Annotated in this window: 426 protein-coding genes, 7 tRNA genes, 7 pseudogenes and 3 riboswitches (1 of these 443 only partly in view); of the genes and pseudogenes, 199 read left to right on the forward strand and 241 right to left on the reverse strand. The window is 66.1% G+C overall.

The genetic code is table 11. From position 1 onward, the window contains the following. The 4 genes from AAHH99_RS00005 to AAHH99_RS00020 form a co-directional block, all read right to left on the reverse strand. Window positions 1–3028 (reverse strand): non-ribosomal peptide synthetase (locus AAHH99_RS00005; protein WP_418766861.1); only part of this gene is annotated, 3028 nt, incomplete at its 3' end. A 1205-nt stretch (window positions 3029–4233) separates the two neighbouring features. Continuing rightward, complete coding sequence (locus AAHH99_RS00010) at window positions 4234–5502, reverse strand: glycosyltransferase (RefSeq protein ID WP_418766862.1); 1269 nt, start codon at window positions 5500–5502, stop codon at window positions 4234–4236. 150 nt (window positions 5503–5652) lie between these two features. Continuing rightward, window positions 5653–6918: a glycosyltransferase gene (locus AAHH99_RS00015; RefSeq protein ID WP_418766863.1), complete on the reverse strand. Its 1266-nt coding sequence runs from the start codon at window positions 6916–6918 to the stop codon at window positions 5653–5655. A gap of 30 nt (window positions 6919–6948) precedes the next feature. Next, window positions 6949–7641, reverse strand: coding sequence for a CmcI family methyltransferase (locus AAHH99_RS00020; protein WP_418766864.1), 693 nt, complete (start codon window positions 7639–7641; stop codon window positions 6949–6951). Between the two features lie 406 nt (window positions 7642–8047). Here AAHH99_RS00020 and AAHH99_RS00025 point away from each other — a divergent pair, with 406 nt between their 5' ends. Next, complete coding sequence (locus AAHH99_RS00025; protein ID WP_418766865.1) at window positions 8048–9112, forward strand: NAD-dependent epimerase/dehydratase family protein; 1065 nt, start codon at window positions 8048–8050, stop codon at window positions 9110–9112. A 55-nt stretch (window positions 9113–9167) separates the two neighbouring features. Here the strand turns inward: AAHH99_RS00025 and AAHH99_RS00030 are convergent, their stop codons facing one another. The 3 genes from AAHH99_RS00030 to AAHH99_RS00040 form a co-directional block, all read right to left on the reverse strand. Beyond that, window positions 9168–10445 (reverse strand): acyltransferase family protein, encoded by a 1278-nt coding sequence (locus tag AAHH99_RS00030; protein WP_418766866.1) that lies wholly within the window; start codon window positions 10443–10445, stop codon window positions 9168–9170. A 241-nt stretch (window positions 10446–10686) separates the two neighbouring features. Beyond that, entirely contained in the window at window positions 10687–11502 is an 816-nt protein-coding gene (locus tag AAHH99_RS00035) for a TylF/MycF family methyltransferase (RefSeq protein WP_418766867.1), read from the reverse strand. Window positions 11503–11713: 211 nt separating this feature from the next. Beyond that, the gene (locus tag AAHH99_RS00040) at window positions 11714–12982 is read right to left on the reverse strand and encodes a glycosyltransferase (protein WP_418766868.1); all 1269 of its coding nucleotides are present in this window, start codon (window positions 12980–12982) and stop codon (window positions 11714–11716) included. Between the two features lie 295 nt (window positions 12983–13277). Here AAHH99_RS00040 and AAHH99_RS00045 point away from each other — a divergent pair, with 295 nt between their 5' ends. The 8 genes from AAHH99_RS00045 to AAHH99_RS00080 all read left to right on the forward strand — a co-directional run bounded on the left by AAHH99_RS00045 (window position 13278) and on the right by AAHH99_RS00080 (window position 21456). Beyond that, the gene (locus tag AAHH99_RS00045; RefSeq protein ID WP_418766869.1) at window positions 13278–14069 is read left to right on the forward strand and encodes a GAP family protein; all 792 of its coding nucleotides are present in this window, start codon (window positions 13278–13280) and stop codon (window positions 14067–14069) included. Between the two features lie 447 nt (window positions 14070–14516). Further along, entirely contained in the window at window positions 14517–15920 is a 1404-nt protein-coding gene (locus AAHH99_RS00050) for a hypothetical protein (RefSeq protein WP_418766870.1), read from the forward strand. A gap of 222 nt (window positions 15921–16142) precedes the next feature. Beyond that, a complete protein-coding gene (locus AAHH99_RS00055; RefSeq protein WP_418766871.1) occupies window positions 16143–16706 on the forward strand; it encodes a hypothetical protein in 564 nt (187 codons plus the stop codon). Window positions 16707–17083: 377 nt separating this feature from the next. Next, on the forward strand, window positions 17084–17842 hold the full coding sequence (locus AAHH99_RS00060; protein ID WP_418766872.1) for a hypothetical protein: 759 nt from the start codon (window positions 17084–17086) through the stop codon (window positions 17840–17842). Beyond that, a complete protein-coding gene (gene rfbF, locus AAHH99_RS00065) occupies window positions 17839–18612 on the forward strand; it encodes a glucose-1-phosphate cytidylyltransferase (RefSeq protein ID WP_418766873.1) in 774 nt (257 codons plus the stop codon). Before AAHH99_RS00060 ends, rfbF begins: the two co-directional genes overlap by 4 nt. Then, window positions 18600–19688 carry a CDP-glucose 4,6-dehydratase gene (rfbG, locus tag AAHH99_RS00070; RefSeq protein ID WP_418767545.1) on the forward strand — a complete coding sequence of 363 codons (1089 nt, stop codon included), beginning with the start codon at window positions 18600–18602 and terminating at the stop codon, window positions 19686–19688. Before rfbF ends, rfbG begins: the two co-directional genes overlap by 13 nt. Continuing rightward, window positions 19685–20236 (forward strand): dTDP-4-dehydrorhamnose 3,5-epimerase family protein, encoded by a 552-nt coding sequence (locus AAHH99_RS00075; RefSeq protein ID WP_418766874.1) that lies wholly within the window; start codon window positions 19685–19687, stop codon window positions 20234–20236. Before rfbG ends, AAHH99_RS00075 begins: the two co-directional genes overlap by 4 nt. Continuing rightward, window positions 20233–21456 (forward strand): methyltransferase domain-containing protein, encoded by a 1224-nt coding sequence (locus AAHH99_RS00080; protein WP_418766875.1) that lies wholly within the window; start codon window positions 20233–20235, stop codon window positions 21454–21456. The genes AAHH99_RS00075 and AAHH99_RS00080 overlap by 4 nt, the downstream gene beginning before the upstream one ends. A gap of 33 nt (window positions 21457–21489) precedes the next feature. Here the strand turns inward: AAHH99_RS00080 and AAHH99_RS00085 are convergent, their stop codons facing one another. The 4 genes from AAHH99_RS00085 to AAHH99_RS00100 all read right to left on the reverse strand — a co-directional run bounded on the left by AAHH99_RS00085 (window position 21490) and on the right by AAHH99_RS00100 (window position 25209). Beyond that, on the reverse strand, window positions 21490–22263 hold the full coding sequence (locus AAHH99_RS00085) for a methyltransferase domain-containing protein (protein ID WP_418766876.1): 774 nt from the start codon (window positions 22261–22263) through the stop codon (window positions 21490–21492). Between the two features lie 297 nt (window positions 22264–22560). Further along, window positions 22561–23331, reverse strand: a complete 771-nt coding sequence (locus AAHH99_RS00090) for a cephalosporin hydroxylase family protein (protein ID WP_418766877.1) — start codon at window positions 23329–23331, stop codon at window positions 22561–22563. Then, on the reverse strand, window positions 23318–24379 hold the full coding sequence (locus tag AAHH99_RS00095) for a class I SAM-dependent methyltransferase (RefSeq protein ID WP_418766878.1): 1062 nt from the start codon (window positions 24377–24379) through the stop codon (window positions 23318–23320). The genes AAHH99_RS00090 and AAHH99_RS00095 overlap by 14 nt, the downstream gene beginning before the upstream one ends. After that, window positions 24376–25209 carry an NAD-dependent epimerase/dehydratase family protein gene (locus tag AAHH99_RS00100; protein WP_418766879.1) on the reverse strand — a complete coding sequence of 278 codons (834 nt, stop codon included), beginning with the start codon at window positions 25207–25209 and terminating at the stop codon, window positions 24376–24378. Before AAHH99_RS00100 ends, AAHH99_RS00095 begins: the two co-directional genes overlap by 4 nt. Before the next feature lie 421 nt (window positions 25210–25630). Here AAHH99_RS00100 and AAHH99_RS00105 point away from each other — a divergent pair, with 421 nt between their 5' ends. Both AAHH99_RS00105 and htpG read left to right on the forward strand, forming a co-directional pair. Further along, window positions 25631–26479: a GAP family protein gene (locus tag AAHH99_RS00105; RefSeq protein ID WP_418766880.1), complete on the forward strand. Its 849-nt coding sequence runs from the start codon at window positions 25631–25633 to the stop codon at window positions 26477–26479. A 128-nt stretch (window positions 26480–26607) separates the two neighbouring features. After that, on the forward strand, window positions 26608–28530 hold the full coding sequence (gene htpG / locus AAHH99_RS00110) for a molecular chaperone HtpG (RefSeq protein WP_418767546.1): 1923 nt from the start codon (window positions 26608–26610) through the stop codon (window positions 28528–28530). A 71-nt stretch (window positions 28531–28601) separates the two neighbouring features. Here htpG and AAHH99_RS00115 read toward each other — a convergent pair whose 3' ends face one another. From AAHH99_RS00115 to AAHH99_RS00150, 8 genes are all read right to left on the reverse strand, one after another. Then, a complete protein-coding gene (locus AAHH99_RS00115; RefSeq protein WP_418766881.1) occupies window positions 28602–29414 on the reverse strand; it encodes a phthiotriol/phenolphthiotriol dimycocerosates methyltransferase in 813 nt (270 codons plus the stop codon). 294 nt (window positions 29415–29708) lie between these two features. Then, entirely contained in the window at window positions 29709–50855 is a 21147-nt protein-coding gene (locus AAHH99_RS00120) for a non-ribosomal peptide synthase/polyketide synthase (RefSeq protein WP_418766882.1), read from the reverse strand. Then, window positions 50852–70384 carry an amino acid adenylation domain-containing protein gene (locus AAHH99_RS00125; protein WP_418766883.1) on the reverse strand — a complete coding sequence of 6511 codons (19533 nt, stop codon included), beginning with the start codon at window positions 70382–70384 and terminating at the stop codon, window positions 50852–50854. The genes AAHH99_RS00120 and AAHH99_RS00125 overlap by 4 nt, the downstream gene beginning before the upstream one ends. 47 nt (window positions 70385–70431) lie before the next feature. After that, window positions 70432–70656 (reverse strand): MbtH family protein, encoded by a 225-nt coding sequence (locus tag AAHH99_RS00130; protein ID WP_418767547.1) that lies wholly within the window; start codon window positions 70654–70656, stop codon window positions 70432–70434. A gap of 799 nt (window positions 70657–71455) precedes the next feature. Next, on the reverse strand, window positions 71456–71680 hold the full coding sequence (locus AAHH99_RS00135) for an MbtH family protein (RefSeq protein ID WP_418766884.1): 225 nt from the start codon (window positions 71678–71680) through the stop codon (window positions 71456–71458). A 136-nt stretch (window positions 71681–71816) separates the two neighbouring features. Beyond that, window positions 71817–74717 carry an RND family transporter gene (locus AAHH99_RS00140; protein WP_418766885.1) on the reverse strand — a complete coding sequence of 967 codons (2901 nt, stop codon included), beginning with the start codon at window positions 74715–74717 and terminating at the stop codon, window positions 71817–71819. Between the two features lie 96 nt (window positions 74718–74813). Continuing rightward, on the reverse strand, window positions 74814–77693 hold the full coding sequence (locus AAHH99_RS00145; protein WP_418766886.1) for an RND family transporter: 2880 nt from the start codon (window positions 77691–77693) through the stop codon (window positions 74814–74816). Further along, window positions 77690–78118, reverse strand: a complete 429-nt coding sequence (locus tag AAHH99_RS00150) for an MmpS family protein (RefSeq protein WP_418767548.1) — start codon at window positions 78116–78118, stop codon at window positions 77690–77692. Before AAHH99_RS00150 ends, AAHH99_RS00145 begins: the two co-directional genes overlap by 4 nt. Window positions 78119–78966: 848 nt before the next feature. Between AAHH99_RS00150 and AAHH99_RS00155 the strand changes: the two genes are divergently transcribed. The 6 genes from AAHH99_RS00155 (at window position 78967) to AAHH99_RS00180 (ending at window position 84555) form a co-directional block, all read left to right on the forward strand. Then, the gene (locus tag AAHH99_RS00155; protein WP_418766887.1) at window positions 78967–80271 is read left to right on the forward strand and encodes a sensor histidine kinase; all 1305 of its coding nucleotides are present in this window, start codon (window positions 78967–78969) and stop codon (window positions 80269–80271) included. Next, window positions 80259–80903 (forward strand): response regulator transcription factor, encoded by a 645-nt coding sequence (locus tag AAHH99_RS00160; RefSeq protein WP_418766888.1) that lies wholly within the window; start codon window positions 80259–80261, stop codon window positions 80901–80903. Before AAHH99_RS00155 ends, AAHH99_RS00160 begins: the two co-directional genes overlap by 13 nt. 20 nt (window positions 80904–80923) lie before the next feature. Beyond that, complete coding sequence (locus AAHH99_RS00165; protein ID WP_418766889.1) at window positions 80924–81409, forward strand: DUF6197 family protein; 486 nt, start codon at window positions 80924–80926, stop codon at window positions 81407–81409. Continuing rightward, window positions 81406–82314: a hypothetical protein gene (locus AAHH99_RS00170; RefSeq protein WP_418766890.1), complete on the forward strand. Its 909-nt coding sequence runs from the start codon at window positions 81406–81408 to the stop codon at window positions 82312–82314. The genes AAHH99_RS00165 and AAHH99_RS00170 overlap by 4 nt, the downstream gene beginning before the upstream one ends. A 191-nt stretch (window positions 82315–82505) precedes the next feature. After that, window positions 82506–83207 carry a two-component system response regulator PrrA gene (prrA, locus tag AAHH99_RS00175; protein ID WP_418766891.1) on the forward strand — a complete coding sequence of 234 codons (702 nt, stop codon included), beginning with the start codon at window positions 82506–82508 and terminating at the stop codon, window positions 83205–83207. Window positions 83208–83211: 4 nt separating this feature from the next. After that, on the forward strand, window positions 83212–84555 hold the full coding sequence (locus tag AAHH99_RS00180; protein WP_418766892.1) for a HAMP domain-containing sensor histidine kinase: 1344 nt from the start codon (window positions 83212–83214) through the stop codon (window positions 84553–84555). Between the two features lie 75 nt (window positions 84556–84630). Here the strand turns inward: AAHH99_RS00180 and AAHH99_RS00185 are convergent, their stop codons facing one another. Next, window positions 84631–85014 carry an FKBP-type peptidyl-prolyl cis-trans isomerase gene (locus AAHH99_RS00185; protein WP_418766893.1) on the reverse strand — a complete coding sequence of 128 codons (384 nt, stop codon included), beginning with the start codon at window positions 85012–85014 and terminating at the stop codon, window positions 84631–84633. A gap of 22 nt (window positions 85015–85036) precedes the next feature. On the opposite strand from AAHH99_RS00185, the gene AAHH99_RS00190 reads away from it, so the two are divergent. Together AAHH99_RS00190 and AAHH99_RS00195 are read left to right on the forward strand one after the other, a co-directional pair. After that, window positions 85037–85285 (forward strand): DUF2630 family protein, encoded by a 249-nt coding sequence (locus AAHH99_RS00190; RefSeq protein WP_094288496.1) that lies wholly within the window; start codon window positions 85037–85039, stop codon window positions 85283–85285. After that, window positions 85282–86850 carry a phytoene desaturase family protein gene (locus tag AAHH99_RS00195; RefSeq protein WP_418767549.1) on the forward strand — a complete coding sequence of 523 codons (1569 nt, stop codon included), beginning with the start codon at window positions 85282–85284 and terminating at the stop codon, window positions 86848–86850. Before AAHH99_RS00190 ends, AAHH99_RS00195 begins: the two co-directional genes overlap by 4 nt. Here AAHH99_RS00195 and AAHH99_RS00200 read toward each other — a convergent pair. From AAHH99_RS00200 to pdxH, 5 genes are all read right to left on the reverse strand, one after another. After that, window positions 86847–87263, reverse strand: coding sequence for a MarR family winged helix-turn-helix transcriptional regulator (locus AAHH99_RS00200; protein WP_418766894.1), 417 nt, complete (start codon window positions 87261–87263; stop codon window positions 86847–86849). The genes AAHH99_RS00195 and AAHH99_RS00200 overlap by 4 nt on opposite strands. After that, entirely contained in the window at window positions 87253–88689 is a 1437-nt protein-coding gene (locus AAHH99_RS00205) for an MFS transporter (RefSeq protein ID WP_418766895.1), read from the reverse strand. Before AAHH99_RS00205 ends, AAHH99_RS00200 begins: the two co-directional genes overlap by 11 nt. 139 nt (window positions 88690–88828) lie before the next feature. Next, window positions 88829–90136: a citrate synthase gene (locus AAHH99_RS00210; RefSeq protein ID WP_082962032.1), complete on the reverse strand. Its 1308-nt coding sequence runs from the start codon at window positions 90134–90136 to the stop codon at window positions 88829–88831. 97 nt (window positions 90137–90233) lie between these two features. Then, complete coding sequence (locus AAHH99_RS00215) at window positions 90234–90893, reverse strand: TetR family transcriptional regulator (protein WP_418766896.1); 660 nt, start codon at window positions 90891–90893, stop codon at window positions 90234–90236. 103 nt (window positions 90894–90996) lie between these two features. Beyond that, complete coding sequence (pdxH, locus tag AAHH99_RS00220; protein ID WP_418766897.1) at window positions 90997–91626, reverse strand: pyridoxamine 5'-phosphate oxidase; 630 nt, start codon at window positions 91624–91626, stop codon at window positions 90997–90999. A 126-nt stretch (window positions 91627–91752) separates the two neighbouring features. Between pdxH and AAHH99_RS00225 the strand changes: the two genes are divergently transcribed. The 3 genes from AAHH99_RS00225 (at window position 91753) to AAHH99_RS00235 (ending at window position 94055) form a co-directional block, all read left to right on the forward strand. After that, window positions 91753–92871, forward strand: coding sequence for a citrate synthase 2 (locus AAHH99_RS00225; protein WP_418766898.1), 1119 nt, complete (start codon window positions 91753–91755; stop codon window positions 92869–92871). Beyond that, window positions 92868–93485 (forward strand): maleylpyruvate isomerase family mycothiol-dependent enzyme, encoded by a 618-nt coding sequence (locus tag AAHH99_RS00230; RefSeq protein WP_418766899.1) that lies wholly within the window; start codon window positions 92868–92870, stop codon window positions 93483–93485. The genes AAHH99_RS00225 and AAHH99_RS00230 overlap by 4 nt, the downstream gene beginning before the upstream one ends. Window positions 93486–93599: 114 nt before the next feature. Next, window positions 93600–94055, forward strand: a complete 456-nt coding sequence (locus AAHH99_RS00235) for a VOC family protein (protein ID WP_066850501.1) — start codon at window positions 93600–93602, stop codon at window positions 94053–94055. Between the two features lie 5 nt (window positions 94056–94060). Here AAHH99_RS00235 and AAHH99_RS00240 read toward each other — a convergent pair whose 3' ends face one another. The 3 genes from AAHH99_RS00240 to AAHH99_RS00250 all read right to left on the reverse strand — a co-directional run bounded on the left by AAHH99_RS00240 (window position 94061) and on the right by AAHH99_RS00250 (window position 97346). Beyond that, window positions 94061–95740: an FAD-dependent oxidoreductase gene (locus AAHH99_RS00240; RefSeq protein ID WP_418766900.1), complete on the reverse strand. Its 1680-nt coding sequence runs from the start codon at window positions 95738–95740 to the stop codon at window positions 94061–94063. A 9-nt stretch (window positions 95741–95749) separates the two neighbouring features. Continuing rightward, entirely contained in the window at window positions 95750–96766 is a 1017-nt protein-coding gene (locus tag AAHH99_RS00245) for an AurF N-oxygenase family protein (RefSeq protein WP_418766901.1), read from the reverse strand. Window positions 96767–96926: 160 nt separating this feature from the next. Further along, a complete protein-coding gene (locus AAHH99_RS00250; RefSeq protein WP_418766902.1) occupies window positions 96927–97346 on the reverse strand; it encodes a CAP domain-containing protein in 420 nt (139 codons plus the stop codon). Between the two features lie 219 nt (window positions 97347–97565). Here AAHH99_RS00250 and serC point away from each other — a divergent pair, with 219 nt between their 5' ends. Then, complete coding sequence (gene serC, locus AAHH99_RS00255; protein ID WP_418766903.1) at window positions 97566–98678, forward strand: phosphoserine transaminase; 1113 nt, start codon at window positions 97566–97568, stop codon at window positions 98676–98678. 112 nt (window positions 98679–98790) lie between these two features. Further along, window positions 98791–99612 carry a septation protein SepH gene (sepH, locus tag AAHH99_RS00260; protein WP_418766904.1) on the forward strand — a complete coding sequence of 274 codons (822 nt, stop codon included), beginning with the start codon at window positions 98791–98793 and terminating at the stop codon, window positions 99610–99612. Between the two features lie 14 nt (window positions 99613–99626). Here the strand turns inward: sepH and AAHH99_RS00265 are convergent, their stop codons facing one another. Together AAHH99_RS00265 and AAHH99_RS00270 are read right to left on the reverse strand one after the other, a co-directional pair. Further along, on the reverse strand, window positions 99627–99899 hold the full coding sequence (locus tag AAHH99_RS00265; protein WP_418766905.1) for a DUF2537 domain-containing protein: 273 nt from the start codon (window positions 99897–99899) through the stop codon (window positions 99627–99629). Between the two features lie 5 nt (window positions 99900–99904). Beyond that, complete coding sequence (locus AAHH99_RS00270; RefSeq protein ID WP_418766906.1) at window positions 99905–100750, reverse strand: TrmH family RNA methyltransferase; 846 nt, start codon at window positions 100748–100750, stop codon at window positions 99905–99907. Between the two features lie 51 nt (window positions 100751–100801). Between AAHH99_RS00270 and AAHH99_RS00275 the strand changes: the two genes are divergently transcribed. Both AAHH99_RS00275 and AAHH99_RS00280 read left to right on the forward strand, forming a co-directional pair. Further along, window positions 100802–101041, forward strand: a complete 240-nt coding sequence (locus AAHH99_RS00275) for a DUF2530 domain-containing protein (protein ID WP_418766907.1) — start codon at window positions 100802–100804, stop codon at window positions 101039–101041. 27 nt (window positions 101042–101068) lie between these two features. After that, window positions 101069–101521 (forward strand): SRPBCC family protein, encoded by a 453-nt coding sequence (locus AAHH99_RS00280; RefSeq protein WP_418766908.1) that lies wholly within the window; start codon window positions 101069–101071, stop codon window positions 101519–101521. A gap of 3 nt (window positions 101522–101524) precedes the next feature. Here the strand turns inward: AAHH99_RS00280 and AAHH99_RS00285 are convergent, their stop codons facing one another. Next, window positions 101525–102286: a DUF3027 domain-containing protein gene (locus AAHH99_RS00285; protein WP_418766909.1), complete on the reverse strand. Its 762-nt coding sequence runs from the start codon at window positions 102284–102286 to the stop codon at window positions 101525–101527. A gap of 211 nt (window positions 102287–102497) precedes the next feature. Here AAHH99_RS00285 and AAHH99_RS00290 point away from each other — a divergent pair, with 211 nt between their 5' ends. After that, window positions 102498–104084 (forward strand): MFS transporter, encoded by a 1587-nt coding sequence (locus AAHH99_RS00290; protein WP_418767550.1) that lies wholly within the window; start codon window positions 102498–102500, stop codon window positions 104082–104084. After that, window positions 104081–104563, forward strand: a complete 483-nt coding sequence (locus AAHH99_RS00295) for a DUF2771 domain-containing protein (protein WP_064418796.1) — start codon at window positions 104081–104083, stop codon at window positions 104561–104563. Before AAHH99_RS00290 ends, AAHH99_RS00295 begins: the two co-directional genes overlap by 4 nt. 53 nt (window positions 104564–104616) lie before the next feature. Here the strand turns inward: AAHH99_RS00295 and AAHH99_RS00300 are convergent, their stop codons facing one another. Both AAHH99_RS00300 and AAHH99_RS00305 read right to left on the reverse strand, forming a co-directional pair. Continuing rightward, window positions 104617–105633: a glutathione S-transferase family protein gene (locus AAHH99_RS00300; protein WP_418766910.1), complete on the reverse strand. Its 1017-nt coding sequence runs from the start codon at window positions 105631–105633 to the stop codon at window positions 104617–104619. Window positions 105634–105724: 91 nt separating this feature from the next. Further along, the gene (locus AAHH99_RS00305; protein ID WP_064398168.1) at window positions 105725–106135 is read right to left on the reverse strand and encodes a cold-shock protein; all 411 of its coding nucleotides are present in this window, start codon (window positions 106133–106135) and stop codon (window positions 105725–105727) included. A 150-nt stretch (window positions 106136–106285) separates the two neighbouring features. On the opposite strand from AAHH99_RS00305, the gene AAHH99_RS00310 reads away from it, so the two are divergent. The 4 genes from AAHH99_RS00310 (at window position 106286) to AAHH99_RS00325 (ending at window position 109809) form a co-directional block, all read left to right on the forward strand. Next, a complete protein-coding gene (locus AAHH99_RS00310; protein ID WP_418766911.1) occupies window positions 106286–106690 on the forward strand; it encodes a YccF domain-containing protein in 405 nt (134 codons plus the stop codon). Then, on the forward strand, window positions 106687–107736 hold the full coding sequence (gene moaA, locus AAHH99_RS00315; protein WP_418766912.1) for a GTP 3',8-cyclase MoaA: 1050 nt from the start codon (window positions 106687–106689) through the stop codon (window positions 107734–107736). Before AAHH99_RS00310 ends, moaA begins: the two co-directional genes overlap by 4 nt. Before the next feature lie 13 nt (window positions 107737–107749). Then, on the forward strand, window positions 107750–108019 hold the full coding sequence (locus tag AAHH99_RS00320; protein WP_418766913.1) for a MoaD/ThiS family protein: 270 nt from the start codon (window positions 107750–107752) through the stop codon (window positions 108017–108019). Window positions 108020–108237: 218 nt separating this feature from the next. Then, window positions 108238–108453: riboswitch (cyclic di-AMP (ydaO/yuaA leader) on the forward strand. Window positions 108454–108462: 9 nt separating this feature from the next. Further along, window positions 108463–109809 (forward strand): transglycosylase family protein, encoded by a 1347-nt coding sequence (locus tag AAHH99_RS00325; RefSeq protein ID WP_418766914.1) that lies wholly within the window; start codon window positions 108463–108465, stop codon window positions 109807–109809. 86 nt (window positions 109810–109895) lie between these two features. Here AAHH99_RS00325 and AAHH99_RS00330 read toward each other — a convergent pair whose 3' ends face one another. Genes AAHH99_RS00330 through AAHH99_RS00345 form a run of 4 tightly spaced genes read right to left on the reverse strand, consistent with a single transcriptional unit; the run spans window position 109896 to window position 111471 of the window. Further along, window positions 109896–110324, reverse strand: a complete 429-nt coding sequence (locus AAHH99_RS00330; protein WP_418766915.1) for a molybdenum cofactor biosynthesis protein MoaE — start codon at window positions 110322–110324, stop codon at window positions 109896–109898. Beyond that, window positions 110321–110797 (reverse strand): MogA/MoaB family molybdenum cofactor biosynthesis protein, encoded by a 477-nt coding sequence (locus AAHH99_RS00335; RefSeq protein ID WP_418766916.1) that lies wholly within the window; start codon window positions 110795–110797, stop codon window positions 110321–110323. Before AAHH99_RS00335 ends, AAHH99_RS00330 begins: the two co-directional genes overlap by 4 nt. Further along, entirely contained in the window at window positions 110797–111279 is a 483-nt protein-coding gene (gene moaC / locus AAHH99_RS00340; RefSeq protein WP_418766917.1) for a cyclic pyranopterin monophosphate synthase MoaC, read from the reverse strand. Before moaC ends, AAHH99_RS00335 begins: the two co-directional genes overlap by 1 nt. Further along, window positions 111280–111471, reverse strand: a complete 192-nt coding sequence (locus tag AAHH99_RS00345) for a hypothetical protein (protein WP_174523753.1) — start codon at window positions 111469–111471, stop codon at window positions 111280–111282. Between the two features lie 65 nt (window positions 111472–111536). Here AAHH99_RS00345 and AAHH99_RS00350 point away from each other — a divergent pair, with 65 nt between their 5' ends. Further along, window positions 111537–113795, forward strand: coding sequence for a helicase-associated domain-containing protein (locus AAHH99_RS00350; protein WP_418766919.1), 2259 nt, complete (start codon window positions 111537–111539; stop codon window positions 113793–113795). Between the two features lie 99 nt (window positions 113796–113894). Continuing rightward, window positions 113895–115544, forward strand: a complete 1650-nt coding sequence (locus AAHH99_RS00355; RefSeq protein WP_418766920.1) for a DNA repair helicase XPB — start codon at window positions 113895–113897, stop codon at window positions 115542–115544. An 18-nt stretch (window positions 115545–115562) separates the two neighbouring features. Here the strand turns inward: AAHH99_RS00355 and AAHH99_RS00360 are convergent, their stop codons facing one another. Beyond that, a complete protein-coding gene (locus AAHH99_RS00360; RefSeq protein WP_418766921.1) occupies window positions 115563–115907 on the reverse strand; it encodes a LuxR family transcriptional regulator in 345 nt (114 codons plus the stop codon). Window positions 115908–116049: 142 nt separating this feature from the next. On the opposite strand from AAHH99_RS00360, the gene AAHH99_RS00365 reads away from it, so the two are divergent. Further along, a complete protein-coding gene (locus AAHH99_RS00365) occupies window positions 116050–116646 on the forward strand; it encodes a hypothetical protein (protein WP_418766922.1) in 597 nt (198 codons plus the stop codon). Here AAHH99_RS00365 and AAHH99_RS00370 read toward each other — a convergent pair whose 3' ends face one another. Together AAHH99_RS00370 and AAHH99_RS00375 are read right to left on the reverse strand one after the other, a co-directional pair. Beyond that, window positions 116647–117324 carry an SDR family oxidoreductase gene (locus AAHH99_RS00370; RefSeq protein ID WP_418766923.1) on the reverse strand — a complete coding sequence of 226 codons (678 nt, stop codon included), beginning with the start codon at window positions 117322–117324 and terminating at the stop codon, window positions 116647–116649. A 91-nt stretch (window positions 117325–117415) separates the two neighbouring features. After that, the gene (locus AAHH99_RS00375) at window positions 117416–118408 is read right to left on the reverse strand and encodes an LLM class F420-dependent oxidoreductase (protein ID WP_418766924.1); all 993 of its coding nucleotides are present in this window, start codon (window positions 118406–118408) and stop codon (window positions 117416–117418) included. 313 nt (window positions 118409–118721) lie between these two features. Between AAHH99_RS00375 and AAHH99_RS00380 the strand changes: the two genes are divergently transcribed. Next, entirely contained in the window at window positions 118722–118928 is a 207-nt protein-coding gene (locus AAHH99_RS00380; protein ID WP_418766925.1) for a hypothetical protein, read from the forward strand. 47 nt (window positions 118929–118975) lie between these two features. Further along, the gene (locus AAHH99_RS00385; protein WP_418766926.1) at window positions 118976–119401 is read left to right on the forward strand and encodes a pyridoxamine 5'-phosphate oxidase family protein; all 426 of its coding nucleotides are present in this window, start codon (window positions 118976–118978) and stop codon (window positions 119399–119401) included. A gap of 5 nt (window positions 119402–119406) precedes the next feature. Here AAHH99_RS00385 and AAHH99_RS00390 read toward each other — a convergent pair whose 3' ends face one another. The 3 genes from AAHH99_RS00390 to AAHH99_RS00400 all read right to left on the reverse strand — a co-directional run bounded on the left by AAHH99_RS00390 (window position 119407) and on the right by AAHH99_RS00400 (window position 124354). Continuing rightward, the gene (locus AAHH99_RS00390) at window positions 119407–120888 is read right to left on the reverse strand and encodes a class I adenylate-forming enzyme family protein (protein WP_418766927.1); all 1482 of its coding nucleotides are present in this window, start codon (window positions 120886–120888) and stop codon (window positions 119407–119409) included. Window positions 120889–120988: 100 nt separating this feature from the next. Continuing rightward, a complete protein-coding gene (locus tag AAHH99_RS00395) occupies window positions 120989–123133 on the reverse strand; it encodes a 3-hydroxyacyl-CoA dehydrogenase NAD-binding domain-containing protein (protein ID WP_418766928.1) in 2145 nt (714 codons plus the stop codon). A 9-nt stretch (window positions 123134–123142) separates the two neighbouring features. Then, window positions 123143–124354, reverse strand: a complete 1212-nt coding sequence (locus tag AAHH99_RS00400) for an acetyl-CoA C-acetyltransferase (protein WP_418766929.1) — start codon at window positions 124352–124354, stop codon at window positions 123143–123145. Window positions 124355–124549: 195 nt separating this feature from the next. On the opposite strand from AAHH99_RS00400, the gene AAHH99_RS00405 reads away from it, so the two are divergent. Then, a complete protein-coding gene (locus AAHH99_RS00405) occupies window positions 124550–125746 on the forward strand; it encodes a pyridoxal phosphate-dependent aminotransferase (protein WP_418766930.1) in 1197 nt (398 codons plus the stop codon). Here AAHH99_RS00405 and AAHH99_RS00410 read toward each other — a convergent pair. The 4 genes from AAHH99_RS00410 to AAHH99_RS00425 are packed head-to-tail and all read right to left on the reverse strand — an operon-like array spanning window position 125739 to window position 128250. Continuing rightward, the gene (locus AAHH99_RS00410) at window positions 125739–126179 is read right to left on the reverse strand and encodes an SRPBCC family protein (RefSeq protein ID WP_064397507.1); all 441 of its coding nucleotides are present in this window, start codon (window positions 126177–126179) and stop codon (window positions 125739–125741) included. The genes AAHH99_RS00405 and AAHH99_RS00410 overlap by 8 nt on opposite strands. Window positions 126180–126237: 58 nt before the next feature. Then, window positions 126238–127317 carry a CaiB/BaiF CoA transferase family protein gene (locus tag AAHH99_RS00415; protein WP_418766931.1) on the reverse strand — a complete coding sequence of 360 codons (1080 nt, stop codon included), beginning with the start codon at window positions 127315–127317 and terminating at the stop codon, window positions 126238–126240. Between the two features lie 10 nt (window positions 127318–127327). Further along, on the reverse strand, window positions 127328–127771 hold the full coding sequence (locus AAHH99_RS00420; protein ID WP_418766932.1) for an SRPBCC family protein: 444 nt from the start codon (window positions 127769–127771) through the stop codon (window positions 127328–127330). 38 nt (window positions 127772–127809) lie between these two features. Continuing rightward, window positions 127810–128250 (reverse strand): SRPBCC family protein, encoded by a 441-nt coding sequence (locus AAHH99_RS00425; protein ID WP_418766933.1) that lies wholly within the window; start codon window positions 128248–128250, stop codon window positions 127810–127812. A gap of 32 nt (window positions 128251–128282) precedes the next feature. On the opposite strand from AAHH99_RS00425, the gene AAHH99_RS00430 reads away from it, so the two are divergent. The 3 genes and pseudogenes from AAHH99_RS00430 (at window position 128283) to AAHH99_RS00440 (ending at window position 129356) form a co-directional block, all read left to right on the forward strand. After that, window positions 128283–128726: a nuclear transport factor 2 family protein gene (locus AAHH99_RS00430; RefSeq protein WP_418766934.1), complete on the forward strand. Its 444-nt coding sequence runs from the start codon at window positions 128283–128285 to the stop codon at window positions 128724–128726. Between the two features lie 66 nt (window positions 128727–128792). Next, window positions 128793–129138 (forward strand): annotated as a pseudogene (locus AAHH99_RS00435) (UBP-type zinc finger domain-containing protein). Between the two features lie 29 nt (window positions 129139–129167). After that, on the forward strand, window positions 129168–129356 hold the full coding sequence (locus AAHH99_RS00440) for a hypothetical protein (protein ID WP_418766935.1): 189 nt from the start codon (window positions 129168–129170) through the stop codon (window positions 129354–129356). Window position 129357: 1 nt separating this feature from the next. Here AAHH99_RS00440 and AAHH99_RS00445 read toward each other — a convergent pair whose 3' ends face one another. The 3 genes from AAHH99_RS00445 to AAHH99_RS00455 are packed head-to-tail and all read right to left on the reverse strand — an operon-like array spanning window position 129358 to window position 132592. Next, on the reverse strand, window positions 129358–130344 hold the full coding sequence (locus AAHH99_RS00445) for an NAD-dependent epimerase/dehydratase family protein (protein ID WP_418766936.1): 987 nt from the start codon (window positions 130342–130344) through the stop codon (window positions 129358–129360). Between the two features lie 39 nt (window positions 130345–130383). Further along, a complete protein-coding gene (locus AAHH99_RS00450; RefSeq protein ID WP_418766937.1) occupies window positions 130384–131946 on the reverse strand; it encodes a phytoene desaturase family protein in 1563 nt (520 codons plus the stop codon). A gap of 49 nt (window positions 131947–131995) precedes the next feature. Then, window positions 131996–132592, reverse strand: a complete 597-nt coding sequence (locus AAHH99_RS00455) for a TetR/AcrR family transcriptional regulator (RefSeq protein ID WP_418766938.1) — start codon at window positions 132590–132592, stop codon at window positions 131996–131998. Window positions 132593–132663: 71 nt separating this feature from the next. Here AAHH99_RS00455 and AAHH99_RS00460 point away from each other — a divergent pair, with 71 nt between their 5' ends. Genes AAHH99_RS00460 through AAHH99_RS00470 form a run of 3 tightly spaced genes read left to right on the forward strand, consistent with a single transcriptional unit; the run spans window position 132664 to window position 134427 of the window. Then, window positions 132664–133158: a DUF2834 domain-containing protein gene (locus AAHH99_RS00460; RefSeq protein ID WP_064397526.1), complete on the forward strand. Its 495-nt coding sequence runs from the start codon at window positions 132664–132666 to the stop codon at window positions 133156–133158. A 25-nt stretch (window positions 133159–133183) separates the two neighbouring features. Then, complete coding sequence (locus AAHH99_RS00465; protein ID WP_418766939.1) at window positions 133184–133642, forward strand: ester cyclase; 459 nt, start codon at window positions 133184–133186, stop codon at window positions 133640–133642. Continuing rightward, a complete protein-coding gene (locus AAHH99_RS00470) occupies window positions 133639–134427 on the forward strand; it encodes an MBL fold metallo-hydrolase (protein WP_418766940.1) in 789 nt (262 codons plus the stop codon). The genes AAHH99_RS00465 and AAHH99_RS00470 overlap by 4 nt, the downstream gene beginning before the upstream one ends. Here AAHH99_RS00470 and AAHH99_RS00475 read toward each other — a convergent pair whose 3' ends face one another. Continuing rightward, window positions 134428–135267 carry an SDR family NAD(P)-dependent oxidoreductase gene (locus AAHH99_RS00475; RefSeq protein ID WP_418766941.1) on the reverse strand — a complete coding sequence of 280 codons (840 nt, stop codon included), beginning with the start codon at window positions 135265–135267 and terminating at the stop codon, window positions 134428–134430. A 251-nt stretch (window positions 135268–135518) separates the two neighbouring features. Between AAHH99_RS00475 and AAHH99_RS00480 the strand changes: the two genes are divergently transcribed. Further along, entirely contained in the window at window positions 135519–136268 is a 750-nt protein-coding gene (locus AAHH99_RS00480; protein ID WP_418766942.1) for a cysteine hydrolase, read from the forward strand. Next, window positions 136268–136933: pseudogene (locus AAHH99_RS00485) on the forward strand (AmiS/UreI family transporter). Before AAHH99_RS00480 ends, AAHH99_RS00485 begins: the two are co-directional and overlap by 1 nt. A gap of 300 nt (window positions 136934–137233) precedes the next feature. On the opposite strand, the gene AAHH99_RS00490 reads toward AAHH99_RS00485, so the two are convergent. From AAHH99_RS00490 to AAHH99_RS00500, 3 genes are all read right to left on the reverse strand, one after another. Next, a tRNA-Phe gene (locus AAHH99_RS00490) sits at window positions 137234–137310 on the reverse strand. 43 nt (window positions 137311–137353) lie between these two features. Beyond that, window positions 137354–137430: transfer RNA gene (locus AAHH99_RS00495), tRNA-Asp, on the reverse strand. A 33-nt stretch (window positions 137431–137463) separates the two neighbouring features. Continuing rightward, window positions 137464–137536, reverse strand: a tRNA-Glu gene (locus AAHH99_RS00500). Between the two features lie 161 nt (window positions 137537–137697). Between AAHH99_RS00500 and AAHH99_RS00505 the strand changes: the two genes are divergently transcribed. The 3 genes from AAHH99_RS00505 (at window position 137698) to AAHH99_RS00515 (ending at window position 139741) form a co-directional block, all read left to right on the forward strand. After that, window positions 137698–139185 (forward strand): RNA-guided endonuclease InsQ/TnpB family protein, encoded by a 1488-nt coding sequence (locus AAHH99_RS00505; RefSeq protein WP_418766943.1) that lies wholly within the window; start codon window positions 137698–137700, stop codon window positions 139183–139185. 71 nt (window positions 139186–139256) lie between these two features. Next, a tRNA-Lys gene (locus tag AAHH99_RS00510) sits at window positions 139257–139332 on the forward strand. Window positions 139333–139390: 58 nt separating this feature from the next. Next, on the forward strand, window positions 139391–139741 hold the full coding sequence (locus tag AAHH99_RS00515) for a hypothetical protein (protein ID WP_418766944.1): 351 nt from the start codon (window positions 139391–139393) through the stop codon (window positions 139739–139741). A 58-nt stretch (window positions 139742–139799) separates the two neighbouring features. On the opposite strand, the gene AAHH99_RS00520 is transcribed toward AAHH99_RS00515, so the two are convergent. Next, window positions 139800–140834 carry an oxygenase MpaB family protein gene (locus AAHH99_RS00520; RefSeq protein ID WP_418766945.1) on the reverse strand — a complete coding sequence of 345 codons (1035 nt, stop codon included), beginning with the start codon at window positions 140832–140834 and terminating at the stop codon, window positions 139800–139802. 70 nt (window positions 140835–140904) lie between these two features. Here AAHH99_RS00520 and AAHH99_RS00525 point away from each other — a divergent pair, with 70 nt between their 5' ends. Then, complete coding sequence (locus AAHH99_RS00525) at window positions 140905–141489, forward strand: TetR/AcrR family transcriptional regulator (protein ID WP_418766946.1); 585 nt, start codon at window positions 140905–140907, stop codon at window positions 141487–141489. 6 nt (window positions 141490–141495) lie between these two features. Here the strand turns inward: AAHH99_RS00525 and AAHH99_RS00530 are convergent, their stop codons facing one another. The 3 genes from AAHH99_RS00530 to AAHH99_RS00540 form a co-directional block, all read right to left on the reverse strand. Further along, window positions 141496–141912, reverse strand: a complete 417-nt coding sequence (locus AAHH99_RS00530; RefSeq protein ID WP_418767551.1) for a hypothetical protein — start codon at window positions 141910–141912, stop codon at window positions 141496–141498. A gap of 158 nt (window positions 141913–142070) precedes the next feature. Further along, entirely contained in the window at window positions 142071–142493 is a 423-nt protein-coding gene (locus AAHH99_RS00535) for a hypothetical protein (protein ID WP_418766947.1), read from the reverse strand. A 120-nt stretch (window positions 142494–142613) separates the two neighbouring features. After that, window positions 142614–143072, reverse strand: a complete 459-nt coding sequence (locus AAHH99_RS00540; protein WP_418766948.1) for a PASTA domain-containing protein — start codon at window positions 143070–143072, stop codon at window positions 142614–142616. 205 nt (window positions 143073–143277) lie between these two features. Between AAHH99_RS00540 and AAHH99_RS00545 the strand changes: the two genes are divergently transcribed. From AAHH99_RS00545 to phoU, 4 genes are all read left to right on the forward strand, one after another. Then, window positions 143278–144276: an acyl-ACP desaturase gene (locus AAHH99_RS00545; protein WP_064348081.1), complete on the forward strand. Its 999-nt coding sequence runs from the start codon at window positions 143278–143280 to the stop codon at window positions 144274–144276. Further along, window positions 144273–145433: a tRNA dihydrouridine synthase DusB gene (gene dusB / locus AAHH99_RS00550; RefSeq protein WP_418766949.1), complete on the forward strand. Its 1161-nt coding sequence runs from the start codon at window positions 144273–144275 to the stop codon at window positions 145431–145433. Before AAHH99_RS00545 ends, dusB begins: the two co-directional genes overlap by 4 nt. Before the next feature lie 185 nt (window positions 145434–145618). Continuing rightward, complete coding sequence (locus AAHH99_RS00555) at window positions 145619–147751, forward strand: LCP family protein (RefSeq protein ID WP_418766950.1); 2133 nt, start codon at window positions 145619–145621, stop codon at window positions 147749–147751. Between the two features lie 93 nt (window positions 147752–147844). After that, window positions 147845–148513, forward strand: a complete 669-nt coding sequence (phoU, locus tag AAHH99_RS00560; RefSeq protein ID WP_066844254.1) for a phosphate signaling complex protein PhoU — start codon at window positions 147845–147847, stop codon at window positions 148511–148513. A 19-nt stretch (window positions 148514–148532) separates the two neighbouring features. Here the strand turns inward: phoU and pstB are convergent, their stop codons facing one another. From pstB to AAHH99_RS00590, 6 genes are all read right to left on the reverse strand, one after another. Further along, on the reverse strand, window positions 148533–149309 hold the full coding sequence (pstB, locus tag AAHH99_RS00565) for a phosphate ABC transporter ATP-binding protein PstB (RefSeq protein WP_418766951.1): 777 nt from the start codon (window positions 149307–149309) through the stop codon (window positions 148533–148535). Window positions 149310–149318: 9 nt separating this feature from the next. Beyond that, window positions 149319–150233, reverse strand: coding sequence for a phosphate ABC transporter permease PstA (gene pstA, locus AAHH99_RS00570; protein ID WP_418766952.1), 915 nt, complete (start codon window positions 150231–150233; stop codon window positions 149319–149321). Next, complete coding sequence (pstC, locus tag AAHH99_RS00575) at window positions 150230–151273, reverse strand: phosphate ABC transporter permease subunit PstC (RefSeq protein WP_418766953.1); 1044 nt, start codon at window positions 151271–151273, stop codon at window positions 150230–150232. Before pstC ends, pstA begins: the two co-directional genes overlap by 4 nt. 48 nt (window positions 151274–151321) lie before the next feature. After that, entirely contained in the window at window positions 151322–152455 is a 1134-nt protein-coding gene (pstS, locus tag AAHH99_RS00580; RefSeq protein ID WP_418766954.1) for a phosphate ABC transporter substrate-binding protein PstS, read from the reverse strand. Between the two features lie 124 nt (window positions 152456–152579). After that, window positions 152580–153473: a mycothiol synthase gene (gene mshD / locus AAHH99_RS00585; protein WP_418766955.1), complete on the reverse strand. Its 894-nt coding sequence runs from the start codon at window positions 153471–153473 to the stop codon at window positions 152580–152582. Then, window positions 153470–154249: a winged helix-turn-helix transcriptional regulator gene (locus tag AAHH99_RS00590; RefSeq protein WP_418766956.1), complete on the reverse strand. Its 780-nt coding sequence runs from the start codon at window positions 154247–154249 to the stop codon at window positions 153470–153472. The genes mshD and AAHH99_RS00590 overlap by 4 nt, the downstream gene beginning before the upstream one ends. A 178-nt stretch (window positions 154250–154427) precedes the next feature. Here AAHH99_RS00590 and lmeA point away from each other — a divergent pair, with 178 nt between their 5' ends. The 8 genes from lmeA (at window position 154428) to AAHH99_RS00630 (ending at window position 158688) form a co-directional block, all read left to right on the forward strand. After that, on the forward strand, window positions 154428–155225 hold the full coding sequence (gene lmeA / locus AAHH99_RS00595; RefSeq protein WP_418766957.1) for a mannan chain length control protein LmeA: 798 nt from the start codon (window positions 154428–154430) through the stop codon (window positions 155223–155225). Then, on the forward strand, window positions 155222–155644 hold the full coding sequence (locus AAHH99_RS00600; protein ID WP_418766958.1) for a thioredoxin family protein: 423 nt from the start codon (window positions 155222–155224) through the stop codon (window positions 155642–155644). The genes lmeA and AAHH99_RS00600 overlap by 4 nt, the downstream gene beginning before the upstream one ends. Before the next feature lie 29 nt (window positions 155645–155673). Beyond that, the gene (locus tag AAHH99_RS00605) at window positions 155674–155766 is read left to right on the forward strand and encodes an Ms5788A family Cys-rich leader peptide (RefSeq protein ID WP_353612127.1); all 93 of its coding nucleotides are present in this window, start codon (window positions 155674–155676) and stop codon (window positions 155764–155766) included. Window positions 155767–155874: 108 nt separating this feature from the next. Continuing rightward, window positions 155875–156351: a DUF4395 domain-containing protein gene (locus tag AAHH99_RS00610; RefSeq protein WP_418766959.1), complete on the forward strand. Its 477-nt coding sequence runs from the start codon at window positions 155875–155877 to the stop codon at window positions 156349–156351. A gap of 35 nt (window positions 156352–156386) precedes the next feature. After that, a complete protein-coding gene (locus tag AAHH99_RS00615; protein WP_418766960.1) occupies window positions 156387–157220 on the forward strand; it encodes a sulfurtransferase in 834 nt (277 codons plus the stop codon). Between the two features lies 1 nt (window position 157221). After that, window positions 157222–157524 (forward strand): DUF1416 domain-containing protein, encoded by a 303-nt coding sequence (locus tag AAHH99_RS00620; RefSeq protein ID WP_059098314.1) that lies wholly within the window; start codon window positions 157222–157224, stop codon window positions 157522–157524. 226 nt (window positions 157525–157750) lie between these two features. After that, entirely contained in the window at window positions 157751–158380 is a 630-nt protein-coding gene (locus AAHH99_RS00625; protein ID WP_418766961.1) for an FABP family protein, read from the forward strand. After that, window positions 158380–158688, forward strand: coding sequence for a hypothetical protein (locus AAHH99_RS00630; RefSeq protein WP_418766962.1), 309 nt, complete (start codon window positions 158380–158382; stop codon window positions 158686–158688). The genes AAHH99_RS00625 and AAHH99_RS00630 overlap by 1 nt, the downstream gene beginning before the upstream one ends. Here AAHH99_RS00630 and AAHH99_RS00635 read toward each other — a convergent pair. Both AAHH99_RS00635 and AAHH99_RS00640 read right to left on the reverse strand, forming a co-directional pair. Further along, window positions 158685–159530, reverse strand: coding sequence for an ABC transporter substrate-binding protein (locus tag AAHH99_RS00635; RefSeq protein WP_418766963.1), 846 nt, complete (start codon window positions 159528–159530; stop codon window positions 158685–158687). The genes AAHH99_RS00630 and AAHH99_RS00635 overlap by 4 nt on opposite strands. Window positions 159531–159861: 331 nt before the next feature. After that, on the reverse strand, window positions 159862–160749 hold the full coding sequence (locus AAHH99_RS00640) for an aminodeoxychorismate lyase (protein WP_418766964.1): 888 nt from the start codon (window positions 160747–160749) through the stop codon (window positions 159862–159864). A 51-nt stretch (window positions 160750–160800) separates the two neighbouring features. Between AAHH99_RS00640 and AAHH99_RS00645 the strand changes: the two genes are divergently transcribed. Together AAHH99_RS00645 and AAHH99_RS00650 are read left to right on the forward strand one after the other, a co-directional pair. Then, window positions 160801–161880, forward strand: coding sequence for a YgfZ/GcvT domain-containing protein (locus AAHH99_RS00645; protein WP_418766965.1), 1080 nt, complete (start codon window positions 160801–160803; stop codon window positions 161878–161880). Between the two features lie 122 nt (window positions 161881–162002). Further along, a complete protein-coding gene (locus tag AAHH99_RS00650; protein WP_064395225.1) occupies window positions 162003–162182 on the forward strand; it encodes a DUF3073 domain-containing protein in 180 nt (59 codons plus the stop codon). A 3-nt stretch (window positions 162183–162185) separates the two neighbouring features. Here AAHH99_RS00650 and purM read toward each other — a convergent pair whose 3' ends face one another. Beyond that, the gene (gene purM, locus AAHH99_RS00655; protein ID WP_064424988.1) at window positions 162186–163259 is read right to left on the reverse strand and encodes a phosphoribosylformylglycinamidine cyclo-ligase; all 1074 of its coding nucleotides are present in this window, start codon (window positions 163257–163259) and stop codon (window positions 162186–162188) included. Between the two features lie 108 nt (window positions 163260–163367). Here purM and AAHH99_RS00660 point away from each other — a divergent pair, with 108 nt between their 5' ends. Continuing rightward, complete coding sequence (locus AAHH99_RS00660; protein ID WP_418766966.1) at window positions 163368–163811, forward strand: cupin; 444 nt, start codon at window positions 163368–163370, stop codon at window positions 163809–163811. A 25-nt stretch (window positions 163812–163836) separates the two neighbouring features. Then, the gene (locus AAHH99_RS00665) at window positions 163837–164793 is read left to right on the forward strand and encodes an NAD(P)H-binding protein (RefSeq protein WP_418766967.1); all 957 of its coding nucleotides are present in this window, start codon (window positions 163837–163839) and stop codon (window positions 164791–164793) included. Here the strand turns inward: AAHH99_RS00665 and purF are convergent, their stop codons facing one another. Together purF and AAHH99_RS00675 are read right to left on the reverse strand one after the other, a co-directional pair. Then, entirely contained in the window at window positions 164794–166323 is a 1530-nt protein-coding gene (gene purF, locus AAHH99_RS00670) for an amidophosphoribosyltransferase (protein WP_064348064.1), read from the reverse strand. It lies immediately after the preceding gene. 192 nt (window positions 166324–166515) lie between these two features. Next, window positions 166516–166902 carry a sterol carrier family protein gene (locus tag AAHH99_RS00675; protein ID WP_418766968.1) on the reverse strand — a complete coding sequence of 129 codons (387 nt, stop codon included), beginning with the start codon at window positions 166900–166902 and terminating at the stop codon, window positions 166516–166518. A gap of 16 nt (window positions 166903–166918) precedes the next feature. Between AAHH99_RS00675 and AAHH99_RS00680 the strand changes: the two genes are divergently transcribed. Beyond that, window positions 166919–168127 (forward strand): MCE family protein, encoded by a 1209-nt coding sequence (locus AAHH99_RS00680; RefSeq protein ID WP_418766969.1) that lies wholly within the window; start codon window positions 166919–166921, stop codon window positions 168125–168127. Between the two features lie 5 nt (window positions 168128–168132). Here the strand turns inward: AAHH99_RS00680 and AAHH99_RS00685 are convergent, their stop codons facing one another. The 4 genes from AAHH99_RS00685 to purL are packed head-to-tail and all read right to left on the reverse strand — an operon-like array spanning window position 168133 to window position 173559. Then, window positions 168133–168924, reverse strand: coding sequence for an SDR family NAD(P)-dependent oxidoreductase (locus AAHH99_RS00685; RefSeq protein ID WP_418766970.1), 792 nt, complete (start codon window positions 168922–168924; stop codon window positions 168133–168135). Beyond that, window positions 168921–169544 (reverse strand): CPBP family intramembrane glutamic endopeptidase, encoded by a 624-nt coding sequence (locus AAHH99_RS00690; RefSeq protein WP_418766971.1) that lies wholly within the window; start codon window positions 169542–169544, stop codon window positions 168921–168923. Before AAHH99_RS00690 ends, AAHH99_RS00685 begins: the two co-directional genes overlap by 4 nt. After that, entirely contained in the window at window positions 169544–171298 is a 1755-nt protein-coding gene (locus tag AAHH99_RS00695; protein WP_418767552.1) for an alpha/beta hydrolase, read from the reverse strand. The genes AAHH99_RS00690 and AAHH99_RS00695 overlap by 1 nt, the downstream gene beginning before the upstream one ends. Next, window positions 171265–173559 carry a phosphoribosylformylglycinamidine synthase subunit PurL gene (purL, locus tag AAHH99_RS00700; protein ID WP_418767553.1) on the reverse strand — a complete coding sequence of 765 codons (2295 nt, stop codon included), beginning with the start codon at window positions 173557–173559 and terminating at the stop codon, window positions 171265–171267. Before purL ends, AAHH99_RS00695 begins: the two co-directional genes overlap by 34 nt. A 159-nt stretch (window positions 173560–173718) precedes the next feature. Here purL and AAHH99_RS00705 point away from each other — a divergent pair, with 159 nt between their 5' ends. After that, the gene (locus AAHH99_RS00705) at window positions 173719–173922 is read left to right on the forward strand and encodes a hypothetical protein (RefSeq protein WP_418767554.1); all 204 of its coding nucleotides are present in this window, start codon (window positions 173719–173721) and stop codon (window positions 173920–173922) included. Between the two features lie 6 nt (window positions 173923–173928). Here the strand turns inward: AAHH99_RS00705 and AAHH99_RS00710 are convergent, their stop codons facing one another. Further along, window positions 173929–174279, reverse strand: coding sequence for a VOC family protein (locus AAHH99_RS00710; protein ID WP_418766972.1), 351 nt, complete (start codon window positions 174277–174279; stop codon window positions 173929–173931). 80 nt (window positions 174280–174359) lie between these two features. Between AAHH99_RS00710 and AAHH99_RS00715 the strand changes: the two genes are divergently transcribed. Next, the gene (locus AAHH99_RS00715; RefSeq protein WP_418766973.1) at window positions 174360–174749 is read left to right on the forward strand and encodes a nuclear transport factor 2 family protein; all 390 of its coding nucleotides are present in this window, start codon (window positions 174360–174362) and stop codon (window positions 174747–174749) included. A gap of 7 nt (window positions 174750–174756) precedes the next feature. Here the strand turns inward: AAHH99_RS00715 and AAHH99_RS00720 are convergent, their stop codons facing one another. Then, window positions 174757–176028, reverse strand: a complete 1272-nt coding sequence (locus AAHH99_RS00720) for a M18 family aminopeptidase (protein WP_418766974.1) — start codon at window positions 176026–176028, stop codon at window positions 174757–174759. 49 nt (window positions 176029–176077) lie between these two features. Between AAHH99_RS00720 and AAHH99_RS00725 the strand changes: the two genes are divergently transcribed. Both AAHH99_RS00725 and AAHH99_RS00730 read left to right on the forward strand, forming a co-directional pair. Then, window positions 176078–177112: a Dyp-type peroxidase gene (locus AAHH99_RS00725; RefSeq protein ID WP_418766975.1), complete on the forward strand. Its 1035-nt coding sequence runs from the start codon at window positions 176078–176080 to the stop codon at window positions 177110–177112. Then, on the forward strand, window positions 177112–177909 hold the full coding sequence (locus AAHH99_RS00730; protein ID WP_418766976.1) for a family 1 encapsulin nanocompartment shell protein: 798 nt from the start codon (window positions 177112–177114) through the stop codon (window positions 177907–177909). Before AAHH99_RS00725 ends, AAHH99_RS00730 begins: the two co-directional genes overlap by 1 nt. A gap of 14 nt (window positions 177910–177923) precedes the next feature. Here the strand turns inward: AAHH99_RS00730 and purQ are convergent, their stop codons facing one another. From purQ to AAHH99_RS00745, 3 genes are read right to left on the reverse strand one after another with little or no spacing between them, the layout of a single operon-like run. Continuing rightward, entirely contained in the window at window positions 177924–178598 is a 675-nt protein-coding gene (gene purQ / locus AAHH99_RS00735) for a phosphoribosylformylglycinamidine synthase subunit PurQ (protein WP_418766977.1), read from the reverse strand. Then, window positions 178595–178834, reverse strand: a complete 240-nt coding sequence (purS, locus tag AAHH99_RS00740; RefSeq protein ID WP_064348053.1) for a phosphoribosylformylglycinamidine synthase subunit PurS — start codon at window positions 178832–178834, stop codon at window positions 178595–178597. The genes purQ and purS overlap by 4 nt, the downstream gene beginning before the upstream one ends. A gap of 35 nt (window positions 178835–178869) precedes the next feature. Further along, window positions 178870–179547 (reverse strand): ATPase, encoded by a 678-nt coding sequence (locus AAHH99_RS00745; RefSeq protein WP_418766978.1) that lies wholly within the window; start codon window positions 179545–179547, stop codon window positions 178870–178872. Window positions 179548–179593: 46 nt separating this feature from the next. Here AAHH99_RS00745 and AAHH99_RS00750 point away from each other — a divergent pair, with 46 nt between their 5' ends. Further along, window positions 179594–180247 (forward strand): MBL fold metallo-hydrolase, encoded by a 654-nt coding sequence (locus tag AAHH99_RS00750; protein ID WP_418766979.1) that lies wholly within the window; start codon window positions 179594–179596, stop codon window positions 180245–180247. A gap of 1 nt (window position 180248) precedes the next feature. On the opposite strand, the gene AAHH99_RS00755 is transcribed toward AAHH99_RS00750, so the two are convergent. The 4 genes from AAHH99_RS00755 to AAHH99_RS00770 form a co-directional block, all read right to left on the reverse strand. Continuing rightward, window positions 180249–181886, reverse strand: a complete 1638-nt coding sequence (locus AAHH99_RS00755) for an FAD-binding dehydrogenase (RefSeq protein ID WP_418766980.1) — start codon at window positions 181884–181886, stop codon at window positions 180249–180251. Between the two features lie 24 nt (window positions 181887–181910). Next, the gene (locus AAHH99_RS00760; RefSeq protein ID WP_418766981.1) at window positions 181911–182615 is read right to left on the reverse strand and encodes a DUF2334 domain-containing protein; all 705 of its coding nucleotides are present in this window, start codon (window positions 182613–182615) and stop codon (window positions 181911–181913) included. A gap of 69 nt (window positions 182616–182684) precedes the next feature. Further along, the gene (locus tag AAHH99_RS00765; protein WP_418766982.1) at window positions 182685–183182 is read right to left on the reverse strand and encodes a glutathione peroxidase; all 498 of its coding nucleotides are present in this window, start codon (window positions 183180–183182) and stop codon (window positions 182685–182687) included. Window positions 183183–183191: 9 nt separating this feature from the next. Further along, window positions 183192–183749, reverse strand: a complete 558-nt coding sequence (locus AAHH99_RS00770) for a TetR/AcrR family transcriptional regulator (protein WP_418766983.1) — start codon at window positions 183747–183749, stop codon at window positions 183192–183194. 82 nt (window positions 183750–183831) lie between these two features. Between AAHH99_RS00770 and AAHH99_RS00775 the strand changes: the two genes are divergently transcribed. Beyond that, on the forward strand, window positions 183832–184281 hold the full coding sequence (locus AAHH99_RS00775) for a DoxX family protein (protein WP_418766984.1): 450 nt from the start codon (window positions 183832–183834) through the stop codon (window positions 184279–184281). Here the strand turns inward: AAHH99_RS00775 and AAHH99_RS00780 are convergent. Beyond that, the gene (locus AAHH99_RS00780; protein WP_418766985.1) at window positions 184240–186345 is read right to left on the reverse strand and encodes a S9 family peptidase; all 2106 of its coding nucleotides are present in this window, start codon (window positions 186343–186345) and stop codon (window positions 184240–184242) included. The genes AAHH99_RS00775 and AAHH99_RS00780 overlap by 42 nt on opposite strands. Before the next feature lie 29 nt (window positions 186346–186374). Continuing rightward, entirely contained in the window at window positions 186375–187274 is a 900-nt protein-coding gene (locus AAHH99_RS00785; RefSeq protein WP_418766986.1) for a phosphoribosylaminoimidazolesuccinocarboxamide synthase, read from the reverse strand. 31 nt (window positions 187275–187305) lie between these two features. Here AAHH99_RS00785 and AAHH99_RS00790 point away from each other — a divergent pair, with 31 nt between their 5' ends. Both AAHH99_RS00790 and AAHH99_RS00795 read left to right on the forward strand, forming a co-directional pair. After that, window positions 187306–187923, forward strand: coding sequence for a hypothetical protein (locus AAHH99_RS00790; RefSeq protein WP_418766987.1), 618 nt, complete (start codon window positions 187306–187308; stop codon window positions 187921–187923). A gap of 109 nt (window positions 187924–188032) precedes the next feature. Beyond that, window positions 188033–188914, forward strand: coding sequence for a DUF559 domain-containing protein (locus AAHH99_RS00795; protein ID WP_418766988.1), 882 nt, complete (start codon window positions 188033–188035; stop codon window positions 188912–188914). Here AAHH99_RS00795 and AAHH99_RS00800 read toward each other — a convergent pair. From AAHH99_RS00800 to purB, 4 genes are read right to left on the reverse strand one after another with little or no spacing between them, the layout of a single operon-like run. Continuing rightward, entirely contained in the window at window positions 188894–189469 is a 576-nt protein-coding gene (locus AAHH99_RS00800; RefSeq protein WP_418766989.1) for a DUF1707 SHOCT-like domain-containing protein, read from the reverse strand. The two genes, AAHH99_RS00795 and AAHH99_RS00800, sit on opposite strands and share 21 nt — an antisense overlap. Further along, window positions 189456–190418 (reverse strand): tellurite resistance/C4-dicarboxylate transporter family protein, encoded by a 963-nt coding sequence (locus AAHH99_RS00805; protein ID WP_418766990.1) that lies wholly within the window; start codon window positions 190416–190418, stop codon window positions 189456–189458. Before AAHH99_RS00805 ends, AAHH99_RS00800 begins: the two co-directional genes overlap by 14 nt. A 10-nt stretch (window positions 190419–190428) precedes the next feature. Next, window positions 190429–191658, reverse strand: a complete 1230-nt coding sequence (locus AAHH99_RS00810; protein ID WP_418766991.1) for a cytochrome P450 — start codon at window positions 191656–191658, stop codon at window positions 190429–190431. After that, window positions 191655–193073, reverse strand: a complete 1419-nt coding sequence (gene purB / locus AAHH99_RS00815; RefSeq protein ID WP_418766992.1) for an adenylosuccinate lyase — start codon at window positions 193071–193073, stop codon at window positions 191655–191657. The genes AAHH99_RS00810 and purB overlap by 4 nt, the downstream gene beginning before the upstream one ends. Before the next feature lie 40 nt (window positions 193074–193113). Here purB and AAHH99_RS00820 point away from each other — a divergent pair, with 40 nt between their 5' ends. Beyond that, entirely contained in the window at window positions 193114–193977 is an 864-nt protein-coding gene (locus AAHH99_RS00820; protein ID WP_418766993.1) for a DUF429 domain-containing protein, read from the forward strand. Here the strand turns inward: AAHH99_RS00820 and AAHH99_RS00825 are convergent. After that, window positions 193974–195392, reverse strand: coding sequence for an APC family permease (locus tag AAHH99_RS00825; RefSeq protein WP_418766994.1), 1419 nt, complete (start codon window positions 195390–195392; stop codon window positions 193974–193976). The two genes, AAHH99_RS00820 and AAHH99_RS00825, sit on opposite strands and share 4 nt — an antisense overlap. 108 nt (window positions 195393–195500) lie before the next feature. Further along, a complete protein-coding gene (locus AAHH99_RS00830; protein ID WP_418766995.1) occupies window positions 195501–196130 on the reverse strand; it encodes a TetR/AcrR family transcriptional regulator in 630 nt (209 codons plus the stop codon). A 127-nt stretch (window positions 196131–196257) separates the two neighbouring features. Here AAHH99_RS00830 and AAHH99_RS00835 point away from each other — a divergent pair, with 127 nt between their 5' ends. Then, window positions 196258–197082: an alpha/beta hydrolase gene (locus AAHH99_RS00835; protein WP_418767555.1), complete on the forward strand. Its 825-nt coding sequence runs from the start codon at window positions 196258–196260 to the stop codon at window positions 197080–197082. Here the strand turns inward: AAHH99_RS00835 and purD are convergent. Further along, a complete protein-coding gene (purD, locus tag AAHH99_RS00840) occupies window positions 197079–198347 on the reverse strand; it encodes a phosphoribosylamine--glycine ligase (protein WP_418766996.1) in 1269 nt (422 codons plus the stop codon). The genes AAHH99_RS00835 and purD overlap by 4 nt on opposite strands. 91 nt (window positions 198348–198438) lie before the next feature. Here purD and AAHH99_RS00845 point away from each other — a divergent pair, with 91 nt between their 5' ends. The 3 genes from AAHH99_RS00845 to AAHH99_RS00855 are packed head-to-tail and all read left to right on the forward strand — an operon-like array spanning window position 198439 to window position 200916. Then, the gene (locus AAHH99_RS00845; RefSeq protein WP_418766997.1) at window positions 198439–199728 is read left to right on the forward strand and encodes a cytochrome P450; all 1290 of its coding nucleotides are present in this window, start codon (window positions 198439–198441) and stop codon (window positions 199726–199728) included. Window positions 199729–199755: 27 nt separating this feature from the next. Continuing rightward, window positions 199756–200364, forward strand: a complete 609-nt coding sequence (locus AAHH99_RS00850) for a TetR/AcrR family transcriptional regulator (RefSeq protein ID WP_418766998.1) — start codon at window positions 199756–199758, stop codon at window positions 200362–200364. Window positions 200365–200415: 51 nt separating this feature from the next. Then, window positions 200416–200916, forward strand: coding sequence for an EspA/EspE family type VII secretion system effector (locus AAHH99_RS00855; RefSeq protein WP_418766999.1), 501 nt, complete (start codon window positions 200416–200418; stop codon window positions 200914–200916). Window positions 200917–200946: 30 nt separating this feature from the next. Here the strand turns inward: AAHH99_RS00855 and AAHH99_RS00860 are convergent, their stop codons facing one another. The 5 genes from AAHH99_RS00860 to AAHH99_RS00880 form a co-directional block, all read right to left on the reverse strand. Then, entirely contained in the window at window positions 200947–202173 is a 1227-nt protein-coding gene (locus tag AAHH99_RS00860) for a hypothetical protein (protein ID WP_418767000.1), read from the reverse strand. Continuing rightward, window positions 202163–202618, reverse strand: a complete 456-nt coding sequence (locus AAHH99_RS00865; protein ID WP_418767001.1) for a carboxymuconolactone decarboxylase family protein — start codon at window positions 202616–202618, stop codon at window positions 202163–202165. The genes AAHH99_RS00860 and AAHH99_RS00865 overlap by 11 nt, the downstream gene beginning before the upstream one ends. Before the next feature lie 2 nt (window positions 202619–202620). Beyond that, entirely contained in the window at window positions 202621–203472 is an 852-nt protein-coding gene (locus AAHH99_RS00870; RefSeq protein ID WP_418767002.1) for an NAD(P)-dependent oxidoreductase, read from the reverse strand. Further along, window positions 203469–204233, reverse strand: coding sequence for an SDR family oxidoreductase (locus AAHH99_RS00875; RefSeq protein ID WP_418767003.1), 765 nt, complete (start codon window positions 204231–204233; stop codon window positions 203469–203471). The genes AAHH99_RS00870 and AAHH99_RS00875 overlap by 4 nt, the downstream gene beginning before the upstream one ends. An 85-nt stretch (window positions 204234–204318) precedes the next feature. Next, a complete protein-coding gene (locus AAHH99_RS00880; protein ID WP_418767004.1) occupies window positions 204319–205785 on the reverse strand; it encodes an aldehyde dehydrogenase in 1467 nt (488 codons plus the stop codon). A 139-nt stretch (window positions 205786–205924) separates the two neighbouring features. On the opposite strand from AAHH99_RS00880, the gene AAHH99_RS00885 reads away from it, so the two are divergent. The 10 genes from AAHH99_RS00885 (at window position 205925) to AAHH99_RS00930 (ending at window position 213690) form a co-directional block, all read left to right on the forward strand. Then, the gene (locus AAHH99_RS00885) at window positions 205925–206533 is read left to right on the forward strand and encodes a TetR/AcrR family transcriptional regulator (RefSeq protein WP_418767005.1); all 609 of its coding nucleotides are present in this window, start codon (window positions 205925–205927) and stop codon (window positions 206531–206533) included. After that, window positions 206530–207738, forward strand: a complete 1209-nt coding sequence (locus AAHH99_RS00890; protein ID WP_418767006.1) for a cytochrome P450 — start codon at window positions 206530–206532, stop codon at window positions 207736–207738. The genes AAHH99_RS00885 and AAHH99_RS00890 overlap by 4 nt, the downstream gene beginning before the upstream one ends. Continuing rightward, the gene (locus AAHH99_RS00895) at window positions 207738–208565 is read left to right on the forward strand and encodes an SDR family oxidoreductase (RefSeq protein WP_418767007.1); all 828 of its coding nucleotides are present in this window, start codon (window positions 207738–207740) and stop codon (window positions 208563–208565) included. The genes AAHH99_RS00890 and AAHH99_RS00895 overlap by 1 nt, the downstream gene beginning before the upstream one ends. After that, window positions 208562–209914 (forward strand): cytochrome P450, encoded by a 1353-nt coding sequence (locus tag AAHH99_RS00900; RefSeq protein ID WP_418767008.1) that lies wholly within the window; start codon window positions 208562–208564, stop codon window positions 209912–209914. The genes AAHH99_RS00895 and AAHH99_RS00900 overlap by 4 nt, the downstream gene beginning before the upstream one ends. A gap of 9 nt (window positions 209915–209923) precedes the next feature. Next, a complete protein-coding gene (locus AAHH99_RS00905; RefSeq protein ID WP_418767009.1) occupies window positions 209924–210142 on the forward strand; it encodes a ferredoxin in 219 nt (72 codons plus the stop codon). Between the two features lie 3 nt (window positions 210143–210145). Next, entirely contained in the window at window positions 210146–210691 is a 546-nt protein-coding gene (locus AAHH99_RS00910) for a nuclear transport factor 2 family protein (RefSeq protein WP_418767010.1), read from the forward strand. A 91-nt stretch (window positions 210692–210782) separates the two neighbouring features. Continuing rightward, complete coding sequence (locus tag AAHH99_RS00915; RefSeq protein ID WP_418767011.1) at window positions 210783–211910, forward strand: NDMA-dependent alcohol dehydrogenase; 1128 nt, start codon at window positions 210783–210785, stop codon at window positions 211908–211910. 5 nt (window positions 211911–211915) lie between these two features. Then, entirely contained in the window at window positions 211916–212362 is a 447-nt protein-coding gene (locus AAHH99_RS00920; protein ID WP_418767012.1) for a nuclear transport factor 2 family protein, read from the forward strand. Next, the gene (locus AAHH99_RS00925; RefSeq protein WP_418767013.1) at window positions 212352–213239 is read left to right on the forward strand and encodes an SDR family NAD(P)-dependent oxidoreductase; all 888 of its coding nucleotides are present in this window, start codon (window positions 212352–212354) and stop codon (window positions 213237–213239) included. The genes AAHH99_RS00920 and AAHH99_RS00925 overlap by 11 nt, the downstream gene beginning before the upstream one ends. 46 nt (window positions 213240–213285) lie before the next feature. Beyond that, window positions 213286–213690, forward strand: coding sequence for an HIT family protein (locus AAHH99_RS00930; protein ID WP_418767014.1), 405 nt, complete (start codon window positions 213286–213288; stop codon window positions 213688–213690). Here AAHH99_RS00930 and AAHH99_RS00935 read toward each other — a convergent pair. Continuing rightward, window positions 213678–215096, reverse strand: a complete 1419-nt coding sequence (locus AAHH99_RS00935; RefSeq protein WP_418767015.1) for an ATP-binding protein — start codon at window positions 215094–215096, stop codon at window positions 213678–213680. The genes AAHH99_RS00930 and AAHH99_RS00935 overlap by 13 nt on opposite strands. Window positions 215097–215128: 32 nt before the next feature. Beyond that, window positions 215129–215842 (reverse strand): response regulator transcription factor, encoded by a 714-nt coding sequence (locus tag AAHH99_RS00940; RefSeq protein WP_418767556.1) that lies wholly within the window; start codon window positions 215840–215842, stop codon window positions 215129–215131. 101 nt (window positions 215843–215943) lie between these two features. Between AAHH99_RS00940 and AAHH99_RS00945 the strand changes: the two genes are divergently transcribed. Next, on the forward strand, window positions 215944–216765 hold the full coding sequence (locus tag AAHH99_RS00945; protein ID WP_418767016.1) for a hypothetical protein: 822 nt from the start codon (window positions 215944–215946) through the stop codon (window positions 216763–216765). Between the two features lie 2 nt (window positions 216766–216767). On the opposite strand, the gene AAHH99_RS00950 is transcribed toward AAHH99_RS00945, so the two are convergent. Further along, entirely contained in the window at window positions 216768–217094 is a 327-nt protein-coding gene (locus tag AAHH99_RS00950) for a hypothetical protein (protein ID WP_418767017.1), read from the reverse strand. 50 nt (window positions 217095–217144) lie between these two features. On the opposite strand from AAHH99_RS00950, the gene AAHH99_RS00955 reads away from it, so the two are divergent. Then, window positions 217145–217216 (forward strand) — tRNA-Thr (locus AAHH99_RS00955). Between the two features lie 144 nt (window positions 217217–217360). Further along, entirely contained in the window at window positions 217361–219316 is a 1956-nt protein-coding gene (locus AAHH99_RS00960) for a serine/threonine-protein kinase (protein WP_418767018.1), read from the forward strand. 43 nt (window positions 219317–219359) lie between these two features. Here the strand turns inward: AAHH99_RS00960 and AAHH99_RS00965 are convergent, their stop codons facing one another. Further along, window positions 219360–220160 carry a SigB/SigF/SigG family RNA polymerase sigma factor gene (locus AAHH99_RS00965; RefSeq protein WP_418767019.1) on the reverse strand — a complete coding sequence of 267 codons (801 nt, stop codon included), beginning with the start codon at window positions 220158–220160 and terminating at the stop codon, window positions 219360–219362. 142 nt (window positions 220161–220302) lie between these two features. On the opposite strand from AAHH99_RS00965, the gene AAHH99_RS00970 reads away from it, so the two are divergent. Both AAHH99_RS00970 and AAHH99_RS00975 read left to right on the forward strand, forming a co-directional pair. Beyond that, window positions 220303–221103 carry an alpha/beta fold hydrolase gene (locus AAHH99_RS00970; RefSeq protein ID WP_418767557.1) on the forward strand — a complete coding sequence of 267 codons (801 nt, stop codon included), beginning with the start codon at window positions 220303–220305 and terminating at the stop codon, window positions 221101–221103. Beyond that, window positions 221100–222179, forward strand: a complete 1080-nt coding sequence (locus AAHH99_RS00975) for a SpoIIE family protein phosphatase (protein WP_418767020.1) — start codon at window positions 221100–221102, stop codon at window positions 222177–222179. The genes AAHH99_RS00970 and AAHH99_RS00975 overlap by 4 nt, the downstream gene beginning before the upstream one ends. Before the next feature lie 80 nt (window positions 222180–222259). On the opposite strand, the gene AAHH99_RS00980 is transcribed toward AAHH99_RS00975, so the two are convergent. Continuing rightward, entirely contained in the window at window positions 222260–222415 is a 156-nt protein-coding gene (locus tag AAHH99_RS00980) for a hypothetical protein (protein WP_418767021.1), read from the reverse strand. Between the two features lie 91 nt (window positions 222416–222506). Here AAHH99_RS00980 and AAHH99_RS00985 point away from each other — a divergent pair, with 91 nt between their 5' ends. Together AAHH99_RS00985 and AAHH99_RS00990 are read left to right on the forward strand one after the other, a co-directional pair. After that, on the forward strand, window positions 222507–223007 hold the full coding sequence (locus AAHH99_RS00985; RefSeq protein WP_418767022.1) for a MarR family winged helix-turn-helix transcriptional regulator: 501 nt from the start codon (window positions 222507–222509) through the stop codon (window positions 223005–223007). Window positions 223008–223024: 17 nt separating this feature from the next. Further along, window positions 223025–223441 (forward strand): DUF5313 domain-containing protein, encoded by a 417-nt coding sequence (locus AAHH99_RS00990; RefSeq protein WP_064348016.1) that lies wholly within the window; start codon window positions 223025–223027, stop codon window positions 223439–223441. Between the two features lie 42 nt (window positions 223442–223483). On the opposite strand, the gene metE is transcribed toward AAHH99_RS00990, so the two are convergent. The 9 genes and pseudogenes from metE to AAHH99_RS01035 all read right to left on the reverse strand — a co-directional run bounded on the left by metE (window position 223484) and on the right by AAHH99_RS01035 (window position 233344). Next, window positions 223484–225751, reverse strand: coding sequence for a 5-methyltetrahydropteroyltriglutamate--homocysteine S-methyltransferase (gene metE, locus AAHH99_RS00995; protein WP_418767558.1), 2268 nt, complete (start codon window positions 225749–225751; stop codon window positions 223484–223486). Between the two features lie 123 nt (window positions 225752–225874). After that, window positions 225875–226066, reverse strand: a riboswitch (cobalamin riboswitch). 128 nt (window positions 226067–226194) lie between these two features. Continuing rightward, on the reverse strand, window positions 226195–227406 hold the full coding sequence (locus tag AAHH99_RS01000; RefSeq protein WP_418767023.1) for a Dyp-type peroxidase: 1212 nt from the start codon (window positions 227404–227406) through the stop codon (window positions 226195–226197). Next, entirely contained in the window at window positions 227399–227920 is a 522-nt protein-coding gene (locus AAHH99_RS01005; RefSeq protein ID WP_418767024.1) for a copper chaperone PCu(A)C, read from the reverse strand. Before AAHH99_RS01005 ends, AAHH99_RS01000 begins: the two co-directional genes overlap by 8 nt. After that, window positions 227913–229328: a PepSY-associated TM helix domain-containing protein gene (locus AAHH99_RS01010; protein WP_418767025.1), complete on the reverse strand. Its 1416-nt coding sequence runs from the start codon at window positions 229326–229328 to the stop codon at window positions 227913–227915. Before AAHH99_RS01010 ends, AAHH99_RS01005 begins: the two co-directional genes overlap by 8 nt. A gap of 120 nt (window positions 229329–229448) precedes the next feature. Continuing rightward, entirely contained in the window at window positions 229449–229997 is a 549-nt protein-coding gene (locus tag AAHH99_RS01015; protein WP_418767026.1) for a hypothetical protein, read from the reverse strand. Window positions 229998–230027: 30 nt separating this feature from the next. Further along, window positions 230028–230903: an NAD(P)-dependent oxidoreductase gene (locus AAHH99_RS01020; protein ID WP_418767027.1), complete on the reverse strand. Its 876-nt coding sequence runs from the start codon at window positions 230901–230903 to the stop codon at window positions 230028–230030. A gap of 8 nt (window positions 230904–230911) precedes the next feature. Beyond that, window positions 230912–231292, reverse strand: a complete 381-nt coding sequence (locus AAHH99_RS01025) for a carboxymuconolactone decarboxylase family protein (RefSeq protein WP_066844520.1) — start codon at window positions 231290–231292, stop codon at window positions 230912–230914. Between the two features lie 198 nt (window positions 231293–231490). Further along, window positions 231491–232231: pseudogene (locus AAHH99_RS01030) on the reverse strand (cutinase family protein); the annotation flags it as partial. Between the two features lie 78 nt (window positions 232232–232309). Beyond that, complete coding sequence (locus tag AAHH99_RS01035; protein WP_418767028.1) at window positions 232310–233344, reverse strand: NADP-dependent oxidoreductase; 1035 nt, start codon at window positions 233342–233344, stop codon at window positions 232310–232312. A 69-nt stretch (window positions 233345–233413) separates the two neighbouring features. On the opposite strand from AAHH99_RS01035, the gene AAHH99_RS01040 reads away from it, so the two are divergent. Together AAHH99_RS01040 and AAHH99_RS01045 are read left to right on the forward strand one after the other, a co-directional pair. Beyond that, window positions 233414–234388 carry a TIGR03885 family FMN-dependent LLM class oxidoreductase gene (locus AAHH99_RS01040; RefSeq protein ID WP_418767029.1) on the forward strand — a complete coding sequence of 325 codons (975 nt, stop codon included), beginning with the start codon at window positions 233414–233416 and terminating at the stop codon, window positions 234386–234388. Then, a complete protein-coding gene (locus tag AAHH99_RS01045) occupies window positions 234385–236061 on the forward strand; it encodes an alpha-amylase family protein (protein WP_418767030.1) in 1677 nt (558 codons plus the stop codon). The genes AAHH99_RS01040 and AAHH99_RS01045 overlap by 4 nt, the downstream gene beginning before the upstream one ends. Here AAHH99_RS01045 and AAHH99_RS01050 read toward each other — a convergent pair. The 4 genes from AAHH99_RS01050 to AAHH99_RS01065 form a co-directional block, all read right to left on the reverse strand. After that, entirely contained in the window at window positions 236029–237327 is a 1299-nt protein-coding gene (locus AAHH99_RS01050) for a spinster family MFS transporter (protein WP_418767031.1), read from the reverse strand. The two genes, AAHH99_RS01045 and AAHH99_RS01050, sit on opposite strands and share 33 nt — an antisense overlap. Before the next feature lie 207 nt (window positions 237328–237534). Beyond that, window positions 237535–238197, reverse strand: coding sequence for a M15 family metallopeptidase (locus tag AAHH99_RS01055; protein WP_418767032.1), 663 nt, complete (start codon window positions 238195–238197; stop codon window positions 237535–237537). A 45-nt stretch (window positions 238198–238242) separates the two neighbouring features. Beyond that, complete coding sequence (locus AAHH99_RS01060) at window positions 238243–239706, reverse strand: WS/DGAT/MGAT family O-acyltransferase (protein WP_418767033.1); 1464 nt, start codon at window positions 239704–239706, stop codon at window positions 238243–238245. A 4-nt stretch (window positions 239707–239710) separates the two neighbouring features. Further along, window positions 239711–240532 (reverse strand): alpha/beta fold hydrolase, encoded by an 822-nt coding sequence (locus AAHH99_RS01065; RefSeq protein WP_418767034.1) that lies wholly within the window; start codon window positions 240530–240532, stop codon window positions 239711–239713. Window positions 240533–240716: 184 nt separating this feature from the next. On the opposite strand from AAHH99_RS01065, the gene AAHH99_RS01070 reads away from it, so the two are divergent. The 6 genes from AAHH99_RS01070 to AAHH99_RS01095 all read left to right on the forward strand — a co-directional run bounded on the left by AAHH99_RS01070 (window position 240717) and on the right by AAHH99_RS01095 (window position 247369). Beyond that, window positions 240717–241838, forward strand: a complete 1122-nt coding sequence (locus AAHH99_RS01070; protein ID WP_418767035.1) for an XdhC family protein — start codon at window positions 240717–240719, stop codon at window positions 241836–241838. A gap of 74 nt (window positions 241839–241912) precedes the next feature. Continuing rightward, window positions 241913–244249, forward strand: a complete 2337-nt coding sequence (locus tag AAHH99_RS01075; protein WP_418767036.1) for a xanthine dehydrogenase family protein molybdopterin-binding subunit — start codon at window positions 241913–241915, stop codon at window positions 244247–244249. A gap of 14 nt (window positions 244250–244263) precedes the next feature. Continuing rightward, a complete protein-coding gene (locus AAHH99_RS01080; protein ID WP_418767037.1) occupies window positions 244264–244971 on the forward strand; it encodes an SRPBCC family protein in 708 nt (235 codons plus the stop codon). Further along, window positions 244968–245843: an FAD binding domain-containing protein gene (locus AAHH99_RS01085; protein WP_418767038.1), complete on the forward strand. Its 876-nt coding sequence runs from the start codon at window positions 244968–244970 to the stop codon at window positions 245841–245843. Before AAHH99_RS01080 ends, AAHH99_RS01085 begins: the two co-directional genes overlap by 4 nt. Further along, window positions 245836–246306: a (2Fe-2S)-binding protein gene (locus AAHH99_RS01090; RefSeq protein WP_418767039.1), complete on the forward strand. Its 471-nt coding sequence runs from the start codon at window positions 245836–245838 to the stop codon at window positions 246304–246306. The genes AAHH99_RS01085 and AAHH99_RS01090 overlap by 8 nt, the downstream gene beginning before the upstream one ends. 76 nt (window positions 246307–246382) lie before the next feature. Continuing rightward, window positions 246383–247369, forward strand: coding sequence for an NAD-dependent epimerase/dehydratase family protein (locus AAHH99_RS01095; RefSeq protein WP_418767040.1), 987 nt, complete (start codon window positions 246383–246385; stop codon window positions 247367–247369). A gap of 30 nt (window positions 247370–247399) precedes the next feature. Here the strand turns inward: AAHH99_RS01095 and ctaD are convergent, their stop codons facing one another. The 7 genes from ctaD to AAHH99_RS01130 all read right to left on the reverse strand — a co-directional run bounded on the left by ctaD (window position 247400) and on the right by AAHH99_RS01130 (window position 255159). Continuing rightward, window positions 247400–249088 carry a cytochrome c oxidase subunit I gene (ctaD, locus tag AAHH99_RS01100; protein WP_418767559.1) on the reverse strand — a complete coding sequence of 563 codons (1689 nt, stop codon included), beginning with the start codon at window positions 249086–249088 and terminating at the stop codon, window positions 247400–247402. 175 nt (window positions 249089–249263) lie between these two features. Then, entirely contained in the window at window positions 249264–249749 is a 486-nt protein-coding gene (locus AAHH99_RS01105) for a GreA/GreB family elongation factor (RefSeq protein ID WP_067393835.1), read from the reverse strand. 20 nt (window positions 249750–249769) lie between these two features. Then, window positions 249770–250258, reverse strand: coding sequence for a GreA/GreB family elongation factor (locus AAHH99_RS01110; RefSeq protein WP_418767560.1), 489 nt, complete (start codon window positions 250256–250258; stop codon window positions 249770–249772). 121 nt (window positions 250259–250379) lie between these two features. Further along, complete coding sequence (locus tag AAHH99_RS01115) at window positions 250380–251645, reverse strand: NAD(P)/FAD-dependent oxidoreductase (protein WP_064412710.1); 1266 nt, start codon at window positions 251643–251645, stop codon at window positions 250380–250382. A gap of 151 nt (window positions 251646–251796) precedes the next feature. Continuing rightward, window positions 251797–253323 (reverse strand): PucR family transcriptional regulator, encoded by a 1527-nt coding sequence (locus AAHH99_RS01120; RefSeq protein ID WP_418767041.1) that lies wholly within the window; start codon window positions 253321–253323, stop codon window positions 251797–251799. A 23-nt stretch (window positions 253324–253346) separates the two neighbouring features. Continuing rightward, window positions 253347–254183, reverse strand: a complete 837-nt coding sequence (locus AAHH99_RS01125; RefSeq protein WP_064412712.1) for an SDR family oxidoreductase — start codon at window positions 254181–254183, stop codon at window positions 253347–253349. A 43-nt stretch (window positions 254184–254226) separates the two neighbouring features. Further along, entirely contained in the window at window positions 254227–255159 is a 933-nt protein-coding gene (locus AAHH99_RS01130; RefSeq protein WP_418767042.1) for an enoyl-CoA hydratase, read from the reverse strand. Between the two features lie 175 nt (window positions 255160–255334). Here AAHH99_RS01130 and AAHH99_RS01135 point away from each other — a divergent pair, with 175 nt between their 5' ends. From AAHH99_RS01135 to AAHH99_RS01150, 4 genes are all read left to right on the forward strand, one after another. Continuing rightward, window positions 255335–255688, forward strand: a complete 354-nt coding sequence (locus tag AAHH99_RS01135) for a hypothetical protein (protein WP_418767043.1) — start codon at window positions 255335–255337, stop codon at window positions 255686–255688. Between the two features lie 97 nt (window positions 255689–255785). Further along, complete coding sequence (locus tag AAHH99_RS01140) at window positions 255786–256142, forward strand: hypothetical protein (RefSeq protein ID WP_418767044.1); 357 nt, start codon at window positions 255786–255788, stop codon at window positions 256140–256142. Between the two features lie 50 nt (window positions 256143–256192). Continuing rightward, window positions 256193–256357 carry a hypothetical protein gene (locus tag AAHH99_RS01145; RefSeq protein WP_090279904.1) on the forward strand — a complete coding sequence of 55 codons (165 nt, stop codon included), beginning with the start codon at window positions 256193–256195 and terminating at the stop codon, window positions 256355–256357. Continuing rightward, entirely contained in the window at window positions 256358–257839 is a 1482-nt protein-coding gene (locus AAHH99_RS01150; protein WP_418767045.1) for an alpha,alpha-trehalose-phosphate synthase (UDP-forming), read from the forward strand. Here the strand turns inward: AAHH99_RS01150 and AAHH99_RS01155 are convergent. The 12 genes from AAHH99_RS01155 to AAHH99_RS01210 form a co-directional block, all read right to left on the reverse strand. Next, entirely contained in the window at window positions 257826–258314 is a 489-nt protein-coding gene (locus tag AAHH99_RS01155; protein ID WP_064399170.1) for a hypothetical protein, read from the reverse strand. The genes AAHH99_RS01150 and AAHH99_RS01155 overlap by 14 nt on opposite strands. Further along, window positions 258314–259006 carry a mammalian cell entry protein gene (locus AAHH99_RS01160; protein ID WP_082695077.1) on the reverse strand — a complete coding sequence of 231 codons (693 nt, stop codon included), beginning with the start codon at window positions 259004–259006 and terminating at the stop codon, window positions 258314–258316. Before AAHH99_RS01160 ends, AAHH99_RS01155 begins: the two co-directional genes overlap by 1 nt. Beyond that, window positions 259006–260751: an MCE family protein gene (locus tag AAHH99_RS01165; protein WP_064399171.1), complete on the reverse strand. Its 1746-nt coding sequence runs from the start codon at window positions 260749–260751 to the stop codon at window positions 259006–259008. The genes AAHH99_RS01160 and AAHH99_RS01165 overlap by 1 nt, the downstream gene beginning before the upstream one ends. Continuing rightward, window positions 260751–261947, reverse strand: coding sequence for an MCE family protein (locus AAHH99_RS01170; protein WP_067084280.1), 1197 nt, complete (start codon window positions 261945–261947; stop codon window positions 260751–260753). Before AAHH99_RS01170 ends, AAHH99_RS01165 begins: the two co-directional genes overlap by 1 nt. Next, the gene (locus AAHH99_RS01175; RefSeq protein ID WP_418767046.1) at window positions 261944–263359 is read right to left on the reverse strand and encodes a virulence factor Mce family protein; all 1416 of its coding nucleotides are present in this window, start codon (window positions 263357–263359) and stop codon (window positions 261944–261946) included. Before AAHH99_RS01175 ends, AAHH99_RS01170 begins: the two co-directional genes overlap by 4 nt. Before the next feature lie 8 nt (window positions 263360–263367). Continuing rightward, on the reverse strand, window positions 263368–264414 hold the full coding sequence (locus tag AAHH99_RS01180; protein WP_067084284.1) for an MCE family protein: 1047 nt from the start codon (window positions 264412–264414) through the stop codon (window positions 263368–263370). Further along, complete coding sequence (locus tag AAHH99_RS01185) at window positions 264407–265441, reverse strand: MCE family protein (protein ID WP_067084286.1); 1035 nt, start codon at window positions 265439–265441, stop codon at window positions 264407–264409. Before AAHH99_RS01185 ends, AAHH99_RS01180 begins: the two co-directional genes overlap by 8 nt. Beyond that, window positions 265441–266631 (reverse strand): MCE family protein, encoded by a 1191-nt coding sequence (locus AAHH99_RS01190; protein WP_067084288.1) that lies wholly within the window; start codon window positions 266629–266631, stop codon window positions 265441–265443. The genes AAHH99_RS01185 and AAHH99_RS01190 overlap by 1 nt, the downstream gene beginning before the upstream one ends. 15 nt (window positions 266632–266646) lie before the next feature. Further along, window positions 266647–267489, reverse strand: a complete 843-nt coding sequence (locus AAHH99_RS01195; protein ID WP_064399177.1) for an MlaE family ABC transporter permease — start codon at window positions 267487–267489, stop codon at window positions 266647–266649. Beyond that, window positions 267489–268250, reverse strand: a complete 762-nt coding sequence (locus AAHH99_RS01200) for an MlaE family ABC transporter permease (RefSeq protein ID WP_064399178.1) — start codon at window positions 268248–268250, stop codon at window positions 267489–267491. The genes AAHH99_RS01195 and AAHH99_RS01200 overlap by 1 nt, the downstream gene beginning before the upstream one ends. Before the next feature lie 263 nt (window positions 268251–268513). Beyond that, a complete protein-coding gene (locus tag AAHH99_RS01205) occupies window positions 268514–269428 on the reverse strand; it encodes a 3-oxoacyl-ACP reductase (protein ID WP_418767047.1) in 915 nt (304 codons plus the stop codon). 45 nt (window positions 269429–269473) lie between these two features. Continuing rightward, window positions 269474–269665, reverse strand: coding sequence for a ferredoxin (locus tag AAHH99_RS01210; protein ID WP_064347982.1), 192 nt, complete (start codon window positions 269663–269665; stop codon window positions 269474–269476). Between the two features lie 145 nt (window positions 269666–269810). On the opposite strand from AAHH99_RS01210, the gene AAHH99_RS01215 reads away from it, so the two are divergent. The 3 genes from AAHH99_RS01215 to fadD17 are packed head-to-tail and all read left to right on the forward strand — an operon-like array spanning window position 269811 to window position 273605. After that, on the forward strand, window positions 269811–270992 hold the full coding sequence (locus AAHH99_RS01215; protein ID WP_064412726.1) for an acyl-CoA dehydrogenase family protein: 1182 nt from the start codon (window positions 269811–269813) through the stop codon (window positions 270990–270992). Window positions 270993–271000: 8 nt separating this feature from the next. After that, the gene (locus tag AAHH99_RS01220; RefSeq protein WP_418767048.1) at window positions 271001–272098 is read left to right on the forward strand and encodes an acyl-CoA dehydrogenase family protein; all 1098 of its coding nucleotides are present in this window, start codon (window positions 271001–271003) and stop codon (window positions 272096–272098) included. Between the two features lies 1 nt (window position 272099). Next, window positions 272100–273605, forward strand: a complete 1506-nt coding sequence (gene fadD17, locus AAHH99_RS01225) for a long-chain-fatty-acid--CoA ligase FadD17 (RefSeq protein WP_418767049.1) — start codon at window positions 272100–272102, stop codon at window positions 273603–273605. An 80-nt stretch (window positions 273606–273685) separates the two neighbouring features. Here the strand turns inward: fadD17 and AAHH99_RS01230 are convergent, their stop codons facing one another. After that, window positions 273686–274807: an NAD(P)H-dependent flavin oxidoreductase gene (locus AAHH99_RS01230; protein WP_418767050.1), complete on the reverse strand. Its 1122-nt coding sequence runs from the start codon at window positions 274805–274807 to the stop codon at window positions 273686–273688. A 5-nt stretch (window positions 274808–274812) separates the two neighbouring features. Further along, window positions 274813–276465 carry an acyl-CoA synthetase gene (locus AAHH99_RS01235; RefSeq protein WP_418767051.1) on the reverse strand — a complete coding sequence of 551 codons (1653 nt, stop codon included), beginning with the start codon at window positions 276463–276465 and terminating at the stop codon, window positions 274813–274815. Between the two features lie 69 nt (window positions 276466–276534). Between AAHH99_RS01235 and AAHH99_RS01240 the strand changes: the two genes are divergently transcribed. Beyond that, the gene (locus tag AAHH99_RS01240; protein ID WP_067393867.1) at window positions 276535–277335 is read left to right on the forward strand and encodes a crotonase/enoyl-CoA hydratase family protein; all 801 of its coding nucleotides are present in this window, start codon (window positions 276535–276537) and stop codon (window positions 277333–277335) included. Between the two features lie 87 nt (window positions 277336–277422). On the opposite strand, the gene AAHH99_RS01245 is transcribed toward AAHH99_RS01240, so the two are convergent. The 3 genes from AAHH99_RS01245 to AAHH99_RS01255 form a co-directional block, all read right to left on the reverse strand. Beyond that, window positions 277423–278628: a cytochrome P450 gene (locus AAHH99_RS01245; RefSeq protein ID WP_418767052.1), complete on the reverse strand. Its 1206-nt coding sequence runs from the start codon at window positions 278626–278628 to the stop codon at window positions 277423–277425. Then, window positions 278625–279344 carry an acetoacetate decarboxylase family protein gene (locus AAHH99_RS01250; protein WP_067393872.1) on the reverse strand — a complete coding sequence of 240 codons (720 nt, stop codon included), beginning with the start codon at window positions 279342–279344 and terminating at the stop codon, window positions 278625–278627. The genes AAHH99_RS01245 and AAHH99_RS01250 overlap by 4 nt, the downstream gene beginning before the upstream one ends. A 79-nt stretch (window positions 279345–279423) precedes the next feature. After that, complete coding sequence (locus AAHH99_RS01255) at window positions 279424–280455, reverse strand: LLM class F420-dependent oxidoreductase (protein WP_064412733.1); 1032 nt, start codon at window positions 280453–280455, stop codon at window positions 279424–279426. 58 nt (window positions 280456–280513) lie between these two features. On the opposite strand from AAHH99_RS01255, the gene AAHH99_RS01260 reads away from it, so the two are divergent. Genes AAHH99_RS01260 through AAHH99_RS01280 form a run of 5 tightly spaced genes read left to right on the forward strand, consistent with a single transcriptional unit; the run spans window position 280514 to window position 285089 of the window. After that, window positions 280514–281518, forward strand: a complete 1005-nt coding sequence (locus AAHH99_RS01260) for a Zn-ribbon domain-containing OB-fold protein (RefSeq protein ID WP_067393875.1) — start codon at window positions 280514–280516, stop codon at window positions 281516–281518. 10 nt (window positions 281519–281528) lie between these two features. Beyond that, complete coding sequence (locus tag AAHH99_RS01265) at window positions 281529–282614, forward strand: thiolase domain-containing protein (protein ID WP_067393878.1); 1086 nt, start codon at window positions 281529–281531, stop codon at window positions 282612–282614. Further along, a complete protein-coding gene (locus AAHH99_RS01270; protein WP_064412736.1) occupies window positions 282614–283792 on the forward strand; it encodes a thiolase domain-containing protein in 1179 nt (392 codons plus the stop codon). The genes AAHH99_RS01265 and AAHH99_RS01270 overlap by 1 nt, the downstream gene beginning before the upstream one ends. Beyond that, window positions 283789–284676, forward strand: a complete 888-nt coding sequence (locus AAHH99_RS01275) for a TIGR03619 family F420-dependent LLM class oxidoreductase (RefSeq protein WP_407937585.1) — start codon at window positions 283789–283791, stop codon at window positions 284674–284676. The genes AAHH99_RS01270 and AAHH99_RS01275 overlap by 4 nt, the downstream gene beginning before the upstream one ends. Then, window positions 284673–285089, forward strand: a complete 417-nt coding sequence (locus AAHH99_RS01280; protein ID WP_064412737.1) for a nuclear transport factor 2 family protein — start codon at window positions 284673–284675, stop codon at window positions 285087–285089. Before AAHH99_RS01275 ends, AAHH99_RS01280 begins: the two co-directional genes overlap by 4 nt. Here AAHH99_RS01280 and AAHH99_RS01285 read toward each other — a convergent pair. Continuing rightward, window positions 285086–286072: an MOSC domain-containing protein gene (locus tag AAHH99_RS01285; RefSeq protein WP_418767053.1), complete on the reverse strand. Its 987-nt coding sequence runs from the start codon at window positions 286070–286072 to the stop codon at window positions 285086–285088. The genes AAHH99_RS01280 and AAHH99_RS01285 overlap by 4 nt on opposite strands. Before the next feature lie 78 nt (window positions 286073–286150). On the opposite strand from AAHH99_RS01285, the gene AAHH99_RS01290 reads away from it, so the two are divergent. Then, window positions 286151–286843, forward strand: a complete 693-nt coding sequence (locus AAHH99_RS01290; protein ID WP_418767054.1) for a hypothetical protein — start codon at window positions 286151–286153, stop codon at window positions 286841–286843. Here the strand turns inward: AAHH99_RS01290 and AAHH99_RS01295 are convergent, their stop codons facing one another. Continuing rightward, a complete protein-coding gene (locus AAHH99_RS01295; RefSeq protein WP_067393879.1) occupies window positions 286844–287374 on the reverse strand; it encodes a gamma carbonic anhydrase family protein in 531 nt (176 codons plus the stop codon). Window positions 287375–287505: 131 nt separating this feature from the next. On the opposite strand from AAHH99_RS01295, the gene AAHH99_RS01300 reads away from it, so the two are divergent. The 3 genes from AAHH99_RS01300 (at window position 287506) to AAHH99_RS01310 (ending at window position 289830) form a co-directional block, all read left to right on the forward strand. Continuing rightward, window positions 287506–288669: a Rieske 2Fe-2S domain-containing protein gene (locus tag AAHH99_RS01300; RefSeq protein WP_418767055.1), complete on the forward strand. Its 1164-nt coding sequence runs from the start codon at window positions 287506–287508 to the stop codon at window positions 288667–288669. 71 nt (window positions 288670–288740) lie between these two features. Beyond that, window positions 288741–289154 carry a hypothetical protein gene (locus AAHH99_RS01305; protein WP_418767561.1) on the forward strand — a complete coding sequence of 138 codons (414 nt, stop codon included), beginning with the start codon at window positions 288741–288743 and terminating at the stop codon, window positions 289152–289154. Window positions 289155–289227: 73 nt separating this feature from the next. Continuing rightward, on the forward strand, window positions 289228–289830 hold the full coding sequence (locus AAHH99_RS01310) for a sensor domain-containing protein (RefSeq protein WP_418767056.1): 603 nt from the start codon (window positions 289228–289230) through the stop codon (window positions 289828–289830). Between the two features lie 16 nt (window positions 289831–289846). On the opposite strand, the gene AAHH99_RS01315 is transcribed toward AAHH99_RS01310, so the two are convergent. From AAHH99_RS01315 to AAHH99_RS01325, 3 genes are read right to left on the reverse strand one after another with little or no spacing between them, the layout of a single operon-like run. Continuing rightward, the gene (locus tag AAHH99_RS01315) at window positions 289847–290992 is read right to left on the reverse strand and encodes a sulfotransferase family protein (RefSeq protein WP_418767057.1); all 1146 of its coding nucleotides are present in this window, start codon (window positions 290990–290992) and stop codon (window positions 289847–289849) included. Beyond that, a complete protein-coding gene (locus AAHH99_RS01320; RefSeq protein WP_418767058.1) occupies window positions 290989–291771 on the reverse strand; it encodes an SDR family oxidoreductase in 783 nt (260 codons plus the stop codon). The genes AAHH99_RS01315 and AAHH99_RS01320 overlap by 4 nt, the downstream gene beginning before the upstream one ends. A 2-nt stretch (window positions 291772–291773) precedes the next feature. Next, on the reverse strand, window positions 291774–292901 hold the full coding sequence (locus AAHH99_RS01325) for a hypothetical protein (protein ID WP_418767059.1): 1128 nt from the start codon (window positions 292899–292901) through the stop codon (window positions 291774–291776). A gap of 84 nt (window positions 292902–292985) precedes the next feature. Here AAHH99_RS01325 and AAHH99_RS01330 point away from each other — a divergent pair, with 84 nt between their 5' ends. Both AAHH99_RS01330 and AAHH99_RS01335 read left to right on the forward strand, forming a co-directional pair. Continuing rightward, window positions 292986–293909: an IclR family transcriptional regulator gene (locus AAHH99_RS01330; protein WP_418767060.1), complete on the forward strand. Its 924-nt coding sequence runs from the start codon at window positions 292986–292988 to the stop codon at window positions 293907–293909. Between the two features lie 169 nt (window positions 293910–294078). Then, the gene (locus AAHH99_RS01335; protein ID WP_418767061.1) at window positions 294079–294501 is read left to right on the forward strand and encodes a hypothetical protein; all 423 of its coding nucleotides are present in this window, start codon (window positions 294079–294081) and stop codon (window positions 294499–294501) included. Window positions 294502–294699: 198 nt separating this feature from the next. Here AAHH99_RS01335 and AAHH99_RS01340 read toward each other — a convergent pair whose 3' ends face one another. Continuing rightward, window positions 294700–295110, reverse strand: coding sequence for a hemophore-related protein (locus AAHH99_RS01340; RefSeq protein ID WP_418767062.1), 411 nt, complete (start codon window positions 295108–295110; stop codon window positions 294700–294702). Between the two features lie 214 nt (window positions 295111–295324). After that, window positions 295325–297403, reverse strand: a complete 2079-nt coding sequence (locus AAHH99_RS01345) for a RecQ family ATP-dependent DNA helicase (protein ID WP_418767063.1) — start codon at window positions 297401–297403, stop codon at window positions 295325–295327. Window positions 297404–297578: 175 nt separating this feature from the next. Here AAHH99_RS01345 and AAHH99_RS01350 point away from each other — a divergent pair. Beyond that, window positions 297579–297866, forward strand: a pseudogene (locus AAHH99_RS01350) (acetamidase/formamidase family protein); the annotation flags it as partial. Window positions 297867–298004: 138 nt separating this feature from the next. Then, window positions 298005–298652, forward strand: a complete 648-nt coding sequence (locus tag AAHH99_RS01355; RefSeq protein WP_418767064.1) for a DedA family protein — start codon at window positions 298005–298007, stop codon at window positions 298650–298652. A 6-nt stretch (window positions 298653–298658) separates the two neighbouring features. Here the strand turns inward: AAHH99_RS01355 and dmpG are convergent, their stop codons facing one another. From dmpG to AAHH99_RS01370, 3 genes are read right to left on the reverse strand one after another with little or no spacing between them, the layout of a single operon-like run. After that, window positions 298659–299717: a 4-hydroxy-2-oxovalerate aldolase gene (gene dmpG, locus AAHH99_RS01360; RefSeq protein WP_418767065.1), complete on the reverse strand. Its 1059-nt coding sequence runs from the start codon at window positions 299715–299717 to the stop codon at window positions 298659–298661. Beyond that, on the reverse strand, window positions 299714–300631 hold the full coding sequence (locus AAHH99_RS01365; protein WP_418767066.1) for an acetaldehyde dehydrogenase (acetylating): 918 nt from the start codon (window positions 300629–300631) through the stop codon (window positions 299714–299716). The genes dmpG and AAHH99_RS01365 overlap by 4 nt, the downstream gene beginning before the upstream one ends. A 14-nt stretch (window positions 300632–300645) precedes the next feature. Next, complete coding sequence (locus tag AAHH99_RS01370; RefSeq protein ID WP_418767067.1) at window positions 300646–301431, reverse strand: 2-keto-4-pentenoate hydratase; 786 nt, start codon at window positions 301429–301431, stop codon at window positions 300646–300648. A 73-nt stretch (window positions 301432–301504) separates the two neighbouring features. On the opposite strand from AAHH99_RS01370, the gene kstD reads away from it, so the two are divergent. From kstD to AAHH99_RS01385, 3 genes are all read left to right on the forward strand, one after another. Then, on the forward strand, window positions 301505–303187 hold the full coding sequence (kstD, locus tag AAHH99_RS01375; RefSeq protein WP_418767068.1) for a 3-oxosteroid 1-dehydrogenase: 1683 nt from the start codon (window positions 301505–301507) through the stop codon (window positions 303185–303187). Between the two features lie 3 nt (window positions 303188–303190). Continuing rightward, window positions 303191–304051, forward strand: coding sequence for a MaoC/PaaZ C-terminal domain-containing protein (locus AAHH99_RS01380; protein WP_418767069.1), 861 nt, complete (start codon window positions 303191–303193; stop codon window positions 304049–304051). Between the two features lie 301 nt (window positions 304052–304352). Then, a complete protein-coding gene (locus tag AAHH99_RS01385) occupies window positions 304353–305258 on the forward strand; it encodes an MPT63 family protein (RefSeq protein WP_418767070.1) in 906 nt (301 codons plus the stop codon). A gap of 34 nt (window positions 305259–305292) precedes the next feature. Here the strand turns inward: AAHH99_RS01385 and AAHH99_RS01390 are convergent, their stop codons facing one another. Genes AAHH99_RS01390 through AAHH99_RS01420 form a run of 7 tightly spaced genes read right to left on the reverse strand, consistent with a single transcriptional unit; the run spans window position 305293 to window position 312102 of the window. Then, window positions 305293–306000, reverse strand: a complete 708-nt coding sequence (locus AAHH99_RS01390; RefSeq protein ID WP_418767071.1) for a hypothetical protein — start codon at window positions 305998–306000, stop codon at window positions 305293–305295. A gap of 43 nt (window positions 306001–306043) precedes the next feature. Beyond that, window positions 306044–307210 carry a lipid-transfer protein gene (locus AAHH99_RS01395; RefSeq protein ID WP_418767072.1) on the reverse strand — a complete coding sequence of 389 codons (1167 nt, stop codon included), beginning with the start codon at window positions 307208–307210 and terminating at the stop codon, window positions 306044–306046. Beyond that, entirely contained in the window at window positions 307210–307614 is a 405-nt protein-coding gene (locus AAHH99_RS01400) for a MaoC family dehydratase (RefSeq protein ID WP_418767073.1), read from the reverse strand. The genes AAHH99_RS01395 and AAHH99_RS01400 overlap by 1 nt, the downstream gene beginning before the upstream one ends. Beyond that, the gene (locus AAHH99_RS01405) at window positions 307611–308609 is read right to left on the reverse strand and encodes a bifunctional MaoC family dehydratase N-terminal/OB-fold nucleic acid binding domain-containing protein (RefSeq protein WP_418767074.1); all 999 of its coding nucleotides are present in this window, start codon (window positions 308607–308609) and stop codon (window positions 307611–307613) included. The genes AAHH99_RS01400 and AAHH99_RS01405 overlap by 4 nt, the downstream gene beginning before the upstream one ends. Further along, the gene (fadE29, locus tag AAHH99_RS01410) at window positions 308606–309769 is read right to left on the reverse strand and encodes an acyl-CoA dehydrogenase FadE29 (RefSeq protein WP_064419329.1); all 1164 of its coding nucleotides are present in this window, start codon (window positions 309767–309769) and stop codon (window positions 308606–308608) included. Before fadE29 ends, AAHH99_RS01405 begins: the two co-directional genes overlap by 4 nt. A 2-nt stretch (window positions 309770–309771) precedes the next feature. After that, complete coding sequence (locus tag AAHH99_RS01415; protein WP_418767075.1) at window positions 309772–310797, reverse strand: acyl-CoA dehydrogenase family protein; 1026 nt, start codon at window positions 310795–310797, stop codon at window positions 309772–309774. 51 nt (window positions 310798–310848) lie between these two features. Further along, the gene (locus AAHH99_RS01420) at window positions 310849–312102 is read right to left on the reverse strand and encodes a cytochrome P450 (protein ID WP_418767076.1); all 1254 of its coding nucleotides are present in this window, start codon (window positions 312100–312102) and stop codon (window positions 310849–310851) included. 129 nt (window positions 312103–312231) lie between these two features. Between AAHH99_RS01420 and AAHH99_RS01425 the strand changes: the two genes are divergently transcribed. Further along, complete coding sequence (locus AAHH99_RS01425; protein ID WP_418767077.1) at window positions 312232–313395, forward strand: steroid 3-ketoacyl-CoA thiolase; 1164 nt, start codon at window positions 312232–312234, stop codon at window positions 313393–313395. Window positions 313396–313454: 59 nt separating this feature from the next. Here AAHH99_RS01425 and AAHH99_RS01430 read toward each other — a convergent pair whose 3' ends face one another. Further along, the gene (locus tag AAHH99_RS01430; RefSeq protein ID WP_418767078.1) at window positions 313455–313835 is read right to left on the reverse strand and encodes a hypothetical protein; all 381 of its coding nucleotides are present in this window, start codon (window positions 313833–313835) and stop codon (window positions 313455–313457) included. 23 nt (window positions 313836–313858) lie between these two features. On the opposite strand from AAHH99_RS01430, the gene AAHH99_RS01435 reads away from it, so the two are divergent. Further along, window positions 313859–314314, forward strand: a complete 456-nt coding sequence (locus AAHH99_RS01435) for a nitroreductase family deazaflavin-dependent oxidoreductase (protein ID WP_418767562.1) — start codon at window positions 313859–313861, stop codon at window positions 314312–314314. Window positions 314315–314330: 16 nt separating this feature from the next. On the opposite strand, the gene AAHH99_RS01440 is transcribed toward AAHH99_RS01435, so the two are convergent. Together AAHH99_RS01440 and AAHH99_RS01445 are read right to left on the reverse strand one after the other, a co-directional pair. Beyond that, window positions 314331–315248 (reverse strand): SDR family oxidoreductase, encoded by a 918-nt coding sequence (locus tag AAHH99_RS01440; protein ID WP_418767079.1) that lies wholly within the window; start codon window positions 315246–315248, stop codon window positions 314331–314333. Between the two features lie 30 nt (window positions 315249–315278). Continuing rightward, window positions 315279–316034, reverse strand: coding sequence for an SDR family oxidoreductase (locus AAHH99_RS01445; RefSeq protein WP_418767563.1), 756 nt, complete (start codon window positions 316032–316034; stop codon window positions 315279–315281). Between the two features lie 82 nt (window positions 316035–316116). Here AAHH99_RS01445 and echA20 point away from each other — a divergent pair, with 82 nt between their 5' ends. From echA20 to AAHH99_RS01485, 8 genes are read left to right on the forward strand one after another with little or no spacing between them, the layout of a single operon-like run. Then, the gene (gene echA20 / locus AAHH99_RS01450; protein ID WP_418767080.1) at window positions 316117–316872 is read left to right on the forward strand and encodes a (7aS)-7a-methyl-1,5-dioxo-2,3,5,6,7,7a-hexahydro-1H-indene-carboxyl-CoA hydrolase; all 756 of its coding nucleotides are present in this window, start codon (window positions 316117–316119) and stop codon (window positions 316870–316872) included. Then, window positions 316869–317744 (forward strand): cholesterol ring-cleaving hydrolase subunit IpdA, encoded by an 876-nt coding sequence (gene ipdA, locus AAHH99_RS01455; protein ID WP_418767081.1) that lies wholly within the window; start codon window positions 316869–316871, stop codon window positions 317742–317744. The genes echA20 and ipdA overlap by 4 nt, the downstream gene beginning before the upstream one ends. Further along, on the forward strand, window positions 317741–318487 hold the full coding sequence (ipdB, locus tag AAHH99_RS01460) for a cholesterol ring-cleaving hydrolase subunit IpdB (protein WP_418767082.1): 747 nt from the start codon (window positions 317741–317743) through the stop codon (window positions 318485–318487). The genes ipdA and ipdB overlap by 4 nt, the downstream gene beginning before the upstream one ends. A 20-nt stretch (window positions 318488–318507) precedes the next feature. Beyond that, a complete protein-coding gene (ipdC, locus tag AAHH99_RS01465) occupies window positions 318508–319560 on the forward strand; it encodes a (3aS,4S,5R,7aS)-5-hydroxy-7a-methyl-1-oxo-octahydro-1H-indene-4-carboxyl-CoA dehydrogenase (protein ID WP_418767564.1) in 1053 nt (350 codons plus the stop codon). A gap of 43 nt (window positions 319561–319603) precedes the next feature. Next, window positions 319604–320257: a SatD family protein gene (locus AAHH99_RS01470; RefSeq protein ID WP_418767083.1), complete on the forward strand. Its 654-nt coding sequence runs from the start codon at window positions 319604–319606 to the stop codon at window positions 320255–320257. After that, the gene (locus tag AAHH99_RS01475; RefSeq protein ID WP_418767084.1) at window positions 320254–320979 is read left to right on the forward strand and encodes a hypothetical protein; all 726 of its coding nucleotides are present in this window, start codon (window positions 320254–320256) and stop codon (window positions 320977–320979) included. The genes AAHH99_RS01470 and AAHH99_RS01475 overlap by 4 nt, the downstream gene beginning before the upstream one ends. Window positions 320980–321036: 57 nt before the next feature. Continuing rightward, window positions 321037–322152, forward strand: coding sequence for an NDMA-dependent alcohol dehydrogenase (locus AAHH99_RS01480; RefSeq protein ID WP_418767085.1), 1116 nt, complete (start codon window positions 321037–321039; stop codon window positions 322150–322152). 18 nt (window positions 322153–322170) lie between these two features. After that, window positions 322171–323058 carry a hypothetical protein gene (locus tag AAHH99_RS01485; protein ID WP_418767086.1) on the forward strand — a complete coding sequence of 296 codons (888 nt, stop codon included), beginning with the start codon at window positions 322171–322173 and terminating at the stop codon, window positions 323056–323058. Here the strand turns inward: AAHH99_RS01485 and fadA6 are convergent. Together fadA6 and kstR2 are read right to left on the reverse strand one after the other, a co-directional pair. Then, window positions 323055–324212, reverse strand: coding sequence for a steroid 3-ketoacyl-CoA thiolase FadA6 (gene fadA6, locus AAHH99_RS01490; RefSeq protein ID WP_418767087.1), 1158 nt, complete (start codon window positions 324210–324212; stop codon window positions 323055–323057). The two genes, AAHH99_RS01485 and fadA6, sit on opposite strands and share 4 nt — an antisense overlap. Window positions 324213–324219: 7 nt before the next feature. Then, window positions 324220–324822: a TetR family transcriptional regulator KstR2 gene (gene kstR2 / locus AAHH99_RS01495; protein ID WP_418767565.1), complete on the reverse strand. Its 603-nt coding sequence runs from the start codon at window positions 324820–324822 to the stop codon at window positions 324220–324222. A 167-nt stretch (window positions 324823–324989) separates the two neighbouring features. Between kstR2 and AAHH99_RS01500 the strand changes: the two genes are divergently transcribed. From AAHH99_RS01500 to AAHH99_RS01510, 3 genes are read left to right on the forward strand one after another with little or no spacing between them, the layout of a single operon-like run. Further along, a complete protein-coding gene (locus AAHH99_RS01500) occupies window positions 324990–325301 on the forward strand; it encodes a DUF2563 family protein (protein WP_418767088.1) in 312 nt (103 codons plus the stop codon). Window positions 325302–325307: 6 nt separating this feature from the next. Beyond that, complete coding sequence (locus AAHH99_RS01505; RefSeq protein ID WP_418767089.1) at window positions 325308–326792, forward strand: hypothetical protein; 1485 nt, start codon at window positions 325308–325310, stop codon at window positions 326790–326792. Then, window positions 326792–327388 carry a hypothetical protein gene (locus tag AAHH99_RS01510; RefSeq protein WP_418767090.1) on the forward strand — a complete coding sequence of 199 codons (597 nt, stop codon included), beginning with the start codon at window positions 326792–326794 and terminating at the stop codon, window positions 327386–327388. The genes AAHH99_RS01505 and AAHH99_RS01510 overlap by 1 nt, the downstream gene beginning before the upstream one ends. Here AAHH99_RS01510 and ipdF read toward each other — a convergent pair. After that, entirely contained in the window at window positions 327385–328173 is a 789-nt protein-coding gene (gene ipdF, locus AAHH99_RS01515; protein ID WP_068199121.1) for a (5R,7aS)-5-hydroxy-7a-methyl-1-oxo-2,3,5,6,7,7a-hexahydro-1H-indene-carboxyl-CoA reductase, read from the reverse strand. The genes AAHH99_RS01510 and ipdF overlap by 4 nt on opposite strands. Beyond that, the gene (gene ipdE1, locus AAHH99_RS01520) at window positions 328170–329321 is read right to left on the reverse strand and encodes an acyl-CoA dehydrogenase IpdE1 (protein WP_418767091.1); all 1152 of its coding nucleotides are present in this window, start codon (window positions 329319–329321) and stop codon (window positions 328170–328172) included. Before ipdE1 ends, ipdF begins: the two co-directional genes overlap by 4 nt. Before the next feature lie 47 nt (window positions 329322–329368). Between ipdE1 and fadD3 the strand changes: the two genes are divergently transcribed. Genes fadD3 through AAHH99_RS01540 form a run of 4 tightly spaced genes read left to right on the forward strand, consistent with a single transcriptional unit; the run spans window position 329369 to window position 333936 of the window. Beyond that, complete coding sequence (fadD3, locus tag AAHH99_RS01525; protein ID WP_418767092.1) at window positions 329369–330913, forward strand: 3-((3aS,4S,7aS)-7a-methyl-1,5-dioxo-octahydro-1H-inden-4-yl)propanoate--CoA ligase FadD3; 1545 nt, start codon at window positions 329369–329371, stop codon at window positions 330911–330913. After that, window positions 330913–332037, forward strand: coding sequence for an acyl-CoA dehydrogenase family protein (locus AAHH99_RS01530; protein WP_418767093.1), 1125 nt, complete (start codon window positions 330913–330915; stop codon window positions 332035–332037). The genes fadD3 and AAHH99_RS01530 overlap by 1 nt, the downstream gene beginning before the upstream one ends. Window positions 332038–332041: 4 nt before the next feature. Next, on the forward strand, window positions 332042–332995 hold the full coding sequence (locus AAHH99_RS01535; RefSeq protein WP_418767094.1) for an acyl-CoA dehydrogenase family protein: 954 nt from the start codon (window positions 332042–332044) through the stop codon (window positions 332993–332995). Next, the gene (locus tag AAHH99_RS01540) at window positions 332995–333936 is read left to right on the forward strand and encodes an acyl-CoA dehydrogenase family protein (RefSeq protein WP_418767095.1); all 942 of its coding nucleotides are present in this window, start codon (window positions 332995–332997) and stop codon (window positions 333934–333936) included. The genes AAHH99_RS01535 and AAHH99_RS01540 overlap by 1 nt, the downstream gene beginning before the upstream one ends. A gap of 3 nt (window positions 333937–333939) precedes the next feature. Here the strand turns inward: AAHH99_RS01540 and AAHH99_RS01545 are convergent, their stop codons facing one another. Beyond that, a complete protein-coding gene (locus tag AAHH99_RS01545; protein WP_418767096.1) occupies window positions 333940–334305 on the reverse strand; it encodes an STAS/SEC14 domain-containing protein in 366 nt (121 codons plus the stop codon). Next, window positions 334302–334604: a hypothetical protein gene (locus AAHH99_RS01550; protein WP_418767097.1), complete on the reverse strand. Its 303-nt coding sequence runs from the start codon at window positions 334602–334604 to the stop codon at window positions 334302–334304. Before AAHH99_RS01550 ends, AAHH99_RS01545 begins: the two co-directional genes overlap by 4 nt. 56 nt (window positions 334605–334660) lie before the next feature. On the opposite strand from AAHH99_RS01550, the gene AAHH99_RS01555 reads away from it, so the two are divergent. Then, on the forward strand, window positions 334661–335092 hold the full coding sequence (locus AAHH99_RS01555; protein ID WP_418767098.1) for a MerR family transcriptional regulator: 432 nt from the start codon (window positions 334661–334663) through the stop codon (window positions 335090–335092). Further along, on the forward strand, window positions 335092–336264 hold the full coding sequence (locus AAHH99_RS01560; RefSeq protein WP_418767566.1) for a pyridoxal phosphate-dependent aminotransferase: 1173 nt from the start codon (window positions 335092–335094) through the stop codon (window positions 336262–336264). Before AAHH99_RS01555 ends, AAHH99_RS01560 begins: the two co-directional genes overlap by 1 nt. A 26-nt stretch (window positions 336265–336290) precedes the next feature. Here AAHH99_RS01560 and AAHH99_RS01565 read toward each other — a convergent pair whose 3' ends face one another. The 4 genes from AAHH99_RS01565 to AAHH99_RS01580 are packed head-to-tail and all read right to left on the reverse strand — an operon-like array spanning window position 336291 to window position 341810. Then, on the reverse strand, window positions 336291–337751 hold the full coding sequence (locus AAHH99_RS01565) for a DUF222 domain-containing protein (RefSeq protein WP_418767099.1): 1461 nt from the start codon (window positions 337749–337751) through the stop codon (window positions 336291–336293). 59 nt (window positions 337752–337810) lie between these two features. Then, the gene (locus tag AAHH99_RS01570; protein ID WP_418767100.1) at window positions 337811–339706 is read right to left on the reverse strand and encodes an acetoacetate--CoA ligase; all 1896 of its coding nucleotides are present in this window, start codon (window positions 339704–339706) and stop codon (window positions 337811–337813) included. Further along, window positions 339703–340449, reverse strand: coding sequence for a 3-hydroxybutyrate dehydrogenase (locus tag AAHH99_RS01575; RefSeq protein ID WP_418767101.1), 747 nt, complete (start codon window positions 340447–340449; stop codon window positions 339703–339705). The genes AAHH99_RS01570 and AAHH99_RS01575 overlap by 4 nt, the downstream gene beginning before the upstream one ends. Next, window positions 340446–341810, reverse strand: a complete 1365-nt coding sequence (locus tag AAHH99_RS01580; protein WP_418767102.1) for an MFS transporter — start codon at window positions 341808–341810, stop codon at window positions 340446–340448. The genes AAHH99_RS01575 and AAHH99_RS01580 overlap by 4 nt, the downstream gene beginning before the upstream one ends. A gap of 109 nt (window positions 341811–341919) precedes the next feature. Here AAHH99_RS01580 and AAHH99_RS01585 point away from each other — a divergent pair, with 109 nt between their 5' ends. Together AAHH99_RS01585 and AAHH99_RS01590 are read left to right on the forward strand one after the other, a co-directional pair. After that, on the forward strand, window positions 341920–342837 hold the full coding sequence (locus tag AAHH99_RS01585; protein ID WP_418767103.1) for a LysR family transcriptional regulator: 918 nt from the start codon (window positions 341920–341922) through the stop codon (window positions 342835–342837). A gap of 10 nt (window positions 342838–342847) precedes the next feature. Next, entirely contained in the window at window positions 342848–343615 is a 768-nt protein-coding gene (locus AAHH99_RS01590; protein ID WP_418767104.1) for an alpha/beta fold hydrolase, read from the forward strand. Window positions 343616–343620: 5 nt separating this feature from the next. Here AAHH99_RS01590 and hsaB read toward each other — a convergent pair whose 3' ends face one another. From hsaB to hsaA, 4 genes are read right to left on the reverse strand one after another with little or no spacing between them, the layout of a single operon-like run. Further along, window positions 343621–344187 carry a 3-hydroxy-9,10-secoandrosta-1,3,5(10)-triene-9,17-dione monooxygenase reductase subunit gene (hsaB, locus tag AAHH99_RS01595; protein ID WP_418767105.1) on the reverse strand — a complete coding sequence of 189 codons (567 nt, stop codon included), beginning with the start codon at window positions 344185–344187 and terminating at the stop codon, window positions 343621–343623. Window positions 344188–344206: 19 nt separating this feature from the next. Next, window positions 344207–345106 (reverse strand): iron-dependent extradiol dioxygenase HsaC, encoded by a 900-nt coding sequence (gene hsaC, locus AAHH99_RS01600; protein ID WP_418767106.1) that lies wholly within the window; start codon window positions 345104–345106, stop codon window positions 344207–344209. Next, the gene (gene hsaD / locus AAHH99_RS01605; protein ID WP_418767107.1) at window positions 345103–346017 is read right to left on the reverse strand and encodes a 4,5:9,10-diseco-3-hydroxy-5,9,17-trioxoandrosta-1(10),2-diene-4-oate hydrolase; all 915 of its coding nucleotides are present in this window, start codon (window positions 346015–346017) and stop codon (window positions 345103–345105) included. Before hsaD ends, hsaC begins: the two co-directional genes overlap by 4 nt. Before the next feature lie 11 nt (window positions 346018–346028). Continuing rightward, on the reverse strand, window positions 346029–347213 hold the full coding sequence (gene hsaA / locus AAHH99_RS01610; RefSeq protein ID WP_064419296.1) for a 3-hydroxy-9,10-secoandrosta-1,3,5(10)-triene-9,17-dione monooxygenase oxygenase subunit: 1185 nt from the start codon (window positions 347211–347213) through the stop codon (window positions 346029–346031). Window positions 347214–347415: 202 nt separating this feature from the next. Here hsaA and AAHH99_RS01615 point away from each other — a divergent pair, with 202 nt between their 5' ends. Both AAHH99_RS01615 and AAHH99_RS01620 read left to right on the forward strand, forming a co-directional pair. Next, window positions 347416–348474 carry a 2Fe-2S iron-sulfur cluster-binding protein gene (locus AAHH99_RS01615; protein ID WP_418767108.1) on the forward strand — a complete coding sequence of 353 codons (1059 nt, stop codon included), beginning with the start codon at window positions 347416–347418 and terminating at the stop codon, window positions 348472–348474. 103 nt (window positions 348475–348577) lie between these two features. Then, window positions 348578–349066: a hypothetical protein gene (locus tag AAHH99_RS01620; protein ID WP_064419399.1), complete on the forward strand. Its 489-nt coding sequence runs from the start codon at window positions 348578–348580 to the stop codon at window positions 349064–349066. On the opposite strand, the gene AAHH99_RS01625 is transcribed toward AAHH99_RS01620, so the two are convergent. Further along, window positions 349063–351207, reverse strand: a complete 2145-nt coding sequence (locus AAHH99_RS01625) for an acyl-CoA dehydrogenase (protein WP_418767109.1) — start codon at window positions 351205–351207, stop codon at window positions 349063–349065. The genes AAHH99_RS01620 and AAHH99_RS01625 overlap by 4 nt on opposite strands. Before the next feature lie 273 nt (window positions 351208–351480). Here AAHH99_RS01625 and kstR point away from each other — a divergent pair, with 273 nt between their 5' ends. From kstR to AAHH99_RS01640, 3 genes are read left to right on the forward strand one after another with little or no spacing between them, the layout of a single operon-like run. Then, window positions 351481–352086 carry a cholesterol catabolism transcriptional regulator KstR gene (gene kstR / locus AAHH99_RS01630; RefSeq protein WP_165593330.1) on the forward strand — a complete coding sequence of 202 codons (606 nt, stop codon included), beginning with the start codon at window positions 351481–351483 and terminating at the stop codon, window positions 352084–352086. A gap of 2 nt (window positions 352087–352088) precedes the next feature. Then, entirely contained in the window at window positions 352089–352841 is a 753-nt protein-coding gene (otsB, locus tag AAHH99_RS01635) for a trehalose-phosphatase (RefSeq protein WP_418767110.1), read from the forward strand. Window positions 352842–352843: 2 nt separating this feature from the next. Further along, window positions 352844–353782 (forward strand): phosphotransferase, encoded by a 939-nt coding sequence (locus AAHH99_RS01640; protein WP_418767111.1) that lies wholly within the window; start codon window positions 352844–352846, stop codon window positions 353780–353782. Here the strand turns inward: AAHH99_RS01640 and AAHH99_RS01645 are convergent. The 5 genes and pseudogenes from AAHH99_RS01645 to AAHH99_RS01665 all read right to left on the reverse strand — a co-directional run. Continuing rightward, the gene (locus AAHH99_RS01645; RefSeq protein ID WP_418767112.1) at window positions 353779–354879 is read right to left on the reverse strand and encodes a substrate-binding domain-containing protein; all 1101 of its coding nucleotides are present in this window, start codon (window positions 354877–354879) and stop codon (window positions 353779–353781) included. The genes AAHH99_RS01640 and AAHH99_RS01645 overlap by 4 nt on opposite strands. A gap of 32 nt (window positions 354880–354911) precedes the next feature. After that, a complete protein-coding gene (locus AAHH99_RS01650; protein WP_418767113.1) occupies window positions 354912–355778 on the reverse strand; it encodes a metal ABC transporter permease in 867 nt (288 codons plus the stop codon). Next, the gene (locus AAHH99_RS01655) at window positions 355778–356581 is read right to left on the reverse strand and encodes a metal ABC transporter ATP-binding protein (RefSeq protein ID WP_418767114.1); all 804 of its coding nucleotides are present in this window, start codon (window positions 356579–356581) and stop codon (window positions 355778–355780) included. Before AAHH99_RS01655 ends, AAHH99_RS01650 begins: the two co-directional genes overlap by 1 nt. Further along, window positions 356568–357614 (reverse strand): metal ABC transporter solute-binding protein, Zn/Mn family, encoded by a 1047-nt coding sequence (locus AAHH99_RS01660; protein ID WP_418767567.1) that lies wholly within the window; start codon window positions 357612–357614, stop codon window positions 356568–356570. The genes AAHH99_RS01655 and AAHH99_RS01660 overlap by 14 nt, the downstream gene beginning before the upstream one ends. Before the next feature lie 169 nt (window positions 357615–357783). Then, window positions 357784–358542, reverse strand: a pseudogene (locus tag AAHH99_RS01665) (class I SAM-dependent methyltransferase); the annotation flags it as partial. Window positions 358543–358756: 214 nt separating this feature from the next. Here AAHH99_RS01665 and AAHH99_RS01670 point away from each other — a divergent pair. The 6 genes from AAHH99_RS01670 (at window position 358757) to AAHH99_RS01695 (ending at window position 363720) form a co-directional block, all read left to right on the forward strand. Continuing rightward, window positions 358757–358951, forward strand: a complete 195-nt coding sequence (locus tag AAHH99_RS01670; protein ID WP_418767115.1) for a hypothetical protein — start codon at window positions 358757–358759, stop codon at window positions 358949–358951. 3 nt (window positions 358952–358954) lie between these two features. Further along, on the forward strand, window positions 358955–359962 hold the full coding sequence (locus AAHH99_RS01675) for a hypothetical protein (protein WP_418767116.1): 1008 nt from the start codon (window positions 358955–358957) through the stop codon (window positions 359960–359962). A 363-nt stretch (window positions 359963–360325) separates the two neighbouring features. Then, on the forward strand, window positions 360326–361000 hold the full coding sequence (gene bluB / locus AAHH99_RS01680) for a 5,6-dimethylbenzimidazole synthase (protein ID WP_418767117.1): 675 nt from the start codon (window positions 360326–360328) through the stop codon (window positions 360998–361000). A 111-nt stretch (window positions 361001–361111) separates the two neighbouring features. Beyond that, entirely contained in the window at window positions 361112–361867 is a 756-nt protein-coding gene (locus AAHH99_RS01685) for a LamB/YcsF family protein (protein ID WP_418767118.1), read from the forward strand. Window positions 361868–362035: 168 nt separating this feature from the next. Beyond that, on the forward strand, window positions 362036–362983 hold the full coding sequence (locus AAHH99_RS01690) for a permease (protein ID WP_418767568.1): 948 nt from the start codon (window positions 362036–362038) through the stop codon (window positions 362981–362983). Beyond that, complete coding sequence (locus AAHH99_RS01695) at window positions 362980–363720, forward strand: TIGR03943 family putative permease subunit (RefSeq protein ID WP_418767119.1); 741 nt, start codon at window positions 362980–362982, stop codon at window positions 363718–363720. The genes AAHH99_RS01690 and AAHH99_RS01695 overlap by 4 nt, the downstream gene beginning before the upstream one ends. 6 nt (window positions 363721–363726) lie before the next feature. Here AAHH99_RS01695 and AAHH99_RS01700 read toward each other — a convergent pair whose 3' ends face one another. From AAHH99_RS01700 to rpmB, 7 genes are all read right to left on the reverse strand, one after another. Then, a complete protein-coding gene (locus tag AAHH99_RS01700) occupies window positions 363727–364383 on the reverse strand; it encodes a (2Fe-2S)-binding protein (protein WP_418767120.1) in 657 nt (218 codons plus the stop codon). Beyond that, on the reverse strand, window positions 364380–365162 hold the full coding sequence (locus AAHH99_RS01705) for an ABC transporter ATP-binding protein (RefSeq protein WP_418767121.1): 783 nt from the start codon (window positions 365160–365162) through the stop codon (window positions 364380–364382). The genes AAHH99_RS01700 and AAHH99_RS01705 overlap by 4 nt, the downstream gene beginning before the upstream one ends. After that, the gene (locus AAHH99_RS01710; protein WP_418767122.1) at window positions 365159–366229 is read right to left on the reverse strand and encodes a FecCD family ABC transporter permease; all 1071 of its coding nucleotides are present in this window, start codon (window positions 366227–366229) and stop codon (window positions 365159–365161) included. Before AAHH99_RS01710 ends, AAHH99_RS01705 begins: the two co-directional genes overlap by 4 nt. Beyond that, on the reverse strand, window positions 366226–367224 hold the full coding sequence (locus AAHH99_RS01715; RefSeq protein ID WP_418767123.1) for an ABC transporter substrate-binding protein: 999 nt from the start codon (window positions 367222–367224) through the stop codon (window positions 366226–366228). Before AAHH99_RS01715 ends, AAHH99_RS01710 begins: the two co-directional genes overlap by 4 nt. Window positions 367225–367313: 89 nt before the next feature. Then, window positions 367314–367393: riboswitch (cobalamin riboswitch) on the reverse strand. After that, window positions 367378–367731, reverse strand: coding sequence for a WhiB family transcriptional regulator (locus AAHH99_RS01720; protein ID WP_418767124.1), 354 nt, complete (start codon window positions 367729–367731; stop codon window positions 367378–367380). (Overlaps the previous riboswitch by 16 nt.) A gap of 2 nt (window positions 367732–367733) precedes the next feature. Continuing rightward, window positions 367734–367898: a 50S ribosomal protein L33 gene (rpmG, locus tag AAHH99_RS01725; RefSeq protein ID WP_064399266.1), complete on the reverse strand. Its 165-nt coding sequence runs from the start codon at window positions 367896–367898 to the stop codon at window positions 367734–367736. Continuing rightward, entirely contained in the window at window positions 367898–368134 is a 237-nt protein-coding gene (gene rpmB, locus AAHH99_RS01730; protein ID WP_418767125.1) for a 50S ribosomal protein L28, read from the reverse strand. The genes rpmG and rpmB overlap by 1 nt, the downstream gene beginning before the upstream one ends. A 63-nt stretch (window positions 368135–368197) precedes the next feature. Between rpmB and mrf the strand changes: the two genes are divergently transcribed. The 3 genes from mrf to AAHH99_RS01745 are packed head-to-tail and all read left to right on the forward strand — an operon-like array spanning window position 368198 to window position 371589. Further along, entirely contained in the window at window positions 368198–369379 is a 1182-nt protein-coding gene (gene mrf, locus AAHH99_RS01735; protein WP_418767126.1) for a ribosome hibernation factor-recruiting GTPase MRF, read from the forward strand. A 60-nt stretch (window positions 369380–369439) separates the two neighbouring features. After that, entirely contained in the window at window positions 369440–370360 is a 921-nt protein-coding gene (locus AAHH99_RS01740) for an MBL fold metallo-hydrolase (protein WP_418767127.1), read from the forward strand. Further along, window positions 370351–371589 (forward strand): SLC13 family permease, encoded by a 1239-nt coding sequence (locus AAHH99_RS01745; RefSeq protein ID WP_418767128.1) that lies wholly within the window; start codon window positions 370351–370353, stop codon window positions 371587–371589. Before AAHH99_RS01740 ends, AAHH99_RS01745 begins: the two co-directional genes overlap by 10 nt. On the opposite strand, the gene rlmB is transcribed toward AAHH99_RS01745, so the two are convergent. The 4 genes from rlmB to carD form a co-directional block, all read right to left on the reverse strand. Beyond that, on the reverse strand, window positions 371586–372530 hold the full coding sequence (rlmB, locus tag AAHH99_RS01750) for a 23S rRNA (guanosine(2251)-2'-O)-methyltransferase RlmB (RefSeq protein ID WP_418767129.1): 945 nt from the start codon (window positions 372528–372530) through the stop codon (window positions 371586–371588). The genes AAHH99_RS01745 and rlmB overlap by 4 nt on opposite strands. Beyond that, window positions 372531–373931 (reverse strand): cysteine--tRNA ligase, encoded by a 1401-nt coding sequence (gene cysS / locus AAHH99_RS01755; protein ID WP_418767130.1) that lies wholly within the window; start codon window positions 373929–373931, stop codon window positions 372531–372533. A 78-nt stretch (window positions 373932–374009) separates the two neighbouring features. Beyond that, window positions 374010–374489: a 2-C-methyl-D-erythritol 2,4-cyclodiphosphate synthase gene (gene ispF, locus AAHH99_RS01760; protein ID WP_068199173.1), complete on the reverse strand. Its 480-nt coding sequence runs from the start codon at window positions 374487–374489 to the stop codon at window positions 374010–374012. A gap of 5 nt (window positions 374490–374494) precedes the next feature. Next, window positions 374495–374983 (reverse strand): RNA polymerase-binding transcription factor CarD, encoded by a 489-nt coding sequence (carD, locus tag AAHH99_RS01765; protein ID WP_003888533.1) that lies wholly within the window; start codon window positions 374981–374983, stop codon window positions 374495–374497. A gap of 341 nt (window positions 374984–375324) precedes the next feature. On the opposite strand from carD, the gene AAHH99_RS01770 reads away from it, so the two are divergent. The 3 genes from AAHH99_RS01770 (at window position 375325) to disA (ending at window position 378495) form a co-directional block, all read left to right on the forward strand. Continuing rightward, window positions 375325–375879 carry a hypothetical protein gene (locus tag AAHH99_RS01770; protein ID WP_418767131.1) on the forward strand — a complete coding sequence of 185 codons (555 nt, stop codon included), beginning with the start codon at window positions 375325–375327 and terminating at the stop codon, window positions 375877–375879. Window positions 375880–375954: 75 nt separating this feature from the next. After that, window positions 375955–377346, forward strand: a complete 1392-nt coding sequence (radA, locus tag AAHH99_RS01775; protein ID WP_418767132.1) for a DNA repair protein RadA — start codon at window positions 375955–375957, stop codon at window positions 377344–377346. Between the two features lie 30 nt (window positions 377347–377376). Further along, window positions 377377–378495 (forward strand): DNA integrity scanning diadenylate cyclase DisA, encoded by a 1119-nt coding sequence (gene disA, locus AAHH99_RS01780; protein WP_066841215.1) that lies wholly within the window; start codon window positions 377377–377379, stop codon window positions 378493–378495. Window positions 378496–378512: 17 nt separating this feature from the next. Here disA and AAHH99_RS01785 read toward each other — a convergent pair whose 3' ends face one another. Both AAHH99_RS01785 and AAHH99_RS01790 read right to left on the reverse strand, forming a co-directional pair. Beyond that, a complete protein-coding gene (locus tag AAHH99_RS01785) occupies window positions 378513–379274 on the reverse strand; it encodes a hypothetical protein (protein WP_418767133.1) in 762 nt (253 codons plus the stop codon). A 58-nt stretch (window positions 379275–379332) separates the two neighbouring features. Beyond that, a complete protein-coding gene (locus tag AAHH99_RS01790) occupies window positions 379333–379953 on the reverse strand; it encodes a carbonic anhydrase (RefSeq protein ID WP_418767134.1) in 621 nt (206 codons plus the stop codon). Here AAHH99_RS01790 and AAHH99_RS01795 point away from each other — a divergent pair. Further along, a complete protein-coding gene (locus tag AAHH99_RS01795; RefSeq protein ID WP_418767135.1) occupies window positions 379952–380821 on the forward strand; it encodes an A/G-specific adenine glycosylase in 870 nt (289 codons plus the stop codon). The two genes, AAHH99_RS01790 and AAHH99_RS01795, sit on opposite strands and share 2 nt — an antisense overlap. A 17-nt stretch (window positions 380822–380838) precedes the next feature. Here AAHH99_RS01795 and AAHH99_RS01800 read toward each other — a convergent pair whose 3' ends face one another. Next, window positions 380839–381834, reverse strand: coding sequence for a GlxA family transcriptional regulator (locus AAHH99_RS01800; RefSeq protein WP_418767136.1), 996 nt, complete (start codon window positions 381832–381834; stop codon window positions 380839–380841). Window positions 381835–381905: 71 nt separating this feature from the next. On the opposite strand from AAHH99_RS01800, the gene AAHH99_RS01805 reads away from it, so the two are divergent. After that, window positions 381906–382160 carry a hypothetical protein gene (locus tag AAHH99_RS01805; RefSeq protein WP_418767137.1) on the forward strand — a complete coding sequence of 85 codons (255 nt, stop codon included), beginning with the start codon at window positions 381906–381908 and terminating at the stop codon, window positions 382158–382160. On the opposite strand, the gene AAHH99_RS01810 is transcribed toward AAHH99_RS01805, so the two are convergent. After that, window positions 382134–382919, reverse strand: a complete 786-nt coding sequence (locus AAHH99_RS01810; protein ID WP_418767138.1) for an alpha/beta fold hydrolase — start codon at window positions 382917–382919, stop codon at window positions 382134–382136. The two genes, AAHH99_RS01805 and AAHH99_RS01810, sit on opposite strands and share 27 nt — an antisense overlap. A gap of 54 nt (window positions 382920–382973) precedes the next feature. Here AAHH99_RS01810 and mhuD point away from each other — a divergent pair, with 54 nt between their 5' ends. Together mhuD and AAHH99_RS01820 are read left to right on the forward strand one after the other, a co-directional pair. After that, the gene (gene mhuD, locus AAHH99_RS01815; RefSeq protein ID WP_418767139.1) at window positions 382974–383297 is read left to right on the forward strand and encodes a mycobilin-forming heme oxygenase MhuD; all 324 of its coding nucleotides are present in this window, start codon (window positions 382974–382976) and stop codon (window positions 383295–383297) included. Then, window positions 383278–384651: a serine hydrolase gene (locus AAHH99_RS01820; RefSeq protein WP_418767140.1), complete on the forward strand. Its 1374-nt coding sequence runs from the start codon at window positions 383278–383280 to the stop codon at window positions 384649–384651. Before mhuD ends, AAHH99_RS01820 begins: the two co-directional genes overlap by 20 nt. On the opposite strand, the gene AAHH99_RS01825 is transcribed toward AAHH99_RS01820, so the two are convergent. The 17 genes and pseudogenes from AAHH99_RS01825 to ftsH form a co-directional block, all read right to left on the reverse strand. After that, window positions 384652–385203: a histidine phosphatase family protein gene (locus AAHH99_RS01825; protein WP_418767141.1), complete on the reverse strand. Its 552-nt coding sequence runs from the start codon at window positions 385201–385203 to the stop codon at window positions 384652–384654. It abuts the gene before it with no gap. After that, window positions 385200–385997, reverse strand: a complete 798-nt coding sequence (locus AAHH99_RS01830) for a CbtA family protein (protein ID WP_418767142.1) — start codon at window positions 385995–385997, stop codon at window positions 385200–385202. Before AAHH99_RS01830 ends, AAHH99_RS01825 begins: the two co-directional genes overlap by 4 nt. 19 nt (window positions 385998–386016) lie before the next feature. Next, on the reverse strand, window positions 386017–386235 hold the full coding sequence (locus AAHH99_RS01835) for a CbtB domain-containing protein (protein WP_418767143.1): 219 nt from the start codon (window positions 386233–386235) through the stop codon (window positions 386017–386019). A 220-nt stretch (window positions 386236–386455) separates the two neighbouring features. Next, window positions 386456–388999, reverse strand: coding sequence for an ATP-dependent protease ATP-binding subunit ClpC (gene clpC1 / locus AAHH99_RS01840; RefSeq protein WP_418767144.1), 2544 nt, complete (start codon window positions 388997–388999; stop codon window positions 386456–386458). 275 nt (window positions 389000–389274) lie between these two features. After that, window positions 389275–389616 carry a histone-like nucleoid-structuring protein Lsr2 gene (gene lsr2, locus AAHH99_RS01845; RefSeq protein ID WP_064347878.1) on the reverse strand — a complete coding sequence of 114 codons (342 nt, stop codon included), beginning with the start codon at window positions 389614–389616 and terminating at the stop codon, window positions 389275–389277. Between the two features lie 107 nt (window positions 389617–389723). After that, complete coding sequence (gene lysS / locus AAHH99_RS01850) at window positions 389724–391262, reverse strand: lysine--tRNA ligase (protein WP_418767145.1); 1539 nt, start codon at window positions 391260–391262, stop codon at window positions 389724–389726. Between the two features lie 126 nt (window positions 391263–391388). After that, complete coding sequence (locus AAHH99_RS01855; protein WP_418767146.1) at window positions 391389–392204, reverse strand: type III pantothenate kinase; 816 nt, start codon at window positions 392202–392204, stop codon at window positions 391389–391391. Between the two features lie 4 nt (window positions 392205–392208). Further along, window positions 392209–392616: an aspartate 1-decarboxylase gene (panD, locus tag AAHH99_RS01860; protein ID WP_418767147.1), complete on the reverse strand. Its 408-nt coding sequence runs from the start codon at window positions 392614–392616 to the stop codon at window positions 392209–392211. Beyond that, window positions 392616–393548, reverse strand: a complete 933-nt coding sequence (gene panC / locus AAHH99_RS01865; protein ID WP_418767148.1) for a pantoate--beta-alanine ligase — start codon at window positions 393546–393548, stop codon at window positions 392616–392618. Before panC ends, panD begins: the two co-directional genes overlap by 1 nt. Beyond that, window positions 393545–394504: a Rossmann-like and DUF2520 domain-containing protein gene (locus AAHH99_RS01870; protein ID WP_418767569.1), complete on the reverse strand. Its 960-nt coding sequence runs from the start codon at window positions 394502–394504 to the stop codon at window positions 393545–393547. The genes panC and AAHH99_RS01870 overlap by 4 nt, the downstream gene beginning before the upstream one ends. Window positions 394505–394593: 89 nt before the next feature. Continuing rightward, on the reverse strand, window positions 394594–395868 hold the full coding sequence (locus tag AAHH99_RS01875) for a DUF6779 domain-containing protein (protein ID WP_418767149.1): 1275 nt from the start codon (window positions 395866–395868) through the stop codon (window positions 394594–394596). A gap of 77 nt (window positions 395869–395945) precedes the next feature. Then, on the reverse strand, window positions 395946–396422 hold the full coding sequence (locus tag AAHH99_RS01880; protein ID WP_418767150.1) for a DUF3180 domain-containing protein: 477 nt from the start codon (window positions 396420–396422) through the stop codon (window positions 395946–395948). After that, the gene (gene folK / locus AAHH99_RS01885; protein WP_418767151.1) at window positions 396422–396934 is read right to left on the reverse strand and encodes a 2-amino-4-hydroxy-6-hydroxymethyldihydropteridine diphosphokinase; all 513 of its coding nucleotides are present in this window, start codon (window positions 396932–396934) and stop codon (window positions 396422–396424) included. The genes AAHH99_RS01880 and folK overlap by 1 nt, the downstream gene beginning before the upstream one ends. After that, window positions 396931–397290 carry a dihydroneopterin aldolase gene (folB, locus tag AAHH99_RS01890; RefSeq protein ID WP_418767570.1) on the reverse strand — a complete coding sequence of 120 codons (360 nt, stop codon included), beginning with the start codon at window positions 397288–397290 and terminating at the stop codon, window positions 396931–396933. The genes folK and folB overlap by 4 nt, the downstream gene beginning before the upstream one ends. Beyond that, window positions 397282–398098, reverse strand: a pseudogene (gene folP, locus AAHH99_RS01895) (dihydropteroate synthase); the annotation flags it as partial. The pseudogene folP and the gene folB, both read right to left, overlap by 9 nt. 20 nt (window positions 398099–398118) lie before the next feature. Then, window positions 398119–398727, reverse strand: a complete 609-nt coding sequence (gene folE, locus AAHH99_RS01900) for a GTP cyclohydrolase I FolE (RefSeq protein WP_418767152.1) — start codon at window positions 398725–398727, stop codon at window positions 398119–398121. 28 nt (window positions 398728–398755) lie between these two features. Beyond that, window positions 398756–401062, reverse strand: a complete 2307-nt coding sequence (ftsH, locus tag AAHH99_RS01905) for an ATP-dependent zinc metalloprotease FtsH (protein ID WP_418767153.1) — start codon at window positions 401060–401062, stop codon at window positions 398756–398758. A 266-nt stretch (window positions 401063–401328) separates the two neighbouring features. On the opposite strand from ftsH, the gene AAHH99_RS01910 reads away from it, so the two are divergent. Genes AAHH99_RS01910 through AAHH99_RS01920 form a run of 3 tightly spaced genes read left to right on the forward strand, consistent with a single transcriptional unit; the run spans window position 401329 to window position 404077 of the window. Continuing rightward, window positions 401329–402291 carry an alpha/beta fold hydrolase gene (locus AAHH99_RS01910; protein WP_418767154.1) on the forward strand — a complete coding sequence of 321 codons (963 nt, stop codon included), beginning with the start codon at window positions 401329–401331 and terminating at the stop codon, window positions 402289–402291. Then, the gene (locus AAHH99_RS01915; protein ID WP_418767155.1) at window positions 402292–403311 is read left to right on the forward strand and encodes a zinc-binding dehydrogenase; all 1020 of its coding nucleotides are present in this window, start codon (window positions 402292–402294) and stop codon (window positions 403309–403311) included. 16 nt (window positions 403312–403327) lie between these two features. Continuing rightward, window positions 403328–404077 (forward strand): SIMPL domain-containing protein, encoded by a 750-nt coding sequence (locus AAHH99_RS01920; protein ID WP_418767156.1) that lies wholly within the window; start codon window positions 403328–403330, stop codon window positions 404075–404077. A 23-nt stretch (window positions 404078–404100) separates the two neighbouring features. Here AAHH99_RS01920 and AAHH99_RS01925 read toward each other — a convergent pair whose 3' ends face one another. The 5 genes from AAHH99_RS01925 to dacB are packed head-to-tail and all read right to left on the reverse strand — an operon-like array spanning window position 404101 to window position 410319. Next, a complete protein-coding gene (locus tag AAHH99_RS01925) occupies window positions 404101–406320 on the reverse strand; it encodes a molybdopterin-dependent oxidoreductase (protein WP_418767157.1) in 2220 nt (739 codons plus the stop codon). 19 nt (window positions 406321–406339) lie between these two features. Then, a complete protein-coding gene (gene hpt / locus AAHH99_RS01930; RefSeq protein ID WP_064425383.1) occupies window positions 406340–406930 on the reverse strand; it encodes a hypoxanthine phosphoribosyltransferase in 591 nt (196 codons plus the stop codon). Then, the gene (gene tilS / locus AAHH99_RS01935; protein WP_418767158.1) at window positions 406917–407903 is read right to left on the reverse strand and encodes a tRNA lysidine(34) synthetase TilS; all 987 of its coding nucleotides are present in this window, start codon (window positions 407901–407903) and stop codon (window positions 406917–406919) included. Before tilS ends, hpt begins: the two co-directional genes overlap by 14 nt. Continuing rightward, the gene (locus AAHH99_RS01940) at window positions 407882–408943 is read right to left on the reverse strand and encodes a zinc-dependent metalloprotease (RefSeq protein ID WP_418767159.1); all 1062 of its coding nucleotides are present in this window, start codon (window positions 408941–408943) and stop codon (window positions 407882–407884) included. Before AAHH99_RS01940 ends, tilS begins: the two co-directional genes overlap by 22 nt. After that, a complete protein-coding gene (gene dacB, locus AAHH99_RS01945; protein ID WP_418767160.1) occupies window positions 408940–410319 on the reverse strand; it encodes a D-alanyl-D-alanine carboxypeptidase/D-alanyl-D-alanine-endopeptidase in 1380 nt (459 codons plus the stop codon). Before dacB ends, AAHH99_RS01940 begins: the two co-directional genes overlap by 4 nt. A gap of 115 nt (window positions 410320–410434) precedes the next feature. Here dacB and AAHH99_RS01950 point away from each other — a divergent pair, with 115 nt between their 5' ends. After that, entirely contained in the window at window positions 410435–410920 is a 486-nt protein-coding gene (locus AAHH99_RS01950; protein ID WP_064399302.1) for an inorganic diphosphatase, read from the forward strand. A gap of 83 nt (window positions 410921–411003) precedes the next feature. Further along, window positions 411004–411525, forward strand: a complete 522-nt coding sequence (locus AAHH99_RS01955) for a 2-oxo-4-hydroxy-4-carboxy-5-ureidoimidazoline decarboxylase (protein ID WP_418767161.1) — start codon at window positions 411004–411006, stop codon at window positions 411523–411525. A gap of 30 nt (window positions 411526–411555) precedes the next feature. Here AAHH99_RS01955 and AAHH99_RS01960 read toward each other — a convergent pair whose 3' ends face one another. Both AAHH99_RS01960 and AAHH99_RS01965 read right to left on the reverse strand, forming a co-directional pair. Continuing rightward, window positions 411556–411945 (reverse strand): hypothetical protein, encoded by a 390-nt coding sequence (locus AAHH99_RS01960; RefSeq protein ID WP_418767162.1) that lies wholly within the window; start codon window positions 411943–411945, stop codon window positions 411556–411558. A gap of 44 nt (window positions 411946–411989) precedes the next feature. Further along, window positions 411990–412994, reverse strand: a complete 1005-nt coding sequence (locus AAHH99_RS01965) for a TerC family protein (RefSeq protein ID WP_418767163.1) — start codon at window positions 412992–412994, stop codon at window positions 411990–411992. A 288-nt stretch (window positions 412995–413282) separates the two neighbouring features. On the opposite strand from AAHH99_RS01965, the gene AAHH99_RS01970 reads away from it, so the two are divergent. From AAHH99_RS01970 to AAHH99_RS02000, 7 genes are read left to right on the forward strand one after another with little or no spacing between them, the layout of a single operon-like run. Next, window positions 413283–417188, forward strand: a complete 3906-nt coding sequence (locus AAHH99_RS01970) for a Pls/PosA family non-ribosomal peptide synthetase (RefSeq protein ID WP_418767164.1) — start codon at window positions 413283–413285, stop codon at window positions 417186–417188. Continuing rightward, window positions 417185–418516: a M1 family metallopeptidase gene (locus AAHH99_RS01975; protein WP_418767165.1), complete on the forward strand. Its 1332-nt coding sequence runs from the start codon at window positions 417185–417187 to the stop codon at window positions 418514–418516. Before AAHH99_RS01970 ends, AAHH99_RS01975 begins: the two co-directional genes overlap by 4 nt. Continuing rightward, the gene (locus tag AAHH99_RS01980) at window positions 418513–419790 is read left to right on the forward strand and encodes a lipopolysaccharide biosynthesis protein (RefSeq protein ID WP_418767166.1); all 1278 of its coding nucleotides are present in this window, start codon (window positions 418513–418515) and stop codon (window positions 419788–419790) included. The genes AAHH99_RS01975 and AAHH99_RS01980 overlap by 4 nt, the downstream gene beginning before the upstream one ends. A 60-nt stretch (window positions 419791–419850) precedes the next feature. Further along, window positions 419851–420828: a UDP-glucose 4-epimerase GalE gene (gene galE / locus AAHH99_RS01985; RefSeq protein ID WP_418767167.1), complete on the forward strand. Its 978-nt coding sequence runs from the start codon at window positions 419851–419853 to the stop codon at window positions 420826–420828. Further along, window positions 420812–422602, forward strand: coding sequence for a hypothetical protein (locus AAHH99_RS01990; protein ID WP_418767168.1), 1791 nt, complete (start codon window positions 420812–420814; stop codon window positions 422600–422602). Before galE ends, AAHH99_RS01990 begins: the two co-directional genes overlap by 17 nt. A gap of 24 nt (window positions 422603–422626) precedes the next feature. After that, window positions 422627–422998, forward strand: a complete 372-nt coding sequence (locus AAHH99_RS01995; RefSeq protein WP_418767169.1) for a carboxymuconolactone decarboxylase family protein — start codon at window positions 422627–422629, stop codon at window positions 422996–422998. After that, window positions 422995–423897, forward strand: coding sequence for an alpha/beta fold hydrolase (locus AAHH99_RS02000; protein ID WP_418767170.1), 903 nt, complete (start codon window positions 422995–422997; stop codon window positions 423895–423897). Before AAHH99_RS01995 ends, AAHH99_RS02000 begins: the two co-directional genes overlap by 4 nt. Here the strand turns inward: AAHH99_RS02000 and AAHH99_RS02005 are convergent. Further along, window positions 423868–423943, reverse strand: a tRNA-Thr gene (locus tag AAHH99_RS02005). The genes AAHH99_RS02000 and AAHH99_RS02005 overlap by 30 nt on opposite strands. An 84-nt stretch (window positions 423944–424027) precedes the next feature. After that, window positions 424028–425236, reverse strand: coding sequence for a DNA polymerase III subunit delta' (locus tag AAHH99_RS02010; RefSeq protein ID WP_418767171.1), 1209 nt, complete (start codon window positions 425234–425236; stop codon window positions 424028–424030). Window positions 425237–425324: 88 nt separating this feature from the next. On the opposite strand from AAHH99_RS02010, the gene AAHH99_RS02015 reads away from it, so the two are divergent. Further along, window positions 425325–426974, forward strand: a complete 1650-nt coding sequence (locus AAHH99_RS02015; RefSeq protein WP_418767571.1) for an adenylate/guanylate cyclase domain-containing protein — start codon at window positions 425325–425327, stop codon at window positions 426972–426974. 27 nt (window positions 426975–427001) lie between these two features. On the opposite strand, the gene topA is transcribed toward AAHH99_RS02015, so the two are convergent. The 3 genes from topA to AAHH99_RS02030 form a co-directional block, all read right to left on the reverse strand. Next, on the reverse strand, window positions 427002–429809 hold the full coding sequence (topA, locus tag AAHH99_RS02020; RefSeq protein ID WP_418767172.1) for a type I DNA topoisomerase: 2808 nt from the start codon (window positions 429807–429809) through the stop codon (window positions 427002–427004). 135 nt (window positions 429810–429944) lie between these two features. Then, window positions 429945–430535, reverse strand: coding sequence for a hypothetical protein (locus tag AAHH99_RS02025; protein ID WP_418767173.1), 591 nt, complete (start codon window positions 430533–430535; stop codon window positions 429945–429947). Window positions 430536–430665: 130 nt separating this feature from the next. After that, window positions 430666–430869, reverse strand: a complete 204-nt coding sequence (locus AAHH99_RS02030; protein ID WP_006243848.1) for a cold-shock protein — start codon at window positions 430867–430869, stop codon at window positions 430666–430668. Window positions 430870–431146: 277 nt separating this feature from the next. Between AAHH99_RS02030 and AAHH99_RS02035 the strand changes: the two genes are divergently transcribed. Continuing rightward, a complete protein-coding gene (locus AAHH99_RS02035) occupies window positions 431147–433474 on the forward strand; it encodes a DEAD/DEAH box helicase (protein WP_418767174.1) in 2328 nt (775 codons plus the stop codon). 63 nt (window positions 433475–433537) lie between these two features. Continuing rightward, on the forward strand, window positions 433538–434563 hold the full coding sequence (locus tag AAHH99_RS02040; protein WP_418767175.1) for a PAS domain-containing protein: 1026 nt from the start codon (window positions 433538–433540) through the stop codon (window positions 434561–434563). On the opposite strand, the pseudogene AAHH99_RS02045 reads toward AAHH99_RS02040, so the two are convergent. From AAHH99_RS02045 to ssd, 7 genes and pseudogenes are all read right to left on the reverse strand, one after another. Beyond that, window positions 434560–434892, reverse strand: a pseudogene (locus tag AAHH99_RS02045) (Rv3654c family TadE-like protein); the annotation flags it as partial. The gene AAHH99_RS02040 and the pseudogene AAHH99_RS02045 overlap by 4 nt on opposite strands. A 10-nt stretch (window positions 434893–434902) precedes the next feature. Continuing rightward, entirely contained in the window at window positions 434903–435181 is a 279-nt protein-coding gene (locus AAHH99_RS02050) for a TadE family type IV pilus minor pilin (protein WP_418767176.1), read from the reverse strand. 41 nt (window positions 435182–435222) lie between these two features. Continuing rightward, on the reverse strand, window positions 435223–435423 hold the full coding sequence (locus tag AAHH99_RS02055; RefSeq protein WP_066847236.1) for a DUF4244 domain-containing protein: 201 nt from the start codon (window positions 435421–435423) through the stop codon (window positions 435223–435225). 26 nt (window positions 435424–435449) lie between these two features. Continuing rightward, window positions 435450–436019 (reverse strand): type II secretion system F family protein, encoded by a 570-nt coding sequence (locus tag AAHH99_RS02060; RefSeq protein ID WP_418767177.1) that lies wholly within the window; start codon window positions 436017–436019, stop codon window positions 435450–435452. Further along, window positions 436016–436792: a type II secretion system F family protein gene (locus AAHH99_RS02065; RefSeq protein ID WP_418767178.1), complete on the reverse strand. Its 777-nt coding sequence runs from the start codon at window positions 436790–436792 to the stop codon at window positions 436016–436018. Before AAHH99_RS02065 ends, AAHH99_RS02060 begins: the two co-directional genes overlap by 4 nt. Then, complete coding sequence (locus AAHH99_RS02070; protein WP_418767179.1) at window positions 436789–437955, reverse strand: TadA family conjugal transfer-associated ATPase; 1167 nt, start codon at window positions 437953–437955, stop codon at window positions 436789–436791. The genes AAHH99_RS02065 and AAHH99_RS02070 overlap by 4 nt, the downstream gene beginning before the upstream one ends. Then, window positions 437952–439013 carry a septum site-determining protein Ssd gene (gene ssd, locus AAHH99_RS02075; RefSeq protein ID WP_418767180.1) on the reverse strand — a complete coding sequence of 354 codons (1062 nt, stop codon included), beginning with the start codon at window positions 439011–439013 and terminating at the stop codon, window positions 437952–437954. Before ssd ends, AAHH99_RS02070 begins: the two co-directional genes overlap by 4 nt. A gap of 417 nt (window positions 439014–439430) precedes the next feature. Between ssd and AAHH99_RS02080 the strand changes: the two genes are divergently transcribed. Further along, complete coding sequence (locus AAHH99_RS02080) at window positions 439431–440288, forward strand: HAD-IB family hydrolase (RefSeq protein WP_094293226.1); 858 nt, start codon at window positions 439431–439433, stop codon at window positions 440286–440288. A gap of 449 nt (window positions 440289–440737) precedes the next feature. Here AAHH99_RS02080 and AAHH99_RS02085 read toward each other — a convergent pair whose 3' ends face one another. Then, on the reverse strand, window positions 440738–441496 hold the full coding sequence (locus AAHH99_RS02085; protein ID WP_418767181.1) for an oxidoreductase: 759 nt from the start codon (window positions 441494–441496) through the stop codon (window positions 440738–440740). Between the two features lie 124 nt (window positions 441497–441620). Between AAHH99_RS02085 and acs the strand changes: the two genes are divergently transcribed. Next, window positions 441621–443582 (forward strand): acetate--CoA ligase, encoded by a 1962-nt coding sequence (gene acs / locus AAHH99_RS02090; RefSeq protein ID WP_418767182.1) that lies wholly within the window; start codon window positions 441621–441623, stop codon window positions 443580–443582. Between the two features lie 21 nt (window positions 443583–443603). On the opposite strand, the gene AAHH99_RS02095 is transcribed toward acs, so the two are convergent. Further along, the gene (locus AAHH99_RS02095) at window positions 443604–444242 is read right to left on the reverse strand and encodes a peptidase (RefSeq protein WP_066847230.1); all 639 of its coding nucleotides are present in this window, start codon (window positions 444240–444242) and stop codon (window positions 443604–443606) included. 262 nt (window positions 444243–444504) lie between these two features. Between AAHH99_RS02095 and AAHH99_RS02100 the strand changes: the two genes are divergently transcribed. Further along, window positions 444505–445014, forward strand: a complete 510-nt coding sequence (locus AAHH99_RS02100; RefSeq protein WP_064347828.1) for a phage holin family protein — start codon at window positions 444505–444507, stop codon at window positions 445012–445014. Continuing rightward, window positions 445015–445956: an alpha/beta fold hydrolase gene (locus AAHH99_RS02105; RefSeq protein WP_418767183.1), complete on the forward strand. Its 942-nt coding sequence runs from the start codon at window positions 445015–445017 to the stop codon at window positions 445954–445956. Here AAHH99_RS02105 and marP read toward each other — a convergent pair. The 4 genes from marP to nth are packed head-to-tail and all read right to left on the reverse strand — an operon-like array spanning window position 445953 to window position 449271. Next, on the reverse strand, window positions 445953–447140 hold the full coding sequence (gene marP, locus AAHH99_RS02110; protein ID WP_418767184.1) for an acid resistance serine protease MarP: 1188 nt from the start codon (window positions 447138–447140) through the stop codon (window positions 445953–445955). The two genes, AAHH99_RS02105 and marP, sit on opposite strands and share 4 nt — an antisense overlap. Further along, window positions 447137–447913, reverse strand: a complete 777-nt coding sequence (locus AAHH99_RS02115; RefSeq protein WP_418767185.1) for an NUDIX hydrolase — start codon at window positions 447911–447913, stop codon at window positions 447137–447139. Before AAHH99_RS02115 ends, marP begins: the two co-directional genes overlap by 4 nt. Then, the gene (locus AAHH99_RS02120; protein WP_418767186.1) at window positions 447910–448569 is read right to left on the reverse strand and encodes a TlpA family protein disulfide reductase; all 660 of its coding nucleotides are present in this window, start codon (window positions 448567–448569) and stop codon (window positions 447910–447912) included. The genes AAHH99_RS02115 and AAHH99_RS02120 overlap by 4 nt, the downstream gene beginning before the upstream one ends. 21 nt (window positions 448570–448590) lie before the next feature. After that, window positions 448591–449271, reverse strand: coding sequence for an endonuclease III (nth, locus tag AAHH99_RS02125; protein ID WP_418767572.1), 681 nt, complete (start codon window positions 449269–449271; stop codon window positions 448591–448593). Between the two features lie 259 nt (window positions 449272–449530). On the opposite strand from nth, the gene AAHH99_RS02130 reads away from it, so the two are divergent. Both AAHH99_RS02130 and crp read left to right on the forward strand, forming a co-directional pair. After that, window positions 449531–449824, forward strand: coding sequence for a hypothetical protein (locus AAHH99_RS02130; RefSeq protein WP_418767187.1), 294 nt, complete (start codon window positions 449531–449533; stop codon window positions 449822–449824). Window positions 449825–449912: 88 nt separating this feature from the next. Then, on the forward strand, window positions 449913–450587 hold the full coding sequence (crp, locus tag AAHH99_RS02135) for a cAMP-activated global transcriptional regulator CRP (protein WP_064347819.1): 675 nt from the start codon (window positions 449913–449915) through the stop codon (window positions 450585–450587). A gap of 52 nt (window positions 450588–450639) precedes the next feature. Here the strand turns inward: crp and AAHH99_RS02140 are convergent, their stop codons facing one another. Genes AAHH99_RS02140 through AAHH99_RS02150 form a run of 3 tightly spaced genes read right to left on the reverse strand, consistent with a single transcriptional unit; the run spans window position 450640 to window position 452026 of the window. Further along, window positions 450640–451416 (reverse strand): MBL fold metallo-hydrolase, encoded by a 777-nt coding sequence (locus tag AAHH99_RS02140; protein ID WP_418767188.1) that lies wholly within the window; start codon window positions 451414–451416, stop codon window positions 450640–450642. Continuing rightward, entirely contained in the window at window positions 451413–451868 is a 456-nt protein-coding gene (locus AAHH99_RS02145) for a RidA family protein (RefSeq protein WP_418767189.1), read from the reverse strand. The genes AAHH99_RS02140 and AAHH99_RS02145 overlap by 4 nt, the downstream gene beginning before the upstream one ends. Continuing rightward, window positions 451865–452026 carry a DUF4177 domain-containing protein gene (locus AAHH99_RS02150; protein ID WP_094288127.1) on the reverse strand — a complete coding sequence of 54 codons (162 nt, stop codon included), beginning with the start codon at window positions 452024–452026 and terminating at the stop codon, window positions 451865–451867. Before AAHH99_RS02150 ends, AAHH99_RS02145 begins: the two co-directional genes overlap by 4 nt. 76 nt (window positions 452027–452102) lie before the next feature. Here AAHH99_RS02150 and AAHH99_RS02155 point away from each other — a divergent pair, with 76 nt between their 5' ends. Next, a complete protein-coding gene (locus tag AAHH99_RS02155; RefSeq protein ID WP_418767190.1) occupies window positions 452103–453122 on the forward strand; it encodes an ArsA family ATPase in 1020 nt (339 codons plus the stop codon). 31 nt (window positions 453123–453153) lie between these two features. Continuing rightward, window positions 453154–454281: an ArsA family ATPase gene (locus tag AAHH99_RS02160; RefSeq protein WP_418767191.1), complete on the forward strand. Its 1128-nt coding sequence runs from the start codon at window positions 453154–453156 to the stop codon at window positions 454279–454281. Between the two features lie 21 nt (window positions 454282–454302). Here the strand turns inward: AAHH99_RS02160 and AAHH99_RS02165 are convergent, their stop codons facing one another. Next, on the reverse strand, window positions 454303–454659 hold the full coding sequence (locus AAHH99_RS02165) for a WhiB family transcriptional regulator (RefSeq protein ID WP_064399335.1): 357 nt from the start codon (window positions 454657–454659) through the stop codon (window positions 454303–454305). 295 nt (window positions 454660–454954) lie between these two features. On the opposite strand from AAHH99_RS02165, the gene ponA2 reads away from it, so the two are divergent. From ponA2 to AAHH99_RS02190, 5 genes are all read left to right on the forward strand, one after another. Next, a complete protein-coding gene (gene ponA2, locus AAHH99_RS02170) occupies window positions 454955–457408 on the forward strand; it encodes a transglycosylase/D,D-transpeptidase PonA2 (protein ID WP_418767192.1) in 2454 nt (817 codons plus the stop codon). Between the two features lie 72 nt (window positions 457409–457480). After that, a complete protein-coding gene (locus AAHH99_RS02175) occupies window positions 457481–458443 on the forward strand; it encodes a metallophosphoesterase (RefSeq protein ID WP_418767193.1) in 963 nt (320 codons plus the stop codon). Continuing rightward, window positions 458440–459546 (forward strand): PLP-dependent cysteine synthase family protein, encoded by a 1107-nt coding sequence (locus AAHH99_RS02180; RefSeq protein ID WP_418767194.1) that lies wholly within the window; start codon window positions 458440–458442, stop codon window positions 459544–459546. Before AAHH99_RS02175 ends, AAHH99_RS02180 begins: the two co-directional genes overlap by 4 nt. A 273-nt stretch (window positions 459547–459819) precedes the next feature. Beyond that, window positions 459820–459893: transfer RNA gene (locus AAHH99_RS02185), tRNA-Pro, on the forward strand. A gap of 93 nt (window positions 459894–459986) precedes the next feature. Continuing rightward, a complete protein-coding gene (locus tag AAHH99_RS02190) occupies window positions 459987–461006 on the forward strand; it encodes an iron-containing redox enzyme family protein (protein WP_418767195.1) in 1020 nt (339 codons plus the stop codon). On the opposite strand, the gene AAHH99_RS02195 is transcribed toward AAHH99_RS02190, so the two are convergent. Both AAHH99_RS02195 and AAHH99_RS02200 read right to left on the reverse strand, forming a co-directional pair. Then, window positions 460986–461240 carry a CDGSH iron-sulfur domain-containing protein gene (locus tag AAHH99_RS02195; RefSeq protein WP_418767196.1) on the reverse strand — a complete coding sequence of 85 codons (255 nt, stop codon included), beginning with the start codon at window positions 461238–461240 and terminating at the stop codon, window positions 460986–460988. The genes AAHH99_RS02190 and AAHH99_RS02195 overlap by 21 nt on opposite strands. Next, window positions 461237–461373 carry the final stretch of a HemK2/MTQ2 family protein methyltransferase gene (locus tag AAHH99_RS02200; RefSeq protein ID WP_418767197.1) on the reverse strand. It continues 559 nt past the right edge of the window, so the window shows 137 of its 696 coding nt (coding positions 560–696); the start codon falls outside the window, past its right edge — the gene reads right to left on this strand; its stop codon occupies window positions 461237–461239. The genes AAHH99_RS02195 and AAHH99_RS02200 overlap by 4 nt, the downstream gene beginning before the upstream one ends.

The following is a 461373-nucleotide window of genomic DNA, read 5'->3' on the forward strand; positions in this document are numbered from 1 at the left end:
CCTCGAACACCGCCCGCACACCCAGACCCGCATCCAGCCCCGTGTTGATCGCAGCCACCAACCGCATCGCCGACAGCGAATCCCCACCCAACTCGAAGAACGAATCATCAACCCCGACCCGCTCCACACCAAGCACCTGGGCAAAGACCCCAGCCAAAATCTCCTCAACCACCCCCGACGGCGCCCGATAACTATCGATATCGCGATACTCCGGAGCCGGCAACGCACGAACATCAAGCTTGCCGTTGACCGTCAACGGCAACGCATCAAGCACCACCACCGCCGCCGGCACCATATAACCGGGCAACCGATGCCCCAACACCGCACGCACCACACCCGGATCCGCGGTTCCGGTGATATAACCCACCAACCGCTTATCACCCGGACGGTCCTCCCGCGCGATGACTACCGCCTGCTCCACTCCGTCGCAGCCGGCAAGCGCACTCTGCACCTCGCCGAGCTCGATGCGATACCCACGAATCTTGACCTGCTCATCAGCACGCCCCAGGTACTGCAACTGCCCATCAGCACCCCACCGCACCAGATCCCCGGTGCGATACATCCGCGAACCCACACCACCAAACGGACACGCCACAAACCGCGAACCAGTCAACCCCGACCGGCTCCAGTATCCGGAAGCCAGCCCTGCGCCTGCCACATACAACTCGCCGACCACTCCCGCCGGCACCGGCCGCAACCACGCATCAAGGACGAACAACGCCGCACCGTCCACCGGCGAACCGATCGGAGCGCCCGACCCCGCCACCAACGGCGCACTGATTGCGGCGTAGATGGTTGCTTCGGTTGGACCGTAGGCGTTGAGCATCACCCGCCCCCGCGCCCACCGATCCACCAACTCCGGCGGACACGCCTCCCCCGCCACCACCAACGCCGACGACCCCAAGCGCTCCGGCGACAACATCCCTGCCGCGGACGGCGTCTGACACAGGACGTCGACCTTCTCCGCGACCAATAGACGATGGAACTCTTCCGGCGATGCTGCCGTCTCTTCGGGCACCACCAAGAGCCGTCCGCCGTGCAACAGAGCGCCCCAGATCTCCCACACCGAAACGTCGAAGACCAGTGAATGCCACTGGGACCAGACGCGGCCGGGGCCCGCGGGCAGACTGTCGTGCAACGGCCCTAGCAGTTGGACCACATTGCGATGTGTGACCACCACCGCCTTCGGTACGCCGGTGGTTCCTGAGGTGTAAGTCAGATAGGCGACATCGTCGGGAGCGGGCGACGGCAGAGCCGCACTCGAGAAGTCCCCAACTCGTGCATCATCGACGTCGATGACCGCCACACCGCGTCCGTCCAACCTCGACCGCAGGACAGAGGTGGTCAGCGCGGCGACCGGCGCTGCATCCTTGAGCATGAATTCGATTCGCGCATCCGGGTGCGCGGGATCTATCGGCAGATACGCCGCCCCCGACTTGAGCACTGCCAGGATCGACACGATCGCCTCGGCTGACCGGGAAAACAGCAGCGCTACATAGCGCCCCGGGCCCGCACCTTGGCTTACCAGTGACCGCGCCAACCGATTGGCTGCCTCGTCGAGCTCCTGATAGGTCCACGAACGATCGCCGCACGTCAACGCCACGTGGTGGGGAGCGCGTGCCACCTGCTCGGTGAACAACTCCACGATGGATGAGCCGGGCGTGGCCGGGCGACTCAGCACCGGCCGGTTACCCCATTCCTCCAGCTGAGCGTGCTCACCCGTGCCCAACAGGTCAATCGACGACAACAGCCGATGCGGCTCAGCGGCCATCGCCGCCAGAACATCTTCGAATCGTTTCGCTAAGTCAGATACCCGGTACTCCGCGAACAAGTGCCCAGCGCCTTGCGTGCTTAGAAAGAGCTGCTCGCCGTCCCGAAGGAAAATCAACCCGAACTGATCCACAAGACCCGCATGAGTAACAGTTGCTGAGCCCGGCACACCGGCGAAATGCCCCAAATGTGTCGCGGGAATGATATTCACTACCACTCGATTTCCCGCATTGCCCTGCCTTAGGGCACCCGACTCCCTCCTCAGATCCTGCACTGGAAAACGTTGATGTTGCAACGCCTCTCGCATACGCGTGTCAACGTGGGTACAGAAATCAGCAGTCGTTGAGAGCGCCGTAGCACGTAAAGCGAGCGGCAGAATTCCAGATACCATTCCCGGCACAGTTTTTGCTTCGGGTCGCACACGCCGGCTCACCGGAAAATCGATGGCTATATCCGCGCTGTTCGGATTGAAGCCGTGCACGAGCAGAGCGCAGGCTGCGGTCATCACCGAGGACCGACGCACGCCTAGCGTCTTCGACAGGACGTCTATGTTGTCGACGACCGAGGGATGAAGCAGGACCGGCGCGGCGACCTCGGCCAATTCGCCAGTGCCCTCCGATTGCGCCGGCCGGTAGCTCGAATCGCTTTCGTTGGGCAGGGTCGCCGCCCAATAGGAGCGGTCTTGAAGGTACTCATCGGATCCTTCGTATTCCGATTCGCATTCAATCAAATCCTGCAACGAACTGAAGAATGCGGGAGATACGGGAGAGCCTGAAGCGATCGAAGTATAAACATCAGCGATACGATGGCAGACGAGAGCAAGACCGAGACCGTCTATCACTATGTGGTGACAGCAGACGAATAGATGAAACTCATCAACCTTCGTCTGCACCAGAGCGAATTTGAATAACGGACCGTTGAGCGGCATCAGAGTACTTTGAATCGATGACACCACTTGATCGAGGGCTTGAGCCGGATTCTCCGAGCCGACCAGATCGTGAAAAGATAGCTCGATCTCCGAATAGTCGATGATCTTCTGGAAGACCTGATCTCCGGCCTCGACGAAGGTGGCACGGAGTGGTTCAGCCTCGGTCACCGCTTGGTGAATTGACCGCTTGAGCAATTCGGGGTCTATTGCACCCTCGATATGAACGAGAATGCCGATCTGCCACTTCGCTCCGAAGTGACCGATTTCTTCCGCTAACCAGATGTCTAACTGGCCCCGCGTCAGCGGAAGCAACTGGTCTTCAGTTTGCATAGCTTCCCCACCGTTTACTGTTCAGAACCCCGAGCTGCCCAGTCCGCTGCGAAGTATGTCCTTCTGCTTACCGATGTATGTCCTCGGCCTATCGATCCAGCCCTGCCCGATGTTTCACAAGGTTGCACAGACAGCGTCCCCGTAAACCACCGGCCAGCCACCTGGAACGTCGACGACAGCGATGATCGGCGTTGCTCGTCGTCTTTGACGCAGACGCGGAACCTACCGTTGTCGTCGTCGAACGGATCGATGCTCACGGTTCTCCAGACAATCTAATTGAAATCAGTGGAACCTTCCAAACCATACGCGAGGCCGAGGGGAGTGACTTGACGTTCCGGCAAATTCCATGCTGTGGCCGCGGTCACAGCATCATAGGCGAGCTTATCAGACAGAAAAGGAGTGCGCTTGCCGGGTACTTACGAGCATCTGTGGGCATAAGCTGCGGCGATGCTTTCACCGGCCTCGCCGCGTGGAGCGGTAGAGCCGGGCGTTGCGCCGCCCTCGGAAGCAGCCTCGATCGCTCGTAGAATTTGCGGAGCGAACACCCATTCGGGTTGGCCACGCTTCCGCACGCGTCCTGGTCGTATCCGCTTCGCACCTACGAATCAATATCAACGGCTTCATGATCAAGTTCGCTGGACGGAGCGTTTCCGCTGCCACGAGGAGGGATTGACCCCTGACCGCCCACGAGAAATCCAGTTAGCGGGTCCGCCAAGGATGGGGCTTCGACCGGGCGACGCTGCCACGGGAGAAATTAGTTCTTCGGCGTGGGATGGCCTGCAGGCTTTGGCTCGGCTACGCCCTGCGCCCTGCGCCCGACAGACATTTACTCAGCGAGTGTCCAGTTCCGATGGTTGCGAAGACCAGATTTCTCTGCTATGTAAGACGTCCTGCGTATTGCCAACGAGCGCGATATACGAATTAAATGACAAATAACGGTACCGGTCGGCGAGGATCACATCGTTCTCTCAGAGTTTCCGAATTGCGCTCAGAAACGTAACCTGGCCTCCCCGTCATTCAGCACGTTGTGGTCCGTTGTTTTCGTCGACGTAGGAGACAGGTATTCGGCCGCGACTAGCCGGCCAGCTGTCCAATAATCCGCTCATCGGAAAAGTTCATTCGTAGGCGACAGAATCACGCTTCTGTGAGTCACCGCCGGAGGGGCGAACATCAGACGAAGAGCAGCGAACCTCATCGATCGCGGTTCACGGAACCCGGTTTCGAAGGGCGAGGTTCTCCACCAGATCGGCGGCAGCCGCGACGCTTTCCGCCGGCTTGGTCATCTGCCGACTAATCTCGCGAGCACGATTGGCGTATTCCGGCGCCAGGATGCAGCGCAGGTCGTCCACCAGCGTCTCCAAGGTGGTGGCCGAGAATCGCCTCGCGGTACCCACCTTCAAGTGACTGATCCTCGCTCCCCACAGCGACTGATCCGGCCAAGTCCAGAGAACCAGCGTCGGAACGCCGGCCCTTAGGCCCGCTGCCGTCGTTCCCGCGGCCCCATGGTGAACGACCGCCCGGCATGTCGGGAAGATCGACGAGAAATTCACCGTGTTCACGACTTTGATGTGATCGGCGTCGGGAACGGCGTCGAAGTGACTCCATCCAGCGCCAACGAGAGCTCGCACTCCCAGCCGGGTACACGCGTCAGCGATCATCGCAAGCGTATCGGCGGGAGACTGCACCGGTATGCTGCCGAAGCCGAAGTAGATAGGCGGTGTTCCCGCGGCGATCCACGCCGCGACCTCCTCGTCAGCGTCTGTTGGCAATTCCATGGTCAGCGTGCCGACGAAGGGCCGCTGACCGTCCCACTTCGCCCATTCGGCGGCCAGTCCCGGGAAACACGCCTCGTCATAAGCCTGGATTTCGAGGGAGCCATTTTGGGCCATCCGGCGAGACGCGGGCTTCACCGCCTTCGGCAGGCCGAGTTCCCGCCGCTGCACGTCCTCGAATTTCTTCGTCCAACGCCAGCCCAGCCACTCGTATACGGTCGTCGCACAACGGGTGAGGGGCGCCGGCAGCAACGTGAGAAGCTGACCGTTGGCCCGCGCCGGGTAGTAGTGCACCGTGGCCAGCGGGATTCCGTAGTACTCAGCAACGTTCGCTGCCGGCTCTTCAAAGACCAATCCGGTGATCAGGACGTCCGCGTCATCCGCCAGCGCGGTCAGCGTCGTATCGATGTCCTGCCAGATTTCAGCAACCGGCTCCCATACTTCGCGCCACGATTTACGCAGCTCATGCACCTTCCAGGCGCTACGGAAGAAACGTGTCCAGAAGTTATGGTGCACGTCGAGCCAGGCTCCCGTTCCGCGACCGAATGCAACCGCCGGCAGCCCAGCTTCCTCGACGAAGGAAACCAGGTCAGGTGGGACAGCCATGCGCACCTCGTGTCCTCGGCGCAACAACTCGCGACCAACCGCGGCGCTGGGCTCGATATCGCCACGGCTTCCGTAACTTGCCAATACAAACTTCATTAAAAATTCTGGCCTTTCATTATCCGCGCGCGTCAGGCGAGGACGTGGTCACCAGTATCCGTGCTCAAACAGTGCCGCTCTCTCCGTTCGGTCCACGATCGCATCACGAACAAACTGGGGACACCGTGCCTGGCAGTGACGTGCTAGCGATCAGCGCACATACTCGCGGCGGGCGAACTGTTCCATACGATCGGCAGCCGCCGCGACGCTTTCGGTCGCCGGAGTCATCTGAGTCGCGATCGTGCGTGCCCGCGCGGCGTACTCCGGCGCAAGGATCGTGCGAAGGTCTTTCATCAGCGATTCCTCGGTAACGGCCGAGAACCGGCGGGCGGTACCGAGTTTCAATTTCTTGACCTGACCCCCCCAGAGCGACTGACTCAGGTCTGAGGAGAGGATCAAGGTCGGTGCTCCGGCGCGCAAGCCAACGGATGTGGTGGCCGCACCACCGTGGTGGACGACCGCGCGACAAGCGGGAAAGATCGCTGCGAGATTCACTGCATCGACGACTTTCACGTGCTCATGAACCGCGACGTCGCCGAATTCGGTATAACCGGCACAGATCAACGCACGCTCCCCCAGTTGCGCACAAACCCTGCTGATCATCGCCAATGTGTCGGCAGGAGAATCGACTGCCATGCTGCCGAACCCGAAGTAGATCGGAGGAGGTCCATCGGCAATCCAGGACAGCACCTCTTCGTCGGCGTCGGTCGGTAGTTCCATCGTCAAGGCGCCCACGAACGGGCGCTGGCTCGCCCACTTCGCCCACTCGCTCGCGAGCCCAGGAAAGAAGACATCGTCGTAGCCTTGGATTTCGAGTGATCCGCGTTCGGTTATCCGCTGTGGCGTAGGGGCCTTGGCCTTCGGCAGGCCCAATTCCGCGCGCTGCGCGTCTTCGGCCTTCTTGATCACCCGCCAATACAGCCACTCGTGCACTGCCATCGCCGTTCGGGTCAACGGAGCCGGAAGGGGCAGAGCCTGGCCGTTGATCCGCACGGGTACGTAATGCAGGGTGACCAACGGGATGTCGTAGTATTCGGCGACGTTCGCAGCGGGTTCCTCGAAAACGAGGCCGGTGAACAACAGGTCGGCACCCTGCGTCACCGACGTCAGGGTTCTGCTCATGTCGCCCCAGCTTCGAGTCCGAGGTGCCCACGATTCCCGCCACAACCTCACGAGTTCGCGGATCCTCCATGGATTGCGAAAGAAGCATGTCCAGAAGTCACGGTATGCATCCAGCATTTTCTGCAAGTTCGGACCGTACGGGACCGTGGGCAGCCCCGCCGCCTCGGTGAAGCCGACCAGATCCGGGGGAACGGCCATGAGCACTTCGTGGCCCCGGCGCATCAACTCCCGGGCGATGACGGCGGAAGGCTCGATGTCGCCGCGGGTTCCATAACTTGCGAGCACGAATTTCATACCGGACATTGCCTTTCACTCCGGCCGTTCCTAATTTCGGATCAGGAACCCGTTGGTAGCGAAGGTCCAACCGAACTTCTTCTCCCGATCACTGTCGTGTCTGTAATCGTTTTCGTACTCGCGTTCGTAGGCTTCGATGGCCTCGAATGGTCCCGCACCCCAACCGGGCGCCACAGGGTGGCCGTTAACATTACTGTCTTCCACCACCAGATAGTCGCCCGGCACGAGCAGCGGACGCAGAAGTTTCATCTCGGCCAACACGTGGCCACATTCGTGGTCACTGTCGAGGATCGCGAACACCGGACCGGGATATTCGTCGCGCAGCTCGCGAATACGCTCGGCCACAATGGGTTCCGTCGACGAGGACTCCATGAAAGTTACGTCGGGATCTCGCCGAGCATCCTCGGTCAGGTACTTGTGGGTGACGTCCACCGAAAGGACTCGAAATGGGTGGCCGGCTTGACGTAGGAGGTGGGCGAAGAACACTGCGGACCCACCCTGATATGTGCCGAACTCTACTACCAGCGAAGGCTTCAACTCCCAGAGAATTTCCTGGTAGTTCCACATATCGGAAGGGGATTTCCAGCAGGTCATTCCCATCCAGGTGAGGCGGGTCTGGCCGAGGGTGCCGTAGTACCACTTGTGGTATTCATCGGCGATGTTGTCGCCAGGCCGGTAGATCGTGCTGGCGATCCCACTGGCGAGCTTTGAGAATACGCCCACTTTCCTTGTCCCCTCCCCTTATGGCACCCGGCGACGTGTGCCGTGCAGCAAACGTACTCCACGATTCGAACACTTACCTTGTTGGCGTCCCCCGCGCGACCGGCACCACGCGTCGCGGCGTGAGGTGTGCATGCGAGCACCGGACCGGCTTCTCCACTGGGACTGCGAAAGAGTTTACGCGACTTCTTTCATCGCTTCTTTGTTCGTCATCGCCGGCAGTACCCACGGCGATCGCACGCTCGCTTGTGGCCGAGGTGTGACGGCGTGAGGAGCCGCGAACAAATCTCCACGTTCGGTCCTTGCTGACGACGCCGATACGCTGGGTATAGTCCCGGCGTAACCCGAAGCTTGGACCATTGCGTGCCGGTAACTGGCTCGCTTCGCAGACGAACCGGAGGCTTGGCTGTTGTCTTCATCAGTACTCGTCACCGGCGGGGTAGGCTTTATCGGATCCGCGCTTACCCGGCGTCTGGTCGAAGCCGGATACGACGTCGCGGTGATGGACGTGCTACATCCCCAGGTACACAGCGGTCGTCACGCAATCGAACTTGCGCCTTCCGTGCGGTTGTTCACCGGTGACGTCACTCATGCCGCCGATTGGGACGCTGTGCTGCGTCTGTTTCAACCTTCCCAGATCGTGCATTTGGCGGCCGAGACCGGAACGGCGCAGTCGCTATCGGAGGCGACGCGGCACGGCTCAGTGAATGTGGTGGGGACGGCCCAAATGCTGGACGCCTTGAGTCGCTCGGAACTGACGCCGGACCATTTCATCCTCGCGTCGTCGCGGGCGGTCTACGGCGAGGGCGCATGGCGATCCGGCACGGAGGTTTTCTATCCGCCACCTCGCAGCCATGCTCAACTGCTGGCTGGCGCATGGGACCCCGTCGGGCCCACCGGTGAGCGGTCGCTGCCGCTCCCGAGCTGCGCGGACGACACAGTGCCTCGGCCAACCAATATCTATGCCGCGACGAAGCTGGCTCAGGAACATATGATGACGGCCTGGGCCGCGTCGCACGACGCGAACATCAGTGTCCTGCGTCTTCAAAACCTTTATGGGCCCGGGCAATCGCTGACCAACCCATATACCGGGATAGTGACCCTCTTCGCCCAGTTGGCGCGTGAGCACCGCGCGATGGAAGTTTACGAAGACGGTCAGATCGTGCGCGATTTCGTATTCATCGACGATGTAGTGGACGCGATGTTCGCGGCGATGGGAAAGCCCCCGCCCGGATCGCGATTTCTAGATATCGGATCGGGAAACGCGACCACCATCCATGAATTGGCCCGCAAGCTCGCCGAAATCTGTGACGCACCTGAGCCGATTGTCGTGCCGAAATTCCGTGATGGTGACGTCCGCCATGCGAGCTGCACAATCGAGCCGGCCAAGGTGGAGCTCGGCTGGTCCCCCAAGTGGGCGCTTGAGGAGGGGTTACATGCATTGCTGGGGTGGATCGGCGGGCGTCCTCAGTAGCGCATCGAATGCAGCGCCCGCGATTGCACGCTCGTCTCGCGTGAATTATGGCTTGCTAGGCGCGGATACCCCGCCCGCCGCCCATCCTGAGAACCGCGCTGATGCGGTCACCCAATCTGCCGCGCGCGTCTGACCGGGGAGCCCGGCGGCCGTTGAGGATTGCGCCTATGAATGTGAAGCGCACGAAGGCTTGATAGCTCAATAGCAACAGCGGCACAGAGGCGGCTACCGTGATCGTGTATTTCACGCTCCAGTGCCAGTCGAGCGGATGCAGGCACTGCACGAAGAAGACGATCGCGGACATATGCATGAGATACAGCCAATACGATGAGTCCGCAACGTAACGACGTACGGGACTGGGATGCGCGAGGAATCGCAACGACAGTCCGATGAGTGCAAAGCTCGCGCACCAGGCGGCCGTAAGGTACGCCCCCGCGTAGACACGCAGCTCCCACCCGTGTAGGTAGGGCGACCAGACCGGGGTCGGGCCGGCTATCGAATAACAAGCGGCGGCCAGTGCGATCGCCGCGATCGAGTAATGCATCCATCGCTCGCGCAATTGCAGAACCAGGTCCCGCTGGCGGTGCAATAACCAGCCGATGGCGAAGATCAGTCCATAGGCGAGCAGCGCCGGAACACTTGGAACGATGGACACGGGCGCGGGAAGGCCTGTCCAGCATGGCCATTCAGGCCAGTTGAACACGTACCACGCGGCGACCGGCAAACCCAGTGCGGGCGCCGCTAGACCGGTGCGCATGAGAAAGCGCAGAGTCCGATCGATGTGGCACAAGGGCTTTCCACCATGGAAGGCCGCGCGAGCCGCGGCGCGCACGATCAGAGCTCCGACATAGAACATGAGCAGGTAGTACAGGAACCAGAGATGACCCAGGCTCATACCGCCCCTAGCTGCGCCTGCCGCAGCGTGAGTTTCCTTCTCGCGCTGAGCCGTTGCAAGCGCCGTTAGGTCCGCGACGCTCATCCCGCCGGCGAGGGAGCCAAGCGCGTAGGCCAGCAGGGTGAACACCGGGATCAACAAGGCGCCGATGCACAACGGAAGCGTGATTCGCTTGGCGCGGTCTCTAATGAACGCCAGCGTGCCTCGCCGTTCCGTCAGAAGACGGCCAAAATAGCCGGCGATCAGGAAGAACACCGGCATACGAAAGATGTGCACGAAGTACCAGATCGCGGCGGCTATGGCGCTCGGTGCCTGGTCGAAGTTCCAGTCCGGAAGATTCTCGAGCCAGGGCAGCGTCGCATGTAACCCTATGCCGCACAGTAGCGCGAATCCGCGGACTGCATCGAGTGCATGAAGGCGATCTGAACCTTGCTCCACGGCCCCTCCCCGACCTCGCACCGCGAACCTAACATGATGTCCGGTCGGTCCGCGACGCGAGCGCGCCACGTCTGCAGTAGTTATCCGTGAGCATTGTGTCGTAGTACTGACCACTGGGCCGTCCTCAAATGCACAGCCCCAGAGCCACTTACGACTGTGCGCCTGAGGACCTACGTCGGCGCAGTTACGCCCACCGAATTTGCCTGTGCGGCAGCGGGCGGCTCACCGGATGGCGCACACCTCACTTGCGCCAGAACACGCCGCTACCGTCGATATCTACGATTTCGGCGGAGATCCCATGCGCATCGCGGTAATCGGTGACAGCCTGGCGACAGGCCTTGATCAGATAGTCATCGATGATGCAGAAGCCCCCCGGAGCGAGCCGCGGGTACAACGCCTCGAGCGCTTGAATCGTGGATTCGTAGAGGTCACCGTCGATCCTGAGTACGGCAATTTGGTCGATAGGGGCGTCGTGCAGCGTGTCTTTGAACCAACCGGGTAGGAAGCGCACCTGGTCGTCGAGGAGCCCATAACGCTCGAAGTTCTCTCTGACCTGCGCCTCCGAGACGGCCAATATGGGGGCAGAAAGGTCGAACCGCATCATGAGCCCTTTATCGGCGCTGTACGTCGCGGGATCCGGGCGAGGCACCCCCGCGAACGAGTCGGCCAACCACACACACCGTGACGTGTCCCCATGGGCTGCCAGAACGGCACGCATCAGGATGCACGCACCTCCACGCCACACGCCACATTCGATCAGGTCGCCGGGAACCTCCTCGGCGAGAACGGTTTCGACGCACTCCTGCAGGCTGGTAAGTCTCTGCATGCCGATCATCGTTTCAGCGCTCGCTGGCCAATCCAGGCCCAACTCACGTTTCCGTTGCCCGAGTGGGCTAGCGCCCAGGAGCATTGGTTGCAGAGTGTTGATCACCTTGAGATAGGCCCGTCGCCGCAAAGACCAGTCAGCGGGCATGCGCTCGTGCATGCCGAATCGGGTGAGATTGCGACGTAGCAAATCCAGGTACAGGGCGGGCACATCTGGGCCGGTCGCCGTCAAGGTAGCCCTTTCTAAGAGAGGTGAGTGACCCCGAATCTTAACCAACAGCGTCGATTGGTTGTTGACTTTTCACGGTCGAGGCCCCGACGTCACCGAACTTCGGCGCGGGGCGGCCTAGCGATAAGCAGCCTGAGAATTTGCTGTGCGCGTATTCGATGTAATCGGCACGTCCGGTGGCCGCACTGCGGCAGTTGATAGCAGCTGCGGCCGATCAACCGCTGCACTTGCTGCGTGCAAAGTTCTCTACCAGATCAGCAGTCGTCGCAATACCGTCGGCCGGCTGGGTGGTCTCGGCGGCGACGTGGCGGGCTTTCGCGACGACCTGCGGGGAGAGTATTCGACGCAGGTCAGCGACTAATGTTTCCTGGGTGGTCGTCGAGAGACGCCGGGTGGTACCCACCTTCAGGCGTTTGACCTGAGCTCCCCAGAACGGCTGGTCGGGCAGCGTCGACAGAATCAGCTGGGGCACGCCCGCACGCAAGCCCAGAGCGGTGGTTCCCGCCCCACCATGATGAACGACGGCGCGGCAGGCGGGAAAGATTGCGGCGTAGTTGACCGCGCCGACGACCTTGAGATGCTCGAATTGGGGAACCTCGCTGAAATCAGTCCAGCCAGCGCCCACCAGCGCGCGCTCCCCCAACTGCGCGCACGCCTCGCCGATCATCGTGATCGTCTCGGTGGGGGATTCGACCATGAAGCTGCCGAAGCCGAAGAATATCGGAGGCTTTCCGGACGCGATCCACGACAACGCGTCCTCGTCGTCTGCTGTCGGTAGTTCCATGGCCAGGGCGCCAACAAACGGCCGTTGGCCATTCCATTTCGCCCATTCGGCTTCAAGACCGGGAAACAGAAGTGGGTCATAAGCCTGGATTTCAAGCGAACCGCGTTGGGTGATCCGTCGTGCGGCGGGGGACGTGGCGTTCGGCAAGCCCAATTCACGACGCTGCTCATTCTCGGCCTTCTTTGCTACGAGCCACGACAGCCACCAGAACACGGACATCGCGGAACGGGTCACCGGCGGAGGCAGAAAGGGCAGCAGCCGGCCATGCGCGCGGATCGGAAAATAATGCAGCGTGGCCAGCGGGAGGTCGAGGTATTCGGCGACGTTGGCAGCGGCCTCTTCGAAAGCCAGTCCAGTCAGCAACAGGTCGGCCCCGTCCGCCAGAGACTTCAGCGTCGCGATCATCTGCACCCGGCACTGCGTCACGGGCTCCCAGAGCTCGTGCCACAACTTGATCAACGCCGGTACCTTCCAGAAGTTGCGGAAGAGAAAGGTCCAGAACGCGCGGTTCACATCCAGCCACGGACCCATCTCGGGCCCGTAAGCGACCGCCGGCAGCCCAGCATCCCTCGTAAAGGCGAGCAGTTCGGGCGGGACGGCCATCTGTACGTCATGTCCGCGGCGCAGCAGTTCACGTCCGACAGCGACGCAAGGCTCGACATCGCCGCGAGTTCCGTAGCTCGCCAGCACAAATTTCATTTCTGCGATCCTAGCCTTCAAACATGTTGTGTGCGTACGCCACCTGGTCACCGTCCATCGTGCCGACCTCCGAGACCTCGAGCCCGCTTGCCTCTCGTCATCGTCGGCGCGCGTCTGAGCAGACCGGCGCCGGGCAGCGGTAGGCCGCTGGATTTCGGCCACAACAGAGCGGTTATCGCACCATTGCCCGTTGCACAGCAAATTCGACATTTCGATAGGTTCGGGCGTGCCTTAGCCGAGCACAGGAGATTCCCGCCGACCGGCGCCTGACAGCTAACAGAGTAATGTTTCGGCCATGTGGAGCTCAGTGCTGGCGCTGGCCCTGCTTGGGGCACTGGATCCGTGGCGCCTCGCTGCCATCCTCCTCATAATCTCCCGGCCAAGACCCTTGCCGAATTTGTTCTTCTATTGGGTCGGCTCGCTGATGATCACTCTTCCATACCTGTTGATCCCGCTTTTGGTGCTTCACCATGCACCGGTTTTCGATTCGTTCACCAGCGCCATGTCGACGAGCCCGACCGTCCGCCATATTCAGGTCGCCGTGGGAGGTTTGTTCCTCGCCATTGCTTTGGTGATGGCGCTACGGTTCAGGGCACGTCGGCGGGTTCGTCAGTCGACAAGCGCCACCGCATCGGGCTCGGGGCCGGATACGGTTACTCCGCCGGCACTCTCCGGCCTTCTTCGCCGTGCGCAGGCAGCGGCAGAGGAAGGTGGGTCTCCCTTTCGTCGACTCCTTGGACGCGTCCATCACGCTTGGCAAAGCGGTTCTTCGTGGGTCGGATGGGCCCTCGGGTTCGGGTACCTGTTGTCGATCGAGTGGGCCGTACTCATCGTCGCCATCCTTGTGGCTTCCGGCACCGCGATCGGCGTGCAGATCACCGCAGCCATCGTCTTCGTGGTCGTTCTACTTGCCAGTGTCGAGATCATCCTCATCTGCTATCTCGCCATGCCCGCAAAGACCCACGCAGCACTGCGGCGCCTCCACGACTGGGCTCTCGTTCATCGTCAACACCTCCTTATCGCCTTCGTAGCGGTGATCGGGGTCTCGCTGATGGTCAACGGTGCGGGTGCGTCCGACCTGTTCTGACACTTCCAGTGCCGGACACAGATCAATTGGCGCTCCTCGCGCAACGAACGTATGGCTTAGACTCGACGCCATGGCTCGGCCATGGGCGTGTCGTCGTCAGTCTCAATCCATGCCAACCCATTTCGACCGCAGGCCATCGCGGTCTGCTCAACCAGGGCAGCCATCCGCGCGGAGCCCGGGCCACACTCGTCCATTCGATCTGCGTCACTGCTAACGTCGACGAAACGCAATGTGACCACGACATCCAGGAATCGATCGCTCGCCGCAGTCGCGGACATGTTGCCCTGACCAAATGTTCTGTGTTCGGCCTTGGATGGAGCCATGGATAGTAGATACTCGCGTTCATGCTGACACGAACAGATGAGGATGATGCGGCTGTAAGTGAAGCCTATGGTCTCCCGACTGCGTCTCGTGTGCGCACCGATCCGCGTACTCGAAAGTTGAGCTGTGTCAGCTAAGAGACGGCGTACTGGCGCAATCTCCCGGCGTCGTGTATCCAATGACGATATCGCGCCGGACAATTCGCTTACATTCCTGGACCAAGGCTGGTTCGCGGGGCGCCTGGCCACTGGGCAGGAGGAAGTCGTCCAGTGCGTTTGGGTTTACGAGCATCCCATCGACTTCGATGGGCTGAGGCGATTTCACGCCAATCTCGGTCGTGGATTGCTGGGGCGGCGCATCGAGCGGTCGCCCCTCCCATTCGCCCGGGACCGCTGGGTTCAGGACCAGACACCACCGGATATCGATATCGCCGAGCACGCCCGTCCGCGCGCGGAGCTCAGCGAATGGATCGATGAACGCTCACAGGTACCTACGAATTCTGAAACGGGTCCCGGTTGGCATCTCGGCCTGCTTCCACTCACGGATGGCTCGACGGCAGTCAGCCTGGTGGTCTCGCACTACTTGATCGACGGCCTCGGACTTGCCGTCACGATAGCCGATGCAATTCTCGGCAACACCAGAGATCTTGGCTACCCGCCGCCGCATTCGCGCACTCGAAGCCGTGCCGTTATGCAGGATCTGCGGCAAAGAGCGAAGGACGCCCCGAAGGTGGGCCGGGCGCTCGCCGCAGCAATGAAGATGGCACGTCTCCGTCGCGACAACCTCGCCGAATCACCAGATCCTCTACCTGTCGCCGTCCCTGAAGGTTCCGAAGAAGAAGTCGTTGTTGTCCCGGGTATCACCGTCTACGTCGAGTTGCGTGATTGGGATGCTCGCGCCGAACTCCTCGGCGGAACAAGCAGGACCTTGGTAGCCGGATTCGCTGCCAGGTTCGCCGATGGATTGGGACGGCGACGCGCGAGTGACGGTGCGGTGACTTTACAACTCCCGATAAGTCAACGCACCGTGGACGACACACGAGCGATCGCGGTTTCGTTCGCACGCCTGAGCACCGATCCAGCGCTGGCGACGAAAGACTTGAATGATCTCCGCGGCGCAATCAGGCAGGCGTTGGAATCACTGAAAGAAACGCCGGACGAGGCGTTGCAGTTCTTCTGGCTGACGCCGTTCCTGCCTAAGCGGGCGTTGAAACGGCTGTCCGAAGCAGCTTTCGCAGATCCCGATCTGCCCGTATTCTGCTCAGACCTAGGCGATTTCGGTCCGGTTATGTGCCGCCTCGACGGCACCGACGCCACGCCGGTGACCGCCCGGGTGACGAGGCAGCAGGCGACGCGAGGATGGCTAGAGCGAACGGGCGGACATATGACGCTCCAATCCTGGCGGCTCAACGACAAGATCGGCATGAGCGTAACCGCCTATCAGCCAGGCACGCCGAACACAAAAGCGGCTTTACGCGAGCTGGCGATCAAAACGCTCGACGACTTCGGCCTCACGGGTGATGTGCTGTAGCGACACGGAAGTGGCGCAACGGCCTCGTGCCGGGTTACGCGCTGAGCCGTTGCACCGAGAGCTTGGCCAGGTGTCAGACTGGCAATCGTGAAGATCGCTCTGAAGTTTTCCCCCGTAGCTCGGAGGTCTCGCTCCCGGAGCCGGCGCAGGATGATGAGAGCGTTGGGTTCAGAGCTTTCCTCGGCAACAGAATGGTCGGCTCGGGAATCTGAGCGTCCGAGCTTGCAGGCTGCGGCAGAGAGCTACGCCCCGGAGGCCGACAAGCACGCGCGACACTTGGCGATATGCCAGTTCGAAATCGACTTGACCAGACCGATCCGAGTGCTGGAGATCGGCAGTTTCTATGGGTCGTCGCTCCGAAGTTGGCAGGAAGGCATTCCTAGCGGCTCAACGATCGTCACGATCGACATCAGTTCCAAGCTCGCGAAGATCGCTGATGCGAGAGGTGTCCACGTACGCATCGGTGGTGAACCCCGTACAGTCATTCGCGAAGCGGCTTCGGAGTTCGGACCATTCGACGTCATACTCGATGCTGGAAGTCTCACGACAGCGCACATGATCGATTTTTTTGGCTTCCTATTCGAAAGCGCGTTGAGGGAAGATGGAATTTATATGATCGCTGATTCCCGGTTCCATCCGTGGACTTTCTACAACGGACTTTCGCTTGCAAATCTCGGAAGTGCCTTCATGGACGCGTTGTATGGCCATTACCAGATTGCATCCGACGAATCTCGGTTCCAGAGCAGCCCTGTTGTCGTCGTGCGTCGCGCAGTCGAAGGCGCGTGAGATGCCCCTGCCCATCATGTCCTACCAGGCAGAACCCACATCCACCCGTGGAACCGCCTGCCCGGAGCGCCTGGTAAACATGGGCTATAGTTGGCCGCATGGCAGACGGTCCGGCCCGACAAATGTGTCCGAATGAGCCGAAACCCTAGAGATTGGCCGCCTTGCCGCAAACGCCAGGTCGCCCACCGCCGCATAGAACGAGCAACGGTAGATACGCAATTTTCGGAGGCGACGCTTACGCCGGCCGCCCAACCGTTTGGTGAGATTTATCTATGATTCACAGATTCTGCGTCACGCATACGCAGCCTCTACTACCCGAGGAGTGGTATGACGATTGCCTATCACTCGGAGATTTTCAGCCCCATTCACAATTCCATGTGAAACATCTCGATTCTTTCTGGCACGAAGCTCGACCGCTGGCATATGGTGCAGCAGGAACGCACGTCTTGCCGATCGCTATCGAGAAGCTGCCGAACCATATCCAGCTGATCGAGATCTCATCCTTCCGAAAAAGAGTTCTTCCTTACCCTGAAGGAATCGAGTCCCGGATCTATCCGACCATGAGGGAGGTTCGGCGCCACGGGGTTGCGGAGGAGGTCGAATTGTCGATATTCACACCGCCTAATGACCTCGGCTTTCTCGTGCCGCAACCGCTGTATCTGAAGAACTCGATGCTTGGGCACTACACGATATGCCATCGCCGCAAAGACATTCTCGACTACACCGCCCTTGCCGTTGAGACCGGCGTGCTGGATAAGGATTCCGCGGCCGACTTTCTGTCGTCGAAGCATTTCATCCCCGGAGGGGTCGAACTAGGGATTTATCCGAAAACCTTCTTGGTCGATGCGTTGTCAAAGATCGAGCGCGTTAGTAAAAGCTTCCTCATCCGATACAGCGATCGTCTGAGAAAGTATGACGCTTATCAGATAAGAGCGGTCGGCTTCCTGTCTGAGCGGCTGGGATCTTTCCTTTTGATGCGCCACCTCATCGAAGCGCATGGGAAGGATATCCCGGAGCCTATTTTCGGCCACATGACCGCAATCGTGGAAGACGACGCAACCTACACGGTGGGCTTGGTAGAACAACCGAAGAAGCGGCTGGCCCGTTACAAACTCAAGGATGATCGAGCAGGATGAAGGCCGTATTGCTGGCGGGCGGGCTCGGCACTCGCCTCAGCGAAGAGACCATGACACGCCCCAAACCGATGGTCGAAATCGGCGGGCGCCCCATCTTGTGGCACATAATGAAGCTTTACTCTCATCATGGAATTCGCGAATTCGTCGTATGTTGCGGCTATAAGGGCTACCTCATCAAAGAGTACTTCGCGAACTATTTCTTGCACATGTCGGATGTGACATTCGATATGTCTGCGAACAAGATGGAGGTGCACCGGCAACACGCAGAACCGTGGCGTGTCACGTTGGTGGACACCGGAGACGACACGTTGACAGGCGGGCGCCTCAAGCGTGTGGCAGCCTACATCCAGGATGAAGAGGCGTTCTGTTTCACTTACGGTGATGGACTCAGCGACGTGGACATCAGTGCAAGCATCGAATACCACCGCCGACACAAGCGTCACGCCACAGTCACTGCGGTACTTCCGCCGGGCCGATACGGCGCCCTCGAGTGTGCGGATGGTCGCGTCACGCGCTTCGTCGAGAAGCCTCGTGGCGACGGCGGTCTCATCAACGGCGGGTTCTTCGTGTTGTCACCCGCGGTCCTCGATTACATTCAGGACGACCAGACCTCATGGGAAGGTTCACCCTTGGCTCGTCTGGCCGCCGACGGCGAGGTGATGGCATTCGAGCACTCGGGTTTCTGGCAACCCATGGATACGCTTCGAGACAAGAACACGCTCGAAGATTTGTGGCGTAGCGGTGAAGCACCGTGGAAATGCTGGCGTTGAACTCCTTCGGCAACGCTTATCGCGGGCGAAGAGCTCTGGTTACCGGTCACACCGGCTTCAAGGGCAGTTGGTTGTGCCTGTGGCTTCGCGCGCTCGGCGCCGACGTCACGGGACTCGCTCTTGATCCCACTTCCAAGCCCAGCCACTGGGATCTGTTGCGGCTTCCGATGAACGATCATCGCGTCGACGTTCACGATGAGGCCGCAGTTCGAAGGGTCTTCGCTGAGGAAAGTCCCGAGATCGTTTTCCACATGGCCGCTCAGTCTTTGGTGCGCCGGTCTTACTGCGAGCCCGTAAACACGTGGGCCACAAATGTGATGGGGACCGTCAACGTTCTCGAGGCTGCGCGTCATACACCGGGGTTGCAAGCGGTGGTCGTCGTCACGACCGACAAGTGCTATGAGAATCGAGAATGGGCCTGGGGCTACCGCGAACGAGACCGACTGGGCGGTCACGACCCTTATAGCGCGTCCAAGGCCGCATGTGAGTTGGTTGCCAGTAGCTACCGGACCGCTTTTCTGCAAGAGCCATCGTCCCCGCTGGTTGCAACAGCCCGCGGAGGCAATGTAATCGGCGGCGGGGATTGGTCGGAGGACCGGCTGATTCCTGATCTGGTTCGAGCCGTCGTCGCTCGTAACCCGCTCGTCGTCCGTTCGCCGCAGGCAACACGGCCCTGGCAACATGTGCTGGACTGCCTCAGCGGGTATCTGCTGTTGGGCCAGCGCCTCTTGGATGGCGACGCAACAGTTGCCGACGCCTGGAACTTCGGTCCTGGCGGGGAAGGGAACCTGTCGGTCGAGGAGATGCTCCGGGCCTTCAGGCGCACGTGGCCAGATATCGAGTGGCAGGCCTCATCAGGCCCGCACCCTCATGAGGCGAACCTGCTCCAACTCGACATCGCAAAGGCGAAGGCACATCTGGGATGGCACCCCGTGTGGGGCCTTGCGGATGCAATCCATCACACGGCCGACTGGTACCGACATTGGATCGAAGCCGGTGAGGTGTCGAGCGCCGGCCAACTCGACACGTATGTGAGCGATGCAATCGCATCGGGCGCCGGTTGGGCGACGGCATGAAAATCCTCGACACGCCAGTGGATGGTCTGAAGATCGTGGAGTCCTCGCCCCACCGCGATGCTCGAGGGTCCTTTGTCCGACTGTTCTGCGCTGAGGAGCTTGCTCCTGTTCTCGGGGACCGGCAGGTCGTGCAGATCAACCACTCCAAGACCAGCCACGCCGGTGCGATTCGCGGTATGCACTACCAAATGCCACCGCACGCCGAGATGAAAATGGTTCGGTGCTTGCGGGGCAGGGTTTGGGACGTGGTTGTCGACCTCCGCAGGGACTCCGCCACGTTCTTGCATTGGCAGGCCTACGAACTCGCACAAGATGACGCCCGAATGATCGTGATACCGGAAGGCTTCGCGCACGGCTTCCAGGCACTGGACGCGGAAAGCGAATTGATCTATCTACACACGACCTATTACCGTCCGGGCTCCGAGGGCGGCCTTCGCTACGACGACGCGAAATTGGCCATCCCTTGGCCATTGCACCCGTTGGACGTATCGCCTCGAGATCTCTCGCATCCCCTAGTGAGTGACGATTTCACCGGAGTTGACTTATGAGATGTCGCCACTGCGGCCAATCCTTGAGGCACAGTTTCGTGGACCTCGGATTTGCGCCTCCTTCGAATGCCTACTTGACGGCAGAAGACTTGGATAAGCCTGAGGTCTATTACCCGCTACGCGTGAAAGTGTGCGACCGGTGCTGGCTGGTACAGACTGAGGATTATGCCCGCGCCGATGAACTGTTTCGTGCCGACTATGCCTACTTCTCAAGCACTTCCAGCAGTTGGCTCGCGCACGCCGCGGAATACGTGCGCATGATCACCGAACGCTTGGGACTCGGGCCCGAAAGTAATGTTATCGAACTTGCCTCTAATGACGGTTACCTCCTGAAGGACTTCGTTACAGCCGGAATTCCGTGTCTTGGGGTCGAGCCGACGGAGAGCACGGCTGACGCTGCAGAACAGCTGGGAATTCCGGTTCTGCGCGAATTCTTCAGCGAATCTCTCGGACGCCGACTCGCCGGCGAAGGGCGATCCGCAGACCTGATCGTGGGGAACAATGTCTATGCTCACGTCCCCGACATCAACGACTTCACCCGCGGAATATCCGCTGTGCTGAAGCCCGCAGGCACCGTGACATTGGAATTTCCTCACCTCATGCCGTTGATCGACCGGACGCAGTTCGACACGATTTACCATGAGCATTTCTCGTACCTTTCGCTCACAACTGTGTCCCGTATCTTCGCCGCTGCAAATTTGCGAATCTGGGACGTTGATGAGCTGCAGACTCATGGCGGCAGTCTGCGCGTGTATGGCTGTCATGAAGCGGCACCGATCGCTACGACGGACCGTGTTGGTTCGATCCTCGCTCGTGAACGGCAGTTCGGTTTGACGGAGTTAGAGACGTATACCGGATTCCAAGACCGGGCTGACCGTGTCAAAAATGATCTTCTCGCCTTCCTGGTTGAGCAGAGGCGCGCCGATAGGCGTGTGGCGGCCTACGGCGCGGCGGCGAAAGGCAACACCTTATTGAACTACGCGGGTGTGAAGCCGGACTTGCTGCCTTACGTATGCGATGCCGCACCCGCTAAGCAGGGAAAGTTTATGCCGGGAAGCCATATACCGATCTATTCGCCCGAGGCGCTTCGGAACAATCCCCCCGACTACGTGGTTATTCTGCCGTGGAACATCGCCGCTGAGGTACGAGACCACTTCGATGATCTCGTCGCTGCAGGCGTTCGATTTTTGACCACAGTTCCGGAGTTGAGCTTCGTATGAAAGCCAGGAAGACGGACGGCGTCCACATCGCAATCAGGTCAGCGGCTTTACGGCGACCACGACGTCCTGAAAACTCAGGTGGTCAATTCGCCCGCACCACAAGCCGTAGCGGACCGGATCCACGACCTCGAGTCCGCTTTTCTCATACAGGTTTCTGACGAAGGGTTCTTCGTAGGCAACCGCCACTTCCGGCCGGATGCGGGTATTCGTGCGGTACCCATGCCTCGCATGCCTGAATAATTTCTGCTTTTTCGCGTTAATCAGACCCAGCGACTCGTCGGTGAGAAGAAAGAACGTGATCAGGCATCGTCCACCCGGCTTCAGTACACGAGCGATCTCACGCAGATAGTTCTCAACACCGGAGGGGAACATGTGGGTGAAAACCGAGGCAAGGAAAACCACGTCGAATGACGCGTCCGGAAACGGGAAGCGAAACTCCGCCGATGTGTCTTTTCCTTTGCGGTTGTATAGTCCGTTATAGATGTCTGCAACTTTGAACTCGAAGTTTGGGTGCGATCGCGAGATGTTCTTGGTGCACCACGCGACGGCTCTCCGTGAGACGTCGAAACCGGCGTAGCGACCCTCGCCGTTGAGATAGCCGGTCAATGGCAAAGCCATGCGCCCCGAGCCGCAACCCACGTCGAGCACTGCGTGATCCGGCTGCAAATCACACAACTCAATCAGATGTTCTAATACCTCAGCGCCGTCTTCTTTGAACTTTTTTGCGCTTGGGGCGCCGACGAACATCTGGAGCCATCTGGGCGGCAACAGAGTCCTGGGCGTCGCTTCGTCGTTCGTCGCCGGCACGCGATTCACGCTTGGAATGACGCTGTGGGTCTCTCGCTTCAAAATGTGGGCTCCCTATCGATTGGACTGTCTAACTATTTTATTGGCATGGCCGTTGCAGCGCTCCGCCCGGTTGAAACGGTCAATTTCTCGGACGCACCAGGTGTCTCACACCCAAAACGCACTCCCCCGCGACGAGGCCGGTTCATCAATCTGCACTATGCTTGCGAGAACCTTCGGCCGCGGCTCACGTTGCCCTGGAACGACTTCCGCACTTCTCGTTGCGCGATCGCCGTCAGAGCGAATGGTGATGGTCGCTCAGGACGAGCGTCTCAGATACCCGTGGGGCGCAACCGTGATCAGCAATTTGTGCTCGATGCTCTTGTCGACGTCGAATTCCGCATGCGTGTTGAGGAATTGGCGCACGGCAGTTTTCGGATTGTCGCCGGGAGCCCAGGGACGGTCGGTGAACATCTCGGACGGCATATCGTCGACGACCGTGTCGAAGACGACGCAATAGCTGCCCACCGAAGTCAACGACGCGTAGGCCTCCAATTCGGCCAGCACATGGTCGTGGGTGTGATTGCTGTCCAGACAAACCATGACCTGCCGATAGCCGCTGGCTATCTGACGGACCTGCGCCACTACCTCGGGCGCGATGCTTGAGCCCTCGATCATTTGGATGCGCGATGCCATGGGGTGCGCCTCGATGGCCTTGCGGTTGTGCGCGCGGATGTCGACGTCGATGCCGAGGACCTTGCGATCGGACTTAACAGGATCGAGCGGTGCACCGGATTCGATCGCATCGGCCACGTCCAACAGCGCGAGCATGGACGCGCTGAAAATGAGCGATCCACCATGGGCGATGCCGGTCTCGATGATCAGGTCGGGCCGGACGCGCCAGATCAGTTCCTGCATGGCGACGATGTCTTGGGGATACTGAATGACGGGACGCGACATCCAGGTGAAATTGTACGAATATTGAGATTCGAGCGAGGTCTGCATGAATCTCGCAGCGTGCGTCTGTAGGGATTCATCACGCGACATTGCATCGATCCGGTCGACAATCTCGTCGTCAAACCCGCCCACGGTCGACTCCAATCAGGTTGAATCGATTCTTCGTCATCGTGCGAATCTCCTCCAAGTAATTGGAATTCATCACATAGATGTCTGCGCCCGGGGACAGCGATTCCATCCCCTCCGCCGGCGACATCACCCGCAGGCCGGTGGCTGGCACGTACTTGTTCCATTTGGCCGGGTTGATGTCGACGAGAACATCTATCGGATTGCCGAATCGCTCCTGCAGTAGCGAGTAGATGACACCTTTCGACGCCGCGCCCCATACGGCCCGCAATCCTGCACCGTCGGGCGGCGCACCCGTCGCCGCCGATAAGAAGTCATCCGGGAAGTCGACCAGGTCTGCCGGGCCGGCGACGGGTGGTCGCAAGGTGGCGAGGTCGGCAACGACGTAGAGATATTGGCCACCGAAGAGGTGCCCGCCCTCCGCGACTGTGCCGAACAGTCGGGAGAAATCCTCGAGCCTGAAGTAGTTGACGTGTTCGTAGAAGATGTCGAACCAGGCTCTGGCGCGCAGAATCCAATCAAGACATGGCACCTCGATGTAAATCAGGCCACCGTCATTCGCGTCGCGCAAGTCCTCGAGGAACCCGAAAGGGTTCTGCACGTGTTCGAGTACGTGACGAAGCACAATTCCCTTGGCAGACACGGACACACCCGTACCGAAGAAGTGACGCTTGACCGCTGGGTTTTCTCCTTCGTACGTTGGGTCGAAGCCCGTAATGGAGCAACCGCGGGACTGCAGTAACTCCAGGAAATGCGCTTTGCCGCAACCGACTTCGACCAACCCGTCAGTGCCTATTGTGCGCTCGATGATCTCAGCGACTTGTTCCAAGTGACTCTTGAACAACGGGCTATGCGCCTGCTCGTTTTGATAATGCGCGTCGTACGACATCAACTCGGGTCGGAAGGCGGCGTTGTGAACCAAGCCGCTGACGTCGTCCTGAACCAGGCGAATATCGCCTCGGGGGCAGCTTCGCGCCTCGCGGGCAGAGTCGTACATCCGGTTCTGGAAGATGGGAAAATCTGACTGCTCGTACAGCAGTGTCCCTCCACTCAATTCAAGTCCTCCTGCACGCCAACCACCCGCGGTGGGTCAAAGATGTTCTCGGGTCTCGCCCCGAACCGCAACAATTCACGCCGACCGTACTCGTCCGCGATGCGTTCGGCGAGCTGCCGGACAGTCACGGCTTTACCCGAACAGATGTTGACGGCACCCTCTTGTTGGCCCAACGCGACGTCGGTGATCATTCGAGCGGCATCCTTCACGTCGAGAAAATCCCGCACCTGCTCGCCGCGAGTAAGGAGAGCTTCCTGTCCCGCTTGTAACTGCTTTCGAATGTATGGCACCAGTCGTCTGTCGTCTTCGCCCTCGCCGTACAAGTAAAAGATGCGGCACCAGGCAAAGCTGAAGGACTCGGCTTCGAAAAAACTGCGAAGCACTTGAAACGCCGCCGCCTTGCACTGGGAGTACAACGTGCTCGGCGCCAGAGGAGTTTCGGTGGTCAACACAGACGCCGAAAGGTCATACTCCGCGCAGGTTCCGACACCGACGAATCGCTTGCCTCCAGCGGCTGCGAACGCGGAGGCCAGCCTGAGTGTGCCTGCGAGACAGGTGAGGTTCATGGGGGACGTAAGGTAATCGCTGGAATCCGTGTACCACGCCGTATGCACCAGCGTGTCCGATCCGTCGAGCATGTCAGTCAGACGACCTTCTGGTTCGACGAACAAGTCAGGGGTTTGCACGACGTCCAATGATCCTCGCGTCGGCAGTGCATCCAGGCGGGATGGATCCCGGATGAGTACCCGCACCGAAGCGCCTCTTTCGAGAAGCTCCCTCAGGACCTGCCTCCCGACGAATCCGGTGGCTCCGGTCAGCACGACGGTCACCGGAGGCTGGAATCCCACAGAGCCGGCTGACGATGGCTTCGGAACTCGCCCCGGTATCCTTCCGTCACCGTCGTCTCCAATGTGCCCCAACCTTCCATCCGCCCCTTGCGTCCACCACGGTGTTCGTCTCCGGACCTGATAATGCCTCTCGGTGCTGCGCGCCGAGCGATTCGGGCCCTTGAGCTGAATCTTCGGGCGGCCGACCAAGACCACTCGGGCCGGAAGCCAACGCGATGATCAATTCCACCTTATCGACTGGCCGGGCTCGCCGACCGAACGGCTCTCGGGTGCCAAACCAGACGCACTGCCGACTGCTCGACACCCTCCATCCACATAGCGGGCTCCGGGGCAGAACGCGCCTCTTGCATAAATCCACCTCGACGCAGCGTCAAACGGTCGATAGCCGATCACCGTTTGGGTAATGTTCGCACCCATGTGGGGGGCTTTGCTGGTGCTAGCGCTGTTGACGACCGTCAATCCCGTGCGCCTGGGCATCATCCTTCTCGTACTCCTCAGGCCACGCCCCATCCAGAGCCTGATCGCGTATTGGTCGGGTTGCGTGGTGGTCGGTATCGCCACCGTTATGGTCCCGCTGATCGCGCTGCACTCGGTGCCGACGTCGGCCTCTTTCATCAAGCAGTTTGCCGACCCGACCGACAACCCATCGGCGCAGCGGATCGCCATCGGAATCGGCGTGGTGTTGATCTTGATCGCCGGCCTAGTAGTTTTGCACTCCGCGACGCGGCAGCGAGCGGCTGTACCGTCACCGGGCGGTGGGGGGCGGCATCGACTGCCCGACGGGACCGACAGCACTAAGACCGCGACCCGAGAACGGGACGCGGACGTCCCGCCGGTGATCTCGCATTTAGTTATGGATACGGCGCAGGAGGCACCGTCAGACGGTGGATCGGTGACCGCGCGACTACTCGGCCGTATTCGCAGAGCATGGCAGAACGGGTCTCCGTGGCCCGCCTTCGTGATCGGCGTGATCGTCGTCCCGCCATTGGACGGGCTCCTTCTGGTGCTGGCATTGATCGTGACGTCGGGCGCTTCCCTCGAGATGCAGCTCGCAGCCGCCGCGGCCTACATCGTCGGAATGCTCGCGGTCGAAGAGATCATTCTTGTGAGCAACGTGGCTGCACCGGTGAAAACTGAAGCGGCACTGCGACGGCTGCACGACTGGACGATTGCGCACCGGCTGAAGATCCTGGTGGCCTTCCTGGTGGTCACCGGTCTGTCGATGGTGGCCAGAGGCGTCGGCCTGCTCTGACTCGGCCGCCAGCTGAGGTCACCGCGAACTTCGCGCATTCGGTTGCTGGACCGTCTGGTCTGCCACACCCTCGGTGCTATCTTTTGGTCAATGCAAGCGAAGGTTGTTTTGTCGTCGAAGGAAATCACATGACTGCACATGTCGAGCAGTTGGAGTTCCAGGCGGAGGCACGCCAGCTTCTGGATTTGCTGGTTCACTCGGTGTACTCCAATAAGGACTCATTCCTGCGAGAGCTGATCTCCAACGCCTCGGATGCACTGGACAAGCTACGACTAGAAGCACTGCGCAATAAGGATCTCGATGTCGACATCTCCGATCTGCACATAGAGATCGAAGTGAATAAGGATCCGCGCGTCCTGACCGTCCGTGACAACGGCATCGGGATGACGCGCGCCGAGGTCGTCGACCTCATCGGCACCTTAGCCAAGTCGGGCACTGCCGAACTGCGCCGTAAGCTGCGCGAGTCCAAGAACGAGGCCGCGTCCGAGGAGCTGATCGGTCAGTTCGGCATTGGCTTCTACTCGACGTTCATTGTGGCTGACGAGGTCGAGCTGCTCACGCGGAAGGCGGGCGAGAGCGAGGCGACCCGCTGGGTGTCGAGCGGTGACGGCACGTACACGATCGAATCCGTTGAGGACGCTCCACAGGGAACATCTGTCACTCTTCGACTCAAACCCGAGGACCGCGAAGACCATCTACACGACTACACCGCTGATTGGAAGATCAGAGAACTCGTCAAGAAGTACTCCGACTTCATCGCTTGGCCTATTCGGATGCAGGTGGAGCGAATCACCCCCGGCCAGGACGGGGGTAAAGAAACCATCACCGTAGAAACGCAGACCCTCAACTCGATGAAGGCACTGTGGGCCAAGCCCAGAGATGAGGTGTCCGATGAGGAGTACAAGGAGTTTTACAAGCACATCGCCCACGCCTGGGACGATCCGCTAGAGATCATCACGATGAAGGGCGAGGGCGCCTTCGAATATCAGGCGCTGCTTTTCATCCCATCGCAGGCTCCGTTCGACCTCTTCGCGCGGGACGCCAAGATCGGCGTGCAGCTTTATGTCAAGCGGGTCTTCATCATGGGCGACTGCGAAGAGCTCATGCCGAGATATCTCCGCTTCGTCAAAGGCGTTGTCGACGCGGAAAGTATGTCGCTCAACGTCTCTCGCGAAATCCTGCAGCAGGACCGACAGGTCACGGCCATTCGTCGCCGTCTGACGAAGAAGGTCTTGTCGACAATCGCGGATATGCAATCGGGGCGCCCGGAGGATTACTGGACGTTCTGGACAGCGTTCGGCGCCGTGCTCAAAGAGGGATTGATGTCGGACGCTGACAACCGTGAGCAACTGCTGCGGGTCTCATCGTTCGCCTCCACGTACAGCGACGAAGAACTGACCACACTGCCCGAGTACATCGAGCGGATGAAGGAGGGCCAAGAGCAGATCTTCTACGCCACGGGACAATCTCGCGAGCAGCTGCTGAAGTCGCCGCATCTCGAAGCGTTCAAGGTGAAGGGCTACGAGGTGCTGCTGCTCACTGACCCGGTCGACGAGATCTGGGTGGGTTCGGTGCCGGAGTTCGACGGCAAACCGCTGCAGTCGGTGGCCAAGGGCGAGGTCGACCTCGACTCTGAGGATGAGACCAGCGAGGCCGAGCGCGAGGAGCAGGCAAAGGAATTCGCTGAGCTGCTGGCTTGGTTGAAGGAGACCCTGAGCGAGTATCTATCGGAAGTGCGGTTGTCGGGGCGCCTGACCGAGTCACCGGCGTGCCTGATCACCCCGACGTTCGGCATCACGCCGGCGCTCGCGCGGATGTATCGGGCCTCAGGCCAGACTGTGCCGGTCGGGAAGCGCATTCTCGAGCTGAACCCGCAGCACCCGCTCGTTACCGGTCTGCAGCAGGCTCACAAGGACCGCGGTGACGACCCGTCGCTGGCTCAAACCGCTGAATTGCTCTACGGCACCGCCCTTCTCGCCGAGGGTGACCTACCCGAGGATCCCGCGAAATTTGCCGCGCTGCTTGCGGAGCGCCTGGTCCGGATCGTGTAGGCCGCAGGCGAGGATTGCCGGCTCCCGAAAGTCCAGCCGGAACGGCGCCCCTGACGAAACGGGACTTCGCCTCAGGCCTTCACAAAGGAGCACATTCGGTACGGCACTCGCCCAATGCGCATCGCGTCGACTCCTTTCGCATCCGCGTAGCGGGACGAGGCGCGGGAAAAGGGGCGCACCAACGCCGGCATGAGGCTGTAAATCCGAGTGAGTCTTTGTTCTGTATTCAGGTCCATCGCGCGCACGACCTCGGCATTGATGAGCCTGTTCGAGAGCATCTTGAGAGGAGCATTCTCCAGCGCATCCTCCCAAGCGGTGACGGTTCCGGGAGATCTGAAATCGGTGTAGAGCAGGTGCCCTCCGGGACGCAGCACGCGCGCCACCTCATCGAGGAAACGAGAGAATCTGGGGTAGTGAACCGAGGACTCCACGTTGATCACCGCGTCGAACGATTCGTCGGCAAAAGGAAGGTCTTGGGCGTCGCCTTCCATGAAATCCAGATTCGGCACATCATGCCTTCGCCGGCAATACGCGATCCCGGCTGCATTCAAGTCGAGGCCGGTATAGGAAGCGGGGTGCAGGTAGCGCGCCAGGTATGAGGCACCGCCGCCGTGGCCGCAGCCGACCTCCAGGACGACCTTCCCGCTGATATCCGCTTGAGTAGCCGTGGCGTGGTAAAGCTGGATGTAATACCGATCGGGCTCATCGTCGACTTCCAAGGGCAGACCCAGCGGAGGATCTTCCTCGTATCCCACATTGAGGAACGCTGAGTCGCCGGGATTGAGCCGACGGGTGAAATATCGATACATCGAACGGTGTAGGCGATTCAGCCCTACCTCATCGATCGATTGAAAAGCTTGGCGAACGCGGTCTTTCACTTCCATGGTTGAAGCATGGCAGAACCGGACAGCTGATGCAGCGAATTCCCGACGAGTAGACAAGATTAGCCAGAACTGCTGTAGTCCAGACGATCCCATTAGTCAGAAGTAAGGCGCAGCAAATGAAGCGCCCGTCGGCTCGAGGTGTTTCTCACCCGAAACCGAGGCGGTCACTCGACGGTCACGCAGTGACTGACATTCACTCGTCAACCTGCAGCGAGTGAAGTAGCAGCAAGTCAGCGGACACTGAGGCGAGCAGCACCGAGACTCAGACCGACCGGCAATATAGATTTATTCGCACTACTCCAATGACAGCTTGAGCCGTTGGCCGTACAGGACAAGTGATTCGGCGGTCAGCATGACTTCATGTGGACAGTCCACCAGGTGCTCTGTAATCTCGCCGGCAATATAAGGACGCCAGCTGTGCAGAGCAGAGGTAAACCGATCACCCCCTCCCTGAGAAGCGGAGAACGCGACCATATCCCCATCGAAGACGCTCGGCTCATGTGCACAGTGCAACGCACGGTTGAACATGATGTTGTGCACCAATGAATCCAAGTTCTGCACGAACGAATCCATGAGTTGCTGGTATTGAGGAAGTTCAACGGCCACTCGTTGGCGGACTCGCTTGTGCAGTTGGTCGTAAGTCAGTGATCCATCCGTGTCTGGATTGTCAATGTTGTACAGCCGCAGGATTTCTTCCAGTACGCGCTTCTTGTCCAAAGCCCCGTCTGGTAGGTCGATGCTGTCGAGACGTGGTTGCGTGTCGATGAGGACGAGGCGCCCGACCGTGCACCCGCGTCGTTGCAGTTCTACGGCGAGTTCATGAGCGACGACGCCACCGAACGACCAGCCGAGCAGGTTATAGGGGCCGGTTGGGGAGATCTGTTGAATCCGGTCGGCATAATTGGCTGCCATATCCCGAAGGGAGTGCGGTTCAACTTCTTGCTCCTGCAGAGTCTGTTGGATCCCAATGATGGGACAGTCCAAGTACTTTCCGAGAGCTTGATATTGCCAACTCACGCCGCCACCGGGGTGAAGGCAGAACAGAGGCGCACCGGCGCCTTCTTTGAGCACCTCGACGGGGACGACTTCGGCAGCGCCGGCAGGTCCTTCCAGCTGTTGGCTGAGGGTTCGAACAGATGGCGCGTGGAACAAAGTGCGTACCGCCACGTTGGTGTTCAGGCGGCTGTTGATCGCGACGATCGCTTGCATCGCCAACAGGGAGTCTCCGCCGAGATCGAAGAAGGAGTCCTCCACCCCTACGCGCTCGAGACCGAGCACCTGGGCATAGACCTCGGCGATTATCTCCTCGGTCGGGGTGGCCGGGGCGCGATAGTGATCGGTCTCGGTGTACTCCGGTGCCGGCAGAGCCCGTCGGTCGAGCTTGCCGTTCACCGTCAACGGCAGCACATCGAGCACCACGACCGCCGCGGGGATCATGTACGTGGGTAGACGTTCGGACAGCGCCCGCCGAACCTCCGTGGTATCGACTGTGCCCATGGCAGATTCGGTGACGTATGCGACCAGTCGCTTGTCGCCGGGGCGGTCTTCGCGGGCGATGACCGCGCCCTGGTTCACACCAGGCAGCCCCACCAGGACCGACTCGATTTCGCCGAGTTCGATGCGATACCCGCGGATCTTGACCTGCTCATCGGCGCGCCCGACATAGCGCAGTTGTCCGTCACCACCCCAGCGCACCAGATCACCGGTGCGATACATCCTTTGGCCCTCCGCACCGGCGAACGGACAAGCTACGAAACGCGATCCGGTCAGCTGCGGGCGGCCCATATAGCCGTAGGTCAGGCCTCCGCCTGCCACATAGAGTTCGCCGACGACTCCGGCGGGCACCGGATGCAACCACTGGTCGAGTACGTGGAATGCGAGATTTGCCAACGACACCCCGATGGGGCTCTGGTTTGCCTCGACGTCTGCCGCGACGATCTCGCGGAACGAGGCGTGCACCGTCGTCTCCGTGATGCCGTACATGTTCACCAATCGCGGCGACTCGGGGTGGTTGCGCAACCACGTCTCGAGTCGTTGCGGTTCCAGCGCCTCTCCCCCGAATATCACCGTTTCCAACTTGAGCTCATCGTCGCGTTGGGAGGACAGCGCGTCGACGGACTGCAATGCATAGAACGCCGACGGAGTCTGGCTCAGGATCGTCACATTTTCCGTCACCAGCACGGAGTGCAGTTCCTGCGGCGAGCGCACCACCTCTTCGGGCACCACGACAAGCCGTCCGCCACGTAGTAGCGCACCGAAGATTTCCCACACCGAATAGTCGAAAGCGTAGGAGTGGCACTGAGTCCAGACATGTCCGTGCGAGAGCTCCAATCGCGCGTCCAGTGCTTCGAGCAGGCCGGTCACATTGCGGTGGCTGACCGCTACGCCCTTGGGTACACCGGTGGTGCCCGACGTGTATATGACGTAGGCGATTTCATCCGGATCCGCCACCGGCAGGCCGATGCTGGGTTGGTCGGCGATCCGTGGGTCTTCGATATCGATGACGGACAGTTCGCGTCCAGCCAGGCTCGCCGTCAGCGTCGTGGTGGTGACCGCCGCCAAAGGCGCGGCGTCGTCGAGCATGAACTCGATCCGCGCGGCCGGGTGTCCAGAGTCGATCGGCAGATATGCCGCTCCGGTCTTGAGCACCCCCAGGATGGCAACGATCGCTTCGAGTGATCGATTGAACAGCAGCGCCACCCGCTCACCGGGTGCCGCACCGTACCGAATGAGCAGGTGTGCCAAACGGTTCGACGCCTCATCAAGCTCGCGATACGTCATCGACCGGTCCCGGAACGTCAGCGCCACCGCATGCGGTGCGCGAGCAACCTGTTCGGCGAACAACTGCGGAATCGACGTCGCAGCGGGTGCGGGGGCGGTCAGTGCTGCCCGGTTACCCCACTCGTCGAGCCTGTGGCGTTCACCGCCGTCGAGCACATCCAGCGACGAGAGCCGTCGCGCCGGGTCGGCGATCAGCGCCACGACAACCCGATGCAACCGTTCGATGAGCACCTCGATCGTCGCCGTATCGAACACATCGGTGCGGAACTCCACAGCCCCGCTGATCCCGGCCGGCTCACCCGCCTCGGTCCAGCGTTCGGCGAGGGAGAACGTCAGATCCATGCGCGCGGTCTGAGTTTCAGCCACCACGGGCGTGAAGCGCAGATCGCCCAGAGCGAACTCCGCGGACCCGCCCATGTAACCGGATAGGTTCTGCCAGGCCAACATCACCTGCACAAGCGGGTGGTGGGTGAGGCTGCGAGTCGGGTTGAGCCGGTCGACGAGCACCTCGAACGGCACGTCCTGGTGCTGGTAAGCGGCCAGGCTGCGCTGACGCACCTGAGCCAGCAACTCAGTTACGCGCGGGTCACCGGCCAGGTCGACTCGCAGCACCAGGGTGTTGACAAAGACCCCCACCAGTTCATCCAGCGCCGGGTCGTCACGCCCAGCGATCGGGAAACCGACGGCGACATCGGGGCTGGCGCTGAGCTTCGCGAGCAACACCGCCAGTGCGGTCTGAACAACCATGAAGCTGGTGGTGTTGTGCTCACCGGCCACCCGGGCGATCTGCTGCTGCAATGCTGCGGGCCAATCCACGGCCACGGTTGCACCCCGGTAATCGGCCACCGAAGGATACGGCCGATCAGTGGGCAGTTCCAACCGCTCAGGCAGCCCGGCCAGCGCCTGCTCCCAGTAGGCCAGTTGCGCCGCTATGGGACTGTCGGGATCGGCCAAGTCGCCCAATTGCTCACGTTGCCACAGTGTGTAATCCACATACTGCACCGGCAACGGCGCCCAACTCGGCGCGTTACCGGCGCACCGGCCCGCATAGGCCGTACCGAGATCACGCATCAGCGGTCCGATCGACAGCCCGTCAGCGGCGATGTGGTGTACCACTGCCACGAGCACGTGCTCGTCAGCGGCCAGACGAAAAACCTTGGCACGCAGCGGAATCTCGGCGGTCAGGTCGAACGCGTAACGGGCTACGTCACCGAGCGCCTTCTCCACCTGCTCCGCGGGCCACCCACCGGCATCGACGACCTGCCAACCGAAATCGGCCCGCTCGACGGGGACGACGACCTGCTGGGGTATACCCTCCGGCGCGGCAAACAATGTCCGCAAGCTGTCCTGCCGACCCACCACATCGGCCAGCGCTGCTCCTAGCGCATCGGTATCCAGTGCACCGCTGATCCGATAAGCCGTCGGCATGTTGTACATCGCCGACGGACCGTGCAACTGGTCGAGGAACCACAGCCGCTGTTGGGCATACGACAACGGAACCGCCGGAGGCCGTTCTCGAACCGCCAACGGGGCCCTACTCCGCTCACCGCCGCACTCGCTGATCCACTCGGCCAGTCCGGCCACGGTGGGCATGTCGAAGAATTCGCGGATCGGCACCTCGACACCCAGTTCTGCACGCAGTCTGCCAAGCAGCCGCATCGCAGAAAGCGAATGTCCACCGAGGTCAAAGAACGAGTCGTCGATGCCGACCTTCGTTGCTCCCAGCACCTCGCCGAACAATGAGGCCACCATCTGTTCGCGTTGATCGCGCGGTGCCCGATAAGCCGCACCGCTGATGAACCTCGGCGCCGGCAAGGCGCGCCGGTCAAGCTTGCCGTTGACCGTCAGCGGCAACGCGTCCAGCATCATGATCGCAGCGGGAACCATGAACTCCGGCAGCCGCTCAGCAGCAAAGGTGCGCAGCTCGGCCACCCGTTCGACCGCCGCGGGATCGTTGACATGTCCGGCGAGCGAATCCACCGAGGTCGCCGGCTGGTAGATGTCGGACAGAACCTGCGTCCGATCATCGCCTCGGGTGTAGAGCACATCCACCAGACCCGCAGTGGGCGACCAGGTAACGGCGGTGGCGTAGCCCAGCTGCTCGCCGAGCTGGTGACACTGCGGCGGCAGCACGGCATTCTCCGGGATCGTCAAGCCGGCGCGTACCTCACTGATCGCCACTCGGTCCCCGACCTCCGAAAGCGCCTGTGCCAAGGCAACTTCCGGCCATATCGCGGCATGCGGCACCCCGGTAATCCGCAACTGCCCCGGCCGCTCGGTGCGTAAGTAGTCTTCCAGTGCAGCCAGGCTGCCCAACCGTTGCCACGAGTGTGTCGGCAACTCGGACGCGGAGCGCGCCGGCGTCGGAACCTTGCGCAGCACCACGTCGTAGCGATAGCCACTGAGCTCATTGGCCGCTTTCATGGACTTGAGCTGAAGGTCCACCGCAGCGATCTCACCGAGTTGCCGGGGCAGTGCCACGAAGAATTCGGGCGACAACAACAACTCTTGCTCGGCCAAGATCTCACGGCGCACTCGTTCCCGAATCACGGCCGCGGTCTGTTCGGCGCCGCCGCCGTCGGCGCACACCACCCCGGTGGTGAACGCCTGCAGCAACGACAGGTTGCGCACGTCACCGACGAACACCGCACCACCGGGTGCCAACAACCGGAAGGCCGACGCGAGCACATCGAGCAGATAACCCGCGCTGGGGAAGTACTGGATCACCGAGTTGAGAATTATGGTGTCGAAGTGGCCATGCGGCAGCCCGTCGGCCTCGTCTGCGGGCTGAGCCCGCAACCGCACTCGGTCACCCCACGGTTGCGAGGCCACCGCTACCCTCAACTTCTCGATCGTGACGGTCGAGACGTCGATGCCCCAGTACTCGTCACAGTCAGGCGCCAACGGCGTCAGCAGCAACCCCGAACCGACCCCGATCTCCAACACCCGTCGCGGGCCCAGAGCACGGATGCGGTTCACCGCATCCGCGCGCCATTCGCGCATTTGCTCAAGCGGAATCGGCTCGCCGGTGTAGCTGCTGATCCAGCCGCCGAAATCTTCGCCCAGTGCGGCCGGTGCGCCCGCGGTCGTCGGCTCAGCCGCGTAGAGCCCGCCCCACACCCCCTGCCATTGCTCGACGAGCCGGGCTTCCCGGTCGGGTTCGCGGACCAGCCTCATCTCCGGATCGGCCACGACGTAGCCCACCAGTTGCCTGTCGCTGACCGGCCCCCCGGCATCTGCGGTGTGGGCGACGACCACCGCCTGCGTCACCCGCGGATGCGCCGCGAGCACCGCGCCGATCTCGCCGAGTTCGATGCGGTAGCCGCGGATTTTGACCTGCTCGTCGGCGCGCCCGAGGTAACGCAGCTGTCCGTCGGCTCCCCAACGCACCAGATCGCCGGTGCGATACATCCGCTGCCCCGGTGCGCCGTACGGGCAGGCCATGAATCGCGATGCGGTCAATCCCGGTCTGCGCCAGTACCCGACCCCAACTTGAGGGCCGGCGACATACAGCTCACCAACCACCCCGGCCGGCACCGGCCCCAACCGCTCGTCGAGCACGAACAGCGCGGCGGTCGGCAACGGCGCACCGATCGGCACGACACCCGAACCCGGCATCAACGGTGCGCTCGCGGTGATCCACATCGTGGCTTCTGTCGGGCCGTATTCGTTGATCATCATCCGGCCCGGCGCCCATCGGTCGACCACCTCCGCCGGACATGGCTCACCGCCGACCAGCAAGGCCACCCCGTCCAGCCCTTCAGGGGACAATCCCCCGACCGCAGAGGGGGTTTGGCTCAACACTGTCACCTGTTCGGCAACGAGCAACGCGTGGAAATCAGTCAGCGAGCGGGCCAGGGTCTCGGGCACCACCACCAGCCGCCCACCGTGCAGCAGCGCGCCCCATATCTCCCAACCCGAGATGTCGAAGCTGTAGGAATGCCACTGCGACCACACCTGGCCCGGCGCCGCCAGAACCGGGTCCATGGAAGCCATCAACTCGGTCACGTTGTGGTGGGTGATGGCCACGCCCTTGGGCGTGCCGGTGGTCCCGGAGGTGTAGATGATGTAGGCGATGTCGTCGGCGGACGGCGCGGGCACGGGCGTGCGCGGATAGTCGTAAACGCGGGCGTCATCGACGTCGATGACCAGCAGGTCGTATCCGACCAGCCGCTCGGTCAGTCTGCCGGTCGTCATTGCGACCATCGGCGCGGCGTCACCGAGCATGAACTCCACTCGGCTCGCCGGCAGCGCAGGGTCGATCGGCAGGTAGGCCGCGCCGGCCTTGAGTACCGCCAACATGGCCGCGATCGCCTCAGCAGACCGGTTGAACAGCAGCGCCACACAATCGCCCGCGCCGACACCCTGCCCGGACAGCAAGTGCGCCAACCGATTCGATACTTCGTCGAGTTCGCGATAGGTCAGCGACACCTCACCGCAGCGCAGTGCCGGTGCCTGCGGGGTGCGGGCGGCCTGTTCGGCGAAGGCCACCGGTATCGACGCCGACGTGGATGCCGGCCGGCTCAGCACCGCGCGGTTGCCTATTTCGTCGAGGACGGCCTGCTCTCCTGCGTCGAGCAATGCCATCTCGCCCACTACGGCCGAGGCGTCGACGACCACCTCCTCGAGTACCCGGCCGAACCAGCCGACCAACCGCTCGATGGTGGACCGGTCATACAGGTCCGTCGCATAGGTGACCGTGCCGGCGGCCATCGGCGCATCGGGGTCCTCCGTGGGCACCTCGCCGAGGTCGAAATCCAAGTCCCACTTCGAAGTACTGACCGTCATTTCCAGCGGCTCGACAGAAATGCCGTCGAATGCCGCGCCCTCCGGGCGCACGTTGTTCTGGAAGAGCATTCCCACCTGGAACAGTGGATGGTGCGACGTGGAGCGCACCGGGTTGAGCTGCTCGACAAGCAACTCGAACGGCACATCCTGATTGCTGTAGGCATTCAACGCCTTCTGACGCACCCGCTCGAGCACCTCGCTGAACGAGTCCTCAGAACTCACCGCAACCCGCAACACCCACGTGTTGACGAAGAACCCGACCAGATCATCGAGCGCGGCATCCAACCGCCCCGCGATCGGCGAGCCCATCACCACGTCCTGGCCCACCCCCGCACGGTGCAGCACCACCGCCAACACCGCCTGCATCACCATCGACGCCGTCGCATTGTGCGCCGCCGCCACCGCCTTGACCTGCGCCCACAGCGGCGCCTCGATGCGCAACTCCACCCCGTCACCGCGATAACTGGGCACCGCCGGACGCGCACGATCCGCAGGCAGCGACACCACCTCCGGCACATCGGCGAGCTCAGCTCGCCAATACGCCAACTGCCCAGCGATCACACTGTCCGGATCCGACTCGACACCCAGCCAATCCCGTTGCCACAACGTGTAATCGGCATACTGCACCGGCAACGGCGACCAGCCCGGCTCCCCTCCGGCGCGACGCGCGCGATACGCCTCGGCCACATCACGCACCATCGGAGCCAACGACCAACCGTCAAAAGCGATGTGATGCACCACGATCGCGAGAACATATTGTTCGCGTCCCAGCTCATAGATCTGTGCGTGCACCGGGATCTCGCTCGCCAGATCGAACCGGTACCCTGCCAAGGCCGCCAGTTCGGTGGGCAGCTCCTGCTCGGACAACGACACCACCGCCGGGCCCCCACGCCGCCACATGCCCGCTTCTGCGGGCAACACCTTCTGGAACGGCACCCCGTCGACATCGGGGAAGACGGTGCGCAGGGATTCATGCCGGGCGATCACGTCGTCAAGGGCGGCGTCCAGCGCTCGCAGGTCCAACGTACCGGTGATCCGCAACGCGGTGGGAATGTTGTAGGTTCCGAACCCGTCCTCGAACCGGTTGAGGAACCACAACCGGCTCTGGGCATACGACAACGGCACCGTCGACGGCCGCTCGACGGCGACCAACGGCGCGCGCCGAACTGAACCCTCACCGATACGCGGAGCCAACTGCGCGACCGAGGGTGACTCGAATACCGTCCGCACGGCCAAACTGGCGTCCAGGCTGGTGTTGATTGCGGCGACGACCCGGGTTGCCGACAGTGAGTCACCGCCGAGGTCGAAGAAGGACTCGTCGACTCCGACGCGCTCGAGTCCCAGGACGCGAGCGTAGATGCCCGCCAGAATCTCCTCGGTGGGGGTGCTCGGCGGGCGGTACTGGCCCGCACTGTACTCAGGGGCGGGTAGCGCGCGGGTGTCGAGTTTGCCGTTGACCGTCAAAGGTAGGTGGTCGAGGACGACGACAGCTGCGGGGACCATGTAGGACGGCAGCCGCTCGGCCAGCCTCACGCGAACCTGAGTGGAATCCACTGTGCCCGGCGAGAATTCGGTGACATAGCCGACGAGGCGCTTGTCGCCGGGGCGGTCTTCTCGCGCGATGACGGCGGCCTGGTCGATTTCACTCAGGGCGGTCATAGCCGTGTGGACTTCGCCGAGTTCAATGCGGTATCCACGGATTTTGACCTGTTCGTCGGCCCGGCCCAGGTAGACCAGTTGCCCGTCGGTGCCCCAGCGCACCAGATCACCGGTGCGGTACATCCGCTGTCCTGCTGTGCCGAACGGGCAGGCCGAGAAGCGCGCTGCCGTGAGCCCGGCGCGGCCCAGGTAGCCGTAGGCCAGCCCGACGCCGGCCACATACAACTCACCGACCACCCCAACGGGTACGGGGCGCAGCCATGCGTCGAGAACGAACAGCGCGGCTCCCGGCACCGGAGTTCCGATCGGAACCACCTGCATGCCCGAAGTCAGCGGTGCGCTGACGGCCACACACATCGTCGTCTCGGTCGGGCCGTAGGCGTTGACCATCACGCGCCCCGGTGCCCAACGGTCCACCACCTCGATCGGGCAAGCCTCTCCGGCCATCACGACCGCGGTCGATTCCAACCCCTCATCCGGCAGCGTTGCCACCGCCGACGGCGTCTGAGTCAGCACCGTGACCGATTCGGCGACCAGTAGCGCGTGAAGCTCGTCCGGTGAGCTCGCTACCACCTCGGGGACCACGACCAGTCGCCCGCCGCGCAGCAGCGCACCGAAGATCTCCCAAACCGACACATCGAAGGCCAGCGAGTGACACAGGGGCCACACTCCCGATGTGGGCAGCCCAGCATCCAGCGACCCCAACAAGTGGGTGACGCTGCGGTGGGTGATGGCAACGCCCTTGGGGGTTCCGGTGGTGCCGGACGTGTAGATCAGGTACGCGATGTCGTCGGCATCCGGCGTCGCCAATTCAGTGCTGGGACAAGCGTTCACCGCGGGATCCTCGACGTCGATGACCGCGAGCTCGTAGCCGTCGAGCCGATCGACGAGGTCGGCGGTGCTGATCACCGCCGCCGGTGTGGCGTCGGTCAGCATGAACCGCAGCCGCGCGTCGGGCACGATGGGATCGATCGGCAGATACGCCGCCCCTGTCTTCAGCACCGCCAGCATGGCGACCACGGCCTGGGCCGAACGTTCGAGGAGCAGCGCTACGGATTGACCCGGCCCAACGCCCCGGTCGGCGAGTAGGTGGCCCAGCCGGTTGGCGGCTTCGTTGAGTTCGCGGTAGGTCAACGACCTGCCGTCACCGCTTATCGCCACCGCCTCCGGGGAGCGGGCGACCTGTACGGCGAACAACGCCGGAATCGACATATGCGCGTCAGGACGCGGCTGGATCAACGCGGTGCGGTGACCGAGCTCTTCGAGGCTGTGCCGTTCGTGCTCGTCGAGCAGATCGATTGTGGACACGCGGCGGCTCGGGTCGTCGGTCAAGTCGGTGAGCACACGGAAGAACCGCTCTACGAGCGTGTGGATGCTGGCGGCATCGAACACATCGGTGCGGTATTCGAGCGTCCCGGTGATCCCTACGGGTTCACCGGTGGAGTCCCAGCGTTCCTCCAGGGAGAACGAGAGGTCCATGCGGGCGGTATGGGTGTCGACGGTCAGGGGCTCGACCTGTACACCGCCCAGAGTTGGGGTGGGGGCGTGCTGGTCGGGGCGGTCGAAGTTCTGCCAGCCCAACATGACCTGAATCAGCGGGTGATGGGCCAGCGAGCGGGTCGGGTTAAGTCGCTCGACGAGAACTTCGAAGGGCACGTCCTGGTGTTCGTAGGCGGCCAGGCTGCGGGTGCGGACCTGCTCGAGCAACTCCGCCACGGTGGGATCCCCGTCGACTTGCACGCGCAGGATCAACGTGTTGACGAAGAAGCCGACCAGTTCTTCGAGCGCGGCGTCACGGCGCCCGGCGATCGGGAAGCCGATGGCCACATCGGTGCTGGTGGACAGTTTGGCCAACACCACCGCCAGCGCGGCCTGGACCACCATGAAGCTGGTCGCCTGATGTTGGGCTGCCACCCGGGCAAGCTGTTGCTGCAGTTGGGCCGGCCAGTCGATGGCGATGCTCGCCCCGCGTTGATCGGCCACCAGCGGATAGGGTCGGTCGGTGGGCAACTCGAGCCGCTCTGGCAGTCCCGCAAGCGCCTGTTGCCAGTAGCTCAGCTGCGCCGCGATGCGGCTCGCCGGGTCATCGAGTTCGCCGAGGACCTCGCGTTGCCACAACGTGTAGTCGACATACTGCACCCCTAACGGTGCCCAACTCGGGGCTCGCCCTGCACAACGCGCGGCATAAGCGGCCCCGACGTCGCGCACCAACGGAGCGATCGACCAGCCGTCCCCGGCGATGTGGTGCACCACCGCCACGAACACATACTCGTTCGCGCCGAGGCGCAAAAGCCTTGCTCGCAAAGGAATCTCGGCTGCCAAATTGAAACTGTGCCCGACTGTCGCAGAGATGGCTTCGTCGATCTGCTGGGGCGAGAACGCCGTGGCGTCGACCACAGCCCAGTCGAAGTCGGCACGCTCGGGCGGGATGACGACCTGTTGGGGAACGCCCTCGGCCGCGACGAACAGGGTCCGCAGACTTTCGTGACGGGCCACCACATCGCCCAGCGCGGCCCCCAACGCCTCCATCTCCAAAGACCCCTGGATGCGAAACGCTGCCGGCATGTTGTAAACCGGTGAGGGCCCGTGCAACTGGTCGAGGAACCACAACCGCTGCTGGGCATAGGACAGCGGCAACACCTGCGGGCGGGGGCGCGCCGTCAACGCGGTGGATGTGGCATCGGCGGCGTTGGTGTGGATCCAGGCAGCCAGGCCGGCCACAGTGGGCGCGTCGAACAACGCCCGGATGGGCACGTCCACGTTCAGCTCAGCCCGGACGCGGGCCACCAGACGCGTCGCCGACAGCGAGTGTCCACCCAGATCGAAGAACGACTCGTCGATGCCGACCCGATTCGCGCCCAGCACTTCGCCGAACAGCGCGGCCAAGACCTGCTCACTATCATCCCGCGGTGCGCGGTACGCGACCGTGCTGATGAACTCGGGGTCCGGCAGCGCTCGCTTGTCGAGCTTGCCGTTGACCGTCAACGGCAGTGACTCCAATACCATGACCGCCGCGGGAATCATGAACTCCGGCAACCGCTCTGCCACAAAGCTTCGCAACTCGGCCGCACGTTCGACCGCGGCCGGGTCGTTGACATACTCGGCCAAGGATGTCACCCGCGCGGCCGGCACATAGACATCTGACAACGGCTCCGATGCGCGGGTGAGAACGATGTCCACCAATCCCGCTGCGGCCGACCAGGTCACCGCTGTGGCATAGCCCAGTGACCGGCCCAGTTGGATGCACTGCCGCGCCGTCACCGCACCCTCTGGCGTCGACACAGCGGCCCTCACCTCGTTGACCGTCGCCCGATCCGGGGCGGAAGCCAGCGCAAGCACCAATGCCGCCTCCGGCCAGATTCCGGCATGCGGCACACCGGTTACCCGTAATTCTTGGACGTCTGTCGTGCGCAGGAAATCACCCAGCGCGGCCAAGCCGCCGAACCGCTCCCACGCTTCAGCTGGGATATGAGCTACCGAACGCGCCGACACCGGCGCTTTGCGCAGCACGACCTCGTAGCGGTAACCACTGAGTTCGTTGACCGCGTCCATCTCCTTGAGCTGCACGTCGACGGTGCCGATCTCCGGACAGTGCGAGGGAAGCGCGGTGAAGAACTCCGGGGCCACCATCAATTCCTGCTCGGCAAGCATCTCCCGGCGCACCCGCTCCAGCACGACGGCCGCAGTCTGCTGGCCATCGGCGTCCTCGGCGCACACCACCCCGGTGGTGAACTCCCGCAACAACGCCAGGTTGCGAACGTCGCCGAGGAATACGGCTCCTCCGGGGGCCAATAGCCGCAACGCCGACCTCAATACGTCGAGCAGATAGCCCGCGCTGGGGAAGTATTGGATGACCGAGTTCAGAACAACGGTGTCGAAATAGCCTTCGGGCAACCCGTCGGTCACATCGGCCGGCTGCACCGCCAAGCGCACGCGATCCGCCCACGGCTGCGATGCCACCGCCGCCCGCAGGTTCTCGATCGTCGGCGCGGAGAAGTCGGTGCCCCAATACTCGACGCACCCGGGGGCCAACGGGGCGAGCAGCAGACCCGAGCCGACGCCGATCTCCAACACCCGGCCCGGCCCCAATGCCCGAATTCGCTCCACCGCCGCCGCCTGCCACTGGAGCATTTCCCCCAGCGGAATCGGCTCACCGGTGTAACTGGAGTTCCAGCCGCCGAAATCCTGGCCCAGTTCGGCGGATACGCCCTGCGGCGCGAAAGCCTCTCCCGAGTACAGATCCGCATAGACGCCCTGCCACTGTGCCACGAGCTGGGCTTCCCGGTCGGGCTCACGAACCAACTTCGCCTGCGGATCGGGCACCACGTAGCCCACCAGTTGCTTGTCGCCTGCACCGTCGACCGCATCGGGCTCGTGGGCGACGACGACCGCCTGCGCCACCCGAGGATGAGCGCGTAGCACCGACTCGATCTCACCGAGTTCAATGCGATAGCCGCGGATCTTGACCTGCTCGTCGGCGCGCCCCACATAGCGCAGCTGTCCGTCCGCACCCCAGCGCACCAAATCCCCGGTGCGGTACATCCTTTGGCCGGCCGGGGTTCCCCCGCCGACGAACGGGCACGCCACGAACCGCGAGCCGGTCAGCGCGGCCCGGCGGACATAGCCCACGCCCACTCCGCGACCGCCGACGTACAACTCGCCGACGACCCCGGCCGGCACCGGACGCAACCACGCGTCCAACACGAACAACGCCGCGCCCGGAACCGGGACACCGATCGCCACCTCCGCCGATCCCGGGATCAGCGGAGCGCTGATGGTGGCATAGACGGTGGTCTCGGTCGGGCCGTAACCGTTGATCATCACCCGCCCCGGCGCCCACCGATCCACGACTTCCGCCGGGCAGGGCTCGGCGGCGATCATCAGTGCGGTCTCTTCCAGACCCTGCGGGGAAAGCACTCCAAGCGCCGACGGAGTCTGGCTGAGCATGCTGACTTTCTCCGCCACCAGCAACGCATGCAGATCCTGCGGAGAACGAGTGATCTCCTCCGGCACCACCACCAGCCGCCCGCCGTGCAGCAGTGCGCCCCACATCTCCCAGACCGAATAGTCGAACGCATACGAATGGCACTGTGACCACACCTGTCCCGGCGCAGGCCGGTAACGGATGTCCATCGAGTCGAACAGGCGGGTCACGTTGTGGTGGGTGACGGCCACTCCCTTGGGCAGACCGGTGGTACCCGAGGTGTAGATGATGTGGGCGATGTCCTCGGGAACCGGCCCCGGCAATGCGGTACCCGGTTGTTCGGCGACGCGCGGATCGGCGACATCGATCACGACGAGGTCGCACCCGTTCAGCTTCCCGGCGAGGTCACTCGTGCTGACCGCGACGACGGGCTCGGCGTCAGCCGCCATGAACTCGATCCGAGTCTCCGGATATGCCGGGTCGATCGGCAGATACGCCGCGCCCGTCTTGAGCACTGCCAAGATGGCCGCAACCGCCTCCGCCGAGCGAGGCATCAGCAGCGCTACAGATCGGCCAGGGCCTGCACCCAATTCAGTTAACAAATGCGCCAATCGATTCGACGTCTCGTCAAGCTCGCCGTACGTCAAAGCGACCTCGCCGCAGCGGATAGCCACCGACTCCGGCGCACGAGCCACGTGCTCGGCGAACGCCTCAGGAATCGTCACCGGCCTGCTCGACGTTTCGGCCAGGACCGCGCGGTTACCAACCTCGTCGAGACGGGCGTACTCGACCGAGTCCAGAAGATCGATCGACGACAAGGCCCGCGTGGGCTCGGCGACAATCGCTTCCAGAACCCGCCGCAACCGCTCGATCAGGGTTTCGATGCTGGATGCGTCGAACACATCGGTGCGGAACTCCACCATCCCGCCGATTCCGGCGGGCTCGCCGTCCTCGTCCCACCGCTCCCGCAGGAACACCACCATATCCATGCGGGCGCTTTGGGTGTCCGCGGTGAACGGCGTGATCTGCAGATCACCCAGGGTCAGCCCGGCCGCGGAATCATCGTCGAGACCGGGGAAGTTCTGCCACGCCAACATCACCTGGATCAGCGGGTGATGGGTCAGGGACCTGGCCGGGTTGAGTCGGTCGACCAGCACTTCGAATGGCACGTCCTGGTGCTCGAATGCAGCGAGTCCCCGCGCGCGTACCTGGTCCAACACCTGAGTGAACGACGGATCACCGTCCACCTCGACCCGCAGCACCAGCGTGTTGACGAAAAATCCGACCAGCTCGTCGAGCACTGGGTCGCGACGTCCGGCGATCGGGAAGCCCACCGCCACATCGGAACTGGCGCTCAGCTTCGACAGCAACACAGCCAACGCGGCCTGCATCACCATGAATCCGGTCGCATTGTACTCACGCGCCACCCGCGCCACCCGTTGTTGCAACCGGGCGGGCCAGTCGACCGTCACGCTCGCGCCGCGGTAGTCGGCCACGGCCGGATACGGCCGGTCGGTGGGCAACTCCAACCGCTCGGGCATCCCGGCCAACGCCTGATGCCAGTACTCCAGCTGCCCGGCGATCGGGCTGTGTGGATCGGCCAGATCACCGAACTCGGCCCGCTGCCAAAGCGTGTAGTCGACATACTGCACCGGCAACGGTGCCCAGTCCGGGGCCTGTCCTGCACACCGGTTGGCATAGGCCGAGCTGAGATCACGCACGAAGGGGGCGACCGACCAGCCGTCGCCGGCGATGTGGTGTACTACCGCGACGAAAACATGCTCGTCACTACTGAGGCTGAAAAGCGCTGCCTGTACTGGAATTTCGACAGTCAGGTCAAACCGGTGGCGCACCAACGCACCGACATTCTCGATCAGCCGCTGTGCCGGCCAGCCACTGACATCGACCACCTGCCACGTGAAGTCGGTGTGTTCGGCAGGCACGACCACCTGCCGGGGTACGCCTTCGACCGCCGGGAAGACCGTGCGCAGGCTCTCGTGGCGGGCCACTACATCGCCCAGCGCCAAGCCCAGTGCGTCGGCGTCGAGCGCCCCGCTGATCCGGAACGCCGTAGGCATGTTGTAGGTCGCGACTTCGTCCTCGACCTGGTTGAGGAACCACATACGGTTCTGGGCGAACGACAACGGCACGACCGCCGGCCGATCCGCCACGGCTACCAACGGCTTGCGCCGCCCCGTCCCCTCACCCACACGTGGCGCCAACCGCGCCACCGATGGCGCGTCGAACAACGTACGCACCGAGACATCGGCGTCCAGATCGGTGTTGATCGCGGCGATCACCCGCATGGCCGACAGTGAGTCGCCGCCCAGGTCGAAGAACGAGTCGTCGACCCCGACCCGTTCGATGCCGAGGATCCGTGCGTAGATGCCGGCCAGGATCTCCTCGACGGGGTTCGACGGGGCGCGATACCTCTCGGCATCCTGATACTCGGGCGCCGGCAGGGCGCGTTTGTTGAGCTTGCCGTTGACCGTCAGCGGCAACGCATCGATACCCACCACCGCGGCGGGCACCATATACCCGGGAAGCCTATCGGCCAACACATTTCGTGCCTGCCCAGGATCCGCGGTTCCGGTGATGTAGCCGACCAGACGCTTGTCGCCGGGGCGGTCCTCGCGCGCGATCACCACCGCCTGGTTCACCCCAGGGACCGCTGCGAGCGCCGCCTGGACCTCGCCGAGTTCGATGCGATAGCCCCGAATTTTGACCTGCTCGTCGGCGCGCCCCAGATACCGCAGCTGGCCGTCGGCGGCCCAGCACACCAGGTCGCCTGTGCGATACATCCGTTGTCCCGGGATTCCAGCGTCGGCCACCGGGCATGCGACAAACCGTGACGAGGTCAACGCGGGCCGGCGCCAATATCCCAATCCGAGCCCGGTGCCGGCCACATACAGCTCACCGACCACACCGACCGGGGTGGGGCGCAGCCATTGATCCAGCACGAAGAAGCCGAGATGGGCCAACGGCACGCCGATCGGGCTGGCATTGCTGTCCAGGTCGCCGGATGTGATCTCGCGGAACGAGGCATGCACCGTTGTCTCGGTGGTGCCATACAGATTCAGCATCCGCGGTGCTCGCGGATGCCGCTCCAGCCACGTTCGAAGGCGTTGCGGGTCGAGGGCTTCTCCGGCGAATATCACGCTTTCGAGCGCGAGTTGGGCTGAAGCCTCGGGCGCCAACCCGTCCGCGGTCTGCAGTGCGTAGAACGCCGACGGGGTCTGGCTCAACACGCTTACATGTTCACGGGCCAGCAGGGCATGGAAGTCCTCCGGAGCGCGGGTCACCGGCTCGGGCACCACGACGAGCCGTCCGCCGCCGAGCAGTGCACCCCAGATCTCACAGACCGACACGTCGAAGGCATACGAATGCCACTGGGACCACACGCCGGACCGGTCAACATCAGCAGACAACGATGCGAGTAGTTCGATGACGTTGTGGTGGGTGATGGCAACGCCTTTCGGGACACCAGTGGTACCCGAGGTGTAGATCAGATACGCAACCTCGTCGGCGGCCGGTGCCGGCAGCGCCGTGCTCGGTCGGCTCGCGATGGCGGCGTCGTGGACGTCGATGACCGTCGGCCCGCGCCCGTACAGCCGCTCGGCAAGCTCGTCGGTGCTGACCGCGACCATCGGCGCGGCGTCCTCCAGCATGAACTCGATCCGGGCCGTCGGCAGCGCCGGGTCGATCGGCAGATAGGCCGCGCCCGTTTTCAGCACTGCCAGAATCGCCACGATCGCCTCGGCCGACCGTGGGAGAAGCAGCGCCACGCACTGTCCAGGGCCTGCCCCGTGACCAGTCAACAGATGCGCCAACCGATTTGCGGCGGCGTCCAATTCGCGATACGTCAGAGCATGGCCGTCGAAGCTGACAGCTACCGTGTCGGGAACGTGCGCAACCTGTTCGGCGAACAACGCCGGGATGGACGGCAGCCGGGTGCTCAATGGCGCCGGGCGAGCCACCGTCGCGCGGTTCTCCCACTCCGCCAAGAGCTCGTATTCACGGGCGTCGAGCACATCGACCGACGACAGCGGGCGGGTCGGGTCGACAGTGACCGCCCCCAACACCCGTCGCAACCGCCAGATCAGCGCGTCGATGCTGGCCGCATCGAACACGTCGGTGCGAAACTCCACCGCTCCACCAATGCCCGCGGGTTCACCGGACTCGCTGAAGCGCTCAGCCAACGAGAATGTCAAATCCATCCGAGCCGCTTGGGTCTCTACGTCCAGCGGCGTGACGCGGACATCGGAGTCCGGCCCCTCGAGGGGCTCGCCGCTGCGCGCGGGGAGGTTCTGCCACGCGAGCAACACCTGTACCAGAGGATGGTGAGTCAAGGACCGGGCTGGGTTGAGCCGGTCCACCAGCACCTCGAAAGGCACATCTTGATGCTCGAATGCCGCCAGGCTGCGGGCCCGTACCCGCCCCAACAGCTCGGCGATAGTTGGATTGCCGGACACGTCGACCCGCAACACCAACGTGTTGACGAACAGTCCGACGAGGTTGTCGAGGGCCGGATCACGCCGGCCGGCGATCGGGAAGCCCACCGCCACATCGGAGCCGGCGCTCAGCTTCGCGAGCAACACCGCAAGCGCGGCCTGCACCACCATGAAACTGGTCGCATTCTGCTCACGGGCCGTCCGCTCCACCTGCTTCTGAAGTTCCGCCGGCCACTCCACGGCCACGCTGCCACCGCGGTAATCAGCTACGGACGGATAAGCCCGATCGGTGGGCAATTCCAGGCGTTCGGGTAGCCCGCTCAGCGCCCGCTCCCAATACGCCACCTGAGCCGCGATGCGGCTGGCGGAGTCGTCGAGATCGCCCAGCTGCTCGCGCTGCCACAGCGTGTAGTCGACATACTGCACCGGCAACGGCGCCCACTCCGGCGCACGGCCCTTACCCCGGCTGGTATACGCAGTGACGAGATCACCGATCAGCGCGCTGATCGACCAGCCGTCGGCGGCGATGTGATGCACCACCGCGACCAAGATGTACTCGCCGCCTCCTAGGCGGAAAACTGTTGTCCGTAAGGGTGTTTCAGTCGACAAATCGAAGCCGTAGCGAACCTCGGCGCCGACGGCCTCCTCCACCTGCTGCGCCGACCAACCGCCGGCATCGACAACCCGCAGGCGCGAATCGACCTGCTCAGCGGGCACCACCACCTGCTCGGGAACCCCCTGCCGCGCGACGAACACCGTGCGTAAGGTCTCCTGGCGGGCCACCACATCGGCCAACGCCGCGTCCAATGCGTCGACATCCAGTGCGCCACTGATCCGAAAGGCCACGGGCAGGTTGTAGACGGGTGACGGCCCATGCAACTGATGCAGGAACCACAATCGCTGCTGTGCAAACGACAACGGCAACACCTCAGGGCGTTGCCGCGCCGTCAACGCCTCGAATCCGCCCGAACGCTCATCCAGCCGGAGCGCCAGTTGGGCCACGGTGGGTGCTTCGAAGAGCGTGCGTACGGCCAGGTCTGCACCGAGGTCGGCATTGATCGCGGCGATCATTCGCGTCGCCAACAACGAGTCGCCACCCAGGTCGAAGAACGAGTCGTCCACTCCCACCCGTTCCAGGCCGAGCACCCGAGCGTAGAGGCCGGCAAGGATCTCCTCGACGGCTGTGGCCGGAGCCCGGTAACGGTCAACGCTCGAATACTCCGGCGCTGGCAAGGCACGCTTGTCGAGCTTTCCGTTGACCGTCAACGGCAACTCGTCAAGCACCACCACGGCCACCGGCACCATGTAGGACGGCAACCGCTCACCAAGCTGGTCGCGAACCCTGGCGGGGTCCGCGCCCCCGGTGAAATAACCGACCAGACGCTTGTCGCCGGGACGGTCCTCGCGCGCGATGACGGCCGCCTGATCGACTCCGGCAAGCCCGGCCAACGTGGCCTGGACGTCGCCCAGCTCGATGCGGTACCCGCGGATCTTGACTTGCTCATCGGCGCGACCCACATAGATGAGTTGCCCGTCAAGACCCCACCGGACCATGTCACCGGTGCGGTACATCCGTTGTCCCGGTGCATTCGCGCCGACAAACGGACACGCCACGAATCGCGACGCGCTCAACCCACCCCGACGCCAATACCCCACGCCCACTCCGGCACCGGCCACATAAAGTTCCCCGACGACCCCGGCCGGCACCTGTTGCAACGAGTTGTCCAACACGAAGAAGGCAAGATGACCTAACGGAACCCCGATGGGGCTCGTACTGCCGTTGACGTCGGCGCTGACGATCTCCCGGAACGAGGCGTGCACCGTCGTCTCGGTGATGCCGTACATGTTGATCATCCGCGGGCATCCTGAATGGCTCTCCAACCAGGCTCGGATGCGCTGTGGCTCAAGGGCTTCTCCGCCGAACACGACCGCCTCGAGCTTCAATCCCGATCTGAGCTCCGGCTCCAGCGAATGCACAGATTGAAGTGTGTAAAACGCCGATGGCGTCTGGCTCAACACGCTGACCCGCTCGGCAACCAGCAAGGCGTGCAGATCGCCGGGCGAGCGCACTACCTCGTCGGGCACCACGACGAGGCGTCCGCCGTACAGCAGCGCGCCGAAGATCTCCCACACCGAGTAGTCGAAAGCCAGTGAATGGCATTGCGTCCACACCTGATTCGCGAGATGTACATCGCCATCGAGGGTCTCTAGCATCCGCGTCACGTGGTGATGGCTGATCGCAACACCCTTGGGCACACCGGTGGTTCCCGAGGTGTAGATCAAATAGGCGAGATCCCCGGGATCGGGCACTGCCAATCCCGTACCCGGCCGGTTTTGCACGGCGGGGTCGTCGGCATCGATGACCAGCAATCCATGTCCGTTCAACCTCTCGGCCAGATCGACGGTGCTGACCGCGACCATCGGCGCTGCATCGGTGAGCATGAACTGCACCCGAGCGTCGGGATGCGCGGGGTCGATCGGCAGATACGCCGCACCCGTCTTGAGTACCGCCAAAATCGCCACGATCGCCTCGGCCGACCGTGACAGCAGGAGTGCCACGCACTCGCCGGGAGCCGCACCATGCTCACTCAACAAGTGCGCCAACCGATTCGACGCCTCGTCGAGATCGCGATAGCTCCACGAACGCGTACCGAAGGTAAGTGCCACGGCATCCGGCGTCCGCGCAACCTGCGCGTAGAATAAGTCGGGAATCGACCGCAGCGGAGCATTCGTGCGCTCACCCAAGACCGCCCGGTTGCCCCATTCATCCAGGCGCGCGTAATCGGTGTCATCCAGCAGATCCATCGACGACAAGCGCCGTGTGAGGTCTGCCGTCATGACCGTGCCGCCACGTCAGCGGTCATCGCCACCAAAACCCGTCGCAGACGCTCGACAAGCAACTCGATGGTCGCAGTGTCGAATACGTCGGTGCGGAACTCCACTACCCCCCCAATTCCCTCCGGCTCACCGGTATCGGTCCAGCGTTCAGCCAAAGAAACCACCAAATCCATTCGGGCCGTTTGGGTCTGCGCCGGTAACGGAGTGACCCGCACATCGCCGAGCCGAAGTCCTGCCGCCGGGCCGCTGCTGTGCCAAGGAAGGTTGTTCCAGGCCAACATCACCTGCACCAGCGGATGATGGGCCAGGCTACGGACCGGATTGAGCCGATCCACCAACACCTCGAAGGGCACGTCCTGATGCTCATACGCGGCTAGGCCGCGCTCGCGAACTTGAGCCAGCAGCTCGGCGATCGTTGGATCTCCCCCCAGATCTACCCGGAGCACCAGGGTGTTGACGAAGAAGCCGACCAGCTCGTCGAGCGCAGGCTCACCGCGTCCGGCGGTCGTGATTCCGACTGCCACATCGGAGCTTCCGCCGATCTTGGACAGCAGGACCGACAGTGCGGCCTGGATCACCATGAAGCTGGTCGCATTGTGTTCGCGGGCCAGATCGCGTACCTGCTGTTGCAGCTGCGCCGGCCAGTGCACCTCCACGCTGGCGCCACGGTAATCGGCCACCGGTGGGTAAGGCCGGTCGGTGGGCAGATCCAGGCGCTCGGGCAACCCGGCCAACGCGTCCTCCCAATAGGCGAGCTGGGCGGCGATGGGACTTTCGTCGTTGTGGATGTCGCCGAGATGCTCGCGCTGCCACAGCGTGTAGTCGATGTACTGCACCGGCAACGGTGACCAGTTGGGCGTCGTGCCGGCGCACCGACTGGCGTACGCCACCCCAAGATCACTCACCAGCGGCCTGACCGACCAGCCGTCAGCAGCGATATGGTGCACCACCGCAACCAACACGTGCTCGTCGTCGGCGATTCGTAATAGCCTTGCCTGTAATGGGATTTGGCTTCTCAAGTCGAACTCGTGGCGCGCCACGGCGCCGACGGCTTCCTCTAGTTCGGTCGCCGACCAGCCTTCTGCATCGATGACGCGCCAACCGAAGTCCGCCTGCTCGATCGGCACCACGAGTTGATGGGGTAGTCCGTCGACCGACGGGAACAGCGTCCGCAGACTCTCCTGGCGGTCCACCACATCGGCCAACGCCGCGCCCAAGGCGGCAACATTCAGCGGACCGCTCATTCGCAAAGCCACCGGCATGTTGTAAACCGGAGAGGGCCCCTGCAACTGATCGAAGAACCACAACCGTTGCTGTGCGTAGGACAGCGGGGGCCGTTGCGGGCGCGGCATCGAGTGCAACGCCGGGCGGCGGGCACCCCCACCATGCCGGTGAAGGTAGTCGGCCAGACCTCGAACGGTTGACGCGTCGAATAAGCAACGCACCTGAACCTCCCGGCCCAAAGCCAATTGGAGCCGCGCAGTCACTCGGGTAGCTATCAACGAATCGCCTCCGAGGGCAAAAAAGTCGTCATCGAGGCCGACCCGGGCCACACCCAACACTTCAGCGAAGGTGTCGGCGATGATCTTTTCGGTCGGCGTCTGCGGGGCACGGAAAGCCGTCGCTGCGAATACCGGTTCGGGTAAGGCCCTACGATCCACCTTGCCGGAGGTTGTCAGCGGCAATTGATCGAGAACCACGATCTGAGTCGGCACCATGTACTCCGGCAAGCGCGCGCCCATCCACTGGCGCACCGCGCTGATCTTGGTGTTGGTGTCGGGATCGTTGGCGTAGATGCTGCGCTGTCCGCCTGCGGCCGTGGGCCGATACAGGTCAGTCAACGCCGGGCCGTGCGCACCGTTGGTGGCCGCCGTGAACACCGCATCGAGGGTGCCGGGCTCGGCGCCCCAGGTGACAGCGACGTGGTATCCGGTGTCCTCGCCGATGCGATACAACTGTTCGGGGACAACGGCTTCCGTGGTCACCGCAGCCTTCCTGCGTGCCTCGGCGGCCGTCAGACCAGCAGCCAGAGCTTGTTCGACCTGCACGTCGCCGATCACCCCGGCGCGTGGAATGGCGCTGACCCGCACCGCGTCCATTCGCTGCGCCGTCAAAGTGGCTTTCAACCCGGTGATCCCGCCGCTTGCGCTCCACTCCCATGTGGGCGCCTCTGCAAGCGATCTCACTCGCGTTGGAGCTTTATGGACGATGACGTCGTACCGGTACCGGTTCAGCTCGTTGTCGGCCACGCCGCGCTTGACTTCGATGTCGAGGCCGGCGACCGCCGAATGCTCGGCAGCCCATGTCGTGAAAAATTCCGGCGCGAGCAATAATTCGGGTTCGCCGAGTACCGCTCGCTCAACCCGTTGCCGGATCTCAATGGCGTCGTCGGTGCTGGTGCGTGCGAACGCCACTGCGGTCTGGAACGCCCTTTGCAAGCCGTGGTTTCGCACATCCCCGATGAAGAGCGCCCCGCCCGGGGCCAGCAGAGCCATCGCGGCGTCTATGACCTCGGCCAGATACCCGGCGTTGGGGAAGTACTGGACGACGGAGTTGAAGATCACGGTGTCGAAGTAGCCATCCGGCAGCCCCTCGGTGACATGCGCCGGGCGGGTCAACAATTCGACGCGATCGCGCCAGGGAATCTGCAATCGCTCGAGTGAGCGCGCAAGGTTATCGACAGCCGCTGCAGACATATCGGTACCGACATAGCGTTCACAGTTCGGGGCGACTTGAGACAGGATCAGCCCCGATCCGGCGCCAATCTCCAAGACTCGCCGGGGCCGCAGCGCCAAGATCCGGTCCACAGTGGCGCGCCGCCACTCCTGCATCTCTGTCAGCGGAATCGGATCACCGGTGTAACTGCTGTTCCAGCCCCGGAAGTCCATTCCGAACTCCGGCCCCTCCACCTCGGCGCCGTACCACTCGTCATACATCTGTTGCCACTGGTCGACGATTTCCACGTCATGATCTGCGCTGCTGGCGTGCTCCAGGGCGACGTACGCGATCAGATGATCGGCTCCCGTATCGCTGTGGTGCACTGTCGCTGCGGCTTGGGTGACCTGCGGGCAGCCCAGCAGGGTGTTCTCGATCTCCCCCAGCTCGATGCGCTGCCCGCGAAGTTTGATCTGTGCGTCGGCGCGCCCGAGATACTGCAGGGTGCCCGCCCGGGTCCAGCGCACGAGGTCCCCGGTGCGATACATCCGTTCCCCCGCCCGCCCATATGGGTTGGCCACGAAACGCTCTGCCGTCAGTGCGCGCCGCCCCACGTACCCGCGCGCCAATGTCGTTCCTGTGACATACAACTCACCCACGATCCCGGTCGCGGCCGGATTCAACCTCGAATCCAGAACCAGCGCACCCACTCCACGGATCGGCACGCCGATGTCGACCGGCTGCCCTGCACGAAGCGGCGCTGTGCCGGTCGCCCACACCGTGGCTTCGGTGGGGCCGTAAGCGTTGTACATCTGCCGTCCCGACGCCCAAGCGGCCACCAGTTCGGGTGGGCAGGTCTCCCCGGCCGTGATTAGAGTCTGCAGCCTGTCGAGCCGGCTTCGATCCAGTGACGCCACGACCGATGGGGTCATGACGGCGGCGCTGACCTGCTGACCATGCAGCAGCGCGGTCAACGCCTCCCCGGCGTAGGCCTGCGGGGGAACCACTACCAACGTCCCGGCCGCACCGGCCGCCCACAACATCTCAAAGACCGACGCGTCGAACGTCGGCGCCGCCACCATCGCGACTCGAGACAGGTTCTCCACTCCGTACTCTTCATGCTGGGCAGCGATCAATCCCCACACACCGGTGTGGCTGACCGCAACGCCCTTCGGGATGCCGGTGGAACCCGATGTGAAGATCACATACGCGGCGTTTTCAACCGTCAATGCTGCCAGCCGATCAGCGTCGGTAATGGGTTCGGCACTGCGCCCTGACAGGTCCAAGTCATTGATGCGAAGCACTGGACGCGAGCCTGCTGCTCCAGCGGGTATGCCGTCGCCACTGGTCAGTACGCATACCGAATCGACGTTCTCCAGCAGGGAGGAAATGCGTTCCACGGGATGAGCTCGATCCACCGGCACGTACACGCCGCCGGCCTTGACGATCGCCCACCACGCAACCACCAGCTCCGCAGACCGATCCATCGCGACGCCCACTGCGCTCTCCGGCCCGACCCCGAACTCGATCAGGACTCGCGCCAACCGCGTCGACCACTCGTCGAGTTCGCGGTACGACAACACGCGTGAACCATCGATGACGGCGACCGCCGTCGGGGCGGCGGCCACCGCGCCCGCCAACACATACGAGGTCATCCCCACCGGTGCGGAGACGCCAGCACCCGACCACTGCGACAGCACCAAGTCACGTTCGCCGCAACCCAGCAGCGCCACTCCGCCGATCACCGCCGAGGGATCGGCTACCACCGCCTCGACAATGCGATCGAACCAGCCAACCAGTCGCTCGATGGAGGACCGATCGAACAAGTCCGTTGCGTACGTCACCACACCGACAGCCATTGGCGCGGCGGGGTTCTCGGTCGGCACCTCTCTCAGATCGAAATCGATGTCGAACTTGGCGGTGCGGGTGAGCACCCCGACCGGCTCGACGTCGACTCCGTCCAGCGCCACTTCGGGACGCACATTGTTCTGGAAGGCCAATGCCACTTGAAACAACGGATGATGCGAGGTGGAGCGCACCGGGTTGAGATGCTCAACGAGCATTTCGAACGGCACATCCTGATTGCTGTACGCGTCCAACGCCTTAAGGCGCACTTGCTCGAGCACCTCGCTGAACCGCTGACCGGATCGCACCCCCACTCGCAGCACCCACGAGTTGACGAAGAATCCCACCAGCTCGCCCAACGCCTGATCCGACCGTCCGGCGATCGGCGTGCCCAATGCGATGTCCTCACCCATGCCGGCGCGGTGCAACACCGAGGCCAGGACCGCCTGCATCACCATCGAGGTGGTCGCATTGTGTGCTGCCGCAACCGCCTTGATTTCCGACCACAGCCGCGGGTCGATGCGCAGGTCCACGCCGTCACCGCGGTAACTGGGCACCGACGGACGCGGTCGATCCGTTGGCAGCGACACCACCTCGGGCAGATCCGCCAGTTCCTTTTGCCAATATGCCAATTGGCCCGCGATGACGCTGTCGGGGTCGGACTCGACACCCAAACAATCGCGCTGCCACAACGTGTAGTCCACGTACTGCACGGGCAACGGAGCCCAGCTCGGGGCCGTGCCCTGCCGCCGAGCCCGATACGCCACTCCGACATCGCGGATCATCGGCGCCATCGACCATCCGTCGAAAGCAATGTGGTGCAGGACAATTCCCACCACGTACTGCTGAGATCCGACCGTATAGACCTGCGCGCGGATCGGAATCTCGTTGGACAGATCGAATCGATGACCCGCAAGCGCCGCCAACGCGCTTTCGATGTCCGACGCAGGCACCCGATCCACGGTCGTGTTCCCGCGCCGCCACATGCCCGGCTCTGCCGGCAGCACCTTCTGCGACGGCACGCCGCCGACCTCGGGAAAGACTGTGCGCAGGGATTCGTGGCGCGCGATGACGTCATCGAGGGCCGCGGCGAGCGCGTCCACGTCGAGTTCACCGTTGATCCGGAACGCGATCGGCATGTTGTAGGTGGCAACGCCGCCCTCGTAGCGGTTCAGGAACCACAACCGGCTCTGGGCATACGACAACGGCACCACGTCCGGCCGATCTATCGGTACCAGCGGCTGGCGTCGACCCGAACCCTCACCGATTTGCGGTGCGAGTTGGGACACCGTCGGTGTGTCGAACAGAACGCGGACTCCGAGGTCGACGTCCAGGCTCGTGTTGATCGCAGCGATCAGTCGCATCGCAGAAATGGAGTCCCCGCCCAGATCGAAGAACGACTCGTCGACCCCGACCCGCTCCAGTCCGAGCACCTTCGCATAGATGCCGGCCACGATCTCCTCGACCGCGGTTCTCGGAGCGCGGTAGTCATCGGCGTCGCCGTAGTCGGGTGCCGGCAGTGCGCGCTTGTCGAGTTTGCCGTTGACAGTCACTGGCAGCGCGTCGATGGCCACCACCGCCGCCGGAACCATGTAGCCCGGGAGCCGTTCTACCAGCCTGGCGCGAACTGAAACTGGATCCGCGGTACCGGTGATGTAGGCGACCAATCGCTTGTCGCCGGGACGGTCTTCGCGCACGACCACCACGGCTTGCTGCACGCCGGCGAGCCCAGCGACGGCTGCTCGGATCTCGCCCAGTTCGATGCGATAGCCGCGAATCTTGACCTGCTCATCAGCGCGGCCGAAATACCGGAGTTGTCCGTCAGGACCCCAGCACACCAGGTCGCCAGTGCGATACATCCGTTGTCCTGGCGCTTCCGTGCCGACGAACGGGCATGCCACAAACCGGGAGGCTGTCAACCCGGCTCGCCGCAAGTACCCGAGGCCCACACCGCGGCCGGACACATACAACTCACCGATCACACCTGTTGGCGCCAAACGCAATCGCGCGTCGAGCACGAACAACGCCGCGCCCGGCACCGGGACACCGATCGGCACCTCCCCCGCACCAGAGACCAAAGGCGCGCTGATGGTGGCATAGACGGTCGTCTCGGTCGGACCGTAACCGTTGATCATTACGCGCCCCGGCGCCCATCGGTCCACGACCTCGTGGGGGCACGCCTCGGCGGCAATCATCAACGCCGCAGACTCCAACCCCTCCGGCGACAACATCCCGACCGCCGAGGGCGTCTGACTCAGTACCGTCACCTTTTCGGCGATCAACAACTCGTGCAGACGCTGCGCAGAACTGGTCACCTCCTCGGGCATCACCACCAGCCGCCCCCCGTGCAGCAGCGCACCCCAGATTTCCCACACCGAATAGTCGAACGCATACGAATGACACTGCGACCACACCTGTGCCGGGCCGATGTCCAAACCGACATCGAGTCCGTCGAACAACCGGGTCACGTTGTGGTGTGTGACCGCCACCCCTTTCGGGGCCCCCGTCGTGCCCGACGTGTAAATGATGTGAGCGACGTCATCGGCCGCCGCGCTGCGCAAGCCGGTCGCAGGATGCTCGTCGATGCCCGGATCGCCGATGTCGATGACCGCCAGATTGTCGAATCGCGCCAGCCGCTCGGCCAATTGGCCTGTGGTGACCGCTGCCGTCGGCGCGGCATCCTCCAGCATGAACTGGATTCGGGCCGACGGCGCCGCCGGGTCGATCGGCAGATACGCCGCGCCCGTTTTGACCACACCGAGGATCGCCACGATCGCTTCGGCCGAGCGGGGAAACAGCACTGCGACGGACTGACCCGGTCCCGCCCCATGCTCGACCAACAGATGCGCCAACCGATTCGACGCCTCGTCGAGTGCGCGATAAGTCCACGAACGGCCTTCGCATGTCAATGCCGTCGCCTGAGGGGCACGCGCGACCTGGGCGGCGAACAGCTGTGGGATGGACGCGGACACGGCGGTTTGGGTCAGCACCGCACGGTGACCCCATTGATCCAGTTGTGCGCGCTCACCGGGATGTAGCACATCTATCGATGACAGCGGACGTCGCGGGTCGGTGGTCATCGCCACCAGCACCCGCCGCAGCCGGTAGATCAGGGTTTCGATGCTGGCGGCGTCGAACACATCGGTGCGGAACTCGACCGTGCCGCTGATACCCGCCGGCCCACCCGTCTCGGTGAAGCATTCGCTCAGCGAGAATGTCAAATCCATTCGGGCCGTGCGGGTATCCACCGGAAGTGGGGTGACCTGCACGTCGCCCAAAGAAAGATCGGCGACGGGATTTCCGACGAAGTTCTGCCATCCCAAGATCACCTGAACCAACGGGTGATGGGCAAGGCTGCGGCCGGGGTTCAGCCGCTCGACCAGGACCTCGAAGGGCACGTCTTGGTGCTCATAGGCCGCCAGCGCGCGTTGTCGTACTTGACCGATGAGTTCGGAAACCGTTGGGTCACCGGCTACGTCGACCCTCAGCACCAGCGTGTTGACGAAGAAACCCACAAGTTCATCGAGTGCTGAATCACGCCGGCCCGCGATCGGAAAGCCCACCGCCACATCGGAACTCGCGCTGAGCTCAGCCAACAGGACCGCCAGTGCGGCCTGGACCACCATGAAACTGGTCGCGTTGTGCTCGCGAGCCACCGAGGCCACCTGCCGCTGCACGTCCGCCGGCCAATCGACCGTCACGGTGGCTCCGCGGTGATCGGCTGCCGGCGGATAGGGTCGATCGGTGGGTAGCGCGAGACGCTCGGGCAGCCCAGACAGTGCGTGCTCCCAATACGCCAGCTGAACGGCGATCGGGCTTTCGCTGTCCTCGATTTCACCCAAGTGGCGACGCTGCCACAGCGTGTAGTCGATGTACTGAACCGGCAGCGGCGCCCAATCGGGTGACCGGTCCGCGCATCGGCTCGCGTATGCACGTCCAAGATCGGCTACCAGCGGCCTTATCGACCAGCCGTCCGCGGCGACGTGATGCACCACCGCCGCCATCACGTGCTCGTTATCGGCGACGCGGAAAAGCGTTGCACGCAAGGGGATCTCGGCGTTCAGGTCGAACGCATAGAATGCCACGTCATCGATGGCATCACGCAGCTTCGCGGCCGACCAGCCTCGGGCGTCGACGACATGCCAGCCGAAGTCCGCCCGCTCGACGGGCACCAATAACTGTTGAGGTGCGCCGTCAACCGCCGTGAACACAGTCCGCAGCGTCTCCTGGCGTCTCACGACATCTGCCAGCGCCGCACCCAGAGCCTCGGCGTCAAGCTGTCCAGTCAGCCGCAGCGCAACCGGCATGTTGTAGATCGCCGAAGGTCCCTGCAACTGCTCGAGGAACCATAACCGCTGTTGAGCGAACGACAGCGGCAGCACCGCGGGCCGTTCACCGGCGACCAACGGCGGAAGCCCGCGCGAGCTTTCCCCGATACGCGGCGCAAGTTCGGCGACTGTCGGAGAATCGAACAGCGTGCGCACCGCGACATCCGCGTCGAGCGCGGAGCTGATAGCGGCGACCACCCGCATCGCCGACAGTGAATCCCCGCCAAGGTGGAAGAATGAGTCATCGACCCCGACCCGTTCGAGTCCGAGAACCTGCGCGTAGATACCGGCCAGGATCTCTTCGACCGCGGTGGACGGGGCGCGATAATCGTCGCCGTGTTCGTACTCGGGCGCCGGTAACGCACGCTTGTCGAGTTTCCCGTTGACCGTCAGCGGCAATGCGTCGATGGCCACCATTGCGGTCGGGACCATGTAGGCCGGCAGCCGCTCAGACAGTAGCGCTCGCACCTGTGTCGGGTCCGCGTCGCCGGTGACGTAGCCGACCAGGCGCTTGTCGCCGGGCTGGTCCTCGCGCACGATCACCGCTGCCTGCTTCACACCCGTCAACCCGGCCAGCGTGGCTTGAACTTCACCGAGTTCGATGCGATAGCCGCGAATCTTGACCTGCTCATCGGCACGACCGAAGTAGCGCAGTTGGCCGTCGGCGCCCCAAGCCACCAGATCCCCGGTGCGATACATCCGTGACCCCGGTCCACCGAAGGGGCAAGCCACGAATCGCGAGGCGGTCAGCCCCGCACGGCGCACATAGCCGACACCTACCCCCCGGCCGGCGACATACAACTCGCCGACCACCCCATTCGGCGCCGTCCGCAACCGCGCGTCGAGGACGAACAACGCCGCTCCCGGTACTGGCACACCGATCGGCACCTCCGCCGCGCCCGGGGTCAGCGGCGCGCTGATAGTGGCATACACCGTGGTCTCGGTGGGGCCGTAACCGTTGATCATCAGCCGTCCCGGGGCCCAGCGCTGCACCACCTCGCGCGGGCAGGGCTCGGCGGCGATCATCAGCGCCGTCTGGTCCAGCCCCTCAGGGGACAGCATGCCCACCGACGACGGGGTCTGGCTGAGTACGGTGACGCCTTGGGAGACCAGCACCGCATGAAGATCCTGCGGGGAACGGGACACTTCCTCGGGCACAACCACGAGCCGGCCACCGAACAGCAGCGCACCCCAGATCTCCCACACCGAGTAGTCGAAGGCGTAGGAATGGCATTGCGACCAGACCTGATCGGGCCCCATGTTCAAACCCACATCGAGACCGTCGAAGAGCCTCGTCACGTTGTGGTGGGTGACTGCCACACCCTTCGGAGTTCCGGTGGTGCCCGAGGTGTAGATGACGTGGGCGATGTCCTCTGGCGCCGGACCCGGCAAGGTGGTCGCAGGCTGTGTGTCGACGCGCGGATCCTCGACATCGATGACCCGCAAGCCCAGATCGTCCAGCCGTTCGGTCAACGCTGTGGAGGTGACCGCTGCGATCGGGTTCGAATCGGCCACCATGAACGCGATCCGCGCCGGTGGCACCGACGGATCGATCGGCAGATAGGCGGCGCCCGTCTTGAGTACCGCCAGAATCGCGATGATCGCCTTGGGGGAACGGTGAAACAGGGTCGCCACGCACTGACCCGGGCCAGCACCCTCGCCAACCAACAAGTGCGCCAATCGATTCGATGCTTCATCCAGTTCGCGATATGTCATCGAGCGCTCGGCGAAGCTCAGCGCCACGGCCTGTGGGGCGTGCGCCACCCGCTCGGCGAAGGCCGTTGGGATCGACTTTTCGGTGACCGGCCGAGCCAGCACCGCCCGGTTACCGATCTGATCGAGCAGCGCATGCTCTGCGGCGTCGAGCACATCGACCGACGACAACGCTTGGGTCGGATCCGTCGTGATCGCCAACAGCACCCGTTCCAACCGTCTGATCAGCACCTCGATCGTAGCGGTGTCGAACACGTCGGTGCGGAACTCCACCATCCCCGAGATCCCGTCCGGCTCACCGCTTTCCGTGAAGCGCTCCGCCAGAGAGAACACCAAATCCATACGGGCGGTGCAGGTGTCTGCGGGCAGTGGAACAGCCTGCACATCACCCAGTCGGAGTCCAGCGGCAGGACCGTTGGTGTGCCAGGGGAGGTTCTGCCACGTCAACATCACCTGCACCAGCGGATGATGGGTCAACGAACGGGTCGGGTTCAGCCGATCGACCAGCACTTCGAACGGCACATCGCGGTGCTGGTAGGCGGTCAGGCCACGCTGGCGCACCTGGGCCAGTACCCGTGCGATGTCGGGATCGCCGCTCAGATCGACCCGCAACACCAGGGTATTGACGAAGAACCCGACCAGTTCGTCGAGTGCCGGATCACCGCGCCCCGCGATCGCGATGCCCACAGCTATGTCACTGCTGCCGCTCATCTCGGAGAGCAGCACCGCCAGCGCGGCCTGGATCACCATGAAGCTGGTTGCGTTGTGTTCGCGGGCCGCCCTGGCGACCTGCTGCTGTAACTGCGCCGGCCAGTCCACCGTTACAGTGGCCCCGCGGTGATCGGCCACCGGCGGATAAGGGCGATCGGTTGGCAACGCCAGCCGCTCCGGCAGTCCGCCCAGAGCCTGCTCCCAATAGGCGATCTGTGCGGCAATGGGACTGCTCGCATCGTCGAGGTCGCCCAGGTGCTCGCGCTGCCACAACGTGTAGTCGATGTACTGCACCGGCAACTGCGCCCAGTCCGGGCTCCGTCCCGCACAACGGCTGTCGTATGCATCTCCCAGGTCACGCACCAGCGGGGCGACGGACCAACCATCGGCGGCGATGTGGTGAACCACCGCGACCAGTACATGCTCATCGTGGGTGATACGGAAAAGTGTTGCGCGCAAAGGAATCTCGACAGCAAGATCAAAGGTGTGACGCGCCGTCGCGCCTATCGCCTCACTGAGCTGCGCCTTCGCCCAGCCACCGGTATCGATGACCTGCCAACCGAAGTCGGCCTCTGCGGGGGAAATCACCACCTGATGAGGGACACCCTCGGCGGACACGAACAGGGTACGCAGGCTCTCGTGTCGGCCCACCACATCGGCAAGCGCTTCACCAAGAGCGCCGGCATCGAGCTGCCCGGACAGGCGCAACGCCACCGCCATGTTGTAGACCGCCGATGGACCCTGTAGCTGGTCGAGGAACCACAACCGACTCTGAGCGAAGGAGAGGGGCACCCGCTCCGGGCGCGGCATCACCCGCAGTGGCGCGTGAGCGGTATCGCCATGGTGCCTCTGCAGATAGTCGGCAAGATCCCCGACGATCGGGGCATCGAACAGATATCGCACGGGAACTTCTCGATCCAGGGCCGCCTGTAAACGTGCGCTGACGCGAATGGCGATCAGCGAGTCTCCGCCCAGCGCGAAGAAATCGTCGTCGAGCCCCACCCGGTCGATGCCCAGAACATCGGCGAAGGCGTCCGCGACGATCGTCTCCATCTGGGTCTGCGGCGCCCGGAAAGGCGTGGCCGCAATCACCGGTTCCGGCAGTGCCTTTCGGTCGATCTTGCCCGAAGACGTCATCGGGAAGTCGTCGAGCGCGATGTACTGAGTCGGCACCATGTAGTCAGGCAGCCGAGAGCTCATCCACTGGCGTACGGCGTTGATCTTGGTATTGGTGTGCGGATCGTTGGCATGTGCGCTGGTTTGACCTGTATGGGTGGACCCCAGGTAGAGATCGCTCAGCGCAGGGGATTCTCCGGCCTCGCCGGGAGGTGTGAAAATCGCGTCCAGAGTGCCCGGTTCGGCGCCCCAGGTCACCCCGACCCGGTAGCCAGTGGCTTCACCGAGACGGTGTAGTCGTTCGGGGCTGACCGCCTGGGGCGCTTCGGCGGCGTGAGCGATCGCGTCCGGCGGCGACAACCCTTCGGCCAGGCCCTGTTCGATCCGGACGTCGCCGATCACCCCGGCATGCGGAATTGCGGTGACACGCACTGCATCCGGACGTCGTGCCGCTAGGTCGGTCTCCAGCCGGTCAAGGCCGCCGCGGGCATCCCACTCCCACGTGGGCACATCGAACAGCGATCGCACAGAGGAGGGGCTCGTGTAGACGACGACCTCGTAGCGGTAGCGGGTCAGCTCGTTGTCGGCGGCTCCCCGTTTGACCTGTATGTCGAGGCCGGCCACCGACGGATGCCCTGCGGCCCACTGGGTGAAGAACTCCGGCGCAAGCAACAACTCGGGCTCACCCAGGATCGCGCGATGCACCCGGTGCCGGATCTCCGGGGCGTCGGCGTTGGGGGTGTGCGCCAGCACGACGCCGGTCTGGAATGCACCCTGCAGGCTGTAGTTGCGCACGTCACCGATGTACAACGCTCCGCCCGGCGCCAATAGATCGACCGCGGTGTCGATGACCTCGGCCAGGTAGTGCGCGCTCGGGAAGTACTGGATGACCGAGTTGATGATGATCGTGTCGAAATAGCCCGTCGGCAGCGTTCCGGCAATATGCGCGGGCTGGGCCAACAGCTCGACCCTGTCTCCCCAGGGCTGCGTGGCTACCGCCGCCCGCAAATTGCGGATGGTGGGCGCGGAAAAGTCGGTACCCCAATACTTCTCGCACGCGGGAGCGATTTCGGACAACAGAAGGCCGGAGCCCACGCCGATCTCCAACACCCGCCGCGGCTGCAACGCCATGATTCGGTCTACCGTGGCCGAACGCCACTGCTGCATCTCGGCAAGGGGTATCGGATCGTCGGTGTAGCTGCTGTTCCAACCCCGGAAGTCGCTGCCGAACTCCGGCACTTCGATGTCCGCGTCGTAGAGCTCGTCATAGATGTTCTGCCAGTGCTCGACAGTTTCGCTCTCGTAGTCGGCGGCGGTGGTCTGCTCCAGGGTCACGTAAGCCACCAGATGCTCGCCGGTGTCGCTGGTGTGCAAGCTGGCAGCAGCTCGCACGACCTCCGGGCAGGCCAGCAGCGCGTTCTCGACCTCACCGAGCTCTAAACGCTGCCCGCGCAGCTTGACCTGCGTATCGGCTCGACCCAGGTAGTCCAACGCTCCCGCCGCGGTCCAGCGCACCAGATCACCGGTGCGGTACATGCGTGTTCCCGCCGCTCCGAACGGATCGGCGACGAAACGCTCAGCGGTCAAGTCGGGCCGGCCCACATAACCGCGCGCCACCGCGGGCCCGCCCAGATACAACTCGCCCACCACCCCGACCGGCGCGGGGCTGAGCCGACCGTCCAACACCAGGGCAGTGACGCCGGCGATCGGGGCTCCGATGCGCACCGGGTGTCCCGCCGACAGCGCATCGCACGTTGCCCAGATGGTCGCCTCGGTGGGCCCGTAGGCATTGAACATGCGGCGTCTCGGCGCCCAGCCGGCGACCAGTTCGGCCGGACAAGCCTCCCCACCCGTGACGAGTGTGTCGAGGCCGGCTACCCGAGCTTGATCCAGCGTAGCCAGCACGGTCGGAGTCAACAGTGCCGCATCAACCCGTTGAGTTCGCAGCACATCAGCCAACGCCTCGCCGGCATACGCGTCACGTGGCGCTACAACCAACGTCGCTCGTGAGCCCACCGCCCACATCCACTCGAAAATGGACGCGTCGAAGGTAGGGGAGGCGACCATCAACACGCGCGATCCGGCGTCCAAACCGAACTGGGCTCTGTGGGCAGCGGCTACACCTGGCAGACCGGCGTGGCTGACCGCGACGCCCTTGGGTACACCTGTCGATCCCGACGTGAATATCACATACGCGGCGGTGTCCACGGTCAAGGGAGCCAGCCGGTCGGCGTCGGTGATGGGATCCGCCGAATGATCACGCACGTCGAGGCCGTCGAGGCTCAGCACCGGGCGCGAACCGGCCCCGGCCAACGCGTCGACTCCATAGGTCAGCACGCACACCGCATCCACGGCGTCCAGCACCGTCGCGATGCGTTCCACCGGATGGTTGGCATCCAAGGGCACATAGACCCCGCCGGCCTTGAGCACCGCCCACCAGGCCACGACCAACTCCGCGCAGCGGTCCATCGCCACGCCCACACTGCGTTCGGGGCCCACTCCCGTTTCGATGAGCAACCGCGCGAGTCGCGTCGACCACTCATCGAGCTCGCGATAGGACAGCTGGCGGTGACCATCGACCACGGCCGTCTCGTCCGGGCCGGCTGCCACCGCCGCGGCAAGAAGTTCCGGAACTACGCCCACGGCCGCCGGCACCTGGGCACCGGACCATCGAGCCAGGACAAGATCACGCTCACGGCCATCAAGTAGGGCGACCTCGCCCACTGGCAGTGAGGCATCGTTGACCACGGCCTCGAGGACCCGGTCGAACCAACCGACCATCCGCTCGATGGTGGGCCGGTCATACAGGTCCTTCGAATAGGTGACCGTGCCGGCGGCACCCATCTGATCGGGACCAGACAGTTCGCTGAGCTGGATATCCAAGTCGAACTTGGCGGTGCGGGTGTCCATCTCCACCGGCGCGACGTCGACTCCATCGAGCGCCATCTCGGGACGCACATTGTTCTGAAATGCCAAGGCCACCTGGAACAGTGGATGGTGCGACGTGGAGCGCACCGGGTTGAGCTGCTCGACAAGCAACTCGAACGGCACATCCTGATTGCTGTAGGCATTCAACGCCTTCTGACGCACCCGCTCGAGCACCTCGCTGAACGAGTCCTCAGAACTCACCGCAACCCGCAACACCCACGTGTTGACGAAGAACCCGACCAGATCATCGAGCGCGGCATCCAACCGCCCGGCGATCGGCGAGCCCATCACCACGTCCTGGCCCACCCCCGCACGGTGCAGCACCACCGCCAACACCGCCTGCATCACCATCGACGCCGTCGCATTGTGCGCCGCCGCCACCGCCTTGACCTGCGCCCACAGCGGCGCCTCGATGCGCAACTCCACCCCGTCACCGCGATAACTGGGCACCGCCGGACGCGCACGATCCGCAGGCAGCGACACCACCTCCGGCACATCGGCGAGCTCAGCTCGCCAATAGGCCAACTGCCCAGCGATCACACTGTCCGGATCCGACTCGACACCCAGCCAATCCCGTTGCCACAACGTGTAATCGGCATACTGCACCGGCAACGGCGACCAGCCCGGCTCCCCTCCGGCGCGACGGGCGCGATACGCCTCGGCCACATCACGCACCATCGGAGCCAACGACCAACCGTCAAAAGCGATGTGATGCACCACGATTCCGAGCACATGCTGACCTGGCCCGACCGCATAGATCTGTGCGCGCAGGGGAATCTCGGTGGCCAGATCGAACCGGTATTCCGCCAGGGCCGCCAGATCATGGGCGAGATCAGCTTCGGACAGGTGCACTATCGCCGGGCCCCGACGCCGCCACATCCCCGGCTCCGCGGGCAGCAGCTGTTGATACGGCTCGCCGTCCACGTCGGGAAAAACGGTGCGCAACGCCTCATGGCGGGCGATCACATCGTCCAGTGCCGCGTCGAGGGCAGCTACATCGAGCGCACCGCTGAACCGCAACGCCGTGGGCATGTTGTAGGTCGCAACGCCACCCTCGAAGCGGTTGAGGAACCACAACCGGCTCTGGGCATACGACAACGGCACCACCGAAGGCCGCTCAACGGCGACCAACGGCTCCCGTCGATCACCGTCCTCAGCCACCCGAAGAGCCAGCTGGCCGACCGTGGGCGCGTCGAATACCGTGCGCACTGCGAGGTGCGCACCCAGTCCGGCGTTGACCGCCGCAACCAGACGCATCGCCAGAATGCTGTCGCCGCCCAGCTCGAAGAAGGATTCGTCGACCCCGACCCGCTCGAGCCCGAGCACCTGGCCGTAGATGCCGACCAGGATTTCCTCGGTGGGAGTGGCGGGGGCACGGTACGCGCCGGCGTTGTACTCCGGCGCCGGCAGAGCATGTCTGTCGAGTTTGCCGTTCACGGTCAACGGCAACGCGTCGAGCACCACGATTGCCGCGGGCACCATGTAAGCCGGGAGGCGCTCGGCCAACGTGGACCGTAACCGGTGCGGATCGACCGCTCCGTCGAATGGTTCGGTGACATAACCGATCAGACGCTTATCACCAGGACGGTCCTCACGGACGACGACCGCCGCTTGTGTCACTCCGTCGAGTTCGCCCAGCGCCGTCTGGACTTCACCCAATTCGATGCGGTATCCGCGAATCTTGACCTGTTCGTCGGCGCGACCGAGGTACTGCAGTTGACCATCCTCACCCCACCGCACGATGTCACCGGTGCGGTACATCCGCTGACCTGGCTCTCCCGTTGCTACGAACGGACACGCCACAAATCGAGACGCTGTCAACCCAGAACGGCGCACATAGCCGACACCCACGCCACGGCCTGCCACATACAGTTCGCCGACGACCCCCACCGGCACCTGACGCAGCCAGGCATCGAGCACGAATAAGGCTGCTCCGGGCACCGGCACCCCGATCGGCACCGACCCCGGCCCCGGCGCCAATGGCGAGCTCATCGCTGAGTACACGGTGGCCTCGGTCGGTCCGTAAGCATTGATCATCACGCGCCCGGGCGCCCAGCGATTGACCAACTCTGGGGCGCAAGCCTCACCGGCGACCACGAGCGCCAGCGACTCCAGACCCTGCGACGGCAACATCCCTGCCGCCGACGGGGTCTGGCACAGCACACTGACCTTCTCGGTCACCAACAGCGTGTGGAAATCCGCCGGCGAACCCGACACCGTCTCGGGCACCACAACAAGCCGCCCCCCACCCAGCAGTGCGCCCCAGATCTCCCAGCACGACACGTCGAAGGCGTACGAATGCCACTGTGTCCACACCTGTCCCGGCGCGACCAAAGTCGGATCCGCTGACTGCAACAGTTGGGCGACGTTGCCGTGAGTGACCGCCACCCCTTTGGGCACACCGGTAGTGCCCGAGGTGTAGATGAGGTAAGCGATATCGTCCGGCGCCGGACCGGGCAGCCCAGTGGTGGGCTGCGAGTCGACACGAGAATCGTTGATGTCGATCACCGGCACATCGAATTCGCTCAGCCGCTCGACGAACGCCCCGGTGGTGACCGCCACGACCGGCGCGGCATCTTCGAGCATGAATCTTATTCGGGCGTCAGGATGTTCGGGATCGATGGGCAAGTAAGCCGCCCCGCTCTTGAGGACGCCCAAAATCGCCACGATCGCGTCGCCGGATCGCGGAAACAGAAGGGCCACACACTCGCCCGGGCCCGCACCCGCTTCTGCCAACGCGTGCGCGAGCCGGTTCGCGGCCTCGTCGACCTCGCGGTAGGTCCGGGACACGTCCGCGCAAACCAGCGCCACTGCCTCCGGTGCGCGGGCGACCTGACGGTCGAACAACACCGGAATTGAAGCCGGTGATGGATCCTGAGCGGCTAGCACCGCCCGATTGCCCATCTCATCGAGCCGCTCGCGCTCGCCCCATTCGAGCACGCGGATGGAGCGCAGCGACTGTGAGGGGTCGGCGAACATCGCCGTCAGGACCCGCTCCAGCTGCTGGGCTAGATCGGTGGCAGCGACATTCGAAAGCGGATGGCCGGCACCCGTCGTGCTCAGAGAAAGGTCCTCACCAGCGCCGGAGAAGATGAACCCGAAGCCGCCCATACGGCCGGCATTGGTCAGCGACGCCGATGCCTGGACTCCACCGAAGTCCAGTGTGAATGATGCCGGAAGGAAATTGACGCTCACCCTGTTGGCCGACGCGCCGATTCCACGGGGGTGGACATTGCGCTCGAGGGCATGTACCGGAAACCGTTGATGTTGCAACGCTTCCCGCATTCGTGCATCGACAAGCCTGCAGAAGTCGCCAACAGGGGACTGCGGCGAGACCGACAACACCAGCGGAACGATTCCGGCGAGCATCGCCGGCAGCGTCTTGGACTCCGGGCGTACGCGCCTGCTGACCGGAAAGTCGAGAACCACCTCCGAGCCGTCGGCGCACCAGCCCCGAACCACGAGTGCGCACGCCGCGGTGACGACAGTGTTTTGCGGCACGCCCAACCGGTCGGCGAACTCTTCGAGCCGGCGAAGGACTTGACGGTTCAAAGGCACCGGATCAGAAGGTCCTGGATCGCGCTCGTCAGCGGCTTGGTAAACCTGGCTGCTCAGGGCGGTTTCCTGCGCGAGGTGCTCCGCCCAGTAGGCCTGGTCCTCGAGGTAATCGTTCGAGGATTCGTATTCGGACTCGCAAGCAATCAGGTCCCGTAATGAGCCGAACAGCGCGGGAGCAACGGCTGCGCCGGACACCACGGCGGAGTAGAGCGACGCAATCCGTTGACCGACCAACGCAATACCGAAGCCGTCGATGACGATGTGGTGGCAACACCCGAACAGGTAGAACTCATCCGCGCGCGTCTTGAACAGTGCGAACCTGAAGAGCGGACCGGCCAGCGACATCGGCGTGCGCTGGATCGAATCGGCGAGCCGACGGGCCTCCCGCTGGGGATGGGGCGAGCCACTAAGGTCATAGAACGCCACATCGACATCCGAATGGTCGGTCGCCGTCTGGACGATCTTGCCGTCGACCTCGAAGAATGCGGCTCTAAGCGGTTCGGCCTCGCGCACAACTCGACTGATTGCCCACTCGAGGGCATCGCGCTCTACCGGCCCATCGATTCTTACGAACAGGCCGAGTTGCCACTCCGTGTCAGCTTGACCCGTCTCGTGCGCGAGCCATATATCCAACTGCTGGCGGGTAGCCTCCAGCGACCGGTCGTCAAGCACCATGAACCCCCAGAGACCGCGCGATTATGTTCCCGCCCCCGAGCCTTTTTCTAATGCCCGCGGTCTCTGGCCAACCTGTCACGGAGACTCTTCGGCCGAATGTCGGGCCAGTTCTGTTCGATGTAGCCGAGACAGGCGGTGCGTTCCGCTTCGCCATAGACGACCCGCCACCCGTTTGGGGTGTCGGCAAAGGTCGGCCAAAGGCTGTGCTGCTCCTCGTCGTTAACTAGAACGACGAAGGTTCCATTGTCGTCGTCGAAAGGATTGATGCTCATCATACTCCCCACCGTCTCACCGACATGGTGCGCTAACAGCCTGCTCCTACCAACGATAGATGAGTACGCCAGTTACGGGTTGGATTTCGAAAGTTTCACAGCGAACTACTTGCATCATTATATTGACGCGCTAGCAAATAGACTGTCACTCGAGGGCCGCCGGTCACCGAGAGGGTGGGTTGACCAGGGAGAACTGATTTGATCTTGTGCTGAAACGCCCAGTTGAATTCGTCGCGGATCCGTCGGCGTAATGCCCCATCCACCACTCTGATCCTAGTAGCGAACGCAACAACGGCTGCGGTCGGTCAGTCAGCAAATCTTAGACCTCGCCCATTTTTCGCCCTGAAACGTTGGCGTTCGGGTTCGCTGTGCGTCGGATTCCGGAAGCAATGTTCGTGATCGTCCGGTGTTGACAGTGGCGTCTCACCTGGATCGCCCAGGATCGCATTGATCATCCGGAGTTGCTACACAGAGGCATGGGCCTGATGCAGCAAACTAGAAAGTCAGGAATGACCGAGTCAGATGTCCCTGAGGCGCCGCCCCGGTTCTCCGGGCGAGTTGCGCACTCGATCCCAGAGTGGGTTCGGAGGTTCGGGCAAAAGGTGATGGGCCGCCATCGACACGATCGCGGCTGTGCGCAGAGGCCCTGAAACGGTTGACGAGGTCGGCGAGGGTTACACCGATCTCGTCCTGAATTGCGCGTGCACTCCGATCGCAGACTCGGCCATCACCTGCGAAGAGCCCTACGATCCAGCGGCGGACGCACAGTTTAGCTACGCGAGTTAGCTATGCGAGCTTTCTACTGCCCGCGGTCTCTGGCCAACCTGTCGCGCAAGCTCTTCGGCCGTATGTCAGGCCAGTTCTGTTCGATGTAGTCGAGACAGGCGGCACGGTCCGCTTCGCCGTAAACCACTCGCCACCCTTCTGGGATATCGGCGAAGGTAGGCCAAAGGCTGTGTTGCTCCTCGTCGTTAACCAGAACGACGAAGGTTCCATTGTCGTCATCGAACGGATTGATGCTCATCCCACTCCTCGCCTCATCGACATGGTGCGCCGACAACTTGGTCGCCCTAACGATAGAGGGGCCAGTAAAGGGTCATATCCGGTGGGGTGTGCGATAAGAGTTCGCGCACTTTCGTGCGTCGACTACCGATGACGTATCACTGAGACGATTCCGGAGATCGCGGGCCTTCTCCGAGCAGCGTGGACCTCACGAGCGGCCGAGGACCCGACGAACGAAGTAGCGCGCTGGCAGGACGTGGGCGCACTCGCTGAGGCCACCAGAACCATCGGCCCAGCAGCGCGGCGATCGAAGGCGTCATGAACGCGCGCACCACCAACGTGTCGAACAACAAGCCCAAACCGATCGTGGAGCCGACTTGGCCGATGATAAGCAGGTCGCTGACGACCATGGACAACATCGTGAACGCGAAAACCAAGCCGGCGGCCGTCACAACTTTGCCGGTGCCGCCCATCGCCCGGATCAAGCCGGTATTGAGCCCAGCACCTATTTCCTCCCGCATTCGCGATACCAGCAATAGGTTGTAGTCCGAACCCACGCCCAAGAGAATGATCACCGACATGGCTAATACGAGCCAATGCAGATGAATACCCAAAATATGTTGCCAAATGAGGACTGACAGACCGAATGCCGCACCCAAAGACACCGCGACCGTGCCGACGATAACCAACGCGGCAACAAAACTCCGCGTAATGATCAGCATGATGATGAACACTAGGCACAGTGCCGCCACACCCGCGATCAGGAGGTCATATTTCGAGCCATCTTGCATATCCTTATACGTCGCCGCGGTCCCCGCGACGTGAATCTTCGCGGACTCGAGCGGACTTACTTTGAGCGCTTCCTCGGCCGCAGTCTTTATCAAATCCACCCGGGCCAGTGACTCGGGCGAACCCGGGTCGTCCCTATGCGAAATGATCAAACGCATAGCCTTGCCGTCCGGCGAGAAGAACAAGCTCATGGCCCGTTTGAAGTCCTCGTTCTCGAAAACTTCAGGCGGAAGGTAGAAGGAATCGTCGTTGTGGGCAGCGTCGAACACTCGCCCCATGGCGGTGGCAGTGGACGCCCCCTCCTCCATCTGCGCGAGCATGCCGGACATGGTGCTGTGCATGGTCAGCATGGAGGTGCGCATCTTCCCGATTGTCGCAATCATCTGCGGGAAATCGGCGATCATCTGCGGCATAATTGCATTTAGCTGCTCGATGCCCTCGACCAGAATTCCTACCTGAGCGCTGATCTTATCGGTGCCGTCTAACGTCTCGAACACGGATCTGATGGAGTAGCAGATTGGAATGTTATGGCAATGCGGCTCCCAATAGAAATAATTACGAATGGGTCTCCAGAAGTCATCGAAATCGGCAATGCTGTCTCGTAACTCGCTAACACTTTCTTCCAAGCCTCGCATCTTGCCGAGCATGCGATCTGTGATTTCGGTGGTCTGCTTCATCAGGACGTACATACGTTCCATTTGCGTTTGCATTTCGCGCATCGCATCCGCCTGCTTAACAAGCAGGCTCATAGTCCCCTGCATGAAAGGCAGCGTTTGCACCATGCCGGCGGACTGCAGGCTGATCATGAATGGAATCGAAGTGCGTTCTAGCGGGGTCCCCTCCGGCCGCGTTATACCTTGGACCCTGGAGACACCTGGGACCGCAAAAACTTTCTTTGCCAATCTATGCAGGATCAGAAAGTCTGCCGGATTGCGCATATCGTGATCGGCCTCGATCCAGACAATATCGGGCATCACCCGTGACTGCGGGAAATGCCGCTCGGCCGCCGCGAACCCCACATTGGCCGGAATGTCCTGCGGCATATACAGCCGGTCGTTGTAGCTCGTTTCATACGCGGGCAGCGCCAACAAGCCGACGAGCGCGACAACGCTCGCCGCAGCGAGAATCGGCGCTGGCCATCGGGCGATCGCTGTCCCCAGCCGCCGCCACCGACGGACCGCGACCTTGCGCTTCGGCTCGAATAATCCGACGCGGCCCCCCAGGGCAATTCCCGCCGGGATGAGCGTGACGGCAACCGCGACGACGATAAGCATGCCCACCGCGCCTGGGACACCAATGGTCTGAAAGTAGGGAAGCCTGGCAAAGCTCAAACAGAAGATCGCGGCCGCGATGGTCGAGCCGGAGGCCAGGACCACCTTGGCGACGCTGCCGAAGGTGGTATAGAACGCTGTCTCCGGATCTTCACCGGCCTGACGCGCTTCGTGATAGCGCCCGAAGAAAAAGATCGCATAATCTGTTCCGGCCGCAATTCCGAGCGAGACCAGCAGATTGACGGCAAAAATCGATAGCGCAAGAACTTCGTTGTCGCCTAGATACGCAACGACCCCTCGAGCCACTTGCACCTGGACCCCGACCATGACCGCAACACAGATGACAGTGACGATCGAGCGGTAGACGAACAGCAGCATGATCAAGATCACGGCGATGGTGACAACCGTGATTTTCAAGATGGAGTCGTCACCCGCAGTGTTCATATCCGACACCAGCGGCGCCGGACCTGTGACGTAGACGCTCAGCCCGGGGGGCGGAGGCGCTCGCTCGACGATGTCTCGGACCGCTTCGACGGATCGGTTCGCTTTCGCCTCTCCTTGGTCGCCGACCAAGTTGACCTGGACGTACGCGGCCTTGCCGTCGGCACTTTCTGCGCCAGGGGCCGTGAGCGGATCGCCCCAGAAGTCCTGCACGTGGTGGACATGATCGGTGTCAGCTCGAAGCTGACGAACCAACTCGTCGTAGTAAGCGTGCGCTTCAAGGCCGAGCGGTTGCTCACCCTCGAACACAATCATCGCGAAGCTGTCGGACTCCGATTCTTGGAAGACCTCTCCCATGCGCTTCATCGACTGCAACGACGGTGCGTCCTGGGGGACCTGCGACACAGACTGTTCTCGGCCCACCTGTTCCAGCGAGGGAATCGTGAAGAAAGTTACAGCGGCGATCGCGACCCAGCCGATGATGATGAACAGCGACAATCGATAAACCGTCCGTGCAATGAATCCCGGGCGGCGGTTGTCGAGCCGGCGGTCGATCATGCCGCTCTTGACAGGCAAGCGCCGTTTCGGCCGCCCATGTTGATGCGGCATCGGACGCTGACACTGCTGCTCTGCATGACAAGATCTCTCACGGAGTTATCGCTCTGGGTTCAGCAGGAGGGAACGGACCAGTGGACGGGGTCCTGTGGGCCGAAGCAACGAGCTGGCGGGGCGCGGGCGTATTAATTGCGGCCACCAGAACCACCGTCCCAGGAGAGCGGCGATCGAAGGCGTCATGAACGCGCGCACCACCAATGTGTCGAACAGCAAACCCATGCCGATTGTCGAGCCCAGCTGACCGACCGTTTGCAGATTGCTGACCACCATTGACAGCATCGTGAAACTGAACACGAGACCGGCGGCCGTGACCACACGGCCGGTACCGGCCATCGCCCGGATGATGCCCGTATTGATCCCGGCGCTTACCTCCTCTTTCATCCGCGACACCAGCAACAGGTTGTAGTCGGAGCCCACCGCCAGAAGGCAGATGACAGCCATGACGAGCACCGCCCAGTGAATTTGAATACCGAGGATGTGTTGCCACACGAGCACTGAAAGCCCGAACGCAGCACCCAGCGAAAGCGCAACGGTGCCCACGATGACGAGGGCCGCGAACAGACTTCGCGTCATGATCAGCATGATCGTGAAGATGAGACAGAGCGCCGATATCGCCGCGATCAATAGGTCGTAGGTAGATCCGTCGACTATGTCTTTGACCATCGCTGAGCTGCCGGTGAGCGAGATCTTCGCGTTCTCCAGTGGAGTTCCCTTGAGCGCCTCCTCGGCCGCGGTGTGTATGGGCTCGACAAGCGCCATGGTCTCGGGCGACGCAGGTTCGCCTCGCTGCGAGACGAGGAGGCGTGCAGCCTTGCCGTCCGGGGACAAAAACACCTCCATGACCCGCTTGAAATCCTCGTTCTGGAAGATTTCCTCCGGAAGATAGAAGGAGTCGTCATTCATAGCGGCATCGAACGCCTTACCCATCGCGGTGGCGTTGGTGCTGTTCTCATCCATCTGAGCGAACATCCCGGACATGGTGCTGTGCATCGTCAGCATCATGGTTCGCGTGCTCTCCATCGTCGCGATCATCGGCGGGAACTGGGCAATCATCTGCGGCATGATCGCGTCGAGAGCGTCGAGATCACCCATCAGTTCGTCCATCTGTGCGCTCACCCGGTCGATGCCGTCGAGCGCGTCGAAAATCGAGCGCAGTGACCAACAGATAGGGATATTGAAACAGTGCGGCTCCCAGTAGAAATAGTTCCGGATCGGCCGGAAGAAATCGTCGAAATCCGATACGTGGTCCCGCAACTCGTTCGTAGTGGCCTCTAGCTCATGCGTCTTCTCAACCATGCTGTGGGTCGTGGCCGCCAGCTCCTGCATCAAGCCGTACATGCGATTCATGAGCTTTATCGTTTCGCCCATGTCCTCGGCCTGAACCAGCATGTCATCCATACGAGCTCGCTGAAACGGCAGCATTTGCGTTTGGGTGGCTTGACTCATGCTGAGCATGTATGGAATCGAAGTGTGCTGAAGCGGCGTTCCGGCGGGCCGGGTGGGGCCCTGTACCGATGCGACACCGGGGACGGACAGAACGCCTTTGGCCAATTTGTTCAAAATCAGAAAATCGGTCGGATTGCGTAGATCATGGTCTGCCTCGACCAGGAGAATGTCGGGCGCGACCATCTGTGACGCGGGGAAGTGTCGCTGTGCGGCCTGCAACCCCTGCGCCGCAGGGATATCTTTGGGGATCGACTCCTGGTCGTTGTAGCTGGGTTGATATCCCGGGAGCGCCAGCAACCCGATCATCGCGACAGCGCACGATGCGGCGAGGATGGGCGCCGGCCAACGCACGATCGCCGTACCCACTCGCCGCCATCGAGGGACCTTGATTTTGCGCTTGGGTTCGAACCACTTGAAGCGGCCGCCAAAGGCAATAATGGCCGGTACCAAGGTGATCGCCACCAAGACGGCAGTGACCACACCCACGGCCGAAGGGATGCCGAGAACTCGGAACGAGGGCAGCCGAGTGAAACTGAGGCACAGAAGTGCACCCGCAATCGTCAGGCCTGAACCCAACACCACCTTCGCGGTGCTGCGGAAAGTGGAGTAGAAGGCCGTTTCCTGGTCCTCGCCCGCCTCGAGCGCTTCGTGATAGCGGCCGAAGAAGAAAATCCCGTAATCGGTACCGGCGGCGATCAGCAACGCCACCAGAAGGTTGACGACAAATGTCGATAGGCCGAAGGCCCCGATGTCACCGAGAAAGGCGACGAATCCTCTGGCCACCTGCAATTGGATGCCGACTGTAAGCATCACAACAAGCACGGTCGCAATCGACCGGAAGAAGAGCAGGAGCATAACCAGGATCACGGCCAAGCTCACCAACGTGATCAGCGTGACCGTCTCGTTCCCGGTCTCACCCATCTCCGCAACGAGCGGTGCCGGTCCCGTTAGGTAAGCCTGTACGCCTGGCGGAGGTGGGATCCGCTCGATGATGTCTCGGACGGCTTCGACGGATTGGTTCGCTTCGGCTTGGCCGATATTGCCGTTCAGTGTGATCTGGACGTAAACAGCCTTACCATCGGCACTTTCCGCCGCGGCAGATGTGAGCGGATCCCCCCAGAAATCACGTATGTACTTGACATGCTCGGTGTCCGCCTCCAACTGACGAATCAGTTCGCCGTAGTAGGCGTGGACGTCGTCGCCGAGGCGGTCCTGCCCTTCCAAGACGACCATCGCCAGAGCATCCGACGTGGACTCACCGAAAAGCTCGCCCATCCGCTCCTGCGCCTGAATCGACGGCGCGTCGACGGGCGTCTCGGATACCGCCCGCTCTCGTTCGACCTGCTCTAGCTGCGGAACCGCGGTATTGAGAACAACCGCGACAGCCACCCAGCCGAGGATTATCGGTAATGCCAATCGGCGGATCCACCGCCCGACAAAAGGTGTCTTCCGGCGTACCTGGTGACTGGTCATGCTGCCTTCAACATGCAGTAGGTGAAGGCGCTAACTCCTTGGCGGATCTTCTCCGCCTTCACTTCGCCGTCGACGATGATGCGACAACCGATGCTGTTGCTGTTACTGGCCTGCGCGACGATGTTTCCAATGCCCGCGGCCTCTGTGATCTCGAACTTGGAGGACCACGGCAGGCTGGCTCCTTCGATGAACTGCGGTTCGGCATCGACGTCGAAATAGCTGATATCAGCCACAGTCCCTGGCGGGCCAAATACCTCGTAGATCAGATACTTCGGATCGAAGTTCTGCTTGTCCGCCACTTGAGTGTCAGTGTCGGCATACGAGGGACGCTCATTGGACCCGAACATGCCATGGAGCCGCGACACGGTGAACCCGCCAGCAACTAACACGGCAAATATGAGTAGCGGAATCCATACCCGCTTCAGAACCCTGAAAATCGACGTTCCCCTCCATCCCGGTCCAACCTCGGCACCACGCCCGCCGCTCGAACGTAGCAACAGCGCACTGGCCGCAACCGGCAGGCTGCACCGAGTGAACGGTGAGCAGCACAGTCGAGTCCAGACGCGGTCACCGCAAACGCGCGGTGCCTCGGGGAGCGCAACCCGATGCTGACGAGTAAACCACGCTGTCGATGTACGCAGCGATCCGTTCTTAACGTGATACGGGATCGTAATGCAAGGTTTGCGCGTGTCGCCGTGGCCCAAGACGCGCGGTTGTGCGGCCGAATCGCTTCGTGCCCATAAATGCCCCGTCGAACGGAATCAACCGCCTGAACTGCGCATTCAATGGCCCCGGCCACTTCTGGCCCCTTCCGCTGTCAAGAACCTTTGATGAGAACTCAGCAGTCTCGATGCCATGGCCCCGGCCACCCGAAGCGGTCGCCCCAAGTGCGCCGCAAGTACAGCAGATCTCACCGGAAGGCACCACTCGCAGTGCGGGATCGATGTCGAGTCACCACCGGCGAACACCGACTCCGGCTTCTCCGATTCGATTCTGACCGGTTCTACGCGGCTTGTTGCGCTGGATGGACGAGCTGGAGACGATGGCTAGCAATCGTTTGGATGCCCTGTTTTCATGTGTTCGTCCGTTCCGCGGTCTTGGACGGTGAATGGCGCTAGACTCACCAGACTCCGATGACGTCCGCGGCGATCCTGATTCACCTCAAGCGGTGACCGCGGGCCCGGAATGTGAAGCGGTTTAGGGGGGATAACCCCCCCTATTTTGTCCGGGAATCGCCGTGTTCCCGGTCCCGCGTGATCCGTACGTTCAAGGTATGGTCGCAGTCACGAATCCAGACGTTGAGTCGGTGATGACTGACGCCACCCAGCCGGCCATTCGCCGTATCGGGGTCCTGCCTAGTGCCTCGATGATCGTCGGCGCCGTCGCTGCCGCGGTCTGGCTCTGGCTGTACGTCATGATCGTGATCGTTGGGATTTGGCTGGTCCCGTCTGTGGTGGGGTTTGCACTCGCCCTCTTGATGTTTGTGTACCTGACCCGTGGCGCCGAATGGCTCGAGCGTCGGCGTAGCGAGGTCGTCTTCGGGATGAATATCCCCATTCCCCCCCGAACGATGTCCTCCCACAGCGGTTTTCGTGGTTGGTTCAACCAAATCGGTTTAGACATCAGCAGTGCCCGTCTTTGGAAGGGCTGCGCGCACCATGCCCTTCGGCTGATCTACGACCTCCTGGCCGTCGGTCTCGCGTTGTTCCTGCTGGCATTTGCGTTTCTGGCGCCTGCAGCGGCCATCGCGGTGAGCCGCAGCGATGTCGCCGCTGGCTTGTCATTCATTCCGCCGGCGCTGGCGTGGCCATTGGCCGTCGTCGCGTTGCTGGCGTCCGTGGCGATCGTGGTGTTCGCGCCGCTCATCGACGCGAAGATCGACCTCTGGCTGCTCTCCCCTTCGCCGACCGCCATGTTTCAACACGAGCTGAACGCGCTGGCGGAGGCAAGAATGGGCGCGGTTTCGTCAGCGCACTCCGAGCGCCATCGTATCGAGCGTGACCTGCACGACAGCGTCCAATCCCGCCTCGTCTCGCTGGCAATGACTATTGGTCTTGCCCAGACCAAATTCGAAACGGACCCGACTGCCGCAAAAGCGCTGATCGCCGAGGCCCATGACGACGCGAAAACCGCGTTGGTCGAACTGCGAAACGTGGTGCGGGGCATTGCGCCGTCGATTCTTTCGGACCGCGGCCTGGACGCTGCCCTCTCGTCAGTCGTGCAGCGCACCCAGCACACCGGGGTTTCCACGACGCTCAACATCGACCTGCCCCGGCGCATCCCAGCTGAGACCGAATCGGTCGCATACTTCGTTGTTGCTGAGGCACTGACCAATGTGGCCAAACATGCATGCGCGACGCGTGCCGTAGTGACCGTGCGACTAGACCAGGCGCAAAACACCCTTCACGTGTCAGTGCTCGATGACGGGCGCGGTGGCGCACAAATCACCGACAGCGCAAATGCCACCGGGCTCCGTGGGCTGGCTGACCGGGTTCGCGCCGCTCGCGGCACGTTCGCGGTCTCCAGTCCGGCCGGGGGACCCACCCTTATCACGGCGGTGCTGCCATGCGCATCGTGATCGCCGAAGACTCCGCCCTACTGAGGGCAGGCGTCGAACGCATCCTCATCGACGCCGGTCATGAAGTGGTGGCCGGCGTGCCGGACGCCTCCAACCTGACGGCGCTCGTCGACGACGCGAAACCCGACCTCGTCATCGTCGATGTGAGGATGCCACCGACGTTCACCGATGAGGGGATCCGTGCCGCCGCCCTGCTACGGAGCGAGAATCCCGAGTCGCCGGTACTGGTGCTGTCGCATTACGTCGAAGAGCGCTATGCCTCCGACCTGATCACTTCGGACACCCGTGGTTTCGGCTACCTACTCAAGGACCGCGTCGCCGATGTACCTGCGTTTCTGGACGCCGTCGCGGTCGTCGGTGGCGGTGGAACGGTGCTCGACCCGGAAGTCGTGTCCCAGATTCTCGCGCGGTCGCATCGCCGCAGTGCGCTCGACCAGCTCACCCCCCGCGAAAGCGACGTACTGCAGCTGATGGCCGAAGGAAAAACCAATTCAGCTATCGCCGCGACTCTGCACATGTCGACCGGGTCCGCCGAGAAGCACGTCGCATCCATCTTCACCAAATTGGGGCTGGCGCCCGATGACACCGAGAACCGCCGTGTCCTCGCCGTTCTGCGCTACCTCGAGTCGTAAAAGAAGAAGGGACATAGGCCATGACTACGAACTCCTACCTCACAAAGAGGAACGAAACCGACCTCGCGGTGATCCAGCAGGCGCTGGCCCTGATCGAGCTGGAAAACGGATGGACCCAGGGCACCTACTGTCGCGATGCCGACGGCCTGGAGGTACGCCCCGCTGCGGATGTTCCGGGGCAATGGGTGCGGGTCCGAACTCAGCACGTCGGTGCGGGCGGTTACGTGGTGCGCACCGAATCGGGCGCGACGCCGTGCAGCTACTGCCTCGGGGGCGCCCTGCGCGTCGCTGCGGGTTACTGGCAAGACGAAGACCCATTCGCCGCGCTAGACCAGGTCGAGCGGTTAGAGAGTCTCACCCTGCGGCTGGCCAATACCGCCGCTGCGAGAGGTTGGCCGAGTCTGCAGGCCTACAACGATGATCCGCACACCACAAAGGCCGACGCGGTTCTGGCGCTCAAGCGCGCCGCCACCCACCTAGACGCGCAGGAGCAGCTGCAGTTGTGAGTGGCACCGGCGTCAATCCTGAGCCACCGCCCCTTGATCCCGTGGCGGAGAGGCCGCCTTCCCCCTGGCCGGCCTCTCCGCCGCCTGCAATAACTCCCGCCGCGCGGACCGCCATCCGGTTCGCCATCGTCGTCATCGCAGCCTTGGTAGTCGTCGGAGCGGTGGGCGGTCTTGGCGCAGTTTCGTTCGCGCTCGCGACCAGTCGCGTCGTCATGGACACGCAGGAGCTTCCGGCAGGCACGCGATCGCTGATCATCGACACCGGTGGCGTCGCGGTGCCCGTCCGCATCGTCGCCGACGCCGACGCCACGAAACCGCGCGTCGACCTACGCATGGTCACGCGAACCGACGACACGCAACTTTCGATAGTCAGCGAAGGCACTAGAAGCCAAGTCACGCTCGGCGCCGGCGGTTCCGCGTTCGTCTGGCTCGTAGGCACAGGAATGAATGTTGTCCTCCCACCGAACGTCGCGCGCGAATTGAGTGTCACGGTCAATCACCGGACCGGCTCGCTCACCTCAGACGCCGATCTCGACCAGCTGGTGGTGAGGTCCGATATCGGCGCCGTCGCGCTCAGCGGATCAGCTCGCTCGATCGACATCGACGTCCACCGCGGCGATATCAGCACCGCGACCAGGATTGCCGTCACCGAATCGTTCAGTGCGGTCACCGAAGAAGGCAGCATATCCGTGGAATTCCGGGCGGCACCACGCCGCACCGAAGCGATCGCCAGCGGCAACGTAACAGTAGGGCTGCCCAGTTTGGGTGCGTACCGAGTGCGCGCCGGATCCGAGGCGCCGACTGGTTCGACGACGGTGACGGTGCCCGAGACAACCGACCCAAGTGCTCCGCGGGTGACCGTTCGCTCGGAAAACGGCAACGTCAGCGTCAACGAAGTTCGGTAACCGCCTTAGCGGGGCACTCAGCAAACGTTTGAACTTGTTCTAGCAAACTTCTCTCTTTCCAGAGTGCGGCACGGTGTGGTCCCAATTGGTTGTGACTCGGTGCGGCTCCCGCGGTCGAATCAGGTGCATCGCAGACCTCCGACCGCACGGCTTCCCGCGCTTGGGCCCGACCGTCAGGCAATATTGGCTCTATGGACAGCAGTGCAGGCACAGCCCGGGTGCTCGTGGTCGACGACGACCCCGACGTGCTGGCTTCGCTCGAGCGCGGATTGAGATTGTCCGGGTTCGACGTGGCCACCGCCGTGGACGGCGCCGAGGCGCTGCGCAGCGCGACCGAGACCCGGCCCGATGCGATCGTCCTGGACATCAACATGCCTGTGCTCGACGGAGTCAGCGTGGTCACGGCGCTGCGCGCGATGGACAACGACGTGCCGGTCTGCGTGCTCTCGGCGCGCAGCTCGGTCGACGACCGGGTCGCCGGTCTCGAGGCCGGGGCCGACGACTACCTGGTCAAACCGTTCGTGTTGCAGGAGTTGGTCGCCCGGGTCAAGGCGCTACTGCGCAGGCGTGGGTCCACCGCGACCTTCTCCTCGGAGACCATCCAGGTCGGACCTTTGGAGGTCGACATCCCCGGCCGGCGCGCGCGTGTCAACGGCGTCGACGTCGACCTGACCAAACGCGAATTCGACCTGCTCGCGGTGCTGGCCGAGCACAAGACCGCCGTGCTGTCGCGTGCCCAGCTGCTCGAACTCGTCTGGGGCTACGACTTCGCCGCCGACACGAACGTCGTCGACGTCTTCATCGGCTACCTGCGCCGCAAGCTCGAGGCGGGCGGCGCTCCGCGGCTCCTGCACACCGTTCGCGGAGTGGGGTTCGTGCTCCGAATGCAATGAGCCGATGAACCTGCTGTCGCGGATCTTCCGCCGAACCCCCTCGCTGCGCACCCGCGTCGCGCTGGCCACCGCGATCGGCGCGGCGATCGTCGTCATCATCGTGGGAACGGTGGTCTGGGTCGGAATCACCAATGACCGCAAGGAACGCCTCGACCGCCGACTCGATGAGGCGGCCGGGTTCGCGATCCCGTTCCTACCGCGGGGCTTGGACGAAATTCCGAAATCGCCGACCAACCAGGACGCGGTCATCACCGTGCACCGCGGTGACGAGGTGACGTCCAACTCCGATGTCGTACTCCCCCAGCTCGAACCCGGATACGCCGACACCTACGTCGACGGCGTGCGCTACCGGGTTCGCACCGTCGACATCCCCTACTACCCCGGGCCGATGTCGGTGGCCGTCGGCGCCACCTATGACGCCACCATCGCCGACACCAACAACCTGCACCGACGGGTGATCATCATCTGCGTGTTCGCCGTCGGCGCGGCTTCGGCGTTCGGCTGGGTGCTGGCCGCCTTCGCCGTGCGCCCGCTCAAGACCCTGGCGCGGCAGACCCGTCAGATCGACACCGGCGACGAGGACCCCGATGTAGAGGTACGCGGCGCCACCGAGGCCGTCGAGATCGCCGAGGCGGTCAAGGGCCTGGTCGAACGCGTCTGGAAGGAACAGGACCGGACCAAGGCCGCGCTGGCGTCGGCGCGCGACTTCGCGTCCGTCTCCGCCCACGAATTGCGCACCCCATTGACCGCGATGCGGACCAACCTCGAGGTGCTATCGACTCTCGACCTGCCCGAGGACCAGCGCAAAGAGGTGGTCAACGACGTGATCCGGACCCAGTCGCGGATCGAGGCGACGCTCGGCGCGCTGGAACGCTTGGCACAGGGTGAGTTGTCGACCGCTGACGACCACGTGCCCGTCGACATCACAGAGTTGCTGGACCGCGCCGCCCACGACGCGATGCGCGTCTACCCCGACCTGGAGGTGTCGTTGGTGCCTGCGCCGACGGTGATCATCGTGGGCCTGCCCGCGGGTCTGCGGCTGGCGGTCGACAACGCGATCGCCAACGCCGTGAAGCATGGTGGAGCCACGCGGGTTCAACTGTCGGCGGTCAGTTCACGAGCGGGCGTGGAGATCGCGATCGACGACGACGGCGTCGGCATCCCCGAGGAGGAGCGCTCGGTCGTGTTCGAACGCTTCTCTCGCGGATCGACGGCGTCGGTGTCGGGCTCGGGGCTCGGCCTGGCGCTGGTCGCACAGCAGGCCGAATTGCATGGCGGTACAGCTTCTTTAGAGGAAAGCCCGCTCGGCGGCGCTCGGCTGCTGCTGCGCCTGCCGGGCCATCAGTGAGCTTTGGCGCCGAAACTGAACCTCTGCGCGAAAATCTGCCGTTCGAACGCGCAGTTCTTCAGTTACGGCGGCAGGTCAGCGGGTCGCCAGCAGGTCGATGACGAAGATCAGCGTCTTACCCGACAACCGGTGCCCACCGCCGGCGGGACCGTAGGCCTGCTCGGGCGGGATGACGAGCTGTCGACGACCGCCGACCTTCATGCCCGGAATGCCGTCCTGCCACCCCTGGATGAGTCCGCGCAGCGGGAACTCGATCGACTCGCCGCGGTTCCACGAGCTGTCGAATTCTTCGCCGGTGTCGTACTCCACGCCGACGTAGTGCACCTCGACGTTGCCGCCGGGCACCGCTTCGGCGCCATCGCCGACGACCAGATCGGTGATCACCAATTCGCTAGGCGGAGGGCCGTCAGGGAATTCGATTTCGGGCTTCTGCCCTGCACTTGAAGTCACCGCACTCACGGTAGTCGGGCAGACTGGTGCTGTGACCAAAGACCAAGACATTCTCGACCAGGTCAACAGGCTGGTCGCCGAGGAGCAGGAGCTGCGCGCACAGCTCCAGAACCGCGAGATCGACGAGTCCGAGGAGCACCGACGGCTGAAGGCCGTCGAGGTGCAACTCGACCAGTGTTGGGATCTGCTGCGGCAGCGCCGGGCCCTTCGGGAGACCGGCGGCGATCCACGCGAGGCCGAGGTGCGTCCGCCCGATGAGGTCGAGGGCTACCTCAACTGAGTTCGCGTTACGCCACCGGAGCCGCCCCGGCGGCGACATACGACGCAGTCGTCGTCGGCGGCGGGCACAACGGTCTCGTCGCGGCGGCGTATCTGGCGAAGGCGGGTCGTCGGGTTCGGGTGCTGGAGCGACTGGACCACGTCGGCGGCGCGGCGGTGTCCGCGCACGCGTTTGACGGAGTCGATGCCCGGTTGTCGCGATACTCCTACCTCGTCAGCCTGCTGCCCCGACGCATCGTCGACGACCTCGGCGCGCGGGTGCGCCTGGTACGCCGCCGCTACTCGTCGTACACGCCCGACCCGGCGACCGGTGGCCGCACCGGACTGCTCATCGGCCCCACGTCGACATTCGACGCGATCGGCGCGGCCGACGACGGGTCGCGGTTCGCCGAGTTCTACCGTCGGCGCGGTGGCCTGGTCGAGCGGTTGTGGCCGACGCTGCTGGAACCGCTTCTGACGCGATCACAGGCGCGCGCTCTCGTCGATGACGAAACGGCATGGCAATCGATGGTCGACGAGCCGATCGGGCACGCGATCACTTCGGCCGTCGTCAACGACGTCGTTCGCGGTGTGATGGCCACCGACGCGTTGATCGGAACCTTCGCCCGCCTCGACAACCCGTCGTTGATCCAGAACGTCTGTTTCCTCTACCACCTGCTCGGCGGTGGAACTGGCGACTGGGATGTACCGATCGGCGGCATGGGCGCGATCAGCGCCGCGTTGGCCGCCTCGGCAGCCGGTTATGGCGCCGAAATCACCTGCGGTGCTGCGGTATACGCGATCGCTCCCGACGGCGAAGTGCGCTACCGCTGCAACGGTGTCGATCACACGGTCCACGCAGAGGTGGTTCTGGCCAACGTGTCGCCGAGTGTGCTCGCCGGCTTACTGGGTGAGCAACCGCCGGAGTCGACGCCGGGTGCGCAGGTCAAGGTGAACCTCATGCTGCGGCGCCTACCGCGATTGCGCGACGACGCCGTCACACCCGAGCAGGCGTTCGGCGGCACGTTCCACATCAACGAGACGTTCAGCCAGCTCGATTCGGCATACCTGCGCGCGGCCGACGGTATCGTGCCCGATCCGCTACCGTGCGAGATCTACTGTCACTCGCTGACCGATCCGTCGATCCTGTCGGACGAACTCCGCGCCGCAGGAGCCCAGACGCTGACGGTCTTTGGGTTGCATGCTCCCCACCACTTGGTGTCGGCCGGCGACCCGGACCGGATGCGGGACACGTTCACCTCTGCGGTGCTCAATTCGTTGAACTCCGTTCTGGCCGAACCGATTCACGATGTGCTCATGGAGGACTCGGCTGGCCGGTTGTGCATCGAGACGAAAACGACCGCCGACCTCGAAAACTCATTGGGCATGACGAACGGGCACATCTTTCACGGTGCGTTGACGTGGCCGTTCGCCGAGGACGACGAAGCACTCGACACCCCGGCTCGACGCTGGGGCGTGGCGACCGCATATGAGCGAATCCTGTTGTGCGGATCGGGTTCACGCCGCGGTGGTGGAGTCTCGGGTATTGGTGGACACAATGCGGCGATGGCGGTGCTGGAGGGCTAATCGGCCGACAGTTTGGCGAGTATCTCGCGTAGCGCCTCGAGGTCGGCTTCGTCCAGGTTCGCCAGGGCTTCTGGCGCCGGGTCGTCGACCGCGTCGATCTTGACCACTATGGCGCATCCCGCATCGGTGAGCGACACCCGCTTGCATCGGCGATTGTCCGGATCCACCTGACGCACTACGAGCCCGCGCTGTTCCAAGTCGTTGACCGCGACCGTCGCGGCCGGCGCGTCGATGGTCGCGGCGTGTGCCAATTCCTTAACGGTCATCGGCCGTCGGCTCAACCGCCGCAGGATGCGCACTCTGCTGAACGGCAGCCCGGACTGCTCGACGACCGCCCGCTTCCAGCTGTCGTGGTTCTCGACGACGAAGGCCGCCATCGCGCGCCACGCCTCGTCGGCTGAATTACCGGACATCGGCCGTCACCAACGGTTCCAGTCGATCGGCCGACCGCAACGCCCTGCCGGACGTCGAATAGAAGCCGAGCACGATGATCGCCACCCCGAGTGCCGCGCAGATCAGCCACAGCGGCCGGGTGGCCTGCGCGAAGTCCGGGCCCATCCCGACCAGCGCACCGCCTGCAACCGAACCACACAGCGCCACACCGATACTCACGCCGACCTGCCTGCTGGTCGAGGCGATAGCCGAGGCCGCCCCCGCCCGGTCGGTCGGCATGCCGCTGACCGCCGCATTGGTCACCGGGGCGTTGACCATCGAGAATCCGATGCCGAAGACGGCGAAGATGACGAGCAGCTGCCAGACCGGCGTCGTCGCCGACAGCTGGGCGAGCTTCACCGTCGCCGCCGTGATGAGGGTCCCGGCGATCAACAGTGACGGCCGAGCGCCGAACTGCCCGACCATCCGGCCCGACAGCGGCGAGAACACCAGCGCCCCAACGGCTATCGGCAGATAGATCAGCCCGGTGTGGAACGCCGAGAAACCGCGCGCGTCCTGCAGGTACAACGACATCATGAACAGGAACGCACCCCACGACGCGAATGCGCACACCGCGATCATGGTCGCCGATGCGAACGGGATGCTCCGGAAGAACCGCAGATCGACGAACGGGTCCCGCCTGCGCGCCTCGTAAGCCACAAAGCCGACGAAGGCCGCGACCGCGCCGACCGCCACGGCGACGGTACGAACGTCTCCCCAACCCAACCCCGGACCCTCGATGAGCACGAAGACGATGCCGAACAGGAACGCCATGCCCAGCAACTGCCCGATCGGATCGACGTCGCGCATGGTCAGCGACTTGGACTTCGGAACGAAGATGACCGTCAGCAGGATCGCCAGCGCGCAGATCGGCAGATTGATCCAGAACACCGCGCGCCAGTTGATCCACTCGATGAGCACTCCGCCGACGATCGGCCCCGCGGCCATCGAGATACCGACGACGCCACCCCATATGCCGATGGCCCGGGCGCGCTCGACCCTGCCGGTGAACACCTGCGTAATGATCGACATCGCGACGGGATTCATCATCGAGCCGCCGATCGCCTGCAGGAAGCGCGCGGCGATCAGCGTTTCGATGTTCGGCGACAGGCTGCACAGCAGCGACGCGACCGCGAACACCGTCAGCCCGATCTGGAACGTGCCTCGACGACCGAATCGGTCGGCGGCCGCACCCGACAACAGCAGCAACGAGGCCAACACCAGCGTGTAGATGTCGATCACCCACTGCATTTGCGGCCCGCTGGCGTCGAGGTCGGCGCGGATGTTGGGAATGGCGACGTTGACGATCGTCGCGTCCATCGACACGATCAGCAGGCTCAGGCAGCAGGTCACCAAGATGATGGCCTTGCGCCGAGCGCTCAATGACCGGACGACGGATTCATTCACCCAACAATTGTGAAACTACAACTGTTGGGTGGCAAGGCACCCAACAGTGAGATACGCGACGTCGAATGTGGGATTACGCCACGCTCGGGACGGGCAGAGCGTGCGGGTAACCCACGTTCGGCGGAGGGCGCCAACGGACCTAGCGGCTGCTGACGTCCTTGTAGTCGCGCTCGGTGTAGCCGGTGTAGATCTGGCGCGGACGGCCGATCTTTCCGCTGCCCTCGTCGTGCATCTCCCGCCAGTGCGCAATCCAGCCGGGCAACCGGCCGAGCGCGAACAGCACGGTGAACATGCGCGTCGGGAAGCCCATCGCCCGGTAGATCACGCCGGTGTAGAAGTCGACGTTCGGATAGAGCTTGCGCTCGATGAAGAAGTCGTCGGTAAGCGCGGCTTCCTCGAGAGTCCGTGCGATATCCAGCATCTCGTCGTCGCCGCCGAGCTTGCCCAGGATCTTGTCGGCCTGCTCTTTGACGATGCGGGCGCGCGGGTCGTAGTTCTTGTAGACCCGGTGGCCGAAGCCCATCAGCTTGACGCCGTCCTCGCGGTTCTTCACCTTCTTGATGAACTCGTGGACGTCGAAGTCGGCCTGGCGGATCTTCTCCAACATCTCCAGCACCGCCTGGTTGGCACCGCCGTGCAGCGGGCCCCACAGCGCGTTGATGCCGCCGGAGATCGACGTGAACAGGTTGGCCTGCGACGAGCCGACCAGCCGCACCGTCGACGTCGAGCAGTTCTGCTCGTGGTCGGCGTGCAGGATGAACAGCATGTCCAGCGCGCGGACGATCTCGGGATCGACCTCGTAAGGCTCGGCCGGGAAGCCGAACGTCATCCGCAGGAAGTTCTCGACCAGCGTCAGCGAGTTGTCCGGGTACAGGAACGGCTGGCCCGCCGACTTCTTGTAGGCATACGCCGCGATGGTCGGCAGCTTGGCCAGCAGCCGGATCGTCGACAGCTCGACCTGGTTGTCATCGAACGGGTCGAGCGAATCCTCGTAGTACGTCGACAGGGCGTTGACCGCGCTGGACAGCACCGGCATCGGGTGGGCGTTGGCCGGGAAGCCGTCGAAGAACCGCTTGAGGTCCTCGTGCAGCAGCGTGTGCCGCTGGATTCGGGTGGTGAACTCCGCCAGCTGCTCCTTGGTGGGCAGCTCGCCGTAGATGAGCAGGTAGCTCACCTCGATGAAGTTCGACTTCTCGGCGAGCTGCTCGATCGGGTAGCCGCGGTAACGCAGGATGCCGGCCTCGCCGTCGATGTAGCAGATCGCACTCTTCGTCGATGCGGTGTTGACGAAGCCTTCGTCGAAGGTCGTGTAGCCGGACTTGGCCAGAAGTGAACCCAGCGCGATGCCATCAGCGCCTTCGGTGGCTGAAACGATGTCAAGGTCGAGCGTGCCACCGGGGTAGGAGAGGGTGGCTTGCCCTTCCCCACTCTTCGCGTTATCGGCCACGAGGTTCCCTTCGTCGCTGCTGGGAGTATTCGAACATTGCTCCTACAAAAGGTAGTCCCATATCTGCACGCGTGCCCCGCCGGGGGCGGTCACTTGTTCAGACAGGCTGCCGCAGATTACCCAACAAGCCGGTGAAGTCCACGAAGACCGTCTCCAAGCGCTCGATCAGGTCCTCGATGGACACCTGTGACCAGTCGTTGTTGACCTGCACGACGTCGGTGAGCGCCGTCATGATCACCGCACTCCACGTGGCCGATGCCAGCCGGACCCTGCGGTCGGCCAGTTCGACTCCCATGCGCCTGGCGAGTGCCCGTTCGAGTGCGTTGCCCCGAAATTCGACGGTGACCTGTCGCAGCGTCGGCGAGGACAGGATGATCCTGGCGATGCACAAAACCCGTTCGGCCCTCAGGTCGTCGGGTCCCGCGTGCTTGGCCGCCTCACCCATCGCGACGTAGGCGCGCAGGATCGCCTCAAGGTGATTCAGCTCGGCGGGCTGGCGGTCCAGTTCGAGGGCGACTTCGTCGACGATTTCGTCGACCAGGGCCAACGCGATGGAGTCCTTGGTCGGGAAGTACCGGCTGAAAGTGCGCGGTGACACGTCGGCCACCGCGGCGATCTGGTCCACGGTGGTGTTGTCGAAACCCTGTCCGTTGCACAGTTGCACGGCGGCGTCGATGAGGGTCGCACGCGTGCGCTGTTTCTTGCGCTCGCGCAGGCCGACAGACCGCGCCCCCCTACCGTCAGGCACAAAGCGCATCCTAACGGGCGAAACTATGAGGGAGCTAAGAATTCATCTTCGGTGAAAACATGATCGACGTCAGCATTTTGGCCTCTCGCCTCTGCGCAGCGAACGTAAGCGCCTACGGCTGGAGCCGCTCGATGCGCCCGTCCTGGATACGAATCCTGTTGTGCACACGGTTCTCCCGGCCCTGCCAGAACTCGACAACGTCGGCGCCGATCAGATAGCCACCCCAGTTCGGCGGCACGGGCACCGTGTCGTGACCTTCGAACCGTTGCGTCACCTCGGCCAGCTGCTCCAGCAGCGCTGCGCGGGAGGCGATCGGCTTCGACTGGTAGGACGCCCACGCACCCAACTGCGACCCCCGCGGCCGCTTCGACCAGTATTCGGCCGTCTCCTGGGCCGACACCTTCGTCACCGGTCCTCGGACGTGGACCTGGCGCCCGGTCAGATACCAGGGAAACGTGGCCGACGCGTACGGCGTCGCCGCCAGCTGCTCACCCTTGTCGGAGTCGTAGTTGGTGTAGAACGTGATGCCGGTGTCGTCGACGCTCTTGCACAACACCGACCGGGTAACGGGCCGCCCGCGGCTGTCGACCGTACCGACTACCATCGCATTGGGTTCGGCGACGCCGGCGCGTTCGGCATCGGTTATCCACTTGCGCAGCAAGGTAACCCAGCCGTCGTCCAGCCAATCCACGTCCAGGTCGGGACTGCCGTCTTTTTCCGCCGAACTGTATTCCACCCGCATCCTCGCCAAGTGTTCTGGGTTAACCGGGGCTACCTCCGCCACGCGACAACGCTACGCCCACACCGTCTGCCGTCGTGCCGACAACCGCCAGATGAGCCGCGTTTCTTCAGGTGCGAGAATCTGGCCATGAGCGCGGTGCCCGAAGACTTCGTCCCCGGCCTCGAAGGCGTCGTCGCCTTCACGTCCGAGATCGCCGAACCCGACAAGGACGGCGGCGCGCTGCGGTACCGCGGCGTCGACATCGAGGATCTGGTCAACCAGAAGGTGACCTTCGGCGACGTGTGGGCGCTGCTGGTCGACGGCAAGTTCGGCGACGGTCTGTCGCCCGCCGAACCGTTCCCGCTGCCCATCCACAGCGGCGACGTGCGCGTCGACGTCCAGGCCGGGCTGGCGATGTTGGCCCCGATCTGGGGCTATCCCCCGCTGCTCGACATCGACGACGCGACCGCCCGCGAGCACCTCGCCCGAGCCTCGGTGATGGCGCTGTCCTACGTCGCGCAGTCTGCGCGCGGAATCTATCGGCCCGCGGTCCCGCAACGCACCATCGACGAATGCTCCACGGTCACAGAGCGATTCATGACCCGCTGGCAAGGTGATCCAGACCCCCGACATGTGGAGGCCATCGACGCCTATTGGGTCAGCGCCGCCGAACACGGTATGAACGCCTCGACATTCACCGCCCGCGTGATCGCCTCCACCGGCGCCGACGTCGCGGCCGCCTTGTCCGGTGCGATCGGCGCGATGAGCGGACCGCTGCACGGCGGGGCCCCGGCTCGGGTGATCCCGATGATCGAGGAGGCCGAGCAGACCGGCGACGCCCGCGCCGTCGTCAAAGGCATCCTCGACCGGAACGAGAAGCTGATGGGCTTCGGGCACCGGGTGTACCGCGCCGAGGACCCGCGGGCCCGGGTGCTGCGCGCGACGGCCAAGCGGCTCGAGGCCCCGCGCTACGAGGTCGCCGCCGCCCTCGAGCAGGCCGCCCTTGCCGAGCTGCGGGAGCGGCGACCCGACCGCGCCATCGAGACCAACGTCGAGTTCTGGGCGGCGGTGATCCTGGACTTCGCCCAGGTGCCGACCAAGATGATGCCCGCGATGTTCACCTGTGGGCGCACCGCCGGCTGGTGTGCCCACATCCTCGAGCAGAAGCGGCTCGGCAAGCTGGTGCGTCCGTCGGCGATCTACGTCGGGCCGGAGCCGCGCAGCCCCGAGTCGGTCGAGGGCTGGGACCAAGTCGTCCGGTCGTGACTGCGCCCTCGATCCTGGAGACCTTCGCCTCGGCGGCACACAGTTTCGCGGACCTGGTCGGCCGCATTCCCGCCGACGCGTGGTCCGGGCCTGGTCTGGGCGAGTGGGATCTGCGCTCGCTTGTCGGGCACACGTCGCGCTCGCTGACCACGGTGCTCACCTACCTCGAGACCACAGCTGAGGCCGAGGACATCGCCACGCCGCAGGAGTACTACGCACGGGTGAACCCGACGGCACTGGGCTTGGACCCCGCCGATGTGGCCGAGCGCGGCAGGCAGGCCGGGCGCGACCTCGGTGACGATCCGGGGGCCGCCGTGGCAGACCTCGTCTCCCGAGCGATCGCGCGGTGCGAGACGGTGGAGGACCCGCTGATCCGGGTGCTGGGTGGGCTTGGCATCCGGTTGCGGACCTATCTGCCGACGCGGACGTTCGAGCTGGCCGTGCACAGCTTGGACATCGCACGCGCCGTTGGTCTTTCGTTCACGCTGCCGCCACCCGTCCTCAAGGAGGCGTTGGTGTTGGCGGCGCGCATCGCCGCTGAGCAGCAGGGCGCGACCGTGCTGATGGCGCTGACGGGTCGCGACGCTCTGCCGGCGTCATTCTCGATCGTTTGATCTGTCGGTGGGCAATGGTTGCATGACCACGTACCGATGAATTGAGTCCGCTCGCCGAGTCGGTACTGGTAACCCGCCCGCGGGCCTAACCCGAATCGAGAAGGAGCTCTTCACATGGCCATCGACTTTGAACCAGCGGTCTCGCCCATGCTCACGGTCAGCGACGGCGCCGCAGCCATCGACTTCTACGTCAAGGCCTTCGGCGCCGAGGAACTCGGCCGCGTGCCGGGGCCCGACGGCAAGAGGTTGTTTCACGCCGCGCTCCGCATCAACGGGGCGCTGGTGATGCTGAACGACGACTTCCCGGAGATGAACGACGGCAAGTCTGCGACACCGGAAGCGCTCGGCGGCTCGCCAGTGACCATCCATCTGACGGTTACCGATGTAGACGCCAAGTTCCAGAAGGCCGTCGACGCCGGCGCGACGGTTGTCATGCCGCTCGGTGACATGTTCTGGGGCGATCGCTACGGCGAGCTGCGCGACCCCTTCGGGCATGTGTGGTCGATGGGCCAGCCGGTGCGTGAAGTCAGCCCCGAGGAGATCGAGAAGGCGGTGCAGCAGCACCAGTGACGGAGTTAGCGGCGCAGGCCGGCCAGTAGGCGCCGGCCGAGCCCGGGTCCGCGGGTGTCGGCCGCGGCGGAGAGCATGTCGGCGACCACGGTGAACTTGACGCGGGGTCGTTCGTCGCCGCCGCGGGCGACTTCGGCGGCGTCGATCGCCTTCCAGCCGGCGGAGTCGACCATGTCGGACCGCCTGCTGCGGACGAGTTTGTCGAGTGCCGCGGGCTTGTACACGGGATCGCGCAACCTGCCCTCGTTGTAGTCGGCGACGAGGTTGTGCACGGTCTGCGCGGCGCACGACTTGTTGGTGCCGATGAAGCCCGTCGGCCCGCGTTTGATCCAGCCCGCCACGTAGCTGCCGGCAACGGGCGCACCCGAGCGCGGGTCGACGACGCGACCACCGTCGTTGGGCACGACCGCCGCGGACTCGTCGAAGGGCAGCCCGCGAATCGGTTTGCCGCGGTAGCCGATCGAGGTCAACACCAACCCCGCGTCGACCCGACGCACCTCGTCGGTGCCGGTGACCGCAAACTCCATCACCTCGGCGCGGACGTCACCGACGACGCGCTGCGGCGTGAGCGAATAGGCGAGCCGGATACGCGGACGCGTCACCGGCGCGGAGGTGTCGGCCAGCTTGCTCAGAATCTCCAACTTGTTGCGGGTCAACCGATCCTCGGTGGTGGCCAGGTCGCGGTCCACCAACTCGTGGTCCTCCGGCGAGAGCACCACCTCGCACGTCGACGTCAGCCCGATCAGCTCGGGCAGCGTGAACGCCGAGTCGCCAGGTCTCCGACGGGCCGCGATCACCACCTCGGTCACCTTCGATGCGCGGAGCGCGGCGAGCGCGTGATCCGAGATGTCGGTGCCCGCAAGGACATCGGGCGGTGTGGTGAGTATCCGCGCGACGTCGAGGGCGACGTTGCCGTTGCCGACGATGACCACGCGCTCGTGACTCAAATCGATTGGCAGCGCGTCGAAGTCGGGGTGGCCGTTGTACCAGGCCACGAACTCGGTGGCGGTGCCGGTGCCGTGCAGGTCCATTCCCGCGACGTCGAGCCGGCGGTCGTTGGGCGCCCCGACGGCGTAGAGGACGGCGTGGTGATGCTCGAGCAGCTCGTCGTGGGTGACGTCGTTGCCTACCTCGACGTTGAGGTAGAAGGTGAATCCAGGTTGGGCAGCGACCCTGTCGAACAGCTTGGTCACGCGTTTGGTGCTCTGGTGGTCGGGCGCGACGCCGGCGCGCACCAACCCGTACGGCGTGGGCAGCCGCTCGAAAACGTTGACGCGCACCCCTTTCTGGGTGAGCAGCTCGTCGGCGGCATACATCGCCGCCGGTCCCGATCCGACGATCGCCACGGTGAGCGGTCCGCCTGCCCTGGGGTACACCACCGGTGCCTCGATGACCGGCGCCAGTTTCGACGTCGGCGGCAGCTTTCCGTCCGGTTCCGGGTAGAACGCGGCGTTCAACTCGACGAACGGAAGCTGCGCGGGGGTCAGCTTCGAATCGTGCGATATCGCCCCGACCGGGCACGCCGACACGCATGCACCGCAGTCCACACACGCCACCGGATCGATGTAGAGCATTTCGGCGGTGGCGAAGCCGGGCTCATCCGGTGTCGGGTGGATGCAGTTCACCGGACACGCGTAGACACAGGACCCGTCGCTGCAACACGACTGGGTGATCACATGGGGCACAAGCGCTCCCTACGCGGCAGCGACCACGTGCTGGCGAGCCGGCTCGCTGCGGTATCGGCTGGGCTTACCGTCGATCCTGCACATCCGCCACACGAGCTTGGCGAACGGATTCATCAAACCGGTCTCGTGGCAGAGCATCCGGACGTCGCCGAACATGTCGCGCAGGAACTGCCGCGACTTGGGCGCACGGAAGAACAGCTCCTTGCGCACCGAGCGCGGGATGTCGAACTCCCGCCAGAACGACCTCGGCGGCACGATGATCGCCTGGCACAGCACCCGCATGATGATCGGCACGTTCCACGACAGCCAGAACCGCTGCCGGCGATTCAGATACGGCAGGCGCTTGCGCAGATACTCGTGGGCGAACGAAATGTGGCGCGCTTCCTCGGCCACGTGGATCGCCATCACCCGCTCCATGATCGGGTGCAGGGCTTTGCCCTCGCGCAGCACGTTCTTCTGGGTGTGGTCGATCGGTTCCTCGCCGGCGAGCACGCCGAAGAAGAACGGGATCGGCAGCGGCCCCGCGACCAACGGAATGAACGGCGACAGCCAACGCAGCATGCGCGGCATGCCCGGCACGTCCGCGCCGATGCGGTTGACCATCTCCTGGAACATCATCGTGTGGTTGCACTCTTCGACCGACTCGTGCAGGCAGTACCGGTATTCGGGTGAACCGTTCGGCACCCAGAACGCGTAGTTCGTCAGGCCGCGAATGAGGATGATCTCGAACTGCAACCCGACCTTGGCGACGTTGGCCTGCCGCCACATCCCGATCTCAATCTGCCGCTCCAACGGCTGGGCCTGATACCAGGGATGTCCACCGAGCGGGTCGGTGGCGGGCAGTACCCAGCGGGGGTCGTTGTCAGTGACGGCGAACTCCGGGGAGTCCCAGTCGATGTCGGTGTACGGATTGAAATTGCGCCGCACCGAACCCTCGGACAGTGTGGTGAGCGTGTCGACGTAGTCGGCGTCGTCGCTAACCTCCATGTTGCGACGCCATCGCCTGACCATTCGAGTTCGCGCCATCTTCAGCCTCCCCTATGAGGTTTACATTCGCGCCTCTGATGTCCAACAACGGTACCGGAGGTATCGCCTACTGAACATACCCCTCGACGCGATGTGTCACACCGGCTGAAATACGGCGTCCTGTGATGACGATCACACTGAGGTGACCGTGACCGGGGTGCTAGCGGCTTCCGAACTCGCCGACAGCGGCGGCCCTGGCACCGTTGCGCACGACAGCGACGCCGGCTTCGGTCATGCCGCAGTCGGTGATGATCGCCCGGTGGCCGGGGCTGTTCATCCACCAGTTCACGGCTTCTGCGGGAACGGCGGCCACCCCGGTGCTCCAGAAAATGATCTCGCCGGCGTTGGAGAACTGTGTGTAGCCGGCGGCGGTGATGCGCTGGCCGACGGATGACCCGTCAGAACCGGTGTGGCTGCGAACGTTGTTGGCCAGCATGTCGTTGGCCTGCCGGGCCGCGGCCGCGCTCAGCTGTGGGTTCGCCGCGACCGGACCGCATCCGTTCGCGGCGCGGGCGGCGTTGATCTCGTTGAGCAGCGCACCGTCGTCGGCGCCGTCGGCGTGAGCGGGTGTCGCAAGCATTGGGGCGCTGACCGCCAGCGCCGCTGCACATACAGAGATCAGGACCGAGCTTCTTCTACGACTGTTCACGTGCCCCCCTGGGCTCGAGCTTCAGTCCCCGACAGGTCACAGTATGGACACGGCGAGGTCTCTATGAAGGCCGTTTACCCACTTTTGTGACTTTTCTCTGCCGCCCCTCCCCACGTCGACGGCACAGTTCCGGTCATTAGTGTTGACCGCATGTCGCAGCTGACGATTCCCGCCGACCTCAAACCGCGCGACGGCCGCTTCGGCTGCGGCCCCTCCAAGGTCCGACCGGAACAGCTGAGTGCGCTCGCCGCAGCGGGTGACCTGTTCGGCACCTCGCACCGCCAGGCGCCGGTGAAGAACCTGGTCGGCCGTGTGCGCGACGGGCTGCGCCAGCTGTTCTCGCTGCCCGACGGTTACGAGGTGATCCTCGGCAACGGCGGCACCACCGCGTTCTGGGACGCGGCGGCGTTCGGCCTGATCGACAAGCGGTCGCTGCATCTGACCTACGGCGAGTTCAGCGCGAAATTCGCCTCGGCCGTCGCCAAGAACCCATTCGTGGGCGATCCGGTCGTCGTCAAGGCCGACCCGGGCAGCGCGCCGGAGCCGACGTCGGACCCCTCGGTCGACCTGATCGGCTGGGCGCACAACGAGACCTCGACGGGTGTCGCGGTCCCCGTACGGCGTCCCGACGGGTCGGGCGATGCGTTGATCGCGATCGACGCGACGTCTGCGGCGGGTGGGCTTCCCGTCGAGATCACCGAATCCGACGTCTACTACTTCGCTCCGCAGAAGAACTTCGCGAGCGACGGCGGACTGTGGCTGGCGGTCATGTCGCCGGCCGCGCTCGCCCGCGTCGAGGCGATCGCGAACTCGGGCCGCTGGGTTCCGGAGTTCCTGTCGCTGCCGATCGCGATCGAGAACAGCCTCAAGAACCAGACGTACAACACTCCGGCGATCGGCACCTTGATCATGCTCGCCGAGCAGCTGGACTGGCTGCTGGGCAACGGCGGCCTGGACTGGGCGGTCAAGCGCACGGCGGACTCGTCGCAGCGGCTCTACGGATGGGCCGACGCGGCCCAGTTCGCCACACCCTTCGTCGCGGATCCGGCGTTGCGCTCGCAGGTGGTCGGCACGGTCGACTTCAACGACGACATAGACGCCAGTGCTGTCGCCAAGACGCTGCGAACCAATGGCATCGTCGACACCGAGCCCTATCGCAAGCTCGGCCGCAACCAGCTGCGGGTGGGGATGTTCCCGGCCGTCGATCCCGACGACGTCAGCGCGCTCACGGCGTGCATCGACTGGGTGGTGGAGCGGCTTTAGCCGCGACCGACAGCGGGGAGCGGCTTTAGCTGGCGTGTCCTACCAGGTAACGCCCGGATAACGCAGTAGTGTCCGGTTGATCGGGCTTTGCGCTAGCCCGGAGGAGGTCGCCATGCGGGAACTCAAAGTCGTCGGACTCGATGTGGACGGCAAACGAATCATCTGCGAGGTCGACGGCTCCGGCGAGAAATTCACGCTGCGGCGCGACGATCGGTTGCGGGCCGCCGTTCGAGGTGACCAGATGGGTTCGAGTCAGGAACGAGACGAGACCGAGGTTCACAACGTGTTGCGCCCCAGAGAGATTCAATCGCGGATCAGGGCAGGTGCATCCGTCGAGCAGGTCGCCCAGGCGTCCGGCGTCGACGTGGCCCGTGTCGAGCGGTTCGCGCACCCGGTGTTGCTCGAACGTTCCCGCGCCGCCGAACTGGCAACGGCCGCGCACCCGGTGCTTCCCGACGGCCCGTCGGTGCTGACCCTGCTGGAGACAATCACGACGGCGTTGATCGCGCGCGGGCTCGATCCCGACGCCCCCGCGTGGGATGCGTGGCGCAACGAGGACGGCCGCTGGACCGTGCAGCTGGCGTGGAAGGCGGGGATGTCCGACAACGTCGCGCACTTCCGGTTCACTCCTGGCGCGCACGGTGGGACGGTGACGGCGTTCGACGACGCGGCCTCCGAGCTGATCGACCCGAACTTCTCGCGTCCGCTGCGCCCGGTCGCCGCGCTGCCCGAGCCTGCGGCCGAGGTCGAGGTCGAGGAGCCGACGCTTCCGATCGAGCCCGCGGTGCAGGTCAGTCCACCGGAACCGCAGCCCGAGGCGGAGGCCGAGCCGGTCGCACCGAAGCAGCCCAAGGCGCGCAGGGGTAAGGCCAAGCCGGCGGTCCCGGCGTGGGAAGACGTTCTGCTGGGCGTGCGGTCCAGCGGCCAGCGCTGACTTTCCGCGCCAGGTCAGCCGCTCAACGCAACGGCGAGCACCACCAGCCACGCCGCAGCCACGCCGACGCCGGAGCCCAGCACGAACCACCGCCACACCGGCCGGTTGCGCCACCCCCACACCGTCGGGGCCAGGCCGCCGACCGCGACCAGGTTGAGTCCGATCGCCAGCAGCGGGTGCAACCGCAACAGTCCGAGGCTGAGCACGACGATCGTGGCCGCGACGACTGCCGCGACGAACCCCGCCACCGTCAACCCCATCGCCCATGGCGTCGAGTCGCCGGCCATATCATTCACTCCGCGTCGCTCCGCTCAATCCCGCCGGTGCCCAATCTAACCCGCTCATAGAAGGCCAGGGCCGCAGCGGTCGCGACGTTGAGTGAGTCGGTTCCCCGCGACATCGGAATCCGCACCCGCAGATCCGCGGCGCGCATCGTCCGCTCGGTCAGACCCGGTCCCTCCGCGCCCACGAGGATCGCCACCTTGCCGTCGGCGACGCTCGACATCGCTGCGGCCAGAGTGCGTGCCGTAGGCGCGGGCGTCATCGCTAGCAGGCGAAACCTATTGTCGCGCAATAACTCCAGATCATCCGGCCACGAAGGCGCCCATGCGTAGGGCACGAGCAGCGCATGGCCCATCGACACCCGCACGGCACGCCGATACAGCGGATCGGCGCAGCCGGTGCCGAACACCACCGCGTCCACGCCGAGGCCGGCCGCGTTGCGAAAGATCGAGCCGAGGTTCTCGTGGTCGTTGACGCCTTCGAGGACCGCGACGGTGCGGGCACCGTTCAACACCTCGGCGACGGTCAACTCGCGCGGCCGCGACGCCGACGCCAGCACGCCGCGGTTGAGGTGAAAGCCCACCACTTCGGCCATCACATCGGCGGGGACCCGGTAGTACGGGGCCGAGACGCCGGCCAGGTCGCCCGCGAGCTCCTGCAGTCGGCGGTCGGTGCCCATCATCGCGCGCGGGGCAAACCGCGAGGCCAGCATGCGTTGCACCACCAACACGCCCTCGGCGATCACCAGCCCCTTGCCGGTGGGCAGGTCGGGTCTGCGGTCGACGCTGTTGAGATCGCGAAAGTCGTCGAGTCGCGGATCGGACGGATCGTTGAGGTCGATCACGGTGTGCGTCACGGCAGGCGCGCTCGACCGGCTCCGCTGCGCGGTGGGCTACCTTTCATAGCGATGACGCCGCAACCGCCCCCGCTGCCCAGTGGCCTGCTCAAGCCGTGGCCGGTCATCGTCGCGATCGCGGCCGGTTGGGTCGTCGCTGCGATCCTGGCGTTCACGGTGACCGGTCTACACGAGTGGCGGCCGTACACGGTGGCCGGGCTAGGCGTGGGGGCCCTTGGCACCGCGATCTGGTTGTGGCAACGTCGCGCCGTGCGTCGCGGATCGCGCGGGGCGCAGAGCGGACTCAGCTAGCGCGAGATGAGCAGACAGGAGAAGGCTATGGCAGCCCCGGTGTTGCAGGCCGAGACGACGATCAACGCCCCGGTGGCGAAGGTGTGGGAACTGGTCTCGGACCTCAAGAACATGCCGCGATGGAGCCCGCAGTGCCGGGTCATGAAGACGTTCGGCCCGCTGCAGCCGGGTGCGCGGACGATCAACCTCAATCGGCGCAAGCTCCTGATGTGGCCCACCACGAGCCGGATCATCGAGGTGGTCCCGGAGAAGAAGCTGGCGTTTCGGGTCAACGAGAACAACACGGTGTGGAGCTACGAGCTCGAGCCCACCGAAACTGGCACCCGCCTGGTGGAGACCCGTCATGCGGAGAACGGGGTCAAGCCGGTTTCGACGATGTTGGTCAACGCGGTGATGGGTGGCGTGCCCAGCTTCGAACGTGAACTCGTCGAGGGGATGAACGAAACGCTCGCGCGGATCAAGGCCGCGGCCGAAAGCTAACCGCTACTCGGCCGGTTCGGTCAGGTCGAGCACGCCGTCGTCGTACGGGTCGTAGAGCGGGGATCCGCCGCCGGCGGGCTGGGGCGTGTCCGAGTGTGCGCCGCAACCGTATTCGGAGTCGACGACGTGACCGTCGGCGGAGAACTCGTTGGCGCAGACGCCGAACGTCGTGCCCAGTGAACCGGCCAGCGGAAGGTAGAATCCGCAGTCGCGGCACACCCGCCGCGTCGAGCGCGCCATCGCCGAACCAGGGCCGTACTCGCCGTCGTGCCAGCGTTGCGCCGCGTCCATGCGGCCCCACCGGCTGAGCACCTGGCGACGCCCCAGACCCACCTCGAGTGCGACGTCGTCGATCTGCGGGTCGCCGGTCGCCATGTAGCCGGGCACCAGGCGCGAGTCGTCCGGGGGTGGGGCGAGAAGATCTCCCGGGCCCAGATCGCCGGGCTGGACGCGCTCCTGCCACGGCACCCACTTCGGCGCCAGCAACGCCGTCGGTCCCGGAACCAGCACCACCTCGCTGATGGTGGCGTGGTCGGCGCCGGGCCACGCCGCGACGACGACGGCCCACTGCCAGCCGCGGTAACCCGGCATGTCGGCGAGGAAGCGGTGCGTGGTCGCGGTCGGGTCCTCGAAGCTGGCGCCCAGGTACTCACCGACGGTTTCCTCGCCGCTGAACTCGACGATCGCCGCACGCGCGTCGTCGACGGCGCCCAGGAGTACCGCCTCCAGATCCGGCCGCTCGGCGGATTCGGTCACGCTGTCCATCGCCCTCAATACTGCCTGACCGGCTAACCGGCAGCCACACCGGTTGGCTGCACGCCCGCGACCGCTTCGATGGTGGAGAATCGAGACCGTGACCGGACCGCGCCGTGACCCCCGAGACTCTGCGGATCGGCGTGACCCTCGGTACTACCCGCCACGACCGCCCGCCGACGACCGCTGGGGCGACGACCGGTGGAGTGACGAACACCCGGGGATGGCGAACTACCCGAGCGACCCGAGCTACCGTCGTCCCCGGCGCAGCGCGCCAACGCCCAGCGCCAACCGCTGGCTGCCTCCCCTCGACGAGCCCACCCGCGAATTCGGTGCCACGCCGCCGCCACACAGGATGGGCGGCGTGGCGGGCGAAAAGGTCACCGTCACACGGGCGGCCGCGCAGCGCAGCCGCGAGATGGGCTCCAAGATGTACGGCTTGGTGCACAGGGCCGCGACCGCGGACGGTGCCGACAAGTCGGGGCTGACCGCGTTGACCTGGCCGGTGGTCGCGAACTTCGCCGTCGACGCCGCGATGGCCGTCGCGCTGGCCAACACGTTGTTCTTCGCGGCGGCCTCCGGGGAGAGCAAGGGCAAAGTCGCGCTGTACCTGTTGATCACCATCGCGCCGTTCGCCGTCATCGCCCCGCTCATCGGGCCCGCGCTGGACCGGCTGCAGCACGGCCGCCGCGTCGCGCTGGCCACGTCGTTTGCATTGCGCACGGGACTCGCGGTGGTGCTGATCGCCAACTACGACGGTGTCACCGGCAGCTTCCCTTCGTGGGTGCTCTATCCGTGCGCGCTCGGAATGATGGTGCTGTCCAAATCATTCAGTGTGTTGCGCAGCGCGGTGACCCCGCGGGTACTGCCGCCGACCATCGACCTGGTGCGGGTGAACTCGCGGCTGACCACGTTCGGTCTGCTCGGCGGCACGATGGTCGGCGGTGCGGTGGCTGCGGGTGCGGAGTACCTGTTCAAGTTGTTCCAGATGCCCGGTGCGCTGTACGTGATCGTCGCGGTGTCGGTGGCGGGCGCGGCGCTGGCGATGCGGATCCCGAAATGGGTCGAGGTCACCGAGGGTGAGGTGCCCGCGACGCTGAGCTACCACGGACGCACGGGCGAACTGCGGCGCGGCACCGAGTATCTGCCGCCGGCGAAGTCGGCGCGGCAGCCGTTGGGTCGCAACACCATCGCCGCACTGTGGGGCAACTGCACCATCAAGGTGATGGTGGGGTTCCTTTTCCTGTATCCGGCGTTCGTCGCCAAGTCACACGACGCCAGCGGGTGGGAGCAGCTGCGCATACTCGGACTGATCGGTGCGGCCGCGGCCATCGGCAACTTCGCGGGCAACTTCACCAGCGCGCGCCTGAAGCTGGGCCGTCCGGCGCAGGTCGTGGTCCGCTGCACGATCGTCGTCACCCTGGCGGCGCTGGCCGCGGCGTTGACCGGCAACCTGCTGGTCGCCGCGATCGCCACGCTGCTCACGTCGGGGGCCAGCGCGATCGGCAAGGCTTCACTGGACGCGTCGCTGCAGGACGACTTGCCCGAGGAGTCGCGTGCCTCCGCGTTCGGCCGCTCGGAGTCGGTGCTGCAGTTGGCCTGGGTCGCCGGCGGTGCAGTCGGTGTGCTGGTCTACACCGAACTGTGGGTGGGCTTTACGGCGATCACCTCGGTGCTGATTCTCGGTCTGGCGCAGACCGTCGTGAGCTATCGCGGGGATTCGCTCATTCCGGGTCTGGGCGGCAACCGACCCGTGCTGGCCGAGCAGGAGGGCAGACGCACGGAGACCGCGGCGGTGGCGCACGAGTGAAACGCATGATCGCCGCGCTCGTCGCGGTGGTGATCCTCGCGTCGGTGGGTACCGGTGTGCTCGTCTGGTGGCTCAGCAGCAACGACGACTCACCGAAATACCCTGAGATCAGTGCGTATTCGCACGGGCACCTCGTGCGGGTCGGCCCGTACCGCTACTGCGAGGTGCTCAACCCCACCAAGTGTGAGGTCTTCGAAGATCAGGGCGAACTGCCCGTCACCGAGAGCGACGCGGTGCAGCTGTCGGTTCCACCGGCGATCGCCAGGGCGCCGTGGGTGTTGCTGCGACAGTACGAGGACTCCGACGTCGTCGAGGAGTTCCGCCCGGGGACGCGACTGGCGGTGACGATCCCGACCGTCGACCCGCGGCGCGGCAAGCTCACCGGGCTCGCCGTGCTGCTGCCCACGCTGGTTCGCATCGACGACGAAGAGGTGCCGGCGCCGCACGCCGAGTGGTCGGTGCGCACGGTCTGGTCCTGAGCCGACGTCGCCCGCCGCCGTCGATTGAGCCGCGTCGTGGCGCTCAGCCCGCGTCACCCGGCGCCGTGGCCGTCCGCCACCCGTTCGCCCTCGCGCGTCGGGCCAGGCGGCGTTCCGTCGCCGAATGGCCTGCCGCCGAGGGATTCTCGACCGTGCGGTGTCAGCCAGTTGGCCAGGTCGGGTCCTTTCGGCACGACCTGCGTCGGGTTGATGTCCGTGTGCACGATGTAGTAGTGCTGCTTGATCTGGACGAAGTCGATGGTGTCGCCGAACCCCGGGGTCTGGAACAGGTCGCGGGCGTAGGCCCACAGCGCGGGTAGCTCGGCGAGCTTCTGGCGGTTGCACTTGAAGTGCCCGTGATAGACGGGGTCGAAGCGCACCAACGTGGTGAACAGTCGCACGTCGGCCTCGGTGATGGTGTCGCCCACCAGATATCGCTGGCCGTCCAGGCGCTCGGAGAGCAAGTCGAGGGCGAAGAACAACCTGTCGTAGGCTTTGTCGTAGGCCTCCTGGGAACCGGCGAACCCGCATCGGTACACGCCGTTGTTGATTTCGGTGTAGATACGTTGGGCCACCTCGTCGATCTCGTCGCGGTGCTTCTCGGGGTAGAGGTCGGGCGCGCCGTCGCGGTGGTACTGCGTCCACTCGGTGGAGAAGTCGAGCGTGATCTGCGGGAAGTCGTTGGTGACGACCTCACCGGTCGGCACGTCGACGATCGCGGGGACCGTGATTCCCTTGTCGTAGTCGGGGAAGCGCTTCAGGTAGGCGTCTTTGAGCCGGGAGATCCCCAGCACCGGGTCGACGCCGTCCGGATCGAGGTCGAACGTCCAGCTGTCCTGGTCGTGGGTGGGCCCGCAAAAGCCGATGGACAGGGCGTCTTCGAGTCCGAGCAGTCGTCGGACGATGATCGTGCGGTTGGCCCACGGGCAGGCCCGCGCGACGACGAGCCGATAGCGGCCGGGTTCGACGGGATGCCCGTCGCGGCCATCGGCGGTGATACGAGTGCCGATGTACTTGGTGTCGCGGTTGAACTCGCCACCCGAGTCGGATTTGTCGGCGACATATGCCATGGGCTCAGCATGCCCGCCGAGTGTGGGATTGAAGCACGCTTTGACCGTCGAGGGCGTGACACGACCCCACGCTCGGCACCAAGACCAGAAACTAGGCCTCGAGTTCGCGGCCGACCGCCCGCACCACCTCGGAGACCCGGCGGGCGACTTTGCGGTCCGGATAGCGACCCTTACGCAGTTCGGGCTGCACAGCGCTCTCGAGCAGCGTGATCATGTCCTCGATCATGCCGTGCAACTCGTCGGGTGAGTGCTTGCGCTCGGCGGCGGCAGCCTCCCGGCGCGTGCGCGACAGGCTCGGCGGCGGGTCGATGAGCGTCAGCGTCAGCGCCTGCGGCCCGCGTCTGCCCGCGGCGATGCCGAACTCCACGCGCTGGCCGGCCTTGAGGGTCTCGACACCGGAGGGCAGCGCCGAGGATCGGACGTAAACGTCCTCGCCGTCCTCCTGGGACAAAAACCCGAAGCCCTTTTCGGCGTCGTACCACTTAACCCTGCCGGTCGGCACTGGTCTCACCCGCTCGTCGTTGTACCTACAAAAGGAAAGCGCCCCGATGCGCCGGGACGCGTGCTGCTCGATCCTACTCTGACCTCTACCTCGCCAGCACCCCCTTATCGGTAGGCTGGGAACCACCGCTGGAGGAGAAGAAGCGCGCCTATGCGATTGATACTCAACATCATCTGGTTGGTGTTCGGCGGCCTGTGGCTGGCGCTGGGCTACCTGCTGGCGGCGCTGATCTGTTTCGTACTGATCATCACCATTCCGTTCGGATTCGCCGCCCTGCGCATTGCGTTGTACGCGCTGTGGCCGTTCGGCCGCACGATCGTCGAGAAGCCGGGGCCGCAGCCAGGCGCACTGGTCGGCAACGTCATCTGGGTCATTCTGTTCGGCGTCTGGCTGGCCATCGGCCACGTCATCACCGCGGTGGCGATGGCGGTCACGATCGTCGGCATTCCGCTCGCACTGGCCAACCTCAAGCTGATCCCGGTGTCGCTGATGCCGCTGGGCAAGGAGATCGTGCCCGTCGACGCCGCGAACAACCCGGAGCGGGCGTTCGCGTGACCGTCATCCATCTCGGCGTGCCGTCCGCCGCGCCATCCTCCCCCGCCCCCGCCGGGGGGCCGCTGATCGACACCTTCGGCCGGGTCGCCACCGACCTGCGGGTGTCGTTGACCGACCGCTGCAACCTGCGGTGCACCTACTGCATGCCCGCCGAAGGCCTGGACTGGTTGCCGTCGGAGCGGCTGTTGCGGCCCGAGGAGTTGACCCGCCTACTGCGCATCGCCGTGACGAGGCTCGGCGTCAGAAGCGTGCGCTTCACCGGTGGTGAGCCTCTGGTCGCCCGCCACCTCGAGGACGTCATCGCCGCGACGACTGCGCTGAGCCCACGGCCGGAGATCACGCTGACCACCAACGGCATCGGCCTCGACAAGCGGGCCGAACGGCTCAAGCGGGCCGGGCTGGACCGCATCAACGTCTCGCTGGACACCGTCGACTCCGCGCGGTTCGCCGCCATCACCCGTCGAGACCGGCTCCCCGATGTGCTGGCCGGTCTGCGGGCTGCGAAGGCCGCGGGCCTGGACCCGGTGAAGGTCAACGCCGTCCTTGATCCGGTCACCGGCCTTGACGACGCGGTCGGGCTGCTGCGCTTCTGCCTCGACCAGGGCTACCAGCTACGCATCATCGAGCAGATGCCGTTGGACGCAGGCCACTCGTGGCAACGCGGCAAAGCGATCGGCGCCGACGACGTCCTCGCTGTGCTGCAGCAGCATTTCGACCTCACCCCGGACACCGCCCCGCGCGGGTCGGCGCCGGCCGAGTTGTGGCGCGTCGACGGCGGCGTGGGCAAGGTCGGCATCATCGCCTCCGTGTCACACGCGTTCTGCTCCGCCTGCGACCGCACCCGGCTGACCGCCGACGGCCAGGTCCGCAACTGCCTGTTCGCGCAGCAAGAGACCGACCTGCGAAAACTGATGCGCGCGGGCGCCGACGACGCCGACCTCGAGGCCGCGTGGCGCTCGGCGATGTGGGCCAAAGCGGCGGGCCACGGCATCAACGATCCGAACTTCGTACAACCCGATCGGCCCATGAGCGCGATCGGCGGATGAGTCAAAGGAAGCAATGACGACGACTACGACCACGGTTGCGGTGAACGTCCGCTATTTCGCAGCCGCACGGGCCGCCGCCGGTAACGATGAGGAGACGATTCGGCTTCGGCCGGGAACGACGCTCGCCGAACTCGTCGGGCAGCTCAGTGAGCGGGACGAGAATCTGGCGAAAGTGCTAAAACGCTGCTCTTTTCTGACTGACGGCATCGCTGTGCGCGACGACGCCGTCGCGCTGCGCGACACCCAAACCGTCGATGTTCTTCCCCCATTCGCCGGCGGATAACGGTGATTTCCGTCACATCACGGAATGATCACAACCTGGCTACGACGCGATTTAGCGCGCGATAGTCCTGCGGAAACGCCGAAAACTGCTGGGCATTTAGAGGATTTTTAAGATTTGCCAAAGGCGAAAACGCCGTAATCGGCAAAAGATGACGCGCTCAAAACGAGCCGATACGGTTCAGTCCCAAGCCGGTCGACCTCAAACCGACTGGCCCACCGTGCCCAACCGCGCCGAGCTCCATCCGTTGGCGCACGGGATACCAACGAACAACTTGGATGGAGGCGGGGGACCCAACCGGTCCGCCGAGTCAAAGACGGACCTGGAGCCGATCGGTTCCTTGGGGTGAAGCCGAATCGCATTGTGCGACAAGGCCGGGCAATACCTCTCCAGCCCGAACCCGACAGCTGACCTCGTGGGCGCCGAAGAGAGGACCGGAAGCACCTATGAGTGGACGGCACCGCAAGCCGGCTTCATCGGCTGTAAGCGTCGCGAAAGTCGCCTTCACGGGCGCTGTGCTCGGAACCGGAAGCATCGCCCTCGCCAGCCACGCCAACGCCGCCACCGACGGCGAGTGGGATCGGGTCGCCAGCTGCGAATCCGGCGGCAACTGGGCCATTAACACCGGCAACGGCTACCAGGGCGGTCTCCAGTTCGCGCCGAGCACCTGGACCGGTCACGGCGGCGGTGAGTACGCACCCGCCGCACACCTGGCCAGCAAGGAAGAGCAGATCGCCGTCGCCGAACGCGTGCTCGCCAGCCAGGGCAAGGGGGCGTGGCCGACGTGCGGTAAGGGCTTGTCGGGCGCGACGCCGCGCAACGTCGTCGACGACGCGATCGACGCCGTGAACGACGTGCTGCCTCCGCCGCCTCCGCCGTTCGACCCCTTCGCCCCGCCGCCTCCGCCCGCACCAGTCGATGCGCTGGCCGCACCCGCGCCTCCACCGCCGCCGCCGGGCGATCCGCTCGCCCCGCCGCCTCCACCCCCACCAGTCGATGCGCTCGCCGCACCCGCGCCTCCGCCACCGCCGGGCGATCCGCTCGCCCCGCCGCCTCCGCCCCCACCGGTCGATGCGCTCGCCGCACCCGCGCCTCCACCGCCCCCGCCGGGCGATCCGCTCGCCCCGCCGCCTCCACCCCCACCAGTCGATGCGCTGGCGGCCCCGGTTCCCGAAGCGCCGCCCGCACCCGAGTTCGACGCGTTGGCCGCACCGGTTCCCGAAGCACCGCCCGTCGACGCGCTGGCCGCACCCGAAGCGCCGCCCGCACCCGAGTTCGACGCGTTGGCCGCCCCCGTTCCCGAGGCACCGCCCGCGCCGTTCGATCCGTTGGCCCCGCCGGTGCCCGAGGCGCCTCCGGTCGACGCGCAGGCCGTCGCCAACTGGGACGTCGCACCCGACATGCCGGTCCCGGGCCAGCAGCCGGAACTCTGGTCGCTGCCCGTCGACGCGGCGCTCCAGCCCGCTCCGCAGGTGCCCCCTGCGCCCGCGCCTGCCGTCGATCCGGTCGCGGTGGACGCCGGTGTTCCGCATCTCGCGAGCCCCGCAAACCTGCCCGCCGGGACCACCGTCGACCGCGCGCAGGCCGGGGCTGAGAGCCCGAACGTCTCCTACCTCAAGGAGATCTGGCACGCGATTCAGACCCAGGACATCACCGGCAAGGATGCGCTGCTGGCACTGACCCAGCGGCCGCTCACCACGCCGGACGCCCCGGGCGGCCAGGCGCCGAATCTTCCGGCTGCGCCGGTTGATCCCGCGGTACCTGCGCCGAGTGCACCGCTACCGCCTGCCTGATCACACCCCGCGCGATCGAGTGTGGAGTTGACGCACGCTTTCCGCGCTGCGTCGTGCCATAACCCCACACTTGGCGCGAGGAGCCGCTACGCGGAGTTCACCCATTCGTCGGAGCCGTCGGCGAAGAACTGGTGCTTCCACACCGGGAGCCGCTCCTTGACCACGTCGACCAGTCGCGCGCACGTCTGGAACGCAGCCGCGCGGTGATCGGCCGCGACGGCGGCAACCAGCGCGGCATCGCCGATCTCGAGTGCCCCGATGCGGTGACTGACCGCGATGGCCCGGACGCCGTCGGCATCCGCGGCGATCTCCGCGGCCACCTCCGCGAGCGTCTGTACCGCCGACGGATGCGCCGAATACTCCAGTCGCAGCACTGGACGCCCGCCGTCGTGATCGCGCACGACACCGGAGAAGGTCACCACCGCACCAGCCGAGGCGTTGGCGACCAGGGCTTCATGCTCGGCCGAATCGATCGGCTCCTCGCAGAGGTCGGCACGCAGCACCACCGCCGTCATCGCGAGTGATCCTTTCCGCGGATCTGATCGAGCGCATGCTCGAGGACGCGGTCGAGCACACCCAGTCCGTCTTTGACGCCGCCGGGCGATCCGGGCAGGTTCACGATCAGCGTGCGGTCCTTGACCCCACACACCCCACGCGAGAGCACCGACGTCGGCACCTTGTCCTCGCCGGCCCGACGGATCGCGTCGGCCAGGCCGGAAATCTGATAGTCGACCAGCGCGGCGGTGGCCTCGGCGGTGCGGTCCGTCGGCGAGATGCCCGTCCCGCCGGAGGTGATCACCACATCGACACCGTCGGCGACCGCGGCGGAGATGGCGTCGGCCACCGCGTCGCCGTCGGGCACCACTACGGGACCCGGGGCGTCGATGTCTCGGCCGGTGAGCCAGTCCACGATGATCGGCCCGCTGCGGTCCTCGTACACGCCGGCGGCGGCGCGCGTGGAGGCGACGACGACCCGACCCGACCGCATCAGCGAGTCCAGGTTCCGGTCTTGCCGCCCTCTTTGCGCAGCACACGGATGTCGTCGATGCGGGCGGCGGGGTCGACGGCCTTGATCATGTCGTAGATCGTCAGCGCGGCCACGCTCACCGCGGTCAGCGCCTCCATCTCGACGCCGGTGCGGTCAGTGCTGCGAACGGTGGCGGTGACGTCCACCCGCCCTTCGGCGTCGTCGATCTCGAAGTCGACGTCCACCCCCGTCAGCGCCAACTGATGGCACAGCGGGATGAGGTCGCTGGTGCGCTTGGCGGCCAGGATGCCGGCGACGCGGGCGGTGGCCAGCGCGTCGCCTTTGGGCAGGCCGCCCGATGCGATCATCGCGACGACGTCGGGCGTCGTGCAGAGGGTTCCGGCCGCGACGGCGGTGCGCTTGGTGACGTCCTTTGCCGTGACGTCGACCATGTGCGCCGCGCCGGTCTCGTCGACGTGTGAGAGGCGGGCCGGCTCGGACACCTACTTGTTGACGACCGTCACCGCGTGCACGTACGGCAGTTCGTCCGCGGGCAGCGGGAACGTGATCTCGCCGAAGGGCGACAGCGCGCCGGTACGGTCGGTGGCCAGCTCGCTCACCGCGTGGTCGTCGTCACCGTCGATCTCGGGCCAGCCCGGATCGACGTACCGTTTCTTCCCCTTGTTGTCTGCCACGCCCACATTGTGGCAAATACCTTCGCCGGTGGCGACACCGCCACACTCCTTTACGCTGGTCAGCAATGACCGAGAACGCATCAGGCCTCCCTCTGGGCGCCTGGTTGGCCGATCTCCCCGACGACCGGCTCGTCCGGCTGCTGGAGTTGCGGCCCGACCTGACCCAACCGCCGCCGGGGTCGATCGCTGCGCTGGCGGCCCGCGCTCAGGCCCGCCAGTCGGTCAAGGCCGCCACCGACGACCTCGACTTCCTGCGGCTCGCCGTGCTCGACGCGCTGCTAGTGCTGCACGCCGACACGACCGCCGTGCCGGTCACAAAACTGCTGGAGCTCATCGGCGACCGGGCGCCCGAAGCCGCCATCGCCGCGGCCGTGGACGATCTGCGGGACCGCGGCCTGGTGTGGGGTGACGCGGCGGTCCGGGTGGCGGCCGAGGCCGTCGCAGGCTTGCCGTGGTACCCCGGACAGGCCACGGTCGAAGACACCGCCGCGACCCCACAGGACATCGCCGCCCGCCTGGAATCACTGGACGAGGCACAGTCCGAGCTGCTGCAGAAGTTGCTCGAGGGTTCGCCGGTGGGCCGCACCCGCGACGCCGCACCCGGCACCCCGTCGGATCGCCCGGTGCAGCGGCTGCTGGCCGCCGGTCTACTGCGCCAGGTCGACGCGGAAACCGTGATCCTGCCGCGACTCGTGGGCCAGGTGCTGCGTGGTGAACTGCCGGGACCGCTGCAACTGACCGAACCCGACCCGGTGGTGTCGACGACGACAGCGGCCGACGCCGACGCGGTGGCCGCGGGCGCCGCGCTCGACCTTCTCCGCGAGGTCGAGGTGGTGCTCGAGACCCTCGGCGCCACACCGGTTCCGGAGTTGCGCAGCGGTGGGCTCGGCGTGCGTGACGTCAAACGGCTGACCAAGGCCACCGGCATCGACGAACGCCGCCTGGGGCTGATCCTCGAAGTGACCGCGGGCGCAGGCCTCATCTCGGCAGGCATGCCCGAACCCGAACCGGAGGCCGGCGACGGGCCGTACTGGGCGCCGACGGTCTCATCCGACCGGTTCGTCGAATCTCCGACTGCGGTCAAATGGCACCTGCTGGCGACGACCTGGCTGGAGCTTCCGGGGCGGCCGAGCCTGATCGGCAACCGCGGTCCCGACGGCAAACCCTATGCTGCGCTGTCGGATTCGTTGTTCTCCACTGCCGCACCCCTGGACAGGCGATTGCTCCTCGAGGTGCTTGCGAGCCTGCCGTCAGGCGCGGGCGTCGACGCCGGGGAGGCATCACGGGCGATGATCTGGCGCAGGCCGCGTTGGGGGGCCCGGTTGCAACCGGGGCCGATCGCCGACCTGCTGACCGAGGCGCATGCGCTGGGACTGGTGGGGCGCGGCGCACTGGCCACCCCTGCTCGGACGCTGCTCACCGACGCTCCCGCCGACGACGTGGTCAAGGCGATGGACAAGGTGCTGCCCGCACCGATAGACCATTTCCTGCTGCAGGCCGACCTCACGGTGGTCGTCCCCGGCCCGCTGCAACGAGAGTTGGCCGAGCAACTGGCCGCAGTGGCGAGCGTGGAGTCGGCGGGCGCGGCGATGGTGTATCGGATCAGTGAGCCGTCGATCCGCCGCGCGCTCGATACCGGCCGCACCGCGGGCGAACTGCACGCCTTCTTCGGTCGTTATTCGAAAACACCTGTCCCGCAAGGCTTGACATATCTCATCGATGATGTGGCCCGCAGGCACGGTCAGTTGCGTGTCGGCATGGCGGCGTCGTTCGTGCGGTGCGAGGACGCAGCGCTGCTCGCACAGGCGGTGGGTGCACCGGCGACGGACTCGCTGGAGATGCGCCTGCTCGCGCCGACGGTCGCGGTGTCGCAGGCGCCGATCTCCGACGTGCTTGCGGCGCTGCGCCAGGCCGGCTTCGCGCCGGCAGCTGAGGACTCGACCGGCGCCATCGTCGACATCCGAGCCCGGGGCGCGCGGGTGCCCGCTCCGCCGGGACGACGGCGCACGTACCGACTCGCCCCGACGCCCACCAGCCAGACGCTCGGCGCGATCGTCGCCGTGCTGCGCAAGGTGGCGTCGGCGCCGACCGGCGGTATGCGGTTGGACCCGGCGGTGGCTATCAACCAGTTGCAGGAGGCCGCGCACATGCAGGCCTCGGTCGTGATCGGTTACGTCGATCCGGCCGGGGTGGCGACCCAGCGTGTCGTCGCACCGATCAATGTGCGGGGCGGGCAGTTGACGGCATACGACCCCGCGTCGGGGCGGGTGCGCGATTTCGCCATCCACCGCATCACGTCGGTGGTCGCCACCGACGAGCAGTAGCGCGAGCGACCACATAATGCCCAGTTCAGACGGCGTGGCGACGGTCAGACACGGTCTCTCGTGGATGGGGACGTCCGGCGGTTCTGGATAATGGATGGGATGACCGATGGCCCCCTAATCGTGCAGTCCGACAAGACGGTGCTGCTCGAGGTCGACCATGAGCAGGCGGGCGCGGCGCGTGCCGCGATCGCCCCGTTCGCCGAACTCGAGCGTGCCCCCGAGCACATCCACACCTACCGGATCACCCCGCTGGCGCTGTGGAACGCGCGCGCCGCGGGACACGACGCCGAACAGGTCGTCGACGCGCTGGTTTCGTTCTCGCGCTACGCGGTGCCCCAGCCGCTGCTGGTCGACATCGTCGACACCATGGCCCGCTACGGGCGGCTGCAACTGGTCAAGCATCCGGCTCACGGCCTGATGCTGGTGAGCCTGGACCGGGCAGTGCTCGAGGAGGTGCTGCGCAACAAGAAGATCGCGCCGATGCTGGGCGCACGCATCGACGACGACACCGTCCTGGTGCACAACAGCGAACGCGGCCGGGTCAAGCAGATGCTTCTCAAGGTCGGCTGGCCCGCAGAGGATCTCGCGGGTTACGTGGACGGTGAGAAGCACCCAATCAGCCTGGCGGAGAACGGCTGGCACCTTCGCGATTACCAGCAGATGGCCACCGAGTCGTTCTGGGAGGGCGGATCCGGGGTCGTCGTGCTGCCGTGCGGTGCGGGCAAGACGCTCGTCGGCGCCGCCGCGATGGCGAAGGCCTCGGCGACCACGCTGATCCTGGTGACCAACACCGTCGCCGGACGGCAGTGGAAACGCGAGCTGATCAACAGGACCTCGCTCACGGAGAACGAGATCGGCGAATATTCCGGGGAGCGCAAGGAGATCCGGCCGGTGACCATCGCCACTTATCAGGTGATCACTCGGCGCACCAAGGGCGAGTACCGGCATCTGGAGCTGTTCGACAGCCGCGACTGGGGGCTGATCATCTACGACGAGGTGCACCTGTTGCCCGCACCGGTGTTCCGGATGACGGCCGATCTGCAGTCGCGTCGTCGACTCGGCCTGACCGCCACACTGATTCGCGAGGACGGTCGCGAGGGTGACGTGTTCTCGTTGATCGGACCGAAGCGCTACGACGCACCGTGGAAGGACATCGAAGCCCAGGGGTGGATCGCACCCGCCGAGTGCATCGAGGTGCGGGTGACGATGACCGACAACGAGCGCATGCTGTACGCGACCGCCGAACCCGACGAGCGGTACAAGCTGTGCTCCACGGCGCACACCAAGATCGCGGTCGTCAAGTCGATTCTCGACAAGCACAAGGGCGAACAGACGTTGGTGATCGGCGCCTACCTCGACCAGCTCGAGGAACTCGGCCAAGAGCTCGACGCGCCGGTCATCCAGGGTTCGACGAAGACCGCGGAGCGCGAGGTGCTTTTCGATCAGTTCCGACGCGGTGAGATCTCAACGCTGGTCGTGTCGAAGGTCGCCAACTTCTCCATTGACCTGCCCGAAGCCAGTGTCGCCGTGCAGGTTTCGGGCACCTTCGGATCCCGTCAGGAAGAGGCGCAACGCCTGGGGCGGCTGCTGCGACCCAAGGCCGACGGCGGGGGCGCGATCTTCTACTCCGTCGTCTCCCGCGACAGCCTCGACGCCGAATACGCCGCGCACCGTCAACGGTTCCTCGCCGAGCAGGGTTACGGCTACGTCATCAAGGACGCCGGCGACCTGTTGGGGCCCGCGATCTAGCCGCGCGGCGCGCTCACACTAGACGTGCGGGCCCACCGGATTCGACACCGTCAGCAAGATCGCGGAGTCCTCGAGCGCCTGCAGTCCGTGCCGGTCCTTGGGCACCACGATGTGGTCGCCTTCGGACCCCTCCCAATTGGCGGACGAATGGGTCAGCCGTACGCGGCCGTGCAGGACCTGCAGGGTGGCCTCCCCGTTCGTCTCGTGCTCGGTCAGTTCCGAGCCGCCGGTCAAGGCGATCAGCGTCTGACGCAGCGAATGCTCGTGGCCGCCGTAGACCGTGTGCGCGCTGCGTCCGCTACTGGCGGCGCGGGCCGTCTCGAGTTGCTCACGTGCGAGCGCGGTCAGCGAGGTCTTGTTCATCGCGGGCTTCCTGTCGAGGGCTGGTCGAGTTGGAAATTCAGCAGAGACGCCAATCTTAGTGACGGTCCAACCACCGCAAGCGGCCGCATCGAGACCGTCGTAAATGAGCGTCCGAGGCGGTGAGGCGCTAGCCTGCTTACCCATGACCAGTCGCCGTCGCGCCGCGTCCGCCCAGGCGGTCAAAGTCGGACTAGTCGGCGTCGCCATCGGTCTGGGTGCGCTGACGTCGGCCGGGTTCGCGACTGCGAACCCCGAGGTCCCGCCCGTCCCCACGCCGGGAACTCCAGGCGCACCGCCTGCGCCGGGTCAGCCCTACGCCGCTCCTGTGGCCCCCGGGGACCCACCACCCGCACCTCCGCCCCTCGGCGCGCCACCCGTGCCCGAGATCCCGAACCCTCAGTACGGGCAGGGTTCGAGCCCGGGTCCGCTGGGCTTCCTTCGCGATGCGTGGCGTCAGGCCCAGGACCCGTACGGGTTCGCCGAACTGCCGCCCGGCCAGGCACCGGTCGGGGCGCCGCCACCACCTGGCGCGGGTCCCGCACCGCAGCTACCGCCGGGATACACCTCGTTGACCGCCCCGGAGTCCAACGGCCCGCCGGTGGCACCGCCTGCCGAAGGCGGTCCACCGCTGCCGCCCGGTTACTACCCGCTGGACGGCCCACCGCCACCCGGGTATTACGACACTCCGCCGTCGGGCCCGGCGATTCCACCCGAGGGGCCGATTCCACCGACGCCGTGATCAGGTGTTCGTCGTGGAGAGCGCAGCCTTCACCGTGCGGGACAGTTCGTCGGCGAGAATCTCCGGATCACCGTTGAGCAGGCCCGTGATCGCCTGACTGGCGACGACGGAGGGATCCATCTTCTGATCCGCCGGGATGTAGCTGACCATGTCGGTGTCCATGTAACCCACATGCAGCGCCGAGACGTGAATTCCGCGCGGCGCCAACTCCGTTCGCAGCGCATCGGTCATCGCCCACGCCGCGGCCTTGGCCGCGGAATAGGCGCCCGACGTCGGGGCGTGATACCAGGAGAGCACTGACAGGATGTTCAATATCGACCCGCCGCCGTTGTTCTCGATGACAGGCACGAACGCGCGGGTGAGGTTCAGCGTGCCGAAGTAGTGCGTGTCCATCTCCAGCCGGATGTCCTCGATCGGCCCGCTCAGCAGGCCGGCCTGGGTCGACACCCCGGCGTTGTTCACCAACACCGTGACGTCGTCGGCGATCTCGGCGGCGCGGCGCACCGACTCAGGATCGGTGATGTCGAGCTGTACCGGGATCACGCCGGGCAGGTCCACGGTCTCGGGTTTTCTGGCCCCGGCGTACACCTTCGCGCCGCGCGCGACGAGTTCGGCGGCGAGCCTGCGCCCCAATCCGCGGTTGGCCCCCGACACCAGGGCCGTGATGTTCTCTGTCATGGCGGCGCTCCTCTCGGCTGATGACCACCACAACACCGAGTGCACCCGAAATAAGTCCCGGCGGGTTACGGCTGTGAAAACGTCGTCGCGCCTAGCTGAGGGCGGGAATCACCTGATGTTCGAACATCTCGATTCCCGAGCGGTCGTACGCGGCCTCCGGGAAGTAGAGGATGGCGTACTCGCAGCCCAGCTGCCGCATCTTGTCCAGCTTCTCGACGACCTGCTCGGGTGTGCCGGTTGCCGACTCGGGCGCGGACACGGTGCTCAGCATCGCATCGACCGCCGACTCGTCGGCCTTGGTGATCTGGCGGGCGCGCAGCCTCGCCACCCGGTCCTTGACGTCGGACTCCGATTCGCCGATCACCGCGTTGAAGTTGGCCGAGCGCACGATCGCGTCGTAGTCGGTGCCGACGTCGCGGCAGTGGTCGGCCAGTAGCTGTGACTTGTGGGTGAATCCTCCCGGCTCGCAGGTGAAGTTGGTGTACTGCGCGTATTTCGCCGCGATCTTCAGCGTCACCTTCTCGCCTCCGCCGGCGATCCATAGTGGAATCCCGTTCTCCTGCAGAGGTTTCGGCTGCACAATCGCCCCGGTGACCTGATAGTGCTTGCCGTCGAAACTCACCTTCCCGTCGCGCCATGCGTCGCGCATGATCTGCACACCCTCGTCGAGGCGCTCCAGTCGCGCCCCGGCCGACGGGAATCCGTAACCGTAGGCACGCCATTCGTGTTCGTACCAGCCGCCACCGATGCCCATCTGGATGCGACCGCCGGAAATGATGTCGGCGGTGGCGGCGACCTTGGCCAGATAGACCGGGTTGCGGTAGCTCATCGCCGTGCACATCTGGCCAAGCTTGATGCGCGCCGTCGTCGCGGCGTAGGCGGCCATCAAGGTCCACGCCTCGTGGGTGGCCTCCGTGGTGGGCATCGGCACGGTGTGGAAGTGGTCGTAGACCCACAGCGAGTCCCACGCGTCGCTGTCGTCGGCATACGCGGCGAGGTCACGCATCACCGGCCACTGCTCTGCGGGAGGAATGTCGATCAGGTCGAGTCGCCAGCCCTGCGGGATGAACAGTCCGAAGCGCATGGAACTCGACTCTAGGCTTACCGGGCCTCCGGGGTCAGCAGGTCGCAGAGCGCGTCGGTTCGCGGTGAACGGACCTCAGGATGCGGCATCGTTACCGCATTGCCACCACGGCGCGAAAGTATCAGTTAGCTCCGCTCACCATGAGTCTCGTACTGGGCGTTAGCCTCTCGCGTCGGAGAAGTCGAGGTGCGCCGCCGACCACAGACGCACTCGAGGAGCCCGACACGCTTCGCTGACCGGGGTCTTCTGTTGTATGGTGTGGCTCACACGAAGCGGCATGTGTGAGCTGAAACACAGAAATGAGGTGGCGGTCGTGGGTCGTGACCCGATCGACGGGTTCAAGGCGCATCCCGTGCGTCCCGGCGCGGCGCATGTTCGGTGGTTCACTGTCCTGCTGCTGGCGGTCATCGCGATCGCCGCGGTAGCGGGGATCGTCAGCACGGCGGCGATGGGACAGACTCCCGTCGCGATCGCCATCGGTATTGTCACGATGGCGTTCTTCTCCAGAGTCGGGGCCTGAGCCTCGCTTTCCGAATTCTCGTCGGTGGCCGGCGTTAGCCTGATGTCATGGCCCTGTCGAAAGACGAACGCGAACAATTCCTGACCGAACCCCACGTTGCCGCATTATCGGTCGGTGCGGGTGACAAGCGTGGCCCGCTGACCGTTCCCGTCTGGTACCAGTACTCGCCCGGTGGTGAACCGTGGGTGCTCACCGGCGACGGCTCTCGCAAGCACCGACTCATCGAGAGCCAGGGCGAGTTCACGCTGATGGTCCAGCGCCTCGAGCCGACGGTGCGGTACGTGGCGGTCGACGGTCCGGTCAGCCGCATCGAGCCCGGCACCGACGAGCACCTCGTCGAGGTCACCAAACGCTATCTGCCGCCCGAGAAGGTCGACGGGTACCTCGAATACGCCCGCCGCGAGCACGGCGACAGCGTGGTGATCTTCATGAAGCCGCAGCACTGGCTGTCGTCGGACCTCGGTGCGCTCTAGGCATCTCAGCGCGACTCGAACAGCGCGGCGACGGCGGGCAAGCTCACCTTCAGCGCCGGGTTGCGGGGCAGTTCGGCGACGACTGTGAACGCCACCGGCACGTTGTACACCGGCAGCGAGCGCCGAACAACGTCGGCCAGCTCGTCGTCGGAGGGCACCGGCAGCCCCGGCGACACCTCGACGGCCGCGACCGGTACCTCGCCCAGGCGCGCGTCAGGCACGCCGACCACGCACGCGTCGCGGACGGCAGGGTGTGAGATCAGCACGCGCCGAACGCTTTCGGGCAGAACCTTGAACCCGCCGCGGTTGATCGCCCCGTCGGCCCTTCCATGCAGGGTGACGAACCCGTCGTCGTCCATCGAGGCGATGTCGGTGGTGCGGATCCAATCCGGCCCAATCCGCGCGACCTTGGCCTCCAGCAGTCCCTGCAAGCCGGCCGCAAGCTCGCCTCCGGTGTCCGGGTCGACGATGCGCAACTCGACGTCGGGCAGTGCCCTGCCGACGCTGTTGCGTTTGGCCGAACCGAAGTCGCGTTGCATGTCCGGAGTCCATGCGCACAGCGATCCCGCGAATTCCGTTGCACCATAAGCCAGCACGATCGGAATGCCGTATTTGGCCTCGAACTCGTCGCGGGTCTCGGGGTCCAGCGGGCCGGACGCGCTGATCAGGAAGTCCAGCGACGCGAGATCTTCCTTCGCCACGTCGGCGTCCAGCAGCATCCGAATGACGGCGGGCTGCACGCCCGAACGGGTGATGCGGTGCCGCTTGACGAGATCCACGTAGTCCTCGACGGTGAATCGCTCGAGCATCGCGATCCGCCGGCCGTTGTACACACCGGCGATCAGTTGGCAGACACCGATTCCGGCGAACTGCCAGTAGGCGAGCTCCGGCGGGGCGTCGGCCGGTGCGGTCTCGCCGCTGGTAACGCTGAACACCGTACGCTCGAGCACCGGGGTCCTGATCGACTGCCGCTTCGGCGGTCCCGTCGTGCCGCTCGTCAGAATCTGCAGTGCGACACCGGGTTCGGGCTCAGCATGGGCGCGCTGGGGATCTCGCCGCTCCAGCCCGGGCACCGCAGCCACGATCGGTTGGCGCGCCGATATAGCCACACCCGCGCTGCCCGCCCGCCGAGCCGCGTCGATGACCGGCGGGGTCCAGTCCTCGCCGTCGGCGACGACGGCTAAGAGTCCGAGCGTCTCGATGTCGCGGCCGATCGCCTCGGGCGACTGGAACGAGTAGATCATCGACACCGTGCGGCCCTCGGCGAGGAAGCCGATGATCACCGCGGCATGCGGCAACCGGTTCCTGACCACCAAACCGACAGGGTCGTCGTCGGGCACACCCGCATCCCGCAGCGCCTGCGCTATGGCACGGCCGTATGCCGTCACCTCGTCGCCGCTGTACCAGCGCCCCTCGAACTCGATACAGGGATCACCGCCGTAGCGGGCCAACCCGGCGGCGAACTCGTCGGTGAAGCTTTCGGGCATGGCGCCAATCTAGCGAATCACCCACCCGTCAAAGCGGCGAGCGCTCACCGTTGTACGAGGTCCTTACAACAGTGAGCGCTCGGCCCGATGGAGTTATGCGTCAGGTCAGCGACGCCGGCGGGTTGAATCGCTCGCCGTACTTGGCCGCGAGCTCCTCGGCGCGGGCCACGAAGGCTTCCTTGCCGACGCCGCCCGGACCCTGGTAGCCGACGATGAACTGCGCCGAACCACCGGTGTAGGGCGGGAAGCCGATACCCATGATCGAGCCGATGTTCGCGTCGGCGGTCGACGTGAGCACACCCTCGTCGAGGCACTTCTGGGTTTCCAGCGCCTCGGCGAACAGCATGCGATCGATCATGTCCTGCAACGGGATCGAGGTGCTGCCCGAGTTGAACGTGTCGGCCAGACCCGGCCACAGCCCGACGCGCTTGCCGTCAGCGTACTCGTAGAAGCCCGCACCCTTCAGTCGCGACGGCCGTCCAATCTCGATCATCTTCTCGACGACCGCCTCGGCGGGGTGCGGCTCGTAAGTGCCGCCCGTGCTCTCGACGCCCTTGCGGGTCGCGACGGCGATCTTGTGCATCAGCTCGAGGTTGAGCTCGTCGGACAACTGCAGCGGCGGCGCCGGGTAGCCCGCCTGCGAGCCGGCCTGCTCGATGCTCGCGGGCGCAATGCCCTCACCGAGCATCGCCAGCGCCTCGTTGACGAAGGTGCCGATGACGCGGCTGGTGAAGAAGCCGCGGCTATCGTTCACCACGATCGGCGTCTTGCCGATGGCCAGCGTGTAGTCGAACACCCGGGCCAACGCCTCGTCAGAGGTCTTCTCGCCCTTGATGATCTCCACCAGCGGCATCTTGTCGACCGGCGAGAAGAAGTGGATGCCGATGAAGTCCTCCTGGCGCTTTACACCGGTCGCCAGACCGGTGATCGGCAGCGTCGAGGTGTTCGATCCCAGCAGCGCGTTGGGCTCGACGATGTCCTCGATTTCCTGGAACACCTTGTGCTTGAGGTCCTGGTCCTCGAAGACCGCCTCGACGACGAAGTCGACACCTTTCAGATCCGCCGGATCGCCCGTCGGCGTGATGCGCGCCAGCAGCGCGTCGCTGCGCTCCTGGGTGGTCTTGCCCCGCTCGAGCGCCTTGGCCTCGAGCTTCTCGGAGTAGCCCTTACCCTTCTGCGCGGCTTCGAGGCTAACGTCCTTGAGCACGACGTCGAACCCGGCCTTGGCCGACACGTAGGCGATGCCTGCGCCCATCATGCCCGCGCCCAGCACACCGATCTTGTTGATCTTGACGGGCTCGATGCCGTCCGGCCGCGACGCGCCGCCGTTGATGGCCTGCAGGTCCAGGAAGAACGCCTGGATCATGTTCTTGGCGGTTTGGCCGGTGACCAGCTGGGTGAAGTAGCGGCTCTCGATGCGGCTCGCCGTGTCGAAGTCGACCTGCGCGCCCTCGACGGCGGCGTCGAGGATCGCCCGCGGCGCAGGCATCGGCGCACCCTTGAGTTGCTTCTTCAGCAGCGCCGGAAACGATGGCAGGATGCTGGCCAGGCCAGGCGATGTCGGCGTACCGCCGGGCATCTTGTAGCCCTTGGCATCCCACGGCTGGGTGTGCGCCTCGGGGTTGGCCTTGATCCACGCCTTGGCGGCGGGCACCAACTCCTCGACCGTCGGCAGCACTTCGTCGACCAACCCGGTGTCCTTGGCCTTGCCAGGCTTGAACCGGGTGCCCTGGCTGAGCACCTCCATGAACGCCTTCTGGATGCCGAACATCCGCACGGTGCGGGTCACGCCGCCACCGCCGGGCAGCAGACCCAACGTGACCTCGGGCAGACCGATGACCGAGCCTTTGACGTCGGCGGCGATCCGGTGATGGCAGGCCAGCGCGATCTCCAGGCCGCCGCCCAGCGCGGCGCCGTTGATGGCCGCCACGACCGGCTTTCCCAGCGTCTCGAGCTTGCGCAGGTCGGCCTTGATGGATTCGACCTCTTCGAACGCCTCGGCGGCGTTATCCGGGCCGACGTTCATCATGCCCTTGAGGTCACCGCCTGCGAAGAACGTCTTCTTCGCGCTGGTGATGACGACGCCGGTGATCGAATCCTTTTCCGCGACAAGCCGTTCGACGGCCCTGTGCATGGATTCCTTGTAGTGCTCGTTCATCACGTTGGCCGAACCGGTCGGGTCGTCCAGCGTCAGGGTGACGATGCCATCGGCATCCTTATCCCATTGAATCGTGTTCTCTGCCATGGATTGTCCTTAAACTCGCTCGATGATGGTGGCCACGCCCATGCCGCCGCCGATGCACAGCGTGATCAGCGCCCGCCGTGCGTTGCGACGCTCGAGCTCGTCGACCATGGTTCCGGTGATCATGGCGCCGGTGGCGCCCAGCGGGTGGCCCATCGCGATGGCGCCACCGTTGACGTTGAGCTTCTCATCGGGGATGTCGAGGTCCTTCTGGAACTTCAGCACCACCGAGGCGAACGCCTCATTCAGCTCGAAAAGGTCGATGTCGTCGACCGTGAGACCGGCACGGTCGAGCACCTTGCGGGTGGCCGGCGTCGGACCGGTGAGCATGATGACCGGATCGGCGCCACTGGTGGCGGTGGCCACGACGCGTGCCCGCGGGGTCAGGCCCTGCGACTGACCCGCCTTTTCACTGCCGACGAGCACAAGCGCGGCGCCGTCGACGATGCCGGAGCTGTTGCCGCCGGTGTGAACGTGGTTGATCTTCTCGACGTAGTGATACTTCTGTAGCGCCACGTCGTCGAACCCGCCCATCGCACCGACGCCGTCGAACGCGGTCTTGAGCTGACCAAGGCCCTCCAGCGTGGTGTCGGGGCGCATGTGCTCGTCGTGGTCGAGAATCACCAGGCCGTTCTGGTCGCGCACCGGCACGACGGACTTGGCGAAGTAGCCGCCCGACCACGCCGCGGCGGCCTTCTCCTGGCTGCGCAGCGCGTAGCGGTCAACGTCCTCTCGGGAGAAGCCCTCGATCGTCGCGATCAGGTCGGCGCCGATGCCCTGCGGGACGAAGCCGATGCGGTAATTCGTCTCCGGGTCCGAAGCCCACGCGCCGCCGTCGGAGCCCATCGGTACGCGGCTCATCGACTCGACACCGCCCGCCAGCACCAGGTCGTCCCAGCCGGACCGCACCTTCTGAGCGGCGGTGTTGACCGCCTCCAGACCCGACGCGCAGAACCGGTTGAGCTGAAACCCGCCGGTGGTCTCGGGCAGCTTGGCCACCAGAGCCGCGGTCCGCGCGATGTCGCCGCCCTGGTCACCGACGGGGGACACACAACCGAGGATGACGTCGCTGATCAGCGTCTCGTCGAGGTCGGGGTAGCGGCTGCGAATCTCCTCGATCAGGCCGACGACCAGGTTGACCGGCTTGACCTCGTTGAGCGCACCGTTCTTGTTCTTGCCGCGAGGCGTACGAATCGCCTCGTAGATGAAGGCTTCTTCAGACATGAAGATATTTCCTGTTCAGATTGGGTTGCGGGATGCCTGTCCATCCGGACGGTGGTCCTCTGTCCCGCAGCCTAACAGCCTCGGCCAACCTGTTGGTTGGGCAACCTGGTCCGCCGAACGTGGGTTACCCGCACACCGATCTCGAAAATTGTGTGTCGGTAACCCACGTTCGCGCCGGCATTACGCTCGACAACCGTGACCGTCGAACGCCTCCAGCCGTACGCGGTGACGATCTTCGCCGAGATGTCGGCGCTGGCTGCGCGCATCGGCGCGGTCAACCTCGGGCAGGGCTTTCCCGACGAGGACGGCCCGCCCGCGATGCTCGAGATCGCCCAGCGCGCAATCGCCGACGGCACCAACCAGTACCCGCCCGGCCTCGGTATCGCACCGTTGCGCGAAGCGATCGCCGCCCAGCGCAAGCGCGCGTACGGAACCGATTACGCCCCGGACACCGAGGTGCTGGTGACAGTCGGCGCGACTGAAGCAATCGCGGCCGCGGTCCTCGGGCTCGTCGAACCCGGTTCCGAGGTGCTGCTGATCGAGCCCTTCTACGACTCCTACTCCCCCGTCATCGCGATGGCGGGCTGCCAGCGGCGGGCGGTCCCGATGATTCAGGACGGGTATGGCTTCCGTATCGATGTCGACGGGCTGCGAAAGGCGGTCACCCCCAACACCAAAGCCCTGATCGTCAACTCGCCGCACAACCCCACCGGAATGGTGGCCGGCGACGACGAACTGCGCACGCTGGCCGAACTGGCCGTCGAGGCCGACCTGCTCGTGATCACCGACGAGGTCTACGAGCACCTGGTGTACTCCGATTTCCCCGGCCGACGGCATCTGCCGCTGGCCAACTACCCCGGCATGGCTGAGCGCACCATCACGATCTCGAGCGCGGCCAAAATGTTCAACGTCACGGGCTGGAAGATCGGATGGGCATGCGGCCCAGCTGATCTCATCGCCGGTGTGCGCGCAGCCAAGCAGTACCTGTCTTACGTCGGCGGCGCACCGTTCCAGCCCGCGGTGGCCCATGCGCTCAACCACGAAGACGCGTGGGTCGACTCGTTGCGGGAGTCCTTGCAGCGCAAGCGAGACCGATTGGGTGGGGCGCTGTCCGACCTCGGCTTCGAGGTGCACGAGAGCTTCGGCACCTACTTCCTGTGCGCCGACCCGCGTCCGCTCGGATTCAGCGACAGCGCCGCGTTCTGCGCCGACCTGCCCCATCGTGCGGGTGTGGCGGCGATTCCGATGTCCGCGTTCTGCGACCCGGGCGCCGAGCACGCCGGTGCATGGAACCACCTGGTGCGCTTCGCCTTCTGCAAGCGCGACAACACTCTCGACGAGGCGATCCGTCGGCTGGAGGTGCTGCGGGCGGGAAGGGCAGAAACTACGTAACCGCGGCCATCACCCGGCGCCGCAGATTCTCGGTCGCGACGTCGAGCACCATCTTCTTGGCGCGGCGAAGCAGGAACTCCGGAATCGGCGCCGCCAGGTCGATGATGATGTCGAAGCGGACCCGGGTGCGGTCCTCACCGATCGGGGTGAGGTTGTACTCCCCGTGCTGCCCGCGTTGCTGCATCGTCGCCTTGGCGTCCCAGACCACCCAATCCTCGCCCCAGTGGTACTCGAGGAACTCCTTGTCGGTGACGCCCATGATTTTGAACGTCGCCTTGACGTGGTGCGGGCGGCCGTCGGGATGGCGGTCGAGCACCTCGGCGTGCTTGTGGACGGGCGACCACGTGGGCACGGCATCGATATCGGCAAGTGCGTCCATGATCGCGTCTTTGGGCGCCTCGAAGACCACTTCCCTCGATGCCTGCACAGCCATGCGGCAAATCGTAGCTAACTCCACTGCCTAGCGCATAGGCTTTTCCAGCAAATTAGTATTACCAGTCAATATCAATTGGGTCAGTCACATCCTGCGGAGGTGCCCCGACGGGACCGGCCGGGGTTCGCGAAAACCGCGGCGCTGGCGCGGCCTGGTCTACCCCGTTGGCCTGCACCAACGTTGACCGCGCGCGCAAATGGTCGCTGCGCGCCGCCTCGGTCCACGTCAGCACCGGCGTGACGCACGCGTCGGTGCCCGAGAAGATCGCGGTCCATTCGTCGCGGGTCTTGCGCGCAAAGCGCTCAGCGAACAGCCTATGAATTTCTGGAAACGCCTCTGAGTCCATCTGCGCAGGGAGCTCATCGGCGCTCAGCCCGAGACCGGTCAACAGTTGCGCGTAGAACTGCGGTTCGATCGCGCCGACCGCCATGTGTTTACCGTCGGCGGTCTCGTAGGTGCGGTAGAACGGGGCGCTGCCATCGAGCAGGAACGACTCGCGTTCGTCGCGCAGCGCGCCGGTCGACTTCATCGTCCACGCGATCTGCGTCAGCACGGCCACACCGTCGACCATCGCCGCGTCGACCACCTGACCCACACCGGAGCGCTCCCGTTCATACAGCGCGGCCACAATGCCCAGCAGCGCGAACATGGAGCCGCCGCCGAAGTCGGCGACCAGGTTCAGCGGCACGACCGGCGGCCGGTCGCGGTATCCGATCGCCGACAGCGCGCCGCTCTGCGACAGGTAATTGATGTCGTGACCCGCGGTCTGCGCCAGCGGTCCGTGCTGACCCCAGCCGGTGATCCTGGCGAAGATCAGGCGGGGGTTGACCGCCGCGCAGTCGTCGGGACCGATGCCGAGCCGTTCACACGTCCCAGGGCGAAACGCATCGATGAGGACGTCGGCGTTGGCGACGAGCTTCAGCAGCGAGGCCGGGTCGCTCTTCGCGTCCAGGTCGACGACACGCTTGCCGCGGTGCAACAGGTCGACGTTCTCCGGCGGCATCTGCAGGCCACCGGGTCGGCGCACGCGCACCACGTCGGCGCCGAGATCGGCCAGCACCATTCCGGCGTGGGGTCCGGGGCCGATGCCGCCCAGTTCGATGACCTTCACTCCCACAAGGGGTCCCGCAGTCGCCATGCGGGGCAGACTATCCGCGACTCTTGACCTGGCGTACTCGTTTGCGCAGCCCGTCGGTGGCCGTCTCCATCAATCCTTTGGCACCCTTCTTGATCAGGAAGCCGGGTAACGGCACGAGCGGGTCGACCATGAGCTCGAAGTGAACCTTGGTCGTATCGCCGTCGGGAGTGAGCGTGTACCGACCTTGCTGCGCGCGTTGCTGTTTCGAGCTCACCAGCGTCCAGCTGACACCGTCGTCGTGAACGGTGTAGTTGAGCACCTGCTCATCGGAGACGCCGACGATCTTGACGACCTGACGTGACTTGCTGGGGCGACCTTCGTCGTCGCGTTCGAGGACCTCGACCTCCTGATGCGCCGAGGACCACTCGGTCAAGGATTCGAGGTCGATCAGAACGTCGAGGATCTCCTGGGGTGTCGCCTCGATGACGACCTCGCGAGATTCGGTGACAGCCATGCCGGTTTCATTGCCAACCCGGCGGGCGTCGAAACCCGTCAGCTCCGCTTGAGCTTGAGGACCTGCTTGCGCAGACCGTCGGTGGCGGCCTCCAGGCCGCCTTTCATCGCACGCTTCATCACGAACCCGGGGATCGGCACCGCAGGGTCGACGGTGATCTCGAAGCGGACCTTCGTCTTGTCGCCGTCGGGTGTGAGCGTGTACGTGGCACTCTGCGTCTTGAGCTGGCTGGACTCCAGCAGCGTCCAGCCCGCCGTGTTCTCACCCCAGCTGTACTGCACGACCTGCTCGTCAGAGATGCCCATGGTCTTCAACTTCAGCCGTACCCGGCCGGGCCGCCCGTCGGCGTCCCTGTCGAGGACCTCGGCGCCCTGGTGTTGGGGGGACCAGTCCGGCGCGGACTCGACGTCGGCGATGACGCCGAGGATCTCGGCCGGGCTCGCGTCGATCACGACCTCACGGGAATCGCTGGTAGCCATGGCGCGACACTAGCCCCGTTACGGTTGTCCGCATGGAACTTTGGGAGCTTTGCGCGCGAGAACGCATCAGGGACACCCTGGCCCGGTACAACTGGTCTGGCGACGCACTGCGCCTGCCCGAACTCGCTGCCGCCTTCTGCGACGACGGCGTCCTCGAGGTGCGGGGCAGCGAACCCGCACGGGGCCGTATCGCGATCGTGGACTATCTGGGCGGTGCCGTCGCGGCGCCGAACGCGGCGGCATCCGAGTCGGACGTCAAGCGCATCGTGCGCCACAACGTGACGAACATCCGCTTCACCGATGTGACGCCCGAGGAGGCGCGGGTCTCGTGTTATTTCACGGTGTTCACCGAGATCGGCCTCGATCACTACGGCCGCTACCGCGACGTGTTCGCGCCGGTCGGCGACGACTGGTTGATCCGCCACCGGTTCGTCTCCACCGACTGGAGCGCACCGAATTCCACGATGGCGCGGTAGAAATCGGCAGAACCTCAAGACAACTCGGCTCCTACGAGCCCGCGGTCATAGGTAGGCTCGCTGACTATGGACGCTACAGTGGACCCGTCCGTCCCACCGAGCGGGACCGGATGCGCCGAGTGTGACGCGGTCGGGGGCTGGTGGGTGCATCTGCGCCGATGTGCGGCATGCGGTCACATCGGGTGCTGCGACGACTCGTTGGCGCGGCACGCCTCGGCATACTGGCGTGAGACGGGGCATCCGCTCGTTCGAACCGGGTGAGGATTGGTTCTGGAACTACGCCACGAACGCCTACTACGACGGGCCACAGCTCACCGCGCCCGAGTCCCGTCCCGAGGGCCAGCCCTCTCCCGGTCCTCGCGGCAGGGTGCCTGCGGATTGGGCGGTGCAGTTGCGCGCTCGCAGAGACTGAAACGCCGGCTCGGGGGGTATCCAGCGCCGGTGAGCGATGACAAGAAGGACAATCCCGGCACCGTCGAGACCGACGCCGGGCCCACGAACGCCGACGACGACGTACAGAGCGACCCGGCACGGGGCACCGACGCCACCGACGAGGAAGGCGTCGACTGGTCGGACGAGGGCGGTGCGACACCGACCGGCCCCGCCGACACCGGCGACCACACCCAGTGACTCAGCGCAGCGAGTCGGCCAACTCCGTGAGCGTCTGCGCGGAGGTGTATTTCGGTTCCCAGCCGAGCTGAGTCTTCGCCTTGCTCGTATCCATGACCACCGACGTGCGGCCGATGTGCAGCCACTCCAGCGCGGACGGGACGAACGGCAACCGGGCGACGACTCCTGCCGCCGCGGTCACAGTGACCTTGGGCACCGGTATCGGCCGAGCGCCCAGTTCGCGGGCGACGTCGGACACCGTGATAAGCCCGTCGCCCGCGACGTTGTAAGCGCCCGGCTCCGCCGACGTGGTCGTGGCCGCAGCGGCGATCGCGGCCGCGACATCGTCGTGATGCACCAGCTGCAGCGGTATGCCCGGATCGGGGACCGGCACCTTGAGCAGCGGAAGCGCGTCGGACAACCGCTTGACCGGCCCGGGCAGATGCGTCCACGGCATGGCGTCGGCCAGTGCCGGTGCCTTGGGACCGGCGACGATGCAGGGCCGCAGTACGTACACCTCCAGCGACGTGCCGCCGACGATGTCGGCGAGCGCTGCCTCGCACTCGGCCTTCTGCTCCGAGTAGTAGTGCTCGGGTGACCCCCGCGGCGGCACGTCTTCGGTGAGCGGAACCGGGTTGTCGCTGTGATAGCCATAAGCGGCGACCGACGACGTGTACACCAGCCGCTGCGGGCGGGCTGCGGCCACCGTCGCCTCGAAGACGTTGCGTGTGCCGGCCAAGTTGATGCGGGCGCTCTCCTGGCGCGAGCCCATGATGATGAACGCGAGATGGACCACGACGTCGGCGCGCCCGACGAGCGCGTCGACGGCCTCGCGGTCGAGGATGTCGCCCTGCAGGTACGTCGTCTTCGACCAACCGTGCTCGGCCGGGTCGAAGGGGCGGCGAGCCATTCCGACGATCTCGTCGACCTCCGCGACGCGTTCGAGCGCTTCTACTGCCGATTTGCCGATTTCCCCCGTGGGCCCCGTGACGGCCACCGTGATTCCCATGCACGCCGCATTCCCGGTGCGGACCGGTGAGAAACGGGCTCAGCGAATATCGCCCAGCGCCTGCTTGGCCGCGTTGTAGCCGGGGACGAACGTGATGCCGGGTCCGCCGTGGCAGCCGGCGCTGCCGAGGTACAGGCCGTCGATCGGAATCGGTTGATCGACATAGCCTTTGGGCCCCGGCCGGTTCGGTCCCATCTGGTCGGGGTGGATCAGCCCGTGGCAGTAGTCCCCACCGGGCGCACCGAACATGGTGCCCATGTGTTTGGGCGTGAACGTCGTGTGCCGAATAATGAGGCTCTCGAAGTTCGGCGCCAGCCGGGTGACCTTGTCGATCACCCGCTTGCCCATTTCGACTTTCATCTCGCCGTAGCCGTGTTCGCCTTCCTTGATCGGGAACCACAGCGAGAACGCGGAGGCCGCATGCTTGCCCGGCGGCGCCAGCCCGGGGTCGTTCACTGACGGGATCTGCAACGCGATCGCCGGGTCCGCGGGCACGACGCCGCGCCTGGCGTCCTCCCACTGTTGTTGGAGTTCCTCAGGGGTGCTGAAGATTCCGATGTTGGACTGCATGGCGGGGTCGTTCAGCAGTTCGTAGGGCGGCGCGAACGCCGGAATGCCGTCGAGCGCGAAGTGCATCTGCAGATAACTGCCCCGGTGGTCCAGGCGCGAAAAGCGGTCCCGCACATCCGCGGGCACCGCGTTGGGGTCGACGAGGCCGTTGACCGTCAGATCGGGCGCGACACCGGAGATGACGATCGGGGCCGACAGCGATGAGCCGTCCTCGAGCCGCACTCCGGTGACCTTGCCGTCGGCGACGGTGACCTCCACGACCTTGCTTCGCAAGCGCAGTTCTCCGCCGTTGACGGTGAACACTTCACACAGGTGCGACGTGAGGGCTCCGATGCCGCCTCGCAGTTTCTTGACCAGTAGCGCGTTCTCGTCGGGCACGGCGAAGCCGTAGGCGAGTGCGGCGGCCGTGCCCGGCGTGGCCGGTCCCCGATAGGTGGTGTTGCATGCAAGCAGCGACAGCATGCCGCGCAGCGCGCCGTTCTTCTCCTTGTCCGGCAGGTAGCGGTCGAGCACGTCGGTGACCGAGCCAAACAGCAGGTCGGTGATCGTCGACCGCTCGAATTCGTTTGTCGCGCAGGCATACATATCGTCGAGTGACTTCGGGGGCTGGCCCGCGTCGAACCGGCCCAATGCCCGAGTAGGCGCCTGGCACCACGCCATCAACCCGGCCATGCCGTTGACGGCCTCGGCGCCGTGCACCTCGTTGATGTGTGTCAGGAGCTTCACCGGGTCGGTGTAGTAGACCAACGGTTCGTCACCCACGCCTCGCAGCGACACCGACATCACATCGAGGTCGACTGTGGGCAGCGAGTCGAGCCCGAGTTCGCGGCTGACCACCGCCGAGGTCGGAATCTGAACCGAGCCGGCGATCTCGAACTTGAACCCGTCGAACAGCTCGACCGTGGACGCCATGCCGCCGGCGTAGAGCTTCGCGTCCAGGCAGAGCGTGCGCACACCGGCCTTCTGAAGCACGGTCGCCGCGGTCAATCCGTTGTGCCCGGCACCGATGACGATGGCGTCGAAGTCGCTCATGGGCTGAGGCTGACACGCTGTCCCAAGTTTTGTCAATAATGACAAAACGTCATCCGGTTATGCCTTCGGCCAGCGCGCGAAGGGCCTCGCCGGTGAGCCGGGACAGCTCGGGAAGTGAGCGCTCGTCACCGAGCATCCACACCTCCATCGCGCCGAAGACCGCGGCGGCGATGCACCGGGCGGTGACCGTGATCCGCATCCGCTCGTCGGTGTTGGCATCGGATGAAAGGGCCTCGCCGAGGTGTTCGGCGATCACCTCGGCGAAGTCGGCCTCCACCTGACGCATGTGCCGCACCACCCGCCCGGGTTCGAGCTCCTGCGCGCGCAGCGCGGCGGTTTGCGCGACAGCCCAGTCGTCGTACGGGCGGGCCATGATGGCGCTGTGCACCGCCTCGATGATCGGCTCCTGGGGATCGCGGGCGGCCAACGCCGAACGAAACCAGTCCAGGCCGGCGTAGTCGGCGAACAGCAGATCGTGTTTGGACGCGAAGTGGCGATAGAACGTCCGCAACGACACACCGGCATCGGCCGCGATCTGTTCGGCCGACGTCTCCTCGACTCCCTGCGCGAGGAACCGTACGACCGCCGCTTTCCGCAGCGCTTCGCGGGTGCGCTCGCTGCGCGCGGTCTGGGCCGGACGGGGCATGTGCTGAAAGTACCCGAAACAAGTTATGTCAATATTGACAAAACTTCGCCTTGTGGTGAGAAACTCCGATCATGGTTTCGTTGATCATTCACCTTGTCCTCGGGTTCGCGACGCTGGCCGTCATCGTCAAGGCGAACCCTGCGATCTTCGCGCGCTACGCCTCGGGTCCGCGCGTCACGAAGCTCGAGTTGTTCTACTACGTCGCCGGAATTGCCTCGGTCATCCTCGGCTACTACTTCAACAACCAGTTCGTGGCCGAGTACGCGCCGGCAGGTGGGCTGCACAACTTCGTATGGGGTCCGGGCAGCTGGTCAGAGTTCATCGCGCTCGGCTACGACAACCCGGCCGCCAGTTCCGCCAGCCAGGACTACACGATCATGAGCCTGCTGTTGTTCCCCGCGTGGTTGCTGGTCGACGGTCGCAGGCGCGACGTCAAACACGCCTGGCTGTATCTGGGCTTCATCCTGTTCGCCAGTTCGGCATTCGCGTGGGCGTTCTATCTCGCGACGATCGAGCGGCAGCACCGCCATCAGTCGATCGCCGCGGAGGTCACGTCACCGGCCTGACAACGCCCGGTCGTACAGTGCGTTCATGACCACCGACGCGCTGCGCCAACGCCGACTCGAGGTGATCCGTGTGCACATGGACACCGAGGTCACCAAGGAGTTCGACGCCACCCTCGCGACGTTCAAGAACGAGTCCGGGGGACGGCCCCACTACGAAATCATGGCCACCGGGCAGGTCTTCGACGGCGACGACGAGGTCATGGCCTACTACCGGAGCACGCGCACCGCGTTCCCCGATCAGCGCCACGACAACGTTCGGTTCCACGTCGCCGACGACGCGGTGATCGTCGAATTCGACTTGCTGGGAACAAATCTGGGCGAGTTCTACGGACTGCCGCCGACAGGTAGGGCCTTCCGCGTGCCGGTGGCCGCAGTGTTCTTCTTCGAGGACGATCGCATCGTCAACGAGCGGATCTACTTCGACTCCGCGAGCCTCGTGACACAGATCGGCCGCAGCGAGTTGCTCACCGGAGCCGCCCCGTGAAGGTTCATCATCTCAACTGTGGATCGATGCATCCTTGGGGCGTCCCAGTCCTGGTCTGCCATGTGCTTCTCGTCGAGACCGACAACGGGTTGGTCCTCGTCGACAGTGGCTACGGGCTGGCCGACTGTGCGGAGCCGGCACGCCGAACCGGCCCCACCCGCCGCCTGTTCCGGCCGTTCTTCGACCCCGACGAGACCGCGGCCCGGCAGGTCGAACGGCTGGGCTTTCGCCGCGAAGACGTCCGCCACATCGTGGTCACGCATTTCGACATCGACCACATCGGCGGAATCTCCGACTTCCCGCACGCCGAAATTCACTGCACCGCGGCGGAAATACTCGGAGCGATGCACCCGCCGACCCGGGGTGAACGCTTCCGGTTCCGATCGGCCCAGTGGGAGCACGGCCCCAAGATCGTCGAGCACACTCCCGCCGGAGAGAAGTGGCGCGGGTTCGCCGCGGCCAAGGAGCTGACCGAAGTCTCGCCGGGCATCGTGCTGATGTCGCTGCCCGGCCACACCCGAGGACATGCCTGCGTGGCCGTCGATGCGGGCCATCGCTGGCTTCTGCACTGTGGAGACGCCTTCTACCATCCCGACACCATCGGCGGCCCGCCGCGGATACCGCCGGTGCTCGGCGCGTTCGAGAAGGTCGCCGCGTTCGACCGTAAACAGGTGCGCGACAACCACGCTCGGCTGACCGAGTTGTATCGCCGCGCCGAACCCGATCTGCTTCTGCTGTGCTCGCACGATCCGGGACTGCTGCAGTACGCGAAGGAGACCGCGTAGCTACCTCGCGGCGCGCTTGCGCAGCGATGCCTGCACGCGCTCGAGCACGTCGAAGTACCGCGTCGGTGCGATCCGGGCCAGGGCGTCGAACATGTAGGCGTCGGGCCCGACGAGGATTCGGGCCTTACCCGCCTCCACGCCTCGGTGGATGATCTCCGCCGCCTTGTCGGGCTGGGTTCGGGTCATCGCCGCGAACTCCTCGACCACCTGATCCTTGGTGGGACCGCCCGGCTCTTCACGGAACCGGCCGTTGCGCACGATATTGGTGTTCACACCGCCGGGATGCACGTTGACGGCCGACACGCCGGTCCCCCGCAGCTCCTGGCGCAACGAATCCGTGAATCCGCGGACCGCGAATTTCGCTGAGCAGTAGGCGCTTTGGCCCGGCATGCCGACCAAACCGAAAACGCTCGAGGTATTGACGATCACGCCCTCGTCCTGCTCGACCAGGATGGGCAGAAACGCCCTGGTGCCGTTCACCACGCCATGAAAGTTGATGTTCCACAACCAGTCGTCGTCGACAACGACGGCGTCGAGCACCGTGGAGCCCAGCGCGACACCGGCGTTGTTGAACACCGCCCCGATCGGCCGGGGCGCCCACGCGCGTACCTCGGCGGCGAAGTCGCGTTGCGCCTCGGCGTCGCTCACGTCCAGGACCTTCAGCAGTGCCGGGCCACGCAGCGACGCCTCGGTCTCCTTGAGCCCCTGTTCGTTGACATCGGCGATGGCTACCGGGCAGCTGTATGACGAGAGCCGCTGCGCCAGTGCGCGTCCGATACCCGACGCCGCGCCGGTGATGACCGCGGTACGCCCGCTGATCGTCCTACGTTGCTTGCTCATAACGACTGCCCGCCTTTCTGGTACACCGAGGTACCGCTACGGTACGCGGAGGTACCGCGTATGACAAGGGCGGTTCGGTCCGCACCGTTCGCGGACGCGAGGCGATGAACTCGCGCCGATTCTAAGTGTCTGACCGGGCTTCTCCCCGTGGGACGCTCACGACGCGCACGTCACCTTCATGTAAACGCCCGCAGCCGTGGGCATTTCACTGCGGCGCGCGAGACCCGTCCACCCACGAGAAGGTGAACACCTTGACCACCATCATCGACACCCCGTCGCGGCTGACTCCCCTGGAGCCGGTCGCGCTCGATCCCGCGGCCTTCCCGCCCACCAACGTCGACTCCATCCCACCCCTTGCCGCGCATTGGCAAAAGCTCGACTTCCGCGAGATCCTGAGCCGACCGGCGGCCTTCTTGTCGGTCAGCCAGTCCAATTCCCTCTACAAGCCCGGCGGTGTGCAATACGCGGAAGGTCACGCGCTGCGCGGCAGCCTCGACGCGACGGTGAAGGCCGTGCGGGCGGCGCGCAAAGCACCGAACTTCCTGTCGTTCAACTGGATCGGTTTCTCGGTGTTCCGCAAGGACTATCCGCAGACGACCTTCGACCGTGTCCAGTACGAGAGTTGGACCGGCCACATCGACGCGACGCCCGAGCAGATCGCCTGGGACAACGCGCTCGTCGACGAGCTGCGCGAACTGGTGGAGCCCGGTGACAACGAACTCTATGAAAAGGCGCTTCAGACCGCGTTCGTCGGCACCGACCTGCCGGGTGCACTGATCCGGCAGAAGATCGAGGTCGTCGTCATCACCGGAATCCACCTCGACTGGTGCATCGAAGGCAACGCCCGCGCCGCGCGCGACCACGGGTTGCTGCCCATCATCATCGGTGACGCGACCGGCGCCGCCCGCCCCGACCAGGAGCCGGCCGCATTCGGCCGCATCAACAAGTTCTTCGCCCCGGTGATCTCGTCGGATCAGTTCGTGGAATGGGTGGGCCGCTGATGGGCAACGTGGGTCTGCTCCTCGTCGGCGTCGTCCTGTTCGTCAACGGCCTGGTCTCCATCGGGGTGGTCAAGCCGAGAAGCGCCGGCGCGGCACAGGTTGTCCTGCCCACGCTGATCCTGGTGCAGGCCGGTGGTGACACCGGCGTCGTCAACGCGACCTGGCCGAGCCTGCTGTTCGGGTTCACCCACCTGTGGTTCGGGCTCATCCAGATCTAAGACCTCGAGCCGCAGGGGTTCGGCTGGTACAGCGCGTTCGTCGCCGCGATCGCACTGTTTTATGCGGTCAAGAACATCGGCACCGATCCGGTGTTCGCGGTCATCTGGGCCACGTGGGCGCGCATGTGGACGCTGTTCTTCGTGCTGCTCGGTTTGGGGATCAGCCGGTTCCGGTCGTTCGACCTCGGCCACTTCACCGGGTGGGTGCTGATCCTGCTCGGCATTCCGACGTGCACGCTGCCGGCGATCTTCCTGTTGAACGGCGCCTGGTCGGTATCTCCGTTAGCCGGGGTCGCGGCGCTTGCCGCCCTGGTGGCCGGCGTCGCCCTGTCGGCGGCGCTGGCGACGCGCACCGCACGGACGGACGAACCCGTGCCGGTCTCTGCGCCGGCCCCGGTCGAGGTTGTGCCCGCCGACGGGGAACTGGCCGTGCCGCAACCGGTTTGACAGCGAGTGAGATGCCCCGGCGGCTTCGGGAAACCGGAGCCGCCGGTCGCGTTGTGCGGTGGAATGCGATCTGGACTACCGGATTGTTGACGGTGACGTCAGACTTTGTGTGGAGACAATTCGTTTGTGGGTAGCCGACGGATGGTGACGGGTGTGGATCGGCTGCGTCGGGGGCCCGTCACAAGGCGGTCGTCGGTGCAGCCGTGGCGTTGAGAGCACAGCCCTCCGCCGATGATCGCCGGTTCCCGCTCGCCGGTTTCCCTCGGCGGAACGTCCCCTCCGAGGGCACAAGTGACTCAGTGGTGGCCAGGGCCGGGATCGAACCGGCGACCTTCCGCTTTTCAGGCGGACGCTCGTACCAACTGAGCTACCTGGCCCGGAAGGCACCGCTCGGGCGTAACCCAGCATGCCTCGCCGCAATGGCGACCCTGACGGGACTCGAACCCGCGACCTCCGCCGTGACAGGGCGGCGCGCTAACCAACTGCGCCACAGGGCCTTGCTTGCGTCCCATCGTACGGGTCGCTGCGCGTACCCCCTACGGGATTCGAACCCGCGCTACCGCCTTGAAAGGGCGGCGTCCTAGGCCGCTAGACGAAGGGGGCCCAGCCGAATCTCTCCGGGGTACTCGCAACGCGATGACGTTGGGAGCTTCGATAGCTTAGGTTATCGGCACCGGAATCCTCAAACGAGGGCTACGCGGACGCTTCGCGTTGCCAGAAAGCGGCCTTCGGTTGTCGGTGGCGGGTGCAATGCTGGCTCCACGATGACGCGCCACACCACGTTCGAATTCTGTCTCGACCCGACAGTCGAGCAGCGTGACGCGCTGTTCCGTCACGCGGGAGCGTCCCGGTTTGCGTATAACCAGTGCCTGCGAATGGTCCAAGCCGCACTGAGCGCCCGTCGCGCCGACGAGCAGGTAACTGTGCCTCGCAGCGGCTTCGATCTGATCAACGCGTTCAACCGATGGAAGAAGTCCGAAGCTGCTGGTCGGGTGTGGGCCGCGAGCAACGACGGAGCTGTCGAACTTGTGTCCACCGGCCTCGCGTGGCGATATGAGGTAAGCCAGCAAGTGTTCGAAGAAGCGGCAGTCGACTGCGCTCGCGCCCTGAAGGCCTGGTCGGACTCACTCTCCGGACGGCGCAGGGGCAGAAAGATCGGATTTCCACGAATCAAGAAGAAGAAAGGCGCCCGCCCCCGATTCCGGTTGCGTAATACCCAGCGCAAGGGCCGCCGGCCGACGATCCGTGTAGGTGACGCCGGCCGCACGCGCTCGATCACCTTGCCCCAGATCGGTGTCGTGGCTGTCCGCGACGACACTCGCCGGCTTCGCCGAATGCTCGCTCAAAACCGCGCAAGGATTCTGTTCGCAAGTGTCAGCAATCGTGCCGGCCGCTGGTGGGTGGCGCTGAACGTGGAAGCCGACGATCTACACCCCTCGCATCGTCACCCAGCAAGATCAGAGGACGATCACGGTGGCTGGGTCGGTGTAGACCGTGGGCTGACTGCATACGCAGTCGCCGCCGAAGCCGACGGAACAATGGTCGCGCGCATCGGGGCGCCACCGCGGGCCCTGCGTAGCGCGATGACCCGGCAACGACGGCTGGCCAGGAAGCTGGCCCTAAGGAAGCGAGGATCACGCCGCCACGAAACCACCCTGCTGAAACTTCGACGGAACCACCATCGGGTCGCCAACGTCCGCCGCCACTTCCTGCATGAGATCTCCAACTCGCTGGTCAAGACTCACGACCGACTGGTTCTGGAGGACCTGAATATACTTGGGATGCTAGCGAATCACCGTCTTGCTAAGTCTATTTCGGATGCGGCGTGGTCTGAGTTCGCTCGCATCTTGACCTACAAGCAACGCTGGCGCGGCGGCCAAGTCGTCTATGCGAACCGCTACTTTCCTTCCACCAAAACATGTTCGCGTTGCGGTGCGAAACGGACGGACCTGAAGCTTGCGGATCGCATCTTCAGCTGCGAATGCGGCCATACCGCCGACCGTGACCACAACGCCGCGGTCAACTTGGCTCGCTGGGCTCAGCGGACCCATGGCACCGATCGATTCCCGGACCCCCAAGCAGGAGGCCGGGTCACCAATGCCCGTGGACGAAACGGCGGCGAGCAGCATCTCTTTGATGCTGGCGACCCCGCTTCGGTAGAAGCGGGAACCGAGGTTGCACTTACAGTGAACCGAGGACGCCCGAGAAGGGCGGTGCCGACCATCTCAGCGAGTAGTCGGCACGCTGGATAGCTCGGTTGGTAGTCCCAACACGAGACCACAGCGGTTGCGCGTATCGCAAAGGCCTCCGATAGAGTGGCTGCGCCCCCGTAGCTCACTCGGAAGAGCAGCGGACTTTTAATCCGCGGGTACGGAGATCGAAACTCCGCGGGGGCACCACAAGCCCTCTCATCAAGCAACCCGAACACGAACCGGGGCACTGAGGTAGATCCCGGCCATGACACGTCTCCGTGTCCGCCGGCTCGCCACGCGCACCCGGGTGGCGCTCGCCATCGGGGCGGGCATAGTGGCGGGCATCGTCGTGATCACAGGTCTGCCGATCGTGTCGAATGCCTGGTCCGCCGCGACAGAGCCCGTGTATGTGATTCCGGCGGAGTCATCGATGTGGCGCTTCACACCGACTCAGATGAATCAGGGCTCCGGCGACTGGTGGGTCTACGGACAGGACCACCGCAACTACTACTACTTCACGGGGTCGGGAGAACCGCCCTACGTCGCCATGCCGAAATCAGAGGCGGCTGAGTGCGCCGGATTCGAGAGCACGGACCATCGCACCTGGTGTCGGTGACCGGCTGCCTCGCCCAGTTTATAAGCGCCACAATTATATTCAGGCGCCAGCCGCCGAATCAAACCTGCGGGCAATAGAACTGCGGCTGACCGCGGTACTCGACCGGCGGGAGGTTGCGCGCCGGCGTCTCGACCAGAGGAGCGTCTGCCGGCAGCCGACCCGTCGCACGGTCCATCGCGGAACGCTTGCGCGGATGCATCAGCCACCGCTTGGGCAACACCTTGGTCGCCAACGTCACAACATCGCAGAAGCGCCGGTGCAACCACTCCTGCCGAGGTGACCACGTGTAACCCATCAGCTCCCGAACCGGCGGATCGTAAAGGGCGACGGTCATGAACGTCAGAAAGCGCTGCATCACTTTGAGGTTCAGCCGCCACAACGGATCCGGAACCCACTCCAGCGAAGGGTGTTTGGGCATCGTCGAGAGATCCATCACCTCGCGGGCGGCCCAGTTGTTCTCCAACACGTTGGTGCACATGTGATCCCAGTACTCCTGGAATTCTTCCCACGTCTTGGGCACGGGCCGCATGCTCATCCCGTACATCCGGTACCAGGTGATGTGTTCGTCGAACAATTGCCGCCTCTGGCCCTCGGTCAGCCCGCCACCGAATTTCTCGGCGGCCAGCAGGGTCGACTTGAAGAATGTCGCGTGCGCCCAGTAGAAGACATCGGGATTGAGCGCGCTGTACCGTCGGCCGCGCTCGTCGATGCCCTTGATGCCGACGTGGTAGTCGCGGACCTCCGCGCCCGTCCTCGGTGCGCGATCACCGTCGAACACCACGCCGCCGATGGGGTAGATCGAACGCAGCAGCCGCGGAATCCGCTCCAGGAAGAAGATCGAGTGCTCCTGCACGGCGGCACCCAACTGCGGGTGCATGTTCTGCATCGACCCCGCCCAGGTGCCCTGGAACAGCCCGGTCCACTGACCGAAGTACCGCCACGTCAGCGAGTCGGGGCCCAGCGGCAGCGGTGGCGCGTCGTAGCCGCCGGAGGTCACCGGACAGCCCGCAGCCAGCGAGGAAGCATCCTCCTGCCCTCCCGACGGGTGGCGCTCCCGGGACACGGGGCACGTTTCAGACGTATCTTGAGTCACTGGTGTACTTCCGTCCGGAGGTAGCAGGATTTCTGACTACGGGCGTTGTCATGCCGAGCTTAGGAGGGATGTGCCTTCGGGTCAAAGACGGGGCCGATGGTCGGGCGTGCCGTTGCAGGACCGTCAGGTGCTTCGCCGCGACGAGCTCATCGCCGCGGGGGTGGAGCTTCTCGGTGCCGCCGAGGGCCCGTCCCTCACCGTCCGCGCCGTATGCCGGGCGGCCGGGTTGACCGAGCGCTACTTCTACGAAAGTTTCGCCGACCGCGACGAATTCGTCCGTGCCGTGTACGACGACGTCTGCGCCAAGGCCATGTCCACCTTGACCTCTGCGGAAACCCCGCGCGACGCCGTCGAGCGGTTCGTCGCCTTGATGGTCGACGACCCGACCCGGGGCCGGGTGTTGCTGCTCGCGCCGGCAAGCGAACCCGTGCTGACGCGGTCGGGCGCCGAGTGGATGCCCAGCTTCATCGAGCTGCTGCAGCGCAAGCTCACCCGCATCACCGATCCCGAACGGGCGGCGATGACGGCCACCGGGCTGATCGGGGCCCTGACCGCGCTGTTCACCGCCTACCTCAACGGCAGGCTGGCCGCCACGCGAGAGCACTTCATCGACTACTGCGTCGAGATGCTGCTCGGCCGGGTGTCGAGCTACTAGACCCGCCTACTCGTCGGGCGTGACCGGCGCTTCCAGCTCTTCCTGTTCCTCGTTGGCGGCCTCCTCTTCGGCCTTGGACTTGGCCTCCCGACCGAGCGGATTGGCTGCCGACGCACCGGGATTCGTCGCGGTCGCATAGCCACCTGCACAGTTCAGGGCGAGGTGAACTTGGCTCCCTGATGCGTCGATGCGAAGAAACGACGCGTCCCAGGCGTTGGTGACGATGCAGTCGCCTTGATCGAGTTTGTCCCCCACGCGGGCAGCGACCACGGCCGTGCCGCCTTCCTCCTCGATCGCCGAGACCGCGTCGGAGTAGGTCTGCCCCACGACGTCCGGGGCGGCCGCCGCCGTCGCCGTGCCGAACAGCGCCATCACCGACACCGCCGCACCGACCGTGCCGATCCCCAACATTCGCATTCGCATGGTCTGCTCGCCTCCGTGAGTGTGCTCCGGAGCGGGCGCTGACGCGCAGCCGTCCACCCCGGGCATGGATTCCACGCCACCTTCATGGGGCGGTGTGAACGTAGCGATGCGTGGAGGTTGACGGTGGGTGAAAACAGTTGAGCTTTGTGAAGCCCGCGTTACTCGTCGGGCGTGACGGGCGCTTCCAGTTCGCTCAGTTCCTGGTTGGCAGCTTCCTGCTCGGCCTTGGACTTGGCCGCGCGTCCGAGCGGATTCGCAACGGAGGCACCGGGATTGGTGGCGGTCGCGTATTCGCCCGCGCAGTTCAAGGCGACAGACATCTCGCTCTCGTCGGCTTGGCTGATCCGGAGGAACGACGAGTCCCAGATGTTGGTGACGATGCAATCGCCGAGGTCGAGTTTGTCACCGACCCGGGAGGCGACCACGGCCTTGCCGCCGGCGTTCTCGATCTCTTCCTGAGCATCGGAGTACTTCATACCCACGACGCTGGGAGCGGCCGAGGCGGTGCCCGAGCCCAAGGCGACAGCCGACGCCGCAACGCACATCGCCGACATGAAGCCGATGGAGAGGATCTTCTTCACGTGCCCCAACCTCCGTGTCTGGGCGATGACCGCCGGGTTAACGCTGGTCGCAGTCTATTGCGGTTCGGTATACACCGCCACCGGAGCCGAATGCCGGTTGTGAAGGTCGGACGGGAAAACTCAGTTGTCCGGCGTGACAGGGGCGGCCAGTTCCTGCTCTTCCAGCCTCGCCGCCTCGCGCGCGGCTTTCGCCTGCTGGCGTTGCTGCTCGGCCTTGGCGTCGCGGCCGACGGGGCTCATCGCGGAGTTGCCCGGCGCTCCGGGCGCGGCGACGGCGGCATTGCAGTTAAGGGCCACCATGACATCGCTGTTGGATACCGGGCGCCCCCGCGAGTTCGGGCGGCGGACCGCGGCATCCCACGCGTTCGTCACCAGGCAGTTGCCTTCGTCGGCGCTGCTCCCGACCCGCGTTGCGACCACGGCGTTGCCACCGTACTGCTGGATGATCTTCTTGGCGTCCTTATAGGGGCGGTCGACGACATCGGGGACCGCGGCGGCCTGGCCGGCTCCGACGAGCGCGATACCTGCCGCTACCGCGGCGACGGCCGCGCCTGCCCACAGATGCCGCAACTTGAGCAACGCCCGTCCTCCGAGTCTCCAGTGATTCAGGGCGTAAGTGTTTGCCCGACGGGGATACTACATCGACAGATGCGTCTGGAGAGGCGGTTGTGACACTGTTGTCCGGAACTTGATGTCACCGGGGGACACAGATATATTGAGTGCAACCAACGGGTACAGATAATTAATGGGTGGGGCTCTCGCACGCGAGAAGGAGTAAGGATCAATGCACGAGAATTTGACTGACCTACATCTGCTGCATGAGCTCGAGCCTGTCGTCGAGAAGTACCTGAATCGGCACTTGTCGATGCGCAAGGACTGGAATCCGCACGACTACATCCCGTGGTCGGACGGCAAGAACTATTACGCACTGGGCGGCCAGGATTGGGATCCCGAGCAGTCGCAACTGTCGGAAGTCGCCCAGGTCGCGATGATCCAGAACCTGCTGACCGAGGACAACCTGCCGTCGTATCACCGCGAGATCGCGATGAACATGGGCATGGACGGCGCATGGGGCCAGTGGGTGAACCGGTGGACCGCCGAGGAGAACCGGCACGGCATCGCGCTACGCGACTACCTCGTTGTCACCCGTTCGGTCGACCCCGTACAGCTGGAACAGCTGCGCGTCGAGCAGGTCACCCGCGGCTTCTCTCCCGGCCAGAACCAGCAGGGCGACCTCTTCGCCGAGAGCCTCTTCGACTCGGTCATCTATGTGACCTTTCAGGAGTTGGCGACCCGCGTCTCGCACCGCAACACCGGCAAGGCGTGCAACGAGACCGTCGCCGACCAGCTGCTCGCGCGGGTGTCAGCCGATGAGAACCTGCACATGATCTTCTATCGGGACGTCAGCGAAGCCGGCTTCGACATCGCGCCGGACCAGGCGATGCACTGTCTGCACCGCGTGCTGCGCAACTTCAAGATGCCCGGTTACACGGTTCCGGAGTTCCGCCGCAAGGCCGTCATCATCGCCGTCGGCGGCGTCTACGATCCGCGCATCCACCTCGACGATGTGGTGATGCCGGTGCTCAAGAAGTGGCGGATCTTCGAACGCGAAGACTTCACCGGTGAGGCCGCGCGCATGCGTGACGACCTCGGTGTGCTCGTCGAGGAGCTGGAGGAGGCCTCGCAGAAGTTCGAGGAATCCAAGCAGCGTCGCCTCGAGCGTGAGGCGCGCAAGGCCGAGAAGCTCTCCGCGAAGAAGGTTCTGGCCTCCTCGCCCTCATGACGGTTCTGGCCGACGAGCGCGAACTGCTGATCGGCCCGATACGGCTCCGCAGCCCCGTCGTACTGGCGCCGATGGCCGGTGTGACCAACGTCGCGTTCCGCACCCTGTGCCGCGAACTCGAGCTGGCCAAGGCGGGCACGGTCAGCGGCTTGTACGTGTGCGAGATGGTCACCGCGCGAGCTCTGGTCGAACGGCATCCGGGGACGATGCACATGGTGACGTTCGCGCCCGACGAGACCCCGCGTTCGCTTCAGCTCTACTCGGTCGACCCTCAGAACACGTACGCGGCGGCGAAGATGATCGTCGACGAAGGTCTGGCCGACCACATCGACATGAACTTCGGCTGCCCGGTGCCCAAGGTCACCCGGCGCGGTGGGGGTGCTGCGCTGCCGTATAAGCGCAGGCTGTTCGGGCAGATCGTCGCTGCGGCGGTCCGCGCGACCGAAGGCACCGACATCCCCGTGACGGTGAAGTTCCGCATCGGGATCGACGACGGGCACCGCACCCATCTGGACGCCGGCAGGATCGCCGCCGAGGAAGGCGCCGCAGCGGTGGCCCTGCACGCGCGCACCGCAGCTCAGCGCTACTCGGGCAAGGCGGACTGGGACCAGATCGCGGCGCTGAAAACACACGTCACCGGCGTACCGGTGCTGGGCAACGGCGACATCTTCGAAGCCTCCGACGCGTTGGCGATGATGTCGGCCACCGGATGCGACGGCGTGGTGATCGGTCGCGGCTGTCTGGGCAGGCCCTGGTTGTTCGCCGAACTGTCGGCCGCGTTCACCGGCCGTCCCGCGCCTGCACCGCCCACGCTCGGCGAGGTGGCGTCGATCATCGTGCGCCACGGTGAGCTGTTGGCAGCCCATTTCGGCGAGGACAAGGGCATGCGCGACATTCGCAAGCATGTCGCCTGGTATCTGCACGGATTTCCCGCCGGCGCCGACCTTCGGCGGGCGTTGGCGCTGGTCAAATCCCTTTCTGAACTCGAGGAACTACTCGGCAGGCTCGATGCCGACGTGCCCTTTCCCGACGCCGCGACCGGTCCACGCGGCCGCCAGGGATCCGCTGCCTCGGTGGCACTGCCCGAGGGGTGGCTGGCCGATCCCGACGATTGCACGGTGCCCGCCGGTGCCGAGGTCATGCACTCCGGTGGGTAGCCGTCTCCCAGTCGTCTCCGTCCTGAGACGACTCTGACATCACATCTCTCAGGATCTCTCAGTACGATATGAGTCTCGTTCGTAATGCGCTCCCGTCGCGGAGTCACCCAGGTGCCGTAGCAATGGCGCGCGGTGCCGTGTTCGCCCCTGAGCTGCACATGTCGAGAGTCGGAGGCCGGTAGGACATGAGTGACGGCGATAACGCCACTCCTGGCCCTCCCGACTCCACCGACGGGGACAACCGGTGGCTGACCCGCAGCCAACGGCCCGCACCCGGGTCCGCACCCTGGGAGCGTGCGGACATCCCGCGCAGGCAGCAGCCGTCGGAGGCCGAAGCCGCCGAGGTCGAGTCGACCGGCAACCACACCGACGGTGTGACCGTCGCCGACCTCATCGCCAAGTTGTCCGGCGACAACGCGGTGCCGCCCGAATTGCGGCGTCGGCGCCGCCGCGCGGCCGAACCTCCCGAACCACCGGCGCCGCCCACCGAGATCATCGCGTCGGTGCCCGACGCACCGGCTGGGCCGGACTCACCGGCTGTCCCCGACGAATCGGCTGGACTCTACGAACCGGGACCAGACGAACCGTGGCCGCCCGCGTCCAGCGACGACAACGACTGCGACACCGAAATCTTGCCGGTCGTCCACGCCGATGCGGAACTGCCCGACCTGGCGCTCATTCGCAGGCCCAGCCGGGTGCCCGCGGCACATGCGGCCACCGCGAACAGGCCGGCGAAGCCCCCCAAGGGTCGGCGCCGCACGCTCATCGCCGGCCGCGCGATCGCCGCGCTGATCGCCGTGCTCGCACTCGCGATGACCGGCGGGGCCTGGCAGTGGCAGTCGGCGAAGAACAACATGATGAACCGGATCTCCGCGCTGGACCCCGACTCCCGCGACATCCTCGACCCCAACGCGCAATTCGGTGACGAGAACTTCCTGATCGTCGGCGTCGACAGCCGGCTCGGCGAGAACAGCGACATGGGCGCGGGCACCACCGAAGACGCCGCAGGCGCGCGCTCGGACACCGTGATGCTGGTGAACATTCCGGCAAACCGGGAACGTGTTGTGGCGGTGTCGTTTCCGCGGGACCTCGCGATCGAGCCGATGAAGTGCGAGCCGTGGGATCCCAAGACCGGCGATTACGGTCCGATCACCGACCCCGATTCGCCGATGTACGGCGCCGAGGAGGTTTACACCGAGTACAAGCTGAACTCGGCGTACGCCGTCGGCGGTCCCAAGTGTCTGGTCAAGGTCATCCAGAAGATGTCCGGCCTTTCGATAAACCGTTTCATGGCAGTGGATTTCGCGGGTTTCTCCAAGATGGTGGACGCCCTCGGCGGAGTCGAGGTGTGTAGCACCACGCCGCTCGAGGACTACGAGCTCGGAACGGTGCTCCCCCACGCCGGCCGGCAGATCGTCGACGGGCACACGGCTCTTCAGTACGTACGCGCCCGCCAGGTGACCACCGAGACCAACGGCGACTACGGACGGATAAAGCGCCAGCAGCTGTTCTTGTCGTCGCTGATGCGCTCGATGATCTCCAAAGAGGTGTTCTTCTCGCTGTCCAAGCTCAACAACGTGGTCAACATGTTCATCAACGACAGCTATGTCGACAACATGGGCACCAAGGACCTCGTCACGCTCGGCCAGTCGATCCAGGGCATCGCCGCGGGCCGGATCACGTTCCTGACCGTCCCGACGACGGGTTACATGGACGAGTACGGCAACGAGCACCTGCGCGAGGAAGACACCCGGGCCATCTTCGACGCGATCATCAACGACGATCCGCTGCCTGAGGAGAAGAACGCCGACAACACCCCGGTGCCCGGGACACCCGAGTCGTCGACCAACGCCCAGCCCGAGTCGGCCGCGCCGACCCATGACGCTGCTCCATCGGGTGAGCTCGTGGACGCGATCACCACCGATCCGGCCGACATCACGGTCCAGGTATCGAACTCCACCGGGGAGAACGGTCTCGCCGCGACCGCGGCCAGCGAACTGCAGACCCACGGTTTCAACGTCACCTCCCCCGACGACTACCCGGGTCCGCTGGATTCGACGACGGTGTTCTTCTCACCGGGCAACGAAGAGGCGGCGGCGACGGTGGCGTCCTCCTTCGCCAACGCCAAGGTGGAGCGAACGACGGGGATGGGTGACACCGTGCGCGTGGTGTTGGGCAGCGACTTCCACACCGTCGCCCCGCCCTCACCGAGCGGATCCCCGGTCCAGGTACACGTCGTGCGTGGATCCAGGAGCACTCCGACACAGCTCCCGGAGGATCTCGCGGTCACGAACGCAGCCGACACCAGCTGCGAGTAATCCCGCGGGTCACAGCGTTTCAGCAGGTGGGTTCACCTTTCGTTCACCGTTCGCTTCATCCCGTTTCGGTGGCGATGCCCGTAGGGTGGAGGCATGCGTACCGCGTATCACGAGCAGTTGGAGGCTCTGACCACCCAGCTCGGAGAGATGTGCGGGCTGGCGGGCGCGGCGATGGAGCGCGCCACCCAGGCCCTGCTGCAAGCCGATCTCGTGCTGGCCGAACAGGTCATCACCGACCACGAACAGATCGCCGCGATGAGCGCACGGGCCGAGGAGTCGGCGTTCGTGCTGCTCGCGCTGCAGGCGCCGGTGGCGGGCGACCTTCGGGCCATCGTCGGCTCGATCCAGATCGTCGCCGACGTGGACCGTATGGGTGCGCTCGCGCTGCACGTCGCCAAGATCGCCCGTCGCCGTCACCCCCAGCATGCGCTGCCCGAAGAGGTGAACGGATACTTCGCCGAAATGGGCCGTCTCGCTGTGGAACTGGGCAACAGCGCCCAGGAGGTCCTGGTGACCCGCGACCCCGAGAAGGCCGCCCGCATCGGAGAAGAAGACGACGCGATGGACGACCTGCACCGCCACTTGTTCACGGTGTTGATGGATCGGGAGTGGAAGCACGGCGTGGCGGCCGCGGTGGACGTGACCCTGCTCGGTCGCTTTTACGAGCGGTTCGCCGACCACGCCGTCGAGGTCGCCCGGCGGGTGATCTTCCAGGTCACCGGTAAACACCCCACCGAAGTGGACATGCCCGCGTCGCGTTGACGCGGCTGTCCCGGGGGTCTCAGCCGAAGCGCCCGGAGATGTAGTCCTCGGTCGCCTTCTGCGTCGGGTTCGAGAAGATCTTCTCGGTGTCGTCGATCTCGATCAGCCGGCCGGGCTTACCTGTGGCCTCGAGATTGAAGAATGCGGTCTGATCGCTCACCCGTGCCGCCTGTTGCATGTTGTGCGTGACGATGACGATCGTGAAGTCCTGCTTGAGGGTGGCGATCAAATCCTCGATCGCCAGGGTGGAGATGGGATCTAGGGCCGAGCAGGGCTCATCCATCAGGAGCACGTCGGGTTGCACGGCGATCGCCCGGGCGATGCACAGCCGCTGCTGCTGGCCACCGGACAGTCCGCCACCGGGCTTGTCCAGCCGGTCCTTGACCTCAGTCCACAGGTTGGCCCCGCGCAGAGACCGTTCGGCCACCTCGTCGAGTGTCTTCTTGTTGCGCACGCCCTGCAACCTGAGGCCGGCGACCACATTGTCGCGAATCGACATGGTGGGGAACGGATTCGGACGTTGGAACACCATGCCGATTGTCTTGCGCACACCGACCGGGTCGACTCCCGCGCCGTAGATGTCCTCACCGTCGAGCAGCACCGAGCCCTCGACGCGCGCACCTGGGATGACCTCGTGCATGCGATTCAGTGTTCGCAGCACAGTTGATTTACCGCAGCCCGACGGGCCGATGAAGGCGGTCACGTTGCGGGGCGGGACCGCCAGCGAGACATCGGCCACGGCGTGAAACGCGCCGTAGAAGATGTTGACGTCCTTGAGATCTAAGCGCTTGGCCATCGAAATCTCCTAAACCTTCTTGGGGGCGAAAATCTTCGCGAGAAATCGCGCCCCGACGTTGAGTAAGGCGATCAGCAGGATCAAGGTCAGGGCGGCGCCCCACAACCGATCCGTGGGAACGGGATTCGCGCCCGCACCCGCCGAGGTTTGGTCGTACATCATGCCGGGCAGCGAGCCCATGAAGCCGTCGAACATGTCGAAGTTCATCGCCTGCGAGTAGCCGACGAGAACCAGCAGCGGTGCGGTCTCACCCATGACGCGCGCCAGCGCCAACATGACTCCCGTGACGATGCCGGATAGTGCGGTCGGTATCACAATGCGAACAATGGTTTTCCACTTCGGCACGCCGAGGGCATAGCTAGCCTCACGCAGGTCCATCGGCACGATGCGCAGCATCTCCTCCGTCGCGCGCACGATGACCGGAATCATCAGCAGCACCAGGGACAGCGACACCGCGAAGCCGGACCGCGGGAAGCCGAACGTCGCCACCCACAGCGCGTAGATGAACAGCGCTGCGACGATCGACGGTACACCGGTGAGGATGTCGACCATGAACGTGGTCACCTTGCCGAATCGCGTTCCGCCGCCGTACTCGACGAGATATATCCCTACGAACACACCGATCGGAATAGAGATGGCTGCACACACCAAACCCTGCAGCAGCGTGCCCACGATCGCGTGGTAGACACCTCCGCCTGGCTGGAATGCCGTCATGCCCGCCTGCGAATTCGTGAACCAGACCGGCGATGTCAACGCGTTGAAACCCTTGACGATCACCGAGTAAAGCACCCAAAGCAACGGAACCAGCGCGACCAGAACGCTCAGTGTGACCAGAATCGTGGCGACGTTGTTGGTCATCTTGCGGCGAAGGCTGACCCCTTGGAAGGTGGTCGCCTTGACCGGCCGGTCCAGCGTCGACGTCACTTTTCACCCTTCCCGGCGACCGCGGCACGCGCCAGCGAGTTCACCACGAACGTCAGCACGAACAGCACCAAGCCAGCGGCGATATAGGCACCCGCCTTGTACTGGTCATTGAATTCGCTTGCGGTGGCCGCGATCAGGCTCGCGAAGGTGTAGCCACCGTCGAACAGCGACCACCCGAACGCCTTCTGTGTTCCGCGCAGGATGATCAGCAGCGCGATGGTCTCGCCCAGCGCACGACCGAGGCCGAGCATCGCCCCGCTGATGTAACCGGACATGCCGAACGGCAGTACGGTCGTGCGCACCACTTCCCAGCGCGTGGCACCGAGCGCCAGTGCCGCCTCGATCTGACCCCGTGGCGTCTGAATGAACACCTCGCGCGTGACCGCGGTGATGATCGGAAGGATCATCACCGCCAACACGATTCCTGCCGTGAAGATCGTCCCGCCGCCTGCCACCGACGCCGTGCCGGTCTTGAAGAGGAACAGCCAGCTGAGGTTCTCGTTCAGCCACAACGCAACCGGTTTCAGCACCGGGGCCAGGACGTAAAGCCCCCACACGCCGTAGATGATCGACGGGACCGCGGCCAAGAGGTCGACCATGTACGCCAGCGGACCCGCGACCCGACGCGGCGCGTACTGGGTCAGAAAGATCGCGATGCCAAGGGCCACAGGCATCGCCAGAACGAGCGCGAACACCGACACGAATACCGTCACCTGCAGCAGATCGAGGATGCCGAAATGCATGGCCGACGTGTCGGTGGTCTTCCAGGTGCCGCCGTAGAGGAAGAAGTTCTCCTCGTTGCGCGCCAACGCCGGGATCGCCCGCCACAGCAGGAACGCCCCGATTGCCGCGATCAGTGCGACGATGAAGGCGCCCGAGCCCTCGGCCAGCCCGCGGAAGATCCGGTCGCCGACACGCTCTTTGGCGTTCCTCGACGGGTTGCTGCTTATCGGGGTCGGCTCGGGAAAGGGTGAAGCGAGCGCTTCACCCGATCCCGCGTCGGACGGATTGGGGATTGTCACCTCGAGCCTATCGGTCATCGGTCCCAGGACCCATCCTCACCGTATCCTCGGCCGCGCGCCACGAAACTAGGCAATCGCTTCGATGGATGTCAGGAGTCGTTGTTTGAAGCGGTCCGGCAGTGGCACATAGCCCGCGGGCGAAAGGTTCTGCTGACCGTCGTTCGCCGAGATCGTCAGGAACGACTTGACCGCCGCAGCGGTTTCGGGGTCGTAGCCCTTCGAGCAGACGATCTCGTACGTGGCGAGCACCAACGGATAGGCGCCGGGCTCTTTCGTCCCGTACAACGAGTTCAAGTCGAGCGTCAGGTCGTTGCCTTCCGCGACGAACGTCGCAACGTCGATCGCCTTCTTGGCAGACTCATCGGTCAACTCGACCGCGCCTGCGCCACTGTCGATTTGGGCGAACGGCACCCCACCCTGTTCGGCGAAGCCCTTCTCTACGTAGCCGATCGCACCGCCGGTCGCCTGCACGGCCTGCACGACGCCTGCTGACTTCTGGGCGCCTTCGCCGGCACCGCCCTGGAACTCGCTGCCATCACCTTTGGTCCAACTCTGGGGGGCGGCGGTGGCGAGGTACTTCTGGAAGTTGTCGGTGGTGCCCGAGGAGTCCGACCGGTAGATCGGCGTGATGTCGCTGTCCGGCAGGTTGGTTCCGCCGTTGAGCGCAGCGATCGCGGGATCGTTCCACTTTGTGATCTGTCCCTGGAAGATCTTCGCGAGAAGGTCGGCGTTGAGAACCAACTTGTCGACGCCTTCGATGTTGTAGGCCAATGCGACCGGCCCGAAGACCAGCGGAAGGTTCCATGCCGGGTTGCCATCGCAGCGCTGCGCGGCCTGCTGGACCTGGTCGCCCGACAGAGCCGAATCCGATCCGGCGAAATCGACCTGACCGGCGATGAACTGCTCGCGTCCCGCCCCCGATCCGGTGGGGTTGTACGACAGATTCTTACCCGCGCAGTGCTGACCCCAGACCTTGTTGAACTCGGCGATCGCATTCTGTTGAGCCGTCGAACCTTCGGCCGTGACGGAGTTCTTGCCGCCGCACTCGGCCGACGGCGCCGCCCCGTCACCGCCCGTGGTCGCGGCGGTACCGGCGTTGTTGTCGCTGCCACACGCGGACAGGGTCAACGCCGCGATCGCGGCCACCGAGAACGTGGTCAGCAGCGGGCTGCAGGTGGTCTTGCCGAGGTTGAGCTTCACGAATCCCACTTTCGAATTGGACGGCTTGAACTCCCTGGCAACGTATGCGGCGCCGGTGGACGAATCGCGGATGACAGGTGAACGGGCGGTGAACACGTTCAGTTAGTTGACCGTGGTTTCCCAGCTAGCGGTCGGAACGCTGCGCATAAGCGGTATCGACGGAGAACACGGTGAAGCCGAGCTTTCGGTAGGTGTTCACCGCCGCCGAGTTATCTGCCTCCACATAAAGCATCACGGCGGGATCCGCACTCGCCGACAGTCGCTCGGCGAGGTGATGCAGACCGGTCAGTGTAAGCACTGCGCCGAGGCCGCGACCCTGGGCCGCCGGATCGACGCCGACGACATAGACCTCGCCGAGGCCGGCGTCATGGATTTTCGTCCAGTGAAATCCGAGCACCTCGTCGGTGCCCTCGTCGACGGCCAGGAACAAACCGTCGGGATCGAACCAGGGTTCGCCACGGCGCTCGTCGATGTCGGCCTCGGACCATCCACCCTGCTCGGGATGCCAGACGAAGGCCGCGTTGTTGACGCGCAGCAGCGCGGCATCGTCTGCCGGGCCGGAGTAGGTGGTGATGCGGACTCCGTCGGGCGCCGGTGTCGGCGGCAGGTCGGTCAGGGGCCGCCGCATCTGCAGGAGTTCGCGCACCACCGTCAGCCCGAGCGAGGCGGCGGTCGCGCGCGCCGCCTCCAGGTTGCCGTGGGCCCACACGCGGGCGTCGTCTCCACCCTCGGCGAGGCCCGCCCGCACCAGCGCCGCGCCGATCCTGCGACGCCGCGAGCGCGGGTGCACGACCGCTTCGGCCATCGCGGAGTCGTCGTCTCCCGCGAGATTCAGATAGCCGACGACGTCCTGGCCGTCGCGGGCCACCAGGTGGCGGGTGCGGTCGTGCGGCAATTCCCGCCGCACCTGCTCACCGACCGGGGCGACGCCGTCCACAGCGGTGGCGGCCTCGATCAGTTCCTTGATGCAACGCTGCTCGTCGCTGGAGAGTTCGGTGCGCCAGTGAAGTTCCGTCACGGGCTTCGCAGCGGGTCGGCCAACGCTTCGGCGATACGATCCGGCGTCTCGAGGTCCACACCGTCGAGGTCGTCGGGGACCGCGGCTTCGGGGGCCGACGCGCGCCCGCGCGCCGGGCGGACCGCCTTGTAGCCGACGTTGCGCACGGTGCCGATCAGCGATTCGTACTCGGGACCGAGCTTGGCGCGCAACCGTCGCACGTGCACATCCACAGTGCGGGTGCCGCCGAAGAAGTCGTAACCCCAGACCTCCTGCAACAGCTGGGCGCGGGTGAAGACCCGGCCGGCGTGCTGGGCCAGGTACTTGAGCAGCTCGAATTCCTTGTAGGTCAGGTCGAGGGGGCGACCGCGAAGGCGGGCGGTGTAGGTGCCCTCGTCGATCACCAGTTCGCCGAGGCTGATCTTGCCAACGTTCTCCTGGTTGGCCACTCCGCCGCGGCGGCCGACGAGCAACCGCAGCCGCGCGTCGATCTCGGCGGGCCCGGTGCTGGGCAGCAGTATCTCGTCGAGACCCCACTCGACGTTGACGGCGACCAGACCGCCTTCGTTGACGACAGCCACCACGGGCACCGAGGTGCCGGTCGTGCCCAGCAGCCTGCACAACCCGCGAGCCGCGGCGAGGTCGGTCCGTGCGTCGACGATCGCGACGTCGGCGCTTCCCGCCTCCAGAAGCGACGAGACCTCGGTCGGAGCGGTCCGCACCGTGTGAGCGAGTAGCGACAGCGACGGCAGCACAGACTCAGGGTGGGGGTCGACTGTCAGTAGCAATAGATCCAACTGGCCCTCCAACAGCCATAGGGACCTCGCCTGGACATCTTTGTCGGTCGGTGACTTCCCAGATTCATGCTCGACATGCGCCCGTTACCGGGGCGATGGCTTTCTAACGATAGCGCGCAACCCGCTTATCAGCTGCGTCGAACGGAACGTTGACTCTGCCGTGGGCCAGAATGTGCGGGTGCGCAAGCTGCTGCTCGGGGTGTTGGCCACAGTGCTGGCGGTGGCCATGTGCGCCGTCGGAGCCGATTTCGGCGCGGCGATCTACGCCGAATACCGGCTGGCCAGAAGCGTGCGCACCGCCGCTGACCTGCAGCACGACCCGTCGGTGGCGATCCTCGGGTTCCCGTTCACCACCCAGGCGGCCGACCGTCATTACGACGAGGTCGAGATCAGGGCCAACGGCGTCGGCAACCGGGTCGTGGGCAAGGCATCGTTGGAGGCGACGCTGCACGACATCGATCTCCCCGGCGATTCGTGGCTCGTCGAACCCGACGCCACGCTGCGGGTCGGCAAGGCCGAGAGCCGCATCATCATCGACTCGACGCATCTGGGGCGGTTCATGGACATCCCGGATCTGCTGGTCGAGGCGCCGACGGGAGAGAGCAACGACGCCACGGGAGGTACCACAGAATCGGGTATCTCCAGTAACAAGGGCGTGGTGTTCACCGGAACACCCAGGAAAGCCGATTTTCACGAGAGGGTGAGCATCGCAGTGGACCTCGAGGTCGCCGGACCGGACCAGACGACGTTGGTGATGACGGCCACCGGCGTGCTGACCGGTCCCGGCACGGCTGATCAGGAGGTGCCCGACGACAAGAAGGACGCCGTTCTGGCCGCGTTCACCGCGAGGCTGCCCGGACAGAAGCTGCCGTTCGGACTGGCGCCCACGGCGCAAGGCGCCCGGGGGTCCGACATCATCATCGAGGGCATCGCCGAGGGAGTATCCGTCGCGCTCACCGAGTTCCATCTGTCATGAGCTCTTCCTGGGTCTTGGCGATCACCGTGCTCATCGCGGCGCTCGGCGTGGCTTTCGTGATCGGGCGGCTGCTCACGCTTCGAGCGGGCTTGCGCGCGGCGAGCGAGGACGCGGCCAACGTCGACACCAGCGAACTCGGCCTGTCGACGACCGGACCGACGGTCGTGCACTTCTCCGCCGAATGGTGCGGGCCGTGCGGCGCGGTGCGCAACGTGGTCGACGAGGTCTGCGCGGAGCTACCGGCGGTCGCCCACATCGAGATCGACATCGACGCCAAGCCGGAGGCAGCGCGGCGTCTTTCGGTGCTCTCGCTTCCCACCACGATCCTGTTCGACAGGGACGGCCGGCCCCGCTACCGGACCCACGGCGTCCCCAAGGCCGCTGACCTGCGCTCGGCTCTGGAACCGCTGTTGGCTTGATCACCGTGTCGATTGGTAAGCTGTCCGGCGTGTCCGCCCGCCTCGAGCCGATGCTCACCAAGCGCCGCGCAGTCGATCTGTGCCGCGTTGCGGGTTCTTGCTGTTGTTGTTGCAGCTGCTGAGTAGCCGCGCCCTTATTCGCGCCGCACTCGGGAGCGACCCATTGTGGTCCTTCCCAGCCCAGCCCAGCCCATGACCGCAACAGGAGCGCAAGAATGCCAACGACAGATATGTCGACAACACGGAGCCGGACGTCTGATCAGGTGGACGTGCGCGGGCCGCGGTTCGCCGCCTGGATCACGACCGTCGTGCTGGTGGCAACCCTGCTTCTGTGGCCGGTGAGCCCGGTGGCCTCGGTGGTCGTGCTGAGCCTGCAGGCGGCGGTGTTCGCCGTCGGGGCATGGCGCGGGCCGCGTTCACATCCCTACGGCCTGATCTTCGCTCGACTCGCGGCTCCGCGGCTTGGAACCGTCAGCGAGAAGGAGCCGGTGGCGCCGCTGAAGTTCGCGCAGTTCGTCGGGCTCGTCTTCGCGGTGGCCGGCGTCGTCGGGTTCGCGACCGGCCTCGGGCTGCTCGGTCTTATCGCCACCGGCCTCGCGCTGGTGGCGGCGTTTCTCAATGCGGCCTTCGGCATCTGCCTGGGCTGCCGGCTCCACCCGCTCTTCGCGCGCGTTCGAAAGAACACAAGCGCACCGTCACCCGCATAGAACTTCAAACCTAAGCAACCGAAAGGATTTCCTCTATGGCACGCTCCGACGTCCTGGTCACGGCTGACTGGGCCGAGAGCAATCTCAACGCACCGAACATCGTGTTCGTCGAGGTCGACGAAGACACCAGCGCCTACGACGACGGCCACATCGAGGGCGCGGTCAAGATCGACTGGAAGACCGACCTCCAAGACCCGGTGCGTCGCGATTTCGTTGACCAGGAACAGTTTTCGAAGCTGCTGAGCGAGCGCGGCATCTCGAACGACGACACCGTGGTCCTGTATGGCGGCAACAACAACTGGTTCGCCGCGTACGCCTACTGGTACTTCAAGCTGTACGGGCACCAGGACGTCAAGCTGCTCGACGGCGGCCGCAAGAAGTGGGAGCTCGACGGACGTCCGCTGTCCACCGAGGTGGTCAAGCGGCCCGCGACCAGCTACACCGCCAAGGCGCCCGACAACAGCATCCGGGCCTTCCGCGACGAGGTGATCGCGGCGATCAACAACAAGAATCTCGTCGACGTGCGCTCCCCCGACGAGTTCTCCGGCAAGATCCTGGCTCCGGCGCACCTGCCCCAGGAGCAGAGCCAGCGACCCGGGCATATCCCCGGCGCCATCAACGTTCCGTGGAGCAAGGCGGCCAACGACGACGGCACCTTCAAGTCCGATGAGGCGCTGGAGAAGCTGTACGCCGAGGCGGGGTTGGACGGTCAGAAGGAGACCATCGCTTACTGCCGCATCGGTGAGCGCTCGTCGCACACCTGGTTTGTGCTGCAGGAACTGCTCGGACACAAGAACGTCAAGAACTACGACGGCAGTTGGACCGAATACGGCTCCCTGGTGGGGGCCCCGATCGAGTTGGGAAATTGATATGTGCTCTGCCCCGAAACAAGGCCTGACGTTGCCCGCCAGCGTCGACTTGGAGAAGGAGACGGTGATCACCGGCCGCGTCGTTGACGGGTCGGGACAGGCCGTCGGCGGCGCGTTCGTGCGCCTTCTGGACAGCTCTGACGAGTTCACCGCCGAGGTGGTCGCGTCGGCCACCGGCGATTTCCGGTTCTTCGCTGCGCCCGGCACGTGGACGCTGCGCGCGCTGTCGAAGGTCGGCAACGGTGACGCCGTCGTCGCGCCCTCCGGCGCGGGCATCCACGAGGTCGACGTCAAGGTCGCCTGACGCGTTTCAGCTCGAAACTGAACTTGTGTGCGATGATCCGCGCGGACTCCGCACACTAGTTCAGTTTCGGCGCACTCGGCCATGCAGAGGCTGGTGCACTCTGCCTCCGGCGGCCGACTAGACTCGTGCCCGTGGTGCTGTTCTTCGAACTCCTGCTCGTAGCCGCGACCCTGGTGATCACCTGGTTCGCGTTGTACGCGGTGTACCGGCTGATCACCGACGAGTCGTGACGTCCGGAGACGACGCAGTAGCGGCCGCCGCAGAACGCGCGAAAACGACCGCCGCGCGCAACATCCCGGCTTTCGCCGATCTTCCCGCACCTGCCGACACCGCCAATCTCCGCGAGGGCGCGAACCTCAATGACGCGCTGCTGGCGCTGCTGCCGCTCGTCGGCGTCTGGCGAGGCGAGGGCGAGGCCCGCGGTGCCGACGGCGACTACCGGTTCGGCCAGCAGATCGTGGCCTCCCATGACGGCAGCGACTACCTGATCTGGGAAGCGCGATCGTGGCGCCTCAGCGAGTCGGGCGACTTCGAGGGGCACACGCTGCGCGAGTCCGGCTTCTGGCGCTTCGTCAACGATCCGGCCGACCCTTCTGAATCCCAGGCCATCGAACTGCTGCTGGCCCATTCCGCGGGCTATATCGAGCTGTTCTACGGCCGCCCCCTGTCCCAGTCGTCGTGGGAACTGGTCACCGATGCGTTGGCGCGCAGCAAGTCCGGGATGCTGGTCGGTGGCGCCAAACGGCTGTACGGGATCGTCGAGGGTGGTGATCTGGCCTACGTCGAGGAGCGTGTCGACGCCGACGGCGGCCTGGTCCCCCACCTGTCGGCCCGGCTGTCGAGGTTCGCAGGCTGATGCGCGCGATCATGGTCGTCGCCGGCCTCGCCGCGGCCGCAGCGCTCGCGGGTTGTGCGTCCGAACCACCGGACGATCAGCAGTCCACCACCTCACCAGCCTCGGCGCAGACCACCACGTCCGATGCCCCGTCCCCGACCACCACCTCCGAGACCCCAGCCGGTCACGGTTCACTGGCGCAGTGTCTGAGCGACCACGGCGTACCCGCAGCGCCAGGACCTGCCGGCCCGCCTCCCGGCGTCGACGGTGAGGCCTGGGACGAGGCCATGCAGGCGTGCGCCACGTTCGCACCCGGGCCCGCCGGCTAAGCCAGTTGCGGGGCCTTGCCCGCCTCGGCCAACCACTCGCCGCGCAACTGCGCCAGCGTGCCGTCGTCGCGTAGCGAGTCCACGACCGAGGAGATGCAGGCGGTCAACCCGCTGCGTTTGGCGAGCACCAGACCGAACTGCTCCGCGGCTTGGTCGCCTGCAGGCAGCTGGCCGACCATCATTCCGTCGCGCAACTCGCCGACGATCGCGAACGCGGTGGGTAAATCGGCGATCAGCGCGTCGATCTCGCCGTCGGAGAGCGCGAGCTTCGCGTCACCGTTGGTGTTGTACACCTCGACCGCATTCCGTTCGCCGACCGCCAGCGCGGCGGTGTGGCTGGTGCTGCCGGCCTGCGCTCCCAGCCGCAGCGACTTGAGGTCGTCGAGGCTTTTCACGCCGGCCGCAGGCGAACCCTTGACGGTGACGACGGCTTGGTTCACGTCGAAGTACGGAGTCGAGAAGTCGACAGCGGCCCTGCGCTGGTCGGTGATGGAGAACTGGGTCAGATTGGCGTCGAACGATTTAGCGCCCGCGGCGATGGCTTCTCCGAACGGCACCCGCACCCACCGCACATCGGTCGCGGCGTAACCGAGCCGGTTCGCGATGGCGTACGCGAGCGCCGACTCGAAGCCTTCCCCGTTGGCCGGGTTGTCCCCCATGTACCACGGCGGGTACACCGGCCGATCGGTACCGAAGGTGAAGATGCCCTTGTACAGGGTCGCCAGCTTGGCTTTATGACAGTCCCGCAGGTCCGGCGAGCTGTAGGGCTCAGCGGTGGACGCACAGGCCGTCACGGCCGCGAGGGCGGTCAGCAGCACGCCGAGCTTCTTGACGATGCGCATGGGCCGCATCATCGCCCGGCGCCCGTAGGAATCGCGAGTCCAGGCGTGCAACGGTTCGCTACCGATTCGGCCATCAGATATGGGGCGGCCCCCGAGCCGTGTGTTCCTGGCGGACAAGACCGAGGGGCTCGGGGGCCGGGTGACTGCGGGGAATTCGCCAGCGCGCGCAGGACGCGAAGAGCCGTGCGCTCATTCCCCTGGCGCTGCTAGCTCGCAGCCACCTCACAAGTCCATAAGTCACTCAAAATTCCGGACCACCTCCTCTCCTGTGTACGAGCGACGCTACCCGCGCGCGCAGGAGGCGACAACCGGATTACGGGCGATTCAGCGTTCAGCGATCGCACACGATCGCGGCGTCGACGAGTTCGGCGAACTCGGCCGCCAGCGGGCTTGGTATCAGCGGCGTCCCGTCCAGGGTGTGCACCCGCGCGGCCAACGTGATGCTCGACACCAGCCAAACACCCTGTGCGGTATGCAGATCCGCTGGTCGCAGCGAGCGGTAGTCGCAGTCGTAGCCCTTGTCGCGGGCGACGTCGAACAGCGCCTGCTGCGTGGTGCCGCGCAGGATCGGGAACCACGGCGGTGGTGTGAAGAACGCGATATCGCCCGCACCGGGCTCGGACTCCGCGGCGATCACGACCGTCGAGCGCGGGCCCTCGAGGATGAATCCGTCGGTGCCGACAAAGATCACGTCGCCCGCGCCGTTACGTTCGGCATGTCGCAACGCGGCCATGTTCACCGCGTACGACAGCGTCTTGGCACCGGCGAGCAGCCACGGCATCTCGTCCGCGCCGTCGGAGGCGAGTCCACGTGCCAGCGTCAGCGCGGCAAGGCCATTGCGGCGCACCTCGGCCACTCGAGCGGGTAACGACCCGACCGTCGCGAACGCCGTTGGGGGCGAACCGCCTTCCCGTCCCCTGCTGTACACCAACCGCAGCACGCCCTCCTCGCCGGTCCGCGACGTCCATTGGGCCACGGCCGCGGACACCGCGGAGCGCCAGCGCGGCAGGTCGGGGTCGGGCAGGTCGATCATCCGCGCCGACTGGGTGAGCCGGGACAGGTGGGCTTCGAGCAGGCATGGCCGACCATCGCGGATCAACAGTGTCTCGAAGACGCCGTCGCCGCGCACAGCCGCGAGGTCGTCGGCGTGCAGCAGCGGCGCCGCCGGGTCGTGCAATCGCCCGTCGAGGGTCACCACCACCCCGGGTTCGCCAACCATGGGCCCACAGCGTAGCCGCGGCCCGTCGCGCGCCGAACGTAGAGTTGACCTGTGACATCTTCTGGACCCGCCGTCCCTGCTCCCGACGCCGGACCCGATGCAGGCGCCGTATGGCATTACGGCGATCCGCTGGGTGAACAACGGGCCGCCGCCGACGAGGCCGTCGTTGTGGACCGCTCGCATCGCGCCGTGCTCACGCTCACGGGCCCCGACCGCAAGGCGTGGCTGCACAACCTCACCACCCAGCACGTCAGCGAGCTGCCCGACGGCGCCGTCACCGAGAATCTCAGCCTCGACGGGCAGGGCCGTGTCGAAGATCACTGGGTGCAAACCGAACTCGGCGACGTCACCTATCTCGACACCGAACCGTCGCGCGGCGAGCCGCTGCTGGGCTACCTGCGCAAGATGGTGTTCTGGTCCGACGTCGCGGCCGAAGCTGCGGATCTGGCGGTGATGTCCCTGCTCGGGCCGCGATTGGCCGACCGCGAGGTGCTCGACGCGCTGGGTCTCGATTCGCTTCCAGCGCAGCAGACGGCTGTCGCGCTCGCCGAGGGCGGCTTTCTGCGTCGTCTCGGCGGCGACGGAGTCGAACTCGACCTGGTCATCCCCCGTGCCCAGGTGCAGCCGTCGCTCCGGCGGCTCACCGACGCCGGGGTCCGGCACGCCGGGGTGTGGGCGTACGAGGCGCACCGTGTCGCCGCGCTGCGGGCACGCCTGGGAGTGGACACCGATGAGCGCACGATCCCGCACGAGGTCGGCTGGATCGGCCGCGCCGTGCATTTGGACAAGGGCTGCTACCGCGGACAGGAGACGGTCGCGCGGGTACACAACCTGGGCAAACCGCCCCGAATGCTGGTCCGGTTGCATCTCGACGGTTCCAGTGACCGACCGGCCACGGGCGCTCCAGTGCTGGCCGGCGGCCGGACCGTCGGCCGTCTCGGCACCGTCGTCGACCATGTCGACGAGGGGCCGGTGGCGCTGGCGCTGCTCAAGCGCGGGTTGCCCGCGGACACCGAATTGACCGTCGACGGCGTGCCGGCCGTCATCGACGCGGACTCGCTTCCGCCACCCGACGTCGCAGGTGCCGGGCGGCGCGCGGTCGAGCAGCTCCGCGGCGGGGCGCGGCCGTGACGAGGCCCTGCCAGCGCCGCGGGGCCAAGCACGCTAAAGTGTTGGCAGGACGATAAAAAACAGATCAGATCGGAGCCGCCTACCAATTGGGCCGCTCCGTTATTGCGCGAGGGGGTCCCCCCATGGGCCGCGGCCGGGCGAAGGCAAAGCAGACCAAGGTTGCTCGTGAGCTCAAATACAGCTCACCACAGACCGACTTAAAGCGGCTTCAGCAAGAGCTGTCGGGCGCTTCCGAGAACGACCTGAACGGCACCGATCCGGTGGCCGACGAATGGGTCGACGAGGACGACTGGCGTCGCTGACCCCTAAAAGCGCGGGTGCTGACCCACGAGCTCGGCTCGTGGGCCGTCCTTACCGCCCTTTTTGACCGTTCCGAGCGTCCAGCAGTTCAGGTGGCGCGCGGTCAGGATTGCCAGGGCGCGGTCGGTGTCTTCGGGCGCGACGATCGCGACCATGCCGACACCCATGTTGAAGGTCCGCTCCATCTCGACGCGCTCGACCCGTCCGCGTTGCCCGATCATCGCGAATACCGGTGCGGGGGTCCACGTGCCACGGTCGATTTCGGCGACCAGGCCGTGGGGGATCACGCGCTCGAGGTTTCCGGCCAACCCGCCGCCGGTGACATGGCAGAACGTTCGAACCTGCGTCTCGGCCGCCAGCGCCAGACAGTCCTTGGCATAGATCCGGGTCGGCTCCAGAAGCTCCTCGCCCAACGTGCGACCGAACTCCTCGACATGGCCGGCCAGGTTCATCCGGTCGATCTCGAGCAGCACCTTGCGCGCCAGCGAGTATCCGTTCGAGTGCAAGCCCGTCGAGGCCATCGCGATCAGCACGTCGCCGGGCTTGACGCGATCGGGACCGAGCACGTCATCGGCCTCGACCACGCCCACCCCGGTCGCCGAGATGTCGTAGTGGTCGGGAGCCATCAGACCCGGATGTTCGGCAGTCTCACCGCCGAGCAGCGCACAACCGGCCTGCAGGCAGCCGTTGGCGATGCCCGCCACCAGTTCGCTGATCCGCTCGGGGACCGTGCGGCCCACCGCGATGTAGTCCTGCAGGAAAAGCGGTTCGGCCCCGCAGACCACCAGATCGTCGACGACCATCGCGACGAGGTCGATTCCAACGGTGTCGTGCTTGTCCATGGCCTGGGCCACCACCAGCTTGGTGCCGACTCCGTCGGTGGAGGAGGCCAGCACCGGTTCCCGGTAGCCGCCGCGCAGCGCGAACAGTCCGGCGAAGCCGCCGATACCGCCGCGCACCTCGGGTCTGGTCGCCTTCTCGGCGAGCGGTTTGAGGAGTTCGACGGCGCGGTCACCGGCTTCGATGTCGACCCCGGCCGACGCGTAGGAGATGCCGGCAGGTTCGGCGCGTTCGGTCATCGCGGTAAAGGCTACCGGTGTTCGCCGCGCCGCGGTAACCGCCTACGGCCGTCCCCACTCCGGCCGAGATGTCGCACGATTGCCCACGGTGTGCCAATCTGACCGCTCATGACAACAGTTCGCTGGTCCACCTCTGCCCTGTGCGCGTCGGTGACGGTCGCTTTGGCGTTGTTCGGCCAGGCCGATGCGGCCGCGACGCCGTCGTCCGGCGTGCAAGCCAGGACGCTCTCGGAGGCGACGGTCGACGGAATCGACTACGTCACCCGCGAGATCACCATCGCGCCCGGCGGCAGCACCGGCTGGCACTATCACGAGGGCCGGGTGTACGGGGTGATCCGCGATGGCACGCTCACCCACGACGCGGCGGCGAACTGCGCGCCCGACGGCGTCTACCCACCGGGAGCGCCGATCACCGAGGCCAGCGGCCCTGGCAACGTGCACATCGGCCGCAACCTGGGCCCGACGCCGTTGGTGATGTGGGTGCTCTACATCAAGCCGACGGGCACACCGCTGTCGGTTGACATGCCCGATCCCGGTTGCGGGTTTGCCTGACGCCCAAACCGGCGATCCCGGCGAAGTGACTGACGACATCCGTTGCTTGGTGACCGGAGCGACCGGCTACATCGGTGGCCGGTTGGTGCCCGCGTTGCTCGACCGCGGCCACACGGTGCGTGCGCTGGCTCGCAACCCCGACAAACTCGACGCCGTGCCGTGGCGCGACCGTGTCGAGGTGGCACGCGGCGACCTCGGGGACGCCGACTCGCTGCGGGAAGCGTTCGCCGGCACCGACGTCGTCTACTACCTGGTGCATTCGATGGGAAGCTCGTCCGATTTCGTCGACGAGGAGGCGCGCTCGGCGCGCAACGTCGTGGCCGCCGCCCGCGATGCGGGCGTCAAGCGACTGGTGTACCTGGGCGGGCTGCACCCGGCGGGAGCAGACCTCTCCCCGCACCTTCAGTCCCGGACCGACGTCGGCGAGATCCTGCTCGAGTCCGGGACCGAGACCGTGGTCCTGCAGGCCGGCATCGTGATCGGTGCGGGTTCGGCGTCGTTCGAGATGATCCGCCACCTGACCAACCGGCTGCCGCTGATGACCACGCCGAAGTGGGTGCACAACAAGATCCAGCCCATCGCGATCGACGACGCGTTGCACTATCTGGCGGAGGCCGCCACGGCGCCGGTGCCCACGTCGCGCACGTGGGACATCGGCGGACCGGACGTCTTCGAGTACGGCGAGGCGATGCAGGTGTACGCCGAGGTTGCGGGACGGCGACGCCGCGTGATGGTCGTATTGCCTTGGCTCACACCGACGATCGCGAGCTGGTGGATCGGTTTGGTGACCCCGCTTCCCGGCGGGCTGGCCCGGCCCCTTGTGGAGTCGCTGGAGTGCGACGCGGTGATGGCCGACCACGACATCGACGACGTCATCGCGCCGCCGGACGGCGGTCTCACCGGTTACCGGGAGGCGGTGACCAAAGCCCTGGAGCGGGGGCCGTTACCGACCGATCCGCACTGGGCGCAAGTGGGAAGGTAATTACGGGCGGCGGAGCGCCGAGACGTTGTCGTTGCCGGACTGCAGCGGGATTCCGCTCTTGGCGGCGGTCGAGAGCATATGTTCGATCACGTTCTTGCCCAACGCCGATTCGCCCGGCAACTCGATCGGGTACTTGCCGTCGAAGCACGCACTGCACAACCGCGATGCGGGCTGCTCGGTGGCCGCGATCATGCCCTGCTTGGAGATGTAGCCGAGCGTATCGGCGCCGATGGCGTGGCGCACCGCCTCGAGCATCTCGTTCTCGTCGTCGACGGCGTTGGCGATGAGTTCGGCCGGGGTGGCGAAGTCGATGCCGTAGAAGCACGGCCACTTCACGGGCGGGGAAGCGATGCGCACGTGCACCTCGACCGCCCCTGCCTCCCGCAACATCCGGATCAAGGCGCGCTGGGTGTTACCGCGGACGATCGAATCGTCTACGACGATCAGGCGCCGCCCGCGGATCACTTCCTTGAGCGGGTTGAGCTTGAGCCGAATACCGAGTTGGCGGATGGTCTGGGACGGCTGGATGAAGGTGCGCCCGACATAGGCGTTCTTCATCAGGCCTTGGCCGTAGGGAATTCCGGACTCCTGCGCGTAGCCTACCGCGGCGGGTGTGCCCGACTCCGGCACGCCGATCACCAGGTCGGCCTCGACCGGCATCTCCCTGGCCAGTCGGCGCCCGATGTCTACGCGCGTCGCGTGCACCGATCGCCCGGCCAGCGTGCTGTCAGGCCGCGCGAGATAGACGTATTCGAAGACGCAGCCCTTGGGCTCCGGGCTGGCGAAGCGGGTGGAGCGCACCCCGTCGGCGTCGATCGCCAGCAGCTCCCCCGGTTCGATGTCGCGGACGAAGGAGGCGCCGACGATATCGAGCGCCGCGGTCTCCGACGCGACCACCCAGCCGCGGTCCAATCGCCCCAGCGCCAGCGGCCGCACCCCGTATGGGTCGCGGGCCGCATACAGGGTGTTCTCGTCCATCCACGTCAGACAGAACGCGCCGCGCACCGTGGGCAGCAGTTCTAGCGCCGCCTGCTCGAGCGTGGAATCAGCCGCACCGTGGGCAAGCAGGGCGCCGAGGATGTCGGAGTCGGTGGTCGCCACCGGAGCGCCCCTTGTGTCGAGCAACCCGGCCTCACGGGCGCGGGCAGCCAACTCGGCGGCGTTCACGAGGTTGCCGTTGTGCCCAAGGGCCACGCCGGTACCGGCCGACGTGTTGCGGAACACCGGCTGAGCGTTCTCCCACGTCGTCGACCCGGTGGTCGAATAGCGACAATGCCCGATCGCGACGTGGCCCTCCATCGCGGCCAGCGTCTGCTCGTCGAACACCTGGCTCACCAGGCCCAGATCCTTGAAGACCAGCACCTGTGAGCCGTCGGCGACAGCGATGCCCGCCGCCTCCTGCCCGCGGTGCTGCAAGGCGTACAAGCCGTAGTACGTGAGCTTGGCGACTTCTTCACCCGGCGCCCAGACGCCGAATACGCCGCACTCTTCGCGGGGTTCGTTATCCGTATCCGTCTGCTCGCCGGTCACGATAGGGCTGCTCCGAGGGGAGGGTGGCTGATGCCCCGAGTCTACGGGCATCTGTGAGCGGCTACGACGTTGTGGGGCGTGTCGTGGGACACGTTGATGTCGTGGTCCAGAAAGGACCACAACAGCTTTCCGCTGCGCACCCGCGGCTTCAATGGGTTCAGGACTATCCGTACTTCCGGTGAATGTCGCCGGTCAGAGTCGCAGTATTGGGAGCCAGTCGGCGATCTCACCGGCGCGTGAGCCCGACATGACCAGCGTGCCGTCTGCGGCGGCATCGGCCATGGTGGTCAGCCCGGTCACCAACCGCAGCCAGGTTCGCGGATCGGTCTCGACCACGTTGGGCGGGTTACCGCGCCGGTGCGCCGGGCCTTCGACGCACTGCACCGCGACGAACGGCGGCACGCGAACCTCGACGCTGGAACCCGGTGCCGACGCCGCGAGCGTGCGTGCCGTCAACCGGACCGCTTCACCGAGTTCGGTGCGCAGCGGTGCCGCCTGCGAGTCGTCGCGCAGCCAGTCGACGAGCGCTTCCACCGCGGCGCGGGTCTTCGCCGGATCGGCTGTATGGCGGGCGGCCATAACCTACTGTCTCAAAGTGTTTGTCGACCGTCACAAGCCGCCGTACAAGGTGGCCGGTGCGGTCTTGCTGATCGTCGCCACCGCTGCGGCCAGCCTGCTCTACCTCCAGTTCCGCGGTGACCTGAGCCGCAAAGCGCAGCTGACCGTGCTGTCACCGCGCGCGGGTCTGGTGGTCGAACGCGGAGCCAAGGTGACCTACAACGGTGTTGAGATCGGCCGGGTCAGCGCAATCTCCCATGTCGACCATGCCGCCGGGAAGCCGGCCGAGTTGTCGTTGGAAGTCAATCCGCGCTATCTGGAACGCATTCCGGCGGATGTCACCGCCGAGATTCGGGCCACCACGGTGTTCGGCAACAAGTACATCTCGCTGGAGTCTCCGGACGATGCTTCGGCACAACATATCTCGGCCGGGGCTGTGATCGAGGCATCCGCAGTGACGACCGAGTTCAACACCGTCTTCGAGACGGTCATCGCGCTCGCCGAGAAGGTCGACCCGATCAAGCTGAACCAGACGTTGTCGGCGACGGCCGAAGCGCTCAGCAGTCTCGGCGGCAGCGGTTTCGGTGACTCGCTGGTGAACGGCGACCGGATCCTCGACGACCTCAACGCACGGATGCCGGTCATCCGCACCGACACTCGCCTGCTGGCCGATCTCGCAGAGGTCTACGCCGACGCGTCGGTGGACCTGTGGGACGGATTGCGGGACGCCGCCGCCTCCGCCCGAACGTTTAACGAGCACCGCACCGACATCGACACCGCACTGATGGCGGCACTCGGCTTCGCCGACGTGGCGGCCGACACCATCGAACGCGGCGGCCCCTATCTTGTGCGCGGAGCCGCAGACCTGGTGCCGACGGCCAAGCTGTTCGATTACCACAGCCCCGCGATCGTGTGCACCATCCGAAAGTACGCCGAAGTGCAGCCCCGAGTCGCGAAGACGTTGGGCGGCAACGGATATTCGCTGACCGGTGGGGGCGGAATCTTGGCAGGCGCAGGCAACCCGTACATCTACCCGGACAACCTACCGCGCGTCAACGCGAGGGGCGGGCCGGAAGGCCGTCCTGGCTGCTGGCAGGACATCACCCGCGACCTGTATCCGACGCCGTACCTGGTGATGGACACCGGTGCCAGCATCGCCCCGTACAACCACCTCGAACTCGGCCAGCCGATGTTCATCGAGTACGTGTGGGGCCGTCAGATCGGCGAGCTGACCATCAATCCCTGAGAGCCTCAGTCGGGGAAGCCGAACAGTTTCACCACGCCGTGGTCGCGCCCGGCCGTGTAACCGCCGTCGACCGCGATCGCCTGACCGGTGACGAACGACGCATCAAGCGAGACGAGAAACGCTGCGACCGAGGCGATCTCGTCGGGCCTGCCGCGCCTCTGCAACGCATGTTCTTCGGTGATGGACTGCAGCGGACCCTCCATACCCTCCAGTCCCATCACGCTTTCCAGCATCGGGGTGTCGATGAAACCGGGGCAGATGGCGTTGGCGCGGATACCGCTGGGACCGTAGTCGAGTGCGATGTTCTTGGTCAGGATCACGACACCACCTTTGGCGGCGTTGTAGCTGCTGCCGCCCGCCGTTCCCTCCAGCCCTTCAACGCTGGCCAGCGTGACGATCGACCCGCGCTCACCGTCTACCCGCGGTTGTTCGATCATCTTCGCCAGGGCGGCCTTGACCACCAGGAACGTGCCGGTGAGGTTGACCGCGATGACGCGGTCCCACTCAGCGCGGTCGAGCAGGTGTACCGGCCCGCCGCCCGCCACCCCCGCGGCGTGCACGACACCGTCGAGGCGACCACTTATCGCGGCGAAGACGGAGGCGACCGCGGTCTCGTCGGTGACGTCGGCGATGACGAACTCGAAACCGTCGCCCGGATTCTCGCGTGGCTCGACCACGTCCGCGCCGATCACGGTGCCGCCCTCGGCGAGCAGGCGCCTCGCGGTGGCCAAACCGATGCCCGAGGCCGCACCGGTCACGACGAAGGTGCGCGAACGGGCTCGCCCCACTGTGCTCATGACCGGGACTCTATGGGCCGCTGCACGGCCAGCGCCGCCAAAGCCGCTGCTTCGTTGGCGGCCAGGTGAGCCAGCATCGGCGCCACGACGCTGCCCGACCGCGCATGCAACCACCCGAAGAACCAGCCCGCGACGCCGGTGAACAGGACGGTGCCCAGCACCGGGCTGCGCGTGATGCGGGCGTCCATGATGTGCCAGAGACCGAACGCCAGCGCCTGCAGCAGGCGCCCGCCGGCAGGCTGGAACGAGGTCTCGGCGGCCTTGCCCAACGTGGCGCGGTAGGCGACCTCCTCGGGCCAAACGGTGCCGATCGGGATATCGAGCGCCATCCACCGCACGGGATGGTCGGGCAGTTCTCGGGTGGCCATTCCGCGCCGCACCGATGGGATCGCGGTGCCGACGGCGACCCCCAAGGCAATCGGCGCGGCGGCGGCCAGCCCGTACCGCAGGCCCGACCACAGCGCCGGTGGGCGCAACCCGAGCGGAGGACGCGCGATCGCGTAGACGCCTGCGCCCAACGCGGCATTCCACATCGGATGGAACCGCACCCTGGGCGCGATGAAGCTCCACCCCACCAGAGCGACTGCAACAGCAACAGCGCGAAACTTCCTCGCTCCCATCAGTATTCGGGTCCGTCCTCGGACTCGGTCTTGCTCAGGGCGGTACGGATCCGTTCGGTGTCCTCGGGAGTCCATCCTGGTGGCGGTGCGACCGCGGCCCACCCGTCGAGCACCAGATCGCCGTAGTTGTGGCCGTGGCCATCGGGCACCGAACTCGCATTCGTCATATCGGCGGCGACCTGACCGAAGGTGACGATCGGATACCACCGCATCGATGCGGTGCGGTCGATGCCAGGCGGTTCGCGCAACCAGTCCGGCCGAGTGAACAGAAGGTCGGTCGACCACCACACGATCGGATCGGAGGGGTGCTGCAGAAACAACACACGCGTGCCCTCCCACGGCGTGGCGGCCACCTTCGCGATCTGCGCGGGATCGGTGGCCTGCGAGAAGCGCACGGTACGGCCGTTGTCGTAGCGAGGTTCGACTTCGGGGGTTCGGGGATCACGCCGCGCGGTGATCGCGCTCCACAGCGGGCTCGCGTTCGGCGGGCCCACCCACAGCACCGACGAGAAGCCCATCCGCGAGATGTCGGGCAGCCAGTCGAACGCACCCTGGCCGGCCATCGAACCGAGGCTCTCCCCGTAGAGCACGAGCTTGGGTCGCCGGTCCTGCGGAAGTTCTTCCCAGCGTTGATGGATGGCGTCGATCATCATGCGCCCGGATTTCATCGACTTCTGCTGGTCGCCGAGGAACGAGATCCAGCTCGGCAGGAAGGAGTACTGCGAACCCACCAGAGCGGTGTCGCCGTTGTACATCATCTCCAGCGATCGCGCCGCCACGGGATTGATCCAGCCGGTACCGGTGGTGGGAACGATCACCAGCAGCTCGCGTTCGAACGCGCCCGTACGCTCGAGTTCGCTGAGTAACACCGCCATCCGCTGCTCGTCGGTGTCGGCGCTCTGCAAGCCGACGTACACGCGGATGGGCTCCTTGGCGGGTGTGCCGTTCAGCTCGGTGAGTTCCTCGGCGTCCGGCCCGGTCGCCACGAAGTTGCGACCCTGATAACCCAGCGTGTCCCAGGCCGCGAACGACTCTGGGCTGCCCGACTTTTCGGGTTCGAGCGGCTGGACGACGCCTGCCCTGGTCGTGGTGTTCTGCGGCTGGAACACGCGGTTGGCGCCGGCGAGGAATCCGCGAACCAGCACACCGTTGATCAGCATGATGGCGAGCACCACGACGATGGCGGTGCCGATGAACAACGCCACTTCGTCGTGTAGACGCCACCGGCGGATGAAGAACCGGGCCATCGTCTTGATGATGTCGAGCAGTACGCGGGCGGTGGCCACACACGCCGCGCCGACGAACGCCGCGAGCACCAGCGTGCGCAGATATCCGAACGTGGTGGGACCTTCCATGCCCATCACCGCCGACACCTGCCGCTGCAATGCGGCGGCGGGGATCACCATGAGAATGCTGGCTCCGAGAGCCAGTACCACTGTGGCACTCTTGGCCACCCACAGCATCCGCTTCGGCGGGGGCCACCAGCTGACCCGTCGTAACACGAAGCGGCGCAGCATCTTTGCGATGAAGACGCCGATACCGTAGCCGATGGCGGCGTTGATGCCGCCAATCAGGCCCGCGAACAGCCAGTCCCGGGGTAACAGCGAGGGGGTCAGCGACAGGCAGAAGAACAGCGCGCTGAACGCGATTCCGACGAAATCGAGGCGGAGCAGGCGCCACGCCCAGACATATATGGGGTGTTGTTGTCGGGTGGTCTCACTCACCCGAACAACCTGGGCAGCACGCTCTCCGATGTGCTGCGCAGGTCCTCCAGAGTGACGGTGAACAGGCCCTGAACCTCGATCGCCTCGCTGGCCTGGTCCACCACGCCGATGCGCGTGGCGGGCAGTCCGCGAGCCTCGCACATCGCGCGGAAGCGGCTCTCCTCGGTGCGAGGCACCGCGACAAGGACCCGGCCCGCCGATTCGGAGAACAGGAACGTAAACGGATCTGTGCCGTCCTGCCATTCCTCGGGAAGCACGATGCGACAACCAGTTTCGCCGCGAAGCGCAGCCTCGACGACGGCCTGGATCAAGCCACCCTCGGACAGGTCGTGCGCTGCGGAGACCAGGCCGTCGCGCGACGCCGCGGTGAGCACCTCGGCGAGCAGTTTCTCGCGCGCGAGGTCCACCTTCGGCGGCAGCCCGCCCAGGTGATCGGCGGTGACCTGCGCCCAAATCGACCCGTCGAACTCGTCGCGGGTGTCGCCCAGGAGCATCAACGTCTCGCCGGGTTCGTCGCCGAAGCCGGTGGGAATACGACGTTTGACGTCGTCGATCACCCCGAGCACACCGACCACCGGGGTGGGCAGGATCGCGGTGGTGCCGGTCTGGTTGTAGAAGCTCACGTTGCCGCCGGTGACCGGAATCCCGAGCGCCGCGGCGCCGTCGGCCAACCCGCGCACGGCCTGGCCGAACTGCCACATGACGCCGGGATCCTCCGGTGAGCCGAAGTTCAGGCAGTTGGTCACCGCGACCGGTGTCGCGCCGGTGACCGCGACGTTGCGGTAGGCCTCGGCGAGCGCCAGCTGCGCGCCGGTGTAGGGGTCGAGCGCGGTGTAGCGACCCGACGCATCGGTCGAGATCGCGATGCCGCGGCCCGTGGCCTCGTCGACACGCAGCACGCCGCCGTCGGCGTCTTCGGCCAGCACGGTGTTGCCGCGCACGTAGCGGTCGTACTGCTCGGTGATGAACGCGCGGCTGCACAGGTGTGGACTGCCAAGCAGCGCAAGCAGAGTCGCCTTGAGCTCGTCGCCCGTCGACGGCCGCGGCAGCTTGGCGGTGGTGTCGGCGTTGAGCGCGTCCTGTGTCTCGGGCCGCTGCACCGGCCGCTTGTAGACCGGGCCCTCATGCGCGACGGTGCGCGGCGGCACGTCGACGACGGTCTCGCCGTGCCAGGTGATCTGCAGACGATCGCCGTCGGTGACCTCGCCGATGACCGTGGCCAGCACCTCCCACTTACGGCAGACGGCCATGAACGCCTCGACATTCTCGGGCGCGACGACAGCGCACATGCGTTCCTGCGACTCGCTCGACAGGATCTCGGCGGGCGTCATGTTCGCCGCGCGCAACGGAACCGCGTCCAGCTCGATGCGCATACCGCCGTCGCCGGCCGATGCGAGTTCAGATGTGGCGCAGGATAATCCGGCTCCGCCGAGGTCCTGGATGCCGACCACGAGGCCGCCTGCGTACAGCTCGAGACAGCACTCGATGAGCACCTTCTCCATGAACGGGTCGCCCACCTGGACACTGGGCAGCTTCTTGCGTCCCGCAGCACCACTCTCGTCGCCGCCGAACGTCTCTGACGCCAGCACGCTCACGCCGCCGATGCCGTCGAGGCCGGTGCGGGCGCCGAATAGGATGATCTTGTTGCCGGTGCCGGACGCGAACGCCAGATGCAGGTCCTCCTTGCGCAGCACCCCCACACACAGCGCGTTGACCAACGGGTTGCCCCCGTAGGACGCGTCGAACACGGTCTCGCCGCCGATGTTGGGCAGCCCCAACGAGTTGCCGTAGCCGCCGATTCCGCGTACCACCCCGTCGAAGACGCGGCGGGTGTCGGGCGCGTCGGGCGCGCCGAAGCGTAGCTGGTCCATGACCGCGACCGGGCGCGCGCCCATGGCCATGATGTCGCGGACGATGCCGCCGACACCGGTGGCCGCGCCCTGGTAGGGCTCGACGTAGGACGGGTGGTTGTGTGACTCGACTTTGAAGGTGGCGGCCCAGCCGTCACCGATGTCGACGACGCCGGCGTTCTCGCCGATGCCGGCCAGCATCGTCTTGCGCATTTCGTCGGTGGTGGTCTCGCCGAAGTAGCGCAGGTGCACCTTCGACGACTTGTACGAACAGTGTTCGCTCCACATCACCGAATACATCGCCAGTTCGGCGTCGGTCGGCCTGCGGCCCAGGATTTCGCGGATCCGCTGATACTCGTCGTCCTTGAGGCCGAGTTCGCGGAACGGCTGGGGATGGTCGGGGGTGGCGGCGGCTCTGTCGACGGTGTCTACGGTGTTCAAGGCGTGGGCTAGCTCCGACGTCACGAGGCCATTCTAGGTTGGGGTCCCAGACTCGCGCCCCCGACACGGTTTGGCCGCGGTCCGCCCGGGTAGGCGAGGCGTGTCACGACAATGAAGGAAGGAAGGTGACCAGTGACCACATCGGCCGAAACCGGCCATATGACCGGAACCAAGGACAAGAACTACAACCTAATCTGGTACACCGAGCAGTGCCTTGAGAACGCGTTGAAGATGGAGACCTACATCGAAGACGCCAAGCGCGACGGCGACAACGCGGTGGTGGAGCTGTTCCAGAAGGCTCAGGCCGACAGCCGCAAGGGGGCCGAGATGGCCAAGCAGCTGCTCGCGCAGCGACTGGGCTGACAGGCGTCAGCCTGCCCCACCGATACAAAACGCGTTGCCCGCGGGATCGGCCAGCACCACCCAGCTGAAGTCCTCACCGAAGCTGTGCCTGCCGGTTTCGCGGGCACCCAACCCAATCAGCCGCTTCACTTCCGCCTCCACGTCGTCGGCCGTCAAGTCGAGGTGCATCTTGTTCTTGCCCGGCGTCGGATCGGGCACCCGCTGAAAGCCCAACATGGGCCCGCCCGCGCGGGCCACCGTGATGAATTCGCCTGGCGCAAAAGCAGTAACCTCGCCGCCCACCGCCTGTGCCCACCACTGGGCCAGCGTGTCGGGATCCTCGCAGTCCAGCGTGACCATTTCCACGTTGAGAGCCATGCCGTTGACCCTAGATCAGACCGGCGACAATTACGTCGCGCGTAATTGAGCGGCTGCTGCTGCGCGCGCAGGCTGACCTCATGACAACTATCCAAATCCCTCCGAAGTTCAGCGCTGACATGTGGGCGGCCTTCTGGGCCGCGCCGAACCCATCTTTGATCCAGGACATTCTCGCCGACGACATCGTCGGCTACTGGCAAGGCGATCCCACGCCGGTGCGGGGTCGCGAGGCCTACGTCGGCAAGATCGCCGAGCTCGTGGCCGCCATCCGCGATCTGCGGCTGCGGCTCATCGACAGCGCGACTGTGCCGGGCAGCGTGCCCGGCGAGCAGCTGGTGTTCCTGCACTACACCGGCCACGGCACTGGACCCGACGGCCCGCTTCTGATCCGGGGACTCGACCGCGTGCGCACCCGTGACGGCATCGTGGTGGAGAACGTCATCCGCTACGACCGGGTCGACGCCGTCTGACCCGGGGTCAGGTCGGTGACAGAAACGCCGTCAACGCCGCGGCGTAGGCGGTGACGTCCTCGGCACCCATCACCTCGCGGGCGGAATGCATGGCCAGCTGCGGAGCACCGACGTCGACGGTCGGGATGCCGGTGCGCGCCGCGGTCATCGGCCCGACCGTCGACCCGCACGGCAGGTCGGCCCGGTGTTCGTAGCGCTGCAGCGGCACTCCGGCTTGCGCGCACGCCAGCGCGAACGCCGCGGCGGTGCGCCCGTCGGTGGCGTACCGCAGGTTCGGCTGCACCTTGAGCACCGGTCCCGCATTGACCTCGATCAGGTGTCCCGGTTCGTGGCGCTCCGGGTAGTTCGGATGCGTGGCGTGCGCCATGTCGCCGGACGCCACCATCGAGCCGGGCAGGCGCCGCAGGAAGTCCTCGCGCCCGCCGCCCGAGCTGAGCGTGATCCGCTCGAGCACGGTCAACAGCAGGTCGGACTGGGCGCCGTGGTCGGACTGCGAGCCGACCTCCTCGTGGTCGAAGAGCACCAGCACCGGCGAGTATCCGCTCGGCTCGGCCGCCAGGAACGCCTCCAGCCCGGCATAGCAGGTCGCCTGGTTGTCCAGCCGCGGGGCGCTCACCAGGTCGCGGTCGGCGCCGACGAGCCGCGACGGGGCCAGGTCGTGGGTCATCAGGTCGGCGCCCAGCACATCGACCGCCGCCACCTCCGCATGCTCGGCCACGTAATCGAGGAAGGATCTTGGTCCCTTCTGGCCCGCAGGGTCCGCGCCCCACACCGCGTTTACGTGGCGCTGCGGGTTCAGCTCCACGGCCTTGCGGTCTTCGGCGAGGTGGATCGCCAGCTGCGGCACCCGCAGGATCGGCTCGTCGATCCGGATGAGCCGGTGCACCAGTCCACTGCCGGTACGCACCGACAACCGGCCGCTGACCCCGAGATCGCGGTCGAGCCAAGAGTTCAGCCACGCGCCGCCGTAAGGCTGAAGCGCGACCACCCGCCAACCGGCGACGAACCGGTCAGGGTGCTGTTTGACCCGAAGGTTGGGGCTGTCGGTGTGGGCGCCGACAATCCGAAACGGGGTGTGACGGCTGCCCCCGTCGGTCCGCCAGGCGATCAGCGATCCGGCCCGCAGGACGAAGAAGTCGCCGTGGGTGGGCCAGGCGTCGGCTTCGGACAGTTCGCGAAAGCCGGCCTCGCGCAGGCGCGACGCAGCCGTCTCGCAGACGTGGTACGGCGACGGCGACGCGTCGATGAACTCGCACAGGATCTGGGGGCTAGCTGCCATTCCTTCATCTTTACCGGTGGATCAAGATCAATGACGCTAGGGTCCTGATGTGCCCGACATCCAGCCGCAACCGGTGCTCGAACCGTTGACGCCTGCGGCCGTCTTCCTGGTGGCGACCATCCTCGACGGTGGGGAGGCGACCGTGCATGACGCGTTGCCCGATGTCTCGGGGCTGGTGCGGGCCATAGGTTTCCGCGAGCCGGCCAAGCGGCTGTCGGCGGTCACGTCTATCGGCTCGAAGGCCTGGGGCCGGCTGTTCGCCGGCCCTCGACCGGCCGAACTGCACCCTTTCACCGAGATCCGCGGCGACCGCCACCACGCCCCGGCCACCGAGGGCGACGTGTTGTTTCACATCCGGGCGGAGTCGATGGACGTCTGCTTCGAGCTGGCCACCAAGCTCGTCGACGCCATGGACGGCTCGATCGCGATCGTCGACGAGACGCACGGCTTCAGGTTCTTCGACAACCGCGACCTGATGGGTTTCGTCGACGGCACCGAGAACCCCGACGGTCCGCTCGCGCGCTCGGCCACCCAGATCGGCGACGAGGACCCCGATTTCGCGGGCGGCTGTTATGTGCACGTGCAGAAGTACGTGCACGACATGGCCGCGTGGAACTCGCTTTCGGTGGAGGAACAGGAGCGGGTGATCGGGCGCACCAAGCTCGACGACATCGAACTCGACGATGCGGTCAAACCGGCCGATTCCCATGTCGCGCTCAACGTGATCACCGACGATGACGGCAACGAACTGAAGATCGTGCGGCACAACATGCCGTTCGGACAGATCGGCATGGGCGAGTTCGGCACCTACTTCATCGGGTATTCGCGGACGCCGGCCGTCACCGAGCAGATGCTCGACAACATGTTCCTCGGCGACCCGCCCGGCAACACCGATCGCATCCTGGACTTCTCGACCGCGTTGACGGGCGGCTTGTTCTTCACCCCGAGCCTCGACTTCCTCGACGATCCTCCCCCACTGCCCGGCTCGGTCGGCGCCGATCAGGACGAACCGGCGCCGCCCGAAGTAACTCTCGCCGAATACGAGGGCTCGCTGGGCATCGGCAGCCTGAAAGGAACCCGCTGATGAACAACCTGTACCGCGACCTCGCACCGGTAACCGAAGAGGCCTGGGCCGAGATCGAGCTCGAGGCGACACGAACGTTCAAGCGCCATATCGCCGGTCGTCGCGTGGTGGACGTCAGCGAGCCGGGCGGACCCGTCAAGGCCGCGATCAGCACCGGCCACCTGCGCGACGTGAGGCCTCCGGGCGACGGCGTGGTCGCGCATCTGCGGGAGGCCAAACCGCTGGTGCGGCTGCGCGTGCCGTTCACGGTGTCGCGCACCGCGATCGACGATGTCGAGCGGGGTTCGCAGGACTCGGACTGGGATCCGGTCAAGGACGCCGCCATGAAACTGGCGTTCGCCGAGGACCGGGCGATCTTCGAGGGTTATGAGGCGGCGTCGATCGAAGGCATCCGGGCGTGCAGTTCCAACACCGCGCTCGCGCTGCCCGACGACGAGCGCGATATCCCCGACGTCATCTCCCAGGCGCTGTCCGAGTTGCGGCTCTCGGGCGTGGACGGGCCGTATTCGGTCCTGCTGTCAGCGGAGGTGTACACCAAGGTCAGCGAAACCACGCAGCACGGCTATCCGATCCGCGAGCACCTCAACCGGCTGGTCGACGGCGACATCATCTGGGCGCCGGCCATCGACGGTGCGTTCGTTTTGTCAACGCGCGGAGGCGATTTCGATCTACAGCTCGGCACCGACGTGTCGATCGGCTATCTGTCGCACGACGCGGGAACCGTGCAGTTGTATCTGGAGGAGACGCTGACGTTCCTGTGCTACACCGCCGAGGCCTCGGTCGCCTTGACGCCCTGACCTTCGCCCGCGTCCTACGCGCTGAGGACGCCGTCGAGTGCGCTGTAGAAGAGGCCCAGCCCGTCGTCGGACGGTCCGGTCAGCGCCTCGGTGGCGTGTTCGGGGTGCGGCATCAGACCTACGACGCGTCCGTTGGCCGAGCTGATGCCTGCGATGTTGCGCTGTGATCCGTTGGGGTTGTCGCGGTACCGGAACACCACGCGGCCTTCGCCCTCGAGCTCGTCGAGCACCTTGTCGCTGGCCACGTACCGGCCCTCGCCGGACTTCAGCGGAATCAGCACGTCGGCGCCGGGCTCGTACCGCGACGTCCACGCCGAGGAGTTCGACGCCACTTCCAGCCAGATGTCGCGACAGACGAAGTGCAGCCCGACATTGCGGGTCAACGCGCCCGGCAGCAGGCCGGACTCGCACAGCACCTGAAATCCGTTGCAGATCCCCAGAACCGGCATGCCGCCTTCGGCGGCCCGGATGACCTCGCCCATCACGGGTGCGAACTTGGCGATCGCGCCGGCGCGCAGATAGTCCCCGTAGGAGAACCCGCCGGGCACCACAACGGCGTCGACGCTCTTGAGATCGGCGTCGGCATGCCACAGCGGAACGGGCTCGGCGCCTGCCAATCGAACCGCACGCGCGGCGTCGACGTCATCGAGGGTGCCCGGAAATGTGATGACGCCCACACGTGCCGTCATGACTGCTCCCTGCTGACCGACCAGTCCTCGATCACGGTGTTCGCCAGCAGCGATTCCGCGATCTCGGCCAGGGTGTCGTCGTCGATGCTGTCGTCGACCTCGAGCTCAAAACGCTTGCCCTGCCGAACATCTGAGACGCCGTTGAACCCCAGACGACCCAACGCGCCGACGATCGCCTGCCCCTGCGGGTCGAGGATCTCGGCCTTGGGCATCACGTGCACCACCACCCTTGCCACGCGTCAACTGTACCGGCGGTTCCGTCGCGCGCGACTCACCGGCACGAACCGAGATACGCCTCGCACAACGGGGCGGCCAGCGCGTCGAGCACCTGCGCGTCGGGCACCGGCGGCCATGGCACCTGCAGGGGCAGCGTCGACCACAGTGCGAGTTCGACGAGGCTGCCGCTGGTCGGATGGGCCAGCAGGTACTGGTGCACCACCTTCTGCCCGGCGACGCTGATCACCGCGGCCAGCCGCTCGGGATCGGCCGTGGTGATCGACGGCGACACCAGAGGCGCCGTCAACTGGCAGGTACGCAGCCGCAACTGCGCCGAGCCGAGCACCGCGCGGGTGAGGGGTCCGTTGTGCGCGACGTCCCCGCGCCAATGCAGCACCTGCGTCCGCAACTGCCACTGACCAGCCGGATTGGTAACCTGCGCCCTGGCCGCCACGACGTAGTCGCGCGGGTCGGCAGGCACGGGCGGACTGGCGCAGAGTTCCTCGAACAGAAAACGCGGCGCGGGCGCGGTGACCGCCAGCCCGGCCAACCCCGGCCACCGGTACACCGGGGCCAGGGGCAGGGCGCTGGAGGCGGGCCATGCGACATCCGGGATCGCGTCGCAGATCGGCGGGCACACGCCAGGGACCGCCCGCGCGGGTGGTCCGGGCACAGGGCCGACCGTCAACGCCACGCCGAACGTGGCGAGGGCCACTGCAAGCAGCAATCGCACGACTCAACTACCCCCTGAACACGGCCGGCGCCGCCACAATATAGGCATGCAATTGACCCATTTCGGACATTCCTGCTTACTGGCCAATTTCAAAAGCGATTCCGGTGAGGAAGCGACGATCTTGTTCGACCCGGGAGTCTTTTCGCACGGATTCGAGGGCATCACCGGCTTGTCGGCGATCCTGATCACCCATCAGCATCCCGACCACGCCGACACCGAGCGGTTGCCAGCCCTGCTCGACGCCAACCCGCAGGCCGCCTTGTACGCCGATCCACAGACCGCCGCGCAACTCGGCGGCCCCTGGCGCGCGGTCAACGTCGGCGACGTCCTCACCATCGACCACCTGACCGTGCGGGGCGTCGGCGGCAAGCACGCGGTCATCCACCCGGAGCTGCCGGTCATCGACAACATCTCCTACCTCGTCGACGACGGCACCCGTCGCGCCCGGCTCATGCATCCCGGTGACGCCCTTTACGCGCCCGGCGAACCGGTCGACGTGCTCGCCACCCCCGCGGCCGCGCCGTGGATGAAGATCTCCGAGGCGGTCGATTACCTGCGCGCCGTGGCGCCGACGCACGCGGTGCCCATCCATCAGGGCATCATCGATCCGAGTGCCCGCGGGATCTTCTACAGCCGACTCACCGAGATGACCGACACCGATTTCCAGGTGCTCGAACCCGAGGACGGCACGGAATTTTGAGTCAGGCGGTGTCGCGTGCGGCCGCGCGGCCCGCCGCACGTCCGGAGAACACACAGCCGCCGAGGAAGGTGCCTTCCAGCGACCGATAGCCGTGCACCCCGCCCCCGCCGAAGCCCGCCGCCTCTCCGGAGGCGAACAGGCCGTCGAACGCGTTGCCGTCGGGCTTGAGCACGCGCGCGTCGAGATCGGTTTCCAATCCGCCCAAGGACTTTCGCGTGAGGATGTGCAACTTCACCGCGATCAGCGGCCCCGCCTTGGGATCGGTCAACCGGTGCGGTGCCACGACGCGGCTGACGCGGTCGCCGAGGTAGTTGCGTGCCACGCGGATCGAGGCGATCTGCGTGTCCTTGGTGAATTTGTTGGCCACCTCGCGGTCGCGGGCGGTGACCTCGGCCTCGACGGTCGCGTAGTCCAGCGGCAGCACGTCGGGGACGTCGTTCATCGCCGACACCAGGCCGCGCAGCGAGTCGGCGCTGACGAAGTCGACGCCGCGGTCGACGAACGCCTGCACCGGTGCGGGCGCCCCGGCACGGACCCGCGCCAACACGTCGCGGATGCTGCGGCCGGTGAGGTCGGGGTTCTGTTCCTGACCCGACAGCGCGAACTCCTTGGCGATGATGCGGGCGTTGAGAATGAACCAGGTGTAGTCCTGGCCGGTCTGCGCGATGTGTTCGAGCGTGCCGAGCGTGTCGAAGCCGGGATACAACGGCGACGGCAGCCGATTGCCGTTGGCGTCCAACCACAACGACGACGGTCCGGGCAGAATCCGGATGCCGTGCAGCGGCCAGATCGGGTCGTAGTTCGTGATGCCCTCGGTGTAGTGCCACATGCGGTCGCTGTTGATCACCCGCGCCCCGGCCGCTTCGGTGATGCCGATCATGCGCCCGTCGACGTGTGCGGGCACACCGGACAGCAGCTGTTCGGGCACGCGGCCCATCCGTTTGGGCCAGTTCTGCCGCACCAGGTCGTGGTTGCCCCCGATACCGCCACTGGCGACGATCACCGCCTGGGCGCGAAATTCGAACCGTCCGACCGGTTCTCGCGAGGTGGCCACGCCGCGCGCCGCGTCGGAGGGTTCGAGCACCGTTCCGCGAACGCCGACGACGGCACCGTTGGAGACGATGAGCTCGTCGACCTTGTGCCGGTGCGCGTACCGGACCCGCCCGGTCAGCCGGCGAGCGAAGATGTCGACGATCGCGGGGCCGGTGCCCCAGGTGATGTGGAATCGCGGCACCGAGTTGCCGTGTCCGCGCGCGTCATATCCGCCGCGCTCGGCCCACCCGACGAGCGGAAACGTCTGCAGGCCGCGTTCGCGCAGCCAGCCACGTTTCTCGCCGGCGGCGAAATCGACGTAGGCGTGCGCCCATTGGCGCGGCCAGTGGTCCTCCGGCCGGTCGAAGCCCGCCGAGCCGAGCCAGTCTTGAAGCGCCAGCTCGTGGCTGTCGCGGATACCCAGCCGCCGCTGCTCCGGGCTGTCGACGAAGAACAGCCCGCCGAACGACCAGTACGCCTGGCCGCCGATGTTGTTGGCGTTCTCCTGGTCGACGATCAGTACGCGGCGGCCGCGCTCGACCAACTCGCAGGCCGCCACCAGACCCGCCAGCCCGGCTCCGACGACGATGACGTCAGCATCTGCCATGGCCGCCACGTTAGCGGGCGGGTGCTAGGCGGCGGCCGTCATTGCGGCGCCCGGCCGCCATTTGTAGACATCCGGCACGCAGCGGTGCATGAGTGCGAGGTCGACGGCGTCGAGCATCGCGTGTCGGATGCCCGGCCTGCGCAAGTGCCGTGCGGCGACGGCGACTCGAACGATTCCACCTCGCCGAGCCGTCCGGTCGGCCGACAGCACCAGCGTTCGGCACCACCACGGTTCGCGCAGGAAGCCTTCACCGACACCGAGCACGCGCGACCGAACGGCCGTTGCGCGGATCAGGTCGGTGATGTCGGTCAGCCCGGCGAGAAGACGAAAGCCCTTGCGCGGCAGCATTAGTGCGGTGCCACCGGATACGGTCCATCCCGGTGCGGCGAACAGCCGCGTACGCAGACCCATGTGCTCCATCACGCGGTCGGCGGCCATTAGCCGCAGGCCGGCCTCGTGTGCGGGCAGCGTCGCGAACTCACCGCGGCGCTTCTTGGTCGCGGCCTCGTCGAAGCCGTGTAACACGATGGCGTCACCGCAGTCCCGCCGGGCGGCGAGCCACCCGGCGGTGGCGCCGTCTTCCTCGAGCCGGTAGCCGCCCTCGATCCTGGGCGCCACCAGCAACGAGACCGGCACACCCCGGGCGTCGAGTTGCGCGCAGAAGTCTGCGACGTCGGGCATCGTGCGATCGGTGATGCCGGAGAGGGAGACGATCAGCTGTCCTGCCACGCCGTCAGTGTGGCAACCTCAGGTGTCGCAACGGTTTACAACACGCTGATGGCAGGTGGCCATCGGGGGCTATTGCGGCAGGACGTCCTCGATGGCCGCGATCACCTCGGGGGCATCGGGTTCGGTGCGCGGCCGGAACCGCTTGACGACCATTCCGCCCGGTGCGAGCAGGAACTTCTCGAAGTTCCACTGGATGTCGCCGGCCTCACCGCTGTCGTCGGGTGTCTTGGTCAACTCGGCGTACAGCGGGTGCCGGTCGGCGCCGTTGACGTCGGTCTTGGCCAACAAGGGGAACGTCACGCCGTACGTCGTCGAGCAGAACTGCGCAATCTCCTCGGCCGTACCGGGTTCCTGGCCCATGAACTGGTTGCACGGCACGCCGATCACGGTCAGCCCGCGCTCGCCATAGTCCTTGGCCAACTGTTCGAGCGCGGTGTACTGCGGAGTCAGACCGCATTTCGAGGCGACGTTGACCACCAGCGCGGCGCCGTCGGCCAGTTCGCCGAGCGTGGTGTCGCGGCCGTCGAGGGTGGTCACAGCGATATCGGTCAGCGGAGTCTGGGGCATGCCCGCACGTTACCCGGTCTCGAACAGCATGCCCGCGACCCGGTGCACGGTAGCCATCGGATCACCGTCGGCGTCGATCGCCTTGTTGAGCCACAACAGCGAAAAGCCGTGCACCAGTGACCAGGCCGCGAGCGCCGCCGCTTCAGGGTCCTGAGCGGCGCGCGGATCGTCGAGGGTGCCGACACCCTGTCTCAGTTGCGCACCCGCCGCGTCCTGGGCCGACTTCAACTCCGCATCGTCCGGGTCGACGAGCGAGCGGTCGAACATCACCGCGTAGTGCCCGGGATTGTCGAGTGCGAAGCGCACATACGCCAGTGCGGCATCGATGAATTCCGGCTCTGCGTCGGCGAGCGCGGCGGCCAGCTTGCGCCAGCCCTGCGCGGCCAGCGCGGTGAACAGGCCGCGCCGGTCGGTGAAGTGGTGTGCGGGCGCGGCATGCGACACCCCCGCGACCCGTGCGAGCTCTCGCAGCGAGATTCCGTCGGCGCCGCGCTCGGCGACCAGGCTCGCCGTCTCGGCGAGGATGACGGCCTTCAGATCGCCGTGGTGGTAGGACGCCCTGCTCATGCGGACATCATAGCGAAAATCTTGACACTGGCTAGATTGTTGCCTACCTTTTCAACTAGTCACTGTCAAGATTGGAGTCGTCATGGCTGTACTCGTCACGCTGATACTCGGGACCCTCGGCGCCCGGCTGGTCGGCTTGTCGGGCGTGGACTACGTCGACAGCTGGCCGTCGGCGATCGCCGTCGGACTGGCCGCGATGTTCGCGCTCACCGGCGTCGCGCACTTCGTCAACCCGCTGCGCCGCGACATGATCGCGACCGTTCCGCCGCGACTGCCCGCCCCGGCGTTGCTGGTCACCGTCACCGGTGTGCTCGAACTCGTAGGCGCGGTAGGTCTGCTCTATCCGCCCACCCGCGCCGCCGCAGCGGTCGGCCTTTTCGTACTGATGATCGCGATGTTCCCGGCCAACGTCTACGCGGCACGGATGCCCCACCCGCCGAAGTCGATGACAACCCGGTTGGACCTGCGCACCGCCGAGCAGATCGTGTTTCTAGGGGCGGCGCTCGTGATCGGCCTGGGCAGCGTCCAGTAGCCACGCGTACTGGAATGCGGTTTCCTTCCAGCGTTCGTATCGCCCGCTGATACCGCCGTGGCCGGCATTCATCTCCGTCTTCAGCAGCACGGGATGACCGTCGGTCTTGGCATGCCGAAGTGCGGCAACCCATTTCGCCGGCTCGACGTAGTACACCCGAGTGTCGTTGAGCGACGTCATGGCCAGTATGCGCGGGTAGTTCCTCGCCTCGACGTTCTCGTAGGGCGAGTAGGACTTCATGTACTCGTAGACGTCCTTGTTCTCCAACGGGTTTCCCCACTCGTCCCACTCGGTGACCGTCAGCGGCAGCGACGGGTCGAGGATCGTGGTGAGCGGGTCGACGAACGGCACCACCGCGAGGACACCCGCGAACAGCTCCGGAGCCATGTTGGCGACGGCGCCGACGAGCAGACCGCCCGCGCTGCCCCCGTAGGCCACCAGGTTCTCCGGCCGGGTGACGTCGGTGTGCACGAGATGCTCGGCGGCCGCGATGAAATCGGTGAAGCTGTTCTTCTTCTCGAGCATCTTGCCGTGCTCGTACCACGGCCGGCCGAGTTCGCCGCCGCCCCGAACATGCGCGACCGCGAACACCATCCCGCGGTCGAGCAACGACAGTCGCGCGATGGAGAAACGCGGATCTTCGCAGGCCTCGTAGGCGCCGTAGCCGTACAGCAGCGTGGGCGCCGGATACTGCAGGCCGATCTTGTGCACGATCGAGATCGGTATCCGCACACCGTCCGGCGCGATCGCCCAATCACGCCGCTCCACATAGTCTTCGGGCCGGTAGTCGCCGAGCACCGGCTGCTCGCGCAGCAGCGTCCGTTCACCGGTGGCCAGGTCGACGTCGTAGATGCGCACCGGGGTGGTGTAGGAGGTGGAGCCGATGCGCAGTTTGGGTGCGCTCCAGTTGGGGTTGGCGCTCAGTCCCGCCGACGTCAGCTCGGATTCGAAGGTGAAGTCTTCGGGACTGCCGTATTCGCCGCTGGGATGGAGGGGCCAGAGCTGGATCCTCGGCAGCGCCTCACTGCGGTAGCTGACGACGAGGTGGCCGTCGAAGGCGTCCACGGAGTCGAGGCGGACGTCGGCGCGGTGTTCGATCAGGGTACGCACCGCAGTGGGCTCGCCGACTGGTACCTCGATCAGAGTGAAGTTCTCGGCACCGTCGTTGTGCAGGATGAGAAACCGGTCCTCGCCGCCGACGACGGCGTGCTCGACGGAGTACTCAACGAAGTCGCGGCGCGGCCACACGATCGTGAATTCGGCGTCCGGGTCGGTCGCGTCGGCGTAGCGCACCTCGGAGGTGACGGCGCTGCCCGCGGCGATGATGACGTACTTGTCGCTGCGGGTGCGCCCGACGCCGAGCCAGTACCGTTCGTCGGGTTCGTTGTAGACCTTCTGCGCGGGCTGGCCCGAGCCGAGGCGGTGTCGCCAGATGGTGTCCGGGCGCCATGGCTCGTCGAGGGTCGAGTAGTAGAGGGTGCGGTTGTCGGCCGCCCACGTCGCGCCGGGACCGATACCGGCGATCGTGTCCTCGTACAGTTCACCGGTGCGTAAGTCCTTGAACCGCAGCGTGTACCGCTCGTCGCCTTTGAGGTCGACCGAGTAGGCGAGGATGTTGCCGTCCAGGCTCACCGACGCGGCGCCCAGCGAGAAGAACTCGTGGCCGTCGGCCTCGACGTTCTCGTCGAGCAGGACCTGCTCGCCGGGGATCTCGGTGTTCTCGTCGAGTACCGGGGGTGTCCAGTCGTCGAGGTCGGCGACAGGACAACGGCAGTGCACGCTGTACTGCTTGCCCTCGAAGCTGCGACCGTAGTACCACCACGCGTCGCGCCTGGTCGGTACAGAGAGGTCGGTCTCCTTGGTGCGAGCCTTGATCTCGTCGAAGATGGCCTGTCGCAGGGGCGCAAGGTGCTCGGTGACATGCTCGGTGTAGGCGTTCTCGGCCTCCAGATGCGCGATCACCTCGGGGTTGGTTTTTTCGCGCAGCCACTCGTAGGGATCGAGGAAGACATCGCCGTGATGCTCACGCCGATTGTCGATGCGCTTGGCTACCGGCGGCTTCATCATCTGTTGATTCGCTCCGCAAGCGTCGCTCATGCACCGATCCAGTCGTCGAAATTCAAGCCCGAAATACGTTCGTAGGCCTCGATGTAGCGGGCGCGAGTGGATTCGACGACATCCGGCGGCAACGGTGGCGGAGGTGCGTCGCCGCCGCGGTCCCACCCGGACTCCTCAGAGGTGAGCCAGTTGCGGACGAACTGCTTGTCGAAGCTGTTCTGCACGACGCCTTCTTTCCAGTCGTCGGCTCGCCAGTACCTGCTCGAGTCGGGGGTGAACACCTCGTCGGCCAGTCGCAGTTCACCGTCGGTGTCCACACCGAACTCGAATTTGGTGTCGGCGACGATGATTCCCGTAGTCAGAGCATGCTCGGCGCCGCGGCGGTAAGTCTCCAGTGTCCGATCGCGCAGTTGTTCGGCCCGCTGCTCACCGATCAGCTTGACCACGTCGTCGAACGAGATGTTCTCATCGTGTTGTCCCAGTTCGGCTTTGGTCGCGGGGGTGAACAGCGGCTCGTCGAACTTGCTGGCCTCGACCAGCCCGGCGGGAATCGGAATACCGCATACCGCGCCCGTCTTCTGATAGTCGATCAGCCCCGAACCGGTGAGGTAGCCGCGGGCCACCGCCTCTACCGGCAACATCTCGAGTTCCTGTACGACGAGCGCGCGGCCGAGCACGTCGGCGGGAATGCGCTCGTCGTCGGGTGGACCGGCGAGGTGATTGGGCGTGCCTGCGGTCCGGCTCAACAGGTCGAAGAAGAACACGCTCATCGCCGTCAGGATGCGCCCCTTGTCGGGGATCCGCGAGTCCAGGACGTAGTCGTAGGCGGAGATGCGGTCGCTGGCCACGAAGAGCAGTGTCTCGTCGTCCACGCGATACAGTTCGCGAACCTTGCCGCTGGCCAGATGTTCGTAGTCGGACAGAGCGGGGCGCATCGGGCCAGCCTATCGGGCAGCATCTACAACCATGACTTCGCGGTTTATCCCCTATGCCACCACGCCGACGCGGATCTTGGCCCAGCTCGTCAGCGACTTCGTGGTGGTCGCCTGGACCACGGTGTGGGTGCTGGTCGGCATGGCTGTGCATTCGGCGGTCTCCACGATCGCGGCGGTGGGTCGCCAGGTCGAGACCGGCGCCAACGGTGTCGCCGACAACCTCGATGCGGCCGGCGAGCGCACCGACGACTTCCCGCTGATCGGCGACGCGATCAGCAAGCCGTTGCGCGCGGCCAGCGAGGCAGCACTCGACATCGCAGGCGCCGGTCACAGCCTCGACACCACGGCGTCGTGGTTGGCGTGGGTACTGGCGCTGGCGGTGGCCGCACCGCCGATCCTGTTCGTCGCGATGCCGTGGCTGTACCTTCGGCTGCGCTTCTTGCGCCGTAAGTGGACCGCGATCACGCTGGCCCGCACCCCCGCCGGGGAGCAGCTGTTGGCGCTGCGCGCGCTGGCCAACCGGCCGCTGGCCAAGCTGGTCGCCGTACACGCCGATCCCGTCGAGGCGTGGCGCCGCCACGACGCAGACGCGATCCGCGGCCTCGCGGCGCTGGAGTTGCGCTCGTCAGGCGTCGCCCGCCACCTCTAACCGCTCCGCCGCCGCGATTTGTGCGCATCGCGGAGCGCTCACCGCTCCGGGATGTGCACAAATCGCTCCGAGGGAACCGTCCGGAAGCGCCGACGCGTCGAACTGGAACATGCTCGACGACCATCTTCGGCAGCACGACGGTGTGATCACGCTGGCGCAGGCTCGGCACTGCGGCCTCAGCAGACACGCGGTGAATCGGCGTGTTCGATCAGGCCACTGGCTTCGGTGCTCGCCTGGGGTGTTCTTCGCCAATGACCGAACCTTCACCGACTCCGCACGCATCAGGGCTGCGGTGTGGTCTCTCGGTCCGCGAGCGACAGCCAGCGGCTTGGCGGCGGCATGGTGGCACGGGATCACCCGGTTCGCCCCAGAAAAAGTCGAGATCACGGTTCCGCGGGTGAGCAACTACCGACCGAGACCAGGCGCGCTGCTGCGGCGGCGTGATCTGTCGCCCCGTGACGTCGTCGAGCGGGCCGGCCTGCGGGTCACTGCCATGCCGCTGACCGTGATCGAAGCCGCAGTCCGACGCGGCGGCGGACCGAGACTGATGGACGCCGCCCTGCAGCGTCATCTCGAGCTCGCCCAACTCTGGCGCGCGCATCTGCGCAACAAGGGCAGACACGGTTCACCGGCCGCACGGCGACTGCTTCGTGCGGCCGAAGACGGTGCGCGTTCCGAAGCCGAACGACTCTTCGTGAAGCTCCTGCGCGACGCCGGATTCACCGGCTGGAAGACGAACCATCCCGTCGGTGGCTACAAGGTGGACGTCGCATTCACCCGAGCGAAGGTGGCGATCGAGGTCGACGGTTGGGCGTTCCACACCGACAGCGAGGCATTCCAGATCGACCGCAACCGCCAGAACGTGATCGCGCTGTTGAACTGGAAAGTGTTGCGTTTCACCTGGCTTGACTTGACGGCGTATCCCGAGCGGGTGATCGCCGAGGTCGCCGCCGCGACCGGTCAACAACCCTCACCCCAACATGCGCCGTAACGTGTGACCGAACGGATAGCGCGCAGTCACCGACCCGAATCGCACCCGGCCGCGCGCCACGAGATGCAGCCTCTGTGAGGGCGGACCGTACGGCACCTTGAGAGTGGTGCTGCCTGCGAATGTCTCGACGCCGTTGAGGTCGGCGGTGGCGCCGTCGGGCAGGATCAGCTCCGTCGAGCTGAGGTAGTCGTCGATGTTCAGGACGACGGTCGGGCTCTGCAACGTCGCGGCGGTGAAGTCGAACGTGGTGTCACACATCCGGGTATTGAGGTCGATGCGCGCAGGCACCGTCCACCGTCCGCGTCGCGAAATCGACGACATCCGGCCCCGCAGCTGCTCACCCACGGCAGCAACGGGCTGCATCGCATCCGTCGAGGGCAGGTCGGCGATCACCTCGCGCAGCTCTCCGCGGGTCCGCGCGGCAAGCACGGCGTCGATCCGCTCGCTGAACTCATCGAGCGTGAGCATGCCTTGGCCGACTGCCCGTTCGAGCAGTTGCCTCGCATGATCGCGGTCGGCGTCGGAAATCCGCACGTTCGCGTCATCGATGTCCATGCCCCGAGGGTAGGTGGCGGAACCACGCGCTCACTCGCAGCACTCCGGCGATCGAGACAGCGATCCACGCAGCAAACGCTAGCCAGAAGAACACCAGCGAAATCGTCGGCAGGCCATGCCATCCGGTCTCTACCGCCATGGCATGGCTGGCTGCCGAGTACATGCCCAGCGGGAAGACCATCGCCCACCACACACCGGCGAACCGCCGGGCATCCGGTCGCCCGAGTTGCCGCACGGCGAAGTACACGAGCGGCGGAATCCATGCCGACGCCAGACACCACGTCGCGACGGTGACCTCGCGAACGGCGTCGATGCCAGCCCGATGGATGTGGTCGCCGGCCAACGTCGCGATCGCGAGCCCACCCATCAGTATCCACGCGTCGGGCTCGAACCCACCGGGATCCAGACGCGCAGCGAACGCACGCGCCAGGATCAGCGCGGTCATGACTCCGTAAATCGCGAGAGCAAGGATCCATATCGCGACGGCGATCAGCAGTAAGGCATGCCATCCCGTGTCGTGCGCAAGCGCGACCGCGACGATCGCCAAACCGGACGAGCCGACGCTGCACAGTTCCCACGCCCCGCGTGCCCGCCCCTGCAGTTCCGTCCAGCACCGACTCGCGAAGTTGCGTGCTGTCAGGACGATCAACACCGACCACACCAGCGCGGCAGGTACGGCCAGAGCCCACATGATCGCCGAGTTCGCCATCAACCGGCTGTCGAGCACCGCACACGCCGCGACGAATGTGAACAAGCCGATCGTCACATCGAGGTCCGACAAATCGGGCGGGCGCCGAAACCACGAAACCACAGCTGCAGCAACGAGAACCAGCAACGCAAGAACGGCCAACACGGCCAGAGCGCCACTGACGTACGTCAAACCGTGGTCGACCGCTGGGATGGAGACGATCCCGGTCGCCATCACGAACGCGAACGCGTCGGGCCTCACCGCCAGCCGCTCACCGCAACTCGACTACCAGATGGCGGATACCGGTGTGCCGATTGCTCCGCGTCCATTCGACGGGTTTGACGAGACGGGCTTCGGAGAAGCGCGCCAGCAACTCTTCGAACAACACACGTAGCTCGAGCCGCGCCAGGTTCGCGCCCAGACAGTAGTGCACACCCTGGCCGAAGCCCAGGTGCGGATTGGGCTGACGGGCGATGTCGAACACGTCGGGTTCGGCGAACACCGCATCGTCGCGATTGGCCGAGCCCTCCCAGATCTGTACCTTCTGCCCGGCCCCGATCTCGCATCCCCCCAACGTCACGTCGCGAGTTGCGGTGCGCCGCTTGGACGGTGAGGGCGACGACCAGCGCACCATCTCCTCGACCGCCGAACCCAGCAACGCGGAATCGCCGCGCAGCGCGGTCAGCGAGTCGGGGTTGTCGATCAACGCCAGCAGGCCGCCCGCCACCGCGTTGCGTGTCGTCTCGGCACCCGCACTGAACAACAGGCTGAAGAACAGGTAAAGCTCCAGGTCGGATAGCGCACCATCGCCTTCGGTGTCGTCCAGGCAGGCGTTCGCGACCACCGACAACATGTCGTCGGTAGGCGAGGCGCGCTTGGCGGCTATCAATTCCTGGCCGTAGGTGTACATCCGCGATCCCGCTTCTTCGGCGGTCAACTGGCCGACCGACGCTTTTCGCGAGCCTCCGAAGTCAAACTGCGGCTCGATCGCGTGGAACAGCCAATGTCGTTCGGACTCCGGCACTCCCAGCAGGATACAGATCATCTGCATCGGCAACTCGGCTGCCACGTCGACCAGGAAGTCAAACGGCTCGCCAGGCGAGACGGAATCCAGCAGGAGTCGCGCACGCGAGCGAAGATCGTCTTCGACCCTGCGGATCATCCGCGGCGTCAGGCCGGAGCTGACCAGACGCCGGATCTGGGAATGCCGCGGGTCGTCCATCATGTTCAGCACCTGACCGGCGATCGCCAGATCCTGCAGCAGCGTGCCGCCGTAGGGCCGGGAACCACCGGTCACAGACGAATAGGTCTGCGGATCACGAAACACCGCAAGCGTTTCGGCGTAGGTGGCCACGGACCAGAATCCCTCGCCGTCGGGAGTGTGCTCGGTCGGCTCGTGCCAGTACACCGGGGCCTCGCGCCGATGTAGCGCGAACAGCTCGTGTGGAAATCCGTTCGCGAAGTTGTCCAGATCGGTGAAGTCGATCCCGCCCAGTGTCACAAGATGGCACCCGAGGTGTATTTGGCCGCTTCGGGATAGCGGCTCACCAACTCGTCGACCGCCGTAACGACGCGGTCCACCTGATCGCCGGCCGCACCGGTGAACGCCTGCTTGTCGGCCAGCGCCGCATCGAGCGCCGGCCGGTCCAGCGGCAGCCGGGAATCGGCCGCCAAGCGATCCAGCAGATCGGGTTCCTGACCCTTCTCTCGCATGGCCAACGCCACCGCGACGGCGTGCTCCTTGATGACCTCGTGCGCGGTTTCGCGGCCCACCCCGGCGCGGACGGCGGCGATGAGGATTCGCGTCGTCGCCAGGAACGGCAGGTAGCGATCCAGTTCGCGCTGGATCACCGCGGGGTAGGCGCCGAACTCGTCGAGCACCGTCAGGAACGTCTCGACCTGCCCGTCGAGGGCGAAGAACGCATCCGGCAGTGCCACGCGGCGCACCACCGAGCAGAACACGTCGCCCTCATTCCATTGCGCGCCAGCGAGTTCGGCCGCCATGGAGCCGTAACCGCGCAGCACCACCTGCAACCCGTTGACCCGTTCACACGAACGCGTGTTCATCTTGTGCGGCATCGCCGACGACCCCACCTGCCCAGGGGCGAAGCCCTCGGTCACCAGTTCCTGGCCGGCCATCAGCCGAATGGTCTGCGCCAGCGACGACGGTCCTGCGCCCACCTGCACCAGCGCGGACACGACGTCGTGGTCCAGTGAGCGTGGATACACCTGCCCGACACTGGTGAAAATCTCGGTGAAGCCAAGGAATTCGGCGACGCGCCGCTCGAGCTCGGCCAGCCGCGAGGCGTCGCCACCGAACAGGTCGAGCATGTCCTGGGCGGTGCCCATCGGACCCTTGACCCCGCGCAACGGGTAGCGGTCGATCAACGAGCGCAGGCGCTGCAGCGCGATCAGCAGCTCCTCGGCCGCCGAGGCGAACCGCTTGCCCAGTGTGGTGGCCTGTGCCGCGACGTTGTGGCTGCGGCCGGCCATCACCAGGTCGCGGTACAGCGCGGCGCGCTCGGCCAGCCGGGCCACCACCGCGACTGCGTGGGAATGCACCAGCTCCAGCGAGCGCCGGATCTGGAGCTGCTCGACATTCTCGGTCAGGTCGCGACTCGTCATCCCCTTGTGCACGTGCTCGTGGCCGGCCAGCGCGTTGAACTCCTCGATGCGCGCCTTGACGTCGTGGCGCAGCACGCGTTCGCGGGCAGCGATCGATTCGAGGTCGACGTGCTCGAGCACCCGCTCGTAGTCGTCGACCACGCCGGAGGGCACATCGACGCCAAGTTCGGCCTGCGCGCGAAGCACCGCCAGCCACAGCCGGCGCTCCGCGACGACCTTGGCTTCCGGTGACCAGATCGCCACCATGTCCTCGCTGGCGTACCGATTGGCCAGCACGTTGGGGATCGTCACAAACACTCAGCTTACGACCCGGGTAGTGCAGGCTGGTCCCATGTACTTCGTTGGGCTCGATCTCGCGTGGGCGGAGGGAAACCAATCCGGGGTGGCAGTCCTCGACGACGACGGACGGCTTGTGCAGGTGAGCGCGGCGGTCAGCGACGACGACATCGCGACGGCCCTCATCCCGTTTGTCGACGGCCCATGCATCGTGGGCATCGACGCGCCTCTCATCGTGAACAACCCCAGCGGGTATCGGCTCGGCGAGTCGCTCTACAACCGGGACTTCGCGCCGTTCGAGGCGACCGCACAGCCGGCGAACACGGGCAACCGTCTCTTCGATCCGCCCCGCGCCGAGGTGCTCTGCCAACGCCTCGGTCTGGACCCCGACCCGCTGTCGCGCGGCGACCGTCGCGCGATCGAGGTCTATCCGCACGCGGCGACGATCTCACTGTTCAAACTCGGCAAGACGCTCAAGTACAAACGGCGCGCCAAGGATGTCGCCAAGCGCAAGGACGAGTTGCTGAGGATGGTGGGGCTGATCGAGGGGTTGAACGACGCGACGCCGCGGCTTCGCGTGCGCAGCAGCCCCGCCTGGCTCGAACTTCGCAAGAGGATCGAGGCCAGCGATCGAGCCTTCCAGCTGAACGCTTGTGAGGATCCCGTCGACGCGGTGCTCTGCGCTTATGTCGCGCTGTTTTTCGAGCGGCGGCGCGAGGACGTCACGATCTACGGCGACCGCGAAGGCGGCTACATAGTCACACCCGCACTCCCGCCAGGGCTGACGCCCGCTCCCCGAGCCCGTGCGGCGGCCAACCCCGAGCGCGGCGACGTGTTACCACGCCTGGAGCAGGTTCAACAACTGATCGAGCGAGCCCAACGCGAACTCACCGAGATCCGCAGGCAGTTGGGCGGTTAGTCCGGGGACTGCGCGAGCTGAGTCGGATCGTTGATGCCCGCGTCCTTGATGCCGAGTCGCCTGTTGATCACCATGGTGATGAGGAAGAGCACGATTCCGGTCACCACCAGGATCCCGCCCAGCAGATACTGCGTGCCCGGGCGGCCCGACAGGGGCGTCACCAAATACACCGACGTGATGAATCCGATGATGGGCAGGACCGTGGGTGTTCGGAAGTGCCTGTCGTCTCTGGGGACATCGCGACGCAGGACCAACACCGCGACGTTGACCGTCGCGAACACCGCCAACAGCAGCAGCGATGTGGTGCCGCCGAGCACCGAGAGCGCCTTACTGCTCGCGAACGCCGAGACGTAGAAGATCAGCCCGAACGCGATGATGGTGGTGAAAATGATTGCCACCCAGGGGGTGTGCCGGGTCCGGTGCACCGAGCCCAGAACCGGCGGCAGTACATGCTGGCGTGCCATGCCGTAGATCAACCGGCTGGCCATCAGCATGTTGATCAAGGCGGTGTTCGAGACTGCGAACATCGTGATGAACGGGAACAACTCGTCGATCGGAAGGCCCGGTGCAGCGGCTTCGACCACGCTCACCAGTGGGGTGCTGCTCGCCCTCAATTCGCCGATCGGCACCATCGCCACCGCGATGATCGACACCAGGATGTACACGACACCCGCGATGCTCAGGCCGGTCAACAAGACCTTCGGGAAAATCCGGACGGGGTCTTTGGTCTCCTCGGCCATATTGACCGAGTCCTCGAACCCGACCATGGCGAAGAAAGCAAGCGATGTCGCCGCGGTGATCGCGACGAATGTGCTTCGGTCCTCGCTGTTTTCGAACATCACGATGCGCGAGAAGTCGTGGTCGCCGGCCTGGGCGAAGGCCCACAGACCTACGAAGATCACCAGCAGCAGACCGCTGATCTCGATGATGGTCAGGCCGACGTTGAGCTTGACGCTCTCACTGACACCGCGCAGGTTGATCGCGGCGAGGACGGCCATGAAGCTCAGGGCGATGAGCGTGACGCCCGCCTTACCCCAATCCAGGCCGAAACCCTCGATCAGGTTGGCCGCGAAGGCCTGTGATGCGGTCGAGGCCGACGTGATACCGGAACACATCACCACGAACGCGACCAGGAATGTGAAGAACTGGATCCCGAATGCCTTGTGCGCGTATAACGCTGCGCCCGCCGCTTGCGGGTATTTGGTGACAAGCTCCAGATAGGAGAACGCTGTGACAGTGGCGATGGCGAACGCGAGCAGGAACGGCAACCACGCCGCCCCACCCACTTCCCCGGCAACCTGACCTGTCAGCGCGTAGACACCGGTACCGAGGATGTCGCCGACGATGAACAGCAGCAACAACCCCGGACCCATGACCCGCCGAAGCTCCGGTTGCGTGTCGGTCGGCGTACTCATCGGTGCCCTTTACTCTTCGCGCAAGCGCTCATCGGTGCCCTTTGCTCTTCGCGCAAGCGCTCATCGGTGTCCTTTGCTCTTCGCGCAAGCGCTCATCGGCCTCCTACGTCACACCTGCGCCACTCGCTCGTCGATTGGTGCCAACACGTCTATCACGTCGATCAGCGTTGCGCGTGCTGATGCGCGAGGCCCGTCGCCCTCGGCGACGAGCGCCGCCACCACCGCACCGTCGACCGCGTTGACCAACGCGGTGAGGTACTCGGCGCGCACCGAGCGACCCGACCGCTCGATGACCTCGATGACGGCATCGGTGCGCTGGCGCATGATCCGCCGCTGGATGTCGCGCAGCATCGGGTGGCGCGCGCACGCGATGTAGCGCTCGTAGCGTGAGATCAGCTGCTCGCTGACCCGTTGCCCCGCCACGTCGTCGACCAACAGATCCACCAGGATGTCGGCGGTCGACTCCGCGCCTCGCCGGCGCCGCGACAACATCGCCACCCGGGCGCGCAACTGCTCGGCCTCACGCTCGCCGACGTATTCGACGGCCCTGGCGATCAGATCGTCCAGCGACGAGAAGTAGTAGGTCGTCGACGCCAGCGGCAGGCCGGCGCGACGGGCCACCGCACGATGTCGCACGGCGTCGAAGCCGCCCTCGCGCAGCAGATCGGCAGCGGCGCTGACCAGCGCAAAGCGTCGACGTTCTCCCTTGGGAGTGACCGCTGCCGTCACCTTTAGCATGCTGCCAGTCGGGCGGCCCTCCCATCGCGCTTTCGCCTAATCGTCAGGGTTTCGAACCGAAGTCGGGGCTGGTGTTTCTGCTGCGACGGGCCAGCCGCCACTCGTGGGGCGGACAACCCGCGATGGCATCATGGCCGCCATGCCCGAACTGAGCCGCCGTTCGCTTCTGCGCCTCGGAGTCGGCGCGGCCGCCGGAGTGGCGGCGCTGCGGATGGCGCCCGCGGCCACGGCCACCCCCGCCGCACCCACCTACGTCGACGGGTCCTTCGTCTCGGCGGCCCGCGGCGGGCAGACGACCGACTGGGCGATCGCCCGTCCGCCCGGTCAAACCGCGCCGCTGCGTCCGGTCATCGCCTTGCACGGCAAGGGGCAGGACGCAGCGGGTGTGATGGCCGGCGGCGTGGAACAGGGCTTGGCCGAGGCGGTCGCCGCGGGGCTGCCGCCCTTCGCGGTCGTCGCCGTCGACGGCGGTGGAAGCTACTGGCACAAGCGGGCCTCCGGCGAGGACTCCGGGGCGATGGTGCTCGACGAGCTGATCCCGATGCTGGGCTCACAAGGTTTGGACACCTCACGAGTCGGCTTCCTGGGCTGGTCGATGGGCGGCTACGGGGCGCTGCTGCTTGGGGCGCGACTCGGCCCCGCCCGCACCGCCGCGATCTGCGCCGTCAGCCCCGCGCTGTGGACGTCCTCCGGTGCCGCCGCGCCCGGTGCGTTCGACAGCGCGGAAGACTATGCCGCCAACAGTGTTTGGGGCCTGCCCGCGCTGGCATCGATTCCGATCCGGATCGACTGCGGCACCGGTGATCCGTTCTACTCGGCAACAAAGGAATTCGTCGCGCAGCTGCCGAATCCGCCCGCGGGCGGCTTCTCGCCGGGTGGGCACAATGCCGGGTTCTGGAGCTCGCAGCTGCCCGCAGAGCTGTCCTGGATGGCCCCGCTGCTGACGGCTTAGACGCTGATGCGCCCCTCGGCCGCGGCAAGCGCGATGTCGCTGCGAAAGTGGCTGCCCGGCAGCCGAATCGACTCGATCACCTGATAGGCGGCCTCACGCGCGGCCGACAGATCCGCGCCGGTACCCACGATGGAGAGCACTCGGCCTCCCGAGGACACGACGGCACCGTCCTCGCGACGACTCGTGCCCGCGTGCAGCACACCCTCCACCTCGGAACCGGTGATCACGTCGCCGACACGCGGGCGAGACGGGTAGTTCTCCGCGGCCAACACCACGGTCACGGCGGCGCCGTCGCGCCACTGCAGCGGCGGCTCGTCGGCGAGGTCACCCGTTGCGGCCGCGTACAGCAGTCGACCCAATGGCGTCTCCAGCAGTGCCAGCACCGGCTGGGTCTCGGGATCGCCGAAGCGGCAATTGAATTCGATCACGGCCGGGCCTCGTGAGGTGATCGACAGCCCCGCGTAGAGCAACCCCGAGAACGAACTGCCGCGCTTGACCAGTTCGGCAGCAACGGGTTTCACAATATCGTCGACGATGTGGGTGACCATGTCCTCGGGCAGCCACGGTAGCGGCGCGTACGCCCCCATACCGCCGGTGTTGGGACCGGTGTCGTTGTCGCCGACCCGTTTGAAGTCCTGCGCGGGCAGCATAGGCACCACGGTCTCGCCGTCGACGACGCAGAACAGCGACACCTCCGGCCCGTCGAGGAACGACTCGAGCAGCACCGGATGTCCCGCGTCGAGCAGGCCTGCGGCATGAGCCCTGGCGGCTGCGCGATCGGCGGTGACCACCACACCCTTGCCCGCGGCCAGACCGTCGTCCTTGACCACCCATGCGGCCTCGCCGCTGTCGGGGCCGAAGCGGTCGAGCGCCGCGTCGAGGTGAGCGGGGTTGTCGACGACCTCGCTTCTGGCGGTGCGCACACCGGCGGCCGTCATCAGCTCCTTGCCGAACGCCTTCGAACCCTCGATACGGGCCGCGTCCTTACTCGGCCCGAAGCAGGCGATACCGGCGCTCCGCACCGCATCGGCGACGCCGAGCACCAGCGGTACTTCCGGCCCGATGACGACGAGGTCGACCTCCAGCCGCTGCGCCAGCGTGGCGACGGCATCGCCTGAGGTGATGTCGACGTCGTACTGGTCGGCGATCGCGGCGGTACCCGCATTACCCGGCGCGATCGACAAACCGTCGATCTGCGGGTCACGCCGCAGCGCCAGCAGCAACGCATGTTCACGGGCACCGGATCCGATTACCAGGACTCGCACAACTGCTCACCCTAACCGCAGTCTCGATCTCGGTTCGGTCGACGACGTTAGTTAGGCCATACACTTGACGCGACACTGTATGGTCGAGTGTATGACACAGGCCACATGCCCGTTCGGACCCGACGGTGCCAGTCCCCAAGGCGCGATGCGCTCCCCCGCAAGCGGGAGGTACCCCCAGCCCGGGTTTGACTTCACCGACCCCGAGGTGCTCCTGCGCGGTATCCCCGTCGCCGAGTTCGCTCAGCTGCGCAAGACCGCGCCGGTGTGGTGGAACGAGCAGCCCGAGTCGATCTTCGACGACGGCGGCTACTGGGTGATCAGTCGCCACGAGGACATCAAGGCCATCTCGCGCAACGGCGAGCTGTGGTCGACCAACCGCAAGGGCGCGGTGATGCGCCTGCCCGAGGGCGTCACCTCGGATCAGCTCGAGCTCACCAAGGCGCTGCTGATCAACCACGACGCACCCGAACACACGAGGCTGCGCAAACTGGTGTCGCGCTTGTTCACCCCGCGAGCAATCACCACGCTCGAGGAGCGGTTGGCGACCGCCGCACGCGAAATCGTCGCCGAAGCAAAGCAAAAGGGCAGCGGCAACTTCGTCGACGACATCGCGATGCGCCTACCGCTGCTGGCCATCGCCGACCTGATCGGTGTGCCCGAGGCCGATCGCGAGAAGTTGTTTGGATGGACCAACGCGATCATGAACACCGACGACCCCGACTTCGACTCCGATCCGACCGCCGCCAACGCGGAGCTGATGGGATACGCCTACGCGATGGCCGAGGAGCGCCGTCGCTGTCCGGCAGACGACATCGTGACCCGGCTGATCGAGGCCGATATCGACGGGGAGTCGCTCGACGATGTGGAATTCGCGTTCTTCGTGATCCTGCTTGCGGTCGCCGGAAACGAGACAACCCGAAACGCGATGACCCACGGTATGAACGCGTTCTTCGAGAATCCCGAGCAGTGGGAGCTGTTCAAGCGTGACAGGCCCGCGACCGCGGCCGACGAGATCGTGCGGTGGGCCACCCCGGTGCACTGCTTCCAGCGGACCGCGCTGGCTGACACCGAACTCGGCGGCGTCACGATCCGCGAGGGCCAGCGGGTGGGCCTGTTCTACAGCTCGGCCAACTTCGACGAAGAGGTCTTCGACCAGCCGTTCCGGTTCGACATCTCGCGCGACCCCAATCCGCACCTCGGTTTCGGGGGCAACGGCGCCCACTACTGCATCGGCGCGAACCTGGCCCGCATGGAGATCAAGCTGATCTTCAACGAGATCGCCGACCAGATTCCCGGCATCGCCAAAGCCGGTGAGCCTCAGCGCCTTCGGTCGGGCTGGATCAACGGCGTCAAGGACCTGCAGGTCTCTTACACCGGCTGACCGGGCGGGCTGAGTAGGATTTTCGCCGTGCGCACTCACGGTTGGTCCGGCTCGGCGCCGTCGACGGATGAGGAGGCGGTCGCCCGAATCCTCGATGCCGCGGGCAAGGCGATCGACGCGCGCGGCGCGGAGTTCTCGATCAGCGACGTCGCGCGCACACTCGGGGTGACGCGACAGACGGTCTACCGGTACTTTCCCAGCACCGACGCCCTGCTTCAGGCCTCAGCACAGCGCGCGGCCACCGGCTTTCTAGACCGGCTCGCCGACCACCTGCAGGGGTTGGCCGACCCGCAGGAGGCGGTCGCCGAGGGCATCGCCACCGCGCTGGAGTGGCTGCCACAGGACAAACACATGGGACTGTTGCTGATGCCCGCGCGGGCCAGTGAGTTCAGCCAGACGGTCACCTCGGATGTGGCGTTGGAATTCGCCAATTCGATGCTGCGCCGCTTCGACGTCGACTGGGCCGCGCAGGGGTTCGACGACCACGACCTCGACGAACTGGCCGAACACCTGCTGCGGATCATCCAGTCGTTCATCATCGATCCGGGACGTCCCCCGCGCCGCGGCCCCGAGCTGCGGAGCTACCTGCGACGCTGGGTCGGTGCGTCCGTGGCCGCTCCGACGGCGGCCCGCTAGCGCCGCAATTGGTGCTCGGCCGGCCGTCTGGCGGGCCGTAAACTCACGATCGTGAGTGTCGTCGATGCCTTCCTCTCGACGTGGGCGCGGGCGCGCGCCTCGTTCGGCGAGGGCATCCCGCAGGACGGCGGCGGGCTGGACCACAGCGCCCGCCTGGAGTCGCTGCGGGACGAGGTCGAGTCGGCGACGCCCGGTTCGGATTGGACCGGCGCGGGCGCCGAGGGCTATCGAGACCGGAACGCCAGGCAGGCGAGGGCTCTGGGGGCATTGGCCGACCTGGACCGCCGACTCGCGGCCGAGGTGGACAGGTCGGCCGCGGTGGTCGCGGCCGGCAGGCGTGAGCTCGACGCGGTCCGTCAGTGGGTGCTGGACGCCGCGGCAACGACGCCCGAAACCCCTGCCGGCCAACAGATGCTGTGGCCGGTGGTCAGCAAGGGCGCAGGCGAGGTCGCCGAGATCATCCAACGCTCACACAGCGACCTCGCTGCCATTGCGGCCAGGATGCGCACACTCGGTGCGGAGTACGAGGAACTCGGTAGACCCGCGCGCTGAGCGGACGGGTACGCCCGCCGATCGCGAGGCTCAGAGCACGGTCAACGGCAGTGACTTGCGGTCTTCGAACTCCCATGTCGAACCGCCGCTGACCCTGACAACCGACACCTCAGAGAATTCCTTGGCTTCGCTGTCCGTCTCGACGACCCGCGCGGTCCACTCCTGGACGGTGCCGGTGACCTCGACATCGAGGTGCTTGTCGATCGCGGTCACGGCGGCCTGCAACGGACGCACCTCGTCCGGCGTCACCAGCGACACCCAGGCGCCGTCCTCGTGCGCCGCCGAACGCCGCACGTGCACTACATCCGGACCGAACTCGGCGTCCACATAGGCCGCCGGGTTGAGCATCGGATGCAATTGCAGTGTGCGCACGGCGCCTTCGATGCCGCCGGCAAGCTTCAGCGCGCGGTGAATGCGTTCCGCGGCGATGCCGGCGATGCCGATCAGCTGTTTGGTGCAGATCTCGTTCGCCAGTTCGGTGTTGGTACCGGCGCGCTTGCCCACCGCGATCACGAACGACAAGTTCAGCAGGTGCATCTGCAGGGTCACCTCGTCGGCCATGCGTACCAGCGCCGAGTGTGAGAAGGCCCCGAAATCGAAGTCCGACACCAGTGGTCCCGAGTAGTCCGACTGGCCCTCGTCGTCGGGGTCGATCGGTTCGAATTCGGTTCTGGCGGCGCGGGTTCGGCGCATCACGGCCAACACCGGGTGATCGTCCACCTCGGGGTAGGACTCGTCGATCACGACCGTCCACGCACAGTGCGGGTGCCGATCGGCCGGCGTCCGCGGAGGCCGGTGGATCGGACGGATCTGCGCGCGACGGTTGGTGGCGGCCGCGGTCGCGTCGAATGTCGGGTCCTCGATGTCGTGACACATGCCGCGCACGTAGTCCTCGCCCATCGGCTCCACGTCGAGCAGCGCGCCGCAGTGGTCGAGGTGGAACTCCCCGTGCCAGCGGTCGTGAACGGTGTAGCGGAAGTCCATGAACTGCGGTGGGGCGCCGATGTCGAGCTGCATACCCTTGAAAATCGTGACGACGTCGTCACCCTCGAAGTCCAGTGCACGCTGGATGCGCTTGGCGTAGATCGGGCTGGCGCCCATCCACTCCTCGATCGCGACCTGCAGCATCTCCTCGCGGCCGAAATGGCTGATCACCCACGCCATTCCGGACCGGTCGATCAATTGACCGATCAGCAGCAACTCGGGCAGCAGGACCGCGAGTTCTTCCCGCGACAGGGACGCATACCTACTCGTCATGGATCGTGCCACCGGAATGCATCTTCACCGCGGCGTTGACATTCGCTCGTCTTTCCGCGGCCGTGCCCTGCCCGCCGCCCTTCTCCGCGGCCTTCTTGCGATTCTTGATCACCTTGCTGACCGCACCGTCCAACTTGGAACCCAGCGGGAACCCGAGGTAGTGGGTCAAGAAGACGGCCACCTCCTTGAGCTCGTTCTCGGTCATCTCACCGTTGGCCAGCGCTGCGTTGGCCTGGATTTCGGCGAGGTCGGAGTTCCCGACGGCGGTCACGGCGGTCAGCGTCATGATCCGCTTGTCGCGCATCGACAGCCCGGGGCGTGTCCAGATGGTGCCGAAGAGGTGGTCGACGGTGAGGTCGAAATACGGATCGCCCTCGATGTTGGGCATCTCCCAGCCGTAGACTTCGTTCATCTTCTCGAGGCCCTTGCGGCGCAACTCGTCCATCGTCACTCCTTCGTGTGCGGCACGCCGAGCCCGGCGGCCAGGTTCTGCAGCGCGATCTCGGCCAGCGGGAGTTCGGTCCCGGTGGCCTCGCCCAGCGCGAGCGCCAGGCTGAGGTCCTTTTCTGCGAGTCCACGTGTGTGCGTGAACATGTCGTACAGCCAGTGGTCCGGGGTGAGGTCACTCATGTCGTCGCGCACGATGATTGCGCCCGGCCCACCGCTATGCGCATCGCTGTGCCGGACCACCCGACCGAGCTTCTGCAGGTCCAGCCCCGCCGCCTCCGCGAGCCGCATCGCCTCACAGGACGCCGCGAAACCGATGAACGTCAACATGTTGCGGGCCAGCTTCATCCGGGTTCCCGCCCCGGGTTCACCTGCCCGGACCACGAGCGACGCCCACTTCTTGAACACGGGCTTGACCTTGGCGAATGCCTCATCGTCGGCGCCTACCATCACGGCCAGCTCACCCTTGTCTGCCGCTCCCGCGCCGCCGCTGACCGGTGCATCGACGATGTGAATCCCCTTGCCGCGCAACTGCTCGGCGAGCTCACCGGCCGTGTCGGGCTCGATCGTCGAGTGGATCGCGATCACGGTGCCTGGCGCGGCGTATTCGCCGAGTTGGCCCACCACATCGCGCACCTGGCCGTCGTTGAGCACGGTGACGCTGATGATGTCGGCCTTCGCAACATCGGCGACGCTGTCGGCGACATTGGCCCCCAGTTCGACCAGCGGGGTCATCGCCTCGGTGCGCACATCGAACACGACCAGCCCGCCGGGCCAGTCGACCAGCCGTTTGGCCATCGGCGCCCCCTGGTTGCCCAGGCCGATGTATCCCAGCTTGACGTCGTCGCTCATGACCGAATGATCTGCCCGCCGTCGACGTTGAAGATCTGACCGGTGATCCACTTCGCCTGATCCGACAACAGGAACAGGCACATGCCCACCAGATCCTCCGGCTGTCCCATGCGCGACAACGGAATTCCCTTCACGATGTCGGCGACCATCTCCTGCGGCGTGGTGGTGCGGTTGGCCTCGGTGTCGATGGGCCCCGGCGCGATCGCGTTCACCCGGATGTTCTGCCCGCCCAGCTCGGTGGCCAGTTGCTGGGTCAGCCCGTTGACCCCGACCTTGGCCAGACCGTAGAAGTTCGAGTACAGCCACGCCGCCGTCGAGGACTGGTTGACGATCGCCCCGCCACCGCGCTTGGCCATCTTCTTGTACACCGCCCGGGTGCAGATCAGCGCGCCGTCCATGTTCACGCTCATGAACTTCTTGTAGTAGTCCCAATCGACGGTGATCAGGAAGTCCAGCTTCATGCCGCCGAAGATCGCGGCGTTGTTCACCAGATAGTCGATGCCGCCGAACTCCGAAAGCGTCTGCGCGGCCATCTCCTTCGCTGATTCAGGGTCGGACACGTCGACACGCACGGCGAGCGCGCTGCCGCCCTCGCCCTTGATACCGTCGGCGACCTTCTGGGCGCCCTCGGTGTTGATGTCGGCAACCACCACTGCGGCGCCCTCACGGGCCAACGCCTCGGCATACGCTTGGCCGATACCGCCCCCGGCGCCGGTGACGATCGCCACCTTGTCCTTGAACTGGTCCTCGTAGAGCCCCATTGTGTTCCTTCCTCGTTGCCGAATGTGGGGTTGTGTCACGCCTCGCGACGTTTTGCGTGCCGGTAACCCACGTTCGGCGTGATCGTCACACCGCCGTAGCGATCGCCTTGATTTCTAAGTATTCCTCGAAGCCCGCCAGTCCCATCTCGCGACCGAGGCCGGACTGCTTGTATCCGCCGAACGGCATATCCGCCGAATACCAGACGCCGCCGTTGATGTTGACCGTACCGACCCGCATCCGCGCCGCGACCCGGTTCGCGCGTTCTTCGTCGGCCGAGAACACCGTTCCCGAAAGGCCGTACGCCGAATCGTTGGCGATGCGGACCGCGTCGTCGTCGCCGTCGTGGGCGATGACCGTCAGCACCGGTCCGAAGATCTCCTCCCGCGAGACCTTGGCATCGTTGTCCAATCCGGCGATGACGGTGGGCTCGATGAAGAAGCCGGTGTCGCGGTCGGCGGGACGGCCACCGCCGACGGCGAACTTGCCGCCCTCGTCGATCGCCGAGTCGAGGTAGCCCTGAACCCGGTCCCGCTGACGCGCGGAAATGAGTGGGCCGCAGATGGTTCCGGCGTCCTGAGGATCGCCCGGCTTGAGTCCACCCATCGTCGCCGCCGCGGCCTCCACCGCCTCGTCGTAGCGAGCCCGCGGCACCACTAGTCGGGTGGTGATGGCACATCCCTGTCCGGCGTGCATCGAGGCGGTGAACGCCGACATTGAGCAGGCGGCAGCCAGGTCGGCGTCGTCGAGCACGAGGAACGCCGACTTGCCGCCCAGCTCCAGGAACACCTTCTTGATCGTCGCGGCGCCGTCGGCCATCACGCTACGACCGGTCGCCGTCGACCCGGTGAACGAAACCATGTCCACCCGTGGGTCTTTGGACAGCAGCGCACCGACTCCGTGGTCGCTGGAGGTGACGATGTTGACCACGCCCGGCGGGATGTCGGTGTGCTCGGCGATCAACTCCCCGACCGCGGCAGCACACCACGGGGTGTCCGGGGCCGGCTTGAGCACGATGGTGTTGCCGGCGGCCAACGCGGGGCCGATCTTGGCCAGGTTGATCTGGTGCGGGAAGTTCCACGGCGTGATGGCGCCGACGACGCCGACGGCCTCGCGGGCGAGGCGGCGGCGGGTCTTGATGCCCATCGGCGACGCGACCCCGAGATCGGTGTTCCACTCGTAGGACTCCGCGGTGTCGGCGCAGAAGCTCAGGTCGTCGACCGGCCCTTCGAGCTGGGCCGCCGACGTCAACATCCGGGGTGCGCCCACCTCGCCGATCGTGATCTCGCGCAGTTCCTCGATGTGCTCTTTCAGGGCGGCCTGCAGCTGGCGAAGGCAACGCACCCGCAAGTCGGTGTCGGTCGACCAGTCGGTCTCGTCGAAGGCGCGCCTGGCCGCCTCGATGGCACGACCCATGTCGTCGGCGGTGGCGTCGGCCGCGACACCGAGCACTTCCTCGGTCGCGGGGTTGACGGTTTCAAACGACCCGCCGCTCCCTGCGACGAGCTTGCCGTCGATGAGCAGCTGACTTTCCCGATTCGCCAGCACAGTCATGCTGTCTCCGTTCACCATTGCTGGACAACTGTCCGAATTGATGGACCGAACGATAGTCCTCCCGTGGTGCGGCTGGCAAGCATAGTGTTTACTAGCTGCGTACTTGCGGAGCCGAGCCCGTGTCGGATAACTTGGACAGGTGTCCAGCGAGCCCGTGGTTGCGGTCACAGGCCCGGCGCCTGTCAGCACCGGCGAGTCGCCGCGGAACCGCCGCCAGGAGGAGACGTTCCGCAAGGTGCTCACCGCCGGTGTCGAGATGCTGCGCGAGTCCTCCTACGCCGACCTGACGGTGCGCGCCGTCGCTGCAAGGGCCAAGGTCGCACCGGCCACCGCGTACACCTACTTCTCGTCGAAGAACCACCTGATCGCCGAGGTGTACCTGGACCTGATGCGTCAGGTGCCGTACTTCACCGACGTCAACGAGAGTCGGGTCACCCGCGTCGAGAAGACTCTGCGCGCGATGGCGCTGATGGTCGCCGACGAACCCGAGGTCGCGGCGGCATGCACGACCGCGCTGCTCAGCGGAAGCGACTCCGCGGTGCGCGCGGTGCGCGACCGCATCGGTGCCGAGATCCACCGCCGCATCCGGTCGGCCATGGGCCCGGAGGCCGACCCGCGCGCATTGGCCGCCCTGGAGATGACGTTCTTCGGCGCGCTGGTCAACGCGGGTAGCGGCGTCTTCACCTACCACCAGATCGCCGACCGGCTCAGCTACGTCGTCGGCCTCATCCTGGGAGACGAGCAGTGACCATCAGCGAAATCGTGCTTGACCCATACGACTACGACTTCCACGAGGATCCGTATCCGTATTACAAGCGGCTGCGGGACGAGGCACCGCTGTATCACAACGACGAACTCGGCTTCTGGGCACTGTCGCGGCACCAGGATGTCCTGCAGGGTTTCCGCAACAGCACCACGTTGTCGAACAAGTTCGGCGTATCGCTGGATCCCGCGTCGCGCGGACCGCACGCCTCCAAGACCATGTCCTTCCTGGCGATGGACGACCCCGACCACTTGCGACTTCGCACACTGGTGTCGAAAGGTTTCACCCCTCGGCGCATCCGCGAGTTGGAGCCGCGCGTCACCGAGATCGCCGTGCAGCACCTCGATGTCATGTTGGACAAGGCACGCTCGAACGAGACCGTCGACTACGTCGGCGAATTCGCGGGCAAGCTGCCGATGGACGTCATCTCGGAGCTCATGGGTGTGCCGGAGCCCGATCGCGACCAGGTGCGAGCGTGGGCCGACGGTGTCATGCACCGCGACGAGGGCGTCACCGACGTACCGCCCTCGGCCGTGGAGGCGTCGATCAACCTGATCGTCTACTACCAGGGCATGGTGGCCGAACGCCGCAAGAAGCCGACCGACGACCTGACCACCGCGCTGCTGGAGGCCGAGATCGACGGCGACCGGCTCACCGACGACGAGATCATCGGCTTCATGTTCCTGATGGTGATCGCCGGTAATGAGACCACCACGAAACTGCTTGCCAATGCGGCCTTCTGGGGCCACAGGAACCCCGACCAGTTGACTCCGGTCTACGCCGACCTGCAGCGGATTCCGCTCTGGGTCGAAGAAACGCTGCGATACGACACCTCGAGCCAGATCCTCGCGCGCACGGTCTCGGGCGAGCTGACGTTGCACGACACCACCATCTCCGACGGTGATGTCCTGCTGTTGCTGCCCGGGTCGGCTCACCGCGACGAGCGGGTGTTCGAGGACCCCGACCGCTTCCTCATCGGTCGCGAAATAGGGTCCAAGCTCATGAGTTTCGGCAGCGGTGCCCACTTCTGCCTCGGTGCGCACCTGGCGCGGATGGAGGCCAAGGTCGCGTTGACCGAGTTGTTCAAGCGAATCCGCGGATACGAGGTGGACGAGGCCAACGCCGTCCGCGTCCACTCGAGCAATGTCCGCGGATTCGCTCACCTTCCCATCACTGTGGAGACTGTCTGATGCCCCGGTTCGACCCCCTACCCGAACGACGACCCGTCATCGTCGCCGGCGCCTCATCCGGAATCGGGGAGGCGACGGCGATCGAGATGGCCGCGCGCGGCTTCCCGGTCGCGCTTGGTGCCCGTCGCGTCGAGAAACTCGAGGACATCGTCGGCAAGATCAACGCCGACGGCGGTGAGGCCGTCGGGTTCCATCTCGACGTCACCGACCCCAACTCGGTGAAAACGTTTGTCGCCCAATCGGTGGAGGCACTCGGCGAGATCGAGGTATTGGTGGCGGGTGCCGGTGACACCTACTTCGGCAAGCTGGCCGAGATCAGCACCGACGAGTTCGAGTCGCAGCTACAGATCCACCTCGTCGGTGCCAGCCGGCTGGCGTCGGCGGTGCTCCCGGGCATGCTCGAACGCCAACGCGGTGACCTGATCTTCGTGGGATCCGATGTGGCGCTGCGTCAGCGGCCGCACATGGGCGCCTACGGGGCGGCGAAGGCGGCGCTTCTGGCCATGGTCAACAACTTCCAGATGGAACTGGAGGGCACCGGTGTGCGCGCCTCGATCGTGCACCCCGGCCCGACGAAGACCAGCATGGGCTGGAGCCTGCCCGCCGAGAAGATCGGCCCGGCACTCGAGGATTGGGCGAAGTGGGGTCAGGCGCGGCACGACTACTTCCTGCGGGCGGCCGATCTCGCTCGCGCCATCACGTTTGTCGCCGAGACACCGCGCGGCGGGTTCATCGCCAACATGGAACTTCAACCCGAGGCGCCGCTGGCCACCGCGCCGGCCGAACGCCAGCAACTCAAGCTGAACGAGGAGAAGCTGAAGTCATGACGACTGCGATCGTCCCCCGGGTTTCCGGTGGCGAAGAAGAACACGGACACCTCGAGGAGTTCCGCACCGACCCCATCGGGTTGATGCAACGGGTCCGCGACGAGTGCGGTGACGTCGGCTGGTTCCAGTTGGTGGACAAGCACGTCATCCTGCTGTCCGGCGCCGAGGCCAACGAGTTCTTCTTCCGTTCGGCCGACGAGGATCTCGACCAGGCCGAGGCCTATCCGTTCATGACGCCGATCTTCGGCAAAGGTGTGGTGTTCGACGCGAGCCCCGAGCGCCGCAAGGAGATGCTGCACAATTCAGCGCTGCGCGGTGAGCACATGAAGGGCCACGCGACCACCATCGAAGGCGAAGTCAAGAAGATGATCGCCGACTGGGGCGACGAGGGCGAGATCGAGCTGCTCGACTTCTTCGCCGAGTTGACGATCTACACCTCGACGGCCTGCCTGATCGGGCTGAAGTTCCGCAACCAGCTCGACCATCGATTCGCCGAGTACTACCACGATCTCGAGCGCGGCACCGACCCGCTCTGCTACGTCGACCCCTATCTGCCGATCGAAAGCTTCCAGCGCCGCGACGAGGCGCGCGTGAAACTCGTAGCGCTGGTGCAGGAGATCATGAACCAGCGAGTGGCCAATCCGCCGGAAGACAAGTCCGACCGCGACATGCTCGACGTGCTGGTGTCGATCAAGGACGAGGACGGCAACCCGCGGTTCTCGGCCGACGAGGTCACCGGAATGTTCATCTCGCTGATGTTCGCCGGGCACCACACCAGTTCCGGAACCTCGGCGTGGACCCTGATCGAGCTGATCCGCCACCCCGAGGTCTACGCCAAGGTTCAGGCCGAGCTCGATGAACTCTACGCCGACGGTCAGGAAGTCAGCTTCCATGCGCTTCGCCAGATCCCGTTGCTGGACAACGTCGTCAAGGAGACACTGCGACTGCACCCGCCGCTGATCATCTTGATGCGGGTGGCCCAAGGCGAATTCGAGGTAGCCGGCTTCCCGATTCACAAGGGCGATTTCGTGGCTGCCTCGCCGGCGATCAGCAACCGGATTCCCGAGGACTTCCCGGATCCCGACGGTTTCAACCCGGACCGCTACAACAAGCCCGAACAGGCCGACATCGTGAACCGCTGGACGTGGATCCCGTTCGGCGCGGGCAGGCACCGCTGCGTCGGCGCGGCGTTCGCCCAGATGCAGATCAAGGCGATCTTCTCGGTCCTGTTGCGCGAGTATGAGTTCGAGATGGCGCAACCGGCTGACAGCTATCGCAACGACCACTCGAAGATGGTGGTGCAGCTGCAGCGGCCCGCCAAGGCGCGGTATCGCCGGCGGAGCAAGTAGGCACTGCAGATGGGTTCCTACAGAGTCGAAGTGGATCTTGACCTGTGTCAGGGCCACGCGATGTGTGAGCTCGAGGCGCCCGACTACTTCCGGGTGCCCAAACGCGGCAAGGTCGAGATCCTCGATGCCGAACCGCCCGACGACGCCCGCGACGAGATACAGAACGCGGTCGACATGTGCCCTACCCAAGCACTGATGATCAAGAACCAAGAAAGCGAAAGTGAGTAGACAATGCCGTCACTACCCCGCGAATCGCTCGACAACTGGGTCGAGCAGTGGCTGGAGGCCAACCGGGACGCCGAACGCAACGGCGACTGGAAACCGTTGGCCGAGTTCTACACCGACGACGCGACCTACGGCTGGAACATCGGCCCCAAGGAAGACGTGATGTGTGTCGGCGTAGACGAGATTCGCGAAATCGCCTTGGGTTTGGAGATGGAGGGCCTGGAGAACTGGGTTTACGAGTACCAGAAGGTGCTCGTAGACGACAAGCAGGGCGAGATCGTCGGATTCTGGAAGCAGGTCGCGAACAAGTCCGACGGCACCACAGACGAGATCTACGGTATCGGGGGCAGCTGGTTTCGGCTCAATGCCGACCTGAAGATCGAATGGCAGCGCGACTTCTTCGATTTCGGCCACGTCGCCAAGGGGTACGCGAAGCTGATCGAGTCCGGCGACCTGTCGCCCGGTATGCAGAAGCGCATCGAACGCTCCCTGGCCGGCGAGAAGTTGCCCGGTTACTACCCCCTCGGCCAGGCCCCGGTGCCGATCTGGTGACCCGGCCAAGCAGTTGATTGGGGGTGGGTGTGACCTATCTAACTACTGCCTCTAGTCTGAGGTCACCGGTACTAGCGGAAGGCACGTTCCAATGAAGACAAAAGGCGCTCTCATCTGGGAGTTCAACCAGCCGTGGTCGATCGAGGAGATCGAGATCGGTGACCCCGTCAAGGACGAGGTCAAGATCCAGATGGAAGCGTCGGGGATGTGCCACTCCGATCACCATCTGGTGACCGGCGGCATTCCCATGGGCGGCTTCCCGGTGTTGGGCGGGCACGAGGGTGCCGGCATCGTGACCGAGGTCGGTCCGGGCGTCGAAGACCTCAAGCCTGGCGATCACGTTGTGCTGTCGTTCATCCCGTCCTGTGGCAACTGTCCCTCGTGCCAGGCGGGGATGCGCAACCTGTGCGACCTGGGTGCCGGCCTCCTCGGCGGCACCGCGGTCTCCGACGGCACGCACCGTATCCACGCCAAGGGGCAGCCTGTCTTCCCGATGACGCTGCTGGGCACCTTCTCGCCGTACATGGTCGTGCACCGCAGTTCGGTCGTGAAGATCGACGAGTCGATCCCGTTCGAGGTCGCCTGCCTGGTCGGTTGCGGTGTCACCACGGGTTACGGCTCGGCGGTGCGCAGCGGTGATGTCCGGCCCGGTGAGGATGTTGCGATCGTCGGAGTGGGCGGCGTCGGCATGGGCGCCCTGCAGGGCGCCGTCGCCGCGGGTGCGCGCCGCATCTTCGCGATCGACCCGGTGGAGTGGAAGCGCGATCAGGCGCTGAAATTCGGTGCCACCCATGCATATCCGGACTGGGAGTCGGCGATGGCCGGCATCGCAGAGGTCACCTGGGGCCTGATGGCGCAAAAGGTGATCGTCACCGTGGGTGAGCTGCACGGCAAGGACGTCGACAACTACCTCAACCTCACCGCCAAGGGCGGCACCTGCGTGGTCACCGCCATCGGCAGCCTGCTCGACACCGAGGTGAACCTCAACCTGGCGATGCTGACCCTGATGCAGAAGAACCTCCAGGGCACCATCTTCGGTGGCGGCAACCCGCACTACGACATCCCGCAGCTGCTGTCGATGTACAAGGCGGGCAAGCTGAACCTCGACGACATGGTCACCCGGCAGTACAAGCTGGAACAGATCAACGACGGTTACTCCGACATGCTCGAGGGCAGGAACATCCGCGGCGTCATTCGCTACACCGACGACGACCGGTAGAGCTCATGGCTCAGGAAACCGTCGAGAAGACACCGGCTTTGGCGGCCTCCCACAATTCGTGGAGATGCGTGCACTCCCATGACAAAGAGGGCTGGTTGGCTCTGATGGCCGACGACGTCGTCATCGAGGATCCGATCGGGCAGTCCTTCACCAACCCCGATGGCACGGGCATTCGCGGTAAGGAGGCGGTGTCGGGATTCTACGACGCCAACATCGCCTCCAACGACCTGCGGATCACCTGCGAAGAGACGTTCCCGTCCAGTTCGCCGCACGAGGTAGCTCATATCCTGGTGCTGCGCAGCAAGTTCGACAACGGAATGACCAGCACGGTGCGCGGAGTGTTCACCTACAAGGTCAACGACGCCGGACTGCTCACCAGCCTTCGGGGCTACTGGAACATGGACATGATGCAGTTCGGCCAGGCGGACGGCCAGTCAACGGATGGCAAGTAGCCCGTCCCTGAACGGGCGGGGCGCCGTCGTCGTCGGCGGTTCGAGGGGCGTCGGGCTGGCAGTGGCTGAACTGCTCGCTGCCCATGGTGCTGGGGTGGTCGTCAACGGCCGCGATCCGGAGGCCGTAACGCAAGCGACGCAACGGATTCCGGGCGCGCACGGAGTCCCCGGCTCGCCCGCCGATCCTGAGGTTGCCGACGTCCTGATCGACACGTGCGTTCAGGAGTTCGGTCGCATCGACATCCTGATCAACTGTGCGGGCACAGCCGAGCCCGTCGGGTCGTCGATCCTCACGATCACGTCGGGCCAGTTTCGCGAGCTGATCGACGCACATCTCAATACGGCCTTCGAGACTTGCCGAGCCGCCGCACCCAGGATGGTCGCTCAGGGCGGAGGCGCGATCGTGAACACGAGTTCGTTCGCGTTCCTCGGCGACTACGGCGGTACGGGTTACCCGGCGGGCAAGGGCGGTGTCAACGGGCTGACACTGGCGATCGCCGCCGAACTCAAAGAGCACGGCGTGCGCGCGAACGTCGTCTGTCCCGGCGCCAGGACGCGGCTTTCGACCGGAGCGGATTACGAGTCACGCATCGCCGACCTGAACCGTCGCGGCCTGCTGGACGAGGTGAGCATGCAGGGTGCCCTCGATGCCGCGCCGCCGGCGTACGTCGCGCCGACCTACGCCTATCTGGCAGGTGACCTAGCCAAGGACGTGACCGGACAGATCTTCATCGCCGCCGGCGGCTTCGTCGGGCGCTTCGACAGGCCGACGCCGACGATTCTGGCCTACCGCGACCACCACGACACCCCGCCCTGGTCCGTTGCCGAGCTCCACGACCAAATCCGGCCGCCGGACGAAGCTGACGGCGGCGGATAGCCGACGCGCCCCCGACCGCGGCGCGTCGCTCACTATGCTCGACGCCATGGCGAGTGTGTTCACGAAGATCATCAACGGGGAGCTACCAGGCCGGTTCGTCTACGAGGACGACGACATCGTCGCCTTCCTGACGATCGCCCCGATCACCCAGGGCCACACGCTCGTTGTGCCGCGAGCCGAGATCGACAACTGGCAGGACGTCGAGCCGGCAGTCTTCAGCCGCGTGATGGAGGTGTCTCAGGTAATCGGCAAGGCCGTGGTCAAGGCGTTCCCCGCCGAACGGGCCGGTGTGATCATCGCCGGACTCGAGGTGCCGCACCTGCACGTACACGTCTTCCCCACCAACGACCTGGCCGATTTCGGGTTCGCCAACGCCGACCAGAACCCGTCACCGGAATCCCTCGACCAGGCCCAGGCCAAGATCAAGGCGGCGCTGGCTCAGCTGACCTGAGCCGCCACATCGGCGATGCGCGGCAGGCTGACCCGAAACGTGCACCCCTGCCCCGGCGCGGTCTTCACGTCGACCGATCCGCCGTGAGCGAGAACCAACGAGTCAACGATCGACAATCCCAGCCCCGTGCCGCCGCTCGCCCGAGTGCGTGACGAGTCTGCGCGATAAAACCGTTCGAACACCCGCTGCGCGTCGTCTTCCGTCATACCCGGCCCCTCGTCGCACACCTCCAGCACCGCGCGGTCACCCGCGGTGCCCACCCGTACCGTCACCCCGGCGGTTTCGGGGGTGTGCTGAAGCGCGTTCGTCATCAGGTTGCCCAGCACCTGGCGCAGTCGGGCTTCGTCGCCAAGAACCTCCGGGGTTCCGGGCCCATCGAGCACCTCGAGCCTGATAGCTCGCTTGGGGGCGGTGGATTGCGCGTCGTGGACGGCGTCGGTGGCCAGCGTCAGGAGATCGACGCGCCGGTGCTCCAGCGGGCGTTGTGCATCGAGGCGGGCGAGGAGCAGAAGGTCCTCGACAAGCAAACCCATCCGGCCGGACTCGCTCTCGATGCGGCTCATCAGCATCTCGACGTCGCGTGCCGCACCCTGCCGGTACAGCTCGGCGAATCCACGGATGGTGGTCAACGGTGTGCGGAGCTCGTGGCTGGCGTCGGTGATGAACCGTCGCATCCGCTCCTCGGAACTGCGGGCCTGCTCGGCGGACGCCTCCGAGGCCGCCATGGCGCTCTGAATCTGGGCGAGCATGCCGTTAAGCGCCAACGACAACCGGCCGACCTCCGTGCGCGGGTCACGCTGAGGGACACGACGATCGAAATCGCCCGACGCGATCGCCGCCGCGGTCTGCTCGACTTTGACCAGTGGACGCAGGCTGCGGTGCACGACTGCATACCCGACCACCCCGAGCACCACCAACACCGCCAGCCCGATCCCCACCTGTGCGTAGACCAACTCGCGCACTGTGGTCTGCACAGCGGAGAAGTCGACGGCGACGGTGACCACCCCGTCGGGGCTACGGACCGTCATCGCGCGCCACTGCACGTCGGAGCCGTGCAGCGAGCCAATGGTGGTCGGTTCGGAGCCCACGTCGTTGTCGGCGGGCAGTGCCGGTTCGGCATCTCGGTCGTTGACGGCGATCCAGATGTGTCCATCGGCTCCGACGCCGCGGACATAGAAATTCGTCGGTGGCCGTGCGGGGTTGGGGCTCTCCAGCACACCGTCGGACCCCTGGCGCGGCGCCTGGGCCCACCCTCGCGAAGCGTCGATCAATTCTTGGTCGACGCGGTTGCTCAGCGTGTGGCGCAGGATCGTGGTGACCGCCACGCCGGATGCGAGCAGACCGCACGCCACCAGCAACAGGGTGGCCGCCACCAGCGCCACCCTCAGCGGCACGCGTGCGGTCATCTACTCATTGTCGGCGCGCGTCCGGTTCTGCGTCACCGCGGCTCGCGGAGCACGTACCCGACGCCGCGCAACGTATGCAACAGGCGCTTTTCGCCCGTGTCGACTTTTCGGCGTAGATAGGACACGTAGGACTCGACGACGTTGACGTCGCCGCCGAAGTCGTAGCGCCAGACGTGGTCGAGGATCTTGGGCTTGGACAGCACCGTCCCCGCGTTGATGATGAAGTACCGCAACAACGTGAACTCCGTCGGCGACAACGAGACCGGCTCCCCCGCCTTCCAGACTTCGTGGGTGTCCTCGTCCAGTTCGATGTCGGAGAAGGACAACCGCGAGTTGCGAGGCTCCTCGACACCACGGCCGGAGCGGCGCAGGATCACCCGCAACCGGGCCACCACCTCTTCGAGGCTGAACGGTTTGGTCACGTAGTCGTCGCCGCCGAGGGTGAGGCCGGCGATCTTGTCCTGGAGCGAGTCGCGTGCGGTGAGGAACAGCGCTGGGGCGTCGATACCGTCGGCGCGCAGTCGTCGCAGCAGCCCGAAACCGTCCATCCCGGGCATCATCACGTCGAGGATGACGGCGTCCGGGCGTACGTCACGCGCCTTGTCCAGCGCGGCGGCTCCGTTGGAGGCGGTGTACACCTCGAACCCCTGGAACTTCAGGCTGACGGACAGCAGCTCGACGATGTTGGCCTCGTCGTCGACGACGAGGACCTTGGCCTCCGGTGTGTTCTCGGGTAGCGCAGGCATGGCCACCTACTCACTGTCTATCTCTCGCCGGTGATGTTCCTGCCAGCAGGCTGTGTACTTTCTGTGAGTTCTTGATTTTGCGCCGTCCATAGACTGAGGTGATGAACTTCGGCAAAGCGCTGACCGATATCGCGACCGCACCGGCACGAGCCGCTCTGGCTGTCGCCGACGCGGGCCTGGCCATGGCGACCGGGGCGGTGAGCATGGCGCAGCGCACGCTCGGCGACGCCGTCGAGGGTGGGCCCGGATCGGCGTCGTTCGCCACCATGCTCGGCCTGAACGACGCGGTCGAGCGGGCGAACCGACTGGCACGCCTGATGGACGACGACGCACCGCTGGGCCGGGCGTTGGCACCCAACGGACCCCTGGACCGGCTGCTTCGACCGGGCGGACTGGTCGATCAGCTGACCACCGAGGGTGGCCTGCTGGATCGCGTGACCGCGGAGAACGGTGCGGTCGCCCGGGCCGTGGCCCCCGGCGGCCTGGTGGACCAGCTGATGGCCGAAGGCGGCCTGGTGGACCGGATGACCACCGACGACGGCGCATTGTCGCGGGTGATCGCCCCGGGCGGGCTGGCCGACCAGCTACTGGCCAACGATGGCCTCGTGGAGCGGGTACTGCGCGAGGACGGCGTGGCCGACCGCTTACTGGCCGAGGACGGCCTGTTGGACACGCTCACCGATCCGAACGGTCCGCTGCTCAAGCTGGCCGACGTCGCGGACACGCTGAACCGGTTGGCGCCCGGCCTCGAGGCGCTGGCGCCGACGATCGATGCGCTCCACGACGCCGTCGTGACGTTGAGCCAAGTCGTGAACCCATTGAGCAATATCGCCGACCGGATCCCGTTGCCCGGTCGCCGGCCGCGCGCCCGTTCGACGTCGAGGACGGTGACCTCTCAACGCATCATCGACGTCGAGGAGTGAGCTCAGGCGTCGGCTTCGATGGTCTGAACCGCCGCTGACACGCTCTCCGGAGTGGGGGGTTGGTCTTCGGGCTGCCAGCGCTGCAGCAGCAGCACAGCCGCGCCGCGCAGCATCCGCACATAGTCGTCGACGTCGGATTGCTTGTAGGATTCGATCCGCGCAGCAACCTCAGGTACCAGCGGCTTGATGGCGGTGGCGATGCTGAGGCCGAGGCCGCCTTCGGTGCTCGCGCTCTTGTCCAGCAGCGTGAGTAGCCTTTCGACCTCGGGCCGCTCGAGTCGGGGATACACGTGCGGGAAGTCGCTGAGCAGATCGTCCTTGACAGTCACGGGGAGCGGAGTTCCCCTAACCGGTGACCCGATAAACTCGAGGCTCGCAGGCCTCCTTAGCTCAGTGGTAGAGCACTCGCCTTGTAAGCGAGCGGTCGTCAGTTCAATCCTGACAGGGGGCTCCGACTCCATTTCGCGGCAGGGTCGTGGATTCGAAAAGTACCGGCCCCGCTGCAGAAATCGGCACACTTCGGCCGGGGTTGTGTCAAGAACCCCTGGGCCACTCCGCCCGCCGATACGATAAGGCGACCTGGAACGAGGTTGTCATGACTGATTCGACCGCCGACTATCCGTTCGAATTGACTCAATCTCAAGCGGCGACAGGTGCCGCCGGCGAATGCGGAACTCGTACCGGAACATACGAACCATCGTTCGCCGGGCTCAGCCCATCGACCCGCCTCTCACAGATCGAGGTCGGTCAGCGGCTCGACGACTTCGATCTGCTGATCGAACTCGGCACCGGCGCATTCGCGAGAGTCTTCCTGGCCCGCCAACGGTCGATGCAACGGCTGGTTGCGGTGAAGATATCGGCGAACCAGGGCCATGAACCGCAAACGCTCGCCCAACTAGATCACGACTACATCGTCCGGGTCTACGACCAGCGGATTCTGCGCGACCACAACTGGCGGTTGCTGTACATGCAGTATTTGCCCGGTGGGACGCTGCTGGAAGTTGTTGAATCGGTTCATCGTGTGAACAAGCCACCCGAGACCGGTCAGGCGTTGCTCGACGCGGTGGACAAAGCACTCGAAGCACGCGGGGTAGTTCGTCCCACAGAGTCATCGACCCGCACCGAACTCGCAGCCCTCCCCTGGCCAGACACCGTCGCGTGGCTAGGAAAACGTCTGGCTGAGGCATTGCACTATGCGAACTCACGAGGTGTCATACACCGTGATATCAAGCTGGCGAACGTCCTTCTCGCCCCAAACGGCACGCCCAAACTGGCGGACTTCAACATCAGCTTCGCCCGCAACGTAACGGGCGCAAGCCCGTTCGAATACTTCGGCGGCTCCCTGCCCTATATGTCTCCCGAACAACTATTGGCTTGTCAGCCCGGGCACACGCAGGACATGGCGAACCTCGATGCCCGCAGCGACATCTACTCCCTCGCGGTCGTCCTGTGGGAACTACTGACCGGCGGCAAACCGTTCGATGATTCCACGGCTCACGCCGCTCGGGCGAGGGCAGCCGGAGCGATCGGTGACATCACCGCGCTCGAGTTGATGCTCGCCACGCGCGCACAAGGGGTGTCGCCGACGGCCATCGCCGCTGTACCTGCGAACTGTCCCGCTGCACTGCAGAGGGTACTTCTGAAGGCATTGAGCGCCGATCGTGATCAGCGCTGGACCTCGGGCGCCGAACTCGCGGAGCAATTCCAGCTGTGTCTTGACCCGCAAGCTCGTGACCTGTTGGACCCGCCTGCGCGAAGCTGGCGGCTGAGGCTGCGGCCGTTCTTTCTGCCAATTGCCCTGCTGGCGGTACTTATTCCGAACTTGCTCGCCAGCGCATACAACATCCAGCACAATCACCTGCTTATCGTCAGTCCGCTCTCCGAGCAGGCGCAGGACCGGTTCATGCTGGTCACCACGCTGTCGAACTCAATTCTCTTTCCGCTCGGCGCCGCCGTGCTGATCTATTGGTGCCGTCGGGTCATCCTTGTTCCGCGGCGCCTACGACGTGGGCCGGCACCACCCGAGGAAACGGTGACCCGTGCGCGCCACGACTGCATCCTCGTCGCTGATCGGGTCGTGGCCGTGGTGTTTGGCTTGTGGATGGTGGCCGCACTCATGTTTCCCCTCACCATGCAGTTCGCAGCGGGCGGAATCCCTGGCAGATCTGCTATCCACTTCTTCGGGTCAATCACGGTGTGCGGCGCAATCGCTATCGCATACCCGTTCTTTCTATTGACGTTCTTCGTCGTACGAAGCATCTATCCAGAATTGGTGGCTCACGGCCGGACAAGCCCGCACGAGGCCGAGCAACTGAAGGCGCTGAGCCGTCGACTGCCGAGCTATCTCGCAATCGCGGCTTCCGTACCATTGCTCGGCGTCGTCGCCGTGACATTCCTGACCTCTGGCGAGATCGCCGAAGTCATCGTGCCGATCCGGGTGCTGTGCATTGGGGGGATAGCCGGGTTCGTACTCGTGTATTGGCTTTCGCGGCAGATCGAATCTGACATCGAAGCGCTCAAGCGGGTGATTCGCAGCAGGGTTGCCCACTAGCTTTCCGCTTGCCTTGCCGTTCCAGGGTCGGCGTAGGAAAAACTCAGCTCGCAGCGGCGAGGAAAGATGCTTTGACCTGACTTCGCAACGTCTCCAACGCCTTTGCGAGCAGGCGTGACACATGCATCTGCGAACAACCGACCTGCGCCGCGATCTGGCTCTGCGTCATGTCCTCGAAGAAGCGCAGCGTCAGCACGTCGCGTTCGCGGCTCGGTAGGGCCGCGATCAACGGCCGCACGGTCTCGACGTCGAGCACCTTGTCGAAGCCTTCGTCGTCACCGCCGAAACTGTCCCCTATGGACGCCGAATCGTCACCGCGCATCGCCGGTATGTCGGTCGACAGCGTCGAATAGTTCGACCCGGCGATCACCGCTTGCACCACCTGTTCGCGATCGACGCCGAGATCCTCGGCGATTTCGCTCGCGGTCGGTGCGCGCCCCAGGCCCTGCGCCAGCTTCGCGGTGGCCTTGTTCACCCGCATCTGAAGGTCTTTGACGGTGCGCGGAACCTTCACCGCCCATGCGTGGTCACGGAAGTGCCGTCGGACCTCGCCCATCATCGTCGGTACGGCGAACGACAGGAACTCTGCTCCGTTGTCGACATCGAACCGGTTGAGCGCATTGACCAGCCCGACACGCGCTGCCTGCACGAGATCTTCATGCGATTCACCGCGATTGCGATAACGCCGTGCGATGTGATCGGCCAGCGGCAGGCAACGCTCGCAGATCAAATCGCGCTGTCGGTGATAGGCACCCGAACCCTCAGCCAGGGTCTTGAGATGACGGAACATCTCCGTCACATCGGAATAGTCGGAATTTGGTCCAGCCACGAGTCGTCCGTCCATCGAAGAATTCAAAGCGGGCTCTCGGTTCTGAACCTGATCGAGCACGTATACCCCCGTTATGACCAGCCGAAACTCGCTGACAGCCCAGGCGGGTGGCGGTGTGAGGCACAGTCGATGGTCGGTGGCTTTTAAGCTGCTGGTCATGGACGTCTGGACCAGGAACAACATCAAGATCGTGGGAAGCCAGAGCGGTCCGACGCTCTTCCTAGCTCACGGTTTCGGGTGTGACCAGAACCTGTGGCGGCTCATCGTCGACCGTCTCCAGTCGGACTTTCGCATCGTGTTGATGGACCACGTCGGCTCCGGGGCCTCGGACCCCAAAGCGTGGGACGACACCAAGTACTCGTCGCTGGACGGCTACGCCGACGACATCGTCGACATTCTGCGCGATCTCGACCTGCGCGACGTGGTATTCGTCGGGCATTCCGTGGCAGCGGTCATCGGTGTCCTCGCGGTCATCACCGAGCCCGAGCGGATCGCCAAGCTCGTCATGATCACTCCGTCGCCTCGCTACATCGACGACGACGGCTACCGCGGCGGGTTCTCGAGGGCTGACATCGACGAACTTCTCGAGTCCCTGGAACTGAATTACCTTGGCTGGTCGCATGCCATGGCCCCGGTGATCATGGGTAATACCGACCGGCCGGAGCTCGCCGAGGAACTCGAGGCGTCGTTCTGCCGAACCGATCCCGACTGCGCGCGGGTGTTCGCCCGCGCGACGTTCCTGTCCGACAACCGCGCCGACCTACCGCGGGTCTCGGTACCCACGCTGATCCTGGAGTGCTCCGAGGACGCGATCGCGCCGGCATCCGTCGGAGCCTATGTACACCAACACATTTCCGGTAGCCGGCTGGTCACACTCGATGCGACCGGTCATTGTCCCCACGTCAGCGATCCGGACGCCACGGCCCAAGCGATCGCCGAGTTCGCCCAACCGACATGACCGAGTTAGATCTCGACGACCATTGGGAGAACGCGCCCACCGGAAACGCGATTGCCCATCCCAACGGCCGCATCATCCGAGCCAACGCGACCCTGGCCAACTGGCTCGGCTATGAGCGAAAACACTTGCACGGCAAGCTGATCACAGACCTGTTGACCGTCGGCGGGCGCTTGCACTACGAAACCCATTTCCGAGCGATCCTGCGAATGAGCGGAAAACTCGATGGCGTGACGCTGGATTTTCTGACCGCCGACGGTACGCGGCTCCCGATATTCCTCACCGCCAATATGAGGTACGACGCCGAAGGACATCCAGAACTGTTGCGCGTCAGCGCGGTCGACGCCAAGGATCGCCGATCGTACGAGCAGGAGCTGCTGGCGCAGCGCGAGCGCGCCGAGACCGAGCGCAGCCGGGTTCAGGCGTTCGCCGAAACCCTGCGCCGCTCACTGCTTCCGCCGCTTCTCGCACCGCCGTCGGGACTGGACGCCGCCGCGTACTACCACACCGCGTCGGACGACGACGTCGGCGGCGACTTCTATGACCTGTTCCCGCTGTCACGCTCCACGTGGGGTTTCTTCCTCGGTGACGTCGCCGGAAAGGGCGTCGACGCCGCCGTGGTCGCCGGTCTGGCACGGTACGTGCTTCGCTCTGCCGCGGTCGCCGACCACGATCCGGTGAAGGCGCTTCACGTACTCAATTCGGTGCTGATGCAGGACGTCGAGATCGGCGGCAATCGGCTGTGCACGGTGATCGACGGAAGCCTCACCATGCGCGGCGACGGTTTCGACGTGTCCCTGGCCAGCGGGGGTCATCCCCCGCCGCTGCTTCTGAGCGGCGACGGATCGGCCTATTACGCCGACACCGTCGGTGGCCATGCCGCCGGGATCACCGATGACGCGCGGTTCGTCGCTCACAAGTTCCACCTGGCGCCCGGGGACACCTTGGTGCTCTACACCGACGGTTTGACCGAGGCGAGCACCGGAATCGGCCGTCAGCGCTACGACGACGAGGGCGCCTGCTCGCCTTTGTCGACGCTCGCGCACCCGCCACCGCCGACACAATCGTCTCCGCGTTGAAGGAACTCCTGACCAGCTTCGGGCCCGGAGTCAAGGATGACGCCGCGGTGCTCGCGTTAGGGGTGCCAGCGAACACCTAGTCAGGTCTCGTCGGCGACGTCGTGCCGGTCTTGATGCCCACCGGGGGCCTCGGGATCGTCGTCGCGGTGGTCCAGGTCGTCCTGCAGCGCACGTTGTTCCTGGGTCGCCTTGGTGGCGTCCATCGGAGTAGCGGGCGGGTCGTTCGGCGTTGACATTCGACAAGGATCGACCGCCCGCTCTCGGACAAAACCCCGTGTGACCAGAAGTACATTGCTAGCACACTAACTATTTGGCCACGATGGAGTTGTGTCCACGTCAATTCCGGCCCGGGTCGACCCGCTCGCGCTCGAGCAGCAAGTCTGCTTCGCGCTGGCGGTCACGAACAGGGCCGTGCTGGCGATATACCGCCCCCTGCTCGAACCGCTCGGCCTCACCCACCCTCAGTACCTCGTCATGCTGGCGCTGTGGGACCACTACAAGACCTCAGAGGCCGCAGAGCCGCCTGCGAAACCGCTGTCGGTCAAGGACATCGCGAGCGCTTTGCAACTCGACTCGGCGACACTGTCCCCGATGCTGAAACGCCTCGAGTCGCTCGGCTTCATCAGCAGGGCACGCAGCGCCGTCGACGAACGGGCCACGGACGTGCGGCTCACCGAGGAAGGTGTGCGATTACGGCGCCGCGCGCTGGAGATACCGCCTGCCGTCGTCGAGCGCCTGGGTGTGGACCTCGACGAACTCGAAACGCTTCGCAACGTGTTGAACCGTGTGAACACCGCCGCCCTCGCCGCGGGCGCACTCGACAACTGACTACTCAAGGAGGATTCGTGGCTGCCGCCCGTCCCAACATCGTTCAATACATCACCTATTCGTATGGGCGCCGGCTTCCGGACTCCATGCGCGAGTGGGTGGCGCGCGACCTGGCCGGTCCGGGCGCGCTGCGCCGCCACATGATCCGGATGGCGATTCCACCCCTGTTCGTGCTGGCCCCGTTCTGGTTGCTTCCGGCCTCGCTGTATGTGCACCTGGAAATGACTGCGCCGATCTACATTTGGGCGATCCTCATGGCACTCGCGCTCAACAAGATCTGGCGTCGCCACCGTCTGACTCAGCACGGCCTGGACCAGAACCTGGTCGACGAGATCAAGCGCAAGAAGGACGCGCGGATGCACGAGGACTACATCCGCCGCTTCGGCCCGCGCCCCGAAGAGGCACGCTGGCAGCAGAACAGCAGCCCCTTCTAGCCGTGCGGAGTATCGTCGGCTGCGCGTGCAGTCACGCTGTGATCAGTGCGGACGAACGTCGTCCGCGGCGGCGACCAGATTGCGCAACGAGGCGGTCACCTCATCTGTCCTGCGCGTCTTCAGCCCGCAGTCCGGATTCACCCAAAGACGCTCGGCAGGAACGGAATTCAACGCTTCTTGCAGAGCGGAAGCCATCTCGCCGACCGTGGGTACCCGCGGCGAGTGGATATCGTACACGCCGGGGCCGACGCTGTTGGTGAACCCGGCCGCGTTGAGGTCGCCGAGCACCTCCATGTGCGAACGCGCCGCCTCGATGGACGTCACATCGGCATCGAGATCGGCGATTGCGCCGATCACCTCGCCGAACTCCGAGTAGCACAGGTGCGTGTGGATCTGTGTCGAGTCATCGACACCCGATGTCGACAGCCGGAATGCGTCGACCGCCCAGCGCAGATAGGCATCTTTGTCCTTGGACCGCAGGGGCAGCAGCTCGCGAAGCGCGGGCTCGTCGACCTGGATGATTGCGATACCCGCCGACTGCAGATCGATGGTCTCGTCCCGAATCGCCAGCGCCACCTGAGCCGCCGTCTGCGCCAACGGCTGGTCGTCGCGCACGAACGACCACGCCAGGATCGTCACGGGCCCGGTCAGCATGCCCTTGACCGGCTTGTCGGTCAGTGACTGCGCATAGGTGATCCATTCGACCGTCATCGGTTCGGGTCGGCTGACGTCGCCGTACAGGATCGGCGGGCGAACACACCGGCTGCCGTAGGACTGCACCCAGCCGTTCTGTGTGGCGAAGAATCCGTCGAGCTGCTCGGCGAAGTACTGCACCATGTCGTTGCGCTCGGGCTCGCCGTGCACCAGCACGTCCAGGCCGATCTCCTCCTGCAGCCGGATGACGTCGGCGATCTCCGCCTGCATCCGGCGCTTGTACTCGGCGGCGTCGATCTTGCCCGCGCGCAGGTCCGCTCGGGCCACCCGGATCGCCGATGTCTGCGGGTACGACCCGATGGTCGTCGTAGGCAGGACGGGCAGGTTCAGCCGCGCCTGCTGCGCTGCGCGGCGCCGGTCGGCGGGTCCGCGTTCGGCACCGGACGCGGTGATGGCCGAGATCCGCGCCCGCACATCGCCGTTGTTCAACCGCGGATCGGCGCGCCGCGACGCGATGGCCGCGTTGGACGCCGCGATCTCACCGTCGATCGCATCGCGTCCGTGCTGCAAGCCGCGGGCGAGCGCCACGACCTCGGTCACTTTCTCGAAGCCGAACGCCAACCAGTTCCGCAAGGCGCCGTCGATAGAGGGCTCCGCGTCGAGCGCGTACGGAACGTGCAGCGTCGAGCACGACGTCGAGACCGCGACGTGCTGGGCCGACCCCCACAGTGTTGTCAGGGTGCCGAGAGCCGAATCCAGGTCGGTGCGCCAGATGTTGCGGCCGTCGACGACGCCGGCAACGAGCAGTTTGTCAGCCAGTTCGGGCACCGCGGCGACCGCGGACACGCCGCCCGCGACGAGGTCGACACCGATCCCTTCGACCGGCGTGCGTGCCAGCGCGGGCAAGGCATCCGTGAGCTCGCCGAAGTAGGTGGCCACCAAGATCGCCGGCCGCTCGGTCAGCCCCCCAAGCTGCGCGTATGTGCGCTCAGCGAATTCTGCTGCCGTGGCGACGAAGTCGGTCACCAGAACGGGTTCGTCGATCTGCACCCACTCGACGCCCTGCTCGGCGAGAAGTGCCAGCAGCTCCCCGTACACCACGGTCAACTCGGCGAGCCGGTCGACCGGCGTGCCCGCTCCGTCCACCGCCTTGCTCAGGGCCAGGAACGTGATCGGTCCGATGACCACAGGACGAGCCGGAATACCCTGGGCGCGAGCTTCTTCGAGTTCGCCGAGGATCTTGGTCGGGTTCAGCGCGAAATGCGTGTCCGGACCCAGTTCGGGCACGATGTAGTGGTAGTTGGTGTCGAACCACTTCGTCATCTCCAGCGGAGCGACCTCATCGTTGCCGCGCGCGGCAGCGAAATAGCGGTCCAGTTCATCGGACATGTCCGCGAGCCTCGGAGGCAACGCACCCAGGAGGGCGGCGGTGTCGAGCATCTGATCGTAGTAGGAGAAGGTGTTCACCGGAACAGAATCCAGCCCGGCCGCTACGAGTGCCTCCCAGGTGTCGCGGCGCAGTTCGGCAGCCACAGACTCGAGTTCGTCGCGTCCGACGGTGCCGGCCCAGTACTTCTCGAGAGCTCGTTTGAGTTCACGGTTAGGCCCGATGCGCGGGGAACCGAGAGTGGTGGCATAGAACGGTGTTGCGGTCATGACGACGTCCTCATCGGTACGGCGGATGTTCATCGCCGCAGGGTGTCGTGCCGAACGCGGTCACGCCATGAGCAAACCGCTTCGGCCACAGCCCATTCCACGAGGCGATGAACCACCGGACGCGGCGCGCCCGGTACATCTGGCAGGTCTTCGGACTCGCAGGCTCGCACATGGTCGTGCACCTAATGGCCATCGCTTCCCAGCCCGTCGGGGCCAGTGCTGTTGGCGGCGGTCGTTCCTGCATACCGCTGCGGGACAGTCCCGGTTTCTCACCGGAGTTCCCTCTTGCACCGCACCCGAATCAGCGTGCGGCACTCGATGCCGACGGCCCTCCCTCGATTCCGAGATCGGTTCGCCGGCAAACCAGCTGCGCGACCAGCCTACCCCTACCAGATCGCCCTGGCCCGCGCGGCGTTCATCGGGTCCAAATCCCGATCCGACGCCTAGGACAACAGCGTCTGGCCCAGGTAGCCACCCGGCTCGACTCCCGGCAGGATCGCGAACGTCGCCGACCCGATCGTGGTGATCCACTCGTTCAGCGCATCGGCCGCAGCGAGCCGTCGCTGCACCGGGGTGAACTGTACGGCCGGATCACGTTGATACGCAGCGAAGATGAGTCCGCTGTCGGTGATACGCCCGGCGGGCGGGGCGTCGTCGTAGTTGTAGGGCCTGCGAAGGAATCGTTCGTCGTCGCTGTGCGGCCGGGCCAGCGCGATGTGCGCGTTCGGCGGGATCACCGGTATGCCGCCCTCAGCCGCGTCGAAGTCCGGAACGTCGTCTTCCCGGCTCCCGGTCAACGGCGCGCCGCTGTCGAAGCGACGACCGACGCTGAGTTCCTTGCTGGTTCGGTCGAGCTCGTCCCAGGTGTCCATCTCCGCGCGGATGCGACGCAACACCAACGTCGTACCCCCGGCGAACCACGGCTGGTCGTCACCGTCGTCCCAGACGTGCCGATCGAAACCTGCCTCGTCGACGATGTTGGCGGTCCCGTCGACCTGACCCATCAGATTTCGCATGCTGTGCGCACCCGAGCCCGCTGCTTGCCGAAATCCCTTCTGCCGCCATCGCTGCCGGGTCATGCCGCGCACGTTCTTCAGCAGCACCCGGCTGGTGTGAGCGACGGTGATCGGGTCGTCGGCACAGATCTGCAGCAGGAGGTCGCCGCCGCACCACTGCGGCTCGAGCCGGTCGGTGGCGAAGGCCGGCGGATCGGCCACCGCTTGTGGGCGCCGATTCCCGAGCCCGATCCGGTCGAACAGGCGCGGTCCGACACCGACGGTGACGGTGAGCCTGGCCGGCCGTTGTGCCAGTTCGGGTTCGGTGTCGGCCAGCGCGGGAGTGCCTTGAGTCAATCGTTCGGCGTCCGACGTCCACAGTCTCAGCACAGCTGCCAACGTCTCCTGCGGGCCGCGATGAGGCTGCGGTTCGAGGTCGACTGCGATGAACAACGCGTGCGCCTGCGGGGACGTCGCGACACCGGCCTGATGCCAGCCGTGAAACGGTTCGACGGCCCGGTCGACGGCCTCGGCAGGAACGGCGGACTGGGCAATACCGCTGTGGGACAGCGTTGCCCCCGCCGCCACCGCGACGGCGCCGCCCGCGAGAAGGCGACGCCGGTTGAGGTGGAACCGACCGTCGGTCACGCCGTCACCCATGGTCATGGTGTGGTGTCGAACCGCCCGTGGCCGGCTGGTAATTCTCGTTGGCACCGGCGAAATCCCGCACCTGGGCGGTGACCGGCATCGTAGAGCCGTCCTCGAACTCGACGGTCAGCGTCACCTCAGAACCGGGCAGCAGCGCCTGTTTGAGGTCCATCAGCATCAGGTGGTCACCGCCCGGCACCAGGGCGTGTGAGCCTCCGGCCGGGATGACCAGGCCTCCGTCTTTGGGGCGCATCGTCCTGGCCCCCGCATCGGTCGCGACTTCGTGCACCTCGACCCGTCCGGCCGCGTCCGAGCGTCCCGAGACGATCCGCGCGTCGTGGTGCCCGGCGTTGGTGAGCGTGCCGAACACCGCGGCCATACCGGTCTCGGCCGCACTGGCCCACTGGTCGGCGAGCGTGACCTCCGAGGCCATCGGCCCTTCGTCGTGTTGGCCGTGTGCCGTGCAAGCCGCCACGACGGTCACAGCGATGAGAAGTACCAGTGCGTGACAGATTCTGTTAGACATCGACTTTCGCCTCCGGCTGGGCGCCCTGCTTCTTGACCGCTGCGATGATGAGGTCGACGACCACGAATGCGGCGAGGCTGAGGCCGAACAACGGCAACGCCCAGCCCACCGCCACAGCGCCGGCGACGAGCAACACGATCACCCCCGGGTGCAGACCACGCAGGACGCCTCGCAGCGGCGGCCGTCCGGCCGCCCACGCCGAACCCCTTGTCGGCCTGCGTTGCCACCACATGAGGTAACCGCGGACGACGATCGTTACCAGCCCGATCGCGGTGAGCGCCAACACGATCTGGTTCACGACCCCGAACAAGACACCCATGTGCGCGTCGATCGCCCAGTTGGTGAGTTTGGCCAGCAGCGGCCACTCGGCTTGGTTCACCCGGTCGATGATCGCTCCGGAATCGGGGTCCACCGAGACCGCGTCGTACCGGGTGGGCCAGTCGCGCTTGTTCTCCGCGACTTCCCAACCCTGGCCGTCGCCGCTCGGAGGGTACATCCACATCGGCCCGGACAGCCCCACGGCGCGGGCCGCGCTCAACGCTGCGTCCGCACCGTGCAGTGGGGCGTCACCGCCGCCGACAACGGCTCCTCCGTGGTGATGCCCATGGCCCGCGTGGGTGTCGGCCGGCTGTATGAGTGCGGTGTCCACCGACGGCGCTGTGGTGTTCAGCCTTTCCTGCAGCAGATTGACCGTCTCACCGCCGTAGCGCGACCAGGTGATACCGGTGACCGACAGCCCGAGCAGCGCAACGATGATCCAAACTCCCACCGCGCCATGCCAGGACAGGGTGCGGCGACGGTCCGTCTTGTCGCGGTCGGGAAGCGCGATGCGACGCAGCTTTTTGGTGTCGCGGCGGTGCAGGTACCACAGCGCCAGACCCGCCAGCGCGATCACCCACAGCCAGCTCGCCGCAAGCTCGCTGTAATTGCGGCCCACGGCACCGAGATGGAGGTTGCGGTGCAACTCGTCGAACCACGCGCGCACCGGTAGCCACTGGCCGTAGGTGGTCAGCGCGCCACGGATCTCGCCGCTGTACGGGTCGACGAATACCGTTCTCGCATAGTCAGGCGGAACGTCGTCGACCTCGAGCACGACGCGCGTGGTGTCATCGGCCGCGACGGGCGGGCCGATCTGCTCCACCGTTCCCCCGGGGTATGCGGCACGCACGGCGCGCAGCTGTTCGGCCAGCGGGAGTCGGTGCTCCCCGAGGTTGTCGACGGTGACCTTCTCGCGGTAGATCGCGTCGTCGATCTGGGGAATGACCGCATACAACAAGCCGGTGACAGCGGCGATCAGAATGAACGGACCGACGAAAACGCCGGCATAGAAATGCAATCGAAGTAACAGAGGACGCACGCCGCGCTGACGCTGACGCGCGGGCGTGCCGAGGGTGGGGGTCGTTGTCATGAATGGCGGACCTTCAGCCGGCGGCCCGGCGAGCACGCTCGACGAGCCGGAAATTGAGGTGAGGTGAGTTAAGTCGCAAGCCGCGACGCCTGTCGCGGCCGATCTCGGTGCGCGGCGGGGCTAAGCCGCCGTTGCCAACCTCAGTGGCGGAGCGCGCATGCCGAGCCCGTAACTCAACAAGACGGATTCGGCGACAACGGTTCTGACGGCACGGTGTACCCGCCGCGCGCGCGGGCGCAGTCCGGACGGGGCGAAGATCCGCAGCCACTGCAGCACCGAAACGCAGACGACGTAGAGGTATTCGACGGCCGCGATCGCCGTTCCCAGGATCACGGCGGCCCCGATATGGGCCGCGGTCATCGCGGGCGTCAGCCCGAGGGCAGCGGCCGAATGCACGTGCCCACCGGCGATGACGAAGGACAGATGGCCGAGGAGTTGCGCGAGGCTCAGGGCGCCGACAGCGGCGAGCAGCCGCGCGTGACGACCGTCGAGCGCGGGTCGGGCGACCACGGCGCCCACGGTGGCGCAGACCAGCATCGCGACGATCAGCGCCGATCCCGCGGGGAGCTGACCGCCGGCGAACGTATGCGCGGTCGCGGTCAAGACGGCAGAACACGATCCGACCAGACCCCCGCGCACCCAACGTGCGCGCGACTTCGGCGTGTTCACCTGCAGAACTCTACCGTCGGCGCCACCGGGTCACCCCTCGACCACCACACCCGCGGCGGCTTCGATGGGTTTCACCACCGCCGTGAAGTCCGATTCGGCTCCCTCGCTGGCCATCGTCGCCTCCCAGACCTGGCCCACGGCGTCGGCCAGTTCGGTCGGCAGGCCCAGCGCCCTGGCCTCGTCGAGGTAGAGCCGGACGTCCTTGACCATCAACCCCGTCGCGAAGCCGTAGTCGAACGTACGGGGCAGCACCGCCCGCGGGAACTTGTCCCGACTGGCGTGAGTGCCACCGGAGCCGGCGTTGAGGACGTCGATCATCACCCGGGCGTCGAGTCCTGCCTTCACACCGGCCACCATCGCCTCGGCGGTGACAGCCAGTGTCGTCGCCGCGATGACGTTGTTGACGAGCTTCATCGTCTGCGCCGCGCCGGGCTTCTCACCGACGAACGTCGCCCGCCCCAGAGTTTCGAACAGCGGTGCGCACGTAAGGTAGTGAGCCCGCGGCCCCGACACCATGATGGCCAGGGTGCCCGCCTCGGCCCCGTGCACACCGCCGCTGACGGGGCTGTCGAGCACCGCGATCCCGCGCTGGGCCAACAGCGCGTTGTTGCGCTGCGCGGCTTGGCTTCCCACCGTCGACAGGTCGACGAAACGCTCGACGACGGTCCCGCAGGCGACCTCCGCGGCGACGGACCCCGACGCCTGCGGGGTCGGCAGACTGGCCAATATCGTCGGCACGCGGTCGGCGATTTCGCGCACCGAGGCCGCCCGCTCGGCACCGCCTTCAACCGCCCTGTCGACCACCTCGGGGCGGGCGTCGCACACAACTACCCGATGCCCACCCGCCCGCAGACGGGCCGCCATCGGGAAGCCCATGTTGCCGAGTCCGACGAATCCGATGTCCATGCCGCGGCCTACCGCTGTTCGGCGTCGTCGAAGGCGGCGCGCGCGGTGCGGAAGGCCTCCACCGCGGCGGGCACACCCGCGTACACCGCGACCTGCATGAAGATTTCGCGGATCTCTTCGGGTGTCACGCCGTTGGTCAGGGCGCCTCGGACGTGGGTGCGAAGCTCGTTGGGGCGGTTCAACGCCGCGAGCATCGCAAGGTTGAGCATGCTGCGCGTCTTGTGGGACAGGCCGTCGCGTCCCCACACCGCTCCCCAGCAGTACTCGGTCACCAAGTCCTGGAACGGCCCGGTGAAGTCGTCGGCACTGTCCGCCGCCTTCTGCACATAGGCCTCACCGAGCACCGCCGTGCGGATCTCGCGACCTTTGTCGTACACGTCTTGGTCCACCACTCGAGAGTGGCAGACCGCGACGAGGAGCGCTCAGCCGGCAGGTGCGGGGGCCGGAGCCGGAGGCGGCGGTGCGGGCGCGGGTGCGGGTGCCGCGAACGGCGCGGGGGCCGGAGGCGGAGGCGGCGGTGCGGGCGCGGCCAAGGGCGCCGGAGCCGGCGCGGGAGCCGGTGGCGGCGGGGGTGCCGGAGCCGGCTCGAGACGCGCCACCGCGTAAGCCGCACCCTCGACGGCCATCCCGTTCACGATGTAGGAGTTGTGCGCGAAGCTTGGAAGACCGATGGGAGCGCCGTTGCAGATCGTGTCGCCCTCGGCGCACAGGTCCAACGTCTTGTCCTGATACGACGGTCCGATGACGATCGCGGGCGCGCCGGCATCGGTGAGGAACTGATCCGAGGGCCGCCCGAACAACACGACAGCGGCAACGTGGTCGCCGACTTCCTCGGACATCGGCTCGGGGATGAACTCGCGGTACTCGGCGGGGATCTCCTCGGGGATCTCAGCGGAAGTCACGTATCCGGCGACCGCAGCGCCCTGTGAGAATCCGCCGAGCACGATGTCGGTATCGGGGCACGCCGCGGCCGTCGACTCGACTTTCTGTCCCGCATCGCGGATCCCGTCGACGACCGTGCGTGCGAACTGGATGCGGTTACCGAAGTCGCCGCTGGCCAGGTAGTTGACCGGATAGACGTCGATGGACCGTGGGCCGGCCTGGGCGCGCAGCTGGTCGACGAACGCCTGCCCGACCCCGCCGACACCGATCGGCTCGCCGGTCCCGCGCGCGAACACCACCTGCACGTCCGGACAAGCGGGCGGCGGGGCAGGCACAGGAGGCGGAGGCGGGGGAGGTTGGGCCGCCGCAAGGGGAATCGATCCGCCGAGCAGCGCCGCGAAAGGCACCACCAGACTCAGCATCCGAGCGATTCGACGAGCGCCCATGCCACCTACTCCTATGTGTTGTGTCCACCAATTGCGACGTTCGTCATACCCGCTTTGATTCGCGACCAACCAACCGTTTCACGAGGCAACTTTCCCGCTTCCCGGCTTGCTGATTTCGACCAACATCTTGCCGATGTTGGCACCGGTGAACAAGCCGTTCATGGCGTCGACGCAGGATTCGATGCCCTTGAAGATCGTCTGGCGGTGCACCAGCCGTCCCTCGTCTGCCCACCGGCGCAGGGGCCCGAAAGCCTCGTCGAACCGCCCCCATTCGTCGAGTGCGTTGAAACCCTGCATCAGCGCGGTCTTCGACAACAGGTTGACGTAGTTGGACGGGCCGGGATGTTCACCGCTCAGGTAGCTCGAGATGACACCGCACAACACCACCCGCGCCTTGTGCGCCAGGCGGCCGAGCACCGCGTCGAGGATCGGCCCGCCGACATTGTCGAAGTACACGTCGACGCCGTTGGGGCAGTGCTGCTTCAGCGCCGCGGGCAGGTCGCCCTCGCGGTAGTCGATGCACGCGTCGAACCCGAAATCCTCCACGACCGCGCGGCACTTGTCCGGTCCGCCGGCGATGCCGACGACCCGGGCCCCGGCGATCTTAGCGATCTGGCCCGCGACCGAACCGGTGGCACCCGCCGCCGCCGACACCACCACGGTCTCCCCCGGCTGTGGCTTGCCGATCCCGACCATTCCGAAGTAGGCCGTCGCGCCGGTCGGGCCGTACACCGACATCACCGCGAGTTGGTCGACGTCGGGACCGGGCACCGGCGTGGTGAAGATGTCGTCGCGGCTGATCACGTATTCCTGAAAACCCGTCAGCGTCGTCACCACGTCGCCGACGGCGTACGCATCACATCGGGACGCCACGACCTCACCGATGCCTGCCGCGCGGATGACCTCCCCGAGCTGCACAGGAGGCAGATAGCCGGGCTGGTCGTTCAGCCAGGTGCGGGCGGCGGCGTCGATACCGACGTAGGTCGTGCGCACCAACGCTTCACCGTCGGCGGGCTCGGGCGCAGGAGTGGTGATCAACTCGGTGTCGGCGGGCTGGACCAGCCCGACGGGTCTGCGGCGCAACACAATCTGGCGGTTCATCAGCTCGGCCACGAGGGCGAACCTACCGTGCATCTGCTGACGTTCACGTAAGAGCGGTGAAGAACGGGTACGCGGTGTCCCATGACGGTCATCGGTTTCCACTGCTCGCACGAGCAGATCAATCCGGCGCAATTGCTGTGCGACGTCCAGCGCGCCGAGCAGGCGGGTTTCACCGCAGCCATGTCATCGGACCACTTCAGCCCCTGGAGTGAGCGGCAGGGCGAATCCGGTTTCGCGTGGGCCTTCCTCGGTGCGGCACTGGCCACGACGCAGCTTCCGTTCGGGGTCGTCAACGCGCCGGGGCAGCGGTACCACCCGGCGATCGTCGCCCAGGCCATCGCCACGCTCGCGCAGATGTTCCCAGGCCGGATCTGGGCCGCACTCGGCTCGGGTGAGGCGTCCAACGAACGGATCACCGGCGACGAATGGCCGCGCAAAGAGGTGCGCGACCAGCGCCTCGTCGAGTGCGTCGAAGTCATCAGACAACTACTCGGCGGCGACGAGGTCAGCCACGAAGGCCTGGTACAGGTCAATCGCGCGCGGCTGTGGACCCTGCCCGACAAGATCCCCGATCTCGTCGGGCCAGCCGTCACCCCGGAAACCGCCGCCCGGCATGCCACCTGGGCGGACGGGCTCGTCACGGTGAACCAGTCGAGAGAAGCGCTGGAGAAGGTCCTTCGGGCCTACCGTGACGCCGGCGGCCGCGGGCCTGCGCGGTTGCAGATTCACCTAAGTTGGGCCCCGTCGGAGGACGAGGCGCTCGCGATCGCCCACGACCAGTGGCGCAGTAACGTGTTCGATCCCCCGGTCTGCTGGGACACCGAGACGGTCGAGGCGTTCGACGTCATGAGCGAGAAGGTCACCCCCGAGCAGATGCACCAATCCGTCCGGATATCAAGCGATTTGGGTAAGCATCTCGAGTGGCTGCAGCAGGATCTGGAGCAAGGGTGGGACGAGTTGTACCTGCACTTCGTCGGACAACAGCAGACCGGCTTCATCGACGCGTTCGGCGAACACGTGCTGCCCCGGCTCAATCCGACGGCGGTCTCCGCGTGAGGAAGATCGAGACTGGCGACCTGTGGTGGAAGAACGCCGTCTTCTACTGCGCCGACATCGAGACCTTCTACGACTGGGACGGCGACGGCTGTGGCGACATCCGCGGCATGACCGAGCGCATCGAGTACCTCGCCGGCCTTGGTGTGACGTGTCTGTGGCTCATGCCGTTCTACCCCACCGGCCGGGTGGACGACGGCTACGACATCGTCGACTTCTTCGGTGTCGACCCCCGACTGGGAACGCACGGTGACTTCGTCGAACTCGTGCGCACCGCCAAGTCCTGCGGGATCCGGGTGATCGTCGACTTCGTCATGAACCACACCTCGGACCGCCACCCGTGGTTCAAGTCCGCCTGCCGCAGCACCGACGACCCGTATCGCGACTACTACGTGTGGAGCGCGACGAAACCCAAGTCGAGCAAGAAGGACGTCGTGTTCCCCGACAAGGAGGACAGCCTCTGGGAGCGCGACCCGAAGACCGACGAGTGGTACCTGCACCACTTCCTCAAACACCAGCCGGACCTGAACATCGCCAACCCCGTTGTACAGGAAGAGATCTCGCGGGTGCTCGGCTTCTGGCTCGAGCTGGGGGTATCCGGTTTCCGGGTCGATGCCGTCCCGTTCCTCTTCGCCCGCGACGGCGCACCCGGCGATCCAGGGGTCTTCGACCCGTACGAGTACCTCGGCGACGTGCGCAACTTCGTCACCCGACGGGTCGGCGACGCTGTGCTGCTCGGCGAGGTGAACGTCGGTTATCAGGATCAGAAGTCCTTCTTCGGCGGCCCCGACGGAGACGGGCTCAACATGCAGTTCGACTTCATCGGAATGCAGAACGTCTACCTGTCCATGGCGCGCGGCGACGCCCGACCGATCGCCGAGGCACTGATGCAACGGCCGTCGCTCGACATCACGAGCCAGTGGGCCAATTTCGTGCGCAATCACGATGAGCTCACCCTGGACAAACTGAGCGACGACGAGCGCCAGGAGATCTTCGACGCCTTCGGCCCCGACCCGGACATGCAGCTCTACGGGCGCGGCCTGCGCAGGCGGCTACCGGCCATGCTCGGCGGCGATGAGCGGCGTATGCGGATGGCCTATTCGCTGATGTTCTCGCTGCCCGGCACCCCGGTCCTGTTCTACGGAGAGGAGATCGGCATGGCCGAGAATCTCGACGTCGAGGGACGCTTTGCGGTGCGCACCCCGATGCAGTGGACCAACGGTGCCAACGGTGGCTTCTCCAAGGCGGCCAAGCGCAAACTGCCCAGGCCCCAGCCCGACGGAATGTACGGTCCCGACCGGGTCAACGCCGCCGACCAGCGCCACGATCACCAGTCGTTCTGGTGGTTCATGCGCAATCTCATCTACACGTACCGGTCCCAACCGGAGATCGGATGGTCGACTCCCGAGATCCTGAACCAACCGAATCCCGCCGTGCTGGCACATGTCTGCCGCGAAAAGTCGGGTTGGGCAATGGTCGCACTGCACAATTTCGGCGCCGAAAGCTGCCTTGCGCCGGTCCAACTCGGCGAGGCGCCGGGCTGCAAGCTCGTCGACCTGCTCGACGACCTCACCGAACACGAACTCGACGACAAGGGCCGCATCGAGGTCGGCCTGGAACCGTACGGCTACCGGTGGCTGCGGCTAGTGCGACCCGACGACCCGCCGATCATCTGAGTCGACGATCTCACGGATGAACCTCCGACTCGCCAGGAGGTAACAGAGGATCGCGACCACCTGGAACACGGGCACGATCAACAACGACCGCCCCAGCGACATCGCGCCGAGGTCGCCGGAGAGCGCATCGCTGATGACGCCGGTGAGGAACGGGCCCGCTGACCCGACGATGGCGCCGAAGAACAGGAAGATCGCCGAAGCCGTCGCGCGCTGTTCGGCTCGGGCCAGGCGTTGGATGGCCGCGATGGACGGCGCCATGTACGCCGTGCCGACGACGTAGCTCAGCGAGATGAACCATATGCACAGCGTCCGGTCACCCACCGTGAACGCCAGCGCCGAGAAGGGGAGCATCGCAGCGGTCATCGCGGCCACCAGCCACAGCAGCCATCGCGGATCCCGTGCCGACAACCGGTCCGCGACCCGGCCCACGACCAGCAGGCCGAGGATCCCCGTCAGCCCGCTGGCGATGCCGTAATGCACTCCGACCTCGCCCAACTCCATACCGCGGGTCCGGACCAGATAAGCAGGGGCAAAGGCCGTCAACGAGTAACCCGCCACCGAGATGCAGGACGCGCCGACGACGACACCCACGAAGCTGCCTTTACGCAACAGATCCCAGGCCTTGGCGGGGACACCGACGTCGACGTCGGTCGTGGCGGGCATCGACTGCCTACGCCCGAGCGCGACGAGGACCAGCGGCGCGAACGCCACGCTGACCGCCCCCATGACCACGAACGCCATCCGCCAGCCTAGGGCTTGAGCCAGCAGGCCGCCGCCGATCAGGCTGACCGCGCTGGCGAGTGGGATCGCGAGCGTGATCACCGCCAGCGGCGCGGCACGACGTTGCGGGGCGAAGTTTCGCGCCACATACGCGTGCGCGGCCGGTGTGCTGCCAGCCTCACCGATCGCGACGCCCACGCGGGTGAGCGCCAGTTGGAAACCCGACTGCACCGCACCGCCCAGCATCGTCATCGCGCCCCACAGCGTCAGGCACGTCGACACCACCAGCCCGAACGCACCGCGGTCGGCGATCCGGGCGATCAGCAGGCCGAGCACGGCGTAGATGGCCAGGAAACCGAACCCATTGATCACGCCCAGGGCGGTATCGGACAGGTCCAGTTCCGCCCTGATCGGTTCGGCAAGGACCGCGGGCAGGAACCGGTCCGCGTAATTCAACGTCCCAACGATCGCGAGCAGCGCGACCGCAACCCAGGCTCGCCGCGCGCTGTGGGTGCCGCTGACCGGGGCGAGCTGTGCAGTAGCCATGTCGTGGGCAGCTTCCCAGACTTTGTCTCAAGTCCGGGATTAATTGCATTTCAAGGGGGTAAATAAGCGGCATGCCCGAAGCCGAAGAAGTCACCGCGGTCGCGATCTGCGGCGGATGTGGTTACCCGACACTCGGGCCGAACCTGTGCTCCTACTGTCAAGCCATGACCGCCGATCCGGCCGCCGCCTGACGGGTCTGAGCTGCAGCTAGTTCACGGGGACGTCGAGTATCGGGCGCTGCTGGTTCGCACCCGGCGCGTCGAAATGCCACCACTCGCCGGCGTAAACGGTGAGCCCGCCCGCGGCCATCGCCTCGCGCAACCGTTTGCGGTTGGTCTGAGCCGCGGGGCTGACCCCGTCGGTGGCGTAGGCGTTGGCGCGCGTAGTGAACTCGTCGAAGCCAGTGCCCATATCGACGAGGGCGCCGTCACGGGCCAAGGTCACGTCGACCGACAACGCCGCTTCATGGCTGCTGGCATAGGGTCCGGGTCTGGCCACCCACCCGGGCTCCGGGACCGTCTCGAACATCCGCACCTGCACGTCGTGCGGCCGGTAGCAATCCCAGAACACCAGCACCTCGCCGCCGGGGCGCAACGCGTCGGCGGCCGCCGCCAAGCCTGGCGCCATCGACTCGTCGACAAGGCACCGCGCATCGGCGGGATACAGCTGCTCGCCGACGAAGTTGTTCGTCGTCGCGTACCGCAGGTCGACCACCGCGTCGGGTACGACGGTGCGGACATCGACGAGTCCCGCCGCCCGAGCCGCGTCCGTCAGCGGCGGCACGGGTGCAGCCGGTGTCGCGGAGGCCACGCCAAGCGTCGGCCACGCGAGGACAACGGCCAAGGCCGGAACCGCCCATGCACTACGCATATCGCCTCGCTTCCGGGCTGGAGTAGTCACCTACGTTGCTGGGCCTCACCGGCCCTGCGACGCTTCCGATCGCGTTCGATGCGAGGTGACCCGCGGCAGAGCGCCGTCCAACTCGGTGGTGGTCTGGCCAAGACCGGTGGCCCGGCGGAGTTCGGCGAAAGCGGCGATGAACGCGTCCGTCGCGGTGTGGACGTCATCGAACGCCAGGTCGTCGCAGAGCACCGAGATGTTGAGCTGGTCGACGTAGCTCCACACCGTCATGTTCATCGCCGCACCGGCGGCCAGCGGCCCTACCGAGTAGATCTCGGTGACGACCGCACCGGCGATCCGGCCACGCTCGCGGGGTCCCGGCACATTCGACACGATCAGGTTGAACAACTGGTTCGGCGCCTCGCGGCGCGACGTCCATCGGAAGGTGGCGTGGGCCGCCGCGGGCGGTACATACCGCAAACCCTTGCCCACGGTGGCGGGTCCGAGCGACTCGTTGTCCTCTTTGGCCATCCGCGCGGCCATCCGGATCAAACGGAGCCTTTCCAGCGGGTCCTCGATCTGTACCGGCAGAGACACCAGCATGGTGCTCAACTCGTTGCCGGTGATGCGGTCTGGCGAGGTGTCGGTCGCAGCGGGAACCGAGGCGATCAGCGCGTCGTCGGCGACCCCCTCACGCTCGATGATCAGCGTGCGCAGTCCGCCGGCGGCGATCGCGAGCACCACGTCGTTGACGGTCGCTTCGAGATATCTGCTCGTCGCTCTGACCTCGTCGATCGACAGGGTGGCGGTCGCGAACGCGCGCCCAGCCGAGATCTTGCGGTTGAGGAAGGTGGGGGGCGGTTTGAACCGTTCGGCGAGTTCGGGTCGGCGACGGCGCTGACGGGCTCGACGCTGAAGCCGGTAGGCGCCGACGGCAACCTCTTTGACGACACCGGGCAGGCCCGCGAGCTGGCGGACGTGGTCACGTACCGCGAACACGAGCACAGCCGCGGCAGAAAGTGTTTCGGAGTCGCCTCCGGAACGGGGCTCACCGGCGCCGGTGCCGGGCCATTCCATCGCACGGGCCATCAGGTTGGCCGACGCGACGCCGTCTGCCAACGCGTGGTGCACCTTGCCGATCACAGCGACGCGGTTGTCGGCGAGACCTTCGGCGTAGTACAGCTCCCACAGCGGTCGGCTGCGATCCAAGGGCGTGCTCGCGATCTGACCGATCAGCGCGTCGAGTCCTGCACGCCCGCCCGGGTCCGGAACGGTCACTTTCCGGACGTGGTAGCCGAAGTCGATGTCGGCGCCTTGCCGCCACACCGGCCGATGCAGATGCAGTGGAACGTCGACGAGTTCGTACCGGAAGGGATCCAGCGCCGGCAGGCGCTCGCGGAACGTCTCGAGGAACGCGTCGAACGTCGGCTCGCCCTCGAACTGCGAGGTGTCGACCACCGCGATCTTGAGCGTGTGCTGGTGCACGTTCGGCGTTTCGCTGGACAGCAGCAGCGAGTCCCAGCCACTGAGGCGCTTCACGTCGCTATCCTTCGGCGGTCTTGTACCGCCCGATCGGCGGGAGGCGTCTGCTGACCGACTCGGCTGCGGTCAGGAGCGCTTCGACGAACTTGTCGGATGCGAACGTGCATCCGGCGTGACCGGCGGCCACGTCGACGGTTTCGGCGTCCGGTATCCGACTCGCCAGCCATCGCTGCCGTCGCACCCCGAAGGCCCGGTCGCGTGTCGTCACCACCACCGCTGTGGGGACGTCGACCTCGTGGATCCATGTCGTCGAGTCGAAGCGGATGACCTCGGCCAGGGCCCGGGTGATCGCACCGGGCGACGTACTACGCACCTGGTTGAGCAGCCACTGGTGGTTCTGCAACGCGCCAGGGCCCACCATCGCGGCGGGTGCGAGTCGCCTCGCAGGCGGACTCAGCGAGTCGAGCAGCGCTGCGAACACGCCGGTCGCTATCCGCTCGTAGCTGGCTCGGTTGACCGCCGCCGCCGCGGCGCACAACACCAAACCGTCGACACGGGCCGGGTGACGCTTCCAGACCAGTTGGGCCACGAGCGATCCCATCGAGTAGCCGACCGGCACGAACGTCCGGATGCCCAGAGCGTCTGCCACGGCTGCGACATCGTCGGCGCAGTCCTCGAGCAGAAACCGGGGCGCCGTGATGCCCTGACCATGACCGCGTTGGTCGAACACCACCACGCGACCGAATTCCCGCAGTGCATCCAGCGCGGGGTACCACGTCATGACACCCGTGCACGCCACCGAGTGCAACAACATGAAAACGGGGCCGTCGCAGGGCCCCGAGTCGACGACGTACGTCGTACCGCGGCCGGGTAACTCCACCATCCGGCCTTCCGGGACATTCGCAGCCGAGGCCAACGCGGGTAACGACGGCAACCGCGGAATGGGCAGTGGTTTGGGCAGATTCCAGGCGATGCCATCAACGATAGAGCGAACACGACGCGCCGTCCGGCGTTCGCCCGCCTTCCCGCTGAGCACTTGCACAGCGTCTCGGGCTTAGACTGCCAGCGTGCGCGAGGTGCTCGAGGAGTTGCTGACCGTGTGGCGGTCCGGCGGCGCCGCCGGTCTGGCCACCGTCGTGCGCACGATCCGCTCGGCGCCGCGGCAGCCCGGCGCGACCATGGTGGTCAGCCCCGACGGCTCGGTCGCCGGTTCGGTGTCCGGCGGCTGCGTCGAGGCCGCCGTCTACGAACTGGTCAACGAGGTTGTCGCCTCGGGACGCCCGGAGTTACAGCGCTACGGCATCAGCGACGACGACGCCTTCGCGGTGGGGCTGACGTGCGGCGGCATCATCGACATCTTCGCCGAGCCGGTGTCACGCGACAGCTTCCCGCAGCTGCAGGCGATCGCCGACGACATCGCCGCACACCGACCCACCGCCGTGGCCACCGTCATCGCGCACCCCGACGCCGACCGGATCGGGCGCCGCCTGGTCATCGGCACGGATTCGGTCGACGGATCGCTGGGTTCTGCGCGCGTCGACGCCGCGGTCACCGACGACGCGCGCGGGTTGCTCGCCGTCGGTCGCACGGGCGTGTTGTCGTACGGCCCCGACGGCCAGCGCCAGGAGACCGGGATGGAGGTGTTCGTCGCCAGCCACGCGCCGCCGCCGCGGATGCTGATCTTCGGGGCGATCGACTTCGCAGCCGCGCTCGCCCAGCAGGGTGCCCTGCTCGGATATCGCGTCACCGTGTGTGACGCCCGCCCGGTGTTCGCCACACCCGCCCGCTTTCCCGGCGCCGACGAGGTCGTGGTGATGTGGCCCGACCGGTACCTCGCAGAGCAGGCCGAGCAGGGGGCGATCGACACGCGCACGGCGATCTGCGTGCTCACCCACGATCCGAAGTTCGACGTTCCCGTGCTCCGGGTCGCACTCGGCCTGCCCGAGGTCGGTTACATCGGGGTGATGGGATCTCGTCGCACACACGACGATCGATTGCGCCGGTTGCGCGAGTGCGGCCTCGCCGACGCCGAACTGACCCGGCTGTCCAGCCCGATCGGCCTGGACCTGGGCGCCCGCACACCCGAGGAGACCGCGGTGTCGATCGCGGCCGAGATCATCGCCCGCAGGTGGGGCGGCGGCGGCCGTCCGCTGAGCGACACAGACGGACGCATCCACCACGAGGGATGAGACAACGCCTATGGAAATGTCGTTCTCGAATGCGATAACGTCACTCTTTACACAGCGAGGAGAAGGGTGATCCGGTGACTTCTGCTTCAGCGGAGAAGGTCGCGACCCGTTACGCAGGAACCCGAGTCGCGCGCATTGAGGACAACCGGCTTCTCACCGGCCGAGGCACCTTCGTCGACGACGTCGTGCGGCCGGGGATGCTGCACGCGTGCTTCGTGCGGAGCCCCTTCGCCAGGGCGAAGATCAACGGCGTCGACGCGTCGGCCGCGCTGGCCATGCCGGGTGTGCACGCGGTGTTCACCGCCGACGACCTCAATCCCGACGTCAAAGAGTCGTGGCACGCGGTCGCAGGCAAGGACATCCCGGACACGCCGCGCCCGCCCCTGGCCGAGGGGGAGGTGAAGTTCGTCGGTGATCCGGTCGCGCTCGTCGTGGCCGACAGCCGCTACCTCGCCGAGGACGCCGTCGATGTGGTCGACGTCGACTACGGGCCGCTCCCCGCGGTCGCCGACTTCACGAAAGCCGTCGGGTCGGCGGTGGTGGTGCACGAGGCCTACCCCGACAACGTCGCGGGCGGCATGGGCGGAGCGCCACCCGACGAGGAGACGTTCACCAACGCCGCTTGCGTCGCGTCGGCGAACGTCTATCAGCAGATCCACGCGCCGGTGCCGATCGAGTGCCGCGGCATGGTTGTGGAGTGGACGCCTGCGACCGAGGAACTGACCCTGTGGGCGTCGACGCAGACGCCGCACGAGTTGCGGGCTTTCTGCGCGCGGCTGCTCGGCATCCCGGCGCACAACGTGCGAGTCATCATGCGCGACACCGGCGGTGGCTTCGGCCAGAAGGTCGTGCCGATGCGCGAGGACATGTGCATCATGCTGGCGGCTCGGAAGGCCTCGGCGCCGCTGAAGTGGATCGAGGACCGTCGCGAGAATCTGATGTCGGCGGGTCAGGCGCGCCACGTCGACGGCACCGCCCGGATGGCCCTTGACGAGGAGGGCACCATCCTCGCCGTCGACATCGACTTCGCCTATGACGTCGGCGCCTACCCCACCCCGTACCCGGTGCTGACCACCGCCGCGGTCGGCATGTTCTTCCCCGGCCCGTACCGGGTGCCGAAGGCAAGCTTCAACTACAAGACCGTGTTCTCCAACACCGCGGGCCTGCACGCATACCGCGGTCCCTGGCAGTACGAAACGCTGGCCCGCGAAGTGCTTTTCGACATCGCCGCGCGCAAGCTGGACATGGATCCCGTCGAACTGCGCAGGCGCAACATCCTGCGCGGCGACGAGATGCCCTACTTCAACCCCAACGGCATGCCCTACGACCACGTCGCGCCCGCCGACACCTTCGAGCAGGCCGTGAAGATCCTCGACCATGAGGGCTTCCGCAAGGAACAGGCCGATGCGCTGGCCGAGGGCCGCTACATCGGTCTGGGATTCTCGGCTTACATCGAACCGACCGGCGCCGCGACCGGACACCTGGGCACCGAGGGCTGCACCATCCGGATGGAGCCCACCGGCAAGATCAACGTCTACGTCAACGGCGGGTCGACCGGCAACAGCCTCGAGACCACCGTCGTGCAGTTGACCGCCGACGCACTGGGCGCCGAGATCACCGACGTGTCGACGATCCAGGGCGACACCGCGGTCACCCCGTACGGCGCAGGCACCCAAGGCAGTCGCAGCGGTCCGATGACCGCGGGTGCGGTCGCCGAGGCGGGCGCGCTGCTGCGTAAGCAGATCATCGCGATGGCCGCACCGCGCCTCGAGGTCGACGAGGCCGAGGTGGAGCTGACCGGCTCGCGGGCCGTGGTGGCCGGAAACCCGGACAAGAGCGTGACTTTCGCTGATCTCGCCTACCGGGCGTACTACGAGCCGCAGCAGTTGCCGCCCGGTGTCTCGTCGTCGTTGGAGGCGACCGCGCGGTTCGCCTCACCACCTGAGGCGATGATCCACTGGGCCAACGCCACCCATGCCTGCACGTGCGAGGTCGACATCGAGACCGGGCGGGTGACCCTCACCCGCTACATCGTCAGCGAGGACGTCGGCCCGATGATCAACCCCAACGTGGTCGAGGGTCAGATCGCCGGCGGCACCGTGCAGGGCATCGGCGGTGCGCTGCTCGAGGACATGGCCTACGACGACGACGGCAACCCGCTGTCGAGCACTTTCGTCGACTACCTGCTGCCGACGGCCACCGAGGTGCCCCCGATCGAGTACGGGCACGTGGAGATCCCCGGACCCGGCGTCGGCGGATACAAGGGCGTCGGCGAGGGCGGCGCGATCGGTTCGACACCCGCCGTCATCAACGCGATCAACGATGCCCTGGCACCGCTCGGTGTCACGCTGACCCGCCTACCCGCCAGCCCCGCCGCGATCGTCGAGGCCATCGAGAACGCCAAGAAGTAAGGAACGCAGCCACAGTGGAACTCAATAACGAATTCCGGGTCGCCGTGCCGGTGGACACGGCATGGGAGGCACTCAACGACGTCGAACGCGTCGCGCCGTGCATTCCGGGTGCTCAGCTGTTGTCGGTCGACGGCGACGCCTTCACCGGCGCGGTGAAGGTCAAGGTCGGTCCGATCACGGTGTCCTACAAGGGGGATGCCTCGTTCGAGGAGCGCGACGAGGCCGCTCGCCGTGTTGTCATCAAGGCGCAGGGTAAGGAGACCCGGGGCAGTGGTAACGCGGCCGCGCACGTGACCGCGCAACTCAAGGACGAGGGTGACGCGACCAGCGTCACGATCACCACGGACTTGACCATCTCGGGGAAGGCCGCTCAGTTCGGCCGCGGCGTACTGGCCGACGTGTCGACGAACCTGATCGGACAATTCGCCAAGAACCTCGAATCGGATCTTCTCGGCGGCGCCGCGACGACCGCACCGACCACGGAGACGGCGGCGGTTGCGGCTCAGCCCGATGCCGGCGATTCCATCGACATGCTCAAAGTCGTTGCGCTGCCGATGGCCAAGCGGGCCGCACCCGTCGTGGCCGCCGTCGCCGGCGGCTTGGCGATGGGCTTCCTGATCGGGCGGCGCCGCAGGAAGAGCCCCACCGCCGTGCTGACCGACGACCTGCAGTCCGCCCTGCTGCGACTGCTCAGCGCGCCGACCGAGCGGCTGCGGCCGTGAAAGCCGCTCCGTTCACCTACCACCGCCCCGATTCGGTGAAGGAGGCGGTGGACATGCTCGCCGAATACGGCGAGGACGCGAAAATCCTTGCGGGCGGGCAGAGTCTGGTGCCGATGCTCGCGATGCGCCTGACCCACTTCGACAACCTCATCGACATCTCCCGCATCGACGAGCTTCGCAGCATCGACTTGGTGGACGACGCGGTACGTGTCGCGGCAGGCACCCCGCACTCGTTCGTCGGAATGGATGACGAAGTGGCGGAATCGGTTCCGCTGCTGACGCTGGCGACCCCGCACATCGGCCACTTCCAGATCCGCACCAGGGGTACGCTCGGCGGCGCCATCGCGCACGCCGATCCTGCGGCGGAGTACGCGGCGGTCGCGCTCGCGCTCGACGCGCAGATGGATGTCGTCTCGTCGACGGGATTCCGGCAGATCGCGGCGAAAGACTTCTTCACCGGTCTTTGGGAGACCTCGCTGGCGTCCGGGGAGATGTTGACCGCGGTGCACTTCCCCGTCTGGGGCGGGCGGTCAGGTTTCGCGCTGGAGGAATTCGCCCGCCGCCACGGCGATTTCGCGATCGCCGGCGCCGCGGTGGCGGTTGAACTCGACGACGATGACCGGGTATGTCGTTGCGGCATCGGCTTGTTGGGACTGGGCTCGACACCGCTGCGGGCCAGCGCCGCCGAAGAGGCCGTCACCGGTCGACCGGTCGACGAGATCAGCGCCGAAGAAGTCGGGCGGCTCGCACTGTCCGGGCTCGAGGACATCCCATCCGACCTGCAGGGGTCGGCCACCTACCGGGCCAAGGTCGGGGCGACGATGGTCGCCCGCGCCTGGTCCGGCGCCATCACGGAGGCACGCGATGCATGAGATGCCGGTCGAAGTGACGGTCAACGGGCGCACGTTCGCAGCGACCGTGGAACCGCGCCTGACACTCGCGGACTTCCTGCGTGAGAAGTGTGGTTTGACCGGGACACACCTCGGGTGTGAGCACGGCGCCTGTGGTGCCTGCACGGTGCTGCTCGACGGCGACGCGGTGCGCGCCTGCCTGATCTTCGCCGTGCAGGCCGAGGGTATGGAGGTCACCACCGTCGAGGGCATCGGCGGCGCCGACGGTGAACTGTCGCCGGTGCAAGCCGCCCTGCGCGAATGCCACGGGCTGCAGTGCGGTTTCTGCACTCCGGGCTTCGTCACCTCCATCACCGCGTTGCTGCGTGACAATCCCAAGCCGAGCGACGAAGAGATCCGCGAGGGTTTGTCGGGCAACTTCTGCCGGTGCACGGGTTATCAGGGGATCGTCAACGCGGTACACCGTGCCGCCGAGAAGACCTGAGGCCGCCCATGTCGTCGGCGGGCCCCCGCGCCGACTCCTATACGATCGGCACCTTCTTCGAGACCCGAGGAGAACCATGCTGATCGCCGTCACCGGGGGCACCGGCTACGTCGGCGCCCACTGCGTGCGTGCCCTGCTTTCCGCCGGCCACCGCGTGCGCCTGCTCATCGCGCCCGACGCGGAAGGCGCGCCGGTCCTGGCCAAGCTCGCCGAGATCGGTGACGTCGAGACGATGAGCGGTGACATCAGGCGGACAGCCACAGTCGATGGGCTCCTCGACGGCTGCGACGCGGTGCTGCACGGCGCTGGAGTTGTTGGCACCGACAAACGCCGCACCACGCTGATGTGGGAGGTCAACGCCCATGCCACCGAGGCGGTGCTGACGCGCGCGGCAGCAGGCGGGTTGGACCCCGTGGTGTCGGTCAGCAGCTACAGCGCGCTGTTCCCACCACCCAACGGCGTGATCGGTCCCGATACGCCGACCGCGCCCGGCCGCAGTTCGTATGCGCAAACCAAGGCCTACGCCGACCGCGTGGCACGGCGGCTGCAGGAGCAGGGCGCACCGGTCGTCATCACCTACCCGTCGAGTGTGGTGGGTCCGGCGTTCCACACCGCCGCGGGCGTGACCGAGCGTGGGTGGGCGCCGCTGGTGCGATGGGGCGTCGCGCCGCGACTGCGCGGAGGGATGCAGATGATCGACGTCCGCGACGTCGCCGACGTGCATGCCCGGTTGTTCGTTCCCGGCCGCGGACCGCGCCGGTATGTGTGCGGGGGCGAGCTGATCGCGTTCGACGACATGATCTCGGCCCTCGAACGGGGCACGAACCGTCGATTCCGGCGAATCCCGGTCAGCCAGGGCATGTTTCGAGGCCTCAGCATCGTCGGGGAGGCGCTGTCCGGCGTTGTCGACCTTGGCGACGGTCTCACCTATGAGGCGGCGCTGCTGCTCACCGCCGCGACGCCCACCGACGACTCGGCCACCACCGGCGACCTCGGCGTGACATGGCGGTCGCCGGTCGACGCCATCATCGCGACTTTCGAACGGCAGCAGTCGGTTCCGTAACGGTTCGGACCGGCTGAGCAGCCGAAGGGATCAGCTGCGGTCGGGCTCTGTGCGCGGTCCGAAACCGGACGGCGACTCACCCGCCGTGGCGTGCTTGCCGATATGCGACTCGGCTCGCATCCGGTCCACCATGTGGGGATAGTGCAGCTCGAAAGCCGGCCGCTCCGAACGGATCCGGGGCAGCTCGGTGAAGTTGTGCCGCGGCGGCGGGCAAGACGTCGCCCACTCCAGCGAATTGCCGTACCCCCACGGATCGTCGACCGTGACCGGCTCGCCGTAGCGCCAGCTCTTGAACACGTTCCAGACGAACGGCAGCATCGAGATACCCAGGATGAACGCCCCGATCGTCGACACCACATTGAGCGGTACGAACCCGTCGGACGGTAGGTAGTCGGCGTACCGACGAGGCATGCCCTCGTTGCCCAGCCAGTGCTGCACCAAAAACGTGGTGTGGAAACCGATGAACGTGAGCCAGAAGTGCAGCTTGCCCAACCGTTCGTCGAGTAACCGGCCAGTCATCTTCGGGAACCAGAAGTAGATCCCCGCATAGGTCGCGAACACGATGGTCCCGAACAACACGTAGTGGAAATGCGCGATCAAGAAGTAGGTGTCGGAGACGTGGAAGTCCAGCGGCGGGCTGGCCAGCATCACGCCGGTGAGTCCACCGAGAAGGAAGGTGAGCATGAACCCGATCGAGAACAGCATCGGTGTCTCGAAGGTCAACTGGCCCCTCCACATCGTGCCTATCCAGTTGAAGAACTTGATGCCCGTCGGCACCGCGATCAGATAGGTGGTGAACGAGAAGAACGGCAACAGCACCGCGCCGGTGGCGTACATGTGGTGCGCCCACACCACGACGGACAACGCGGCGATGCCCAGGGTGGCGTAGACCAGCGTGGTGTAACCGAAAATCGGCTTGCGCGAGAAGACCGGGATGATCTCGGTGACGATGCCGAAGAACGGCAGCGCAACGATGTACACCTCGGGGTGACCGAAGAACCAGAACAGGTGCTGATAGAGGATCGGTCCGCCGTTGGCCGGGTCGTAGACGTGCGCGCCGAGGTGGCGATCGGCGGCCAGTGCGAGCAGTGCGGCGGTCAGGATCGGGAAGGCCATCAGCACCAGCACCGACGTCACCAGGATGTTCCAGGTGAAGATCGGCATCCGGAACATCGTCATTCCGGGTGCGCGCATGCACACCACGGTGGTGATCATGTTGACCCCACCGAGGATGGTGCCCAGACCGGCGACGGCGAGACCCATGATCCACAGGTCACCGCCGGCGCCCGGTGAATGCATGGCGTTGCTCAGCGGCGCGTACGCCGTCCAGCCGAAGTCAGCGGCACCACCTGGGGTGATGAAGCCCGCGACCGCGATGAGCCCGCCGAACAGGAACAGCCAGTACGAGAACGCGTTGAGCCGCGGGAACGCCACGTCGGGCGCGCCGATCTGCAGCGGCAGCACCAGGTTGGCGAACCCGAACACGATCGGCGTCGCATAGAACAGCAACATGATCGTGCCGTGCATGGTGAACAGCTGGTTGTACTGCTCATTGGACAGGAACTGCAGCCCCGGCATCGCCAGCTCGCCCCTGATGAACAGCGCCATCAGCCCGCCGATGAAGAAGAACACGAAGCAGGTGACCACGTACATGATGCCGATCAGCTTGTGATCGGTCGTGGTGATGAGCTTGTAGATGAGCGCGCCCTTTGGACCCATCCGGGCCGGGAACGGGCGACGCACCTCCAGCTTGGGAACCGAGGTCAATTCGGCGGTCACTGAACGCTCCCTTCGGCGCGGGGCCAGGGGTCATGTACCCAAATCTCGTGACCTCGATCTTAGGTAGCGCCGCCGCGCACCGAAAGCCATTCAGCGAACCGGCGCGGCCGGCCGATCAGCCGGCCGCGTTCACCGGTGTCCCGTCATCGCTGTGCATGCCGTACGGCACCGCCGTCAGCATCGTGACCGAGAGCTCGGTCCCGCTCGGCGTCCGGAAGGCGCGCTGCTCACCGGGGCGGGCACCGAGGATGGCCGCGCCCATCGGCGACTGCGTGGAGTACACCTCGATGTCGCCGTGTTCGGCGCTGCGCACGCCGAGCAGGAACGTCTCGATCTCAGCGGTGTCGTCGTACCGCACCGTGACGACCATGCCCGGTTCGGCGATACCGTCGTCCGGCGGATCCTCCCCGACGACAGCGTTGATGAGCATCTCGTGGATCTGCTGGATACGCGCCTGGCGTGCCCGCTTGATCGCGCTCGCGTTCTCGTCGGTGTCTTCGTCACCGACCGCGTTCGCACACAGCTCGCGCAAAGTGGCGAGTTCCTGTTGCAGGCGCTCGTAGGCGGCCCGCGAGATCCAGATTCGCTGCGCACTCGTCATTTTTCGGTCCTTCCGTGCAATCAAGCTGGGAGTCGGCTGGTTGCCGAATCGATGGCGGCCCCGTAGGGCTTGGCTTGCAGAAGCGTCACGTGTAACTCCTTGCCGGTGGGGGCCAGGTACGTGCGCCGATCCCCCGGCCGCGCCCCGAGGATCGCGACGCCCAGCGGCGACCGCGGCGAGTAGACCTCGATCTCGGCGGGTTCGATACCGCGGATACCGAGCAGGAATGTCTCGGTGTCACCGGTGTCGTCGTAGCGGATGGTCAAGACCATGCCCGGCTCGGCCACGCCATCGTCGGGTGGGTCCTCGCCGACGACGGCGTTCGCAAGCAGATGTTCGATCCGGTGGATCCGGTTCGACCGCATTCGGTCCTCAGCCGTGCGGGTGGGGTCATCGTCGGTGGCGTCGTCGGACACCTCGGATCGATGTCTGGTCCTCAGCTCCGCCAGTTCGGCCTGCAGTTTGATATAGGCACGTCGCGTCATCCAGACGCGGTCGGCGCTCGCCATGCTCGTCATGAGTGGTCCTTTCTCGAAAGGGGTTGCCGTCAGGGGCGGGCCACGGGCTGGGATAGCGCCGCCCCTGACGACTCGCAGTGCCCGCGAGGGGCACAAGAGCCGATTGGCCGCTCTATGCGACCGCGCGACGGAGGGGATCGAAGGGCCGCAGCGCTTCGGGTTGTTTGCCGGTCGTGATCTGTTCGGCCAAGAGCCGGCCGGTGACCGGACCGTGAGCCAGCCCCCACATCCCGTGCCCACCGGCGACGTAGACGTTGCGCGACATCTCGCCGATGAGCGGGCGGCCGTCGGGGGTGATCGGGCGCGGACCCACCCAGATGTCGCTGCGTTCGGCCCACCTGACTCCCTCCAGAAGGGGGCTCGCCGCCTCGACGATCGCACCCACCCGCTCGGGGATCGCCGGTTCGTGCGGATCGCGCAACTCCATCGTGCCCGCCACCCGCAGCGCACCCTTGTACGGCGTACACGCGATGCGCGCGTCCGGCAGATAGATCGGGCCGGGGATGGGACGATCCACCGGCACGGTGAACGAGTAACCGCGGCCGGACTCCACGGGCACACGCAGCCGGTGCCCCGCCAACCGCGACATCCAGGCGCCGGTCGCGATCACCGCGCTGTCGGCGGTCAGATGCTTGCCGCTGTAGGGCTGCACCACCACCCCGTTGCCGGAGCTGAACACGCCCCGCACGTCGTGGGTGAGGATGTTTCCCCCACGCTCCTCGACCGCCCGACCCAGGGCTTGTACGAAGCGGCCCGGGTCGACGAACCGCTGACCGTTGATGTTGATTCCGGCGGTGATGGCCGGTGAAGCCAACGGCACCTGCTCGCGCAACGCCGCACCGGACAAGCCGGTGACGAACAGTTCCTGTCCGGCGCGTTCAAGGGCACGCAGATCGGCCATCATGTTCTCGGCGTCGGCGGTGCTGCGGAAGATCGCGGTGATCGGCGCGTCGGTCACCGGGGCGTCCACCCCGTTCGCGATCAGGACGTCGAAAGCCTCGATACATTCCTGGTTCAGCGGCACGTTGGCCGCCACCGCCTGGTTCCACACCGACGAGCGGGAGTTCGCGGCGAACTGGATCAAGAACAGCCACAACGCGCCGTCGATGGTCAGCGGGATGTGCAGCGGGGCGTTGCGGTCGCGCAATGAGCGCAGGCCGTAGCGCAGCGTCTTCGGCGAGTTCAACGGCAGCGTCAGCGCGGGCGCGACCCATCCGGCGTTGCCCCACGAGGCGCCCTCGGCGATCCCGCTGCGGTCCACGACGGTGACGTTGACACCGCGCTCCTGCAGGAACCATGCCGTTGACAAGCCGACGATGCCGGCGCCGACCACGATCGCAGACCGCGGTCCACCGTCAATCCGCTCGCCGCCGACCATTGCAACCCCTCCATCGCTGAGAACGTGTGTTCGTTGACTCCATGGTCGGCCGGTCGGGTGCGTTCGGACTTGCCCGTGCCCGACAATCCCCCGGCGGGCCGTTGTGGTGATCCGACAATGACCTGGTCGGGCGGGGTCCGATCGCGACGGCTCAGTCGGTGTCGATCGCGGCGAGTTCGATCATCATGGCGAGGCGCTTGCGGGCGTCCTCCAGCGGCAGATCGGTGATCTCCCCCATTTTGCGCAGGCGGTACCGCACCGTGTTCTCGTGGACACCGAGGCGCTGCCCTGCCTGGGCGGGATCGCCCAGCGCCTCCAGATATGCCCGCAGCGTCGGGACGTACTCGGTGGCGTGGTTCTGGTCGTGGCGGCGTAATTCGGCGACCGGCCCCCGGTCCGGCGTACGCCCCGAGCGTGCGGCGGTCCGCAGACGCTGCAGCAGGATCTCGTCCCACGACTCGTCGTACGCGGGCGGCTCGGCATCATGCGGGCCGAGTTCGTGCAGCGCCAGGCACTCGTCGGCCTCCTGCCGCGCCGCGGGCAGGTCGACGGCCGCGGCCGCCTTGCTGATGCCGGCCACCACCGTCACCCGGTCCGGCAGCGCCGCCGTCAAGGCGTCGACCCATTTGCGGGCGCCGGCGACCCGCTCGCCCGGCATCAACGTGTAGATCGTGTTGCCCGCCAACGCGCTGCGACCCGGACGCGACCATCCGAAGCCTGCGGTCGCGCGTTCGAAGGCCAACAGCAGCGCCGCATCCCGCTCACCGCCGATCGCCGCCTGCACGGCGATGACCCGCATCGGCCCCTGCGACAGGCCAAGCCGGCTGGCCGATGCCGCGGCGTCGGCACTGCCGTCGAGTAGCCGCAGCACCAGATCGGATTCGACCTGACGTTCGAGATCGGCACTGGCGCGCGAGCGCAACAGATGCAGAGCGACGGTCCTGGCATCGTCTGTCAGTGCCGTCCGCTCGGGTTCCACCAACGGCTTCGGAGAGGAGACCCACACCGCGCCCATGAGCTCTCGACCCGACCGCACCGCGACCACCGTGCGACCGGACAGGCCCTGATCGGCGTTCGGCGCGACGAACATCGGTTCGTCCGAGGACATGAGATGGGCGAACACGCCCTGTGACTCGAAGTATTCCCGCAACCACTGCGGCGCTTGTCTGTTCATGACCGTCGCGACGCGGGCGCGGTCGGCGTTCTCCTGCATCGTCGAGTACGCGAGCACGCGCGACAGCGGGTCCTCGATGGTCACCGCGCCGCCCGCCGATTCGGCCAGGCTGTCGGCAAGCGCGAACAGATCCGTTGGGCCACGGCCGGATTCCGTTTCCCGGCCCTCCAGCACCAGGCCGTAGACGATCGCGGACAGTTCGCTCCAGGGCACGGCCGGGTCGACGACCATCACCGCGACGCCCTCCACCATGCCCGCAAATGTCGTGTCGTCATCGACGTCTCGAAGCAGCACCACCAGCGCGCGCGCCGAAACCGCCCACCGCAGCGCCTCGTTGACCGTTCGTGCCCCGATCGCCAGCAGGACGTCACCGGTGACCGTGCGGCCCTCGGTGACCTCGTGCATCACCACGCTGCCCAACTCCGTCGAACGCGGGATCGGGCAGAAGCGCAGGCGTACGCCATAGCTCCCCAGCACGTTGACCAGCCGATCCAAGGTGACCACGGGCCGACGTTACCGCGCAGGCGCTAGGTGGAGACGACTCCCCGCAAACCCTCGGCCCCGAAAAGCGGCTCGAGCATCGACGAGTAGTCGGGTCCCCGTCGCACCAACTGACCGCCGTCGACGTTGATGACCTGACCGGTGATGAAACCGGCCGCATCGCTGAGCAGGAAGAGCGAGGCGTTGGCGATGTCGGACACCTCACCGGGCCGCGGCAGCGGCGTGCAGGCGGCGTAGTCGCCACGCAGCTCCGGGGACTCGAGTACCGGTGCGACGAGCTCGGTGCGGATCAGGCCGGGACGGATGCAATTCACGCGCACCCACGAGGCGCCGAGTTCGTCGGCGGCGAGCTGCATCATGTGGTCGATGCCCGCCTTGGAGACGCCGTAGGCGCCGAACCAGCGGTGCGTGTTGCTCGCCGCGATCGATGAGATGCCGATGAACGATCCGCCGCCACCGCGCACCATCTCGCGTGCCGAATGCTTGAGCACGTACATGGTGCCGTTGATGTTCAGATCGACGGTGCGTCGCCACAGTTCGGAATCGATCTGGGTGATGGGCCCGATCGTCTCGCTGCCACCTGCACAGTGCACGACGCCGTACAGTCGGCCGGTCCATGCCGTGGTGGCCTCGACGACCCGCGCGACCTCGTCCTCGTTCGTCACGTCGGCCGGCTCGTAGAGCACTTCACCGGGACCGCCCTGCGCCTTGATCTCGTCGGCCGCGCCGGACAGCTTGTCGGCGTTGCGGCCGACGAGCATCGCGTTACCGCCGGCCGCCACCACCGCGGCCGCCACACCTTTGCCGATGCCGCTGCCACCGCCGGTGACCAACACCGTCCGACCCGTCAAGGACAACTCCACCGCAGATCCCTTCGCCGTAGCTAGAACAGGTTCTAGTTATACGTCACGGCTCGTCACGACGGGCCGGCTTCGGCGCGCCCAGTGTGCGCCAGTCCGGCACGTTCGGCGGGAGCCCGACCGGGTAGCGGTTCTCGTTGTGCGCCGCCCAGTGGGCATGTCCGAGTTCGTGGATGTGGAACGCATGGCGCAACGCCTCGGTGAACCCCATCGCGTCGGCGGCGGCGTTGACCGAATCCTTGATGAGCAACGCCGCCATCGTCGGACGCTCGGCGATCCGGCGGGCGAATTCGAGTGTCTTGTCCTCGAGTTCGTCGCGGGCGAAGATCTTCGACACCATGCCGAGGCGGTATGCTTCCTCCGCATCGATCGAATCGCCGGTCAGCAGAAGCTCTTTGGCCTTTCGGGCACCGAATTCCCATGGGTGGGCGTAGTATTCGACGCCGGGCATTCCCATCCGCACCCCCACCACGTCGCTGAACTTCGCATCGTCGGCGGCAACGATCAGATCGCACGCCCAGATGAGCATGAGGCCCGCCGATATCGCGTTTCCCTGTACCTGGGCGATCGTGATCTTCCGCAGATCGCGCCACCGGCGGGTGTTCTCGAAGAAGAAGTGCCACTCCTGCAGATAGGTGCGCTCGGCGATCGCCGGCACGGTGGCGCCGTGCGATTGGAACGTCGGATGCTGGGCCGGGCCCGGCGTGCGCTCGAGCATCGCCTCTTCCGACCCGAGATCGTGTCCGGCCGAGAAGTTCTTGCCGCGCGCGGCCAGGATGACCACCCGCACATTGTCATCGGCTTCTGCGCGACCGAACGCCTCGTCCAACTGCACCAGCAGCGTGCGGGACTGGGCGTTCTGCGCATCCGGCCGGTTCAGCCAGATGCGGGCGATCTGGCCCTCGTCGAGCGTTTCGTACGTCACCTGTTGCGCTGCACCGCCTCCGGCATCGGCGCTCGTCAGATCAGGGCTCGCCATCGCGGATCACCTCGCAGTTGGGTTATTCGACCAATTGCACATTACGGTGCGTCCCGCATCGCTGCTCCAGGGGTGCCGCGTTGTGCGTTCGCCGTAATCCGTTGCCGGGTCACCGGTATCGGTGCGGTCCGTGCAAAGGTGCACGAATCAACGGATCGGCTCCTAGAATCGCGGGATGGCGAACTATTCGGTGCCGCTGCCCAGACTCGTTCTCGCCGGTGCTTTCATGGTCGCGGCCGCGGCAGGTCCCATCGCGGCCCTGCATGTGGTGCCGGAACCCAGCGCTGTGATGGCGCAAGGCTGCCAGGGGGGTGAGGAGCAGGACCAGTTCACCATGACGTGCGTACCGTTCCTGGTCCCGAATGCACCGCCTCCCTTCCAGGTCACCGCGGCAAACCCGGATGTGCCGGAAATCCAAGGCATCCCCTGCATCGGGCACAACGCCGGCGCCTGTCTGGGGTTGGCCGAGAACGAAGCCGCGGCAGGCCCACCCGCTCAGCCTCGCTCCACCATCAGCTCCAGCCCGTAGCCGGGGCGGGTATCCATTTCGCGAAGCTGTGCAGAAAGCTTTCGGCTTCCATAGAATCCCTGCCAAGGCACGGTTGATCACTACAGAAAGCGTGACAATGGCGAGCTTGAAGTCCCCTGTACAACGGCTGATCCTTGCCGGCGGCTTTGCGGTTGCGATCGCCGCGGCACCGGTGGTCGCCGTCTTCGCAACACCCACGACCCCGGTTGCACCACAGGCTCAGGGCTGCTCCGGCGGGGAGGAACCGGACCAGTTCACCGGCAACTGCGTGCCCCACACGGTGCCGAACGCCGGCTCGGTGTTCACCACGCAACCCGGTAACCCCGACGTTCCCGAGGTCATGGGCATTCCGTGCATCGGCCACAACCAGGGCGGCTGCATCGGCCTGGCCGAGGAAGCCCAAGCGCAGACGGTGACACCGCCGCCGGCCCCGGTGTTCAGCCACAGCCCCTAGTCAGGGGGTTGACGAACCGGCGCGGTCCGCCTTTCGCATACAGTTGTCGTATGCCTGCGAAATCAGATCCCGCCGAGCTCGGCGACGTCGAACCGCTCGCCGACAGCACCGCCCGCCAGGCGCGTCGCGTCGTCGCCGCGTACGCGAAAGACGCCGACGAATGCCGGGTGTTTCTCTCGATGCTCGGCATTGGGCCCTCGAAACTCGAGGCGTAAGTGACTTCAGGGGACGGTCCACGGGCCGGCTCCGGCAACGCCGATTTCGTGGTGGTGGCCAACCGCCTGCCGATCGACATGGAGCGGTTGCCCGACGGCAGCACCACGTGGAAGAGAAGTCCGGGCGGATTGGTCACCGCACTCGAGCCGTTGCTGCGCCGCCGGCGCGGGGCGTGGATCGGTTGGCCCGGTGTTCCCGACGCCGATGACGGGCCCATCCAGCAGGACGACATGACCCTGTGCCCGGTCAAGCTGTCCGCCGACGACGTGGCGATGTACTACGAAGGCTTCTCGAACGCGACCCTGTGGCCGCTGTACCACGACGTGATCGTCAAGCCGATCTACCACCGCGAATGGTGGGACACCTACGTGGCGGTGAACCGGCGCTTCGCGGAGACCACCGCCAAACACGCCGCACAGGGCGCCACCGTGTGGGTCCAGGACTACCAGTTGCAGTTGGTTCCCAAGATGCTGCGCATGCTGCGTCCGGACCTCACCATCGGGTTCTTTCTGCACATCCCGTTCCCGCCGGTCGAGCTGTTCATGCAGATGCCGTGGCGCACCGAGATCATCGAAGGACTGCTCGGCGCCGATCTCGTCGGATTCCATCTGCCCGGGGGTGCGCAGAACTTCCTCATCCTGGCCCGAAGGTTGGTCGGCGCCAACACATCCCGAGCGACGATCGGGGTACGGTCCCGGTTCGGTGAGGTCAGTTTCGGTTTCCGCACGGTCAAGGTCGGCGCCTTCCCCATCTCGATCGACTCGACGGCGCTCGACCAGCAGGCACGGTCCCGCTCGATCCGCCAGCGCGCCAAGGAGATTCGCAGCGAGCTGGGCAGCCCCCGCAAGATCCTTCTGGGAGTGGACCGTCTGGACTACACGAAGGGCATCGACGTCCGACTCAAGGCGTTCTCCGAACTGCTCGCCGAGGGTCGGGCCAACCGCGAGGACACCGTGCTCGTCCAGCTTGCGACACCCAGTCGGGAGCGGGTCGAGAGCTACATCGAGATGCGCGAAGACATCGAGCGTCAGGTCGGCCACATCAACGGCGAATACGGTGAGGTCGGTCATCCCATCGTGCACTACCTGCACCGCCCGGTGCCGCGTGAGGAGTTGATCGCGTTCTTCGTTGCGGCCGACGTCATGCTGGTGACCCCGCTGCGCGACGGCATGAACCTCGTCGCCAAGGAGTACGTGGCCTGCCGCAGTGATCTGGGCGGTGCGTTGGTCCTGAGCGAGTTCACCGGCGCCGCAGCGGAATTGCGACAGGCCTACCTCGCCAATCCGCATCACCTCGAGGGCGTGAAGGACGCCATCGAGGCCGCGCTGACCCAAGCGCCGGAAGAGGGCAGGCGCCGCATGCGGGCGCTACGCAGACAGGTGCTCGCACACGACGTCGACCGGTGGGCGCGGGCGTTCCTCGACGCGCTGGCCTCGACGCGATCTCCCGACAAGCAGTCCGCCTACGCTAAATCGGAGTGATGTAGTCGATGAGCCATTTGCCGTCGATGCGCCGATAATCCACGCGCAGCCGCGCACCGTCATAAATTGGCTCGTCACGGTTCGATTTCTCGGAGACCGTCCGGTTGATGTAAACCATCACCGCTGCCGAATCGCGCTGCGCTTCCATCACGCCGACGCCGACCACGTTGGCTTGACTTACAAGTTCGCGCGCCCGAGCCTGGGGAATTATGTCGGACTTCGCCCTGTCTTCGAACTCCTTGCGGTAGCCGGGCGTCAGCAGGTCGTACGCATCGATGAGGTTGCGCTCGACGGTCTTGTAGTCGTAGGTGAATACAGTCGGGATTTGTTCCTGCGCAAGCGGTCCCAGCTCGCTACGCGCTGCTTGCTCACCACGCGTCTCCACCCGCTGCCAGTACAGTCCGCCGCCCAGCGCGGCTAGGCTGACGAACGCAGCAGCCACCAGACCGGCAATGCCGCTCACAATCAAACGCATCAGTTGCCACCGTTGGGGTAGTTGAGGTCATAGGCTGTCATCTGCCCGTCATCGGCCTCCTGCACGATGATGCGAAGTCGGTAGGGTTGCGATGGCCTGTTGTTCCCGTTCATGTCACTGGCAGTGACCCTCGCCGACACCAGCACCGCTGCAGTGTTGCTGATGTCGTCAATGCTTTCCAGCGCGGCACCGTTGATCACAGTCTCCGAACTGCCGCCGGTGTCCCGGAAAATCGCCTTGAGGTTCTCGACATTGTTGTTCTGGCTGAACATGTCGCGTAACGGCCCGCTGGTGCTCTCGTAGAACCGGTCCACGCTCTCGTCGATGGTGTCCTGCTTGAAGCTGAACATGTTCACCACGGTCTGCGTCGCGGTGTCGACGAACCGCTGGTTGCGCGCTTGCGCTTCTTCTGCGTCTTGTCTCTGGACGATCAGTACCGCCACCGCGGCGCCAAGTACACCGGTCGCGACGAACGCGCCGACCAGTGCAACGATTGCGACCAAGCGTCGGTGCGGCGGCCGGCGTGGCGGGGGCGCAGCTTTACGGACCTTGCGAACATGTGTCTCAGCGACGGAATCCGCTGTTGGAACGCGCACGGCGGTGGGCCCAGCCACCGTGCCGTTGGCGGGACCGGCAGGTCGAGAAGCGCGTCGGCGCACGGACTTCCCCGGGGACGTCGGTGCGGACGTCATCACACGTGCTCCGGATACAGCATCAAATCCACCCAATTCTCTTGTGGCCGCATATCAGCGACACCGGGCGCGTAGACCCCGGTGCCGCCGGCCGGGTCCACAAAGACGCCCGTGTTCTGGTCGTAGGTCCCGTAGGCGGCTCCGCTGGCCTGCGGCGGGTTCGGTGGTGCAGGAGGCGGTGCGGGGGCCGGCGGTACCGTACCGTAGGGCCCCGCAAACACGTTCGGCGGGTTAGTCGCCCACCCCGGCGGGACGGCTGGTGGAGGCCACGCATTCGGGTAGGGCGCCGGCGGTATCCAGGCCGTAAGCGGTGGCGGCGGGGGCCCCTGGTTCGGTGGGGGGATATACGGCCAAGGCTGATGCGGCGCCGGTCCCGGGCCGGTCTGTACCCCGGGCGGCACCGAACCCGGCGCGACGGGATATCCCGGATCCGGATCGTTCTCCGGCGGTATGTACGGGAACTTGTTGGGCGGCAGGATATTTCGTCCGTCCTCGGGCGTGTCGTCCTCCATGACATCCATCGGTGTGCCGATCGGTACCGGCGGACCGCGCCATGGGCTGTTCCCGATCGGGACGTAGCCGCGCGGATCGCGGCACAACTCAATTGTCGGCGCGCGCTTGCCGGGGAACTCCTGGCACGGGTAGTTCCGCGCCCCGCGCACCACCATCGGATCATTTTGCGCGACTTTGCAATACAAGTCGGTCGGGAGGTCGCGCAATGTCGTGTCGCCAGGCGTGCGGATCTCCGACGGTGGCAAAAACCCCGTGTTGCAAGGCGGCGGATCGTTGATCGAGATCTTGAAGTCCTGCTTGCCGCCCTCGTCAGCGGGAAGTTGGCCGCCGATCGTCAGCAGGGACGCCTGCAGCGCGGGAAAAATGACGAGCGCCTGTTCGATCGACTTGCGGTAAATGACGCCGACGCGGCCGAAGTTGGCCAAGTTGGCCGCAAGGACCGGGAACGACGGGCGAATGCCCGAGAACGTTTCGCTGGCTTCTGCGGCCGCTCCGGGCGCAGTCGCGAGCAGCGAACGCAGCTGAGTATCGGCTCCGGCGACTTCGTTGGTCAGGCGGGCAAGGCCATCGGCCAGGGACCGGATGTCCTCGCCGCTCCGTATCTGCGCCTCCAAGAACGGTCCAGCCTGGTCGATCAGCGCCGAGGTCTGCGGCCAGGCTGCGTTGGCGTCATCGATCAGCACCCGTGCGGACTGAATCAACCGCGCGAGTTCGGGCCCGGCGCCGTTGAACGCCTCGAAGGTCTCGTGCAAGAGGTCCTGGAGCCGGGTGTTGTCAAGGCTGCTCACCAATCGATCGGCCTCACGCAACAACTCGGCCACATCTTGCGGTATCGCCGTCCGCTCCTCCGGAATGGTCGCACCATTGCGCAGCACCTCCGTCGAAGGATCTGCGGGCGGAACGAAATCCACGTACTGCTCGCCGACCGCAGACACGCTTTTGACGGTGGCCGTGGAGTTCTCCGGGATCTTGATATCGCTGTTGAGCCGCATGTGCGCGGACACACCATCGTCGGTCAGCTGCACGGCTTCGACGCGCCCAGCTTGGACTCCGCGGAAGGTGACGTTGGCGTTCTCGTACAGTCCACCGCCCGCGACGAAATTCGCAGTGACGTCATATGTGCCCAAACCCAGGCGGGCGGGAATACGTACATACAGCAGAGCGATTGCGCCGACCGAGATCACGGTCACGACGGCGAACACCCACAGTTGAATTCGCGCAGTTCGACTCATTACTCCGGCGGCACCTCCTGACCCGACGCGGTGCCCGGCGGGATCTTGAACGGATCTGCGGCCTGGCCTGACAGGTTCGCCATTTCCCCGGTAAGGAATTCCGGTGGATTGACGACTTCCGCGAGGCGCTTCATGTTCGGGTCGAAAAATGACGTCGTGAACATGGTCTCGCCGAGCCGACGGATTGTCAGGTCGAACGTTGAGTAGATGTTGAAGTAGTCACCTCTGGCCACCCGATGCAAGTTCTTGCCCGGGAACGGGAACGTCGCCAAGCTGTCCAAAGCGGTCACAAGGTCCGCACGAGTGTCGTTGATCGGTTTGATCACCGCGTACAAATCGACGATGTCCTCGGCGAAATCCTCTTTGGTTTCGGCCAGAATGCGCGACGCGACGGTGCCGAAGCTCTGCAGGGCCGCGAAAGCATCGACGATGGTCGCACGGTTCTCGTTGAGCACCCGCAACGCTCCTGGGAGGGTGTCCAGCGCGCGGCCCAGACTGTCTTTGCTACGCGCGAGGACTCCGGCGAATCGGTTCAGGCCTTCGGCCGCCGCGATGATGTCATCGGTCTGCCGATTCAACGACGCGGCGAGCTCGGCGAGCCGCGGGATCAGACCGGCGAACTGGCCTTCACGGCCGGCGACCGCGTTGTAGACCTCCTGTGTGATGTCCTGTAACGCACCGAGATTGCCTTTGTTGACCACCACACCCAACGCCGACAGCACTTCCTCTGTAGTCGGATAACGGCTGCCCCGGCTCAGTGGAATCTCAATCCCGTCACGCAACTCGCCAACCGGCGGCTGGCCAACCGGAGGCGCTAGTTCGATGTGCTGCGATCCCAACAGCGATGTCTGCGCGACCTTCACAGTTGAGTTGGCCGGCAACTTGACGTTTTGATCGAGCGAAAGTTCCACCGCCGCGTAGAAAGTGCCATCCGGCCGCTGAACGGCTTCGATACCCGACACGCTGCCGACCGTGACGTTGTCGACCATCACGGGCGAATTCTGTGGCAGCGTGGCGACGTCGGGAACTTCCACAGTGATCGAGAATGCGCCTTTACCGTGACCCGCGGTGCCTGGCATGTTCAGCGAGTTCAAGCCGCCGAACGAGCAACCGGCAAGCAGTACCGCACCCGAACTGATGGCCAGGCTCCGGCGGGCGGCGCGCCCGGCTTTCATTCCCCGTGACTGGCGTGTCATCCCCCACCTCCCGAGACAGCGGCTTCGGCCGGAAGCGGACCGGGCGCGGCCGGTGCCGGCGCCCCCGGAACCGGACCGAGAGGCGGAGGACCAGGCGCCGGACCCTGCGGCGGTACCACCGGACCAAGCGTGTACGGCTGCGCCGGCGGCGGCGGGCCCGGAACTGGGTTCTGGGGCAGGAGCAACGCACTGGGGTCGCCTTCGTTCCCGGCACGAGGCGGAAATCGCCCGTCGGCCGGTATCCACTCCAGATACGGGATGTAGGTCTTGGCCTTGGCCTCGGTAGCAGGGGTGTCATAAATGACCTGCCCCTTGTACGCGGTGATCGTATTGATTCCATGCGCCATGAAGGGCGGGTAGCTGACCGCCAGGCGCTTCAGCACCGGAGCCATCCGCTGGCGACAGATCTCGGCTCGCTTGTCGTAGTCAGGCGTTCCGGCGCCGTCCAAGTTCCCGCAGATGAACTGCACCGGGTTGGCGAATTCCGGCAGCCCCAGGAGGCCGTTCGCGGTGCCCTGCGCCGGGTTGTAGATGTTGTAGAAATTCGCCATCGCATTCGGAAGGACGTGCAGGATCTGCTCGACGTCGTCGGTCTGGTTTGTGAGGATGGTGGTGAAGTCAGCCAGCCTGTTGATGCTGCCAATAAGCACTTCGTTGTTCTCATTGAGGAAGCCGCGGACGTCCGAAAGGGCCTGGTTGAGACTGCCGAGCGTGTCGTCCAGGCCCACTGAGCTGTCAGCCAACACCTGAGAGACCGAGGCCAAATGGCCACTGAATTGGACGATTTGCTCGTTGCTGTTCGAAAGTGCGTCAACCAGAATCTGCAGATTCTTCACCGTGCCGAACAGGTCCGGGCTCGAGTCACCCAGCCGTCCTGCAGTCTGAGACAGTTCGCGCAAGGCTTGTCGGAACGAGCCGCCATTGCCATCGAAGGTGTCGGCGGCCTGATTGACAAACTCGCTCAACGGACCGTGAGTTTGGCCCGCCGATGGTCCGAGCTGCTGGCTGAGCCTGGTCAGCTCTGATTTGACGTCATCCCACTCCACCGGCACGGCAGTGCGGTCCAACTCGATGCTGCCGCCATCCTCCATTGCCGGGCCCTGCTTGTAGACAGGGGTGAGTTGAATGAAGCGGGCTGCCACGAGGTTTGGCGCCATGATCACCGCGCGCGCGTCGGCGGGCAGTTGGATGCCGTCCTTCACCCGCATGGTGATCTTCACGGCATCGGCCTGCGGCGTGATCGATTCGATCGAGCCGATCGGAACACCGACGATGCGGACCTCGTCGCCCGGATACACGCCTGCAGCCGAGGCGAAGTAGCCGTCCACCGTGTAGGTGCTGACTCGTGGCAAAAGCACGTACACGCCACCGATCAGCGCCACCAGCAGTGCGCTGATGACGGCGAAACGCATCCAACGGGTCACGGTGACTTCGGCCTTATGATCAGGCGCTCGTTGATGAACCCCTTCAGCATGTCGGACAGGCTGTCGGGAATCTTGCCCGGCTGAAAGTAAAGATCCAGCAGCAGGGCCGTCTGCGTATTGTTCGGTACCGCATTGGGCAGATTGACCATGAATCCGGAAGCCGACCCGACCGACTCGCCGAGCGCGGTGGCGTACGGCGGCAACCGCTTGATCGCTTCACTGATGTGCTCACGGCGTTCAAGTAGGTTGTCCAGAACCAAATTCAGCTTCTTCAGCGCCGGACCGAACTCGCGGCGGTTATCGGCCACAAACCCCGAAATCTGCTCGGACACGTCGTCGATGCCGGCGATCAAATTACTCAGCGCCGCCCGCCGCTCATCGAGCGCGGCGAAGAGCTGATTGCCATCGGTGACGAGTTGATTGACTTGACCGGCCCGGTCGGCAAGCACCGCGGTCACCGACTTCGCGCGTGCCAACAGCTGGCCCAGCGCTTCATCGTTGGCGTTGATGCTGCGCGACAACTCCGCCACCCCGTCGAGCGTGCGGCGAAGCTCAGGTGTCGCGTCGCGAAATGAGTCGGTCAGGACCCGCAGCGCCTGGGTCAACTGGTTCTTGTCGAGGGAAGCGGAGTTCTGGCCGAGATCCTGCAATGCCATATTCAATGTGTACGGAACCGTCGTGCGGGCCAGCGGAATCGACGTCACCGATCCGCTGCCTTGCGGAGTGACCCCGAGCGATCGCTCCCCCAGAACAGTGTCGGTCCGGATCGACACCATAGTCTGATCCCCCAGCCTGACGTCTCGATCCACGGTGAACGTCACTTTCGCGACGTCGCCGGCCAGGCCGACGCCGGTCACCTTGCCCACCGTGATGCCGGAGACGTTGACGTCGTTACCCGGCGAGATTCCACCGGCGTCAGCGAAGAACGCCTCGTAGGACTTGCCTTGCGGATAGAACGGCAAGTTGCTGTAGCCGAACGCGACGAGCAAGACACACACCACGACCGCGATTCCGAAGATTCCCGCCCGTAACGTCTTATCCATTGTCTGAACACCTGCCCTTCGATGGATCCGGCACGCCGCCGATCGGCAGGAAGATGTCGCTGCCCGCAGGACCGTTGAATTTAAGCCTCACCGTGCAGATGTAGTAGTTGAAGTACGAGCCGTACGCGCCAAGGGAATTGAGTCGCAGGTAGTTTTCTGCCAGCGGTTCGATGACCGAATTCACCTCGGCCTTACGGTCGTCGAGCTCGGTCGCCAGCGGGCGAAGGTTCTCGAGTACGCCCTGTAGCGGCCGTCTCGACTTGACCAACATGTCGGTGAGGTCCGTTTCCGCTGACGCCAGCGGCGGAATCGCTCCGGCGATCGGGTCTCGACCCTCCGCCAGTCCGCTGACGAGTTTCTGGAGTTCGTCCACGCTGGCATCGAACTCCACGCTCTTCTCGTCAACGGTGCCGAGCACCTCGTTGAGATTGCGGATGACCTCAGAGATCACCTGGTAGCGATCACCCAAGGTCTTGCTGAAGGATCCTGTCTCCGAGAGCAATTGAGACAACGCACCGCCCTGGCCCTGAAGCAACTCGAGAATCGCATTGCTGATCTGATTGACCTGCTCGCCATTGAGGCCCTTGACTACCGGGCGCAGGCCACCGAGCAGGGCGTCGAGATCCAACGCCGGCTGGGTCTGGTTGATGGAGACCATACCGCCCGGTGGTAACTTTCGCAGTTCGCCCGGGCCCGAGGTGATCTCCATGAAGCGGTCGCCGACCAGGTTCTCGTAGCGGATCACGGCCCGCGTCGACGTATACATCTGGTACTTCTTGTCGAGGGTGAACGCCACATCGACGGTGTTGTCGGGATTCAGCTTCACACCTTCGACCGTGCCCACCGGCACCCCCGAGATCCGCACGTCGCTGCCGCTCTCGAGTCGCGAGGCGTCGCTGAACGTGGCGTGGTAGCTGTTGGTCGAAGCGAACCGGAACTCTCCGAAGATCACGACCAAACCTGCGGCAACCATCAGCATGACCACGACGAAGATGCTGACCTTGGCCAGGGTTCCGCGGTGGCCCATCAGAAGTCGTCCCGTTCTGCGAACGCGCCATTGAAGAGGAACTGGAAAGTGGACGGAGCGTCGACCTGCACTTCGGTGAACGGCTCGTACGGGATGTAGGCGTTGTCGGTAACCAAGAACGGCGACCTGAACCACGAGCCGCCAAACATCTTGCTGGGGATGTTCGGGAGGCCGCGGCAGTTCGGACCACCCGTTGCATTCACAATCGGCAGGCTCTCCGGATACGTATACGACGGCACGCCCAGTACGAAGCTGGAACTGACCATTGCGCCGGGTTTGAGGCCACCGACGACGGCCTGTCCCCGCTCGTTGCCGATCGCAACTCCTTGTATTATGCAGCCGAATTCCGGCGAATAGTCTCCCAACACCTTCAATGGCGCTCGTAGCCGCTGGATCGCAGCGATGTAATCGTCTGCCCCCGGCTCCAAAGTATCGGCGCCCTGGTTCGCCAGGCCGATCGTCGCAAGCAACGTCGCGTTCAGGTTCTCCTGCTGATCGACGACCGTCGCGCTGATGGTCGGCACGTTGTCGATCACAGTCACCAGGTCGGGGCCGGCATCGCCATAGATGTTGGCCACCGTGGCCGTCTGCCCGATAACCGACTCCACTTGCGGCAGCTTCGGATTCAGTTCGGTGAGGTACTGATTCAAACCCGCTATGGTAGAGCCGAAATCGTCACCGTGACCACGCAGGCCTTCCGCGATCGCCGACATAGACGCGTTCAGGTGTATGGGGTTGATCTTGTTCAGGACATCTATCAGGGTCTGGAACAGCGTGTTGGCTTCCAGCTGCACTGCTTCGGCCTGAACCACGGCGCCGGCGCGCAGCGGCGTTCCCGACGGCTGATCGGGGGCAAGGAATTCCACCGACTTCGCGCCGAATACCGTGGTACTGGCGATACGCACTGGCGCATTCGAGGGGACAAAGCGCAGCTCGCGCGTGTTGATCGCGAGCGTCAACTTCGCTTGATCGCCGGTGTACGAGATGTCTTCGACCTTGCCGATTTGAACACCCCGGTACTTGACCTTGGCGTCGGGATCCATCACCAAACCGGCCCGCGGAGAGGTGACCACCACAGACTCGGTCGGTGTGAACGCCGCGGTGTAAAAGAGATAGGTGAACACCGAGAAGGCCACGAGGATCGCCGCCAGCACTGCGGCGGCGATCCTGATCGCGGACTTTCTCGACAATGTTTTCTCTCTCCTCTAACCCGACAGGTTGAAGTTGCCGGTGGCACCGTACACGGCCAAGGAGATGAACAAGGTGATGATGACGACGACGATCAGCGAAGTCCGAACCGCCTTACCCACCGCGACGCCAACGCCGACAGGTCCGCCCGAAGCGTTGTAGCCGTAGTAGGTGTGGACGAGCATCACGGCGACCGCCATCACGATCGCCTGAGCGAAAGACCACAACAGATCGTTCGGTATCAGGAACGTATTGAAGTAGTGGTCGTAGAGACCGCCCGACTGTCCGTTGACGTAGACGGTGATGGTGCGAGCCGAGAAGAACGCGGCCAGCACGGCCAACGAATACAGCGGGATTATCGCAATCAGGCCGGCGACGATGCGGGTGGACACCAGGTAGGACACCGAGTGCACGGCCATTGATTCGACCGCATCGATCTCTTCGGAGATGCGCATTGCGCCCAGTTGCGCGGTGGTACCTGCGCCTATGGTGGCCGCGAGCGCGATACCGGCGATGATCGGCGCAACGATGCGCACGTTGAGATAGGCGGACAGGAACCCGGTGAGCGCCTCGATGCCAATGTTGCCCAGTGACTCGTAGCCCTGCACGGCGATGACGCCGCCGGACGCCAGCGTGAGGAAGGCAGCGACACCGACCGTGCCACCGATCAGGATCAGCGCACCGGTGCCCAGGGTCATCTCGGCTATCAACCGGGTCGTTTCCTTGCCGTAGCGACGCACCGCGTTCGGCATGTACCGCACCGACTCGGCGTAGAACAACGCCTGCTCGCCAAAGGTATCCACGGCCTTGGGCACCCGTTCGAGCGCCCGCCGCATTCTCAGCGACACGTCGTAGCTCATCAGCCCAGCACCCGAACGCCGATTGCGGTCATAAGTACGTTGATCACGAACAGACAGATGAAGGCATAGATGACGGTCTCGTTGACGGCCTCTCCGACCCCCTTGGGTCCACCCTTGACGGTGAGTCCGCGATAGCAACCGACGAGTCCCGCCATTACGCCGAACAGCAGGGCCTTGACTTCGGAGATCACCAACTCGCCGAGCCCGGTGAGGATGGTCAGGCCGTTGATGAAGGCCCCGGGGTTCACACCCTGCAGTAGTACGGAGAACACATAGCCGCCGACCAGGCCGATCGCGATCACCAGACCGTTGAGCAGCAGCGCCACCGTGGTCGACGCCAGCACGCGCGGCACCACCAGCCGTTGAATGGGATCGATGCCGAGCACCCGCATCGCGTCGATCTCTTCACGGATGGTGCGGGCGCCCAGGTCCGCGCAGATTGCCGTCGCACCGGCGCCGGCGATGACGAGCACGGTCGAGATTGGGCCGAGCTGCGTCACCGTGCCGAACGCGGTGCCGGACCCGGACAGGTCCGCGGCACCGATCTCTCGCAACAGGATGTTGAGGGTGAACGCGACCAGCACTGTGAATGGAATCGAAATCAGCAGGGTCGGAACGAGCGAAACCTTCGCGATCATCCATGTTTGCTCGAGGAACTCACGGAATTGAAAGGGGCGTCGAAAGATCTTGAGGAACGTTTCCAAGGACATCTCGAAGAAGCCGCCCACGGCCCGCGTCGGGACCGTGAGCTGTTTGATCAACCTTTGCTCCGTTCTCGGGGGAAGGGATGTTCGGCGCGTCGTCTTCGTGGCGAAGAGGTGAAATACGTTGTCACGGCGGACTTCCCACCCCTTGGCTCAGCGTTGCTCTCAGTGAGCCGGATCATACTAACTAGAACACGTTCGGAGTGTCAAAGCTCCGAAAATGGAGTCACAAATGTGATTTTTGTGCTGGTCAGGGCAAGTGTGACGCAGCTCATTCTAGAACGTGTTCTAGTCGAGCTCGGCCGTAACGAACGAGACCGTCAGTCTTGCTGATTCATCAGCGCGGTGGCCGAGAAACACTTCTGCGGATCGCGTCCAGCAAAGTACTCCTGGAGGGTCGCGGACAGCTTCGAGGGGTCCCAGGCATCGGCTTCGGCGCTGAATTGCGCCTCGACCGTCGGCGCTGCCACCAGTGTCACGGTAGGACCGTAGACGATGAAGAGCTGACCGTTGACCCCTTCGGCCGCCGGGGAGGCCAGGAAGCGCACCAGGTTCACGACGTGGTCGGGCGACAGCGGATCGATCTGGCCCTCGGTCAACTCCGGCGCTTCGCCGAACACGTCCGCGGTCATCGCGGTGCGGGCACGGGGCGCGATGGCGTTGGCACGCACACCGTAGCGTTCCAGGGCCCGGGCCATCGACAGCGTCAACGCGGTGATGCCGGCCTTGGCGGCGCCGTAGTTGGCCTGCCCGACCGGCCCCACCAGCCCGGCTTCCGACGAGGTGTTGATGACGCGGCCGTAGACCTGGCCGTTGTTGTCCTTCGCTTTCGCGCGCCAGTACGTGGCGGCGTTGCGGGTCAGCAGGAAGTGCCCGCGAAGGTGCACGGCGATCACCGCATCCCAGTCCTCGTCGGACATGTTGAACAGCATGCGGTCGCGGGTGATGCCGGCGTTGTTGACGACGATGCCGAGGCCTCCGAGTCCGTCGGCCGTTTCGACCAGTTCGTCGGCGGTCGAGCGCTCGCTGATGTCGCCCGCCACCGCGACGCCCTTGGCGCCCGCTGCGGAGATCTCGTCGAGCACATCGGACTTGTCGAGCGCGGCGGCGATGTCGTTCACGACGATGGTCGCCCCGGCCCGGGCCAGGCCGATGGCCTCCGCGCGTCCCAGCCCTGCCGCCGCGCCGGTTACCACCGCCACGCGCCCGGACAGGTCGTTGGGGTCTGTACTCATGCCACTCCTCGGATGCCCACGGGCGTCGTCAATTTATGAATACCTCTAGTCTCGCCGAAGCAGCGCCGCTCGCGGGCACTCCGCGATGGACTGCTCGGCCAGATCCTCCTGGTCGGCGGGCACCGGATCGAGCTTGACCACCGCGTAATCATCGTCGTCGAGATCGAACAGGTCGGGCGCGATTCCCACGCACACGGCGTTGCCCTCGCACCGGTCCCGGTCCACTTCCACCCTCATCACAACCTCCTCGCGGTCAAAGCTGCTCCGAGCCCAGTGTGGCACCGGCCTGGACCCCAAGACTAGAACGTGTTACAACCGGGAGGGAATCGGGGCTGGCTCCCGGTATGCCACTTCGTGCCTCTAGAGAAGTTAGGACAAGGCGATGCGGATCGGCTACACCCCAGAGCAGGAAGAGCTGCGCCGCGAGCTGCGCTCCTACTTCACCAAGCTGATGACCCCCGAGCGCGCCGAGGCGCTGGCGTCCAACGACGGCGAGATGGGACGCGGCAACGTCTACCGCGAGACCGTCGCGCAGATGGGCAAGGACGGGTGGCTCACCCTGTCCTGGCCCAAGGAGTTCGGCGGCCAGGAGCGCCCTCCCATCGACGGGTTGATCTTCAACGACGAGGCCGCGATAGCCAACGTGCCGGTGCCGTTCCTGACGATCAACAGCGTTGCGCCGACGATCATGCACTTCGGCAGCGACGAGCAGAAGAAGTTCTTCCTGCCCAAGATCGCCGCCGGCGAACTGCACTTCTCGATCGGCTACTCCGAGCCCGGCGCGGGCACCGATCTGGCGTCGCTGCGCACCACCGCCGTTCGCGACGGCGACGACTATGTGATCAACGGCCAGAAGATGTGGACGAGCCTGATCGCCTACGCCGATTACGTGTGGCTGGCCGCGCGCACCAATCCCGAGGCCAAAAAGCACCGCGGGATCTCGATGCTGATCGTCCCCACCACCGCCGAGGGGTTCTCGTGGACGCCGGTGCACACCATGGCCGGGGTCGACACCAGCGCCACCTATTACCAGGACGTGCGGGTGCCCGTAACCAACCTGGTGGGTGAGGAGAACGCCGGCTGGAAGCTGGTGACCAACCAGCTCAACCACGAGCGCGTCGCTCTGGTGTCTGCTCAGCCGATCTTCGTGGCGCTGGGCGGGGTCCGTGAGTGGGCCCAGAACACCAAGGACGTGCACGGCAACCGATTGATCGACTCGGAGTGGGTGCAGCTCAACCTGGCCCGGGTGCACGCCAAGGCCGAGGTGCTCAAGCTGATCAACTGGGAACTGGCGTCCGCCGACGACGCCGCCCCCTCACCCGCGGACGCGTCCGCGGCCAAGGTGTACGGCACCGAATTGGCCACCGAGGCCTACCGCCTGCTGATGGAGGTGCTGGGCACCGCGGCCACGCTGCGCCCCGGCACGCCGGGGGCCCTGTTGCGCGGGCGGATCGAACGGATGCACCGCAGCTGCCTGATCCTGACGTTCGGCGGCGGCACCAACGAGATTCAGCGCGACATCATCGGCATGGTCGCGCTCGGCCTGCCCCGAGTGAACCGATAGGACCCGCCATGGATTTCAAGACAACCGAAGCGTCGGAGGATCTCGGCGGATTGGTCCGCACGATCGTCGACTCGGTCGTGACGCCGGAGCGCCAGCGTGAACTCGACGGGCAGGACCAGAGGTTCGATAAGACGCTGTGGGGCAAGCTGATCGAGGCCGACGTGCTGTCGGCCGCCGCACCGGAGTTGGTGGGCGGCGGCGGATTCGGCGTGCTCGAACAGGTGGCCATCCTGGTCGCGCTCGGCAGGCAGTTGTCCGCGGTGCCCTACCTCGAGTCGGTCGTGCTGGGCGCCGGCGCGCTGGCCAAGTTCGGTCCGGACGCGCTGCAGCAGGAGTGGGCGGTGCCCGCGATCAAGGGCGACAAGGTGCTCACCGTCGCGCTCGACGGCGAGATGGGTCAGGGTCCGGTGCAGGCTCAGTCGAGCGACGGTGGCTACCGGCTCACCGGGTCGCGCACGCAGGTTCCCTACGGTCCCGTGGCCGACGCATTCCTGATCCCGGCCGAAACGGATTCGGGCGTCAAGGTTTTCCTGGTCGCCGCGGCGGACCCCGGCGTGACGGTCGAGTCGTTGAGCACCACCGGTCACGGCAGCATCGGACACCTCGAACTGCAGGGCACCCAGGTCGATGCCGGCCGCGCGGTCGGCGACGCTGATGTCGCCGCGTGGCTGACCACCCAGACGATGTTGGGCCGCAGTGCTTTTCAGCTCGGTGTGCTCGAGCGCGCACTCGAGCTCACCGCGGAATATGCCCGCGAACGCGAGCAGTTCGACCGGCCGATCGGCAGCTTCCAGGCGGTGTCCTCGCGACTGGCCGACGGCTACATCGACGTCAAGGCGCTCCGGTTGACCCTGACCCAGGCCGCGTGGCGGCTCTCCGAGGATCTTCCGGCCGATCTCGACGTGGGCACCGCCGCGTTCTGGGCCGCCGACGCCGGTCACCGCGTCGCCCACACCACCGTGCACGTGCACGGCGGGGTCGGGATCGACATCGACCACCCCGTGCACCGGTATTTCCTGGCGGCCAAGCAGACCGAGTTCGCGGTCGGCGGCGCCACGGGGCAACTGCTGCGCATCGGCCGGGAGTTGGCCGATACGCCCGCGTGATGTGAACAAGCTGCCCACGGTCGCCGAACTGTTGGCGCCGCTGATCGACGTCGACGACCGCGGCGTGCTCTTCGAGGAGACGTTCACCACCTGGCGTGATCACCTGCGGGACGCCGCGGCCGTCGCCGCCGCGTTACGGACGCGCCTCGATCCCAACCGGCCCCCTCACGTCGGGGTGCTACTGCAGAACACGCCGTTCTTTTCGGCGGTCCTCGCCGCCGCGGGGCTGACCGGCATCGTGCCGGTCGGCCTCAACCCCGTCCGGCGCGGGGCGGCGCTGCAGCGCGACATCACCCATGCCGATTGCCAACTGGTGCTTGCCGATTCGGGATCACGAGACGTGACCGACGGTATCGACCACATCGATGTCGACTCACCGGAATGGGCGGCCGAGGTGGCGGCCTTCGCCGGTGCGCCGGTCGAGGTGCGGCAGGCCGATCCCGCGGACCTGTTCATGCTGATCTACACATCGGGCACCAGCGGTGACCCGAAGGCCGTCAAATGCAGCCACGGCAAGGTGGCGGTGGCGGGTGTGACGATGACGCAGCGCTTCGACCTCGGTCCGCGCGATGTGTGCTACGTATCGATGCCGCTGTTCCACTCGAACGCGGTGCTGGTCGGGTGGGCGGTGGCGCTGGCCTCGCAGAGCTCACTGGCGTTGCGTCGCAAGTTCTCCGCCTCGCAGTTCCTGCCCGATGTCCGTCGCTTCGGCGCAACGTACGCGAACTACGTGGGTAAGCCGCTGTCGTATGTCCTTGCCACACCGCAGCTTCCGGACGACGCGGACAATCCGCTGCGGGCGGTGTACGGCAACGAGGGTGCGCCTGCCGATGTCGAGCGGTTCGCGAAGCGGTTCGGCACGGTGGTGATGGACGGGTTCGGTTCGACCGAGGGCGGGATCGCGATCGCCCGCACACCGGACACTCCCCCGGGCTCGCTGGGTCCGCTGCCACCCGGCACCGAGATCGTGGACGTCGACACCGGCGAACCGTGTCCACCGGGTGTGACCGGTGAGCTGGTGAACGTCTCGGACGCAGGGCGTTTCGAGGGTTACTACAACGATCCGGAGGCCGACGCCGAGCGGATGCGCGGCGGCGTGTACCACAGTGGCGACTTGGCGTACCGCGACGAGAACGGTTACGCGTACTTCGCGGGCAGGCTGGGCGACTGGATGCGGGTGGACGGCGAGAACCTCGGCGCGGCACCGATCGAGCGGGTGCTGCTGCGGCACCCCGACGTCGTGGAGGTGGCGGTGTACGGGATACCCGCGCCGGACGTGGGCGACCAGGTGATGGCCGCGCTGACCCTCACCGAAGGCGCGACCTTCGACGCCGATGCGTTCCGCGAATTCCTCTCGGCGCAGCCCGATCTCGGGCCGAAGCAGTGGCCGTCGTACGTGCGGGTCAGCACGGCGCTGCCGCGCACCGAGACGTTCAAGGTGATCAAACGGCAGTTGGCCGCCGAGGGCACCGACTGCGCCGACCGCGTGTATCCGATCCCGCGATAACGCATACTTCGCGCCGAGCGTGGGGTTGTGTCACGCATTCCGCGAATCCGCGTGCGTCGAGCCCACGCTCGACGGGGAAGTCAGTCGCCGCGGATGCCGTCGAGGCGGCGGGTGGCCTCCTCGAAACCCTCCACCAACTCGGCGATGATGTCGGCGACCGGGCGGATCTCGTTCATCCGCCCCACGATCTGACCGACCGGCATCGCGACGGTGTCGGGGTTGTCCGACTCGTTCATCCGCTGATGGGCCTCGCTGACGAGAATGTTCTGCAGCGGCATCGGCAGCGGATCCGGCGCGTCGGGCGCATCCCACGCGTCGGTCCATTTCGTCTTCAGCAGACGAGCGGGCTTACCGGTGTAGATCCGCCGGCGCACGGTGTCGGCCGACGTCGCCCGCAGCAGCCCCTCCTGGATCGTCGAGACGCCGCCGGGCTTGCGGTGCCCGAGGTCGTACTCGGCCGCCGTCAGAAACGCCGAACCCATCCACACACCCGACGCGCCGAGCGCCAACGCGGCCGCGACCTGCCTGCCCGTGCCGATGCCGCCGGCCGCCAACACCGGGGTCTTACCGCCGAGCGCGTCGACGATCTCCGGCCACAGCACCATCGAGCCGATCTCACCGGTGTGGCCGCCGGCTTCGTGGCCCTGCGCGACCACGATGTCGACGCCGTTGTCCACATGGCGCTGAGCGTGTTTGGCGCTGCCGGCCAACGCGGCGACCGGAACTCCGGCGGCGTGCACCTGCTCGATGACGTCCTTCGGTGGTGACCCGAGCGCGTTGGCGATCAGCTTGATCGGGTGCTTGAGCGCGACCTCCACGTGTGAGCGTGCCACGCTGTGCAGCCAGCCGAGCACACCCTCGTTGCGCGCCCCGTCCTCGGGCAGCGGCGGAACCCCGAGATCGGCGAGCGTCTTGTCGACGAAGTCGCGATGGCTTTGCGGGATCAGCTTGTCGATGTCGACCGCGGTGCCCTCCTGCGGCACCTTGGCGGGCATCACCACGTCGACGCCGTAGGGCTTGCCGTCGGTGTTCTCGTCCATCCAGCACAGCACGTCTTCGAGATCGTCGGCCGAGTTGAACCGCACGCAGCCCAGCACACCCAGCCCGCCGGCCTTGCTGACTGCGGCGGCGACCTTCTCCGACGGCGTGAACACGAAGATCGGGTACTCGATGCCGAACCGATCGCAGAGTTCAGTGCGCATCCCGGTCACGACGCCGACCCCACATGGTTGGCATGCACATCGTCGGCAGGCCGCTCCTCGGTGGTGTCCTTGGCCCACCGGTAGTCCGGCTTACCCGCCGGGGTGCGGTGGATCTCGTCGACCCACCAAACCTTGCGCGGCACTTTGTAACCCGCGATCTCGCGCCGCACGAACGTGTCGAGATCGGCCAGCGTCGGGTTGGTGCCCGGCCGGCGGTGCACGACGGCCGCCACGCACTGACCGTAGCGCTCGTCGGGCACCCCGACCACGAGCGCGTCGAACACGTCGGGATGCCCCTTGAGCGCGGCCTCGACCTCTTCGGGGTAGATCTTCTCGCCGCCGCTGTTGATCGACTGCGAACCGCGGCCCAGCATCGTGACCGTGCCGTCGGCCTCGACCTCCGCGTAGTCACCGGGGATGGCGTAGCGAATCCCGTTGAATGTCTTGAACGTCTCGGCGGTCTTTTTCTCGTCCTTGTAATAGCCGACCGGGATGTTGCCCTTCTTCGCGATCAGCCCGCGCACACCCGATCCGGGCTTGACCTCGTTGCCGTTCTCGTCGAGCACGACGGTGCGGTGGTCGATCGTCACCCGCGGACCGCCGGTGTGCGACTGCCCCTTGGCCACGATGCTGGTGCCGCCGAAGCCGGTCTCCGAGGACCCGATCGAGTCGGTGATCACCCGGTTGGGCAGCAGTTCGAGGAACTTCTCCTTGATGCTGGTGGAGAACAGTGCGGCGGTGCTCGCCAGCAGGAACAGGTTGGAGAGGTCGGGCTCGCGACCGGACTCGTGCAGTTTTACCAGCGCATCGAGCAAGGGGCGGCCCATCGCGTCGCCGGTGAAGAACAACAGGTTCACCTTGTGCTTCTCGATGGTCTGCCACACCTCGTCGGCATCGAACTCCGGTGCCAGCACCGTGGTCTGACCGGAGAACAGCGACATCCAGGTCGCCGACTGGGTGGCGCCGTGGATCATCGGCGGGATCGGGTAGCGGACCATCGGCGGGTTCTCCGCGGCGGCCTTCGCCAGGTCGTACTCGTCCTTGACGAACTCGCCGGTGGCGAAGTCGGTGCCGCCGAGGAGCACCCGGTAGATGTCCTCGTGGCGCCACATCACGCCCTTGGGGAAACCGGTGGTGCCGCCGGTGTAGAGCAGGTAGATGTCGTCGGGGCTGCGCGGTCCGAAATCGCGCTCGGGCGAACTCTGTTCGAGTGCGGAGTAGAACTCGACGCCGCCGTAGCGCTCGAACTCGTCATCCGAACCGTCCTCGACCACCAGAACGGTCTTGACGGCCGGGGTCTCGGGGAGCACGTTCGCGACGCGGTCGGCGTAGCGGCGCTCGTGCACCAGGGCAACCATGTCGGAGTTCTCGAAGAGGTACTTCAGCTCGCCCTCGACGTAGCGGAAGTTGACGTTGACCAGGATGGCGCCGGCCTTGACGATGCCCAGCATCGCGACGACGATCTCGTTGCGGTTGCGGCAGTAGAGGCCGACCTTGTCGTCCTTCTTGACGCCCTGATCGATGAGGTAGTGGGCCAACCGGTTGGCCTGCTCCTCCAACTGGGCGTACGTGAGCTGGTCGTCGCCGCAGATGAGGGCGACACGGTCTGGCACGGCGTCGATGGCGTGCTCGGCGAGATCAGCGATGTTCAGGGCCACGAGACCTAAACTAGAACGTGTTACATTTCCAGACAAGTCTGTGGCATCGACGCTGGAAGGCGAACCCTCGTGAGTGATCCCCAGAAGGGCCCCGACGCCCTCATTGAGCAGCGCGGACACACGTTGATCCTGACGCTGAACCGACCCGAGGCGCGCAATGCGCTCTCGACCGAGATGCTCTCGATCATGGTCGAGGCCTGGGACCGCGTCGACAACGATCCCGAGATCCGCACCTGCATCCTCACCGGCGCCGGCGGCTACTTCTGTGCGGGGATGGACCTCAAGGCGGCGACGGCCAAACCGCCCGGCGACTCGTTCAAGGACGGCAGCTACGACCCGTCGCGCATCGACGCGCTGCTGAAGGGCCGCCGGCTGACCAAACCGCTGATCGCCGCCGTCGAGGGGCCGGCCATCGCCGGCGGTACCGAGATCCTGCAGGGCACCGACATCCGCATCGCGGGCGAGAGCGCCAAGTTCGGTATCTCCGAGGCCAAGTGGAGCCTGTATCCGATGGGCGGCTCGGCGGTTCGCCTCGTGCGCCAGATCCCGTACACCATCGCGTGCGATCTGCTCTTGACCGGACGCCACATCACCGCCGCCGAGGCCAAGGAGTACGGGCTGATCGGCTACGTGGTGCCCGACGGGACCGCGCTGGACAAGGCGCTGGAGATCGCCGAGGTGATCAACAACAACGGACCGCTGGCCGTGCAGGCGATCCTGAAGACCATCCGCGAGACCGAGGGCATGCACGAGAACGAGGCGTTCAAGCCCGACACCGCCAACGGCATCCCGGTGTTCCTGAGCGAGGACGCCAAGGAGGGCCCGCGGGCGTTCAAGGAGAAGCGGGCCCCGAACTTCCAGATGAAGTAGGCCCGCGGCGTCGCCCCGCGCCCTCGCTCGGTTGTGAAACCTGCGACGGTTTCGGTCCGATTTCCGTCGCGCGTTTCACAGGCGGGACTAGAGCACCTTCGCCGTCGGCGTGAACACCACCGGCATCTTCTCCAGACCGCTCACGAAATTGGCGGGCCGCAACGGCAACTCGTCTCCGGAGGCCAACCGCAGATCGGGCAGCCGCTGCAGCAGTTTGGTCTGCATGATCGACAGCTCGAGCCGCGCCAGCTGGTTGCCCAGGCAGAAATGCGTGCCGAAGCCGAACGCCAGGTGGTTGTTCGGATAGCGCTCGATATCGAAAGACTCGGGGTCGTCGAACACCTTCTCGTCGAAGTTGGCCGACTCGAACAGCAGGATCATCTTCTCGCCCTCTTTGAGGGCCGTTCCGTGGAATTCGGTGTCGGCGGTGATCGTCCGCGCCATGTTCTTCACCGGTGCCGTCCAGCGCAGCATCTCCTCGATCGCGTTGGGCAGCAACGACAGATCGGACGCGAGGCGCCGATGCTGATCGGGGTGCAACAGCAACTGCCGGGTGCCGCCGGACAGGGTGTGCCGGGTGGTCTCGTCGCCGCCGATCAACAGCAGCAGCACCTCGGTGACGATCTGATGGTCTTCGAGCTTGCTGCCCTCGACCTCGGCGTGCACCAGCACGCTGACCAGATCGTCGGTCGGCTCATCCTTGCGGACCGCGATCATGCCCATCATGTACTCGCTGTAGGCCGCGAACGCGTCCATGGTGACCTGGAATTCCTCCGGGTCCGCGGTGCTGCTGAGGGCACCCACCAGGTCGTCGGACCACTTCAGGAACATCTCGCGTTCCTCGGGACGCACCCCGAGCATGTCGCCGATGACGGCCATCGGCAGCGGCGCCGCGATGTCCCAGACGAAGTCGCATTCACCGCGCTCGCACACGTTGTCGATCAGCGTGTCGCACAGGTTCTCGATCGAGCCCTCGAGGTCTTTGACCCGCTTACGTGTGAAGCCGGAGTTGACGAGCTTGCGCCGCAGCAGATGCTGCGGATCGTCCATCTCGATCATCATCTCGACGCCCGGCTGGTCGGGTCGGATGCCACCGGCGTTGGAGAACAGCTCCGGGTTGCGCTCCGCCTCGATGACGGCGGCATACGTTGCGGCCGCGGCCAATCCGTTGCGGTCGCGGAATACCGGTTCGTTCTCGCGCATCCACTTGTAGACCGATCGCGAGTCGCCGGCGTAGAAGGCGCCGTCGGTCAGGTCGACGTCGGGTTTGGTCTGCGGTGCCGTAACGGTCACGATCCAAGCTCCTCTGCATCCGCGAACGACATCTCCACGTTCCCGGCCGAACCGGAGAACAAAGCACGTTTGGGAAAGCCTAGCGACGCAAGCTCCTTCGCATAGGGATGTTCGCCGAGCCGGACCCTGGCCCCGCCCGGCCGATACCGCACATCGCTCAGCTTCATCTCGCCGACGGTGCGGCGCACGACACCGTCGCGACACGAGTAGGTGGGGTGGGCCTGCGGCTTGGCGGTGAACGTGGCAGGGACCCGAAGACCGCGACGAAAATCCATGCCGACCGCGAACTGGCCGTCGATGGTGACGTCGAACGAGTAGGTGTGCCCGTCACGAATCGTGAACTCCGACATCACCTTCGGATAACCCCAAATCTTGGTCCCCGCCTCCAGCGTGAACGCCTGGTCGACCGGTAGATGGTGGATGAACGCGCCGGCCGACTGCAGGGCCCGCGGCCCCGTCGCATCCGACCCGGGCGGGTTCACCATCACGTTGGTGCCGTATTCGTAGTACTGGCCGAGGTCGCCGTCCTCGTAGCGCATCAGCATCAGCACCGCGATCGCGCGGCCCGGCAGGAACCGGCAGACCTTCAGACCGCTGTAGTCGATCATGCGCTGGGCGGCTTCGGCGTCGACGGAGAACATCGCCATGTGCTGGTGCGCCTTGCGGATCTTCACCGGCATGGTGAGCACCGTGCCTGCGATGGTGTGCTGGGTCATCGCGTCAATCTAGAACGCCGAGTAGACAACTAGCAAGGAAGTGTCTACCCAGGCTGGATGGGCGGCTCGCCGCCCGGGGTCAGACCAGCGCGGCGAGATCCCTGATCTGCTCGGGCGAACGCGCCCCGACGACCATCATCGTGACGCCTGCGGCCTCCCACGCCTTGATCTGTTCCTGCACATAACCGAGGTCGCCGACGATCGCCGAATCGTCGACCAACTCGTCGGGAATGATCTTCGCGGCTTCGTCTTTGCGGTCCGAGCGAAACAGCTTCGTCACGTCCTCGACGACTTCCGCATAACCCATCCGGCGGTAGACGTCAGCGTGGAAGTTGGTGTCCTCGGCGCCCATGCCGCCCATGTACAGCGCCAGATGCGGCTTCATCAGCTCCATGATCTCGGCGCGGTCGTCGGTGACGACCACTTGAGCCGTCGCGCAGATCTCGAAGTCGGCGCGGCTGCGGCGCGCGCCCGGGCGGGCGAAGCCTTCGTCGAGCCACTCGTTGTACATGTCGGCGATGCGCGGCGAGTAGAAGATCGGCAACCAGCCGTCGCAGATCTCGGCGGCCAGCGCGACGTTCTTGGGCCCTTCGGCGCCGAGCATCACCGGGATGTCGGCGCGCAGCGGATGGGTGATCGGTTTGAGGTTCTTGCCCAGACCCGTGGTGCCCTCGCCGGTCAACGGCAGCGGATAGTGCGGGCCGTCGCTGCGCACCGGCGCCTCGCGCGCCCACACCTGACGCAGGATGTCGATGTACTCCCGGGTGCGGGCGAGCGGCTTGGGGAACTTCTGGCCGTACCAACCCTCCACGACCTGCGGTCCGGACACCCCGAGCCCGAGGATGTGCCGACCCCCGGAGAGATGGTCGAGTGTCAGCGCCGCCATCGCGCACGCGGTCGGGGTGCGCGCCGACAACTGGATCACCGACGTGCCCAGCCGCATGCGCGTGGTCTCGCGGCCCCACCACGCCAGCGGCGTGTAGGCGTCCGAGCCCCAGGCCTCGGCGGTGAACACCGTGTCGAAGCCGGCCTGCTCGGCGGCGGCGACCAGTTCGGCGTGATTCTCGGGCGGTTGCGCGCCCCAATACCCCAACTGCAGTCCGAGCTTCATCGGCAGACCTCATAACGGTGTCTTGAAACCATTGTTAGAACCTGTTCTACTCGATGCCGTGACCACCAGCCAAAGCAGCCCGGTGCAGATCGATCCGCATGAGCCGCCGCTTTCAGCGCCGCTGAAGCTCTCATTCGACTACACCCGTTCAGTCGGACCACTCCTGTCCCAGTTCTTCACCGCCCTGCGCGAGCGACGCATCGTCGGAGTGCGCGGTTCGGATGGGCGGGTGCACGTGCCGCCGGCCGAGTTCGATCCCGTGACCTACGAGCGATTGACGGAAATCGTACCGGTGGCCGCCGTCGGCACCGTGGTGTCGTGGACGTGGCAGCCGGCCCCCCTCGAGGGTCAGCCTCTGGACCGGCCGTTCGCGTGGGCGCTGATCAAGCTGGACGGCGCGGACACACCGCTGCTGCACGCGGTCGACGCGGGTTCCGCAGACTCCATCAGCACCGGCGCGCGGGTGCACGCGCACTGGGTGGACGAGCCGGTCGGGGCCATCACCGACATCGCCTACTTCGCACTCGGCGAGGACGCCGAACCGGAGGGTCAGCCCGACGACCGCGACCCGGTCACCGTCCAGGTGACGCCGTCGTCGATCGAGATCCAGCACACCGCGTCGCTGCCCGAGAGCACCTTCCTGCGCGCACTGGAGGAGGGCAAGCTGCTCGGGGCGCGAACCAAGAGCGGCCGCGACGGCAAGCCCGGCAAGGTGTACTTCCCGCCCAAGGAGGCCGATCCGGCCACGGGCCTGGAACTCGACGAGTTCATCGAGTTGCCGGACAAGGGCACCGTCACGACGTTCGCCGTCATCAACATCCCCTTTGCGGGACAACGCATCAAGCCGCCCTATGTGGCTGCCTACGTTCTGCTAGACGGCGCCGACATCCCCTTCCTGCATCTGGTGACCGAGATCGAGGCGAGCGAGGTCCGCATGGGCATGCGCGTCGAAGCGGTCTGGAAACCCCGCGAAGAGTGGGGTCTGGGTATCGACAACATCGACCACTTCCGGCCGACGGGTGAGCCCGACGCCGACTACGACTCCTACAAGCACCACCTGTAAAGGGCTGGACGTGACCGATTCAAGAGATGTAGCAGTCGTCGGGTTCGCGCACGCACCGCACGTGCGCCGCACCGACGGGACCACCAACGGCGTCGAGATGTTGATGCCGTGTTTCCACCAGCTCTACGACGAGCTCGGCCTGAAGCAGACCGACATCGGCTTCTGGTGTTCGGGGTCCTCGGATTACCTTGCGGGCCGGGCGTTCTCGTTCATCTCCGCGATCGACTCCATCGGTGCGGTGCCGCCGATCAACGAGTCGCACGTCGAGATGGACGCGGCGTGGGCGCTCTACGAGGCCTACATCAAGATCCTCACCGGCGAGGTGGACACCGCGCTGGTGTACGGCTTCGGCAAGTCCAGCGCGGGTGTGCTGCGCCGCGTGCTGGCGCTGCAGACCGATCCCTACAGCGTCGCCCCGCTGTGGCCGGACGCGGTGTCGATGGCGGGTCTGCAGGCCCGCTTCGGACTCGACGCCGGCAAGTGGACCGCAGAGCAGATGGCTCAGGTCGCACTGGACTCGATGACGGCCGCCGGCCGCACCGACAGCGAGAAGGCTCCGACTGCCTCAGACGAGGCGAAGGCGATCTCCGAACTCCTCGAGCGGCCGTACTTCGCAGATCCGTTGCGCCGCCACGACATCGCGCCGATCACCGACGGAGCCTCGGCGATCGTGCTCGCCGCCGGCGACCGGGCGCGTGAGCTGCGTGAGAACCCGGCGTGGATCACCGGGATCGAACATCGCATCGAGACACCGATACTGGGCGCCCGCGATCTGACCACGTCGCCGTCGACGGCGGCGTCCGCCCGGGCGGCCACCGGCGGCGACACGGGATCCATCGACGTGGCCGAGATCCACGCACCGTTCACCCACCAGCAACTGATCCTCACCGAGGCGATCGGGCTGCCCTCGTCGACGAAGGTGAACCCTTCGGGCGGTGCGTTGTCCGCCAACCCGATGTTCTCGGCGGGCCTCGAGCGCATCGGGTTCGCCGCACAACACATCTTCAACGGTTCGGCGCAGCGGGTCCTGGCGCACGCGACGAGCGGGCCTGCGCTGCAACAGAACCTGGTGGCCGTTCTGGAAGGACACGCCTGATGTCGAAGAATCTCGCTGCGGTCCTGGGTACCGGGCAGACGAAGTACGTCGCCAAGCGTCAGGACGTCTCGATGAACGGCCTGGTACGAGAGGCCATCGACAAGGCGCTGGCCGACTCCGGCGCGACGATGGATGACATCGACGCGGTGGTGGTCGGCAAGGCGCCCGACTTCTTCGAGGGCGTGATGATGCCCGAACTGTTCATGGCCGATGCCGTGGGCGCGACGAACAAGCCGTTGATCCGAGTGCACACCGCCGGTTCGGTCGGCGGGTCGACCGCGGTGGTGGCCGCCAGCCTGGTGCAGTCCGGTAAGTACCGGCGGGTGCTGGCCATGGCATGGGAGAAGCAGTCCGAGTCGAACGCCATGTGGGCGTTGAGCATTCCGGTGCCGTTCACCAAGCCGGTCGGCGCCGGCGCCGGCGGCTACTTCGCCCCGCATGTGCGTGCCTACATCCGCCGTTCCGGGGCGCCCGACCACATCGGTGCGATGGTGGCGGTCAAGGACCGGCTCAACGGCGCCAAGAACCCGTTGGCGCACCTGCATCAGCCCGACATCACGCTGGAGAAGGTGATGGCGTCACAAATGCTGTGGGACCCCATCCGGTTCGACGAGACATGCCCGTCCTCCGACGGCGCCTGCGCTCTGGTGATCGGCAACGAAGAGATCGCGGATCGCCGTGTCCAGGAAGGCAATCCGGTCGCGTGGATCCATGCGACCGCGCTGCGGACCGAACCGCTGGCCTACGCGGGTCGCGACCAGGTCAATCCGCAGGCCGGCCGCGACGCCGCCGCGGCGTTGTGGAAGGCGGCCGGGATCAAGAGCCCCATCGACGAGATCGACGCCGCCGAGGTCTACGTGCCGTTCTCGTGGTTCGAGCCGATGTGGCTGGAGAACCTCGGATTCGCGCCCGAGGGTGAGGGCTGGAAGCTGACCGAGGCGGGTGAGACGGCGATCGGCGGTCGCATCCCGCTCAACCCGTCCGGCGGCGTGCTGTCGAGCAATCCGATTGGGGCGTCCGGCATGATCCGGTTCGCCGAGGCGGCGATCCAGGTGATGGGCAAGGCCGGTGAACACCAGGTGCCCAACGCGCGCAAGGCGCTCGGCCACGCGTACGGCGGCGGCTCGCAGTACTACTCGATGTGGGTGGTCGCCAGCGACAAGCCCGAGCACCGATGACCACAATGCAGTACACCTGCGCGGTGCCGATGTGCCAGATCGACCAACTCATCGACATCGCCAGGACCGCTGAGGAAGTCGGCTTCACGTCGATCGCGTTGCCGGACTCCATCTTCTACATGGAGAAGCAGTCGGCGGACTACCCGTACACCCCGGACGGCTCCCGGATGTGGGACGAGAACACCCCGTGGGTGGACCCGCTGATCGCCGCCGGCGCGATGGGTGCGGTGACGTCGACGCTGCGCTTCTACACCAACGTGATGAAGTTGGGCTCGCGCAACCCGCTGCTGCTGGCGCGTCAGGTCGGCTCGGTGGCCAACCTGACCAACAACCGGTTCGGTTTCGGCGTCGGAATCGGCTGGGCACCGGAGGAGTTCGAATGGTGTGGCCAGCCCTATGCCAAACGCGGCAAGCGGGTCGACGAGATGATCGAGGTGATCAAGCTCGTGCTGGCCGGCGGCATGGTCGAGTTCCACGGCGAGTTCTACGACTTCGACAAGCTGCAGATGAGCCCGGCGCCCACCGAGCCGGTTCCGTTCTACGTCGGCGGCCACACCGACGTCGCGCTCAGGCGCGCGGCACGTGTCGGTGACGGGTGGACCAGCGCGATGATGACCGGCGAACAGTTGGCCGAGACGATCGCCAAACTGAAGGCGCTGCTCGCCGAATACGGCCGCGCCGACGACCCATTCGAGTTCCAGGCGGTCTGCATCGACAAGTTCGGCGTCGACGGCCACCGCGAACTCGCCGAATCCGGTGTCACCGACAACATCGTGATGCCGTGGGTGTTCGAGGGACTGGGCTTCGACGCCCCACTGCAACCCAAGCTCGACTCGATGAAGCGTTTTGCCGAGACCTACATCCACTCGGGTTGGCAGAAGTGAGCGTCACCAATCCCGATGCGCCGGTTCACCTGGCGGGCAAGCGATCCCGCGAGGCGGCAATCGCCCACGACAAGCAGGCCTGGCTGGACAACTTCGCCGACGACGCGGTCGTCGAGGATCCGATCGGACCGTCACACTTCGACCCGGAGGGCAAAGGCCACCGCGGCAAGGAAGCGATCGCCAAGTTCTACGACACCGCGATCGCGCCCAGCGAACTGCAGTTCAACTTCGTCGAGACGTTCCAGTGCGGTAACGAGGAAGCCAACGTCGGCTCGATCGTGATCCGGTCCGCCGGCTACGAGGTGACCGCCGAGGGCGTGTTCACCTACCGCGTCAACGACGAGGGCAAGCTCGTCGCGCTGCGCGCATACTGGGAGCTGGACCGCGCCACCGCGAGCGCGCGAAAGATCTAGCGGCCGAAGCGGTCCGCAGCCGAGGTGGCCAGGCTGAAGGTGAACCGCTTCGCTCGCCTGACCGCGTCGGTGAGGGCGCGTTTGGGTGCTGCCGCGGCACGGAGCTCGACCGCGTCACCCACGCGCGCGGCGCCCGCGGTATCCACCCAGCAGTAGCTGCCCAGGCATCGCTGCGCCCGTTCGGCGACGGCCTTGGTGATGCGGCGGTCGACCTCGAGGCCCGGTTGCGCACGGCTCGGGACGACGCAGCGGATGGTCGGCATCGTCACCTCGAGCACCGCACCGCCGACGGTGAGATGGCCGCCGATCCACTGCGCTTCGGGTAGGCCGTCGTCCGGATCCCGTAATGCGAGAAGCACATTCGGCCGAAACCGGCGCACGTCGAGCGGATCCCCGTCGACCTCTGCACCGACTGTCGACAGACTCGTGACGCTCAGCACGTGGACCGGCGCCAGGTCGACGAACATCCCCGGCGGCGTCGAGAACCGGGCGAACATGGCGAGGTCCGCGATCCGGAACATCGAGACATCAGGCAACCTTTCACCGTCACCGACCCCGAAATCGGTGCGCAGCGAGGCGATCGACGCGTTGTCTCGTTCGTGCTTGCTCAATCGGTGCAGGCTGGTGTCCTCGGCCGGCGGCAGTGCGGTCAGCCGCATGTCACGTCCGGCCAACTCCGACAGCTTCGCGTTCACCGCGTCGTCGCTGCTGGACAGTTCACTTCCGTCCGGAAAGGTGATCACCACATCGGGCACCTTGCCCGGACCCGCATCCGGCGGCAGCGGAGCGGCGTACCGTGCCGTCGCGTTCAGCAGCGCGGGGATGCGGCGCGCCGAGGCGGTCACGTCGCGCTCCAGATCGCGAACCGCCCAGAGCCGATCGCCGAGAACTCCGCGTGGTCCGATATCGACACTGTCGACGCGTTCGCCGCCCAGCGACTTCACCGGGTAGCGCCACAGTTCGGCAACCTCGCCGATCATCATGGGCGCCAGGCTACCGCCAACCGGTTCGGTCGCAGACCTGCATCCAGCGCATACGGCGAATTCAGTACGTTCGTTGTCGTGCTCTCGACACGAATGCGACGTCCGGATGCGTTGATTGAACGCGGCCGACTCACCATCACGAAGTCGATGTCCGCCGCGGCGGTGGCGGCTGCCATCTGCGCCGCCACTGTCGGCTGTGACGCCACGACCGGCCCCGTCCCGAACACGGGCACCGCAAGCCCGACCACCTCGCCTACCGCCTCTCCGGCGCCTGCCACCACGACCACCGGCACCGACCAGCCGGACGCGGCCTTCGATTACAGCCGCCTCCTGCTGCAGGCGTCCGATCTCAGCGACGCCGAGGACACCTTCACCGTTGCGTCGACGAACCCGGCGCCGGGAGGGTTACCCGGTTCGAGCGCCCTGTTCGTCAACCAGGACGACACCCGTGCCATCTCCAACACGGTCGTGATCTACCCGGACGCCGAAACCGCAACCAGAACGCTGCGCGAGGCCATACCCAAACTCGACCAGGTGGCCGTCGACGCGACACCGCGGCCGGTCCCGGTCGGCACCGACGGCACCATCGCCGTCGGCGAGTCCGTCGACCGCAGCAAGGCGGTCACGCTGGTGCTGTTCACGCAGGGGCCGGCGCTGGTACGCCTGGAATTCCAGAGCGCTCAAGGGGACGCCCCCACCGAAGAATTCGTGATCAACATCGGCAAGATGCAGAACGTCGCCCTCCGCGTCGGACTGCCGGAACCGCAGTAGTCACTCCTCCACGGGCTGCAGACCCGTCGAGTAGCGGCGGGCCAACTCCTGGTACGCGCCGGGATTGGTGTTCACCCACATCTCCGCGCCGGTGCCCGCGATCGGGCCGCGCACCTTCGCGGGCGCACCGGTCACCAGCACCTCGTCGGGGATCTTCGTGCCGCCGACGACGAGCGAATGCGCCGCGATCAGGGTGCGCGCACCGATGACCGCGCCGTCGAGCACCGTGCAGTGGTTGGCCAGCACCGCCTCCGCGCCGATGTGCGCACCGTGCACGACGCACGCGTGGGCGACCGTGGCGCCGGGTCCGACGTCCACCGGAATGCCGGGCGGGGCGTGCAGCACGCAGCAGTCCTGCACGTTGGCGCCCTCGCGGATCACGATCGGGGCGAAGTCGGCCCGCAGGACCGCGTTGAACCACACCGACGCCCCCGCCTCCACGTGCACGTCACCCACCAGCGTGGCCGTCGGCGCGATGAACGCGTCCGGATCGATCGTCGGTGCGCGCCCCTCGAACGAGTACAACGGCATCGTTTGGTTATACCCCTAGTTGACCCCCGATGAGCGCTTCACGGGGAGGCGAATTACCTGCATAGATTGCGTGGAGAGCGGGAAAAACTGTAACGTGTTCTAGTTAGAGACACAGAAGCGGGAGGCCCACCGTGACTACCAACAGTGCGGGAATTCGTGAGATCGACACCGGCGCCCTGCCCGACCGGTACGCCCGGGGTTGGCATTGCCTGGGCCCGGTGGAGAACTACCTGGACGGCAAGCCGCACGGCATCGAGATCTTCGGCACCATGCTGGTGGTCTTCGCCGATTCACACGGCGATCTGAAAGTGCTCGACGGCTACTGCCGGCACATGGGCGGGAACCTCGCCCAGGGCACGATCAAGGGCGACGAGGTCGCCTGCCCGTTCCACGACTGGCGCTGGGGCGGCGACGGCAAGTGCAAGCTGGTGCCCTACGCCAAGCGGACACCGCGATTGGCCCGCACCCGTGCCTGGGAGACCGACGTGCGCGGCGGGCTGTTGTTCGTCTGGCACGACCACGAGGGCAACCCGCCCCAGCCCGAGGTCCGGATCCCCGACATTCCGGAGTTCGAGAGCGACGAGTGGACCGACTGGAAGTGGAACTCGATCCTGATCGAGAACGCCAACTGCCGGGAGATCATCGACAACGTCACCGACATGGCGCACTTCTTCTACATCCACTACGGCTTGCCGACATTCTTCAAGAACGTCTTCGAAGGCCATATCGCGTCGCAGTATCTGCACAACGTGGGCCGGCCCGACATCAACGACATGGGCACCACCTACGGTGAAGCGCACCTCGACTCGGAGGCGTCGTATTTCGGCCCGTCGTTCATGATCAACTGGCTGCACAACAACTACGGCGGCTACAAAGCCGAGTCGATCCTGATCAACTGCCACTACCCCGTCACGCAGAACTCGTTCATGTTGCAGTGGGGCGTCATCGTCGAGAAGCCCAAGGGCCTCGACGAGAAGATGACGGAGAAGCTCGCCAACACGTTCACCGAGGGTGTCAGCAAGGGCTTCCTTCAGGACGTGGAGATCTGGAAGCACAAGACCCGCATCGACAACCCGCTGCTCGTCGAGGAGGACGGCGCGGTGTACCAGATGCGCCGGTGGTATCAGCAGTTCTACGTCGACGTCGCCGACATCACCCCGGACATGACCGACCGCTTCGAGATCGAGGTCGACACCACGGCGGCCAACGAGAAGTGGCATGTCGAGGTCGAGGAGAACCTCAAGCGTCAGGCAGAAGAGAAGGACGAGAAGGAAAGAGCCGAGCAGAAGTCGTGACCGAAGACCGTAAGGCACCCGACGTCGACCAGATTGTCGGCCCCGCCGACGTCGACCGGCTGGCCCGGGCGATGCTGCTGCTGCACGGTGCGCATGACGACGACGACGAGCACGGTCACGGTCACGGCGGGTTGGGGCCCGAAATCACCTCCAAGGCACCCTCTTTCGGTGGTGAGCGCGCAGCGGCACTGCGGGAGGCCACCCAGCGGGACCGCGAACGGTATCTGAGGTCGGGCCTGGTATCCGTCGACTGCCGCTTCTGCCATGTCTCGGTGGACGTCAAGAAGCTGGGACCGGCTCACACCTCGGTGCAGTGGAACACCGAGGCATCGCGGCGGTGTGCGTACTTCACCGAGATCCGGGAATCCGGCGGCGACCCCGCGCGCGCCAAGGCCTGCCCCCGGCTGGCCGACAGCATCAAGCACGCCGTGGCCGAGGGATGCCTGGAAGAGATCTCCTCGGCCCCCTCTCCCGGCGACGGCTAGAAATCCCCAGCGCGAGGCCGTCGTAAAGTGCTCTGATATGCGCTGCGTTGCGGTCACTTTCTGTCTGTTCGCGGTGACTGCCTGCACGCGCGTGGTGGACAGTCCGCAGCCGGCGCCCGAACCGCCGGTCGCCCCGATCACCGCCGGACAAGTCGGCGACCTGCTGAGCCCCGACGTGACGAATGGCGACGGCAACCTGTTCGTGACCGTCGACCCTGCCGAATGCGCGGGTGTGGCGCGTGAGGTGGACCCGCCGTTCATCGTCGATCACGATCCCGCGGCGTACGACGGCGGGCACTGGATGACCATCAACGGCGCTCTCGACGTGTACGTCGAGGAGATGGTCGGCGTCTACCGCGCCGATTTCGACGCCAAAGACGCGCTCGCACAATCCAAGCACACCATCGACGCCTGTCAGGGCATGACCTTTCGGGTCACCAGCATGGCCGAACGCGAGTATGTCTTCGAGCTTCTGCCGCAAGTCGATTCCGGTTCCGCCGCGATCCTGCTGTGGTCGTTCAAAGGCGACACCTGGGCTTGCGACAGCGCTTTCGTGGCCGCGCACAACGCCGCGATCGAGATCTCGACATGCGGTCCCGCCAATGGCTACGACGTGCGTTCCCTGGCCGAGGACGCGCTCCAGCGGATCGAGAAGTTGGCCAACACGGCCGCTTGAGCCGGGGCGCGCGAAATCACAGCCCCCTGAAGCGCTCCTTGACCTCGTCGTCGGTCAGGCCGTAATCGGCCAGTGAGTAGGTGTGCTTGGGCGCCCGTGGGCCCTTCTTGGTCTCTTCGTGAGTCGCGGTCGCCGCGTCACGCGCCGCGTCGGTGAATTCAATTCCGAACGCACGGTAGATGTCGGCCACAGCGCCGACGGGATCCTTGATCAGCTCGAAGTAGTCGAGATCGTAGAACTGAGCCGGATCGTGCTTGGCCCGTTCGGCGTTGAACAGTTCCAGTCCCCGCGACCAGGTCTCCAGCGAATCGCGTCCGATCGTCTCCCCGACGAACGTGGTGGACCAGCCCTCGGTGGTGTGTTGGGCCAGCGAGCACATCGAGGCCATGATCGTCTCCGGCGGCCGGTGACACTGGATGACCAGCGCGTCCGGATACGTCTTGAACAGCGCATCGAGCGCGAACAGGTGACTCGGGTTCTTCAGGACCCACCGCTTTTCGGGTTCGTTGAGACCGATCAACTGAAGGTTCTTGCGGTGCCGCCGATAGGGCTTCGTCCAGTCCTGTTTGGCCAGCCATTGTGAGTATGTCGGGAGGTGGGCCAGCGTCTCGTAGGACACCGAATGCAGCGACTGGCGGAGCAGCTGCCAGCATTCCTCGACCTCGTCGGCGGTCATGTAATGCAGCCCGGTGTAGTCCGGGTTCTCCGCGTGGGCCTTGCTGAACTGGGCGTCGAGTTGGGCGAAAACCGGGTTTTCGGGCCAAGTTTCGCGCGGCGGCCGAGGCTGCGGGTATTCCGCCAGCCACAGTTCGAGACCCTGGTGCCGCGGGTCGGCGGCCAAGAGTCGGTGGATGGCTGTGGTGCCGGTGCGGGGCAGACCCGTCACGAAGATCGGCCTCTCGATCGCGACGTCGGCGTGCTGCGGGTGCTGTTTCCACGCCGCTTCCGACACGAGCCGGGCGACCAGCGCGTTGCGCACGAAGAACCGTTGCATCTTGCTGCCGAACTCGGTGAGATCCGCGTCGCGGCGGTAGGATTCGAGCAGCACCCCGAGTGCTTCGCGGTAGTTGTCGTCATCGCTGCCGAAGTCGTCGAGGCCGCAGGCCTTGGTCGCCGAAGCGTGCAGATCCTCGACCGTACCGACGTCCGTGCGTGGGCTCACGCCTTGTACTCCCCACAGTTGACATCCAGTGCCTGGCCGGTGATTCCACTCGACAGGTCGCTGGCCATGAAGAGGATCGCCGAGGCCACCTCGTCCTCGGTGGGCAGCCGTTTGAGATCGGATGCGGCCGCGGTCGCCTTGTAGATCTCGTCGACCGTGGTGCCGTACTTGCCGGCCTGATGGTTGAAGTAGCTTTCCAACGTCCCGCCCCAGATGTAGCCCGGCAGAATGGAGTTCACCCGGATACCCTGCTCGCCGAGTTCGGTGGCCAACGACTGCGACATCGCCAGCAGCGCCGACTTGGCCATCTTGTAGGCGCCGTACTTGGCCTGCGAGTGACGCACCACCATGGAGTTCACGTTGACGACGGATCCGTTGGATGCCGCCAGCGCAGGGGTGAACCCCTGAATCAGCCGCAGAGCACCGAAGACGGTCAACTCGATCGCATCACGCATGTGCTCGAAAGTGGTGTTGGCCAACGGTTTCATCGACGGCACCCGAAACGCGTTGTTGATGAGCACGTCGACCTTGCCGTACGCCTTCATCGTCTCGTCGACGAGATTGTTCACTTGCGCGTCGTCGGTGATGTCGGTACCCACCGACAGCGCCCGCCTGCCCAGATCGGTCACCTGTTTGGCGACGTCCTCCAGCCGTTCGACCGTGCGGGCGGCCATCACGAGGTCGGCGCCTTCCCGGGCGCACCGGCGCGCGAGCGTCGTGCCTAGCGCGGGTCCGACGCCGCTGATGACGACGACTTTTCCATCGAGCATCCCGGCCATGGTCAGCCCACCATCCTGTTCTGAATCTGCTGTTGTCGCAACGCGATCCTGGCACGCCAGTCGTCGTCGGAGATCTTGTTGCTGTCGTAGTACGGCAGCGCGTCGGCGACCTTGTCCACGTCGAGGACCTCGACCGTCGGACCGTCCGCCTCGGTCAGCGCGCGTGACAATCGCTGCCACCGGAACTGCAGATATCCCTTGCGGTGGCCGAGCGTCTCGCACCAGTTCGTAACGCCGGGGTTGGCGTCGGAGACCACGATGCGAATCTGATCGTCCGGATCGGCTTGTGCCTGAGTGCCGTTCAGCGATGTCTGGTGATTGATGTAGTCCAGCGAGATGTACCAGAGGCTGCCGAGCTGGAATCCGAGATACGGAGCTTCGCTGACCGGCAGCGTGATGATCATGGCCTGGTTCGGCGCCAGGTCGAAGTGGCCGACCGACGAGTACTGCGTGGCCAGGCCGCCCGGGGTGAGCCGCGGCGCCACCATCGTGTTCACCGGCAACGTGTTGTAGAACCACTGCGGGAATTGCAGCCACGTCTTGACCCGCTGGACAAGTTGCTTGCCGGCAACGGCATAGCGCTTCTCGATGGTCGCCTTGCTCAGCGGCGGCGGGGCCGTGCCTGCGGTGTCGGTCCGCGTGATGCTGATGTAGCCGCGCTGCGCCGACCAGTCGTTGTAGACCTCGCGGACCACCAACTGCGACGGGCTTTTCGGGGTGAACCGCCATTCGTAGGTGCCGTCCTCGGCGACATCGAGTTCGCGGTCGTCGAACGCGGCTTGGCTGTCAGGGACGTTGTCGTCGGTGTACTCCCCGCCGAGCATCTGGAAGGCGAGGTCGGTCGTGGTGCCTCGCTTACCGGTGACGACGTACTCGCGGCCGGCCTGCACGCGGGTGCCGAAGTAGAGGGCGTCCGGATTGTCGAGGCCCATCTTCGTGAACGGCCCCGTCCCGGACTGCATGAACGGATGGTCGCGATCGTAGTCGAACGCCAGGTGGGTGCAGGCTGCGACGCATCCGGCGAGGTACTGCAGACCCTCGAGCAGGTCGGCTTCCGATTCGATGAACGGCGCGGTGGCCACGAGGTGCTCGGCTTCGGCGATTGCGTCGATAAGCGGCTGAGAGTACACACTGCGAAACTAGAACGCGTTCTAGCACTAGTCAATATACCGACCGCTGTGGTCCAAATATGGAACGGAAAGTAGCCTGGGCGCGTGAGCTCAGCCGAAACCTCCGGTCGTGCGTCGCCGCCGACCGAGCGCGTGGTGCGGGTGCTCGACTTCCTGGCCAACCACCCCGGCCAGCGGTTCGGCGTCTCAGAGTTGGCTCGGCGCACCGGCTTGAGCAAGCCGACCTGCCTAGGGCTGGTCAGTACGCTCGCCGATGCGGGGTATTTGGTGCGCGATCCGAGCGACAAGACGTACCGGCTGGGCCCGTCGCTGATCACGCTCGGGCACCGGGCCCAAGAGGCGTTGCGGGTGAGCCCCGCCGCCCGCGAGGAACTGCGCCGGCTGTCCTCTCGCTTCGGCGTCACGGCAGCCCTGTCGGCGGTGGTCGACGACCGCATCACGGTGCTCGACCTCGTATCCCCGTCGGGCGTCAGTGCCGGTGTCGAGGTCGGGCAGAGCTATCCGTTCGCACCGCCGGTCGGCTTGATGTTCGTGCTCTGGGACGAGGAGGCGCAGCGCGACTGGTTGGCCAAGGAGCCGACGGTGTTGACGCGAACGCCTCTGCGCACGGACACCGAGCGGTTACACCGGGTGATCGCCGAATGCCGCGCGGACGGTTACCTGGTCGAGCGGCTGACGCCCGGCGGGCGGCGGTTGTATTCGTTGATGGCCGGGATGTCGGCGCAGTTGCCTGACGAGTTGCGCGCCCTGCTTGGTGAACTGGTCTCCGACATCGGCGAACGGGTTTACCTGCGCGACGAGAGCGACACCGGCCGCAAACGCCATGACATCAGCGTGATCTCTGCACCGGTGTACGACCACTACCAGCGACAGATCATGGTGGTCTCGATGCACATCGGAAAGGCATTGACCGACAACGAGATCACCGAGCGGGCGCGAGCATTGGTCGCGACGGCCGATGCGGTGACCGAACAGTTGGGCGGGGTCAAGCGCCGCGACATCACTTAGCGCAGCAAACCTAAAATCTTGTTCGGTGCGTTTTGCCCGAGCGGTTCAGGGGTAACCGGAATCGCGTCAGGGGGTCTTCAAACCGCAACGTCGAGTAGCGAACGGGGCGGTGAACAACAAGTCGATGTGACGCCGCACCGTCGGCGCCACCACGATCAAGGAGTTCAACGTGGAGATCAAGAAGTTTGCGGCCACAACAGCAATGGCGGGTGCGCTGGGCTTATCGGCATTCGCACTGGGTAGCGGGCTCGCGCAGGCAGACCCGGGGCCGAAAATCCCAGGTCCGCCGAATCCGCCCGGGCCGGTCATCTCGAATTGGGCGCCGGGCGATCCGCCTGGGCACAACCCGTTCGGCCCGCCCGGACAGGTGAAAAAGGACCCCACGATAGGCGTGGTTCCGAACCCGTTCTATGGCGTTCCGCCGGGACACTGGGATGACCCGGCACGTCTCAACATCCCGGATGTCTGGCTGCCGCCGCTCGAACTGCGGCCGGACTTCCCGGACCTACAACCGCTGAAGGTGGAATGGAACGCCGAGGCCAACGCATTCGGCGTCTTCCTGGAGAACGGTGTGTTCATCGCCTACCGGTAACGCCACAGGCTCCACACAGCAGCCGCCCTGTCCAACGGCAGGGCGGCTGTTGCCTACGCAGTTGTTCGTTGCTCACGCAGTTGTTCGAGGCGGTGCCGGGCGGACCCGGCGAAACTTGACTTGATCTACATGTCGTAGCGGTACCCGAACACGCTTGTGGCGCCGGCTGGGAGCCGGCGCCACAGCGGGTTGTTTGGGTTACGCGTCACTCAACGCGGCCGAGATCGGCGTCGGAGTCACATCGACACCACACTGGTTCGAGACCTCCGTGACGGGCTGGTTGATGGCCTTCAGCTCGGACTCGACCTGCGGGTTCTGCGCGAAGTAGGCGCGGAAGTCCTGCGTGGCCTGATCCTGCGGCTTCGTGGCGATCTCCGTCAACGCCTCGTTGGCCTCGGGGTTCGAGGCGAGATAGGTGCTGGTCGATGCCGACACCGTGCTCGAGGTGTTGGCAATCGCGCTCACGCTGCAGGTGTTGTCCTGCGTCGGCGCCGGAGCCGGCTGCGCATTGGCAACCGGTGCCACAATCGCGGCGGAACCGAAAGCAAGCAGGCCGCCGGCGAACATTCCGTACAGGCCGCGTCGAACGGTCGTTGCGGACAGGTTCATCGAATCACTCCTTTGGTCTGCGACACGGTGGCCGCTCCGTAATGCGTAACCGGCCCGGGGGGCGGGCTAAACAGCGCCAGTACAGACGGCGTTTCGGGTGTCAGCAAGCCCAGCCCTCTCTAACGCGTTGATCGCACGCAGCTGGTACGTGGAATCAACCTGTTAAAGCACTCGCGGCCGCCAATTGAGTCGGTGGTCGTGCGAGTAGGAGCCGTCAGCTCACGCTGGCCAGCGCGAACGGCAGCACCTCGGGCGCCCCGGCCGATCTGACCACCCGCGAGGCCATAGTGAGCGTCCACCCCGTGTCGGTGACGTCGTCGACGAGCAACACCGGTCCCGCCGCCGTCGACAGCTCCGGGATTTCCCACGCGCCGTTCAGTGCGGCCACGCGGTAGGCCGAGTTCGCCGCGGTCACCGGCCTGCGCCCGGGCGCATAGCGGAGCACACCGAGGTCGGTCAGCCGGCCGAGCCGGGCGAGTGCCCGGGCCAGCGACGTGATCAACAGCGGATGCGTCTCGGAGTCGAGCGCCGCCACCGCGGTCGGGCGGTTCTTCCAATCCCACGCCGCCAACACCTGCACGGCGGCCCGCACCACGTCGTCGGACGCCTCCGCATCCGGTTCGTCGAGCACCCGCCGCAGCCGCGCGCCCCAGCCGAGATCGGTCAGCCTTCCGATCGCGCGGCCGGGTTCTGGACCGTCGGTGATTTTGCCTTTGAGGTCCAACCCGAGAACGCTCAGCCCCGACGGCCACTGCTTGCGCGGTGTCAGTTCGACGCCGGGCCGCATGAGCCGCGTTCGGGTGTCCTCCACGGCGGCGCCATCGACGGTGGCGTCATAGCGCGAACCCGTGCAGTTGTCGCAACGGCGGCACCGCTCCCCCTCGGCCAGTCCGGGGTCGTCGAGCTGAGCGCGCAGGAAGGCCATCCGGCAGCGGCCGGTCGCTTGGTAGTCGAGCATCGCCTGCTGCTCACGTTTGCGCGCCTCGTCGAGCTTGCGGTAGCGGGCCTCGTCGTACACCCACTCCTGACCCGTGCCGATCCAGCCGCCCTTCACCCGCCGAACCGCACCGTCGACGTCGAGCACCTTCAGCACCATCTCCAACCGCGTCCGATTGAGATCGACCATCGGCTCCAACGCAGCCGTCGACTGCGGGCGCTCAGGGTCAAGAACACGAATCACATTGCGCACCATCGCTTCCGATGGGAACGCCACCGACGAGAAGTAACGCCAGACATCCTGATCCTCGCGGCCCGGCAACAAGATCACTTCGGCGCTGGCCGTCGACCGGCCGGCGCGGCCAACTTGCTGGTAGTACGCGATCGGCGAGGACGGCGCACCGAGGTGCACAACGAATCCGAGGTCGGGTTTATCGAAGCCCATACCGAGCGCCGAAGTCGCGATCAACGCCTTGACCCGATTGGCCAGCAGGTCGGCCTCGAGTTGTTCGCGCTCGGCGGCTTCGGTCGAGCCGGTGTAGGCCGCAACCGCATGGCCTCCTTCACGCAGCAACGCCGCGAAGTCGTGCGCCTGCGCGACGGTCAACGTATACACGATCCCCGAGCCGGGAAACGAATCCAGGTGTGCAGCAAGCCAAGCCGCGCGTTGCGCAGGGTTGCCGGCCTTGACTACCGACAGCCGCAACGACTCGCGGTCCAGTCCGCCCCGCAGCACCAAAGTGTCGCCGCCGCCGACGCCCAACTGGGCTGCGACGTCGTCGACCACCCGGTCGTTGGCGGTGGCGGTGGTTGCCAGCACCGGGATATCGGCGCCGAGTTCGGCGATCAAAGTGCGGATCCGCCGGTAGTCGGGCCGAAAGTCGTGGCCCCAGTCGGACACGCAGTGTGCCTCGTCGACGACCACCAGACCGGCGTCGTGCGCCAGTGCGGGCAACACCGCGTCGCGAAAGTCGGGATTGTTTAACCGCTCTGGGCTGACGAGCAGCACGTCGAGTTCTCCGCTCCGCACCCGCTGATGGATCTCGGCCCACTCGGCGACGTTGCTCGAGTTGATGGTCGCCGCGTGGACACCAGCCCGCTCGGCAGCGGCGACCTGGTTGCGCATCAGCGCCAGCAGCGGCGACACGATCACCGTCGGGCCGTGCCCTCCGGCGCGCAGCAGTTTGGCGGCGATGAAATAGACCGCGGATTTACCCCAGCCCGTGCGCTGCACGACGAGCGCGCGCCGACGGTGCACGACCAGCGCTTCGATCGCACTCCACTGGTCGTCGCGCAGCACGGCCTGCGGACTGGCCAGCTGCTCGAGAATCTCCTGGGCCTGCGCGCGGTTGCTCACCGCTTCATCGTGCCTTGCGGGTGCGACAGTTTCGCACCGACATGTGAGCAGGGTTACAGCAAGACTTAAGGGGTATGCGACTGACGTGCGCGTAGAACCGCAAATCTTTGCCTGTCCATGCCCGCGCGCGCCACTCGCGGGAAGGGTATGACGATGGTCTCGTACAGGTACCGCTGCGAATACGGTTGCGGCACAACAGTACCTGGATTCGCAGCTCGCATACCAGCGGGCCTGTCTACACGTGATCGACTACCTGACCAACTTCGGCTACAGCCCGGAACAGGCTTATTTGTTGCTCGGCGCAGCGCCCATCGAGGGACGGTTCTCTGGAGTGGTCGATATCCCGAACTCCTGTGCGACGGTGTACCTGCCGACGGCGATCTTCGACATTCCCATCGCCCCGACCGCGGGTAAGCCGGCGAAGATCGACCCAGGTATCGGCGCCCCGCGCGCTGCGTCGTAGGACTCGGCACGGGTCACCTGGTCGCCTCGCAGTCATGGCCGAACGTGGGTTACCAGCACACCAAATAGCGATTGGACGTGCGGGTAACCCACGTTCGCGCCAACTGGGGTGCCAGCCGGCGTCATCTACCGTCGAACCATGGACGGCACCTTGACCGTGGTCGCGGATGCGGGTCCCAGCGTCGGAGGTGTGGCGGCATGGGCGGTGCAGTTGATGGACCGTCTCGGTGGCGTCGGTGCAGGCGCAGTCATCGCCGTGGAGAACGTCTTTCCTCCGCTGCCGAGCGAGATCATCCTGCCGCTGGCGGGCCTGTCCGCCGCCCGCGGTGAGATGTCGCTGTGGGAAGCCATCGCCGGAACCACGGCGGGTTCCGTGGTGGGCGCCGTCGTGCTCTATCTGCTCGGCGCGCGCCTCGGGCGCGACCGGGTCCACCGGTTGGCCGCACGACTGCCGTTCTTCTCCGACGACGATCTGACGAAAAGCGAGGCGTGGTTCCGCCGTCACGGATCGTGGGCGGTGCTGTTCGGACGCATGATTCCGGTCGTACGAAGCCTCGTCTCGGTTCCCGCAGGGATCTACTGCATGCCGTTCGTCCGATTCCTCGCACTCACGACGGCGGGCAGCGCAGCATGGAACAGCCTGCTCGTGATGGCCGGCTACAAATTGGGCGACAACTGGGAGACTGTATCCACCTGGACGTCGCGCTACCAGTACGGCGTCCTGGCCGCAGCCGCCGTTCTGATCGCAGTGTGGCTGGCGAGAAAGCGGCGCAGCCAAGGCGTCTAGCCGTCGCTAGGGGGTCTTGGCGTTGTCCTGTTCGCGTTTGATCTCCAGCGCGATGTCGATCAGCTGGTCCTCCTGGCCGCCGATCAGCTTGCGCTGGCCCGCACGGTGCAGCAGCTTGTGGGCGGGAACACCGTAACGCTCGGACTGCCGGATCGCGTGCTTGAGGAAGCTGGAGTACACCCCCGAGTAGCCCATGATCAGCGCGTTGCGGTCCAGCAGGCACTCGGCCGGCATCGCGGGGGCGACGACCTCTTCTGCCGCGTCGGCGATGTCGAAGAAGTCGATTCCGGTCTTGACGCCGATCTTGTCGAACACCCCGATCAGCGCCTCCACCGGCGCATTGCCCGCACCCGCGCCGAACCGGCGGCACGACCCGTCGATCTGCTTGGCGCCCGCGCGCACGGCTTCGATCGAGTTCGCGACGCCGAGCCCGAGGTTCTCGTGGCCGTGGAAGCCCACCTGCGCATCGTCGCCCAACTCGGCCACCAGCGCCGCGACCCGGTCACGGACGCCCTCGAGCACGAGCGCGCCGGCAGAGTCGACGACGTAGACGCACTGGCAGCCGGCGTCGGCCATGATCCGCGCCTGCTTGGCGAGCTTCTCTGGCGGAATGGTGTGGCTCATCATCAGGAAGCCGACGGTCTCCAGGCCGAGTTCGCGGGCCAGCCCGAAGTGCTGGATCGACACGTCGGCCTCGGTGCAGTGGGTGGCGATCCGGCAGATCGAGCCGCCGTTGTTCTGCGCCTCTTTGATGTCCTCCTTGGTGCCCACGCCGGGCAGCATCAGGAAGGCGATCTTGGATTCCTTTGCCGTTTCGGCGGCCAGCTTGATCAGCTCCTGCTCGGGGGTCTTGGAGAACCCGTAGTTGAAGCTCGACCCGCCGAGACCGTCGCCGTGGGTCACCTCGATGACCGGCACACCGGCGGCGTCCAGCGCCGCGACGATCGCGTGCACTTCGTCCTTGGTGAACTGGTGCCGCTTGTGGTGGCTGCCGTCACGCAGCGACGTGTCCGTCATCCGGACGTCCCAGATCGGGTTGAAGTAGATGTCGTCGGTGACACTCATGCTTGGCCTCCTGCCGTCGCGGCGAGGGACTCCTTCGCGATCTCCTCGCCCACCTTGGCCGCCGCCGCGGTCATGATGTCCAGATTTCCAGCGTAGGGCGGCAAATAGTCGCCCGCACCCTCCACTTCGATGAACGTGGTGACGACGTGGTTGCCGCCGTTGACCACCGACGGTTCGTCGAACTGCGGATCGTTGAGCAGCCGGTAGCCGGGCACATAGGTCTGCACCTCGGCGACGACGTCGCGGATCGACTGCGTGACCGCGTCGTGGTCGGCGTCTTCGGGGATCGCGCAGAAGATGGTGTCGCGCATGATCATCGGCGGCTCGGCGGGGTTGAGGATGATGATCGCCTTGCCGCGCTGGGCGCCACCGATGTTCTGCACACCGGCACTGGTGGTCTTCGTGAACTCGTCGATGTTGGCGCGCGTTCCGGGACCGGCCGACGCCGACGACACCGACGCCACGATCTCGGCGTAGGGCACCTCCACTGCACGGCTGACCGCGTACACGATCGGAATGGTCGCCTGTCCGCCGCAGGTGACCATGTTGACGTTGGGTGCGTCGAGGTGCTCGCGCAGGTTGGCGGGCGGGATCACGCCCGGCCCGATCGCCGCAGGCGTCAGGTCGATCGCGCGGATACCGGCGTCGGCGTACTTCGGCGCGGCGTCGCGGTGCACGTAGGCGCTGGTGGCCTCGAAGACCATGTCGGGCTTCTCGCTTTGCGCCAGCAGCCAGTCCACCCCTTCGTGCGAGGTCTCCAGCCCCAGCTTGCGGGCGCGGGCCAGGCCCTCGCTCTCCGGGTCGATGCCGATCATCCAGCGTGGTTCCAGCCACTCCGAACGCAGCAGTTTGTACAGCAGATCGGTGCTGATGTTGCCCGATCCCACGATTGCGACCGATGCCTTGTCCGGCATAACTAGCTCCTCGATTATTCGAAACTCAGGTGTACCGAGCCCAGCCCGGTGAAGTCGGCGACGTACTCGGCGCCAGGGGTGGCGTCGAACGCCTTGGTGCACGAGCCCGGCAACACGATGTCACCGGCCTTGAGGCGGACGCCGAAGCTGTCGACCTTGCGCGCCAGCCACGCCACCGCGGTCACCGGGTTACCCAGCACCGCATCACTGCGGCCCTTGGCCACCACCTCGCCGTTGCGGGTGAGCACGGCATCAATCGCGGTGATGTCGATGTCCTTCGGCGATACCCGGTTCTCGCCGAGCACCCAACCCGCCGAAGATGCGTTGTCGGCGATCGTGTCGCAGAGTTTGATCTTCCAATCCGTGATGCGGGTGTCGATCAACTCGATGGCGGGTGCGAACGCGGCCGTCGCCGCCAGGACGTCGTCTTCGGTGCACCCTTCACCCGGCAGATCGTCGGCCAGAATGAATCCAACCTCCACCTCGACGCGGGGATAGAGGTAGTCCGCCGACTTCACCGGCCGGTCCTCGTAGACAGCCATGTCGTCGAGTAGGTGTCCGTAGTCGGGTTCGTCGACGTTCATCATCTGCTGCATGGCCTTCGACGACAGCCCGACCTTGTGGCCGATGACCGTGGCGCCTTCGGCGACCCGTTGCCGGATGTTGATCAGCTGGATCTCGTAGGCATCGACGACATCGATATCGGGGTGGCCGTCGGTCAACGGCGCGATGGGAACCTTGCTGCGCTCGGCCTGGGCGAGATCGGCGGCGAGCTCCTGCCGCACCTGATCACTGAGCATCCTTATGAAGTCCCCTTGTTCTGTTGACCGGCGCGGTTGTGGGTCGGCCGGGCAATTCTATAACGTGTTCTACATGACTGGTCAGGAGTACGACGTCGTCGTGGTGGGGAGCGGCGCAGCCGGTATGGTCGCCGCGCTCACCGCAGCCCACCAGGGACTTTCCACAGTAGTCGTCGAGAAGGCTCCGCACTACGGTGGTTCCACTGCGCGGTCCGGTGGTGGCGTCTGGATTCCCAACAACGAGGTGCTCAAGCGCGACGGCGTCAAGGACACCTCGGACGCCGCACGCACGTACCTGCACCACATCATCGGCGACGTCGTACCCGCCGAGAAGATCGACACCTATCTCGATCGCGGCCCGGAGATGCTGTCCTTCGTGATCAAGCACTCACCGCTCAAGCTGTGCTGGGTGCCCGGCTACTCCGACTACTACCCCGAGGCACCGGGCGGTAAGCCGACGGGTCGTTCCGTCGAGCCGAAGCCCTTCGACGCGAAGAAGCTGGGTCCAGACCTTGCCGGGCTGGAGCCGCCCTATGGCAAGGTCCCGCTGAACGTGGTTGTCATGCAGCAGGATTACGTCCGGCTCAACCAGCTCAAGCGGCACCCCCGCGGTGTGCTGCGCAGCCTCAAGGTCGGCGCGCGCACGATGTGGGCCAAGGCCACCGGCAAGAACCTGGTCGGGATGGGTCGCGCGTTGATCGCGCCGCTGCGCATCGGCCTTCGAGAGGCGGGTGTGCCAGTGCGGCTGAACACCGCGTTGACCGACCTGTATGTCGAGGACGGTGTTGTACGTGGCATCTTCGTACGTGATACCAGCGCACCGGAATCCGGTGAGCCCGAACTGATCCGGGCCCGCCGCGGCGTCATCCTGGGCTCGGGCGGCTTTGAACACAACGAGCAGATGCGGGTCAAGTACCAGCGCGCGCCGATCACCACCGAATGGACGGTCGGCGCCAAGGCCAACACCGGTGACGGCATCATCGCCGCCGAGAAGTTGGGCGCGGCACTCGATGTCATGGAAGACGCCTGGTGGGGGCCGACGGTACCGCTGGTCGGCGCCCCGTGGTTCGCACTGTCGGAACGCAATTCGCCGGGTTCGATTATCGTCAACATGGCCGGCAAGCGGTTCATGAACGAGTCGATGCCCTATGTTGAGGCGTGTCACCACATGTACGGCGGACAGTACGGCCAGGGTCCTGGGCCCGGCGAGAACATCCCCGCCTGGCTGGTGTTCGACCAGCAGTACCGCGACCGCTACATCTTCGCCGGTTTGCAACCGGGACAGCGGATTCCGAAGAAGTGGCTGGAATCGGGCGTGATCGTCACGGCGGATACGCTCGAGGAGCTGGCCGATAAGACCGGGCTGCCGGTGGATGCGTTCAAGGCCACAGTCGAGCGCTTCAACGGCTTCGCACGCTCGGGCGTGGACGAGGACTTCAGGCGTGGCGAAAGCGCATACGACCGGTACTACGGCGATCCAACCAACAAACCCAATCCCAACCTCGGCGAGATCACGCATCCGCCGTACTACGCGGCCAAGATGGTGCCCGGCGACCTCGGCACCAAGGGCGGTGTGGTCACCGACGTGCAGGGCCGTGCTCTGCGTGACGACGGCTCGGTAATCGAGGGCCTCTATGCTGCGGGCAACGTCAGTGCGCCGGTGATGGGTCACACCTACCCCGGTCCGGGCGGGACCATCGGCCCGGCGATGACGTTCGGTTACCTTGCAGCACTCCACATCGCCGGAAAGAGTTAACGCATGCCGATCAATCTCGACGAGGCGCTCGGCGCCGAGCTTCCCGCCGCCGAGTTCTCCTGGACCAGCAGCGACATCCAGCTCTACCACCTCGGGCTCGGCGCCGGTGCCGATCCGATGGACAGGCGCGAGCTGCGCTACCTGACCGACGAAACTCCGCAAGTGCTACCGACATTCGGCAATGTCGCGCAGAGCTTCCACATGACCGAACCGCCGACGGTGAAGTTTCCGGGTATCGACATCGAGCTTTCGAAGGTGCTGCACGCCAGCGAGGCGGTGTCGGTTCCCGGGCCGATTCCACCGTCCGGTACCGGGATCGCGGTCACACGCTTCACCGACATCTGGGACAAGGGCAAGGCCGCGGTCATCTGGTCGGAGACCACGGTGACGGCGCCCGACGGCACGCTGCTGTGGACCCAGAAGCGCTCCATCTTCGCGCGCGGCGAAGGTGGCTTCGGGGGCGAGCGTGGACCGTCGACTTCCTCAGAGCCTCCACAACGCGCGCCGGACTTCGAGATCGCGATCCGCACATCGCCTCAGCAGGCGCTGCTGTACCGGATGTGTGGCGACCGCAATCCGCTGCACTCCGACCCCGACTTCGCGGCCGCGGCCGGATTTCCGCGCCCGATCCTGCACGGGTTGTGCACCTACGGCATGACGTGCAAGGCGATGGTCGATACCCTGCTCGACGGCGACACCGCGCGGGTCAAAAGCTACGGCGCACGGTTCGCCGGTGTGGTCTTCCCCGGTGAGACGCTCAAGGCCAGCGTGTGGAAGGAGGGCGACGGATTCGTCGCCACGGTGACCGCACCCGAGCGTGACGATGCGGTGGCGCTTGCAGGCGTGGAACTGACTCCGGCCTAGCGGGTCGCTTTCACTCACCTCTGACCGAGAGGTGCACGCGGTTAGCACCACGGTCGGCTTAATTTCCCGGAGTCGAATCCGTCACGCCTCGGCAGCGAAATAGCGTGTTTGCCGAACTCCACTGAATGTTGCTCAAACACAGAGATATACGTCTTACGTGCACGAAAGTGCGATTGCTGTCGGGGATTAGTTCGGATCGTATTACGAACTGCTTCAACCGATCCGGATTACCCAAACAATTGGCGACCTGATAGTTTTCTGCGTTGACCATCCCAATTGCCGGACGAGTCAGGAGCACATCATGAAGATCAGCAAGATCAGCAGCATGTTGGCAGCAACCGCGACGGCGGGATTCATCGCGGCACCTTTTGCAGCCGCCGAGCCCGAGGCGACGCCGCCGGCCGGGCCGACAGTTCAGACCCAGACACTCGGAACCCAGGGCAAGTTGGTCGACGGGGCCGTCATCCAGGGCTGGACGATCACCAACCTCCAGCCCAGCAGCGACGTCATCCCCTTCCCGGTGACCGGCACGCTGTGGGAGGCAACGGCGACAGACCAGGCGATCCAGGGATCGGTGACGCCGATCGTGGCGAATCTGGTTGCCCGGGCCGCTGACGGCCAGACGTACCGCTCGCTGTTCGAAGTGGCCACACCGCAGGGCGTGAACCCCTCGACGTTGGCTCAGGGACAGGAGACGTCCGGCAAGGTCTACTTCGACGTCACCGGCGCGACCCCCGACAGCGTGGTCTACAACGCCGGCGGACAGGATCTGCTGGTGTGGACCAAGCCGGCCTCGAGCACGAGCACGTCCTCGCCGTCGACCTCGTACGGCACCGGCAGCACCGCACCCGCGGAAGCACCGGCTACCGAGGCTCCGGAGGGCACCACTGCCGCACCGGAGGGCACCACCGCCGCACCGGCCGCGACGGGCGCCGAGGCACCCGAAGGCAGCCAGGGCACGCCGATCGCCGAGGGCAGCCAGGGCACCCCGATCGCCGAGGGCAGCCAGGGCACGCCGCTGCCGGAAGGCAGCGCGGGCACGCCGATCGCACCGGCTGAGGGCACCCCCGCACAGCCCGCGCCAGGCGCTCCGGCTCCAGGCGGCGCCGAGGGCGTTCCGCAGCCCGCCGGAAGCCAGGGCACCCCGCTGCCCGCGGGTGATCATGTGCAGACCCCGACCACCTACACCCCGGTCCCGACTCCGTAAGCGGATCGCCTAACCGGTCATACGGTCAGCGTCGTCACGAGTGCGATGACCACCATGCGTACAGCCGTGGAAAGGTCGGGCCATTCGGCCCCGCTCGGACGGCGCTGACCGTCTTTCTCTCCTCGTCGGTCCAGACCACGGTCGGTTGACCGTCCACGAGGCCGCAGTAGAGCTGTCCGCTGACGCTGTCCGGCGTGGCGTTGCGCCGCCACGGCCCCGGCGACTGGATATTGCCCGGGCAATCGACCCTGTTGGCGGCCGAGATCGTCTCGTTGAAGACATTTTCGAGTCCCATGCTGTCTCCGACGAGGCTGAATGTCGCCGACACCGGGCCGTCGGGGTCGTCGTTCTGGGCGCATTTCACCTGCGACAGAACACCTTCGGGCGCCTGCGTCGGTTCACACGCGCCGGCGCGGTATCCCTTCGGCAGCAGCCGCAGCAGCCGCGCATCGTCCTCGGACCTGGTCGTCGGCTGTGGCTGGCTGGTCGGCCCGGGTTCCTCGGCTTGGGCAGGTTGGGCGTTGTCCTGCGACGGCTGTGTCAACCAGAAGATCACTGCGCCGACGGCGACGACGACACCGACGACCGCGGCGCCGATGGCCACGGTCTTTCCGCTGGACCGTCGCTGCACCTGGCGCGGAGACACCGTCAGCGGCTCGTCGAACCGGCGGCCCCAATTGCCCTGACCGGCAGAGAAATCCGGATCAGGGTCGTCCGACTGGGGCGGCCTCGGCGAGTTCACACCTCAGAGGGTAGTAGGCGGAGCGACCCCAGCCGCACGCCGATCAACCGAGGATCAACCCGGATGTGGGCACACCGGTACCCGCGGTGACGAGGACGTGCTCGACATTCGGAACCGGATTGACCGAAGTCCCCCGCAGCTGGCGAACGCCCTCGGCGATCCCGTTCATGCCGTGGATGTACGCTTCGCCCAGCTGGCCGCCGTGGGTGTTGATCGGAAGCCGCCCGCCGACCTCGATCGCCCCGTCGGAGATGAAGTCTTTGGCGTCGCCCTTGTCGCAGAATCCAAGCTCTTCCAACTGGATCAGGGTGAACGGGGTGAAGTGGTCGTAGAGGATCGCGGTCTGGATGTCCTGCGGCTTGAGCCCGGACTGCGACCACAACTGCCTGCCGACGAGCCCCATCTCGGGCAGTCCCAACTCCGGTCGGTAGTAGCTGGTCATCGAGTACTGGTCCGGGCTGGAACCCTGCGAGGCCGCCTCGATGACCGCTGGGCGGTGTTTGAGGTCTTTGGCCCGCTCGGCGGATGTCACGACCAACGCGACGCCGCCGTCGGTCTCCTGGCAGCAGTCGAGCAGCCGCAGGGGTTCGGCGATCCACCGCGAGTTCTGGTGGTCCTCGATGGTGATCGGCTTCTCGTAGAAGTACGCCTTGGGGTTCTTCGCGGCGTGTTTGCGGTCCGCCACCGAGATCATGCCGAAGTCTCTGCTGGTCGCCCCGGATTGGTGCATGTAGCGCCGAGCGATCATCGCGACCTGCGCGGCGGGGGTCGACAAGCCGTGCGGGTAGGAGAAGGAGTTGTCGACGCCGGTTGAGTCGGCGTTCTCGACCAGGCGCATCTGCACCTGGCCGAACCGGACGCCGGATCGCTCGTTGAACGCCCGATATGCCACAACGCAATCGGCTACACCGGTGGCCACCGCGATCGCGGCTTGCTGAATGGTCGCGCAGGCGGCGCCACCTCCGTGATGGATCTTCGAGAAGAACTTCAACTCGCCGATGCCCGTCGCCCGCGCGATCGCGACCTCGGTATTGGAGTCCATGGTGAAGGTGACCATGCCGTCGACATCGGCAGGCGTCAGCCCGGCGTCGTCGAGAGCGTCCAGCACCGCTTCGGACGCGAGCCGAAGTTCGCTGCGGCCGGAGTTCTTCGAGAAGTCGGTGGCGCCGATACCGACGATCGCCGCCTTCCCCGACAGTCCACTCGACATCAGGCGTTTCCTCCGATAACGAGTGTCGCAGTGGCGATCACGTGATCGCCGAGACTGTTGCTGCCGACGATCTTCAACGTGATCAGCCCGTCGTCGATCGCGGTCACCTCACCGGAGAACGTCACCGTGTCGTAGGCGTACCAAGGCACGCCCAGCCGCAGCGAGATCGATTTGATGATCGCGGTCGGGCCCGCCCAGTCGGTGATGTAGCGCTGCACCAGGCCGGTGTCGGTGAGGATGTTGACGAAGATGTCCTTGCTGCCCTTGGCCTGCGCCTTGTCCCGGTCGTGATGGACATCCTGGTAGTCGCGGGTGGCGATGGCCGTTGACACGATGAATGTCGGGTCGCCGTACAGGGCGAGCTCGGGAAGCTTTGTTCCTACTTCGACTGCGGGTGCGCTCACGCTGTGCCCTCCTCAACTACGGCGCCCTCCTCGTCGGGCTCCCACGCGTAGAGCGTCCACGCCGGACCGGAGTCACCCTCGGGGAAGTCGATATATGTTGCGCGAACCGGCATCCCGATTTCCACGGTGGCCGGGTCGACGTTTCGGAGCTGCCCCAGCATCCGCACACCTTCCTCGAGCTCGACAAGGGCGATGACGAACGGCAACGTGCGACCGGGCACCTTGGGCGCGTGGTGCACGACGAAACTGAACACCGTGCCCTTGCCGCTGGCGACGACGTAGTCGGTCGGCAGGTCCTTGTCCTGCCAGATCGCGGGTATCGGAGGATGCACCAGCGTGCCGTCGTCGCGCTTCTGGATGCGCAACTCGTGAGCGTTGACGCCGTCCCAGAAGAACTTGGTGTCGCGGGACGAGGCCGGCCGCATCATCATCTCCGCGTCCAGGTCGTCGGGCACCGGCGCGCCCGCGTCCTTCTCGGCGGGCTTGAATTTCATGATGCGCCACACCATTTCGGCGACGGTTTCGTCGCCGTCGGTACCGTTAGCCACCGTCCAGGTGATGAGCTGGTTGATGAAAAATCCCTCACCCAGCGCTGTCCGCTTCGGACCCACAACGTCTGTGATCTCGGCGTGGACGCTGACCTCTTCGCCCGGGCGCAGATACCGGTGGTATGTCTGCTCGCAATTGGTGGCGACCACGCCAACGTAGCCGGCATCGTCGAAGAGTTGCATCATCTTGGTCAGCGGATCGTCGTCCGAGCGGCCCTGACCTAGCCCGCCCATCGTCCACACCTGGATCATCGCCGGCGGCGCCACGATGCCGGGGTGGCCGGCGGCCTTGGCCGCTTCCTCGTCCACGTAGATCGGGTTCCGGTCACCGATGGCGTCGACCCAATGGTGGATCATAGGCCGATTTACCGGATCTCGGCCGGTGCGCGGCTCGCTCTTGCCGTCCGCCTTGATCTTCTCGATGTCCGCCCTCAGGTCGGCGCTCACCGCGGAACCCTCGGCACCTTCAGGCCCGCTGCCGCAATCATCTCCCGCATCACCTCGTTGACACCTCCACCGAACGTGATCACCAGGTTTCGTTTGGTCTGCGAGTCGAGCCATTCCAGCAGTTCGGCGGTCTCCGGCTCGGCCGGGTTGCCGTACTTGCCGACGATCTCCTCGGCCAGGCGCCCGGCGTACTGAATCCGCTCGGTGCCGAACACCTTGGTGGCTGCGGCGTCGGCGACGTCGATGGTCTCGCCCGCCGCGGCGACCTGCCAGTTGAGCAGTTCGTTTATGCGCCACATCGCCTTGAGCTCGCCGAGTGAGCGCTTGACATCGTCGTGGTTGATCGGAATATCGCCGTTGCCACCGGGTTTCGACGCCCACGCGTGCACGTGGTCATACAGGCTGGCGAATCGGCCGGCGGGTCCCAGCATCACGCGCTCGTTGTTCAGCTGGGTGGTGATCAGCTTCCACCCGGCGTTCTCCTCGCCGACGAGCATGTCGGCCGGCACCCGAACGTCGTTGTAGTACGTCGCGTTGGTGTGGTGGGCGCCGTCGGACAGGATCATCGGCGTCCACGAGTATCCGGGGTCCTTGGTGTCGACGATGAGGATCGAGATCCCCTTGTGCTTCACCGCCTCCGGGTCCGTGCGACACGCCAGCCAGATGTAATCGGCGTCGTGCCCGCCGGTGGTGAACACCTTCTGCCCGTTGACGATGTACTCGTCGCCCTGGCGCACCGCCGTGGTGCGCAACGACGCGAGGTCGGTGCCGGCTTCCGGCTCGGTGTAGCCGATCGCGAAGTGAACCTCGCCCGCGAGGATCGCTGGCAGGAACTTCTTCTTCTGCTCCTCGGTGCCGTACTGCTGCAGCGTGGGCCCGACGGTCTGCAGAGTGACGGCCGGCAGCGGCACGTCGGCCCGCTGCGCCTCGTTGACGAAGATCGACTGCTCGATGGGCCCAAAACCCAGCCCGCCGAATTCCTTCGGCCAGCCGACGCCGAGCTTGCCGTCCGAGCCCATCCGCTTGATGACCGTGCGGTACGCCTTGCCGTGGCGATCCTTCTCCATCTCCTTGGCCTCTTCCGGAGAGATGAGACTGGAGAAGTACTCGCGCAGTTCGGCCTGCAACTGCTTCTGTTCAGGCGTCAGTTCGATGAACATTCCTATTTCCCCTCGCTTCGCTCGCCCAGCGCGGCTCCCACCAAGTCGAGCCGGTGTGACGGACCACCCACGAGGCGGGCAAGGTCCTTGATCGAGGAGTAGTAGCGGTCCATCGGGTAGGCGATGTCCATACCCATGCCGCCGTGCAGGTGATGGCAAAGCTGCATCACCGGAGGCGCCTGCGAAGCCAGCCAGTATCCGAGGATGTCGATATCGTCGTCAGCGTCGCGCCCCTCAGATAGTCGCCAGGTCACCGAGTTCGACGCCAATGTCAGTGTGCGCGAGGCGATGTACACCTCGGCCAGCTGCGCGGCGACGGTCTGGAAGGTCGACAGCGGCTTGCCGAACTGCTCGCGGTTGGCCACGTAGTCGGCGGTGAGCCGCAGTGCGCCTGCGACCAGACCCGATGCGAACGCGCCGATCGCGGCGAGGGCCAGCTGATTGATCCGTCGGGGCTGGGCGCCCTCGAGCGCGCCGTCGACGGCGGCGTCGGTGAACGTCACCGAGTACTCGTCACCGTGGTTGGACGTCGGCGTCTTGGTCACCACCACGCCGTCGGCCTTCGCCGACACCACCACCACGGCGCTGTCGGCGGTGACGACGAGCCAATCCGCCTGTTCCGCATAGGGAACGGCGACTTTGGTACCGCTGAGCCGGCCGTCGGCGAACGACACCGCGGGCCGATCCGGCAGCGGCGCCCCCGGCTCGTTGAGCGCGGCCGAGAGCACCGCGCCTTTGGCGACCCCGGACAGATAGCGGTCCTGCTGCTCGTCCGTCGCCGACTCGAGAAGCGGCAGCAACCCCAGACCCAGCGTGGCCAACGCGGGGCCGATCGTGGCGTGCCTACCGATTTCGGTGAGCGCGGTGGCCACCTCGGGCAGGCCGACGCCGTCGCCGCCGAGACGCTCCGGGACCGCCAGGGCCGTCACGCCTCCGGACACCAGTGCGTCCCAGCTGTTGTCCCGGGTCAGCACCGAGGTCACCACGTCGGCGACAGCCTGCTGCCCTTCGTCTGGACTGAAGTCCACCCGAATCCTCCTTGATACCGGGAAATTTCGCAGTCGCTACAACTTACGTCGTCAGCTGTTGGTGACCGGGCACTTTCCGGTGTAATCCACCTGCCAGTGCTTGATCCCGTTGAGCCAGCCCGACTTGAGCCGCTCGGGTTCGCCGATCGGCTTGAGGTCGGGCATGTGATCGGCGACCGCATTGAAGATCAGGTTGATGGTCATCTTCGCCAGGTTCGCGCCGATGCAGTAGTGCGCGCCGGTGCCGCCGAAGCCGACATGCGGATTGGGATCGCGCAGGATGTCGAACTTGTGCGGGTTCTCGAAGACCTCTTCGTCGAAGTTGGCTGAGCGGTAGGACATCACGACCCGCTGACCCTTCTTGATTTGCACGCCACCCAACTCGACATCCTCCAACGCGGTGCGCTGGAAGGCCGAAACCGGAGTGGCCCAACGGACGATCTCGTCGGCGGCGGTCTCGGGGCGTTCGCGCTTGTAGAGCTCCCACTGGTCGGGGTTCTGCGAGAACGCGATCATGCCGTGGGTGATGGAGTTGCGGGTGGTCTCGTTACCGGCGACCGCGAGCATCACGACGAAGAAGCCGAACTCGTCATCGGAGAGCTTCTCGCCTTCGATGTCGGCCTCGATCAGCTTGGTGACGATGTCTTCGGTCGGGTTCTTGGCCCGCTCCTCGGCCATCTTCATCGCGTACTGGATCAACTCGAACGACGACACCGCAGGATCCACGTGGGCGTACTCGGGGTCTTCGCCGGCGGTCATCTCGTTGGACCAACGGAAGATCTTGTCGCGGTCGTCCTGCGGCACGCCGAGCAGTTCGGCGATGGCCTGCAGCGGGAGTTCGCACGAGACCTGTTCGACGAAGTCGCCCGAGCCCTCGGCCGCGGCGGTCTCGGCGATCTTCTGCGCCCGGGAACGCAGTTCGTCTTCCAGCCGTCCCACGGCACGAGGCGTGAAGCCGCGCGAGATGATCTTGCGAAGACGGGTGTGCTGCGGCGCGTCCATGTTCAGCAGGACGGCCTTCTGCAGGTCGATGGCATCGCGCGTCATGTCCTGCGGCCAGACCGGGATGGCGCCGTCCGGCGAGCTGCCGAACACGTCGTTGCGCTTCGAGACCTCTTTGACGTCGGCGTGCTTGGTCACCAGCCAGTAACCCTTGTCGCCGAAGCCGCCGGTGCCGCTCGGCACGTCGACCCAGTGGATCGGCTCGGACTCGCGCAATTCGGCCAGCTCTTCGACGGGCAGGCGCTCCAGGTTCAGGCTCGCGTCGAGGAAGTCGAAGTCGGCTGGGATATTCGGGCAAGGCATGGGGGAAGCTCCTCCGCAACAGTTATTGCAACATGTTCTAGTGCCAGTAAAACATGCCTTCTGCGCAGATAAAAGGCAGGTCATCAACGCCGCTTGTCAGAGTAATGAAACGTGTTCTAGCCTGACGGAATGGGTAACCCTGTCATCGTCGAAGCCACCCGTAGCCCCATCGGTAAGCGCAACGGCTGGCTGTCCGGTCTGCACGCCACCGAGTTGCTCGGCGCCACCCAGAAGGCCGTCGTGGAGAAGGCCGGGATCGACGCCGCTGATGTCGAGCAGGTCGTCGGGGGCTGTGTCACGCAGTACGGCGAACAGTCCAACAACATCACCCGGGTGAGCTGGCTGGTGGCCGGCCTGCCCGAGCACGTCGGCGCGATGACCGTGGACTGCCAGTGCGGCAGCGGCCAGCAGGCCAACGGCCTCATCGCCGGCTTGATCGCGGCGGGCGCCATCGACATCGGCATCGCCTGTGGCATCGAGGCGATGAGCCGCGTCGGTCTGGGCGCCAACGCAGGCCCCGACCGCAGCATCCTGCGACCGGCGTCGTGGGACATCGACCTGCCCGACCAGTTCACCGCCGCCGAGCGAATCGCCAAACGGCGCGGGATCACCCGCGAGGACATCGACCAGTTCGGCTTCGAGTCGCAGCGCAAGGCCAAGCAGGCGTGGGCCGAGGGCCGGTTCGACCGCGAAATCAGCGGCATCGAGGCTCCCGTGCTCGACGAGCAGAAACAGCCCACCAGCGAGCGCCACGTCGTGACACGCGATCAGGGCCTGCGTGACACCACTCTCGAGGGTTTGGCATCGCTGAAGCCGGTGCTCGAGGACGGCATCCATACCGCGGGTACCTCGTCGCAGATCTCCGACGGTGCGGCAGCCGTGCTGTGGATGGACAGTGATGTGGCCAAAGCCCACGGCCTGCGCCCGCGGGCGCGCATCGTGAGCCAGGCGCTGGTCGGAGCCGAGCCGTACTACCACCTCGACGGGCCGGTTCAGTCGACGGCGAAGGTGCTCGAAAAGGCCGGTATGAAGATGGGCGACATCGACATCGTCGAGATCAACGAGGCCTTCGCCTCGGTCGTCCTGTCGTGGGCCCGAGTACACGAACCCGACATGGACCGCGTCAATGTCAACGGCGGCGCGATCGCGCTCGGCCACCCCGTCGGCAGCACCGGCAGCCGGCTGATCACCACCGCCCTGCACGAGTTGGAGCGCACCGACAAGAGCACCGCGTTGATCACGATGTGCGCAGGCGGTGCGCTGTCCACCGGGACGATCATCGAACGGATCTGAGCACGCTTCCGGCGACTGCCCGAAATCGTCGGGCGGGGAAGCGGTTTGCGCCGACGGGCTCAGTCGCGCATGAGTACCGGTCGCACGCGCGCGTGAATGTGGTGGATTTTCCCGTCGTGAGCCGGAATGAGGAAGGTCTCCTCGGTGCGGGCACCCACGCGCCGCCCGGCGATTCGCGGCTTCGTGACGACGGTGAACGTGGCGTGCACTTCGTCGCCGTCGACGCGGAATTCGCGATCGACGATCGCCGAGATGATCCGGAACTGTGGCCCGCTATTCAGGCTGCGGCGCAGATGCGCACCCGAGAAGCCGGTCTTGAGACCGTTCTCGATCCTGATGCAGTCCGGCGCGAAGGGGACGTCGTCGCCGCGATGGCTGACCAGCGCATCGATATAGGACTCCGCGGCGGCGATGCGATCGGTGTCAGAGACTGTGCCCATCGACCGAGCATAGGATGACGGCCATGCCAAAGTCGCGGCCACGCTTCATGGATACGAAGGCATCGGACTTCTTCGTCAAACAGATGTCGAGGCTCAACACCTTCATGTATCGCCGCAACAACGGTGAAGGACTCGGCGGCGAGTTCCAGGGCATACCGGTGGCCCTACTGACGACGACGGGGCGCAAGAGCGGCCAACCGCGGGTCAGCCCGCTGTACTTCCACCGCGACGGCGACAAGGTCATCGTCGCCGCGTCGAAGGGCGGCAGCGACAAGCACCCGATGTGGTACCTGAACCTCAAGGCCGATCCCCGCGTTCAGGTGCAGATCAAAAGCGAGGTGCTCGACCTGATCGCGCGTGACGCCACCGAAGAGGAACGCGCGACGTACTGGCCGCGGCTGGTCGAGATGTACCCGACGTACGAGGATTACCAGTCCTGGACCGACCGGGTGATCCCGTTGGTGGTGTGCGAACCCTGACCGACGACCCGGCCGCTCACGCGCCGTAGACCGGCACGGGCGGACGCGCTTTCGCCAGCAGATCGGCGACCACCGGACCGAGCTCGGCCGCATCCCAGCGCGCGCCCTTGTCGACCTCGGGTCCGTGCGCCCACCCCTCGGCGACTCGGATGATGCCGCCTTCGACCTCGAACATGCGGCCGGTGACATCTTTAGACTCGACGCTTCCCAGCCAGACCACCAGCGGCGAGATGTTCTCCGGCGCCATCGCGTCGAAGTCCCGATCCTGAGTGGCCATCATGTCGGCGAACACCGTCTCGGTCATGCGGGTCCGCGCCGACGGCGCGATGGCGTTGACCGTGACGCCGTAACGCCCCATCTCGGCGGAGGCGACCAGGGTCAGCGCCGCGATGCCCGCCTTGGCGGCGCTGTAATTCGCTTGTCCCACACTGCCTTGCAGTCCGGCGCCCGAGCTCGTGTTGATGATGCGCGCATTGAGGGTGTCGGGGCCGGCGTTTCTGCTCTTGACTTGGGCGCGCCAGTACGCCCCGGCATGCCGCATGGTGGCGAAGTGTCCCTTGAGGTGCACGGCGATGACGGCGTCGAACTCCTCTTCGCTGGTGTTGGCGAACATCCGGTCGCGAACGATGCCGGCGTTGTTCACCAGAACGTCGAGCCCGCCGAACGTGTCGACCGCGGCCTGGATCAGGCCCTCGGCCTGGGTCCAGTCGGCGATGTTGGCGCCATTGGCCACGGCTTCCCCACCGGCGGCGGTGATTTCGTCGACTACGCTTTGCGCGGCGCTACCACCGCCGGCGGGCGACCCGTCGAGGCCGACTCCAATGTCGTTGACCACCACGCGGGCGCCCTCGGCGGCGAATGCGAGAGCGTGCGCGCGGCCGATACCGCCGCCGGACCCCGTCACGATGACCACTCGGCCGTCGAGCAAACCCATATCTGTTGTCTCCTTGCTTGTTTGAGCGCGCTATTTGATGTCAGCAGTGGTGGTTGCGAGGTAATGTGGTGGCTCACCGCCGCCGTGCACTTCGAGCGATGCGCCGCTGATGTACGACGCCGCGTCGGACGCCAGGAATGCCGCGGCCCAACCCACGTCCGCCGGTTTGGCGAGGCGGCCCAGCGGGACGTTGCGCGAGATCGCCGCGATGGAATCCGCATCACCGTAGAAAAGTTCGGACTGTTCGGTCTCGACCATGCCCACCACGACCGAGTTGACGCGAACCTTCGGCGCCCACTCGACGGCCAACGTGCAGGTGAGGCTCTCCATGCCGGCTTTGGCCGCCCCGTATGGTGCGGTGCCAGGCGTGGGCCTGCGCCCGCTCACGCTGGCGATGTTGATGATCGACCCGCCACGTTCCTGCTTCTGCATCCGCGCATTCGCGTGGGTGGACACCGAGAGCGGCCCCAGAAGATTGAGTTCGACGATCTTGCGGCTGAACTTCGCCGACGACTCCGCGGCGAGCACGTACGGCGATCCGCCCGCATTGTTGATCACCACATCGATACGACCGTGACGTTCGGCGACGGTCTCGACCATAGAGGCGACCGCGTCGTCGTCACGCACATCGCAGGCGTGGAACTCGTACGGCAGGCCCTCGACTGGCCGACGGGCACACGTGACGACGGTGGCGCCCTGATCGGCGAACACGGCGCTGATGCCGGCGCCGACCCCGCGCACACCACCGGTCACCAGCACCACCCTGCCTTCGAGGCCGAGGTTCATGTCTTGCAGGTCGGTCACTGTGCTAGCGTACCAAGCAAGTGCTTGCTTTCCTACCGGACCCAGGAAGTGCTCGGGAGCTCAGATGACTATCAACTCGACCATCACCGAACCGGGGATCGTCTCGGTCACCGTCGACTACCCGCCGGTCAACGCGATTCCGTCGCGCGGCTGGTTCGAACTCGCCGACGAGATCACCAAGGCCGGAGCCGACCCGGAGACGCATGTCGTGATCCTGCGTGCGACCGGCCGAGGCTTCAATGCCGGTGTCGACATCAAGGAGATGCAGCGCACGGAGGGCTTCACCGCGCTGATCGACGCCAACCGCGGTTGCTATGCGGCGTTCAAGGCGGTCTACGAGTGTGCGGTCCCGGTGGTCGCCGCCGTCAACGGCTTCTGTGTCGGCGGCGGCATCGGGCTGGTCGGCAACGCGGACGTCATCGTGGCCTCCGATGATGCGACGTTCGGGCTGCCGGAGGTCGAACGTGGCGCACTCGGCGCGGCGACGCACCTGTCGCGCCTGGTGCCCCAGCACATGATGCGCCGGTTGTTCTTCACCGCCGCCACGGTCGATGCGGCGACACTGCACCACTTCGGCTCGGTGCATGAGGTGGTTCCGCTCGATCAACTCGACGAGACCGCGCTGCGCGTCGCGCGCGACATCGCCGCCAAGGACACCCGGGTGATCCGGGCGGCCAAGGAGGCGCTGAACTTGATCGACGTACAGAGGGTGAACTCCAGCTACCGCATGGAGCAGGGCTTCACATTCGAGCTGAACCTCGCGGGCGTGTCCGACGAGCACCGCGACGCGTTCGCCGGCACCGACAAGGGAGCCAAATGAGCGACAAGAGAACAACTCTCGACGACGCCGTCTCGCAGATTCGCAATGGGATGACCATCGGAATCGGCGGCTGGGGTTCTCGGCGCAAGCCGATGGCGTTCGTGCGGGCGCTGCTGCGCACCGACGTCACCGACCTCACCGTCGTCACATACGGCGGGCCCGACCTCGGGCTCCTGTGCGCGGCGGGCAAGGTGAAGCGTGCCTACTACGGCTTCGTGTCGCTCGACTCGCCGCCGTTCTATGACCCGTGGTTCGCCAAGGCGCGTACCACCGGCGCGATCGAGGCCCGCGAGATGGACGAGGGCATGCTTCGGTGCGGGCTGCAGGCCGCGGCCCAGCGACTGCCGTTCCTCCCGATCCGGGCCGGGCTGGGCAGCGATGTCCGCGCGTTCTGGGGTGACGAGCTGAAGACCGTGCGGTCCCCCTATCCCACGGGGGAGGCCTACGAAGAACTCGTCGCGATGCCCGCGCTCACCCTGGACGCCGCGTTCGTCCACATGAATCTCGGTGACGTTGCAGGCAATGCCGCTTACACCGGCATCGACCCCTACTTCGACGATCTGTACCTGATGGCGGCCGAACGCCGGTTCCTGTCGGTCGAGCGAGTGGTACCGACCGATGAACTGATCAAAGCCGTTCCGCCACAAGCGCTTCTGATCAACCGGATGATGGTAGACACCGTCGTCGAGGCGCCCAACGGTGCGCACTTCACGACGGCCGAGCCTGACTACCGTCGCGACGAGAAGTTCCAGCGCCACTACGCCGAAGCGGCGAAATCCGACGATTCGTGGCAGGAGTTCGTGCAGACCTATCTGTCCGGCACCGAAGCCGACTACCAGGCTGCGGTGCGCAAGCTGCAGGAGGATCAATGATGTCGGTGTCCCGTGCCGAAGTGTGCGCCGTCGCCTGCGCCGAGTTGTTCCGCGACGCCGGTGAGATCATGGTCAGCCCGATGACAACCATGGCCTCGATCGGCGCCCGACTGGCCCGGCTGACCTTCTCCCCCGACGTCCTGCTGACCGACGGCGAGGCGCGCCTGCTCGCCGACACGCCCGCACTCGGCACCGCAGGGGCGATCGAAGGTTGGATGCCGTTCGGTCGCGTCTTCGAGACGCTGGCCTGGGGTCGGCGCCATGTGGTCATGGGCGCCAACCAGATCGACCGCTACGGCAACCAGAATCTGTCGGCATTCGGGCCGCTGCAGCATCCGACCCGCCAGATGTTCGGTGTGCGCGGGGCACCGGGCAACACCATCAACCACGCGACGAGTTACTGGGTAGGCAACCACTCGACGCGCGTGTTCGGCGAATCCGTCGACATTGTCTCCGGTATCGGTTGGGACAAAATCGATCCCGACAACCCGGCATACCGGTTCGCCAACGTGTATCGGGTGATCACGAACCTCGGCGTGTTCGACTTCAACGGCCCCGATCATCAGATGCGGGCCGTTACTCTGCATCCTGGTATCGAGCCCGAACAGGTAGCCGAGAACACCTCATTCGAAGTGCACGGGCTGGACTCCGCCGAGCAGACCCGGCTCCCCACCGAAGACGAGCAGAAGCTGATCCGCGAGGTGATCGACCCCAAGGGACTGCGGGACAAGGAAATTCGGTGAGCACGCCGGACAAACCCACACTGCGCACACCGCTGACCGAGCTCATCGGTATCGAGCATCCGGTTGTCCAGACCGGCATGGGCTGGGTGGCGGGTGCGCGACTGGTCTCGGCGACGTCGAACGCCGGCGGCCTGGGGATCCTGGCGTCGGCGACCATGACGCTCGAGGAACTGCAGACGGCGGTCACCAAGGTCAAGAACACCACGGACAAGCCCTTTGGTATCAACATCCGCGCCGACGCGGGAGACGCCGGAGAACGCATCGACCTGTTGATCCGCGAGGGCGTCAAGGTCGCCTCGTTCGCCCTGGCGCCCAAACCCGATCTGATCGCCAAGCTCAAAGAAGCCGGCGTCGTGGTGATTCCGTCGGTCGGTCTGGCCAAGCACGCCAAGAAAGTGGCGGGCTGGGGCGCCGATGCGGTGATCGTGCAGGGCGGTGAAGGCGGCGGTCACACCGGGCCGATCGCGACGACATTGTTGTTGCCGTCGGTGCTGGACGCTGTCGAGATCCCGGTCATTGCGGCCGGTGGCTTCTTCGACGGCCGCGGGCTTGCAGCGGCGTTGTCGTACGGTGCTGCGGGTGTCGCGATGGGGACCCGATTCCTGCTGACGTCGGACTCCACGGTGCCGGATGCGGTCAAGCGCCGCTACCTGGAATCGGGCTTGGACGGCACCGTCGTATCGACCCGTGTCGACGGGATGCCGCACCGCGTGCTACGCACCGGCCTGGTGGAGAAGTTGGAGAGCGGATCGCAACTTCGGGGATTCTCCGCGGCCGTCCGAAACGCGCAGAAGTTCAAGAAGATGTCGGGCATGACGTGGCGGTCGATGATCCGCGACGGGCTAGCGATGCGGCAGGGCAAGGAGTTGACGTGGTCGCAGGTGGTGATGGCCGCCAACACCCCGATGCTCCTGAAAGCCGGTTTGGTCGAGGGCAATACGGACGCGGGAGTACTGGCCTCCGGCCAGGTCGCGGGCATCCTGGACGATCTGCCGTCGTGCGCGGAACTGATCGAGACGATCGTTGCCGACGCGGTCGGGCACCTGCGACAGGCCAGCGGCTACATCGAGTGAAGGATATCACTTAATTCTGCAGTAGTGAAGCTATAATCTTCATATGCCTGCACTGAAGCGGTCACCTTCACCGCGCTCGCGCGCCACGTTGATCGGCGACGTGATCGGCTCACGCCACGTGGCCGATCGCGCCGCCACGCATCGCGCACTCGACAAGGCACTCGTCGACGCCAACGGCCACGCCATCGACGCACCCGCATTCACGGTCGGTGACGAGTTCCAGGGCAGCTATCGGACGGTCGGCGCGGCGATCGAAGCGGCGTTTGCCATTCGTCTGGCCGTCGCGCCAGGGATCGACGTCCGATTCGGTGTCGGTTGGGGTGCCGTGACCGTTTTGGATGCGGACTCCGGGATCCAGGACGGGCCGGGGTGGTGGGCCGCCCGCGAAGCAATCGAGTGGACCGCCTCCGCGCAACGCCAACCGGGGCTGGCGTTGGTGCGCACGTCGTTTCGGGCCGAATGCGAGAGCCGCCGCGACCTCGACGCGATCAATGCCGCGCTGTTGTGTCGGGACCATCTGATTGGATCGCTCGATGACCGCTCATTGAGGATTGTGAAGGGACTGTTGACCGGCAAGACCAAGAAGGCCATCGCGGCGGACGAGGGCATCAGCGCGTCGGCGGTGTCCCAACGCGCGGGCCGCGACGGGTTGGACCTCATCCTGCTCGTGGCGCAGTATCTGCGGGAGGTGCCATGAGCGCGGTCGCGGTGCTGCTGATCGCGATCGGTATCGCCGATGTCCTTCGGCGGCTCGTCGATCGTGTCTGGCTGTCCGCCGCGGCGGCACCCCTTGTCGTGATCGGTTGCGCGGCGGCGGCCGGGCTGTGGCGGTGGGGCGACATCGTGCTGCTCGTCGTGGCGGCGGTGGCCGCCGTCGGCTGGGTGGTGTTGAGTGCGCGAGCCGAGCGAACCGGCCGGAACCAGGTGACACCGCTGGTCGTCTTCGGCGGTGCGCTCGGGGTGCTGATCCTGCTCTCGGGCTGGAGTTCGGAGGTGGCAGGTGTGGCGGCGCGGTGGCCGGCGTGGGTCGGCATCGCGGTGTCCCCCGACCGACTCTTGATGATCGTCGGTGTGATGCTGATGCAACTGGTGACCGGGAATCAGTTGGTGCGCTTGGTGCTTGGCTCCGTCGGCTCGGTCAAACCGACGGGCGAGCCGCAGGCCTCGGACCGGTTGAAGGGCGGGAGGCTCCTCGGTCCGATGGAGCGGGTGCTCATCCTCGGGCTGGGCCTGGCAGGCCAGCTCGCCGCCGCGACGGCCGTCGTCGCCGCCAAGAGCATCATCCGATTCCCGGAGATCAACGCCCAGAAGGCGCGGGAGAACCGGGGAATCGGAATCGACGAAGTGACCGAGTACTTCCTCGTCGGCAGCTTCGCCAGCTGGATCGTCGCACTCGGCGGCCTGGCACTCGCGCACTGAACAGTAAGCCTTTCGATTCGCCCGTAATCCGGTCGTGGGTTTCCTACACTCGCGCCCATGAAAACCAATGCCGCCGTTCTGTGGGGACTCAACGAGCCGTGGAGCATCGAGGAGATCGACCTCGACGGTCCGAAGGATGGCGAAGTGCTTGTCTCCTTCGAGGCCACCGGGCTGTGCCACTCGGACCACCATGTCGTCACGGGTGACTTCGCCGGTGTGCCGCTGCCGATCATCGGTGGCCACGAGGGCGCGGGCGTCGTCGTCGAAGTCGGACCCGGCGTGCGCGACCTCGACGTCGGTGACCACGTCGTCACGTCGTTCCTGCCGGCGTGCGGGCGCTGCCGTTGGTGCGCCAGCGGGCATCAGAACCTGTGTGACCTCGGCGCGCTGATCCTGACCGGCCTGCAGGCCGACGGAACGTACCGACGCAAGGTCCGCGGTCACGACGTCGGAATCCTGTCCGGCGTCGGTAGTTTCTCGCAGTTGGGGACATTGTCGGAGGCATCGGTGATCAAGGTCGACGACGACTTCCCGCTGGCCCGGGCCTGCCTGTTGGGCTGCGGGGTGATGACAGGTTGGGGTTCGGCCGTCAATACCGCAGACGTCAGCCCGGGCGACACGGTCGTGATCATCGGGTGCGGCGGCATCGGCAGCGGCGCGATCCAGGGTGCGCGACTGGCCGGCGCGGAACACATCGTGGTCGTCGATCTCGTAGAAGACAAGCGGGAGAAGGCTTTCGGGTTCGGCGCCTCCCATTTCGTGACCAACATGCCGGAGGCGATGGAACTGGTCGCCGAGCTCACCCGGGGCGTGATGGCCGACTCCGCGCTGTTGACCATGGGCGTGCTCGAGGGGCGGATGATCGACGAGGCGCTCAACATCATCCGCAAGGGCGGTGCGGTCGTGATGACCGCCATCGCCTCTATGGCCGATGTCACGCCGACGCTGTCGATGGCGATGATGACGCTGTTCCAGAAGCGGCTGCTGGGCAGCCTCTACGGCGAGGCCAATCCGCGCGCCGACATCCCGCGGCTGCTGAACCTCTACCGTGACGGCAAGCTCCTTCTCGACGAAACCGTCACTGCCGAATACAAACTCAACGACATCAATGAGGGTTACGACGACATGCTGGCGGGGCGCAACATCCGCGGTGTGATCATCCACGACCACTGACGCGATGCCGGAGGCATAGTGCGCTGGCTGTCGCATGTGCGGTCGGTGCTGAGCACCGAGATTCACGCCATCCGCAATCGCAAGCTGGACCTCAATCCCGCCGATCTCACGCGATTCACGGTTCCGTTGGTGTTGGGATTGGCGGGTGCGGTGGCGTTCGGCGCCGTGCCGTTGATCGTCATTCGCAGCAGCGTCAGCACTGATGACGTGCTGGTCCCGCTCCTGGGATCGCTGGCGCTGACGGCGGTGGGCACGGCTGTGATGACGTGGTTGATCGCCATCGTCGTTTCCGGTCTCGTGCTGGTGGTCGTGTATCGAACGGCGCCGGCTACGGCGTCACGTTTGGTGATTCGAACCGTCGTCGACTCGTTCGACCGCGTCAGCGACACGGCCGCGCGCCTGGCGACGCTGGCGCTGGTGGCCGGCCTCATCGCCCTGGCGATCGGGCTGCCGACCCGGCCCGACGACGAACTGGCGCATCCGGTGGTCAACGACCTGCTCACCGCGCAGATCGGAGTGCTCCTGGCTGCGCTCGGCGCCGCCTACCTCGCCGAGACCGTGCGCTGCGCCGCCGAACTGGTCGACAGGCAATCGTTGTTGCTGGCATGGCCGTGGTCGCTTGGGATCTCTTGTGTCAGCTGGATTATCGCGACAAGTGTCGGGCCTTTTCAGACCTCGCGCATGCTGGCGGTCCTGCTCAACGAGTGGCTGCCGGCCACCGTGAACGGGACTCCGCGAACGGAAGTGATCGCCGACCTCCTTCCGGCCGGTGCGAACTGGTGGGCGGCCTTCGCACTGTTGCCTGTGATCGCCGTGGTGTGGGCGCTCGGAGCGCACCGCCATGACGGGTTCGCGACGATGCGAGAGCTCGTCGAGGGCGACAGTGCGGGGCCGCGGGAGGCCTAGAGGCGCTCGATGATCGTGACGTTGGCGGTGCCGCCGCCTTCGCACATCGTCTGCAGGCCGTAGCGACCGCCGGTGCGCTCCAACGTGTTCAGCATCGTCGCAAACAACTTCGCGCCCGTCGCGCCCAGCGGATGACCGAGCGCGATCGCGCCGCCGCTGGGGTTGACCTTCGCGGGGTCTGCGCCGGTGTCCTTGAGCCAGGCCATCACGACCGGCGCGAAGGCTTCGTTGATCTCGACGGTGTCGATGTCCTCGATCGACAGGCCAGTCTTCTTCAACGCGTACTCCGTTGCCGGGATCGGCCCGGTCAGCATGAACACCGGGTCGGCGCCGCGGGCGCTGATGTGGTGGATGCGGGCGCGGGGCTTGAGTCCGTGGTCCTTGACGGCCTGCTCGGAGGCCAGCAGCACCGCACTGGCGCCGTCGGAGATCTGGCTGGCCATCGCGGCGGTCAGCCGGCCGCCTTCGACCAGAGTCTTGAGGCCGGCCATCTTCTCCAGCGAGGTGTCGCGGGGGCCTTCGTCGGTGACGAACCCGTCGACCGGAATGATCTCGTTTTCGAAGTGACCGGAGCGGATCGCCTCCTGTGCCCGTTCGTGGCTCGTCAGCGAGTACTGCTCCATCTCCTCGCGCGAGATGTCCCACTTCTCCGCGATCAGCTCGGCGCCGCGGAACTGCGAGATCTCCTGATCCCCGTAGCGGTGTAGCCAGCTCTTGGATTCGTTGGTCGGCGAGGTGAAGCCGAACTGCTCGGCCACGGTCATCGCCGACGAGATCGGGATCTGGCTCATGTTCTGCATGCCACCGGCGACGATGAGGTCAGCGGTTCCAGACATGATCGCTTGTGCGCCAAAGGAAACGGCCTGCTGACTGGATCCGCACTGGCGGTCTACGGTGACGCCCGGCACCTCTTCTGGGTAGCCGGCCGCCAGCCACGACAGCCGGGCGATGTTGCCGGCCTGCGGACCGATTGCATCGACGCAACCGGCGATGACGTCGTCGACCGCGCCGGGATCCACGTCGACGCGGTCGAACAGGCCACGCCATGCGGCAGCGCCCAGATCCACGGGATGCACTCCGGCCAGCGATCCGTTGCGCTTGCCGATTGCGGTGCGAACCGCGTCGATGACGTAAGCCTGTGATGTTGGAGTCATGGTTTCCTCATTTTTTCGTGATGCCGCCAAGAACGATAGCGAGATACTGACGGCCGACCTCTTCGGCCGTGAGCGGTCCGCCCGGCTGATACCAGCGGACTGAAACCCAGGTGGTGTCGCGGATGAACCGGTACACCAGATCAACGTCGATGTCGGGTCGGAAGTAGCCCTCTTCGACACCCTGGTTGAGCAGGTCCAGCCACATCCTGCGTTGCTCTTTGTTGCGCTGCTCGACGTAGGAGAACCGCTCCTGCCCGGACAGCCGCTTGGCTTCGTCCTGGTAGATGACGACCTGCGCGTGCCGGTGCTCGATCGCCTCGAACGAGGTCATGAACAGACCCTTGAGGCGCTCCAGCGGATTGGGTTCGGTGTCGACGATCTCCTGGTAGCGCGCGAACAACCAGTCGAGGAAGCCCTGCAGGACCTCGTCGACCATCTCTTCCTTCGACGAGAAGTGGTGATACAGGCTGCCTGAGAGGATGCCAGCGGAGTCGGCGATGTCGCGCACCGTCGTCGCGCGCAGGCCTCGCTCGGCGAACATCGTCGCGGCGAGGTCGAGCAGCTCGTCCCGGCGCGTCGGCGGCTGGCTCGCCGACTGCTTCTGTGGCACCTGATCCACCGACACAGGATATCAACCAAGCGCTTGCTTGCCTACTTCCGCCCGCGTTGGCGCGTCCGGACCTGTAGCAGGCGGTGTGCACTGCTCCGGTGACCGGCGCCGCGATCTTGCGCGAAATCGTGCGCAGAGCAATCGCGCCATCCGCTTAGGGTTGATCCATGTTCGTCGATACCCACCTGCTTCGGATGGGAGCCGATTTCGCCAAGAGTGCCGGTGAGATCGTGAAGCGGGGCGCCGACGAGTTCGTCGCCGCATCATTGCCGTCCGGAATCTTCGGTGACTTCGACACTGCACGCGACTTCTACAGCGCCTTGGGCCGGGCGCACGAAGCACATGCGGCGACGATGCGCCTGCACCATTCCGACCTCGAGGGCTTCGCCGCAAAGGCGACCGACGGCGCCACGCTGTTCGACGAACGCGATCGGGGCGGGGCGGCCGCGGTGCGTGCGGCGGGCGAGCCGATTGCCTGAGCCGACATGACGGTCGACCTCAAGCACCTCGATGTCGGGCTGCTCACCGGCTCCGCCGGGGGAGATCCGTGGCAGGTCAACCGCATTATGCAGAGCGGGTCTCCGGGCCAGATCAGCGAGCTCGCGACGGCATTCTACAGCGCCGCTGCGTGCACCACCGAAACGAGCAATGAATTCGCCGTAGCCCAGCAGCGTTTCGCTGCGGCATGGGATCGGCAGGACGGCGGCGGGCACCCGATCAACGACGAGCAGATCCGCCGGATCGCCGTAGACCTCCAGAACGTGTCGGCCTCACTGGCCGAAGCGCAGCGCAGCGGTGACGTCGTGGTCTCGAACCTCGACGCATCACTGAAGTGGATCGACAACCTGATCGAGCATGAACTCGCCGTCGCCGCGGCTAACGGTGAACAGGCCGATGTTGAGAATCTTAGGCAGGTGGCTGTCGACCGTACCCGCGAAGCACTGGAATCGGTTCAGGCGGTGCGCGATGGATATTCCGAGCAGCTGACCAAGTCTCGTCAGGAGATGGCTACCGAGGGTTACTCTCCCGATGCAGTGAAACATGTTGAAGTCCAACAGGACTCGCTGACAGATGTGGCCAAAGCCGAAGCCGAGCAGTACGACAGCGGTCAACGCGAGCGCGACGAGGCGTTGGTGAACTCTCCTGCGGCTTGGACGCCGGAGAAGCAGGCCGCCGCGGCACGGTTTCGAGATTTCAGCATCATCAACGATCCGACCGCCAGCTTGGAGCAAGTGCAATACGCCGGGCAGCGGCTCGCCGATTACCACACCTCGATCACTCACGGTCCGCTGCCGACCGATCCGGTTCTCGGCGGTGACGCCCGGTCCCGGGCGCGCACACGACTTGAGATGCAGGCGATGCTCGAGCAGGGGCTGGTGGGGGAGCCTCCGATGTCACCGGATCGGGCCACGGCGATGATCAACCAAACTGAGGCGTTAACAAGGGAATTGGTGATCGCCCGCGTGCAGGATCAGCTGACGCGTGTCGGTATGTCACCTGAAGGTGCAGCCGCCGCTACCGACAGCATGGCGCAGGGCGTCGTCCCGAAAGAGTTGGTGGAGGCGGCGTCCGCTGCGAACAAGCCGATCGCGGGCGGAGCGAAAGCGTTCGACTACTTCGCCGATTCTCTACCTCTGAAAGACCGTCCGGTGCAAGGTATGCCGGGGTTCTCGCCGAGCGACGTAGATGTGCTCAAGAAGGTTGGAGGCAACCTTGGGGTAGCCGGGAACCTCGTCGACTTCGGTGTCGGAATGTACGAATGGCGAAACGGAGCTCCGCTCGCCGAGGTCGCCGCCAAGACCGGCGGCGGCATGGTCGGCGCCTCGGGGATGGCGGCCATTGGCGCGTGGCTCGGGGCACCGGCAGGCCCTGTCGGAGTCTTCGCGGGCGCGTTCATCCTCGGCTCCATCGGCTCTCTCGCCGGAGAGCAAATCGGCGAGGGTATCTATCAGAAGGTGACTGGGAGCTGATGAAGGATTTCTTCATGCTTACCGCGTTCGGCGGCCTTGCCGCTGCGATCCTCGCGGGGTGGCTGCCGCTAGATATCGGACGCATCGTCTACTGGACTGGCGCCGTCGTCACGGCCGTCTCCGTGTTCCTCATGGCCTATCCGCCGGACTGGCAGGAAGGCCTCCTGATGGCGCTCTTCGCCCTGGGAGCCCTCACCTTCGTGGCTTACTTTTGGACCCGGTTCATTTCGATCCGCGGCAAGACCTATTCGCTGTTCGCGAATCCAGACACCATCGATGACTACGGCCTTGGCCTAACCCCCGCAAAAACATGGTGGTTAACGGTTTTCGCAGTGGTGATACTTCTCGGAGGCGGTGCTTCCTTCATCGCCGACGGCGCCGTGTTCTGGGTTCCGGTTGGTATGGGCGCCATCGTCTTATTCAGCGCCTTCTCCCTCGGATATCGCGATGCGTTGGCCCACCGACCCATCGCGGCCGGACAGAAAGTGCAGCTCGCCCTCGTGACCGTGCTGACCCTGGGCGTCTTCGCGATGGTGTATCTGGGATCCTACAAAGCCGGCGCGCGTCGGGCTGTCGACGGCCGGAGCACCACCTAGGCCCGTTGACTCGACACCGAAATCACTTCTCCAGTCAGATAACTGGAGTAGTCACTGGCCAAAAACGCGATTGTCGCGGCGACCTCCCACGGCTCGGCGGCGCGGCCGAACGCCTCGCCCTCCGACAACCGGTCCAACAGATCCGCGCTGCTGGTCTTCTCCAAGAACTTGTGCCGCGCGATGCTCGGCGACACCGCGTTGATTCGCACCCCGTACTCGACGGCCTCGATCGCACTGCACCGCGTCAGCGCCATTACACCGGCCTTGGCCGCGGCGTAATGCGACTGCGAATGCTGTGCGCGCCAACCCAACACGCTGGCGTTGTTGACGATCACGCCGCCGTGGTCGGCGTCGCGGAAGTACCGCAACGCCGCCCGCGTCGCGCGCATCACCGACGTCAGCGTGACGTTGAGGACGCGGTCCCACTCTTCGTCCGTCATGTCGACGACGGGCGTCTGGCCGCCGAGGCCGGCATTGTTGACCATGACGTCCAGTCGGCCCATCCGCGCCGTCGTCGATGCGATCAACGCATCCACCTGCGCGGTGGAGGTGACGTCGCACACGACACTTTCGACCCTCCCCAACCCGAGTTCGAGCAACTGATCGCGTGCCTCTCCGAGGCGCCGCTCGTGATGGTCGGAGACGACCACGTCGGCGCCCTCTAGCAGCGCCCGGCGTGCCACCGCGGACCCGATGCCGGTGCCCGCGGCCGCCGTCACGACGACCACCTTGCCGGTCAGCAGGCCGTGTCCCTCAATCTCTTTCGGGGCTTCTGACAGGTTCACGAAGGCCTGACCTCTCGGGGTAGGCCGAGCACCCGCTCGGCGATGATGTTGCGCTGCACCTCGTTGGACCCGCCGTAGATCGTGTCCGCCCGCGAAAACAGGTAAAGCCGCTGCCATTCGTCGAAGTCGCCGTCGGTCAGTGTCAGCCCTTCACGGCCGAGTACATCCATCGCGATCTCGCCGAGCTCTCGATGCCAGTTGGCCCACAACAACTTTGAAACATTGTCTTGACCCGGTTGTTCCACGTCCATGGTCGCCAGTGCGTACGACCGCATGGTCCGCAGCCCGGCCCAGGACCGGGTCAATCTCTCGCGGATCAACGGATCGTCGGCCGCGCCAGTGCGTTTCGCCAGTTCGGCGACACCAGACAGTTCCCGTGCGTATTCGATCTGCTGGCCCAGCGTCGACACCCCGCGCTCGAACGTCAGCGTGCCCATCGCGACCCGCCAGCCGTCGCCCGGTTCGCCGACCACCAGCGACGCATCCGTGCGGGCGTCGTCGAAGAAAACCTCGTTGAACTCCGAATCGCCGGTCAGTTGCACGATGGGGCGAATCTCCACGCCCGGCTGATCCAGTGGCACCAACAGATAGGACAGCCCAGCGTGCCGCTTGGAGCCCTTCTCGGTGCGGGCGACGACGAAGCACCACTGCGCCCAGTGTGCTAGCGAGGTCCACACCTTCTGCCCGTTGACCACCCACTGGTCGCCATCGAGTTCGGCGGTCGTCGCGACGTTGGCTAGGTCGCTGCCGGCACCCGGCTCGGAGTAGCCCTGGCACCACAGTTCGGTGACGTCAAGGATCTTCGGCAGGAATCGCTTCTGCTGTTCAGGGGTGCCGTACGCGATCAACGTCGGTCCCAGCAACTCCTCACCGAAGTGGTTGACCTTCGCGGGAGCGTTCGCGATCGCGTATTCCTCGTAGAACGCCACGCGGTGCGCCACCGACAGCCCGCGACCGCCGTGCTCTTCGGGCCAGCCCAGGCACGTCAGCCCGGCCGCCGCCAGATGCTGGTTCCACGCTCGGCGTTCCTCGAACGCTTCGTGTTCTCGGCCCGGCCCGCCGAGGCCCTTGAGTGCGGCGTACTCCCCGACGAGGTTGTCGGCGAGCCAGTCGCGGACCTCGGCCCGGAACTCCTCGACCTCAATCACCCTTGTAGGCTAACCTACCAAGCACTTGCTTTGTTAGAGGAGCAGCGATGAGTTCGGATCCAAGGACCATTCCCCAGGTCTTGGACCACATTGCCGACCGATTCGCAGACCACCCGGCACTGGTCACCAAGGACCGGTCGTTCACGTTCGCTCAGTTGCGCGACGAGGTACGCCGGGCGGCCGCAGCCATGATCGACCTCGGCATCAATGCCGGTGACCGCGTCGCGATCTGGTCGCCCAACACCTGGCACTGGGTGGTCGCGTGCCTGGCCACCCACTACGCGGGCGGCGTCGTCGTACCTCTCAACACCCGCTACACCGCCAGCGAGGCCACCGACATCCTCTCGCGCACCGGGGCCCCGTTGTTGTTCGCATCGGGTGAGTTCCTCGGCGCCGACAAGGCCGCCTCCATCGACCGGGATGGTCTGCCGCAGCTACACCACGTGGTCCGGGTGCCGATCGAGAAGAACGACGGCACCTGGGACGAGTTCATCGCCCGGGGCACCGACCTGGACGCGGTGGATGCGCGTGCCGAAGCGGTGGAACCCGACGACGTGTCCGACATCCTGTTCACCTCCGGCACCACCGGCCGCAGCAAGGGCGTGCTGTGCGCGCACCGCCAGTCGCTCGACGCCCCGGCGGCGTGGGCCGAGTGCGGCAGGCTGACGAGCGACGACCGCTACCTGTGCATCAACCCGTTCTTCCACAACTTCGGCTACAAAGCGGGCATCCTGGCCTGCCTGCAGACCGGCGCCACCCTGATCCCGCAGTTGACGTTCGATGCCGAGAAGACGATGTCCGCCGTGCAGGAGCACCGCATCACGGTGCTGCCGGGGCCGCCGACGATCTACCAGACGTTGCTCGACCATCCCAAGCGCGCCGACTACGACCTGACCTCGCTGCGGTTCGCCGTCACCGGCGCGGCCACGATCCCGGTGGTGTTGATCGAGCGGATGCAAACCGAACTGGACATCGACATCGTGCTGACCGCCTACGGCCTCACCGAGGCCAGCGGGTTCGGGACGATGTGCCGTCCCGATGACGACGCCGTCACCGTCGCCACCACATCGGGCCGCCCGATCGCGGATTTCGAACTGCGCATCGACAACCCCGGCGAGGACGACGCGGGCGAGGTGGTGCTGCGTGGGCCGAACGTGATGCTTGGCTACCTCGACGACCCCGAAGCCACCGCGGCGGCCATCGATTCCGACGGCTGGCTGCACACCGGCGACGTGGGCACCGTCGACGACAACGGCAACCTGCGCATCACCGACCGTCTCAAGGACATGTACATTTGCGGCGGTTTCAACGTCTACCCCGCCGAGATCGAGCAGGTGCTCGCACGACTGGACGGCGTCGTGGAATCCGCGGTGATCGGCATGCCAGACGAACGGCTCGGTGAGGTCGGCAAGGCCTTTATCGTGGTCAAGCCCGGTGCCGAACTCGACGAGGACACCGTAATAGCCTACGCCCGGGAGCATCTCGCGAATTTCAAGACTCCCCGCTCGGTCGAGTTTCTCGATGCGCTGCCGCGAAACCCCGGGGGCAAGGTAGTCAAACCGCTGCTGCGTGAGAGGGCTGGATCTTCCTGATGGACCTGAATATCGACGATGCGACGCGAGAGTTCCAGGCCGAGGTGCGCGAGTTCCTGGCCAAGAACAGCGACAGCTTCCCGACGAAGTCGTACGACACCGCCGAGGGTTTCGAACAGCACCGACGCTGGGACAAGGTGCTCTACGACGCCGGGCTGTCCGTGATCACCTGGCCGGAGAAATACGGGGGCCGCGACGCCAGCCTGCTGCAGTGGGTGGTGTACGAGGAGGAGTACTTCCGTGCCGGGGCTCCCGGCCGCGCCAGCGCCAACGGCACGTCGATGCTGGCGCCGACTCTGTTCGCCCACGGCACCACCGAACAGCTCGACCGCATCCTGCCGAAAATGGCCAGTGGCGAGGAGATCTGGGCGCAGGCCTGGTCGGAACCCGAGTCGGGCAGCGACCTGGCGTCGCTGCGGTCGACGGCCACCAGGACCGACGGCGGCTGGCTGCTCAACGGGCAGAAGATCTGGAGTTCGCGCGCGCCGTTCGGGGAACGCGCCTTCGGGCTGTTCCGCTCCGACCCCGAAGCCGAACGCCACCGCGGGCTCACGTACTTCATGTTCGACCTCAAGGCCGACGGCGTCACGGTCCGCCCCATCGCGCAACTCGGCGGTGACACCGGTTTCGGCGAGATCTTCCTCGACGACGTGTTCGTGCCCGACAACGACGTCATCGGCGATGTCCACCAGGGCTGGCGTGCAGCGATGAGTACGTCGAGCAATGAGCGCGGCATGTCGCTGCGAAGCCCGGCCCGCTTCATTGCCCCCGCCGAACGGCTTGTCGCGCAATGGAAAGAGAACCCCGACCCGGCATACGCCGACCGGGTGGCCGATGCCTGGATCAAAGCCCAGGCCTATCGCCTGCACACGTTCGGCACCGTGACGCGCGTTGCCGCAGGCGGCGAATTGGGCGCCGAGTCGAGTGTGACCAAGGTGTTCTGGTCCGACCTCGACGTCGCCATCCACCAGACCGCCCTTGACATGCGCGGTCCCGACGCCGAGCTCGCCGACAACTGGACCGAAGGATTGCTGTTCTCGCTCGGCGGACCGATCTACGCGGGGACCAACGAGATTCAGCGCAACATCATCGCCGAGCGCCTGCTGGGCCTGCCGCGAAAGTAACCACATGAACTTCGAATTGGACGAACAGCAGCGCGATTTCGCCGCCAGCATCGACGCCGCGCTCGGCGCGGCCGACCTGCCGGGCGCGGTTCGCGCGTGGACCGCCGGGGACACGTCACCGGGCCGCAAGGTGTGGGCACAGCTGACCGACCTCGGCGTCACGGCGCTCCTCGTGCCGGAGAAGTACGACGGCATCGAGGCTCACCCGGTCGACCTGGTGGTCGCCGCCGAGCGACTCGGCCGGTGGTGCGTTCCGGGCCCAGTGGTCGAATCCATCGCGGTCGCGCCGATTCTGCTCGCTGACGACGAGCGCTGCGCAGGCTTGGCTTCCGGCGAAATGATCGCGACCGTCGCCCTGCCACCACAGGTGCCGAGAGCCGTCGACGCCGACACCGCAGGGCTCATCTTGGTGGCCACCGATGGTGAAGTACATGACGGCGCTGCGGGAACCGAGCACGAATCGGTCGACCCGAGCCGAAAGCTGTTCGACGTCAGCCCTTCAGGTGACGGCAGACCAGCCGACGTGGCCCGGGCCTATGAGTTCGGTGTGCTCGCCACCGCGGCCCAGCTGGTCGGTGCCGGCCAGGCGATGCTGGACATGTCGGTCGAATACGCCAAGCAGCGCAGCCAGTTCGGCAAGGCCATCGGCACCTACCAGGCGATCAAACACAAGCTCGCCGACGTGCACATGGCGGTGGAGCTGGCCCGGCCGCTGGTGTACGGCGCGGCCCTGTCGCTTGCCGACGGATCCGCCGACACGGCGCGCGACGTCAGCGCCGCCAAGGCCGCGGCCAGCGACGCCGCACTGCTGGCGGCGCGCTCGGCGCTGCAGACACATGGCGCGATCGGATTCACCCAGGAGCACGACCTGTCGTTGTGGCTGCTGCGTGCGCAGGCGCTGCGCTCGGCATGGGGAGATCCCGCTGTCCACCGTCGGCGCGTACTGGAGGCTCTCTGATGAGTGAAGAACGCCAACTGCTGCGCGAGACCGTCGCCGCGCTAGTGGACAAGCACGCCTCACCCGCAGCGGTGCGCGAGGCGATGGAATCCGAACGGGGATACGACGAATCGCTGTGGACGCTGCTGTGTGAGCAGGTCGGTGCGGCGGCGCTGGTGGTGCCCGAGGAGCTGGGCGGCGCCGGAGGTGAGCTCGCCGATGCGGCGGTCGTGCTCGAGGAGCTCGGCAAGGCCTTGGTGCCGACTCCGCTGTTGGGAAGCACTCTCGCCGAGCTGGCACTACTGGCCGGCGACGATCCCGACAGCGAAGCGCTTGAGGGTATGGCCGAGGGCGCCCGCGTCGGCACGGTGGTCTTCGACCCCGACTATGTGATCAACGGCGACATTGCCGACGTGGTGATCGGGGCGGATGGCGACCGCCTGACCCGGTGGACCGAGTTCACCGCGACCCGCCTGGAGCCGATGGACCTGACCCGCCGGCTGGCGCGCGTCGAAGTCAAACAGAGCACCGACATCGGCTCGGACCCGGGGCTGGCCGACACCGCCGCGTTGCTGCTGGCCGCCGAGCAGATCGGCGCGGCGTCGCGTTGCTTAGACCTCACGGTGCAATACACCAAGGACAGGGTGCAGTTCGGCAGGCCCATTGGCAGTTTCCAGGCGCTCAAGCACCGGATGGCCGACATGTACGTCGCGGTTCAGTCCGCGCGTGCGGTCGTCGACGAGGCGATCGCCGCGCCGTCACCGACCTCGGCTGCGCTGGCCCGGTTCTCGGCGAGCGAGGCGTTCACCAACGTCGCTGCCGAAGCCGTCCAGATGCACGGCGGCATCGCGATCACCTGGGAGCACGACATCCAGCTCTACTTCAAGCGCGCGCACGGCAGTGCCCAGCTGCTCGGACCTCCGCGCGATCACTTGCGCCGCCTCGCATCCGAAGTGTTCTAAAGCTCAGGCGCACAGCCACTTCCACGCCTCTGGGCGTTGATCGAGTGAGAACGTCGCCAGCTGGCCTTTCATCAGCAGTGCGGCCGCCACGTTGACGCACCACTCCTCCCATCTCGGTGCCCCCACCATCGCCACCTTCTCGAGGTCTCGGCGGTGCTTCAAATCGAAAAGCGTGTTCTTCCACGCGGCGCCGAGGGTCCAACCCTCGAAGCTGTCGTCCATCACGAACATCACCCTCAGCGTGCCGGATCGATCGAGCAGCGACCGCACCTGCGGCGCGAGGATGTCGCGGTAATCCTCCCGCGTCAACTTTCCCCGCGCATGGATGACGAGAACATTGGCGGCGCGGTCGGCCTCGAGTTCGATCATGACGCGGTGTAGGGCGCGAACAGCTCGTCAGCGGTATGGCGCAAGTCGTCGGGGACCTCGATCCGCACCACGACCGCATCACCGTTCTCCTCCACGGTGAAGCCGAGAAATGGGCAGCAATTCCGCTCGCCGCGCACGAATGTCCGCACCAGGTCAACGGCGCTCGCGTCATATCTGAGCTCGATCGCTCGGCGTTCTCGGCGGTAGTCACGGAGGGCTGTGGAGTTCAGCTCATGGATCCACGCGAGGCGCTTCCGCTGGTCGGCCGCAGGCAGGTTACATGCTGGGGGTGGTTCCATATCCTCGAGGATGACCCTTCACGTAGCTTGAGGTTCAAGAGAGCGGGATGTTTTCGATGGCTCGGACGGAACTGAAGATCGGGCAACTGGCACGGGCAGCTGGGACAACGCCGTCCACCATCCGCTACTACGAGGAAATCGGTCTGTTGCCACCGCCGGGGCGTGTGGGCGGTCAACGACGCTACCGCCGCGACGACATCGGGCGGTTGACGTTCATCAGGCACTGCCGGGAGTTCGGTTTTGCGGTTGACCAGGTGCGAACCCTGGCGTCACTGCTGCAGGACACCGACCGGTCCTGCATTGAGGCGCGCGAGGTGGCGGAGATGCATCTTGCTTCCATCCGCGACAAGCTCGCGGAGCTACATGCGCTCGAGCGCGACATCGCGAGGCTTCTCGATGTGGCCAGTGTCGAGTGCGACGGCGGCCCGGGCGCGGACTGTGCCGTGCTGCGCGGCCTCGCCGAGCCGGCGTGCGAGGATCACGGATGATGAGCGGGAAGATCTCGCTGCGGTCAGGGATCCCTCCGTTCTACGTCATGGACGTGTGGCTGGCCGCCGCGGAACGGCAGCGCAGCCACGGTGACCTGGTGAACCTGTCTGCCGGTCAGCCGAGCGCGGGCGCCCCGGCTGCGGTGCGGATGGCGGCCAAAGAGGCGCTGAACACGACCGTGCTCGGCTACACCGTGGCTCTTGGCATTCCGGAACTGCGGGCAGCGATCGCCGGTCAGTACCTCGACCGGCACGGTCTCGTCGTCGACGCCGATGACGTGGTCATCACCACGGGCTCTTCGGGTGGCTTCCTGCTGGCGTTCCTGGCCTGCTTCGACGTCGGCGATCGGGTCGCGATCGCCAGTCCCGGATATCCCTGCTACCGCAACATCCTCTCCGCATTGGGTTGCGAGGTCGTCGAGGTACCGTGCGGTCCCGACACGCGCTTTCAACCCACGGTGCAGATGCTCGAGAACCTCGATCCCCCTGTCATGGGCGTGATCGTGGCGAGCCCCGCCAACCCGACCGGCACGGTGATCCCGCCCGACGAACTGTCGGCGATCGCTACTTGGTGCGCGTCACGCGGTGTGCGGCTGATCAGCGACGAGGTGTACCACGGGTTGGTCTACGAGGGCGCTCCCGCCGTCAGCTGCGCCTGGGCGACATCACGGGATTCGATCGTGGTGAACAGCTTCTCGAAATACTTCGCGATGACCGGCTGGCGGCTCGGCTGGTTGCTGGTGCCGAAGGAACTGCAGCGGGCAGTCGACCGTCTCACCGGAAACTTCACGATCTGCCCGCCGACACTGCCGCAGTATGCCGCGATCGCCGCGTTCACGTCAGAGTCGATCGCGGAGGCCGATGCATTGCTGCACCACTACGCCGCCAACCGGCAGATGCTGCTCGACGGCCTGCGCGCCCTCGGCATCGACCGCCTGGCACCGACCGACGGGGCGTTCTACGTGTACGCCGACGTGTCGCATCTGACATCTGATTCGCTGTCGTTCTGCTCGAAGCTGCTCGCCGACACCGGAGTTGCGATCGCACCGGGCATCGACTTCGACCCGGCCCGCGGTGGATCCTTCGTCCGGTTGTCGTTCGCGGGTCCGTCGTCGGACGTCGAAGAAGCGCTGCGGCGGATCGGCGCTTGGCTGGGTCAACTGCAGCATTAGCATTCCGGTGCGCACATCGACCGGAGTCAAAACGACGGCGACTCCGAGGCGTTCTGTGCCCGTTCGGCTTTGATGCGTTGGGCACGTTCGACCGATCGGGTGTTCTTGCGCATCGGCATCTTCAACCCGCGGTTGTCGGGTGGCGGGCCGGCACCATGCGGTGGGCTGGTGGCTCGCGGCGGCAGCTCGGCTGCCCTGGTGTCCCATCCGGGGAACAGACTTCGAGACCCTGGATACGTCGTATAAGTACGGCCTGTCGGTGACGTCCAGACCGCGGCGCCGTCTGCGCGCAGTAGATACGACCAGTCACCGACCCAGAAGGTTTTCAGTAGGTGGTGAAGACGGCAGAGGCAAGCCAGATTCGCCTGATGCGTTGCCCCGTTCGGATGGGACGTGACGTGGTCGATATCGCAGAACTCCGCTCGCCGATGGCATCCCGGAAAGCGGCAGCGCAGATCCCGGGCGCGGATGCGACGGGCCAGCTTGGCCGACGGCCGATATCCGTGCTCGGGCTGTTCGTCCGGTGCGCCCAGCGGCCGCAGCGTGGCCCCGTTGCGCAGCAGCGCGGCCAGCATCGGTGTGGTCAGCACGTCGGGGCCCCCGACTCCGGATATCACTGCGGTAGCCGGGTCCCGTCGGCAGGCCGCGGTGCGGCGGACGGACTCCTGTGTCGCGTGGGTGGCATCGACGGCGGTCTGGTCGGCGTAAACATTCACCACCACCGACGATGACGGGGTGGGCTGGGCCGCCCGCGCCGGGCAGGCCGGGGAGCCGCATTCGCACGGTAGGTGGTCGTTGCCGTTCGCAAGCGCCCCGACTGCGTCGCTGCGACGCTCGCCGGACGAACGCGGATCATCAGGGCACACGGTGGCCACCATCGCGGCGACCTTGCGGTCGAGGACCGCGGCATCGGCGGGCTGCAACTTGCCCCACACCGATGTGGCGCCGTGCTCGTCTTCGTAGGACCCGACTTTGAAATCGCGGCCACGGGTGCGGGCCTGGCTGGCGATCACCGCGTCGGGGTCGTACTGCAGCACCAACGCGTCCACGCCGATGCGCAGATCGTCTTCCGACAGCGGTCCCCACTCGTCCGCCCGTTCGGCCAGCGCCGCGTCGACCAGCGCCCAAACCGCTTCGTCGGCGATCAACCGGGTACGCCAGGTGAGTATCCCGATCACCCGCGCTGAGAGCCGGCCTGCGCCGAACAGCGCACCGACCTTGGGCAGGTGATCGCGCAGGGTTTCGGCGATGCGCATCTGCCCGCAGGCCCTGCCGTGGCTGATGTTCATGGCCGCGGTGACCTCGGCGGCGGCCGAAGCCCACGGATCACACGCCCACAACGCGCGCGGATGATCCTCGTCGCCGACACCGCGGCGCGACATCAGCTCCCCAATCGCCGCCGTGCGCAATGCGCTCGCGGACGCTTCGGCGCGGGTGGCCGCTTCGATGGTGGCCACCAACCCCGCTTCATCCACATCTTCGAACACATGTTCGATTATGCCACGCCAGGGCGACACTAATGAACACCGGAATGAGTCGGGATAACTCAGCGCTTCTGCGTGACGTACCAGTCCAGCAGGTCCGGGTCGTCGACGGCGCTGCGCTCGACCACCTTCGCGGCGTCGGCCCCCTGGAACAGCTTCTTGATCGGCACCTCGAGCTTCTTGCCCGTGCGGGTGTGCGGAACACCTGGTGCGGCGATGATCTCATCGGGCACATGCCGCGGCGAGACCTCTTCGCGGACGGTCTTCTTGATGCGGTCGCGCACCTCGTCGGTCAGTTCGGCGCCCTCGGTGAGGACCACGAACAGCGGCATCCAGTACTCGCCGTCTTGTTCGTCGACGCCGATGATCAAGGCTTCGGCCACCTCGGGCAGCCGTTCGACCGCCTGGTAGATGTCGGCGCTGCCCATCCGGATGCCGTGCCGGTTCAACGTCGAGTCCGAGCGGCCGTGCACGATGACGCTGCCGTGATCGGTGATCGTGATCCAGTCGCCGTGCCGCCACACGCCGGGGAACATCTCGAAATACGCTGCGCGGTAACGCGACCCGTCGGGATCGTTCCAGAACCCGACCGGCATCGACGGCATCGGCTTGGTCACGACGAGCTCGCCGACCTCGTTGCGAACCGGCTTGCCAGACTCGTCCCACGAGTCCAGGGCGCATCCGAGGTACGGCGCCGACAGCTCACCCGGCCACACCGGAACCGTGCGGACCCCGCCGATGAAAGCAGACACCACGTCGGTGCCGCCACTGATCGAGGAAACCTGCACGTGCTCACCGACGTTGTCGCGCAACCACAATGACGACGACGGGGGCAACGACGAGCCGGTGATCCCGACCGTGCGCAGCGCCGAAAGGTCATGCTCCTTGCGCGGCACCGCGCCGGCCTTCGCGCAGCCCAGCACATAGCCCGGGCTCGTCCCCAGCACCGTCGCCTTGACCCGCGCCGCGATCTCCCAGAGGACATCGGGACGCGGCGCATTGGGACTGCCGTCGTAGCAGACGATCGTCGACCCGACCAGCAGGCCCGCCAACTGGAAGTTCCACATCATCCAGCTGGGGCTTGTGTACCAGAAGAAGATGTCGTTCGGCCCGATATCCGATTGCAGGCTAACGGCTTTGAGGTGTTCGACCAGCACACCGCCGTGGCCGTGAATGATGCCCTTGGGCAGCCCGGTGGTGCCCGAGGAGAACAGGATCCACAGCGGGTGGGCGAAGTCGACCGGCGTTGTGGTCAACTCCTTGCTACTGCTGCCCGCCATGTCGGGCGCCATCACCGTCGCACGCAGCGTTGGTAATCCCTTCTGCAGCGCGGTGATTTCGGCGGCCTTGTCGTGGAACTTCCCGCCGTAGGTATAGCCGTCGGTGGTCACCAGCACGGTGGGTTCGAGCTGACCGAGACGGTCGAGTGCGGCCTTGGCCGAATAGTCCTGGCCGCACGCACTCCAGATCGCACCGATGCTGGCGGTCGCCAGGAACGCGATCACGGCCTCGGGAATGTTGGGCAGATATCCGACGACCCGGTCGCCGGCGCTCACACCGAGGTCGCGCAGCGTCTGGGCGAATGCCGACGTGCGTCCCAGCAACTCGGCCCACGACACCTCGACGGGGTCGCCGCCCTCTGGCAGGTACAGGATGGCGGGCCGGTCCGAGCGGGCGTTGCGAATCACCTGGTCGACATAGTTGAGCTGCACGCCTGGAAACCACTGCGCTCCAGGCATTTCAGCAGAAGTGAGCACCTTCTCCGGGCGATCACCGAGGTCAAAGTAGTCCCACAACGCGGCCCAGAACTCATCGGGCTCATCGGTCGACCACTGCCACAGCGACTCGTAATCGGGGTGGTTTCTTCCGGTGCGGCGTTGCACGAACTGGGTGAAGTCGGTGACACGCGCTCCTGCGACATCGGCCTCGGTGGGTGTCCATTGCGGAGTGGTGGTCATCGGGCGCTCCACCCCCCGTCCACCGTGTACGACGCTCCGGTCACCATCACCGCGGCCGGCGAGGCGAGCCAGGTGACCAGGGAGGCAACTTCTTCGGGTTCGACAAGTCGCTTGATCGCGCTCTCCTTCAACAGAATGTCGGCGATCACCTTATCCTCGTCGATCCCGTGGGTGAGGGCCTGATCGGCGATCTGCTTGGTCACCAGCGGGGTCCTTACGTAGCCCGGGTCGACACAGTTGCTCGTGACGCCGTGCGGCCCACCCTCGAGAGCCGTCACCTTCGACAGCCCCTCCAAACCGTGCTTGGCGGTGACGTAGCCGCTCTTGTACTCCGAGGCACGTAGACCGTGCACCGAGGAGATGTTGATGACGCGTCCGAACTCCTGCTCGTACATGTGTGGCAACGCCGCCCGGATCAACAGGAACGGCGCTTCCAGCATCAACGCGAGGATGAAGCGGAAGCGTTCGGGCGGAAACTCGTGGATCGGGCTGACATGCTGAACCCCGGCGTTGTTGATCAGGATATCGGTCTGCAGCAAAAGGTGCTCGAGCGCCGACACATCGGAAAGGTCCACCGCCCAAGGTTTTCCGCCGATCTCGTCGGCAACCTCCTTGGCACCGGCCTCGTCGAGATCCGCGACGGTGACCGTCGCCCCACGCTCGGCCAGCGCACGCGCACAAGCCGCACCGATCCCACTTGCGCCACCGGTGACCAGCGCGGTGCGCCCGTCGAGATCGCTCATACGACACCGGCCTTGGCTAGTTGCTCGCGATCGGCGGCGTCGACCGCCTCCAGATCGAGGCCCTTGGTCTCCCGGTTGAACAACGCGGCCACCAGGGTGATCACCGAGGCGCCCGCCAGATAGAGAGCAATGGGCACCGCCGAGTCGAACTTGTCGAGCAGCCAGGTGGCGATAGCAGGCGCGAGCGATCCGGCGACGATCGATGTCACCTGATAACCAAGGGAGACACCGGAATACCGCATACGGGTCGGGAACATCTCGGCCATGATCGCGGGCTGCGGTGAGTACATCAGCGCGTGGATGACGAGCCCGAGGATGATGGCGGCCATGATCAGCGCGTAGGAACCACTGTTCATCATCGGGAACGCGAAGAAGCCCCACGTGCCTCCGAGGATCGCGCCGACGATGTACACCGGCCGTCTGCCGAACCGATCGGACAACCGCCCCACTTGCGGGATCACCACGAAATGCACCGCGTGCGCGACCAGCAACCACCACAGGATGTCGCTGGTGTCCGCGCCGACGTGTGTCTTGAGGTAGACGATCGAGAAGGTGACCACCAGGTAGTACATGATGTTCTCGGCGAACCGCAGGCCCATCGCGGTGAAAACGCCACGGGGATAACGCTTCAGCACCTCGACCACGCCGTACGAGACGGCCTTGACGCGCTCGACCTCTTCTTGTGCGGCCACGAAGATCGGAGCATCGGTGACCTTTGTCCGGATGTAGTACCCGATCACCACCACCACCGCCGAGAGCCAGAACGCAACCCGCCATCCCCAGGACAGGAACGCCGTCTCCGGCAGCGCGGCGGTCAACACCAGCAAGACGACGGTGGCGAGCATATTGCCCACCGGCACCGCCGCTTGCGGCCAGCTGGCCCAGAAGCCGCGCCGGTCGTTGGGGCTGTGCTCGGCGACCAGCAGGACCGCGCCACCCCATTCACCTCCGACCGCGAAGCCCTGCATGAACCGCAGGACCACCAACAGGATCGGCGCCCACACGCCGATCTGCGCGTAGGTCGGCAAGCACCCCATGAGGAAGGTGACGGCGCCGACGAGCAGGATCGCAAACTGCAACAGCTTCTTGCGCCCGTACTTGTCACCGAAGTGACCGAAGACGATGCCGCCCAGCGGCCGTGCCACGAATCCGACGGCGTAGGTCAGGAGTGCGGCGATCAGGCCGCTGGCCTCACTGGTGCTTTCTGCGAAGAACACCTTGTTGAAGACGAGAGTGGCGGCGGTGGCGTAGAGGAAGAATTCGTACCACTCGACGACGGTGCCTGCCATCGAGGCGACCACGACGCGTTTGAGCCCCGTGGGGACGGGCGCGGTGCCGCCGTCGGCGTTGGTGACACCCATCGCACACTCCTTCGGGTTGTGATGGCAGACAAGTCGCCTGTGAGTATTCACGCAGATAGGTCACCGGGCAATGCCGAAAGTCGCAGGGAGTATCTGCGAAAATGCACACATGACGCAGCCGTCGGCTCGGCGACGACCGAGCGCCGATGACCTGCTGGTGCTGCTGGCCGTGGGTCGGTCGGGGCGATACAACGCCGCCGCCGAGGAGCTAGGCCTCAACCACACCACGATCTCCAGGCGTATCGCCGCACTCGAGGAATCGGTGGGCGGACGCGTGCTGGCCCGCGGCGCGGGCGGATGGGAACTCACCGAACTCGGACGCGACGCCCTGGCCGCAGCGGAGGCCATCGAGTCGGCCGTGCGCTCACTTGCCGTCGACCCTGCCGGCGAGCGCGCCCTCGAGGGCGTCGTCCGGATCTCGGCCACCGACGGCTTCTCGGCCTACATCGCGGCACCCGCCGCCGCGCGCGTTCAGCGGCAGCATCCGAATGTGGCGGTCGAGATCGTCGCCGCCACCCGCCGCGCGACCCAGCAGAGGTCCGGGCTGGACGTCGAGGTCGTCGTCGGCGAACCCCGAGTCCATCGGGCCAGGGCGATCAGGCTCGGCGACTACTGCCTCGGGCTTTACGGTTCCCACGACTACCTGGCCGAGCACGGTACGCCGAGGACCGTCGCCGACCTGAGCCGTTATCCGCTGGTGTACTTCATCGACTCGATGTTGCAAGTCGACGACCTCGATGCGGCGACGAGCTTCGCGCCCGCGATGCGCGAATCCGTCACGTCCACGAACGTTTTCGTCCATGTCGAGGCGACCCGCGCGGCTGCGGGTCTCGGGCTGCTGCCCTGCTTCATGGCCGACCGCCACGCCGATCTCGTACGCGTCCTGCACACCGAGGTGTCGGTGCGGCTGACGTACTGGCTCGTCACCCGCGGAGAAACACTGCGGCGGCCGGAGGTGGCGGCCGTCGTCGATGCGATTCGCGATCGGATGAGCGACCAGCACGACGTGTTACTGGGCAAGGGCTAACGTCGTCGATATGCCGTTCATCGACCACCCGAAGGGCCGGGTCTACTACCGCCACTGGGCGTCGCCGCAGCCGCGCGCCGCGGTGATCTTCCTGCACGGCTTCGGCGAGCACACCGGTCTCTACCACCGCTACGGCTTCGCGCTCAACGCCGCGGGCTTCGACCTGTGGGCGGTCGACCAGTTCGGCCACGGGCTGAGCCCGGGCACCCGCGGGGACTTCGGATCGACCGAGGACAGCTCCTCACTGGCCGACGCCCTGATCTCGCTCGCCGAAAGCGCCACGCCGGGATTGCCGTTGATCGCACAAGGACATTCGTTCGGCTCGATCGTCACGCTGTTCCGGCTGCTCGACCAGCGCGATCGTTACGCCGGCGGTGTCGTCTCCGGCGCTCCGCTGGTGCCGATGGCGGCGTTGCTCGACCACGACACCTCACTGGCCCTCGAGCCCAGTTGGCTGTCCGAGGACCCCTTCTACCTCGACCTGCTGGCAAACGATCCGTTGACGTTCGTCGACGCCGACGGCGTGGCGCTGGCGCGGGAACTCGACCGGGCCTGGGACCGGTTCGGCGCGGTGCTGCCGAAGTTGACGGTGCCGACACTGGCCGTGCACGGTACAAGCGACCCCCTCGCTCAGGTCGGGGCGGTACGGGCCTACGCCGAGCAGATCGACGCGCTGCGTCTCGCCGAGTTCGAGGGGGCTCGTCACGACATTCTGAACGAGACGGTGCACCAAGAGGTCGCGGCCGCGATCGTCGATTTCATCGACGGATTGTTGTAGCCCGCCTACAGCCAGGTGTCGTCGGTGGTCGCGGTGAGGAAGGCCTCGAGGTCGTCGCGCCATTGCGCGGGCGTGTTCTTCTCCGGCTCGATACCGGTGTACTGCCCGCGGTAGAAAAGCAGCGGCCGCGGCTTGCGGTGCGGGACGTCCGACAGCGAATGCACCGCGCCGAATACGACGTAGTGGTCGCCTCCGTCGTGCACCGAATGCACCGAGCAGTCGATGTGAGCGAGCGTGCCTTCGATGACCGGCGAGCCGAGTTTGGACTGATACCACTCGAATTCGGCGAACTTGTCGGGCTCCTTGGAACCGAACCGCGCCGAGACGTCCTTTTGGTTCTCGTGCAGCACGTTCACGCAGAAATGACCGCTGGCCTCGATCGCCTGCCACGACCGCGACACCTTCGTCGGACAGAACAGCACCAGCGGTGGATCGAGGCTCAGCGCGGCAAACGATTGACACGCGAACCCGACCGGCACGCCGTCGTGGATCGTCGTGATCACCGTGATGCCCGTACAGAACTGTCCGAGCACGCTGCGGAATGTGCGCGGATCGATCGGTTCGGCCGCCATTATCGAGTGATCTTCACCGTCACTTGAAGCCGACGCTGAAGTCGTGGCCCCACAGGCTGACCGCGGTGCTTTCCCGCGCTACCCAGTCTTCATTCTCGACTTGCAAACCCTCACAACCAAATTCAACGTCGAAGCCGCCCGGCGTCTTCATGTAGAACGACAGCATCTTGTCGTTGACATGGCGACCCAGCGTCGCCGACATCGGCACCTTGCGTCGCAACGCGCGGTCCAAACAGAGCCCGACGTCGTCGGCACTTTCGACCTCGACCATCAGGTGCACGATGCCGCTCGGCGTCTCACCCGGCATGAACGCCAGGCTGTGGTGGCGCGGGTTGACACCGAGGAAGCGCAGCCAAGCGGGCGCGCCGTCGGCGGGCCGTCCGACCAACTGGGGTGGTAACCGCATCGAGTCACGCAGGTAGAACCCGAGCACGTCCCGGTAGAAGTGCAGCGTTTCGGCGTCGTCACGGGTGGTCAGCACCACGTGGCCCAAGCCCTGCTGTTCGGTGACGAACTTGTGGCCGTAGGGGCTGACGACGCGACGGTGCTCGAGCGCGACACCGTGGAAGACCTCGAGCGTGTTACCGGAAGGGTCGTCGAAGCGGATCATCTCGTCGACGCGGCGTTCGGCCAGCTCGGCAGCGGAGCCCTCCTTGTACGGCACGCCTTCGATGTCGAGCCGGTTCCGAATGTCCTGCAGCTCAGTGGCGTTGGCGGTTTCCCAGCCGGACTGCAGCAATCGGTCGTGTTCTCCTGGCACGATCACCAGCCGGGCCGGGAACTCGTCCATCCGCAGATAGAGCGCGCCGTCGGTCTGGCCGGAGCCCTCTACCATGCCGAGTACCTTCAGGCCGTATTCGCGCCACGCCGCGACGTCCGTTGCCTCGATCCGAAGGTAGCCAAGCGATTTGATGGTCATCGCGCAACCTCCTTGGGTTTGACCGTCAGAAAGTCGATGGTGAGCTTGTTGAATTCGTCGAACTTCTCCACCTGAGCCCAGTGTCCGCACTGCCCGAAGACATGCAGTTGAACTCGCGGGATCTGCTTGAGCGCCACCAACGCGCCGTCGAGCGGGTTGACGCGATCTTCGCGACCCCAGATCAGCAGTACCGGCTGGCGCAGCTTGTACACCTCGCGCCACATCATGCCGAGCTCGAAGTCCGCGCCCGCGAACGACATTCCCATCGCCTTCGCCGCGGCCAATGACTCGGGCTGGCTGGCGATCTCGAGCCGTTCGTCGATCAGCTCAGGGGTGATCAGATTCTGGTCGTGAACCATGATGCGCAGGAACTTCTCCATGTTCTCGCGCGTGGGCTCGGCTGTGAACTTGCCGAGCAGCTTGACACCTTCGGTGGGATCGGGCGCAAAGAGGTTGACCGACAGCCCGCCGGGGCCCATCAGCACCAGCCGGCCCGCCCGCTTGGGGTTGTCGAGCGCGAACCGCACCGCAGTCCCGCCACCGAGCGAATTACCGACTAGCGCTGCGCGTTCGATGCCCAGGTGGTCGAACAACCCGAGCACCGCGTTCGCGCTGTAGCGGTTGTACTGCTCGTGCTCGGTGTGCTTGTCCGAGTGGCCGTAACCGGGCTGGTCAATGGCGATGACGTGAAAGTGCCTGGCGAGCACCGCGATGTTCTTCGAGAAGTTCGACCAACTCGACGCTCCCGGCCCGCCGCCGTGCAGCAACACCACCGTCTCGGAGTGGCCGACACCGGCTTCGTGGTAGTGCAGCCGCATGTCTCGTTCGCCCGCACGAACCTGCGCGTACCGAGACGTCGATTCGAAGGTGACCTCGACCTGCTGCTCGGTCTCCTGGATGTATGAGGTCATTTGGCCTTCCGTTAAACCATCGTGTCCTGCGGCGGCAGCCCGAATTCGTTGTTGCCGAAGATCAGGTAGGCGCGTTCGGGATCGTTGGCGGCATGCACGCGCCCGGCATGGGCGTCACGCCAGAACCGTTGCACCGGTGCATCGTTGCTCAGCGCGGTGGCGCCGGAGGCCTCGAACAGTCGGTCGATGGAGGCGATCGCACGGCCGGTCGCGCGAACCTGGTCACGACGAGCGCGGGCGCGCAGCTCGAACGGGATCTCCTCGCCGGCCTTCAGTAAGGCGTACTCGTCGCCGACATTGCCGATCAGCTGGCGCCAGGCCGCGTCGATGTCGCTGGCGGCCTCGGCGATGCGGATCTTCGCGAACGGGTCGTCCTTGGCCTTCTCCCCCGCGAACGCCGCGCGCACACGCTTTCCCTGATGTTCGACATGCGCGTCGTACGCGCCGTACGCCATACCGACGATCGGAGCGGAGATGGTGGTGGGATGCACTGTACCCCAGGGCATTTTGTAGACAGGGGCGGTATTGGTCTGGAGCCCGCCCGCGGTGCGGTCGTTCATCGCCTTGTAGGACAGGAAGCGGTGCCGCGGCACGAACACGTCCTTGACCTTGAGCGTGTTGCTTCCGGTTCCCTTGAGCCCGACCACATGCCAGACGTCGTCGATCTCGTATTCGGAGCGCGGGATCAAAAAGCTGCCGAAGTCCACCGGCTTGCCGTCCTTGATCACCGGGCCGCCCACGAACGTCCACGTGGCGTGGTCACAACCGGACGACCAGTTCCACGAGCCATTGACGATGTAGCCACCGTCGACGACGGTGCCCGCACCCATCGGGGCATACGACGAGGAGATCCGCACGGCCGGGTCCTCGCCCCACACCTCTTCCTGCGCCTTCTGGTCGAACAGTGCGAGGTGCCAGTTGTGGACGCCGATGATCGAACTGACCCACCCGGTCGAGCCGCAGGCGCTGGCCAGGCGGCGCACCGCCTCGTAGAAAAGCGTCGGATCGCACTGCATCCCGCCCCACTGCTCGGGCTGAAGCAGCTTGAAGAAGCCGACCTCGTTGAGTTCGTTGACCGTGTCGTCGGGGAGGCGACGCAGGTCTTCGGTCGCCTGTGCGCGTTTGGCGATCAGCGGCCGGAGGTCGTCGATCCCGGCTAGGACCGACTGCACGTCACGCTGTTCAATGGACGTCACTGATGTGCCTCCCGATAGGACGGACTGCGATGAGTACGCACGCGAAGCGCGAACCGCTTAGCCGTCAGATTAGAACACGTTACGATTCGTGTCGAGTAGGGCACACCTGTAGCACCTGGACCTGCACACATGCATTTCTGTAACCTGTTCTAGTTATCGCCCTGGATCGCAGGGCCGGCGGACGTGAGAGGTGGACGCGAAAGTGACCGACGAGCCACTCGGCAGCCACGTGCTCGAGTTGGAACTTGCCGATGTCGTCACCGAGACCGACGATGCGCGCTCGCTGGTGTTCAGCGTGCCCTCCGGCGCCGACATCCCCGCCGAACGGTTACGGTATGCGCCAGGACAGTTCCTGACCTTGCGCGTGCCCAGCGAGCGCACGGGTTCGGTGGCGCGGTGTTACTCCCTGTGCAGTTCTCCGTTCACCGACGACCGGCTGACCGTCACCGTCAAGCGCACCGCCGACGGGTACGCATCGAACTGGCTGTGCGATCACGCGCACGCCGGCATGAAGATCCACGTCCTCGCGCCCTCGGGCACCTTCGTGCCCAAGACGCTGGATACCGACTTCCTGCTGCTGGCCGCCGGTTCCGGGATCACGCCGATGATGTCGATCTGTAAGTCGGCGCTGGCCGAGGGCAGCGGCAAGGTCGTGCTGATCTATGCCAACCGCGACGAGAAGTCGGTGATCTTCGGTTCGGCGCTGCGTGAGCTGAGCGAGAAGTACCCCGAGCGGTTTGTCGTCGTGCACTGGCTGGAAACGGTTCAGGGTCTGCCGAGCGCGGCGGCGCTTGCCGCTTTGACCGCTCCCTACACAAGCCACGACGCCTACATCTGCGGGCCCGGGCCGTTCATGGCCGCGGCCGAGGAGGCGGTCAAGGGCGCAGGAATGCCCGCCGAGCGGGTGCACATCGAGGTGTTCAAGTCGCTGGACTCCGACCCGTTCGCGGCGGTGGTCATCGAGGAGGACGACAGCGACGAGGGGCCGGCCACGGCGATCGTCACACTCGACGGCGAAACCCACGAGGTGCGGTGGCCCCGCAACGCCAAATTGCTCGACGTGCTCCTAGACAAGGGGCTCGACGCGCCGTTCTCCTGCCGTGAGGGCCACTGCGGCGCGTGCGCGGTGCTGAAGAAGAGCGGCGACGTCGAGATGGACGTCAACGACGTCCTCGAGCAGTCCGATCTCGACGAGGGTCTGATCCTGGGCTGTCAGGCCCTACCCCGGTCGGATTCGGTCGAAGTCACCTATGACGAATAGCGCGCGGGCTAGCATTCGCCGCACGTGGAAGGGGAGCAACGTGACGAACCGGTTGACCGGCGTCGCTGCCGCGATCTCGGCGGTGCTGCTGGCGCTGACGCTCATGGCACCTACCCCGACGGCGGCCGCGGCCGTCGACACCGCGGACTCGTCGATCCCGGTCGACCCCGGCACCAACCTCGAGATGCACGCGACCGCGAACTGCATCGCGGCCGAGGCCAAGTGCGTGTTCGACGCCAGGGCCAATCTGCGCCGCGGCCCGGACGTTCTCGGCTTCCCCGGCGACCTCTGGGCCCGTCAGACCACCACGCTGCGCACCATGGACCGGGGCGTGTACGTCGGAAACTTCAACTTCGACGCCCCGAACACCCGGTCGTTCAAATCGCTCACCGACGTGGAGTTCACGACCATCTACTTCGGGGGCGGACCGCCCGAGAAGTTCCAGCTCCGCGGGATCGCCTGGCCGGTCGATCAGCGCACGGGCGCGCCGCGCACCGACGTTCCGCTGATCGTGTGCTCGCACATCCAGGTGGTCTACAGCGGGGTCAACATCACCTCGCCGGACGCGTGCGCGCAGGCCTCGTTCAGTTAGCGGGGTAGGCCCAGAAGCCGTTCGCCCGCAAGGGTGAGCAGGATCTGCTCGGTGCCGCCCGCGATGGTCAGGCAGCGCGTGTTGAGGAAGTCGAACACCGTCGAGTTCTCGACCACGCCGCCACCTTCGGACAGTTCCATCCGCAGTTCGGCCAGCGCCTGCCGGTAGCGCACGCCGATCAGCTTGCGTGCGCTGGCCTGGGGACCCGGATCCTGGCCTCCGACAGCGAGTTCGGCGATCTTCTGATCCAGCAGTGAGCCGACCTGAGCCGCCACGATCAATGAGCCCAAGCGGTCCCGACCGGCCACATCGAAGTCCAGCGTGGCGACCTGCTTGAGCAACTCCTCCATCGGATTGCCGAGCGCGGTGCCGTGAGCCATCGCGACCCGCTCATTGGCCAGCGTGGTGCGGGCCAGCCGCCATCCGTCGTTGACCTGACCGACGACCATCTCGTCGGGCACGAACACCTCGTCGAAGAACACCTCGTTGAACAGGTTGTCCCCGGTGATCTCGCGCAGCGGGCGGATGTCGATGCCCGGCGATTTCATGTCGACGAGGAAGTACGTGATTCCTTTGTGTTTCGGCGCATCCGGGTCGGTGCGCGCCAGGCAGACGCCCCACGCGGCCTTGTGCGCTGCCGAGGTCCACACCTTCTGGCCGGTCAACTTCCAACCCGAGCCATTTGCGCCGCTCGCGGACGCGCCGTCGACGCGAACCGCCTTGGTGCGCAGCGCAGCCAGGTCCGATCCGGCGCCCGGCTCGGAGAACAGCTGGCACCACAGCAGTTCGCCGCGCAGCGTCGCGGGGACGAACTGCTCGATCTGTTCGGGGGTGCCGTGCTCGAGAATCGTTGGCGCGGCCCACCATCCGATCACCAGGTCGGGCCGGGTGACACCGGCGGCCGCCAGCTCCTGGTCGATCAGCAACTGTTCGGCGGGCCCGGCCCCGCGGCCGTACGGCTTGGGCCAGTGCGGCGCCTGGAGGCCCGCGTCGGCGAGCGCGGCCTGCTGCTTCTCGACGGGCAGGGCAGCGACTTCCGCGACGGCAGCGGCGATCTCGGGTCGCAGACCCTCGACCGATTCGAGGTCGATACGCAGATCCCGGCGCACACCCTGTTGCGTCAACGCCGCGACCCGGCGCAGCCAGCGCGGCGCTCCCCCGAGGAAGTGCCCGATACCGTAGGCGCGGCGCAGATACAGATGCGCGTCGTGCTCCCAGGTGATCCCGATTCCGCCCAGCACCTGGATGCAGTCCTTGGCGTTGGCCTTGGCGGCCTCGATTCCGACCGCAGCCGCCACCGCAGCGGCGATCGAGAGCTGGTTCTCGTCGCCTTCCGAAACGGCTCTTGCCGCATCCATGGCGGCCACCGAGGCCTGCTCGGACCGCAGAAGCATCTCCGCGCACATGTGCTTGATGGCCTGGAAGCTGCCGATGGGCTTGCCGAACTGCTCGCGCACCTTCGCGTACTCGGTCGCGGTCTGCAGCGCCCAGCGGGCCAGACCCGCGGCTTCGGCCGCCATCACGGCCGCGGCGACGTCTATCACTCGCTGCGCCGGAGCGCTGACCGCCTCGGCAGGCGCGGACTCGAGCACGACGCGCCCAAGCGGCCGGGAGAAGTCGGTGGCGTTGCGCGGCTCGACGGTCACGCCGTCCGCGCCGGCGTCGAGCATGACGAAGACGTCTCCTGCCGGCAGCAGCAGCACCCCCGTCTGATCGGCACCGAGCACGTAGTCCGCGGTGCCCGATGCGCGGCCGTCGGCGAACCGCACGTCTGCCGTCAACGCCACCCCGGCGACCCGCTCACCCGAAGCCAGCGCCTGCAGCGCTTCGGACGATTCGAGCACGAGCGTGGCCAGTGCGGTCGTGGCTACCGGGCCGGGCACCAGCGAGGCCGCCGCCTCGTCGACCATCGCGCACAGGTCGTCGACCGTGCCGTCGGCGCCGCCGTGCGCCTCCGGTAACGCCACCCCGAAGATCCCGAGTTCGGCCATTCCCGCATAGGCCCGGCGCCAGGCGTCCGCCTGCCCCTGCTCGACGTCTCGCGCGGCGGTGACGACGTCAGAAGCTGTTGCCCAGTCACGCACCAGCTCCCTCACGGCTGCCTGGTCGTCGGCAATGGTCCCCGGGGATGCGAGCGACACCGTCCACTCCTAGCTATCGGGTGAGAAGGCGGTGCTCCTCACTAGAACGTGTTCTAATAGTGCCAGCGACCGACCGTCAAGTCGACCGCCATTACAGCAGGACACGTCGGTGCCATCGGCGACATCGGGGTGAGAAAAAGTGCATCGGCATGCGTATCGTTTCCAGCGAGAACGCGTAACGAAGGAGAAGCCCGCCGCATGTCCGGCCCGTCTCAGCCAGCAGCCGCCAACCCGGCCTCGGGGTCGGAATCGCGACCGCGTCAGGTGATGAACGTGGCGGTCCTGTCCGAGTCAGAGCTCGGCTCAGAAGCCCAGCGCGAGCGCCGCAAGCGCATCCTGGACGCGACGCTGGCCATCGCCTCCAAGGGCGGCTACGAAGCCGTCCAGATGCGGGCTGTTGCCGAGCGGGCCGATGTCGCGGTCGGCACCCTCTACCGGTACTTCCCGTCCAAAGTGCACCTGCTGGTGTCCGCGCTGGGTCGTGAGTTCGAGCGCATCGACGCCAAGACCGACCGCGCCTCGCTGGCCGGTGGCACGCCGTATCAGCGGCTGAACATCATGGTGGGCAAGCTCAACCGCGCTATGCAGCGCAATCCGCTGTTGACCGAGGCGATGACGCGGGCTTTCGTGTTCGCCGACGCGTCGGCGGCCGGTGAGGTCGACCATGTCGGCAAGCTGATGGACTCGATGTTCGCCCGCGCCATGAGCGACGGTGAGCCGACCGAGGACCAGTACCACATCGCGCGCGTCATCTCCGATGTCTGGCTGTCCAACCTGCTCGCCTGGCTGACCAGGCGGGCTTCGGCAACCGACGTCAGCAAGCGGCTGGACCTCGCGGTGCGGCTGCTGATCGGCGACGGAGAGCATCCTAAGATCTAGGCGTGCTTCCTGCCGATCTACAGCGCGCGCTCACTTCGGCCGCTGCGGCGCCACGGCTGCTGATCACCTCCGATTTCGACGGCACGCTGGCGCCGATCGTCAGTGACCCGGTCGACGCCCGGCCACTCGCCGAGGCCGCCGACGCGTTGGTCGCGCTCGCCGACCTGCCCGACACGGCTTCCGCGCTGATCTCCGGACGGGCGCTCGAGGTGCTGCGCGAGTTGTCAGGGATGCCGCCCGCGGTGCATCTCGTCGGCAGCCACGGTGCCGAGTTCAACTCGGGCTTCACGCACGAGGTCGACGACGTTGCGCTGCAGCGCATCACGTCGGAGCTGCGAAAGATCGCCTCCGGGAAGCCGGGTGTCACGGTCGAGACCAAACCTGCCAGCGTCGCGCTGCACGTCCGCAACGCCTCGGCAGACGATGGCGCGGCCGCGCTCTCTGCGGCTCGCGAGGCGTCGACCGACTGGGATGCCCAGCTGACCCAAGGCAAGGAAGTACTGGAGTTCGCGGTGATCCAGACGGACAAGGGCGAGGCGATCGACATCCTGCGAGAGCAGGAGAATGCGACCGCCGTGGTGTTCTTCGGCGATGACGTCACCGACGAGAAGGCGTTCCGCCGTCTTCGCGGTGACGACGTCGGAGTGAAGATAGGACCGGGCGATACGTTGGCGACCTATCGCATCGAATCGCCGCAAGACGTTGCGGCAGCGTTGGTTTACCTGCTCGACGCGCGCCGCTCGCAATCGGGTTAACGGTGCTGACCGACGCCGAGATCGCCGAGCGGACCGCTTCCGCAGTCGCCGCCGCCACCGCCGCCGGCGCCGACCTCGGCCTGCGCAGCGACGATCCCCGCGTGCTCTACGACGTCTTCTCCGTGATCGTCCACCTTCAACCCGAGCCGGTCGTCGTCCGAGTGCCCACGGTGCTGCCGCCGTCGTACACCCGAAATCCGGATGTGCAGACCCGACAACAGCGCGCAGAGCTCGCCGTCACCAGATGGCTCGCCGAGCGCGGGCATCCGGTAGTGGCACCGAGCCCGTTGGTGCCTGCCGAACCCGTTCGCCGCGAAGGGTTTTCGATGACGTTCTGGCAGTTCGTCGAGCAGGTCCCCGATACGAACCCGGATTTGGATCGCCGTATGGAGCAGATCGCGCAGCTGCACGCCACGTTGCGCGACTACGACGGGGAGCTGGATTTCTGGGCGCCGTACGGCTCCTACATACCGGAGGGGCTGGCGGCGTTAAGGAACCTGCCCGAACTCATCCCGACACCCGATCTCGAACGGGCGCAACGTGAATGGGACGCCATCGGCCCAGTGTTGACATCGCGCGCGGCCTTCGAGTCCGCGTTCCCCGGCGTCGACGTTCAGCCCATTCACGGTGACGCGCCATACCACAACATGATCACCACACCGGACGGCGAGCTGTGGTCGGACTTCGAACTCGTGACGCTCGGTGCGGTCGAATCGGACCTCGCTATGGTGGGCGCCGACGCCCTCGCCGCCTACGACGCGGCGGCGGTCTCCATAGGGCTGCGTCCGACCGATGAACGTGTTCTGCGGATCACCGAGGCGGCCGGCAGGCTCGCGATGGTCGCGGCGCTGGCGATGGCCCCTGAGCTGCCGATGCTCACCTCGGGTATCGCACCGATGGTCCAGCAGTGGCGGGCATCCCCACCGGTCACCGCGCTCTAGGCGGGCGGGCCCGCCGTGCGGCCACGCACCACCTCGGTGTCGAGGACTTCCACAACCGGAAGACCCGATCGTGGAGGGTGGTGCAGCAGCCGTCCCGCCCGGCGACCCTTCTCGATACTGGGCTGTGCGACGGTGGCCAGGCCGCGCCGCAACGCCTCGGGCACACCGTCGAATCCGGTGACCGTCATCTCGCCGGGAACGTAAATGCCCCGCGCCCGTAGGTAATCCATCGCTGACAGGGCCAGTACGTCCGCGGTGCACATCAACGCGGTCAATCGGGGATTGGCGGCCAGGGCGACTTCCGCGGCCGCTCCGCCCGACGTCGGCAGGTGCTCGTAACTCTCCACCACGGTCAGCGATTCCGGGTCGAGCCCGGCCGCACTCATCGCATCACGAACCCCTGCGATGCGCTCGCGCTGCACGTGAAAGTGCGGCGTCTGCAGTCGCTCCGGGTCGGCCACCGTGGGTCCTGCCCCGCCGTGCGGCCGGCCGCGGCCCAGCCGCATCGTCAGCAGGCCGATCTCCCGATGACCCAGCTGCACAACGTGTTCAGCGAGTTGACGCATCGCCCATCGGTCATCGATGCACACGTGCGAGGCACCGGGTACGTCCTTGGGCTGATCGATCACCACCATCGGGAGATGCCGCTGTTGAACGGTCGCGAGATACGGGTCGTCGTCGGAGGCCGAATAGACCACGAAACCATCCACCCCGGCAGCAAGGATCGCCGCCGTGCCGTCACCGACGCTGCGATTGGGCCCGATCGCGACGAGCAGCAGTCCCTGCCCGGCCTCTTCACATGACTCGGCCAAGCCGGCCACGAAGTCGAGTGCGGCCGGGTCACTGAACGAGTAGTTGAGCGGTTCGGTGATCATCAGACCGACCGCACCGGCCCTGCGGGTGCGCAGCGAGCGCGCCACCGGGTCGGGGCCGGGGTATCCCAGCCGCTTCGCGGTGGCCAGTACCCGATCGCGGAGTTCGGCCGACAGCTGGTCCGGCCGGTTGTAGGCGTTGGAGATCGTGGTGCGGGAGACCTTCAGTTCGGCAGCCAGAGAAGCCAGCGTGGCACGCCGTCGCGGCGTGGGACTCCTCGGCATGCTCCGTGAGGGTAGCCGACCACGGCTAAAGCTCAGGTGACCAGCACCTGATCGGCGGTTCGTCGCAGCCCGCGCTGCCCTGCCCACACCACCGCCCAGACGCTGCACGCGATCGTCACGATCACGAAGCTGGGCGGCGCGTTGAACATCGCCGACAGCCCCAGACCCGCCCACACCGCAACGACGCTGAACGCCGTGGACAGGGCGATCGCCTTGCCCGGGCGCGGTGTCAACATGATCGCCGCGGCAGCGGGACTGACCACGAGCGCGAACAGCAGCAGCGTGCCGACCGCCTGTACGGCCATCGTCACCGCCAGGCCCAGTAACACCATGAACGCCACCGAAAGCGCGCGCACCGGCACTCCCCTGGCGTCGGCGACCTGGGCGTTGACAGAGGTGAATAGCAGCGGCCGGTAGATCAGCGCGATGCACACCGCCAGCACCGCCACCAGCACCGCGAACGTCGCAATCTGCTGCCGTGAGATCGCCAGCAGGTTGCCGAACAGGACGTTGGTCAGCGTGCTCGAGCTCTTGGTCGCCAGCGAGTTGAAGAACAACCCGAGACCGGTCGCCATGGCCAGTACGGTTCCCGTGGCCACCTCGCGGTCGGCCGCCCGGCGGCCCAGCGCTCCGATCACCAGGGCGCCGCCGATGCAGAACACGCCGAGCCCCACCCCGACAGGAACCCCGACGAGTACCGCTCCCGTGGCGCCCGGCAGCCCGATGTGAGCGAGCGCGTGGGCGGCGAAGGCGGTGTTTCGCACGACGACGAAGTAACCGATCAGGCCGGCGGCCAGCGCGACGATCGTGCCGCCGATCAACGCGTTGCGCATGAAGGCCGACGTGAGGATCGGCCACCAATTGTCTTGATAGCCGAGCGCGACGACGGTCGTGTTCATCACGGCCTCCGCATGTAGAGATCGCCCTGCGGCGTATGCACGACTTCGACTCGGGTGCCGTAGAGGTGGCTCAGCAGTGTCTCGTCGACGGGGCCGTCGAACGTGTCGAAGTGCGCATGTCCGTCGAGCAGGTAGATAGCGCTGGTCAACACACCCAGCAATGGGTTGAGGTCATGTGCGACGACCAGGATCGTCACCCCGAACTCCTTGCTGATCCGCTCGAGCACGGCGACGATCTCGCGCTGGCTGCGCAGGTCGAGTGCGGCCAACGGCTCGTCGAGGATCAACATGCGGGGCCTGGAGACCAGCGCCTCGGCCAGCGCGACCCGTTGGCGTTGGCCCCCCGAGAGTTGGGAGAGCCGTTTGTGCGCCACCGCGGTCGCGTCGACGGCGGCGAGCACCTCGTCCACGCGACGGTTGTCCTCACGACTCGGCCACCCGAAGCCCCACCGGTGTCCGACGAGGCCGAGCATCACGGCGTCGCGCGCCCGGATCGCCTCACCGGAGGCCGACGCGTAGTTCTGCGGGACGTAGCCGATCGACTTGTTGAGCGCACCGGCCGGTTGGCCGAAGACACGGACGTGTCCGGACGCGGGCGGCACGAGTCCGAGCACGATCTGCAGCAGCGTCGTCTTTCCGGCCCCGTTCGACCCGATGACGGCCACGATGCCGCCCGCCGGGACCTCGAACGTCGCCTCCGACCAGATCAGCCGCCCGCCACGCGCCGCGCTGACGTCCTCGAAGGTCAGCGCCGCCTGCTCGACGTCGGGTCCGGCCTCAGATTGCGAACTAGGTTGCGACACCGAGCGCCTCGCCGAGTGCGATCAACTGGTCTACCTGCCAGCTCTGGAACGAGTCGGCGTCCGGCGGCAGGGTCTCGGTGATCTCGACCACCGGAACCCCCGACTGTTCGGCCGCTGCCCGGAGCTGTTGCGGGACAGAGCCTTCGGTCTGCACGTTGTAGACCAGGACGTCAACGCCGCGGCCGGCCAGCAGTTGCATAGAGGCGTCGAGGTCGGCTGGGGACGGTTCGGAGTCGTTGGACGATGCCACCTGATAACCACGCGGGGTGAGGTTGGTCAGGCCGAGCGCCGCGCCCATGTCATCGAATGACGTCTCGGTCGCGGCGTAGCTCTTGCCGGACGCTTTGACCCTCAGGGAATCGATGAGCCCATGGTAGGGATTGAGGTTCTCCGCGAGCGCGACGCGACGTTCGTCGAAGTAGCCGGCTGCATCCGGTGCGAGCCTGCGGAGTTCGGCGGTGACCGTGTCGGCGACAACGGTCAGCGCTGTCGGGCTGTACCAGACGTGCGGATTCGGCTCGTCCTCGTGACTATGGCCCTCTTCACCGTGGCCTTCTTCGCCGTGGTCATGGCCCTCGTGCGAGGCTTCTGCTCCGCTGGCCTCGAGCGCATTCACGACTGGCGCCTCCGGCGCTGAAGAGCTAGCCAGCTTGGCGGCCCACTCGTCATAGTGCCCGCCGTTGATGACCACCAGCTGAGCCCCTTCGAACTTCGCCGCATCCGACGGTGCCGGCTCGAAGTCATGGGGGTCGGCCGCCGAGCCCGCCAGCACCGTGGCGACCTTCGCGCAGGTGCCCCCCAGTTGCGAGACGATGTCGCCCCATTGATCCACGCTGACCACGACGTCGACCGGGGTCACCGGACATTCGGCAGTGGCACCGGCCGTAGGGGTCGAATCCGCCGAGTTGTCGGGTGCTGCGCATGCCGCGAGCCCAAAGGAAGCGGCGAGCACCAGGGCCGCAGGTTGCGCACGGACAGCAGCGGTGATCACGGTTTTCACAGCAATAACGATAACCGTTTTCACTTGAATCATCGAGCCGAGTACCAGGTTAATGAAAGTCATTATCATTATGCGATGGCATCGGTGAAGCGGTGAGATACCTGGAGCCATCGCCTGACTTCGAATCGATGCGTGAACACCGCTGCCGCTACACCGACGAGGTCGGGACCGACGCCCTCTCCGAGATTGGCCGGCTGGGGCGCTACATCGGTTCTGCAGCAATCACGTAATCGTTGCCGTGGCTCAGACCGTCTTGACGTTCTTCGAGTTCCAACGCTCGGGCGCGGAGCTCTTCAACATAGTCGCGCATGGTCGCGCCCAGGTCTTTCGACGAAAAGCGCTCGAGTCGCGCCAGACACATATTGAGCTGAGCGTCGATGTACCGGGCGCGGTAGCGAATCGGAAACCGCTGTGCTTCAAGCATGCGAAAGTTAGCCATGCCCAGCTGCCGCTGCATCCATTCGAGTGGAAACTCTCGATACGGCCGCTCACCGGCGAGCAATAGGCAGGCATCACGCACGCGACCGATTTCCCAAACGATTCTGCCACTTTCAGTCGCGGGCTCGAATTGGACATACGGTTCCAAGCCGATGATGTAGACCCGACCACCGTCGGCGACCAACGGTCGCAGCCGTTCGAACACTCGGTCCTGCCAGTAGGGGGCGAACCCCTCAATTGCGCCGACGAGATAGTCGACCAACACGGTGTCGAACATTTCGCCGGTCAGCAGACTGTCATCTATCCAATTTCCCACTAACAGCCGGTCCTGCGGGCGCACCAAGGATCCCATTGTGTCGCGGGCCTTGGTGGCCATACTGCGGGCAGCAGTGACCGCCGTCCACCGCTCGGTGGGCAGCGTCATGACCCACTCGAGCGACTTCACGCCGGTTCCGGCATCGAGAAAGCTTCCCCACGCTCGTTCGCCATGCAGGTCTTCGATATAGCGAAAAAGCGATGAAATCACTGGCTTTTCGGCCATGCGATCAGCGATACCGTCTGCGCATGTGATTCCAGCCTCCCACGGCGGCACGGGGTATACCGACAAGCCAGCATCCAGCCACGGCCAGGGCTGCGAGGAGGGCAGCAAGCCCCGTCCACATAATCGGCGATGACCAAGCAGTCTCCTCAATCAAAGGCTGAGCGACGGCATTGGCGTTGTGCCCCTGGCTGTTTGCGTGAGCTTCGTGATCGTTGTCATGGCCGCCGTGCTCATGATCGTGATCGTTACCACCGTGCTCGTGATCGTGGCCGCCGTGCTCATGATCGTGATCGCTGTACACGTGATCGTGGCCACCGTGCTCGTGGCTGTGGTCATGGCTCAACCCAAACGCGTCATCTCCATGGGAATGGCTGTGGCCCTCTTCATCTGAATCGTGAGCGTGGCCGTGCTCTTCCCCCGCGTGACTGTGCGCGTGCACGCCGTGGTGGACGTGACTGTGCTCATCTCCTGCGCTGCCGTGGCTATGGCTGTGGCTATGGCTGTCGTCACCGCCATGGCTGTGGCTATGGTCATCGTCACCGCCATGGCTGTGGTCGTGGTCGCCATCGTCGCCACCATGGTCGTGATCGTGCTCGCCATCGTCACCACCATGGTCATGATCGTGACCGCCATCGTCACCGCCACCATGGTCATGATCGTGACCGCCATCGTCACCGCCACCATGGTCATGATCGTGCTCGCCGTCATCACCGCCACCATGGTCATGATCATGGTCGTCTTCATCACCGCCGCCGTGGTCATGATCATGATCGTCTTCATCACCGCCGCCGTGGTCATGATCGTGACCGTCATCATGGTCATGATCGTGACCGTCGCCAGCGCGCTGGTCACCAACCTCAGTTCTGCGCAGTGCACCGTTTCGGTCGGCGGCGACATCGCGGCCCGTTTCGTCGTCCCGGCCGGAACCGAAGGTCGCCCTGGGCTTCTTGTCGTCGCGGCGCACCAGGTCACTCGAGGACGAATCGCCGTCCCGACCCGAACCGACAGTCACCCTGGGATTCGTGTCGTCGCGGCGCACCAGGTCACTCGAGGACGAATCGCCGTCCCGACCCGAACCGACAGTCACCCTGGGATTCGTGTCGTCGCGGCGCACCGGGTCACCCGAGGACGAATCGTCATCCCGACCCGAACCGACAGTCGCTTCAGGCTTCTTGTCCTCAGACCGTTGGGATACGGCCTGGCCGGACCCCGGGCGTTCGGCGCCCGCGATGCCGGAGGGGTCACTGATGTCTTGCGGAGTCAGGGGGCGTTCGTTGCCAACGAGGTGTACCGCTGGTTGCTTCGCCGATGCTGTTCTCAAGCTACCAACTGCTCCGGAGGAGTCGCTGGTGGTTGCAAGCGGCGTGGCCTCCGTATAGGCAGCGATCAACATTGCCACTGACGGAACAACCCACACCCACCGCATGTATCCGCGCACGTCGCCACCTCTGAGCTATCTCGGTCCTGAACAGGCAAGCGCTGACCTTATCCGTAATGACAACCATTTTCAATAAGGCGCCGGGTTTTCCTCTGGGGCGCCTGAAGGCTTGGTAACCGTGACACGACTGGGTCGCCAGATACATCGGCTGGCGGCGGTCGGCACCACGGTGGTCGTGGGACCCACGACATCGAATCCATGAAGTTCGACAACTGTGTACTGATCGGCCCTGGTCGGATACTGGTTACCGGCGCACCGGTAGACGTGCTCACCAACCTGCTTGTGGCCCTTACCTTGCGCTGATGGGGCCCCGCTTAAGCTCACCGCGTGACCCCGCACGCCTTCAGCCCCGCCGAGCGCCAGGCCGTCTACCGGGCCATAACTGAACGACGCGATATGCGCCGCTTCGTCCCCAATGCGACGGTGCCCGCGGACATGCTCGCCAGGCTGCTGGAGGCGGCTCACAGCGCGCCCAGTGTGGGACTCATGCAACCGTGGCGGTTCATCCGGATCACTGACACCGCCGTGCGGTGCAAGATTCACCGCCTGGTCGACCAGGAGCGATTGCGCACGGCGGAGGCGCTCGGAAACCGCGGCGACGAGTTCCTGGCACTCAAGGTGGAGGGCATTCTCGACTGCGCCGAGTTGTTCGTCGTGGCGCTCGCCGACGGTAGGGCGACACATGTATTCGGCCGTCGCACACTTCCCGAGATGGATCTCGCGTCGGTCTCGTGTGCCCTGCAGAACCTGTGGCTCGCCGCTCGAGCCGAAGGCCTTGGCATGGGGTGGGTCTCAATTTTCGATCCTCACGATCTCGCTACGCTGCTGAAAATGCCCGACGACGCCGAACCTGTCGCGATCATCTGCCTTGGGCCGGTCCCGGCATTCCCTGAGCGACCCGCCCTCGAACTCGAGGGGTGGACATTCGGACGGCCACTTGCCGAATTCGTTTCGGAGAATCAGTGGCACGGTTCACCGCCGCGTCGTACCAAACTCACCTGAACCCTGGCGCCAATCGGACCTTTCTGGGACAACCTCTCTCAGTCGTGCCTGCCGCACTCGGCTAGGGACGTCGCGGTGACTCGGCGGCCGAGAGTATCTAAGCTCCTACAAATGAGGATCGACCTCAACGCCGACGTCGGCGAGAGCTTCGGCGTGTGGCGCATCGGCGACGACGAGGCCATGCTCGATCTCGTCACAAGCGCCAACGTGGCGTGCGGCTTTCACGCTGGCGACGCGGCAACGCTGGCGAGAACCTGTCAAGCCGCGGCCGAGCGCGGAGTACGGATCGGGGCCCAGGTCAGCTACCGCGATCTCGCCGGGTTCGGTCGCAGGTTCATCGACGTCGATCCCGGCGAACTGACCGCCGACATCATCTATCAGATCGGTGCGCTGCAAGCGCTCGCGAGCGTCGCCGGATCACGAGTGAGCTACGTCAAACCACATGGCGCACTGTATAACTCGATTGTCACCCACCGCGATCAGGCACGCGCCGTGGTCACGGCGGTACACGCCGTCGATCCCCGGCTACCGGTCCTCGGGCTTGCCCATTCCGCATTCTTCACCGAGGCGCGGGAATTGGGCCTGCGCACCGTTCCCGAGGCCTTCGCCGATCGCGCCTACCGGCCGGATGGCCAACTGGTACCGCGGCGCGAACGCAACGCTGTGTTGGAGGATCCAGCTGCCATCTCCGAACGGGTGGCATCCATGGTGACGGCCGGGCGGGTCGACGCGGTCGACGGATCCGCTATCTCCGTAACGGTCGAATCTATCTGCGTCCACGGGGATTCACCCGGCGCGGTGCAGATCGCAACGGCAGTGCGCGAGCGCCTGATAACCGACGGCGTCGAACTCGGGCCGTTCACCTGAACGCGACCACCTTCCGCATACCGAGACCCAACCGGGACCTCAGAGCTCTGTGACCCGCCGTCCTCGCTTTCTTCACCAAGAGGACGTGAATCGCCATCGTCGATTGCGGCCTGACAAAATGGCCGCGTGGCCGCCGATCTGACTGCAGCACGTCGGCGGATCGGGTCCATGCACGTGCTGGTCATCGGCATAGTGACATTGGCGGTGTTCGGCACTGCGCTGCGGGGTTTCGTCGTCGGCTCACCGGCTCTGGCGACCGCGGCCACCGTATTCTGCGGCATCTTTGTGCAGGCGATCCCGTTCTTGGCGCTCGGCGTGGTGATCAGCGGCCTGGTTGCGGCGTTCGTGTCGGCCGACCGGCTTGCGCGGTGGCTGCCAGACAGACCCGCGGCGGCGATTCTCACCGCCGGCGTCGGGGGCGCCGCGCTGCCGGGCTGCGAATGCGGTTCGGTGCCTGTGGCGCGCCGTCTTTTCGGCGAGGGCGCGGTCGGCGCGGCTGCGTTGACGTTCATGCTTGCGGCGCCTGCCATCAATCCGGTGGTGCTGGTCGCCACCGCCGTCGCATTTCCCGGCCAGCCACAAATGGTGGCAGCACGATGCATCGCGTCGTTGTTGACCGCGTTGATCATGGGCGCCGCATGGGCCAAATTCGGTCGCGGCGAGTGGATTACCCGACGGCTGCCGCGCCTGCATGACGGCGAGGAGCCGCGCTGGACGGCGTTCACCGAGGCGGCCCGCCACGACTTCCTACAGGCAGCGTCCTACCTTGTCATCGGTGCGGCCGCGGCGGCGCTGTTGCACGTGGTCGTTCCGTCGTGGGTGTACGAACATCTGGCCGGCCAGATGCTGCTCGGCATCCTGACCATGGCGCTCTTGGCTGTGGTGCTGTCGCTGTGTTCGGAGGCGGACGCCTTCGTGGCCGCGAGCATGACGATGCTCCCGCTCCTCCCCCGCCTGGTCTTTCTGGTGGTGGGTCCTGCCGTGGACCTCAAACTGTTCGCCATGCAGGCCGGCATGTTCGGCCGTGCGTTCGCTTTACGGTTTTCGCCTGCGACGTTCATGGTGGCGACATTGGTGGCCACAGGAGTCGGGTTGTTGATGTTGGGTACGCAGTGAGCCGCGAAACCGAGAACGCCGTCCTCCTGTTGGTCGGCATCAGCGTCGGGATGGTCACCGTCACCGGCGCGTATACGCGTTACGTCAAGCCGTCGCTGCTTTCATGGTTGGCCGCATCGGCGGTCCTGCTGATCGCGTTGGCACTCATCGCGATGGTCCGGGATATCCGGCGCCGGTCAGCGGAAGAAGCCGTCCACGATCACCCAACGGACGGACCCGAGCACGACCACTCCCATCGACCGGGCGCCGCGTGGCTTCTGTTGGTGCCGATCGCCTTGCTCACGTTCATCGTTCCGCCGGCGATTATGCCGCGAGCGACAGGGCCGTCTGTCACCGAGGTGTCGGCCGAGGTGCTGCGACGACCGTTCCCGCCGCTTCCCGATGAGCGCGCGCCAGTGCTGTCGCTGCCGGATCTACTGGTCCGCATAGCCCAAGACTCAGCGAATACTCTCGACAACCGAATGGTCACCGTCAATGGCTTCACCATGAAGCAGGACGGCCGCACCGACCTGGCGCGTGTAGTGATCATGTGCTGCGCCGCCGATGCCAGGTTGGCCCGGATCCGACTGACCGGACACGCAGTCCCACAGATCGAGGCATATCCGGAGGACACGTGGGTGCGGGTCGAGGCCAAGGTCCCACCGGGACAGTCCGATCCGTCCAGTCGGACCATCCCCGTCATCGATGTGTTCAGCCAGTCGAAAACCGACCCGCCGCCCAACCCCTACGCATACTGAGTCGAGTCATCTTTTGGCCAATCCGCAATCCCCACACTTCGCCCCCTCCGCGACGCGGTAGTACAGACAACAGCTACGGCGGCGAAACGCCAAGTTGTGCTTGACCGTTCCGGTTCCGGTGAGCTTGCCGGTCTCCAGCAGGGACCGCGCCAACGTGGTCGCGGAATCGCGCAGCTGCGGCCGCACCGAGTACAGCGCCCGGGTCGCGGCCACCAACGCTGAGGCGATATTGCCGTAGAGCAGGCCGGGTGCGACCTTGACACGCAACCCGTCGGCTAACCGCTCCAGGTGCTCTTCGACGACGATGCGGTACAGCGTTCCCGACGGATCCGCGCCGAGCTGGTCCCCCTCGGGAACAGGAAGTCTCAGCGCTGGGCTGCCTTCCGCACGCTGCAGGCTTGTGAGGTCGGGGAGCACACCGTATGCGACGGCGCACGCGAGTACGGGCGACCACAGCCGCGACGCGTGGCTCAACTGCACCGCCGACGCGCTGATGCGAAGGTCAACCGTGCGGTAGCGTGCGGCCGTCGCCTCGATCAAGTCCTGATATCCGTCGGCATAACACGCTTTCACGGGTCGCCAACCCGCTTCGGCGCGCCCATGGGCGATGGTGAAGAACCCGCCGAAGCGGGTGATCTCGGTGAGATGACCGTCGATCCTCACCGGACCCACTCCTTGGGTGTCACGTCGACCCGGATCCGATCGGTGCCCGCGTCGAGGCCGACCCTGGCTGCGACGCCGTAGACCTCGGCGAGCATGTCCACGGTCAGCACCTGCTCGGGAGTACCCATCGACACGACACCACCGGAATCGAGGACGCAGATCCGGTCGCAATATGCCGCAGCGAGATTGAGATCATGCAATGCCGCGACGACGGTGGCGCCGGTGGTGCGCAGTAGGTGCAGGGCATCGTGCTGGTGGCGCAGATCGAGGTGGTTGGTCGGCTCGTCCAACACTATCGCGTCGGTCTTCTGTGTCAGCGCGCGTGCGATCATCACCCGCTGCTTCTGACCGCCCGAGAGCTGGTCGAACGGCTCGTTCGCCAAACCTGATACGTCCACGGCTTCGAGTGCCTCGGCGATGATGCGGCGATCGTCGGCGTTGTCACCGTCGAACGCACGCTTATACGGGGTCCGCCCCATCGCGACCACGTCGAACACCGTGAGCGCGAAATTGCCCGGCGCGTCCTGTAAGACGGCCGCGATGCGGCGCGCCGCACGCTTGGCCGACATTTGCCAGACGTCCTCGCCGCCGACCAGCACACGCCCAGAGGTCGGCCGCTGAGCGCGGTGGAGCGTGCGCAGCAGCGTGGTCTTGCCAGCACCGTTGGGTCCGACGACGGCCACCATCTCGCCGCATTCCACCCGCATGGAGACGTTGCGGATCAACGCCTTTCGCCCTTTCGACACCGCCACGTCGTCGATGAGGATTCCGCCGGTCACGCCGACACCTTGCGCCGCATGAGCCACAGGAAATACGGACCGCCGACGAGGGCGGTCAGGACGCCGACCGGCAGTTCCTCCGGTGCGGCGACGGTTCGCGCGGCGATGTCACACGCGATGAGGAACGAGGCCCCGAGCAGCGCGGCCGCGGGCAAGGCGCGACGGTGGTCGGCGCCGACGAGCATCCGCACGATGTGCGGCATGATCAGGCCGACGAATCCGATCGCACCGCTGACCGCGACCACGGCACCCACCATCAACGCGACCACGACGAACATCGCTCCGCGGAAGCGATGAGCGTCCAAACCCAGTGCGGCAGCGGCCTCTTCACCGCTGTACAGCAGATTCAGCGGCCGAGTGACGGCGAGCAGCACCGCGATACCGACAGCAACGGCCACAGCCGGGATCCACACCGTCGACCAGGCGGCCCCACCGAGGCCGCCGAGCATCCAGCGCACCGCGGACTGGGCCTTGTGCGGATCGTCAGAGGTGACGATCAGCAGACTGGCGACGGCCGACAGCACCTCCGCGACCGCGACACCGGCGAGTATCAGTCGCAGCGTGGTCATCCGTCCGTCCGTACGAGCGAGAAGGTAGACGGCGACCAAAGCGACCAATGCTCCGAGAAACGCCGCCAGCGGCAGCACGAACAAGCCGATCCCTGCGCCGGCCACCAGCACCGCGACCGCACCCACCGACGCACCCGACGACACACCCAAGAGCATCGGATCGGCCAACGGGTTGCGCACGACAGCCTGCAACACCATCCCGCAGCATGCCAGGCCGGCCCCGATGACCGCCGCCAACGCAACTCGGGGAAGCCGCGCGTCGAGCACGATCGAGGCACGCACCGGCGGCCATGTCGGGTCGACCAACATCGGATTGAGCTGGTGGAGCAGGATCTGCCACACCTGCCCGGGCGGAAGGGCCACCGACCCGATGGTGACCCCTGCGGTCGCGCACACCAGAAGCAGCCCCGCGAGCATGGTCAGCACGAGGCCGTACGGAACGCGTTGCGGAGCCGGGGTGACGGACCGTACCGGCTTGTCCAGGGCGGCGGTCGTCATCCGGATGGCTCCGGATGCAACTGCTCAGCAAGCGATTTGACCGCGCGCCCGACACGCACGCCTGCGGTGATCTCGGACAGCGGCAACACCGCGAAGCGTTGGTCGCGGACGGCAGGTACCCGCTCCAGCAGCGGATTGTCCAGCAGGAACTGTTTCTTCTGCTCGACCGATTGGTCGCCGTAGTCGTAGATCAGGATGACCTCGGGCGCCCGTTCGGCGAACTGTTCGAACGAGACGTCGGCCCACACCTTCGGTACGTCGGCGAACAGGTTGCGCCCGCCCGCGGATTCGATGATCTGGTTGCCGATACCCTGCCCGCCGGAGGTGAACACGGTGGCCTCACCGCTGTCGTAGACGGCCACGTCGACCCGCGCCACGTCGCGCACGCGCCCGCGGGTTTCCTGCAGAATCCGTTGCTGGCGTTCGAACACCCACTCGGCTCGGTCGGTGACACCGAATATCCGTCCGATGGTGCGTATTTCGTCGTCCACCGCAGATAACGTCATCGGCTCAGAAGAGCAGTTCTCGGGATTGAGGTGGGTGTCGATGCCGACATCACGCAACCGCTCGCGCCCGCGCCCCTCCTTCTCGTCGAATGCGCTTTCCCAACCGCCGTAGACGAAGTCGGGTTCAGCGGCAAGCAGTGTCTCGTACGACGGATATTCTTCGGCGATCACCGGTATGGCCTCATAGGCGTCGCGGTATTCGGGCAGCACCTGATCATCGAGGAATGCGGTGCCCACCATGGATTTCTCCAGCCCCAGTGCCAACATCGTCTCGACCGAGTGCTGGTTCAGGGTTACGGCGCGGCGCGGTGGGCGGTCGTAGGTCGTGGTGATGCCGCAGTTGCTGACGGTCACGGGGAATCCGGCCACGGCGTCGTCAGCGGTGGTGCCGGCCGGCGGTGTCGCCGTGCCGCATGCCGTGAGCAGCAGCGCCGAGATCACCGCCGCCGCAAGATGTCGATGCGCCATACGCCCCGTGCCTTCCGTCATGCGCGGACGCCACGGGAAGCACTCTCGACACGCCGAGATCAGCCTCACCGGGGAAATCCGCCCCAGCCTTGTGAGGAGGCGACCGCGGTGAGTATCTGGCTCCCAGCAAGATCGCAAAGACCTGCCGGTCACAGTGGCGGGACCGCGCCGGATTCACACCGGCTTCCTCGAGTCGCGATCGCCTGTCGGGCATGATCCTGCCACACGGGCGTCGGTGGGCGCTCGTCCCGACGGCTCGGCCGGCTCGGTGAGCCGCTGTCGTTCTGTGGGCGTCGTTGCGCCCCAGATGCCCCATGGCTCCACGGCTGTGAGTGCATACCGCAGGCAGTCGGGCCGCACGGGACACGGCCGGCAAACTCTTTTCGCCTGTTCTTCGCGTGCTACTCGACGTTGCCCGCGCTCCCCTTCGGCCGCGAAGAAGATCTCTGTCGGCAGCCCACGGCACCGTGCGTGCAACAGCCACTGCCGATCGTCTGCGGGGCTGTGCGCCGGACGAGGACAGGCCACGATCAGCGTTCCTCTCGGAAGTCGACGTGGCGGCGGACGATGGGGTCATACTTGCGCAGCACCAATCGATCCGGGTCGTTGCGCCGGTTCTTACGTGTGACATAGGTGTAGCCCGTACCGGCCGTCGAACGCAGTTTCACGGTGGGCCTGATATCGGTGCGCGCCATCAGATCTTCTGCCCCTCCTTCCGTAACCGCGCCACGACGGTCTCGATGCCGTCTCGGTCGATGACCTTGATGCCCTTCGCGCTCACCCGCAGTTTGATCCGGCGCGATTCGGACGGCAGGTAATACGTCTTCGTCTGGATGTTGGGGTTCCAGCGACGACGCGTGCGTCGGTGCGAATGCGATACCGAGTTGCCGAAACCTGGTGCTCGGCCGGTGACCTGACAGTGCGCGGACATATTCCTCCTTCGGCGGTAACCTAACGTTAATGAAAATCATTTTCAACTGAGGAAGGGTTCACTGTGCGTACTCCACTGGTGCTGATCTGCGGGCAAGGCAACACAGAAGGCGTCGCCACCGTGCTGGCCCGGGCGACCGGCACGGTGGTCGTCAGACATGGATACGACGGTCAAGTCGTGGTGCGTACCGTCACGACGTCGTCGGGCACCACGGCTTGGCCCATCGAGTTGGTCCGCGGATGCGTGACCTGCACCGTGCGCGAGGACCTACTGGTGCTGCTGCGCCGACTACACCGCCGCGGCGATGTCAATCGCATTGCGGTGCAACTCATGCCATGGCTTGAGCCCGAACCGGTGTGCTGGGCAATCAACAACGTGCGGGTGCATGTGGGTCCTGGCTACATCGACGCACCAGCGGCTCATGACGTGCGCGTCGAGGCGGTGGTGACCTGCGTCGACTCTGCCGTGTGGCTGGCTCAGGCGACCGGCGACCACGACCTCGACGACGGACGGACCGTGGCGCAGGTGGCAGTCGGGCAGGCCGAATTCGCCGACACGCTCGTACTGGACCAAGCTCATGCCCAGACGCTGAAAGTGCTGCGACGGTTGGCACCTCGTGCGCGCCTGACGGTCGGTTCCGAACGCATCGAGATGGCGTTGGCCAACCTCGAGCCTGACAGCAGGCGCGGACGCAGCGACCACCCGCACGACCCACTGCTCGCCGGACAGCCGCCACTGGATGCCGACGGCGAGGTCGGGTTGTTGCTGTTCTCCGCCCGTCGGCCATTTCATCCCCAGCGACTGCACGACGCGCTGGAGGTGCTTCTCGACGGCGTGGTGCGCACGAGGGGACGGCTGTGGTTGGCCAACCGGTTCGACGATGTCATGTGGCTCGAATCAGCCGGCGGAGGTATGCGGTTCGAGTATGCGGGTCGATGGCTTGCCGCCATGAGCGATACCGAACGGACCTACGCAGACCCGCAACGTGTTGCGCTCGCTGCTGCCGACTGGGACGGCCGACTCGGCGACCGTCACGTTTCGATTACCGTGCTGGTGCGCGGAGCCGAACCAGAGGACATCGTCGACGCGTTGCGCGCGGCACTGCTCACCGACGAGGAATGGGCGCGCCCATACGAATGGCCCGCATACGCAGACCCTTTCGGCGACTGGCACGAGGATCCGTGTGACGACAGGGCCGAAAATGCCGGAGAAATCAGCAGCCGGCACGAAGGGGAGGACCGATGAAGGACGCGGTCGACAGTCACGATCGAGCGCACCATCGCGTGGGCCACTTAAAGTGGCGCTATGCGTCTCAAACTCGGCAGGCCGAACCTGGCGGATTACGAGCGCTATTTCGACGTTCCGCCGACGGGTGCGGATACGCCGCTGACGGTCACTTGGGCGGGCGTCACGACGCTGCTGATCGACGACGGCGAATCGGCGCTGCTGACCGACGGCTTCTTCTCACGCCCGAGCCTGCGCGAAGTCGGGCTGCGGCGGCCGTCGCCGGCCGAACCGCGCATCGAGGGCTGCCTCACCCGCCTGCGGATCGACCGGCTGGAGGCCGTCCTTCCCGTGCACACCCACTACGACCACGCGATGGATAGCGCGGTTGTCGCCGAGCGGACCGGCGCGCGACTCGTGGGCGGCCAATCCGCGGCCCACGTGGGCCGCGGCCACCGGTTGCCGGAGGACCGCATCGTGGTTGTCAGTCCCGGCGACCCCGTCGCGCTGGGCGCTTACGAGGTCACGCTCATCGAGGGGGATCACTGCCCGCCCGACCGGTTTCCGGGTGTCATCACCGGTCCGGTCGTGCCGCCGGTCAGGGTGTCGGCGTACCGGTGTGGTGAGGCGTGGTCCACGCTGGTTCGCCACCGTCCGTCGGATCGTCGTCTACTGATCGTCGGCAGTGCGGGATTCGCTGCCGGCGCACTGGCCGGACACCGCGCCGATGTGGTGTACCTCGGAGTCGGCCAGCTCGGGCTGCAACCGGAGCGCTACCTGCGTGATTACTGGCACGAGACCGTGCGGACCGTGGGCGCGCGCCGCGTGGTGCTCATCCACTGGGACGACTTCTTCCGTCCCCTGCACGAACCACTGCGCGCGCTCCCCTACGCAGCCGACGACCTCGACGTCTCGATGCGGGTGTTGTCGCGGTTGGCCTACGACGATGGCGTCGCATTGCACCTGCCCACGCTGTGGCAGCCTGCCGATCCGTGGATCTGATCCTGGCCCTGGCCGCCCTGGCGGTCGTACTGGCCTTCGCGGTGGCCCGCCCGCGCAAGTGGCCGGAAGCCGTCGTGGCGGTACCCGCGGCCGCGCTGCTGATCGGTGCCGACATCATCTCGCTGGACGACGCCGCCGCGGAGGTCGGTCGCCTGTTGCCGGTGGTGGGTTTCTTGGCGGTCGTTCTGGTGTTGGCGCGGCTATGTGCCGACGAAGGGGTGTTCCGCGCCGCGGGTGCTGCGTTGGCGCGTGCCGCTGACGGCAACCAGAACCGGTTGCTGGCAGGGGTGTTCGCGATCGCCGCGGCGACGACGGCGGTCCTGAGCCTGGATGCCACCGTGCTGTTGCTGACCCCCGTCGTGCTTGCCACCACCCGCATGCTGTCGGTGCCGGCCACGCCGCATGCCTATGCGACCGCGCACCTGGCCAACAGCGCGTCGCTGCTGTTACCGGTGTCGAACCTGACCAACCTGCTGGCGTTCACCGCGGCGGGCATTACCTTCCTGCACTTCGCCGCGCTCATGACACTGCCCTGGCTGTTGGCCATCCTCGTCGAATTCGTCGTGCTGCGTTGGCTTTTCAGGAAGCGGCTCTCGATCGCGCCTCAGCCGGTGCCCGGCGAGACGGTGCACGTCCCCGTGTTTCCCCTTGTCGTGCTGGGCTTGACGCTGGCGGGATTCGTCGTCACCTCGATGCTCGGAGTCTCACCGGCCTGGGCGGCACTCGGCGGAGTCGTGGTGCTCGGCGGGCGGAGCCTGGTGCGACGCCACACGACCGTGGCGCGGATGGTGGCGGCAGCCGATGTGCCGTTTCTGCTGTTCGTGCTGTGCCTCGGCATCGTGGTCGACGCCGTCATGGTCAACGGTCTCGACAGCGCGATGCGCGGCCTGCTGCCCAGCGGTCACGGACTGCTCGCCCTGCTCGGGATCGCGGCCGTTGCGGCGCTGCTGTCGAACGTCGTCAACAACCTGCCCGCGGTGCTGGTGCTGCTGCCTCTGGTGTCGGCATCGGGGCCGGGCGCGGTGCTGGCGGTGTTGATCGGAGTGAACATCGGGCCGAACCTCACCTATGTCGGCTCGCTGGCCAACTTGCTATGGCGTAGCGTCGTACGCCGCGCAATGGCAACCACCGCAGGCGAGTTCAGCCGCATCGGATTGTGCACAGTACCCGCCACGCTGGTGGCCGCGGTCACCGGTCTGTGGGTGGGGCTGCGGTTGTTCGGCCTCTAGCCTCTACGCTGCCGCGCGATCTCGGCGAGCACGACGCCCGCGGCCACGGAGGCGTTCAGCGACTCCGTGGGGCCGGCCATCGGAATGGAGACCACGGCGTCGCAGGTCTCCCGCACCAGGCGCGAAAGCCCCTTTCCTTCGGAGCCGACCACGACGACGATCGGTCCGCAGCCGTCCAGTTCGTCGACCGTGATATCTCCATCGGCGTCCAAGCCGACGATCTGCAGGCCCTCGTCGGCCCAGTTCTTCAGTGTGCGGGTGAGATTCGTGGCCCGCGCGACCGGAAGCCGGGCGGCGGCACCCGCACTGGTACGCCACGCGACCGCGGTCACAGAGGCCGACCGGCGCTGCGGGATCAGGACGCCATGACCGCCGAACGCGGCCACCGAACGCACGATCGCACCGAGGTTGCGCGGATCGGAGATATTGTCCAACGCGACCAGCAGCGCCGAGGCGCCCTCGGCCGTGACGGCCGCGAGCAGATCGTCCGGATGCGCGTACGAGTACGGCGGAACCTGAAGCGCCACACCCTGATGCAGACCGTTGGCGGCGATGCGGTCAAGGTCGTGGCGCGGGACCTCGAGGATCGAGATGCCCGCGTCGGCGGCGATCTGCACAGATTCGGTCAACCGCTCGTCGGCGTCCGCGCCCAGCGCGACGTACAGCGCCGTCGCGGGCACCCGGGCCCGCAAACACTCCAGAACGGGATTACGTCCCAGCACCACCTCGGTGTCGTCGGTTTTCTTGCCCTGGCGACGCGGCTGGGATTTCGCTGCCTTGGCCGCCCGCTTCGCCGCCGGATGGTTGGGACGCATGTGCGCGGGCGGAGTGGCGCCGCGACCTTCCAGACCGCGCCGCCGCACGCCGCCGGACCCGACCGTGGGCCCCTTCTTCGTTCCCGGCTTGCGTACCGCGCCTCTGCGCTTGGAGTTTCCGGCCATCTACTTCGTGTGCCCGTCGAGCAGCGTCCACTGCGGACCATCGCCGGTGTCGGTGACCTCGATCCCGGCTTCCTTGAGGCGATCCCTGATCGCGTCGGCTTCGGCCCAGTCCCGCCGCGCCCGCGCGTCCTCGCGCCGTTCGACCTCCGCGCGCACCAACACATCGACCGCGGCCAGTGCGGCCGACGTCTCGTCCTTGGACTCCCAGCGCTCGTCGAGCGGGTCCGCGCCGAGGATGCCCATCATCGCGCGGATCGACATCGCCTGCGTCAGGGCGGTTTCGTGGTCACCGGCGTCCAGCGCGCGATTGCCCTCGGCGCGCGCTGCGTGCACCTCGGCAAGCGCGATCGGAACGGACAGGTCGTCGTCGAGCGCCTCGGCGAACTTCGGAGTCCACTCGCCGGGCACGACTGCGCCGACCCGGTTGCGCACGCGGTGCAGGAAGTCCTCGATACCGGTGTAGGCCCTCGCCGCGTCCTGCAGCGCCGTTTCCGAGAACTCCAGCATCGACCGGTAGTGCGCGCTGCCCAGGTAATAGCGTAACTCCGCGGCCCGGACACGTTGCAGCACAGCGGGAATCGCGAGCACGTTGCCTAACGACTTGCTCATCTTCTCGCCGCCCATGGTCACCCAGCCGTTGTGCAGCCAGTATCGGGCGAACGGGTCGCCGGCCGCCTCTGCCTGGGCGATCTCGTTCTCGTGATGAGGGAACACCAGGTCCATGCCGCCGGCGTGGATGTCGAACTCCGCGCCGAGATACGCCTGGCACATCGCGACGCATTCGGTATGCCAGCCCGGTCTTCCACGACCCCATGGCGTCGGCCAGGACGGTTCACCGGGTTTGGCGCCTTTCCACAAGGTGAAATCGCGTTCGTCGCGCTTGCCGGTCGCTACGCCCTCACCCTGATGCACGTCGTCGATCTTGTGGCCGGACAGCTTGCCGTAGCCCGGCAGGCTGAGCACGTCGAAGTAGACATCGCCGTTACCGACATACGCGTGGTCCCGCTCGATCAGCCGCTCGATCAACTCGACCATCTGGGTGATGTGGCCGGTGGCGCGCGGTTCGGCCGACGGCGGCATCACCCCGAGCGCATCGTAGGCGGCCGAGAACGCGCGCTCATAGGTGGCGGCCCACTCCCACCACGGCCGTCCCGCGTCGGCGGCCTTGTTGAGGATCTTGTCGTCGATGTCGGTGACGTTGCGGATGAAGGCGACGTCGTAGCCCTTGGCCATCAGCCAACGCCGAAGCACGTCGAATGCAACTCCGCTGCGCACGTGGCCGATGTGGGGCAGACCCTGAACCGTGGCACCGCAGAGGTAGACCGAGGCGTGCCCGGGGCGCACGGGAACGAAGTCGCGGACGACACCGCTCATGGTGTCGTACAGCCGCAGGTCGGTCACGCGCTGACCGCCCAACCGTTCGTCTGATTCACGGCACCCAATCGTTCGCCCCCAATTACGAAGGGCCAGCTTACAGGCCTAATCGCGGTCGACCACCAACGCGGTCGCGATGGCCGCCAGACCCTCACCACGGCCGGTCAGACCCAGGCCGTCGGTGGTGGTCGCGCTGACGGACACGGGGGCGTCGAGCAGTTCGGACAGGAGCTTCTGCGCCTCGATGCGGCGCGGACCGACCTTCGGACGGTTGCCGATCACCTGCACTGCCGCGTTGACGATTCGGAAGCCCTGATCGGTGACGAGCCCGTGGACGTGCCGAAGCATGTCGGCGCCGCCGGCGTCGCGCCACTCGTCGCGACCGGTGCCGAAAACTTCGCCGAGGTCGCCGAGACCGGCGGCGGAAAGCAGCGCGTCGCACAGCGCGTGCGCCGCGACATCACCATCGGAGTGGCCTTCGCAGCCGTCTGCCCCGTCGAACAGCAGGCACAGCAGCCAACACGGCCGTCCCGCCCGGATGGGGTGAACGTCGGTGCCGAGCCCGACCCTTGGCAGGCTCGTCATCGGCTTCAGGAAGCGGCGGCGAGTGCCTCGTCGAGGATGGTCGCGGCCTTCTCGTCGTCGGTGTTCTCGGCCAGAGCAAGCTCGCCCACCAGGATCTGCCGTGCCTTGGCCAGCATCCGCTTCTCACCCGCCGACAGGCCACGCTCCTGATCGCGTCGCCACAAGTCGCGAACCACTTCGGCGACCTTGTTCACGTCACCCGAAGCCAACTTCTCGAGGTTGGCCTTGTACCGCCGCGACCAGTTGGTCGGTTCCTCGGTATGGGGGGCACGGAGCACCTGGAAAACCTTGTCCAGGCCCTCCTGTCCGACGACGTCGCGCACCCCGACATACTCTGCGTTCTCGGCTGGCACTCGAACCGTGAGGTCCCCCTGAGCGACCTTCAAGACGAGGTATTCCTTCTGTTCGCCTTTGATGGTCCGGGTTTCGATCGCCTCAATCAACGCAGCACCGTGGTGGGGATAAACAACGGTGTCTCCGACCTTGAAAATCATCAGTTTCGAGCCCCTTTCACACTTCAATGCTAGCACGGTGCCCAGACAGGGGTGGACCAACGGTGCAGGTCAGGGGCACCTCGGGTGAACGTTAGGGGTTGACACGCCGACGAATCCATGCATGGCTCAGGCGTCTTCGAGAGGTCCATCACCTAGCTGGGGCGGGGCATCGATCATGGGGCAGTGGCACTTCCGGTGACACTTCCGCCGTAGCCGCCCGCGGATTCCCGGCGGCGTCCCGGACCTCAGCTACCGCCGTCTGCACGCACCTACTACTCTGCATAGTCGAATCCCGCGACCGATCGGATCGGTCGCTTCGATGGCCCGAGCAGGAGGCAAGAGTGGACCGCTTCAAACTGGCCGCCTGCGGGCTGGCAGCTGCCGTTGCGCTCGTCGGCTGCAGTTCGGGACAAGTTTCCCAGATGACCACGCAGGAGCCGGCCGTCAACGGCACCAGCGCGAACCTCGGCGAAATCGCGTTGCGCAATGTGCACCTGCGGGCCGAGCAGGTAACCGACTTCGTCCGGCCGGGCAAAGAGGTCGAGCTGATCTTCGTGGCGGCCAACACCTCGCCTGAAGAGGCCGACAAGCTGGAGTCGGTCACCTCCGAGGTCGGCAAGGTGACCCTGACCGGTGACACCACTGTCCCCGCGAGCGGCATGCTCACGGTCGGCGCACCGGACGGGCAGATCACCCCGTTGGAAAGCGTCGAGGCCGCAGAAGCCGCCGAAGCCATGGTCACCTTGAGCAAGCCGATCACCAACGGCCTCCTCTACGACTTCACGTTCAAGTTCGAGAAGGCAGGCGAGACCACCGTGCGGGTGCCGATTTCCGCCGGTGAGGCGCCGCGTCGCGGCGAAGCCGCCGAAGAGGGCGGACACGGCGGCGGGCACTGAGCGAAGTCCGCGACACGACCGCTCGGCGCTGAGTTTCTGACGCTGTCTGTCGGAGGCGACGGCTACCGTCAACGCGTGGTCAAAGGTGGCGCCAAAACGCGCTCGCAGTATCGCTGCTCGGAGTGCCACCACGTAACACTCAAATGGGTCGGCCGCTGCCCCGAGTGCGGCACCTGGGGCACCGTCGACGAGGTGGCTGTGCTGTCCGCGGTGACCGGAGCTGGAGCGCGACGTTCGGTCGCCCCCTCCTCAGCGGCCGTGCCGATCAGCTCGATCGATCCCGGGCGCACCCGTCACTGCCACACCGGTGTCACCGAGTTGGACCGGGTGCTCGGCGGCGGCCTGGTGCCTGGCTCGGTGACGCTGCTCGCCGGTGATCCCGGCGTCGGCAAGTCCACGCTGTTGTTGGAGGTCGCGCACCGGTGGGCGGTCGCAGGGAAACGCGCGCTGTACCTCTCGGGTGAGGAGTCGGCAGGCCAGATACGGATGCGGGCGGAACGCACGCGCTGCACCCACGACGAGGTGTACCTGGCCGCCGAGTCGGACTTGGGCACAGCACTCGCACACATCGACGAGGTCCAGCCCAGCCTGGTGGTCGTCGACTCCGTACAAACCATGTCCACCACCGAGGCCGACGGCGTCACCGGCGGCGTCACCCAGGTACGCGCGGTGACCACCGCTTTGACGATGGCGGCCAAGACATCCGGCGTCGCGCTCATCCTCGTCGGCCACGTGACCAAGGACGGTGCGATCGCGGGGCCGCGCTCGCTCGAGCATCTCGTCGACGTCGTGCTGCACTTCGAGGGCGACCGCGCATCGTCGCTTCGGATGGTCCGCGGCATCAAGAACCGCTTCGGCGCCGCGGACGAAGTCGGCTGTTTCCTGCTGCACGACAACGGGATCGAAGGCGTGGCCGATCCCTCCGGCCTGTTTCGCGACCAACGACCCAAACCCGTTGCAGGAACGGCGATCACGGTCACCCTGGACGGTAAGCGTCCACTGATCGGAGAGGTGCAGGCGCTGATCGGGGCGCCTGCGAACGGGACCGCCCGCCGCGCCGTCAGCGGAATCGACTCCTCGCGCGCCGCGATGATCACCGCGGTCCTGGACAAGCACGCGGGCCTGTCGGTGGGCGCCCACGACATCTACCTGTCGACCGTGGGCGGCATGCGGCTGACCGATCCGTCGGCGGACCTGGCGATCGCGGTGGCCATCGCGTCCTCGAAGATGGACCTACCCGTGCCCGCGGCCGCCGTGGCCATCGGCGAGGTCGGCCTGGCGGGCGATCTACGCCGGGTCACCGGCATGGACCGCCGTCTGGCCGAGGCGGCCCGGCTCGGCTTCACCTCGGCGGTCGTACCACCCGGCGTGACGTCCGTGCCCGCCGGTTTGCGGGCGATCACCGCCCACGACATCGGCTCGGCGTTGCGGGTTTTGCGCGATATCAGCAAAGATCAGCGAAGATAGAGCAATGACGGCCGATCCTAGGGAGGGGCGATGGCCGTGAAGTCGGGTGGCAGATCGGGACGCACGGTGGTGCCGTTGGCCCGGCCCACCATGCGGGAGACGATCGCCCGCTTGGCCCCGGGTACGGCGCTGCGCGACGGCCTGGAGCGCATCCTGCGCGGCCGCACCGGCGCCCTGATCGTGATCGGCTACGACGAGAGCGTCGAGGCCATCTGCGACGGCGGATTCTCCCTCGACGTCCGCTATGCGCCGACACGGTTGCGTGAGCTCTCGAAGATGGACGGCGCGGTGGTGCTGTCCAGCGACGGCGCCCACATCCTGCGGGCCAACGTGCAACTGGTGCCCGACCCGTCGATCCCGACCGAGGAATCCGGAACCCGGCACCGCTCCGCCGAGCGCACCGCGATCCAGACCGGCTATCCGGTGATCTCGGTGAGTCATTCGATGAGCATCGTGACCGTGTACGTCGCCGGTGAGCGGCACGTGGTCCCCGACTCGGCGACGATCCTGTCGCGCGCGAACCAGACGATCGACACCCTCGAGCGGTACAAAACGCGCCTTGACGAGGTCAGCAGGCAGCTGTCGACCGCCGAGATCGAAGACTTCGTCACGCTGCGCGACGTGATGACCGTGGTGCAGCGGCTCGAGATGGTCCGCCGCATCAGCCTCGAAATCGATTCGTACGTGGTCGAACTCGGCACCGACGGTCGTCAGCTCAAACTGCAGCTCGATGAGCTCGTCGGCGACAACGACACCGCCCGCGAGCTCATCGTGCGCGACTATCACGCCAACCCGGACCCTCCGTCGGCGGCGCAGGTGAGCGCCACGCTGGAGGAGCTCGACGGGCTCTCCGACAGTGAGCTCCTTGACTTCACGACGTTGGCAAGGGTTTTCGGTTACCCGTCCACGATCGAGGCGCAGGATTCGGCGATGAGCTCGCGCGGCTACCGCGCGATGGCCGGCATCCCACGCCTGCAGTTCGCGCATGTCGACCTGCTGGTGCGCTCGTTCGGGTCGCTACAGGGCCTGCTGGCGGCCAGCGCCGGCGACCTCCAGTCGGTCGAGGGCATCGGCTCGATGTGGGCGCGCCACATCCGGGAGGGCCTCTCGCAGTTGGCCGAGTCGACGATCGCCGACCGGTTGGCTTGAGTCCGCGCCCCCGAACCTCAGTTGGGGACGGGTCCCGGCGGCGGAGCGACGCCCTGACCGTGCTCCGGCGACTGCGGCGCGGCGAGGATGAACGGCACCGTGGCCGACCGCAGATTGCCCAGCTGGACAACGAGGTTGTAGGTGCCCGGCCCGATGGGCTGACGCGGAAGCGGGCAGCCCGGAGCCGATCCCATACCCGTCCAGGTGACCTCGGTGGTCACCTGCTCACCGGGCTGGAACGCCTTGACCAGCGTCTCGTTCGACGGCGCACAGTCGAGGTTGGACCAGAGCCGGGCGTTGTCCAGCGAGTAGACGTAGGCGGCAAGCACCGCGGCGCCGACGTCGCGCTTGCAGCCGACGAGCCCGATGTTGGTGACGACCATCGTGAACTTGGGCTGCTCACCGACGACGTACTGCGGTTGGTTGGTGATGCCCTTGACCGCCAGCGTCGAATCGGGGCAGTCGTCGCCCTCGTTGAGGATCGGCGGCGGTGTGACGGCCGCGGTGGGCGTCGGGGTGGGTGGCGGTGCATCCTGCGCCGGCGGCATCACCGGCGTCTTCACCTCGGGATTCTCCCCCGGGAGCGGCGTCGGCGCACCAGCCGCAGCGGGGGCGGACGCCTCGGCGCCCTTCGTGTCGGAGCCCCCGGTGTTCTTCACGACCACGACCACGATGGCCGCGATCACACCGATCACGAGGACCGCTATGCCCAACGCCAGTGCCCTGCGACGCCAGTAAATCTGCGTCGGTAGCGGGCCATGCGGTTCCAGATCCAGCACAACCTCACGGTAAGGCCAGGTCACGCCTTATCGGTCGAGGTCGCTCGGCGTGTCGCCCTCAGCTTTCGCCGATGTCGCCGAGGTGGTCCCGCAACACCACCCGGCCGTCGGCGAGGTGATAGGTGACGCCGGCGATCGCCAGGTCGCCCGCCGCTACGCGCTCGGACACGGTCGTGGAGCGTGCCAGCAGTTGGGAGCCGGTCTCGCTGACGTGACGGGCCTCGAACTCGTCGACGCGGGTCAGCCCGTCGCGACGGCCCAACAGGATCGACGGCATCACGCGCTCGACGATGTCGCGGACGTAACCGCTGGGCACCGCGCCCTCGTCGAGCGCACCCAGCGTCGCCTTCACCGCCCCGCAGCTGTCGTGGCCGAGCACGACGACCAGCGGCACGTCGAGCACCGCGACCGCATACTCGATGGAGCCCAGCACCGCCGAATCGATCACGTGCCCGGCGGTGCGCACCACGAACATGTCCCCGAGACCCTGGTCGAAGATCAGTTCGGCGGCCACCCGGCTGTCCCCGCAGCCGAACACGACGGCCGTGGGCTTCTGCGAGGTGGCCAGGCTGGCGCGGTGCTCGATTCCTTGGCTGGGATGCAGGGGCTTGCCGGCGACGAAGCGCTCGTTACCCTCTTTGAGTGCTTTCCACGCGGTCACTGGGCTGGTGTTGGGCATGACCGACATTGTGCACCAGTTGGTCGATTGGTATGACCGCGAACAGCGAGATCTACCGTGGCGCCGTCCGGGGGTCACCCCGTGGCAGATCCTGGTCAGCGAATTCATGCTGCAGCAGACGCCGGTCGGCCGCGTCGAGCCGGTCTGGCTCGCGTGGGTGCAGCGGTGGCCCACACCGTCGGCGACCGCGGCGGCAAGTGCCGCAGACATCTTGCGGGCGTGGGGCAAGCTCGGCTATCCGCGCCGTGCCAAGCGGTTACACGACTGCGCGACGGTGATCGCCGAGCAGTACGACGACGTCGTACCGTCGGACGTCGAGACGCTGTTGACGCTGCCGGGCGTCGGGGCTTACACCGCGCGGGCCATCGCCTGCTTCGCATACCGCGACCGGGTACCGGTGGTCGACACCAACGTTCGGCGGGTGGTGACCCGCGTCGTGCACGGTCGCGCCGACGCGGCGTCGTCAACGCGCGACCTCGCCGACGTCGAGGCTCTTCTGCCCGAAACCGCTCTGGCGCCCAAGTTCTCGATCGCCTTGATGGAGTTGGGCGCGACGGTGTGTACCGCGCGTGCGCCCCGTTGCGGGCTGTGCCCGCTGAGTACATGCGCGTGGCGGTCTCGGGGCTTCCCTGCGTCGGCCTCGCCGGCGCGGCCCGTTCAACGCTATGCGGGCACCGACCGGCAGGTCCGGGGCAGACTGCTGGATGTCCTGCGAGACAACGCCTCTCCCGTCACCCGAGCCCAGCTGGACATCGCGTGGCTGTCCGACACCGCACAACGCGACCGCGCACTGGACTCGCTTCTGGTCGACGGCCTAGTCGAGCAGACCGCCGACGGCCGTTTCGCGCTCGCCGGAGAGGGCGGCTGAGCGCGCACGGCATCAGGTCAGGCCGAGGCCATTTCCGTATCGGTGTCGGGCTCGGGTTCACATGTGCTGCAAGCGAACCGGCGACGGTAGTCCGACGGTGTCACCCCGATGATCCTGCGGAAGTGGTGCCGCAACAGCGTCGCGGTCCCGAAGCCGCTGCGCTCGGCGATCCGGTCGACGTCGAGATCAGTCTCCTCCAACAGGGTTCGCGCGTACAACACGCGTTGGTCGGTCACCCACTGCATCGGGGTGCGTCCCGTCTCCTCGACGAACCGCCGAGCGAAGGTACGCGCCGACATGTGTGCGCGGGCGGCCAGGGTGGCGACCGTGTGCGGTTTGTCCAGGTTGCTCAGTATCCAATCCAGGTGCGGTGCAAAGCGTTCCGAACACCGCACCGGGATCGGCTGGTCGATGTACTGGCGCTGACCACCGTCTCGTTGCGGCGGCACCACCATGCGGCGCGCGATCTTGTTGGTGACCTCGCTGCCCAGTTCACGTCGGACCAGGTGCAGGCACGCGTCGATGCCGGCCGCCGTGCCCGCGCTGGTGATCAGGTTTCCGTCGTCGACGAAGAGCACGTTGCGGTCGACCTTGGCCGTCGGATACTTGCGCGCGAGCTCGTCGGCGTGCATCCAGTGCGTCGTGCACTTCCTTCCGTCAAGGAGACCGGCGGCGCCTGCGACGAACGCGCCTGAACACACGGTGAGGATGATCGATCCCGACTCGGCGGCGGCCCGGACGGCGGCCAACGCTTCGGGCAGATACTGCGACCCTCCGATCGCCGGGATGGCGACCAGGTCGGCGCCGATCAGGTCGTCCAGGCCGTGCTCGGGGGTCAGCGTCGCGCCGACCGACGTGCGAAGCGGCTTCCCGGGAACCGGACCGCACACCTTGAAGTCGAAGGTGGGGACGCCGTCGCCTGAGCGGTCGATTCCGAAGACCTCGCAGATGACGCCGAACTCGAATACCGCCAGATCGTTCAGGACGAGCGTCGATACGCTCCTGATTGACATGGCAGCATTTTATCGCAAAGTGTCATTGCTGCCACTGTTGGCGGGATTTTGTCTGCCGAATAGTTACTGCCATGAGCACTTTACTGGCACTTCTGGTCCTCGTTTCCCCCGTCGCGGTCGCGGTCGCGTTCGCCTGGGCCGCGAGCCGCTCAGGGTACCTGCGGTTGCACCGCGACCAGTTCCGCATGGCCGCGCCGATGGCAGGCCGGGTGTTCGAAGACGACCGCGACGTGTTACGTCTCGAGCACGACATCGACGCGATCCGCACCCGTTTCGAGCGCCACCCCGTGTGGCCTTCATCAGGTGCGCTCGGAGAGCGTCGCTAGAAACGACTCGACCGCCTGCCGATAGGACTGCGGCGCATCGTCGTGGACGAGGTGACCGGCCTCGGGCACCCGCAGGTAGGTCGTGCGCGGACCGGACTCCGCCATCCGGGCCATCTGTCCCGGGGGGGTGACCGAGTTGCCCGCCTCGATCAACAATGCCGGCACGCGGACGGCCTGCCACTCGCGCCAGTAGTCGCGGGTCCCCCACTCCGCGGCGATCTCAATCCAGACATCCGTTCGGCCGTGCAAGCGCCAGCCACCCGCAACGCGGTCGAACGCCTCGAGAAAATACTGACCTGCCACCGGACCGAACTCGTCGTAAACCCGCCGAGCGGAATCGAATTCGACCGGTAACGCATGCAGCCACGGTTCCCAGGGCCCGGTGGTGCGGCCCCGGAAGTCCGGTGCCATGTCCTCGACCACCAACGCCTCGACGAGATCGGGCCGCGTCGCTGCCAGGCACCACGAATGCAAGCCGCCCATCGAGTGGCCGATCATGACCGCGGGCTGGCCGATACTCGCCACCGCGTCGCCGAGTTCGGCGACGAACCGTTCGGTGCTGATCGGGCGAACATCGTCGACGTCGCGGCCGCGGTGCCAGGGCGCGTCGTAGGTGTAGACCTCACCCAGCCGGGTCAGCCACGGCAACTGGCGCGACCACGTGCTGCCCCGTCCCATCAGCCCGTGCACGAGGACGAGCGGTCGGCCCCTTCCGCCGCGGTGGGTGAGCGGGGCCCGCGTACCGCCTGGTGACTGCATCCCGACATCATCGTGCCTCCGGGTGGCCCCGAAGCATTCGGTAGCCTGATGCGCATGGCAAGCCAGAATCCCGTCGTGAAGATCAACGCGATCGAGGTCCCGCCCGACGCCGGTCCCGAACTGGAGAAGCGCTTCGCGCACCGGGCCCACGCGGTCGACAATCAGCCCGGCTTCCTCGGCTTTCAGCTGCTGCGCCCCATCAAGGGCGAGAACCGCTACTTCGTGGTCACGCAGTGGGAGTCCGAGGAGGCGTTCCAGGCCTGGGCGACGGGCCCGGCCATCGAAGCCCACAAGGGCCAGCAGGCCAACCCGGTGGCCACCGGCGCGTCACTGCTCGAGTTCGAGGTCGTCCTCGACGTTGCGGGTGCTGACAAGTAGAGGCTCGCTCATCGCGTGCCGGGCGCTCGCGCTGACGGTCGCGGCCTCGTTGGTCGTCGCCGTCGGTGGCTGCGCGGAAGTCGGGCCTGCACCGGCCGACGCCGCGTACGGCACGCCCATCGAGATCAACACGCCCCAGGGTCTGCGGGCCAAGCAGACGCTGGACATGCTCAACTCCGACTGGCCGATCGGGCCCGTGGGAGTGCGCACGATGGCGGTGCCCGAGAAGGTCGACGAGATCGTCGCCAAGCTCGACCGGATCTGGTGGGACCGGCCGTTCAAGGTGACCGACGTCGACATCCGGGCCGGACAAGCCGAGGTCGGGGTGCTGACGTCGTACGGCGTCGCCCAGGAGATCGACCTCCGCACCAACGACGCCGGCATGGTCGACCGGTTCGATGTGACGCTGCGCCCGCCGGAGATCGACGAATGGTCCGATATCGACACCGAGATCGCGAAGTCTGGTGCCCGCTACTCGTACCAGGTGTCGAAGGTCGTCGCCGACCAGTCGAAATGTGATGTGGTGGCCGGGACCAACACCGAACTGTCGTTGCCGTTGGCATCGATCTTCAAGCTCTACGTGCTGCTCGCGGTCGCCGAGGAGGTCAAGGCAGGCACCCTGAAGTGGACCGACCCGCTGACCGTCACGAAGCGGGCTAAGGCGGTCGGATCCGCGGGCCTGGAAGAGCTCCCTCCCGGATCCCGGGTGTCGGTGAGAACCGCTGCGCAGCAGATGATCTCGGCCAGCGACAACATGGCCACCGATCTTCTGATCGAACGGCTGGGGACGGGCGCTGTGGAGCGGGCACTGGTCCTGGCGCGCCATCACGACCCGGCAAGCATGACGCCGTTTCCGACCATGCACGAGATGTTCTCGGTGGGCTGGGGGCGGCCCGATCTGCGCGAGCAGTGGCGCCAGGCGGTCGAAAAGGGTAGCCCGCAAGTCCGGGCGCAACTGCTGCAACAGACCAATTCCCGCCCCTACGAACCGGATCCGCAGCGGACGCATAGCCCGGCGTCGAACTTCGGTGCGGAGTGGTACGGCAGCGCCGCCGACATCTGCCGTGTGCACATCGCGCTGCAGGCGGCCGCCGTGGGTGAGGCCGCGCCGGTGAAGGACATCCTGTCGGCGATACCCGGCATCGATCTCGACGGGTCCAAGTGGGGCTACATCGGCGCCAAGGGCGGAAACCTGCCCGGTGATCTGACGTTCAGCTGGTATGCCGTCGACCACACGGGCCAGCCGTGGGTGGTCAGCTTCCAGTTGAACTGGCCCCGCTACCGCAGCCCCACCGCCGCGGGCTGGCTGTTGTCGATCGTGCGCCAGACCTTCGACCTGGTGCCGATCGGCTGATCAGCGGTTCGACCGCAGCGTCCAGGCGTGCCCGCGGAAATGCATCACCGTCCGGCTTACCGGCGCAATGTCGATGCGCCAGAACGACTTCGGCGGGGCATCCAACGCGATGAGGATGGCGGCGCGGACCACCGCCGGATGTGTCACCGCGACCAGCCTGCTACGACGGTCGGTCAACGAGTCCATCCAGTCGCGAACACGGTCGACCAGCTCGACAACCGATTCACCGCCGTGCGGCGCCCGGGTCGGGTCGGTGAGCCAGATCGCCAGGTCGGCCGGTCGTACCCCGCTCAGCACATCGCCGCGCCACCGGCCGCAGTCCAGGTCCGCCAACCGACCGTCCACATCGGCTTGCAGGCCGAGCAGTTCGGCGGTCTGCCTGGTGCGCTTCTCGGGACCGCACAGAGCCGCGTCGACGACGCCGACGTTGATCGACGCGTCGACCTGCCGGTGGCCGGTCGGATTCAACGGCTCGTCGGTGGGGAATCGTCCGGCCGACATCGCATCGGTCAGCGCGTGCGATACGAGCGTCAGCCGGACGACCTCACTCACGCAGGGATGCTCTCCCGACGGTTCTTTTCGAGCAGCCGCGCGGCCATCGCACCGAAGACCAATGCGATCGTCGTGTACATGACGATCTGGGTACCCAACGAGTACAGCCGGAACTCGTAGAGCACATCCGCCGGGAAGCCCTCGTAGACAATGTTTCCGGCGTCGTCGGTCAACGGTCCCGGTGTCTCGTCGATGCTCGGCAGCACGAGCATCACGACCGCCACCGCGACGATGTAGGACCCCGCAGCGGCCAGCGCCGCATTCCATGTCCCCAGGCGGTCGGCCAGCCGTCGGCCCAGATACACCGCGCCGACCAGAAGCGCCGCCGACAACACCACGATCAGCAGGTACAGCAGCGTGCGCTGGCGGATGGTCTCGTCCAGGCTCAGAGCAGGCGGGCTCGGGGGATACTTCAGGGCGGGAACGACGTACAAGCTCAACAGCATTCCGCCGGCCACATACACCGACAGCAGGCGTGCCGAGATATTGCCGATGCGGCCGTAGGCCACGGCGAAGATCACCGCGAAGATCGCGCCGATCGCCAGGCTGAACAGCAATACGCCCAGTCCCATACCGATGTTCATCTGAACGGCGCGCTCGAATCCGCCGCCCTCGCCGTGGCTATGACCCGCCGCCTCGGCGTGTTCCAGCGCCTCGTGCGCGGCCCCGACACCGTCCTCATAGGCGATGGCCCGGTCGATCTGCGGTTCGACGAAGATGCGCGCGAAGACGAACGCGAGTACGCCGGCGACGGCACCTGCGAGCAGGCCACGCCAGATGATCTGCCTTTCCATGCTCGGTTACCTCGGCCCGTCAGTGGCAGGGGAAGCCGAGCAGGTGCCGGGCGTCGTGCACGAACTCGTGGATCGCGGTGTTGTCCGCACCGAACACCGACGTCGCGCCCTGGTCCAAGCCGATGAAGTAGAGCACCAACAGCGCCAGGAAGGTGGTTGCCGACAGCCACACGGCCGCTCCGGTGGCGGACAGGTCGAGTGCGGGTGCAGCGCTTTTGCGGGCGTCGGGTGAGGTCATGTCGGTGTCCTTTCCGGGATTTTCGCGTCCCGAGTTCTAAGGTGACGGCGAGCGTCGGGTCTGACTTGACACAGTGGCGCGACCGTTCTGGATTCTCACCAGATTCCTTCGCCCGCCGATAACATCGCACATCCTAACCACTCGGTCCAGCGGTAGCGGGATCGGACGGAGAACGGGCGGCACCCGTGTGGGTACCGCCCGTTCTCTCTGTGTGATGCCGCTATTCGGCTGGGCCCCCAGCGCCTGCCGCACCGGCCTGGGCCAGGTCCGGCTCGGCCACCGGAGCCGGGCGCTTGGTGCCCTTGAACGTGAACACCGCGTCCTCTCCGGCGCTTTCGCCGTCCCAGTTGTCGACGTCGACCGTGATGAGCTGGCCCGGGCCGATCTCCTCGAACAAGATCTTCTCCGACAGCTGGTCCTCGATCTCGCGCTGGATGGTGCGCCGCAGCGGCCGCGCGCCGAGCACGGGATCGAACCCGCGCTTGGCCAGCAACTCCTTGGCCCGGTCCGTCAGCTCCATCGTCATGTCCTTGGCCTTCAGCTGGTTGGACACGCGGCCGATCATCAGGTCGACCATCTTGATGATCTCGTCGCGGGTCAGCTGGTGGAACACGATGATGTCGTCGATACGGTTGAGGAACTCCGGGCGGAAGTGCTTCTTCAGCTCGTCGTTGACCTTCTGCTTCATCCGCTCGTAGTTGTTGTCTCCGCCACCCTGGGAGAAGCCCAGCCCGACCGCCTTGGAGATGTCGGACGTGCCCAGGTTCGACGTGAAGATCAGCACGGTGTTCTTGAAGTCGACCGTGCGACCCTGGCCGTCGGTCAGGCGACCGTCCTCGAGGACCTGCAGCAGGCTGTTGTAGATCTCCTGGTGCGCCTTCTCGATCTCGTCGAACAGGACGACGCTGAACGGCTTGCGCCGCACCTTCTCGGTGAGCTGGCCGCCCTCCTCGTAGCCGACGTAGCCCGGAGGCGCGCCGAACAGCCGCGAGGCGGTGAACCGGTCGTGGAACTCGCCCATGTCGATCTGGATGAGCGCGTCATCGTCGCCGAACAGGAAGTTGGCCAGCGCCTTGGACAGCTCGGTCTTACCGACACCGGACGGGCCGGCGAAGATGAACGAGCCGGACGGTCGCTTCGGGTCCTTCAGGCCTGCACGGGTACGCCGGATCGCCTTGCTGACCGCCTTGACGGCGTCCTCCTGACCGATGATCCGCTTGTGCAGCTCCTCCTCCATGCGCAGCAGCCGAGTGGTCTCCTCCTCGGTCAGCTTGAACACGGGGATGCCGGTCCAGTTGCCGAGCACCTCGGCGATCTGCTCGTCATCGACCTCGGCCACAACGTCGAGATCACCTGAGCGCCACTGCTTCTCGCGTTCGGCACGCTGTGCGACGAGCTGCTTCTCCTTATCGCGCAGGCTGGCCGCCTTCTCGAAGTCCTGCGCGTCGATCGCGGACTCCTTCTCCCGGCGTGCGTCGGCGATCTTCTCGTCGAACTCACGCAGGTCTGGCGGAGCGGTCATACGCCGGATCCGCATCCGGGCACCGGCCTCGTCGATCAGGTCGATCGCCTTGTCCGGCAGGAACCGGTCGTTGATGTAGCGGTCGGCCAGAGTAGCCGCCGCGGCGATGGCGCCGTCGGTGATCGAGACGCGGTGGTGCGCCTCGTAGCGGTCGCGCAGACCCTTGAGGATCTCGATGGTGTGCGCGACGGTCGGCTCACCGACCTGCACCGGCTGGAAGCGGCGCTCCAGCGCGGCGTCCTTCTCGATGTACTTGCGGTACTCGTCGAGCGTGGTGGCGCCGATCGTCTGCAGCTCGCCGCGGGCCAGCTTCGGCTTCAGGATCGAAGCGGCGTCGATGGCGCCCTCGGCCGCACCCGCACCCACGAGCGTGTGCAGCTCGTCGATGAACAGGATGATGTCGCCGCGGGTGTTGATCTCCTTGAGGACCTTCTTCAGGCGTTCCTCGAAGTCACCGCGGTACCGGCTGCCCGCCACCAGGGACCCAAGGTCCAGCGTGTAAAGCTGCTTGTCCTTCAGCGTCTCGGGCACGTCGCCGTGCACGATGGCCTGCGCCAGGCCCTCGACGACGGCCGTCTTACCGACGCCCGGCTCGCCGATCAGCACCGGGTTGTTCTTGGTGCGACGGCTCAGCACCTGCATCACCCGCTCGATTTCCTTCTCGCGGCCGATGACCGGGTCGAGCTTGCCCTCCATCGCGGCCGCGGTCAGGTTGCGGCCGAACTGGTCGAGGACCAGCGAGGTGGACGGATTACCCGCCTCGCCGCCGCGGCCGCCGGTGCCGGCTTCCGCGGTCTCCTTGCCCTGGTAGCCCGAAAGAAGCTGGATGACCTGCTGACGCACGCGGGTGAGCTCGGCGCCCAGCTTCACGAGCACCTGGGCCGCAACGCCCTCGCCCTCACGGATGAGGCCGAGCAGGATGTGCTCGGTGCCGATGTAGTTGTGGCCGAGTTGCAGCGCCTCGCGCAGGCTCAGCTCCAGCACCTTCTTGGCGCGCGGGGTGAACGGGATATGGCCAGACGGCGCCTGTTGGCCCTGGCCGATGATCTCCTCGACCTGGCTGCGCACGCCCTCGAGCGAGATGCCCAGCGACTCCAGCGACTTGGCCGCTACGCCCTCACCCTCGTGAATAAGTCCCAACAGGATGTGCTCGGTGCCGATGTAGTTGTGGTTGAGCATCCGGGCCTCTTCTTGAGCCAGGACGACGACCCTGCGGGCACGGTCGGTGAATCTCTCAAACATCGGTGGTTACCTGCTCTCCATCAATTGGTCGGTGCCACGCGCGCCCAGCGGTCTCGAGTACGCACCACACCACCGTCCACTCTAGTGGGCGGTAGGGCGGCGCGTCCCGCCCGCCGGTCTGCTCTAAGCGGACACCCGGGGCATCGACGCGCACGGGACCGAATACCCGCCGCTATGGGAGAGCAACGCATCGGTGGGCCGATTCGTTTCCCAATCGAGGTCCCGACGGCTTCGCGGCTAGCGAACAACCGCCACGGCGCGCGTCTGGAGCGCCGCTACGTGGCGGCGTGGAAGGCGTCGATCACATCGGCGGGAATGCGCCCACGTGTCGAGACATTGTGTCCATTACGGCGAGCCCACTCGCGGATCGCCGCGCTTTGCTCACGATCGATCGCCGCCCGCCCGCGGCCAGAACCGGCGGCACGGCCGCGCCGACGGCCACCGACCCGACGACCCGAATCGACCCACGGCTTCAGCGCGTCGCGCAGCTTTGCGGCATTCTTCGAAGAAAGGTCGATCTCATAGGTGACTCCGTCGAGGCCGAATTCAACAGTCTCGTCGGCCGCACCTTCTCCGTCGAAATCATCGACCAAGGTGACGGTAACTTTCTTCGCCATTAAACATGCCCTTCTGCGCGATCACAGGACCGCAGTAAAGTATCGAACCCGGCACCAATGTGCCATATCTGTGTGCGCTATACAACAAAGATCATACGCCGCCGCGCTCAGTTGCCATGGCGCCGAACAATCGGGAACAAAACCGTCTCTCTAATCGACAGTCCCGTCAGGGCCATCATCAATCTGTCGATACCCATTCCGGTTCCCGTGGACGGCGGCATGGCGTACTCCAGGGCTGCCAGAAAATCCTCGTCGAGGACCATCGCCTCGTCATCACCTGCGGCCGCCGCCCTCGCCTGGGCTTCGAACCTTTCGCGTTGGATTACGGGATCGATCAACTCCGAATAGCCGGTTGCCAGTTCAAAACGTCGGATATAGAGATCCCATTTCTCGGTGAGACCCTCAATACTGCGGTGCGGCCGCGTCAGGGGGGTCGTCTCGACGGGGAAATCACGGACGAACGTGGGTGCCCACAAGGTGTTCCCGACGGTGTGCTCCCACAGTTCCTCGACCAATTTCCCGTGACCGTAACCGCGGTCGCGAGGGATCTCGACTCCGAGACGATCGGCGATCGCCCATAACTTCTCGGCCGGTGTTTCCGGTGTGATCTCTTCGCCCAGGGCTTCAGACAGTGACGGATACATTTCGACGGACTGCCATTCGCCATCAAGATCATAGACAGTGCCATCGGGCAATGGCACCTCGCGTGTTCCTATCGCCTCGTCTGCGACTTCTTGAATAATCTCCCGGGTCACGACGGCGGAATCGTCGTAGGTGCCGTAAGCCTGATATGTCTCGAGCATCGCGAATTCCGGAGAATGCGTGGAATCGGCACCTTCGTTTCTGAACACCCGATTCAACTCGAAGACACGCTCGAATCCACCGACCAGTGCTCGCTTGAGAAACAGTTCCGGCGCGATACGAAGATATAGGTCGGCATCGAGCGCATTGGAGTGCGTCACGAACGGTCGCGCCGCAGCGCCGCCCGCGAGTGTCTGCAGCATCGGGGTTTCGACTTCAAGGAATCCGCGCCGTTCCAGCGCAGACCGCACCGCGCGGACCACCGCAACCCGCTGGCGAGCGACGGTCCTGGCCTCGGGGCGCACGATCAGATCGACGTAGCGCTGCCGCACGCGCGCCTCTTCGCTCATCTCCTTGTGCGCCACCGGCAGCGGCCGAAGCGCCTTCGAAGCCATTTGCCACGAGTCGGCCAGCACCGAGAGTTCGCCGCGCCGGGAGCTGATCACCTCACCGCGTACGAAGACGATGTCGCCGAGATCTACGTCGGCCTTCCACGCGTCCAGCGATTCCTGTCCGACCTTGTTGAGGCTGATCATCGCCTGCAGCTGCGTGCCGTCCCCCTCCTGAAGCGTGGCAAAGCACAGCTTTCCGGAGTTACGGGCGAACATCACCCGTCCGGCCACGCCCACGATCTGCCCCGTCTCGTCGCCGGCGGCCAGATCGGGATAGGACGCGCGGATCTCGGCCAGCGAATGGGTGCGCGCGATCTCCACCGGATACGGCTCGCACCCGTCGGCGAGCAGCCGCTCACGCTTGGCCTGACGGATCCGGTACTGCTCCGGAACGTCGGGCTCGGATGTGGCGTCCGCGGCCGGTGTGGTGCGGGACGGATCGGGTTCGGTCACGTCGTGCCAGCCTAAATGAACGGGCGCCGACGAGGAATTTCGGTGCGTCGACGCTCCCCTGGCAACCTGCGATGTCCCGAAACACCACAGCTCCCCTGGCAACCAGTTGGGCACCGAAATCATTTTTCAGCGGGCCTGTTTGAGGCGGCCGCGCTGGTTGTCGCGGTTGCGCTCGAACACCAGCCGCAAGCCGTCGAGGGTGAGGTGCTCGTCGTAATGCTGAACCGTGCGCATATCCGGCAGCAGAAGCGGCGCGGTGTGCCCGGTGGCGACCACGGCGATGTCGGTGCCCCCGAAGCCGTCGACGTCGTCGCGGATGCGCTGCACCAGGCCGTCGACCAGGCCGGCGAACCCGAACACCGCACCGGCCTGCATGCACTCGACGGTGTTCTTACCGATGACCGAACGCGGCCGGGTCAGCTCGACGCGACGCAACGCCGCGGATCGCGCCGCGGCCGCGTCAGACGACACCTCGACACCGGGAGCGATCGCGCCGCCGAGGAACTCGCCCTTCGCCGAGACCACGTCGACGCAGATCGACGAGCCGAAGTCGACGACGATGGCCGCGGTGCCGTACTTGTGGTAGGCCGCCAGGCAGTTCACGATGCGGTCGGCGCCGACTTCCTTCGGGTTGTCCACCAGCAGCGGGATCCCCGTGCGGACACCGGGCTCGATCAACACATGCGGCACCGACGGCCAGTACTGGCGCAACATCTCGCGCAGTTCGTGCATCACCGACGGGACGGTCGACAGCCCGGCCGCCCCGGTCAGGCGTTCGGAGTCGTCGCCGATCAGCCCGTCGATGGTCAGCGCCAGTTCATCGGCGGTGACTTCCGATTCGGTGCGAATCCGCCACTGCTGCACGACCTGCGCGTGCTCTCCGGAACCCGACACCAAGCCCACGACGGTGTGGGTGTTACGGACGTCGATGGCTAGTAACACGGTCTCACCGCGGCGACATCAACTCGGCCGCGTCGGCCGGTACGAAAGCCGGATCGTGACCGAGGTCGACCTGCTTGTTGTCGGCGTCGACGAACACGATCCGCGGTTGGTACGCCCTGGCTTCGGCATCCTCCATGGTGCCGTAGGCGATCAGGATCACCAGATCGCCGGGATGCACGAGATGCGCTGCCGCACCGTTGATCCCGATCACGCCAGTACCACGCTCACCGGTGATGGCATACGTCACCAGCCGGGCGCCGTTGTCGATGTCGACGATCGTCACCTGCTCACCCTCGAGCAGGTCGGCGGCCTCCATGAGGTCGGCGTCGATGGTCACCGACCCGACGTAGTGCAGGTCGGCCTTCGTGACCGTCGCGCGGTGGATCTTCGATTTCAGCATTGTCCGTAACATCAGTTCCTCCAAGGAAGTTCGTGCTCGTCAAACGCGACGTCCGGGCCAGGCCCCGACGGCACCCCGATATCTATGGCGATGTTGTCCAGCAGCCTGGTGGGCCCCAGTCGGCCGGCCACCAACATGCGCGCCGCCCCGACCTCCGGTGCGGGCCCGAGCATCGGGTCGCGCACGTCGAGATAATCGACCTCGATGGCCGGCACCGAGTCGAGCACCGCGCGTGCGGCGTCCAACGCTGCCGCGGTCCCCTCCCCCGCGGCGTACATTCCGGCCAGCAGCGCGGCCGACAGCGCGCCCGCGTGTTCGCGCTGCTCGGAGTCCAGATACCGATTGCGCGACGACATCGCCAGCCCGTCGGCCTCCCGCACGATCGGCACACCCACGATCCGGGTGTCGACGTTGAGGTCGTCGACCATCTGCCGGATCAGCGCCAACTGCTGGTAGTCCTTCTCCCCGAAGAACGCGTGGTCGGGACGGACGATGTTGAGCAGCTTGAGCACCACCGTCAGTACACCCGCGAAATGCGTTGGCCGAGAAGCGCCTTCGAGGTCGGAACCGAGCGGACCGGGGAGCACCGACGTGCGGGTGCCGTCGGGGTACATGTCGGTGACCGTCGGGGTGAACGCGATCTCGACCCCTTCCTCACGCAGGGCGGCGAGGTCGTCGTCGAGCGTGCGCGGATACGCATCGAGGTCCTCACCGGCCCCGAACTGCAGCGGGTTGACGAAGATCGACACCACCACGACGGCACCCTGGACACGCTTGGCGGAGCGGATGAGTATGCGGTGACCCTCGTGCAGAGCGCCCATCGTCGGGACCAGCATCACTCGGCGACCGGTGGCACGCAGCGCCCTGCTGACCGCCGCGACGTCACCGGGCTTCGAGTAGACGTTCAGCTCGCCCGCCGTGAACTGCGGCTTGCGGACGGTCATCGGCCCGTCTCCGTCCGACGCGAGCTCCCGCCGCGGTCCGAATCGGCGGTGAGCACGGCGACCACCTCGTCTGGGGCGTGCGCGCGCTGGGCGGTGCGCAGTGAGTTCGCCCGATATGCCTGCGCCAATTCGGGATTCACCTCCGTCAGGGCTTCCAGATGACGCGCCACAGCGGCGGCGTCCCCGCGTGCTACCGGGCCGGTCAATGCCGCCTGCCCGCGTTGGAGCGCGTTCTCCAAGGACGCGCGCGCCAGCGGGCCGACGACCCGCTCGGGCAGACCTCCCGGCGCATCGCCGACCAGTTCCTGGCCGAGCAGCTCCTGGCCCCACAACGCCGACCGCAACCCCTCGACCGCGTCGAGTAGCACCGTCACCAGGTGATTGCTGGCGTGCGCCAGTGCTGCGTGATAGAGCGTGCGCGCGTCCTCGCGGACCCGAAACGGCTCTCCGCCGATCTCGAGCACCAGCGATTGGGCGACCGCGTATCCGACCTCGTCGGCGGCCGTCACCCCGAAGCAGGTGTCGGCCAAGCGGTCGATGTCCTCGTCGGTGCCGGTGAAGGTCATCGCCGGATGGATCGCCAACGGGATGCAGCCCTGCGACGTCAGCGGTGCCAGCACGGCGATTCCGTTCGCACCGGAGGTGTGCGCGACGATCGTGCCCGGCCGCACCGACCCGGTCGCGGCCAGACCGGAGACCAACTTCGCGAGCTCGGCGTCGGGCACCGCGAGGATCAGCAGTTCGGAACGGCTAGCCACCTCGTCGACCGGAAGCACCGCGGTGTCGGGCAGCCGGCGCTGGGCGCGGTCGCGCGACGCACGCGAGACCCCGCTGCACGCCACCACGACGTGCTCGGCGCGCTCGAGGGCGACACCCAGCGCGGAACCGACGCGACCTGCCGAAACGATGCCGACAGTGAGCCGCGCCGGGCGGAATCCGCCAGGTGGGGTCCCCATGGCGACCATGAAGTCGACCTCGCTGCGAGTTGATGTGTGTACGTTCCAGTCCCGCGGTGCGGGTACCGGACGGTCGCTACGAGATTAACTCACTCCTCGCGGCGTCTGCGACGCCCGCCCGGTGTGGGGCTCGCCTGCAGCCGGGCCAACAGCTCGGCGACGGACTGTCCGGCGGTGTCGGGGTCGTCGGCGCTGCGGTGCCGCCGACCTGTGGGAGCCGGTGATTCCGGCGAGGGCTCCGGCGGTTCTGGGGGCAGGGTCTGCTGCGCAGGGCGCCCCGGATCGCCGCTGGCCGACGGCGCCGAATGTCTGCCACGTGGCGGTTCGGGCGACGGTGTCGAGAGGTCGGGCTCGGCGACCGGGCCGGCCACATCGTCCTCGGGTTCTGGGGCCCGGCGCCTGCCGACGTACTCGGTCGTCGATCCGTTACCGCGCGACACCCAGTTGCTGCCCGGGGCGCCCGGCGGAATCCAGCGCCCGTCGGCGGGTGCGGGCTGCCACTCGCTCGTCGGCGCCGGCTCGGGAGCGGGGGCCGGCGGCGGTGGCGGTGCAACGGGTTCGGCCCGCGGCGGCGGTGGCGGTGGCGCGACAGGCTCGGCTGCCGGCGATGGCGGGGGCGGGGGTGGTGGGGGCGGCTGGGGTGGTGGCGGTGACCACGAGCTCGGCTCCTCCGCCGGCTGGCGACCCCATTCGGCGTCGGCGGCCCTACGATGCGCCCCACCGCGCTCGGCAGTGGGCTGCCAATCAAATTCCGGCGGCTGGGGTTCGGCGGGCACATCGATGATCGGGCTTTCCTCGGTCCGCTCTTCGATGTCGGGCCGGTATTCGTCGATGCGGCTGCTGCTGACGCGTCCCGTGGTCTCCGAATCCCGCGCCCAGTCGCTGTAGGCACGCACCGTCGTGCGCTCGGGCTCGATGGCGGGCCGGTGCGACAGGTCCGCATCGAAGAGGATCTCCAGGTTCGCGCGCAGCGCGGACAGTTCCGCCCGCAAGGTCGCCATCTCGTCGGCGGCCTGGGCGCGCACCTCGGCTTCCAGTTCGCGACGCAGTTGCGTCTCCAACGACAGCTCGTATTCGCGCCGCGCCGAGATCTCACGGTCCAGTTGCAGGTCGTAGACGAGCTTGAGGTCGCGCACCTTGGCCTGGTCGACATCGCTCTGCCGTCGGTAGATGACCGAGACGAACGCAGCGACCACCGCCGCCCACAACGCCAGGATGACCGCCAGCTTGAGCAGCTCCACCCGATCGGTGAACACCAGGGCGGAGCTGGCCGCGATCGCCAGTACCAGCAACGCGGTCAACAGCATCCAACCCGGCCTGCGGCCGGCACGCCGATAGCGTGCGCTGCGGGTCGGATCGGTCATGGGGGCGACTGTACCTGTCACAGGTCACTCCGCGTGTCGCCTCGTCGGCGATTCGTTCCCGCGTCGGCCGAACTTCGTTAATCCGTTGCCCCATCGGGGTTCTCCGGCGGCTCGCCCGGAGACTTGCAGCAATGCTGCAACCACAGCGCAGCAACCACCAGAGCCAGTGCACACCCGGCGGCCACCGCGGCGCCCGCGGTGTCCTCGGCGGCGACGCGCAGAGTGGAGCGACGCGGCAGCAGGTAGACCAGGACGGCCGCCCACCAACCGAACACCAGCGCGCCAACCCACGCCGAGGCCTTGGCGATCACCACGGACCTCGCCACCGCGAGGGGGTACAGCCGGCCGGATCCCACGCCGATCTCGCCCTCGTTGATCCTGGCCCGCACGTGGAACGCCCAGCCCGCTTCGGCGATCGCGACGGCCAGCAGCGAGACACCCGTCCACAGGGTTATCGGCGGGAACCACCGGTACGACGCCAGCACGAGCAAATAGCCCACGACCGCGGTGAGCACCGCAGCGCCCGCGAGATCGCGCTTGCGCGTCGGTCCCATCAGCGCAACACCAACTCGGTGCGGTGGACGCCGTCGCGTTCGGCCGGTTCCAGTGCCGCGAGCAGTTCGTCGACCTGGCGCGGCTCGCCTGCGACCATCAGCAACGCGTCCGGTTCCACCGCCAGCCACGGCACGAGCACGAACGCGCGTTCGTGGGCACGCGGATGCGGCAGCGTCAGTTCGGTGTCTTGCGAGATCAGCTCCCGTCCCCCGGTTCGGCAGGTGACGATGTCGACGTCGAGTGTGCGCGGGCCCCATCGTTGTTCGCGCACCCGCTCGGCGGCTCGTTCGAAGTCGTGCGCGCGCCGCAGCCAACCGTGGCCGTCGAGCCCCGGATCGTCGGCGATGAGGACGGCATTGAGGAACGGCCCCTGCTCGACACCGCCCCACGGCGCGGTCTCGTACACCGGCGACGCCGCGCGCAGCGCACCGCCGAGCCCGTCGGCAACCGACCGAAGCATCGCCAGCCGGTCGCCGAGATTCGACCCGATCGACAGAACCGCGGTGGTCAAGGGCCACCCCGACCGCGCCGCGATCGACGGGCCACGACCGCGACGTCGGAGAACGTCAGCGGGATCGGTGCGGCGGGCTTGTGCAGGACCACCTCGACGGCGTGCACGCGCTCGTCGTCCATGACGCCGTCGGCGATCTCTGCCGCCACCGTCTCGATCAGGTCCCGCGGTGGTCCGGCGATGATGTCGGCCGCCCGTTGCGCCAACGCCCCGTAGTCCAGGGTGTCGGCGAGGGCGTCACTGGCCGCCGCGGCGGCGAGGTCGATCCAGACCGTGATGTCGACGATGAAGTCCTGGCCGTCGCGACGCTCGTGCTCGTAGACGCCGTGACGGCCGCGAACTCGTAAGCCCCGCAACTCGATTCGGTCAGCCATGCGACCACGCCTCCAACACCTTGACCGCGTCGACCGAGGCGCGCACATCGTGCACGCGCACGCCCCAGGCGCCGTGCAGACCCGCCAGCGCCGAGATCACCGCGGTCGCGGTCTCCCGGCCGTCCGGCGGTCGCGGTTGTCCCTCGGAGTCCGCGAGCAGCGTTCCGAGGAAGCGTTTCCGCGACGCACCGACCAACACCGGAATGCCGGTGGCGACGAATTCGGGCAGCGCACGCAACAGTGTCCAGTTGTGGTCTCCTGTCTTGGCGAAGCCCAGCCCCGGATCGATGATGAGGTTGGCCGCGTCGACGCCGGCGGCCACCGCGGCGTCCACACTGGCGAGCAGTTCGGTCCGGACCTCGTCGACCACGTTCCGATACGCAGGCACCGCGTGCGGCCGGTCCGCGCCCACCGATCGCCAATGCATCAGCACCCACGGCACTTTCGCGTCGGCGAGCAACGGTGCCATGTCCGGGTCCGCGCGCCCGCCGGAGACATCGTTGACGATCTGGGCGCCGTTCTCGAGCGCGGCGCGCGCGACGTCGGCGCGCATGGTGTCGATGCTGACGGTGACGCCGTGGGCGGCGAGCTCCCTGATGACCGGGCACACCCGCGATTTCTCGACGTCGGGGTCGATGCGCGTCGCCCCGGGGCGAGTGGACTCACCACCCACGTCGACGATCGCCGCGCCTTCGGCGACCAGCTCGAGTCCGTGCTCGACGGCACGGTCACGATCGAGGAACAGCCCTCCGTCGGAGAAGGAGTCGTCGGTGACGTTCACGACCCCCATGACTCGCACCCGTGTCGAGTTCACTTGCGCAATATCAGGTCCAGCGCCTCGGCCCTCGATGCCGCGTCGACCTTGAACTGCCCGCGCACGGCCGAGGTGGTCGTCACCGCGCCCGGCTTGCGCACCCCGCGCATCGCCATGCACAGGTGCTCGGCCTCGACCACGACGATCACACCCCGCGGATCGAGTTTGCGCATCATCGCGTCCGCGATCTGACCGGTGAGCCGTTCCTGCACCTGCGGTCGCTTGGCGTAGAGATCGACCAGCCGGGCGATCTTGGACAACCCGGTGACGCGGCCGTCCTCGCCGGGGATGTAGCCGACGTGCGCTACGCCGTGGAACGACACCAGGTGGTGTTCGCACGTCGAGTACATCGGGATCTGCTTGACCAACACCAGCTCGTCGTGCTGCTCGTCGAACGTGGTGTCCAGCACCGAATCCGGATCGATGTAGAGGCCGGCGAACAGTTCCTTGTACGCCCGCGCGACCCGCGCAGGCGTGGACTCCAGGCCGTGGCGACTCGGGTCCTCGCCCACCGCGAGCAGCAGTTCGCGAACCGCCGCCTCAGCGCGCGGCTGGTCGAAATTCGCGGGGCTGAAGGTGACAGAGTTGTGCTGCGACTGCGCCAATGGAGCCTCCTGTGAGCCGGTCGGTCTGTCAGCCGTTACGCCGGCTGTTGTCCTGACCCTTGTCCTCGTGCGGTTGGGGTGGCGCACCCTGTTGCTGCGGTGGCCCCTGCTGCGGATACGGCTGATACGGCGGATAAGGCTGCTGCTGTTGCCATCCCTGGTGCGGCGATGGATACCAATAGCCGTGCGGCTGCTGGGCCGGGGGCTGTTGCTGCTGCTGTGGCGGCGGCGGCCAGCCCGGTGCGTGCCACCCCGCGGGGGCGCCGTAGTCCGGCTGCGTCGGACCGGAGGAACCGTTGCCGCTGCCGTTGGCGCCGTTGGGCCCGCCCTCGGCCACCTTGGTGGCCTCGGCGGCCTTGGTGGCTGCGGCGATCGCGGCCTTGAAAGCGGGTTCGGGCACCGGTTTTGGCCATTCCTCGCCGCGTTCGATCGCGAGCTCGCCGGGGGTCTTGATCGGCGGCTTGTCGGACGGCACCCGCCCGCCGAAGTCGTCGAACATGGTCAGCCGAGGACGCTTCTTCACGTCGCCGAAGATCTCCTCGAGCTCACGACGGTGCAGTGTCTCCTTCTCCAGCAGCTCACCGGCGAGGGTGTCGAGTACGTCGCGGTACTCGGTCAGGATCTCCCAGGCCTCGGTGTGCGCGGCCTCGATGAGCTTGCGGATCTCGTCGTCGATGATCTGCGCGACCTCGTGGCTGTAATCGGCCTGGGTGCCCATGGTGCGGCCAAGGAACGGATCGCCGTGCTCGGTGCCGTATCGCACCGCGCCGAGCTTGGAGCTCATGCCGTACTCGGTGACCATCGCGCGGGCGATCTTGGTGGCCTGCTCGATGTCGGACACCGCGCCGGTGGTCGGCTCCCGGAACACCAGTTCCTCGGCCGCGCGCCCGCCCATCGCGAACACCAGCCGCGCGATCATCTCCGAGCGGGTCATCAGGCCCTTGTCGTCCTCGGGGACCGCCATCGCGTGGCCGCCGGTTCGACCGCGGGCCAGGATCGTCACCTTGTAGATCGGATCGATGTCCGGCATCGCCCACGCGGCGAGCGTGTGGCCACCCTCGTGGTAGGCGGTGATCTTCTTCTCCTGCTCGCTGATGATGCGGCTCTTGCGGCGGGGCCCACCGACGACGCGGTCGACGGCCTCCTCCAGCGCCGGGCCGGTGATCACCGTGCCGTTCTCGCGGGCGGTCAGCAGCGCGGCCTCGTTGATGACGTTGGCAAGGTCGGCACCGGACATGCCGACGGTGCGCTTGGCCAGCCCGTCGAGGTCGGCGTCGGGGGCGATCGGCTTACCCGCGGAGTGCACCTTCAGCACGGCGCGGCGGCCGGCAAGGTCGGGGTTGGAGACCGGGATCTGGCGGTCGAAGCGGCCGGGCCGCAGCAGGGCCGGGTCGAGGATGTCGGGCCGGTTCGTGGCCGCGATCAGGATGACGCCCTGACGGTCGCCGAAGCCGTCCATCTCGACCAGCAGCTGGTTAAGTGTCTGCTCGCGTTCGTCGTGGCCGCCGCCCAGGCCGGCGCCGCGCTGACGGCCGACGGCGTCGATCTCGTCGACGAAAATGATGCAGGGGCTGTTCTGCTTGGCCTGCTCGAACAGGTCGCGCACGCGGGAGGCGCCGACGCCGACGAACATCTCGACGAAGTCCGAGCCCGAGATCGTGAAGAACGGCACCCCGGCCTCGCCGGCCACGGCGCGCGCCAGCAGCGTCTTACCGGTGCCGGGCGGGCCGAACAGCAACACGCCCTTGGGGATCTTGGCGCCCAGCGCCTGATACCGCGACGGGTTCTGCAGGAAGTCCTTGATCTCGTAGAGCTCTTCGACGGCCTCGTCGACGCCGGCGACGTCGGCGAAGGTGGTGCTCGGCATGTCCTTGTTGAGCATCTTGGCTTTGGACTTGCCGAACCCGAAGCCCATCCGGCCCCCGGTCTGCATGCGGGAGAACATCACGAATAGGCCGACCAGCAGCAACAGCGGGAGTAAGTAGATCAGCAGCGAGCCGAGCATGCTGCCCTGGTTGACCACCGTGTTGGTCTTGACGTTCTTGTCCTGAAGCGCCTCGAACAGCGTGACCCCGTACCCCGTCGGGTACTTGGTGAGGATCTTGTCGCTGTTCTCGGTGTCGCCGTTGCCGCTCTTGAGTTCGAGCCGTAACTGCTGTTCACGGTCGTCGATCTGCGCGCTCTTGACGTTGTCGCCGTTGATCTGGGCGACCGCCACCGACGTGTCGATGGGCTTGTAACCCCGCGTGTCGTCGCTGAAGTAGTAGAAGGACCACCCCAGCAACAGCACGACCGCTATCACGCTCAGCGTGCGGATGACATTTTTCCGATTCATCAACTATCCGTCGTCGTCCGGCCGCGTGGCGGGCCGTTGTCCCCGGCCGTCAGCGACCACCTCTACATCCCAATACCTTCGATTGCCTTCGAAACCCCTCCAACAAGTACGCGGTTGGAATAGTTCAGGCTACCGCTAGACCAACGAACCAAGGTTCCCGACGGTTCTCCCTACGTCGCGGCGAACGTGGGTTACCCGCACGCTGCCGGCCGCGGCGGCGTGCTTTAGGCCCACACTCGCACCGCGGAAGTGCTTGGGTGGTGATCATGGTGACCTCGACCGAGCGGTTCATCGAAACCAACGGCGTCCGCCTGCGGGTGCTCGAGGCCGGCGAACAAGGCGCCCCGCTGGTAGTGCTGGCCCACGGTTTTCCCGAACTCGCATTCTCGTGGCGCCATCAGCTGCCCGCCCTGGCCAAGGCCGGCTATCACGTGCTGGCTCCCGATCAGCGCGGCTACGGGCAGTCGTCCAAGCCTGATGCGATCGAGGCGTACGACATCGTGGAGTTGAGCGCCGACATCGTCGGTCTGCTCGATGACGTCGACGCCGACCGTGCCGTCATCGTCGGGCACGACTTCGGCGGCGCCGTGGCGTGGGGCGCACCGCTGCTGCATCCGGATCGCTTCGCCGGCGTGGTGGGCATATGTGCGGCGCCGGTACCGCGCTCGCGGGTGCCGACGACGCAGGCGTTCCGCCGCATCTTCGGCGACAAGTTCTTCTACATCCTCTACTACCAGGAGCCGGGCCCGGCCGACGCCGAGTTGAACCGCGAACCCGCCATCACCATCCGCAAGCTACTCGGCTCGGCCACCGCTTCCAGAGACGGGCTCATCGATCAGCGGATGACCGCGCCGGGACCGGACGGGTTCCTGGCCCGGATACCCGAACCCGGCGACCTACCCGAATGGATCAGCCAGGAGGAACTCGACTACTACGTCGAAGAGTTCACCCGCACGGGGTTCAGTCCCGCACTCAACTGGTACCGCTGCTTCGACCGCAACTGGGAACTCACCGAGAGCACACCGGCCGCAACGATCGATGTGCCCGCGTTGTTCATCGGCGGCACGGAGGACCCCACGATGGCCTACACCCCGCGCCACCGCGCCCGTGAGCTCGTCGCAGGCGAATATCGCGAGGTGATGATCGACGGCGGACACTGGCTGCCGCAGGAGCGGCCCGCCGCGGTCAACGCCGCGTTGCTGGAGTTCTTGAACCGATTGGATTGGTGAATGCGCGCTGCCGTACTGCGAGACGGACAGATGGTGGTCCGCGACGACGTGCCCGAACCGGTTCCCCAAGAGGGTCAGGTCCTGGTCGCCGTCAGCGCCTGCGGAATCTGCGGCTCCGATCTGCACTTCGCCAAGCATGGCGACCAGATGGTGCGGCTGACCCGCGAGATCACCGGGATGCCGGTGCAAGGAGGCCTGCCCGTCGACCTCGGCAGCGACGTGTTCATGGGCCACGAGTTCAGCGCTGAGATCGTCGAGGCCGGGCCCGGCACCGACGCGCCCGCTCCGGGAACTCTTGTCACGTCGCTACCGGTGTTGTTGTCCCCCAAGGGCTTCGAGCCGATCATGTCCAGCAACACCGTACTCGGCGGATTCGCCGAGAGGATGCTGTTGTCGGTGCCGTTACTGCTGAGCGTGCCCGACGGTGTCGATCCTCGGCACGCCGCGCTGACCGAACCGATGGCCGTTGGGTTACACGCCGTCAACAAATCCGCCATCGCCCCCGACGAGGCCGCGCTGGTGCTCGGCTGCGGTCCGATCGGTATAGCGATCATCGCCGCGCTGCGACTCAAGGGCGTCGAACACATTGCGGCGGCGGATTTCTCGGTGCGCCGGCGGGAACTCGCCGCGACGATGGGCGCGCACGTGACGCTCGACCCCGCGCAGGGTTCTCCGTTCGACAGCGCGACACCCGCGGTGATCTTCGAGGCCGTCGGCGTCCCCGGGATCATCGATGACGTGATGCGCAGGGCTCCGTTGGGCAGCCGCCTGGTGGTGGCCGGGGTGTGCATGCAGCCCGATACCGTCACACCGCTGTTCGGCATCGCCAAGGAGATCAACGTCCAGTTCGTCAACTCCTACGACCACAGCGAGTTCGCGGAGACGTTGCGCGCCATCGCCGACGGGCTCATCGACGTCTCGCCGCTGATCACCGGCGAGGTGGGACTCGAAGGCGTCGGCGCCGCGTTCGACGAACTCGCCGACCCCGACGCGCACTGCAAGATCATGGTGACCCCCTGACGGTATGGTGCCAGCCATGCCAATCGCTGCTCGGGCGAAGACGCCCACCCGAATCCTCGCGGCCGCAGCGGCCGGGTTGATCGCCCTGCTCTCGGGCTGTGACGCGACGGCCGCCCCCGTCCTCACCAACGACGGCGACAGCACACAACGCCAGGTGACGGTCGTCGGCACCGGTGAGGTGCTCGGCACGCCCGACACGCTGACGATCAACGCGGGGATGGAGGTCGTCGCCGCCGACGCCGCCGGCGCGCTGAACCAGACCAGCCAACTGCAGCGTGGTGTCATCGACGCGCTGGTCGACTCGGGCATCGACCGCAAGGACATCAACACCTCCGAGGTGAGCGTGCAGCCGCAGTACGCCGGCGGCGACAACACGACCGTCAACGGCTATCGGGCGACGAACACCATCGACGTCAAGGTCCGCGCGCTCAACACGGCGCCACAGGTGTTCGGGATCATCGCGAGCAGGGGGGGCAACGCGACGAGGATCAACAACGTCACCCTCGCCATCGAGGACGACTCACAACTGGTGCGCGAAGCGCGCGCCCGGGCGTTCAACGACGCCAAGAGCCGCGCCGAGCAGTACGCGCTGCTGGCCGACTTGGACCTCGGCAAGGTCCTCTCAATATCCGAGGTGCCTTCCTCATCGCCCCCGACGCCGTATCCGGGTCCGCGCGGCCAGGCCGCGGAAATGGCGACGGTGCCGTTCGAGCCGGGCCAGCAGGCCGTCGGCTTCAACGTCACCGTGGTCTACGAGCTGACCTAGCCGGCTCTAGTTGATTTGCCGGCTCAGCCGGCGGGTGCGATGTCTACCGGGATCCCGTTGAGCACCGCGGTGCCCGACAGCGGATCCAGATGGTTGCCGTCGTTGAGCTGGTTGACGTTCACGCCCGGCGCACCGGCCGCGACCCGTTGACCCGTGCCGTCGCGGTCGTGGCCCCAGCCGTGCGGTAACGACACCACACCCCGCCGCATCTCGGACGTGATCTCGACCGGGGCCAGCAGCTCACCTCCCGGCCCCTTGACGACGGCGGTGTCGGTCAGGCCGAGCTCGGCCGCGTCGTCGGGGTGGATCCGCAGCGTGCACTGGTTGGACCCGCCCGAAAGCGCGGGCAGGTTGTGCATCCAGCTGTTGTTGGAACGCAGGTGCCGTCGCCCGATGAGCACGAACCCGTCGGCGCGCACACCGAGCGCATCGCGCAGCCGCGCAACGTCGGCGGTCAACTCTGGCGGTGCGAGTTCGATCCGCCCGGACGGCGTTCGCAGCACCTCGGCCAGGCGTGGACGCAGCGGACCGAGGTCGATGCCGTGCGGTGCGGCCTTGAGCTTGGCCAGCGTGAGGCCGTCGGGGTTGGCGCCGAACGCGTCTCCGTAGGCGCCCAGGCGCAGCATCATGTCGAGGCGCCGCTCGTAACCGGGAGCCGTCGGCAACATTGCGGTCATCTCGTCGACGGATCGCCCGCCGACCGGCGAGTCGGGGTCGGCGGTCTCCTTGGCCAGCGTCGCGGCGATCACCTGATCGTCGACCAGCATCGGATCGGCGCCGGGGCCCAGGCCGTAGAGGATCAGGGCGATGCGCGCGAGGATCTCGGCTTCATCCGGTCGGTCGGTCAGCGGGAGCGCGGGCGGTGAGTACCGCGCGTTGTTGCGCACCGCCAGACCGTTGAGCGCGACGTCGAAGTGCGCGGTGCGCGACGGCGGAGGCGGCGGCAGGATGACGTCGGCGTGCCGGGTGGTCTCGTTGAGGTACGGGTCGATGCTCAGCATGAACTCGACGCTTGCGAGCGCCTTGTCGAGTCGATCGCCGTCGGGCGCCGACAGCACCGGGTTGCCCGCGATCGTGATCATGGCCTTGATCTGCCCGTCGCCGGGGGTGTCGATCTCCTCGGCCAACGCCGCGGCCGGAAACTCCGACAGCACTTCGGGATAACCCGATACGCGGCTGTGCCAACGCCCGGTGGAAAAGCCGCGACCTCGCTTCGGCGGCCGCGCCGCGGGTGCGATCGGCGATTGCGGAAACATCGCGCCGCCGGGGCGGTCCAGGTTGCCGGTCAGGATGTTCACGACGTCGACGAGCCAGCTGCCCAAGGTGCCGAATTCCACCGTGGACGTGCCGATCCGGCCGTACACGGCGGCCGACGGCGCCGCCGCGAGTTCGCGTGCGAGCGTGCGGATGTCGCCCGCGGGCACCCCGCAGTACGCCTCGACCGTGTCCGGTGAGAAGTCGGCGGCGAGCGCACGCACCAGGTCGACACCGTCGACGTGGCCTTCGAGGTTCTTCAGGTCGGCGAGGTCCTCGTCGAACAGCACGTGGACGATGCCAAGGAGCAGCGCCGCGTCGGTGCCTGGCCGCGGAGCCAGGTGGCGGTCGGCGAGTTCGGCGGTACGGGTGCGGGCGGGGTCGATGACCACGAGGCGGCCGCCGCGTCTGCGCAGCGCGCGCAGCTTGCCGGGAAAGTCGGCGGCGGTCGCAAGGCTGCCGTTGGAGACAAGGGGGTTCGCGCCGATGACCACGAGGTAGTCGGTGCGGTCGAGGTCGGGCACGGTGAACGCGACGGGGCTGCCGAACATCAGGCCCAGCGCGACGTGCTTGGGCATCTGGTCGAGGGTGCTCGCCGAGTACACCTGTCGGGTGCCCAGCGCCTTCACGACCAGCGGGGTGTAGAACCCGCCGGCGATGGTGTGGGCGTTCGGGTTGCCGAGGTAGACGCCGACGGCCGCACCGCCGTGCTGGGCTATGACACCGCCGAGCCCCTTCGCGGCCGCGGCGAACGCCTCGTCCCAGGTCGTCTCGGTCAGCACACCGTCGCGGCGGACCATCGGCCTGGCCAACCGGTCGGGATCGTTGTCGAGTTCGCCGAAGCTGGCGCCCTTCGGGCAGATGAAGCCGTGACTGAATACGTCGTCGCGGTCGCCGCGGGCGCCGGTGACGCGACCGTCGTCGATGGTGAGAACCAGGCCGCAGGTGGCCTCGCAGAGGGGGCAGATGCGAAGGGCTGTTTCGCGCATGCCCCTCATCTTGCGCCGTTCAGTGCTGCTCGTACACCTTCGGGTCCAGCGTGCCGATGTAGTCGAGGTCGCGGTAACGCTCGGCATAGTCCAGGCCGTAGCCGACGACGAACTCGTTGGGTATGTCGAATCCGACATGCGCGATCTCGACGTCGGCGCGCACCGCGTCTGGCTTGCGCAGCAGCGCGCACACCCGCAGCGAGCGGGGGTGGCGGGTCGCGAGGTTGCGCAGCAACCACGACAAGGTCAGCCCGGAGTCGACGATGTCCTCGACGATGAGTACGTCGCGGCCGTTGATGTCGCGATCGAGGTCTTTGAGGATGCGCACCACACCTGACGACGACGTCGACGAACCGTAGGAGCTGACCGCCATGAACTCCAGCTGCGTCGGCAGCGGGATCGCGCGCGCCAGGTCCGTGACGAAGAAGACCGCGCCCTTGAGCACGGTCACCAGCAGGAGATCTTGGCCATTCTCGGCGACGGTGTCGCGGTACTCCTCGCCGATCAGGGCGCCGAGCTCGGCGATCTTCGCCTGGATCTCGTCGGACGACAGCAGCACCGACTTGATGTCACCGGTATACAAATCGGCGGATCGCTCAGGCACGGGCACAGTTTTTCATGGTTCGCACCGGCTCCGTGTGCAGGGTCAGCATGCCGTCCCGGCGGCCCGCGATCAGCCGTCGCTCGCGCAGGGGGGATCCGACCGCGACCCCGCCCTGGCCGCGCCATGCCGTGACGAGGGCGTCGACGGCGCGGATCTGCTTGTCGGTCAGCCCGGCGGCACCACCGTCAAGCAACCATCGGCGAATCACCCTGCGTCGCAGTGATTCTGGGAGAAGGGCAAGCTCGGCGCCGTCGAGCGCATCGTCGCGTCGCAGCCCGGTCAGCGCGCGGGCGGCCAGTTCGTCGAGGGTGTCGGTGTCGGCGCGCAACGCGCCTGCGGTGCGGGCCAGCGCCTCGGCGACCCCACCGCCGAGAACGTCCTCGAGCAGCGGCAGCACCTCCTCACGCAAGCGAACCCTGGTGAACCTGCGGTCCGCGTTGTGCGGGTCCTGCCACGTCGACAGGCCGAGCTCGTCGCAGGCGGCCTCCGTCGCCGTCCGCCGCACGCCGAGCAGCGGCCGGCCCCACGGCGGATCCCACGGCCGCATGCCCGCGATCGACCGAGGTCCGGAGCCGCGGCCCAAACCCAGCAGCACCGTCTCGGCCTGGTCGTCCAGCGTGTGTCCCAGCAGCACGGGCATTCCGTCCCTCGTCGCGTCCAACGCGCGGTACCGCGCGGTGCGCGCGGCCGCCTCGGGGCCACCCACCGTGCCGATGTCGACCGTGATCACCTGCGCTGCAACGCATCCCACAGACACGGCTTGTTCCCGCGCCTTCTCCGCGACGGCGGCGGAGTCCGGCTGCAACTGATGGTCGACGATCAGGGCGGTCGTCGGTTTGAGGCCAGCCGCGACCGCGGTCAACGCCAGCGAGTCGGGGCCTCCGGACAGTGCGACGCACCAGCGGTCGCCGACGCCGAAGTCGCGGTCGAACGCCTCGACCGCCGCCCGAAGACCGGCTACAGCACCCTGTCGATCCATCGTCGAGGCTCGTCGATTTCGGTTGGCAGGGGCAGCGTTTCGGGACCTGTCCACACGGCGTTGAACCGGTCCATGCCGACAGCGGACACCACGTGGTCGACGAACGCCTTGCCGCGGGTGTACTGGCTGAGCTTGGCGTCGATGCCGAGAAGCATCCGCACCACCCGCTGCAGCGGCGACTGTTTGCGCTGACGTCGCTCGTCGAACCGTTTGCGGATCATGGTGACCGACGGCACCACAGCGGGACCGACGGCGTCCATCACGTGGTCCGCGTGGCCTTCCAGCAGCGTGCCGAGCACGAGCAGTTTGTCGAGGGCCTCACGCTGAGGTTCGGACTGCACCGCCCGCAACAGCCCGATCATCCCATTCGAATTGACGTCTGCCACAGCGCCGTTCGTCTCGTCGCGGCGGCTGCGCACGAACGAGGCGAGCCGGGAGACCATCTCGGTGATGTCCTCGGAGCTTTCTTCTGTGAGGACGGCGAGTGCACCGGACATGTGTTCGGCAAGCCACGGGTTGGCGCGGAACTGTACCCGGTGGGTGACCTCGTGCAGGCAGACCCACAGCCGGAAGTCATAGGGCTGCACCTGCAATTGGCGCTCAACGGCGATCACGTTCGGGTAGATCAGCAGCAGTTCGCCGCCGCCGGGGCCGAACGGGTCGTACTGGCCGAGGATGCCCGAGGAGATGAACGCCAGCACCGCTCCGGTCTGCGCACCCGTGATGCGCCCGCTGATGGCACCTGCCGGCTTGTCCGATCCGCCGGTCATCACGCGCATGGACCGGGTGGCCGCGCGAATCCACTGCGGACGGTCCACGATTCGGGCCTCGGGGATCTCACCGCCTTCGGTCATGCCGGTGACCTCGCGCACCGGCAGTTCGGCGGAGCGCGACGCCTCGGCCAACTGCTCGATGACCTGCCTGCGCGTGTAGTCGGTCGACGCCGGGCCGGGCCGGGCGAGCTTCTCCCCGACGGTGGCGGCGAAGTCCCAGTCGACGGCGCGACCGACCGACAGCGAGGATTTGGTCGAGGGGCTCACGCGCTGCACCCGCACGCTCGCAGTGTGGCGGCCACGTTGTCGAGCGCGATGCGTCCGGTCGGGCCTGCGTTGTTGGAGATCAGCGCGAACGTGAGCACCCGTCCGCTCGAGTCTGTGACGATGCCCGACAGGGAGTTGGTTCCGGTCAGCGAGCCGGTCTTGGCGCGCAGGAAACCGGCGGCAGGCTTGACGATCGGGGTGTCCAGATAGCGGTTCGACAGTGTGCCGCTGCCCCCGGCGATGGGTAGCAGGTCGACCAGCGGCCGCAGCTTGGGGTGGTCGTCTCCGGCCGCCGCCTGCGCCACCTCGTCGAGCGTCTCGGCGGTGAGCCGGTCGTCGACGGACAGGCCGCTGGAGTCGAAGATCCTCGCGCCGGTGGTGTCGATGCCCGCATCGCTGAGGACGCCGAGGACCGCACGCGCCGCGCCGTCGAAGCTCTGCGGACGGTTCTGCGCCGCGGCGACCTCGCGGCCCATCGCCTCGGCCATCACGTTGTCCGAGGCATTCATCATGTCGCGCAGACGCGACATCAGCGGCGGCGACTGGACTGCGCCGAGTTCCTTGCCGCCGCTCGCGCTGCCGGGCTGCACGCTGACCTTTGCCGGGTCGATGTTCAGCCAGGCCGCGAGTGCACGGCCGGCATCCAGCGCGGGTGTGTGGGACCGCGCGGAGTCGACGCTCACCGGTTGGGTGCGGCCGCCGTCGAGCATGACCGACTCCATCGGCGCGATGTCTCCGCCGTCGATGTCGAGCGGGTCCCACCCCGGCGCTATGGTCGGTCCGCTGTAGGCGCTGGTGTCCACCTGCACCGACGTCACCTCGATGCCGCTGCCCCGGACCTGTTCGGCCAGGTCGCTGATGCGCGCGGCGTCTCGGTACCAGGGGTCCTCGCCGGGTGGCGCGGCCGACAGCGTCGGGTCGCCGCCACCCTTGAGCACCACCGCTCCGGGCCTGGAACCGCTGAAGACCCGCGTCGTGAGCCGGGCGTCACGGTCCAGCGTCAGCAGCGCAGCGGCCGCGGTGAGCGACTTGTTCGTCGAAGCGGGTTGCATCGGCACGTCGGCGCGCTGCTCCCACAGCACCGTGTCGGTCATCGCATCGGTGACACGGCCGGTGAGGTCGCCGAGGTTCGGGTCGGCCAGCACGGGCGCGAGCTTGGCGGCCAGCCGGTCCGGGACAGGCTTGGGCGCCGAGTCGGCGACCGGCACCACGCCGGGGTTCGCGGTCGCGGCCGGCGGCGTCGGCTTTCCCGCCGAGGCTTCGGTTGACCGACCTGTGGTGAGCATCGCGGCCACCGCCACGACCACGGCAACCAGCAGCAACACCGCCACCGAAACCGCCACGTGCGTGGATCGCCGCCACTGACTGGGCCGCATAACCCTCCTGCTCAACCTGACCGCCCCCGTACAAGCAGCGTATCCCTCCATTAAGGTTGACCCGCGTTATCACCGGACGACCCCAGACCAGAGCACAGGGCAAGGAGCCGCGGCCGTGCAGTTCGAGGTAGTGATTGAGATCCCCAAGGGTTCCCGCAACAAGTACGAGGTGGACCACGAGAGCGGCCGGGTGAAGCTGGACCGCTACCTGTACACGTCGATGGCTTACCCGACCGATTACGGATTCTTCGAGGACACCCTCGGTGAGGACGGCGACCCGCTGGACGCGCTGGTGCTGCTGCCCGAATCCGTGTTCCCCGGCTGCATCGTCGATGTGCGGCCGGTGGCGATGTTCCGGATGACCGACGAGGCCGGCGGCGACGACAAGGTCCTGTGCGTGCCTGCCGACGACCCGCGCTGGGAACACATCCAGGACCTCGGCGACGTGCCTTCCTATGAGCTCGAGGCGATCAAGCACTTCTTCGTGCACTACAAGGATCTCGAACCGGGCAAGTATGTGAAGGCCGCCGACTGGGTCGGTCGCGCCGAGGCCGAGGCCGAGGTCCAGGCGTCGGTCGAGCGGTTCCAGAAGGACCACTGAGCCCGATTTACGGGCGCGCTGATTTTTCCTCGCCGTAACACGGCGTAACCGGGACGTTCTCCCCGCGGTCGATCATTGCTGTCGTGTTGATGCATCAGGGGATCGGCCTCGAAGCGTTCAACGCCATGCCGATGCGCAGGGCCGTGCACGCCGTGTACGAATGCTGCTACAGCGTGCCGCTGGCCGCCGATCTGGCGCGCGGGCGCCCGTACGCCGACCACGACTCGCTGTTCCGGGAAGCCGATGCGCTGCTGTTCAGCCTCGGCGAGGACTCCATCGACACCATCCTGCAGGCCTACCCGGACGTCGGGCGGCGACCGGGCAGCGAGAAGTCGGCCGCTGAGCAGTGCGCGATCTGGTGCGACCAACCCGAGCTGATGGAACGGCTGAGTCAGGCGTCCAAGCGATACCTCGAGCACTTCGGCTTCGGGTTCGTGATGTTCGTCAACGGTTTCGACGCGGGGCGGGTGCTTGCAGCGATGACCGACCGGATGCACAACGACATCGAGACCGAGCGCAAGATCGTCCGCAACGAGTTGGCCCGCATCAACCGCACCCGGCTGGAACGCATGCTGGGGCCCGAAGGCGGCTACGACAACTGGTGACGCGCCTCCACTGAGCCGCTGAGCACCGACCTACGACGCCCGCGCCTGACCGCGTAGTTCGAGGTTTCGCAGCACCGCGCGGCCCAGCGCGTGCACGTCCTCACGCGGCGACAGGGGCACCAGTGTGACGCCGTCGGCGACGTCGGCCGATTCGATGTCGGCGATCAGCCCGGTGAGACCGTCGACGGTGCCGGCGTAGAGCACTCCGTCGGCCGGTCCCAAAACGTCGCGCACGGACCGGAAGTCGGCCGCGACCGCGACCGTGACGTCGAGGATCACCGCGACATCGCCGTCGGCCCGCACCCGCGCGCGGACCCGCCGCGCATGTTGCAGGTCCTTGGCCGCGATGCGGACGGGCGGTTGGCCACCGTCGGTCAGTTCATCCCAGCTGTCCGAGGTATCGGTCACGAAGAGGCGCACCCGGCAAGGCTAGAAGACGGTCCGCGGCGGGCCGAGCCTTGCGCTCAGAGCGAATCCAATTTGGAGCTGTCGTTGGCCGCGTTCTTCACATCGTGCACCCGGGTCTTGTAGAGGCTCGCCGCGGTGGTGATGAACAACGTCACGATGATCACGCCCAGCGACAGCAGGGTTGGGATCTCCGGCACCGGGACATGCTCACCGCCGTTGATGAACGGCACCTCGTTCTCGTGCAGCGCGTGCAGCAGCAGCTTGACGCCGATGAAGCCCAGGATGAACGCCAGGCCCTGCGACAGGTACACCAGCCGTTTGAGCAGGTCGCCCAGCAGGAAGTACAGCTGACGCAGGCCCATCAACGCGAACACGTTGGCCGTGAAGACCAGGTACGGCTCCTGGGTGAGTCCGTAGATGGCGGGGATCGAGTCGAGCGCGAAGATCAGGTCCGTGGTGCCGAGCGCCACGATGACGAGGAACATCGGCGTCATCAACCGCTTGCCGTTCTCCTTCACCCACAGCTTCAGGCCGTCCCACTTGTCAGTCATGCTCAGGTGGTTGCGGGCGAATCTGACCACGATGTTGTCGCCGTCGTCCTCGTGGTCGGTGTCGCGGGCGAGGTTGATCGCCGTGTAGATGAGGAACGCGGCGAAGATGTAGAAGACCCACGAGAACTGGTTGATGGCCACGGCGCCGAGCGCGATGAAGATGCCGCGGAAGATCAGCGCCAGGATGATGCCGACGAGGAGCGCCTGCTGCTGGTACTTCCTGGGCACATTGAAGCTGGCCATGATGATCAGGAAGACGAACAGGTTGTCCACCGACAAGCTGTACTCGGTCAGCCAGCCCGCGAAGAACTCGACGCCGTACTGGCTGCCGTGGAAGAACCAGGTCCAGATCCCGAAAGCGATCGCCAGGCTGACGTAGATCGTCAGCGCGGTCCCGGTCTCCCGCTTCGACGGTTCGTGCGGCCGGCGGCCGATCACGATGACGTCGAACAGCAGAATGGCGATCGTCACGCTGAGCGTGATGACCCATTCGAGAGTGGAAACGTTCACTGATCCTCCGGTCGTCAAACGCCGGAGGTCTCTTCCACCGCCACGATCAAACGTGTCGGCCCGCAGCACCGGTCGTCCGATGACGGCCGACGTGATGACGACACCGCGGCGAAGGAATACTCCCCTCCGCAGGCGATTCTGCCAGGTACTGGCGAATGACCGGTAGCGGGGGAAATCAAACCCCCGCCGCGGCCCTTTCCGGTACTCGGCGGCCAGTGTCGCAATCGTGATCGCGACGCCGCGTGCGGCTCGGCCGCCACCGGCGGTGGGCTGAGTAGCTTTGTAGCCGTGACTGGGGAGTTGCCGCAGGAGATCCCACCTCAATATCTGTTGTCCCCGCTCGCTACCGAGCCGCGCACGCTCATCGACATCCTCTATGAGACCGCCAAGCGCTACCCGGAGGCGCCCGCGATCGACGACGGCGACGTCCAGCTCACGTATGCCGAACTGATCGCCGACATCGAGGACAGCGTCGCTTGGCTGGCCGCGCGGGGCATCGGCCGCGGCGACCGGATCGGTGTCCGGATGCCGTCGGGGAGCTACGCGCTCTACGTTGCGATCCTCGCCGTGTTGGCCACCGGCGCCGCCTATGTACCCGTGGACGCGGACGACCCCGAAGAACGGGCGGAGCTGGTGTTCACCGAGGCCAACGTGGTGGCCGTCATCACCGAAGCAGGCCTGTCGCGTTGGCCGGGGTCTTCGCGGGGCTGGCGGGCAGCGGCGCCTCTGGGCCGCGACGATGCGTGGATCATTTTCACGTCCGGCTCCACCGGCACACCGAAGGGTGTCGCGGTCACCCACCGCAGCGCGGCCGCGTTCGTCGACGCGGAGGCGCGGTTGTTCGTTCAGGACAATCCGATCGGCCCCGGCGACCGGGTGCTGGCCGGTTTGTCGGTGGCCTTCGACGCATCGTGCGAAGAGATGTGGCTGGCGTGGCGCCACGGCGCCTGCCTGGTGCCCGCGCCGCGGTCGATGGTGCGCAGCGGTATGGACCTCGGGCCGTGGCTGGTGGCGCGCGACATCACGGTGGTTTCGACGGTGCCGACGCTGGCCGCGTTGTGGCCCGCCGAGGCGCTCGAGGCGGTGCGGCTGCTGATCTTCGGCGGCGAAGCCTGCCCACCCGAGTTGGCCGAGCGGCTCGCCGTCGAGGGTCGGGAGGTGTGGAACACCTACGGGCCGACGGAGGCGACCGTGGTGGCGTGCGCCGGCCGCTTGTCGGGAGGTGGCCCGGTCACCATCGGCCTGCCGCTGCTCGGGTGGGACCTGGCTGTGGTCGACTCCGAAGGTCAGCCGGTGCCGCACGGCGCCGTCGGCGAGCTGGTCATCGGCGGCGTCGGGCTGGCGCGCTACCTCGACCCGGACAAAGACGCGGAGAAGTACGCGGCGATGCCGACGCTCGGGTGGAAGCGCGCGTACCGCAGCGGGGACCTCGTTCGGCTGGAACCCGACGGGCTCTATTTCATGGGCCGCGCCGACGACCAGGTCAAGGTCGGCGGGAGGCGCATCGAGCTCGGCGAGGTCGACACCGCGCTCGTCAACCTGCCCGGGGTGAGCGGCGGCGCGACGGCCGTCCGCAGCACGGCCGGTGGCACGCCGCTGCTGGTCGGCTACATCGCCAGCGCGGATCCCACGTTCGACCTGGCCAAGGCGCGGGTGTCGCTGGCTGAGACGTTGCCCGCGGCGCTGGTCCCCCGGCTGGTCCTGGTCGACGAACTCCCGACCCGCACCTCGGGCAAGGTCGACCGTGACGCGCTGCCGTGGCCCGTCGACGCCGGCGACGACGAGGGCGCGGGGCTGACGGGGACGACGGGCTGGCTCGCCGGTCTGTGGCGCGACGTGCTGGCCGCGCCGGTGGACGGTCCCGAGGCCGACTTCTTCGCGCTCGGCGGCGGCTCGCTGTCAGCGGCGCAACTGGTCGCCGCCCTGCGTCGGCGCCACCCGCAGGTCACGGTGGCCGACCTGTACGACCACCCGCGGCTCGGGTCGCTCGCGGGTTTCCTCGACGAGCTCGATCCATCGCCGCAGGTGCATCCGCGCACGGTGAAGCCGACGTCACACTTGACGCAGGCCGTGCAGGTGGCGTTGTCGCTACCGCTGGCCACGCTGACCGGACTGCAGTGGGTGGTGTGGCTGGCGTTGGCCAACAATGTCCTGGCCGGGTTCGTTCCCTGGACCGCACCGCTGAACTGGTGGTGGGTCGGCGCGGGCTTCGTCCTGTTCGTCACCCCGCTGGGCCGGATGGGCATCGCGGCGCTGTGCGCGCGCCTTCTCCTCGACGGGCTAGCGCCGGGCACCTACCGGCGAGGCGGGCCGGAGCACCTGCGGGTATGGCTCGCCGAACGGCTGGCCGAGGCCAGCGGCGCCGAAAACCTCGCGGGTGCACCATGGTTGGTGTACTACGCCCGCGCGCTCGGCAACAAAGTCGGCAAGGGTGTTGATCTGCACTCCACACCGCCGGTGACGGGCATGCTCAAGCTCGGGCACCGAAGCTCGGTCGAACCCGAAGTCGACCTGTCCGGCCACTGGGTCGACGGCGACCTCTTCCACGTCGGGCCGATCACCGTCGGCAACGACGCGACGATCGGCGCACGCACGACGCTGCTGCCCGGTGCCGTCGTCGGCAAGAACGCCGATGTGGCCCCCGGTTCCGGCGTCGTCGGCAAGGTGAAGAACGGTCAGTACTGGAAGGGTTCGCCCGCGGTGAAGTCCGGCAAGGCCCGTCATCCCTGGCCCGAACACCGTCCACCGCGCGCGCCTGTGTGGGTGGCGGTCTACGGCGTCTCCTCGATTGTGCTCGGAGGACTGCCGTTGCTCGCGATCGCGGCCGGGCTGGCGGTGACCGGATACGGTGTGCGCGAGACGGATTCGGTGGCGGACGCGATCGTGCCCGCGGCGCTGTGGACTCCGGCCGCGACACTGGCCGCCGCATTCATATACGCGGTGCTGACGGTGGCCGGGGTGCGGCTGCTCTCGCTGGGGCTGCACGAGGGCTATCACCCGGTGCGCAGCCGCACGGGGTGGCAGATCTGGACCACCGAACGGCTGATGGATGCAGCGCGCACCTACCTGTTCCCGATCTACGCGAGCCTGCTCACCCCGTCGTGGCTGCGTGCACTCGGCGCCAAAGTCGGTCGCGGAACCGAGATTTCGACCGCACTGTTCACACCCAAGTTCACCGTCGTCGAGGACGGCGCCTTCCTCGCCGACGACACCATGGTGGCGTCCTACGAGTTGGGTGGCGGCTGGATCCATGTCGCGAAGGCGACGATCGGCAAGAGGGCATTCCTCGGCAACTCCGGCATCACTCAACCGGGTCGCAAGGTACCCGACGACGGCTTGGTGGCCGTGCTGTCGGCGACCCCGCACAAGGCCAAGGCCGGTTCCTCGTGGCTGGGCAGTCCGCCGGTCCGGTTGCGCCGCAGGCCGACCGCGGCGGACGCGCTGCGCACCTTCCACCCCTCAGGGCGGCTGAAGCTCCTGCGGGGTCTGGTCGAGACGTGCCGGATCGTCCCGCTGATCGTCACGTACGCGATCGGGGTGGCGGTGCTGCTCACCCTGCAATGGTTGGCCGTGGAAGCCGGCTGGGGGTGGGCCGCGTTGAGTGCCGGCGCGGTGCTGTTGGTCGCCGGAGGCGTTGCCGGAGCAGCCGCGGTGATCGCGAAATGGCTTGTGGTCGGTCGCATCGAGGCCGGTGAACACCCGCTCTGGTCTCCGTTCGTCTGGCGCAACGAGGTCTACGACAGCTTCGTCGAGACCGTCGCCGCCCCGTGGTTCGCCCGTGCGGCGAGCGGCACACCGGTGATGAACCTGTGGTTGCGGGCGCTGGGCGCCGGGATCGGGCGCGGCGTCTGGTGCGAGACGTACTGGCTACCCGAGGCCGACCTGGTGACCCTCGAGCAGGGTGCCACCGTCAACCGTGGCTGCGTGGCGCAGACGCATCTGTTCCACGACAGGATCATGCGAATGGACACCGTTGTGCTGGAGCAGGGTTCGACACTGGGTGCGCACAGCGTCGCGCTGCCCGCCGCACGCATCGGCGCCGGCGCGACCGTCGGCCCGGCCTCACTGGTCGTGCGCGGCGATGAGGTACCCGCGTCGACCCGCTGGCAGGGCAACCCGATCTCGCCGTGGCAGGCGCCGCGCAAGAAGCGCGCGGGCACGTCGGCACCATCGACCGAAGAAACCGCCGCGTGACGAGAGGCAAGAAGAAGTCGACACCGGTCATCGACCCGTACCTGCCCACCAGCGGCAACTTCGGTTACCGGGTGTCACGCTACGAACTCGACATCGAATACAAGGTCGCCATCAACCGGCTCACGGGCACGGCGACGATCACCGCGGTGACTCTCGCTTCGCTCCGCACCTTCACCCTCGACCTCGCCGACACGCTGTCGGTGACGAAGGTGATCGTCAACGGCGCACGGCCCCAACAGTTCCGCACCTCTTCGGGCAAGCTACACATCGCCTTGCGCGATGTGCTGGCTCCGGGCGCGGCGATGACGATCGTCGTGCGCTACGGCGGCGCCCCCAGGCCGATCCGCTCACTGTGGGGTGATGTCGGTTTCGAAGAACTCAGCGACGGCGCCCTGGTCGCCGGCCAACCGAACGGTGCGCAGTCGTGGTTTCCCTGCGACGACCACCCGAGCGCAAAGGCCAGCTTCCGTCTGCAGATCGCCGCCGAGAGCCCATACCGGGTGATCGCGAACGGCGAGTTGGTGTCCCGACGCGCACGGGCCGGGATGACCACGTGGACATACGACTTGCCCGAGCCCACCTCGACCTATCTGGTCACGCTGCAGATCGGGATGTACGAACGCCGGCGGCTGGCCAACAACGGGGTCCCGATCCACGCGGCGCTTCCGGACCGGCTGCGGGACAACTTCGAACACGACTTCGCCGCGCAACCGCAGATGATGAAACTGTTCGTCACGTTGTTCGGCGACTATCCGCTCAACGAGGGCTACACCGTCGTGGTCACCGACGACGACCTCGAGATCCCGCTTGAGGCGCAGGGAATTTCGATCTTCGGCGCCAACCACTGCGACGGCAAGGGTCGGGCTGAGCGGTTGATCGCGCACGAACTGGCACACCAGTGGTTCGGCAACTCGGTGACCGCCAAGCGGTGGCGTCACATCTGGCTGCACGAGGGGTTCGCCTGTTACGCCGAGTGGCTGTGGTCGGAGAACTCCGGCGGCCGCAGCGCCGACGAGTGGGCGCGGCACTACTATCAGCGGCTCGCCGACTCGCCGCGCGACCTCATTCTGGCCGACCCCGGCGCGCGCGACATGTTCGACGACCGGGTGTACAAGCGCGGTGCGATGACGTTGCACGTGCTGCGGCGGCACCTGGGCGACGACAACTTCTTCGCGCTGCTGCGGGACTGGACCGCGCGCTACCGGCACAGCACGGTGGTGACCGACGACTTCACCGGGCTGGCATCGCATTACGCCGACGAGTCGCTGCGCCCGCTGTGGGATGCCTGGCTGTACTCCCCGCAGTTACCCGAGCTGGACACACCGTGACCGACGCGGGCGCGCCCTTCGATCCGGTCACCGCGAGCAGCGCGGCACCGACCGGTCCCGCCGCGCGCGGCAGCGTCGGCCGGGTCGGTGTGGCCACCGCCGCGATCGCGCTGTGCGGGTATGCGGTGCTCTACCTGGCCGCCCGTGACCTCGAACCCGCCGGGTTCTCGTTGTTCGCGGTGTTCTGGGGGGCGTTCGGCCTGGTCTCGGGGGCGACGGGCGGGCTGCTACAGGAGGCCACCAGGGAGGTGCGGTCCGCAGTCCACGTCGAGGTCACCGAGGGCCCGCGCAGCCGTCCGATGTGGGTGGGCGCTCTCGTGGGCGTCGTGTCGGCCGCTGCGATCGCTCTCAGTTCTCCGCTGTGGTCCGAGTACGTGTTCGTCGAATCCCGATGGCTTTCGGTGACGCTGCTGTCCGTCGGACTTGCCGGGTTCTGCTTGCACTCCACGCTTCTCGGCATTTCGGCCGGACTGGACAGGTGGACGGCGTACGGATCGCAGATGGTGACCGACGCAAGCCTGCGGCTACTCGTGGCCGTCGCGACATTCCTTGTCGGCTGGGGTTTGGGCGGCTATCTGTGGGCCACCGTGGCCGGTTCGGTGGCGTGGCTGATCATGCTGATCGTCTCGCCCACCACCCGGCGTTCCGCGGGTCTGTCGACCCCTGTCAGCACCGCGGACTTCCTACGGGGCGCATCGCATTCGATCACCGCGGCGGGCGCGAGCGCGATCCTGGTCATGGGGTTTCCGGTGCTGTTGCAGGCGACCTCCGACGACCTCGGCGCGGTCGGCGGCATCGTGATCCTGGCCGTCACGCTGACCCGAGCCCCACTCCTCGTTCCGCTCACGGCGATGCAGGGCAACCTCGTGGCCCACTTCGTCGACCAGCGCACGCACCGGTTGCGCGCTCTCGTTGCTCCCACGGTGATCGTCGCCGGTGTGGGCCTGCTCGGTGTGTTGGTGGCTTGGGCGGCCGGACCGTGGTTGTTACGCAGCGCATTCGGTGCCGAATACCGCGCCGACGGGGCGCTGCTGGCCTGGTTGACGGGCGGTGCGATCGCCGTTTCGCTACTAACGCTCACCGGCGCCGCGGCAGTGGCGGCGGCGCTGCACCGTGCGTACTCGCTGGGCTGGGTTTCGGCGACCGTCGCGTCGACGCTGTTGCTGCTATTACCGCTCGATCTGCAGACGCGTACGGTGGTCGCGTTGGTGTGCGGGCCGGTGGTGGGTATCGCCGTGCACCTGTTCGCGCTGTCCCGCCGGCGTGCGACATGAACACCGGTTCGGAGCACAGGTCGCCCATCCGTATGCTGGCCCCGTTGTGAGGAAGAGCGAATGACTTGGCTGGTGACCGGTGGCGCCGGATACATCGGTTCCCATGTGGTGCGCGCCCTGTCGGACGCCGACATGCCGGTGGTGGTAATCGACGATCTGTCGACCGGCCTCCGGCGATTCGTCCCGCCGACGGTTCCGTTCGTGCGCGGCACCCTGCTCGACGGTGAACTCGTCGCACGCACGCTCGACGAGCACCGCGTCAGCGGCGTCATCCACATCGCAGGGTTCAAGTACGCCGGTGTCTCGGTGCAACGCCCACTTCACACCTACGAGCAGAACGTCTCGGCGATGGTCACGCTTCTCAAGGCGATGGAGGCCGCAGGCACCGACAAGATGGTGTTCTCCTCCAGCGCCGCCACGTACGGCACCCCGGACGTCGACACCGTCACAGAGCAGACGCCCACTTCGCCGGAATCCCCGTACGGCGTCAGTAAATTGGTGGGAGAGTGGATGATTCGCGACGCCGCCCGCTCGTCCGGGTTGCGGCACACCAGCCTGCGCTACTTCAATGTGGTGGGATCGGGGTCGGCGGATCTGTTCGACGTCAGCCCGCACAACCTTTTCCCGCTGGTGTTCGACATGTTGTGCCGCGACGAGACACCGCGGATCAACGGCGCCGACTACCCCACTGCCGACGGCACCTGCGTGCGGGACTACGTGCACGTGTCGGACCTCGCGCTGGCGCATGTCGCCGCTGCGAGGCGGCTGGAAGCCGGTGAAGCAATCGAGCCCGTCTACAACCTCGGCAGCGGCAGCGGCACCTCAGTGCGAGAGATCATGACCACGATCCGCGATGTGACCGGATTCGATTTCGAGCCGGTGGTCGGTCCGCGCCGACCCGGTGACCCGGCCCGCATCGTCGCGTCGGGTGACTTGGCCGCGCGCGACCTCGACTGGCGGATGCGGCATTCGCTGGAGGAGATGGTGCGCTCGGCGTGGATCGCTCGCCGACAAGCAGGGGATGCCTATCCGCGGTAACTACGCGCTGGGCAACTGGGTCGCGCGCACCGCCATCGTCCTGATCGTCGTGCAGTTGGCGATCCGGGCGATGCTGGCGTTCGGCGGTTACTTCTACTGGGACGACCTGATTCTGATCGGCCGCGCGGGTACCCAACCGCTGCTCTCGCCGGCATACCTGTTCGACGACCACGACGGTCACGTCATGCCTGCCGCGTTCCTCGTCGCCGGTGGCATCACCTTGTTGGCGCCGCTGAACTGGATCGGCCCGGCGATCAGCCTGCTCGTATTGCAGTTGCTGGTGTCGCTGGCGCTGCTGCGGACGTTGCACATCATCCTCGGGTGGCGTCCAGTCCTGTTGCTGCCGTTGATATTCGCGTTGTTCACCCCGCTTGCGGTGCCCGGATTCGCCTGGTGGGCGGCGGCACTGAACTCGTTGCCGATGCTGGCGGCGATGGCGTGGGTCTGCGGTGACGCGATCCTTTTGGTGCGCACGGGTGATAAGCGCTACGCGGTGACGGCTCTTTTGGTCTACATCGGTGGTCTGCTGTTCTTCGAGAAGGCGGCGGTGATTCCGTTCGTCGCGTTCGCGGTGACCGCTCTCCTGTGCTACGTGACCGGCACCGAACCGGTGAAGGCGGTGTGGCATAGGGGAGTCCGCCTGTGGGTGCCGTCGCTGGCGGTCACGGCGGGATGGGTCGGCGTGTACCTGGTCGTCGTCGACCAGAAGCGGTGGAGTTTCGACCTGGCGATGACGTGGGACCTGCTTGCGCGGTCGGTAACGCACGGGATCGTGCCGGGGTTGGTCGGCGGCCCGTGGGACTGGCAACGGTGGGCGCCGGCCTCGCCGTGGGCGACCCCGCCCGCGTCGGTGATCGTGTTGGGCTGGGTGACCTTGGCCGCCGTGGTGGCGGTGACGCTGCTGCGCAAGCGGCGGATCGCCGCGGTGTGGTCGGTGGCCGCCGGATATGCGATAGCCTGCCAGATCCCGATCTACCTCATGCGGTCATCGCAGTTCACCGCCCTGGAATTGGCGCAGACGCTGCGCTACCTGCCCGACCTCGTCATCGTGCTGGCGCTGTTGGCGGCGGTCGGGCTGTGCGCCCCGAACCGAGAGGGGTCCCGGTGGCTGGACGCGTCGCGGTCCCGAACAGCTGTGATCTGTTCGCTCACAGCGTTGTTCGTGGCCAGCAGCGTGTACTCGACGGCGACGTTCCTGACGGTGTGGCGCGACAATCCGGCACAGGACTATCTGCGCAACGCGTTGTCGGGCCTGGCCGACGCGAGCCGGACGTCGGACGCACCGATGCTCGACCAGGAGGTCGACCCGATGGTCCTGCAACGGGTCGTCGGACCCGAGAACCGGGCCAGCCACATGTTTGCGCTTGTGCGCGAACGTCCCGAATTCTCCGCGGCCACAGACGAATTACGAATGCTCGATCACACCGGTCGCGTGGTCGACGCGAAGGTCACCTGGGTGCGCGCCATCGCGCCAGGACCGCACCCGGGCTGCGGATACCTGGTGCAGCCGGAAGCTCCGGTCCGCATGCCGCTGGACGGCCCGCTGCTGCCTTCGGACTGGACGGCCGAGATCAACTACCTGGCCAACAGCGACGGCTCGATGACGATGTCGCTGTCGGAGGGTTACGAGGTCAAGGTGCCGGTGCGACCGGGCCTGAACCAGGTGTTCGTCCGGCTACGCGGTGCGGGCGACGCGATCGACGTCCGTGCGAACACCGCCGCGTTGTCGGTGTGCATCGCGTCGGGACCCGTCGGATTCGTGGCACCGAAATAGCGTTCGGCGTGCCAGGCTGTCGGGATGACCGACATCCGTGACCAAGGCCTCCAGGTCTTCCGCGAACTGCTTCCCGGCGTCCTTCCCGACGGAGACATCGAACTGCCCGACGACTCCTTCGGCGGCGAGCTGCTCGGACTGGCCATGGACAACGTGTTCGGGCGACTGTGGACCCGAGACGGCCTGAGCCGTCGCGACCGCAGCCTACTGACGCTGGGTATCCTGATCGCACTGCGCGCCGAAGACGAATTGCGCATTCATGTTCAGATTGCGCGCACCAACGGCCTCACCGATGACGAGATCGCCGAGGTCGTCTACCACTGCACCGGCTACACCGGTTTCCCGGCTGCCAACTCGGCAATGAGAATCGCCAAGGAAGTGTTGCAGCCCACGTGAGCATCGCGCCGGTCACCCACCACCGCGTCACCGTCGATGACGTCGACACCTTCTACCGCCAAGCCGGACCGCCCGACGCCCCGGTCGTCCTTTTGCCGCACGGCTATCCGGCTTCGTCTTACGTCTACCGCAATCTGATGGCCGCACTGGGTGAGCGCTGGCGTCTGGTCGCCCCTGATCTGCCCGGTTTCGGTTACAGCTCAACACCTTCACCCGACGGCTTCGGCTACACCTTCGATGCCTACGCGGCCTTCCTGAGGTCTTTCGTCGATGCACTCGCCTTCCGGCGCTACGTCATCTGGCTGCACGACTACGGCTCCCAGTTCGGTTTCCGTCTTGCCCTGGCCGAACCCGAGCGCGTCGCGGGTCTCGTCATCCAGAACGGCGACATCTACGCCGATGCGTTCGGGCCGAAGTACGACTTCCTGCGCGAGCTTTGGAACAACCCTGGACCCGCTGCCCGTCGGCGCATCGCCGAACACGTGACCCTCGCCGGCTTCGAAAGCGAGTTCCGCGGCGAACTTCCGGCCGAGGTGGCCGACCGCATCAGCCCCGACCTGTGGACACTGCACTGGTCGCTGATGAACACCCCGGACCGGCTGGCCAACCTCATCCACCTGCTCGAGGACCAACCGTCGACACTCGACTGGTTCGCTGAGGAGCAGGCATACCTGCGCACGCATCGGCCGCCGACGCTGATCGTCTGGGGGCCATATGACGGCTACATGCCCGAGGAGTCGGCGCGGGCTTACCACCGCGACCTGCCCGACGCGCCCCTGCACCTGCTCGGGGGCGGGCACTGGCTGCTGGAAACGCACCTCGACGAGGTCGTGCCGTTGGTCTCTGACTTCCTGACCCGAGGACCGAACTGGAGCCACCTAGGAGAATCGAACTCCTGACCTGCTCATTACGAGTGAGCCGCTCTGCCGACTGAGCTAAGGTGGCGTGCCTGCGATGAGCGCTTGCGCGAAGAGCTGAAGACACCGGCAGGCGGGACGAGTCTACGGCAGGGCCCGCCGCCGACCCAACTCAGTCGCGCAGCGCCCGTCCGACCGTCGCCACCATCGCGTCGACCGCGAACTTCGGCTTGACGTTGACGGCCAACGCCTCGCGGCACTCCAGCACGGCTTCGATGCAGCGCAGCAGTTTGTCCGGCGGTGCATGCGCGGCCAGCCTGGCGATCTCCTCCGCCATATCGGGGTGGTTGTGTGCAACGTCGCCGGCGTCCGAGGCCACCAGCAGCGCGTCGCGGAAGTACGTCGCCAGATCGATCAGCGCGCGGTCCAGAGAATCACGGGAGGCGCGCGTCTTGCGCGACTTCTGCCGTCGCTCAAGGGCACTCAGGGCACCGGCCGCTCCACGCAGCGAACCGGCCGTCCCCTTTCCGGTGCCACCGGCGCCGAGCGCGGTGCGCAGTTCCTCGGTCTCGGCCTCGTTGCGGTCCACCGTCAGCGCCAGCGCCTCGTCCTCGGCCGTCTTCACCAACTCCTCGGCCGCGGCGTAGGCGCGTGACGGCGTCGCCGCGTCGCGCGCCAGACCCAACGCCCGCTTCCGGCGCTCCCGCGCCGACTCGTCGGTGGCCAGCCGACGGGCCCGCCCGACATGGCCGCCGCTGACCGAAGCCGCCCACCGCGCCTCGGCCTCCGGAAGCCCGTCGCTGTCCATCAGCACGCCCGCGATCGCGTCCACGGTCGGGGTGACCAGCGCCACGTGCCTGCAGCGCGAGCGCAGCGTGATCGCGATGTCCTCGGGGTCCACCGACGGCGCGCACAGCAGGAACACCGTCGACGGCGGCGGCTCCTCGACCACCTTGAGCAGAGCGTTCGCCGCGCCCTCGGTCAGCCGGTCAGCATCCTCGATCAATACGATCTGCCAACGCCCCGTGCCAGGCCGCCGCGAGGCGATCTGCACGATCGCGCGCATGTCGTCGACACCGATCGACAGCCCCTCGGGAATGATCCGACGCACGTCGGCGTGGGTGCCGGCCATCGTCGTCGTGCAAGCCCGGCATTCGCCGCACCCGGGAACACCGTCGGAGGTGCACTGCAGCGCCGCGGCGAAGCACAACGCGGCCACCGACCGGCCCGAGCCGGGAGGGCCCGTGATCAGCCACGCGTGTGTCATGGTTCCGACCACCGCCCCGCTGTGAGCCGCCTCACCGCGTGCGGCGCGTGCTGCGGCCACCAACTCGGCCTCAACAGCCTGTTGACCCACGAGACGCGAGAAGACACCGCCCATCGGAGATAACAGTAGTGCTGCGAACCGACACGTCCGTCTCACAGCACCCGTACCCGTCGCCGAGGCCCGATACGGTTGACGCGTGGCCATGGAAGAACGACCGATCGGGCGGATCAGCGCATTCGTCCGGTGGGCCGCGCGCACCCCGTGGCCGGTGTTCACGCTGGGCATGGTTCAGGCCGACATCATCGGCGCCCTGCTGGTCCTGAGCTTTCTGAGATTCGGCCTGCCGCCCGAGGACCGCATCCAGCTGCAGGACCTGCCCGCCTTCAACCTGGCGGTCTTCCTCGGCTTCCTGTTCGTGTCCTTCACCGTCGCCGCGTATTGGAGCCTGCGGCTGCTGATCCCGGTCATGCGCTGGCAGCGCCGCGACATGCTGCTCGGCGACCGTGATCCTGCCGACACCGAGGTGGCGCGCACCCGCGCGCTGAAGATGCCGTTCTACCGGTCGGTGATCAACGTCGCGAACTGGTTCCTGGGCTCGGTGGTGTTCATCGTCGCGAGTTGGCCGGTGGCCAGTAAGTCGGCGCCGGTGGTCGCCGTCGCCACGGGGCTGGGCGCCACCGCGACCGCCATCATCGGCTACCTGCAGTCCGAACGGGTGCTGCGGCCGGTCGCGGTGGCGGCCCTGCGCGGCGGTGTACCGGAGAACTTCCGCGCGCCCGGCGTGATCGCGCGTCAGGTGATGACGTGGGTGCTGTCCACGGCGGTCCCGATCATCGCGATCGTGCTGGCGGTGGTGGCCAGCAAGTTCGAGATTCTCACCGCTCCCGCCGACCGGCTGACCACCCCGATCCTGATCCTGTCGATCTCCGCACTGGTGGTCGGCCTGGCAGGCACCGTGTTGGTGGCGATGTCGATCGCCGACCCGCTGCGCCAGTTGCGCTGGGCGCTCGGCGAGGTGCAGCGCGGTAACTACAACGCCCACATGCAGATCTACGACGCCAGCGAGCTGGGCCTGCTGCAGGCGGGCTTCAACGACATGGTTCGCGACCTCGCCGAACGGCAGCGCTTGCGCGACCTGTTCGGCCGCTACGTCGGCGAGGACGTGGCCCGGCGCGCACTGGAGCGCGGCACCGAACTGGGTGGTCAGGAACGCGACGTCGCGGTGCTGTTCGTCGACCTGGTCGGATCGACACAGCTGGCGTCGACCATCCCCGCCGCCGACGTCGTCAACCTGCTCAACGACTTCTTCCGCGTGGTCGTCGACACCGTCAACCGGCACGGCGGATTCGTCAACAAATTCCAGGGCGATGCGGCGCTGGCCATCTTCGGCGCGCCGATCGAGCATCCAGATGCGTGCGGCGGCGCGCTCGCGGCCTCCCGCGAACTGCACGACGAGCTGATCGAGGTGCTGGGCCAGACGGAGTTCGGTATCGGGGTGTCGGCAGGCCGCGCGATCGCCGGGCACATCGGCGCCCAGGCCCGCTTCGAATACACCGTGATCGGTGATCCGGTCAACGAAGCGGCGCGGCTGACCGAGCTGGCCAAGCTGGAGGAGGGCCATGTCCTGGCCTCGGCGATCGCGGTCAGCGGGGCTCTGGACGCCGAAGCGCTGTGCTGGGACGTCGGCGAGATCGTCGAACTCCGTGGCCGTGTGGCCCCGACACAATTGGCACGGCCGCTGAACCTGCTCGGCTCCGCCGGGGCCCGCCCCGAACAGACCGACACAGACCCCGCCGACGGCGACGCTGAGCAAGACGCCGAACGTGAAGCAGTTACCGAGGAATCACGCTGATCTCGAGCACAAGCTCACGTTCGCGCGCTAGCTCTTCTTGGCGGCTTTCTTCGCTCCGGCCTTTTTCGCCGTCTTCTTCGCCCCCGCCTTCTTCGTCCTCTTCACCGGCCCGCGCGCCCGACGGTCGGCGAGCAGTTCGGCGGCGCGTTCGTCGGTGATCGACAAGACGTCGTCGCCTTTGCGCAGGCTGGCGTTGGTCTCCCCGTCGGTGACATACGGGCCGAACCGGCCGTCCTTGATCACCATCGGCTTGCCGGTCGCCGGATCCTCGCCGAGTTCACGCAACGGCGGGGCCGCGGCCCGCTGACCGCCGCGGCGCTTGGGCTCGGCGTAGATCTTCAGGGCCTCGTCGAGCGTGATGTCGAACATCTGCTCTTCGGTGGCAAGCGATCGAGAGTCCGTGCCGCGCTTGAGGTATGGGCCGTAGCGGCCGTTCTGCGCGGTGATCTCTTCACCGGTGTTCGGGTCGACGCCGACGACGCGCGGCAGCGACAACAGTCGCAGCGCATCGTCCAACGTCACGGTCTCCAGATCCATCGACCGCAACAGCGAACCGGTGCGCGGCTTCGGACCCGTCGGCTTCTTGCCCTTCTTCGCCGGCGACCCGGCCTCCCCGTCGTCGGGCGGTTCGGGCAGAACCTCGGTGACGTACGGACCGTAACGACCGTCCTTGGCGACGATCTCGTGCCCGGTTTCGGGGTCGACGCCCAGCGTTCGGCCTTCTTGCGGTGTGGCGAAAAGCTTTTCGGCGAGCTCGAGGGTCAGCTCGTCGGGGGTGAGGTCATCCTTGAGGTTGGCCCGCTGCGGTTTGAGCTCGCCGGGCTCAGCGTCCTCGTCGGGAACCATCCGCTCCAGGTACGCACCGTTCTTGCCCACCCGCACGTAGATCGGCCGGCCCTGATCGTCGTCGAACAGCTTGATGGAGTTGATTTGTCGGGCGTCGATCTCCTCGAGGTTCACCCCGACGAGCTTCTTGAGCCCACCCGAGCGGGCGATCGAGTCCTCGACCCCGTGATCGCCGCCGAAGTAGAAGTTGTTGAGCCAGTTGGTCCGTCGCTCGTTACCGGCGGCGATCTCGTCGAGTTCGTCTTCCATCGCCGCGGTGAACCCGTAGTCGACGAGGCGGCCGAAGTGCTGTTCGAGCAGCCCGATGACGGCGAACGCCACCCACGACGGCACCAGCGCGCTGCCCCGCTTCACGACGTAACCGCGGTCCTGGATCGTCTTGATGATCGACGAGTACGTCGACGGCCTGCCGATGCCGAGGTCCTCGAGAGCCTTGATCAGCGAAGCCTCGGTGTAGCGGGCGGGTGGCGCGGTGTTGTGCCCGTCGGCGGTGAGCTCGTTGGCGTCGACGCGCTGGCCCTGCTCGAGATTCGGCAGCCGGCTCTCGGCGTCGTCGGCCTCGCCGCCGGCCTGGTCGTCGATGCTCTCGACGTAGGCCTTCAGAAAGCCGGCGAAGGTGATCGTGCGGCCGCTGGCGTTGAAGACGACCTGCTCCCCCGAACTGGCTGTTCCGGAGATGCGCAGACTCAGTGTCGTGCCGCGCGCGTCGGCCATCTGGGAGGCCACGGTGCGCTGCCAGATCAGCTCGTAGAGCCGGAACTCGTCCGTGTCGAGCGCACCGTGCAGCTGGCCCGGCGTGGAGAACACGTCACCCGCGGGCCGGATGGCCTCGTGCGCCTCCTGGGCGTTCTTCACCTTGCGGGTGTACTGCCGCGGCGACGGATGCAGATACTCCTCGCCGTAGAGCTGGCGGGCCTGGTTGCGGGCTGCTTCCACCGCGCTCGCCGACAACGTCGTCGAGTCCGTGCGCATATAGGTGATGTAGCCGTTCTCGTAGAGCCGCTGCGCGATGCTCATCGTGCGTTCCGAGGAGAACCTCAGTTTGCGACCCGCCTCCTGCTGCAGCGTCGAGGTCATGAACGGCGCGTACGGCCTGCGGGTGTAGGGCTTCTGTTCGACCGAGCTGACCGCCAGCTGCGCTCCGCGCAGACCGCCCGCCAACGCCGTCGCGGCGGCCTGGTCGAGCACCAGCACCTCGTCGGGCTTCTTGACCTGGCCCAGCGAGTCGAAGTCGCGGCCGGTGGCCACGCGGCGCCCGTCGACCGTGTTCAGCTTGGCGGTGAACGTCGGGGGCGAGGCCTGCGGGTCGGAGACACTGGCGTCGAGTTCGGCGGTCACGTCCCAATACCCCGCGCTGCGGAACGCCATCCGTTCGCGTTCGCGCTGCACGATGATGCGCGTCGCGACGGATTGCACCCGGCCGGCCGACAACTTCGGCGCGACCTTCTTCCACAGAACCGGGCTGACCTCGTAGCCGTACAGCCGGTCCAGGATGCGGCGCGTCTCCTGCGCGTCGACCAGGTCGTTGTCCAGGTCGCGCGGGTCCTCGGCGGCGGCGCGGATGGCCGGCTCGGTGATCTCGTGGAACACCATCCGCTTGACTGGGATGCGCGGCTTGAGCGTCTCGAGCAGATGCCAGGCGATCGCCTCGCCCTCGCGGTCGCCGTCCGTGGCCAGATACAGCTCGTCGACGTTCTTGAGCAGGTCTTTCAGCTCGGCGACCGTGCTTTTCTTCTCGGGGCTGATGATGTAGAGCGGCTCGAAGTTGTGGTCGACGTCCACCCCGAGGCGGGCCCACGGCTCGGATTTGTACTTCGCGGGCACGTCGGCGGCGTTGCGGGGCAGGTCGCGGATGTGCCCACGGGACGACTCGACGATGTAATTGGAGCCCAGGTAGCCCGCTATCTTGCGCGCCTTGGTAGGCGACTCGACTATGACGAGCCGCCGGACGCTTCCGTTACGGCCGCTGCCGCGGTCCCCATCAGCCACCTTTTGCTTACGCTCCACTTCTTTGGTCACCCACAGCGCAGAATTCCGCATCCGGCGGCGAATCAACCCTGTCGGCAACTGACAATTTCGCACCCCGCGCCAACCGACGCAAACTGACCCCCCTCGCAGCAGCCGTCAGACCCGTGGCCATTCCTGGAACGCCTCCACACTGCCGGGAGGTTCCCCCACGTTCTCTACCAGGCGCGATAGCCGGCGTCGACCGCTGATCCGCAGGGCCGGGCGTGACCCGCGGGTACCGATCAGCGTCGGCGCGATTCCCACCCGCATCATCGCCGACGCGAGCGGCGAATGCGTGTCCGGCGCGTGCGGGTCCAGCCCGAGCAGATAACGGTCGGCTTCGGGTGTGCCCGCGGCCAAGGTCCAGGCCCGAAGCTCGCGCGGGCCGGGCAGCCAGTTCGGCGGGACGGTCTTGACCGCGCCCCGGGTCCAAACGGCCGCGATCTCCACCAGTCGGGTGTCGACCGCGGTGCGCACCAGCGGTGTGTTCTCGTCGGTGCGGGCGATCTCGGGTTCCAGACCGGCCTCGACGATCATCTCGGCGAGCGCCTCCGCCCGCCATTGACGGTCGACGACGACAGACAGCCGCGCACCCTGCTTAGTACCGGAACCCACCAGGACAACCTGGCCAGGTCCGGCGAGCAGCCCGGTGAGGTCGGCCACCGCGGGGGGCACCGACTCCGCCGAGAAGAACGACAGCTGGCTCACAAATCGACAGTAAGCCAGGTACCGGCCTCAGCCGTGGCGGCCGTGCCGTAGCGCGCCGGAATAGCGAACACCCCGCGGCGGTCGGTTCTCGACGCTCGCGGGGTGTCGCCTTTCGATCGTGCTGGTCGCGCTAGACGGCCCGAACACCGGTGGCCTGGGGCCCCTTGGGGCTCTGGCCAACCTCGAACTCGACCTTCTGGTTCTCCTCCAGGGTGCGGAAACCGCTGCCCTGAATCTCCGTGTAGTGGACAAAAACGTCAGCGGAGCCGTCCTCCGGGGCGATGAAGCCGAAGCCCTTCTCCGCGTTGAACCACTTCACAGTTCCCTGTGGCATTTCCTGTTGTTTCCTTCTCTTATTCACCGGGTGCGGTCCACCGTGTTTCGGTACACCGGGCCCGTTCCGACCGCTCTCCTTCGTGGAAGCTCGGAACTCAACCCGACCTACAACCCTCGCAGGAACCGCGATCGCAACGTCGATCCTGCGAGTGCTAGTACACGAACACAGAAGCTGCGACCGCGATAAGTCAATCACGTTCGTGGCTGCGGCGACAGTCTCGGCGTTTCAAATGGGGAACAATTCGCCTAAAGAGGTGTATCGGGAAGGATGATCGATGGCTGATTTCGGCCGCGAGCTACTCGCGTGCGCGGTCGAAGGCACGGTTGCAGGCGGCCCGAATCCGCTGCGCCACGTCGCAGACATCCCACCGCGACGGGGTCGCCCGATGGGGTGGCCGTGTTGGGCCGACCCAGATGTGGTGCGGGCGTTCGTTGATCGGGGCATCGAGGCTCCGTGGTCACATCAACACGCCGCCGCCGACCTCGCTCACGGTGGACGCCATGTCGTTCTGTGCACCGGCACGGCGTCGGGCAAGTCGCTTGCCTACCAGTTGCCGATATTGACAGACCTGAAGGCGAATCCGCGGTCGCGGACGCTGTATCTGTCGCCGACCAAAGCGCTCGGCCACGACCAACTCCGGTCCGCGGTCGCGCTCACCGAGGCGGTGGGGTTGTCCGACGTCGCACCGTGCGCCTACGACGGCGACAGCCACAGCGACGTGCGCCGGTTCGCGCGGGAACGGTCTCGGTGGATCTTCTCCAACCCCGACATGATCCATCTGTCACTGCTGCGCAACCACGCTCGCTGGGCGGTGTTCCTGCGCAACCTGAGTTACATCGTCGTCGACGAATGCCATTACTATCGCGGCATTTTTGGCTCGAATGTGGCTCTCGTGTTGCGCCGGCTTCTGCGGCTGTGCGCCCGATACTCGCCGAGTGGCGGGGTGCCGACCGTGGTCTTCGCCAGCGCCACGACGGCCTCGCCGGCCCAGACCGCCTCCGAGCTGATCGGCCAAACGGTCGCGGAGGTCACCGAGGACGGGTCACCGCAGGGCGCCCGCACCGTGGCGCTTTGGGAACCTCCGCTGCTCGACGACCTGGTGGGTGAAAACGGGGCACCGGTAAGGCGTTCGGCGGGAGCCGAAGCAGCCAGCGTGATGGCCGATCTGGTCGCCGAGGGCGCCCGGATGCTGACGTTCGTGCGGTCACGGCGCGGCGCCGAGCTGACCGCGTTGGGGGCGCGGGCCCGCTTACAGGAAAGGGCGCCCGATCTCGCCGACCGGGTGGCTTCATATCGCGCCGGTTATCTGTCCGAAGACCGCCGCGCGCTCGAGCGCGCGTTGACCGACGGCGAACTGCGGGGGTTGGCGACGACGAACGCGTTGGAGTTGGGTGTCGACATCGCCGGTCTGGACGCCGTTGTCCTCGCCGGGTTTCCGGGCACCGTGACATCGTTCTGGCAACAGGCGGGCCGCTCGGGGCGGCGCGGTCAAGGCGCGCTGATCGTGCTGATCGCCCGCGACGATCCGCTCGACACCTACCTGGTGCACCACCCGTCGGCGCTATTGGACAAGCCGATCGAGCGCGTCGTGATCGACCCGACCAACCCGTATGTGCTTGGGCCACAACTGCTCTGCGCGGCCGCCGAACTTCCGCTCACCGATGCCGAGGTGCGGATGTGGAATGCCGAGGACGTGGCTGCGACGCTCGTCGACGACGGACTGCTGCGGCGACGGGCCAACGGGTACTTCCCCACACCCGGTATGGACCCGCATCCGGCTGTCGACATTCGCGGCTCGTCCGGCGGTCAGATCGCGATCCTGGAGGCCGGGACGGGACGCATGCTCGGGAGCACCGGGGCGGGCCAGGCGCCCTCTTCTGTGCATCCCGGAGCGGTGTATCTGCACCAGGGCGAGACCTATGTTGTCGACTCCCTCGACTTCGAAGACGGCGTGGCCTTCGTGCACGCCGACGATCCCGGTTACACCACCACGGCGCGGGAGGTCACCGACATCGCGGTCACCGGGCATGGTGAGCGAAAGACGTTCGGCGCGGTCACCGTTGGGCTCGTCCCGGTTTCGGTGAGCAATACGGTGACCGGTTATCTGCGCAGGCACCTGACGGGTGAAGTGATCGATTTCGTCGAACTCGAGATGCCCACCCGCACGCTGGACACCATGGCCGTGATGTGCACGATCACGCCAGAGGCGTTACAGCACAACGGCATCGATTTTCTGCGTGTGCCTGGTGCGCTGCATGCCGCAGAGCACGCCGCGATCGGGCTGCTGCCGTTGGTCGCCAGCTGCGATCGTGGCGACATCGGCGGTGTATCGACGGCCGTCGGGCCCGTGCAGGGGCTGCCGACGATCTTCGTGTACGACGGCTACCCCGGCGGTGCGGGTTTCGCCGACCGCGGTTATCACCGGCTCATCACCTGGTGGGCCGCGACGGCAGATGCGATCGAGGCGTGTGAGTGTCCGGCGGGCTGCCCGTCGTGCGTGCAGTCGCCCAAGTGCGGCAACGGGAACGATCCGCTGGACAAGGAGGGCGCGGTGCGGGTGCTGCGGTTGGTGCTGCGCGAGATATCCGAACCCTCCGGCTGAGGGTGTCGCAACCGCTGGCGCAGCACACCGAATCGCGGGCACGCGCGCCGGTAAGGTAGCCCCATGACCCACGACTGGCTGCTCGTGGAGACGCTGGGCAGCGAGCCCGCAGTGGTCGCACAGGGCCGTCGAACCCAGAACCTGATCCCGATCAGTGCCTTCCTGCGGCGCAATCCGCATCTGATGGCGGTCCAGACGGCGATCGGCGAAACGGTGCGCGCACATCAGGGCTTGAGCAGCATCACCCCGAAGAACGACCGTGTCATCCGCACGGAGGTCGTGCAGATGACCGACGGCCGGATACACGGAGTACACGTCTGGATCGGGCCGCCCGACATGGAACCTCCGGAGCGCCCGGTGCCCGGACCGCTGGTCTGGAACCTCGACACCGGCATCGCCACCGCGACCCCCGAATCGCTGGCCAACAGCGGGTGGGAATCGCCTCAGGAGCCGACCCATAACCGCACTTTCGCCGACGACTTGCCGATGCGTGAACTCAACCCCAGCGAGGCCAAGGTGTTGACCATGGCGATCAAACGCGAGCCGGGCGCCGCGTTCTGCAGCACATGGGACGTCACCGATCACCGCGGTGAGGCGATCAGCGTCGGGTTCGTGACGCGGGCGGTGCTGGAATCCGATGACGACGGACCGGATCGGCTTTTGTGCCGAGCGATGAACTGGCGCAGCGAACGGGAGCAAGAGCACCCGGAGCAGGATCACCTCGCCCAGCGAATCCTCAACGGACTGGCCCAGCCTGGTGTGCACCGCGCCTTGGTGGACCCGACGAACTGGACCTTGTTGAAGTGGCTCGACGACCCGGCTCCGTTCTTCGACTGGCGCGTCAGCCTGGCGGGCGAACACGCGGTGCATCCCGACGACCGCGCCGAGATGGAGCGAATGGCCGTCGATTTCAGGACCGGTATCGCGTCCGGCGTACTGCGGATGACCGGCGTCGGCGGCCAAGAGTGGGCACCGGTCCATGTGACGGTGAACCGGGTCGAACTCGACGACGACGTGTATGCCGCGCTGGCGACGCTGCGCCGCCCAAATGCCACTGAGATCGCCGAAGCGGGCCGACGCGATTCCTAGCTGCTGACATCGGTCGGGCCCGCGCGGGCGACCGCACGCGCGGCGCCTACACCGAACCGGCCCAATGTGATCGGAACGTCAACGGCGACAACAATATCGAGATCATCGACGTCGCATCGCGCCATCTCGGTCTCCATGGCATCGGCGACCGCGGCCGCCCACGAGCACGCTTGGTCGATACCGGCCGCGACCCGGTGGGCGGCTGCCAACGCGCCCAGGTCTGCGGCCGCCTGTGCGCGGTGCCGAGCCGTCACCGCCGCACCGAGGTAAGCGGCACCGATGGCGATCGTCACCACCATCGCGATCATCGCAGCGGCGATGAGGGTGGCCGAACCCTGCTCAGCCCGCCCCCGGTTCCATCGCCGCCACTGCTCGCGCCTCGACGGTGAACCCGGGCGGTATCGGCGACCGTGCGCGCACGGTGGCGGTGACGAACTGTCCCTCGCGGCGGGTGACGACGGTGGCTCCCTCGGGTACCAGATCGCGCGCCGCGCTGCCGTCGTGGCCGCGGGCGGCAAGTCGTGCGGCCTCGCGCGCGGCGTCGACACACCGGATGTGCATCGACACCGCCGTGAGCCCGCCCAGACACAAGACGAGGACCGCGACCAGCGCTGCCACCGCAAACGCCGCTTCGACCGTGGCACTGCCACGCTCACTGGTCAGACGTTCGTGTTGAGGGCGCGGCTGATGATGTTGGTCAACGCGCTGACGATCGAGTCGCCGGTGACGACCGTGTAGAGGATCGCGCCGAATGCCGCGGCCGCGATCGTGCCGATCGCATACTCGACGGTCGACATTCCCTCGTCGGCGACGATCAGCATCGTCAGCCGCGTCTGGAGCGCTCGAATCCTGTTGCCCATCACCTTTTCTCCCCACTCGTTGTCCTTCACAAAATCCCCGACTGCAGCACGTCTGAGGCCAGGCCCGCGACGACCGGGATGATGCCCAGGCAGAAGAACGCCGGCAGGTAGCACACCCCCAGCGGGCCTGCGATCAAGACGGAGGCGCGTTCGGCCGCGGCGCGCGCGGTGTCTGCCGCGTCGTCACGCGACCGGTTGGCCAGCGCGCTGACCCCTTGGGCGAGGGCAGTTCCCGACGTTGCCGACCGCCGCGCGAGCCGCAACAATGCGTCGACGCCGCGATCGCCCTCTGGTGCAGTGGCCCACGCGGTCGCCGGGTCGGCGCCCAGGGCAAGCAGATCCGCGGCACGGCTCAGCACTCGGGCCACCGTCGGCGGTGCTGAGGGCGCCGCGGCCGCCGCGGCGCCAGCCACCGCCATACCCGAATGAAGGCAGGCCGCCAGCACGTCGAGCGCCGAGGCCAACGCCAACGGATCATTGGCCCGGGCTTTGTGGTGTGACTTCGGATTCGGGGTGAGTGCGGCCCGCATACGGGCTCGGCCATCGGTGCCTCCGATAAGCGCAGCGATCGCGAGAAGCAGCGCGGCAAGTGTCATCGCACCACCCCGCCGGTGATCCGGTCCGACCACACCAACCCCAGACATGTCAGTGCCGCACCGATGGCCAGGAGCCATTGGCCCGTCGACAATAGGAAGCGCAGCGGCTGGGCACCGATCATCTCGCCGAGCCCGATGCCCAGCAACGGCAGGACGGCGAGCGCAGTGGCCGTGGTCCGCGCACCGGCCAGACCCGCGCTCACCTGAGTCGAGAACCGTTCCCGCGCAACGATGTCACGGTGCGCGGTGTGCATCAGCGTCGCAATGGCGAGGCCTTGCGACTGAGCCAGATTCCAGCAGACCGCGAGCCGCTGCCAATACGTCGGCAGCGCAGACCGTCGTGCCACGCTGAGCATCCCGGCCGCGACATCGCCACCCATCCGCGCCCTGGCCGCCACCGTGCGCAGTGCTGCCGCGACTGCACCGTCAGCCTCGTTGGCCGCCGTGTCGAACGCTGCTACCGGATGGGCGCCGATCCGCAGTTCCCCGACCAGTACGTCGAGCGCACCCTCCAGTGCGGCGGCTTCTTTGGCCCGCTCCCGCTCTGTGCGCCGACGCCGGCTGCGGGTTTCGACGGTGGCGGCCGCGATGACCGCCGCCGCCACGACACCGAGCGGCGCAACGATCATCAGGGCGACGAGGACGACGACCAGCCACAGAGGCGACGGCACCCGTATCGCCCGGCGGCGCGAGCGTGCCACCGGTGTGCGCCGCCGTCGCGTACCGGGTGTGGTGAGAAGCGCCAGCGCGAGAGCCAGCGCGGCGACGCTCACGAGCCACCCCGCTCACGGATCAGATCGTTGAGCCGCTGTGCGCCGGGGCCGAAGCCTTGCCCGAGACGCCACGCCGTGGAGGCACTGACCGGGCCTTCGCCTCCGGCGGTCAACACCGCGATCTCATCGAGTCGGCGCAGGCCTGCTCGGTCGCGGCCGACGTGGATCACCACCTGCACAGCGGCGCCGAGTTGGCTGTGCAAGGCGGCTCGGTCAAGTCCACCGAGCGCGGCCAGCGCCTCGAGGCGAGCAGGCACCTCTGTCGGGCTGTTGGCGTGCACGGTTCCGGCGCCACCATCGTGACCGGTGTTGAGCGCGCCGAGCAGATCGACGACCTCGGCGCCGCGTACCTCACCGACCACGATGCGGTCGGGCCTCATCCGGAGCGCCTGCCTCACCAGGTCCCGCATCGTCACCTCGCCCGCGCCCTCGACGTTGGCGCAACGCGCCACCAGCTTCACCAGGTGCGGATGGGGTGGAGCGAGTTCCGAGGCGTCCTCGACGCAGACGATGCGTTCGGTAGAAGGAACGGCGCCGAGCAGGGCGGCCAACAGGGTGGTCTTGCCCGCCCCGGTGCCTCCCGAGACCAGGAACGCCAGCCGTGCGCGTACCACGCCGTCGAGGAGGGTAGCGGCGGCCGGGTCGATCGCGCCGGCGGCGGTCAGCGAGGCCAGGCCCTGCGTCGCGGGCCGCAGCACCCGCAGCGACAGACACGTTCCCCCGGAAGCGATCGGCGGCAGGACCGCGTGCAGACGCACCGTGAACGCGCCGGCGCCGAACCCCGTCAGCTGGCCGTCGACCCATGGCTGCGCCTCGTCGAGGCGACGTCCAGCGGCGAGCGCCAACCGCTGCGCGAGCCTGCGCACGGAGCTCTCGTCGGAAAAGCGAATTCCGGTGCGACGCAATCCGTTGCCGTCATCCACCCACACCGCGTCGGGGGCCGTGACCAGGACATCGGTGGTGCCGTCGGCCGACAGCAACGGTTCGAGCACACCCGCCCCGGTCAGCTCGGTCTCCAAGAGGCGAAGGCCGCTGAGCACTTCGCTGTCGCCGAGCACACCGCCGGACTCCGCGCGGATCGCTGCGGCCACCACCGTCGGGCGCAGCGGTGCCGATTCGGCCGCGAGTCGCTCGCGGACTCGGTCGATCAACGAGTCGCTCATGCGGCGACCGCAGGATGCTGCTGCAGAATCGTCAACACCTTGCGCGTCGCGCGACCGAGCGGTGACCGGCGACCGACCCGCAGTCCGCCCCGCTCGAGGGTGACCGCCATACCCGGTTGCGGACGCATCCCCGCCAGCAGCGGCAACCCGACGATCTCGGCGACCTCCGCCGACCGCAGCCCGCCCGGTGCCGGACCGCGCACCACCACACCCGAGTTCGGATTGAGCGTCGACACCCACCGGGCGACCGCGTCGGCCGCCGCGCAGGACCGCACGTCGGCGGGTGTCACGACGACGGCGAGATCGGCGGAGGCCAGGGCGGTCTCGGCCGCCGCGGTCGACCGCCTAGGGACGTCGCATACGACGGTGGCACCGCCGCGACTGCCCGCGTCGATCACGGCACCGAGCGGTACGGGGTCGACGTCGCAGCCGGCGCGGCTGCCAGAAAGCACGGTCACGCCCCGTACGCGCGGCAACGCATCCCGCAGCGCCTCGTAATTCAACCGTCCGCCCTCCAGCCGCAGATCCGGCCAGCGCAGCCCGGATTCGGCTTCACCGCCCACGACCAGATCAATGCCGCCGCTCCACGGGTCGACGTCGATCAACAACGCCTCGGGCGCGGTCAGGGCCAGCGCGGTCGCGAAGACCGATGCGCCTGCACCACCGCGGCCGGCGATGACGGCCGCCACCGCACCGCGACTGCCCGCCTCGTGCAGGCCTTCAGCGGCCTCGGCCAATTCCGCCATCAGCTCGTCGTCCTGCTCGGGGAGGGTGAGGACCCGCTGGGCACCGACCTCGATCGCCGCCTGCCAGTCGGTTCCGCGGGGTTCGACGCGGCCCACCAGGACGACGCGCGTACGTCGCGGCAACGCGCGGGCCACGCATCGGCGGGCGGCTGTGATGTCGAGCACGACGGCGGCCGCCTCCGTCCAGACCTTGCGGCTGGAGGGCTCCGACGCGTGGACAACCGGCACACCCGCCGCCGCACACACCCGGTCCACGTCCTCGCGAAGTGCGGGGTCGGCGATCAGCGCGAGGTATCCCCTTGATGAAGCCACCCTCCAACCCTGTGGCCTGGGCTTGCGGCGACGCTACCGCCGACGCCTCATCTGTGGATCAAAGCGATCTTGTGAATGGCCCAGGTGAGAGTCCGCAAACGAAAACGGCGTTCCGCAACCAATGTGAATGGCAGCACATATCCGGATTGCGAAAGGTCCTGAAAAAGGGACGACCCCCGCCAGGGGGGGAGGAGGCGGAGGTCGTCGTGTATCAGCCCCGGGGGGTCGGGCTGATGCACACCCGACATAAGCCGGGTAAGGCTCACTATACACACGCCAGTCGGCTTCGGCGCAAGTGCTGCGCGCTGAGAAAAGAGGCCCAATCTGCGGAAGTGTCCTGCCTCCGACACCTGTCATAACCTGCCACTTTGTACACTCTCCCGGCGATTGTCACGCGCGGGCCCCTATGCTGGCGTCGTGAGCGCATCTGGTTCGGCGGCCGAGGCGCCGAACGCTTCCGCGACGGGCGCCCCGGCGGACGGTCCGGTCAGAACAGCCGCCTTCTTCGATCTCGATAAAACGGTCATCGCAAAAAGCAGCACTCTGGCTTTCAGCAAACCTTTTTTTGCGCAAGGACTAATGAATCGGCGGGCAGTGCTGAAGTCCACGTACGCCCAATTCCTCTTTCTCATGTCCGGCGCCGACCACGACCAGATGGACCGCATGCGCGCCTACGTCACCAACATGTGCGCCGGCTGGGACGTGGAGCAGGTGAAGTCGATCGTGGGCGAAACCCTGCATGACGTCGTCACCCCGTTGGTTTTCGCGGAGGCGGCCGAGCTGATCGCCGACCACAAACTGTGCGGCCGCGACGTGGTCATGGTGTCGGCCTCCGGGGAGGAGATCGTCGCGCCGATCGCTCGTGCGCTTGGCGCCACCCACGCGATGGCCACCCGTATGGTCGTCGAGGACGGCAAATACACCGGAGAGATCGCCTTCTACTGCTACGGCGAGGGCAAGGTGGCCGCGATCCGGGAACTGGCCGCACGCGAGGGTTACGCGCTCGAGCATTCCTATGCCTACTCCGACTCGATCACCGACCTCCCGATGCTCGAGGCCGTCGGCCATCCGCACGTGGTCAATCCCGACCGCACGTTGCGCAAGGAAGCCGCGGCCCGGGGTTGGCCCGTGCTCGACTTCTCCAAACCGGTGTCGCTGCGGGACCGGATCCCGGCCCCGTCGGGCGCGGCCATGGCGACCACCGCGGCGGTCGGCATCAGCGCTCTGGCCGCCGGCGCGCTGACCTATTCGCTGTTGCGGCGCTTCGCCTTCTAGCCAACTCATCACCCGCCAACCCGGCGTCCGCGTAACGATCCGGACTAGGGCTGATTTTGGCCCTTGATGTGATCGCGGTCACGGGGTACAAAGGAGTCACGGAAGCTTGGAGAGGCCAAGATCGAGTCGGAAGAGAAGGCTCGAATCTCCCGCTTCAGGCTCCCCAGCGCGGAACCCGGCACCCACGCGGAGCACATGCCGCGGAATAGGCAAAAGTGTTGCGGGCCTGCGTATTTGCGAAGAGCGGACGGCTAGAGCGAGCCCTTGGGTGGGGTCGCAGTCGAAGCGCATCGACAAGACGCCGAGGCCACCCACGCAACCCATCAGAGCACGCTTGGTAACCGGTCTCCGTGTTAGCGGGCGACGAGCCGAACCACATTCGGAGCGTCGCCCGCTTCGCGTTGGCGACCGGGTGACGGCCTGTGATGGCCGCCCCTTTCAGCAACGCCTCACGGCGACGGGCCCGCCTGCGCGATCGACAACGCCTCGCGGGCGCCCTCGCGCAATGCGCGGCAGCTCAACAGGATCCACGCGGTCAGGCCGTCGGGGGTGCCGGACGAGAACCCCCGAGCCGCGGCGTCGTAGTCACCGGAGCGGCGCATCCAGTGAACCTCCGGCACGCCGAGCCCGTGTGGATCGAGCCCGGTGGTGATCGTCACCAACCGCGACGCCGCCCGCGCCACCACACCGTCGGCGGCACCGAACGGGGCGAGCGTGAGCAGTTCGCCGTGCACGACGGCGGCGAGCACCGGCGCGGGCACCCGGGTCCCTCCCGTGAGGATGTCGGCCAGCAGGGTCAGCCGCGTGCCCACGTGGGCCTCCTGGCGCGGGCGGCCCAACCGTTCGTCATCGGCGATGTCCGCCGCCGCCAGCGCGTGCAACCGGGCGATGGCCTGCAGCGGGGCCCGCTGCCAGACACCGACCAAGGTCGTCGCCCCGCCTTCCACGGCTTCGGACACTCTCAGCGCCCCGGCCAGCACCGGGTCCGGGGTGCCGTCGTCGGTCAACGCAAGCGCACCGCCGTCCAGCACCGACGACGCTCGAGCGGCCCGCAGCGCGGCCTCGGCGGCGCTGCGCGGCCAGCCCCGAAGGTTGGTTCGGTGGCGGTGTGCGCGGCCCAGCGCTTCACGGGCCTCCTCGGCGGCCTCCGCGACGCCGGGCAGGTCAGCCAGCGGCGCCAACGGGTCCTTCGCGAAGCCACCGGTCACGGCAGCACACGCTAGCCGACCGCTGACCCCGTAAGCCACGACGCTCACCGCTGCAAACACACTCGGCGGAGCGGACTGTGGCATGCCAATGTATGAGCGCGGCAAGGTGACTACCCTCACAGATATGGCAGAGTCATCGGCGCAGCACGCTCACGGTCCTTCCGTCTATCCCCCGTCTCCGGAGTTTGCCGAGCAGGCGAACGCGACCGAGGAGCTTTACCGCCAGGCCGAAAAGGACCGGTTGGCGTTCTGGGCGGAGCAGGCCAACCGGCTTGATTGGGAGACACCGTTCGACGAGGTGCTCGATTGGTCGGAGGCCCCGGTCGCCAAGTGGTTCGTCGGCGGAAAGCTCAACGTCGCCTACAACTGCGTGGACCGCCATGTCGAGGCCGGTAACGGGGACCGGGTCGCCATCCACTGGGAGGGTGAGCCCGGCGACAGCCGCGACATCACCTACTCCGAGCTGCTCGCGGAGGTGTCGAAGGCGGCCAACGCGCTGACCGACCTCGGCCTGGCCGCCGGCGACCGCGCCGCCATCTACATGCCGATGATTCCCGAGGCCATCGTGGCGATGCTGGCCTGCGCCCGGCTCGGGGTGCTGCATTCGGTGGTGTTCGCCGGCTTCTCCGCCTCGGCGCTCAAGGCGCGCATCGAGGATGCCCAAGCCAAGATCGTGATCACCAGCGACGGTCAGTACCGGCGTGGGCAGGCGGTGTCGCTCAAGGAATCCGTCGACGAGGCGTGCGAGGGACAAAAGTCGATCGAGCACGTTCTCGTGGTGCGCCGCACCGGGATTGACATCCCGTGGACCGAGGGCCGCGATCTGTGGTGGCACGAGACCGTCGACAACGCCTCACCCGAACACACGCCGGAAGCGTTCGACTCCGAACATCCGTTGTTCCTGCTGTACACCTCGGGAACCACCGGCAAGCCCAAGGGCATCATGCACACCTCCGGCGGCTTCCTGGTCCAGTCGTCGTATTCGCACTACTACGTCTTCGACATCAAGCCCGAGACCGACGTGTACTGGTGCACCGCCGATATCGGATGGGTCACCGGCCACACCTACATCGTGTACGGCCCGCTGTCGAACGGGTGCACCCAGGTCGTCTACGAGGGCACACCGAATTCGCCGAACGAGCACCGGCACTTCGAGGTCATCGAAAAATACGGTGTCACAATCTATTACACCGCGCCGACACTGATCCGGATGTTCATGAAGTGGGGGCGCGAGATCCCCGACGCCCATGACCTTTCCAGCCTGCGCCTACTCGGGTCGGTCGGTGAGCCGATCAACCCCGAGGCGTGGCGGTGGTATCGGGATGCGTTCGGCGGCAAGCGGACTCCGGTCGTCGACACCTGGTGGCAGACCGAGACGGGAGCTATCATGATCTCCCCGCTGCCCGGTGTCACCGAAGCCAAGCCCGGCTCGGCGATGCAGCCGCTGCCCGGTATCTCGGCCAAGATCGTCGACGAGGAAGGCAAGGAGCTCGTGCCCGGCGCCGACGAAGCCGAGCACGTCACCGGCTATCTCGTCTTGGATCAGCCGTGGCCGGCGATGCTGCGGGGCATCTGGGGCGATCCGGAACGATACAAGGACACCTACTGGTCCCGCTATGAGAAGCAAGGGTGGTACTTCGCCGGTGACGGCGCCCGCGTCGACTCGGATGGCTCCATCTGGCTGCTCGGCCGCATCGACGACGTGATGAACGTGTCCGGCCACCGCATCTCGACCACCGAGGTGGAGTCGGCGTTGGTCGGCCATTCCGGTGTCGCCGAGGCCGCGGTCGTCGGCGCCAACGACGACACCACCGGCCAAGGCATCTGCGCATTCGTCATCCTCGAATCGCATGCCAAACACGTCGAAGACGACGAGATCACCACCGAGCTTCGCGAGCAGGTGGCCAAGGAGATCGGAAAGATCGCCCGGCCCAGGGAGATCCACGTCGTGCCCGAGCTGCCGAAGACCCGCAGCGGCAAGATCATGCGGCGGCTGCTGCGTGACGTCGCCGAGGGGCGCGAACTCGGCGACACCTCAACTCTGGTGGATCCCAGCGTGTTCGAGGCGATCCGGGCCAACAAGTAGGCGGTCCGGACGCGGGTCGGCTCAGGCGGCGGCGCCGACGGGGACGAAACCTGTGCCCGGCCGGTTCTTAGCCGTGATGTCGGCCAACTGCGTGTTGAACGACATGGTCACCGCGGGGGTGTGCAGCGGGATGTACTTGATGACGCACGTCGGCAGGGCCTCGGAGAAGGCGCCGTGGATCATGCCGACCAGCCGGTTGTTGACGGTGACAGGCGCGCCCGAATCGCCGGGCTGACCGCACACCTGGTTGACGATGGTGCCCGGCTCCTCGCCCGGGCCCCACGTGACGCCGCAAGAGTAGCCGGTCGTGCGGCCGAGTTTGCAGGCGATGTCACCGGCTACCGGATCGGGGCCCAGGCCGTCGATCTGGAACCCGTCGACGTTGTTGACCGGGCGCACCTTCTGTGGATCGAACTCGATGACCGCGTAGTCCAGGGCGTCGTTGCCCGCGACCATCGTGCCCACCACCCCGGCGGCGTCAACGCCTTCGGCACTGACTTTGGCCCCGGGCCCGCCGCAGTGCGCGGAGGTGAAGCCCACCAGTCGTCCCCGGTTGTCGTTGCCGATCGCGGTGAGCGTGCACAGCGTCTCGCCGTTGACGACAAGGCCCGAGCCGCCACCCAACGAGACCAGCCCCTGAGCGTGCACTGCGGCGGACATCGAGAGGAGTGCCGCTGCTGCGACGACGATGGTCGTGGCGAGACGGCACAGCCCGAGGCCGCTGGTCCTCACGTGAACGTTTCCCCTATCGACGCGCCCCGACCTGCCCTGCCACTGATCTGGCCAGTCTATCGTCGGCCGGGATCGTTTGAGCGCACGCCACATGGCAACATGAGTCGCGACCGACACCATCGCCGGCGGCGCCGGCAGTGGCACCAACGCCGGGAGATCCGGCGATCCGGCCTATGCGGGAGGAACCGTCGTGAGCGATCGCAGGAATGGCGCGCCGACCACCGTCACGTCGATACCGCTGGTCGACCCGCACGCACCCAAGGCCGACCCGTCGATCGGTGACCTCGTCAAGGACGCGACCGCACAGGTGTCCACGCTGGTGCGCGCCGAGGTCGAGCTGGCCAAGGCCGAGATCACACGCGACGTCAAGAAGGGTCTGACCGGCAGCGTCTTCTTCATCCTCGCGCTGGTCGTGCTGTTCTACTCGACGTTCTTTTTCTTCTTCTTCCTCGGTGAGCTGCTCGACCTGTGGCTGGTCAAGTGGGCGGCGTACCTCATCGTGTTCGGCCTGATGGTCGTCGTCACCGCCATCTTCGCTTTCCTCGGTTATCTCAAGGTGCGCCGCATCCGCGGCCCGCAGAAGACGATCGAATCGGTCAAGGAGATCCCCGAGGCGCTGACGCCGGGCCACGACAGGACCAAGGAGATCGCCTCGGGCGACGGAAAGCCGGCGTCGACGGCCGACCCGTCAGGCTGGTAAGTGCCCCCACCCGCCCCGTCGGTCGTCCGCATCGACGGACCGTGGCGGCATCTGGAGGTGCACGCCAACGGAATTCGCTTCCATGTGGTCGAAGCCGAAGGTGATGCGGCTGCGGGCGCCGAGCGGCCGCTGGTGATCCTGCTGCACGGGTTCGGGTCGTTCTGGTGGTCCTGGCGCCACCAACTGGGCGGCTTGTCCGGTGCCCGCGTGGTCGCCGTCGACCTGCGCGGTTACGGTGCCAGCGACAAACCCCCGCGAGGCTACGACGGCTGGACGCTGGCCGGCGACACCGCAGGACTGGTGCGCGCGCTGGGCCACAAGAGCGCGACGCTGGTCGGGCATGCCGACGGCGGCCTGGTGTGCTGGGCCACCGCCGTGCTGCACCCGCGCGCCGTCCGCGCGATCGCCGTGGTCAGCTCACCGCATCCGGCGGCGCTGCGCGCTTCCGCGCTGCGCCATCGCGACCAGGGCCGCGCGCTGCTGCCGTGGATGCTGCGCTACCAGGTGCCGATGTGGCCCGAGCGGGCATTGACCCGCAACGACGGTGCGGAACTCGAACGCCTGGTGCGCAGCCGCGCGGGCGACAGATGGCTTGCCACCGAAGACTTCTCCGAGACCGTCGCGCACATGCGCCGCGCCATTCAGATCCCCGGCGCCGCGCACTCGGCCCTCGAGTACCAGCGGTGGGCGGTGCGCAGCCAACTACGGGGGGAGGGCAGGCGCTTCATACGCGAGATGAACCGACCGATCAACGTTCCGGTGCTGCACATGCGGGGTGTTGCCGACCCGTATGTACTCGCCGATCCGGTGTACCGGACGCAGCGTTACGCACCGCACGGCAGGTACGTATCGATCGACGGCGCAGGGCATTTCGGTCACGAGGAGGCACCGGACAGGGTGAACGACCAGCTGTCCCGCTTCGTGGGGCAGGTCTACGGCTAGGCGACGCAGGCGCCGGTGGGCACCCGTTCGCTGTTGCCCAGCTTGGCCAGTTGCTGCGACACCTCGTTGGCGGTGAGTACGAAGCCGGTGTCGGCGTCGTCGACCGCGGCACCGAACACCACGCCCAGCACCCGGCCCTCCCTGTCGATCATCGGGCCACCCGAATTACCTTGGCGCACAGTGCCTCTGATGGTATAAACCTCGCGCTCGACAGTGGTGGTGCGATAAATGTCGGGACCGCTCAGCTCGATGATCTCGCGGACGCGCGCCGGCGTGGCGACGAAGTTTCCACCGCCGGGATACCCCATCACCACGGCGTCGGTGCCGGTGGTTGCCGCCGTGTCGGCGAACGACAGAGGCGCCGACGGCAGGTCCGGCACGTCGAGGATCGAGATGTCGGCCTGCGGGTCGTAGGACACGACGAACGCGTCGTAGGTCTGCCCGTCGGCCTCGACGGTGACGCTCTCCGATCCGGCGACCACGTGCGCGTTCGAGATCACGCGATTGCTGGCGGCGACGAAACCGGTTCCTTCGAGGACCTTCTGGCAGCCCGGGGCGACCCCGCGGATCTTGACGACACTGGGCCGGGCCGACGCCACTACCGGGTCGGCGGCCAGAGCGGCGTCGGGCGCGTCGACGGCGACGATCGGGGTGCGCCCGAACGGTTGCAGAACGTCGGGCAAGCCGGAGGTGTCCAGCAATGCCGAGAGCCGCTTCGGTACCTCGCGCAGCCACGCAGGCGCCAGGTCGTTGACTTCCTTGAGCACCTGCGAGCCGCGAACGGCTGCGGCGAGGTTCGGCTGGTCCGACGACTGCAGCGGGTACGTCAGCATCCACGCGGCCACCAGGACCGCCAAGGTTTGTATTGCCACCCCGATCAGCGAGTCGACCGTCCGTAGCGAGCGGTTGCGGATGGCGCTGCGCACCGCCCGGCCGAGCACGACACCGGCGATCTCGCCCACGACGACCAAGGCCAGGATCAAGAACAGCGTCACAAACAGCTTGGTGCGCGGCCCGTCGATGTTGGCGACGAGATGGGGCGCCAACAGCACCCCGGCGACGGCGCCCAGAACCACCCCGAGAAACGACAGCATCGAGCCCAGGGCGCCCGAGCGCCAGCCCGAAATGCCCGCCACGAAGGCGATGCCGAGGACAATGAGGTCCACCCACTGTGACGATGTCATGGTTGTGCATCACCGTAACCGGCGCCGCGGCCGACGAGCGCCATTGCGTCCTCCAGTTCGCGCACGTCTTCGGTATTCCACGGCTTTGCCCATCCGGCGACGTCGAGCATCGCCGAGATCACCTGACCGGTGAAACCCCACACCAGCATCTCATTGAGCAGGAACGCCGGACCCGCGTAGCGCCGCGTGTTGGCTTTGCGGTACACCATGATTCGGTTCTCGGGGTTGATGAACGCGCGCACCGGAACCCGGGCGACATGCGCGGTCTCGGCCTCGTCGACTACACCCACCGGCCCCGGGTCCGGCGAGTAGGCCAGCACCGGTACGACGTGGAACCCCGACGGAGGTATGAACAACCGCTCCATCGTGGTGAGCGGATGTAACCGCTGGCCGTCGATCCCGGTCTCCTCGTTGGCCTCGCGCAGCGCCGTCTGCACCGGGCTGTGGTCGCCGGGCTCGACGGCGCCACCGGGAAACGCCGCCTGACCTGCGTGATGGCGCAGGGTGCCCGCGCGCACCGTGACCAGAAGGTCGGCCTCGTCGGGCATGGCGCCGGTCGGGGAGTCGGCGGGTCCGGAGAACAACACCAGCACCGCGGCCTCGCGCGCGTCGGCCTGCGCCGGTTTCCCTTCGCTGGTGACCATCGCGAGCAGCTCGGGTGGCACCCGCCTGCGGTAGGCCCGCTTGATGTCGCCTGCGTTGTCCAGCAACGGTTTGAGCCAGGCCGCGGCGGCGTCGGGCGTCAGACCGCTACCCTCGCTGACCCAGCTCACCCCGGCTCTCCCGTCCTCGCGCCGACCTGCGGCCCCACCGCTGCGGCGATCTCATCGGCGCTGGTGAAAGAGCGCGGTAGGACGTCAGCAACGCTACCGTCCGCACGCAACACCACGGTTGCGGGCATGACGTTGGGCACCCGTAGCGCGGCGGCGATCAACCGCCTGCCGTCCTGCAAGGTGGGCAGTCGCACGCCTAGTTCGGCCAGCCGCAGCAGCGCCGCCGTCTCGTTCTCGTCCTGGTGCACGGTCAACACGGTCACGGCCGACCCCATGCGCCGCTGGTATTCGGCCATCGCGGGGAGTTCGTCGGCGCACGGCCCACACCAGTACGCCCACAGGTTGAGCACGACGACGCGGCCGGCCAGCGCCTTGGCCACGTCGACCATCGCCCCGTCGCCCGCGCACTCGAGCGTGATTCCGCGCAGTGCCTCGGGTCCGGCACCGGCTCCCGGCGCGGGGCACGGCAGCAGGTCGGCCTCGGCACGCGGGCCTGCCAGCGCTTCGGCGGTATCGGCAGCGCGGCGGTCTCGCGCGCTGTGCTGCGACGGTGCCCCGGTGGAGTCGGTGTCGCGGTCCAACTGCGACCACAGCGCCCACCCGAGCGCCACGAGGACCACGAGCACCACGACGGTCCAACGGGTCGAGGTACTCACAGTCGTTCGGGGCCGTGTCGGTTACAGGCCGGCCATGGCCAGCAGATGCTCGGTTTCGGGTCCTTTGACCAGCGGTGCGGCGGTCAGCGGATCAGTCGGCCCGGTGCCGAAGGAGGGGCAGTCGTTGGCCAGCACGCAGACCCCACACGCCGGCTTGCGTGCGTGGCAGACGCGCCGGCCGTGAAAGATCACCCGATGGCTGAGGTCGGTCCACTCACTGCGCTCGATGAGTTCACCGACCGCGTGCTCGACCTTGACCGGATCCTCTTCGGTGGTCCACCCCCAGCGGCGCACGAGCCTGCCGAAATGGGTGTCGACCGTGATGCCGGGGACGCCGAACGCGTTGCCGAGGATGACGTTGGCGGTCTTGCGGCCGACCCCCGGCAGGCTGACCAGCTCCTCGATGGTGGCCGGTACCTCGCCGTCGAACCGCTCGACGAGTTCCTGGCCGAGCCGCATGAGCGAGTTGGCCTTGTTGCGGTAGAACCCGGTGGGGCGGATGAGCTCTTCGAGCTCGGTGCGGTCGGCCTGCGCGTAGTCCAGGGCGGTGCGATATTTCTTGAACAGCGCGGGTGTCGTCAGGTTGACCCGCTTGTCGGTGCTTTGGGCCGACAGGATCGTCGCAACGGTGAGCTCGAGCGGGTTGGTGAAGTCCAGCTCGCAGTACACGTGCGGAAATGCCTGCGCCAGCGTGCGATTCATTCGCCGCGCACGACGGACGAGACCAATCCGCGTCTCGCCGTCCCGATTCCGGGCGCGCTTGGGCCTACCCGCCTTCTTTGCCGACGCCTCGCTTACGGTCACGCATGCCAGCGTACTGAGACGCCCCGACAAAGCCACCGCGAACCGCACTGCCGACCTACTGCGGACCGGTGACGTTTCGTGATCCCGCTGAGACTTTCGGCGTGTTTACTTCTGCCTTGTGTCGTGGTTGCTCGTTGGCCTGATTCCGGGGTTGCTGATGGCTGCGACGCTCGGGCTGCAACGCCTGGAGGCGGGCCTGCACCGGGACACGGTCTCAGCCACCGATGTGGCGCACTTCTTCGAACAAGCCGAGCCGTTGGATGTCGACACGCTGGCGCGGGACGGAATGAGCCGCGCACTGGACGGTATGCGCCATCGTCAACACGTCGCGCACGCGTTCACCAGCGGGCCAGCGGCGCATTTTCGGGACGCGGATCTGCCGGTACGGCCATATCCCCAGCACGGGATGAATCCGGAATTTCAGCAGACCCGACATGCCGATCGTGTGTAGCGTGGGCTGGTCACGAAATCGGGTACCTCTAGACTTATCTCGCTTACCGATAGAGGTCGGCTTCACCTAACAGCTTAAGAGGGGCAACGTGGACGAGATCCTGGCGCGGGCCGGAATCTTCCAGGGGGTCGAACCCAGCGCCGTCACCGCGCTGACCAAGCAATTGCAGCCAGTCGACTTCCCCCGTGGACACACCGTGTTCGCCGAAGGTGAGCCCGGCGATCGGCTCTACATCATCATTTCCGGCAAGGTCAAGATCGGACGCCGCTCGCCGGACGGCCGCGAGAACCTGCTCACGATCATGGGCCCGTCGGACATGTTCGGTGAACTCTCGATCTTCGACCCCGGTCCGCGGACGTCGAGCGCGACCACCATCACCGAGGTTCGCGCGGTGTCGATGGACCGCGACGCGCTTCGGGCGTGGATCGCTGACCGCCCCGAGATCGCCGAGCAGCTGCTGCGCGTGCTCGCCCGCCGGTTGCGCCGCACCAACAACAACCTCGCCGATTTGATCTTCACCGACGTTCCCGGCCGGGTGGCCAAGCAGCTGCTTCAGCTGGCGCAGCGGTTCGGCACCCAGGAGGGCGGCGCGCTGCGGGTCACCCACGACCTCACCCAGGAGGAGATCGCCCAACTCGTCGGCGCCTCGCGCGAGACCGTCAACAAGGCGCTCGCCGATTTCGCCCATCGCGGTTGGATTCGCCTGGAGGGCAAGAGCGTTCTGATCTCCGACTCGGAACGGCTGGCCCGCCGAGCTCGATAGCGATTTGTGCACATTGAGGAGCGGTGAGCGCTCCTCAATGTGCACAAATCACTCAGGCGCGCAGATGGTCGAGCTGCGCTTGGACGCTCCATTCCGCTACGTCCCATAGCTTCTCGTCGACGTCGGTATAGACGTGCTCGACGACCTGTCGCACGGTGGCGTCGTCGCCGAGCACCCGCAACGCCGCGCGCACCTGGTCGAGCCGCTCCTCGCGGTGCGCCAGGTACATGTCGGTCACGGCTTCGAGGTTCTCCAGATCGGGCCCGTGCCCAGGCAACACGATGCGCGGTCCGAGGCCCCGTAGCCGCTGCAGTGACTCCAGATAGTCGGCGAGGCCGCCGTCCTCCTTGTCGATGACGGTCGTCCCGCGGCCCAGCACCGTGTCGGCCGTCAGCACTGCATCATCGAGCAGGAAGCACACCGAGTCGACGGTGTGGCCCGGGGTGGCCATGACGGTGATGCGCAGGCCCGCGGCTTCGATGACCTCGCCGTCGGTGAGCGGGCCACCGAGGCCTCGCAGGAATCCGCTGCCCACGGAGCGCACCACCGCACCCGTGCGGTCGACGATTTTGTCGATGGCACCGGTGTGGTCCTCGTGTTTGTGGCTGATCAGGACCAACGGAATCGTTCCCAGCTCCGCGATCCGCCCGATGTGCTCGTCGTCATCGGGCCCGGGGTCGACGACGACCATCTCGTCGCTGCCGGGGCCGCGCAACACCCATGTGTTGGTGCCGTCCAGCGTCAACAAGCCGGGGTTGTCGCACAGCAGCACCGAGGCAGTGTCGGTGACCGGACGCAGCCGTCCGTACGCCGGATGCTCCGGCGTCACGCGACCTCCACGATCACTTCGACCTCGACCGGGGCGTCCCTCGGCAGCTCGGACACCCCGACCGCGGAGCGGGCATGCGCGCCTGCCTCCCCGAACACCTCCCCGAACAGTTCCGACGCGCCGTTGATCACACCGGGCTGACCGTGAAATCCCGGCGCGGAGGCGACGAACCCGACCACCTTGACCACGCGGGTCACCGCATCGATGCCGACCAGCGAATGCACCGCGGCCAGCGCGTTGAGGGCGCACACCCGGGCCAGCTCATAGGCTTGCTCGGGGGTGACCCCGCCGCCGACCTTGCCCGTGCGCACCAGTTCGCCGTCGCGAATCGGCAGCTGGCCCGCGGTGTAGACGAGGTTGCCGGTGCGCACCGCAGGCACGTAGGCCGCCAACGGCGCGACCGATGGAGGCAACTCGATGCCCAGCTCCGCCAGCCGCGCGGACGGTGTCATTTGGGACGCTTGAGGTAAGCGACGTGCTGTTCACCCGTGGGGCCCGGCAGCACAGACACCAACTCCCAGCCGTCCTCACCCCACTGATCGAGGATTTGCTTGGTGGCGTGGGTCAGGAGCGGGACGGTGGCGTATTCCCAACGGGTCGATTCGGTCATGCGCCCGAGCTTATCGGTGACCGCTATGCGGCCGCGGACCTGCGGAGCATGGAACCGCGTTGGCTAGCATGCACGGGTGGCTTCCACTACCAATGGCGGTAGATCCGTCGGCTGGCCCTCTCGGCTGAGCAAGGCTCGACTGCACTTCGTCACCGGCAAGGGTGGCACCGGTAAATCCACGATCGCCGCATCGCTGGCGTTGGCGCTGGCGGCGGGCGGCCGCAAGGTGCTGTTGGTGGAAGTCGAAGGGCGCCAAGGCATTGCGCAGTTGTTCGACGTGCCGCCGCTGCCCTACCAGGAGGTCAAGATCGCGACCGCCGAAGGCGGCGGTCAGGTCAACGCGCTGGCCATCGACACCGAGGCCGCGTTCCTGGAGTACCTCGACATGTTCTACAACCTGGGTCTGGCGGGGCGCGCGATGCGCCGGATCGGGGCCGTCGAATTCGCGACCACGATCGCACCGGGTCTGCGCGATGTGCTGCTGACCGGCAAGATCCGCGAGATCGTGACCCGCGCCGAGAAGGGCAAACAGCCCGTCTACGACGCGGTCGTGGTCGACTCCCCGCCGACGGGTCGCATCGCGCGGTTCCTCGACGTCACCAAGGCGGTATCGGATCTGGCCAAGGGCGGCCCGGTGCACGGGCAGGCCGAAAGCGTGGTCAAGGTGCTTCACTCCGACATGACCGCCATCCATCTGGTCACGTTGCTGGAGGCGCTGCCCATTCAGGAGACGCTGGAGGCGATCGATGAGCTCAAGGAGCTCGGCCTGCCCATCGGCAGCGTCATCGTCAACCGCGACATTCCCGCCTACTTGCCCGCCGATGCGTTGACCAAGGCGGCCGAAGGTGACATCGACGCCGACACCGTGCGAGCCGGCCTCGCCGAAGCCGGAATCACGTTGTCGGACTCCGATTTCGCCGGCCTGTTGACCGAGGCGATCCAGCATGCGACCCGGATCCAGGCGCGCGCCGAAAGCGCGGAGCAACTCGACGCGCTGGACGTGGCGCGCCTGCAGCTGCCGCAGATCGTCGACGGTGTCGATCTGGGCAGCCTGTACGAACTCGCCGAAGAACTCGAACGCCAAGGGGTGCGCTGATGAATGCTCGCGCGAAGAAGGGTCGGAATTGATGAGTGCGACTCCACCGGCCCTCGACTTGGGCTCGATTCTCAAGGACACGTCGAACCGCGTCGTGGTGTGCTGCGGCGCCGGAGGCGTCGGGAAGACCACCACCGCGGCGGCGATGGCGCTGCGCGCGGCGGAGTACGGCAGGACCGTCGTGGTACTGACCATCGACCCGGCCAAGCGGCTCGCCCAGGCGCTGGGCATCAAGACGCTCGGCAACACTCCGCAGCGGGTTCCGTTGGCCCCCGAGGTGTCGGGTGAACTGCACGCGATGATGCTCGACATGCGCCGAACGTTTGACGAGATGGTCATCCAATACTCGGGGACCCAACGGGCACAAGAGATTCTGGACAACCAGTTCTATCAGACGGTGGCCACCTCGCTGGCGGGCACTCAGGAGTACATGGCCATGGAGAAACTCGGTCAGCTCCTGGCCGAGGACCGGTGGGACCTGGTCGTCGTCGACACCCCACCCTCACGCAACGCGTTGGACTTCCTCGACGCGCCAAAGCGGTTGGGCGGCTTCATGGACAGCAGGCTGTGGAAGCTGCTGCTGGGGCCCGGGCGGGGTATCGGTCGGTTGGTCACGGGCGCGATGGGGCTGGCGATGAAGGCACTGTCCACAGTTCTGGGATCGCAAATGCTCTCGGACGCAGCGGCTTTCGTCCAGTCCCTGGACTCGACGTTCGGCGGCTTCCGCGAGAAGGCCGACCGCACCTATGAATTGCTCAAGCGGCGCGGGACGCAGTTCGTGGTGGTCTCGGCCGCCGAACCGGACGCCCTTCGCGAGGCGTCGTTCTTTGTCGACCGGCTTTCCGAGGAGCACATGCCGCTGGCCGGTTTGATCCTCAACCGGACCCACCCGATGCTGTGCGATCTGCACGCCGAGAAGGCCGAGGAAGCCGCCGAGACGATCGAGAAGAGCGATCCGGAGTCGGTGACGGCAGCGGTGCTGCGGATCCACGCCGACCGTGCCATGACCGCCAAGCGTGAGATCCGGCTGCTGTCGCGCTTCACCGGGGCCAATCCGCACGTGTCGATCGTGGGCGTGCCTTCGCTGCCGTTCGACGTCTCGGACCTGGAGGCGCTGCGGGCGATTGCCGATCAGATCACCGGCGAGACCGCCGCCTAGCGACGAAAGACGCGGGGCGGCCTAGACCGCGTTGCGGTGCTTGCGCTGGGCGTTGAAGAACTCCGCCCATGAGACGACCTCGGGATGCTGCTTGAGCAGAGCGCGGCGCTGCCGCTCGGTCATTCCACCCCAGACTCCGAACTCCACCCGGTTGTCGAGTGCGTCGGCGCCGCACTCGAGGATCACCGGACAGTGCCGGCAGATCACTGCGGCTTTGCGCTGTGCGGCCCCCCGGACGAACAGCTCATCAGGATCGGTCTGGCGGCATCGGGCTTGCGACACCCAAGCGATGCGGGCTTCGGCCTCGGCACCGTGGACGACACTGTGAGCCGACGACGTCATCGCGGTCCTGCGCGCCGCGGGTCTCGTAGCTGACACCAGAGTTCCCTCCGTTCCAACCGCCCCCCGGTCAACACCGGTACGGCGCGATCCCTGGTAGTAGAGCGCTCATGCGATCTACGCCACATTGCGAGGGGTCAGTGTGACCTGTATCGCACTGTCCGACCAAATTAGATGGTCAAAGCCGTCTTGCGCAATACGTACGCCTCCACTTTTTTGGGACGACCGTGCCGTCAGACGGCAGAATTGACGTCCACGCCGGTCGTCGCGTTTTCACAGTCCTGGGATCGCCCGCGGCGAGCCGACGTTTTGCGAGGTCGTTAGTCTGTAGGTCATGCCGGACAGTCCACCGCCGACCCCGCCTCCGCGGACGGTGACGGTGATCAAGCTTGCCTGGTGCGTTCTGCTGGCCAGCGTGGTCACCGCGGCGTTGATGTTTCCGGTCGTGGGTGGCTTCGGCCTGGTGTCCAACCGGGCCTCCGACGTGGTTGCCAACGGTTCGGCCCAACTCGTCGAGGGTGAGGTGCCGCAGGTGTCGACGATGGTCGACGCCAAGGGCAACGTGATCGCCTGGCTCTACAACCAGCGCCGCTTCGAGGTGCCTACCGACCAGATCGCCAACACGATGAAGCTGGCGATCGTCTCGATCGAGGACAAGCGGTTCGCCGAACACAACGGCGTCGACTGGCAGGGCACGCTCACCGGCCTGTCCGGCTACCTGTCCGGCAATCTGGACACCCGTGGCGGCTCGACGATCGAGCAGCAGTACGTCAAGAACTACCAACTGCTGGTGATCGCCCAGACCGACGCCGAGAAGCGCGCCGCCATCGAGACCACCCCGGCCCGCAAGCTGCGCGAGATCCGGATGGCGCTGACGTTGGACAAGACGTTCACCAAACCCGAGATCCTGACCCGCTATCTGAACCTGGTGTCGTTCGGCAACGGCGCCTTCGGTGTGCAGGACGCCGCGCAGACGTACTTCGGGGTCAACGCGTCGGAGTTGAATTGGCAGCAGGCCGCTCTGCTGGCGGGCATGGTCCAGTCGACCAGCACGCTGAACCCCTACACCAACCCCGAGGGTGCGCTGGCACGACGAAACCTGGTGCTGGACACCATGATCCAGAACATCCCCGAGGAAGCAGAGGCGTTGCGGGCCGCCAAGGAGGAGCCGCTGGGTGTCCTCCCGCAGCCCAAGGAACTGCCGCGGGGCTGTATCGCCGCCGGCGACCGCGCGTTCTTCTGCGACTACGCGCTCGAATACCTGGCGCGCGCAGGCATCAGCAAGGAACAGGTCGCCAGGGGCGGATACCTGATCAGGACCACCCTCGACCCCGACGTCCAGGGGCCTGTGAAGGCGGCGGTCAACCAGTTCGCCGCCCCTGACCTCGACGGTGTGGCCAGCGTGATGAGCGTGATCAAGCCCGGCAAGGAATCGCATCCGGTGCTGGCGATGGCCAGCAGCCGCACCTACGGGCTCAACCTCGACGCTGGCGAGACCATGCAGCCGCAGCCGTTCTCCCTGGTGGGTGACGGGGCCGGTTCGACGTTCAAGCTGTTCACCACCGCCGCGGCCTTGGAGATGGGGATGGGCATCAACGCCCAACTCGACGTGCCCGCGCAGTTCCAGGCCAAGGGCCTGGGCAGCAGCGACACCCCGGGCTGCCCGGCCGCGACGTGGTGTGTGAAGAACGCGGGCGGTTACCGCGGCACCATGAACATCACCGACGCGTTGGCCACCTCGCCCAACACGGCCTTCGCCAAGCTGATCTCGCAGGTCGGTGTGCAGCGCAGTGTCGACATGGCGGTTCGGTTGGGACTGCGCTCCTACGCGCTGCCGGGCACCGCCCGCGACTACGACCCCGACAGCAACGAGAGCCTGGCCGACTTCATCAAACGGCAGAACCTGGGCTCGTTCGTGTTGGGACCGATCGAGATCAACGCGCTCGAGTTCTCCAACGTCGGCGCGACGCTGGCCTCCGGCGGCGTGTGGTGCCCGCCGAACCCGATCGCCCAGGTCATCGACCGGAACGGGGAGGAGGTCTCGGTCACTACAGAGACCTGCGAGCAGGCGGTGCCCGAGGGCCTGGCGAACACGCTGGCCAACGCCATGAGCAAGGACGACGAAGGTGCGGGCACCGCCGCGGCGGCGGCCGGTTCGGTCGGATGGGACCTGCCGATGTCGGGCAAGACCGGCACCACCGAGGCCCACCGCTCGTCGGCCTTCCTCGGCTTCACCAACACCCTTGCCGCCGGGAACTACATCTACGACGACTCCACCGCACCCGGTGAACTGTGCTCGTTCCCGCTGCGCAAGTGCGGGTACGGCAATTTGTACGGCGGTAACGAACCGGCCAGGACGTGGTTCGCCGCGATGAAGCCGATCGCCAACAACTTCGGCGAGGTCCGGCTGCCCCCGACCGATCCGCGCTACGTCGAGGGCGGCCCCGGTTCGCGGGTACCCAGCGTTTCCGGCCTGACCGAGAGCGCTGCGCGCCAGCGTTTGCGCGACTCGGGCTTCCAGGTCGCCGACCAGGCGTCCTCGGTGAACAGCAATGCGCCACGGGGCTCCGTGGTCGGCACGACGCCGGGCGGTCAGACGGTGCCGGGGTCGATCATCACGATCCAGGTCTCCAACGGCATTCCGCCGGCCCCGCCACCGCCGCCGCCTGGCGCGATACCCGGTCTCCCGGCGCCGGTCGGCCAGACGGTGGTCGAGATTCCCGGACTGCCGCCGATCACCGTGCCGGTGCTCGGGCCCCCTCCGCCTGCGCCACCGCCTCCACCGTGATCGATGTGCAGTTGCCCACGCCCGCGCGGTCGAGAGCGCTTCGTCGGGGCCACTGGCAGTAGGCTCTGCAGCATGTCCGCCCGTTCGACGACGATCCTGAAGAACTCCGCCGCGGCGTCCGCAGGCGCGCTGGTCGCCGGCATCGGCTACGCAGCGGTGATCGAGCGCAACGCCTTCGTGGTGCGAGAAGTGACGATGCCGGTGCTGGCTCCCGGATCCTCACCGTTGAAGGTGCTGCACATCAGCGACATTCACATGCGTCCCGGCCAGCGGCGCAAGCAGGCCTGGCTGCGCGAACTGGTCGCCTTGGAACCCGATCTCGTGATCAACACCGGCGACAACCTCGCCCACCCCAAGGCCGTGCCCGCTGTGGTGCAGTCACTGTCGGAGTTGCTGTCGGTCCCGGGCCTGTTCGTGTTCGGCAGCAACGACTATTTCGGGCCGACTCCGAAGAACCCGCTCAACTACATCACCCGGCCCGGCCATCGCGTCCACGGCGAACCGCTGCCGTGGCAGGACCTGCGGGCGGCGTTCACCGAACGAGGCTGGCTGGATCTGACGCACACCCGACGCGAGTTGGAGGTGCGCGGTCAGCTGATCGCGGCCGCAGGCGTCGACGACCCGCATCTGTCGCGGGATCGCTATGAGACCGTCGCCGGCCCGGCCAGTCCCGCCGCGAACCTCACGCTCGGGCTGACCCATTCGCCGGAGCCACGGGTCCTCGACCGGTTCGCGGCCGACGGCTATCAGTTGGTGATGGCGGGCCACACCCACGGCGGCCAGTTGTGCCTTCCGTTTTACGGCGCCCTCGTCACGAACTGCGGTCTGGACCGTTCGCGGGTCAAGGGCCCGTCGCGCTGGGGTGCGCACACCCAACTGCACGTCTCGGCGGGCATCGGCACCTCGCCGTACGCCCCGCTGCGGTTCTGCTGCCGTCCCGAGGCCACGCTGCTGACACTGGTCGCGGCGCCGATCGGCGGTCAGGACGCGGACACTCGGGCGGGCACGTCCCATCCGAGCGTCTCGGTGCGGTGACCGACAAGGCCCTGACCGCAAGCCGGAGTAGCCCACGCGCGTGGGTCGACGACGCCGTCCGGTTGATCGAGGCCGACGCACGCCGCAGCGCAGACACCCACCTGTTGCGCTATCCGTTGCCGTCGGCCTGGTGTGACGGCTGCGATCTGCAGCTGTACCTGAAGGACGAGACGACCCACATCACCGGCAGCCTCAAGCACCGGCTGGCGCGGTCGCTGTTCCTCTACGCGCTGTGCAACGGGTGGGTCGACGAGAACACCACGATCATCGAGGCGTCGTCGGGGTCGACGGCGGTGTCCGAGGCGTACTTCGCGGCGCTGCTCGGCCTGCCGTTCATCGCCGTGATGCCGTCGTCGACGAGCACCAGCAAGATCGCGCTGATCGAATCTCAGGGCGGCCATTGCCATTTCGTCGCCGAGTCCAGTCAGGTGTACGCCGAGGCCGAACGGCTCGCCGAAGCCACCGGCGGGCACTACATCGATCAGTTCACAAACGCCGAGCGGGCCACCGACTGGCGCGGCAACAACAACATCGCCGAGTCGATCTTCGAGCAGATGCGCGACGAAGCGCACCCGGTGCCCGACTGGATCGTGGTGGGCGCGGGCACCGGCGGGACGAGCGCCACCATCGGCCGCTACATCCGCTATCGCCGCTATGCCACCCGACTCTGCGTGGTCGACCCGGAGAACTCGGCCTTCTTCCCCTCCTACGCGCAGGATCGCGGTGACGTCGTCACCGGTATGTCGTCGCGCATCGAAGGGATCGGCCGACCGCGGGTGGAGCCGTCGTTTCTGCCTGGCGTCGTCGACCGGATGATGGTCGTACCGGACGCCGCGTCGATCGCCGCGGCTCGGCATGCCAGCGCGGTGCTGGGCCGGCGCGTGGGGCCGTCGACCGGGACGAACCTGTGGGGGGCGTTCGGCCTGCTGGCCGAGATGAGGAGCGAGGGTCGCAGCGGATCAGTGGTGACACTGCTCGCCGACAGCGGCGACCGCTACGCGGAGACCTACTTCTGCGACGAGTGGCTGACCAGCCAGGGGTTGGACCCCTCGGAGTTCGCGTCAGTGTTGGCCGAGTTCGAACGCTCGGGGCGCTGGCCCTGATCGTCGTCACCGCCGATCAGCGGGCCGTCGGAGGTGAGGAACAGCCACACCGCGGCGAGAACGAAGAAACCCAGGTAGATGGATGCGCCTAAGCCAGTCATCTTGTCCTCGCTTCGTCGATTGCTTTCATGATGGACAACGCCACCGACAACTCGTTGCTTCCCGCGGCGTGTCGCAAATCACGACTTTCGCGCGGGTGGGTTCCTCAACGCCGTCGCCCGAAGGCGTTTGGCTTGGCGACCCGCTGGTGCGATACGCTGTCGTGGCTTCACGCGGGGTGTGGCGCAGCTTGGTAGCGCGCTTCGTTCGGGACGAAGAGGTCGTGGGTTCGAATCCCGCCACCCCGACTGCGAAAGTGCCGGCTTCGGATTCGCTGTGAGCCGGGCGACTCACTACCGAACATGCGTTTGACCGGTGCCTATGCGGGTATGGATGAGAGCGTGACTTTACCGTCGACGCGAGTCGAACCTGCCCTGCCGAAGGCCGCCGGGCCGCTGTCTGCAGCCGTCCTCGAGCTCCTGCAGCGCGGCCGTCCGTCGTTGCCGCTGCGTCCGATCGACGTGCCGATGTTCGACGCCGACCCGTACGGCCTCGACCTGCAGCTCGCGCTCTACATCTGCTACGAGCTGCACTACCGCGGCTTCGCCGACGTGAGCCCGCGCTGGGAGTGGAACCCCGCGCTGCTGCACCTGCGGGGCCGGTTCGAGGAGGCGTTCCTGGACGCGGTGCGCCAGGACGTCGGCGAGATCGCCGAATGCGAGACCGCGGAAGCCGAGATGGACAAGCTGTCGATCGACCCGGTCGACGGCGAGGGCCCCTCATACTTCCTGCGCGACAAGGGCACTTGGGAGCAGATGCTCGAATACTTCGTGCACCGCTCGGTGTATCACCTCAAAGAGGGTGACCCGCATGCGTGGACCATCCCTCGCCTTGCCGGACACTCCAAGGCGGCGTTCGTCGCGGTCGAGTTCGACGAGTTCGGCGGTGGCCGTGGCGAACACGTGCACCAGCACCTGTACGCGCAGTTGCTGGATGCGGCGGGCCTCGACTCGTCGTACCTCGGCTACCTCGACCACGTCTCCGCCGACGCACTGGCGTCGGTGAACCTGATGTCGTTGTTCGGGTTGCACCGCGAACTGCGCGGCGCGTCGATCGGGCATTTCGCGTCGACGGAGATCACGTCGTCGCCCGGCTCGCGGCGGCTGGTGGAAGCGTTGCGCCGCATGGGCGCTCCCGACGCCTGCGTGGCGTTCTACCACGAGCACGTGGTGGCCGATGCCGTCCACGAGCAGGTGGTCCGGACCGACGTCGTCGGCGACCTCGTCGCTAAGGAGCCGCATCTGGACCGCGACGTCGTGTTCGGCATGCGGGCGCTGGACGTGGTCGAGGGCCGCCTGGCCACGCACCTGATGAACTGCTGGACCGAGAACCGCTCGTCGCTACGCCGGCCGCTGAGCTGACGTGACTTTGTCGGCGGGCGCGTCACGCTTAGCGGACGCGTCGGCGCGCTTGCGACGCCGGTGACTGGTGTCGCACAACGGATAGTCCTTGCTGCGCCGGCAAGTGCACACCGCGACCATGAACCGGTCCGATTCCACGACTTGCCCGTCGGGCATCTCGATGCGCACCGGTCCCTGCACCATCAGCGGGCCGTTGGGCACCACCCTCACGGTGCGGGGTTCGCCATCGCTCATGGTTTGTCCGCCCGGATAACCAGCAGTTCCTCTTCGCGGCGGCCCGGTTCCAGGCGGCTGCACTCCTCGAGCCACAATGCCCGCGACGACAGCACCGGACCGAACGGGATCCATTGTCGAGCAACGATTTCCG

Origin of the sequence: Mycobacterium neumannii, assembly GCF_048452905.1 — a bacterium.
In the GTDB taxonomy this organism is placed as follows: Bacteria; Actinomycetota; Actinomycetes; order Mycobacteriales; family Mycobacteriaceae; genus Mycobacterium; species Mycobacterium neumannii_B.

Bases quoted from the DNA above. Each gene is read 5' to 3' on its own strand.
- AAHH99_RS02160 (WP_418767191.1), top strand. From the start codon at position 453,154: ATGAGTGCGACTCCACCGGCCCTCGACTTGGGCTCGATTCTCAAGGAC.
- AAHH99_RS01440 (WP_418767079.1), bottom strand. From the start codon at position 315,248: ATGGGTTTGCTCGACGGCCGAGTGGTCATCGTGACGGGGTCCGGCGGC.
- nth (WP_418767572.1), bottom strand. From the start codon at position 449,271: ATGAATCGCACGCTGGCGCAGGCATTTCCGCACGTGTACTGCGAGCTG.
- AAHH99_RS00300 (WP_418766910.1), bottom strand. From the start codon at position 105,633: ATGGCATATGTCGCCGACAAATCCGACTCGGGTGGCGAGTTCAACCGC.
- AAHH99_RS01005 (WP_418767024.1), bottom strand. From the start codon at position 227,920: ATGTCTAACAGAATCTGTCACGCACTGGTACTTCTCATCGCTGTGACC.
- AAHH99_RS01430 (WP_418767078.1), bottom strand. From the start codon at position 313,835: ATGGGCACAGTCTCTGACACCGATCGCATCGCCGCCGCGGAGTCCTAT.
- AAHH99_RS00825 (WP_418766994.1), bottom strand. From the start codon at position 195,392: ATGAGTACGCCGACCGACACGCAACCGGAGCTTCGGCGGGTCATGGGT.
- hsaC (WP_418767106.1), bottom strand. From the start codon at position 345,106: ATGACCATCAAATCGCTTGGCTACCTTCGGATCGAGGCAACGGACGTC.
- AAHH99_RS01920 (WP_418767156.1), top strand. From the start codon at position 403,328: ATGCCAATCGCTGCTCGGGCGAAGACGCCCACCCGAATCCTCGCGGCC.
- AAHH99_RS02195 (WP_418767196.1), bottom strand. From the start codon at position 461,240: ATGAGCGATGGCGAACCCCGCACCGTGAGGGTGGTGCCCAACGGCCCG.
- AAHH99_RS00080 (WP_418766875.1), top strand. From the start codon at position 20,233: ATGAGATGTCGCCACTGCGGCCAATCCTTGAGGCACAGTTTCGTGGAC.
- AAHH99_RS01880 (WP_418767150.1), bottom strand. From the start codon at position 396,422: ATGGGACCGACGCGCAAGCGCGATCTCGCGGGCGCTGCGGTGCTCACC.
- AAHH99_RS00390 (WP_418766927.1), bottom strand. From the start codon at position 120,888: ATGCCCGAAAGCTTCACCGACGAGTTCGCCGCCGGGTTGGCCCGCTAC.
- AAHH99_RS00265 (WP_418766905.1), bottom strand. From the start codon at position 99,899: ATGGCCGGCGACTCGACGCCATGGGCGATGGGGTTGACGGTGGCGGGG.
- AAHH99_RS01420 (WP_418767076.1), bottom strand. From the start codon at position 312,102: ATGCCTTGCCCGAATATCCCAGCCGACTTCGACTTCCTCGACGCGAGC.
- panD (WP_418767147.1), bottom strand. From the start codon at position 392,616: ATGTTACGGACAATGCTGAAATCGAAGATCCACCGCGCGACGGTCACG.
- AAHH99_RS01210 (WP_064347982.1), bottom strand. From the start codon at position 269,665: ATGAGGGTGGAAGTGGACCGGGACCGGTGCGAGGGCAACGCCGTGTGC.
- AAHH99_RS00870 (WP_418767002.1), bottom strand. From the start codon at position 203,472: ATGAGCGACGACGTCAAGCTGGGATACATCGGCCTGGGCAACCAGGGG.
- AAHH99_RS00790 (WP_418766987.1), top strand. From the start codon at position 187,306: ATGACTTCGCGGTTTATCCCCTATGCCACCACGCCGACGCGGATCTTG.
- AAHH99_RS00880 (WP_418767004.1), bottom strand. From the start codon at position 205,785: ATGACTGTGCTGGCGAATCGGGAAAGTCAGCTGCTCATCGACGGCAAG.
- AAHH99_RS01590 (WP_418767104.1), top strand. From the start codon at position 342,848: ATGCCGTTCATCGACCACCCGAAGGGCCGGGTCTACTACCGCCACTGG.
- AAHH99_RS01550 (WP_418767097.1), bottom strand. From the start codon at position 334,604: ATGGAACCACCCCCAGCATGTAACCTGCCTGCGGCCGACCAGCGGAAG.
- AAHH99_RS01575 (WP_418767101.1), bottom strand. From the start codon at position 340,449: ATGAGCGATCTCGACGGGCGCACCGCGCTGGTCACCGGTGGCGCAAGT.
- dusB (WP_418766949.1), top strand. From the start codon at position 144,273: ATGACGGTTCTGGCCGACGAGCGCGAACTGCTGATCGGCCCGATACGG.
- AAHH99_RS00250 (WP_418766902.1), bottom strand. From the start codon at position 97,346: ATGCTTGCGACACCCGCTCACGCCGACGGCGCCGACGACGGTGCGCTG.
- rfbF (WP_418766873.1), top strand. From the start codon at position 17,839: ATGAAGGCCGTATTGCTGGCGGGCGGGCTCGGCACTCGCCTCAGCGAA.
- AAHH99_RS01385 (WP_418767070.1), top strand. From the start codon at position 304,353: ATGAAGATCAGCAAGATCAGCAGCATGTTGGCAGCAACCGCGACGGCG.
- ctaD (WP_418767559.1), bottom strand. From the start codon at position 249,088: ATGGGTCCAAAGGGCGCGCTCATCTACAAGCTCATCACCACGACCGAT.
- AAHH99_RS01540 (WP_418767095.1), top strand. From the start codon at position 332,995: ATGAGTGAAGAACGCCAACTGCTGCGCGAGACCGTCGCCGCGCTAGTG.
- ispF (WP_068199173.1), bottom strand. From the start codon at position 374,489: ATGACGAGCCTGCCAAGGGTCGGGCTCGGCACCGACGTTCACCCCATC.
- AAHH99_RS00335 (WP_418766916.1), bottom strand. From the start codon at position 110,797: ATGCGGTCGGGTCGGGTCGTCGTCGCCTCCACGCGCGCCGCCGCCGGC.
- AAHH99_RS01195 (WP_064399177.1), bottom strand. From the start codon at position 267,489: ATGAGCTACGACGTGTCGCTGAGAATGCGGCGGGCGCTCGAACGGGTG.
- AAHH99_RS00415 (WP_418766931.1), bottom strand. From the start codon at position 127,317: ATGGCGACTGCGGGACCCCTTGTGGGAGTGAAGGTCATCGAACTGGGC.
- rfbG (WP_418767545.1), top strand. From the start codon at position 18,600: ATGCTGGCGTTGAACTCCTTCGGCAACGCTTATCGCGGGCGAAGAGCT.
- AAHH99_RS01425 (WP_418767077.1), top strand. From the start codon at position 312,232: ATGGGTAACCCTGTCATCGTCGAAGCCACCCGTAGCCCCATCGGTAAG.
- AAHH99_RS00235 (WP_066850501.1), top strand. From the start codon at position 93,600: ATGGCCATCGACTTTGAACCAGCGGTCTCGCCCATGCTCACGGTCAGC.
- AAHH99_RS01925 (WP_418767157.1), bottom strand. From the start codon at position 406,320: ATGCGCGAAACAGCCCTTCGCATCTGCCCCCTCTGCGAGGCCACCTGC.
- AAHH99_RS01020 (WP_418767027.1), bottom strand. From the start codon at position 230,903: ATGGACATCGGATTCGTCGGACTCGGCAACATGGGCTTCCCGATGGCG.
- AAHH99_RS01910 (WP_418767154.1), top strand. From the start codon at position 401,329: ATGGTGACCTCGACCGAGCGGTTCATCGAAACCAACGGCGTCCGCCTG.
- kstD (WP_418767068.1), top strand. From the start codon at position 301,505: ATGACTGGTCAGGAGTACGACGTCGTCGTGGTGGGGAGCGGCGCAGCC.
- pstC (WP_418766953.1), bottom strand. From the start codon at position 151,273: ATGACCGATAGGCTCGAGGTGACAATCCCCAATCCGTCCGACGCGGGA.
- AAHH99_RS01990 (WP_418767168.1), top strand. From the start codon at position 420,812: ATGCCTATCCGCGGTAACTACGCGCTGGGCAACTGGGTCGCGCGCACC.
- AAHH99_RS00140 (WP_418766885.1), bottom strand. From the start codon at position 74,717: ATGATCGACCGCCGGCTCGACAACCGCCGCCCGGGATTCATTGCACGG.
- AAHH99_RS01180 (WP_067084284.1), bottom strand. From the start codon at position 264,414: ATGGATAAGACGTTACGGGCGGGAATCTTCGGAATCGCGGTCGTGGTG.
- ponA2 (WP_418767192.1), top strand. From the start codon at position 454,955: ATGCCGGACAGTCCACCGCCGACCCCGCCTCCGCGGACGGTGACGGTG.
- AAHH99_RS01220 (WP_418767048.1), top strand. From the start codon at position 271,001: ATGGATTTCAAGACAACCGAAGCGTCGGAGGATCTCGGCGGATTGGTC.
- hsaB (WP_418767105.1), bottom strand. From the start codon at position 344,187: ATGGCGGCCGAACCGATCGATCCGCGCACATTCCGCAGCGTGCTCGGA.
- AAHH99_RS01470 (WP_418767083.1), top strand. From the start codon at position 319,604: ATGCCTGCACTGAAGCGGTCACCTTCACCGCGCTCGCGCGCCACGTTG.
- AAHH99_RS00310 (WP_418766911.1), top strand. From the start codon at position 106,286: ATGCGATTGATACTCAACATCATCTGGTTGGTGTTCGGCGGCCTGTGG.
- AAHH99_RS00075 (WP_418766874.1), top strand. From the start codon at position 19,685: ATGAAAATCCTCGACACGCCAGTGGATGGTCTGAAGATCGTGGAGTCC.
- AAHH99_RS02035 (WP_418767174.1), top strand. From the start codon at position 431,147: ATGGCTGATTTCGGCCGCGAGCTACTCGCGTGCGCGGTCGAAGGCACG.
- AAHH99_RS00910 (WP_418767010.1), top strand. From the start codon at position 210,146: ATGCCGTCACTACCCCGCGAATCGCTCGACAACTGGGTCGAGCAGTGG.
- AAHH99_RS01370 (WP_418767067.1), bottom strand. From the start codon at position 301,431: ATGCTCAGTGATCAGGTGCGGCAGGAGCTCGCCGCCGATCTCGCCCAG.
- AAHH99_RS00015 (WP_418766863.1), bottom strand. From the start codon at position 6,918: ATGAAATTCGTGCTCGCAAGTTATGGAACCCGCGGCGACATCGAGCCT.
- AAHH99_RS00930 (WP_418767014.1), top strand. From the start codon at position 213,286: ATGGCGAGTGTGTTCACGAAGATCATCAACGGGGAGCTACCAGGCCGG.
- AAHH99_RS01130 (WP_418767042.1), bottom strand. From the start codon at position 255,159: ATGGCGAGCCCTGATCTGACGAGCGCCGATGCCGGAGGCGGTGCAGCG.
- AAHH99_RS00685 (WP_418766970.1), bottom strand. From the start codon at position 168,924: ATGAGCACAGTGGGGCGAGCCCGTTCGCGCACCTTCGTCGTGACCGGT.
- AAHH99_RS00545 (WP_064348081.1), top strand. From the start codon at position 143,278: ATGCACGAGAATTTGACTGACCTACATCTGCTGCATGAGCTCGAGCCT.
- AAHH99_RS01580 (WP_418767102.1), bottom strand. From the start codon at position 341,810: ATGGGTGTCACCAACGCCGACGGCGGCACCGCGCCCGTCCCCACGGGG.
- AAHH99_RS00245 (WP_418766901.1), bottom strand. From the start codon at position 96,766: ATGGCGCGAACTCGAATGGTCAGGCGATGGCGTCGCAACATGGAGGTT.
- AAHH99_RS00785 (WP_418766986.1), bottom strand. From the start codon at position 187,274: ATGCGCCCCGCTCTGTCCGACTACGAACATCTGGCCAGCGGCAAGGTT.
- AAHH99_RS00120 (WP_418766882.1), bottom strand. From the start codon at position 50,855: ATGACGGCAGACCTCACACGGCGCTTGTCGTCGATGGATCTGCTGGAT.
- AAHH99_RS00895 (WP_418767007.1), top strand. From the start codon at position 207,738: ATGCCCCGGTTCGACCCCCTACCCGAACGACGACCCGTCATCGTCGCC.
- AAHH99_RS01090 (WP_418767039.1), top strand. From the start codon at position 245,836: ATGCATGAGATGCCGGTCGAAGTGACGGTCAACGGGCGCACGTTCGCA.
- AAHH99_RS00155 (WP_418766887.1), top strand. From the start codon at position 78,967: ATGGTCGCAGTCACGAATCCAGACGTTGAGTCGGTGATGACTGACGCC.
- AAHH99_RS01365 (WP_418767066.1), bottom strand. From the start codon at position 300,631: ATGCCGGACAAGGCATCGGTCGCAATCGTGGGATCGGGCAACATCAGC.
- AAHH99_RS00465 (WP_418766939.1), top strand. From the start codon at position 133,184: ATGACCACCGACGCGCTGCGCCAACGCCGACTCGAGGTGATCCGTGTG.
- AAHH99_RS01650 (WP_418767113.1), bottom strand. From the start codon at position 355,778: ATGAACACGACCGTCGTCGCGCTCGGCTATCAAGACAATTGGTGGCCG.
- AAHH99_RS02070 (WP_418767179.1), bottom strand. From the start codon at position 437,955: ATGAGCGACTCGTTGATCGACCGAGTCCGCGAGCGACTCGCGGCCGAA.
- AAHH99_RS00460 (WP_064397526.1), top strand. From the start codon at position 132,664: ATGGTTTCGTTGATCATTCACCTTGTCCTCGGGTTCGCGACGCTGGCC.
- AAHH99_RS00600 (WP_418766958.1), top strand. From the start codon at position 155,222: ATGAGCTCTTCCTGGGTCTTGGCGATCACCGTGCTCATCGCGGCGCTC.
- AAHH99_RS01585 (WP_418767103.1), top strand. From the start codon at position 341,920: ATGACGCAGCCGTCGGCTCGGCGACGACCGAGCGCCGATGACCTGCTG.
- AAHH99_RS01250 (WP_067393872.1), bottom strand. From the start codon at position 279,344: ATGACCCAGCACACCATCGCAGGCACGGTGCTCACCATGCCGGTGAAG.
- AAHH99_RS00355 (WP_418766920.1), top strand. From the start codon at position 113,895: ATGACCGATGGCCCCCTAATCGTGCAGTCCGACAAGACGGTGCTGCTC.
- htpG (WP_418767546.1), top strand. From the start codon at position 26,608: ATGACTGCACATGTCGAGCAGTTGGAGTTCCAGGCGGAGGCACGCCAG.
- AAHH99_RS00145 (WP_418766886.1), bottom strand. From the start codon at position 77,693: ATGACCAGTCACCAGGTACGCCGGAAGACACCTTTTGTCGGGCGGTGG.
- AAHH99_RS00875 (WP_418767003.1), bottom strand. From the start codon at position 204,233: ATGGGGCTCTACGAGGACCAGTTCAAGGACAAGGTGGCGATCGTCACC.
- AAHH99_RS02060 (WP_418767177.1), bottom strand. From the start codon at position 436,019: ATGACACTTGCCGCGCTGCTTCTCGCGATCGCTGCGCTTATCGGAGGC.
- AAHH99_RS01095 (WP_418767040.1), top strand. From the start codon at position 246,383: ATGCTGATCGCCGTCACCGGGGGCACCGGCTACGTCGGCGCCCACTGC.
- AAHH99_RS00720 (WP_418766974.1), bottom strand. From the start codon at position 176,028: ATGGCAGCTAGCCCCCAGATCCTGTGCGAGTTCATCGACGCGTCGCCG.
- AAHH99_RS00970 (WP_418767557.1), top strand. From the start codon at position 220,303: ATGGACGTCTGGACCAGGAACAACATCAAGATCGTGGGAAGCCAGAGC.
- AAHH99_RS00215 (WP_418766896.1), bottom strand. From the start codon at position 90,893: ATGCGCTTTGTGCCTGACGGTAGGGGGGCGCGGTCTGTCGGCCTGCGC.
- AAHH99_RS00765 (WP_418766982.1), bottom strand. From the start codon at position 183,182: ATGCCCCAGACTCCGCTGACCGATATCGCTGTGACCACCCTCGACGGC.
- AAHH99_RS00530 (WP_418767551.1), bottom strand. From the start codon at position 141,912: ATGCGAATGCGAATGTTGGGGATCGGCACGGTCGGTGCGGCGGTGTCG.
- AAHH99_RS00675 (WP_418766968.1), bottom strand. From the start codon at position 166,902: ATGGCCGCCCGCCATACAGCCGATCCGGCGAAGACCCGCGCCGCGGTG.
- AAHH99_RS00900 (WP_418767008.1), top strand. From the start codon at position 208,562: ATGACGACTGCGATCGTCCCCCGGGTTTCCGGTGGCGAAGAAGAACAC.
- AAHH99_RS00505 (WP_418766943.1), top strand. From the start codon at position 137,698: ATGACGCGCCACACCACGTTCGAATTCTGTCTCGACCCGACAGTCGAG.
- pstB (WP_418766951.1), bottom strand. From the start codon at position 149,309: ATGGCCAAGCGCTTAGATCTCAAGGACGTCAACATCTTCTACGGCGCG.
- mhuD (WP_418767139.1), top strand. From the start codon at position 382,974: ATGGCAAGCCAGAATCCCGTCGTGAAGATCAACGCGATCGAGGTCCCG.
- metE (WP_418767558.1), bottom strand. From the start codon at position 225,751: ATGACCGCAACACCGTTCTATGCCACCACTCTCGGTTCCCCGCGCATC.
- AAHH99_RS00350 (WP_418766919.1), top strand. From the start codon at position 111,537: ATGACCGAGAACGCATCAGGCCTCCCTCTGGGCGCCTGGTTGGCCGAT.
- AAHH99_RS01545 (WP_418767096.1), bottom strand. From the start codon at position 334,305: ATGATCGAACTCGAGGCCGACCGCGCCGCCAATGTTCTCGTCATCCAT.
- AAHH99_RS01165 (WP_064399171.1), bottom strand. From the start codon at position 260,751: ATGAGTCGAACTGCGCGAATTCAACTGTGGGTGTTCGCCGTCGTGACC.
- AAHH99_RS00650 (WP_064395225.1), top strand. From the start codon at position 162,003: ATGGGCCGCGGCCGGGCGAAGGCAAAGCAGACCAAGGTTGCTCGTGAG.
- AAHH99_RS01800 (WP_418767136.1), bottom strand. From the start codon at position 381,834: ATGTCAATCAGGAGCGTATCGACGCTCGTCCTGAACGATCTGGCGGTA.
- AAHH99_RS01715 (WP_418767123.1), bottom strand. From the start codon at position 367,224: ATGACGGAAGGCACGGGGCGTATGGCGCATCGACATCTTGCGGCGGCG.
- AAHH99_RS01685 (WP_418767118.1), top strand. From the start codon at position 361,112: ATGAGGATCGACCTCAACGCCGACGTCGGCGAGAGCTTCGGCGTGTGG.
- AAHH99_RS00010 (WP_418766862.1), bottom strand. From the start codon at position 5,502: ATGAAGTTTGTATTGGCAAGTTACGGAAGCCGTGGCGATATCGAGCCC.
- AAHH99_RS00715 (WP_418766973.1), top strand. From the start codon at position 174,360: ATGACAACTATCCAAATCCCTCCGAAGTTCAGCGCTGACATGTGGGCG.
- AAHH99_RS00365 (WP_418766922.1), top strand. From the start codon at position 116,050: ATGACCAGTCGCCGTCGCGCCGCGTCCGCCCAGGCGGTCAAAGTCGGA.
- AAHH99_RS00130 (WP_418767547.1), bottom strand. From the start codon at position 70,656: ATGAGCATCAATCCTTTCGACGACGACAATGGAACCTTCGTCGTTCTA.
- AAHH99_RS01875 (WP_418767149.1), bottom strand. From the start codon at position 395,868: ATGACCGATCCGACCCGCAGCGCACGCTATCGGCGTGCCGGCCGCAGG.
- purQ (WP_418766977.1), bottom strand. From the start codon at position 178,598: ATGACGGCACGTGTGGGCGTCATCACATTTCCGGGCACCCTCGATGAC.
- AAHH99_RS00915 (WP_418767011.1), top strand. From the start codon at position 210,783: ATGAAGACAAAAGGCGCTCTCATCTGGGAGTTCAACCAGCCGTGGTCG.
- AAHH99_RS01555 (WP_418767098.1), top strand. From the start codon at position 334,661: ATGGCTCGGACGGAACTGAAGATCGGGCAACTGGCACGGGCAGCTGGG.
- ipdA (WP_418767081.1), top strand. From the start codon at position 316,869: ATGAGCGACAAGAGAACAACTCTCGACGACGCCGTCTCGCAGATTCGC.
- AAHH99_RS01870 (WP_418767569.1), bottom strand. From the start codon at position 394,504: ATGGGGACCCCACCTGGCGGATTCCGCCCGGCGCGGCTCACTGTCGGC.
- AAHH99_RS01110 (WP_418767560.1), bottom strand. From the start codon at position 250,258: ATGGCGAGCGCCGACCGCGTCTGGATGACGCGACGTGCCTATATCAAA.
- AAHH99_RS01795 (WP_418767135.1), top strand. From the start codon at position 379,952: ATGACCGACATTGTGCACCAGTTGGTCGATTGGTATGACCGCGAACAG.
- AAHH99_RS00225 (WP_418766898.1), top strand. From the start codon at position 91,753: ATGAGCGCGGTGCCCGAAGACTTCGTCCCCGGCCTCGAAGGCGTCGTC.
- AAHH99_RS00325 (WP_418766914.1), top strand. From the start codon at position 108,463: ATGAGTGGACGGCACCGCAAGCCGGCTTCATCGGCTGTAAGCGTCGCG.
- AAHH99_RS01115 (WP_064412710.1), bottom strand. From the start codon at position 251,645: ATGGTCGGCGGCGAGCGGATTGACGGTGGACCGCGGTCTGCGATCGTG.
- AAHH99_RS00410 (WP_064397507.1), bottom strand. From the start codon at position 126,179: ATGGCTGTGCAGGCATCGAGGGAAGTGGTCTTCGAGGCGCCCAAAGAC.
- AAHH99_RS01055 (WP_418767032.1), bottom strand. From the start codon at position 238,197: ATGCGTAGTGCATGGGCGGTTCCGGCCTTGGCCGTTGTCCTCGCGTGG.
- AAHH99_RS00285 (WP_418766909.1), bottom strand. From the start codon at position 102,286: ATGGACAGCGTGACCGAATCCGCCGAGCGGCCGGATCTGGAGGCGGTA.
- AAHH99_RS00400 (WP_418766929.1), bottom strand. From the start codon at position 124,354: ATGTCTGAAGAAGCCTTCATCTACGAGGCGATTCGTACGCCTCGCGGC.
- rpmG (WP_064399266.1), bottom strand. From the start codon at position 367,898: ATGGCGCGCACCGATATCAGGCCCACCGTGAAACTGCGTTCGACGGCC.
- AAHH99_RS01355 (WP_418767064.1), top strand. From the start codon at position 298,005: ATGGACGGCACCTTGACCGTGGTCGCGGATGCGGGTCCCAGCGTCGGA.
- AAHH99_RS00610 (WP_418766959.1), top strand. From the start codon at position 155,875: ATGTCGACAACACGGAGCCGGACGTCTGATCAGGTGGACGTGCGCGGG.
- AAHH99_RS00770 (WP_418766983.1), bottom strand. From the start codon at position 183,749: ATGAGCAGGGCGTCCTACCACCACGGCGATCTGAAGGCCGTCATCCTC.
- AAHH99_RS00860 (WP_418767000.1), bottom strand. From the start codon at position 202,173: ATGACGAGTAGGTATGCGTCCCTGTCGCGGGAAGAACTCGCGGTCCTG.
- AAHH99_RS01560 (WP_418767566.1), top strand. From the start codon at position 335,092: ATGAGCGGGAAGATCTCGCTGCGGTCAGGGATCCCTCCGTTCTACGTC.
- AAHH99_RS00775 (WP_418766984.1), top strand. From the start codon at position 183,832: ATGGCTGTACTCGTCACGCTGATACTCGGGACCCTCGGCGCCCGGCTG.
- clpC1 (WP_418767144.1), bottom strand. From the start codon at position 388,999: ATGTTTGAGAGATTCACCGACCGTGCCCGCAGGGTCGTCGTCCTGGCT.
- AAHH99_RS01040 (WP_418767029.1), top strand. From the start codon at position 233,414: ATGACGGTCATCGGTTTCCACTGCTCGCACGAGCAGATCAATCCGGCG.
- panC (WP_418767148.1), bottom strand. From the start codon at position 393,548: ATGACCGTCCGCAAGCCGCAGTTCACGGCGGGCGAGCTGAACGTCTAC.
- AAHH99_RS01435 (WP_418767562.1), top strand. From the start codon at position 313,859: ATGCCAAAGTCGCGGCCACGCTTCATGGATACGAAGGCATCGGACTTC.
- acs (WP_418767182.1), top strand. From the start codon at position 441,621: ATGGCAGAGTCATCGGCGCAGCACGCTCACGGTCCTTCCGTCTATCCC.
- AAHH99_RS01835 (WP_418767143.1), bottom strand. From the start codon at position 386,235: ATGACCTCACCCGACGCCCGCAAAAGCGCTGCACCCGCACTCGACCTG.
- AAHH99_RS00820 (WP_418766993.1), top strand. From the start codon at position 193,114: ATGTACTTCGTTGGGCTCGATCTCGCGTGGGCGGAGGGAAACCAATCC.
- AAHH99_RS00630 (WP_418766962.1), top strand. From the start codon at position 158,380: ATGCGCGCGATCATGGTCGTCGCCGGCCTCGCCGCGGCCGCAGCGCTC.
- marP (WP_418767184.1), bottom strand. From the start codon at position 447,140: ATGACATCGTCACAGTGGGTGGACCTCATTGTCCTCGGCATCGCCTTC.
- AAHH99_RS01340 (WP_418767062.1), bottom strand. From the start codon at position 295,110: ATGAACCTGTCCGCAACGACCGTTCGACGCGGCCTGTACGGAATGTTC.
- AAHH99_RS00455 (WP_418766938.1), bottom strand. From the start codon at position 132,592: ATGCCCCGTCCGGCCCAGACCGCGCGCAGCGAGCGCACCCGCGAAGCG.
- AAHH99_RS02175 (WP_418767193.1), top strand. From the start codon at position 457,481: ATGTCCGCCCGTTCGACGACGATCCTGAAGAACTCCGCCGCGGCGTCC.
- fadD3 (WP_418767092.1), top strand. From the start codon at position 329,369: ATGAGTTCGGATCCAAGGACCATTCCCCAGGTCTTGGACCACATTGCC.
- AAHH99_RS01535 (WP_418767094.1), top strand. From the start codon at position 332,042: ATGAACTTCGAATTGGACGAACAGCAGCGCGATTTCGCCGCCAGCATC.
- ipdB (WP_418767082.1), top strand. From the start codon at position 317,741: ATGATGTCGGTGTCCCGTGCCGAAGTGTGCGCCGTCGCCTGCGCCGAG.
- AAHH99_RS01570 (WP_418767100.1), bottom strand. From the start codon at position 339,706: ATGACCACCACTCCGCAATGGACACCCACCGAGGCCGATGTCGCAGGA.
- AAHH99_RS00920 (WP_418767012.1), top strand. From the start codon at position 211,916: ATGGCTCAGGAAACCGTCGAGAAGACACCGGCTTTGGCGGCCTCCCAC.
- AAHH99_RS01065 (WP_418767034.1), bottom strand. From the start codon at position 240,532: ATGGTGGAGTTACCCGGCCGCGGTACGACGTACGTCGTCGACTCGGGG.
- AAHH99_RS01275 (WP_407937585.1), top strand. From the start codon at position 283,789: ATGACCACAATGCAGTACACCTGCGCGGTGCCGATGTGCCAGATCGAC.
- sepH (WP_418766904.1), top strand. From the start codon at position 98,791: ATGCGGGAACTCAAAGTCGTCGGACTCGATGTGGACGGCAAACGAATC.
- AAHH99_RS00360 (WP_418766921.1), bottom strand. From the start codon at position 115,907: ATGAACAAGACCTCGCTGACCGCGCTCGCACGTGAGCAACTCGAGACG.
- galE (WP_418767167.1), top strand. From the start codon at position 419,851: ATGACTTGGCTGGTGACCGGTGGCGCCGGATACATCGGTTCCCATGTG.
- AAHH99_RS01185 (WP_067084286.1), bottom strand. From the start codon at position 265,441: ATGGGCCACCGCGGAACCCTGGCCAAGGTCAGCATCTTCGTCGTGGTC.
- dmpG (WP_418767065.1), bottom strand. From the start codon at position 299,717: ATGAGTGTCACCGACGACATCTACTTCAACCCGATCTGGGACGTCCGG.
- AAHH99_RS00160 (WP_418766888.1), top strand. From the start codon at position 80,259: ATGCGCATCGTGATCGCCGAAGACTCCGCCCTACTGAGGGCAGGCGTC.
- AAHH99_RS00945 (WP_418767016.1), top strand. From the start codon at position 215,944: ATGAACTTCGGCAAAGCGCTGACCGATATCGCGACCGCACCGGCACGA.
- AAHH99_RS01205 (WP_418767047.1), bottom strand. From the start codon at position 269,428: ATGAGTACAGACCCCAACGACCTGTCCGGGCGCGTGGCGGTGGTAACC.
- AAHH99_RS02150 (WP_094288127.1), bottom strand. From the start codon at position 452,026: ATGACCGAATCGACCCGTTGGGAATACGCCACCGTCCCGCTCCTGACC.
- AAHH99_RS00330 (WP_418766915.1), bottom strand. From the start codon at position 110,324: ATGACGGCGGTGGTGCTGCGTGCCGACCTCTGCGAGGAGCCGATCGAT.
- AAHH99_RS00475 (WP_418766941.1), bottom strand. From the start codon at position 135,267: ATGAGCAAGCAACGTAGGACGATCAGCGGGCGTACCGCGGTCATCACC.
- AAHH99_RS00375 (WP_418766924.1), bottom strand. From the start codon at position 118,408: ATGCGCTTCGGACTGTTCATCCCGCAGGGCTGGCGACTCGACCTGATC.
- AAHH99_RS01645 (WP_418767112.1), bottom strand. From the start codon at position 354,879: ATGCCGAGGAGTCCCACGCCGCGACGGCGTGCCACGCTGGCTTCTCTG.
- AAHH99_RS00200 (WP_418766894.1), bottom strand. From the start codon at position 87,263: ATGTCCGGTAATTCAGCCGACGAGGCGTGGCGCGCGATGGCGGCCTTC.
- AAHH99_RS01660 (WP_418767567.1), bottom strand. From the start codon at position 357,614: ATGATTCAAGTGAAAACGGTTATCGTTATTGCTGTGAAAACCGTGATC.
- AAHH99_RS01320 (WP_418767058.1), bottom strand. From the start codon at position 291,771: ATGGCCGGGATGCTCGATGGAAAAGTCGTCGTCATCAGCGGCGTCGGA.
- AAHH99_RS00660 (WP_418766966.1), top strand. From the start codon at position 163,368: ATGACAACAGTTCGCTGGTCCACCTCTGCCCTGTGCGCGTCGGTGACG.
- AAHH99_RS00395 (WP_418766928.1), bottom strand. From the start codon at position 123,133: ATGGCAGAGAACACGATTCAATGGGATAAGGATGCCGATGGCATCGTC.
- AAHH99_RS00865 (WP_418767001.1), bottom strand. From the start codon at position 202,618: ATGGACGAGTTGCGCCGCAAGGGCCTCGAGAAGATGAACGAAGTCTAC.
- AAHH99_RS01810 (WP_418767138.1), bottom strand. From the start codon at position 382,919: ATGCAGTCACCAGGCGGTACGCGGGCCCCGCTCACCCACCGCGGCGGA.
- AAHH99_RS00445 (WP_418766936.1), bottom strand. From the start codon at position 130,344: ATGGGAATCACGGTGGCCGTCACGGGGCCCACGGGGGAAATCGGCAAA.
- AAHH99_RS01740 (WP_418767127.1), top strand. From the start codon at position 369,440: ATGCGTCTCAAACTCGGCAGGCCGAACCTGGCGGATTACGAGCGCTAT.
- AAHH99_RS01995 (WP_418767169.1), top strand. From the start codon at position 422,627: ATGACCGACATCCGTGACCAAGGCCTCCAGGTCTTCCGCGAACTGCTT.
- AAHH99_RS01500 (WP_418767088.1), top strand. From the start codon at position 324,990: ATGTTCGTCGATACCCACCTGCTTCGGATGGGAGCCGATTTCGCCAAG.
- echA20 (WP_418767080.1), top strand. From the start codon at position 316,117: ATGACTATCAACTCGACCATCACCGAACCGGGGATCGTCTCGGTCACC.
- AAHH99_RS00690 (WP_418766971.1), bottom strand. From the start codon at position 169,544: ATGGGAGCGAGGAAGTTTCGCGCTGTTGCTGTTGCAGTCGCTCTGGTG.
- AAHH99_RS01690 (WP_418767568.1), top strand. From the start codon at position 362,036: ATGCACGTGCTGGTCATCGGCATAGTGACATTGGCGGTGTTCGGCACT.
- pdxH (WP_418766897.1), bottom strand. From the start codon at position 91,626: ATGCGGGTGGAATACAGTTCGGCGGAAAAAGACGGCAGTCCCGACCTG.
- rlmB (WP_418767129.1), bottom strand. From the start codon at position 372,530: ATGGCCGGAAACTCCAAGCGCAGAGGCGCGGTACGCAAGCCGGGAACG.
- tilS (WP_418767158.1), bottom strand. From the start codon at position 407,903: ATGGATCGACAGGGTGCTGTAGCCGGTCTTCGGGCGGCGGTCGAGGCG.
- AAHH99_RS00845 (WP_418766997.1), top strand. From the start codon at position 198,439: ATGACACAGGCCACATGCCCGTTCGGACCCGACGGTGCCAGTCCCCAA.
- lsr2 (WP_064347878.1), bottom strand. From the start codon at position 389,616: ATGGCGAAGAAAGTTACCGTCACCTTGGTCGATGATTTCGACGGAGAA.
- carD (WP_003888533.1), bottom strand. From the start codon at position 374,983: ATGATTTTCAAGGTCGGAGACACCGTTGTTTATCCCCACCACGGTGCT.
- AAHH99_RS01230 (WP_418767050.1), bottom strand. From the start codon at position 274,807: ATGCGCACTGAACTCTGCGATCGGTTCGGCATCGAGTACCCGATCTTC.
- AAHH99_RS01915 (WP_418767155.1), top strand. From the start codon at position 402,292: ATGCGCGCTGCCGTACTGCGAGACGGACAGATGGTGGTCCGCGACGAC.
- AAHH99_RS00280 (WP_418766908.1), top strand. From the start codon at position 101,069: ATGGCAGCCCCGGTGTTGCAGGCCGAGACGACGATCAACGCCCCGGTG.
- AAHH99_RS02010 (WP_418767171.1), bottom strand. From the start codon at position 425,236: ATGGGCGGTGTCTTCTCGCGTCTCGTGGGTCAACAGGCTGTTGAGGCC.
- AAHH99_RS01710 (WP_418767122.1), bottom strand. From the start codon at position 366,229: ATGACGACCGCCGCCCTGGACAAGCCGGTACGGTCCGTCACCCCGGCT.
- AAHH99_RS02130 (WP_418767187.1), top strand. From the start codon at position 449,531: ATGGCTGCGACGCTCGGGCTGCAACGCCTGGAGGCGGGCCTGCACCGG.
- AAHH99_RS01805 (WP_418767137.1), top strand. From the start codon at position 381,906: ATGAGCACTTTACTGGCACTTCTGGTCCTCGTTTCCCCCGTCGCGGTC.
- AAHH99_RS00450 (WP_418766937.1), bottom strand. From the start codon at position 131,946: ATGAGCGACTTCGACGCCATCGTCATCGGTGCCGGGCACAACGGATTG.
- AAHH99_RS01160 (WP_082695077.1), bottom strand. From the start codon at position 259,006: ATGACGTCCGCACCGACGTCCCCGGGGAAGTCCGTGCGCCGACGCGCT.
- AAHH99_RS00705 (WP_418767554.1), top strand. From the start codon at position 173,719: ATGACCGGAACCAAGGACAAGAACTACAACCTAATCTGGTACACCGAG.
- AAHH99_RS00635 (WP_418766963.1), bottom strand. From the start codon at position 159,530: ATGCGCATCGTCAAGAAGCTCGGCGTGCTGCTGACCGCCCTCGCGGCC.
- AAHH99_RS00425 (WP_418766933.1), bottom strand. From the start codon at position 128,250: ATGGCTACCAGCGATTCCCGTGAGGTCGTGATCGACGCGAGCCCGGCC.
- AAHH99_RS01145 (WP_090279904.1), top strand. From the start codon at position 256,193: ATGCCTGCGAAATCAGATCCCGCCGAGCTCGGCGACGTCGAACCGCTC.
- AAHH99_RS00430 (WP_418766934.1), top strand. From the start codon at position 128,283: ATGGAACTTTGGGAGCTTTGCGCGCGAGAACGCATCAGGGACACCCTG.
- AAHH99_RS01270 (WP_064412736.1), top strand. From the start codon at position 282,614: ATGTCGAAGAATCTCGCTGCGGTCCTGGGTACCGGGCAGACGAAGTAC.
- AAHH99_RS00040 (WP_418766868.1), bottom strand. From the start codon at position 12,982: ATGAAATTTGTGCTGGCGAGCTACGGAACTCGCGGCGATGTCGAGCCT.
- AAHH99_RS01510 (WP_418767090.1), top strand. From the start codon at position 326,792: ATGAAGGATTTCTTCATGCTTACCGCGTTCGGCGGCCTTGCCGCTGCG.
- AAHH99_RS00555 (WP_418766950.1), top strand. From the start codon at position 145,619: ATGAGTGACGGCGATAACGCCACTCCTGGCCCTCCCGACTCCACCGAC.
- AAHH99_RS00730 (WP_418766976.1), top strand. From the start codon at position 177,112: ATGAACAACCTGTACCGCGACCTCGCACCGGTAACCGAAGAGGCCTGG.
- purM (WP_064424988.1), bottom strand. From the start codon at position 163,259: ATGACCGAACGCGCCGAACCTGCCGGCATCTCCTACGCGTCGGCCGGG.
- prrA (WP_418766891.1), top strand. From the start codon at position 82,506: ATGGACAGCAGTGCAGGCACAGCCCGGGTGCTCGTGGTCGACGACGAC.
- AAHH99_RS00935 (WP_418767015.1), bottom strand. From the start codon at position 215,096: ATGACCGCACGCGTGCCGCTGAGGGTGGCGCTGGTGGCGGCCACCCTG.
- AAHH99_RS00830 (WP_418766995.1), bottom strand. From the start codon at position 196,130: ATGCTAAAGGTGACGGCAGCGGTCACTCCCAAGGGAGAACGTCGACGC.
- AAHH99_RS01530 (WP_418767093.1), top strand. From the start codon at position 330,913: ATGGACCTGAATATCGACGATGCGACGCGAGAGTTCCAGGCCGAGGTG.
- AAHH99_RS02095 (WP_066847230.1), bottom strand. From the start codon at position 444,242: ATGTCCGCCGCAGTGCACGCTCAGGGGCTGGTCTCGTTGGGTGGCGGC.
- AAHH99_RS01830 (WP_418767142.1), bottom strand. From the start codon at position 385,997: ATGGAAAGGCAGATCATCTGGCGTGGCCTGCTCGCAGGTGCCGTCGCC.
- AAHH99_RS02015 (WP_418767571.1), top strand. From the start codon at position 425,325: ATGGAAGAACGACCGATCGGGCGGATCAGCGCATTCGTCCGGTGGGCC.
- AAHH99_RS01105 (WP_067393835.1), bottom strand. From the start codon at position 249,749: ATGACGAGTGCGCAGCGAATCTGGATCTCGCGGGCCGCCTACGAGCGC.
- AAHH99_RS00620 (WP_059098314.1), top strand. From the start codon at position 157,222: ATGTGCTCTGCCCCGAAACAAGGCCTGACGTTGCCCGCCAGCGTCGAC.
- AAHH99_RS00980 (WP_418767021.1), bottom strand. From the start codon at position 222,415: ATGTCAACGCCGAACGACCCGCCCGCTACTCCGATGGACGCCACCAAG.
- AAHH99_RS00105 (WP_418766880.1), top strand. From the start codon at position 25,631: ATGTTCGCACCCATGTGGGGGGCTTTGCTGGTGCTAGCGCTGTTGACG.
- AAHH99_RS00975 (WP_418767020.1), top strand. From the start codon at position 221,100: ATGACCGAGTTAGATCTCGACGACCATTGGGAGAACGCGCCCACCGGA.
- AAHH99_RS02030 (WP_006243848.1), bottom strand. From the start codon at position 430,869: ATGCCACAGGGAACTGTGAAGTGGTTCAACGCGGAGAAGGGCTTCGGC.
- AAHH99_RS01155 (WP_064399170.1), bottom strand. From the start codon at position 258,314: ATGCGTTTGATTGTGAGCGGCATTGCCGGTCTGGTGGCTGCTGCGTTC.
- serC (WP_418766903.1), top strand. From the start codon at position 97,566: ATGTCGCAGCTGACGATTCCCGCCGACCTCAAACCGCGCGACGGCCGC.
- fadA6 (WP_418767087.1), bottom strand. From the start codon at position 324,212: ATGACTCCAACATCACAGGCTTACGTCATCGACGCGGTTCGCACCGCA.
- AAHH99_RS01305 (WP_418767561.1), top strand. From the start codon at position 288,741: ATGCTGCTGCTGCACGGTGCGCATGACGACGACGACGAGCACGGTCAC.
- AAHH99_RS02055 (WP_066847236.1), bottom strand. From the start codon at position 435,423: ATGGGCAACAGGATTCGAGCGCTCCAGACGCGGCTGACGATGCTGATC.
- AAHH99_RS00940 (WP_418767556.1), bottom strand. From the start codon at position 215,842: ATGCCTGCGCTACCCGAGAACACACCGGAGGCCAAGGTCCTCGTCGTC.
- AAHH99_RS00275 (WP_418766907.1), top strand. From the start codon at position 100,802: ATGACGCCGCAACCGCCCCCGCTGCCCAGTGGCCTGCTCAAGCCGTGG.
- AAHH99_RS00125 (WP_418766883.1), bottom strand. From the start codon at position 70,384: ATGGTGCTTGACGACCGGTCGCTGGAGGCTACCCGCCAGCAGTTGGAT.
- AAHH99_RS00905 (WP_418767009.1), top strand. From the start codon at position 209,924: ATGGGTTCCTACAGAGTCGAAGTGGATCTTGACCTGTGTCAGGGCCAC.
- AAHH99_RS00615 (WP_418766960.1), top strand. From the start codon at position 156,387: ATGGCACGCTCCGACGTCCTGGTCACGGCTGACTGGGCCGAGAGCAAT.
- AAHH99_RS00780 (WP_418766985.1), bottom strand. From the start codon at position 186,345: ATGAAGCCGCCGGTAGCCAAGCGCATCGACAATCGGCGTGAGCATCAC.
- AAHH99_RS00755 (WP_418766980.1), bottom strand. From the start codon at position 181,886: ATGGCAGATGCTGACGTCATCGTCGTCGGAGCCGGGCTGGCGGGTCTG.
- AAHH99_RS01000 (WP_418767023.1), bottom strand. From the start codon at position 227,406: ATGGGTGACGGCGTGACCGACGGTCGGTTCCACCTCAACCGGCGTCGC.
- AAHH99_RS00370 (WP_418766923.1), bottom strand. From the start codon at position 117,324: ATGACAGAGAACATCACGGCCCTGGTGTCGGGGGCCAACCGCGGATTG.
- AAHH99_RS01620 (WP_064419399.1), top strand. From the start codon at position 348,578: ATGGCACCTACCCCGACGGCGGCCGCGGCCGTCGACACCGCGGACTCG.
- AAHH99_RS01135 (WP_418767043.1), top strand. From the start codon at position 255,335: ATGGCGAACTATTCGGTGCCGCTGCCCAGACTCGTTCTCGCCGGTGCT.
- AAHH99_RS00925 (WP_418767013.1), top strand. From the start codon at position 212,352: ATGGCAAGTAGCCCGTCCCTGAACGGGCGGGGCGCCGTCGTCGTCGGC.
- AAHH99_RS01380 (WP_418767069.1), top strand. From the start codon at position 303,191: ATGCCGATCAATCTCGACGAGGCGCTCGGCGCCGAGCTTCCCGCCGCC.
- AAHH99_RS01140 (WP_418767044.1), top strand. From the start codon at position 255,786: ATGGCGAGCTTGAAGTCCCCTGTACAACGGCTGATCCTTGCCGGCGGC.
- AAHH99_RS00045 (WP_418766869.1), top strand. From the start codon at position 13,278: ATGTGGAGCTCAGTGCTGGCGCTGGCCCTGCTTGGGGCACTGGATCCG.
- ftsH (WP_418767153.1), bottom strand. From the start codon at position 401,062: ATGAATCGGAAAAATGTCATCCGCACGCTGAGCGTGATAGCGGTCGTG.
- AAHH99_RS01050 (WP_418767031.1), bottom strand. From the start codon at position 237,327: ATGGCTACTGCACAGCTCGCCCCGGTCAGCGGCACCCACAGCGCGCGG.
- AAHH99_RS00290 (WP_418767550.1), top strand. From the start codon at position 102,498: ATGGCGAACTACCCGAGCGACCCGAGCTACCGTCGTCCCCGGCGCAGC.
- AAHH99_RS01010 (WP_418767025.1), bottom strand. From the start codon at position 229,328: ATGACAACGACCCCCACCCTCGGCACGCCCGCGCGTCAGCGTCAGCGC.
- AAHH99_RS01215 (WP_064412726.1), top strand. From the start codon at position 269,811: ATGCGGATCGGCTACACCCCAGAGCAGGAAGAGCTGCGCCGCGAGCTG.
- fadE29 (WP_064419329.1), bottom strand. From the start codon at position 309,769: ATGTTCATCGAACTGACGCCTGAACAGAAGCAGTTGCAGGCCGAACTG.
- AAHH99_RS01295 (WP_067393879.1), bottom strand. From the start codon at position 287,374: ATGCCGTTGTACTCGTTCGAGGGGCGCGCACCGACGATCGATCCGGAC.
- AAHH99_RS01505 (WP_418767089.1), top strand. From the start codon at position 325,308: ATGACGGTCGACCTCAAGCACCTCGATGTCGGGCTGCTCACCGGCTCC.
- AAHH99_RS02145 (WP_418767189.1), bottom strand. From the start codon at position 451,868: ATGACACCGTCCGCGCGGCTGGCGGAGCTGGGCATCGAGTTGCCTCCA.
- AAHH99_RS00420 (WP_418766932.1), bottom strand. From the start codon at position 127,771: ATGGCTGTCACCGAATCTCGCGAGGTCGTCATCGAGGCGACACCCCAG.
- dacB (WP_418767160.1), bottom strand. From the start codon at position 410,319: ATGCGGCCCAGTCAGTGGCGGCGATCCACGCACGTGGCGGTTTCGGTG.
- AAHH99_RS02040 (WP_418767175.1), top strand. From the start codon at position 433,538: ATGACCCACGACTGGCTGCTCGTGGAGACGCTGGGCAGCGAGCCCGCA.
- AAHH99_RS00750 (WP_418766979.1), top strand. From the start codon at position 179,594: ATGCAATTGACCCATTTCGGACATTCCTGCTTACTGGCCAATTTCAAA.
- phoU (WP_066844254.1), top strand. From the start codon at position 147,845: ATGCGTACCGCGTATCACGAGCAGTTGGAGGCTCTGACCACCCAGCTC.
- AAHH99_RS01255 (WP_064412733.1), bottom strand. From the start codon at position 280,455: ATGAAGCTCGGACTGCAGTTGGGGTATTGGGGCGCGCAACCGCCCGAG.
- AAHH99_RS00115 (WP_418766881.1), bottom strand. From the start codon at position 29,414: ATGGAAGTGAAAGACCGCGTTCGCCAAGCTTTTCAATCGATCGATGAG.
- AAHH99_RS01475 (WP_418767084.1), top strand. From the start codon at position 320,254: ATGAGCGCGGTCGCGGTGCTGCTGATCGCGATCGGTATCGCCGATGTC.
- AAHH99_RS01790 (WP_418767134.1), bottom strand. From the start codon at position 379,953: ATGCCCAACACCAGCCCAGTGACCGCGTGGAAAGCACTCAAAGAGGGT.
- AAHH99_RS00135 (WP_418766884.1), bottom strand. From the start codon at position 71,680: ATGAGCATCAATCCGTTCGATGACGACAATGGAACCTTCGTCGTTCTG.
- AAHH99_RS00710 (WP_418766972.1), bottom strand. From the start codon at position 174,279: ATGGCTCTCAACGTGGAAATGGTCACGCTGGACTGCGAGGATCCCGAC.
- AAHH99_RS00515 (WP_418766944.1), top strand. From the start codon at position 139,391: ATGACACGTCTCCGTGTCCGCCGGCTCGCCACGCGCACCCGGGTGGCG.
- AAHH99_RS00965 (WP_418767019.1), bottom strand. From the start codon at position 220,160: ATGGACGGACGACTCGTGGCTGGACCAAATTCCGACTATTCCGATGTG.
- AAHH99_RS00180 (WP_418766892.1), top strand. From the start codon at position 83,212: ATGAACCTGCTGTCGCGGATCTTCCGCCGAACCCCCTCGCTGCGCACC.
- AAHH99_RS00795 (WP_418766988.1), top strand. From the start codon at position 188,033: ATGCTCGACGACCATCTTCGGCAGCACGACGGTGTGATCACGCTGGCG.
- AAHH99_RS01285 (WP_418767053.1), bottom strand. From the start codon at position 286,072: ATGATGATCGGCGAGGTTGCCGAACTGTGGCGCTACCCGGTGAAGTCG.
- AAHH99_RS01170 (WP_067084280.1), bottom strand. From the start codon at position 261,947: ATGACACGCCAGTCACGGGGAATGAAAGCCGGGCGCGCCGCCCGCCGG.
- AAHH99_RS00800 (WP_418766989.1), bottom strand. From the start codon at position 189,469: ATGGACATCGATGACGCGAACGTGCGGATTTCCGACGCCGACCGCGAT.
- hsaD (WP_418767107.1), bottom strand. From the start codon at position 346,017: ATGACCTCATACATCCAGGAGACCGAGCAGCAGGTCGAGGTCACCTTC.
- AAHH99_RS00320 (WP_418766913.1), top strand. From the start codon at position 107,750: ATGACGACGACTACGACCACGGTTGCGGTGAACGTCCGCTATTTCGCA.
- AAHH99_RS00165 (WP_418766889.1), top strand. From the start codon at position 80,924: ATGACTACGAACTCCTACCTCACAAAGAGGAACGAAACCGACCTCGCG.
- rpmB (WP_418767125.1), bottom strand. From the start codon at position 368,134: ATGTCCGCGCACTGTCAGGTCACCGGCCGAGCACCAGGTTTCGGCAAC.
- AAHH99_RS01175 (WP_418767046.1), bottom strand. From the start codon at position 263,359: ATGCGTTTCGCCGTCATCAGCGCACTGCTGGTGGCGCTGATCGGTGGC.
- AAHH99_RS00960 (WP_418767018.1), top strand. From the start codon at position 217,361: ATGACTGATTCGACCGCCGACTATCCGTTCGAATTGACTCAATCTCAA.
- AAHH99_RS01395 (WP_418767072.1), bottom strand. From the start codon at position 307,210: ATGTCGAGTGGACTGTCGGGGAAGGCGGCGATCGTCGGTATCGGCGCC.
- AAHH99_RS01480 (WP_418767085.1), top strand. From the start codon at position 321,037: ATGAAAACCAATGCCGCCGTTCTGTGGGGACTCAACGAGCCGTGGAGC.
- AAHH99_RS00640 (WP_418766964.1), bottom strand. From the start codon at position 160,749: ATGGTTGGCGAACCCGGGGTGGTGGTGACCCTCGACGGGCGATTGCAC.
- disA (WP_066841215.1), top strand. From the start codon at position 377,377: ATGGCCGTGAAGTCGGGTGGCAGATCGGGACGCACGGTGGTGCCGTTG.
- AAHH99_RS01445 (WP_418767563.1), bottom strand. From the start codon at position 316,034: ATGAACCTCGGCCTCGAAGGCAGGGTGGTGCTGGTGACCGGTGGTGTG.
- AAHH99_RS00385 (WP_418766926.1), top strand. From the start codon at position 118,976: ATGGCCCTGTCGAAAGACGAACGCGAACAATTCCTGACCGAACCCCAC.